At 55.6% G+C, this 443,414-nt stretch carries 490 protein-coding genes, 6 tRNA genes, 1 other RNA gene and 2 pseudogenes (1 of these 499 running past the window's edge); 239 read left to right on the top strand and 260 right to left on the bottom strand.

Translation table 11 applies throughout. The features are described from left to right. Positions 1 to 100 carry the 3' end of a CPP1-like family protein gene (locus DXY37_RS09600; RefSeq protein WP_115126392.1) on the top strand. Its footprint begins 590 nt before the window's first position, so 100 of the gene's 690 nt are visible here — the last part of the coding sequence; its start codon lies beyond the left edge, outside the window; it ends in the stop codon at positions 98 to 100. Here DXY37_RS09600 and hslO read toward each other — a convergent pair. Both hslO and DXY37_RS09590 read right to left on the bottom strand, forming a co-directional pair. Beyond that, a complete protein-coding gene (gene hslO, locus DXY37_RS09595) occupies positions 89 to 1,009 on the bottom strand; it encodes an Hsp33 family molecular chaperone HslO (RefSeq protein ID WP_115126391.1) in 921 nt (306 codons plus the stop codon). The two genes, DXY37_RS09600 and hslO, sit on opposite strands and share 12 nt — an antisense overlap. Positions 1,010 to 1,030: 21 nt before the next feature. Beyond that, the gene (locus DXY37_RS09590; RefSeq protein WP_115126390.1) at positions 1,031 to 1,663 is read right to left on the bottom strand and encodes an ABC transporter ATP-binding protein; all 633 of its coding nucleotides are present in this window, start codon (positions 1,661 to 1,663) and stop codon (positions 1,031 to 1,033) included. A gap of 92 nt (positions 1,664 to 1,755) precedes the next feature. Between DXY37_RS09590 and DXY37_RS09585 the strand changes: the two genes are divergently transcribed. Both DXY37_RS09585 and DXY37_RS09580 read left to right on the top strand, forming a co-directional pair. Next, positions 1,756 to 2,205: a DUF3531 family protein gene (locus DXY37_RS09585; RefSeq protein WP_115126389.1), complete on the top strand. Its 450-nt coding sequence runs from the start codon at positions 1,756 to 1,758 to the stop codon at positions 2,203 to 2,205. An 8-nt stretch (positions 2,206 to 2,213) separates the two neighbouring features. After that, positions 2,214 to 2,963: pseudogene (locus DXY37_RS09580) on the top strand (16S rRNA (uracil(1498)-N(3))-methyltransferase). 239 nt (positions 2,964 to 3,202) lie between these two features. On the opposite strand, the gene DXY37_RS09575 reads toward DXY37_RS09580, so the two are convergent. Further along, complete coding sequence (locus DXY37_RS09575) at positions 3,203 to 3,661, bottom strand: hypothetical protein (RefSeq protein WP_115126388.1); 459 nt, start codon at positions 3,659 to 3,661, stop codon at positions 3,203 to 3,205. An 84-nt stretch (positions 3,662 to 3,745) separates the two neighbouring features. Between DXY37_RS09575 and DXY37_RS09570 the strand changes: the two genes are divergently transcribed. Together DXY37_RS09570 and DXY37_RS09565 are read left to right on the top strand one after the other, a co-directional pair. Beyond that, positions 3,746 to 4,513 (top strand): DUF92 domain-containing protein, encoded by a 768-nt coding sequence (locus DXY37_RS09570; RefSeq protein ID WP_244277054.1) that lies wholly within the window; start codon positions 3,746 to 3,748, stop codon positions 4,511 to 4,513. An 84-nt stretch (positions 4,514 to 4,597) separates the two neighbouring features. Further along, positions 4,598 to 4,795, top strand: a complete 198-nt coding sequence (locus tag DXY37_RS09565; RefSeq protein ID WP_115126386.1) for a hypothetical protein — start codon at positions 4,598 to 4,600, stop codon at positions 4,793 to 4,795. On the opposite strand, the gene DXY37_RS09560 is transcribed toward DXY37_RS09565, so the two are convergent. From DXY37_RS09560 to DXY37_RS09545, 3 genes are all read right to left on the bottom strand, one after another. After that, on the bottom strand, positions 4,796 to 5,155 hold the full coding sequence (locus DXY37_RS09560) for a sigma factor (protein ID WP_115126385.1): 360 nt from the start codon (positions 5,153 to 5,155) through the stop codon (positions 4,796 to 4,798). A 222-nt stretch (positions 5,156 to 5,377) separates the two neighbouring features. After that, a complete protein-coding gene (locus tag DXY37_RS09550; protein WP_244277025.1) occupies positions 5,378 to 5,899 on the bottom strand; it encodes a YqhA family protein in 522 nt (173 codons plus the stop codon). A gap of 57 nt (positions 5,900 to 5,956) precedes the next feature. Continuing rightward, a complete protein-coding gene (locus tag DXY37_RS09545) occupies positions 5,957 to 6,196 on the bottom strand; it encodes a hypothetical protein (protein WP_115126382.1) in 240 nt (79 codons plus the stop codon). 79 nt (positions 6,197 to 6,275) lie between these two features. Between DXY37_RS09545 and mfd the strand changes: the two genes are divergently transcribed. The 3 genes from mfd to DXY37_RS13605 all read left to right on the top strand — a co-directional run bounded on the left by mfd (position 6,276) and on the right by DXY37_RS13605 (position 10,689). After that, positions 6,276 to 9,818 (top strand): transcription-repair coupling factor, encoded by a 3,543-nt coding sequence (gene mfd, locus DXY37_RS09540; RefSeq protein WP_115126535.1) that lies wholly within the window; start codon positions 6,276 to 6,278, stop codon positions 9,816 to 9,818. 94 nt (positions 9,819 to 9,912) lie between these two features. Next, positions 9,913 to 10,080, top strand: coding sequence for a hypothetical protein (locus DXY37_RS13340; protein ID WP_170951834.1), 168 nt, complete (start codon positions 9,913 to 9,915; stop codon positions 10,078 to 10,080). Positions 10,081 to 10,521: 441 nt separating this feature from the next. After that, positions 10,522 to 10,689: a hypothetical protein gene (locus DXY37_RS13605; protein ID WP_244277023.1), complete on the top strand. Its 168-nt coding sequence runs from the start codon at positions 10,522 to 10,524 to the stop codon at positions 10,687 to 10,689. Positions 10,690 to 10,754: 65 nt separating this feature from the next. Here DXY37_RS13605 and DXY37_RS13685 read toward each other — a convergent pair whose 3' ends face one another. The 5 genes from DXY37_RS13685 to DXY37_RS09505 all read right to left on the bottom strand — a co-directional run bounded on the left by DXY37_RS13685 (position 10,755) and on the right by DXY37_RS09505 (position 14,957). Then, positions 10,755 to 10,886 (bottom strand): hypothetical protein, encoded by a 132-nt coding sequence (locus DXY37_RS13685; RefSeq protein ID WP_256377374.1) that lies wholly within the window; start codon positions 10,884 to 10,886, stop codon positions 10,755 to 10,757. A gap of 350 nt (positions 10,887 to 11,236) precedes the next feature. Then, positions 11,237 to 12,589 carry a S41 family peptidase gene (locus DXY37_RS09520; protein WP_115126379.1) on the bottom strand — a complete coding sequence of 451 codons (1,353 nt, stop codon included), beginning with the start codon at positions 12,587 to 12,589 and terminating at the stop codon, positions 11,237 to 11,239. Positions 12,590 to 12,626: 37 nt separating this feature from the next. After that, positions 12,627 to 13,862: a (E)-4-hydroxy-3-methylbut-2-enyl-diphosphate synthase gene (ispG, locus tag DXY37_RS09515; protein ID WP_115126378.1), complete on the bottom strand. Its 1,236-nt coding sequence runs from the start codon at positions 13,860 to 13,862 to the stop codon at positions 12,627 to 12,629. A 130-nt stretch (positions 13,863 to 13,992) separates the two neighbouring features. Then, positions 13,993 to 14,547, bottom strand: coding sequence for a uracil-DNA glycosylase (locus DXY37_RS09510; RefSeq protein ID WP_244277021.1), 555 nt, complete (start codon positions 14,545 to 14,547; stop codon positions 13,993 to 13,995). Then, complete coding sequence (locus DXY37_RS09505) at positions 14,547 to 14,957, bottom strand: VOC family protein (RefSeq protein WP_115126533.1); 411 nt, start codon at positions 14,955 to 14,957, stop codon at positions 14,547 to 14,549. The genes DXY37_RS09510 and DXY37_RS09505 overlap by 1 nt, the downstream gene beginning before the upstream one ends. Before the next feature lie 147 nt (positions 14,958 to 15,104). Here DXY37_RS09505 and DXY37_RS09500 point away from each other — a divergent pair, with 147 nt between their 5' ends. From DXY37_RS09500 to DXY37_RS09480, 5 genes are read left to right on the top strand one after another with little or no spacing between them, the layout of a single operon-like run. Continuing rightward, a complete protein-coding gene (locus DXY37_RS09500) occupies positions 15,105 to 16,283 on the top strand; it encodes a pyridoxal phosphate-dependent aminotransferase (RefSeq protein ID WP_115126377.1) in 1,179 nt (392 codons plus the stop codon). A gap of 41 nt (positions 16,284 to 16,324) precedes the next feature. Continuing rightward, positions 16,325 to 17,224 (top strand): putative selenate ABC transporter substrate-binding protein, encoded by a 900-nt coding sequence (locus DXY37_RS09495; protein ID WP_115126376.1) that lies wholly within the window; start codon positions 16,325 to 16,327, stop codon positions 17,222 to 17,224. Further along, on the top strand, positions 17,221 to 17,979 hold the full coding sequence (locus DXY37_RS09490) for an ATP-binding cassette domain-containing protein (RefSeq protein ID WP_115126375.1): 759 nt from the start codon (positions 17,221 to 17,223) through the stop codon (positions 17,977 to 17,979). The genes DXY37_RS09495 and DXY37_RS09490 overlap by 4 nt, the downstream gene beginning before the upstream one ends. 8 nt (positions 17,980 to 17,987) lie before the next feature. Beyond that, the gene (locus DXY37_RS09485; RefSeq protein ID WP_170951833.1) at positions 17,988 to 19,505 is read left to right on the top strand and encodes a phosphonate ABC transporter; all 1,518 of its coding nucleotides are present in this window, start codon (positions 17,988 to 17,990) and stop codon (positions 19,503 to 19,505) included. 28 nt (positions 19,506 to 19,533) lie between these two features. Beyond that, positions 19,534 to 20,202, top strand: coding sequence for a GDSL-type esterase/lipase family protein (locus DXY37_RS09480; RefSeq protein ID WP_115126531.1), 669 nt, complete (start codon positions 19,534 to 19,536; stop codon positions 20,200 to 20,202). A 21-nt stretch (positions 20,203 to 20,223) separates the two neighbouring features. Here DXY37_RS09480 and DXY37_RS09475 read toward each other — a convergent pair whose 3' ends face one another. The 3 genes from DXY37_RS09475 to DXY37_RS09465 form a co-directional block, all read right to left on the bottom strand. Continuing rightward, positions 20,224 to 20,640, bottom strand: coding sequence for a hypothetical protein (locus tag DXY37_RS09475; RefSeq protein WP_115126374.1), 417 nt, complete (start codon positions 20,638 to 20,640; stop codon positions 20,224 to 20,226). After that, entirely contained in the window at positions 20,637 to 20,873 is a 237-nt protein-coding gene (locus tag DXY37_RS09470; protein WP_115126373.1) for a hypothetical protein, read from the bottom strand. The genes DXY37_RS09475 and DXY37_RS09470 overlap by 4 nt, the downstream gene beginning before the upstream one ends. A gap of 167 nt (positions 20,874 to 21,040) precedes the next feature. Further along, positions 21,041 to 21,664, bottom strand: coding sequence for a DUF938 domain-containing protein (locus DXY37_RS09465; RefSeq protein ID WP_115126372.1), 624 nt, complete (start codon positions 21,662 to 21,664; stop codon positions 21,041 to 21,043). A 131-nt stretch (positions 21,665 to 21,795) separates the two neighbouring features. On the opposite strand from DXY37_RS09465, the gene DXY37_RS09460 reads away from it, so the two are divergent. Next, positions 21,796 to 22,449: a hypothetical protein gene (locus tag DXY37_RS09460; protein ID WP_244277019.1), complete on the top strand. Its 654-nt coding sequence runs from the start codon at positions 21,796 to 21,798 to the stop codon at positions 22,447 to 22,449. Between the two features lie 113 nt (positions 22,450 to 22,562). Then, positions 22,563 to 22,751, top strand: coding sequence for a hypothetical protein (locus DXY37_RS09455; RefSeq protein WP_067096978.1), 189 nt, complete (start codon positions 22,563 to 22,565; stop codon positions 22,749 to 22,751). A 198-nt stretch (positions 22,752 to 22,949) separates the two neighbouring features. Here DXY37_RS09455 and DXY37_RS09450 read toward each other — a convergent pair whose 3' ends face one another. Then, the gene (locus tag DXY37_RS09450; RefSeq protein ID WP_115126370.1) at positions 22,950 to 23,252 is read right to left on the bottom strand and encodes a hypothetical protein; all 303 of its coding nucleotides are present in this window, start codon (positions 23,250 to 23,252) and stop codon (positions 22,950 to 22,952) included. Between DXY37_RS09450 and DXY37_RS09445 the strand changes: the two genes are divergently transcribed. After that, on the top strand, positions 23,236 to 23,952 hold the full coding sequence (locus tag DXY37_RS09445; protein WP_244277017.1) for an alpha-ketoglutarate-dependent dioxygenase AlkB: 717 nt from the start codon (positions 23,236 to 23,238) through the stop codon (positions 23,950 to 23,952). The two genes, DXY37_RS09450 and DXY37_RS09445, sit on opposite strands and share 17 nt — an antisense overlap. Here DXY37_RS09445 and DXY37_RS09440 read toward each other — a convergent pair. Then, complete coding sequence (locus DXY37_RS09440) at positions 23,927 to 24,844, bottom strand: AEC family transporter (protein WP_244277015.1); 918 nt, start codon at positions 24,842 to 24,844, stop codon at positions 23,927 to 23,929. The two genes, DXY37_RS09445 and DXY37_RS09440, sit on opposite strands and share 26 nt — an antisense overlap. 103 nt (positions 24,845 to 24,947) lie before the next feature. Here DXY37_RS09440 and DXY37_RS09435 point away from each other — a divergent pair, with 103 nt between their 5' ends. After that, positions 24,948 to 25,148 carry a hypothetical protein gene (locus DXY37_RS09435; RefSeq protein WP_244277013.1) on the top strand — a complete coding sequence of 67 codons (201 nt, stop codon included), beginning with the start codon at positions 24,948 to 24,950 and terminating at the stop codon, positions 25,146 to 25,148. On the opposite strand, the gene DXY37_RS09430 is transcribed toward DXY37_RS09435, so the two are convergent. The 6 genes from DXY37_RS09430 to DXY37_RS09405 all read right to left on the bottom strand — a co-directional run bounded on the left by DXY37_RS09430 (position 25,127) and on the right by DXY37_RS09405 (position 30,092). Beyond that, positions 25,127 to 25,633 (bottom strand): hypothetical protein, encoded by a 507-nt coding sequence (locus DXY37_RS09430; RefSeq protein ID WP_115126369.1) that lies wholly within the window; start codon positions 25,631 to 25,633, stop codon positions 25,127 to 25,129. The genes DXY37_RS09435 and DXY37_RS09430 overlap by 22 nt on opposite strands. 191 nt (positions 25,634 to 25,824) lie before the next feature. Beyond that, positions 25,825 to 26,568: an amino acid ABC transporter ATP-binding protein gene (locus tag DXY37_RS09425; protein WP_115126368.1), complete on the bottom strand. Its 744-nt coding sequence runs from the start codon at positions 26,566 to 26,568 to the stop codon at positions 25,825 to 25,827. After that, entirely contained in the window at positions 26,565 to 27,605 is a 1,041-nt protein-coding gene (locus tag DXY37_RS09420) for an amino acid ABC transporter permease (RefSeq protein ID WP_115126367.1), read from the bottom strand. Before DXY37_RS09420 ends, DXY37_RS09425 begins: the two co-directional genes overlap by 4 nt. Then, on the bottom strand, positions 27,605 to 28,105 hold the full coding sequence (locus tag DXY37_RS09415) for an HdeD family acid-resistance protein (RefSeq protein WP_115126366.1): 501 nt from the start codon (positions 28,103 to 28,105) through the stop codon (positions 27,605 to 27,607). Before DXY37_RS09415 ends, DXY37_RS09420 begins: the two co-directional genes overlap by 1 nt. Positions 28,106 to 28,129: 24 nt before the next feature. Beyond that, the gene (locus DXY37_RS09410; protein ID WP_115126365.1) at positions 28,130 to 29,029 is read right to left on the bottom strand and encodes an ABC transporter permease subunit; all 900 of its coding nucleotides are present in this window, start codon (positions 29,027 to 29,029) and stop codon (positions 28,130 to 28,132) included. A gap of 10 nt (positions 29,030 to 29,039) precedes the next feature. Further along, complete coding sequence (locus tag DXY37_RS09405) at positions 29,040 to 30,092, bottom strand: amino acid ABC transporter substrate-binding protein (RefSeq protein ID WP_115126364.1); 1,053 nt, start codon at positions 30,090 to 30,092, stop codon at positions 29,040 to 29,042. Positions 30,093 to 30,239: 147 nt separating this feature from the next. On the opposite strand from DXY37_RS09405, the gene DXY37_RS09400 reads away from it, so the two are divergent. After that, positions 30,240 to 30,530: a hypothetical protein gene (locus DXY37_RS09400; protein WP_115126363.1), complete on the top strand. Its 291-nt coding sequence runs from the start codon at positions 30,240 to 30,242 to the stop codon at positions 30,528 to 30,530. A 47-nt stretch (positions 30,531 to 30,577) separates the two neighbouring features. Here DXY37_RS09400 and DXY37_RS09395 read toward each other — a convergent pair whose 3' ends face one another. Continuing rightward, entirely contained in the window at positions 30,578 to 32,158 is a 1,581-nt protein-coding gene (locus DXY37_RS09395) for a SulP family inorganic anion transporter (protein ID WP_115126362.1), read from the bottom strand. 30 nt (positions 32,159 to 32,188) lie between these two features. Beyond that, positions 32,189 to 33,430, bottom strand: coding sequence for an FAD-binding oxidoreductase (locus tag DXY37_RS09390; RefSeq protein ID WP_115126361.1), 1,242 nt, complete (start codon positions 33,428 to 33,430; stop codon positions 32,189 to 32,191). A gap of 50 nt (positions 33,431 to 33,480) precedes the next feature. Between DXY37_RS09390 and DXY37_RS09385 the strand changes: the two genes are divergently transcribed. Both DXY37_RS09385 and DXY37_RS09380 read left to right on the top strand, forming a co-directional pair. Further along, entirely contained in the window at positions 33,481 to 34,593 is a 1,113-nt protein-coding gene (locus DXY37_RS09385; protein WP_115126360.1) for a sirohydrochlorin chelatase, read from the top strand. A 388-nt stretch (positions 34,594 to 34,981) separates the two neighbouring features. Then, positions 34,982 to 35,245 carry a DUF2811 domain-containing protein gene (locus tag DXY37_RS09380; RefSeq protein WP_115126359.1) on the top strand — a complete coding sequence of 88 codons (264 nt, stop codon included), beginning with the start codon at positions 34,982 to 34,984 and terminating at the stop codon, positions 35,243 to 35,245. Here the strand turns inward: DXY37_RS09380 and DXY37_RS09375 are convergent. From DXY37_RS09375 to DXY37_RS09350, 6 genes are all read right to left on the bottom strand, one after another. Next, positions 35,226 to 36,881 carry a GMC oxidoreductase gene (locus DXY37_RS09375; RefSeq protein WP_115126358.1) on the bottom strand — a complete coding sequence of 552 codons (1,656 nt, stop codon included), beginning with the start codon at positions 36,879 to 36,881 and terminating at the stop codon, positions 35,226 to 35,228. The two genes, DXY37_RS09380 and DXY37_RS09375, sit on opposite strands and share 20 nt — an antisense overlap. Positions 36,882 to 37,348: 467 nt before the next feature. Continuing rightward, positions 37,349 to 37,425: transfer RNA gene (locus tag DXY37_RS09370), tRNA-Met, on the bottom strand. A 51-nt stretch (positions 37,426 to 37,476) separates the two neighbouring features. Beyond that, positions 37,477 to 38,451, bottom strand: a complete 975-nt coding sequence (locus DXY37_RS09365) for an asparaginase (protein WP_115126357.1) — start codon at positions 38,449 to 38,451, stop codon at positions 37,477 to 37,479. Between the two features lie 19 nt (positions 38,452 to 38,470). Beyond that, the gene (locus DXY37_RS09360; RefSeq protein ID WP_115126356.1) at positions 38,471 to 38,965 is read right to left on the bottom strand and encodes a CGLD27 family protein; all 495 of its coding nucleotides are present in this window, start codon (positions 38,963 to 38,965) and stop codon (positions 38,471 to 38,473) included. Positions 38,966 to 38,978: 13 nt separating this feature from the next. After that, positions 38,979 to 39,344 carry a ribosome silencing factor gene (rsfS, locus tag DXY37_RS09355; RefSeq protein WP_115126355.1) on the bottom strand — a complete coding sequence of 122 codons (366 nt, stop codon included), beginning with the start codon at positions 39,342 to 39,344 and terminating at the stop codon, positions 38,979 to 38,981. Next, on the bottom strand, positions 39,337 to 39,972 hold the full coding sequence (locus DXY37_RS09350) for a DUF3318 domain-containing protein (protein ID WP_067097042.1): 636 nt from the start codon (positions 39,970 to 39,972) through the stop codon (positions 39,337 to 39,339). Before DXY37_RS09350 ends, rsfS begins: the two co-directional genes overlap by 8 nt. A 123-nt stretch (positions 39,973 to 40,095) precedes the next feature. Here DXY37_RS09350 and carB point away from each other — a divergent pair, with 123 nt between their 5' ends. The 3 genes from carB to DXY37_RS09335 are packed head-to-tail and all read left to right on the top strand — an operon-like array spanning position 40,096 to position 45,487. Then, a complete protein-coding gene (carB, locus tag DXY37_RS09345; RefSeq protein WP_115126354.1) occupies positions 40,096 to 43,404 on the top strand; it encodes a carbamoyl-phosphate synthase large subunit in 3,309 nt (1,102 codons plus the stop codon). Between the two features lie 41 nt (positions 43,405 to 43,445). Then, on the top strand, positions 43,446 to 44,114 hold the full coding sequence (locus tag DXY37_RS09340) for a DUF3386 domain-containing protein (RefSeq protein ID WP_115126353.1): 669 nt from the start codon (positions 43,446 to 43,448) through the stop codon (positions 44,112 to 44,114). Further along, positions 44,114 to 45,487, top strand: a complete 1,374-nt coding sequence (locus DXY37_RS09335) for a sodium:alanine symporter family protein (protein WP_115126352.1) — start codon at positions 44,114 to 44,116, stop codon at positions 45,485 to 45,487. The genes DXY37_RS09340 and DXY37_RS09335 overlap by 1 nt, the downstream gene beginning before the upstream one ends. Before the next feature lie 94 nt (positions 45,488 to 45,581). Here DXY37_RS09335 and DXY37_RS09330 read toward each other — a convergent pair whose 3' ends face one another. Then, positions 45,582 to 45,806, bottom strand: a complete 225-nt coding sequence (locus tag DXY37_RS09330) for a DUF6447 family protein (RefSeq protein ID WP_115126351.1) — start codon at positions 45,804 to 45,806, stop codon at positions 45,582 to 45,584. Positions 45,807 to 45,841: 35 nt separating this feature from the next. Beyond that, a complete protein-coding gene (locus DXY37_RS09325; protein ID WP_115126350.1) occupies positions 45,842 to 47,584 on the bottom strand; it encodes an ABC transporter ATP-binding protein in 1,743 nt (580 codons plus the stop codon). A gap of 41 nt (positions 47,585 to 47,625) precedes the next feature. Between DXY37_RS09325 and DXY37_RS09320 the strand changes: the two genes are divergently transcribed. From DXY37_RS09320 to DXY37_RS09305, 4 genes are read left to right on the top strand one after another with little or no spacing between them, the layout of a single operon-like run. After that, positions 47,626 to 47,808 carry an RNA-binding S4 domain-containing protein gene (locus DXY37_RS09320; protein WP_115126349.1) on the top strand — a complete coding sequence of 61 codons (183 nt, stop codon included), beginning with the start codon at positions 47,626 to 47,628 and terminating at the stop codon, positions 47,806 to 47,808. A gap of 60 nt (positions 47,809 to 47,868) precedes the next feature. Continuing rightward, positions 47,869 to 48,600 carry a triose-phosphate isomerase gene (gene tpiA / locus DXY37_RS09315; protein ID WP_115126348.1) on the top strand — a complete coding sequence of 244 codons (732 nt, stop codon included), beginning with the start codon at positions 47,869 to 47,871 and terminating at the stop codon, positions 48,598 to 48,600. A 6-nt stretch (positions 48,601 to 48,606) separates the two neighbouring features. After that, entirely contained in the window at positions 48,607 to 49,461 is an 855-nt protein-coding gene (folP, locus tag DXY37_RS09310; RefSeq protein ID WP_115126347.1) for a dihydropteroate synthase, read from the top strand. A 33-nt stretch (positions 49,462 to 49,494) separates the two neighbouring features. Next, entirely contained in the window at positions 49,495 to 49,899 is a 405-nt protein-coding gene (locus DXY37_RS09305) for a thiol-disulfide oxidoreductase DCC family protein (RefSeq protein ID WP_115126346.1), read from the top strand. 95 nt (positions 49,900 to 49,994) lie between these two features. On the opposite strand, the gene DXY37_RS09300 is transcribed toward DXY37_RS09305, so the two are convergent. Continuing rightward, positions 49,995 to 54,011 (bottom strand): magnesium chelatase subunit H, encoded by a 4,017-nt coding sequence (locus DXY37_RS09300; protein WP_115126345.1) that lies wholly within the window; start codon positions 54,009 to 54,011, stop codon positions 49,995 to 49,997. Between the two features lie 116 nt (positions 54,012 to 54,127). Between DXY37_RS09300 and dapB the strand changes: the two genes are divergently transcribed. From dapB to DXY37_RS09275, 5 genes are read left to right on the top strand one after another with little or no spacing between them, the layout of a single operon-like run. Next, positions 54,128 to 54,979, top strand: a complete 852-nt coding sequence (dapB, locus tag DXY37_RS09295) for a 4-hydroxy-tetrahydrodipicolinate reductase (protein WP_115126344.1) — start codon at positions 54,128 to 54,130, stop codon at positions 54,977 to 54,979. Positions 54,980 to 54,985: 6 nt separating this feature from the next. Then, positions 54,986 to 55,639: a hypothetical protein gene (locus DXY37_RS09290; protein WP_115126343.1), complete on the top strand. Its 654-nt coding sequence runs from the start codon at positions 54,986 to 54,988 to the stop codon at positions 55,637 to 55,639. Between the two features lie 36 nt (positions 55,640 to 55,675). Beyond that, positions 55,676 to 55,927, top strand: coding sequence for a chlorophyll a/b-binding protein (locus DXY37_RS09285; protein WP_115126342.1), 252 nt, complete (start codon positions 55,676 to 55,678; stop codon positions 55,925 to 55,927). 12 nt (positions 55,928 to 55,939) lie between these two features. Beyond that, positions 55,940 to 57,148, top strand: a complete 1,209-nt coding sequence (locus tag DXY37_RS09280; protein WP_115126527.1) for an FAD-dependent monooxygenase — start codon at positions 55,940 to 55,942, stop codon at positions 57,146 to 57,148. A 19-nt stretch (positions 57,149 to 57,167) separates the two neighbouring features. After that, positions 57,168 to 57,380: a DUF2949 domain-containing protein gene (locus DXY37_RS09275; protein WP_067097090.1), complete on the top strand. Its 213-nt coding sequence runs from the start codon at positions 57,168 to 57,170 to the stop codon at positions 57,378 to 57,380. 37 nt (positions 57,381 to 57,417) lie between these two features. Here DXY37_RS09275 and DXY37_RS09270 read toward each other — a convergent pair whose 3' ends face one another. Further along, a complete protein-coding gene (locus tag DXY37_RS09270; protein ID WP_115126341.1) occupies positions 57,418 to 57,981 on the bottom strand; it encodes an adenine phosphoribosyltransferase in 564 nt (187 codons plus the stop codon). Between DXY37_RS09270 and DXY37_RS09265 the strand changes: the two genes are divergently transcribed. From DXY37_RS09265 to DXY37_RS09255, 3 genes are all read left to right on the top strand, one after another. Next, positions 57,980 to 58,537 carry a DUF3038 domain-containing protein gene (locus DXY37_RS09265; RefSeq protein ID WP_115126340.1) on the top strand — a complete coding sequence of 186 codons (558 nt, stop codon included), beginning with the start codon at positions 57,980 to 57,982 and terminating at the stop codon, positions 58,535 to 58,537. The two genes, DXY37_RS09270 and DXY37_RS09265, sit on opposite strands and share 2 nt — an antisense overlap. Further along, positions 58,538 to 59,179, top strand: a complete 642-nt coding sequence (locus DXY37_RS09260) for a DUF4335 domain-containing protein (RefSeq protein ID WP_371638058.1) — start codon at positions 58,538 to 58,540, stop codon at positions 59,177 to 59,179. A gap of 280 nt (positions 59,180 to 59,459) precedes the next feature. Then, positions 59,460 to 59,783: a hypothetical protein gene (locus DXY37_RS09255; RefSeq protein ID WP_244277011.1), complete on the top strand. Its 324-nt coding sequence runs from the start codon at positions 59,460 to 59,462 to the stop codon at positions 59,781 to 59,783. 2 nt (positions 59,784 to 59,785) lie between these two features. On the opposite strand, the gene DXY37_RS09250 is transcribed toward DXY37_RS09255, so the two are convergent. Then, the gene (locus DXY37_RS09250; protein ID WP_244277009.1) at positions 59,786 to 60,250 is read right to left on the bottom strand and encodes an EF-hand domain-containing protein; all 465 of its coding nucleotides are present in this window, start codon (positions 60,248 to 60,250) and stop codon (positions 59,786 to 59,788) included. 143 nt (positions 60,251 to 60,393) lie between these two features. Here DXY37_RS09250 and DXY37_RS09245 point away from each other — a divergent pair, with 143 nt between their 5' ends. From DXY37_RS09245 to DXY37_RS09230, 4 genes are all read left to right on the top strand, one after another. Beyond that, complete coding sequence (locus DXY37_RS09245; RefSeq protein ID WP_170951832.1) at positions 60,394 to 61,119, top strand: response regulator; 726 nt, start codon at positions 60,394 to 60,396, stop codon at positions 61,117 to 61,119. Positions 61,120 to 61,142: 23 nt separating this feature from the next. Then, complete coding sequence (locus DXY37_RS09240) at positions 61,143 to 62,486, top strand: ATP-binding protein (RefSeq protein ID WP_115126339.1); 1,344 nt, start codon at positions 61,143 to 61,145, stop codon at positions 62,484 to 62,486. A 75-nt stretch (positions 62,487 to 62,561) separates the two neighbouring features. Then, a complete protein-coding gene (ppk2, locus tag DXY37_RS09235) occupies positions 62,562 to 63,509 on the top strand; it encodes a polyphosphate kinase 2 (RefSeq protein ID WP_115126338.1) in 948 nt (315 codons plus the stop codon). A 269-nt stretch (positions 63,510 to 63,778) separates the two neighbouring features. Continuing rightward, positions 63,779 to 64,228: a hypothetical protein gene (locus DXY37_RS09230; protein ID WP_136975584.1), complete on the top strand. Its 450-nt coding sequence runs from the start codon at positions 63,779 to 63,781 to the stop codon at positions 64,226 to 64,228. Positions 64,229 to 64,430: 202 nt separating this feature from the next. Here the strand turns inward: DXY37_RS09230 and DXY37_RS13335 are convergent, their stop codons facing one another. Then, on the bottom strand, positions 64,431 to 64,571 hold the full coding sequence (locus tag DXY37_RS13335; protein ID WP_170951831.1) for a hypothetical protein: 141 nt from the start codon (positions 64,569 to 64,571) through the stop codon (positions 64,431 to 64,433). 506 nt (positions 64,572 to 65,077) lie between these two features. On the opposite strand from DXY37_RS13335, the gene DXY37_RS09225 reads away from it, so the two are divergent. After that, positions 65,078 to 65,770 carry a ParA family protein gene (locus DXY37_RS09225; RefSeq protein WP_115126336.1) on the top strand — a complete coding sequence of 231 codons (693 nt, stop codon included), beginning with the start codon at positions 65,078 to 65,080 and terminating at the stop codon, positions 65,768 to 65,770. Positions 65,771 to 66,032: 262 nt separating this feature from the next. On the opposite strand, the gene feoB is transcribed toward DXY37_RS09225, so the two are convergent. Next, on the bottom strand, positions 66,033 to 67,877 hold the full coding sequence (gene feoB, locus DXY37_RS09220; protein WP_115126335.1) for a ferrous iron transport protein B: 1,845 nt from the start codon (positions 67,875 to 67,877) through the stop codon (positions 66,033 to 66,035). 36 nt (positions 67,878 to 67,913) lie between these two features. Then, positions 67,914 to 68,180: a FeoA family protein gene (locus tag DXY37_RS09215; RefSeq protein ID WP_115126334.1), complete on the bottom strand. Its 267-nt coding sequence runs from the start codon at positions 68,178 to 68,180 to the stop codon at positions 67,914 to 67,916. A 251-nt stretch (positions 68,181 to 68,431) separates the two neighbouring features. Here DXY37_RS09215 and DXY37_RS09210 point away from each other — a divergent pair, with 251 nt between their 5' ends. The 4 genes from DXY37_RS09210 to DXY37_RS09195 all read left to right on the top strand — a co-directional run bounded on the left by DXY37_RS09210 (position 68,432) and on the right by DXY37_RS09195 (position 71,973). Next, complete coding sequence (locus tag DXY37_RS09210; RefSeq protein ID WP_115126333.1) at positions 68,432 to 68,920, top strand: hypothetical protein; 489 nt, start codon at positions 68,432 to 68,434, stop codon at positions 68,918 to 68,920. A 325-nt stretch (positions 68,921 to 69,245) separates the two neighbouring features. Further along, complete coding sequence (locus tag DXY37_RS09205; RefSeq protein ID WP_115126332.1) at positions 69,246 to 69,740, top strand: NINE protein; 495 nt, start codon at positions 69,246 to 69,248, stop codon at positions 69,738 to 69,740. Positions 69,741 to 69,890: 150 nt separating this feature from the next. After that, positions 69,891 to 71,507 (top strand): iron uptake porin, encoded by a 1,617-nt coding sequence (locus DXY37_RS09200; protein WP_115126331.1) that lies wholly within the window; start codon positions 69,891 to 69,893, stop codon positions 71,505 to 71,507. A gap of 151 nt (positions 71,508 to 71,658) precedes the next feature. Beyond that, positions 71,659 to 71,973 (top strand): DUF3288 family protein, encoded by a 315-nt coding sequence (locus DXY37_RS09195; RefSeq protein WP_115126330.1) that lies wholly within the window; start codon positions 71,659 to 71,661, stop codon positions 71,971 to 71,973. Positions 71,974 to 72,038: 65 nt separating this feature from the next. Here the strand turns inward: DXY37_RS09195 and rpe are convergent, their stop codons facing one another. Further along, a complete protein-coding gene (gene rpe, locus DXY37_RS09190) occupies positions 72,039 to 72,773 on the bottom strand; it encodes a ribulose-phosphate 3-epimerase (RefSeq protein ID WP_115126329.1) in 735 nt (244 codons plus the stop codon). A gap of 157 nt (positions 72,774 to 72,930) precedes the next feature. On the opposite strand from rpe, the gene glpX reads away from it, so the two are divergent. From glpX to DXY37_RS09155, 7 genes are all read left to right on the top strand, one after another. After that, positions 72,931 to 73,935, top strand: a complete 1,005-nt coding sequence (gene glpX, locus DXY37_RS09185; RefSeq protein WP_115126328.1) for a class II fructose-bisphosphatase — start codon at positions 72,931 to 72,933, stop codon at positions 73,933 to 73,935. 31 nt (positions 73,936 to 73,966) lie between these two features. Then, positions 73,967 to 75,280 (top strand): glutamyl-tRNA reductase, encoded by a 1,314-nt coding sequence (locus DXY37_RS09180; RefSeq protein ID WP_115126327.1) that lies wholly within the window; start codon positions 73,967 to 73,969, stop codon positions 75,278 to 75,280. A 131-nt stretch (positions 75,281 to 75,411) separates the two neighbouring features. Beyond that, complete coding sequence (locus DXY37_RS09175; protein ID WP_115126326.1) at positions 75,412 to 76,707, top strand: glucose-1-phosphate adenylyltransferase; 1,296 nt, start codon at positions 75,412 to 75,414, stop codon at positions 76,705 to 76,707. 87 nt (positions 76,708 to 76,794) lie between these two features. After that, on the top strand, positions 76,795 to 78,213 hold the full coding sequence (gndA, locus tag DXY37_RS09170) for an NADP-dependent phosphogluconate dehydrogenase (RefSeq protein ID WP_115126325.1): 1,419 nt from the start codon (positions 76,795 to 76,797) through the stop codon (positions 78,211 to 78,213). Between the two features lie 10 nt (positions 78,214 to 78,223). Then, positions 78,224 to 78,940 carry a 6-phosphogluconolactonase gene (gene pgl / locus DXY37_RS09165; protein WP_115126324.1) on the top strand — a complete coding sequence of 239 codons (717 nt, stop codon included), beginning with the start codon at positions 78,224 to 78,226 and terminating at the stop codon, positions 78,938 to 78,940. Next, on the top strand, positions 78,937 to 79,509 hold the full coding sequence (locus DXY37_RS09160) for a CIA30 family protein (RefSeq protein ID WP_256377373.1): 573 nt from the start codon (positions 78,937 to 78,939) through the stop codon (positions 79,507 to 79,509). Before pgl ends, DXY37_RS09160 begins: the two co-directional genes overlap by 4 nt. A gap of 1 nt (position 79,510) precedes the next feature. Beyond that, positions 79,511 to 79,873, top strand: a complete 363-nt coding sequence (locus DXY37_RS09155) for a hypothetical protein (protein WP_115126323.1) — start codon at positions 79,511 to 79,513, stop codon at positions 79,871 to 79,873. On the opposite strand, the gene ilvD is transcribed toward DXY37_RS09155, so the two are convergent. From ilvD to DXY37_RS09140, 3 genes are read right to left on the bottom strand one after another with little or no spacing between them, the layout of a single operon-like run. Then, positions 79,874 to 81,544, bottom strand: coding sequence for a dihydroxy-acid dehydratase (gene ilvD / locus DXY37_RS09150; protein ID WP_115126322.1), 1,671 nt, complete (start codon positions 81,542 to 81,544; stop codon positions 79,874 to 79,876). A gap of 52 nt (positions 81,545 to 81,596) precedes the next feature. Next, positions 81,597 to 81,893 carry a hypothetical protein gene (locus DXY37_RS09145; RefSeq protein ID WP_067095008.1) on the bottom strand — a complete coding sequence of 99 codons (297 nt, stop codon included), beginning with the start codon at positions 81,891 to 81,893 and terminating at the stop codon, positions 81,597 to 81,599. Positions 81,894 to 81,917: 24 nt separating this feature from the next. Further along, complete coding sequence (locus DXY37_RS09140; protein WP_115126321.1) at positions 81,918 to 82,535, bottom strand: uracil phosphoribosyltransferase; 618 nt, start codon at positions 82,533 to 82,535, stop codon at positions 81,918 to 81,920. 87 nt (positions 82,536 to 82,622) lie between these two features. On the opposite strand from DXY37_RS09140, the gene DXY37_RS09135 reads away from it, so the two are divergent. The 3 genes from DXY37_RS09135 to DXY37_RS09125 are packed head-to-tail and all read left to right on the top strand — an operon-like array spanning position 82,623 to position 84,624. Further along, entirely contained in the window at positions 82,623 to 83,153 is a 531-nt protein-coding gene (locus DXY37_RS09135) for a pentapeptide repeat-containing protein (protein WP_115126320.1), read from the top strand. Continuing rightward, positions 83,153 to 84,262, top strand: a complete 1,110-nt coding sequence (gene cobW / locus DXY37_RS09130; protein WP_115126522.1) for a cobalamin biosynthesis protein CobW — start codon at positions 83,153 to 83,155, stop codon at positions 84,260 to 84,262. Before DXY37_RS09135 ends, cobW begins: the two co-directional genes overlap by 1 nt. Further along, positions 84,262 to 84,624 (top strand): MliC family protein, encoded by a 363-nt coding sequence (locus DXY37_RS09125; protein WP_115126319.1) that lies wholly within the window; start codon positions 84,262 to 84,264, stop codon positions 84,622 to 84,624. The genes cobW and DXY37_RS09125 overlap by 1 nt, the downstream gene beginning before the upstream one ends. 11 nt (positions 84,625 to 84,635) lie before the next feature. On the opposite strand, the gene DXY37_RS09120 is transcribed toward DXY37_RS09125, so the two are convergent. Both DXY37_RS09120 and DXY37_RS09115 read right to left on the bottom strand, forming a co-directional pair. Next, positions 84,636 to 85,244, bottom strand: coding sequence for a hypothetical protein (locus DXY37_RS09120; protein WP_115126318.1), 609 nt, complete (start codon positions 85,242 to 85,244; stop codon positions 84,636 to 84,638). 69 nt (positions 85,245 to 85,313) lie between these two features. Next, positions 85,314 to 85,904: an isoprenylcysteine carboxylmethyltransferase family protein gene (locus DXY37_RS09115; protein WP_371638052.1), complete on the bottom strand. Its 591-nt coding sequence runs from the start codon at positions 85,902 to 85,904 to the stop codon at positions 85,314 to 85,316. Between the two features lie 26 nt (positions 85,905 to 85,930). Here DXY37_RS09115 and DXY37_RS09110 point away from each other — a divergent pair, with 26 nt between their 5' ends. Then, complete coding sequence (locus DXY37_RS09110; protein ID WP_170951830.1) at positions 85,931 to 86,635, top strand: SDR family NAD(P)-dependent oxidoreductase; 705 nt, start codon at positions 85,931 to 85,933, stop codon at positions 86,633 to 86,635. On the opposite strand, the gene DXY37_RS09105 is transcribed toward DXY37_RS09110, so the two are convergent. Beyond that, positions 86,636 to 87,025, bottom strand: coding sequence for a hypothetical protein (locus DXY37_RS09105; protein WP_244277007.1), 390 nt, complete (start codon positions 87,023 to 87,025; stop codon positions 86,636 to 86,638). Between the two features lie 60 nt (positions 87,026 to 87,085). Here DXY37_RS09105 and purS point away from each other — a divergent pair, with 60 nt between their 5' ends. From purS to DXY37_RS09090, 3 genes are read left to right on the top strand one after another with little or no spacing between them, the layout of a single operon-like run. Then, positions 87,086 to 87,340, top strand: coding sequence for a phosphoribosylformylglycinamidine synthase subunit PurS (purS, locus tag DXY37_RS09100; RefSeq protein WP_067094991.1), 255 nt, complete (start codon positions 87,086 to 87,088; stop codon positions 87,338 to 87,340). Further along, entirely contained in the window at positions 87,337 to 87,990 is a 654-nt protein-coding gene (gene purQ / locus DXY37_RS09095) for a phosphoribosylformylglycinamidine synthase subunit PurQ (protein ID WP_067094988.1), read from the top strand. Before purS ends, purQ begins: the two co-directional genes overlap by 4 nt. A gap of 3 nt (positions 87,991 to 87,993) precedes the next feature. Next, entirely contained in the window at positions 87,994 to 88,968 is a 975-nt protein-coding gene (locus DXY37_RS09090; protein ID WP_115126316.1) for an LD-carboxypeptidase, read from the top strand. Positions 88,969 to 88,997: 29 nt separating this feature from the next. Here the strand turns inward: DXY37_RS09090 and DXY37_RS09085 are convergent, their stop codons facing one another. From DXY37_RS09085 to accD, 7 genes are all read right to left on the bottom strand, one after another. After that, the gene (locus DXY37_RS09085) at positions 88,998 to 89,660 is read right to left on the bottom strand and encodes a TMEM175 family protein (RefSeq protein WP_115126315.1); all 663 of its coding nucleotides are present in this window, start codon (positions 89,658 to 89,660) and stop codon (positions 88,998 to 89,000) included. A 290-nt stretch (positions 89,661 to 89,950) separates the two neighbouring features. After that, a complete protein-coding gene (fba, locus tag DXY37_RS09075) occupies positions 89,951 to 91,024 on the bottom strand; it encodes a class II fructose-bisphosphate aldolase (RefSeq protein WP_115126313.1) in 1,074 nt (357 codons plus the stop codon). A 127-nt stretch (positions 91,025 to 91,151) separates the two neighbouring features. Then, positions 91,152 to 92,219 carry a class I fructose-bisphosphate aldolase gene (locus tag DXY37_RS09070; RefSeq protein WP_115126312.1) on the bottom strand — a complete coding sequence of 356 codons (1,068 nt, stop codon included), beginning with the start codon at positions 92,217 to 92,219 and terminating at the stop codon, positions 91,152 to 91,154. A 313-nt stretch (positions 92,220 to 92,532) separates the two neighbouring features. Continuing rightward, complete coding sequence (locus DXY37_RS09060; protein ID WP_256377372.1) at positions 92,533 to 93,282, bottom strand: histidine phosphatase family protein; 750 nt, start codon at positions 93,280 to 93,282, stop codon at positions 92,533 to 92,535. A 116-nt stretch (positions 93,283 to 93,398) separates the two neighbouring features. Next, positions 93,399 to 94,478 carry a Gfo/Idh/MocA family protein gene (locus tag DXY37_RS09055; RefSeq protein ID WP_170951829.1) on the bottom strand — a complete coding sequence of 360 codons (1,080 nt, stop codon included), beginning with the start codon at positions 94,476 to 94,478 and terminating at the stop codon, positions 93,399 to 93,401. Between the two features lie 31 nt (positions 94,479 to 94,509). Next, complete coding sequence (locus tag DXY37_RS09050) at positions 94,510 to 94,845, bottom strand: hypothetical protein (RefSeq protein WP_115126517.1); 336 nt, start codon at positions 94,843 to 94,845, stop codon at positions 94,510 to 94,512. A 71-nt stretch (positions 94,846 to 94,916) separates the two neighbouring features. Next, entirely contained in the window at positions 94,917 to 95,798 is an 882-nt protein-coding gene (gene accD / locus DXY37_RS09045) for an acetyl-CoA carboxylase, carboxyltransferase subunit beta (protein WP_115126310.1), read from the bottom strand. A gap of 344 nt (positions 95,799 to 96,142) precedes the next feature. Between accD and DXY37_RS09040 the strand changes: the two genes are divergently transcribed. Continuing rightward, the gene (locus DXY37_RS09040) at positions 96,143 to 96,619 is read left to right on the top strand and encodes a ferritin (RefSeq protein ID WP_244277005.1); all 477 of its coding nucleotides are present in this window, start codon (positions 96,143 to 96,145) and stop codon (positions 96,617 to 96,619) included. Positions 96,620 to 96,625: 6 nt separating this feature from the next. Here the strand turns inward: DXY37_RS09040 and DXY37_RS09035 are convergent, their stop codons facing one another. The 15 genes from DXY37_RS09035 to hisA all read right to left on the bottom strand — a co-directional run bounded on the left by DXY37_RS09035 (position 96,626) and on the right by hisA (position 110,665). After that, a complete protein-coding gene (locus tag DXY37_RS09035) occupies positions 96,626 to 97,462 on the bottom strand; it encodes an A24 family peptidase (protein WP_115126309.1) in 837 nt (278 codons plus the stop codon). Beyond that, positions 97,459 to 97,749, bottom strand: a complete 291-nt coding sequence (locus DXY37_RS09030) for a hypothetical protein (protein WP_244277003.1) — start codon at positions 97,747 to 97,749, stop codon at positions 97,459 to 97,461. Before DXY37_RS09030 ends, DXY37_RS09035 begins: the two co-directional genes overlap by 4 nt. Before the next feature lie 88 nt (positions 97,750 to 97,837). After that, on the bottom strand, positions 97,838 to 98,740 hold the full coding sequence (locus DXY37_RS09025; RefSeq protein WP_067094961.1) for a phosphoribulokinase: 903 nt from the start codon (positions 98,738 to 98,740) through the stop codon (positions 97,838 to 97,840). Between the two features lie 75 nt (positions 98,741 to 98,815). Next, on the bottom strand, positions 98,816 to 99,889 hold the full coding sequence (gene leuB, locus DXY37_RS09020) for a 3-isopropylmalate dehydrogenase (RefSeq protein WP_115126308.1): 1,074 nt from the start codon (positions 99,887 to 99,889) through the stop codon (positions 98,816 to 98,818). Between the two features lie 31 nt (positions 99,890 to 99,920). Next, complete coding sequence (gene lpxD / locus DXY37_RS09015; RefSeq protein WP_115126307.1) at positions 99,921 to 101,000, bottom strand: UDP-3-O-(3-hydroxymyristoyl)glucosamine N-acyltransferase; 1,080 nt, start codon at positions 100,998 to 101,000, stop codon at positions 99,921 to 99,923. Between the two features lie 1,069 nt (positions 101,001 to 102,069). Beyond that, entirely contained in the window at positions 102,070 to 103,191 is a 1,122-nt protein-coding gene (proB, locus tag DXY37_RS09005) for a glutamate 5-kinase (protein WP_115126305.1), read from the bottom strand. Further along, the gene (locus DXY37_RS09000; RefSeq protein ID WP_115126304.1) at positions 103,188 to 103,697 is read right to left on the bottom strand and encodes a YqeG family HAD IIIA-type phosphatase; all 510 of its coding nucleotides are present in this window, start codon (positions 103,695 to 103,697) and stop codon (positions 103,188 to 103,190) included. The genes proB and DXY37_RS09000 overlap by 4 nt, the downstream gene beginning before the upstream one ends. Next, positions 103,697 to 104,239, bottom strand: coding sequence for a DUF3727 domain-containing protein (locus DXY37_RS08995; RefSeq protein ID WP_115126303.1), 543 nt, complete (start codon positions 104,237 to 104,239; stop codon positions 103,697 to 103,699). Before DXY37_RS08995 ends, DXY37_RS09000 begins: the two co-directional genes overlap by 1 nt. Further along, positions 104,236 to 104,742 (bottom strand): Holliday junction resolvase RuvX, encoded by a 507-nt coding sequence (ruvX, locus tag DXY37_RS08990; RefSeq protein ID WP_115126302.1) that lies wholly within the window; start codon positions 104,740 to 104,742, stop codon positions 104,236 to 104,238. Before ruvX ends, DXY37_RS08995 begins: the two co-directional genes overlap by 4 nt. A gap of 1 nt (position 104,743) precedes the next feature. After that, positions 104,744 to 105,835, bottom strand: coding sequence for a hypothetical protein (locus DXY37_RS08985; RefSeq protein WP_115126301.1), 1,092 nt, complete (start codon positions 105,833 to 105,835; stop codon positions 104,744 to 104,746). A 51-nt stretch (positions 105,836 to 105,886) separates the two neighbouring features. Continuing rightward, positions 105,887 to 107,053, bottom strand: a complete 1,167-nt coding sequence (locus DXY37_RS08980) for a F420-0:Gamma-glutamyl ligase (protein ID WP_115126300.1) — start codon at positions 107,051 to 107,053, stop codon at positions 105,887 to 105,889. 60 nt (positions 107,054 to 107,113) lie between these two features. Further along, positions 107,114 to 107,650, bottom strand: a complete 537-nt coding sequence (locus DXY37_RS08975) for a thylakoid membrane photosystem I accumulation factor (RefSeq protein ID WP_115126299.1) — start codon at positions 107,648 to 107,650, stop codon at positions 107,114 to 107,116. A gap of 54 nt (positions 107,651 to 107,704) precedes the next feature. Then, positions 107,705 to 109,321 carry a DUF3685 domain-containing protein gene (locus DXY37_RS08970; protein ID WP_115126298.1) on the bottom strand — a complete coding sequence of 539 codons (1,617 nt, stop codon included), beginning with the start codon at positions 109,319 to 109,321 and terminating at the stop codon, positions 107,705 to 107,707. 27 nt (positions 109,322 to 109,348) lie between these two features. After that, positions 109,349 to 109,744 carry a Fur family transcriptional regulator gene (locus DXY37_RS08965; protein WP_115126515.1) on the bottom strand — a complete coding sequence of 132 codons (396 nt, stop codon included), beginning with the start codon at positions 109,742 to 109,744 and terminating at the stop codon, positions 109,349 to 109,351. 150 nt (positions 109,745 to 109,894) lie between these two features. Then, positions 109,895 to 110,665 (bottom strand): 1-(5-phosphoribosyl)-5-[(5-phosphoribosylamino)methylideneamino]imidazole-4-carboxamide isomerase, encoded by a 771-nt coding sequence (gene hisA, locus DXY37_RS08960; protein ID WP_115126514.1) that lies wholly within the window; start codon positions 110,663 to 110,665, stop codon positions 109,895 to 109,897. 80 nt (positions 110,666 to 110,745) lie between these two features. Here hisA and DXY37_RS08955 point away from each other — a divergent pair, with 80 nt between their 5' ends. Beyond that, positions 110,746 to 111,666 (top strand): NAD-dependent epimerase/dehydratase family protein, encoded by a 921-nt coding sequence (locus DXY37_RS08955; protein WP_115126513.1) that lies wholly within the window; start codon positions 110,746 to 110,748, stop codon positions 111,664 to 111,666. Here DXY37_RS08955 and pgsA read toward each other — a convergent pair. After that, positions 111,635 to 112,180, bottom strand: a complete 546-nt coding sequence (gene pgsA, locus DXY37_RS08950; RefSeq protein WP_115126297.1) for a CDP-diacylglycerol--glycerol-3-phosphate 3-phosphatidyltransferase — start codon at positions 112,178 to 112,180, stop codon at positions 111,635 to 111,637. The genes DXY37_RS08955 and pgsA overlap by 32 nt on opposite strands. Positions 112,181 to 112,211: 31 nt before the next feature. Here pgsA and DXY37_RS08945 point away from each other — a divergent pair, with 31 nt between their 5' ends. Continuing rightward, a complete protein-coding gene (locus tag DXY37_RS08945; protein ID WP_115126296.1) occupies positions 112,212 to 112,682 on the top strand; it encodes a CBS domain-containing protein in 471 nt (156 codons plus the stop codon). On the opposite strand, the gene DXY37_RS08940 is transcribed toward DXY37_RS08945, so the two are convergent. Continuing rightward, on the bottom strand, positions 112,679 to 113,794 hold the full coding sequence (locus tag DXY37_RS08940; protein ID WP_244277001.1) for a hypothetical protein: 1,116 nt from the start codon (positions 113,792 to 113,794) through the stop codon (positions 112,679 to 112,681). The genes DXY37_RS08945 and DXY37_RS08940 overlap by 4 nt on opposite strands. 164 nt (positions 113,795 to 113,958) lie before the next feature. Between DXY37_RS08940 and DXY37_RS08935 the strand changes: the two genes are divergently transcribed. Next, a complete protein-coding gene (locus DXY37_RS08935) occupies positions 113,959 to 114,432 on the top strand; it encodes a L,D-transpeptidase (RefSeq protein ID WP_115126295.1) in 474 nt (157 codons plus the stop codon). 38 nt (positions 114,433 to 114,470) lie between these two features. Then, on the top strand, positions 114,471 to 114,752 hold the full coding sequence (locus DXY37_RS08930) for a hypothetical protein (protein WP_170951826.1): 282 nt from the start codon (positions 114,471 to 114,473) through the stop codon (positions 114,750 to 114,752). A 322-nt stretch (positions 114,753 to 115,074) separates the two neighbouring features. On the opposite strand, the gene DXY37_RS08925 is transcribed toward DXY37_RS08930, so the two are convergent. Next, positions 115,075 to 116,580: a hypothetical protein gene (locus tag DXY37_RS08925; RefSeq protein WP_244277052.1), complete on the bottom strand. Its 1,506-nt coding sequence runs from the start codon at positions 116,578 to 116,580 to the stop codon at positions 115,075 to 115,077. Beyond that, complete coding sequence (pdeM, locus tag DXY37_RS08920; protein WP_256377371.1) at positions 116,574 to 117,326, bottom strand: ligase-associated DNA damage response endonuclease PdeM; 753 nt, start codon at positions 117,324 to 117,326, stop codon at positions 116,574 to 116,576. The genes DXY37_RS08925 and pdeM overlap by 7 nt, the downstream gene beginning before the upstream one ends. A gap of 239 nt (positions 117,327 to 117,565) precedes the next feature. On the opposite strand from pdeM, the gene DXY37_RS08915 reads away from it, so the two are divergent. Next, a complete protein-coding gene (locus DXY37_RS08915) occupies positions 117,566 to 118,642 on the top strand; it encodes a transporter substrate-binding domain-containing protein (RefSeq protein ID WP_115126508.1) in 1,077 nt (358 codons plus the stop codon). Between the two features lie 42 nt (positions 118,643 to 118,684). On the opposite strand, the gene DXY37_RS08910 is transcribed toward DXY37_RS08915, so the two are convergent. Further along, on the bottom strand, positions 118,685 to 118,921 hold the full coding sequence (locus DXY37_RS08910) for a CopG family transcriptional regulator (protein WP_115126294.1): 237 nt from the start codon (positions 118,919 to 118,921) through the stop codon (positions 118,685 to 118,687). A gap of 87 nt (positions 118,922 to 119,008) precedes the next feature. Here DXY37_RS08910 and DXY37_RS08905 point away from each other — a divergent pair, with 87 nt between their 5' ends. After that, a complete protein-coding gene (locus tag DXY37_RS08905; protein WP_115126293.1) occupies positions 119,009 to 119,677 on the top strand; it encodes a PCC domain-containing protein in 669 nt (222 codons plus the stop codon). Between the two features lie 62 nt (positions 119,678 to 119,739). Here the strand turns inward: DXY37_RS08905 and DXY37_RS08900 are convergent, their stop codons facing one another. After that, positions 119,740 to 119,949, bottom strand: coding sequence for a hypothetical protein (locus tag DXY37_RS08900; protein WP_136975583.1), 210 nt, complete (start codon positions 119,947 to 119,949; stop codon positions 119,740 to 119,742). Between the two features lie 549 nt (positions 119,950 to 120,498). On the opposite strand from DXY37_RS08900, the gene DXY37_RS08895 reads away from it, so the two are divergent. Beyond that, positions 120,499 to 120,711, top strand: coding sequence for a DUF6737 family protein (locus DXY37_RS08895; protein ID WP_115126291.1), 213 nt, complete (start codon positions 120,499 to 120,501; stop codon positions 120,709 to 120,711). On the opposite strand, the gene DXY37_RS08890 is transcribed toward DXY37_RS08895, so the two are convergent. The 3 genes from DXY37_RS08890 to DXY37_RS08880 form a co-directional block, all read right to left on the bottom strand. Further along, positions 120,699 to 120,896 carry a hypothetical protein gene (locus DXY37_RS08890; RefSeq protein WP_074160740.1) on the bottom strand — a complete coding sequence of 66 codons (198 nt, stop codon included), beginning with the start codon at positions 120,894 to 120,896 and terminating at the stop codon, positions 120,699 to 120,701. The genes DXY37_RS08895 and DXY37_RS08890 overlap by 13 nt on opposite strands. A 126-nt stretch (positions 120,897 to 121,022) precedes the next feature. Continuing rightward, positions 121,023 to 121,700 carry a ZIP family metal transporter gene (locus DXY37_RS08885; protein ID WP_115126507.1) on the bottom strand — a complete coding sequence of 226 codons (678 nt, stop codon included), beginning with the start codon at positions 121,698 to 121,700 and terminating at the stop codon, positions 121,023 to 121,025. 58 nt (positions 121,701 to 121,758) lie between these two features. Continuing rightward, positions 121,759 to 122,568 carry an ABC transporter ATP-binding protein gene (locus tag DXY37_RS08880; RefSeq protein ID WP_115126290.1) on the bottom strand — a complete coding sequence of 270 codons (810 nt, stop codon included), beginning with the start codon at positions 122,566 to 122,568 and terminating at the stop codon, positions 121,759 to 121,761. A gap of 38 nt (positions 122,569 to 122,606) precedes the next feature. On the opposite strand from DXY37_RS08880, the gene DXY37_RS08875 reads away from it, so the two are divergent. Next, entirely contained in the window at positions 122,607 to 122,792 is a 186-nt protein-coding gene (locus tag DXY37_RS08875; protein ID WP_170951825.1) for a hypothetical protein, read from the top strand. A 31-nt stretch (positions 122,793 to 122,823) separates the two neighbouring features. Here DXY37_RS08875 and DXY37_RS08870 read toward each other — a convergent pair whose 3' ends face one another. Further along, a complete protein-coding gene (locus tag DXY37_RS08870) occupies positions 122,824 to 123,252 on the bottom strand; it encodes an NUDIX hydrolase (protein WP_115126289.1) in 429 nt (142 codons plus the stop codon). A gap of 243 nt (positions 123,253 to 123,495) precedes the next feature. On the opposite strand from DXY37_RS08870, the gene DXY37_RS08865 reads away from it, so the two are divergent. Beyond that, entirely contained in the window at positions 123,496 to 123,939 is a 444-nt protein-coding gene (locus DXY37_RS08865) for a hypothetical protein (protein ID WP_115126288.1), read from the top strand. Positions 123,940 to 124,659: 720 nt separating this feature from the next. Here DXY37_RS08865 and DXY37_RS08860 read toward each other — a convergent pair. Continuing rightward, positions 124,660 to 124,977 carry a DUF3104 domain-containing protein gene (locus DXY37_RS08860; RefSeq protein WP_115126287.1) on the bottom strand — a complete coding sequence of 106 codons (318 nt, stop codon included), beginning with the start codon at positions 124,975 to 124,977 and terminating at the stop codon, positions 124,660 to 124,662. 121 nt (positions 124,978 to 125,098) lie between these two features. On the opposite strand from DXY37_RS08860, the gene DXY37_RS08855 reads away from it, so the two are divergent. The 3 genes from DXY37_RS08855 to DXY37_RS08850 all read left to right on the top strand — a co-directional run bounded on the left by DXY37_RS08855 (position 125,099) and on the right by DXY37_RS08850 (position 126,143). After that, positions 125,099 to 125,362 carry a hypothetical protein gene (locus DXY37_RS08855; protein WP_170951824.1) on the top strand — a complete coding sequence of 88 codons (264 nt, stop codon included), beginning with the start codon at positions 125,099 to 125,101 and terminating at the stop codon, positions 125,360 to 125,362. A gap of 30 nt (positions 125,363 to 125,392) precedes the next feature. Next, entirely contained in the window at positions 125,393 to 125,638 is a 246-nt protein-coding gene (locus DXY37_RS13085) for a DUF4175 domain-containing protein (RefSeq protein WP_136975582.1), read from the top strand. Between the two features lie 217 nt (positions 125,639 to 125,855). Continuing rightward, positions 125,856 to 126,143 (top strand): hypothetical protein, encoded by a 288-nt coding sequence (locus tag DXY37_RS08850; protein ID WP_115126286.1) that lies wholly within the window; start codon positions 125,856 to 125,858, stop codon positions 126,141 to 126,143. Positions 126,144 to 126,518: 375 nt separating this feature from the next. Here DXY37_RS08850 and DXY37_RS08845 read toward each other — a convergent pair whose 3' ends face one another. Next, positions 126,519 to 127,037: a PAP/fibrillin family protein gene (locus DXY37_RS08845; protein WP_115126285.1), complete on the bottom strand. Its 519-nt coding sequence runs from the start codon at positions 127,035 to 127,037 to the stop codon at positions 126,519 to 126,521. Positions 127,038 to 127,543: 506 nt separating this feature from the next. Here DXY37_RS08845 and DXY37_RS08840 point away from each other — a divergent pair. Continuing rightward, complete coding sequence (locus DXY37_RS08840) at positions 127,544 to 128,053, top strand: hypothetical protein (RefSeq protein ID WP_115126284.1); 510 nt, start codon at positions 127,544 to 127,546, stop codon at positions 128,051 to 128,053. A 55-nt stretch (positions 128,054 to 128,108) separates the two neighbouring features. On the opposite strand, the gene DXY37_RS08835 is transcribed toward DXY37_RS08840, so the two are convergent. Beyond that, positions 128,109 to 128,579, bottom strand: a complete 471-nt coding sequence (locus DXY37_RS08835) for a DUF427 domain-containing protein (RefSeq protein ID WP_115126283.1) — start codon at positions 128,577 to 128,579, stop codon at positions 128,109 to 128,111. A gap of 53 nt (positions 128,580 to 128,632) precedes the next feature. Here DXY37_RS08835 and DXY37_RS08830 point away from each other — a divergent pair, with 53 nt between their 5' ends. Further along, positions 128,633 to 129,334, top strand: a complete 702-nt coding sequence (locus DXY37_RS08830; RefSeq protein WP_115126282.1) for a triacylglycerol lipase — start codon at positions 128,633 to 128,635, stop codon at positions 129,332 to 129,334. Here DXY37_RS08830 and DXY37_RS08825 read toward each other — a convergent pair. Beyond that, a complete protein-coding gene (locus DXY37_RS08825) occupies positions 129,241 to 129,942 on the bottom strand; it encodes a DUF1543 domain-containing protein (protein ID WP_115126281.1) in 702 nt (233 codons plus the stop codon). The two genes, DXY37_RS08830 and DXY37_RS08825, sit on opposite strands and share 94 nt — an antisense overlap. 77 nt (positions 129,943 to 130,019) lie before the next feature. On the opposite strand from DXY37_RS08825, the gene DXY37_RS08820 reads away from it, so the two are divergent. Together DXY37_RS08820 and DXY37_RS08815 are read left to right on the top strand one after the other, a co-directional pair. Next, positions 130,020 to 131,132, top strand: a complete 1,113-nt coding sequence (locus DXY37_RS08820; protein WP_244276997.1) for a DUF819 family protein — start codon at positions 130,020 to 130,022, stop codon at positions 131,130 to 131,132. Between the two features lie 55 nt (positions 131,133 to 131,187). After that, positions 131,188 to 131,421, top strand: a complete 234-nt coding sequence (locus tag DXY37_RS08815) for a hypothetical protein (protein WP_067094872.1) — start codon at positions 131,188 to 131,190, stop codon at positions 131,419 to 131,421. A 47-nt stretch (positions 131,422 to 131,468) separates the two neighbouring features. Here the strand turns inward: DXY37_RS08815 and DXY37_RS08810 are convergent, their stop codons facing one another. Beyond that, entirely contained in the window at positions 131,469 to 131,750 is a 282-nt protein-coding gene (locus DXY37_RS08810) for a hypothetical protein (RefSeq protein WP_136975581.1), read from the bottom strand. Between the two features lie 224 nt (positions 131,751 to 131,974). Here DXY37_RS08810 and DXY37_RS08805 point away from each other — a divergent pair, with 224 nt between their 5' ends. Then, the gene (locus tag DXY37_RS08805; protein ID WP_115126279.1) at positions 131,975 to 132,295 is read left to right on the top strand and encodes a hypothetical protein; all 321 of its coding nucleotides are present in this window, start codon (positions 131,975 to 131,977) and stop codon (positions 132,293 to 132,295) included. Positions 132,296 to 132,320: 25 nt separating this feature from the next. Here the strand turns inward: DXY37_RS08805 and DXY37_RS08800 are convergent, their stop codons facing one another. From DXY37_RS08800 to nadA, 8 genes are all read right to left on the bottom strand, one after another. Further along, positions 132,321 to 132,500, bottom strand: coding sequence for a hypothetical protein (locus DXY37_RS08800; RefSeq protein ID WP_115126278.1), 180 nt, complete (start codon positions 132,498 to 132,500; stop codon positions 132,321 to 132,323). 505 nt (positions 132,501 to 133,005) lie between these two features. Beyond that, positions 133,006 to 133,272 (bottom strand): hypothetical protein, encoded by a 267-nt coding sequence (locus DXY37_RS08795; protein WP_115126277.1) that lies wholly within the window; start codon positions 133,270 to 133,272, stop codon positions 133,006 to 133,008. A 191-nt stretch (positions 133,273 to 133,463) separates the two neighbouring features. Next, a complete protein-coding gene (locus tag DXY37_RS08790) occupies positions 133,464 to 133,736 on the bottom strand; it encodes a DUF3764 family protein (protein WP_115126503.1) in 273 nt (90 codons plus the stop codon). Between the two features lie 269 nt (positions 133,737 to 134,005). Next, positions 134,006 to 136,444, bottom strand: a complete 2,439-nt coding sequence (locus DXY37_RS08785) for a ligase-associated DNA damage response DEXH box helicase (RefSeq protein WP_115126502.1) — start codon at positions 136,442 to 136,444, stop codon at positions 134,006 to 134,008. Between the two features lie 56 nt (positions 136,445 to 136,500). Then, positions 136,501 to 138,210, bottom strand: a complete 1,710-nt coding sequence (locus DXY37_RS08780; protein WP_115126276.1) for an ATP-dependent DNA ligase — start codon at positions 138,208 to 138,210, stop codon at positions 136,501 to 136,503. Between the two features lie 24 nt (positions 138,211 to 138,234). After that, positions 138,235 to 138,585, bottom strand: a complete 351-nt coding sequence (locus DXY37_RS08775; RefSeq protein ID WP_244276995.1) for a DNA ligase — start codon at positions 138,583 to 138,585, stop codon at positions 138,235 to 138,237. A gap of 28 nt (positions 138,586 to 138,613) precedes the next feature. Continuing rightward, a complete protein-coding gene (locus tag DXY37_RS08770; protein ID WP_115126274.1) occupies positions 138,614 to 139,591 on the bottom strand; it encodes a ligase-associated DNA damage response exonuclease in 978 nt (325 codons plus the stop codon). A gap of 53 nt (positions 139,592 to 139,644) precedes the next feature. Continuing rightward, entirely contained in the window at positions 139,645 to 140,577 is a 933-nt protein-coding gene (nadA, locus tag DXY37_RS08765) for a quinolinate synthase NadA (RefSeq protein ID WP_115126501.1), read from the bottom strand. A 63-nt stretch (positions 140,578 to 140,640) separates the two neighbouring features. Between nadA and DXY37_RS08760 the strand changes: the two genes are divergently transcribed. The 3 genes from DXY37_RS08760 to DXY37_RS08750 all read left to right on the top strand — a co-directional run bounded on the left by DXY37_RS08760 (position 140,641) and on the right by DXY37_RS08750 (position 143,560). Next, a complete protein-coding gene (locus DXY37_RS08760) occupies positions 140,641 to 141,486 on the top strand; it encodes a TIGR04168 family protein (protein ID WP_371638090.1) in 846 nt (281 codons plus the stop codon). Further along, entirely contained in the window at positions 141,480 to 142,574 is a 1,095-nt protein-coding gene (locus DXY37_RS08755) for a hypothetical protein (protein ID WP_115126273.1), read from the top strand. The genes DXY37_RS08760 and DXY37_RS08755 overlap by 7 nt, the downstream gene beginning before the upstream one ends. A 248-nt stretch (positions 142,575 to 142,822) precedes the next feature. Continuing rightward, the gene (locus tag DXY37_RS08750; protein WP_115126272.1) at positions 142,823 to 143,560 is read left to right on the top strand and encodes a glycoside hydrolase family 104 protein; all 738 of its coding nucleotides are present in this window, start codon (positions 142,823 to 142,825) and stop codon (positions 143,558 to 143,560) included. A 21-nt stretch (positions 143,561 to 143,581) separates the two neighbouring features. Here the strand turns inward: DXY37_RS08750 and DXY37_RS08745 are convergent, their stop codons facing one another. Continuing rightward, entirely contained in the window at positions 143,582 to 144,379 is a 798-nt protein-coding gene (locus DXY37_RS08745) for a TPM domain-containing protein (RefSeq protein ID WP_370594390.1), read from the bottom strand. 47 nt (positions 144,380 to 144,426) lie between these two features. Here DXY37_RS08745 and DXY37_RS08740 point away from each other — a divergent pair, with 47 nt between their 5' ends. Continuing rightward, a complete protein-coding gene (locus DXY37_RS08740; protein WP_244276993.1) occupies positions 144,427 to 145,650 on the top strand; it encodes a class I SAM-dependent methyltransferase in 1,224 nt (407 codons plus the stop codon). Here DXY37_RS08740 and aroB read toward each other — a convergent pair whose 3' ends face one another. Next, entirely contained in the window at positions 145,651 to 146,778 is a 1,128-nt protein-coding gene (gene aroB / locus DXY37_RS08735) for a 3-dehydroquinate synthase (RefSeq protein WP_115126270.1), read from the bottom strand. 77 nt (positions 146,779 to 146,855) lie between these two features. Between aroB and DXY37_RS08730 the strand changes: the two genes are divergently transcribed. The 5 genes from DXY37_RS08730 to DXY37_RS08710 all read left to right on the top strand — a co-directional run bounded on the left by DXY37_RS08730 (position 146,856) and on the right by DXY37_RS08710 (position 150,101). Continuing rightward, positions 146,856 to 147,752: a carbohydrate ABC transporter permease gene (locus DXY37_RS08730; RefSeq protein WP_115126269.1), complete on the top strand. Its 897-nt coding sequence runs from the start codon at positions 146,856 to 146,858 to the stop codon at positions 147,750 to 147,752. A 63-nt stretch (positions 147,753 to 147,815) separates the two neighbouring features. Next, the gene (locus DXY37_RS08725; RefSeq protein WP_115126268.1) at positions 147,816 to 148,982 is read left to right on the top strand and encodes a 5-(carboxyamino)imidazole ribonucleotide synthase; all 1,167 of its coding nucleotides are present in this window, start codon (positions 147,816 to 147,818) and stop codon (positions 148,980 to 148,982) included. A 1-nt stretch (position 148,983) separates the two neighbouring features. Then, positions 148,984 to 149,167: non-coding RNA, 6S RNA (gene ssrS / locus DXY37_RS08720), on the top strand. Positions 149,168 to 149,291: 124 nt separating this feature from the next. Next, on the top strand, positions 149,292 to 149,588 hold the full coding sequence (locus tag DXY37_RS08715; protein ID WP_115126267.1) for a hypothetical protein: 297 nt from the start codon (positions 149,292 to 149,294) through the stop codon (positions 149,586 to 149,588). Between the two features lie 75 nt (positions 149,589 to 149,663). Further along, positions 149,664 to 150,101, top strand: a complete 438-nt coding sequence (locus DXY37_RS08710) for a hypothetical protein (protein WP_115126266.1) — start codon at positions 149,664 to 149,666, stop codon at positions 150,099 to 150,101. A gap of 482 nt (positions 150,102 to 150,583) precedes the next feature. Here the strand turns inward: DXY37_RS08710 and DXY37_RS08705 are convergent, their stop codons facing one another. Continuing rightward, entirely contained in the window at positions 150,584 to 151,000 is a 417-nt protein-coding gene (locus tag DXY37_RS08705) for a hypothetical protein (RefSeq protein ID WP_115126265.1), read from the bottom strand. 275 nt (positions 151,001 to 151,275) lie between these two features. Further along, positions 151,276 to 151,590: a hypothetical protein gene (locus DXY37_RS08700; protein ID WP_136975580.1), complete on the bottom strand. Its 315-nt coding sequence runs from the start codon at positions 151,588 to 151,590 to the stop codon at positions 151,276 to 151,278. 808 nt (positions 151,591 to 152,398) lie between these two features. Between DXY37_RS08700 and DXY37_RS08695 the strand changes: the two genes are divergently transcribed. Together DXY37_RS08695 and DXY37_RS08690 are read left to right on the top strand one after the other, a co-directional pair. Next, positions 152,399 to 152,578 (top strand): hypothetical protein, encoded by a 180-nt coding sequence (locus DXY37_RS08695; RefSeq protein ID WP_067094818.1) that lies wholly within the window; start codon positions 152,399 to 152,401, stop codon positions 152,576 to 152,578. 72 nt (positions 152,579 to 152,650) lie between these two features. Next, positions 152,651 to 153,013 carry a hypothetical protein gene (locus DXY37_RS08690; protein ID WP_206749761.1) on the top strand — a complete coding sequence of 121 codons (363 nt, stop codon included), beginning with the start codon at positions 152,651 to 152,653 and terminating at the stop codon, positions 153,011 to 153,013. A gap of 40 nt (positions 153,014 to 153,053) precedes the next feature. Here DXY37_RS08690 and DXY37_RS08685 read toward each other — a convergent pair whose 3' ends face one another. Both DXY37_RS08685 and DXY37_RS08680 read right to left on the bottom strand, forming a co-directional pair. Then, complete coding sequence (locus DXY37_RS08685) at positions 153,054 to 153,476, bottom strand: hypothetical protein (protein WP_136975579.1); 423 nt, start codon at positions 153,474 to 153,476, stop codon at positions 153,054 to 153,056. A gap of 277 nt (positions 153,477 to 153,753) precedes the next feature. Continuing rightward, positions 153,754 to 154,029: a DUF2103 domain-containing protein gene (locus tag DXY37_RS08680; RefSeq protein WP_067094809.1), complete on the bottom strand. Its 276-nt coding sequence runs from the start codon at positions 154,027 to 154,029 to the stop codon at positions 153,754 to 153,756. A gap of 79 nt (positions 154,030 to 154,108) precedes the next feature. Here DXY37_RS08680 and DXY37_RS08675 point away from each other — a divergent pair, with 79 nt between their 5' ends. After that, positions 154,109 to 154,336: a hypothetical protein gene (locus DXY37_RS08675; protein ID WP_115126498.1), complete on the top strand. Its 228-nt coding sequence runs from the start codon at positions 154,109 to 154,111 to the stop codon at positions 154,334 to 154,336. Positions 154,337 to 154,361: 25 nt separating this feature from the next. Here the strand turns inward: DXY37_RS08675 and DXY37_RS08670 are convergent, their stop codons facing one another. Then, positions 154,362 to 155,750 (bottom strand): BCD family MFS transporter, encoded by a 1,389-nt coding sequence (locus tag DXY37_RS08670; protein WP_115126261.1) that lies wholly within the window; start codon positions 155,748 to 155,750, stop codon positions 154,362 to 154,364. A gap of 41 nt (positions 155,751 to 155,791) precedes the next feature. After that, entirely contained in the window at positions 155,792 to 156,088 is a 297-nt protein-coding gene (clpS, locus tag DXY37_RS08665) for an ATP-dependent Clp protease adapter ClpS (RefSeq protein WP_067094804.1), read from the bottom strand. Positions 156,089 to 156,160: 72 nt separating this feature from the next. Between clpS and petN the strand changes: the two genes are divergently transcribed. Beyond that, the gene (gene petN / locus DXY37_RS08660; RefSeq protein ID WP_066907630.1) at positions 156,161 to 156,262 is read left to right on the top strand and encodes a cytochrome b6-f complex subunit PetN; all 102 of its coding nucleotides are present in this window, start codon (positions 156,161 to 156,163) and stop codon (positions 156,260 to 156,262) included. Positions 156,263 to 156,455: 193 nt separating this feature from the next. Further along, a complete protein-coding gene (locus DXY37_RS08655) occupies positions 156,456 to 157,850 on the top strand; it encodes a hypothetical protein (RefSeq protein ID WP_170951821.1) in 1,395 nt (464 codons plus the stop codon). Here the strand turns inward: DXY37_RS08655 and psb29 are convergent. Then, on the bottom strand, positions 157,847 to 158,527 hold the full coding sequence (gene psb29, locus DXY37_RS08650; RefSeq protein ID WP_115126259.1) for a photosystem II biogenesis protein Psp29: 681 nt from the start codon (positions 158,525 to 158,527) through the stop codon (positions 157,847 to 157,849). The two genes, DXY37_RS08655 and psb29, sit on opposite strands and share 4 nt — an antisense overlap. Before the next feature lie 81 nt (positions 158,528 to 158,608). On the opposite strand from psb29, the gene clpP reads away from it, so the two are divergent. After that, positions 158,609 to 159,199, top strand: coding sequence for an ATP-dependent Clp endopeptidase proteolytic subunit ClpP (gene clpP, locus DXY37_RS08645; protein ID WP_115126258.1), 591 nt, complete (start codon positions 158,609 to 158,611; stop codon positions 159,197 to 159,199). Between the two features lie 137 nt (positions 159,200 to 159,336). On the opposite strand, the gene ftsH (DXY37_RS08640) is transcribed toward clpP, so the two are convergent. The 3 genes from ftsH (DXY37_RS08640) to pyk form a co-directional block, all read right to left on the bottom strand. Further along, entirely contained in the window at positions 159,337 to 161,250 is a 1,914-nt protein-coding gene (ftsH, locus tag DXY37_RS08640; RefSeq protein ID WP_115126257.1) for an ATP-dependent zinc metalloprotease FtsH, read from the bottom strand. Positions 161,251 to 161,312: 62 nt separating this feature from the next. Further along, positions 161,313 to 162,542: an ABC transporter permease gene (locus tag DXY37_RS08635; RefSeq protein WP_115126256.1), complete on the bottom strand. Its 1,230-nt coding sequence runs from the start codon at positions 162,540 to 162,542 to the stop codon at positions 161,313 to 161,315. Positions 162,543 to 162,558: 16 nt separating this feature from the next. Further along, positions 162,559 to 164,343 (bottom strand): pyruvate kinase, encoded by a 1,785-nt coding sequence (pyk, locus tag DXY37_RS08630; RefSeq protein ID WP_115126255.1) that lies wholly within the window; start codon positions 164,341 to 164,343, stop codon positions 162,559 to 162,561. 60 nt (positions 164,344 to 164,403) lie between these two features. On the opposite strand from pyk, the gene DXY37_RS08625 reads away from it, so the two are divergent. Then, positions 164,404 to 164,733, top strand: coding sequence for a nucleoside triphosphate pyrophosphohydrolase family protein (locus tag DXY37_RS08625; RefSeq protein WP_115126254.1), 330 nt, complete (start codon positions 164,404 to 164,406; stop codon positions 164,731 to 164,733). Positions 164,734 to 164,750: 17 nt separating this feature from the next. Here DXY37_RS08625 and DXY37_RS08620 read toward each other — a convergent pair whose 3' ends face one another. Genes DXY37_RS08620 through ilvA form a run of 3 tightly spaced genes read right to left on the bottom strand, consistent with a single transcriptional unit; the run spans position 164,751 to position 167,204 of the window. Beyond that, the gene (locus tag DXY37_RS08620; protein WP_067094785.1) at positions 164,751 to 165,053 is read right to left on the bottom strand and encodes a YggT family protein; all 303 of its coding nucleotides are present in this window, start codon (positions 165,051 to 165,053) and stop codon (positions 164,751 to 164,753) included. Positions 165,054 to 165,077: 24 nt separating this feature from the next. Continuing rightward, positions 165,078 to 165,626 (bottom strand): SMC-Scp complex subunit ScpB, encoded by a 549-nt coding sequence (gene scpB / locus DXY37_RS08615; protein WP_244276991.1) that lies wholly within the window; start codon positions 165,624 to 165,626, stop codon positions 165,078 to 165,080. A gap of 54 nt (positions 165,627 to 165,680) precedes the next feature. Further along, on the bottom strand, positions 165,681 to 167,204 hold the full coding sequence (gene ilvA / locus DXY37_RS08610) for a threonine ammonia-lyase, biosynthetic (protein ID WP_115126253.1): 1,524 nt from the start codon (positions 167,202 to 167,204) through the stop codon (positions 165,681 to 165,683). Between the two features lie 77 nt (positions 167,205 to 167,281). Here ilvA and dxs point away from each other — a divergent pair, with 77 nt between their 5' ends. Then, complete coding sequence (dxs, locus tag DXY37_RS08605) at positions 167,282 to 169,225, top strand: 1-deoxy-D-xylulose-5-phosphate synthase (RefSeq protein ID WP_115126252.1); 1,944 nt, start codon at positions 167,282 to 167,284, stop codon at positions 169,223 to 169,225. Positions 169,226 to 169,287: 62 nt separating this feature from the next. Here the strand turns inward: dxs and psaK are convergent, their stop codons facing one another. From psaK to DXY37_RS08590, 3 genes are all read right to left on the bottom strand, one after another. Next, complete coding sequence (gene psaK / locus DXY37_RS08600; protein ID WP_115126251.1) at positions 169,288 to 169,545, bottom strand: photosystem I reaction center subunit PsaK; 258 nt, start codon at positions 169,543 to 169,545, stop codon at positions 169,288 to 169,290. A gap of 67 nt (positions 169,546 to 169,612) precedes the next feature. Next, positions 169,613 to 169,903, bottom strand: a complete 291-nt coding sequence (locus DXY37_RS08595; RefSeq protein WP_170951820.1) for a DUF3593 domain-containing protein — start codon at positions 169,901 to 169,903, stop codon at positions 169,613 to 169,615. Further along, positions 169,903 to 170,211, bottom strand: a complete 309-nt coding sequence (locus tag DXY37_RS08590) for a DUF2499 domain-containing protein (RefSeq protein WP_115126249.1) — start codon at positions 170,209 to 170,211, stop codon at positions 169,903 to 169,905. The genes DXY37_RS08595 and DXY37_RS08590 overlap by 1 nt, the downstream gene beginning before the upstream one ends. Positions 170,212 to 170,283: 72 nt before the next feature. Here DXY37_RS08590 and csaB point away from each other — a divergent pair, with 72 nt between their 5' ends. After that, on the top strand, positions 170,284 to 171,363 hold the full coding sequence (gene csaB, locus DXY37_RS08585; RefSeq protein ID WP_244276989.1) for a polysaccharide pyruvyl transferase CsaB: 1,080 nt from the start codon (positions 170,284 to 170,286) through the stop codon (positions 171,361 to 171,363). Here the strand turns inward: csaB and DXY37_RS08580 are convergent. The 12 genes from DXY37_RS08580 to DXY37_RS08525 form a co-directional block, all read right to left on the bottom strand. Next, entirely contained in the window at positions 171,352 to 172,326 is a 975-nt protein-coding gene (locus tag DXY37_RS08580; RefSeq protein WP_115126248.1) for an ABC transporter ATP-binding protein, read from the bottom strand. The two genes, csaB and DXY37_RS08580, sit on opposite strands and share 12 nt — an antisense overlap. Continuing rightward, on the bottom strand, positions 172,323 to 173,138 hold the full coding sequence (locus DXY37_RS08575; protein WP_115126247.1) for a carbohydrate ABC transporter permease: 816 nt from the start codon (positions 173,136 to 173,138) through the stop codon (positions 172,323 to 172,325). The genes DXY37_RS08580 and DXY37_RS08575 overlap by 4 nt, the downstream gene beginning before the upstream one ends. Beyond that, on the bottom strand, positions 173,135 to 174,010 hold the full coding sequence (locus DXY37_RS08570; RefSeq protein WP_115126246.1) for a carbohydrate ABC transporter permease: 876 nt from the start codon (positions 174,008 to 174,010) through the stop codon (positions 173,135 to 173,137). The genes DXY37_RS08575 and DXY37_RS08570 overlap by 4 nt, the downstream gene beginning before the upstream one ends. After that, positions 174,010 to 175,170, bottom strand: coding sequence for an ABC transporter substrate-binding protein (locus tag DXY37_RS08565; protein ID WP_244276987.1), 1,161 nt, complete (start codon positions 175,168 to 175,170; stop codon positions 174,010 to 174,012). The genes DXY37_RS08570 and DXY37_RS08565 overlap by 1 nt, the downstream gene beginning before the upstream one ends. A 121-nt stretch (positions 175,171 to 175,291) precedes the next feature. Continuing rightward, entirely contained in the window at positions 175,292 to 176,782 is a 1,491-nt protein-coding gene (ggpS, locus tag DXY37_RS08560) for a glucosylglycerol-phosphate synthase (protein WP_115126244.1), read from the bottom strand. Positions 176,783 to 176,842: 60 nt separating this feature from the next. Next, the gene (locus DXY37_RS08555) at positions 176,843 to 177,400 is read right to left on the bottom strand and encodes a peroxiredoxin (protein ID WP_371638088.1); all 558 of its coding nucleotides are present in this window, start codon (positions 177,398 to 177,400) and stop codon (positions 176,843 to 176,845) included. A gap of 27 nt (positions 177,401 to 177,427) precedes the next feature. Next, positions 177,428 to 177,664 (bottom strand): 50S ribosomal protein L28, encoded by a 237-nt coding sequence (gene rpmB / locus DXY37_RS08550; protein WP_066907589.1) that lies wholly within the window; start codon positions 177,662 to 177,664, stop codon positions 177,428 to 177,430. A gap of 61 nt (positions 177,665 to 177,725) precedes the next feature. After that, positions 177,726 to 179,627, bottom strand: a complete 1,902-nt coding sequence (gene htpG, locus DXY37_RS08545) for a molecular chaperone HtpG (RefSeq protein ID WP_115126243.1) — start codon at positions 179,625 to 179,627, stop codon at positions 177,726 to 177,728. A gap of 78 nt (positions 179,628 to 179,705) precedes the next feature. Further along, the gene (locus tag DXY37_RS08540; RefSeq protein ID WP_115126242.1) at positions 179,706 to 179,936 is read right to left on the bottom strand and encodes a ferredoxin family protein; all 231 of its coding nucleotides are present in this window, start codon (positions 179,934 to 179,936) and stop codon (positions 179,706 to 179,708) included. A 24-nt stretch (positions 179,937 to 179,960) separates the two neighbouring features. Then, positions 179,961 to 181,139: an ATP phosphoribosyltransferase regulatory subunit gene (locus tag DXY37_RS08535; RefSeq protein WP_115126241.1), complete on the bottom strand. Its 1,179-nt coding sequence runs from the start codon at positions 181,137 to 181,139 to the stop codon at positions 179,961 to 179,963. Between the two features lie 42 nt (positions 181,140 to 181,181). Then, on the bottom strand, positions 181,182 to 182,051 hold the full coding sequence (locus tag DXY37_RS08530) for an inositol monophosphatase family protein (protein ID WP_115126240.1): 870 nt from the start codon (positions 182,049 to 182,051) through the stop codon (positions 181,182 to 181,184). Then, positions 182,048 to 182,431 (bottom strand): 2Fe-2S iron-sulfur cluster-binding protein, encoded by a 384-nt coding sequence (locus tag DXY37_RS08525; RefSeq protein WP_067094742.1) that lies wholly within the window; start codon positions 182,429 to 182,431, stop codon positions 182,048 to 182,050. Before DXY37_RS08525 ends, DXY37_RS08530 begins: the two co-directional genes overlap by 4 nt. Positions 182,432 to 182,483: 52 nt before the next feature. Here DXY37_RS08525 and DXY37_RS08520 point away from each other — a divergent pair. Beyond that, a tRNA-Ser gene (locus tag DXY37_RS08520) sits at positions 182,484 to 182,570 on the top strand. Between the two features lie 109 nt (positions 182,571 to 182,679). Here DXY37_RS08520 and pstB read toward each other — a convergent pair. The 3 genes from pstB to pstC are packed head-to-tail and all read right to left on the bottom strand — an operon-like array spanning position 182,680 to position 185,411. After that, on the bottom strand, positions 182,680 to 183,495 hold the full coding sequence (gene pstB, locus DXY37_RS08515; RefSeq protein WP_115126239.1) for a phosphate ABC transporter ATP-binding protein PstB: 816 nt from the start codon (positions 183,493 to 183,495) through the stop codon (positions 182,680 to 182,682). 59 nt (positions 183,496 to 183,554) lie between these two features. Next, on the bottom strand, positions 183,555 to 184,460 hold the full coding sequence (gene pstA / locus DXY37_RS08510; protein WP_115126238.1) for a phosphate ABC transporter permease PstA: 906 nt from the start codon (positions 184,458 to 184,460) through the stop codon (positions 183,555 to 183,557). Positions 184,461 to 184,463: 3 nt separating this feature from the next. Continuing rightward, entirely contained in the window at positions 184,464 to 185,411 is a 948-nt protein-coding gene (pstC, locus tag DXY37_RS08505) for a phosphate ABC transporter permease subunit PstC (RefSeq protein ID WP_115126237.1), read from the bottom strand. 145 nt (positions 185,412 to 185,556) lie between these two features. Here pstC and dnaK point away from each other — a divergent pair, with 145 nt between their 5' ends. From dnaK to murQ, 4 genes are read left to right on the top strand one after another with little or no spacing between them, the layout of a single operon-like run. Further along, positions 185,557 to 187,560 carry a molecular chaperone DnaK gene (dnaK, locus tag DXY37_RS08500; protein ID WP_115126236.1) on the top strand — a complete coding sequence of 668 codons (2,004 nt, stop codon included), beginning with the start codon at positions 185,557 to 185,559 and terminating at the stop codon, positions 187,558 to 187,560. Then, complete coding sequence (locus tag DXY37_RS08495) at positions 187,544 to 188,488, top strand: DnaJ C-terminal domain-containing protein (protein ID WP_115126235.1); 945 nt, start codon at positions 187,544 to 187,546, stop codon at positions 188,486 to 188,488. The genes dnaK and DXY37_RS08495 overlap by 17 nt, the downstream gene beginning before the upstream one ends. 42 nt (positions 188,489 to 188,530) lie before the next feature. Then, positions 188,531 to 188,959, top strand: coding sequence for a DUF3110 domain-containing protein (locus DXY37_RS08490; protein WP_115126234.1), 429 nt, complete (start codon positions 188,531 to 188,533; stop codon positions 188,957 to 188,959). A gap of 2 nt (positions 188,960 to 188,961) precedes the next feature. Further along, positions 188,962 to 189,939 (top strand): N-acetylmuramic acid 6-phosphate etherase, encoded by a 978-nt coding sequence (gene murQ / locus DXY37_RS08485; RefSeq protein ID WP_170951818.1) that lies wholly within the window; start codon positions 188,962 to 188,964, stop codon positions 189,937 to 189,939. On the opposite strand, the gene mtnP is transcribed toward murQ, so the two are convergent. Continuing rightward, complete coding sequence (gene mtnP, locus DXY37_RS08480) at positions 189,930 to 190,844, bottom strand: S-methyl-5'-thioadenosine phosphorylase (protein WP_115126233.1); 915 nt, start codon at positions 190,842 to 190,844, stop codon at positions 189,930 to 189,932. The genes murQ and mtnP overlap by 10 nt on opposite strands. A gap of 76 nt (positions 190,845 to 190,920) precedes the next feature. Between mtnP and DXY37_RS08475 the strand changes: the two genes are divergently transcribed. Then, positions 190,921 to 191,349, top strand: coding sequence for a peptidylprolyl isomerase (locus DXY37_RS08475; protein ID WP_370594392.1), 429 nt, complete (start codon positions 190,921 to 190,923; stop codon positions 191,347 to 191,349). Here the strand turns inward: DXY37_RS08475 and ribBA are convergent. Beyond that, complete coding sequence (gene ribBA, locus DXY37_RS08470; RefSeq protein WP_136975577.1) at positions 191,337 to 192,950, bottom strand: bifunctional 3,4-dihydroxy-2-butanone-4-phosphate synthase/GTP cyclohydrolase II; 1,614 nt, start codon at positions 192,948 to 192,950, stop codon at positions 191,337 to 191,339. The genes DXY37_RS08475 and ribBA overlap by 13 nt on opposite strands. A gap of 109 nt (positions 192,951 to 193,059) precedes the next feature. Between ribBA and argC the strand changes: the two genes are divergently transcribed. Continuing rightward, positions 193,060 to 194,124 carry an N-acetyl-gamma-glutamyl-phosphate reductase gene (gene argC, locus DXY37_RS08465; protein WP_115126231.1) on the top strand — a complete coding sequence of 355 codons (1,065 nt, stop codon included), beginning with the start codon at positions 193,060 to 193,062 and terminating at the stop codon, positions 194,122 to 194,124. Here argC and purN read toward each other — a convergent pair. Further along, the gene (purN, locus tag DXY37_RS08460; protein WP_244276986.1) at positions 194,115 to 194,774 is read right to left on the bottom strand and encodes a phosphoribosylglycinamide formyltransferase; all 660 of its coding nucleotides are present in this window, start codon (positions 194,772 to 194,774) and stop codon (positions 194,115 to 194,117) included. The two genes, argC and purN, sit on opposite strands and share 10 nt — an antisense overlap. Positions 194,775 to 194,810: 36 nt before the next feature. On the opposite strand from purN, the gene DXY37_RS08455 reads away from it, so the two are divergent. Genes DXY37_RS08455 through DXY37_RS08445 form a run of 3 tightly spaced genes read left to right on the top strand, consistent with a single transcriptional unit; the run spans position 194,811 to position 197,748 of the window. Further along, on the top strand, positions 194,811 to 195,152 hold the full coding sequence (locus DXY37_RS08455; protein ID WP_115126229.1) for a DUF1257 domain-containing protein: 342 nt from the start codon (positions 194,811 to 194,813) through the stop codon (positions 195,150 to 195,152). Beyond that, entirely contained in the window at positions 195,152 to 196,849 is a 1,698-nt protein-coding gene (locus DXY37_RS08450; protein ID WP_115126228.1) for a M61 family metallopeptidase, read from the top strand. Before DXY37_RS08455 ends, DXY37_RS08450 begins: the two co-directional genes overlap by 1 nt. Next, complete coding sequence (locus DXY37_RS08445; protein ID WP_115126227.1) at positions 196,831 to 197,748, top strand: peptidoglycan recognition family protein; 918 nt, start codon at positions 196,831 to 196,833, stop codon at positions 197,746 to 197,748. The genes DXY37_RS08450 and DXY37_RS08445 overlap by 19 nt, the downstream gene beginning before the upstream one ends. Before the next feature lie 17 nt (positions 197,749 to 197,765). On the opposite strand, the gene DXY37_RS08440 is transcribed toward DXY37_RS08445, so the two are convergent. Then, a complete protein-coding gene (locus tag DXY37_RS08440; RefSeq protein WP_170951817.1) occupies positions 197,766 to 198,494 on the bottom strand; it encodes a helicase DnaB in 729 nt (242 codons plus the stop codon). Positions 198,495 to 198,672: 178 nt separating this feature from the next. On the opposite strand from DXY37_RS08440, the gene DXY37_RS08435 reads away from it, so the two are divergent. Continuing rightward, positions 198,673 to 200,271, top strand: a complete 1,599-nt coding sequence (locus DXY37_RS08435; protein ID WP_115126226.1) for a glucose-6-phosphate isomerase — start codon at positions 198,673 to 198,675, stop codon at positions 200,269 to 200,271. Positions 200,272 to 200,278: 7 nt separating this feature from the next. Here DXY37_RS08435 and leuS read toward each other — a convergent pair whose 3' ends face one another. Together leuS and DXY37_RS08425 are read right to left on the bottom strand one after the other, a co-directional pair. Then, positions 200,279 to 202,915, bottom strand: a complete 2,637-nt coding sequence (leuS, locus tag DXY37_RS08430) for a leucine--tRNA ligase (protein ID WP_115126225.1) — start codon at positions 202,913 to 202,915, stop codon at positions 200,279 to 200,281. Positions 202,916 to 202,985: 70 nt separating this feature from the next. Then, the gene (locus DXY37_RS08425; protein ID WP_115126491.1) at positions 202,986 to 203,207 is read right to left on the bottom strand and encodes a hypothetical protein; all 222 of its coding nucleotides are present in this window, start codon (positions 203,205 to 203,207) and stop codon (positions 202,986 to 202,988) included. 244 nt (positions 203,208 to 203,451) lie between these two features. Between DXY37_RS08425 and DXY37_RS08420 the strand changes: the two genes are divergently transcribed. The 6 genes from DXY37_RS08420 to DXY37_RS08395 all read left to right on the top strand — a co-directional run bounded on the left by DXY37_RS08420 (position 203,452) and on the right by DXY37_RS08395 (position 208,857). Beyond that, positions 203,452 to 203,616, top strand: coding sequence for a hypothetical protein (locus DXY37_RS08420; protein WP_206749760.1), 165 nt, complete (start codon positions 203,452 to 203,454; stop codon positions 203,614 to 203,616). Between the two features lie 373 nt (positions 203,617 to 203,989). Further along, positions 203,990 to 205,087, top strand: coding sequence for a diaminopimelate epimerase (gene dapF, locus DXY37_RS08415; protein ID WP_115126223.1), 1,098 nt, complete (start codon positions 203,990 to 203,992; stop codon positions 205,085 to 205,087). A 7-nt stretch (positions 205,088 to 205,094) separates the two neighbouring features. Beyond that, complete coding sequence (locus tag DXY37_RS08410) at positions 205,095 to 206,255, top strand: cysteine desulfurase family protein (RefSeq protein ID WP_371638028.1); 1,161 nt, start codon at positions 205,095 to 205,097, stop codon at positions 206,253 to 206,255. A gap of 46 nt (positions 206,256 to 206,301) precedes the next feature. Continuing rightward, a complete protein-coding gene (locus DXY37_RS08405) occupies positions 206,302 to 206,997 on the top strand; it encodes a DUF1995 family protein (RefSeq protein WP_115126221.1) in 696 nt (231 codons plus the stop codon). 46 nt (positions 206,998 to 207,043) lie between these two features. Next, on the top strand, positions 207,044 to 207,559 hold the full coding sequence (locus DXY37_RS08400; protein ID WP_115126220.1) for a DUF4330 domain-containing protein: 516 nt from the start codon (positions 207,044 to 207,046) through the stop codon (positions 207,557 to 207,559). Further along, complete coding sequence (locus DXY37_RS08395) at positions 207,556 to 208,857, top strand: D-alanyl-D-alanine carboxypeptidase/D-alanyl-D-alanine-endopeptidase (RefSeq protein WP_115126219.1); 1,302 nt, start codon at positions 207,556 to 207,558, stop codon at positions 208,855 to 208,857. Before DXY37_RS08400 ends, DXY37_RS08395 begins: the two co-directional genes overlap by 4 nt. Here DXY37_RS08395 and DXY37_RS08390 read toward each other — a convergent pair. Beyond that, positions 208,802 to 209,731: a hypothetical protein gene (locus DXY37_RS08390; RefSeq protein WP_115126218.1), complete on the bottom strand. Its 930-nt coding sequence runs from the start codon at positions 209,729 to 209,731 to the stop codon at positions 208,802 to 208,804. The two genes, DXY37_RS08395 and DXY37_RS08390, sit on opposite strands and share 56 nt — an antisense overlap. Then, positions 209,728 to 210,225, bottom strand: coding sequence for a pantetheine-phosphate adenylyltransferase (gene coaD / locus DXY37_RS08385; RefSeq protein ID WP_115126490.1), 498 nt, complete (start codon positions 210,223 to 210,225; stop codon positions 209,728 to 209,730). The genes DXY37_RS08390 and coaD overlap by 4 nt, the downstream gene beginning before the upstream one ends. 62 nt (positions 210,226 to 210,287) lie before the next feature. On the opposite strand from coaD, the gene uvrC reads away from it, so the two are divergent. From uvrC to DXY37_RS08355, 6 genes are read left to right on the top strand one after another with little or no spacing between them, the layout of a single operon-like run. Next, the gene (gene uvrC, locus DXY37_RS08380; protein ID WP_115126217.1) at positions 210,288 to 212,246 is read left to right on the top strand and encodes an excinuclease ABC subunit UvrC; all 1,959 of its coding nucleotides are present in this window, start codon (positions 210,288 to 210,290) and stop codon (positions 212,244 to 212,246) included. Positions 212,247 to 212,275: 29 nt separating this feature from the next. Then, positions 212,276 to 212,542: a hypothetical protein gene (locus DXY37_RS08375; RefSeq protein WP_115126489.1), complete on the top strand. Its 267-nt coding sequence runs from the start codon at positions 212,276 to 212,278 to the stop codon at positions 212,540 to 212,542. Positions 212,543 to 212,544: 2 nt separating this feature from the next. Next, positions 212,545 to 214,032: a cryptochrome/photolyase family protein gene (locus DXY37_RS08370; RefSeq protein ID WP_115126216.1), complete on the top strand. Its 1,488-nt coding sequence runs from the start codon at positions 212,545 to 212,547 to the stop codon at positions 214,030 to 214,032. A gap of 35 nt (positions 214,033 to 214,067) precedes the next feature. Then, positions 214,068 to 214,727 (top strand): protoporphyrinogen oxidase HemJ, encoded by a 660-nt coding sequence (hemJ, locus tag DXY37_RS08365; protein WP_115126215.1) that lies wholly within the window; start codon positions 214,068 to 214,070, stop codon positions 214,725 to 214,727. Next, positions 214,717 to 215,373, top strand: a complete 657-nt coding sequence (locus DXY37_RS08360) for a PHP domain-containing protein (protein WP_115126214.1) — start codon at positions 214,717 to 214,719, stop codon at positions 215,371 to 215,373. The genes hemJ and DXY37_RS08360 overlap by 11 nt, the downstream gene beginning before the upstream one ends. A gap of 27 nt (positions 215,374 to 215,400) precedes the next feature. Further along, entirely contained in the window at positions 215,401 to 215,961 is a 561-nt protein-coding gene (locus DXY37_RS08355; RefSeq protein ID WP_115126213.1) for a hypothetical protein, read from the top strand. Between the two features lie 9 nt (positions 215,962 to 215,970). On the opposite strand, the gene cobN is transcribed toward DXY37_RS08355, so the two are convergent. Then, positions 215,971 to 219,744 carry a cobaltochelatase subunit CobN gene (gene cobN / locus DXY37_RS08350; protein ID WP_115126212.1) on the bottom strand — a complete coding sequence of 1,258 codons (3,774 nt, stop codon included), beginning with the start codon at positions 219,742 to 219,744 and terminating at the stop codon, positions 215,971 to 215,973. A gap of 72 nt (positions 219,745 to 219,816) precedes the next feature. Between cobN and DXY37_RS08345 the strand changes: the two genes are divergently transcribed. The 3 genes from DXY37_RS08345 (at position 219,817) to DXY37_RS08335 (ending at position 224,763) form a co-directional block, all read left to right on the top strand. Beyond that, on the top strand, positions 219,817 to 220,734 hold the full coding sequence (locus DXY37_RS08345; protein WP_115126211.1) for a branched-chain amino acid transaminase: 918 nt from the start codon (positions 219,817 to 219,819) through the stop codon (positions 220,732 to 220,734). 84 nt (positions 220,735 to 220,818) lie between these two features. Beyond that, the gene (metH, locus tag DXY37_RS08340; RefSeq protein WP_115126488.1) at positions 220,819 to 224,445 is read left to right on the top strand and encodes a methionine synthase; all 3,627 of its coding nucleotides are present in this window, start codon (positions 220,819 to 220,821) and stop codon (positions 224,443 to 224,445) included. A 45-nt stretch (positions 224,446 to 224,490) separates the two neighbouring features. After that, complete coding sequence (locus tag DXY37_RS08335) at positions 224,491 to 224,763, top strand: DUF4090 family protein (protein WP_067095077.1); 273 nt, start codon at positions 224,491 to 224,493, stop codon at positions 224,761 to 224,763. A 27-nt stretch (positions 224,764 to 224,790) separates the two neighbouring features. Here the strand turns inward: DXY37_RS08335 and DXY37_RS08330 are convergent, their stop codons facing one another. Next, on the bottom strand, positions 224,791 to 225,021 hold the full coding sequence (locus DXY37_RS08330) for a hypothetical protein (protein WP_066907493.1): 231 nt from the start codon (positions 225,019 to 225,021) through the stop codon (positions 224,791 to 224,793). A 111-nt stretch (positions 225,022 to 225,132) separates the two neighbouring features. Here DXY37_RS08330 and DXY37_RS08325 point away from each other — a divergent pair, with 111 nt between their 5' ends. Beyond that, on the top strand, positions 225,133 to 225,540 hold the full coding sequence (locus DXY37_RS08325) for a DUF2237 family protein (protein WP_115126210.1): 408 nt from the start codon (positions 225,133 to 225,135) through the stop codon (positions 225,538 to 225,540). Here DXY37_RS08325 and DXY37_RS08320 read toward each other — a convergent pair. After that, complete coding sequence (locus DXY37_RS08320; protein WP_115126209.1) at positions 225,522 to 226,250, bottom strand: SDR family NAD(P)-dependent oxidoreductase; 729 nt, start codon at positions 226,248 to 226,250, stop codon at positions 225,522 to 225,524. The two genes, DXY37_RS08325 and DXY37_RS08320, sit on opposite strands and share 19 nt — an antisense overlap. Positions 226,251 to 226,274: 24 nt before the next feature. Here DXY37_RS08320 and DXY37_RS08315 point away from each other — a divergent pair, with 24 nt between their 5' ends. The 4 genes from DXY37_RS08315 to DXY37_RS13770 all read left to right on the top strand — a co-directional run bounded on the left by DXY37_RS08315 (position 226,275) and on the right by DXY37_RS13770 (position 228,708). Beyond that, positions 226,275 to 227,180, top strand: a complete 906-nt coding sequence (locus DXY37_RS08315; protein ID WP_115126208.1) for a SpoIID/LytB domain-containing protein — start codon at positions 226,275 to 226,277, stop codon at positions 227,178 to 227,180. Further along, positions 227,173 to 228,066, top strand: a complete 894-nt coding sequence (locus DXY37_RS08310; protein WP_115126207.1) for an ATP adenylyltransferase — start codon at positions 227,173 to 227,175, stop codon at positions 228,064 to 228,066. Before DXY37_RS08315 ends, DXY37_RS08310 begins: the two co-directional genes overlap by 8 nt. A gap of 102 nt (positions 228,067 to 228,168) precedes the next feature. Then, positions 228,169 to 228,447, top strand: a complete 279-nt coding sequence (locus DXY37_RS08305) for a sigma factor (protein WP_115126206.1) — start codon at positions 228,169 to 228,171, stop codon at positions 228,445 to 228,447. 36 nt (positions 228,448 to 228,483) lie between these two features. Beyond that, positions 228,484 to 228,708 carry a sigma factor-like helix-turn-helix DNA-binding protein gene (locus DXY37_RS13770; RefSeq protein WP_115126205.1) on the top strand — a complete coding sequence of 75 codons (225 nt, stop codon included), beginning with the start codon at positions 228,484 to 228,486 and terminating at the stop codon, positions 228,706 to 228,708. Here the strand turns inward: DXY37_RS13770 and DXY37_RS08295 are convergent. After that, a complete protein-coding gene (locus tag DXY37_RS08295) occupies positions 228,690 to 228,872 on the bottom strand; it encodes a hypothetical protein (RefSeq protein ID WP_115126487.1) in 183 nt (60 codons plus the stop codon). The genes DXY37_RS13770 and DXY37_RS08295 overlap by 19 nt on opposite strands. A gap of 184 nt (positions 228,873 to 229,056) precedes the next feature. On the opposite strand from DXY37_RS08295, the gene DXY37_RS08290 reads away from it, so the two are divergent. Both DXY37_RS08290 and DXY37_RS08285 read left to right on the top strand, forming a co-directional pair. Next, a complete protein-coding gene (locus DXY37_RS08290) occupies positions 229,057 to 230,628 on the top strand; it encodes a DUF3370 family protein (protein ID WP_115126204.1) in 1,572 nt (523 codons plus the stop codon). A 35-nt stretch (positions 230,629 to 230,663) separates the two neighbouring features. Continuing rightward, positions 230,664 to 231,746, top strand: a complete 1,083-nt coding sequence (locus tag DXY37_RS08285; protein ID WP_115126203.1) for a molecular chaperone DnaJ — start codon at positions 230,664 to 230,666, stop codon at positions 231,744 to 231,746. Between the two features lie 669 nt (positions 231,747 to 232,415). On the opposite strand, the gene DXY37_RS08280 is transcribed toward DXY37_RS08285, so the two are convergent. Next, positions 232,416 to 232,910: an allophycocyanin subunit alpha-B gene (locus DXY37_RS08280; protein ID WP_067095064.1), complete on the bottom strand. Its 495-nt coding sequence runs from the start codon at positions 232,908 to 232,910 to the stop codon at positions 232,416 to 232,418. Between the two features lie 80 nt (positions 232,911 to 232,990). Here DXY37_RS08280 and rlmD point away from each other — a divergent pair, with 80 nt between their 5' ends. After that, positions 232,991 to 234,391 (top strand): 23S rRNA (uracil(1939)-C(5))-methyltransferase RlmD, encoded by a 1,401-nt coding sequence (gene rlmD, locus DXY37_RS08275; protein WP_115126202.1) that lies wholly within the window; start codon positions 232,991 to 232,993, stop codon positions 234,389 to 234,391. Here the strand turns inward: rlmD and pheT are convergent. Next, on the bottom strand, positions 234,360 to 236,816 hold the full coding sequence (gene pheT / locus DXY37_RS08270; RefSeq protein ID WP_115126201.1) for a phenylalanine--tRNA ligase subunit beta: 2,457 nt from the start codon (positions 236,814 to 236,816) through the stop codon (positions 234,360 to 234,362). The genes rlmD and pheT overlap by 32 nt on opposite strands. A gap of 128 nt (positions 236,817 to 236,944) precedes the next feature. Here pheT and rpmG point away from each other — a divergent pair, with 128 nt between their 5' ends. The 3 genes from rpmG to DXY37_RS08255 all read left to right on the top strand — a co-directional run bounded on the left by rpmG (position 236,945) and on the right by DXY37_RS08255 (position 239,448). Beyond that, positions 236,945 to 237,145 carry a 50S ribosomal protein L33 gene (gene rpmG / locus DXY37_RS08265; protein WP_066907761.1) on the top strand — a complete coding sequence of 67 codons (201 nt, stop codon included), beginning with the start codon at positions 236,945 to 236,947 and terminating at the stop codon, positions 237,143 to 237,145. A gap of 38 nt (positions 237,146 to 237,183) precedes the next feature. Further along, entirely contained in the window at positions 237,184 to 237,405 is a 222-nt protein-coding gene (gene rpsR, locus DXY37_RS08260; protein ID WP_006041316.1) for a 30S ribosomal protein S18, read from the top strand. Positions 237,406 to 237,606: 201 nt separating this feature from the next. Beyond that, positions 237,607 to 239,448, top strand: a complete 1,842-nt coding sequence (locus DXY37_RS08255) for a ribonuclease catalytic domain-containing protein (protein WP_371638021.1) — start codon at positions 237,607 to 237,609, stop codon at positions 239,446 to 239,448. On the opposite strand, the gene DXY37_RS08250 is transcribed toward DXY37_RS08255, so the two are convergent. Further along, positions 239,449 to 241,215, bottom strand: a complete 1,767-nt coding sequence (locus tag DXY37_RS08250) for an FAD-dependent oxidoreductase (RefSeq protein WP_115126199.1) — start codon at positions 241,213 to 241,215, stop codon at positions 239,449 to 239,451. Positions 241,216 to 241,366: 151 nt separating this feature from the next. Here DXY37_RS08250 and metG point away from each other — a divergent pair, with 151 nt between their 5' ends. Together metG and lptC are read left to right on the top strand one after the other, a co-directional pair. After that, entirely contained in the window at positions 241,367 to 242,911 is a 1,545-nt protein-coding gene (gene metG / locus DXY37_RS08245) for a methionine--tRNA ligase (protein WP_115126486.1), read from the top strand. Further along, on the top strand, positions 242,911 to 243,993 hold the full coding sequence (gene lptC / locus DXY37_RS08240; protein WP_115126198.1) for an LPS export ABC transporter periplasmic protein LptC: 1,083 nt from the start codon (positions 242,911 to 242,913) through the stop codon (positions 243,991 to 243,993). The genes metG and lptC overlap by 1 nt, the downstream gene beginning before the upstream one ends. On the opposite strand, the gene DXY37_RS08235 is transcribed toward lptC, so the two are convergent. Further along, positions 243,923 to 244,588 (bottom strand): cofactor assembly of complex C subunit B, encoded by a 666-nt coding sequence (locus DXY37_RS08235; protein ID WP_115126485.1) that lies wholly within the window; start codon positions 244,586 to 244,588, stop codon positions 243,923 to 243,925. The two genes, lptC and DXY37_RS08235, sit on opposite strands and share 71 nt — an antisense overlap. Positions 244,589 to 244,655: 67 nt before the next feature. On the opposite strand from DXY37_RS08235, the gene DXY37_RS08230 reads away from it, so the two are divergent. The 6 genes from DXY37_RS08230 (at position 244,656) to DXY37_RS08205 (ending at position 249,081) form a co-directional block, all read left to right on the top strand. Next, a complete protein-coding gene (locus DXY37_RS08230; protein WP_115126197.1) occupies positions 244,656 to 245,063 on the top strand; it encodes a tellurite resistance TerB family protein in 408 nt (135 codons plus the stop codon). Between the two features lie 30 nt (positions 245,064 to 245,093). Further along, positions 245,094 to 245,771 carry a photosystem II repair protein Psb32 gene (gene psb32, locus DXY37_RS08225; protein ID WP_115126484.1) on the top strand — a complete coding sequence of 226 codons (678 nt, stop codon included), beginning with the start codon at positions 245,094 to 245,096 and terminating at the stop codon, positions 245,769 to 245,771. A 7-nt stretch (positions 245,772 to 245,778) separates the two neighbouring features. Next, entirely contained in the window at positions 245,779 to 246,927 is a 1,149-nt protein-coding gene (gene pxcA, locus DXY37_RS08220; protein WP_115126196.1) for a proton extrusion protein PcxA, read from the top strand. Continuing rightward, positions 246,920 to 247,471 carry a bifunctional adenosylcobinamide kinase/adenosylcobinamide-phosphate guanylyltransferase gene (locus DXY37_RS08215; protein WP_244276985.1) on the top strand — a complete coding sequence of 184 codons (552 nt, stop codon included), beginning with the start codon at positions 246,920 to 246,922 and terminating at the stop codon, positions 247,469 to 247,471. Before pxcA ends, DXY37_RS08215 begins: the two co-directional genes overlap by 8 nt. Further along, complete coding sequence (locus tag DXY37_RS08210; RefSeq protein WP_115126194.1) at positions 247,468 to 247,962, top strand: tRNA (cytidine(34)-2'-O)-methyltransferase; 495 nt, start codon at positions 247,468 to 247,470, stop codon at positions 247,960 to 247,962. The genes DXY37_RS08215 and DXY37_RS08210 overlap by 4 nt, the downstream gene beginning before the upstream one ends. Before the next feature lie 108 nt (positions 247,963 to 248,070). Further along, a complete protein-coding gene (locus tag DXY37_RS08205) occupies positions 248,071 to 249,081 on the top strand; it encodes a M23 family metallopeptidase (RefSeq protein ID WP_115126193.1) in 1,011 nt (336 codons plus the stop codon). Between the two features lie 122 nt (positions 249,082 to 249,203). Here DXY37_RS08205 and DXY37_RS08200 read toward each other — a convergent pair. Both DXY37_RS08200 and DXY37_RS13600 read right to left on the bottom strand, forming a co-directional pair. Next, a tRNA-Met gene (locus DXY37_RS08200) sits at positions 249,204 to 249,277 on the bottom strand. A gap of 52 nt (positions 249,278 to 249,329) precedes the next feature. Further along, positions 249,330 to 249,626, bottom strand: a complete 297-nt coding sequence (locus DXY37_RS13600) for a hypothetical protein (RefSeq protein WP_115126192.1) — start codon at positions 249,624 to 249,626, stop codon at positions 249,330 to 249,332. Positions 249,627 to 249,778: 152 nt separating this feature from the next. On the opposite strand from DXY37_RS13600, the gene DXY37_RS08190 reads away from it, so the two are divergent. Next, a complete protein-coding gene (locus DXY37_RS08190; protein ID WP_115126191.1) occupies positions 249,779 to 250,372 on the top strand; it encodes a peroxiredoxin in 594 nt (197 codons plus the stop codon). A 51-nt stretch (positions 250,373 to 250,423) separates the two neighbouring features. Here the strand turns inward: DXY37_RS08190 and DXY37_RS08185 are convergent, their stop codons facing one another. Then, a complete protein-coding gene (locus DXY37_RS08185) occupies positions 250,424 to 253,213 on the bottom strand; it encodes a UPF0182 family protein (RefSeq protein ID WP_115126190.1) in 2,790 nt (929 codons plus the stop codon). A 17-nt stretch (positions 253,214 to 253,230) separates the two neighbouring features. Beyond that, positions 253,231 to 255,093 (bottom strand): ATP-dependent zinc metalloprotease FtsH, encoded by a 1,863-nt coding sequence (ftsH, locus tag DXY37_RS08180; protein ID WP_115126189.1) that lies wholly within the window; start codon positions 255,091 to 255,093, stop codon positions 253,231 to 253,233. Positions 255,094 to 255,180: 87 nt separating this feature from the next. Here ftsH (DXY37_RS08180) and rpmF point away from each other — a divergent pair, with 87 nt between their 5' ends. Beyond that, positions 255,181 to 255,357, top strand: coding sequence for a 50S ribosomal protein L32 (gene rpmF / locus DXY37_RS08175; protein WP_067094583.1), 177 nt, complete (start codon positions 255,181 to 255,183; stop codon positions 255,355 to 255,357). Here rpmF and DXY37_RS08170 read toward each other — a convergent pair. From DXY37_RS08170 to DXY37_RS08160, 3 genes are read right to left on the bottom strand one after another with little or no spacing between them, the layout of a single operon-like run. Further along, a complete protein-coding gene (locus tag DXY37_RS08170) occupies positions 255,321 to 256,307 on the bottom strand; it encodes a kinase (protein ID WP_244276983.1) in 987 nt (328 codons plus the stop codon). The two genes, rpmF and DXY37_RS08170, sit on opposite strands and share 37 nt — an antisense overlap. After that, positions 256,297 to 256,635 carry a DUF565 domain-containing protein gene (locus tag DXY37_RS08165; RefSeq protein WP_115126187.1) on the bottom strand — a complete coding sequence of 113 codons (339 nt, stop codon included), beginning with the start codon at positions 256,633 to 256,635 and terminating at the stop codon, positions 256,297 to 256,299. Before DXY37_RS08165 ends, DXY37_RS08170 begins: the two co-directional genes overlap by 11 nt. Beyond that, a complete protein-coding gene (locus DXY37_RS08160) occupies positions 256,632 to 257,390 on the bottom strand; it encodes an HAD-IA family hydrolase (RefSeq protein ID WP_115126186.1) in 759 nt (252 codons plus the stop codon). Before DXY37_RS08160 ends, DXY37_RS08165 begins: the two co-directional genes overlap by 4 nt. Before the next feature lie 60 nt (positions 257,391 to 257,450). Between DXY37_RS08160 and recJ the strand changes: the two genes are divergently transcribed. Both recJ and DXY37_RS08150 read left to right on the top strand, forming a co-directional pair. Further along, entirely contained in the window at positions 257,451 to 259,370 is a 1,920-nt protein-coding gene (recJ, locus tag DXY37_RS08155; RefSeq protein WP_371638015.1) for a single-stranded-DNA-specific exonuclease RecJ, read from the top strand. Next, a complete protein-coding gene (locus tag DXY37_RS08150; RefSeq protein ID WP_115126184.1) occupies positions 259,367 to 260,731 on the top strand; it encodes a chloride channel protein in 1,365 nt (454 codons plus the stop codon). Before recJ ends, DXY37_RS08150 begins: the two co-directional genes overlap by 4 nt. On the opposite strand, the gene psb30 is transcribed toward DXY37_RS08150, so the two are convergent. Beyond that, positions 260,710 to 260,817 (bottom strand): photosystem II reaction center protein Ycf12/Psb30, encoded by a 108-nt coding sequence (gene psb30, locus DXY37_RS08145; protein WP_074159310.1) that lies wholly within the window; start codon positions 260,815 to 260,817, stop codon positions 260,710 to 260,712. The genes DXY37_RS08150 and psb30 overlap by 22 nt on opposite strands. A gap of 165 nt (positions 260,818 to 260,982) precedes the next feature. Between psb30 and DXY37_RS08140 the strand changes: the two genes are divergently transcribed. The 11 genes and pseudogenes from DXY37_RS08140 (at position 260,983) to fmt (ending at position 271,488) form a co-directional block, all read left to right on the top strand. Beyond that, positions 260,983 to 261,321: a YkgJ family cysteine cluster protein gene (locus tag DXY37_RS08140; protein WP_255482937.1), complete on the top strand. Its 339-nt coding sequence runs from the start codon at positions 260,983 to 260,985 to the stop codon at positions 261,319 to 261,321. Further along, complete coding sequence (locus tag DXY37_RS08135; protein WP_067094564.1) at positions 261,321 to 261,650, top strand: TMEM165/GDT1 family protein; 330 nt, start codon at positions 261,321 to 261,323, stop codon at positions 261,648 to 261,650. The genes DXY37_RS08140 and DXY37_RS08135 overlap by 1 nt, the downstream gene beginning before the upstream one ends. A 42-nt stretch (positions 261,651 to 261,692) precedes the next feature. Further along, positions 261,693 to 261,998 (top strand): TMEM165/GDT1 family protein, encoded by a 306-nt coding sequence (locus tag DXY37_RS08130; RefSeq protein ID WP_115126183.1) that lies wholly within the window; start codon positions 261,693 to 261,695, stop codon positions 261,996 to 261,998. A gap of 122 nt (positions 261,999 to 262,120) precedes the next feature. Further along, complete coding sequence (locus DXY37_RS08125; protein ID WP_115126182.1) at positions 262,121 to 264,484, top strand: RNB domain-containing ribonuclease; 2,364 nt, start codon at positions 262,121 to 262,123, stop codon at positions 264,482 to 264,484. Further along, positions 264,481 to 265,089, top strand: a complete 609-nt coding sequence (locus DXY37_RS08120; RefSeq protein WP_115126181.1) for a flavin prenyltransferase UbiX — start codon at positions 264,481 to 264,483, stop codon at positions 265,087 to 265,089. Before DXY37_RS08125 ends, DXY37_RS08120 begins: the two co-directional genes overlap by 4 nt. Beyond that, the gene (locus DXY37_RS08115; protein WP_115126180.1) at positions 265,086 to 265,589 is read left to right on the top strand and encodes a hypothetical protein; all 504 of its coding nucleotides are present in this window, start codon (positions 265,086 to 265,088) and stop codon (positions 265,587 to 265,589) included. The genes DXY37_RS08120 and DXY37_RS08115 overlap by 4 nt, the downstream gene beginning before the upstream one ends. Positions 265,590 to 266,069: 480 nt before the next feature. After that, positions 266,070 to 266,483, top strand: a pseudogene (locus DXY37_RS08110) (DUF2996 domain-containing protein); the annotation flags it as partial. Between the two features lie 72 nt (positions 266,484 to 266,555). Then, on the top strand, positions 266,556 to 267,638 hold the full coding sequence (gene acsF, locus DXY37_RS08105) for a magnesium-protoporphyrin IX monomethyl ester (oxidative) cyclase (RefSeq protein ID WP_115126482.1): 1,083 nt from the start codon (positions 266,556 to 266,558) through the stop codon (positions 267,636 to 267,638). Beyond that, positions 267,638 to 269,086, top strand: a complete 1,449-nt coding sequence (locus DXY37_RS08100; protein ID WP_115126179.1) for a TldD/PmbA family protein — start codon at positions 267,638 to 267,640, stop codon at positions 269,084 to 269,086. The genes acsF and DXY37_RS08100 overlap by 1 nt, the downstream gene beginning before the upstream one ends. Positions 269,087 to 269,088: 2 nt before the next feature. Then, complete coding sequence (locus DXY37_RS08095; protein WP_115126178.1) at positions 269,089 to 270,456, top strand: TldD/PmbA family protein; 1,368 nt, start codon at positions 269,089 to 269,091, stop codon at positions 270,454 to 270,456. 24 nt (positions 270,457 to 270,480) lie between these two features. After that, entirely contained in the window at positions 270,481 to 271,488 is a 1,008-nt protein-coding gene (fmt, locus tag DXY37_RS08090; RefSeq protein WP_115126481.1) for a methionyl-tRNA formyltransferase, read from the top strand. Between the two features lie 25 nt (positions 271,489 to 271,513). Here the strand turns inward: fmt and DXY37_RS08085 are convergent, their stop codons facing one another. Continuing rightward, the gene (locus DXY37_RS08085; RefSeq protein ID WP_244276981.1) at positions 271,514 to 272,656 is read right to left on the bottom strand and encodes a DEAD/DEAH box helicase; all 1,143 of its coding nucleotides are present in this window, start codon (positions 272,654 to 272,656) and stop codon (positions 271,514 to 271,516) included. Between DXY37_RS08085 and DXY37_RS13595 the strand changes: the two genes are divergently transcribed. Next, the gene (locus DXY37_RS13595) at positions 272,564 to 272,881 is read left to right on the top strand and encodes a hypothetical protein (protein ID WP_244277058.1); all 318 of its coding nucleotides are present in this window, start codon (positions 272,564 to 272,566) and stop codon (positions 272,879 to 272,881) included. The genes DXY37_RS08085 and DXY37_RS13595 overlap by 93 nt on opposite strands. On the opposite strand, the gene DXY37_RS08080 is transcribed toward DXY37_RS13595, so the two are convergent. The 3 genes from DXY37_RS08080 to DXY37_RS08070 are packed head-to-tail and all read right to left on the bottom strand — an operon-like array spanning position 272,874 to position 274,163. Further along, on the bottom strand, positions 272,874 to 273,134 hold the full coding sequence (locus DXY37_RS08080; RefSeq protein WP_369818465.1) for a hypothetical protein: 261 nt from the start codon (positions 273,132 to 273,134) through the stop codon (positions 272,874 to 272,876). The genes DXY37_RS13595 and DXY37_RS08080 overlap by 8 nt on opposite strands. Then, a complete protein-coding gene (locus tag DXY37_RS08075) occupies positions 273,104 to 273,439 on the bottom strand; it encodes a DUF6464 family protein (RefSeq protein ID WP_115126176.1) in 336 nt (111 codons plus the stop codon). Before DXY37_RS08075 ends, DXY37_RS08080 begins: the two co-directional genes overlap by 31 nt. A gap of 4 nt (positions 273,440 to 273,443) precedes the next feature. After that, on the bottom strand, positions 273,444 to 274,163 hold the full coding sequence (locus tag DXY37_RS08070) for a DUF475 domain-containing protein (protein WP_115126175.1): 720 nt from the start codon (positions 274,161 to 274,163) through the stop codon (positions 273,444 to 273,446). A 37-nt stretch (positions 274,164 to 274,200) separates the two neighbouring features. On the opposite strand from DXY37_RS08070, the gene DXY37_RS08065 reads away from it, so the two are divergent. Beyond that, positions 274,201 to 275,001, top strand: a complete 801-nt coding sequence (locus tag DXY37_RS08065) for a hypothetical protein (protein ID WP_115126174.1) — start codon at positions 274,201 to 274,203, stop codon at positions 274,999 to 275,001. A gap of 74 nt (positions 275,002 to 275,075) precedes the next feature. On the opposite strand, the gene DXY37_RS08060 is transcribed toward DXY37_RS08065, so the two are convergent. After that, positions 275,076 to 275,396: an MgPME-cyclase complex family protein gene (locus DXY37_RS08060; RefSeq protein ID WP_115126173.1), complete on the bottom strand. Its 321-nt coding sequence runs from the start codon at positions 275,394 to 275,396 to the stop codon at positions 275,076 to 275,078. Beyond that, positions 275,396 to 276,142 (bottom strand): pyridoxine 5'-phosphate synthase, encoded by a 747-nt coding sequence (locus tag DXY37_RS08055; protein ID WP_115126480.1) that lies wholly within the window; start codon positions 276,140 to 276,142, stop codon positions 275,396 to 275,398. The genes DXY37_RS08060 and DXY37_RS08055 overlap by 1 nt, the downstream gene beginning before the upstream one ends. A gap of 134 nt (positions 276,143 to 276,276) precedes the next feature. Between DXY37_RS08055 and DXY37_RS08050 the strand changes: the two genes are divergently transcribed. Genes DXY37_RS08050 through grxD form a run of 4 tightly spaced genes read left to right on the top strand, consistent with a single transcriptional unit; the run spans position 276,277 to position 278,176 of the window. Continuing rightward, on the top strand, positions 276,277 to 276,972 hold the full coding sequence (locus tag DXY37_RS08050; protein ID WP_244276979.1) for a 1-acyl-sn-glycerol-3-phosphate acyltransferase: 696 nt from the start codon (positions 276,277 to 276,279) through the stop codon (positions 276,970 to 276,972). Between the two features lie 25 nt (positions 276,973 to 276,997). Next, positions 276,998 to 277,531 (top strand): hypothetical protein, encoded by a 534-nt coding sequence (locus DXY37_RS08045; RefSeq protein ID WP_115126172.1) that lies wholly within the window; start codon positions 276,998 to 277,000, stop codon positions 277,529 to 277,531. Between the two features lie 57 nt (positions 277,532 to 277,588). After that, the gene (locus DXY37_RS08040) at positions 277,589 to 277,822 is read left to right on the top strand and encodes a BolA family protein (RefSeq protein WP_067097230.1); all 234 of its coding nucleotides are present in this window, start codon (positions 277,589 to 277,591) and stop codon (positions 277,820 to 277,822) included. A gap of 30 nt (positions 277,823 to 277,852) precedes the next feature. Beyond that, positions 277,853 to 278,176, top strand: coding sequence for a Grx4 family monothiol glutaredoxin (gene grxD, locus DXY37_RS08035; protein ID WP_115126171.1), 324 nt, complete (start codon positions 277,853 to 277,855; stop codon positions 278,174 to 278,176). On the opposite strand, the gene DXY37_RS08030 is transcribed toward grxD, so the two are convergent. Together DXY37_RS08030 and DXY37_RS08025 are read right to left on the bottom strand one after the other, a co-directional pair. Continuing rightward, on the bottom strand, positions 278,165 to 279,043 hold the full coding sequence (locus DXY37_RS08030; protein WP_115126170.1) for an alpha/beta fold hydrolase: 879 nt from the start codon (positions 279,041 to 279,043) through the stop codon (positions 278,165 to 278,167). The genes grxD and DXY37_RS08030 overlap by 12 nt on opposite strands. 11 nt (positions 279,044 to 279,054) lie before the next feature. Then, on the bottom strand, positions 279,055 to 279,324 hold the full coding sequence (locus tag DXY37_RS08025; protein ID WP_066907364.1) for a DUF6761 family protein: 270 nt from the start codon (positions 279,322 to 279,324) through the stop codon (positions 279,055 to 279,057). Between the two features lie 76 nt (positions 279,325 to 279,400). Between DXY37_RS08025 and DXY37_RS08020 the strand changes: the two genes are divergently transcribed. Then, positions 279,401 to 280,165, top strand: a complete 765-nt coding sequence (locus tag DXY37_RS08020; protein WP_370594310.1) for a response regulator transcription factor — start codon at positions 279,401 to 279,403, stop codon at positions 280,163 to 280,165. Here the strand turns inward: DXY37_RS08020 and DXY37_RS08015 are convergent. Genes DXY37_RS08015 through DXY37_RS07985 form a run of 7 tightly spaced genes read right to left on the bottom strand, consistent with a single transcriptional unit; the run spans position 280,140 to position 285,709 of the window. Further along, a complete protein-coding gene (locus tag DXY37_RS08015) occupies positions 280,140 to 280,700 on the bottom strand; it encodes a hypothetical protein (protein ID WP_115126169.1) in 561 nt (186 codons plus the stop codon). The genes DXY37_RS08020 and DXY37_RS08015 overlap by 26 nt on opposite strands. A gap of 3 nt (positions 280,701 to 280,703) precedes the next feature. Then, positions 280,704 to 280,988 carry a hypothetical protein gene (locus tag DXY37_RS08010; protein WP_115126168.1) on the bottom strand — a complete coding sequence of 95 codons (285 nt, stop codon included), beginning with the start codon at positions 280,986 to 280,988 and terminating at the stop codon, positions 280,704 to 280,706. A gap of 57 nt (positions 280,989 to 281,045) precedes the next feature. Next, positions 281,046 to 282,596, bottom strand: a complete 1,551-nt coding sequence (gene crtH / locus DXY37_RS08005; protein ID WP_244276976.1) for a carotenoid isomerase — start codon at positions 282,594 to 282,596, stop codon at positions 281,046 to 281,048. A gap of 28 nt (positions 282,597 to 282,624) precedes the next feature. Beyond that, the gene (locus DXY37_RS08000; protein ID WP_115126167.1) at positions 282,625 to 283,578 is read right to left on the bottom strand and encodes a cation transporter; all 954 of its coding nucleotides are present in this window, start codon (positions 283,576 to 283,578) and stop codon (positions 282,625 to 282,627) included. Then, a complete protein-coding gene (gene trmFO, locus DXY37_RS07995) occupies positions 283,559 to 284,935 on the bottom strand; it encodes an FADH(2)-oxidizing methylenetetrahydrofolate--tRNA-(uracil(54)-C(5))-methyltransferase TrmFO (RefSeq protein ID WP_115126166.1) in 1,377 nt (458 codons plus the stop codon). The genes DXY37_RS08000 and trmFO overlap by 20 nt, the downstream gene beginning before the upstream one ends. A gap of 57 nt (positions 284,936 to 284,992) precedes the next feature. Next, positions 284,993 to 285,115 carry a photosystem II protein Y gene (locus DXY37_RS07990; RefSeq protein ID WP_067097253.1) on the bottom strand — a complete coding sequence of 41 codons (123 nt, stop codon included), beginning with the start codon at positions 285,113 to 285,115 and terminating at the stop codon, positions 284,993 to 284,995. Between the two features lie 60 nt (positions 285,116 to 285,175). After that, positions 285,176 to 285,709: a gamma carbonic anhydrase family protein gene (locus tag DXY37_RS07985; protein WP_115126476.1), complete on the bottom strand. Its 534-nt coding sequence runs from the start codon at positions 285,707 to 285,709 to the stop codon at positions 285,176 to 285,178. Between the two features lie 196 nt (positions 285,710 to 285,905). Here DXY37_RS07985 and DXY37_RS07980 point away from each other — a divergent pair. The 5 genes from DXY37_RS07980 to DXY37_RS07960 all read left to right on the top strand — a co-directional run bounded on the left by DXY37_RS07980 (position 285,906) and on the right by DXY37_RS07960 (position 288,715). Then, positions 285,906 to 285,977 (top strand) — tRNA-Lys (locus DXY37_RS07980). Positions 285,978 to 286,033: 56 nt separating this feature from the next. Continuing rightward, positions 286,034 to 286,426: a response regulator transcription factor gene (locus tag DXY37_RS07975; protein ID WP_115126165.1), complete on the top strand. Its 393-nt coding sequence runs from the start codon at positions 286,034 to 286,036 to the stop codon at positions 286,424 to 286,426. A 194-nt stretch (positions 286,427 to 286,620) separates the two neighbouring features. Continuing rightward, a tRNA-Pro gene (locus tag DXY37_RS07970) sits at positions 286,621 to 286,694 on the top strand. Between the two features lie 535 nt (positions 286,695 to 287,229). Next, complete coding sequence (locus DXY37_RS07965) at positions 287,230 to 287,934, top strand: ROK family protein (RefSeq protein ID WP_115126164.1); 705 nt, start codon at positions 287,230 to 287,232, stop codon at positions 287,932 to 287,934. Between the two features lie 448 nt (positions 287,935 to 288,382). Then, on the top strand, positions 288,383 to 288,715 hold the full coding sequence (locus DXY37_RS07960) for a hypothetical protein (RefSeq protein ID WP_244276974.1): 333 nt from the start codon (positions 288,383 to 288,385) through the stop codon (positions 288,713 to 288,715). On the opposite strand, the gene DXY37_RS07955 is transcribed toward DXY37_RS07960, so the two are convergent. Further along, positions 288,699 to 288,911: a hypothetical protein gene (locus DXY37_RS07955; protein ID WP_067097271.1), complete on the bottom strand. Its 213-nt coding sequence runs from the start codon at positions 288,909 to 288,911 to the stop codon at positions 288,699 to 288,701. The two genes, DXY37_RS07960 and DXY37_RS07955, sit on opposite strands and share 17 nt — an antisense overlap. Positions 288,912 to 289,212: 301 nt before the next feature. On the opposite strand from DXY37_RS07955, the gene DXY37_RS07950 reads away from it, so the two are divergent. Beyond that, entirely contained in the window at positions 289,213 to 289,665 is a 453-nt protein-coding gene (locus DXY37_RS07950) for a Fur family transcriptional regulator (protein WP_067097274.1), read from the top strand. Between the two features lie 10 nt (positions 289,666 to 289,675). Here DXY37_RS07950 and DXY37_RS07945 read toward each other — a convergent pair whose 3' ends face one another. Next, entirely contained in the window at positions 289,676 to 290,170 is a 495-nt protein-coding gene (locus DXY37_RS07945; protein WP_115126162.1) for a hypothetical protein, read from the bottom strand. Between the two features lie 16 nt (positions 290,171 to 290,186). On the opposite strand from DXY37_RS07945, the gene DXY37_RS07940 reads away from it, so the two are divergent. After that, positions 290,187 to 290,486, top strand: a complete 300-nt coding sequence (locus DXY37_RS07940) for a cell division protein SepF (protein ID WP_244276972.1) — start codon at positions 290,187 to 290,189, stop codon at positions 290,484 to 290,486. On the opposite strand, the gene arsS is transcribed toward DXY37_RS07940, so the two are convergent. Both arsS and stpA read right to left on the bottom strand, forming a co-directional pair. Beyond that, positions 290,479 to 291,432, bottom strand: a complete 954-nt coding sequence (gene arsS / locus DXY37_RS07935; RefSeq protein ID WP_115126475.1) for an arsenosugar biosynthesis radical SAM (seleno)protein ArsS — start codon at positions 291,430 to 291,432, stop codon at positions 290,479 to 290,481. The two genes, DXY37_RS07940 and arsS, sit on opposite strands and share 8 nt — an antisense overlap. 118 nt (positions 291,433 to 291,550) lie before the next feature. Then, positions 291,551 to 292,765 (bottom strand): glucosylglycerol 3-phosphatase, encoded by a 1,215-nt coding sequence (gene stpA, locus DXY37_RS07930; protein WP_115126474.1) that lies wholly within the window; start codon positions 292,763 to 292,765, stop codon positions 291,551 to 291,553. Here stpA and DXY37_RS13765 point away from each other — a divergent pair. Continuing rightward, on the top strand, positions 292,764 to 293,030 hold the full coding sequence (locus DXY37_RS13765; protein ID WP_371638008.1) for a hypothetical protein: 267 nt from the start codon (positions 292,764 to 292,766) through the stop codon (positions 293,028 to 293,030). The two genes, stpA and DXY37_RS13765, sit on opposite strands and share 2 nt — an antisense overlap. Before the next feature lie 40 nt (positions 293,031 to 293,070). Here DXY37_RS13765 and DXY37_RS13760 read toward each other — a convergent pair whose 3' ends face one another. Then, entirely contained in the window at positions 293,071 to 293,325 is a 255-nt protein-coding gene (locus tag DXY37_RS13760; protein ID WP_371638007.1) for a glutathione S-transferase N-terminal domain-containing protein, read from the bottom strand. A gap of 231 nt (positions 293,326 to 293,556) precedes the next feature. Here DXY37_RS13760 and DXY37_RS07920 point away from each other — a divergent pair, with 231 nt between their 5' ends. Next, positions 293,557 to 293,853 carry a SemiSWEET family sugar transporter gene (locus tag DXY37_RS07920; protein ID WP_115126160.1) on the top strand — a complete coding sequence of 99 codons (297 nt, stop codon included), beginning with the start codon at positions 293,557 to 293,559 and terminating at the stop codon, positions 293,851 to 293,853. Here DXY37_RS07920 and DXY37_RS07915 read toward each other — a convergent pair. Next, entirely contained in the window at positions 293,850 to 294,107 is a 258-nt protein-coding gene (locus DXY37_RS07915) for a hypothetical protein (RefSeq protein ID WP_115126159.1), read from the bottom strand. The genes DXY37_RS07920 and DXY37_RS07915 overlap by 4 nt on opposite strands. Positions 294,108 to 294,524: 417 nt before the next feature. On the opposite strand from DXY37_RS07915, the gene DXY37_RS07910 reads away from it, so the two are divergent. Continuing rightward, positions 294,525 to 296,066 (top strand): hypothetical protein, encoded by a 1,542-nt coding sequence (locus tag DXY37_RS07910; RefSeq protein WP_115126158.1) that lies wholly within the window; start codon positions 294,525 to 294,527, stop codon positions 296,064 to 296,066. Between the two features lie 24 nt (positions 296,067 to 296,090). Here the strand turns inward: DXY37_RS07910 and DXY37_RS07905 are convergent, their stop codons facing one another. Together DXY37_RS07905 and DXY37_RS07900 are read right to left on the bottom strand one after the other, a co-directional pair. Beyond that, positions 296,091 to 298,754: an AAA family ATPase gene (locus tag DXY37_RS07905; protein ID WP_115126157.1), complete on the bottom strand. Its 2,664-nt coding sequence runs from the start codon at positions 298,752 to 298,754 to the stop codon at positions 296,091 to 296,093. Continuing rightward, positions 298,745 to 299,890 (bottom strand): DNA repair exonuclease, encoded by a 1,146-nt coding sequence (locus tag DXY37_RS07900; protein ID WP_115126156.1) that lies wholly within the window; start codon positions 299,888 to 299,890, stop codon positions 298,745 to 298,747. The genes DXY37_RS07905 and DXY37_RS07900 overlap by 10 nt, the downstream gene beginning before the upstream one ends. A 108-nt stretch (positions 299,891 to 299,998) precedes the next feature. Between DXY37_RS07900 and DXY37_RS07895 the strand changes: the two genes are divergently transcribed. Further along, positions 299,999 to 301,147 (top strand): phosphotransferase enzyme family protein, encoded by a 1,149-nt coding sequence (locus DXY37_RS07895; RefSeq protein WP_244276970.1) that lies wholly within the window; start codon positions 299,999 to 300,001, stop codon positions 301,145 to 301,147. 404 nt (positions 301,148 to 301,551) lie between these two features. On the opposite strand, the gene DXY37_RS07890 is transcribed toward DXY37_RS07895, so the two are convergent. Both DXY37_RS07890 and DXY37_RS07885 read right to left on the bottom strand, forming a co-directional pair. After that, positions 301,552 to 301,893: a hypothetical protein gene (locus DXY37_RS07890; protein ID WP_115126154.1), complete on the bottom strand. Its 342-nt coding sequence runs from the start codon at positions 301,891 to 301,893 to the stop codon at positions 301,552 to 301,554. Between the two features lie 43 nt (positions 301,894 to 301,936). Beyond that, a complete protein-coding gene (locus DXY37_RS07885) occupies positions 301,937 to 302,560 on the bottom strand; it encodes a hypothetical protein (protein ID WP_115126153.1) in 624 nt (207 codons plus the stop codon). 147 nt (positions 302,561 to 302,707) lie between these two features. Here DXY37_RS07885 and DXY37_RS07880 point away from each other — a divergent pair, with 147 nt between their 5' ends. From DXY37_RS07880 to DXY37_RS07850, 6 genes are all read left to right on the top strand, one after another. Further along, positions 302,708 to 303,283: a DOMON-like domain-containing protein gene (locus DXY37_RS07880; RefSeq protein ID WP_115126152.1), complete on the top strand. Its 576-nt coding sequence runs from the start codon at positions 302,708 to 302,710 to the stop codon at positions 303,281 to 303,283. Between the two features lie 41 nt (positions 303,284 to 303,324). Further along, positions 303,325 to 304,284, top strand: coding sequence for a lytic transglycosylase domain-containing protein (locus DXY37_RS07875; protein WP_115126473.1), 960 nt, complete (start codon positions 303,325 to 303,327; stop codon positions 304,282 to 304,284). Between the two features lie 104 nt (positions 304,285 to 304,388). Next, a complete protein-coding gene (locus tag DXY37_RS07870; protein WP_115126151.1) occupies positions 304,389 to 305,066 on the top strand; it encodes a hypothetical protein in 678 nt (225 codons plus the stop codon). A gap of 52 nt (positions 305,067 to 305,118) precedes the next feature. Further along, on the top strand, positions 305,119 to 306,447 hold the full coding sequence (locus tag DXY37_RS07865; protein ID WP_115126150.1) for an O-acetylhomoserine aminocarboxypropyltransferase/cysteine synthase family protein: 1,329 nt from the start codon (positions 305,119 to 305,121) through the stop codon (positions 306,445 to 306,447). A 16-nt stretch (positions 306,448 to 306,463) separates the two neighbouring features. Continuing rightward, positions 306,464 to 307,357, top strand: coding sequence for a homoserine O-succinyltransferase (locus DXY37_RS07860; protein ID WP_115126149.1), 894 nt, complete (start codon positions 306,464 to 306,466; stop codon positions 307,355 to 307,357). A gap of 625 nt (positions 307,358 to 307,982) precedes the next feature. Further along, positions 307,983 to 308,525: a hypothetical protein gene (locus tag DXY37_RS07850; protein WP_115126147.1), complete on the top strand. Its 543-nt coding sequence runs from the start codon at positions 307,983 to 307,985 to the stop codon at positions 308,523 to 308,525. A 146-nt stretch (positions 308,526 to 308,671) separates the two neighbouring features. On the opposite strand, the gene DXY37_RS07845 is transcribed toward DXY37_RS07850, so the two are convergent. Both DXY37_RS07845 and DXY37_RS07840 read right to left on the bottom strand, forming a co-directional pair. Then, complete coding sequence (locus DXY37_RS07845; RefSeq protein WP_115126146.1) at positions 308,672 to 309,190, bottom strand: tetratricopeptide repeat protein; 519 nt, start codon at positions 309,188 to 309,190, stop codon at positions 308,672 to 308,674. Between the two features lie 103 nt (positions 309,191 to 309,293). Continuing rightward, positions 309,294 to 309,725 (bottom strand): hypothetical protein, encoded by a 432-nt coding sequence (locus DXY37_RS07840; RefSeq protein ID WP_136975576.1) that lies wholly within the window; start codon positions 309,723 to 309,725, stop codon positions 309,294 to 309,296. 383 nt (positions 309,726 to 310,108) lie between these two features. On the opposite strand from DXY37_RS07840, the gene DXY37_RS07835 reads away from it, so the two are divergent. Next, the gene (locus tag DXY37_RS07835; protein ID WP_136975575.1) at positions 310,109 to 310,345 is read left to right on the top strand and encodes a hypothetical protein; all 237 of its coding nucleotides are present in this window, start codon (positions 310,109 to 310,111) and stop codon (positions 310,343 to 310,345) included. Between the two features lie 597 nt (positions 310,346 to 310,942). Here the strand turns inward: DXY37_RS07835 and DXY37_RS07825 are convergent. The 9 genes from DXY37_RS07825 to DXY37_RS07785 all read right to left on the bottom strand — a co-directional run bounded on the left by DXY37_RS07825 (position 310,943) and on the right by DXY37_RS07785 (position 318,514). Next, positions 310,943 to 311,371, bottom strand: coding sequence for a hypothetical protein (locus DXY37_RS07825; protein WP_115126142.1), 429 nt, complete (start codon positions 311,369 to 311,371; stop codon positions 310,943 to 310,945). Positions 311,372 to 311,391: 20 nt separating this feature from the next. After that, the gene (locus DXY37_RS07820; protein ID WP_136975574.1) at positions 311,392 to 311,751 is read right to left on the bottom strand and encodes a hypothetical protein; all 360 of its coding nucleotides are present in this window, start codon (positions 311,749 to 311,751) and stop codon (positions 311,392 to 311,394) included. A 261-nt stretch (positions 311,752 to 312,012) separates the two neighbouring features. Continuing rightward, on the bottom strand, positions 312,013 to 312,969 hold the full coding sequence (gene ccsB, locus DXY37_RS07815; protein ID WP_115126140.1) for a c-type cytochrome biogenesis protein CcsB: 957 nt from the start codon (positions 312,967 to 312,969) through the stop codon (positions 312,013 to 312,015). Between the two features lie 49 nt (positions 312,970 to 313,018). Further along, on the bottom strand, positions 313,019 to 314,182 hold the full coding sequence (locus DXY37_RS07810; protein ID WP_115126139.1) for an LptF/LptG family permease: 1,164 nt from the start codon (positions 314,180 to 314,182) through the stop codon (positions 313,019 to 313,021). Continuing rightward, positions 314,182 to 314,910 (bottom strand): LPS export ABC transporter ATP-binding protein, encoded by a 729-nt coding sequence (gene lptB, locus DXY37_RS07805; RefSeq protein ID WP_115126138.1) that lies wholly within the window; start codon positions 314,908 to 314,910, stop codon positions 314,182 to 314,184. The genes DXY37_RS07810 and lptB overlap by 1 nt, the downstream gene beginning before the upstream one ends. Continuing rightward, positions 314,907 to 315,347: an LptA/OstA family protein gene (locus DXY37_RS07800; protein ID WP_115126472.1), complete on the bottom strand. Its 441-nt coding sequence runs from the start codon at positions 315,345 to 315,347 to the stop codon at positions 314,907 to 314,909. Before DXY37_RS07800 ends, lptB begins: the two co-directional genes overlap by 4 nt. Positions 315,348 to 315,416: 69 nt before the next feature. Continuing rightward, entirely contained in the window at positions 315,417 to 315,776 is a 360-nt protein-coding gene (locus tag DXY37_RS07795) for a DUF309 domain-containing protein (RefSeq protein WP_115126137.1), read from the bottom strand. Next, a complete protein-coding gene (typA, locus tag DXY37_RS07790; RefSeq protein ID WP_115126136.1) occupies positions 315,773 to 317,575 on the bottom strand; it encodes a translational GTPase TypA in 1,803 nt (600 codons plus the stop codon). The genes DXY37_RS07795 and typA overlap by 4 nt, the downstream gene beginning before the upstream one ends. Positions 317,576 to 317,761: 186 nt before the next feature. Further along, complete coding sequence (locus tag DXY37_RS07785) at positions 317,762 to 318,514, bottom strand: M15 family metallopeptidase (RefSeq protein WP_115126135.1); 753 nt, start codon at positions 318,512 to 318,514, stop codon at positions 317,762 to 317,764. Positions 318,515 to 318,621: 107 nt separating this feature from the next. On the opposite strand from DXY37_RS07785, the gene chlP reads away from it, so the two are divergent. Continuing rightward, complete coding sequence (gene chlP, locus DXY37_RS07780; protein ID WP_115126134.1) at positions 318,622 to 319,995, top strand: geranylgeranyl reductase; 1,374 nt, start codon at positions 318,622 to 318,624, stop codon at positions 319,993 to 319,995. A 46-nt stretch (positions 319,996 to 320,041) separates the two neighbouring features. Here the strand turns inward: chlP and glyS are convergent, their stop codons facing one another. After that, positions 320,042 to 322,201 carry a glycine--tRNA ligase subunit beta gene (gene glyS, locus DXY37_RS07775; protein ID WP_115126471.1) on the bottom strand — a complete coding sequence of 720 codons (2,160 nt, stop codon included), beginning with the start codon at positions 322,199 to 322,201 and terminating at the stop codon, positions 320,042 to 320,044. Positions 322,202 to 322,328: 127 nt separating this feature from the next. Here glyS and DXY37_RS07770 point away from each other — a divergent pair, with 127 nt between their 5' ends. Beyond that, positions 322,329 to 324,086 carry an NADPH-dependent assimilatory sulfite reductase hemoprotein subunit gene (locus tag DXY37_RS07770; protein WP_244277046.1) on the top strand — a complete coding sequence of 586 codons (1,758 nt, stop codon included), beginning with the start codon at positions 322,329 to 322,331 and terminating at the stop codon, positions 324,084 to 324,086. On the opposite strand, the gene DXY37_RS07765 is transcribed toward DXY37_RS07770, so the two are convergent. The 11 genes from DXY37_RS07765 to DXY37_RS07715 form a co-directional block, all read right to left on the bottom strand. Beyond that, positions 324,059 to 324,787, bottom strand: a complete 729-nt coding sequence (locus tag DXY37_RS07765; protein ID WP_115126133.1) for a M15 family metallopeptidase — start codon at positions 324,785 to 324,787, stop codon at positions 324,059 to 324,061. The genes DXY37_RS07770 and DXY37_RS07765 overlap by 28 nt on opposite strands. Before the next feature lie 60 nt (positions 324,788 to 324,847). Beyond that, positions 324,848 to 327,382, bottom strand: coding sequence for an ATP-dependent DNA helicase RecG (gene recG / locus DXY37_RS07760; protein WP_115126132.1), 2,535 nt, complete (start codon positions 327,380 to 327,382; stop codon positions 324,848 to 324,850). Next, positions 327,343 to 328,497 carry a hypothetical protein gene (locus tag DXY37_RS07755; protein ID WP_115126131.1) on the bottom strand — a complete coding sequence of 385 codons (1,155 nt, stop codon included), beginning with the start codon at positions 328,495 to 328,497 and terminating at the stop codon, positions 327,343 to 327,345. Before DXY37_RS07755 ends, recG begins: the two co-directional genes overlap by 40 nt. Positions 328,498 to 328,499: 2 nt before the next feature. Beyond that, positions 328,500 to 329,159 (bottom strand): translation elongation factor Ts, encoded by a 660-nt coding sequence (tsf, locus tag DXY37_RS07750; protein ID WP_115126130.1) that lies wholly within the window; start codon positions 329,157 to 329,159, stop codon positions 328,500 to 328,502. An 88-nt stretch (positions 329,160 to 329,247) separates the two neighbouring features. Next, positions 329,248 to 329,964 carry a 30S ribosomal protein S2 gene (gene rpsB, locus DXY37_RS07745; protein WP_067097378.1) on the bottom strand — a complete coding sequence of 239 codons (717 nt, stop codon included), beginning with the start codon at positions 329,962 to 329,964 and terminating at the stop codon, positions 329,248 to 329,250. Positions 329,965 to 330,099: 135 nt separating this feature from the next. After that, on the bottom strand, positions 330,100 to 331,032 hold the full coding sequence (locus tag DXY37_RS07740; protein WP_115126129.1) for a glycosyltransferase family 2 protein: 933 nt from the start codon (positions 331,030 to 331,032) through the stop codon (positions 330,100 to 330,102). A 90-nt stretch (positions 331,033 to 331,122) separates the two neighbouring features. Next, positions 331,123 to 331,278 (bottom strand): hypothetical protein, encoded by a 156-nt coding sequence (locus DXY37_RS07735; RefSeq protein ID WP_006850288.1) that lies wholly within the window; start codon positions 331,276 to 331,278, stop codon positions 331,123 to 331,125. A 35-nt stretch (positions 331,279 to 331,313) separates the two neighbouring features. Then, positions 331,314 to 332,039 (bottom strand): DevA family ABC transporter ATP-binding protein, encoded by a 726-nt coding sequence (locus DXY37_RS07730; protein WP_115126128.1) that lies wholly within the window; start codon positions 332,037 to 332,039, stop codon positions 331,314 to 331,316. 4 nt (positions 332,040 to 332,043) lie between these two features. Beyond that, the gene (devC, locus tag DXY37_RS07725; RefSeq protein WP_115126127.1) at positions 332,044 to 333,216 is read right to left on the bottom strand and encodes an ABC transporter permease DevC; all 1,173 of its coding nucleotides are present in this window, start codon (positions 333,214 to 333,216) and stop codon (positions 332,044 to 332,046) included. Beyond that, positions 333,213 to 334,052 (bottom strand): HlyD family efflux transporter periplasmic adaptor subunit, encoded by an 840-nt coding sequence (locus DXY37_RS07720; protein ID WP_115126126.1) that lies wholly within the window; start codon positions 334,050 to 334,052, stop codon positions 333,213 to 333,215. Before DXY37_RS07720 ends, devC begins: the two co-directional genes overlap by 4 nt. A 68-nt stretch (positions 334,053 to 334,120) precedes the next feature. Next, positions 334,121 to 334,855 carry a phycocyanobilin:ferredoxin oxidoreductase gene (locus DXY37_RS07715; protein ID WP_115126469.1) on the bottom strand — a complete coding sequence of 245 codons (735 nt, stop codon included), beginning with the start codon at positions 334,853 to 334,855 and terminating at the stop codon, positions 334,121 to 334,123. 24 nt (positions 334,856 to 334,879) lie between these two features. On the opposite strand from DXY37_RS07715, the gene DXY37_RS07710 reads away from it, so the two are divergent. Next, positions 334,880 to 336,169: a pitrilysin family protein gene (locus DXY37_RS07710; RefSeq protein ID WP_115126125.1), complete on the top strand. Its 1,290-nt coding sequence runs from the start codon at positions 334,880 to 334,882 to the stop codon at positions 336,167 to 336,169. Further along, the gene (locus tag DXY37_RS07705; protein WP_115126124.1) at positions 336,166 to 337,446 is read left to right on the top strand and encodes a pitrilysin family protein; all 1,281 of its coding nucleotides are present in this window, start codon (positions 336,166 to 336,168) and stop codon (positions 337,444 to 337,446) included. The genes DXY37_RS07710 and DXY37_RS07705 overlap by 4 nt, the downstream gene beginning before the upstream one ends. 13 nt (positions 337,447 to 337,459) lie before the next feature. On the opposite strand, the gene DXY37_RS07700 is transcribed toward DXY37_RS07705, so the two are convergent. Continuing rightward, positions 337,460 to 337,777 carry a DUF3148 domain-containing protein gene (locus DXY37_RS07700; protein ID WP_115126468.1) on the bottom strand — a complete coding sequence of 106 codons (318 nt, stop codon included), beginning with the start codon at positions 337,775 to 337,777 and terminating at the stop codon, positions 337,460 to 337,462. A 56-nt stretch (positions 337,778 to 337,833) separates the two neighbouring features. On the opposite strand from DXY37_RS07700, the gene DXY37_RS07695 reads away from it, so the two are divergent. The 4 genes from DXY37_RS07695 to DXY37_RS07680 are packed head-to-tail and all read left to right on the top strand — an operon-like array spanning position 337,834 to position 342,644. Further along, a complete protein-coding gene (locus DXY37_RS07695; protein WP_115126123.1) occupies positions 337,834 to 338,406 on the top strand; it encodes a biotin transporter BioY in 573 nt (190 codons plus the stop codon). A 14-nt stretch (positions 338,407 to 338,420) separates the two neighbouring features. Continuing rightward, positions 338,421 to 338,909 (top strand): signal peptidase II, encoded by a 489-nt coding sequence (lspA, locus tag DXY37_RS07690; RefSeq protein ID WP_115126467.1) that lies wholly within the window; start codon positions 338,421 to 338,423, stop codon positions 338,907 to 338,909. Next, positions 338,890 to 341,049: a transglycosylase domain-containing protein gene (locus DXY37_RS07685; protein ID WP_115126122.1), complete on the top strand. Its 2,160-nt coding sequence runs from the start codon at positions 338,890 to 338,892 to the stop codon at positions 341,047 to 341,049. The genes lspA and DXY37_RS07685 overlap by 20 nt, the downstream gene beginning before the upstream one ends. Further along, a complete protein-coding gene (locus DXY37_RS07680) occupies positions 341,046 to 342,644 on the top strand; it encodes a YcjF family protein (RefSeq protein WP_115126121.1) in 1,599 nt (532 codons plus the stop codon). The genes DXY37_RS07685 and DXY37_RS07680 overlap by 4 nt, the downstream gene beginning before the upstream one ends. Positions 342,645 to 342,734: 90 nt before the next feature. Here DXY37_RS07680 and DXY37_RS07675 read toward each other — a convergent pair whose 3' ends face one another. Continuing rightward, positions 342,735 to 344,183 carry an aminotransferase class V-fold PLP-dependent enzyme gene (locus DXY37_RS07675; protein ID WP_115126120.1) on the bottom strand — a complete coding sequence of 483 codons (1,449 nt, stop codon included), beginning with the start codon at positions 344,181 to 344,183 and terminating at the stop codon, positions 342,735 to 342,737. A 36-nt stretch (positions 344,184 to 344,219) separates the two neighbouring features. On the opposite strand from DXY37_RS07675, the gene tadA reads away from it, so the two are divergent. After that, positions 344,220 to 344,753: a tRNA adenosine(34) deaminase TadA gene (tadA, locus tag DXY37_RS07670; protein WP_115126119.1), complete on the top strand. Its 534-nt coding sequence runs from the start codon at positions 344,220 to 344,222 to the stop codon at positions 344,751 to 344,753. Here tadA and DXY37_RS07665 read toward each other — a convergent pair. Both DXY37_RS07665 and DXY37_RS07660 read right to left on the bottom strand, forming a co-directional pair. After that, a complete protein-coding gene (locus DXY37_RS07665) occupies positions 344,695 to 345,873 on the bottom strand; it encodes an alanine--glyoxylate aminotransferase family protein (RefSeq protein ID WP_115126118.1) in 1,179 nt (392 codons plus the stop codon). The genes tadA and DXY37_RS07665 overlap by 59 nt on opposite strands. Before the next feature lie 111 nt (positions 345,874 to 345,984). Next, on the bottom strand, positions 345,985 to 346,509 hold the full coding sequence (locus DXY37_RS07660; RefSeq protein ID WP_115126117.1) for an allophycocyanin subunit beta: 525 nt from the start codon (positions 346,507 to 346,509) through the stop codon (positions 345,985 to 345,987). 214 nt (positions 346,510 to 346,723) lie between these two features. Here DXY37_RS07660 and glnA point away from each other — a divergent pair, with 214 nt between their 5' ends. Then, the gene (glnA, locus tag DXY37_RS07655; protein WP_067097422.1) at positions 346,724 to 348,145 is read left to right on the top strand and encodes a type I glutamate--ammonia ligase; all 1,422 of its coding nucleotides are present in this window, start codon (positions 346,724 to 346,726) and stop codon (positions 348,143 to 348,145) included. 89 nt (positions 348,146 to 348,234) lie between these two features. On the opposite strand, the gene DXY37_RS07650 is transcribed toward glnA, so the two are convergent. Further along, complete coding sequence (locus DXY37_RS07650) at positions 348,235 to 348,507, bottom strand: hypothetical protein (protein ID WP_115126466.1); 273 nt, start codon at positions 348,505 to 348,507, stop codon at positions 348,235 to 348,237. Positions 348,508 to 348,657: 150 nt separating this feature from the next. Between DXY37_RS07650 and DXY37_RS07645 the strand changes: the two genes are divergently transcribed. Together DXY37_RS07645 and DXY37_RS07640 are read left to right on the top strand one after the other, a co-directional pair. Beyond that, the gene (locus tag DXY37_RS07645; protein WP_115126116.1) at positions 348,658 to 349,713 is read left to right on the top strand and encodes a class I SAM-dependent methyltransferase; all 1,056 of its coding nucleotides are present in this window, start codon (positions 348,658 to 348,660) and stop codon (positions 349,711 to 349,713) included. An 85-nt stretch (positions 349,714 to 349,798) separates the two neighbouring features. Then, complete coding sequence (locus tag DXY37_RS07640; protein WP_115126115.1) at positions 349,799 to 350,113, top strand: copper-binding protein; 315 nt, start codon at positions 349,799 to 349,801, stop codon at positions 350,111 to 350,113. 3 nt (positions 350,114 to 350,116) lie between these two features. Here DXY37_RS07640 and DXY37_RS07635 read toward each other — a convergent pair whose 3' ends face one another. After that, entirely contained in the window at positions 350,117 to 350,371 is a 255-nt protein-coding gene (locus tag DXY37_RS07635; RefSeq protein WP_136975573.1) for a hypothetical protein, read from the bottom strand. 56 nt (positions 350,372 to 350,427) lie between these two features. Here DXY37_RS07635 and DXY37_RS07630 point away from each other — a divergent pair, with 56 nt between their 5' ends. Beyond that, complete coding sequence (locus DXY37_RS07630) at positions 350,428 to 350,676, top strand: DUF6439 family protein (RefSeq protein ID WP_115126113.1); 249 nt, start codon at positions 350,428 to 350,430, stop codon at positions 350,674 to 350,676. 16 nt (positions 350,677 to 350,692) lie between these two features. Here the strand turns inward: DXY37_RS07630 and DXY37_RS07625 are convergent, their stop codons facing one another. Both DXY37_RS07625 and DXY37_RS07620 read right to left on the bottom strand, forming a co-directional pair. Beyond that, the gene (locus DXY37_RS07625; RefSeq protein ID WP_115126465.1) at positions 350,693 to 351,100 is read right to left on the bottom strand and encodes an ATP-binding protein; all 408 of its coding nucleotides are present in this window, start codon (positions 351,098 to 351,100) and stop codon (positions 350,693 to 350,695) included. Between the two features lie 66 nt (positions 351,101 to 351,166). Then, the gene (locus DXY37_RS07620) at positions 351,167 to 351,880 is read right to left on the bottom strand and encodes a GUN4 domain-containing protein (protein ID WP_115126112.1); all 714 of its coding nucleotides are present in this window, start codon (positions 351,878 to 351,880) and stop codon (positions 351,167 to 351,169) included. 40 nt (positions 351,881 to 351,920) lie between these two features. Here DXY37_RS07620 and mnmH point away from each other — a divergent pair, with 40 nt between their 5' ends. From mnmH to DXY37_RS07600, 4 genes are read left to right on the top strand one after another with little or no spacing between them, the layout of a single operon-like run. Continuing rightward, a complete protein-coding gene (gene mnmH, locus DXY37_RS07615) occupies positions 351,921 to 352,976 on the top strand; it encodes a tRNA 2-selenouridine(34) synthase MnmH (RefSeq protein WP_115126111.1) in 1,056 nt (351 codons plus the stop codon). Between the two features lie 26 nt (positions 352,977 to 353,002). After that, positions 353,003 to 353,392 (top strand): photosystem II reaction center protein Psb28, encoded by a 390-nt coding sequence (gene psb28 / locus DXY37_RS07610; RefSeq protein ID WP_115126110.1) that lies wholly within the window; start codon positions 353,003 to 353,005, stop codon positions 353,390 to 353,392. Continuing rightward, complete coding sequence (locus DXY37_RS07605; RefSeq protein ID WP_115126109.1) at positions 353,389 to 354,468, top strand: AI-2E family transporter; 1,080 nt, start codon at positions 353,389 to 353,391, stop codon at positions 354,466 to 354,468. The genes psb28 and DXY37_RS07605 overlap by 4 nt, the downstream gene beginning before the upstream one ends. Beyond that, the gene (locus tag DXY37_RS07600) at positions 354,465 to 355,466 is read left to right on the top strand and encodes an AI-2E family transporter (RefSeq protein ID WP_115126108.1); all 1,002 of its coding nucleotides are present in this window, start codon (positions 354,465 to 354,467) and stop codon (positions 355,464 to 355,466) included. Before DXY37_RS07605 ends, DXY37_RS07600 begins: the two co-directional genes overlap by 4 nt. Positions 355,467 to 355,475: 9 nt before the next feature. On the opposite strand, the gene DXY37_RS07595 is transcribed toward DXY37_RS07600, so the two are convergent. Next, positions 355,476 to 355,958 carry a flavin reductase family protein gene (locus tag DXY37_RS07595; RefSeq protein WP_115126107.1) on the bottom strand — a complete coding sequence of 161 codons (483 nt, stop codon included), beginning with the start codon at positions 355,956 to 355,958 and terminating at the stop codon, positions 355,476 to 355,478. A 151-nt stretch (positions 355,959 to 356,109) separates the two neighbouring features. Here DXY37_RS07595 and DXY37_RS07590 point away from each other — a divergent pair, with 151 nt between their 5' ends. Continuing rightward, entirely contained in the window at positions 356,110 to 356,691 is a 582-nt protein-coding gene (locus DXY37_RS07590; RefSeq protein ID WP_244276963.1) for a hypothetical protein, read from the top strand. Here the strand turns inward: DXY37_RS07590 and DXY37_RS07585 are convergent. The 7 genes from DXY37_RS07585 to rsmA all read right to left on the bottom strand — a co-directional run bounded on the left by DXY37_RS07585 (position 356,663) and on the right by rsmA (position 362,766). Then, positions 356,663 to 356,926, bottom strand: a complete 264-nt coding sequence (locus DXY37_RS07585) for a hypothetical protein (RefSeq protein ID WP_371637999.1) — start codon at positions 356,924 to 356,926, stop codon at positions 356,663 to 356,665. The genes DXY37_RS07590 and DXY37_RS07585 overlap by 29 nt on opposite strands. Beyond that, entirely contained in the window at positions 356,907 to 357,902 is a 996-nt protein-coding gene (gene secF, locus DXY37_RS07580; protein ID WP_115126105.1) for a protein translocase subunit SecF, read from the bottom strand. The genes DXY37_RS07585 and secF overlap by 20 nt, the downstream gene beginning before the upstream one ends. Positions 357,903 to 357,905: 3 nt before the next feature. After that, positions 357,906 to 359,378 (bottom strand): protein translocase subunit SecD, encoded by a 1,473-nt coding sequence (gene secD / locus DXY37_RS07575; protein WP_115126463.1) that lies wholly within the window; start codon positions 359,376 to 359,378, stop codon positions 357,906 to 357,908. A gap of 3 nt (positions 359,379 to 359,381) precedes the next feature. Then, positions 359,382 to 360,365 (bottom strand): alpha-ketoacid dehydrogenase subunit beta, encoded by a 984-nt coding sequence (locus tag DXY37_RS07570; protein WP_115126104.1) that lies wholly within the window; start codon positions 360,363 to 360,365, stop codon positions 359,382 to 359,384. A gap of 182 nt (positions 360,366 to 360,547) precedes the next feature. Next, positions 360,548 to 360,853, bottom strand: coding sequence for a DUF3082 domain-containing protein (locus DXY37_RS07565; RefSeq protein WP_115126103.1), 306 nt, complete (start codon positions 360,851 to 360,853; stop codon positions 360,548 to 360,550). Next, positions 360,850 to 361,782, bottom strand: a complete 933-nt coding sequence (gene ispE / locus DXY37_RS07560; protein ID WP_115126462.1) for a 4-(cytidine 5'-diphospho)-2-C-methyl-D-erythritol kinase — start codon at positions 361,780 to 361,782, stop codon at positions 360,850 to 360,852. Before ispE ends, DXY37_RS07565 begins: the two co-directional genes overlap by 4 nt. 150 nt (positions 361,783 to 361,932) lie before the next feature. Beyond that, entirely contained in the window at positions 361,933 to 362,766 is an 834-nt protein-coding gene (gene rsmA, locus DXY37_RS07555) for a 16S rRNA (adenine(1518)-N(6)/adenine(1519)-N(6))-dimethyltransferase RsmA (RefSeq protein ID WP_115126102.1), read from the bottom strand. Positions 362,767 to 362,849: 83 nt separating this feature from the next. On the opposite strand from rsmA, the gene DXY37_RS07550 reads away from it, so the two are divergent. Then, positions 362,850 to 363,458 (top strand): uridine kinase, encoded by a 609-nt coding sequence (locus DXY37_RS07550; protein ID WP_115126101.1) that lies wholly within the window; start codon positions 362,850 to 362,852, stop codon positions 363,456 to 363,458. On the opposite strand, the gene DXY37_RS07545 is transcribed toward DXY37_RS07550, so the two are convergent. Next, on the bottom strand, positions 363,445 to 363,837 hold the full coding sequence (locus DXY37_RS07545) for a YraN family protein (protein ID WP_115126100.1): 393 nt from the start codon (positions 363,835 to 363,837) through the stop codon (positions 363,445 to 363,447). The genes DXY37_RS07550 and DXY37_RS07545 overlap by 14 nt on opposite strands. 86 nt (positions 363,838 to 363,923) lie before the next feature. Between DXY37_RS07545 and DXY37_RS07540 the strand changes: the two genes are divergently transcribed. From DXY37_RS07540 to DXY37_RS07530, 3 genes are read left to right on the top strand one after another with little or no spacing between them, the layout of a single operon-like run. Then, positions 363,924 to 364,403, top strand: coding sequence for a pentapeptide repeat-containing protein (locus DXY37_RS07540; RefSeq protein WP_067097602.1), 480 nt, complete (start codon positions 363,924 to 363,926; stop codon positions 364,401 to 364,403). Further along, positions 364,400 to 364,843, top strand: coding sequence for a hypothetical protein (locus DXY37_RS07535; RefSeq protein ID WP_115126099.1), 444 nt, complete (start codon positions 364,400 to 364,402; stop codon positions 364,841 to 364,843). The genes DXY37_RS07540 and DXY37_RS07535 overlap by 4 nt, the downstream gene beginning before the upstream one ends. A gap of 12 nt (positions 364,844 to 364,855) precedes the next feature. Further along, positions 364,856 to 365,290: a 23S rRNA (pseudouridine(1915)-N(3))-methyltransferase RlmH gene (locus DXY37_RS07530; RefSeq protein ID WP_115126098.1), complete on the top strand. Its 435-nt coding sequence runs from the start codon at positions 364,856 to 364,858 to the stop codon at positions 365,288 to 365,290. Positions 365,291 to 365,310: 20 nt separating this feature from the next. On the opposite strand, the gene DXY37_RS07525 is transcribed toward DXY37_RS07530, so the two are convergent. Continuing rightward, complete coding sequence (locus tag DXY37_RS07525; RefSeq protein WP_115126461.1) at positions 365,311 to 365,703, bottom strand: hypothetical protein; 393 nt, start codon at positions 365,701 to 365,703, stop codon at positions 365,311 to 365,313. A gap of 99 nt (positions 365,704 to 365,802) precedes the next feature. Between DXY37_RS07525 and DXY37_RS07520 the strand changes: the two genes are divergently transcribed. From DXY37_RS07520 to DXY37_RS07505, 4 genes are all read left to right on the top strand, one after another. Further along, the gene (locus DXY37_RS07520) at positions 365,803 to 366,495 is read left to right on the top strand and encodes an SGNH/GDSL hydrolase family protein (protein WP_115126097.1); all 693 of its coding nucleotides are present in this window, start codon (positions 365,803 to 365,805) and stop codon (positions 366,493 to 366,495) included. Between the two features lie 89 nt (positions 366,496 to 366,584). Next, positions 366,585 to 367,028, top strand: a complete 444-nt coding sequence (locus DXY37_RS07515; protein ID WP_115126096.1) for a LexA family transcriptional regulator — start codon at positions 366,585 to 366,587, stop codon at positions 367,026 to 367,028. Positions 367,029 to 367,033: 5 nt separating this feature from the next. After that, complete coding sequence (locus DXY37_RS07510) at positions 367,034 to 368,308, top strand: Y-family DNA polymerase (protein WP_115126095.1); 1,275 nt, start codon at positions 367,034 to 367,036, stop codon at positions 368,306 to 368,308. A 53-nt stretch (positions 368,309 to 368,361) separates the two neighbouring features. Continuing rightward, positions 368,362 to 369,267 (top strand): DUF481 domain-containing protein, encoded by a 906-nt coding sequence (locus DXY37_RS07505; RefSeq protein ID WP_244276961.1) that lies wholly within the window; start codon positions 368,362 to 368,364, stop codon positions 369,265 to 369,267. Positions 369,268 to 369,280: 13 nt separating this feature from the next. On the opposite strand, the gene DXY37_RS07500 is transcribed toward DXY37_RS07505, so the two are convergent. Both DXY37_RS07500 and DXY37_RS07495 read right to left on the bottom strand, forming a co-directional pair. Continuing rightward, complete coding sequence (locus tag DXY37_RS07500) at positions 369,281 to 369,529, bottom strand: hypothetical protein (protein WP_244276959.1); 249 nt, start codon at positions 369,527 to 369,529, stop codon at positions 369,281 to 369,283. Positions 369,530 to 369,748: 219 nt separating this feature from the next. Then, the gene (locus DXY37_RS07495) at positions 369,749 to 369,931 is read right to left on the bottom strand and encodes a hypothetical protein (RefSeq protein WP_115126094.1); all 183 of its coding nucleotides are present in this window, start codon (positions 369,929 to 369,931) and stop codon (positions 369,749 to 369,751) included. Positions 369,932 to 370,128: 197 nt separating this feature from the next. Between DXY37_RS07495 and DXY37_RS13325 the strand changes: the two genes are divergently transcribed. From DXY37_RS13325 to DXY37_RS13320, 3 genes are all read left to right on the top strand, one after another. Further along, the gene (locus tag DXY37_RS13325) at positions 370,129 to 370,293 is read left to right on the top strand and encodes a hypothetical protein (RefSeq protein ID WP_170951815.1); all 165 of its coding nucleotides are present in this window, start codon (positions 370,129 to 370,131) and stop codon (positions 370,291 to 370,293) included. A 798-nt stretch (positions 370,294 to 371,091) separates the two neighbouring features. Beyond that, entirely contained in the window at positions 371,092 to 371,265 is a 174-nt protein-coding gene (locus tag DXY37_RS07485; protein ID WP_115126092.1) for a high light inducible protein, read from the top strand. A 71-nt stretch (positions 371,266 to 371,336) separates the two neighbouring features. Next, entirely contained in the window at positions 371,337 to 371,549 is a 213-nt protein-coding gene (locus tag DXY37_RS13320; protein WP_115126091.1) for a hypothetical protein, read from the top strand. A 99-nt stretch (positions 371,550 to 371,648) separates the two neighbouring features. Here the strand turns inward: DXY37_RS13320 and DXY37_RS07475 are convergent, their stop codons facing one another. Further along, positions 371,649 to 372,053, bottom strand: a complete 405-nt coding sequence (locus DXY37_RS07475; RefSeq protein WP_136975572.1) for a hypothetical protein — start codon at positions 372,051 to 372,053, stop codon at positions 371,649 to 371,651. A gap of 237 nt (positions 372,054 to 372,290) precedes the next feature. On the opposite strand from DXY37_RS07475, the gene DXY37_RS07470 reads away from it, so the two are divergent. Beyond that, positions 372,291 to 372,449, top strand: a complete 159-nt coding sequence (locus tag DXY37_RS07470; protein WP_074160771.1) for a metallothionein — start codon at positions 372,291 to 372,293, stop codon at positions 372,447 to 372,449. Positions 372,450 to 372,790: 341 nt separating this feature from the next. On the opposite strand, the gene DXY37_RS13315 is transcribed toward DXY37_RS07470, so the two are convergent. From DXY37_RS13315 to DXY37_RS07445, 6 genes are all read right to left on the bottom strand, one after another. After that, positions 372,791 to 372,946, bottom strand: coding sequence for a hypothetical protein (locus DXY37_RS13315; protein ID WP_170951814.1), 156 nt, complete (start codon positions 372,944 to 372,946; stop codon positions 372,791 to 372,793). Between the two features lie 519 nt (positions 372,947 to 373,465). After that, positions 373,466 to 373,846 carry a thermonuclease family protein gene (locus DXY37_RS07460; protein ID WP_244276957.1) on the bottom strand — a complete coding sequence of 127 codons (381 nt, stop codon included), beginning with the start codon at positions 373,844 to 373,846 and terminating at the stop codon, positions 373,466 to 373,468. Positions 373,847 to 374,401: 555 nt separating this feature from the next. Continuing rightward, on the bottom strand, positions 374,402 to 374,572 hold the full coding sequence (locus DXY37_RS07455; RefSeq protein WP_115126088.1) for a DUF4278 domain-containing protein: 171 nt from the start codon (positions 374,570 to 374,572) through the stop codon (positions 374,402 to 374,404). A gap of 190 nt (positions 374,573 to 374,762) precedes the next feature. Continuing rightward, positions 374,763 to 374,894 (bottom strand): hypothetical protein, encoded by a 132-nt coding sequence (locus DXY37_RS13680; RefSeq protein WP_255359919.1) that lies wholly within the window; start codon positions 374,892 to 374,894, stop codon positions 374,763 to 374,765. A 129-nt stretch (positions 374,895 to 375,023) separates the two neighbouring features. Continuing rightward, on the bottom strand, positions 375,024 to 375,320 hold the full coding sequence (locus DXY37_RS07450) for a hypothetical protein (protein ID WP_067097922.1): 297 nt from the start codon (positions 375,318 to 375,320) through the stop codon (positions 375,024 to 375,026). Further along, a complete protein-coding gene (locus DXY37_RS07445) occupies positions 375,320 to 375,577 on the bottom strand; it encodes a hypothetical protein (protein ID WP_115126087.1) in 258 nt (85 codons plus the stop codon). Before DXY37_RS07445 ends, DXY37_RS07450 begins: the two co-directional genes overlap by 1 nt. Before the next feature lie 96 nt (positions 375,578 to 375,673). Between DXY37_RS07445 and DXY37_RS07440 the strand changes: the two genes are divergently transcribed. Further along, positions 375,674 to 376,441, top strand: a complete 768-nt coding sequence (locus DXY37_RS07440; RefSeq protein ID WP_136975571.1) for an SDR family oxidoreductase — start codon at positions 375,674 to 375,676, stop codon at positions 376,439 to 376,441. 1 nt (position 376,442) lies between these two features. On the opposite strand, the gene dnaG is transcribed toward DXY37_RS07440, so the two are convergent. Beyond that, positions 376,443 to 378,530: a DNA primase gene (dnaG, locus tag DXY37_RS07435; RefSeq protein ID WP_115126456.1), complete on the bottom strand. Its 2,088-nt coding sequence runs from the start codon at positions 378,528 to 378,530 to the stop codon at positions 376,443 to 376,445. Between the two features lie 191 nt (positions 378,531 to 378,721). On the opposite strand from dnaG, the gene DXY37_RS07430 reads away from it, so the two are divergent. Next, positions 378,722 to 379,642 (top strand): DMT family transporter, encoded by a 921-nt coding sequence (locus DXY37_RS07430; RefSeq protein ID WP_115126086.1) that lies wholly within the window; start codon positions 378,722 to 378,724, stop codon positions 379,640 to 379,642. Here DXY37_RS07430 and DXY37_RS07425 read toward each other — a convergent pair. The 3 genes from DXY37_RS07425 to DXY37_RS07415 all read right to left on the bottom strand — a co-directional run bounded on the left by DXY37_RS07425 (position 379,615) and on the right by DXY37_RS07415 (position 380,926). After that, positions 379,615 to 380,028 (bottom strand): hypothetical protein, encoded by a 414-nt coding sequence (locus DXY37_RS07425; protein ID WP_115126455.1) that lies wholly within the window; start codon positions 380,026 to 380,028, stop codon positions 379,615 to 379,617. The genes DXY37_RS07430 and DXY37_RS07425 overlap by 28 nt on opposite strands. 215 nt (positions 380,029 to 380,243) lie before the next feature. Further along, positions 380,244 to 380,606 carry a DUF2834 domain-containing protein gene (locus DXY37_RS07420; protein ID WP_115126085.1) on the bottom strand — a complete coding sequence of 121 codons (363 nt, stop codon included), beginning with the start codon at positions 380,604 to 380,606 and terminating at the stop codon, positions 380,244 to 380,246. 176 nt (positions 380,607 to 380,782) lie between these two features. After that, entirely contained in the window at positions 380,783 to 380,926 is a 144-nt protein-coding gene (locus tag DXY37_RS07415; RefSeq protein ID WP_244276955.1) for a hypothetical protein, read from the bottom strand. A gap of 701 nt (positions 380,927 to 381,627) precedes the next feature. On the opposite strand from DXY37_RS07415, the gene ruvA reads away from it, so the two are divergent. The 3 genes from ruvA to DXY37_RS07400 are packed head-to-tail and all read left to right on the top strand — an operon-like array spanning position 381,628 to position 383,004. Beyond that, on the top strand, positions 381,628 to 382,275 hold the full coding sequence (ruvA, locus tag DXY37_RS07410; protein ID WP_115126454.1) for a Holliday junction branch migration protein RuvA: 648 nt from the start codon (positions 381,628 to 381,630) through the stop codon (positions 382,273 to 382,275). Positions 382,276 to 382,330: 55 nt separating this feature from the next. Further along, positions 382,331 to 382,600 carry a 30S ribosomal protein S15 gene (gene rpsO, locus DXY37_RS07405; protein ID WP_067097939.1) on the top strand — a complete coding sequence of 90 codons (270 nt, stop codon included), beginning with the start codon at positions 382,331 to 382,333 and terminating at the stop codon, positions 382,598 to 382,600. Positions 382,601 to 382,626: 26 nt separating this feature from the next. Further along, positions 382,627 to 383,004 (top strand): PAM68 family protein, encoded by a 378-nt coding sequence (locus tag DXY37_RS07400; RefSeq protein ID WP_115126083.1) that lies wholly within the window; start codon positions 382,627 to 382,629, stop codon positions 383,002 to 383,004. 12 nt (positions 383,005 to 383,016) lie between these two features. Here the strand turns inward: DXY37_RS07400 and DXY37_RS07395 are convergent, their stop codons facing one another. From DXY37_RS07395 to trpD, 8 genes are all read right to left on the bottom strand, one after another. Beyond that, positions 383,017 to 386,538, bottom strand: coding sequence for a DNA polymerase III subunit alpha (locus tag DXY37_RS07395; protein ID WP_115126082.1), 3,522 nt, complete (start codon positions 386,536 to 386,538; stop codon positions 383,017 to 383,019). A gap of 89 nt (positions 386,539 to 386,627) precedes the next feature. Continuing rightward, on the bottom strand, positions 386,628 to 388,091 hold the full coding sequence (gatA, locus tag DXY37_RS07390) for an Asp-tRNA(Asn)/Glu-tRNA(Gln) amidotransferase subunit GatA (protein ID WP_115126081.1): 1,464 nt from the start codon (positions 388,089 to 388,091) through the stop codon (positions 386,628 to 386,630). Positions 388,092 to 388,150: 59 nt separating this feature from the next. After that, positions 388,151 to 388,396: a DUF1816 domain-containing protein gene (locus DXY37_RS07385; RefSeq protein ID WP_115126080.1), complete on the bottom strand. Its 246-nt coding sequence runs from the start codon at positions 388,394 to 388,396 to the stop codon at positions 388,151 to 388,153. Positions 388,397 to 388,496: 100 nt separating this feature from the next. Next, positions 388,497 to 390,119 carry a 23S rRNA (guanosine(2251)-2'-O)-methyltransferase RlmB gene (gene rlmB, locus DXY37_RS07380; protein ID WP_115126079.1) on the bottom strand — a complete coding sequence of 541 codons (1,623 nt, stop codon included), beginning with the start codon at positions 390,117 to 390,119 and terminating at the stop codon, positions 388,497 to 388,499. A gap of 11 nt (positions 390,120 to 390,130) precedes the next feature. Continuing rightward, positions 390,131 to 390,541 (bottom strand): ribonuclease III domain-containing protein, encoded by a 411-nt coding sequence (locus DXY37_RS07375; protein WP_067097964.1) that lies wholly within the window; start codon positions 390,539 to 390,541, stop codon positions 390,131 to 390,133. Next, the gene (locus DXY37_RS07370; RefSeq protein WP_074160780.1) at positions 390,538 to 390,885 is read right to left on the bottom strand and encodes an STAS domain-containing protein; all 348 of its coding nucleotides are present in this window, start codon (positions 390,883 to 390,885) and stop codon (positions 390,538 to 390,540) included. Before DXY37_RS07370 ends, DXY37_RS07375 begins: the two co-directional genes overlap by 4 nt. Positions 390,886 to 390,973: 88 nt before the next feature. Further along, positions 390,974 to 392,116, bottom strand: coding sequence for a glutamine-hydrolyzing carbamoyl-phosphate synthase small subunit (gene carA / locus DXY37_RS07365; protein WP_115126077.1), 1,143 nt, complete (start codon positions 392,114 to 392,116; stop codon positions 390,974 to 390,976). Between the two features lie 34 nt (positions 392,117 to 392,150). Then, the gene (trpD, locus tag DXY37_RS07360; RefSeq protein ID WP_115126453.1) at positions 392,151 to 393,197 is read right to left on the bottom strand and encodes an anthranilate phosphoribosyltransferase; all 1,047 of its coding nucleotides are present in this window, start codon (positions 393,195 to 393,197) and stop codon (positions 392,151 to 392,153) included. A gap of 207 nt (positions 393,198 to 393,404) precedes the next feature. On the opposite strand from trpD, the gene DXY37_RS07355 reads away from it, so the two are divergent. From DXY37_RS07355 to DXY37_RS07330, 6 genes are all read left to right on the top strand, one after another. Continuing rightward, the gene (locus tag DXY37_RS07355; RefSeq protein WP_115126076.1) at positions 393,405 to 395,156 is read left to right on the top strand and encodes an ABC transporter ATP-binding protein; all 1,752 of its coding nucleotides are present in this window, start codon (positions 393,405 to 393,407) and stop codon (positions 395,154 to 395,156) included. A gap of 72 nt (positions 395,157 to 395,228) precedes the next feature. Continuing rightward, positions 395,229 to 395,480, top strand: a complete 252-nt coding sequence (locus tag DXY37_RS07350; RefSeq protein ID WP_066906518.1) for a hypothetical protein — start codon at positions 395,229 to 395,231, stop codon at positions 395,478 to 395,480. A 24-nt stretch (positions 395,481 to 395,504) separates the two neighbouring features. Beyond that, entirely contained in the window at positions 395,505 to 396,227 is a 723-nt protein-coding gene (msrA, locus tag DXY37_RS07345) for a peptide-methionine (S)-S-oxide reductase MsrA (RefSeq protein ID WP_115126452.1), read from the top strand. Then, positions 396,224 to 396,412, top strand: a complete 189-nt coding sequence (locus DXY37_RS07340; protein WP_115126075.1) for a hypothetical protein — start codon at positions 396,224 to 396,226, stop codon at positions 396,410 to 396,412. Before msrA ends, DXY37_RS07340 begins: the two co-directional genes overlap by 4 nt. Before the next feature lie 65 nt (positions 396,413 to 396,477). Further along, entirely contained in the window at positions 396,478 to 396,825 is a 348-nt protein-coding gene (locus DXY37_RS07335) for a hypothetical protein (protein WP_115126074.1), read from the top strand. A 17-nt stretch (positions 396,826 to 396,842) separates the two neighbouring features. Then, positions 396,843 to 396,916, top strand: a tRNA-Pro gene (locus DXY37_RS07330). 131 nt (positions 396,917 to 397,047) lie between these two features. On the opposite strand, the gene DXY37_RS07325 is transcribed toward DXY37_RS07330, so the two are convergent. The 4 genes from DXY37_RS07325 to DXY37_RS07310 all read right to left on the bottom strand — a co-directional run bounded on the left by DXY37_RS07325 (position 397,048) and on the right by DXY37_RS07310 (position 400,046). Beyond that, on the bottom strand, positions 397,048 to 397,626 hold the full coding sequence (locus DXY37_RS07325; protein ID WP_244277040.1) for a Crp/Fnr family transcriptional regulator: 579 nt from the start codon (positions 397,624 to 397,626) through the stop codon (positions 397,048 to 397,050). Positions 397,627 to 397,847: 221 nt separating this feature from the next. Next, a complete protein-coding gene (locus DXY37_RS07320; protein ID WP_115126072.1) occupies positions 397,848 to 398,828 on the bottom strand; it encodes a PstS family phosphate ABC transporter substrate-binding protein in 981 nt (326 codons plus the stop codon). A 59-nt stretch (positions 398,829 to 398,887) separates the two neighbouring features. After that, positions 398,888 to 399,148 (bottom strand): hypothetical protein, encoded by a 261-nt coding sequence (locus tag DXY37_RS07315; RefSeq protein WP_115126071.1) that lies wholly within the window; start codon positions 399,146 to 399,148, stop codon positions 398,888 to 398,890. A gap of 70 nt (positions 399,149 to 399,218) precedes the next feature. Next, positions 399,219 to 400,046: a 3'-5' exonuclease gene (locus tag DXY37_RS07310; protein ID WP_115126070.1), complete on the bottom strand. Its 828-nt coding sequence runs from the start codon at positions 400,044 to 400,046 to the stop codon at positions 399,219 to 399,221. An 83-nt stretch (positions 400,047 to 400,129) separates the two neighbouring features. On the opposite strand from DXY37_RS07310, the gene DXY37_RS07305 reads away from it, so the two are divergent. The 3 genes from DXY37_RS07305 to DXY37_RS07295 all read left to right on the top strand — a co-directional run bounded on the left by DXY37_RS07305 (position 400,130) and on the right by DXY37_RS07295 (position 402,623). Then, positions 400,130 to 400,591, top strand: coding sequence for a peroxiredoxin (locus tag DXY37_RS07305; protein ID WP_115126069.1), 462 nt, complete (start codon positions 400,130 to 400,132; stop codon positions 400,589 to 400,591). After that, positions 400,588 to 401,334, top strand: a complete 747-nt coding sequence (locus tag DXY37_RS07300; protein WP_115126068.1) for a DUF1350 family protein — start codon at positions 400,588 to 400,590, stop codon at positions 401,332 to 401,334. Before DXY37_RS07305 ends, DXY37_RS07300 begins: the two co-directional genes overlap by 4 nt. Positions 401,335 to 401,591: 257 nt before the next feature. Then, the gene (locus DXY37_RS07295; protein WP_115126067.1) at positions 401,592 to 402,623 is read left to right on the top strand and encodes a hypothetical protein; all 1,032 of its coding nucleotides are present in this window, start codon (positions 401,592 to 401,594) and stop codon (positions 402,621 to 402,623) included. On the opposite strand, the gene DXY37_RS07290 is transcribed toward DXY37_RS07295, so the two are convergent. Continuing rightward, on the bottom strand, positions 402,584 to 403,165 hold the full coding sequence (locus DXY37_RS07290) for a hypothetical protein (RefSeq protein ID WP_115126066.1): 582 nt from the start codon (positions 403,163 to 403,165) through the stop codon (positions 402,584 to 402,586). The genes DXY37_RS07295 and DXY37_RS07290 overlap by 40 nt on opposite strands. Positions 403,166 to 403,329: 164 nt before the next feature. Further along, positions 403,330 to 405,303 carry an acetate--CoA ligase gene (gene acs, locus DXY37_RS07285; protein ID WP_115126065.1) on the bottom strand — a complete coding sequence of 658 codons (1,974 nt, stop codon included), beginning with the start codon at positions 405,301 to 405,303 and terminating at the stop codon, positions 403,330 to 403,332. Between the two features lie 263 nt (positions 405,304 to 405,566). On the opposite strand from acs, the gene DXY37_RS07280 reads away from it, so the two are divergent. Beyond that, complete coding sequence (locus DXY37_RS07280; RefSeq protein ID WP_115126064.1) at positions 405,567 to 406,274, top strand: HAD family phosphatase; 708 nt, start codon at positions 405,567 to 405,569, stop codon at positions 406,272 to 406,274. Here the strand turns inward: DXY37_RS07280 and sds are convergent. The 5 genes from sds to DXY37_RS07255 are packed head-to-tail and all read right to left on the bottom strand — an operon-like array spanning position 406,258 to position 410,766. After that, a complete protein-coding gene (sds, locus tag DXY37_RS07275; RefSeq protein WP_115126063.1) occupies positions 406,258 to 407,229 on the bottom strand; it encodes a solanesyl diphosphate synthase in 972 nt (323 codons plus the stop codon). The two genes, DXY37_RS07280 and sds, sit on opposite strands and share 17 nt — an antisense overlap. A 40-nt stretch (positions 407,230 to 407,269) precedes the next feature. After that, positions 407,270 to 408,058, bottom strand: a complete 789-nt coding sequence (murI, locus tag DXY37_RS07270; protein WP_115126062.1) for a glutamate racemase — start codon at positions 408,056 to 408,058, stop codon at positions 407,270 to 407,272. Beyond that, complete coding sequence (locus DXY37_RS07265) at positions 408,055 to 409,146, bottom strand: N-acetylmuramoyl-L-alanine amidase (protein ID WP_115126451.1); 1,092 nt, start codon at positions 409,144 to 409,146, stop codon at positions 408,055 to 408,057. The genes murI and DXY37_RS07265 overlap by 4 nt, the downstream gene beginning before the upstream one ends. A 5-nt stretch (positions 409,147 to 409,151) precedes the next feature. Then, on the bottom strand, positions 409,152 to 409,973 hold the full coding sequence (locus DXY37_RS07260; RefSeq protein ID WP_115126061.1) for a carbon-nitrogen hydrolase family protein: 822 nt from the start codon (positions 409,971 to 409,973) through the stop codon (positions 409,152 to 409,154). 52 nt (positions 409,974 to 410,025) lie between these two features. Beyond that, positions 410,026 to 410,766 (bottom strand): 2-phosphosulfolactate phosphatase family protein, encoded by a 741-nt coding sequence (locus tag DXY37_RS07255; protein ID WP_115126450.1) that lies wholly within the window; start codon positions 410,764 to 410,766, stop codon positions 410,026 to 410,028. Between the two features lie 63 nt (positions 410,767 to 410,829). Here DXY37_RS07255 and DXY37_RS07250 point away from each other — a divergent pair, with 63 nt between their 5' ends. Next, the gene (locus DXY37_RS07250; RefSeq protein ID WP_115126060.1) at positions 410,830 to 412,389 is read left to right on the top strand and encodes a UbiD family decarboxylase; all 1,560 of its coding nucleotides are present in this window, start codon (positions 410,830 to 410,832) and stop codon (positions 412,387 to 412,389) included. Here the strand turns inward: DXY37_RS07250 and DXY37_RS07245 are convergent. Continuing rightward, positions 412,364 to 413,365 (bottom strand): extracellular solute-binding protein, encoded by a 1,002-nt coding sequence (locus DXY37_RS07245; RefSeq protein ID WP_115126059.1) that lies wholly within the window; start codon positions 413,363 to 413,365, stop codon positions 412,364 to 412,366. The two genes, DXY37_RS07250 and DXY37_RS07245, sit on opposite strands and share 26 nt — an antisense overlap. A 96-nt stretch (positions 413,366 to 413,461) precedes the next feature. Here DXY37_RS07245 and DXY37_RS07240 point away from each other — a divergent pair, with 96 nt between their 5' ends. Both DXY37_RS07240 and DXY37_RS13675 read left to right on the top strand, forming a co-directional pair. Further along, a complete protein-coding gene (locus DXY37_RS07240) occupies positions 413,462 to 414,121 on the top strand; it encodes a Fe2+-dependent dioxygenase (protein WP_115126058.1) in 660 nt (219 codons plus the stop codon). Between the two features lie 154 nt (positions 414,122 to 414,275). Next, positions 414,276 to 414,407, top strand: coding sequence for a hypothetical protein (locus tag DXY37_RS13675; RefSeq protein WP_256377369.1), 132 nt, complete (start codon positions 414,276 to 414,278; stop codon positions 414,405 to 414,407). 121 nt (positions 414,408 to 414,528) lie between these two features. Here DXY37_RS13675 and DXY37_RS07230 read toward each other — a convergent pair whose 3' ends face one another. Beyond that, positions 414,529 to 416,196, bottom strand: coding sequence for an iron uptake porin (locus DXY37_RS07230; protein ID WP_115126056.1), 1,668 nt, complete (start codon positions 416,194 to 416,196; stop codon positions 414,529 to 414,531). Between the two features lie 621 nt (positions 416,197 to 416,817). Between DXY37_RS07230 and DXY37_RS13310 the strand changes: the two genes are divergently transcribed. From DXY37_RS13310 to DXY37_RS07190, 7 genes are all read left to right on the top strand, one after another. Beyond that, a complete protein-coding gene (locus DXY37_RS13310) occupies positions 416,818 to 416,958 on the top strand; it encodes a hypothetical protein (protein ID WP_170951813.1) in 141 nt (46 codons plus the stop codon). Between the two features lie 384 nt (positions 416,959 to 417,342). Next, a complete protein-coding gene (aroA, locus tag DXY37_RS07220) occupies positions 417,343 to 418,662 on the top strand; it encodes a 3-phosphoshikimate 1-carboxyvinyltransferase (RefSeq protein WP_115126054.1) in 1,320 nt (439 codons plus the stop codon). Further along, positions 418,659 to 419,576, top strand: coding sequence for a tRNA (5-methylaminomethyl-2-thiouridine)(34)-methyltransferase MnmD (locus tag DXY37_RS07215; protein ID WP_244276951.1), 918 nt, complete (start codon positions 418,659 to 418,661; stop codon positions 419,574 to 419,576). Before aroA ends, DXY37_RS07215 begins: the two co-directional genes overlap by 4 nt. A 276-nt stretch (positions 419,577 to 419,852) precedes the next feature. After that, positions 419,853 to 420,038, top strand: a complete 186-nt coding sequence (locus DXY37_RS07210; RefSeq protein WP_066906656.1) for a hypothetical protein — start codon at positions 419,853 to 419,855, stop codon at positions 420,036 to 420,038. A 74-nt stretch (positions 420,039 to 420,112) separates the two neighbouring features. Beyond that, a complete protein-coding gene (gene glmU / locus DXY37_RS07205) occupies positions 420,113 to 421,465 on the top strand; it encodes a bifunctional UDP-N-acetylglucosamine diphosphorylase/glucosamine-1-phosphate N-acetyltransferase GlmU (RefSeq protein ID WP_115126449.1) in 1,353 nt (450 codons plus the stop codon). Between the two features lie 210 nt (positions 421,466 to 421,675). Beyond that, the gene (locus DXY37_RS07195) at positions 421,676 to 421,924 is read left to right on the top strand and encodes a hypothetical protein (RefSeq protein ID WP_115126051.1); all 249 of its coding nucleotides are present in this window, start codon (positions 421,676 to 421,678) and stop codon (positions 421,922 to 421,924) included. 143 nt (positions 421,925 to 422,067) lie between these two features. Next, positions 422,068 to 422,262: a hypothetical protein gene (locus DXY37_RS07190; protein ID WP_115126448.1), complete on the top strand. Its 195-nt coding sequence runs from the start codon at positions 422,068 to 422,070 to the stop codon at positions 422,260 to 422,262. 10 nt (positions 422,263 to 422,272) lie between these two features. Here the strand turns inward: DXY37_RS07190 and murF are convergent, their stop codons facing one another. The 6 genes from murF to menD form a co-directional block, all read right to left on the bottom strand. Further along, positions 422,273 to 423,661, bottom strand: coding sequence for a UDP-N-acetylmuramoyl-tripeptide--D-alanyl-D-alanine ligase (murF, locus tag DXY37_RS07185; protein ID WP_115126050.1), 1,389 nt, complete (start codon positions 423,659 to 423,661; stop codon positions 422,273 to 422,275). Continuing rightward, positions 423,658 to 424,431: a hypothetical protein gene (locus DXY37_RS07180; protein WP_115126049.1), complete on the bottom strand. Its 774-nt coding sequence runs from the start codon at positions 424,429 to 424,431 to the stop codon at positions 423,658 to 423,660. Before DXY37_RS07180 ends, murF begins: the two co-directional genes overlap by 4 nt. A 96-nt stretch (positions 424,432 to 424,527) precedes the next feature. Further along, positions 424,528 to 426,072 (bottom strand): glycogen synthase GlgA, encoded by a 1,545-nt coding sequence (glgA, locus tag DXY37_RS07175; RefSeq protein ID WP_115126048.1) that lies wholly within the window; start codon positions 426,070 to 426,072, stop codon positions 424,528 to 424,530. 62 nt (positions 426,073 to 426,134) lie between these two features. Beyond that, a complete protein-coding gene (locus DXY37_RS07170) occupies positions 426,135 to 426,821 on the bottom strand; it encodes a L,D-transpeptidase (protein ID WP_115126047.1) in 687 nt (228 codons plus the stop codon). Positions 426,822 to 426,855: 34 nt separating this feature from the next. Continuing rightward, complete coding sequence (gene menB / locus DXY37_RS07165) at positions 426,856 to 427,731, bottom strand: 1,4-dihydroxy-2-naphthoyl-CoA synthase (protein ID WP_115126046.1); 876 nt, start codon at positions 427,729 to 427,731, stop codon at positions 426,856 to 426,858. Positions 427,732 to 427,745: 14 nt separating this feature from the next. Beyond that, positions 427,746 to 429,476 carry a 2-succinyl-5-enolpyruvyl-6-hydroxy-3-cyclohexene-1-carboxylic-acid synthase gene (menD, locus tag DXY37_RS07160; RefSeq protein ID WP_170951846.1) on the bottom strand — a complete coding sequence of 577 codons (1,731 nt, stop codon included), beginning with the start codon at positions 429,474 to 429,476 and terminating at the stop codon, positions 427,746 to 427,748. A 100-nt stretch (positions 429,477 to 429,576) separates the two neighbouring features. Between menD and lepB the strand changes: the two genes are divergently transcribed. Then, complete coding sequence (gene lepB, locus DXY37_RS07155) at positions 429,577 to 430,194, top strand: signal peptidase I (protein ID WP_115126447.1); 618 nt, start codon at positions 429,577 to 429,579, stop codon at positions 430,192 to 430,194. Positions 430,195 to 430,208: 14 nt separating this feature from the next. Further along, positions 430,209 to 430,556 (top strand): DUF760 domain-containing protein, encoded by a 348-nt coding sequence (locus DXY37_RS07150; protein WP_115126446.1) that lies wholly within the window; start codon positions 430,209 to 430,211, stop codon positions 430,554 to 430,556. Between the two features lie 43 nt (positions 430,557 to 430,599). Here the strand turns inward: DXY37_RS07150 and DXY37_RS07145 are convergent, their stop codons facing one another. Next, a complete protein-coding gene (locus tag DXY37_RS07145; RefSeq protein WP_115126044.1) occupies positions 430,600 to 431,796 on the bottom strand; it encodes a DUF4336 domain-containing protein in 1,197 nt (398 codons plus the stop codon). A 99-nt stretch (positions 431,797 to 431,895) separates the two neighbouring features. Between DXY37_RS07145 and DXY37_RS07140 the strand changes: the two genes are divergently transcribed. Both DXY37_RS07140 and DXY37_RS07135 read left to right on the top strand, forming a co-directional pair. Then, the gene (locus DXY37_RS07140; protein WP_115126043.1) at positions 431,896 to 433,008 is read left to right on the top strand and encodes a DUF1254 domain-containing protein; all 1,113 of its coding nucleotides are present in this window, start codon (positions 431,896 to 431,898) and stop codon (positions 433,006 to 433,008) included. Between the two features lie 89 nt (positions 433,009 to 433,097). Further along, positions 433,098 to 434,147 (top strand): DUF1214 domain-containing protein, encoded by a 1,050-nt coding sequence (locus tag DXY37_RS07135; protein WP_244276949.1) that lies wholly within the window; start codon positions 433,098 to 433,100, stop codon positions 434,145 to 434,147. A gap of 353 nt (positions 434,148 to 434,500) precedes the next feature. Here DXY37_RS07135 and DXY37_RS07130 read toward each other — a convergent pair whose 3' ends face one another. The 3 genes from DXY37_RS07130 to DXY37_RS07120 all read right to left on the bottom strand — a co-directional run bounded on the left by DXY37_RS07130 (position 434,501) and on the right by DXY37_RS07120 (position 438,010). After that, the gene (locus tag DXY37_RS07130) at positions 434,501 to 436,273 is read right to left on the bottom strand and encodes a transglutaminaseTgpA domain-containing protein (RefSeq protein ID WP_115126042.1); all 1,773 of its coding nucleotides are present in this window, start codon (positions 436,271 to 436,273) and stop codon (positions 434,501 to 434,503) included. After that, on the bottom strand, positions 436,270 to 437,028 hold the full coding sequence (locus DXY37_RS07125; protein WP_244276947.1) for a hypothetical protein: 759 nt from the start codon (positions 437,026 to 437,028) through the stop codon (positions 436,270 to 436,272). Before DXY37_RS07125 ends, DXY37_RS07130 begins: the two co-directional genes overlap by 4 nt. 85 nt (positions 437,029 to 437,113) lie before the next feature. Further along, a complete protein-coding gene (locus DXY37_RS07120) occupies positions 437,114 to 438,010 on the bottom strand; it encodes a MoxR family ATPase (protein WP_170951812.1) in 897 nt (298 codons plus the stop codon). 474 nt (positions 438,011 to 438,484) lie between these two features. Between DXY37_RS07120 and DXY37_RS07115 the strand changes: the two genes are divergently transcribed. Beyond that, positions 438,485 to 439,489, top strand: coding sequence for an amidohydrolase family protein (locus DXY37_RS07115; protein WP_198410368.1), 1,005 nt, complete (start codon positions 438,485 to 438,487; stop codon positions 439,487 to 439,489). A 298-nt stretch (positions 439,490 to 439,787) separates the two neighbouring features. On the opposite strand, the gene DXY37_RS07110 is transcribed toward DXY37_RS07115, so the two are convergent. The 3 genes from DXY37_RS07110 to DXY37_RS07100 form a co-directional block, all read right to left on the bottom strand. Next, on the bottom strand, positions 439,788 to 441,371 hold the full coding sequence (locus DXY37_RS07110; protein WP_115126039.1) for an alpha/beta hydrolase: 1,584 nt from the start codon (positions 441,369 to 441,371) through the stop codon (positions 439,788 to 439,790). A gap of 126 nt (positions 441,372 to 441,497) precedes the next feature. Continuing rightward, positions 441,498 to 442,394, bottom strand: coding sequence for an LOG family protein (locus tag DXY37_RS07105; RefSeq protein WP_115126443.1), 897 nt, complete (start codon positions 442,392 to 442,394; stop codon positions 441,498 to 441,500). Between the two features lie 38 nt (positions 442,395 to 442,432). Beyond that, complete coding sequence (locus tag DXY37_RS07100; RefSeq protein ID WP_115126038.1) at positions 442,433 to 443,236, bottom strand: hypothetical protein; 804 nt, start codon at positions 443,234 to 443,236, stop codon at positions 442,433 to 442,435. Positions 443,237 to 443,414: the final 178 nt, after the last annotated feature.

Here is a 443,414-nt window from a genome sequence, read left to right as displayed (position 1 = left end):
TGCTGTCACTGTTCAGGCGGGTCTGCCACTGGGTGTGGAGCAATGGCAGGCGCTGCCCACCCTGCTGTTGTTGCTTGCCGGAGCTCTGTTATTCGCCTGATTCGATCATTCCCTCAAGCAGGCTTTGCAGCTCTGATTCATTGAATCGATAAACCTCGCTGCAGAAATGACAGGTGAGCTCTGCGCCCTTGTCGTCTTCCAGCATGGACTGCAATTCTTCTCTGCCTAGCAACACGAGTGCGCCCAAGCTTCTTCTACGGCTGCAGGGACAATGGAACTGCACCGGCTGCGTCGGTTCGCTGCTTGGGATGGGCTGAGGATCAAGATCTGGGAAAACCTCCCTAAGCAGCTGTTCCGGATGGTCACCGCAGCGGTGCAGCTTCTGGCTGAAATGCTCAATCTCGCGGCACCTCTCCTCGAGTAGAGCCACCAGAGCTGGCTCTTCTGCGGCCTTCGGCAGCACCTGAACCAGCAAGCCTCCGCTGCTCTGCAATCCTTCGCTGTTGATCGTTTCGCCCACGAACACCGCAGAGGGTGTCTGTTCGGAATGGAGCAGATAGGAAGCGACATCCTCCCCGATGCCTCCGCTCACCAGCTCTACTGTGCTGCTGAAGGGTTCGCCTTTGCCGTCGTCCCTCACCACATGCAGATACCCCGTTCCTGCAGCTGAGGTGAAGTCGAAACTGGCTTGTCCTGCTGAATCGCTGATCGGGTCCAGTTCAAGCGAAGGGTTGCCGACAAAACCACGCACGCTTCCGTCACGGCCGGCATCCACTGTCAAGCCCTTGAGAGGGCCATCTGATCCCAGTCGCAGGTTGACGCGACCATGCCGAACTTTCATGGAGCTGGCCAGCAGTAGACCCGCACCCATGGCTCTGCCGAGCATCACGGTGGTGAGGTACGAGAGTCCGTGACGTGATTGGGCGGTACGAGTGGTTTCGCCGGTGGTCACCGCCACAAGCCTTATTCCCCCACCTGCTGCGGTGGCACGGACCAGCCGATCAGCCATGGCTCTACAACAATCCAGGCGTCATGGTGACAGAGCATGCAGTCGGCCATTGCGCAGGCGCAGGTGCTCACAGCTCCAGCCCTGGAATAGTTCCGGCTCGTGGGTCACCACGATCAGCAAACGCTCCTGGCTCAGCCGGTCAAGCAGTTCGAGCACTTCGGCACGCACTGACCAATCGAGTCCTGCTGTGGGCTCATCGAGCAGCAGCACATCCGGCTTGCGTAGCAGCTGCACCGCCAAAGCCAGACGCCGCTGCTGTCCGCCGCTGAGTCGCTCCGGAGCCTGACGCCCATCCACGCTGCTGAGTCCGACCTTTCGCAGCGCCGCAATCATCTCTTCGCTGCTTAGCCGCCTGTGGCCCAGCTTCAGTTCCTGGTTGACGCTCAAGCCCAGAAAGTGTCGCTCCGGAAATTGAAACACCACTCCGCAAAGCCAGCGTCGTTGGCGCTGATTGAGTGGCTGCCCCTTCCAGCTGATGCTGCCGGTGTCAGCACCGGCCATTCCACTGATCACCTCCAGCAGGCTGGTCTTTCCACTGCCGCTGTCGCCGGATATCAGCAGTGGGCGCCCCGGATCGGCCTTCAGCTGGATGCTGTTCAAGACCAAGTGTTCTGCCGTTGCAGGTTTGTAGTTGATATTTGTGAGTTCCAGCATTCCGATCGAATGCCCCGGTCTGGGCTGCCTTGGCTCCCCAGCATGGTCGATGGCTCCGTCGCCGGCGATGATGACGGGGTCAGCGGTGGGTCATGCGCGTTCGCTTCCGAGAGGTTGATCCCTTCAATTGCTGGGTCTGGTTGCGATTCAGCGAGATTCCCAGTCAGGGAGAACGGAATTATGTGGATGGCATCTTTGACAGTTGGTATGTGCTGGGACGTCTTGGCGGGTTCAATGCAGAGAGCCTGCAGGTTCACGAAGAAGGCGATGAGCTCAGCTGGATGAGCTACGAAACCGAGGAGGCAACGGGGGTGATGCCGGCTCTGATGCACAACATGGGCCAGATGGAGTACCAGCAGGACTGGGCCCGTTGCTGGATTGATCTGGGCACCAGTGATGGGATTGCCCTCGATGTTCTGATCAATGCCCTGCGTCAACTTGATTCTGATGTGGTGCAGCTCGAAGAACTGTTGATCGGTGGGGTGAATGACGACTGGCCGGTGGAAGACCATCCCGACAGTGTGTTCCCCGGCATAGGTTGAGCGTTGACGTGGCGGAACGACGTCGCCTGCTGATCGCCTCCCGCAGGTTGCAGTCTGCGGATGACCATCGTCGCTTTGTGCTTGAGGATCATGAATCGCGCTACCTGCGCAAGGTTCTGCGGCTGAAGCAAGGTGCTCAGGTGGATGTCATCGATGGCCGGGGCAACCTGTGGGTGGCTCGTCTTTTGAACGGTCATCAACTTGAGTTGTGCTCAGGGATCGAGGCGCCTAGTCAGACTGTGATCTCCCCAAGGCCGAAACTGGGTCTTGCCATTGCGTTGATCCGTCGAGGAATGGATGACGTGATGCGGATGGCTTGTGAGTTGGGTGTGGATCGGTTGCAGCCGCTGGCTTGTCAATACTCCGTTCCTCAGGCTGAGCATCGTCCGGAGCGTTGGGGCTCGATCCTGCAGGAAGCCGTTGAACAGTGCGAGCGGCTCTGGGCTCCTGAACTGCCTGAACTGTGTCCCTCCGCAGAGTGGTGGAACACACCGGGGCCGCACGACCTGCGCTTGATTGCGGTGGCTCGCGAGCTGGAGAGTCCTCGATTGTCTTAATGGCTTGCGACTCAGGCCTCAGTGGATCGATCCATCTGGCTGTCGATCGGACCCGAGGGGGGGTGGAGCGAGCAGGAACTGGCTGCAGCACAAGCAGCAGGCTGGATCTTTGTGTCTCTGGGTGACACCATCCTGCGCAGTTCCACCGCTGCTGTGGCTGGGATCAGCAGCCTCAGTAACTGGCGCACGCTCAGGTGCTGAGGCTCCGGCGCTTACAGGCATCCATGCAAGGTCTCCCTGTCACTCCCATGCTCTGCATCAGCGTGATCTGCACAGAGAAGGGGCTTTGCAGCGCTCTCTCAGACCAGATTCTGAGCAAGTTGCATGTTGCTCAGGGCAGAAGGTGCGTCACGCGTGTGATCCTCCACTGAAGCATCAATGGAATGACGCATCAATGGATCAGATCAGGATTGTGCCTGATTAGGCCTGCCCCAGATCGTTTAGCTCTTGAACAGCTCGCTGGCCATGCTGCGGAAGCCTGCCAGGTTGTTGCCTGGACGACGCTTGCCGGGACGAATCGAGTTGCCAGGTTGGAGAGCATCTGGGGCAAAGGTGGTCAACTGAATCTCCGGTTTGGCGGCTTCTGCGGCGGCTAGCTCTGCGGCGAGGGCCTCTGCAGTGGTCAGAGATGGCTTGGCTTTCGGAGCGTCTTCACTGCTCTTTGCAGTGGTATCGGGATTGCTTGCAGCTTGGCTTTCAGCAACTACGGCCACAGGAGCAGGAGCTGGATCAACAGCAGGGGCAGGGACAGCCTCTTCGACTGGAGCTGGGGCTGCTTCTGGCTGGGATGGCTCAGCAGCGTTCTCGACTTTCTCCGGCTTGGGTTCAGACTTGGTCTCTGCCGCCTGCGGTTCCTGCTCTCCCAGCTCAAGGAAGAAACCCTTTCTGTTCAGCACCATGCCTGAGCGGGGAAATCGTCAAGCTGATTATCCGTGCCGAAGCGCCCTTCAGCGTTGATGCTTAGGGCAGTGCAACACAGCCTGATGTTTTTCACGCCTTTTGAGCTCCCGTCTCAAACCGCTGCGCTGTGGCTCACCGCGCTCCTGGTTAATGCGCTTTTGATCTGTTTTGCGCAGCGCTTTCCGTTGCTCACCCAGGCCGGTTGGTGTCATTCAGGCATCCTTGGCACGGTGCTCTGGGGTTCGCTGGCTTGGCGCGGCTGGTTGGCCGTTGTGGCCTATCTCGTGCTTGGTTCGCTGGTTACCAAGCTGGGCTTTGCCAGGAAGCAGGAGCTTGGTCTTGCCGAGGGGCGAGGCGGTCGTCGCGGTCCAGAAAATGTCTGGGGCTCGGCCTTCACCGGTCTTGTGCTGGCTTTGCTGATCGCCGCTCGCATCGGTTCGCCGATGTTGTTGCTGATTGGCTTCTCCGCGAGTTTTACGGCCAAACTGGCCGACACCTTCGGCAGTGAGATCGGCAAGCGCTGGGGCCGGACCACCTTGCTGATCACCACCCTGCGGCCGGTGCCCGCTGGGACCGAGGGTGCGGTGAGTGTGGAAGGAACCCTGGCCAGTGCCGTTGGCAGTCTGCTAATGACGGTTGTGATGGCTCTGCTCGGATTGCTTCAATCCGGAGCTGCCTTTGCTGTTGTGTTGGTGGTGGGTTTTATCGCCACACTGCTGGAAAGTTTGCTGGGAGCTCTTGGCCAGGACCGCTTGCCCTGGCTGAGCAATGAGCTGGTTAATGGTCTGCAGACCGCATGGGCGGCAGGCCTGGCGATCGTTTTCGCTTGGCTTCTGGGCTTGTCGGGGTGAAATCTCGACCGGCTTCGGCACGCAGGGTGTTGAGCATTCCTCGCAGTGCAGTCCGCAGCATGAGCCGGTCGATGCATTCGCGGCGTGCAATCTCTGTCAGGAGAGTCCGTCGATCCAGAACGCACAGAGCCAACGGCAATGGTTCGGCTCCAAGCTGTTCAACATTTGGATCAGCCATTCGTGCTGTGGATCAGCCGGCTGGCATCGGTGATCTTGCAGACCATCGATCCAGGCCTCTGGTTCAGAAGAACCATCGCTGTTGCTGCGCTGATGATGGAGTGACTAGATGCAGGCCTCTCGCCAGCGATCAGTGCTGACTCCGAGTTGTTGAGCGAGATCTTTATTGCTGAGTAGCGGCTGCCCGGCATGCAATCGCCGCTCCTGCGCTTTCATTCCCCGGGCATGCAGATCACTTAGTCGCCAGGGGATTCGCATCGTTTGCAGCCGGTCTCTTCTGTAATGCCTGATCTGGCCGGTGATCCTCGGCATCGCATAGCTGCTGATGCGGTGGCCGCGACTGGCCTCAAAACGCTCAACAGCTCGGATCAGCCCATAGCTGCCTTCCTGCACCAGATCGTCGCGTTCACCGGAACCGTTGTGCAGCAGACGGTCGGCACCGAGATGTGCCAGCCCGAGGTGCATCAGCACAGTGTCATTGCGCTGCAGGATCTGCTCAGAGATCGATCGGCGGCGTTAATGCTGTCGTTGACGTTCAAGTCGTCGTTGAATTGCCGCCGGATGCGTGGTGTTGGTCATCGATGCCATCAAGCAGGAACCTTTTCAAGGTCCGCTGAGTCATGGCTGGCTCACATCACTCCTGTGGATGAACAGATTCATCTTCAAGGGGGAGGAATGGGAAGGTGATCAGTGCTTGCCAGTGCGCCCGATTAGGTAGGAGCTGAACGCCAACATCAGCACACCTGCGCAGTACTGAATCAGCTCGGTGATTGAGGTCACCTCAAAGCTCACCATTACCTTGAACGCCGTCACGATCAGGGCAACGATGATCACCTTGGTGAGCTTCTGTTTCAGACCATCGAGATCTTGGATGTTCAGCAGATTGCGTCTTGAAGACGATTCATCGTTCTGTCGCGGGTCGATGTCGGAAATCACCAGCTCGTAGATGCCATAGCCAAAAATCAGCAGGGCGATGCCGATGAGGTAGTAGTCGATGCCTCCCACCACCTTCCCAATCAGCAGCGTGCTGTTGTCGTGGGTGAAGTCACCTCGAAAGACTTTTCTGAGAACGCTTATCTCTGCGTAGGTGCCGATAACAAAACAGCTGATGCTCCCCAGCAGACTCATCACCACGGGAATCAGTGTGACCAGTCGGAACTTCCAGATCAGCCCTTCAAATTTGCGCTCTAGGCGGCTCGATCGGTTCATGCTCGGCTTGTTCATGGTGGCGCTGGGTCTGGATTCGTTTGGATGTGAAGGGATGACTTAAGCGAGGTTCTCCGATGTCGGAGGTCTGGAAGGAGGTGGAGGGCCCAGAAGCGCTGGTATGGAGAGTCCCACAAGGGCTGAGCTCACGGTCAGAAAGACAGCCAGTGGAATGGGCTTCACCAGTGGCTGCCGTTCCATCACGGTGCCGCAACGGAAGCACACGGGCAGGGCCCCTTTCGGAGGGTGTAGGACGACCGCAGGACCACAACAGCAATCAGGGCAGCGGAATCGAGGCATGGCCGAAGAGCGCGTGCTGATACACGCAGTGGCGAACTGTGAATTGCGACAATCATGCGTTGCCGTCAGTGGTCCTGCCATGCCCCTCAGCTCCCTGGTGCGCCTGCTGCAGTGCTCAGCGCTGACCAGTGAGCTCGGCGAACGCATCGATCGCCCCGACCGGCTCCTGCTCCGCGGAGGTGGTCGGGGGGCCAGGGCTCTTGTGGCCAGTGCGCTGGCGCGCCAACAGGATCGGCCTCTGCTTGTGGTCGTGCCGACCCTTGAGGAGGCGGGGCGCTGGACGGCTCTTCTGGACCTGATGGGCTGGCGCAGTGCCCAGCTCTATCCCACCAGTGAAGGTTCGCCCTATGAACCGTTTGACCCCACCAGTGAAATCACTTGGGGGCAGTTACAGGTGCTCAGTGAATTGCAGCTCGATCAACAGAGCTGCGATCTGGCGATTGTGGCCACGGAGCGCTGTCTTCAACCGCATTTGCCACCGCCGCAGGCTTTATCTGATCGATGCCGAACCCTTCGTAAAGGCGACAGCGTCGACCTTGAGGATCTAGCCACCAGCCTGGCCCAGCTTGGTTATGAACGGGTTTCCACCATCGACCAGGAAGGTACCTGGAGCCGACGTGGCGACATCATTGATGTTTTCCCAGTCAGCAGTGAACTGCCGGTGCGTCTGGAGTTCTTTGGTGATGAGCTCGACAAGCTGCGTGAATTTGATCCCGCCAGCCAGCGTTCTCTTGACCCGATCGAAAGTCTGAGGCTGACCCCGACAGGCTTCAGTCCTTTGATCGCTGAACAGCTGCGCGATGCCATGCCCGATGGTCTCGATCAGTTTCTCAGTGAGGAATCACTGTCTGAATTGCTGGAAGGGGGGACTCCCGAGGGCATGCGCCGCCTACTTGGACTGGCCTGGAAGCAGCCTGCCTCACTTCTCGACTATCTCCCGGCCAACAGCTTTGTGGCCATTGATGAGCGACGTCATGGCCGCTCCCATGGGGACCAGTGGCTGGACCATGCCAGCGAGCATCACGACGAACTGGCATTGCCGTTGCCGATCCTGCATCGCGACATCGAGGAGGCGATGGGGCTGGCTGAAGCTTTCCCAGGGTTTGATCTGGCTGAGTTGCAGGAAAGTGATGACCATCCCAACGCTTTTGATCTCAACAGTCGTCCTGTGCCGGCCTATCCCAATCAGTTCGGAAAGCTTGGTGAACTGATCAAGAGCTACGGCAAGGAGAAACAGGCCGTTTGGCTGCTGTCTGCCCAGCCCAGTCGAGCTGTTGCGTTGCTCGAAGAGCATGACTGCATCAGTCGTTTCGTTCCCAATGCTGCTGATGCGCCTGCCATCGAGCGTCTGATTGAACAGGGAACACCTGTTGCTTTGAAGACACGCGGCACTGCTGACCTCGAGGGGCTGCAGCTTCCCGCCTGGCGGATCGCTCTCATCACTGACCGCGAGTTTTTTGGGCAGCAAACCCTGACCAGCACGGGCTATGTGCGCCGCCGCCGCAAGGCAGCCAGTCGCACGGTGGATCCCAACAAAATGCAGCCTGGGGATTTCGTGGTGCATCGCAATCACGGCATCGGCCGTTTCCAGAAGCTGGAAAAGTTGGCGATCAGCGGTGAGGTGCGTGACTACCTGGTGGTGCAGTACGCCGATGGCATCCTGCGGGTGGCGGCCGATCAGCTGGGCAGCCTCGGTCGTTATCGCGCCAACAGTGATGCTCCACCCCAACTCAGCAAGATGGGCGGATCGGCCTGGGTCAAGGCCAAGGAACGTGCCGGAAAGGCCTTGCGCAAGGTGGCGCTCGACCTGGTGAAGCTTTACGCCGAGCGACATCAGGCCCCTGGATTCGCGTTTCCGGTTGACGGCCCTTGGCAGAACGAGCTGGAGGAGTCATTCCCCTATGAACCAACCCCGGATCAGCTCAAGGCCACAGTCGACGTGAAGCGGGATATGGAGAAGTCGCAACCAATGGATCGCCTGGTTTGCGGCGATGTGGGCTTCGGCAAAACCGAGGTAGCGATTCGGGCCATCTTCAAGGCGATTACGGCCGGTAAACAGGTGGCGATGTTGGCTCCCACAACAGTGCTTGCCCAGCAGCATTGGAGAACGCTTTCAGAGCGTTTTGCGCCCTATCCCATCAAGGTGGCTCTGCTCAATCGCTTCCGAACCACCAGCGAGCGGAAGTCGATCCTTGAAGGTCTTAAGAAAGGCACCATCGACGCCGTTGTGGGAACGCATCAGCTGCTGAGCAAGAGCACGGTGTTCGACAAGCTCGGACTGCTGGTGGTGGATGAAGAACAGCGCTTCGGTGTCAACCAAAAGGAAAAGATCAAAGCGCTGCGTAAGGACGTCGACGTGCTCACTCTTTCGGCGACGCCGATTCCGCGCACGCTCTATATGAGCCTTTCAGGAGTGCGTGAGATGAGCTTGATCACCACGCCCCCTCCCTTGCGCCGACCGATCAAGACCCATCTGGCCGCTCTTGATGAAGAGGCGGTTCGCAGTGCCATTCGTCAGGAGCTTGATCGCGGAGGCCAAGTCTTTTACGTGGTCCCGAGGGTCGAGGGTATTGAAGATGTGGCTAGTCAGCTGCGTCAGATGCTTCCTGGCCTGCGACTACTGGTGGCGCACGGTCAAATGGCTGAGGGCGAGCTGGAGAGCGCCATGGTGGCTTTCAACGGCGGTGAAGCGGATGTGATGCTCTGCACCACGATCGTGGAAAGCGGACTCGACATCCCCAGAGTCAATACAATTCTGATTGAGGATGCCCATCGATTCGGACTGGCGCAGCTTTATCAGTTGCGAGGACGTGTCGGTCGTAGTGGCATCCAGGCCCATGCCTGGTTGTTTTATCCCGGTAATGCCTCTCTCAGTGAAGCGGCACGGCAGCGACTGAGGGCGATTCAGGAATTTGCACAGCTGGGCAGTGGTTATCAGCTGGCGATGCGGGATATGGAGATCCGCGGGGTTGGAAACCTATTGGGAGTGCAGCAGAGCGGGCAGATGGAAGCCATCGGATTTGATCTCTACATGGAGATGCTTCAGGAATCCCTGGCCGAGATCCAGGGCCAGGACATTCCTGCGGTCGACGATACCCAGGTGGATCTGCAGGTCACTGCGTTCATTCCTGCTGACTGGATCACCGATGCCGACGAGAAGATGGCGGCCTATCGATCGGCAGCAGAGTGTGTCAGCAGCGAGTCTTTGGTTGAACTTGCAGCAATTTGGGCCGATCGCTACGGCGCTCTGCCCGGACCGGTTCAGTCGCTGCTCCAACTCATGGATCTGAAGCTTTTGGCCAAACGTTGCGGTTTTTCACGCATCCGTCCTGAGAAGCCGAACATCGCGTTGGAGACACCGATGGAGGAGCCGGCTTTTCGCCTGTTACGCCAGGGGTTGCCGCAGCATTTACATGGTCGGCTTGTCTATCAGCCCGGGGCTGGTGCGACGGCCAAGGTGATGGCCAGAGGCCTGGGAGTGTTGCCGATGGAGAAGCAGCTTGAGGAAATCAAGAGCTGGCTTGAGCAGATGGCCGCTCAGATTCCTGATGCCGAAGGACTCACAGCCGATGAGCGCGAAAAACAGCAAACCGCCCGTAACGAGGCCGTTCTCAGCGTTTAACCCTTCGCACTGATCCTTGCGAACGGGCAAAGATGAGAGAGTTCCTACACATTGCGCAATTCTTCGTTACACTGACGAGAGCAAAATTGACCACGTGGGCGAATTCATCGATCCAATTAGCAGCGTGGGTTCCATGGGTCTGTTTTCAAGCCTGATTGGGGCTGCGGCACTGGGTGTCTATGCCCTATGGCAGGACGATTCGCAAAATAATGACGACGATGATTCCTCACCTGGAGGTGGATTGATGCAGCCTGTGGCCTAAAACGTCCAAGCTTGCCTATCTCCTTTCAGTCACATCCCTTCAACCATCACCCTCCAGTGATGGTTTTTTTGTTTCTGCATAAGAACCTGGAACAGTTTCACGCTGTTCAGGGCATTTGAGCCAAGCTTTGCTTCGATGTTGGTGGTGTTGGCTTCTAGCCGTTTGCTTGTCAGTCTTTGCAGCCATTCCGGCGTAGGAGGTGTCCTGGGAAGCCATTGATCTTCTACGCAACAAGCTCACGCAGGCTGGTTTGCGCGTGGTTCAGAGGGATTGCTCTCAAGGAGGGCTCCAGGGTTTGTATCACCCAAGCAGCGACACCCTTGTGGTTTGTCGCTCGCACAGCTCCCCAGCCCAGGACTGGGACACCCTTGCCCACGAGGCAACCCATCGCATGCAGCGCTGCATTGCGGCCCTATCTCAGATCGGAAGCACCATTGCGCCATGTACTCAGCCCTTGCGCGGAGTCATCCGGCGGAGGTGCGTTCGATTCGTGTGTATCCCCGTCAGCAGCAGTTGGCTGAACTGGAAGCCAGATACACCGCCAAGCTCCCTCCACGTGATGTTCTGCAGTTGTTCGATCGCTATTGCGGAGCTGAGGTTCTCGTCTGAATGCCGTCAAAACGTTGTTTCACCCCGATCCATTGGGATGAATCATGAATTCATTACTGATGCAACTAGCACTGGCTGCCCTCGGTCAGTTCGGTGGCAATGGCTCCATGCCGATGGGGGCTGTTCCCATGGCCGCTGTTCCGATGGGGGGGGCTTCCCATCGGAGCTTTTCCTGCGGGAAGGAGACGTCCCGTCATGCCCGTGACCCGTTACCCCACTGCAACAGCGCCAGGTCGCACCTCATCTCTCCAGCTCGCATCACTGGCCACAGCCACATGCTTGATGCGAGAACGACAGCTAAGCCGCGCGTAGGCTGTTGATCTGCTTGATCGCCAGGGCCAGATCTGGGGATGGGAACCACGATGGGGGCAATGCATCCAACTCGCCACTGTCGATGGAGCGATCAACGCAGCTGGAGGCTGCAGAACCATGGTGCGCAGGATTCAGAACAGCCCTGTATCCATCCCATCAATGGCAACGGTCCCCGTCAATCGGAACCCGGTTCGCACGGATAGCCGCGTGAACGCGAGGGATTTGGATTGTTTCCCTATCGCTGAAAAGCGGAGCGCAGGTTTGCGGATCCTGGTTGATAAGCCTGACCGCGTTGTGGTGATCGCAGCGCTTTGATCAAGGTGGTTTCGGCAGCCCGGTACTGACTGTCTTTGCCAGTTCCGAGCTGTTCCACGGTCAGCGATTCGATCTCCTGATCGCTCAGCTTCACGTCCACATCCGGGCGGATGCCGTTCTTGTGAATATCGGTGCCTTTGGGGGTGAGGTATTTGGCAATGGTGACCGTCAACCCGGATCCATCGGAGAGGCCACGGACGGACTGGACCAATCCCTTGCCAAAGGTCTTCTGACCAACCAGAACGGCTCGTTTGTTGTCTTGGAGTGCCCCGGAGAGAATTTCGCTGGCACTGGCTGAACCTTCATTCACCAGCACCACCACCGGACTGTTGGTCAGCGCGTTACCAGTGGCGCGGCGCACATCCTGAATGCCATCTCGGGTTTTGGTGCTGACGATGGTGCCTTCATCCAACCATTGCCGTGCAATGTCGATGCTGGCTTCGAGTAGTCCCCCCGGATTACTGCGCAGATCGAGCACATAGCCCTGAGCCCCATCTTTTTCGAGCTCACGGATGGCAGCCCGCATCTCCCGGGCGGCATTGGCATTGAATTGCTTGAGGCGGATATAGCCGACTTTTTTGCCATCTGCTGCTGTATTGAGCCGACTTTCAACCGCATTGATGGCGATACGTGCTCTCTTGAGAGGCACCGTGACCACTTCCCCATTTCGGCGCAGCCCAAGAGTGACCTGGCTGCCTTCCTGACCTCGGATCAGCTTCACAGCATCTTCCGTGGTCATGCCCTTGGTGGGGTTGCCGTCGATCGAGACGATGACGTCCTTGGGTTGCACACCGGCCCTGGAAGCAGGGGTGCCTTCAATCGGGGACACCACAAGAATCTCTTTGGTGTCTTTGTCCAAAGTGATTTGAATGCCAACCCCCGTGAGCTCTCCGGAGGTGTCGATCTGCATCTCCTTGAACTCTTTGGGGTCCAAAAAGCGCGTGTAGGGATCATCGAGGCTGGCGAGCATGCCTCTGATTGCTTCATAAGACTCACTGGTGCCCGCATAGCTCTTTGCCAGCAGATCTCGTCTCAGGCTGGTCCAGGTTTCAGGGGAATATTTTCCTGAAGAGTCGAGAAAATCTCTGTAAACGATCTGCCAGACCTGGTCGATGACCTCTTTGGGGCTGTTGGTAATCGATGAGGAATTGGTGCTGGGGAGGCCAAGACCTGGTGACGCAATAGCGATGGCTGCGGTCAAGCCACCTGCCCCGAGCATCAGCAACAGACCCTTGTGCTGTGCATCAGCCGGTCGAGGACTTTTGGTGGTCATTGATGTCCTTCGGGGCCGTCTTTTCAGATTAACGAGTTCACTCAGGATCGACCCAGCGTCCGTCGTCTTTGATCAGCTGAATCAACGCCTGAACACCATCAGCTTCCGGTACTTTGCGGATCTCTTCGCGACCTCGATAGAGCGCGATGGTGCCCGGACCTTTACCGACATAACCGTAGTCAGCGTCTGCCATCTCTCCCGGACCATTCACGATGCATCCCATCACGGCGATGTCTAGCCCGGAGAGGTGAGAGGTTGCATTTCTCACCTGATTCAGCACTTCCTCGAGATTAAACAAAGTGCGACCGCAGCTCGGGCAGGCCACGTATTCGACCATGGTCTTGCGTAAGCCAATGGCCTGCAGAATCGAGTAGCAGACGGGGATTTCCTTTTCAGGAGACTCTGTCAGCGAGACACGGATCGTGTCTCCGAGACCCTCGGACAGCAGGGTTGCGATTCCTGCGGTGCTCTTGATGCGGCCGTAATCGCCATCACCGGCCTCGGTCACTCCAAGGTGCAGGGGGAAATTGAACCCTGCATTGTCGAGTGTGTCGGCCATCATTCGATAGGCAGCGAGCATCACAGGGGCCCTGGAAGCCTTCATCGAAATCACGATGTTGTGGAAATCGAGGTCGTCGCAGATCCGCACAAATTCCATGGCCGACGCCACCATTCCCTCGGGGGTATCGCCGTAGGTGAACAACATGCGCTCCGCCAGAGAGCCGTGATTCACCCCAATCCGGAGAGCTTTGTTCTCCTTCTTCAGTGCTTCGACCAGTGGCGAAAATTTGTCCTTGATGCGCTCGCCGATGGCATCGAATTCCTCCTGACTGAAGTCCTGTCGGTTGGGATCTGGTTTGTCGAAGACGAACAGACCGGGATTGATCCGCACCTTGTCCACGTGCTTGACCACTTCCAGAGCAATCCGAATGCCGTTGTGGTGAACATCCGCCACAAGAGGAACATTGCATCCCTGGGCGCGCAAAGCCGCACGGATCTTGCCCATGGCTTTGGCGTGGGCCAGGGTGGGCGTGGTCACCCGCACGATCTCGCAGCCGACATCAACGAGTCGAAGGATCCCGGCCACGGATCCTTCGATGTCGAGGGTGTCCTCGTTGATCATCGATTGAACGGCCACCGGGTGCTCACTGCCGATGGGGACTTCGCCGACCATGACCGTGCGCGTACTGCGCCTGCGAATCACCGTGTCGTAACGGGGATTGATGGCAACTTCACTGCTGCTTACAGGAGCACTGGTCAAGGTGCCGGTCATGGATCGGACGGGTTCTGAGCCAAACCTTGGCATAGACGTCAGCGCAATGACTTGCTGATGTCCCAGTCGAACCACATTTAGCGCTCAACGTGGACATGGACCCTGGTGCATCTCAATGGCTCAGCTCAGCTCAGCTCAGCTCGAGCAGCTGCAGTCGGCGTTTGGCTTCTCGCAGATCCTGCAGGGTCAGGTCCAGGGGTGTTCCAGCCTCGCGAGAGCGGAAGCGCAACAGGTAGGAGGGATGAAACACCGGCATGAAGTCGCGGCCGTCATGGCTCTGCCACTGGCCCCTCAGCTTGCTGATGCCGCTTCGGACGCCAAGTAGCGCCTGCAGGGCTGTGGCGCCTGAGAGCAAGACGAGTGTGGGATCAATCAGATCGATCTGTTGCCTCAGCCAGGGTCGGGAGATGTCGATCTCCTTCGCTGTCGGCTTGCGGTTGTTGGGCGGCCTGCACTTGATCACATTGCAGATGTAGAGCTCGTTTTGTTCATCCAGGCCTGCTTCGACCATGAGTTCACTGAGCAGCTGTCCTGAGCGACCCACGAACGGCACACCACGGGCATCCTCCTCCGCTCCGGGTGCTTCGCCGATCAGCATCAGGCGGGCATTCGGATTGCCACGTCCAACCACCAGCTGAGGGCTCTGCTCGCCGAGATTCATCGGTTTCAGCGCTGGTTTTGTCATCAAATCGTCTGTTCTGATGATTCAGGCCGAAGCACAAGCAGCAAAAAACTTTGGCCCTCTGGATCCTCCAGCCAGCATTCCGCTCCGAAAGATTCCAGCCTCGGTTCTTCTGTGCTTCTGCCTCCGAGTTGAATCACGTGCTGATGCCAAGCCTGGAGCTCCAGCAGGGGGTCAGCCTTTGCCCGTCGTTGCAGGCATGGCGCCAGCGCCGAGCCTGAGGCAGGCCATGGACGCTTGTGTGAGGGTGTGTAGATCTGCAGGCTTCCCTGTCCTGGCAGAGGAACAATCCAGTGATGCGCTGCCACGCCAGGTTTGGGGTTGGTGCCCAGAAGATCCGCATAGAACCTCGCCAGCTGCTCGGGCCTGCGTGAGGCGAGCACCCAGCTCAGAGCAATGTGTTCACCAGTCATTCCGACATGATCCTTGGTCTGGAGCCTGGCTGTGTGAGTCGTTTCTGGGTTGTCGTGCACAACACGTCTTCTCTGTTGTTTTTGACACCACATCAGGCAGGATGATCAAGCTTCTACCTGCGCATCCACTGGAGGGGTGCCGCTCTGATGTCACGCCCGCCATCCCTTTCAAGCCGGGCTGAAGCCCTCCAGCCTTCTCTCACCTTGGCGATCAGTGCAAGGGCTAAGGCCTTGCAGCAGGAGGGTCGCGATATCTGCAGCCTCAGTGCCGGGGAGCCCGATTTCGGCACACCCTCATTCATCGTTGAGGCTTCAATCCAGGCGCTGCGTGACGGGGTCACGCGTTATGGACCTGCGGCTGGAGACCCTGCCCTGAGGCGGGCGATCGCCAGCAAGATCACCAACGAAAACGGTCTCCCCACGGCGGCAGACGAGGTGCTGGTGACTAACGGGGGCAAGCAGGCCATCTTCAACCTGTTCCAGGTGTTGCTCAACCCAGGCGATGAGGTGTTGATTCCTGCGCCCTACTGGCTCAGTTATCCCGAGATGGCCCGCCTGGCCGGTGCAAAGCCGATTTCAGTTCCATCGTCAGCGCTCGACGGTTTCTGCCTGGATCTGCAGGCCCTCGAGGCAGCAATCACTCCGGCCACCCGTTTGCTGGTGATCAATTCACCGGGCAACCCCACCGGCCGTGTTCTCAGTCTTGATGAGTTGCAGCAATTGGCCGAGCTTGTGCGGCGTCATCCGCGTCTGCTGGTCATGACCGATGAGATCTATGAATATCTGCTGGATGACGGCGTTGAGCACCACAGCTTCGCTGCTCTGGCCCCTGATCTGAGAGATCGATGTTTCATGGTGAATGGCTTCGCCAAGGGCTGGGCGATGACCGGATGGCGCCTTGGCTATCTCAGTGGCCCCGCCTCAGTGATCAAGGCAGCCTCCGCTCTTCAGAGCCAGAGCACCAGCAATGTGTGCAGCTTTGCGCAGCGAGGAGCCATCGCCGCCATCGAGGGCTCCAGGGACTGTGTGAGACAAATGGCGGAGAGCTACAACGAGCGCCGGACCATTCTCGTTCAGGGGCTCCAGGCCCTCCCAGGCATCACGCTCGTTCCTCCCAATGGAGCCTTTTACGCCTTTCCCCAGCTCCCCGACGGCTGCGGTGATTCGGTGAGTTTCTGTAAGAAGGCTCTGGAGGAGGAGGGGTTGGCCATCGTCCCTGGTGGCGCCTTTGGAGACGACCGCTGTGTGCGTCTGTCCTGTGCTGTCTCGCGTGAGACGATCGCTGATGGGTTGTCTCGCCTCGCCCGCTTGCTTCCAGCCGGCTGAGATCGGGAAATACTCTCCTCACTCATAAGGTTTTTAGCGACATGCCTTCACGAGAACGCCAGGCCGTTGCCCTGCTGGCCGTATTGCTCTGCCAAGGGGCAACGGTCTTGCCTGTTCTTGCCCAGCCCACACTCAAGGTGGGGGCCATTCCTGATCAGAATCCTGAGCGACTGAATCGTCTCTATGGCCAGTTGGCAGACGAATTGAGTGATCGCCTCAATGTGAAGGTGCGCTATGTACCGGTCAGCAACTACCCAGCGGCTGTTAGCGCTTTTCGCACTGGTGGACTGGATCTCGTCTGGTTTGGTGGCCTCACCGGTGTGCAGGCCCGCCTGCAGACGCCAGGGGCTCAGGTGCTTGCTCAGCGCGACATTGATGCCCGCTTCCGCAGTGTCTTCATTGCCAACACAAGCTCCGGGCTGCAACCGATCAGCGCGATAAACGGTCTCACCAGTCTGCGAGGCAAGCGGTTTTCTTTCGGTTCAGAGAGCTCGACCTCCGGCCGTTTGATGCCACAACATTTTCTTGCCAAAGCCGGAGTGACTCCGAGTCAGTTCAGTGGTGGTCGAGCCGGATTCAGTGGCAGCCATGACGCCACGATCGCCGTGGTGCAGAGCGGTGCCTATGAAGCGGGTGCGCTCAATGAGCAGGTCTGGACATCAGCGGTGAACAACGGGCGCGTGAACACCGATAAGGTAAGTGCGATCTGGCGAACGCCTGAATACGTTGATTACCACTGGGTTGTTCGCCCGAAGCTCGATCAGCGGTTCGGGAAGGGTTTCACCACGCGCCTTCAGAAAGCGATCCTCGGCCTTGAGCCCACCACGCCGCGTCAGGTGACCATTCTTGAGCTGTTTACGGCCAAGCGCTTCATTCCGGCAGAGGCGAGTCAGTACAAGCCGATCGAAAAGGTGGGCCGGGAGCTGGGCAAGATCAGGTGACAGCGTTGTTGGAGCTCGATGAGGTGCGTGTTGCCGGTCCCCACGGGGATCGGCTGAACGCTGTAAGTCTCACGCTCCAGAACGGTGAGCGCATCGCCCTGCTCGGACGCAGCGGTGCTGGCAAGAGTTCTCTGATTGGTGTGTTCAACGGCAGCCTGCTCCCAGCAGCAGGGCACGTGCGCTTTCAGGGTGAGGCACTTGCGTCGCTCAGCCGGCGACAGCGCGCACGGATCGGCACCCTCTGGCAGGACCTGCGTCTGATCGAAGAGCTCAGCATTGGGCAAAACGTCAATGCCGGCGCTCTTGGCCGCCGTCGCCTGCCATGGGCTTTGGCCAACCTGTTGTTTCGGATTGATGCGGAGGCCAGTCGATCCTGTCTGCGCCAGGCAGGTCTGGAGGAATCGCTGCTGGCTGATACGGGGCTTGATCGTCCTGTGGGGCAGTTATCAGGAGGTCAGCGGCAGCGCGTGGCCCTGGCTCGACTGTTTCGACAACAACCTGATCTGATGCTGGCGGATGAACCCCTTGCCAGTCTTGATCCCGCCATCGCGACCGAAGTCTTGGAGAGACTTCTCATCCCTGAATCCGATGGCACTCTGCGCAGTGGAGCGCAGGCTGTGGTGGTGTCCTTGCATCGCCCAGAGCTGATCGATCGTTTTGATCGGGTGCTTGGCCTTCGCGCAGGACGGCTTGTGATCGATACGCCTGCATCGACTGTCTCAGCCCATGATCTGCGCGATCTGTATGCGCCGTGATTGCTCCAATGCGGCTTACTGCTCCCGTCCTTGTGCTGTTGCCGGCTTTTGCTCTGCTCCCAGTTCTGATTGTGGTGCTGAATGGAGCCCATGGCGGTGGGGCGGAGATTTTGGGCTCCTTTCTGGTCGGCGCCGTCAGTCCTTCCATGGATCCGGCTCTGTTGAAGGCCTTGCTGATGGGTCTGCAGGTGACGATCGCCACGGCACTCACTGGATGGAGCTGCAGTCTTGTGCTCGGCGTGTTGTTGGGGTGTCTGAGTTCGGAGCGTCTCTGGCTCACCTGGTCTCTTCCTGTCTGGCCAGCGATCGTGCTGCGGCGCCTGATGGCTCTGCCCCGCTCCGTCCATGAGCTGATTTGGGGATTGCTGCTGCTGCAGGTGCTTGGTCTGCATCGCTGGGTTGCGGTGATGGCGATCTCGATCCCCTATTCATGCCTGATCGCCCGGGTCTGGCGCGATCAGCTGCAAAGCCTCGATCCTTCCCGGCTTCAGGCCATGCTCCAGACCGGCTCTTCTCCCATGGTTGCCTGCATGACGGCGTTGTCGCCTGCCATGGGCTCGGTGCTGGTCAGTTATGGGGGCTACCGACTGGAGTGTGCGTTGCGTAGTGCCACCTTGCTTGGGGTCTTCGGGCTTGGCGGTCTGGGGATGGATCTGGAACTGAGTCTGAAATCTCTGCAGTTCCATGAACTGTGGACGGGACTGTGGTTGTTGACGCTGGTCACGATTGCTCTGGAGCAGGGACTCCGCTGTTGGAGGAGCTGGGGTGAACAAGCTCACTTCGGACAGCGCCAGGTCATGGGGTTTGCCGTCGCGGTTGTGATGTCAGCAGGTCTTGGCGGTGTCTGGTTGGCTCACCTGTTTCCCGATACAGGCTCCCTGATCTGGCTTCCTTTGCACTGGCCTGATTTCAGCAGTCTTCGCTTGGCGGCAGAGGAGCTCCCTTGGATCTCGATGCTGTGGGACACCTTGATCCTGACTGTGCTGGCGGCTGGAATCGCCATTGGCTTGCCGCCATTGCTGCTTCTGCTGACCCCAGCGCCTCTCTGGCAACGCTGCATCAGTGGCTTTTGGGTCCTGGTGCGGGTGATACCCCCACCTCTTGCTGTGCTTCTGTTGTTGCTCAGCAACCAGCCAACTCTGGCGATTGGTGCACTGGCGCTGGGGCTCCATAACAGCGGGGTGATGGGGCGATTGCTGCAGGAGGGTTTGCAGCAGCAGGATGACTCCGCTCAAGTTGCTCTGACCAGCAGCGGTGCGTCCTCGCAGATGGGCTGGCTGTATGGATTACTCAGTCCCAGGAGCCCTTCCTATCTCGCCTATGGGGCTTATCGCAGTGATGTGATTCTGCGTGAAACGGTGGTGGTCGGTCTGATCGGTGGAAGCGGTCTGGGCTGGCAACTGTTGGAGTCGCTCAGTTCCTTTCACTGGGCGGCGGTGTTGTTGTTGATCACCACCTATGCGGTGCTGACCCTGATCGGTGAATGGCTTAGTGATCAGTCACGGCAGCACTGGCTGCAAAGCTGACCCTGTTCAGCCGAACAGCAGTGGATTCATGCGGGCTCCCCGTCAACTGATCGTGATTGGAGACAGCGGCGTGGTGGGCTGGGGAGATCGTGAGCGAGGTGGATGGTGTGAACGTCTTCGCTGCCATTGGATGCAGCTCCCGGATGCGCCGCTGATCTACGGGCTCGGTGTTCGCGGTGACGGTCTCGAGGCCGTGTCAGCTCGATGGGAACGCGAGTGGTCTTGCCGAGGGGAATTGCGCCGGAAGAGGCCCGAGGCCCTTTTGTTATCGGTGGGGCTCAATGACACGGCTCGGGTTGGTCGCTCTGACGGCCGACAACCTCTTGATGCGCAGGCCTTTCGCTTCGGCTTTGAACAGCTGCTGCGGGCCATTCAGCCCCATGGCTCCGTTTTTGTTCTCGGGTTGACGCCTGTTGATGAACACGCCATGCCGTTCGCCGATTGTCTTTGGTACAGCAACAGCGATATTTCTCTGCATGAAGCCCAGATCGAGGAAGCCTGTCTTGAGGTGGATGTTCCTTATCTCAGCCTTCACCGGGCCATGCAGGCTGAGCCTGACTGGTTGCAGTGGCTGGAGCCGGATGGCATTCATCTCAATGCCGATGGCCATTCCTGGATCGAGCAACGTCTGCGCTCCTGGAATGCGCTCCAGCAATGGGCTGGGCTCCAGTCCTTGCAACAGGTCATGCCCTGCTGATCAGAATCAGAATCGTGCTTGTCAGCCGGTTGAATCTTCTCTGTTGATGCGCGGGCTCTTGAGCAGCTGTGCGAGTGCCCCTAGCGGCCACCCGAGATTGCGCAAGTGGCGAGCGAGAGATCTCGATGCCTCGTAATAGCCCTCCCCGTAGCTGTGGGAATAGCCGATCTCCTTCAACGTCAAAAGGAGCAGCCTGTGCTCGCGACGTGTTCCTTCCCTCGCCTCCAGCAATTGGAAGCCTCGCTCTCTGAGCTGTTTGAGGGACTGTTCGTTCAGATCGTCTTGGAACCCCAGGTACATCACATGGTCGATCTCTCTGTATGCGGTAAAAACGCGCGCGCCACGGTGGATTTCCAGGAACTGGTAGCGCTCCGTGACGGCGATCACGGCATCCATGCAGGGGGCTATGAGGGCATCCTCGATCTGAACGATATTCATGGCGTTGCGCTGCCGGCGGCCAGACGTTCTTCGCAGGCCACTTCGTAGTTCCGGACTGCACCGGCAGGGATCGAACCGTTGCTTTTGAGTTGGCGTACTGACAGCTCAACACACTGCAAGACCACGCTGGTCAGCTCTCGACCCTCGCACTGAGCCCAGCTGCGAAGCAGCACGTGCAGGCTCGGTGGAACGGAAACCGTGAGCTTCACCTGGTTTTCCCGTAGGGGCGCCATCCGCTCGGTCTTCACGTCAGAAGCACCATAGCCTGAAGTGACTGTGTAGTCACCACTGAGTCACCGTGAAGTTGCTTCAGAGTTGCTTTGAGCCGGTTTTGCGTGGTTTTGGTGCTGTGATCGTTTCCGTCAGTCGCTTCTGGGTGTCTGCGCGGGCACTGATGGTCTCAGCGGACCCAGGTGATCATGCGGTTCTTAGCAGGCATCAAGGTGATGTTCTGAAGCGTCAAGCCCGCCGTGCAGGCTTGTTTCAGAACGCTCGTCTGGTCCCGTACTCCCCAGTCAGGATTCCTTCCGCGTAAGGAGGCATCGAAGCTTCGATTGCTTTCACTGATGTGATGGCCATCAACGCTGAAGGGCCCATACACGCAGAGTGTTCCACCGCTTGGGAGCACTGCCGCTGATTGCGTGAACAGGGCGGTTGTGCAGTTCCAGTCAGAAATATGGAGCAGGTTGATCGCAACCACGGCCTGTGCAGGCTCTGTCAGTTGTTTCAGCCAGCCTTTGTCTCTCACGTCCAGTTGCAGCGCAGCCGGCATCTTCAGGGTCAGCTGTTCGTGACGAATCCAAGAGTCGATGCTTCGGCAATGCTCAGGATCGGGATCACTGCATTGCCAGGTGAGCTCTGGAAAGCGTTTCTGGAAGGTGACGCCGTGCTCGCCGGACCCACTGGCGATTTCAAGAATCAATCCTTTGGATGGGAGCTGTTGCGACAGCACATCTCCAATCGGGATGCGGTTGCGCTGGGTTGCAGGGAAGATCAGGCGTTCATCGCCGAAGCCGGAATTCATGCGATCAGTGCTGTCGGTTTCAGTCTGTTGTTGGGCGTTTTGCGCTCATCCTTTCAGCCTGCTTTATGTGTGTTGAGCCTGAAGTTAGGCACCACTCCCGATAACTTGAAGGCATCAATCGGGAGATTGCGTTGCCGCTCGGTTCGGTTGCCGACTATCTCGACTGGGTGATCAGTTTTGACGTCGATAAAGTCCGTCAGGAAGTGATGCTGCTTCGCAGGCGCTTCCCGGATGCGACGGCCTATGAGCTTGCGGAGCAAGCCTTCAGCGACGTGCGTCTGCGTGTGATCACAGCCGGCGCTGCCATGGGCTTGGCGGCGAATCCGCTGCTCAGTGTGGCTGGTGCGCTGGCTGATCTTTCCGTTACCACCCGTGCACAGCTTTTCGCTGCGGCCTGTGCCGCCGAACTCTTGATTCCCGGTTTTCTCGACAGCGAAGCAGCTCGATATGAATTGCTCATTCCTGTGTTCGGCTCGACTGTGATCAGTCAGTTGGCTGTGGAGTTTGGTCTCAAGGCTGTGAAGACCACCACGCGAGACGTTGTGCTCAGATTGATCAACCAGCGCAGCCTGCGCCTGATTAATGCAGTGATGACAAGGGTGTTTGGTCGCAGGGTGACGAAGAGAGCCTTGATCACCAAAACGATTCCACTCGTGGGTTGCCTGGTCGGTGGCGCCTGGAATGCCTTGGAAGTTGAGCTGATCAGGAACCGCACGCTGCGTTACCTCACCAACCAATTCATGGACCCTGTGAGAGTTGTCGAAGTCGAAGCGGTGGCTGGCTGACGCAGGCAGTCTGCGTTCGATTGCTGGAGTCACGAGCAACACATCAGAGTGTTGTGATTCACACAGCCATTGCTCGAGCTCTGTCGCTGAATGGTCAGAGCTGATTTTTGCGGATGAGTTATGAACCTGGCAGCTTGGACTGTCGTCTGTTGATTGATGCCAAGCATCACTTGGAGCTTGCACTGGCTTCACTCAGTGGTCTTCCCCAGAGCGATCACATTCAAAGACAGCTCAAAGCCGTTCATCAGCAGCTTGAGGGCATGCATGATCTCAAGAGATCTCTTCAGGTTGACAATGCCTGATCACTCACAGTTGCTCGCTGGAACTGGATTGATTGGACTCGCTTCTGGGTGACAATGACATCACTCATTTCAGCCTGCATGTTCGAAAAGAAGGATCGTCCTGCCTGGCTCAACTGGTTGTTTCTGGGCATTTTCCTGCTGTCGAGTTGGCAACTCGCCGGCTTCTGGTTTGAGAAGCTGCACGGTTGAATCCCGTTTTCACTCGGCTGCGATCGCCTTGGCGGCGGTGCGAGGTACCTCAGCCGCCGGCTGGGCGGATGATCTATTCAGTTCACGCTCGAGCGCTTCAACCCGGCGCTCACGCAGACAATGTTTGCAGCCCCCAGTGGTCTGGAGGTGTCGTTCAGGCGTGATGGTGATTTCCTGAACAGGGTGTTTGCAACAACGGATTTTCACAGGGCTCTTGAAGCTCCGCCATTGGATATCGGAGTAGTCGAACTGATCACCGAAGCGCTGTTTAGCTCGCTTCAGGAACGTTTCCAGCGTGATCCGTGCTCCCATCTATGCAATCTATGGGCTGTGCCCGGCAACTTCGCTCACCCTGTTATCCGTCTTCACGCTCCATCAAGGCTGCGTGAGCGCCAGAGTGCTCGGCCGTGAGGGTGAGCAGCGGATGGCCGCAAATGAGGCCGTTGAAGTGATGAACTGGACCCATCAGCCAGCCTGGCTATCGCCTGACGACCGCCAGATCTGGATGGATCGCTGCGTTCAGGAGATCAACTGGGATCAGCCGCAGGTCCGCGTTTATGGACGATGGCATCGCGTGCCAAGACTGACGGCTTTTCTGGCCGATCATCAGGTTGCCTATCGGTACAGCGGTGCAGTTCACCGTGGAGAGGGCTGGCCGGACTGGTTCCGTCCACTACTGGATCTCGTCTCGTCCAGAAGCTCAGCGCCTTTCAATGGCTGTCTTTTCAATTTCTATCGCGATGGTCAGGACCGGATGGGCTGGCACGCTGATGACGAACCAGAGATTGATGCCTCGTTTCCGATCGCTTCGCTGTCGCTGGGATCAAGCAGGGATTTGCAATTCCGCCATCGAGTCAGTGGAGCCCGTTGCGATGTCTCACTGGCTGACGGCGATCTGCTGCTGATGGATCCTGATTGTCAGAGGCTCTGGATGCATGGCTTGCCGGTGAGAAAGCGCGTGAGGCAAGCAAGGCTCAATCTCACGTTCAGGGTGTTCCGTTCAGTGGACTGATCAGCAGACCCCAGATCGGAACACTGATCAGCGCGACAAGTGTGCTGATCAAGATCAGTTGTGCTGGTCTGGCTGAGTTCAATTGTTCGGATTCAGCGATCAGCAAAACGGAAATTGCGGTTGGGGCAGCTGCCTGCAGAACCAACGCCTGACGTGCATAGCCAGACAGGGGTAAGGCCAGGCTGATCAGCAGCATGAGGGTCGGAAACAAAACAAGTTTGCAGATCAGCGGAGCAGTCAGATCGACGTCTAGACCCTTCAGCTTTCGTGCTGCGATATCCCCCAGCCGCATACCCACTACAACCAGCGCTAGCACGATCACAGCTCGTGATGGCAGCCAAAGAGCATCACGGATTGGTTCATGCCACGGGGTTGCCTTCACGATCAGTGCCCCAAGCAATCCCCTAGTGGCTGGACTGGCGCTGAGATGTCCAAGCAGATCTCGCCAGCGCCCACGGGTGGTTCCCGCTTGCCCTCTTCGGCTGAGCCAGAGAGGTCCCAGGCTCCAGGTCAAAAGGGTTGCGCCCAGGTCGTAGCCAATGCTCACCGCTAGCGCCTCCGGTGGAAGCAGGGCCAGGGTGGCTGGAATCCCGAAGTAAGCCGTGTTGCCGATGCAGCTGCCCATCTGCAGATCCGGCTGGCTCAGAGCAGCGTTGCCAGAACTCAACAAGTGCAGGATCACCAGCATGAGTGCGATGGCTGCAACCGCGAGCAGCGCCATCCCAAACAGCGACCCATTGATGCCGCCATGCAGCAGTAGCCCCATCAGGCTCAAAGGAACGCCAAATCGCACCAACGGAAGGGCCAGTGGTGCGATCCACTGGGGTCGCCATCGTCCAATCAGTGCTCCCCCGAGCAGGCAGGGAGCCATCTCCCAGAGGAGGTTCAGCACGGGGCATGAATCAACACATCAACAGTAGAAACCAAGCCCCTTGTGCCAGACTTTCATCCGTCCGTGCTAAGGGGTAATGATGAGCTTCACAGCACCCTCCTGCTTGATACAACGGCATTTTCTTCAGCTCAGCGCGACCCTGGCTGAGCGATGCCAGCAGCTGCAGCTGGAGCTGTCTGATCAGGTGGCCAGCCTCCCTTTTGGTAATGAGCGTTGGTTGGTGACCGAACGGGAGCTCTCGGCGGCAGAGGATGCGCTGCTGCGTCTCCATAACCGTGTGGATCAGCTTGTCTCGATCCCGTAGTAGTGAAGTGGGATGCCAAACGTCACCACGTCATGTGGATCGCTTGGCAGCAAGGCCACTACGGCAAGTTCTCGGTTGTCGAAGGCTTCCTTGGATTTGACAACGAAGGATGCCGCATCCGACGCGCTCCATAGAGGTGCTCCACCGCTGCGTTCTTCGCGATAGATCTCGAAGAGTCCTGCAAACTCCTCTCCATACTCGGCATTGCTGAGCATGAGCTCCAATGCGGACTGATCACTCCTGGTCTGGATCAGTTCGAACAGCTGTTGCATCAGTGGATGGTCAATGGTCGTGGAGACCCGGACAACATTGCCGATCGTTCCCACCGCAGTGACGTGGAATCGTCGTCTATCGGAACGGGCATCGATCACCGCGACGGGCAGGGTTAGATCCCACTGATGATGAGCCCCCACTTCGATGGCAAGGTCGCGGAGATCTTCGGCGTGGTCTTCGCACAGTTTCTGAACCCGTTCGCGTTGGTCCATAACGCGTTACGGGTCTGGGTGAGCCGATAACTGGATCGTTCGTTTGCATGGCCTGCAGAGCTCCAGATCAACTCTGGCTGCATCCTTCGTTCTGTTCTCCACGATCAGCATTGATATGCGATCTCTCCAACACATCCTCACCATGGCCAAGTCCTTGTCAAAACAACAGGTTCCTTCGGACCAGATCCTGATCAGTGCGCCATTTGATTGAGAAAACGTCGGCTGCGTTCCTCCTTTGCCTGGGTGAAGAATGTGGATGAGTCCGTCAGTTCCACGACCCGACCTGCATCCATGAACAAGACCCGGTCGGCGACTTCACGCGCGAATCCGAGCTCATGGGTCACAACAATCATCGTCATGCCATCGGCAGCAAGTCTGCGCATGGCATCCAGCACTTCCTTAACCCGTTCTGGATCCAGGGCACTGGTGGGCTCGTCAAACAACATCAGCTCGGGATCCATGGCCAGTGCTCTGGCGATGGCCACCCGTTGTTGCTGACCTCCGCTCAATTCAGAGGGATATTTCATGGCCTGGTCGGCAATCCCCATTTGTGCCAAAAGGCCGCGAGCCCGTTCTTCTGCATTGGCTTTGCTGATCTTCCTCACACGGATCGGTGCCAGCGTGATGTTGTCGAGGATCGATAGATGTGGGAACAGGTTGAATTGTTGGAACACCATCCCGACACGACGGCGAATCCGTCGGATCTGCCGTTCATCCTGATCGGTATCCAGAGGGATGCCGACGATCTCCAGTTGCCCGGCATCGATGGCCTCAAGCCCGTTGAATGTGCGAATCAGCGTGCTCTTGCCGGAACCGGAGGGTCCCATGACTACCAGCACTTCGCCGTGGTTGACGCTGAGGTTCACCTGATCGAGCGCTTTTTGTGAACCGTTGAAGGTCTTGGTGATGGATTCGGCTCTGACGGCAATGGTCATGAAGGAATGGCTGAAGTGGAGGCAGAAGGGCCCTGACGTTCAAGCTGGCGAGCCATGAGGGCCATGGCGGTGCACACCAGCCAGTACAGCCCTGCAAGCCAGATGTAGGTCTCGAGGTGTCGGCCGATATAGGCAGGGTTGGCCAGCAGGCTGCGGCTGATCCCGAGCAGTTCCACCAGTCCAAGGATGGCCATCAAGCTGGTGTTCTGGAGCAGGCCAATGGCTTGATTCGTGAGTGCCGGCACAGCCACGCGCAGAGCTTGAGGCAAAACCACGAGCTGTTGGATCTGCCATGGACCCAGCCCCAGAGCTGCCGCTGCTTCGAGCTGAGTACCTGGAATGGCTTGTAAACCTCCGCGGACATCCTCGGCGACATAGGCGGCCGCAAACAGCGCGAAGGCCACGACGGCTCTGAGCACACGATTGATTTCGATGTCGACAGGCAGAAACAGAGGAAGAAGCAGCTGTCCGAAAAACAGCACGGCAATTAACGGTACGGCGCGCATTCCATCGATGTAAAAGCGACAGAGATGGCGTGGCAGTGTCAGCTTGCTTCTGCGCCCAAGGGCCAGCAGGACCCCCAGTGGCAAAGCCAGAAGACCGCTGAAGCCGGTGAGCAGGACCGTGAGCGTTAAACCACCCCAATCTCTGGAGCTCACGGTCGGCAATCCAGCTCCGCCTGCGAGCAGCAGCAGGCCGAACGGGAGCATGGCGAGCCAGCACCATGACAGAGCTAATCCACTGAGTCGCCAGCGTGCTGACACGAGAGGCTGCAGCAAAGTTGCTGCCGTCATCAGGCACAACAATCCAAGCCAAAGACAAGGTCTCCAGCGCTCGTTCTCCGGATAGGCCCCAACGGCGAAAAGCGGCAGATTTTCCGAGACCACAGACCAGTTAGCACCAAAAACCAGCCATCTCGCTGTGGACCAGACGACCCAAGCGATCAGGGTCAGGATCACAACGCTGAGCAGTGTCTGCAGTGGATGACGTTTGGCCTGGAGGAGTCGTTTCCGATAGGCAGTCCGTGACCCGGTCATCAATTCCCGGGCTGCTCTGCTGGTGAGCTGAAAAGCTTTAGAGCTGAAGTGAACAACGCGACTCCGAAAAGAGTTCCCAGTGCCCAGAGGCTGTCGGACGGCCATTCCAACACCAGCAGAACGCCAATTAAGGAGGTGAGTATGCCATCAACAAGGCTCAAGCCACCGGCTGGACCTGATGCACTGGCTCCAGAGGCAAGCTCCATGACACCTTCGACCAACAGCAGGATTCCTGCAAACAAGGTGAGGCTGACTTCACTGTCGATGGGATCAATCAGGATGAAGATTGAGCCACCGATGTACAGCAGTCCTGAGAGAACGCGAAACAGTTTTCCCTGACTGTTGCTCTCATCGCCGAGTCGTAGAAACTGACCGATGCCTGCGGCAAATGCGATTCCACCAATTCCAATGGTGAGAAGAGTTGCGGAAGCAAAGGGAAGCAGGATCGCAGCGATTGCGGCGATGACCAGCAGCACCGCAGCGATACGACGGGAATTCATGGGCTAAGAACTGATTAATTGATGCTAGGTGCGCTGTGCAGGACGAACCACGATTCGATTCAGCACCTGCATGCCTCCATTGATCAGAAGATTCAGTGCAAGAAAGCTCAGCAGAAGGATCAGGAATCCTTCGATGGCTCTTCCTGTCTGAGTGATCGCTGTATCACTCACGGCGTAGAGATCTGCGAAGCCAACGGCGATTGCCAGCGTGCTGTTTTTGGCCAGATTTAAATACTGACTGCTCAGGGCAGGAAGAATGGCCGGCAAAGACTGTGGCAACACAACCTTTTTCAGGCCCAGGAGTTCGCTGATTCCCAGGCTGCGGAATGCTTCCCACTGTCCCTTAGGGACGGAGTCGAGCCCGCCGCGAACCACCTCCGCGATCGCCGCACCAGTGAAGACGCTTAAGCCCACCAAAACCGCAGAAAACTCCACGCTCAGGTTCAGACCGAGAATGGCGACGCCCTGATTGGAGAGGCTGATCAGCGCTCCAACGGGAGCCATCGGTTCGGATGGCAGGCCAAGAAAAGCCACGAAATACCAGAAGAGCAGCTGCAGCAGCAATGGAATTTGGCGGATCAAGCCCACGTACAAGGCCGCCAGCTGCCGGAGCAGGGGATTGAGACTTCGTCTTGCAGCTCCGGCCCCAACACCCAGCACCGTGGCCAGCACGATGCTGCTTGCGATCACCCGGAGGCTGTTGAGCCAGCTCACCAGCAAAGCCCAGGCTGTGCTGTCTCCTGGTTGATAGGGAAGTGCGTGTTCGCTGAGTGCGAATCCTGCAGGCTGCCAGAGCCATTCGAAACTCAGCCCTAAGCCTGTGCGGATCAGATTCACCGCAAGGTTGTTGACCAGAATTCCCACAAGCGTGAGAACCACGATCAACAGAACGATCTCAAGCCATGGGAAGCGTTTCCGTTTCATGGGAACGGTTTCATTGGAATGGTGGCGCGGTGATGACACCTCCATCGCGATGCAACTGATTGAGTCCGCGTGGGATTGGAACGGCGCTGTCTGGTCCCAGGTGTCGGTTGTAGATCTCTCCGTAGTTGCCGGTGGCCCTGATCACGTTCACCACGAAATCATTGCTGAGGCCCAGCTTGTCGCCTAGATCACCCTCAACACCAAGAAACCGTCGCAACTTCGTTAGATCAGGATTGTTCTGCGCCTCTTGAAGCTTTTTGTCGACATTGGCCTGGGTGATTCCCATCTCCTCTGCTGTAATCACTGCATAAACCACCCAGCGCATGGCGTCTGAGAGTTGTTGATCACCACCTGAAGACAGGGGAGCCAGAGGTTCCTTGCTGAGAATATCGCCAAGAATGACGTGCTGCTCAGGTCGCTCAAACCCTGAGCGTGCTGATGCCAGTTGGGATCGGTCTGAGGTCATTGCTTGGCAACGTCCCTGGAGATAACCAGCAACCACTTGGTTGAGATCCTGATATTTGATCGGCTTATATGGCAGCCCGAGTGACTGAAACGCATCATTCAGATTCTGTTCGGTCGTGGTACCTGAGCCAACACAGATCGACTGACCTTTGAGATCTTTAAGACTGCGGATTCCGCTGTTTCGTTGCACCAATAACCCCTGCCCATCGTGGAAAACGACTGGCGCGAAACTCACGCCATTTCCACCTGAAGCATCTCGACTGAGGTTGAACGTTGTGTTGCGTGAAAGAAGATCGATCTCTCCAGTTTTCAGTGCTGTGAATCGTTCCGGTGCTGTGAGAGGTCTGTATTGCACCTTGCTGGGGTCATCGATGATCGCTGCCGCGAAGGCCTTGCATAGATCCACATCAAGGCCCGCATAGCTGCCATCTCTCTGGAGGAAGCTGAAACCTGGGATCTTTCCGCTGACGCCGCATCGCAGTTCTCCCCTTTTGCGAATCAAATCCACCCTTGATGCATCGCCATCTCCAAGGGTTGCGCAGGCTGAAATTGCCAGGCATGCGGAGAGAAGGGAGATCAGTGAGCGACGCTTCGTCATAAGAGTGATCCTTGAAGGGTAATTTTGTCAGAACTCCGAGAGTTTTGATAAGGATGTCTGCTGACCTTGGAGGGAATCTCTACTGTCTTCAGCATGTTGATCAAGAGCCGAAAGATATCTCGGTTCCGACCGGGATCCTTTTTTGCCATGGCGTTTGTACTGTCCGTGGTCGGTTCTCCTGCTTTGAGCTGGCAGCTCGGTGACCGACAGGCATACAACAACAAGATGGCCTTGCTCAACGTGGTGCTTGAGGTAGCCAAGCAGCGTGCCGTTGATTCCGACGATCTCCAGACTCTTTGCCTCGTGATGAGCATCGGGAATGACGTGACCGAGCGCTATCTCCAGGAGCATTCCAACGAGCAGCAGATCGAACAGCGATTGCAAGGAATGCGCAATGACTTCACGTCCTGCTTGGGGCTTCTTTACAGCGGCAAGTGAACCTGTTGATTCATCTGTTTGGATCTCAGCCTTGTCAATTACCCCCTTCAGCCATGGCCCTCTTCAGGCTGAGAACCGATTCGCTCGAAAAGATTGAGACTTTCTTCGTTTAATCCTTGAACTTCGACCTTTGACCCACCTTGCTGAAGCTTGCGGATGACCTGGTTGAGTGCGCTGACACCGCTTTGATCCCAGATATGAGCTGCTGAAAGATCAATCGTGATTTGACTGGGATGATCATGAACGTCAAATCCCTGAAGAAAATAGATCTTGCTGACGAAAAACAGCTGCCCGGTGACGACGTAGCGGCGCATCTCCTCATTCACATCAACAGCATCAACACGAATCACCTTGGCTACCTTGCGGCTGAACAGGATGCCTGCCAGCGCAACCCCTGCAATCACTCCAAGCGCAAGATTATGTGGGGTGGTGAGCATGGTGACGGCGAAGGTCATCAGCATCACCGCAGTGTCGCTCTTCGGGATTGCCCGAAGGCGACGCAGTCCAGCGATGTCAGCTGTGCTCACGGCGATGCTGATCATCACAGCCACCAGTGCCGCCATGGGGATTTGTTCGAGCCATGGCCGGCCCAGGAGAATCATGGCCAGCAGGCTGACCCCAGAAAAGAGAGTGGAGAGCCGGGTGCGTCCGCCGTTGTCGATATTCATCACCGACTGACCAACGAGGGCGCAGCCCGCCATGCCACCAAACAGTGAAGACACGATGTTGGCGATGCCCTGACCTCGTGCTTCGACGTTCTTGTTGGAGTTGCTGTCGGTGCGGTCGTCGAGGATGTCTTGGGTCAGGAAGGTTTCCATCAGGCCAACAAGTGAGATGGCCAGGGCCGTTGGTAGAACGATGCCCAAGGTCTCGAGGCTGAACGGAACTTTCATGTCGGCAGGCGAACCGAAGGGCCAGCTCGGCAGCGGCAGTCCGGTTGGCAAGTCCCCGAGGCTGCTGACGGTGGGGATCTCCAGGCTGAAACCGATCGAGATCACGGTCAGCACAATGATGGCCACCAGCTGTGATGGCACCAGTCGTGTGAGGCGCGGCAATCCATAGATGATCACCAGACCAAGCAGGACCAGTCCCCAGACGATCGGAATCTGGCTGCCATGGGGGAGCAGGTCATGGGCGTGGCCCGCCGCGTCTGATTCGCCGAAGTGAAGATTGATGCCCAGTTGAGGAAACTGTGCCTGGAAGATCAGCAGCGCCAGCGCGTTCACAAATCCGCTCAGCACGCCAAGAGGCACGAAACGCATCTGGTAAGCCAGGCGCAGCCAACCCCAGAGAATCTGCAGGATGCCTGTCACAACCCCGGCAACCAAGAGGTAGGTCAGCCCCAACCCTTCGCCGCGCGCTTCCCCCGTTGCGACCAGACCGGTCATCAGCAGTGCCGTGGAGCCGGTGGCGGAGGTGATCATTGCCGAGCGACCACCGACGAAAGCGATCGTGATCGACAGCAGAAACGCTCCGAACAGCCCGACCTGCGGATCCACACCCGCGATGCCGGAGAACGCAATCGCCTCCGGAATCATGGCGAAGGCCACCACAAGTCCGGACAACAGTTCCTTGCTTGGGTTGCCAAAGCCGAGATTCAACTGCCGAGGTGCGGATCCTGAGGCCATCAATCATCTGTTGGGTGCAGGGACCGTAGTTCAGAGCGGCGGCAATCGTCCCTTCGGATCCAGTTCGCTCTTGAGTTGGCGCAGTTCCGGCAACCACTCGCCGAAGGCATCGACTAGTTCCTGGTGATGGTTGGGCAAATGGTCATGCAATTGTGCGAGATGCAATCCCGGGAAGGCCTGGCGGAGGTCGTCACTGACCTGATCCATCCATTGCAGGCTGCGCTCCCGCCCTGAAAGATCTCCAGGATTCCAGCTTGCTGTGATCCATGGTTTCCAGACCGAATCTCGGTGAATGAATGAAGTGCGCTCACGGTCGATTTGCGCTGTTGCCCCGCCGAGTTGCTGAGCGCTGATGCGACATTCACGATGCGGTCTTTCATTGAGTCGCGCGCTCAGTAGCTCAATCAATGGGCCAGCCTTACGCCCCAGGGCTGGACCCAGACGACCGGTCACCTCGCTGTGAGCCGCAATGGACGAACCGGTTTCAGAGGCGAGTTTGCCAAAGGTTGGCTGCTCCAGTTGATCCGCGCAGTGCTGAACGGCAGCGTGCTGATCTGTTCCCAGGATCGGATTAAGTCCCTTCAGCGTTTCGGGTGTTGTCTCCTTGGAGCTGCAGTCCACTGCGTAGATCTCCAACCTGTCTCCCCAGCTCCATTGCAGGCTGCATGTTTCAGGCCATTGCTCCGCCATTTGCAGCAGTTCGGGGAGTAACGAGGGACTGATCAAGCCATGGCGTACTCGCAATGGTTGGATTTGTTGGGTCTGCAGGCGCAGGCGTGTGACCACAGCCAGGAACGGTGATGCACCCATCAGTCCGCGCCAGCGGCGCCCATCAACTGTTGTGTGATCTTCCGAAAAGGAAAAGGACTCACCTGATCCCCAGATCCCTTCGATGGAAGTAATGGAGTCGACAGCGAGGCCTTGAGAGCGGCTCAAGGGACCCATCCCTCCCGTGAGGATGAAGCCGCTTCCGGTCAGGCCGGCAAGTCCAATGGGAATGCTGCGGTTTGAAGCTCTTAAGACCTGCAGCAGCTCGGTCATCGTCAGACCGGTGCCGAATTCGATTTCTCGGGAGTTCTCGTGGTAGATGACTTCCCGATGTCGTTGCAGATCCACTGTCCAGCAGCCATTGGCTGCGCAGCGACTGCTGCTCCCGCCTGAGCAAACCCGTAGGGGCGTTGATCCAAGCGGTTGCCGCATCAGCTGCTTCAACAACTCCGGACCGGGAGTCAGGCAACCAAGGGTGTTTGCATCACTCGCCAGCGGGTTCATGGTCTTTCTTTTACGGCCGCGAATAGGTTTGATACAGATGCACCGCACGTGTGACCCAGCAGATCGTTGCTCCTGCTGCAACCAAACATGGGGTTCTGATCTGTGGTCATGGCAGCCGCAACCGTTTGGCGGTTGCCGAGTTCGAGGGGCTGGCCAACGGACTCAAAGAGCGCCTGACCGGATTGCCGGTGGAATACGGGTTCCTTGAATTCGCACGTCCCATACTGAGAGATGGCCTGGAAAGACTGCGAGAGCAGGGGGTCGAGAAGGTTCTTGCCGTTCCGGCGATGTTGTTTGCCGCTGGACACGCCAAGAACGACATCCCTTCTGTGCTCAACACCTATAGCGCTGAAACCGGGCTGGAGATCGACTACGGCCGAGAATTGGGCGTTGACAGGTTGATGATCGCCGCGGCAGGCGCACGCATCCAGGAGGCTCTCAACAGGACATCCAGTGTTGACCTTTCCGACACCATGCTTGTGGTGGTCGGACGTGGCTCCTCCGACCCTGACGCCAATTCCAACGTCGCCAAGGTCACCAGGATGTTGGTGGAGGGTTTTGGTTTCGGCTGGGGTGAAACCGTCTATTCGGGCGTCACCTTTCCACTGGTCGAACCCGGCTTGCGTCATGTGGTGAAGCTTGGGTTCAAGCGCATCATCGTGTTTCCTTATTTTCTTTTTTCAGGGGTGCTAGTCAGCCGCATCCGTCAACACACAGAACGGGTTGCGGAGGATCATCCAGGCGTTGAGTTTGTGAATGCGTCCTATCTGGGAGATCACAGCTTCGTTCTAGACACCTTCCTGGAGCGGGTTCAGGAGGTGATGGGCGGAGAGACTGCAATGAACTGCTCTCTTTGCAAATACAGGGCTCAGGTGCTGGGCTTTGAGCAGGAAGTGGGGCTTGACCAGTCAAGCCACCACCATCACGTGGAGGGCCTTACAGAAGCTTGCGCCCTCTGCGAACGCGAATGCACGGGGGTTTGCCAGCCCGACGGCATCCCGATTCCTGTCGGCGCTGGCCACCATCACGACCATTCCCATGAGCATGATCATCACAGCCATGACCATGGGCACCACCCCTACCCCCACGCCGATCACCCCCTTGGACCCACGACCCTGCGTCGCTTAACACCACAGCCAGAGGCCACTGAGTCTCAAATCTGAAGCAATTCAGTGGAAATGGCATGCTCAGGCATCTCTGTCTTGCTTGAGTCTCGTGAGACTTGCTTGCATAAGCGTGCCTGATGTTTGACGGCGCTGTGGAGAACGGCTGGGGTTTTCCACAGTTCTGGGTCGCTTTTCCACTGTGATTTCCCGAAAGCAGCCGCCTGAGGGCTGGATCTGTGGTTTTGGGTTCCGGTGCCTTTCGCGACTTGACAGGAATCACTGCTCGATTGCTCGTGCGGTGGGTTGCGCTCGCCTCAGGAGCTGATCCACTGCGCTGCAGTGAGTCTTATTTGAGATCGTTGTTTGCTGGCAATGCGTTGCCGGCTTTGACGATCAGGGCTGTTGTGTGGCTTTCTGTTGGTGGAAACGGGACGCAGAAGCGCGGATGGATCGCAATCATTTGGAGCGCTGCATGGAAACGCAGCCGACCACGGCATCGGATGCTGAATCACCCTTCGTAAGTCTTGAAGCTGAAATCCCTGAAGTGCTCTATCAGGGCATGAAAGCCTTTATCGGATCCAATCCGGCTTGGGATCAATACCAGGTGATGAGCTCAGCTCTCGCCCAGTTCCTGTTTCAAAACGGCTGTTCCGAGCGCGCCGTCATGGAGCGATATCTCGATGATCTGTTCAGTCGTTCTCAGGCGTGACAGCCGCCAGGCATGCCCTGCGGGTGATCGCCATCATGGTGAGCGTCGGGCTCTGCCATCCGGAGCTGGGCCAGCAGGCCCCATCCACCACCAGCACGTTGGGACAGCGCCAGAGACGGTTCCATCGATCAACGACGCTGTTGTCTTCGCTGGTTCCCATGGGCGCCCCTCCGACTTCGTGGATGTAATACCCGGGAGCTGGAGCGTCCTCCTGGGCAGAAAGGGCTTTGGCAACGAGCGGCTTCACAAGCGGTAGGTGCACTTGATCAGCCAGGGATGTCGTGACGCCTCCGGCGATGTTGATGCAGTCCTGAATCGTGCTCTGCATGTGTTCCACCATCGCTTGCTCATTCGCCCTCCATCGGCAGCTGATGTGGGGCATTGGCACATCCAGTGGATCGCAGCGTTGCGAGAGGCACACCTGATTCCTTGCATCTGAGAGCACTTCGCCGTGGCCGATCAGAAAGCCAAGCCGATGATCTGGATTGCGTTTCAGCCACCAGGGTGGATCAAACCGGTTGATGCCCCCCCAAATCCCATAGCCGCGCAGAAAGGGGCGCCCCGAGCAAGTCTCTGGGACATTGCCGAAAGGTAGGAAGAAGCTACCCGCTCCTGAAAGCGAGCTAGATGGGTCGGATCGTTGTGTCGCCACACGTCCTGTTGCGCTGGGAACGGAAAAGAATCGACAGCAGGAGACATGGTCCATCAAGCCTTTCCCCAGTTGGCCGGAGGGATCATTGAACCCCCTGGAATGGGACTGGCTCTCTGACTGCAGCAGCAGACGCAGCGTTGCGATCGTTGAAGCGCAGACCACCACAAGATTGCAGTCCAGTCGTTGACGTTCGCCAGTGCTGCGGTTCACCACCACAACAGAACGGGCACGCTCTTGTGCTGGACCCATGTCGAGGTATTCCGCCATTGAATTGGACAGAATCTCCACTCGACCCGTGGCCAGAGCGCGCTGAAGGCTGGAGCCGTTGCTGCTTGATTTCGGCCAGCTAGAGGTCTGCTGGTGTTGGTGGGCCTCAAAGCCTCGCGAATGGATGAAGGGGATGCCGCGCTCCCTTGTCAGCAGCTCACGGAAACGCTCTTCCTCAGGCATGAATGGCAACGCCGGTGCCATTCGACCATCAGGGAGCTGCTCAAGGCCATCCCGTTCACCTCGGACTTCAAACAGCTGCTCGAGTGCGCTGTAGTGAGGATCAAGATCGGCATGAGTGATAGGCCAGTTTTGGCCGTATCCGTCATGATCAGCGCCCTTGAACTCATAGTCCGAGAGGCGCAGTGTGATGCCACCCCAGGTGAGACTGCGCCCGCCAACTTGACGACCCTGGGTCCAAAGAAAGGGTTGATCCTCTGGTGTGCTGTAGGGGTACTGACGCTCGTCTGCGTAGAGGGAGGGGTTTTGTTTCCAGTAGCCAGGATGCTGGATCTGACGCCGATGGCGGCCGCTGATCAGCCCTTCGGCCCGCCTGACACTATTGCCTGGCTCACTCCCCAGGGCTTCCGAAGCTGATCGATCGGGTCCTGCTTCCACGACCAGAACCCGGAGCCCTGCTTCGGCAAGTGTCATCGCGGCGATGCCACCTGTGGCCCCCGACCCGATCACAATCGCTTCAAAGGGATTCAAGGACACGGCATGACGACGACCTACCGATAGTGTCTGACGCGGTCGACGGCTCTGGCCAGTCTCTTGAATCTTCATGCTGCGTCTGCCCTTGATCTTGCCCAGACCTGTTTCTGAGCAGAGCTATCGGAGCTTGGTGGCAGTAAGACCCATCTCCGAGAACAGATGGAGAGGATTCCAAGGCTGATTCAGGCTGTTGTTGAATCAGCTGAAGAGGCTCATTTTGACTCTGCCTGCTTCATTGGCGTTGGAGATCTCTCTCTCAAAGTTGAATCTCTGCTTTGCCCTCCAGATGCAAGGTTTCGCGATGTTGCTAGCCAGCAATGTGAGGTTAATCTGAAACAGATGTCTTGCTTTCAAGACAAGACATTGAGATCGCTTACCTTGCTCAGGTCTTGCATTTGAAGCAATTCGAGCGAAATCAACCAAACGAGAAAAGCATTAAAAAAGCCCCAACAAAGTGGGGAATTTTTAATTGGTGGCGGGGGGGAGATTTGAACTCCCGACCTTCGGGTTATGAGCCCGACGAGCTACCAGACTGCTCTACCCCGCGGTGACTCAGGAACTATACAACTTGGTGATCGAAGACACCACTCAATGGTGTTCAGGAGGTTCGCAGCTCACCTTCCACATCCAGGTGAACGCCAGGGTTGAGGATCAGCAGCTGTTCCTCCAGTTCCTTCAGTCCGCTTGGCGTCATCCAATCGAGCTGACGCAGCAGATGCAGGGCTACAGCCTGCTTGGCACGTCGGGCGCCATCTTCAACCTTGATGGCCACGCCAAGTCCTTCTCCGGTTCGGCTCAGACATTGAATGCCTTCTGCCCCTCCTTTGCTAATCACCTGGTGATGGGAGCGTCGCATCAATTCCGTATCGAATCGACCTTCCCCAGCCACCAGTTCCGGATGCGCCAGCATCGCCCGGCTGATCTGTTCGAGCTCCGCATGAGCGGAAGAGCCCAGATGGGCAAATAACAGTGCCATCTGGTCGAGCTGAAGGCGCAGTGTGGGGGCGCCGCAGTCATCGCGTTCAGCGACCAGTTCATCAGGGGGCAGGCCGAGCAGTTCTGCCACGCGACGCGTAATCTCCTGCTGCAGAGGATGGTCTCCCTGGAGGTAGGTCTCAACGGGCCATCCCATTTTGCGAGCAGTGATTAAAAAAGCAGCGTGCTTGCCCGAACAGTTGTGCTCAAGAGGACTCGACCGGCCTGATGGGATGGGGCACTGCAGATCATCACTGTCCAGTTCTGCGTTCCAAAGCAACCGGAAGGCCTCACGCGCATGATTTGGGGTGCCTGAATGGGATCCACAGCTGATGGCAATCCCTCGTTCCCCACAGCTATAAGTCTCCGAGGCACCGCTGCTGATCAGCGGCAGGGCCTGAAAGGGTTTGAGTGCCGAACGAATGAACGTTTCGAAGTCTGGCTGCCCAGCCTTCATTAGCACCCGGCCGCGGCTGTCGCAGACCACTGCATGCACACGGTGGGTGGACTCGATCGAGGAGCCTCGCCGCAGCCGAACCTCAAGAGCTGGAGTACTCAGGGAGCGCGCCGAACCGCGGTAACCCGATGGGATCGACATGCCCTGATGTTCCAAAGGTTCAGAGAGCCTGACAGATGCTTGCTCCGCCCAGCATCAGACCGGTCACGAGGGCCATGGCCCTACCGAGACGGCCAAGGATTGGCCTCACTTCGTGCTGAGCAAGCAGGAGATCACGTTCTCGCCAGGACACAGGTTTTTCCCAGACCTGAAAGTCATACCAGCCTGATTCCTCATATTCGACCTTCTCCGACAGCAGGCGTTTATGCACGTAGGTCCAGCCCAGCCATTGCCTGATCAACAACAGCATCGGCATCACAAGGGCTGCAACAGCCCCGGCAAGCAGCAAACGCACCGGATCGTGGCGCAAGGTCCAGCTACCACTGGCCACAAGCACGGTGATTGGTGAAATCAGCAGCCAGCTGATCAGCAAAGCCCGGTCGAGCGAAATCTGGGCCGTACAGGGCCATGCAAAAAACCAGGATCGGCTGAATTGAGCAAATTCCTCCTGAGGTCTTTGCTCAGGGGGAACAGGGCAAGGGATGCTCGAGGCCATGCCGGGCCGCCTGTTAATCATCAGATGATTTGGAGGTTAGGTAGGGACGGCATTCCCCGTGACTCCAAAATGCTTCAAGGTCGTAGTAACTCCTTTCTCCAGGTTGGAGCACGTGCACGATAAGTTCGCCGTAATCCAGTAAGGCCCAGCGTCCCTCGTTCACCCCCTCTTTTCGCAAGGGAAGTCTCTGGACCGCATCCTCAATCCGATCCTCGACCGAGCGTGCAATCGCTCTGACTTGAACGTCACTCTGGCCACCGGCGATCACCATCCAGTCGGCAAGACTTGAGACCTCATCAACGCGGATGAGCTGAATGTCCACCGCCTTACGGTCATCGCAAGCATCGGCCGCGAGTTCCGCAAGCTGTTCACTATCCATAGACATTTTCGCTTGTGACGGACTGACGGGAACCTTGCTGTTGCGCCATTTCAGCGCGAGCTTTCCCAGCACTCTTGCGTAACGCCTCCAGTCGGTCTTCGTAGAAGCTGCGTTTTTTCTTCTTTCTGGTTTTTTCGACGAGTTCCTTCAGTGCGCCGCCCAGGCTTTTGTAGGCATTCGGGACGCTGTAGCCAAAGCGACAGGCAAGATCAATGGCTCGTTCATCAGCCGAGATCGCATCGCGCAGCCGTTTTTCCGCATTGTTCTTCAAATAGAGCCGGTAGCCAGCGAATCCGGATAATCCAAGGGCCATGAACAGGAGCAGACCGTCTTGAACCCAGAGCTCGCCGATGGCCCCGCCCAGGCCGATCGCTAGAGCCGCCATCTCCCAGCCATCGCGGGGAATGGTGTCATTCTGAATCCTGCCCACCTCATGCCAGAACAGCAGATTTCGGTGATCGAGAGCCAGGTTGTCCCAGGCGTCGAGATCAATCTGAATCTCAACCTCATCCCTGCCGATCTCTTCAAGGGTGATCAAAGCCGGCTCAACGGCAGCGGCTGCCTCGACGAACACCCAGCTCTGCATCTCCGGGGGCAGCAACCCTTTCAGACGCTGGAGCTCACTCATGATTGTCGATTGTTCTCCTGACCCCTAACGCTAGCGACTGCCGGGCACCTGCCGCTGAACAGATGCATGTGGACATGGGGCTGCGTGGGAGACTCAAAAGGTTTGGCTGCAGAGAGAACGCACATGCCCCGGCGGAATGATCTTCGTCGCATTCTTCTGCTGGGTTCAGGGCCGATCGTGATCGGCCAGGCTTGTGAGTTCGATTACTCCGGAACTCAGGCGTGCAAAGCACTTCGCGCCGAGGGATATGAGGTCGTGCTGGTGAATTCCAACCCGGCTTCGATCATGACCGATCCGGATATGGCAGATCGCACCTACGTGGAACCGCTGACCCCTGAAGTGGTCGCAAGGGTGATTGAACAGGAGCGACCTGATGCTCTGCTGCCCACAATGGGAGGCCAGACCGCCCTCAATCTGGCTGTCAACCTGGCTGAGGACGGAACCCTGGAGCGATTCGGGGTCGAGCTGATTGGTGCCGATCTGCAGGCGATCCGAAAAGCTGAGGATCGCCTGCTGTTCAAGCAGGCGATGGAGCGGATCGGAGTGAAGGTCTGTCCTTCGGGAATCGCATCATCGATCGAGGAGGCGGAGGCTGTCGGAGCCGCTATCGGCACTTATCCCAGAATCATCCGCCCCGCCTTCACTCTGGGTGGGAGTGGAGGTGGCATTGCCTACAACCCTGAGGAATATGCCTCAATCTGCAAAACCGGACTTGATGCCAGTCCCGTCTCGCAGATTCTGATCGAACAGTCGCTGCTGGGTTGGAAGGAATTTGAACTGGAGGTGATGCGCGATCTCGCCGACAACGTGGTGATTGTTTGCAGCATCGAAAACCTCGATCCCATGGGTGTTCACACCGGTGATTCGATCACCGTTGCCCCAGCCCAGACCCTCACGGACCGCGAGTACCAACGACTGAGGGATCAATCCATCGCCATTATTCGCGAGATCGGGGTGGCCACTGGAGGCAGCAACATCCAATTCGCGATCAACCCCGCCGATGGCGAGGTGGTGGTCATCGAGATGAATCCCCGCGTCAGCCGATCGTCGGCTCTGGCCAGCAAGGCCACTGGATTCCCCATTGCCAAAATTGCTGCGCGTCTCGCTGTTGGCTACACCCTCGACGAGATTCTCAACGACATCACCGGCAAAACACCCGCCTGCTTTGAACCGACGATTGATTACGTCGTCACCAAGGTTCCACGCTTCGCTTTTGAAAAATTTAGGGGCTCGCCTGCAGTGCTCACCACGGCCATGAAATCGGTGGGTGAAGCCATGGCCATCGGACGCTGTTTCGAGGAGTCGTTCCAGAAAGCTTTGCGATCCCTGGAGACCGGCCTGGCCGGCTGGGGTGGTGATCGCGCTGAGCCGGAGCTCACCGCTACAGAACTTGACCGCTCCCTGCGTACGCCCTCGCCGGAACGAATCCTTACTGTGCGAACCGCCATGGTGGCGGGACGCTCGGATGAACAGATTCATCAGCTCAGCCGCATCGACCCCTGGTTCCTGGCCAAGTTGCGAGTTCTGATCAACACCGAATCCGAACTGCTCAACGACCGGCAGCTGTCGGCCCTCAGCGCTGCGGATTTTCTCCGGCTGAAGCAGCTCGGCTATTCCGATCGTCAGATCGCCTGGTTCACCGGCTCAGATCAGCTGGATGTGCGCGAAGCGCGACTGAAGCTTGGCGTGCGGCCCGTGTTCAAGACCGTGGACACCTGTGCGGCCGAATTCGCTTCGACCACTCCTTACCACTACTCAACCTATGAACGACCTTGGTCTCGCCTGGATGCAACGGGGACACTGACGGTTCAGCCCCCGGCGACAGAAGTGTCAGAGGACAACAGGCGCAAGCTGATGATCTTGGGCGGTGGTCCCAATCGCATTGGCCAAGGCATCGAATTCGATTACTGCTGTTGCCATGCATCGTTTTCAGCCCAGGATCGTGGCTTCGCCACGGTGATGCTCAATAGCAATCCCGAAACGGTCTCCACCGACTACGACAGCAGTGATCGTCTTTATTTCGAGCCACTCACGTTTGAGGATGTTCTCAATGTGATCGAGGCGGAACGACCCGAAGGCGTGATTGTGCAATTCGGCGGCCAAACGCCGCTCAAGCTGGCGATGCCCCTGCTGCGTTGGTTGAACTCACCGGCAGGTCAGGCCACGGGCACACGGATCTGGGGAACATCCCCGGAATCGATTGACCGTGCTGAGGATCGTGAGCAGTTCGAAGCGATTTTGCGTGAACTTGATATCCGCCAACCACGCAACGGGCTTGCCCGCAGCGAACACGAGGCACGCGCGGTGGCAGAGACCGTGGGGTATCCGGTCGTCGTGCGCCCCTCTTACGTGCTGGGTGGTCGGGCAATGGAGGTCGTTCACGACGAGTTGGAGCTCAATCGCTACATGACCGAGGCGGTGCAGGTGGAACCGGATCATCCGGTGCTCATCGACCAATACCTTCAGAACGCCGTTGAGGTGGATGTGGATGCGCTTTGTGACCGGGATGGTGTGGTGGTGATCGGTGGGCTGATGGAGCACATTGAACCTGCTGGGATTCATTCAGGTGATTCCGCCTGTTGTCTGCCATCGGTCTCTCTCGGAGATGAGGCCCTTGCCACCATTCGCTCCTGGACCAAGGCCCTTGCCCTACGCCTTCAAGTTCAGGGGCTGATCAATCTTCAGTTCGCTGTTCAACGCACTGCCTCAGGGGAAGAGCGGGTGTTCATTATCGAAGCCAATCCGCGCGCTTCAAGGACAGTGCCATTCGTTGCCAAGGCCACCGGTGTCCCATTGGCACGAGTCGCTACTCGCCTGATGGCTGGCGAGATTCTCGCTGATATCGGTCTCAGTCAGGAGCCTTCTCCGCCGCTTCAAGCGGTGAAAGAAGCTGTGCTCCCCTTCCGGCGATTCCCCGGTGCCGATTCCCTGCTGGGCCCGGAAATGCGCTCCACCGGCGAGGTGATGGGGTGGGCTCCGCACTTTGGGATGGCTTACGCCAAGGCAGAGCTGGCCGCCGGGGAGGCCCTGCCCACCAAGGGCAATGTTTTTCTGTCGACCCATGATCGGGACAAGCTGGCGCTCGTTCCTGTGGCCAAGCGTTTGCTTGATCTGGGTTTCTCGCTCACCGCAACCGCTGGCACAGCGGCCACGTTGAGTGAGGCTGGTCTTCAGGTGCAGTCAGTGTTGAAGGTCCATGAAGGGCGTCCGAATATCGAGGATCTGATTCGCTCTGGTGCTGTGCAACTTGTGATCAACACGCCAATTGGACGTCAAGCGGCCCATGACGATCGCTACTTGCGGCGTGCTGCGCTCGATTACTCAGTACCGACCCTCACCACGCTTGCCGGAGCTCGGTCTGCTGTTCAAGGAATTGAGGCGCTGCAATCGCAGACGTTTGATATCCATGCCCTTCAGGATGTTCATCGATAGGCTCAGCCCCGGTAAGGTCGCCAAAGCGTCAATGTCTTCAAGTGACTGTTACCAGCATTCCCAACGTTGCCCCCGGCAGTGACTGCCGGGATGCTTTTCAAGCTGCTTATCAGAATCGCTACACCTGGGAACCGGGATTTGGCGGATATCAAGGACGGTGCGTCTGGGAACAGGGCGACCGTCGTGTTGAAGGTCTTTTCCAGATCGGTGCGGATCTGAAGGCCAAGGTCGAGGGCATCGATGATGCTGAGGTGGAGAAGGCGATCGCATCCCAACTCTGGGAGGTCGCCATTCATCGTGTTCGCAGACCTTTTGAGCAGGTGCATGGTGCCAACACCTTCACTGCTGGTGACAGCACCGATGAAGGATTGGAGGTTTTGATCGGAGGGAAAGGTGAGGGTGATCGCTATCGCATCAAAGCCGATGTGGTGACGATGGTTCACCGCCATATCCATGGAACGGTGGTCACGATTCACACCGGAAGTACGACGGACACTGGATCGGGTTATCTCAGTCGCAACTACACCAGCCAGTATTCGGATCCGACCAGCGGCGAAGCCAGGGGTGCCTCCAGCACGTTTGAAGATACGTTCGTGCCTGTTGGTGAGCAGGGTTGTTGGGTCCTTGAGCGTCGAGCGATCGGCTCCAAAGATGCCGACGGCAAGGACACGCTTCAGGTGTTCGAGTTCAACGATTTGGTTGCACTCTGATGTCAGTTCCTGTCAGCGCTGCCGACAACTTCGACAGCGTCGTTACCGCGATCAATGGTCCGGTCAGTTCCTTCGCCTGGGGATGGCCGACTGTGGGTCTGATTTCGATCACCGGCGTTTTGCTGATGGTCGGTTTGCGCTTCATGCCGATCCTGCGGCTTCCCTATGGAGTGCGCATGATGTTGGCCCCTTCAGACCAGCAAGCTGAGGGTGACATCAGTTCCTTCCAGGCTCTGATGACATCGTTGGCGGCTACCGTCGGCACCGGAAATATCGCCGGTGTGGCAGGAGCGATCGCCATCGGTGGGCCTGGTGCGGTCTTCTGGATGTGGTTGATCGCCTTCTTTGGCATTGCCACCAAATACGCCGAAGCCGTTCTGGCGGTTCATTACCGCGAGGTGGATGACCTAGGTCATCACGTCGGTGGGCCGATGTACTACATCAGCAAAGGTCTTGGACCTCGATGGGTCTGGCTCGGAGGGGTGTTCGCTCTGTTCGGCATGCTGGCCGGTTTTGGCATCGGCAACGGCGTTCAGTGCTTTGAAGTCTCCAGTGCATTGCTTGGGCTCGGGGTGCCTCGGGAAGTCACAGCCGTGGTCCTAGGTGTTTTGGTCTTTGCCGTGATCATCGGCGGAGTGCGCCGGATCTCCAAGGCCGCCTCCGCGATTGTGCCGTTCATGGCGATCACCTACGTGCTCGCCTGCCTGATCATTCTCTTGGCCAACATCGGCAGCGTCGGTGACGCTTTCGCAAGCATTTTCAGCAATGCATTCTCTGGCCAGGCAGCTGCAACGGGCACGCTCACGCAGGTGATTTTGATGGGATTCAAACGGGGGATTTTCTCCAATGAAGCCGGTCTGGGCAGTGCACCAATTGCCCATGCTGCTGCGCGCACCGATGATCCCGTTCGTCAGGGCACGGTTGCGATGCTCGGCACCTTCATCGACACGATGATTATCTGCACGCTCACTGCCCTCGTGATCCTGGTCAGTGGGATTGCGGCAGGCGGATTGTCGGGGTCTGAGCTGTCGATCGCAGCCTTCAATGAGGCGCTGGCCGGTTCGGGATGGATCGTCACCTTCGGCTTGCTCGTTTTCGCGTTCACCACCGTTCTCGGTTGGAGTTTCTATGGCGAACGCTGCACCGAATATCTGTTCGGCGTGAAGGCGATTCTGCCTTTTAGGGGCGTCTGGGTGGCTGTGGTGGTGATTGGTTCGTTGGTCGGTGACCGTGGTGTGGTGTGGGGTGTCGCGGATACTCTCAATGGCCTGATGGCCATTCCCAACCTGATCGCGCTGTTGCTTTTGTCAGGAACCGTTTTTGAACTCACTCGTCGTTATCGCTTCCCCGATGCGTCGGAATCATCCAACTGATTGCATTGGCTGATCCGCTGTAAAAAAAGCTTCCGGCCGCGGCCGGAAGCTTTTTTGATGTTGAGGCTTGTGCGGTTCTCTTGATCGCTCAGCCTTAATCGGGCATGGGGGTGACGTTCTTAAGACGCTCATTCAGCTGCATGGCCATGGACTGACGTCCCACTGCCAGAACTTTCAGGGTGTCTTCGTGCATCCGCAATTGCGCATCGGCGACCTGCATACCGCGCACCAGTTCCTTCAGATCTTCAGGAAGTTCATTGAGGTTGTAGCGCTTGCCTTCGAAGGTGAGCACTGGGTTTTCTTCTGGCGTTGCGGTCATCGGATCGAATGAATCACTGTTGTATCTAAGGAAACTTAGCCGCACCGATCGCGAATCATTTGGCGTTCACACAGATCTCGATAACGACCATTGTTCGCCATTAACTGATCATGGCTGCCTTGTTCACTGATTTGGCCACGTTCAAGCACAACGATCTGGTCAGCTTCCTGCACCGTGGCCAGGCGGTGAGCGATCACCAGCACGGTGCGGCCATGCATCGCCTGGCGCAGTCCCAGCTGAACAGCCGCCTCAGCCTCAGCGTCTAGGGCGCTGGTGGCTTCATCAAGCAACAGCACCGCGGGATTTCCCAGCACGGCTCTGGCAATAGCAATGCGCTGCAGCTGGCCTCCAGAAACATTGGTGCCGCGTTCCTCCAGCTTCGTTTCGTAGCCATCTGGCAAGGCCATGATGAAGTCGTGGGCGTTGGCCAGACGGGCTGCTTCGAGCAGCTGATCATGGCTCGCTGGTCTGCCGAAACGAATCGCCTCGGCAATGCTGCCGGAGAACACCGTTGTGCGCTGGGGCACGAGGGCGATCTGCTGCCTGAGTTCGCGCGCTTTCACTTGCGCCAGGTTGTTCCCATCCAGCTCGATCTCTCCTGACTGGGCACTGTTGAAGCGCAGAAGTAGGGAGAACAATGTGCTTTTGCCGGCACCGGATGGGCCAACCAGCGCCACCACCTGACCGGCTTCGATGGTCAGATTGATATCACGAAGCACCGGTTCGCCATTGCCGTAAGCGAAGTGAACGCGATGCAGATTCAGGTGTCCTGCGGGTCGACCAATCGGCAAGGCTGGATCTGGATCTGCAGTTTCCTGAGGCTCCTGTTCGATCTGGCGCAGTCGTCGCAGCGAAGCCTGGCCCTGCTGAAATTCATTGAAGTTGTTGGTGACGTGAGCAATGGGGTCGATCAGCACCACAAGGCCAGTGAGGTAGCTGCTTAAGCCAGCAATGGTCAGGCCATCGTTCTGAATCCTCCAGGCGGCCAGTCCCAGCACGGAGAAAAGACCCACCACTTCGATCATTCCCACAACCGGATGCTGCAGTGCAACAAGGCTGTAGGTGCGGTGCCTGGCCTGACGATGCTGATTAATCTCGTCTTCAAATCGACCTTGAAGCCAGGGCTCTGCGGCAAACGCCCGCACAAGCGGCAGGCCCTCGATGGCCTCGCCGAGCAAACCGGCCAGTTCGCTCACTTTTTTCTGACTGCGTTCGGTGGCCGCCATCACCTTGGCGCCAAACAGGCTGATCAGCCAGATGATCAACGGTGCCAGCAGCAGGATGGAAGCCGTGAGTTTCCAGTCCAACCAGAGCATATACCCCAGCACCGCCAGCAGTTGGAGTGCACTTGGAAGTGTGTCGTGAATCGATTTGTACAGCACTTCGCTGACACGATCCGCGTCTTCGGTCAGTCGATACGTGAGATCACCTGCTGAGAGTTTCTCCAGTGCCCCCAGTTCAACGGTCTGCAGGCGACGAAACAGATTGCTGCGCAGGGTCTTGCTCACCTGAAGGGCTGGTCCGGCTAAGAGTGAGTCCTGGCCGAACTGAGCCAGTTTCTGGATTGCGAAAATCAGAACTCCCTGCCCGATCAACCCGAGCACCCTCCCAAGATCTCTCGTTCCCAGTGCGGGGAAGAGGGATCCTGCGAGGTTGAGCAGCAACAGAAAGCTGCTCACATAAATGAGCATGCAGACCAGCCCGAGGCTCAGTTGCGGCAGATGCGGACGCAGCAATGGCAGTAGCCTGCGGAATCCTGCCTCGGAGGTTTTCAGCATCGCGTCACACTATCAATGCTCTTTCTTGATCTCTTGGGTTGATGCGACTCGATCAGTTCCTGAAATGGCAAGGATGGGTTGGCACCGGTGGTGAGGCCAAGATGTTGATCCAGGCTGGGCAAGTGCGTGTGAATGACAGCGTTGTGACTCAGCGAGGTCGACAGCTCAAGCTCGGGGATTGCGTGATTGTGGGTGGCGATCAGGCGATCGTCACGAAGATCTGAGACGACTTTGCTCGCGTAGGAACGTAAGTTGGCTGCTGCTGAGCCGCAGAGGACGCAAGCGTGGGCAAACCGGTGATTGCTGGAAACTGGAAGATGCACATGACGTGCGCCCAGGCCCGGGACTGGTTGGCCACGTTTCTACCACTGATCGCCGACACGCCTGACGACCGTGAGTTGGTGGTTGCGCCTCCGTTTACGGCGATCAGCACCACTGCTGAAATCACTTCAGGATCACGGCTGGAGATTTCAAGTCAGAACGTGCACTGGGAAGCCGAGGGCGCGTTCACGGGTGAGATCGCTCCATCGATGCTGGAAGAGCATGGAGTGCGTTACGCGATCGTTGGTCACAGCGAGCCTCGTAAGTATTTCAGTGAGAGTGATGAGCAGATCAACCATCGGGCGCGTTCAGCTCAAGCCCATGGCCTGATTCCCATCGTCTGCGTTGGAGAAAGTGATGAACAGCGCAGCCGTGGAGAAGCTGAGCGCGTGATCCGCCGTCAGGTCGAGCAGGGCCTCGAAGGACTTGATCCAAATCGTCTTGTCGTTGCCTATGAACCCATCTGGGCCATCGGCACCGGCAAGACCTGTGAATCGTCGGAGGCCAACCGCATTTGTGGTCTGATTCGTAGTTGGGTGGGTGCTCCTGATCTGATCATTCAGTACGGAGGATCCGTCAAACCCGGCAACATCGATGAGCTCATGGGCATGAGTGATATCGACGGTGTACTTGTCGGTGGTGCATCACTGGATGCTGAAAGCTTCGCTCGCATCGCCAACTATCAGGTCGCCTGATTCCTCATGCGTCATCCCGACTGCTGGGGCCATCGCCCGGCTGTGATGGGGGTGATCAACCTCACCCCTGATTCCTTCAGTGATGGAGGTCGATTCAACCGGGCGGATCTGGCTTTAAACGAGGCGTCACGTCAGTTGCGCGATGGAGCGGAGGTGCTTGATCTCGGTGCCCAGAGCACCCGGCCTGGTGCTGTTGATGTGGGTGCGGAAGAAGAGCTGTCGCGTCTTCTCCCCTGCCTTCAAAGCATTCGTGCAGCCCATCCGCAGGTGATTCTTTCTGTCGACACCTTTCGGGCATCCGTTGCCCGAGCTGCGTTGGAAGCAGGCGCTGATTGGATCAACGATGTCAGTGGAGGCAGACGCGACCCGGTCATGCTCTCGTTGATCGCCGATGCTGGTTGCCCCTATGTGCTGATGCACAGTCGTGGTGACAGTCAAACCATGGACGACTGCACCGATTACGGCGAACAGGGCGTTGTTGCCGGAGTGTTGCATGAACTCAGGCTCAGCACCGACCGAGCTCTCCAAGCAGGTCTGAGCAGGGAACAGCTGATTTGGGATCCAGGTCTTGGCTTCGCGAAGACCACAGATCAAAACCTTCAGCTGATCAGACAGTTGGACGAGCTTCAGCAGGACCGCATTCCGCTGTTGCTGGGACCTTCTCGAAAGCGTTTTATCGGGGCTGTTCTTGACCAGCCCCGATCCAAGGCAAGGATCTGGGGGACGGCTGCAGTCTGCGCCAGGGCTGTGGAGGCAGGAGTCCACGTGGTGCGAGTCCACGATGTAGGGCCGATCCATCAGGTGGTTACCATGGCCGCGGCGGTGGCTCGGCAAGATTCACCCGCCAACGTTCATGACTGATTTGGCTAGAACAGACTCTTCTCTGAGGCATTCATGAGCACGAGCCCTGAGCTCACCCTGCTTTACGACGGGGGATGTCCACTCTGCGTCCGTGAGGTGACGTTTCTGCGTCGCAAGGATCGCGATCAGTCCATCCGCTTCGTTGACGTTGATGCACAGGAGTACTCCCCCGAGGATTGGTCTGGTATTAGCTATCGCCAGGCAATGGCAAGGATTCATGCCATTCAGGCCGATGGAACAGTGCTCACTGATGTCGCGGTCTTTCGCGAGGCTTACCGCTTGATCGGTCTCGGCTGGCTGTATGCGCCAACCCGCTGGCCAGTGGTCGGGCCAGTGGTTGATGGTCTTTATGGCGTCTGGGCTCGCTATCGCCTGAAAATCACCAACCGTGCATCGCTCGATCAACTGTGTCGGGAGCGTTGTTCGCTGCCGCAGTGAACTGAGTGGTCCACCCATAATTAAGGCCAGTGTCAGAGCACCGGCTGAATGGTTGAACTCTCAGAGCTGAGAGTTCAGTGCTGTGAGGTCTGTGTTCAGGATTCGGCGGTTGTGACGCCCTCAATCCGATCCTCAACTTCCTGGTAGAGCTCCTGGAGCTGTTCGATGTTTTCGTCGGAGGTCTCCCAATAACCACGACCGTGCACCTCAAGCAACGTCCCCACAATGCGGCGGAAACTGTTGGGATTCAGATCTAGAAGTCGCTTTCGCATTTCTGGATCGTTGATGAACGTCTCGTTGGCTTCTTCGTAAACGAAGTTGTCAACTGAGCCACTGGTTGCACTCCAGCCAAGAGTGAAATTAAGCCGCTTTGCAACTTCTCGAACACCCTCATAACCAGAGTCGAGCATGCCCTCATACCACTTCGGATTGAGAAGTTTGGTGCGCGAGTCGAGACGAATCGTCTCGTTCAGAGAACGCACCTGAGCGTTGGCTGTGGTGGTATCGGCGATGTAGCTGGTTGGTGCCTTGCCGTCATCACGCAGACCAGCGATCAGTTTGGTGGGATCAGAGTCGAAATAGTGACTCACATCGGTGAGGGAGATCTCCGCAGAATCCAGATTCTGGAAGGTGACGTCAGCGGTTTTCATGACATTTTCGAAGACATCACGCTTTTGGTTCATCTCACCAGGATTGTCAGCATTAAAAGCAAAGGTTTTCCTGGAGAGATACATCTCCTGCAGCTCGCCTTCCTCTTCCCAGGTGCTGTTTTCCACGGCCAGATTCACGTTGGAGCTGTAGCTGCCACTGGCATTCGAGAACACCCGACAAGCCGCGTCTCGCAAGCTGCTTCCCTCTTTTTCAGCTTGCTCAAGGGCATGTTTGCGAACAAAATTCTGCTCGAGTGGCTCATCCGCTTCTGCTGCCATCTTCACGGCCTGATCGATCAGTGCCATCTGGTTGATGAACAGATCGCGGAAGACTCCAGAGCAGTTCACCACCACATCAACGCGGGGGCGTCCCAGCTCCTCAAGAGGAATGAGCTCAAGCTTGTTGACGCGACCGACGGAGTCAGGCATGGGCTTCACACCTACAAACCAGAGGATCTGGGCCAGAGATTCTCCGTAGGTTTTGATGTTGTCCGTGCCCCAGAGGACGCAGGCAATGGTTTCGGGCCAAGCTCCCTGTTCCTCGCGTTGGCGCTCGATCAATTTGTCCACCACCCCTTTGGCCGCGGCAACAGCAGCCCGGGTTGGGATCGCCTGAGGATCAAGAGCGTGGATGTTTTTGCCACTAGGGAGAACTCCGGGATTACGGATCGGATCACCGCCAGGTCCGGGGAGGATGTATTCGCCATCGAGTGCTTTCAGAAGACTCTCCATCTCCATATCGGCGCAGATCTGCTCAAGGCAGAAACGCAGATAGCCGAACAGCCTGTCGAGCTGCGTTGGATCGATCTCACTGAACCCGTTAGTTTTGCAGGCCTTGAGCCATGGTGAAGGCAGCTTGAAGCCGAAGCGGCTCAGCAGGTTGCTGAACCACGACCAGTTGTTGCGCAGGTTGACTCGTCCGTCACTGCCGGTTACAGACCGGACCATGGCGGAGATCGCTTTACGCGATGTCTCGGTAATGGTGCGGTTGAGCTCCACATCAGCGAGAACACCGTTGTCATTTCCCTTGTAGACCTCTTCGATCGTTCGATTGATAGATTCAGCCAACAGTCCTGGAAGGGAACGAAGTCCGTCTTCATCTCGTTCCAGAGCTGCGATGTTCACGAGGGTGGCAATGGCTTCCTCGGCGGTGGGAGGCTTGCCGATGGTGTGGAGTCCGCAGGGAAGTAGACGGCTCTCGATCTCCATCAGCTGGCGGTAAACGGCACCAACGAGGGCGTCGCGTCCTTCCAGATCTAGGGATGCGGCATCGTCATCGGGCAGATCAACATCCTTGTCGAGGTTGCATAGGCGAGCCGTCTCCACAATCGTGTTGACGATTTGCACGCCGCGACCACCCTCACGCAGTTGTTGGTAGGAGCCAACCAATTCGCCAAGTTCTTTGAGCCCCTTGTACAGCCCGGCATTTTCCGCAGGTGGAGTGAGGTAGCTGATCGTTGATGCATAACCACGACGCTTGGCGATCGTTGCTTCAGATGGGTTGTTGGCTGCGTAGTAGTAGAGGTTCGGTAGCGATCCAATCAGGGAGTCTGGATAACAGGTTTCGCTCATCCCCATCTGCTTGCCGGGCATGAACTCCAGCGACCCATGGGTGCCGAAATGGAGCACTGCATCGGCCTTCCAGATTTTTTCCAGGTAGGTGTAGTAGGCCGCAAATCCGTGATGAGGGCTTGCGCTGCGCGAATAGAGAAGACGCATGGGGTCACCCTCGTAGCCGAAGGTGGGTTGTACGCCGACAAAGAGGTTGCCGAAGTGTCTGCCGAACACCAGCAGGTTCTGACCATCGCTGTTCAGATTGCCGGGTGGTTTTCCCCAGTTCTCCTCAAGCCGTTCTGAGTAGGGAGTGAGTCGTTCGTATTCCTCGACACTCATTCGGTGCGCGACGGAAAGCTCTGGAGAGCCCTGCATGGCATTGGCGTCGTTGATCACGGCTTCCAGCAAGGCTCGGGGCGTGGCAGGCAGATCCTTGATGTTGTATCCCTTCGCTTTCATCTCCTCCATGACGCGATGAATGGAGCCGAAAACATCGAGATAGGCCGCGGTGCCAACGTTGCCCTTGTCGGGTGGGAAGCTGAACACCGTGATCGCCAGCTTCTTGTCGACACGGGGTTTGATGCGCAGAGATGACCACCTGATTGCCCGTTCAGCGATGGCGTCAACTCGATCCTGAAGTGTGTGAGCTTTTCCGGTGGCGTCGTCTCTGCCGGAAAGAACAATTGGTTCGATCGCACCATCCAGCTCGGGAATAGCGATTTGGAGTGCGACTTGAACCGGATGCAGACCGAGATCACTGCCTTCCCATTCCTGGGTCGTCTGAAACACCAGCGGCAGAGCCACCATGTAGGGACGATTGAGCTTTTTCAGTGATTCGACTGCCTTGGGATGGTCTTGACGGGCAGGGCCTCCCACCAGGGCAAAACCTGTGAGGGAGACAATGCCGTCAACAAGAGGTTGGTCTGGATTCAGAGGGTCGTAGAAGAAGGCATTGACGGGCTTGGAGAAATCGAGCCCTCCGCAGAAGATGGGAATCACCCGGGCACCACGGAACTCCAATTCCTGGATCGTCGCCACGTAGTGGGCATCGTCTCCGGTCACAATGTGACTGCGCTGCAGTACGAGACCGATCACTGGTCCTTTCAGGGCCTGATCGGAGAGATCGGTGCGGCTTGAGGTCCAGTTGAGATATTCCCTGAGGTCCTCGAACATCGACGGAGCCAGTGGATGCCAGATCCCGAGATCAGGAAAGACTTCGGGGGCTGCAACGTCCATCACAGGACGCTCCTCACCTTCTTCTGCAGGGAAGACATACTTGTCCGCCAGCATCAGCAAGAAATTGCGCAGATTGTCTGGTGTTCCACCAAGCCAATACTGGAAGCTGAGCATGAAGCTGCGCGCGTCTTGCGCTTTCTCAACAGGCAGATATTTGAGAACAGTGGGCAGCGTGTTCAGGAGCTTGAGCATGGCGTCCTGGAAACCGGCGCCGCCAGCTTCCTTTCGCTTTTTCATGAAGCCAGCAATCGCGCTCTTGCTCTGTCCGAGCTGAGCCATCGAGAAGCTGCCGAGCTTGTTAAGGCGCATCACCTCCGGCATAGAAGGAAAGACAACCGCGGCTTTGAGACGATCGCGATGGGGGGTGACGGCGTCGACAACCTTCTGAGCCAAATCTTCGATGAAAATCAAAGAGGCGATGAACACATCGGCCTGGGACACATCGTCTTTGAAGTCTTCGTAGTTGGTGTCGTCGCGAAGTTCTTCGATCAGGTAGCCGCTGAGTTCGATACCCAGGTCGCCTCCGCTGGCGTTCAGAGCGCTGGCCGCCTGCGTGAGTGCGTTCTGGTACTGGGGCTCCAGCACCACATACACCGCCTTCATGACGGACTTATGGTTCTGACCCTCCACAGGAGCCACGCGGCGATTGGCGGAGCGGACCTGTGTGAACATCGGCGCACATTGAGCTGTGTAACGAACTTTACGGCGACGAGCCGTTCTACGCCCAGGTTTTCTCGCGGTGTTACAACTCGATCGGTGCATAGGCTCTGACGAGAGACATCCCTGGCATGAGCGTTGCTGAGAATCAGTCGATCCCTGTGTTGGTCACCGGAGCTCTGGGACGCATGGGCGCAGAGGTAATCCGTGCTGTTCACGCTTCACCCGACTGCCACCTGGTGGGGGCTATTGACAACACGCCGGGCAAAGAAGGAGCCGATATCGGCGAACTGATTGGCCTGGGAGCCCTGGAGGTGGCCGTCACGGCCGATCTGGAGGGCTGCCTTTGCGCCACCAGCCAGGCGGTTCGTGATTCCGGCCCCGGGAAGGGAGCGGTGATGGTGGATTTCACCCATCCATCGGTGGTGTATGCAAACACCCGAGCGGCCATCGCTTACGGCGTCCATCCTGTGATCGGAACCACAGGACTTTCCCCAGAGCAACTCAAGGATCTGCAGAGTTTTTCAGAGAAGGCCTCCGTGGGCGGTGCTGTGATCCCCAACTTTTCTGTGGGCATGGTGCTGCTCCAGCAGGCTGCAGCTGCCGCAGCTCGGTTTTATGACCATGCAGAGCTCACGGAGCTTCACCACAACCGCAAGGCAGATGCCCCCAGTGGAACCTGCATCAAAACGGCGGAGTTGATGGAGGAGTTGGGCAAAACATTTAATGCCGCCGAGGTTGATGAGCACGAGTCGCTCGAGGGCAGCCGTGGTGGTGAACGTGCTAGCGGGCTGCGTCTGCATTCCCTGCGTCTTCCAGGGCTGGTGGCTCATCAGGAAGTGATGTTCGGTGCTCCGGGTGAGACCTATACGCTTCGTCACGACACCATTGATCGCGCTGCTTACATGCCTGGGGTTTTGTTGTGTGTTCGCAAAGTGAGACAGCTGCCAGGACTCGTTTATGGCCTGGAGAGGCTGATCTGAGTTTTCATGCTGATTCCACTTCGTCCCGGCGAACTGCAGACGCTGATACCAGCTGTGGCGACGGGTACTCAGTTCAGATTTGCTCTGGGTGATCCACGCAAGATCCTGCAGCGTTTGTTGATCTCAGGCATTGGAGGAGTGATCACCCTGTTGATCAGTCAGAGCCTTTCATTCAACCGCTGGGGCTCTGTCTGGCTGATCGCTGGAGTCGTTTTGCTGCTTTATATCCTTTGGGGTCCGATTCTTGAGGCGGGTCGTCGCAATGCGTCCTTGCGGCGATATCCATCAGCCGCCCTGTTCGAGGGCGAGGTGGTGGAGGCTTATGCCAAGGAGCGTGTTGAGAATCAGCGCGAACAGGCGGATGCGAGCGGACGACTCGAGCTGGTTGAAAACCGCAGAACCTGGATGATCCTGGAGCTCGCCGATGAGGACGGCTACCTGGGGAGGATCAGTTTCCCCATGGCCAAGACCCATTCAGCGATCCGTGAGGGCCTGCTAGTTCGCTGCATTGTTCTCAGTGACCGCAAAGATTTTTCCAGTGTTGGCGCTCTCACCGATGCGTGGTTGCCGCAACTCAAGCTCTGGGTGGGTGAGTATCCCTTTTTGCTCAGACCTGCCTTTGAGGATCTCTGCAGAATGCGCTTGCGTAAAAGTTCTTAATAGTGCGTTACGCTGTGTAAAGAAGTCAGGTTGATCATGTCTCAGGTTCCCTCCAACTCACCCGCGATTCGCGGCGCCACTGTGACAACAGAAGATGGTGGTCGTCTCAATGCTTTTGCGACCGAGCCCCGCATGGAAGTGGTGGACACCGAGAGCGGCTGGGGCTTTCATGAGCGTGCAGAAATGCTGAATGGCCGCATGGCCATGCTTGGTTTCATTGCATTGTTGGCCACGGAATTCGCTCTGGGTGGCGAAGCTTTTACTCGTGGTCTTCTCGGCATTGGCTGATTGTTTGATGTGGTGACAGCTGATCCTCAAGCCAGAGATTTCGCTGTCAAAGCTGTCAATCACCAGTTCTGCATTGTTGGAGCTGGTCCGACAGGAGCCCTGTTAGCGCTTGGATTAGCGCAACAGGGTTTTTCTGTTGTTCTTCACGATCGCTTGAGCGCTGAATTGCTGTTGAGCCGCAGCCGCGCTTACGCCATCACGCACTCGTCTAGGCGTCTTTTGCAGGATCTCGGCCTTTGGGATGCCTTGCTGGATCAGATGGAGCCCTTTCGCTCTCTGCGTCTTGACGACTGCTCAGCCCACTGCACAGCTTGGTTCCACATTCGCGATCTGCGACCAGCCAATCGCCCCGCGGAGGCGATTGGCTGGATTCTTGACCATCGACCCTTGATGAGCCTTTTGCTCGAGCGGCTTGAGGCCTCAGATCAGGTTGCGCTGCAATTGGATGACCCCACACCAGCTGAGAAGGTTCTCGCCAACGAGGGATCTCGCCAGTGGATTGTTGCTGCGGATGGCCCTCGTTCCATGTTGCGTCGCTCGGCTGAGGTGCCTTTCTGGTCCCATCCCTACCAACAGGGTTGCCTGACCGTGAAGCTTCGCTTGACGGGAGCAGGTCAACACTGTGCTTATGAATTGTTCCGGCCGGAAGGTCCTATGGCCGTTCTGCCCCTTGGTCAGGACCGTTACCAGGTGGTTTGGAGTGCACCACTGCAGCGATGTCGAGATCGGGCTGCCTCTTCTGCGTCTGAGCTGGTGTCAGCGTTGGACGCCATTCTTCCCGAGGGGGTGAACGTTGTTCAACTGCTCGATGAACCCGGAGCTTTTCCTCTGGAGTTAAGTCTGGCGCCACGTCTTCACCGTGGATACTTGCTTCTGGTTGGAGAGGCTGGTCATCGCTGCCATCCAGTTGGTGGACAGGGTTTGAATCTGTGTTGGCGCGATGTCAGTGACCTTTTGAATCTGACTGCGGCAGTGCGGCGTGGAGAGATGGCGTCCCCATCGCTGGCTCGACGCTATTCCCGTTGTCGACGCATCGATCTGGTGGGAGTTTTGTTGTCGACGGATCTGTTGATTCGTTTCTTCTCGAATCACAATCTTCTGCTGATGCCTTTCAGGCGTCTTGCACTCTTCATGCTGAAGCGCATCAGCTGGATTCGACGCTTCAGTCTGTCCGCGATGACCGACGGCCCAGGCACCTTGCTGAAACTGCTGTCAAAGTAAGCGTCTCGCTCTGAAGTTGATGGTCATCAGCAGTGATCCACAACCAGTGGCTTCCCGAGCGTTGATTGCGTTTCTGCAGCAGCGGCTGGGGTTGAGCGAGAATGCCATCAATCTCGGCATTCGTCAGGCCCATCTGGAGCAGGCTCCTCTTCCTGTTGTTCTCTGGAGCTTTGGATTGCTTAACCTGGCACAGTATCAAGAGGTTCTCGATTGGCAGCAGCAACAGGATTGACTGAGCCAGCTGCTCACTCTCACGGTTTGCGCACCAATCAGTAGTAACGGATCAGTGATTCGATTGGAAGTCCCTCTGGCAAGCGACGACGTCCGGCCAGATCTGCCAGTTCAATGACAAACCCGCAGCCCACGAGCTTGCCTCCAGCTTTTTGAATCAGCTCAACACTGGCGGCAGCAGTTCCGCCGGTTGCTAGCAGATCGTCGACAAGCAAGACACGGGATCCATTCACAAGAGCATCGGTCTGGATTTCAAGACGATCGCTGCCGTATTCAAGGGTGTAATCAACACCGGTCACTTCGCCGGGAAGTTTTCCGGGTTTTCTGACCGGCACAAAGCCAATCTTTTGCTGTGTTGCCAGAGGAGTGCCCACGATGAAGCCCCTGGACTCAATTCCCACGATCAGGTCTGGTTGGAGTCGCTCGCAGACGTCGCCAAGTTGCTGCATCACTTCGCTCCATCCACGGGGATCGCGCAGCAGCGGTGAGATGTCGCGGAACAAAATTCCGGGTTTTGGGAAGTCCGGCACATCGCGAATGAACTGACGAAGATCCACAGGGTGGTGACGCGAAGGCCTCAACCCTGGCATCATCGCAGCCATGACCGATGTCACTGCTGAGGCGGCTCCAGATCCGTCGATTACTGAAGCGGTTCTTGGCCGCCGTGCTCTCGAGCGCCTTGATCTGCTTCTGCTCACTGTTGAGTCTCTTGACCTAAACGGCGGGGAGGCCATGCTCTGGGCGACCCGTCAGCTTGGTTTTGAAACGATCTTTCCTAATCGCGTTGAGCTTTGGAAACGTCGCTGCCACAACCCGCTCAGGCGTTCCACACGACGTGGTCAACTCAGTGCCGTGGAAACAGAGGCCTTGATCAGGATCCTCTGCGTGATGGCAGACAGGCTCTATCCCATGCTTCACCAGTTGCTGTCCAGCAAAGAGCCCCAGGACCTCACTCACCAGCGCTGGCAGCTGGTCCACCAGCGCCTACGCGATCTGATTGAAGAACGCATGAATCTTCGGCGTGGTGCCATTCAGCGTTTTCTTGGCAGTGAGCCCGAAGGCCCGCTGCAGCGACAGCTGGTGTTGACACTGGCACTCGCTGCTGGACCCGGTGGGGTTGATCGTCTCCGCGCCAGTCTTCTTGATCCGACCCCCTGAATGGTGATGCTCAAACAGTCCTACCGCTACGACCAAACCACCGCTCGCCTGGAGGTTGAAGGCTTGCCTGACTTGTCTGCTGGTCATGCAGAGCAGGCCATCGGAATTCTTTCCAGTTGGCGTTTACAAATCGTCGGCGCCTCCGAGCTCGAGGGCAAACGTGAGCATCTGGAAGCATTGATGCAGGTGGTGATTCCCTATGTGCGACTGCGTCTTTCAGGGGTTGTTCGTTCCCTGGGTGAGCTGAACGATCCAGTTCGGCTGGTTCCCGATGGGCCTCAGCACCGTCTTGACCTCACCAGTGGCCAGCCAGGTATTCCGCCTCTTTCGATCCAGCTTGATGATGCTCAGTTGGCCGATCTAGTTCGTTGTCTTGATGCCTTGCGAAGCGACGCCCGTGTCTGTCTCGCCTGGCCAACTATCCAGCATGAACCACTTCCTCGTCGGGATCTTGTTGAGCGGATCCCGTTGACGCAGAGGCTGACGGCTCCGCTGCTTGGAGGTGCCACGGTTGTTGTCTTAGGCGTCTTGGGGCTTCTGTTGCCATTGCCTGAGGTTAAATCTCCCACCCCTGCGCAGGCTCCCGAGGTCAAGACAGAAACTCCGATCAGCGATCCTGCACAACCTGAACAACAGCGTTGACCTCTTAGCCAGGCGGCTCAGAATGATTCAGTTGTCTCACGATTCGAATGGCAGGGAGTCCGGCCAACCTCAAGAGTTCTGTTGTTCGGATTGCTGAGTTCTTGCAGTCAGCGTCTCTCTGCTTTTTGATCAGCTTGCAGCGCCGCTGTCCGATCAATGGCTTGGCTCAGGAGTTTGTTCAGGAGACGGTGTGATCAATTCCCCCAATCTGAGACCTCTTAGTGCTGTGCCCAAGACTCGGAGAGTATTCAGCAAGCGGCACCGGTCCAGGGCTGTTTCAGTGGGCCGTCAGATGCTTGAAGGGCTTCTGTTGTTGGCCCTTGGCGCAGGGTTGCTCGCATTCCTGAGCTGGTTGCCTCAGAAGGTCGACGGCATGGTGGTGGTGAGTGAGGCCATTGCTGATCTGATTCGAGGCCTTGGACAGCTCCTGGAAGCACTGCTAGGTCTGGCGGCGGTCATCCTGATCGCAATGCTCCTTCTCGCAGGCCTTCTGGCCTTGTTGTCAGGAGTGTTCCGCCTGGTTAAATCCTTCACGCGCTTGATCAGCTCTGAGCGGCTCAAGCCGAGTCAGAGGAATCATCGTCGACCCAGACCTCGGCGATGACGTCAGTGCCGAGGCGCAAGCGAACGCTGCACCGTCCACAGTTCTTTAAGCGTCAGTCCTCCATCGGCGTCAAGATCGAAGCTCACAAAATTCCGGCTCAACCAGGGCAGTGATTGGCATTCATGACGGTCGATCCGACCATCACCATTTCGATCGGCTTGATTGAACCGTTTCTGCAGCCGTTGACCGCTCGGGTGAGGGCTTAAGGGTCTGAGATCCTTCAGCAGCAGATAGCCACGCGAGTCGGGTCGTTGCAGACGCCGTTCGAAATAAGGCCGACCCCTGACTTCTCCTGATTCAAGACGACCATCACCGTTGAGATCCATCCGGATGAACAATGCCTCCATGCGTCGGCCATAGATCTGTATGTGATGTGGACTTGCCAGAACAGGGGCCAAAGGGACAAGACTTTGCATCCCAAGCAGCACGAGGGCCATTAACACCGGTTGTGTCAAGCGCATCGCCATGCATTGAGCATATGGAGATTGGGCGACATGGACATGTCTGAGTCGTGACAGATCATCGATCAGCTGTGACAAGGTCCGTTTCAGCGCGACAGGACGCAACGGCATCCATACGATCAGTGCAACTTGAAGCAGCGACCGAACCCATGCCCCGCACTTCGATGATCTGGGTAGTCGATGATGATCCGGATTTGCGTCAGATGGTCGGCACCTATTTGCTGGATCAGGGGTATGACGTACGCAGTCTCAGCGATGTGAAGCAGCTTGAGGCCCGTCTCGAGTTTCAGCGACCTGATCTGATAGTGCTTGACCTGATGATGCCCGGTGATGATGGTCTGACGGCACTCCGTCGTCTCAGGGATGCAGGCGATGACCTACCGGTGGTGATGTTGACGGCCCGTGGAGAAGGTGTGGATCGCATCATCGGTCTCGAGCAGGGGGCTGATGATTATCTGGCTAAGCCTTTTCTGCCCCGTGAGCTTTCAGCTCGGATTGAAGCGGTGTTGAGACGGCGCAGTGCATTGCCTGCAGGCACACCTCTGGCTGAAGGGGGTGATGTGGTCTTTGGCGACAACGTGCTGGATCTGGCTGCTCGCACGCTCACCCGTGAAGGCAAGCCTGTTGTGATCACCAGTGGTGAGTTCAGCCTGTTGGCGTCATTCGTTCAGCATCCTCATCGCCCTTTGTCGCGTGAGCGGTTGATTGAGCTAGCCCGCGGGCCTGGCTGTGACACCGACAGCCGCAGCATGGATGTTCAGGTGTCCAGGGTGCGCAAACTGGTGGAGCCGGATCCCACTCGCCCGCGTTACCTGCAGACGGTTTGGGGTTATGGCTATGTATTTGTCCCAGACGGCGAACCAAGATCCCGCTGATCACTCCCTCACGACTGTTGTCGATGCCTTCCCGCCCTTGGCAAAAGCGTCTCACTGCTTTGTTGGGCTGGGGAGGTCTGGCCCTTGGAAGCTCAGCGTTTTGCCTGGTGGTTTTCCAGGCTCTCTTCGGTCGCCAACTGGAGCAGTTGCAGACCATTCAGCTTGGGAGAGATTTAGCCCTCAACGTCAGGCTCACTGAGCTAGCACTTGAGCGTTATCCCCCTCATCTGGTTGCGGAGCTGAGCGGTCTTGATCTTGAGGTCACGGTCCGTCCCAAACCCGCTCCGCTGCAACCGTCAGCAGCTTTTAAACGTCAGGCGGAGGCATTGCAGCTGCAGCTTTGTCAACGTCTCTCCCACTGTCCAATGGTGTTGCCCGACCGAGCTGCCCGCGGTGAACGCAGTGTGTGGATCGAATTGATTTCACCTTTGGAGCCCATCTGGTTGCGTGTGGATGTGCCCTCGATGATGCGATGGCCTCCAGAGCCCACGCTACTTGGGCTTGCCTTGGTGGGCGCTGGCATCATCTGCGGTGGACTGTTTCTGCTGGTGGAGGTCGAGGCTCCTCTGCGCGGTCTGGAAAAAGCCCTCTCCCGCGTGGGTGATGGTGAGGATCCTGATGCCGTCACTGCCCGTGGAGCTCCTGAGGTCCAGCGCCTCACGCAGCGTTTCAATGCCATGGTGCAGAGGCTGGCTGACAATCGTCGAGAACGCGCAACGATGCTTGCTGGCATTGCCCATGATCTGAGAGCACCGATCACCCGTCTTCAGTTCCGTCTGTCCATGCCGCAGCTTTCAGCGGATGAGCGCGAGCGTTGTGCTGGTGATCTTCAGTCTCTTGAGAGAATCACGGGGCAGTTTTTGCTGTTTGCCGGCGGTGGTGACAGTGAAACCTCGGTGCAAGTCCCCTTGGATCAATTGCTGGCGGAGGTGGCCAGCAGTCATCCGGCGGATCAATTGCGTCTCGACCTGGCTCCTCTCTCTGTTTCGGTCAAACCTGTTGCCCTTGGTCGCGCAATTGCCAACCTCATCGACAATGCCTTTTCCTATGGAGTTGCTCCTGTCATTCTTCGATTGCATGTCGACAATTCCCGCTGCTGCATCGAGGTCTGGGATCAAGGCACAGGAATGCCTGCTCAGCAATGGGAAGAGGCTCTGCAACCCTTTCATCGTCTTGATTCATCACGCGGTCAGCAGGGCCACTGTGGTTTAGGTCTGGCCATCGTGTCTCACGTCGCTCGTCTCCACGGCGGCCGACTGGAGTGCATCCATCGAGACAAGATCGATTTAGGGACTGACCCAGGCAGGTTTGCGATCCGCTTCAGCCTGCCGTTGTTGGATGGCCAGACGAGGTCTCTGACGAGCTGAAATCTGAGAAAAACTGGAGCAGATATTGAGCTGGGCACATCCGATGCCTCCAATAGGAGTGGATCTGTGCCGCATATGGGCAATAAGGGCAAAGCAACAAAACACGATCAAGCCAACGACAAAGCTTGTTCAGGCCGTGTCTCTGACGTGGCATCGGAAAGCCTTGGGGCCAGTGCTAAGGACGTTGGCACTCCATCTGAGCGCTTCGGGGGTCTCATCGATGATCATCAGCCCAAGATTGTGAGGCTGAATAAAAAGCTTTATGAGGCTGAATTGATCCGCCTCCAGACTGATCTGGTCAGGATGCAGTACTGGATTCGTGAAACCGGCTATCGGATGATCGTTCTGTTTGAAGGGCGTGATGCTGCAGGCAAAGGGGGCACGATTAAACGATTAACCGAACCCTTGAATCCAAGAGGTTGCAGGGTTGTGGCGCTGGGAACGCCAACAGAGCGCCAAAAAAGCCAGTGGTATTTCCAGCGCTATGTCGAACATTTCCCGGCTGCTGGCGAGATTGTTGTGTTCGATCGAAGCTGGTACAACCGAGCCGGAGTTGAGCGGGTTATGGGGTTCTGCAGCCCTGAACAAGTTGAACAGTTTCTGGATGATGCTCCTCAATTTGAACGGATGCTTGTGCGCAGTGGAGTTCTTGTTCTCAAGTATTGGTTTTCAGTCAGCGACACTGAGCAGGAGGCACGATTTCAGTCGCGTATCGATGACCCCACGCGCCGGTGGAAGTTGAGTTTGATGGATCTTGAAGCACGCAATCGTTGGGTTGATTTTTCTAGGGCAAAGGATGAAATGTTCACGAGAACCAATATTCCAGAGGCTCCCTGGTTCACTGTTGAAGCCGATGATAAGCGGAGAGCAAGATTGAATTGTCTTCGCCACATACTCAGCAAGGTGCCTTGGGAAGATATGACACCTCCAAGGATCAAGCTTCCTCCTAGGCCAAAAAAGGGTGATTATGCGCGCCCTCCCATCAACGAACAGTTCTTTGTTCCCAATGGTTATCCCTATTGACCAGAATCAGGTGATATCAAGACTATGAATTTGAAAGGTTTTGAGGTAAAATTAACCTGAATTTGTCTTCTAAAAAAGTATATATTGTCATTGATTGCCTGTCAGTGGTCGTCCTGGTTCAATCCGTTGCGCCAGAGTTTGCAGCTGTTTAAGTTCTTCGGCGAAGAAGTGATTGGCGATAATAACCCTCTCTGAGGTGATTGCAATTGTCGAATTTGAATGACGCTTGCACTGGGAACAGGGCCTTAGTTTGATTGAGATGTGCTTTGTTGAGTTTGCAATCAGTTGTTCAGAGTGCTTTAAGAGAGCTGCCTGTGTATCTGGTTGTTCGCAGAGTCAAAATCAAAACCAGTAGCGTCATTCAAATTTTCAAACTCATGCCTGATAAGACGCTGAGCTACTTCACTATACGATGTATCGAACTCAAGAGTTCGATCGTGGAGGGATATGAGAAAGACAGCCTGGAGCGATTCCTTGATCAATATGTCAGTCGAGGCGTTCAAGGACCTGTTCGCTATTTTTGCGAATCAGAGCTTGAAGTCTATTCAAAAATTAGAGTGGTTATGGAATTTATGCAGCAGGACTTGGCTTCTGTGAATGAAATTTTTGAAATGATTCAAACCATCGAGCTTGATCAGTGGTCTTTGGGGATGAATGTGAAAATGAGTGAGCCAAGGCTTGTGCGTCAAATTAGGTCTGCCGAACACCAACTTGTCTAGGATTTGATCGTCATCCACGGTTCTCTTTAACGATTGATCCGCTTCTTTCTTGATAATGTCATTGCAACTCACGGTTTTCAGTTGTTTCCGCTAGAGATATAGCGAACCGATTATGCGAATCATCATAATTGAAGTGCTAAATGGTATATCTTATAATCTTTATTGATTACAGTCTCGAATCTCTTCAGAACGATTCAAGAGTTCAGATGACATCTTCAAACAATTCATCTTCGCCGTAAAACAACCATGGCTGACCTCTGTCAAGACGGTTGCGCTTGAGCCAGGCGGTAAAGCTTTCGTCCTCGTCCTGTTGAGGACGAGTTTCGTTTGAATTTTCGTTCATGGGGAACAATCTGCTTAGAAGCAGTGATCATCACGTGCGATTTCATTCATTCAGCTGTGATTGTTTAATCATCCTCAGGTTCCTTCTACTGGATTTGGAAGCTGAAGTGGTTCAAGCGCTTGGCAAAGACTCAGCGCAAAGGGCTTGTCATTGCTTCTTCACGACTTGGGATGGCATGCTCTTCATACCTGAATGTTGTTGATTCACTCAGTGCAGCCACAGTGCTTCCCTCTCATTCGGGATAATGAGTTTGTCTGGTGTCCTTGCCCCAGGCACTGTTTCTGACGGGGCGATAGGGATACCGCCCCGTTTTTTTGAGTTTGACGGTTTGAACTGCTGATCAGGTTTAAGTCACTCTTGCACTCTTTGTCTTTGTAGACGCTGGCTTCTCCAGTCATCCGGCAGCTGGGGTCGATTCGTGGCTAAAGAGCTGCTATGACAGGTGGTTTATAAGCCCTTGACAACTTGCTTTTTGACGTAATGATGCTAAAAATCTGTTCAAAACAATGTTTATTACTGTTTTCGGTCAGAAAGGGGGTGTTGCAAAAACATGTACGAGTGTTCATTTAGCTGCCATCTGGGCCCATCAAAACAAAAAAGTTGCCTTGATTGATGCGGATAGGAATCGTTCGGCAACCGCTTATGGAGCACGAGAATTGCTCCCTTATCCAGTCATTCCGATTGAAGCCGCAGCCAAGGTCGCAAGAGGTGCTGATATTGTTGTGACCGATGGTCAGGCAAGCAGCAACGAAGAAGAACTCAAAAATCTTGTTGAAGGATCGGATATTATTGTGCTTCCGACTACACCTCAAAGTCGCTCATTAGAGTTGACGATTGAAATGTCGACCTTGTTAAATAATTATCGGATCCCTTACGCCGCTTTGTTAGTCAAGGTTGATTCACGCAAACGGTCCTCAGCAGAATCAGCCGTTGAAATCCTTGAAGGTTTTGATATTCATGTTTTGCAGTCTCAAATTCCCCTTTTAAGTGCTTTTGAGAGCGCCGAAACCAACGGTGTCACGGTGGATCAGTCTGTTGATAAAAGAGGTCGGGCGCATTCAAGGCGCATGACGGGTTGGTCTGCATACGACAAAGCTTGCATTGAGATCGAAGAGCTTTACAAGGTTCATCGGGAAACAACAAGGTCGTTAACTCCAATCGGCTGGGATTTCACCCCAATGGAACAGAGAGCAGCATGATTCACAACGATATGTTGATTGCTAATTAGTCGTCAAACACTCGGATCTTTCCTGTCAACTTTTTTTGTTCGTTGTTTTTTGATGCAACGATCAAGATTGCATTTCAGAACGATTCCTGATCTTTCCTTTGACGCTTGATATTGCTGCACTTGTTGAATGACAACTCCTTTCGGGTGTTCAACTTCCTTTTAATCTAAAAAGATAGATTAAGTTTGACCGGAAGTCATATACGCTTGATCAGTCATTATCGTTTCTTCTGATCTTAGGAAGTCAAAATTAGGTTATATCCTTGATAGAATCCAAAGGCCACAACCCAGGCTACGATCATTGATACAGCCACAGAAAAGAGTGTAAATCTGGCCGACTTGGTTTCACCCCAGATGGTGGCAACCGTTGTGAGACATGGAACGTAAAGGAGACTGAACAGGCAATAGCTGAAACCTTGTTGGAAGTTGATGACTCCTCCAAGTGTTGATTTGAGTGCGTCGCTTCCTTCCGTCATTCCATACATTGTTGCAACCGCAGCCAACTGAACCTCTTTCGCAACGAAGCCAATGATGAGTGAAACTGTCAATAATGGATTGATTCCCAAAGGAGCCATCAAAGTTTGGAAGAAGGTTCCGATCTGTCCTGCATAGGTGTTCAATCCCTCAGAGCCACCAGGATAATTCGTAAGGAACCAGGTGATTGTTGTTCCGATGATCATGAAGACCGATAATTTTTGCACGAACGTTTTCATTTCACTCCATACATTCAGCGCAACTTGGTTAAACGTAGGAGTTCGGTAAGGGGGTAGTTCAATGACGAAGGGATCTTTTGATTTGAATTGTCCGCTGGCATTGAAGATCATTGCCATGACAAAAGCAACGACAAAGCTAATGATATAAAGAAGCCATAGGGCCACAGCACCCATGTTGCTTGGAAGGATAATTCCTAGAAAGAAAACAAATACTTGTAGTCTTGCTGAACACAACGCGAATGGTATGACAAGGATCGATAGCAATCGCTGACTGCGGGAACGAATCGTTCTTGTTCCCATAATTGCGGGAACATTGCATCCGAATCCAAACAGCTGCATGACAAAGCCACGCCCGTCAAGTCCAGCCTTGCGCATGATGTTGTCCATCAGATATGCAGCTCTAGATAGATAACCACTGTCTTCGAGAGCAGTCATCACCACAAAGAAGAAGGCAACAAGTGGTACAAAACCCAGCAGTGAAGCGAAACCTGTGTAAGGACCACTGATGACGAAATCTTTGACGACATCTGGGAGGAAGCTCAACCCTGGCTCTAAGACTGTGGTTTGTAACCAATCAGTGAAATCGCCGACTGGATCCTGCGCTGGCATTCCGATATTCCATATCAATAGGAATAGGACCAACATGGTGAGGAAAAAGATTGGCAAACCAAATATTGGATGCAAGAGCACGGCATCCATCCGATTCGTGAATGTCACCAGATTCTCCGGTGGCATTTCTATTCCCTGATCTAAAGAGTCTTGAATTTCTTCATCGGTGATTTTATTTTTACGACAAAACTCAATCAGTTCTTTCACTTTATACGAATTTGTAATGTCGTTAACCGTGTTCCAGATTCCGTCAATTGCCAAGCTGCAGCCAGCACCATATTTTGCGCTAATTGTAAAAACCGGCATCCCAAGAAACTGAGACAACTGCTGTGTATTGATCTTCACGCCAAAACGTTTTACTTCATCGGCCATATTCAAGGCAACTAAGCTTGGTACACCCAATTTCTTGAGTTGTAGCGGTAGAAGTATCTGTCGATCAATTTGCGAAGCATTGATCACACAAACGATTAGATCAAAGCTGTATTGTTCTAGGAAATCTTGAACGACTTTTTCGTCTTCTGTGAATCCATCTAGGTCGTAGATTCCTGGCAGATCAACAAACTCTACTGTTTTGCCATTACGCTCAACCTTAGCCTGCATGAAATCAACTGTTAGGCCAGGCCAGTTGGCGACACCAGCAGTGGCATTCGTAACACGATTGAAGAATGTTGATTTGCCCGTATTGGGTTGACCCACGAAGACGATCCTGGGCAACTCGTTTTTTGATTCCGTTGTCTTGCCGGTTTCTGCAGTGATCATGATGTGTTTTAAGGCTGATTGAAATGGAATAAACAGTTATCGTCCTGATTTTTTGAGATTAATCACATCAGTGATTTCCACCAAAGATGCTTCTGACTTGCGTATGGCAATCTCGGTGGTGCTGCCAACCCTCACCTCATAGGGATCTCCACCAGGAGCTTTGCGCATTACCTGAACGGTCCGACCTTTCCTTATTCCCATTGCCTCTAACCGATCCTTGAAGGAATTACTCAGATCGCTACCATCACTGCTCACACCAACGACAGTTGCTGAATGATGAACTGCTAGTTCACTTAAATCCATTGCGAAGCTGTGCGATTGCGTCTCTAATGAAAAGGCTAGAGCTCGTCGAATCGGCTGGCAATTAAAGAAGACCTTATAGCGCAATCACCGTAGAATTTGTTACGAGCAATGGCCTATTGAGATTGAAATAATGTGCAAAAACAGGAATGCATATTCATGGGATTATTGTTCGTTGCATATGTTACTTGGTAAATGTTGTTGCTTGCCGGTCTATGAAACGCTGCTAGTTTTAAATCAGATTATTCGTAATCATGTTGATTATTGAAATTGAATTGCTCATTGCATTAGTACTTGTTTTAATAGCTATTACACGTCGTACGGCGATTACCCAGTGGCTTGCTAACAGAAGATACCAAATTGGTCTCAAGAGAGCGCGGACATTATTTCGGTTTTTGGATCAAAAAGATGGTCAACAAGCTGTTATTAATCATCTTCTCGAAGAAGGGAATTTTTTGCGTTCAAAGCGTAGAGTTGGAGATTTTTATTGCATTCCAGCTGAGAATATTGATGGTGAACTGCAAGACATTATGCTTAGGATGTCGCATAAGAATGAGCCCAGGTGGGTTGCCCTACGAAGGTTGTATCTAAGTGCAATTCAGGATGGTTATTTCCAGAAATCTGTTATTGAAATTCCGCCCTTGTGGGATCGAGAGTTTGACGTTGCTTATGAGCATTGGAAAGACAACTTGTTAGGTACTATTCAAAAGTATGGCCCAGAAGGCGCTTGGATTGTTGCTTAAGAAATGGTTTATCACTTTAATGTTGATGTCGTATATTGAGTAAACTTTAATGTATTTATTCAATGAAAGATTGGCTGGCGTGTGTGCTTTGTTGTTGACTTTATCCAGGTATTGATGGATTTAAAAAGACTCTGAAGTAGTCGTCCAATCGTTTTGAACAACCTTTTGAGGCCTAGCGGAGGCAATTTCCCGCATTTGCTGCAGTGTGGCATTGGATTAATTGTCTTGTATCTTTTCAACTTAATCACCACTCCTTGTTGTGATCCGATTCTTTCTTTTTCCTTTCTGTCCCGTTAGGCATAACTGCTGCAGAAGTGATCGACTGATGCGCCAATATGTAACGTCGGTAAAGCTCGATCCCAATTCTGGCTTGCTTTTAGGACGTCCTTTTCTCCTGAATTCTCGTGTTTTATCAGTTTTTTTGTGTTTGCTATTCTCTCATCGATTGATCCCGCCTTCCGTTGTTGTTAGTGTGCTCTTAGTTCCGTCCTTGCCGCTGCAGATGAGAAAAGAGTATCAACATCTGGCTAAGAAGATGTCTCATGGTCAGCAAATGGTTTTTGAGAATGAGTTTGAGCTTCGTTGTAGACAACCTTCGTTAGGTGTTGTTTATGCTCTTCTTTTGGGTTGGTTTGGTTACCATCGATTTTGGCTGAAAGATCGTAAAAGCGGCTTTGTTTTTCTTGCCTTTTTTTGGACGTTATTGCCAGGTTTGTTTTCTGTCTTTGATGCTCTATGCATGCGTGAGTTGTGCACTGGTTATAACAACAAGCTTGCCAAGGAATTGTACGACAATATTAAGGAGATCAGTCCCTACTAAATGCTTGATTTGATTCTTGCTAGGTGTTTTGTTATTGCGTTGTTTTTGACGAATTGTTGAATCATTTGTATTTAAGGTTTTCGTGATCACTTGCCTTTCGGTTCTTTCTTCTTAGTATTCGTATTCCTCTTTTTTGGTGTGAGGAATCTCATGAAATTGTTCCAGCAACTGCTTGTTGCTCCTGCTGCCTTGGGCCTGCTGGCTCCGATGGCTGTTGGCGCTACTTACGTCAATGTTGCTGGTGTTTCTGACTACGCTTCTGTATCTTCTGACGCGGTTGCTGCTGAGCAGGTCACCAGCATCACCCAATTCTCCGACGTCTACCCGACCGACTGGGCTTATCAGGCTCTCAGCAACCTGATCGAGCGCTATGGCTGCGTCGCTGGTTACCCCAACGGCACCTACCGCGGTAACCGTGCCATGACCCGCTTTGAAGCGGCTGCACTGCTTAACGCCTGCCTCGACCGCGTCACCGAAGTGACCGACGAGCTCAAGCGTCTGATGAAGGAGTTCGAAAAGGAACTCGCCATCGTGAAGGGCCGCGTTGACGGTCTGGAAGCCCGTGTTAGCGAACTGGAAGCCACCCAGTTTTCCACCACCACCAAGCTTGAAGGTCAGACGAGCTTTGTGATCGGCGCCAACAGTTTTGGTGGTGATGTTGATGGTCTATCAGTAATTGGTAGTGAGCAGGACTACTCAAATCGTGATTATGGTGCAACAATTTTCAATTACGATCTTCAGCTCTATCTCAACACCAGTTTCACTGGTCAGGATTTGCTGACTACCACATTTAGATCCGGCAATTTCGGCGGCACACCGTTCGCTTCCGGAAATCCTACTAATTTATCGACTTTAGAGGTTGCATCGGATTCGGTAGACAAACTCTATATCGATAAAATTTTTTACTCATTTCCCGTTGGCTCTTCCCTTACATTTGTCGGTGGCGCCAATGTTGGTCAGGATGACATGATGCCGATGTGGCCGTCAATCTATCCTTCGGGTGATGGCAATACTGTTCTTGACGTTCTTACTCTTAATGGCGCTCCTGGCGCTTACAACAAGACTCAGGGCCCTGGCGCTGCACTGAACTATGAAAATGGCTGTTTTGTCGTAGGTGTCCAGTATGTTGCCGCCAATGGATCTACAAGTAATCCAACGGAGGGTGGAATCGCTACCGATGGCTCTGCTGGTGTTGGAACCGTTCAGATCGGTTGCCAGGCAGAACAGTGGGGCATCGCCGGTGTGTATTCCTACCTTCAAGATGCCAGTCTTGTCCCGTACACGACGTTCTTTACGCAGGAGAAATACCTCCTCAGCGATGCAGCCAGCAGCAGTTCTTTGAACGCCTTTGCTCTTTCCGGTTATTGGCAGCCTGAAGATAATAGTTGGGTTCCTGCAATCAGTGCTGGTTGGGGCCTTAACATCACCTCCAACACAGACAGTTCTCCTGACGGCATAGTCACAACCTCTCAGTCATGGCAAGTTTCTCTTCACTGGGATGATGCATTCTTGCAAAGTAATACTCTTGGTTTGGCGATTGGCCAACCAACTTTTGCTACTGCATTAAAAGGCGGCGACACTCCTTTTGATGGGAACTATGTCATGGAAGCGTATTATGGCTTCCAGGTTACGGATAACATTACTTTCACACCAGCTGTCTTTTATCTGAGTCGTCCACTGGGTCAAACAACTTACAGTGGTACTCAAGGAAAAGACGGTACGTTTAATCAGTTTGGAGGACTCCTTCGGACCACGTTCAAGTTCTGATTAAGTCCATCCATTCGAGTTGATGTCTCAATTTCTACAACATCGATTTTGTATGAAGTCAAGTCGGCCTGTTCTCCAGGTCGGCTTTTTGTTGATTAAGGCGGCACTAATCCTTTTAATGACACTCTGTTATGTAGTCAGTTAATTCCCAATGAGTGAACAGACCGATCAGACCCATCCGCTCTATGCAACTGATCGCGACCAAGTGGATTCTTTGCTTGGCCATCAGGGTGATCCCGGCCCAGAGCAGCTCACTGTGGCGGCGAGGCTTGTGATGCGATACGGCGATTTCCCAGGCGCCGAAGACATCAAACAGGACATTCAGAAGGTTGTGACTGGCTGGGGCCTTGACGCTCAAAGCCTCAATGCCCGTTGTCGTGAGATCTGGGCCAGTGGTTGGAAGCCTGGTCAGCAACTCGATAGCGATCTCGGTTCTGGTGCTGATGTGGCCGACCAGGAGGGATAAGTGCAGAGGAATGGGCGATCCCCAGTGAGTGTCGAGGCAGCCCATTCATCGGAACAATCCAGCGTTTATGCAGGATTTGGAAGCACCTTCCCTGCCCTGGCTTCCTCTGCAACTCGGCGCAGGTCGTCGCATCCTTCCTTCAATGTTGGATAGGCGAACATTCCGCTCCCAGCAATGAAGCAGTTAGCGCCTGCAGCGCAACATTGGGAGATGGTCCAGTTCGCTTTGATGCCGCCGTCGACTTCGATGTCAACGCTCAGTCCACGTTCATCGATTGTTTTTCTCAGTTTTGAAATCTTGTCCAACATTGTCGGGATATAGGCCTGTCCACCAAATCCAGGATTCACAGTCATCACCAAAACGTGGTCGACCATATCGAGGACGTTTTCAACCATCTCCATGGGTGTATGTGGATTCATCGCCACAGATGGGCTGCCCCCGAGTTGCCGGATCCTGCCGAGTACCCGATGCAGGTGTGTGTTGGACTCAACGTGGGCAATCACCACTCCAGGCTCTCCGTTTGGGCCCTTGGTTGCATTCACGTATTCCTCAAGCATCGTTTCTGCGTTGTATTGGCTCACCATCAGCTGAGTCTCAAACTTCACATCGCAGTATTTCCGGCACGCCTTAATCAGTTCAGGGCCGAATGTGAGGTTCGGCACAAAGTTGCCGTCCATCACGTCAAACTGAATCCTGTCGACACCAGCGGCTTCGAGATCCTTCACGCATTGGCCCATCGCGGCCCAATCAGCGGGCAACACCGATGGAATGATCTGAATCGGGCGTTCTGATGCGGTCATGGAGGGCCTTAAAACTCGGGGGACTTTAGAGAAGAACCCCTGATCTGAGGTTTGTTTGAATTGACTGATACAGTAAGCCGCGCTTTTGAGCGAAAAGCCCAGTGGCGCCAAGCCCTGAGAGCTGATCCTCTCCGCATTAGTTCCCCGCCGCACAACAGTGGATCGCACTCTCATCCAGGAAATTCTTGAGGTCGTTGAGCAGGCGGCCATAGCCTCTGCCGAGCTCACAGGCCTCGGCCAAAAAGACGAAGCTGATGCCGCAGCGGTGGAAGCCATGCGCAAGCGCATGGGTCAAATCGAAATGCAGGGCCGGATCGTGATTGGAGAAGGCGAGCGTGACGAAGCTCCCATGCTCTATATCGGTGAAGAAGTCGGTTCAGGCAAGGGGCCTGGCGTTGACTTTGCTGTTGATCCCTGCGAAGGCACCAACCTTTGCGCGAACAACCAACGCGGATCAATGGCTGTGCTCGCAGCTTCCGATCGTGGCGGGCTGTTCAATGCTCCTGACTTCTACATGAAGAAGTTGGCAGCTCCCCCGGCTGCTAAGGGCAAGGTTGACATTCGCAAATCGGCGACGGAGAACATCAAAATTCTCAGCGAGTGTCTTGGAATAGCTGTAAGTGATCTTACGATTGTTGTGATGGATCGAGCTCGTCACAAGAGCTTGATTGCTGAAATCCGTGCGACTGGTGCCAGGGTTCAGCCAATCTCCGATGGTGATGTGCAAGCCGCCATTGCCTGTGGTTTTGCTGGCACTGGCACCCATTGCCTCATGGGCATCGGTGCAGCTCCCGAAGGTGTGATCTCAGCAGCGGCTATGCGCGCTCTGGGCGGCCACTTCCAAGGTCAGTTGGTTTATGACCCTGCCATCGCTCAGACCTCTGAGTGGGCTGACATGACCAAGGAAGGCAACTTGGCGCGACTTTCCGAAATGGGGATCACCGATCCCGACAAGATCTATGAAGCTGATGAGTTGGCTTCTGGTGAGCATGTGATTTTTGCTGGAAGTGGCATCACGGATGGCCTGTTGTTCCACGGCGTTAAGTTTGAGAACGACTGCACTCGCACAAGCAGCCTGATTATCAGCAACCTTGACAACACCTGCCGTTTCACCAACACGGTTCATATCAAGGACGGTGCACAGAGCATTGCTCTGAGCTGACCTCCTTCTTTCAGCAGCGAGGGTTTTCTCCATGCACATCGCCGTTGTCGGCCTCAGTCATCGAACGGCACCGGTCGAAGTGCGCGAAAAGCTCAGTATTCCTGAGCAAACCATGGAGGAATCCCTGCAGAATCTGCGGGGTCATGACCAGGTGCTTGAGGCTTCGATTCTCAGCACCTGTAATCGTCTTGAGATTTATACCCTGGTTCGCAACCCTGAATTGGGAATTTCGGCAGTTAGGGAGTTTTTGAGCGGACATTCCGGACTGGATACCGGCGATCTGAAACCCCACCTGTTCACCTTTCACCACGAAGATGCCGTTGGTCATCTGATGAGGGTTGCCGCCGGTCTTGACAGCCTGGTGCTTGGGGAGGGGCAGATCCTGTCCCAGGTCAAGAAAATGATGCGCCTGGGGCAGGAGCACAAATCGCTCGGCCCGATCCTCAATCGATTACTCACCCAAGCTGTGAGCACAGGGAAAAGGGTTCGTAGTGAAACCAATTTGGGGACCGGTGCCGTTTCCATCAGCTCCGCGGCTGTTGAACTTGCCCAGTTGAAGCTGGGTCAGAGCCGTGGTGTGGATGATCTGGTCACCCTTGAGGATGAACAGGTGGCTGTTGTTGGGGCGGGCCGAATGAGTCGTCTTCTGCTTCAACATCTGAAAGCGAAGGGTGCTTCAGGTGTTGTTGTTTTGAACCGCACTGTGAGCCGTGCACAAGCTCTCGCTGCAGACTTCCCGGATCTGCCCGTGCAGTGCCGCCCACTCGAGGATCTTGATCACTGCCTGAGCACCTGTTCGCTGGTCTTCACCAGTACGGCAGCGGATGATCCAATTATTGATGCCAATCGACTTCAGCAGTTGAATCGTCGCAGTTCGCTGCGCCTGGTCGACATCGGCGTTCCCCGCAACATTGACGCTGATGTGGATGGAATCTCCGGTGTTGAGGCTTACGACGTCGATGATCTGAAGGAAGTTGTCGAACGCAATCAGGAAGCTCGACAGCAGGTGGCTCGTGAGGCTCAGGGCCTGCTTGATGAAGAAGCGAGGCTTTTCCTGGAATGGTGGGACAGCCTGGAGGCAGTTCCGACCATCAACCGACTTCGTTCTTCTCTGGAGTCGATTCGCTCAGAAGAATTGCAAAAGGCGCTAAGCCGCATGGGACCTGATTTCTCGGCCCGTGAGCGCAAGGTGGTGGAAGCTCTCAGCAAGGGCATCATCAACAAGATTTTGCACACCCCGGTGACATCACTGCGTGCACCACAGCAGCGCAGCGAACGACAAAATGCATTGCTTGTGGTCGAGCGTTTGTTTGATCTGGTCCAGGATGACGAGCAGGAACGCTGAGTGATTTCCGACTCGCAAGTTCCCTGTCTAAAACTGATTCCCAGCATTCTCGTCGGATCTGGCCCATGCATCGGTTTGGAGCACCAAAAGTCCGGTAGGTTTGCCCGGCAAAGCCGATCTGCGGGGGCGGCATGAAGCGTGTTCTGGCCATCATTCTCGGGGGAGGAGCGGGAACGCGTCTATATCCCCTCACCAAGATGCGGGCCAAGCCCGCGGTTCCTCTCGCGGGTAAGTACCGACTGATCGATATTCCGATCAGCAACTGCATCAACTCCGACATCAACAAGATGTACGTGATGACGCAGTTCAACAGTGCGTCGTTGAACCGTCACCTGAGCCAGACGTTCAATCTCAGCAATTCCTTTGGTGGAGGCTTCGTCGAGGTTCTTGCTGCTCAGCAGACTCCAGACAGCCCTTCCTGGTTCGAAGGCACTGCTGATGCTGTTCGCAAATATCAGTGGCTATTTCAGGAATGGGATGTCGATGAATATCTAATCCTGTCTGGTGATCAGCTGTATCGCATGGACTACAGCCGTTTTATCGAGCATCACCGCCGCACTGGAGCCGATCTGACGGTGGCGGCTCTCCCTGTTGATGCCAAACAGGCTGAATCCTTCGGTCTGATGAGAACAGATGGTGACGGCAATATTCAGGAATTCCGTGAGAAGCCAAAGGGTGACTCCCTGCTTGAGATGGCCGTCGACACCGCACGCTTCGGGTTGAGTCCCGAATCTGCGAAGGAGCGCCCTTATCTGGCTTCGATGGGCATTTATGTGTTCAGCCGTCAGACACTGTTCGATCTCCTTGATGGCAACACCAACCACAAGGATTTTGGCAAGGAAGTCATCCCTGAGTCACTTGCTCAAGGGGACAAACTCCAGAGCTATGTCTTTGATGACTACTGGGAAGATATCGGTACGATCGGTGCGTTCTATGAGGCCAACCTCGCGCTGACACAACAACCACAACCGCCGTTCAGCTTCTACGACGAGAAATTCCCGATCTACACAAGGCCGCGTTATCTGCCTCCGAGCAAGCTTGTTGATGCTCAGATCACCAATTCAATTGTCGGCGAAGGGTCGATTTTGAAGTCCTGCAGCGTTCATCACTGCGTTCTGGGCGTCCGTAGCAGGCTTGAGTCGGATGTGGTCATTCAAGACACCCTCGTGATGGGTGCTGATTTCTTCGAGTCGAGCGAAGAGCGAGCCGTGCTTAAAGAGCGCGGTGGCATCCCTCTCGGAGTGGGTCAGGGCACCACGGTCAAGAGAGCCATTCTCGACAAAAATGCTCGTATTGGTTCCAATGTCAGCATCGTGAATAAGGACCATGTTGAAGAAGCTGATCGCCCGGAGCTCGGCTTCTACATCCGAAATGGAATCGTGGTCATTGTCAAAAATGCTTCGATTCCTGATGGAAGTGTGATCTGATCATTCATTCCTGACAGAGATGGACCACGTTGCAGCCGACTTCGGTTGTCGTGGTCACACTGTTGTCAGTGAATCGTCCAAACGAGCATGTCCAAGGCCCACTTCGGTCTGATTGGCCTAGGCGTGATGGGGGAAAACCTTGTCCTCAACGCTGAGCGCAATGGTTTCTCGAGCGTCGTTTACAACCGCACTTACGCAAAGACCGAAGAGTTTCTTGCTGGTCTGGGTGCTGGTAAGAACATTCAGGGCGCCACGGACCTTCAGGATTTCGTTAACAAACTGGAGCAGCCACGACGCATCTTGATGATGGTCAAGGCTGGTGGACCTGTGGATGCTGTGATTGAACAGATTTCCCCCTATTTAGATGAGGGAGATCTGCTAATTGATGGTGGTAACTCCGAATATCACGACACCGAACGCCGCGTTGCTGAGCTGGAAAGTAAGAGTTTTGGTTTTATTGGGATGGGCGTCTCGGGTGGAGCCAAAGGTGCCCTGGAGGGGCCGAGCATGATGCCCGGGGGGACCAAGGCCTCCTACGACGCGATTGAAAGTCTGGTTTGCAAGATGGCAGCCCAGGTCGAGGATGGTCCTTGCGTCACCTACATCGGACCAGGGGGATCAGGTCACTTCGTGAAGACCGTTCATAACGGCATCGAGTACGGCATTGAGCAGATCTTGGCGGAGGGTTACGACCTGATGAAACGGGTCGGTGGCATGAGCAGCCTCGAGATGGCCGATGTGTTCGCTCACTGGAACAGCACAGAAGAGCTCTCCTCTTATCTCGTCGAAATCACCGAGGTGTGTTTGCGCACGATGGATCCTGATGATGGGACCACACTTGTTGAGAAGATCCAGGACAAGGCCGGTCAGAAAGGGACGGGTCTCTGGACAGTTGTCAGTGCTCTGCAGATGGGGGCCTCGGTGCCCACGATCTATGCCGCCCTCAATGGACGGGTGATGAGCTCCATGAAAGACCAGCGCATAAAGGCTGAGCCGATTTTGAAGGGGCCGGCACTTCAGTCCTTCGATATGGGCTCATCCGCCGATGGCATGGCTCCTCTCATGGATGCCATGGTTCTGGCATGTATGGCGAGCTACGCCCAGGGCATGGAGCTGCTACGGATTGCATCCGCCGAGCACAACTACAACCTGGACATGCCTTCGATCGCACAGATCTGGAAAGGTGGTTGCATCATTCGCGCCCGCTTGCTTAAGCGCATTCAAGATGCTTTCAACGCCAACCCCCAGCTGGAAAACCTGTTGATCGATCCCTGGTTTGCCGATCAAGTGAACCGACGTCTGCCCGGTTTGGCCAAAGTGGTTGCTGGTGCTGCTGCTGCTGGCGTGCCGGTGCCGTGTCTCAGCAGCACTCTCGACTACATCAACAGCTACCGCACAGCACGACTGCCTCAGAACCTTGTACAGGCGATGCGCGACTGCTTCGGTTCCCACACCTACGAGCGCATCGACAAAGACGGCACCTTCCACACCGAGTGGCTCAACTGAGGACCGAGCGATGAGCTCCTATCGCATCGAGCAGGTTGGTACGACCCGAGGTCTTGCTCGAAGAGCCGCCGAGCACATCGGATCGGCGATTGACCTGGCTCTTGATCAGCGGGATCGGGCGCAGATTGCCTTGTCTGGTGGCAGCACCCCTGCTTTGGCCTATGCATTGCTAGGTCAGGAGCATCTGCCCTGGGACAGGGTTGATGTGTTTCTGGGCGACGAACGTTGGGTTGCCGCTGAAGATGAATCAAGCAACGCACGCATGTTGCGTAACACCCTGCTCAAGCAGGGTCAGCCTGGAGCTCGCGCTTGTTTTCATCCCGTTCCGACGGTGGAACTGGCGTCTCCGGAAGCCAGCGCCGAGGCTTTTGCGGAGTTAGTGGCCAAGGTCTGTCAGGGCCAGCCACCCGTGTTCGATTTCATGCTGCTCGGGCTTGGTGATGACGGTCATACGGCGTCACTCTTCCCTGGCACTGAGGCTCCTGGAGTCCGTGATCGCTGGACCACCATTGGACGGGGCAAAGGGCTTGAGCGGATCACTCTCACGGCACCTGTGCTCAGTGCTGCACGCCAGGTGGTGTTTCTCGTGAGCGGAGATGCCAAACGCCAGGCTCTGTCGCGACTCGTCGATGCAGATGAATCCCCGGAGCGCACACCTGCCAAGCTGGTTCAACCGGGTTCCGAGATTCTCGTGCTCGCCGATCAGGCTGCTGCTGAAGGTCTTTGACAACAACTCCCCACCACCAGCCACCTGAAATTCGAGTGATCGCTGCCGGTGACTCCTTTCGCGAATGGGCCAGCCTCAATGACACAATTATGGGCGGGTCCAGCAGTGCCGGCTGCAGATTCAGTGATCAGGGCCTTGTTCTCGAAGGCGAAGTGGTGAGTGAAGGGGGCGGTTTTGTGAGCTGCCGTTCGCCCGTCTACCGACCCCCCTTGGATCTCGTTTCCTACTCAGGGTTGCGTCTGAGACTGGATGGGGAAGGCCGCAGTTTCAAGTTTGCGGTGGCTTGCAGGGATGGAGTGTTTGGACTCACTGAGCTGATTCCAGGTGGATTGCGTTGGGTCACGACGGTTGCCACTGAATTAACGGACACCACGGTTGTTGAACTTCCCTTTGACCGCCTCAAGCCTGTCGTCCGTGCCAAACCTGTCAGCCTTCCGGTTCGCTTCGATCCGTCGTGCATCACTCGTCTCCAGTTACTGCATTCACGATTCGGTGACGATGGTGAGCCAAATCCCGGCTATCGAGCTGGTGCAATCAAGCTTTTGATCCGCTCGATCGAAGCGTTTTGAGATGAGTGCTTGCTCTGCGCTTGAGACGTTGATCGCCTCTGCAGCAGACCTGTGCCGCAAGCCTGTGCTTCATGCCGTCCTGTCTGCCGAGGATGCAACGCTCGATGACTACCGAGGACGGATCGAATGTCGTGATGTAGACGGGAATCGTCTCGAAGAGCTCGATCTCGAGCTTGAGCTGTATCGCAGTGGCGAGGAGCTCAATCTCACCCTTGCCTGGGTTGATCAACCTGCAAGGCCGATGCTTTGGCACGGTCAGCACCCTGTTTGGATGGATGGTGAAACGGGCAAGCGTTGCTCTGCTCCAGCCGATGGAGCACCACTTGAAGCCCTTGCTCGACGTCTCAGAGCCCTGCTGGTCTGATCAGGGTTGATCTGTGACCGCTCCCCTGCTGCTGGAGCTGACAAGACGTGCATATTTGCCAAGAATGCCGGTTCGATAGCGGGGCGGCGGACTGCTCCAGGCAGCGCGTCTGCGCTCCAGTTCGGCTTCATCCACATTGAGTTGAAGCACAAGTTGATTGGCGTCAACGGTGATGCTATCGCCCTCTTCAACCAGTCCGATGTTGCCTCCAACGGCTGCTTCGGGGGCCACATGCCCAACCACCAGTCCGTAGGAACCACCACTGAAGCGACCGTCGGTGATCAAGGCCACTTTTTCTCCCAGCCCCTGACCAACGATGGCTGCAGTGGGTGACAGCATCTCGCGCATACCAGGTCCACCCACTGGCCCCTCGTAGCGCACGACGACAACGTCTCCTGCCTTGATCTTGCGTTCAAGAATGGCCTCCAGGCAGGTCTCTTCACTTTCAAAGACCCTCGCTGGGCCCGTCAGTACAGGTGATTTGACACCGCTGATCTTGGCGACGCTTCCTTCAAGTGCAAGGTTGCCTTTGAGAATGGCCAGGTGTCCCTTCTGATAAATGGGTTTGCTGATCGGGCGGATCACATCCTGATCAGCTGGGGGGGCTGAAGGCACATCTTTGAGTAGCTGCTTCAGCGTCTTTCCTTCGATCGTTCGGCAATCTCCATGTAGGAGGCCGGCGTTTAGCAGCAGTTTCATTACCTGGGGGATGCCGCCTGCTCTGTGGAGATCAACGGTGACGTATCGACCGCTCGGCTTCAGATCGCAGAAGACCGGAACCCGCTGGCGGATCTGTTCAAAGTCATCGATGGTCAATTCGACTCCGGCCGTTCTCGCGATGGCGAGCAGATGCAAAACCGAGTTGGTTGAGCCGCCAACGGCCATGATCACGCTGATGGCATTTTCAAAGGCCTCTCTGGTCAGAAGATCCAAAGGCCTGATATTTGCTTTCACCGCTTCAACAAGGACCTCCGCTGACCGAGCAGCGCTGTCGGCTTTTTCAGCATCTTCAGCCGCCATTGTTGAGCTGCACGGGAGACTGAGCCCCATGGTTTCGATCGCTGCACTCATCGTGTTGGCAGTGAACATGCCGCCGCAGCTTCCAGCTCCAGGGCAGGCATTTTTTTCGACGGCGATGAGTTCGTCCATGTCGATCTTGCCGTTCGTGAGCTGACCCACGGCCTCAAAGGCACTCACTACGGTGAGATCGCATCCACCGAGTTTTCCCGGCTTGATTGTGCCGCCGTAGACAAAGATCGCCGGGATGTTCATCCGGGCCATCGCCAACATGGCGCCGGGCATGTTCTTATCGCACCCGCCAACGGCAAGCACGCCATCCATGCTCTGGCCGTTGCAGGCCGTCTCGATCGCATCGGCAATTACTTCACGGCTGACGAGGGAGTACTTCATCCCCTCGGTGCCCATGGAGATCCCATCGCTGACGGTGATTGTCCCGAACATCTGAGGCATGCCTCCGGCCAGGCGCGCTGCCGCTTCTGCACGCTTCGACAAATCGTTCAGGCCCACATTGCAAGGTGTGATCGTGCTGTAGCCGTTGGCGATCCCGATGATCGGTTTGCCGAAATCCTGGTCACCAAAGCCCACGGCTCGCAACATCGCCCTGTTAGGGGAACGCTGGATCCCCTTGGTGACGGCATCGGAGCGGAGCATGGACGATCTCGCGTTGCGGCGATTCACTTCGGTCAACCTACCGGCCGCTCTGTCACTGTCTGGAGCCGAGATCTTCAAGCTGACGGCGCACATCTGCAATCGCGGAATTCAGCTGTTCGACGCGAGCTTCAAGGTGGCTGTCGGTGTCGGGTTCTGGACGATCCCCTGCGCTGAAGGCCTCACTACCATCCTGCATGCGCGGTGCGTAGAGCATCGAGCGCTGGTTGCGAAGTCGCCGACGGCGGTCAGCCTCGGAGAGCAGCCACCATCCGAAGCCTGCCGCTCCCAGAACGGCACCACTAACAAGGGTGGCCAGAGTTCCTGATCCAGAGTCCTGCTGCCGCGCCATGGGCTTCCTTTTAATATTTCCAGCCTAGTGCGGCTGAGCTGTTCTGATTCCCAGTCTTTGCAGGGGATCACCGATTCCTGGAAGGATCCGGCCTTGCTCGTCGAGGTCGGCATCGATACAGGCTGTATGGATTGTGATCTCCGGGTAGGTCTCACCGATTTGCTTCAGTCCTGGGCTGGCGGTGAGCGCTGTGATCACCCTCAGCCGCGGTGCTTCGACGCCCAGTTGCTCCAGACGCCGCAGCAGTTCGATCAGTTCATCGCCTTGACGGATCTGATCCAGAAGCAGCACCACACCGGCCTGGGCTTCAATCGCTTCAGGCAGACCTCCCAGGCAAAGTTCGGCGCTGGGCAGCACTTGGCGTGCACCTTCCCAGAGCTGTAGTCCTCCCGGGAATATCGGGGCGGCCAGCAGTGGAACCGCTGTTTCAATCACCGTTCCTTCCGTGCTGGCCAGAGGAGTTTTGATCACATCTCTGCGATGAGGCAACCAGTCGCGGATCGCTTCATAGCTGAGCCAGCGTCCGAGCTCCTCCATGGCCGTTCGGAACAAAGCCGGTGGTGTCCCCTCATGCCTCAGCACGGTCAGCCAGTGGGCGATCAGGGGATGGGGCGGTACCACTACCCGGAGAGTCTTGGCCATGACGCGTGGCTGGGCAGTCGTCTGCCATATCGTGACTGCTCAAGTTACGGCAGTTGTCCCTAAAGACCTGTCGAGCGTTCACCCACCATGGTCTTGTCTGCTTTTTTTCAATCTGTTTCCCGCCGCTTAATCGCTTCGTTGCTGTGTGGCCTGCTCGTCGTCATCGGACTGGTGGTCGGTGGTGATGCTGCTGATGCGATCACGGCTCCTGAGCTGCGCGGGCAACGGGCTGTTCAAGACATAACTGCCGATATGCATGGGCGCGATCTCAAAGAGAAGGAATTCCTCAAGGCTGACCTACGCGAGGTGAATCTCAGCGAGACCGATTTGCGTGGTGCTGTGATCAATACCTCGCAGCTCCAGGGTGCTGATCTTCGGGGAGCGGACCTTGAGGATGTCGTGGCCTTCTCTAGTCGCTTCGACGGAGCCGATCTTCGCGATGCCAACTTCACCAACGCGATGTTGATGCAAAGTCGCTTCAACGATGCTGAAATCGAAGGAACGGATTTCACCAATGCTGTGATCGACCTTCCCCAGCTCAAGGCGTTGTGCGTCCGGGCCACAGGTGTGAACAGCCGCAGTGGTCTTAGTACCCGTGAATCCCTGGGGTGTCGCTGATGCCTTCACGGCTTCCAGTCACCGTGATCACCGGCTTTCTCGGGGCCGGTAAAACAACGCTTCTCCGACATCTTCTGGTGAACAGCGGCCAGCGCTTGGCAGTGATGGTCAATGAATTCGGCTCGGTCGGTTTGGATGGCGATCTCATCCGCAGCTGTGGCTTCTGCCCTGAAGACGAGGTTGACGGTCGGTTGGTGGAGCTCAACAACGGTTGTTTGTGCTGCACGGTTCAGGACGACTTCCTGCCGACGATGGAGACCTTGCTCCAGCGTTCGGATCAGCTCGATGGAATCGTCGTGGAGACCAGTGGCCTGGCACTGCCCAGACCGCTCCTAAAGGCTCTTGAGTGGCCAGCCATCCGTAAGCGGGTTCATGTGAATGGGGTGGTCACCGTTGTGGATGGGGAAGCTCTCAGTGCAGGAAGCCCCGTTGGCGATCCCGCAGCCCTTGAACGTCAGCGTCAGGAGGATCCCAATCTGGATCACCTCACTGCCATCGATGACTTGTTTAAAGATCAGCTTGAGGCGGCAGACCTCGTGCTGATCAGTCGATCGGATCGACTCGATGCCTCCCAATTGGAGTCAGTTCAACAGCAGCTTGCAGAACGGGTGAGGTCAGGAGCTGGCACCCTGGCGATCAGTCGAGGCATTGTGGATCCAGCGCTTGTGCTGGGGATGGATCACGCCCACCAGTCGATGCCCGTTGACATTGACTCCCCACACGATGAACATGACAGCCACGGCCATGACAGCCATGACCAGGGGCATGGCCATCATCATCACGATCACACCCATGTGGAGGCGGTCAGCGGTCAGATTCAACTGGAGGGATGCTTCGAGCGTGGACAGCTCGAACAGTTGCTCAGCAGCTTTGTGATCGACCACGATGTGATCCGGCTGAAGGGACGGCTCTGGATTCGGGGAAAAACCCTTCCTCTTCAGATCCAGATGGTGGGTCCTCGTTTAGAAAGCTGGTTTGAGTCTGCTCCGATTGAGGCCTGGAAGCCTGTTGGTAGCCAGGGTCTGGAGTTGGTGGTGATCGGTTTGCAAAGTGATTCCACCCAGCGACTCGAACAGCGCTTGCAGAACACTTGTCTGCAGGGAGTTTGATGATCTTGCGGTGGTTCGCAACAGCAGCTCTTTTCGGAGGGCTATGGAATTCGTTCATCGCCGTCAAGGCCGAAGAACCACGGCTTCAACAGGGGATGAGTGTGAGCTACCGCTGCAGCGGTGGCGAGCGGCTTGAGGCGACCTATTACGAGCTACGCGATCGTTCTCTGGCGTTTGTTCGACTGCGACTGCCGGATGGACGTCAGCTGACATTGCCGCAGGTCGCTTCGGCATCGGGAGCTCGATTCAGTGCTGACCGCGAGCTCACCTGGTGGATCAAAAGCAACAGCGGTTTCCTTCAACAGCGCGACTCTGAGGGTGAGTGGCGCGTCACGTTGAAGGACTGTGATTCGGTGGTCTAGAGAGCGGCCCTTTAATTACGGACTTCCAGCCGATCCGTGCCGCTGCGTTCGATCAGTTGAGCCAGTTCGAGCATGTCGGACCTGTTGACCAGGCCGATGCAACCCAGAGTTCCGCTGTTGGCGTTCTGAAGCCCCGCGCTGGGATCCAGGTGGATCCCCAGCACTCTGCGACCGGTGGTGAAGGTGGGCTCGATGCTGATCCACACAGGACCAAGCTCGGGGTAATGACCGTCGGTCAAGGGTTCAACGACACCCACGCTGTAATTCCCGATCGGCAGGGGCGCACGGCTACCGAGCTGGTCACGATTGGCGTTCTGACGATTGGCTCGGCCACTGACGGCGTCAAAACGACGCAGAGGTTCACCAGGAATCTCGATTTTGAGGTTCCAGATGGGATCTCCGGTTGTTGCCAGCCGACGATCGGTGCGCTCGAGAACAAGGGTGGGAGCAGGATCGGGCTTCGGCGCTTCAGGCTCAAGCAACGCCATCAAGGATTGCCGTTTGAACGGTTTGGCTTCAGCTCTCGCTGCAGACGTCAAACCTGTCCCTGCCAGAACCATGGCCAGGGTCAGACCTGAGAGCAGGCTGCTGAACAGAGGACGAGTTCTGACGATTTGCATCCCGTTGGCAGAAAAACGTGCCTGTCCTAAGGGGGATGATTATCGCTTGATGAATGAATAAACGGTTGTTCAGCTGGCCTCGAGTTGTCGCCAGTCCAGGCCAGGGCAATGGGCGACGATGGCCGCCGTCGTCCTCATGTAGTCCGCATAGGAGGGAAGCTCACGAAGCAGTGCGCGTTCCTCGCGCCGAGCTTTGCCGGTGAGAACTTTGATCAGAAGCAGAAACAGCAACAGATGCAGCATGCTTCCCAACGCGATCACCACTCCAAGAGAACAGACCAGAACCGCTCGGTAGAGAGGATGGCGGCAGCGTGCATAGACGCCTGTGGTGACCAGATCAGCTCCCGGTTTCGGATCCGGTAGCGGAGAAAGGCTGGGCCCCAGTGTCAGAAATCCTTGGACGGCCAGGCCCAGGCCGATTGTCAGGGTGATCAGGCCCATGATTTGAGCTGCAGCAGGCCAGGCAATCCCGAACAACCCCGGATTTGGCCATGCAGGGATCAGATGACAGCTGATTAGGGCCAGCTGTGCCATCAACCACCACTCACCACGTCGGTTGTTGAACCAGCCGTCCCAGCTCAACCCCCAGCCTGTGAATGCTTGTTTCCAGCCGCTCATGGCGGGGCTGTCTCCATCACGACTGCTCCTGAGTGGGACCATGCTCCAATTCTGACCTCCCATCAATCATGAGAACCGTCGTGATCACTGGTTCCAACAGGGGAATCGGGGCCGCGGTGGCGCGCACGTTGATCAAGCAAGGGCAGCGACTCTGCCTGGCAGTGCGCGATCCCAAGGCCTTGTCGGGAACCGATCTGGACCCCGATCTATTGCCCGATCGCCTGATGTCATGCCCCTATGACGCTCGCGTTCCAGAAGATGCTCAACGGGTTGTCGACACGGCTCTGAGCCGGTTTGGATCCCTGGATACGCTCATTCACTGCGCTGGAATCCTGCGTCGGACTCCCCTGTTGTTCAGTGAAGAGCAACGCGCTGAACCGGATGAACTCTGGAACGTGAATGTGATGGGTCCCTGGTGGTTGACTCGGGCTGCCTGGCCTGCCCTCGTTGATTCTGGACGGGGTCGGATTCAGGTGCTGGTTTCGATGAGCGGCAAGCGCTGCAAAGGTTCGCTTGCTGGATATACCGCGAGCAAATTCGCATTGATGGGCCTCTGCCAAACCATGCGCAACGAGGGTTGGGATCAGAACATTCGTGTCACCGCTGTCTGCCCTGGTTGGGTCAATACCCAAATGGCCGCCGGGGTGAAAACAATGCCGCCCGAGCAGATGACACAGCCTGAGGATCTGGCCAGTCTCTGCGCGCATCTGCTCACGCTTCCGTCGGCGGCGGTGCCTTTTGAATGTGCCGTTAATGCAGCGCTCGAGCGTTGATCAATCCAGAGGGATCTCTCCTCGGGCGCAAATGTCGTTCCAGCAGAGCGTCCTTTCCGCGACCCAACGGGCCTGCACTCCCGTCCAGGTGCTGTTGCCATTCCGCTGCATCTTCATGCGCCCGCTGCCGTCATGTTGGAAGCGCACGGTTGTGTTCTCAAACGCCAGTTGCCAGCTGCTGCCAGGTTGATCGCTCTCATAGCGACAGTCTTGCCACGCTTGATGCTGTTGCCGACATTCCACGGGCACGCTGACTGCGGGTTGGGCTGGAGCAGCCAGGCCGAGGCCAGCCGCAAGTAGCACGCTGGCCTGGCTGAAGGAGCGGATGAGGGGTGCCAGTGGATAGCGCACGGACTGGACTTTGCAGCAAGGGGCTTTTTCAACGTGCATTTCGTCGAACGAAAGCGGTCCCCTGGCCTGTCAATATTTAACAATTGCCGCTCGGAGCCCGTGCCGCGTTACCAAGCCCGCGTTCTGGTGCACCTGCGCCCATCGGTACTCGATCCAGCCGGTGAGGCTGCCAGGGCAGCCGCGTCCCGTCTCGGTGTGGAGGGTGTGGAACGACTGCGTATCGGCAAAGCTGTGGAACTGGAAGTCGAGGCCTCTGATGAGGCTGAAGCACGCCGAAACCTGGAGCTGCTCAGTGATCGGCTGCTTGCCAATCCAGTGATCGAGAACTGGACTCTTGAGTTGACCCAGTCATGACCATCGGCGTTGTCGTTTTTCCTGGATCGAACTGCGACCGTGATGTTCGTTGGGCGACCGAGGGCTGCTTGGGGATGCCAACGCGATACCTCTGGCACGAGGAACGTGATCTGAGTGGTCTTGATGCGGTCGTCCTTCCCGGGGGATTCAGCTATGGGGATTACTTGCGCTGTGGTGCAATCGCCAGATTTGCTCCAGTCCTTGAATCACTGCTCAGTTTCGCTTCATCCGGTGGACGGGTCCTAGGCATCTGCAATGGTTTCCAGGTGTTAACAGAGCTGGGACTTCTACCTGGCGCGCTCACCCGCAACCGTGATCTTCATTTCATCTGTGAAGACACTGCTCTTTCTGTAGCGAGTGATCGCTCGCCATGGCTGTCTTCCCGTGGCCGGGGAAGCCAGTTTTCCCTGCCGATTGCCCATGGAGAGGGGCGCTACCAATGCAGTGATGACACGCTGAAGCAGCTTCAGGACGATGACGCCATCGCCTTGCAGTACTGCGTGAACCCCAATGGTTCCGTTTCGGATATCGCCGGCATCACCAATGCCTCGGGTTCGGTGCTCGGACTGATGCCTCATCCTGAGCGTGCTTGTGATCAGCAGACGGGAGGAACGGCAGGTCGAGCCATCCTGGAAGCGCTGCTCTCCTGACCCATGCGTCGTCGTTCTCTTCTGGCGCTGGCTCTTTCCGCCGGCTCAGGAGTTGCTGTGTCCTTGGCTGGAGGTCATGGCAGAGCCACATCCAGGTCGCGTCAACCTCGGCCAGTGCCTCCCCTTCGCCGAGGCTCACGGCTGAGAGCCATCAATCCAGGCACGTGGATGGATCCTGAAACGGATTTCACGCCATTGCTGCAGCGATGCGCCGCTCAAGGCTGGCATCTTGAAATTCCAGAGAGCGTCAGAGGTCAGTGGCAATGGTTCTCGGCCACCGATGATCAGCGGCGTGCCTCAATCGAAGACGCCTGGAACGACCCCACTCTCGATGGCGTGGTGTACGTGGGAGGTGGCTGGGGTGCAGCGCGTGTGCTGGAGTCTGGCCTGCGGTTTCCTGATCGCCCCTTTTGGTCTCTGGGTTTCTCTGACAGCAGTGCTCTTCTACTCGCCCAGTGGCAGGCCGGTCTGCTGGGAGCCATTCATGGCTCTGCCTGGGGAGTCGAGGAGCAGTGGCAACGCACGGTTGACCTGCTGAGCGGACGACCGACGCAACCATTGCAAGGACGAGGACGGCGCGGTCGTCAGGCACGGGGACGACTGGTGGTTACGAACCTCACGGTTGCAACCCATCTGATTGGGACCCGTTGGTTCCCCTCGCTCAAAGGGGCGATTCTGGTGCTCGAGGATGTGGGCGAGGCGCCCTATCGAGTGGATCGCATGCTCACCCAGTGGCGCAGCGCTGGTCTGTTCAAGGGTTTGGCCGGAGTGGCCTGTGGTCGCTTCAGCTGGAAAGAAGACGATGTTCTCCCTGGCGATTTCTCCATGCCGGAAATCCTTGACGAACGTCTCAGTGATCTCGGCGTACCTCTTGTCATGGATCTGCCTCTTGGTCATGGTCTGCCGAATTGGGCACTGCCTCTTGGACGCGAAGCATTGCTCGATGCATCATCTGGCCAACTCACACTGCAGGCCTAAAGGGTCTCGTTCAGCGTCTGTTGCGTGCCTCATTTCTTCGGGTTTTGCCTCTTTTCTTTTTTTCTCAACAGCAAGTCCATTGGAATCATTCCAAGAGTCAGATAGGGCACGAATTGAGGCGAAAATTCTGCGGCCAGGCCAATCAACAGAAAGGCGGCAACGAAGCTTGCCCCTCGATATTTTTTGAGTCCTGAACCCTCACGACCTTTGATGAGGGCTGACTGCTCAAGCAGCTCGGGCTTCTGCCAGGCATGGATTGCGATAAGCCATCCAATGCCGCTAATCAATGCAAGAGTCCACCAGTAGAGAAGGCCGACCCCCTTGCTTGCAATTATCTGCCCATCATTTAATGAACCATAGAGTGCTGTGGGCCAGGGAAGGAAAACAATTAATGCCATCCATAATGAATTCAGCCAAAAAATTATTCCATCAAAAGTTCTCATCGAATTGAAGACCTGATTGTGCTTAAGCCACAACACAGAAAGGATTAAAAAGCTCAGCCAAAATGCAAAAATCTGAGATGAGTTGTCGCTAATCACTTGCCATATCGATTCTCCGCTTGTCGATTTGATGTCAACCAGCGGAAGCAGTTGAAGAGTGATGGCAATCGCAACAACTGCATCAGTGAAGTTGATCAGTCGGTCGAATGATCGCCGCTGAACGGGCGAGATTGAATTCTGTTCGCCGTCCATTCGAGATTGATCAAAGGATTCTCATGGTAGATCTCACCTTGCTATTGGCTCACCTCCTCTTTGCTGATTCGATCAGTGTGATCACTGAATCAAGTGTTGCAAGTCTCTTTGTTCGTCATCTGCTCCCTGACATTGGTTTGTTCAATCAGGTTGCTTCGGGCTGATCATGATTGACGCAGGTTTGATTCGCTATTGACCGAGACGCCACTGAATCTTTGAAGGCTTCAAACAGCCTTAAAAAAAAGGGGCCTGATGGCCCCTGTTTGATGCAAGTTGTGTGGTCAAGTTGATCAGACAGCAACAGTGGCTTTGGGATCCAGTGCACCTTTGGCATAGAGGCCGGCGTAGTAGGTGATGCTCTGCTGTTGAATCTTGCTGGCGTTGCCTGCGGCCCAGAACTGCTGATAGCGGTCGAGACAGACCTGCTTCATGTATTTGCGAGCTGGCTTGTTGAAATGGCGGGGATCAAAATTGGCTGGATCGGCGATCGCCGCCTCACGTACTGCCGCAGTAAAGGCAAGGCGATTGTCGGTGTCGATGTTCACTTTGCGAACACCGTTGCGAATTCCTTCCTGGATTTCCTCCACAGGAACTCCATAGGTTTCAGGAATTGAACCACCATGCTTGTTGATCATCTCCAGCCACTCCTGGGGCACGGAAGAGGAACCATGCATCACGAGGTGCGTGTTGGGGATCGCTTTGTGAATCTCAGCGATTCGGCTGATTGCCAGCACTTCACCGGTGGGTTTGCGGGTGAATTTGTAAGCACCATGGCTGGTACCGATCGCGATGGCCAATGCGTCGCACTTGGTTTTGGCCACGAAATCCGCAGCTTCTGCTGGATCTGTCAGCAGCATGTCCTTGGAGAGCTCACCTTCGAAGCCATGGCCGTCTTCAGCCTCACCCTTTCCGGTTTCCAGTGAGCCCAGGCATCCCAGCTCACCTTCGACACTCACTCCAACGGAGTGAGCGAAATCAACAACCTGCTTGGTGACAGCAACGTTGTAGTCGTAGCTGGCGGGTGTTTTGGCGTCAGCTTCGAGGGATCCATCCATCATCACGGAGGTGAATCCGTTGATTGCTGCCGAATAGCAGGTGTCAGGAGCATTGCCATGGTCCTGATGCATCACCACGGGAATGTGGGGATAGGTTTCAGTGGCAGCCAGGATCAGGTGGCGCAGAAAGATCTCACCTGCGTAGCTGCGTGCGCCACGGGAAGCCTGCAGGATGACCGGACTATCGGTCTCGTCGGCCGCTTCCATGATTGCCTGCACCTGTTCAAGGTTGTTGACGTTGAATGCAGGAATGCCGTAGCCGTTTTCGGCAGCATGGTCGAGCAGAAGCCGAAGCGGAACGAGCGCCATAGAGAAAGTCCAAAAAAAAGCCCTATCGGACTAAAAGGTCCGTAGGGCCGAGACTTTACCTGAGTAGTGTTCAATTTGTCACGCACGCCTGTCTCACAAGCGGTGTCAGGCTGTGCGTGATGCTGAATCAGTAGGTGTAGCCCGCTACAAACAGCTGCTCATCGGAGGAGGGCTGTGATCCGGGTACATAGCGACCGAGTGAGGCCTCAGAGTTGGCCTGGGCGCGTGCCAGCAGTGCTTTCTGGCCGGCTTCCAGGTTCGTGCCAGCCCATCCCTTCAGGCAGGAGTGCTGCAGTGCTCTTCCGTAAGAGAAGCCAAGATTCCATTTCGCTTTGCGCTCGATGGTGTTCATGTGGTTCAGGTAAACCGAAGCAGCTTCTTCGCTCAGACCACCAGACAGGAACACGATGCCGGGAACGCTTGCTGGGACGCTGCGCTCCAGAGTGCGCACGGTCATGGCAGCCACTTTGGCTGGATCTGCTTTTTCGGAACAATCGGCTCCCTGGACGGTCATTGAAGGCTTCAACAGGGTTCCTTCAAGCAGAACACCGTTGGCCTGGCAAGCGTGATACACCTCTTGGATCACGTGCTCCTGAATTCGGGCTGTGGTTTCGATCGTGTGATCACCATCCATCAGGATCTCTGGTTCCACAATCGGCACAAGACCTGATTCCTGGACTGAGCGTGCATAACGAGCCAGTCCCCAGGCGTTCTCCCGAACAGACAGAGGTGAGGGGCAGCCGTCAGAGGTGATTTGCAGAACAGCGCGCCATTTTGCGAAGCGTGCTCCTTGTGCGTAGTAGTCGGCTGCACGCTCGACCAGTCCGTCCAGGCCAGTGCAAAGGGTTTCAACCGAGCCTGCGCCGACGAGCGGACGGAGGCCCATATCAACCTTGATACCAGGAATGATGCCCAGCTTGCCAAGTTTGTTGACCATGGACTCGCCGTCGGCATGGTTTTGGAAGAGGGTCTCTTCGTAAAGAATGGCCCCGCTGATGAAGTCTCCGAGACCGTCTGCGGTGAAGAGCATTCCGCGATAGGCCTGGCGATTGGCTTCGGTGTTCTCAACTCCGATGGAGCCCAAGCGCTTGCCGATGGTCTTGGTGGATTCGTCCACAGCAAGAATCCCCTTGCCAGGTGAGGCGAGAGATTGTGCGGTTGCAATCAGTTCGGAGGAATAATCAGACAGTGCCATTTGATTCTTCGGAATTGAGAGAGTCTCGGGGTCCAGAAGGACACCTAAGCCTCTCTGTTTACACCCTTAAGTGAGATTTGCTACGCACTGGCTGAAACATTTGATTGTTGCTGCCCTGATTGGTTGCAGCGCGCTGGTAACTGGGCTAAGCGATTTCAGGCTGATGTCGACTCGTTCGTTCAGTCGACGAGCTGATGTCAATTTCTTCTCCTCAAACCTGCTCGTTTTGTTCTGGACTGTGTTGCATAAAAAAGCCGGCTCCTCAAGGAGCCAGCTTTTTGGTCTTTGAAGTCTCAATCAGGAGTAGGCCGAATCAAAGCTCAGAGAGGGCCTGCCACTGATTGGGAAGGATTTTGGCAACCAGCTCGAAATTGCCATCACCGAGGGGCTTTGCAACGTAGGCAACACCCATGGGTGCGGGATAAATTCCATTGGTTGGAACCACAGGCATCGTCACACCCTGGAAGGGGTCATCGTGTCCAACGAGGAATGTGTTTTTGCCGGCTTCAGGTTTCGCGGACATCAAGGGAGCAACGCGCTTGGCGTAGTTCTCGTAATCCTCCGGAGAGCACTCAACACAGGGCAGGAAATTCAGATCTGAGTTCTTGGTGTAGGTGCCGAAAGCCAAATCAGCTGTGTTGTACGCACGGCAGTAGTCGCTTGAGATGACATCTCCAACAGGAATGCCTGCGGCCTTGATGCCTTCACCGATCGTTTTGGCATCAGCTTTGCCTTCATCACTCAGGCGACGCTGAGTGCTGCAATCAGCGAGATCCAGTTCTGGGCTGACCTGGTCGCCCCAGTCCTTCGTGGTTTTGGTATGACGGATGTAGATGACATGACCGCCATCCCTCAGCGCGCTAACGAGAGACTTGTCGTCGACTGTGTTGACGAAATCTTTGTTGTTTTGTTCGCCAGAAAGGGTTGTCTCGTTTTGTTCATAGGCCTCAACCTCGCTGTTGTTGGAAGCTGGTTGGTCCTTGGCTGAATCCTTGCTGACCGTTCCAGATGAACACGCCGCCATCAAGAGGAGCGCAGCAAAACAGGTTGCTTTTTTGATCATTGATCAAAGAAAATACATATTGATTAAAGCGATTTCATATTTATGTGGCATTTTCAAAGTCACGCAAAGCCGTCGCTGTTGATACAAAGTTCAAAGTGAGTGGCTCGTTGTCTGAATCAGCGTGACGTCAAAGTCCTGTCACAGGCCTGCTGGCTCGCGAGACCTTCAGCAAGGCCAGGCACCATCGGATGGCCCTTTTGAATGCTCTTCGCCCACCAGCTCTGAAGACGCGCGACCGGTGCGACTCGTCCATCACTCCACGTCGTCGCGAAGCGCAGATCCTCATCTGGTTGGACGTTGCGAGCCGCGTCTCCGCCTTGTTGCAGGGTGAGCGAAAAGCCGTGCACATAATCCTTCTGGTTCTCACTCCCCAGAACCAGGCTGCCCTCGGATCCGTAGATCTCAATCCAGCAACCACGACCATTGCGTGCAACCGAGGACAGGGCGACTTGTGCGGCGACGGTCCCACCTTGATGGGTCCCTAAGTCCACATTGATCAGGGCGATGTCGTCAGCATCAACGGGCCGCATGTTGCCTTCGCTATCGGGTCGGTGTGCAATGGCGGTGCGTGTCATGGCCTGTGGTTCTCCAACAGAGCCGATCAACCACGCCAAGGTGTCAAAGGCATGGGTGCCAAGCGCTCCGATGACGCCTCCACCTTGATTGGCCTGTGAGTACCAGTTCCAGGCTCTTTGCGGGTTGGCTCTGCTGCTCATCAACCAATCCAGTTTCACCAGCCATGGGGTTCCCACAGCTCCCTGCTCAAGAAGGCGTGCTGCCTGTTGAAACAGGGGAACTGCTCTGTATTCGAAATCCACAGCAACGCTGAGACCTCTGCCGATGGCTTCGCGCTGCAGATCCGCCACGTCCTGCGCATTCAGAGCGACGGGCTTCTCAAGTAGCAGATGTTTTCCCGCCTTCAGCGCTCGCATTGCCAGCTCAAAACGAGGTGCCGGTGGTGTGGCAATGATCACTGCATCGACTCGCGAATCCTCAAGGAGTGAGTCCCAGCATTGGTAACCCTTCAGGCCTGATTTGCTGCAGGCCTCATCCAGTCGATCCTGCCGTCGGTGCCAGAGAGCGACAGGTTCCAGCTCGGGAACGTTCTGTAGAGCGGGCAGATGAACCGCTTCGCCGAAGCCGAGGCCGGCGATGGCAACACCAATCGGGCGTTGAGAGATCGGATTGGGAGCCATGGAAAAGCGGGCGGCGGATACAGGGACGCAGTCAGCCCATTTCTGAACTGCAAACGGCGTTGATGACTTCAGTGATTAGATCATCCTTGGCCGGCGCTTCCCAGTCAGCCCTGAAGCGGGGCAGTCCGTTCTTCTGTGTGTCTCGATAGAGCGACTGATCACAATCGATTTCCATCACCACAAGAGTCCCCAGGGCAGGAGATTCATCCTCGGTTTTCAGGCTGTATCGACTGAGAACCGACACATTGCCCTCTCTTGTTCTGCGGACGCTTCCTGCGTCCCACCACTGCTGCCCTTCGCTGGTTGATGGCACTTCACGCCAATCAACAGGACCGGCGAAAACCGGCTGAGCGACACCCGTCTGCATTAAAACCACAACCAGTGAAGCCAACAGTGCTGATGTCAGCCACTGATGGACTCGTGTCCTCAGATTGATGTTCATGCCTCGACGGCGACCTCGGGACGACAGCCATGCAGGCTTAAAAGAGTTGCCAAGGTGTTCTTCAATTGTGTTCTCGGCACGATTGTGTCAACGAACCCATGCTCTTGGAGGTATTCGGCCGTCTGGAAGTTATCGGGAAGCTTCTCCCGCAAGGTTTGTTCAATCACTCTCCGGCCGGCAAAACCGATCAGAGCCTTGGGCTCGGCGAGGATCAAATCGCCAAGCATGGCGAAGCTTGCCGTGACGCCACCTGTTGTGGGGTGCGTCAGCAGCGGCATGTAAAGCACACCCGCTTCGCGATGGCGTTCCAGCGCTCCGGAAATCTTGGCCATCTGCATGAGGCTCAGCATGCCTTCCTGCATGCGTGCGCCTCCGGAGGCACAGACGATGAGTAAAGGAAGCTTTTTGGCTGTGGCCGCCTCGATCAGCCGGGTGATTTTTTCTCCCACCACCGAGCCCATAGATCCGCCCATGAAACGGAAATCCATCACCGCAAGGGCCATGGGGATCTCGTCCACTCGGCACAATCCCGTAATCACCCCATCGCGAAGTCCTGTGCTGGCTTGGGTTTCCCGCAGACGATCGGCATAGGCGCGTCGATCCTTGAACCCAAGCGGATCAGTGGGAGTCAGGTCTTCGTCAAGCGGTTCAAAGCTTCCCTCGTCGGCAATGATCGCGATTCGCTCAGCACTGAAGATGCGGTGGTGATAACTGCAGCTGCCGCAAACACTTGCGTTGGCCAGAAGGTCTTTGCGATAGACCACCTGGGAGCACTCAGGACATTTGCTCCAAAGACCATCCCCCTCCTCGGGTTCTTGCGCGACCTTGACCACGGACTGACCCTTGCGGCGATCAGCGAACCAGTCGAAAAGAGACACGGGGACAATCCAGACCAGCCCATTAAAAGACGGACCGGGCCAAGAACCATGCCATCGGGACTTCTCTTCTTTTCCAGGAGCCTTTTCAAGACGATGTTGATGGAATTTTTTGTCTCAATTCCGCTCACAGTCACACCATCAATCGAGCATCGAAGTAAGCAGTACTGACGCGTAACATTTGTCACTCAAGAGGTGTGATTCCGACCGTTTTTAATCTTTGCTCTAGGGCTTACAGCGGTTGTTTGTCTATAAAAAATTATTGGCATTCTTTTGATGGCATCGCATACTGCGGCAATCAATGAACATCTTGCGCTTGAGTTTCAGGCTAGTCATACCACCTGGCGATGTCGATTTGGTTGCGTGAGAGAGATTTAATTGGTTTCTCTAGTTACATGCTCAACAAAAGCACCGAGGAACGAGGTCATGCCTCTAAATTCATTGCCTATCTAGTTGATAGCGAATGTAAAGTTCAGCTGCCTACGATTGAGTCGCCTGAGAGAGAGTGGCAGTCTGTTAAAACGCTTTTTGACAAGGTGTATGAGATGGAAAAAACTGTCACCAAGTCGATCAATAATATTTATACGCTTTCGGAAAATGAAGGGGATAGGACTGCCACAGCCATGCTCGATTGGTTTGTGGGTGAGCAGCTGCAGGAAGAATCCGAAGCTCGATTTGTTCTGAAACGACTGCGCTTGGCCGATTCCAGTCCAGCGGCATTGATCTTGCTCGATCAGCAATTTCTCGATGGAACTTTACTGGCCAACGTCAAAGCAGGAGGAGCTTTTGACATTGCAGGCGTTGGGGGCGGTGCGGCTGTCTGATTTTGTTCACGACCCGATCAGTGCCACCCAATGACTCCACCACCATTGAGGCCCCATCAACCAGACCAACCAAATCCCCAGGGCAATGAAGGGGCCGAACGGGAAAGGTTGTCTGGGTTCCAGGCGTCCGGTGATCCTGCCAATCACCCCGAACATCGCTCCTGAGATCACCGCGATCCCCATAGCCATTCCCAGTCCAGCCAGTCCCAGCCAGGCTCCTGCCATGGCTGCCAGTTTGGCGTCACCCAATCCCAGTGCAGGCTGTCCCACCAAGCGTTCCGCCAGAGCACTGAGACCTTCCAGCACCAGTAACCCCGCTGCTGACGCCAGCAGATGATTGAACAGAAGGCTCTTGCCGATCTCCGGATGTCCAAAGGCAGCAACCAGCGCGCTCGCCAGCAGTCCTGTGATCACTCCTGCGCGGCAGATCGGTTCCGGTAACCAAAGGTGATCGATGTCGATCAGCACCAGCGGCATTAACAGGCTGATCAGCGCGACTCCACCCACCAGCGTGACGAGAGTTGTCACGGGGTCTGATGACAACGTGTCAACGTTGAAGCCCATGGCCCACGCCGCACTCAGCCATAACCCTGCAGTGAGAGCCTCAACGAGGGGGTAGCGAGCAGAGATGGGTTGATCGCAGTTGCGGCAGCGCCCTCTTAATGCCAGCCAGCCGATCACGGGAACGTTGTCGTGCCATCGCACGGAATGACCGCAGCGAGGACAGTGACTGCCTGGCCAAACAACGGACTCCTCTCTCGGAAGTCGCCAGGTGACGACATTAATGAAGCTGCCAACACAGGCTCCTGTGAGCAGCACGATCGAAACCAGGAGTGGGTTCAAGACCCTTGCCCCTTGACCCGTTCTTTGGGATTGCGTGGTCGCCTTAGCCTTCGACTGATCAGTTCTGCACTGATGAATTGTTCATCAGGCAAAAGCGTTGGAGCCTCGAGAACCACGCGCCCCTCAGTGAGATTGATCTTCACGACAACTCCGCAGGGGTCGAGCGAATGGGTTGATTCGCTCAGATGTTGGAAATAAATTTTTCGGGCCAAAGCGATCAGGCGCCTGCTGTCCACTCGGTCCCAGCGTGGAGTGAGGCTGGCGTTTCCGCCGGCTCCCGCGATCACGAAGGAGGGAGGTGAAACAGAAATAGACTTACCTGAACAATCAGATGAGCCCACGATAGAGCTGATTGGGGCTGTTGATAAACAGAAATCAGTTCATCTTTTTCTTCTCTTCAATCATGCGGTGGATGATTGGAGTGAGAATCAGTTCCATGGCAAAACCCATCTTGCCGCCGTTCACCACGATGCTGGTGGGGCTGGACATGAACGAGTCGTGGATCATGTTCAGAAGATCGTTGAAGTCAATCCCCCACTTCTCTCGAGCACCCTTGCGGAAGTGAATGATCACAAAGCTCTCATCCGGGCTGGGAATGTTCCTACAGATGAATGGGTTGGAGGTATCGACCGTTGGGACCCTCTGGAAATTGATATCGGTGCGGCTGAACTGAGGACAGATGTGATTGATGTAGTCAGGCATCCTGCGCAGGATGGTGTCCACAATCGCCTCGGCGGAATAGCCGCGCTCAGCATTGTCGCGGTGGATCTTCTGGATCCATTCGAGGTTGGTGATCGGCACCACACCCACTAGAAGATCGGCAAGTGATGCCACGTCGTAGGCATCACCTTTCACGCCACCGTGAAGCCCTTCGTAGAACAACAGGTCTGTGCCAGTTGGGATGTCTTCCCAGGGGGTGAACTGGCCTGGATTGAGATCAACTCCCAAACGGGAATTGTGCTCAGCGGCTTCCTCTGGACTGTGCAGGTAGTAGCGCTTCTGCCCACCGCCTGTCTCTCCATAGACGCGGAACAGTTCCTCAAGCTTGTCAAAGAGGTTGGCTTCAGGGCCGAAGTGGGAGAAGTTCTCACCCTTGGCCAAAGCATCAGCCATGGCATCTTTCATGGCCATCCGCTCAAAGCGGTGGTAGCTGTCGCCTTCAACGACAGCCGGTGTGATGCTTTCACGCGCGAAGATGTGCTCGAAGGCACGCTTCACGGTGCTGGTGCCGGCACCTGAGGAACCGGTGACAGCCACGACGGGGTGACGCTTCGACATCGACGGAGGCAGATCTGGCCCGAAGAGTTTGGCAGGTCAACGGACCGATTTTGAAATTTGCTTGATCAAATCTGATCAGAGTGCCTTGAGCAGCTCTTCACCCATGGCCCTGCAACCCAGTGGTGTGCAACCTTCCGCCATCAGATCGCCGGTACGAAAGCCCTTCGCCAACACCTGATCAACAGCCTGTTCCAGAGCGTCTGCTGCGCTGGGTTGCTTCAATCCTGTTCTCAGCATCATCGCTGCGGAGAGAACCATGGCCATGGGGTTGGCCTTGTCTTGGCCGGCAATGTCCGGAGCTGATCCATGCACCGGCTCAAAGAGCCCCGGCCCTTCACTTCCGAGCGACGCTGAAGGAAGCATGCCGATGGATCCTGTGAGCATCGCTGCTTCATCGCTGAGGATGTCACCGAAAAGATTGCCTGTAAGTAAGACATCGAACTGACGTGGGGCTCGAACGAGCTGCATCGCAGCGTTGTCCACGTACATGTGACTCACCTCCACTTTGCTGTAGTTGCTCGACAAGGCATCCACCCGGTCTCTCCAGAGCTGGCTGACATCAAGCACGTTGGCCTTGTCCACTGAGCACAGTCGGCCCGTACGTTCACCCGCCAGCTCGAAAGCCACTCTGGCGATTCGATCCACCTCTGAATCCGAGTAGGTCATGGTGTTGAAGCCCCGTTCTTCTCCGTCTGCTTCGATTCGCCCTTTCGGTTGGCCGAAGTAAATGCCACCCGTGAGTTCACGAACGACCATCAGATCGACTCCTTCAATCACTTCTGGCCGGAGACTGCTGGCATCGATCAAGGCAGGCACGATCTTGACCGGTCGGAGATTGGCGAACAGCTCCATCCCAGAACGCAAAGCCAGCAGTCCGCTTTCCGGTCGCTTGGCTCTCGGCAATTCATCGAAACGGGGACTGCCGATGGCTGCAAGCAACACAGCATCGGCTGAACGGCAGGTCTTCAGTGTGCTTGCCGGTAATGGTTCTCCGGTGGCATCGATAGCGGCTCCACCGATCAGCTGTTCATCGAACGTCAGGCTGAAGTCAAAACGTACGGCGACGGCTTCGAGCAGCTGACGGGCTACAGCGGTGATTTCCGGGCCGATGCCATCGCCGGGCAGAAGAACGACACGATGCTGATCCATGTTGCCGAGCCCGGACAGTGCTGGTGGGAGATTACTGAGCGGTCTCTGATCCTTCAGAACCAGAGACCGCTGGTTCAACTTGACGCTGAAGTTGACGCAGCTGTTTGGTCATCTCAGGCAATTTGCTGAAGGCCGCAGAACAGCGCAGCCAGAGCCTGTTCGGAATGGCTGGATATCCGCTCACCACTTCCCCTGAAGCGATTTCGCCATGGATGCCGCTTTTGGAGCTGGCGATCGCTCTGTCGCCGATCACCGCACGGTTGGCGACACCCACCTGTCCGGCGAGGATCACCCCATCGCCCAGACGTGCTCCACCGGCGATCCCCACCTGTGAGGCCAAGGCGCAGCCCCGTCCTGTCACGACGCCATGACCGATCTGCACGAGATTGTCGACTTTGCTGCCGGCACCAATCCGGGTTTCGCCGACGGAAGGACGATCAATCGTGCTGCCACATCCGATCTCGACACCGTCTTCGAGAACAACCAAACCGGTCTGGGGCATCTTGCGCCAACCCTTGGCCGTTGGCACAAAGCCAAACCCTTCTGATCCGACGACTGCATTGGAATGCACGACACAACCCCTGCCGATACGGCATCCGGGGTGCAAAACGGCATTGGCGTGCAATTCACAGCCTTCCCCGATGTCCACGTTGCCGTAGATCACCACTCCTGGGTGAATCACGGTTTGCGCTCCGATCCGGGTGTCATCCCCAATCGTCACGTTGGCGGACACGCTCACACCAGCTCCAATCTGCACGCGATCGGAGATCACGGCGCTGGGATGGATGCCCGCGTTCGGTATGGGACGGGGATGCAGTTGTTCGAGCGCTTCAGCGAAAGCCAATCGCGGATCGCGACAGGCGGCCCAAGACAGTTTTCGGTGTTCAGCAAGCGCCTTCAACTCTTCTTGATCAGGGATCAAGACCGCACCTACGCCACTGGTTTCGAGGCTTGCAACTAGCGCATTGCCTTGCTCAAGGAAGCTGAGTTGATCAGCTTGTGCGCATTCGAGAGAGGCGGCTCCTCGGAGTTCGGGATCCTGGCCTGCCGAAACCTTCAGAACGCCTGACTCGCCCTGCTCAAGAATGGCGATCAACTCGCTGAAGCGCATGGGGACGTACCGGTTTGACTGAACATCGTGTTCACAGCTGACATTCTCCAACTGGTTTGCAACTCATTCGTTACTGACAGCCTTTGAAAAACCAGTGAGAAGTTGCGGTCAAGTTAGCCGGCTAAGAGGTTGATGATGCATGCCGGACTGTTCCGAAATCACGACTGATCGAGAGTGTGAACAGTCAACGCTGGCAGATTTTGTTTGCGCAACGCGGTGAGTTCTCAATATTTTGGTGGAGATTTTCGGCTTCTTGTGAGTCTGATTGCTACTCCTTGTCGTGAAAACATTGTTATTTCCTGAATCCTGGTTTTCAACGATTGTCAAGGGTTACCTCTTTGATCTTGTTGGCATGAATGGTTATTGCTGGCATTCAGCGTTTAAACGCATCTAAGTGTGTCGTCTTTCCCGGCCTGGAGCTGTTGTTTGCTTGATGATGTTTGGGTCGGCAAGAGCTTGAGCTGCCTCTTGGCTATGCTGTGTCAAATTATTCATGAATGATGTCGAAGTGGTTTTTGATTCTGGGAGGGCTGTATTCAGGTCTTCTCCTTTATATTTATGTGATCTTGCCTGCGCTGAAGTAGGTCCTCGCTTTTTGTTCGATTCGATCGTCTTATCTGCTTTTAGGAGCCATCCTTGCTCAGTCTTCTGGAATGATTTTTGACTTGGTTGGATGATTCGCGGCTGATTGAGAGTTTGCTGTTTGATAATTGACCTGTGATGTTCGCCGCTGTAGACGCTGATACAGCTGTAAGAAGAGTCTTTGGCTACTCTAATTTTCGTGCTTAACGATGTTATGTCGGCGAAACAGGATCCGATCATCAGTTTGTTTGCTGCTGCCTCTGTCGGCGCTTTTCTGCTGACGTCTTGGCTGGCTCACGATTACTCCAATATCATCATTCCTTTTCTCTTCCTTAGCATGATTTGCGCTAACGGATTTGGATATTATCTTGGGCTTTCTGCAAGCAAATAGTCTTCGATTTGATCTGTGAATTGCGTCTGAACTGATTTAGCAGACTGTCTGAAAAGCATCAGATCGACCTGTTTCGCATTGACAAACTTGCATTGATCATGAATTCGCTGCTTGTTGTGTCGTTGGCATCATCAGCACCATGGCATCGCGATGCACCACGACTGGTGAGCCCCCATCGGCTGTGGCATTCGATGACTGCTGGGTCAGCAGATGATTCAACTTCTCGCTGCTCATCGTTGTGAGGCCGCGAGCCACCTCCTGGCCATCCTCATTGAGCAGAAGCACAGCCTGGTTGGCCTCGAACTGTCCGTTCAGCTCTGTGACGCCAACCAGCAGGAGCGAAGCTCCTTTATTTAGCAGTGCTCGACAGGCTCCGGGGTCCAGGCGCAGCGAGCCTGTTGGTTGCAGTGCATGGGCTAGCCAACTCTTGCGATTGCCCAGCGGTTGAGGGTGGGGATGGAACACAGTGCCGCCTCGACCGCCTCGCAGGATGTTCTGCAATGACTCTGGTTTCCGGCCATCGCCCAGATGCACTGTGATGCCGCTTGCGGTGGCGATACGAGCTGCTGCAAGTTTCGTGGCCATGCCCCCGGTACCCCATCGGCCACCGCTACCTGCTCCTTCCTCGAGCTCTCCGATCTGCTCGGGATCATGCACATCCTTGATTGGTGTGGCATTGAGATCACTACGAGGATCTGCTGAATAGAGACTGTCAACATCAGTCAACAGGATCAATTCATCGGCTTTGACTGCTGCAGCAACGAGTGCTGAGAGGGTGTCGTTGTCACCGAATTTCAGCTCATCTGAAGACACCGTGTCGTTTCCATTCACCACGGGGAGGACTCCCCAATCAAGCAGCTGATTCAATGTGGCAGACGCGTTGTGGTAACTCAGGCGGTCTGCCAAGTCGGCGCGCGTGAGAAGCACCTGTGCGACTGGAATGGAATGGCGGGAGAATTCTTTTTCATACAGGCTCATCAGATATCCCTGGCCCACGGATGCGGCAGCTTGCAGGCCTGGAAGGCTGAGGGGCCGCTGAGTCATACCGAGTCGTTGACAGCCCAGGCCAACGGCTCCAGACGATACGAGCACCGTGCGATCGCCGCGGCCCATGCTGTCCGCCAGGTTGTTGGACAACTGTGCAATTGCTTCGGCCGTAGACGTCTCTTGGCGTTGTCTCAGCAGGCTTGTCCCCACTTTTACAACCCTGAGGGTCATTGCCCCACTGCTCCGAAAAATCTGGCGAGTTGCCGTTCCAGCCTTTGCACGCGATCGTGACTGCAGGCTGTGCCGTCGGGGCGTGGCGGTTTCACCAGCACGGTGTAAAGCCCCAGTCTGTTGCCGGCAAGAACATCGGTGAACACACGATCTCCCACCATGGCGATCTCGGTCGTCGCATTGGGAAGCGTGCTGATCACGCGACGAATCGCTCCACGGCGAGGTTTTGATGCTGAGCAGGTGTAAGTCACATTCATCTGATCCGCCACTGCCTGGATTCTCTGGCGCGAAGGGTTATTGCTGATCAGATGAATGTGCAACAAACGCGATGCATCCTTGGCCCAGCGACGCATTGGAGCGGGCAGTTCCACGCCACGCCCTGGGAGCAGGGTACGGTCCACATCCAGCAACAGAACCTTGATACCCCTCCCAATCAGGGGTTCCAGGGGTAAGTGGGCCAGGGTCAGGCCCGGATCCCAATCCGGTATCAGCCAGTGACGCTGCATCACTCAGGAAGCCCCTGCTCATCCAGCTCGGCTTCAATCCGTGGTTGAACGCGGTCGAACTCCTCACCCTCAACAAGCAAGGCTGCACCGTCGTCCATTCTTGCCACCACGAAAAAGGGATCCAGAGGGATGTACAGGCCATATTCCTGTTCCTCCACAAGAAAGCTCACCAACAGCTCATAGGTTTCGGATTCATCGTCAACGTCCTCCTCGTCGAGATCGTCAGGATCGGGTTCATCAAGCTCACCGTTCACGGTCAGAGTCACCGCTGAGCGAACCAGGGTGAGATCGTGTTCCTGAAGCACCACATCAGCGACCGAAAGGATCGGCTCGCTGCTGGCGATGCTTTCGATTAGTTCGGGATCATCCCCGTCGCGCAGACGGAACAGACACACAGGTGTATCAACAGGCGTGAGAAGCGCATAATCCTTCTCATCAAGAGGAATGAGCTGCTCAAGAAAACAAAGCAGGTCGTGTCCGTCACGGTCCTTGACGAGAACGGTGGGCACCTCACCGTTGGAAGCAGGTCCGCTGGAACTCATGGCGCTGGAGGAATTGAAGTCCAGGATCTTGCATCAGCATCCGTTTCGCCACGTTTCGCAGGCGCCATCTGGACTGGTTGTGGTTCAGGCCCATCGGCAAGCCACTGTTCGAGCAGCAGTGCTGCCGCGGCACTGTCCAGTCGCCCAGTGCGATCTCCATGCAGCTGATGGCGCTCTGCCGCTGCCCAGCTGCTGCTGTGCTCGTTCACAAGGGCCATTGGCAGAGACAGAGCACGAGCCAGTCGGACGCCGTAGCGATGACAGTGTTTGGCCTGCATGGTGGGCTCACCCGAATCGTCCAGGGGTAGACCAACAATCAGAGCCTCAACCCGGCGAGCGTCGCAGAGTGTCTTGATTTGGCTGACATCGTGATCGAAGTCGCCACGTTGCAATGCTTTGAGTGGAGTGACAGTCAATCCAAGGCCGTCGCAGCCTGCGAGCCCAATCCTTCGACGGCCGACATCAAGGCTGAGTGCTGACCGCGCCTGGGGAGGTGAGCTCAACTCAGCGCCTCGGGGCCAGGCTCGGGGTTGGCAGCTGCGGTTGTTGAGGCTGCAGACGACCGAGCATGGATTCAAGCGGACGTAGACCCCCCAGGTTGCGCTGCTGCACGCGCCTCCAGATACTTCGTCCCAGCATCATTTCCAGGGATCCTTCCCGCCATCCCTGACTTGCGAGTACGTCCTTCAGTTGTTGGTCGTCGTCCGACATCAGAAGTGATGGTGGGGTTTGCTGGTTGAGCAGCTGCATTAACGCTGCGGGTAATCCAGCGCCAATGCGCTCATCCCACGCCGGTCCCCGCAGCAGTTCAAGACGGGGTGAATCGATCCCCCATGGGCGCCTGATCAGCCCCGCAATGACCTGAGGATCTCCCTCTCTTTCAACCGTTAAAACTGTTGAACCACCACCGCTCAGATCGAGCAGGTCGCCCCATTGGCGATCGAGGATTTGCCGATGTTGAGGGCTGATGCTCGACTGCTCAAGGGACAAAAGCTGTCGTGCGTTCTCGCGGTTGATGGGACTCCAGCAAAGTCCCTGCGGAACCTCTCCACTGTTCGTTCGCTCTCCAATGTTCTTTGCGTTCGCCGTCGATGGCGAAACCATGAGCGGCGGATTCCAGATCCTCCCCTGGCGTAGAGGCTGGAAGCCAAGCTCGCGCAACAGATCCAGTTGCGGCCGATCCGTGGGGTCGCAGCGAACAAGCCAGCTGCGACAACGAGCGATGTCATCGTTCAGCGCTTGCTGGATCAGAAGACGAAGACCTTGTTGACGACTGAAGTGACGAGGGGTCGCAAGCGACAGAACGTCGAGTTGCCAGCAACTGTTGCGACGGTTGCTGGAGCGCATCAGCAGCAGGGATTCGATCTGGTCTGCGACTTCTGAGGACGACTCGATCAGGGCCAGCACCCGGGTGAGTCGAGCGTTCAGCGGGTCTGGCAGGAACTGCTCAAGACGGCTGAACCATGACTGAACCAGCAAGCTCTGCAGAGCGCTGTTATCGATGCTTGAACAGGCATCCACAGTGGAGGCGATCTGGCTCAAATGACCAGCTTTCAAAGGCTCGACCCGGAGTCGGAATCCAGCTGTCGCTGCCACGTCAGGCCTCCACCACTGTTCAAATCTATCGCCGCCTTTCGTTGTTTGAGGTCAGGCTGGTCGGACCAGCACCAGTGGAGTGCGCTCGTTGGCATTTCCAGCAGGGTTGGGGCGCAGGGCGCGATGCAACAACGCTTCATCGCAGCCGTTGCTGGAGGCCAGCACCTTCACGCGACCAAGATCGTTCACATCAACGATCGCAACGGCGACGCCGAGAGCATCTGCAGCGTCCTGGCAGAGACGGACCGGGTCAGAGGGGCCAAGGACGATGGTTTGGTCGTAGGGGGGTGTCGTCCCGGTGATGTCATCAATCAGACGCGCTTGTTCGCCTGCGAGTCGATAGAACCAGCCCTTCAATCCAACAATTTTGAGTGCCAAGCCGATTGACCAGGCAAGGATGACGCGGGTCGGCCCTACCTGGTCAATCAGTGTTTGCAATCCGCAGGCGGTGGCGAGGCTGCTGGTGGGGTGGAATACGCGGCAGAGCAAGCGAGCAATCCAGGTCGGTTCGACCATGGAGGGGTGGGTATATCGCCCCTGGATCACGGCGACAGGGGTTTCCCCGATCGTGAGAATGTCTCCCGGCTGCAACAGCTCACCTGCGTAGTCGCGGAGCACGTCAATGGTGCTGTCGAGAGGGCCAAGCAAGTGTGTTTTCAAAGGAAGCACTCTGCAGTTCTCCCCGGAGCGGAATTCAGCTTTGCTGGGCTGAAGCACAGCGGGTTTGCGCAGAGGCACCACCACGCCCTGGCGACGATCAACGCGTCCGAAGGGTCCGTAGTTCACCCAGTTGACATCCATCCAGACCGTATCGACCCGATCAGCAATGGCAGCACCTGTCTGACCACGGAGGGTGACGCTGACCTGGATGCGGGTGCTTTTGCGCCCCTTCACGATGTAAGCAGGCCAGTAGCCGTCAGCCCGGGTGTCCTCATCAGGGTGATGGGGCGTGATCCTGGTTTTGATCGTGACATCGTTGAGATCCGAGCTGCCGATCAGCACTGGGTTGACCTGAAGCTCCGGCACCATCACTTCCATGCGTTTGTGAGGGTTGCTGATCTCAATCCATCCCTGCAGCTCAAGATCATCTCCCGATGGCCTGACGCTCCAGTCCAGTTGACGGAGCTTCAGCGGCGATGAGGGTCGCAGACGATGACGCGCTTCGATCCAGAACACTCCCAGGCCGATCAGGAGCAGGATCACAAGCAGAACACACATGTCAACGTCGGCTGTCTGCCGGTCTCAATGGCGCGCAGCGTAAGGCGTCCACGTGATTGTTCAACGTGAAATCACCTCGGTGTTGAGCTCATTGAAGCTGAGGCTCATGCTTTCTCCCTGCGGTGCGGGAAGTCCGGTTGCCTCACTGATGGCGGCATTGATCTGCTCCAGTGGGACCTGCCCTTCCTCATCGAGTAACAGCTGGCCATCTCCGTTGATGACCACCACCTGCGGAACGATTCCGTGCCAGTAGTGCGCAGGATCAGTTCTGTCGTTCGTGGCTCTCCCCTGCAGTGCATCAGTGGTCAAAGGCAGAAGGTCCACGCTGTTTCCCCACAGCCTTTGAAGTTCCGAAACGGCCGGAGAGAAAGCTTTACTGGTTCTGCTGTCATCGAGGTAGTAAACGATGACGCTGGTGCGACCCGCCTGCTGTGAATCAGCCAGGGTGACGGCAGGAGGAACAAGTGAACCGTTACCGGCATACAGCGCGAAAATATTGCCGTCGTAGCTATCGGTTTCCCGGATGGCCTGAGCCGGCAGTGCAATCAGCATCAAGGCCAGCACCGCGACGATGGAACGGATCAGGAACGCGGTCATGGCACCGAAACAGTGCGTGCATTCTGAGCCCTTGTCAGCCGATGCAGCTGAGAATCAGCTGCGCCCGAGACTTCGACCCATCCCCTGAGCAATGCCGCGTCCGATCAGACCGATTGCTCGACCCACCACTTGGGTGAGAACCACCACCATCAGGTCCCCGAGACGTTTGACTAAGGCCTGAACCTGCGGTGCGATGGCATCTCGGGCTTCAACAATGAGAGCAACCTGTTGTTGCCACCAGCGCAGGCGCTTGAGCTCCTCATCCCTTGGCTCGGTCAACAGCAAGGGTTCAATGCGTCCGGTTTTGAGGCTGAACAGCAATCGGCGACTCTCGTACAAACGAATTGGACGTTCGATCCAGTCTTGCCAGCGCGACTGACTGTTGAGTTGGTTGCGCAAACGTTCCAGTTCGCGGGTTGAGATCAGGTCCTGCTGCAGGAGATACCGGCGCAGTTCGGGCCATTCGCCGCAGATTCCGAGCAGTTCGGAACCAATGAGCTCAGCTGTGCGCACCAGCCAGTTGCTGATCAGGGTCTCAAGTTGCAGTAATGCCCTGGGGTCGTCTGAGGGAAGCAGCTGACCATCCACAAGGACAGGTTGATCCAGCACGAGTGACGCCAGCATGGTCTGCGGATCTGGCAGCTCATCATCCGATTGGTGGAGATCGGTGCGATCCACCAGTTGATCGGCCACGGCCACAAGACTTTCACCTTGGGGAAGGCGCACGTAATTGCCTGCGACGCTACGCAACGCCTGTTGCTTCACTTCCGTCTGCAGAGACTGCCAACGAGCGCTCAGTGCTTTCTGGTCGCGTGTGCCGACGAGCTCATCACCGCGCAGGCGAAGAAGAACCTCATGCAATTGCTGTAGAAGCGCCAGCAATAGGTCGCGACGGCGTTCCGGGTGAAGTCCCTCAATGGCGAGCAACTGACCTGTGCCGTTGCCCAGTCCACTGCTCACAGCACCTTCGAGTCGTTGCTGAATGGCATTCCAGACGGCCGTTGGTTCTCGGTCGTTCAGGGTTAGTTCAAGGGTTTTGCTCTGATCATGCAGTGGCATGACATCAGCGAGGCCGGTGTGAAGAGGTCCCCAAAGCCACAGAAGCAGGTTTTTGGCACTGCGCAGTTCGCGACAGCGACCTTCCAGCATCAGTCGCATCACGAAATGTTCAGGCGGAGGATCGAGCAGTGCTTCGATGACCTGAAGATCCCGACCGATCTGCTGCAAACCACTGACAAGCAGCCACTGCGCCATGCTCAGACTTGGCTGGCTGGTTGAGGAATGCTCAGAGTGGGGCTTGATTTTCAGCACTCTGCCTCCATTGAGAAGGGTCTGAACCGCATCCCTGAGTGCTGCGAGGTCTGGATCTTGAAGGATGCCGTCGCAGTTCAACGAGAGCAGAGACTGAGGATCACGTCCGTAGTCAGCTGGTAAGAGCAGCAACGTGGGAGCAGGAGTCCAGCGCTGTTGCAGCTGAAGAATCTCCCGCTCGAGGATCAGGGGCTGGGTCTCGGTCGGCAATGACCAGATCACCAGTGATGGGTGACCCTGCAGCTGATCAGCAGACCGTCTGATGCGAACTGGCAGCTCTTCAGTGGGGATTTCCGCAGCAAGGCTTTCACCGAGAAGATCGGGAGCGAAAAGGAGAATCTCCCTGTCCTGGTCGATCACGGTGCCCTGTAACTGTGCTGATGAGCGTCAAGGTAACGGCACTGGCGAGGATGCTCCAGTGGCAATTTTTGGACGTCCGTTTAATTGAAGGGTGTACGACTCGATGTTGAATCCGGTCCGGCGTTCGATTTCCCTGAGTACATCGTCGGGAAGTTTCACATCAAGATCTTCAATTGCACCTGTTTCCAGGCAGGTGAGATGGCTGTGTGGATCGCTGCGATATCCATAAAGACGCCCATTGGCTCGATCGAGACACTCGATCACACCTGCACTTTGGAGGGCTTCCAGGTTCTGATAAACGGAGGTATGGCCGATTTGTCGGCCTTGCTGATTGAGTTTCTCAAAAATGTCTCGAGCACTGAGGTGACTGGCTTCGCTCCACAGCAGATCGAGCACCATTCGCCGTTGCCGGCTCAGTCGCATCCCCAGATGTCGGCAACGATCGAAGGCATCCTGAAGGGTGCGCTTGTCATGGGCTCCCTTGGGTAGAAATGACTCGACCAGCGACTCCACGGCAGTCGTCGTAACGATTTCAGGTTAGACCCGTTAAGTGGCCCCGTCTTGATGAGGGCTTCAAGCCATGTCCTTCAACAGTCCTGTTGATGGGTCCTGAAGTCGTCCATTGCCAAGGACCTTGAGCGCTTCTCCAAGATCGATCCGGCCGTCATAAAGGGCTCGTCCAACGATGACCCCTTCAACACCGAGTGGTTCCAGCGCCAACAGCGCCAATAAGTCAGCCATGCAGCCCACTCCGCCAGAGGCGATCACGGGAACGCTGCTGGCAGCGGCCATCTGCCTTAAAGCGTCAAGGTTGGGGCCCGCAAGGGTTCCATCCGTGCTGATGTCGGTGCTGATGATTGCTGCAATTGCCGCATCACTGAAGCGTGCGGCCAGATCAGTGGCTTCGGTGTTGCTGTTCTCTAGCCATCCCCTCGTTGCGACCTTGCCGTGGCGGGCATCAATGCCAACGATGATTCTGTTGGGGTGTCGGTCTGCCAGCTGCACGACAAGTTCCGGTTGCTCCAATGCAACCGTTCCCAGGATCACGCGTTCGAGCCCGCATTCCAGAAGTGCTTCGGCGCGTTCAGCCGAACGCACGCCACCACCGAGCTGAACCGGGATCGACAGTGTCTCTGTGATCGCACGAACCGCTGCATCGTTGATGGGTTGACCGCTGCGGGCACCGTCGAGATCCACCAAGTGCAGACGGCTAGCCCCCTGCTCTTGCCAGCTCATGGCTTGGGATACAGGGTCATCGCTGAATCGGGTGACCTGGTCGTAATCGCCTTGGTGCAAACGGACGCAGGCCCCTCCCAGCAGGTCGATGGCTGGAATGATCTGCATGGCCGTTGCGATGGACTGACTCCCATCCTGCACGGGTGGGTTCAGCGCGCTTCAATAACAGCTGGTCTGCCTGGGTGCTCGTGCAAATCCTGTTGATGGGTGGAACCCGCTTTGTTGGCAAGCCTCTGGTCAGCCGTCTGCTTCAGCAGGGTCACAGCCTCACCCTGTTCACCCGCGGCCGTCAGCCTGTTCCTGACGGGGTTGAAGCTGTTAATGGAGACCGTGGTGATGATCAGGCTCTCGATCAACTCAAGGGGCGCGCTTTTGATGTGATTGTCGATAGTTCTGGGCGCTCGCTCAATGACAGTCAGCGTGTGGTGGAGCGCACGGGTGCACCCAGCCATCGTTTTCTGTACGTGAGTTCAGCGGGTGTCTATGCAGGCAGCCAGACCTGGCCTCTGGATGAGGACAGTCCTCTCGATCCGGAAAGTCGTCATGCCGGTAAGGGCGAAACAGAGCGATGGCTCATGCGTGAAGGGATCGCTTTCACGAGTTTCAGACCCACTTACATCGTCGGGCCTGGTAACTACAACCCAGTGGAGCGTTGGTTCTTCGATCGGATCACGCATGATCGCCCCATTCCTTTACCGGGAGATGGCACAACCATCACCCAGGTCGGCCATGTCGAAGATCTGGCCGAAGCCATGGCGCGCAGTCTTGAGGTGGATGCCTCCTGCAACCGGATCTACAACTGCTCTGCCAAGAAGGGGATCACATTCCAAGGTTTGATCGAAGCTGCGGCGCTGGCCTGCGGCCGCGCTCCAGAACGCCTCGATCTGCGCCCTTTTGACCCCTCCGCTCTCGATCCGAAGGCTCGTAAGGGGTTCCCTTTGCGACTCAGTCATTTCCTCACGGATATCAGCCGTGTTGAACGTGAACTGGCCTGGACGCCTCGGTTTGATGCACTGGCCTGCATGGCTGATAGCTATCAACGTGATTACGCGCTGTCTCCAACATCCGCACCGGACTTCAGCGCCGATGAGGCGTTGATCGGGGCCTGAGATAAGCCAAGGCCGACCAGAGCGCCAGCACCAGAGCTGGCCAGTAGAGCCACCATCCCAGTGCATGCAGGATCAGCGTGAGCTGATTCGCAGACCAGTTCGTCGGCCAGAGCATCAGAAACAGGCTGAGAAACTGGAGGGTGGTTTTCCATTTGCCCAGCCAGGAGGCTGGAGCTCCGCTGGAGCTACCCGATCGCCATCCTGAGATCAGCAATTCTCGAGCCAGCAGCAGCCATACAGCCCATAGGGGCAGTTGTCGCTCGGTTGCCAACCAGATCAATGGAGCGCTGATCAACAACTTGTCAGCGAGGGGATCAAGTTTTGCTCCCCAACTGCTGCCCCCATCAGCTTTGCGGGCCATCCATCCATCTGCCCAGTCGCTCAAGGCTCCGATCAGCAGTAGCCACCATGCCCAGCTCTGCTGTCCTGAAGCCAGCAGCAGCAGCAACGGTGCTCCAAGCACGGCACGCAGCAGCGTGAGTCGATCGGCCCACAATCGCCAGGGAGAGATCAAGGCTCAGAATGCGTGCAGTTGATCAGGTCCCATGGTGCTCCAGCAGACGGTCGGGGAGGTGATGTCCGCTCCGGTGCTGACGGTGACGGCGGAGACCCCTCTTCAGGATGCAGTCAGCCTGCTGAACGATCACCACGTGAGTGGATTGCCAGTGGTTGACGGGGAAGGCGTTTTGATTGGAGAACTGACTGAACAAGATCTGATGGTCCGCGAGAGCGGTGTGGATGTCGGGCCCTACGTGATGCTTCTCGACAGCGTGATTTACCTGCGCAATCCTTTGAACTGGGATCGTCAGGTGCATCAGGTGCTGGGCAACAGTGTTGGTGATCTGATGCACCGCGACAGCCACAGCTGTGAAGTCAGCCTTCCGCTGCCGAAGGCTGCTTCGATGCTGCATGAAAAGGGCACCCAACGTCTGATCGTCGTTGATGCACAGCGCCATCCCGTCGGGGTGCTCACCCGCGGTGATGTGGTTAGGGCTCTGGCATCAGCTCAGAGCTAACGCTGGGCGGCTGGCTGAATTCGGATCGCGATCGGCTTGATCAGACGGAAGTCGACCATGTCGCCCACACTCAAACCAGCAAACACTTCAGCTTCCAGCTCAGGGCGGATATCGAGCTTGTGAATTTTGCCGAGTGGGCCTCTCAAGGTCACCTTGTGGTCGGTGCGGGAGAGGCGCACAACTTCCGCTGTCCCAGTGGCCATGGCCACCCGAGCACCTGCCGGCACCGGTCCGAAATCACGACCCAGCCTGCGGTCTTCTCGCTGCAACGTGAGTTGGTTCTGCTGGGAGCTGCGCAGATCAACCACCAGTCCCTGCAGCATTTCAATGTTCACCTGATCTCCGACCTTGAACCCCGCTGCGCTTGGGTCGATCGCTGAGGTGATCAGCATGCTGTGCCCTCGCGCGCCTTTCACCCTGAGCAGTTTTTGGCCAGGGACCAGTCGTTCGATGGTGGCGTTGAGTTGAGCGAGCTCGAAGGCTTCCAGTAACTCGCTTTTCAGGCTGACCTCCTGGGCTGCAAGAGGGCTGATCAGCAGCGGTTCTCCGTTCTCCCGATAGTCCTTGAGCGCTTCACCTGTGGTGGAGCGGGGCAATTTGCGCACATTCACAGCCAGAGGCTGGATCAGTCGAAAATCAACGGTGTCGCCAACCTTGATGCGATCAAAGGGATTGGCTCCATCGGGGATCACCACATCAAGGTTGTTGATGCCACCGAGGGGGCCCAGAAGGTCGATGCTGTTGTCTTGCCGATCGATGCTGATGACCTGAGCTGTTCCTGAGGCCAGCGCCACCCGCATGCCTTTCTTGAGCTTGCCCATGTCCGCGGGAAGAATGATGTCTTCGCGGTTGAAACTCAAATCCTTGTTCGCACTGGCCTCCAGCTCAACAACGAGGCCGTCGAGAATCGAGATTGAAACCTTGTCGCCTTGCTTCAGGCCAAGGGGCTCGAGATCGATGCCCACTGTGAGAATTTCCCGGTGACCATGCGGATCGATCACTTCAATGACCTTCTCGGCAGGAAGGGATGTGGTCACGGTTGCTTTCATTTCCGTGATCTCAAAAGCCGCTAGTTGTTCCGGAGAGAACCCGGCTTCGGCTCTCTGTGCCATTCCGCAGGAGACACCGAGAACGGCAGCTGCAATCCACCTGGCTGGACGCTTTCTGAGTGCGGAATGGAACGCCTGGAAGTGAGTCACAGGTCTGAGCAACAGTTGTGCGACGGTAGCCGGATCCGTTCTTGGGTCACAATGTCGCCGAATGTGAGTGCCGAGGCATGGTGATGCAATTGAGGCGGATGGCCGTATCTGCAGGGTTGGCTTTGCTGACCCTCGGCCTGATCCCAGTGCCCGCAAAGGCTGAGAAGGCCATTGAAATCAGCCTCAAAGATCGCTATCTGACGTTGTTTGATAACGGAAAGGTGGTGGAGCGCTTCCCCGTTGCAATCGGTGCTCCTGAATCTCCGACCCCTGCTGGCAGCTACGCCATCACTCGCAAAGAGGAAGCCCCTGTGTATCACAAGGGCGGCAAGGTGATTGCACCGGGTCCCAAGAATCCGGTGGGTGTTCGCTATATGGCCTATTTCCAGATCGGATCAGGCGAATATGCGATTCATGGAACAGCGTGGCCGAATTGGGTGAAGCTGCGTTCTGCAGTCAGCCTTGGATGCATTCGCATGCTGAACAAGGATGTGGTCACACTGTTCCAACAGGTCGACGTCGGGACTCCTGTCGTTGTGACTCCCAACTGATTGCTGTCTTGTTTGCTCTTATTCGCTGCCGCTCAATCATGTCTGTACGCTCCGCTTCTCCTGTGTTGTTCGGTTCTGTGCTGGCGCTGATCGCCAGTCCGGTGTTTGCCTCCCCGCAAAAGGAGATGCCTGAACAGACCTTCCTTGATCAAGTAGAAGCACCGGGCCATGTGCTGGTGACCGCACGCGGCGTTGAAGCTGTGAATGCAGAGGCTCGTCGCCAGGGGCTGCGCTTCCCTGCGGTTGGCTATTGGTCGCCGGAAAATATCTGCTTCAAGACACCCGCGTCAGGAGATTGCAATGGCCTCTTCCTGCGTTAGATATCACCAACTGTTCCGAGAGTTCAAGTTATCTTTTCTCTCGAATTTCCATCTGCCGGCACAGTTTTTACTCGTTTAGTATTCCTGCGACTTTGGTGGTAATTGGTGAAGACTTTGCTTCATAATCGATGCATTTTTAAGTATTCAGTCTAGCTCTCAATGTGTTGCTGTTTGGCCGTTTTCGATGGCGCTAATAGTTCTTCCCAATTACTGTTTTTGATGTTTGGAGATATGAGTTTAAGTCGACTCCAGCTCTATGGATAAGAAACACTGGTTGATACGGCGTGGTGTTATCGACCCTGGTTGTGTCGTGAAGCTGATTTCAGGGCGCTGGTGGCGGCAGCAAGGGTGGTGGCGGTGCCCCGACCATTGCATCTGTCTGAGACAGGCTTGGCCTCTGATCTTCAGCAGGCTCTGAATCTTCAAGGGACTCAGTGATTGGTTTTGCTTGGTCCGAGTCTGCAAAGGGAAGTGCTGTGGAGTCTTCGCTGGGCAACGGTTCCGGTGTCAGCAGAACGGGTGGAGGCAGGTCTGGGGGAAGATCGCGTTCGAACCGAGGAAACACCGATGCAGGTCCTTCAGCGTCCGATTCTTCGCTCGGACGCGGCTGTTCAAGCAGCACGAGGGGATCAGCGGTGATGGGGGGTTCTGGTAAAGGCGAGCGTTCAGGCTTGCCACCTGGTTTGTCCTGAGAGAAACCTGGTTTCAGGGGTTGACGCTTCGGCTTCCAGATCAATCGGGCAACGGGCTCCACCCCTTGCTCCATCACGCGATTCAGCCCAGCAAGGGCCCTGTCCATCAGGCGATGACCAGCAACTTCGGTGCAGTCCAGTGGGCCTTTGCATTCCACCTTTGAGCGCAGCCTTTCGCTGAGGTTTTCAACCAAGCCGCCTTGCAGATGGAAGCGGCGTTCACTCAGCCGCAGCAAGTAAGGCACGTGCACAAAACTGGTCGCTCCACCACTGATCCAGTTGGCGTCTTCCTCTGTAAATCCCTTCACTCCGGGAATGATCAGACGACTCTTGGAGGCGTGATCAGGCATGTAGGCGGCCACCAGGCCCCGACGACGGGCCAGCTCCCTCGTCTGCTCCAGAGTGAGGCCGTCCCTGCTCATCAACATTTCCAGCCGGCCATCGCTGCGCAGTCCGTAGACCATCCGGATCCTGGGCAAGTAGTAGCGAATGCGCTGGCCCATGCTGATGCTGTACGCACCCTTGTAGCTGTCGGGGGGGGCGTTCAGGTCGTTGTAGACACTGTGCAAGCCACCTACGAACATGTCGTAGGTCTCGGCACGTTCTGGAGTGAGTTCTCCGTAGCCAAACTCCACGGCTCCATTGCTCTTGATCCCAACGAACGCTCGTTGTCGGGATGCCGTTCGGTTCCTGCCCAGCCAGACCTTCCGCCCGAATTTCAAATCCCCGAGTGGAACGGTGATCTCCTGACCACCGTTGTCGATGTGGCGTTCGTACATCGGGCCTGATACGTAGGCCAGAGCCGCGGAATCCTCAAAGGCGTCCTGCTCGCGATCCCAACCCTCGAGCAGTCCCAAACGCACCTTCCTTGGGTCGAAATTGAGTGCATAGACTTCGTCATCCGACTGATAGCGGAAGGCTCCAAGCGCAGCTCCACTGGCTTCCTCCTCCAGTGTTGAGATGACTTCAGGCTGTGGAGTTCCTGGGGCCAGTGCAACAAGGGTTGCAAAGATCCCAAGCGGAACACCCAGAACCAACCAGCGTTTACGCAGTCGTTTCGGACGGGGACGACGGCGCCGAACCCGTTTCTTGGATGGGGGGGGCGCAGCAGTGGTGGAACGGACCCGCGTCACCATGTCTGCTGGGACCCTCTGAATGCCTGCGCGGTGTCGAGCCAAGGAACGATGGTGCCCTCGGCAACCAGCCATTTGCGGTAACCGTGACGGCAGTCGTGCCCTCCCGTCAACTCTCCGAACGCGGGAATGAGCATTCGCTGTTCCACCTTGTCGTAGGCAAAGCAAGGAAGCCTGAGCCGATCTGATCCCTGACGCAGAGTGGTTGTGGGGTGAATATGCCCGCAGAGATTCAGGCCCGCCCGACCGTCCATGGGCTGTTCCGGTTCGTGACTGAGCCAGAGGTTTCCCAGCCTGAAGGCAGGATGCTGGGGGAAAGCGCTCGAGTGCAGATGGCGGTCATGGTTGCCGCCGATCAGGAGCACCTCAGCGTGTAAGCGGTTATGCAAGTTGCTGAGATCAGTCTTCAGGCGCTGGGTGAGCCCGAGTGGGCCATGGATCAAATCTCCAAGGATGATCACTCGTTTTGGATTCCACTGCTGGCAGAGCTTCTCCAGCCGCTGCAATGTGCCCCTGTCGTCATCACTGGGGAGTGGAATTCCGCAGGCTTGGAACACCTCTGCCTTGCCAAGATGCAGATCGGCAACAAGCAGGTCTTCACTGGATGGTCGCCAGATGGCTTTCTGAGCCAACAGAACTAGCTCTTCGTCTCGCCATTGCCAGCGACAATGCGCAACGGTTGTGTCTGCATGGGCTGTTGGCTCGCCATCAGCCTGATTGCTGTTGTTTTCAATGTTGATGGCAGTCAACAGTGGAATGGCACAGCAGAGATTTGCACCATTTTGCTTGCAAAACACGGAAGTGTTTCAAAAGCATGTCCGCCCTTCATTGGGCTACAGGACATGGCCTCTCAGCATCTGAGGTGGCAACCTCAGAATGCACGAGCCGATTGACTTCTGATGACCCTCGCTTTGTTGCTAGCCCTTCTGGGATCACTCATCGCCATGGGGGTGATCGTGAAGCGTCTTGAGAACAACGGGTGAAAGGTGTGATCAGAGTTCCCAGGGTTTCTTTGTTACTCGCTGGTTTCATTTGTGTTGCTGTTCCAGGTGCGGCACTGGCAGAGCCATTGCGCGTTGGAGTCAGTGGTGCCCCGCCGTTCGTCATGCCGAAGGGTGAACCGGTTCAGGGGATCAGCATGCAGATCTGGGAAGAAGTGGCGAACCGCCTCGACGAACCCTATGAACTCATTTACCAGCTGAATACGGAGGCCAATCTGCAGGCCGTGGAAAACGGCGATCTCGATCTTGCTATTGGTCCGATCAGCATCACCCCCGACCGATTGGCCAACCCAAGGATTGATTTCACCCAGCCTTACTTCCATGGCAGGGAGGGGTTGATGATTCCCTTGAAGACGCCTGGGTTATGGGCAAGGTTCAAACCCTTTTTTGGCTGGGCGGCTTTGTCATCACTGGGTGGCTTGATGATCCTGCTGTTTTTGGTCGGCAATCTCATGTGGCTGGCTGAGCGTCGTCGCAACGCCGAGCACTTCCCCCGTCAATACCTGCATGGTGTCGGTAACGGGATGTGGTTCGCTCTGGTCACCCTTACAACGGTTGGCTATGGGGATCGATCTCCCACAACCAGAGCAGGTCGAACCATTGCAGGCGTTTGGATGCTGATGTCGCTGCTGGCTCTGTCCTCAATTACGGCAGGCTTGGCCTCGGCATTCACCGTGTCGTTGTCGAGGTTGGAACCCTCTGCCATTCAGGACCGCACCGATCTGCGCGGTAAGACTGTTTCAGTGGTGTCCGGGACGACCAGTGGAACTTGGGCCAAAATTTACGGAGCCCGGGCCCGTGAATCTGTGAGCCTTGACCAGGCCATTGATCTGTTGGCGAAGGGTGAGGTTGCGGCCGTTTTGTTTGATGAGGCCCCTCTTCGTTATTACTTGCAGCAGAAACCTGAAGCGCCATTCAAAATGGCTCCCTTCGCGCTTGCGAGTCAGACCTACGGGTTTGTGATTCCAATGAACAGCGCCTTGCGCACTCCGATTGATGTCGAGCTTTTGGAGATGCAGCGAAGCGGCGAGGTGAAGTCGATCACTGATCGGCTGCTTAATTAATCCGCTGCTTCATTGATGGGGGATGCATGCACATCCCTGGCTTCAGCTGAGCGTTCCGTGGCGGCGTAGTCCTTCTTCGATCAGAAAGTTGGCCAGGCTGCTGCAGCTACGACCCTCGGCTAGGGCTTGCTGCTTCAGGCGACTCATCACCCCTCCTGCCAAGGTCACATTGAGTCGTTCCGACTCCGCAGCATCAGCAACCTGGGCTGCTGTGAGATTGGTTGGCTCGTTTTGCAGTTGTTCCTGCAGCTCTTCCAACAAACTTTTCAAAAATGACACGGTTTCGTGTTGGTTGCGTAACTAAATCGTACCTTTTAGGTGCCCGACAGCGTGGCGTAACCTGGCCCGGTTTCTTGATCTGTCTGGATGGAGACCCTGCCTCTTGAGCTTGAGCCCGGTCAGGACCTCCATCTGGCTCTATCTGAGCTGGCATTGCGGCAGCAGCTCAGTGGTTTTGTTCTCGGGGTCGTCGGCAATCTGTCTCAGGCCACGTTTCGCTGTCCTGGTCAACAGCAGCCAACGCGGATGAGTGGGGAGCTCGAGGTCATCACGCTGAATGGAACCTTCTCGCCCTCCGGCGTTCATCTTCATCTCAGCCTTTCAGATGGCGCCTGTCAGGTCTGGGGAGGGCATCTTGAGCCAGGCACCGTTGTGCTCAAGGGCGCCCAGCTTCTTCTCGGCCTAAGCGGTTTGCCCACTGCAAAGACCATTCAGCAGCCGGTTGAGGAGTCCGTTCCCTTCAGTGAGCGCGTCGAGCTAGCAGTGCTCCCCGGGTGTCCATGGAGTCTGCGTGCCAGGCAACTGTTGGAACGGCTGTCCATTCCCCATCGCCTGGAAACGATCGAGTCTGACGACCGCTTCGAGGCATTCCGACAACGCAGCGGTATGAACACCTTTCCGCAGGTCTTCATTGATGGGGATGTTGTTGGGGGTTATGACGACCTCGCTCAGCTCGCTTTGCAACCCTCGTTCAGGGCCTTGGCACAACAGGTGAAGCGTGAGCCTTCCAAAGCCAATGAATCGGCGTCTGCCTGAGGCTTGACTCTGGGCTGACGCCGAGGATTGGAATCATTCATCCCTCGGTTGTCCAGCCAAGTTCAGTGTGAATCGGGAAGCTCAGGGAGTTCGATGCATAACTGTTCCACCTCGTGTCGCAGTGCATTAATGCGATCCATGGGTGTCAGTTTGCTGCGGCCAGGGGGCCAGAGCTGATCACTATCGAGATCGGAGGCCAAAGCCTCTTCCTCCATGGCTTCGATCAGTTCAGCGAGCTGGGCACGTGCCTCCAGCCATTTGGTGATGCTCAAGATGTTGAGGGGCCTGAGACATTGGTCAGATTTGAAACTTAGCCAACCTGATGGCACAGGTCAGGCTTGAAACAAAGTGATGGAAAAGTTTTCTCGAATTCAATGATCCAAATTCGTTCCAGCAAAATGAATTTGGGCTGCCTAAACTGTTTGTTGTTCTGGGTTTCTTGGCTCCAGTCTTCCTTGCTTCTTTGGCGATTCGAGGAGTCAAGTAACGATCAGGGCGATTGAAGTCGCCGGAGCGCGGGAGAAGATGCCAAGTATTGTCATGATTCAGTATTGGTTAACCGCTTATTTTGTGGTGAAGTCAATGTAAATTACACTGAAGTATGTTGTCATCACTGATATCTATTGCTGCATTCATGATGCTTGATTGAATACATCTCTTGATCAGGTGTGTGCTGATGCGTGGTGCATCTTGGCTGCGAAATCTATTGTTTCCTCTGAAGAATCTGGACTTTTATGCAGGATGATCCAATCAGCACTGAACTCACTGCTATGAATCATGGGTGTACAGCTCCGTGTTTAGGGAGTCTTTGAGAATCTCCGGTGTCTGATCGTCCTCAACCAGATCTCTGGGCCGAAAAACCCTGGTGGTGTCAGCCTTGGACGATCCTTCTCACTGGAGTCCTTGCGATCTCAGGCAGTTGGTTGGTTTTGCATCGCCTCTGGGTCACCATCCCGACGGCAGTGATCGTTGTGGCTTGGTGGATGTTATTTCTCGTGATCGCTCCTGCCACCTACAGGAATCAACCGCGCTGAGCGCTTCTGAAACGCTGTTTCTCTTCCATCAGTTCAGATTCGAGCTGTTCAATCAGCTTGGTGACCAGAGCCTGAAATTCTGGCTGGCAGCCTCGAAATGCCGCCTTATGCCGGATCGGTTCGTTGCGCATGCGCAGATCGGTCAGCATCAACTGAAGGGCGTCGATTCTGGCGTTGCTGTTCAAGGCTTCAGCCTGCAGGCGAGGCGAGGTTATGACACCGCCTCCCCCGTCAACTAGAAGCGCAAAGTGGTATTTACAAGAGCGCCGAGCACTTTCAGTCGCTGTTGTGCAGGGGTGTCAGCTCACAACTCAGGAGGTGACACTGTCCAGAAGCCAGATGCAGAGCAGACCAATGAAAAAAGCCACATTGACCAGACCTGAATCATCTTCTCCGCGTGCGTGAGCTTCCTTCATCACCTCTTCCACCACCAGGTAGATCAAAGCCGCTGTACCGAACGCGAGTGTGCCGGTCAGTGCAGGTCCCTGCAACCCATCGGTGATCAACAGGCTGGCGCTGAGGCCGATCAGGTAGGTGACAGCCATCAGTGCGCCTGACACCGCGCTTCGCCAGCGACTGGCACCGCGGCCAAGCAGAGTTCCAAGTCCGAGGGTCGCCAATCCCATTTCCAGGGCAACGGCCACGGGAATCACCCACTGCTGTTCTGCGGCTTCGCTGCTGATGCCCACCACCAGCCCGTCGATCAGGCTGTCCACGAGAAAGGGCAACATCAGCAGCAGCATCGGTCGAGGCCGATCGTGTTCGGGGCTGTCGTGGGGCTCTTCCAAGACCGCATTAATCACCAGCAACAGCGAGAAGCCCAGGCAGAAACCAATCGCCAATGCAACTGGATGACCGCTGTTGCTGGCGGCCGGCATCAGGTCGGCTGCTGCAATACCCAAGACCAGACCGCCCACTAAATGGGCAACCACCGCTCGAAAGCGTCTGCCAGGTCTGATGCGGCTGCCAAGCAGGCCGCCAAAGGCCATGCTGATAGCCGGCAGGATCAGAAGCACATCAGCCTCGTTCGGGCATCTTCAAGCATGGTCAACCTGGCAAGACCTGGCGGTAACCCCCGGCCTGCACAACGGCCAGTGGTGTGTTGAACAGAGCTGAAAGCCTGGGTCCCGTGAGTGTGTCTTCAGCTGAGCCATCAAGGCTCACGAGGCAGTTCTGCAGTCCGACGACTCTTTGAATCTCGGGGATGATGGCATCCACCTGGTGGGTCACCAGCACCAGAGTTGTGCCTTGGTGGCATAGATCCCGCAGGGTTCTCAACAAGGTGTGTCTTGCGCGCAGATCCAAAGCATTTGTGGGTTCATCGAGTACAAGAACTTCCGGTGCATGCACCAGAGCTCTGGCAATCAGCAGCCTTCGTCGTTGACCTTCGGACAGCTGTCCGTAGTTCTCGTCAGCCAGGCCATCAAGATCCATCCTTTGGAGTAACGCTTCAGTTCGCGACCACTGATCTGCAGTGGGAGTTCTGTCTCTGCCGAGACCGATGGCACCAAAAAAAGCTGCCAGTAATAGCTCCCGGCCTGTGAGCGATGCCGGGATGCGCTGTTCAACGTCGCTGCTCACGATCCCGAGCCGTTGGCGCAGTGCCCAGAGATTGACTGTCTCCGAACCGAACAAGCGTAGATACGATCCCGGTTTGACCACTGGGTAAAGCGAGCGGCTGATTAATTTCACGAGTGTGGTTTTGCCAGCACCGTTGGGACCGAGTACAGCCGTTGACTCTCCTCGTATGAGTCGCAGAGTCAGGTCTTTGACAACCTGATGACCATTGATCCAGGCCTCAACGGCCTGGCAGTCCAGCCAGGCTGGATCGGTGTCACTTGCCTGATCAAGCTTCATCGGTTGATTCTGGCCCTATTGAGAAGTCGTGTTGATGTTTGATCGACGTTGTGCCCGTTGTGGTTCCACCATCTTTCGTGCTGATCGCTCGCTTGGTGGCCGCCTGGTGTGTTCCCACTGCGGAGTCCCAGCAGATCAGCAGGCTCGTCGATCCAGCGGTGGGGGACGGTTACTTCGCTCGTCTCGAAGAGGTTCAGGTGGTTACAGGTTTTGGATTCTTCTAGCTGTGATCGCGCTCGTTCTCGTGCTGTTGTTTCAGTCCGCCTGAGTGATTTCATCTAGTTTCTCGACCACCATCGCCAGCGCCGATGCCAGCGGACGTTCTTGGTTCATTTTGCTGCTCCAGATCCGACCGCAGCGGATCTGTTCAGGACTGGCCAACGTCATGTCCTGGCCTTCACGCAGCTGCAGCTGTTGAAGAGGCACGCTGAGCTCGCCTGTAAAGACGTGCACGATGCGCTGCTCATCCTGATGCCGGAACCAGATCTTCAGCTGATCTGGGCACCAACTGATCTCCTCGTTCAATTCTCGTCGCACAGCGATGAGAGCGGTTTCGCCGGGTTCAAGATGGCCACCGAACAGCCCCCAGCACCCTGGGGCGACAATCCTGGGGTTCTCATCGCGCAATTGCAGCAGCCATCGGCGTTCCTGCTGCAGCATTGCAATCGCGAATTCAACGGTCATGGCCTTGTTCCGTGGATCCCGAGGTGTTCCTTTTGGGCCTGGAGCCTGCCATCACGGCGGAGGAGATGATCAGCCGACCAACAGCGTTCGTTGAAGGGTTGTGCCTTGCAAAGCTACTGCCATCTGTGTTGATTGCCAGGTCTGAACCGTTCTGGGATGACAGAGCATTTCAGTCACAGCTTGATGACAAGCGTTTGCTGCATGCCAATGACAAGTGGCCGAGATTCAGCCACTATTCACAACATGGAATTCGAACAATTCGCCGCAAAAATCAGGAGCCTCGACGCCGACTCCAAAGAGCGCATCGCACTGGCCGAGAAATGCCCAGACCACGAAGCTCGAATTCAGGTGGGCTTGGGGCATGCCAAGAACATCCCACTGAAGGGAAATCTTCTCGAGGCAGATTTTGCAAGCGATGGCAAGGAGTTCACCCAGGACGAGTTGAATTACCTGAGCGATGAACAAGCATCGATGTTGGCCGGCATGGTGTTTATGAAGCTGTTTCCCAAGGCTGCACGTATTTCTGAGGACGACATTCTTGAAGTCGAAGATGAAGATGAATCATGGTCGGGCACTGTCTACACAGGTGAGGGAAATGGTTGGGTATTCGCATGGGTGATAGAAAAGAATGATCACGAGCAATACGTCATCTCATTCACTGACTATGAGGATGAAGACGAGGCATAGTGCTTAATGCAGTAGCAGCAATGATTGGAAATAGTTCTGTGGTTAATTCTATTTTTTGATTTTTTTATTTTACTCTTACTACTATTGATTCATGGTACTAGATCGGTACGGCTGATCCGTATGAGTAGCTAGAGAGCGATGCTTACTTTGATGTTTTTGTAATTGATTTCATCTCGCATGTTCAGTGGCTTTAGATCGATTCTTCAGGATCGAAGCTATTCACTGGGTCATGGTGATCGCTTTTTCAGGTTCGACCAAGGGTTGTCCAGGTGTTCCGGGGTAAATAGGACGAGCGAGGAGAGTCGAGCATTTGCTTATCTCAGACTTCTTGTTCTGGACTTCGTTTTTGGATGTGGCCTGCATTGGAGTAGCAGCGGTTTTTTTGCGGTTTTGATGGGTGCCTTGCCATCCCCCGTGTCAAGGCACACCCACAAGAAAAGCCGCCCTCCGTGAGAGGAAGACGGCTTATCTGAATGTTGCTCAAACCCATTACTCAGTCGGCCGAGTAGGGCGGGTCGAAGCGTCTGGCTGTATGGCTTGTCGGGCCAGTCAGGCAGCTTCTAGTGGGTGCTCAGTTGGACCGTCGTCACTCATTGAACGCCTCCGAATCCCGTTGATGCGATCACTATCCATCAGCGAGGGGGGCTCTGGCATCCGTCGAATCGCTCATTGCTTGATGGCGCGTTGGGTCCCAATGTGGAAACGATCTTTTGTTTGTGGCTAAAAGGCGTCGTCGAATCTCTGTTCATCGCCAATGCCATCGAGTGCGTGAACCACATGAGACACCGCTTTCGCCTTAACCCAGTGCAAAGCTCCGTCGTCAACATTGGCTACCTGCAGCAGAGCGTTGACTCTGGTTTCACGGACGTCTCCTTCACACCAGAGGATTTGTCCCATCCACCAGTCATCGCGAATGGGCTTAGCAATCTGTTGTTGAGCTCTGATGATGACGAAGTTTCCAGGTCTGACAGCCAGGAAGCCTGGTGCATGAAGGCTTACGCGTGTTGAGGAAACCGTCGCTTCATGGTCACTGCTCATAACCTCGTTTCTGGTACAAGCGTTCTACCCATCTTGGTGTTGGCATGCAAGCGAAGCCACTAGAAAGCAACAGATTTGATTGGCTTGCAACGCCTATCTTTCATGCATATAGGGAGCCCATGTGGCAGCCAAGCAATCCACTACACAACCCAACTGTCGCTGTTGGGTCTGGTTTAGGGGAGGTTTAGGGGTCGAGTCGGAGTGGATCAGTGGTTTCTATGGAGCACCGTCGATCCTTGGAGGCATCCGCATCGAGAGAGGTGATTATGTTGCCTGCCGTGTGGCTGATTGGCGTGTGGTATTTGAAGAACCTGCAGATATCAACGTTGGTCCTGTGATTCCTGAAGATGCTGAATGGAAGCTTGTGCCAACGGACCCAAGATGATCTCAATGAAGAAGAACGAAGTGCGACATCATGAGTGAGCAACGTCAACTTCATCCTAAAATACCTACTTATTTAGTGGCTGTTTGTTCAGCGTTTCTTGTTGCTTTATTCCACCTGGAATATACCGGACACTTTTTGGTTGGTTATTCCTTTTTGGTTGGCCTGATTGCAGGTGGCTTTGGTTGGTTGTTGGCATGGGGGCTTTGGAGATTTTGGATTGTCTTTCCATACAAGAGAGTTTTCAAGCTCAGGGTAAAAGTTTATTTAGAGGATTGAAATATTCTGATTTTGGTGATTGGTGATTTTGCTCGTATGCATTTTATGGAATGCTTATATAAGCGAGCAACCTTGATATGCTGCCCTACTGTGCTCGTTGCATGCCTGAATAATTGAGTTAGAGGCTATGACCCTTGTATGTCATCAAATTATCCCTGGGAAAGTCAATGCCCTAGCTATTGTTTTAATAGTTTCAACATCGGTGACTTCGTCGGCAGTGGCTCAGATCCTCCCTCCATTGGCAGAGGATTTAATTGCAGAAAGCGGTGACGGGATCAGCCTTTTTTCTTTGGGTTATGGCGCAAGAGTGGCGAATTATATGTGCTTTGAATCGCTGAAAGGTAATCTCGCTAAACCTGAAGGCGATGAGATTTTGGCTAAATACAAATTATGGTTTGAAAATCAGACTTCGTATCAGTTTGATGTTTTCGCCAAGGGATATAAATTGGAAATGGAGAGTTTTAATCAAACTTTTCAAGATCACGATTGCAATTTTTCTTTTTAGCTGCGGATCATAAGCGTCAAGTGCAGATTGCCAAAGGCGGGTACAAATTATGCCTTTATGCCTTTGGCGGCTCCAACACTTGCTGGTCAGTCAGCCATGATGGAGAGCTCTTTTGAGAGAGTAAGAATCGACTCAGCAGATCAACCGATTTTTCTCACAAGAGAAACAAAAAGAGCACGATCCAGGAAGTCCCAATCAGAAATAATTTGTCTGAGCCCTTGTCAATATCGAACAGCTCGTGGGGTTCTGGAATCATTGATTGACTTTTGCAGTGGTCAATCTAGTTGATTTCAGCTGCTCAAGTGATCTCCTCAAACCTCGGCAGAGACCTTCCCCATCTGTTCTGCAAAACTCATGCTGTTCAGCTGAAAGCTCCTAAAAGAAGTCGGAGACAGCCATGTCGTGCCTCTTGAGAAGGGCGAATGTCGTTCCAGCATTGCCCCGGCAGATACGCAGCTCGTTCGTCAGTGCGGTGATGTCGAGCCACGCTGGGAAAGACTGATTCACGGTTTTGAACAATTCGAGCCGTCGTCCACCCGGCAAGGCCGGGCCTCTCCAGCCACCTTTGCGAAATCGGACTCCAACACGATTTGCACCACCAGTGCTTATCTCAGCCTCAACCGTCACAGCTGCTACCTCCCCCAGAGGACCGGAAAGGCGTAGGAGATTCATCCCCCGTGAATTCACTGGGTCAAGAATCTGAATGTTCTCTAACCAGTTCACTTGCTTCAGCCAGGGCTGAGTTGCACTGCTCCAGCGAAGTTCCCAGACACCCTTGAGAAGTGCCAAATCCCTGCTGAGATCAACGTCTGAATTGGCTTCAGCCGCTACGACGAGATCGGGGATGCTGCCATCGTCCGGCTGTTCTTTTAATCGTCGAATGAGTTCATTCATGGGTCATGTTTGATTAATTTTTAGATGTGGTCTGTAGTCAATCATCTTTGATAATAATTAATCCCAAGTTAGGCTGCAGCGAATTTCTTTCCGCCTTCGAAACGAACACCAACTGTCTCGCCGCTTAGGCCACATTTGCTTTCGGATCGCCAATTTTTGCTGATCTGAGGAAACCTGTCGCTGGGACGGGTCCAGAATGGCTAGGGGGAGTAGTGTTTGTGCCTAGCGACTAGAACAATGATGCTGGCCATGATGTTCACCAAAGACGTTATTCTTGAAATCATCTTTTGCGGAAACAGCAACCCTCTTGCTCTGTTCCATAGTCTTCTTCGTATGTCTTGAGGCAAGCCATTGAATGACAAGGTGAGCTGTCTTTTTTATTCTCATTTTGTGGGAGAAGACCCATCAATTACCTTTAACTGTAGACAAAAGGTACCGATAGGGGGCTCAATTGAACGATTAAATCTTTAACTTGTTTGTAGCCTAATACCGTTGACTTTTTTGATGTGGGTATTCCTTCGATCGTTAACTGGCTTGGGGATGCCATTGATGATGGCGACGTGAATGCAGCACTTTATGTGGCAGAAATCAATCATGATCCAACCTTGATCATGATTGGCTATTGCGCTTTGGGTCAAGTTGATCACTTGCAATCAAGCTCATTTCTTGGCAGGCTCAGATATCTCACTTCTGCTGACCCTGAAATATGTGCTGCGCGCTCATCTCTGTCGCTCAAAGATTGTTGGTTGGGTGAACAGTTTCTCCTCTTCCAGCTTTCGGACTATCGTCAAAGTCTGTACAAAATTGAGAGTTTTGAGTCAGAAAACTATCTTGAGACTCTAAAGTTACCTGAAACTGGTGCTTCGAGGTTCATTGAGTGGATTGCCGAAACATCGCAGAAAATTTTCTGTCATCCTCAGTCTGGATACAAGCTGTGCCTCGATACCCTGGTGACAACATCTAGGCAGCGTCAACTTTACGAACAAGTTAAGATGCAATGGATGATTGATACATAATAGGCTGATCTATTAGATATTTAGACCTCGATCTATCGTTGATCAATAATCTTGATCAAATTAGTTCTGGATGGTCTGGATCTCCCTTGAAGGGGCCTTCAACTGCCGAGCTAATCCAGCCTCCGTAGAAACCTCCTGGCTGAGCAGTTACTTGTTCACCATTGAGCCAACATCCATCCATCAAACCTGGATAGAGGGCGAACCAACCCGCAATGGCTTGAAAAGACTCCGTGGGAGAAGAGTATCGCCATACAGCACGGTGAATACGATGTTCTCCAACCATGACATCGAAATAATCAGCTACACCTTTCCACTCACAAAAGCTACGTCCAGCTGCGGGAATTAACAGCTTTTGGTTGGTGCTAGCAGGTGGAAGGTAGTACGTCGGTGGATGAAAGGTCTCCAGTACTCGCATGCATCCAATGCCATCAAAGAGAACGTCTCCACCGACCCGCACCAAAACATGATCAGGGCTGACCTCCAGCCTTGGTGGTCGGGGATAGTCAGCAACTTTTTCCGTTGTCATTGAATGGCTCTGCTCTGCGGAGATGATGGCGTTGTTTCAGTGTGATCGAAGCTATGGCATCTGTTGATCCACATCAGCCGGTGGTGATTCTCGGAGGTTTTCTGATCACCGAGGAGGTTTACCAACCGATGGCTGATTGGCTGATCAAGCAGGGTGTGACCGACGCGAAGGTTGTCCCAGTAAGCCGCTATGACTGGCTTCTCACGAGCTGGGGCTTCGGTTGGCGACGAGTGTTAGATCGGGTTGATCAGCATGTGCAGCTTCTTCAGTCGACGTCACCCACGGAACGTGTGACCTTGATTGGTCATAGCTCCGGGGGGGTGATGCTCAGGCTTTATCTCAGTGATCAACCGTTTCAAGGTCGTACCTATGGCGGTGCATCTCGATGTGATCGTTTGATCAGCCTGGGTAGTCCGCACCAAGCGATTCGCGCAACTCCTCTCAGGGCCATGGTTGATCGGAGCTGCCCTGGATGCCACGAGCCTGGCGTTGATTATGTGGCGATCGCTGGTGAGCTCAACCTGAATAGCACGACTGCTTCTGTCTTCAGTCGGCGCAGTGCCAAAGGCAGCTATCGCGGTATTTCCGGATCTGTTGATGTCAGCGGTGATGGCTTGGTGCCAATCGACTCCGCCTTGCTTTGTGGTGCTCGTCATCTGGTTCAATCCGACACTGCCCATGGCGGACTGTTTGGCTCCACTACGTATTTCTCTCCTGCAAGGCTCGAGGCTTGGTGGCGGTTTGCTGCGGTGTGAAATTCGTGCAGCTCTTCGGGATGGGGTTTGGGCTGTCGACCGTCAATCCGCCAATAACCAAACCAGTCCGGCGTGAGTTCTGCCTCAGGTCTGCCTGGTTCCGCCTTCAGATGGATTTGCCAGTCTTCGACATTGAAGATGGGTAAGCAGTCATCAACCGTGCCAAAGCGCTCGAGGCTGTACAGGTCATCTTTATGGACTTGTAAAGCACTGCCAAGCCATCGCCGACGTGCACGTGCTTTGGCTGCTTGCTTGCTGGGAGCCACTACAAGGCCGAATTGGTGCAACTCCTGCAGTGAATCTCGGTCGTAACCACCGAGATTGATGAACCACAGTTGATCCTTTATTGCTGTTGATGACGCCTCAAGATGCCCTTTGCTGTCCTTTCGCTGTTTGATCAGCTCAATGGCGTAGCCATCCACATATTGAATGGCCTTGTAGCTGTCGATGTGAAGGCCACTCTGTAGCCCAAACCATTGTTGCTTCAGGGTCGGGATCGTGTCTTCAATGCTTGTTCCCACCACCCAGCGCACGTCATGCAATTCGATATGGCTGGTCGCGGTACGTCCGCCCAAAACGACGAGAAACAAGTTTGGGGTGGTGCTCATCGCTTCATGCTGATGCGTTCAGTCATGCTTTTGAAATCAGCAACCGGCTGATCGTCATGATTGCGCCCCTTCCGCTTATGTCACTGGTTCTGGTTCTAGGACTGACAGGTCTCGGCTGGTGGCTCGCTCAGGTGAACAGCTTGGCTCGCAAGTTCGGGTCGACCATGGTGATCCTGATCCTCGGTCTGCTACTGGCCAATGTGACCAGCTGGACTCCAGAACCATCCGCTGTGTCGTGGGTGAACGGACCGTTGACCTCTTTCGCCATTGCAGAACTGTTGCTGGCGGTTGAGCTCCGCAGCGTGCTGCCTGATGCACGTCGCTTGTTGTTGCCTTTCATCGCAGCTGTAGCTGGAACTTTGGTGGCTGTTTTGTTGGTTGGTCTATTGCTATCAGGATGGCTTGGACAGTCTTGGATTTCACTGGCAGGTCTGTTTGGTGCCACGTTCACCGGCGGAAGTCTGAACTTCGTTTCCGTTGCCAGAAGTCTTGAAATACCTCCTTCTCTACTGTTGATTGCCACGGCGGCAGATCACGTTGCATTCACGGCATGGTTTGTCGTCAGCCTGCTGATCGGCCGTGGTGGTCGGCAGCACAGAGCGACTGACACTCCAGTGCTTAAGAGTTCAGCTTCAACCCCAACCAACGCGTTTGTGATGCCTTCATTGCGAGAGGTGTTGTTCGGCCTTCTCTGGGGGGGTGCGGTTTTGTTGATCTCCGACCGTATGGTCGGTTTCTTGCGTTTGTTGGGGATTGATGTCCCATCAATCCTTGTGCTGACAACGGTCGCGTTGATTGCTGCCCAGTTACCCCGATCGGATTCTCGGAGTGCTTGCTATGGGCTTGGTCTGGTCTTGATCCAACCCTTTTTCGCTGTGATTGGACTCAGTTCAAGTCTTGTAGATCTCTTTGGTGACGGCCTGCCAGTGCTGCTCTACGCAGGACTGGTGGTTCTTGTTCAGGCCATTGTTGTGCTTCAAGCACGACGCTTGTTTCGCTGGCCTTTGGCTGAATGTCTGGTTGCCTCTCAGGCTGCAGTGGGTGGGCCAAGCACTGCTCTGGCTCTCGCAGGAAGCCTTGAGAGACCCAATCTCGTTTTGCCGTCAGTCGCAATCGGGCTCCTGGGATATTTGCTTGGTACTTACGTCGGTCTGGCGGTGTCAGCCTCGCTCAATGGGCTGATTGCCTAAGAGAGGACAGATCTTCACCTCATGGCCTTAGAGTCCATCGACTCATCGAGCATTAATGGCCTGGGAATACACACAGCTTCGCTTTGTTCCCCGTGGCAAGAGCTGGACTGGAGAAATTGAGGAGCTCTGGCTGGATGACAAGCCGTTGATCTCCAGAAACCACCCTCAGCAGGTGAGCCTGGTGGAGCTGATGAATGAACTGGGTGCTCAAGGCTGGGAACTGGTCACCTATGCCCAACCTTTCACCGGCTATCACGGTGGCTGCTACACCTTCAAGCGCCAACGCTGAAGCTCGGTCGGGTATCCGCAAGTCACTTCACGACGTCCAATCTGGACCTAATTGACGTCAAACCTCTCCATGGCCAATTGATGCAAGACTGATAGCTCCGCTAAAGCATCTAATTTTTTTTGCGCTTGGCTGAGCATTGTTCTTCCATGTGGGGCACAGGCATCGATCAAGGCAACTCCTTCTGAGGCTTCTGCCTTGATGCGTTCCATACAAAGCTCGATTTGTAAGTTGAGTGGCTTGTTTTGATCACTCTGCAGATAGGCGGGTCCAGCAAGAACTGATATGAGCTTCAAAATTGCTTGGTGGGTTTCTTTTGCGCTAATGGTCATGGCCTTCAACGGCTTGTGCGTCATTCTGACGCAATCCAAGGGCTTATTGCATCAGATTCGTATTCGGCGTACTACTTGCTACCTAATCTGATCAGCCATGCCTGGTTGAAACCTTGGAAGGATATTTTTACGACAGGAAGTCACACCTTCTTGAACGATGATGAGTGAACCTAATTTCGATTGGGCTGCAGGCTTAAAGTACATGTATTAGATCATTGCCTGAAATGCAGATCCGAGACCTCAATAAACAAATTGCTTTGTTTGTTACAGAGAAGGTAGGCACAATGACCTGTGCTTACTTCTTTGCCTTGCTAGCACTGATCTCATTACCAGAAGCCCTGTCGTCAGAAGATCCTTTGGAAATTGTTTCTTGGATCGCTGAGACATTTCTGCAGCTGGTCTTGCTTTCGATCATTATTGTTGGTCAGAATATTCAAGGTGATATTGCCGAGCAGCAGGCTCAGACTGATCGAGAGACTTTGGCGGCCATCAAAAAGCTGGCAGAAGAAATCCATGTTGTTGCTACGCAATCTCAAACAAACTGATTCTCTTCTCATTGTTCCTTATTCTTTATCTCAGCATCGCAATGATATTGCCTGCTGGATCGAGCACGCGGACAGATCGATTGATCTGCTTGCTAAGAGATTTTGCCCAGTTGAGTGCCTCCTCCATTTCAATAGTAGATCCATGCAAATGCCATTCCTGAAATGGATTTAACTCTTCGACTCGGTAGGGTTGCAGTTCTTTCATTCCCAAGCCAAGGCTGTCTTAATAAGTCTATAATCAATCTCTATTGTCTCAGCCCTTTAGGCAATTTGAAAGATAAATTTCTCGTTTAAACTCATTCTTAGTTGATGAAACCACTGGCTGATAACAGGTGAACTTCCAGTGACCAGCCAAACAGGAATGATAAAACGACTGAAAAAGCAAGGTAAAAATATTGGTTGCTTAGAGGGAAATAGGGTGCCTTGCGTCTGTTCACATTGCTTCTACTGCAGTTTTCAACCTAGGAGTTATCGACTTGGCTTGAGATGATAATTTTGTTAAAACTGTTGTCGACGCGAAGGTCATTTGTAACTCAGTGATCAATTGCTACGAGCCTCTCAGGCTGTCTCGTTACATATAGCATTTATTGGTGATCGGTAATTGGAGAGTGAGGCTGTTGTTATACATGTAAATCAACTATAATCTCTTTTCATCCATTGGAATACACCAGGCCTTGCCACTCTGTTGTGATGACTTGATCACTATATTCTCATAACGGGTGATCAAATGGGTGTGGGTGATCAGGAAGGCTGACTTTGTAAAGAGTATCTTCGACTGGTTTCCACTGAACGAGATGAAGAGGATTGATTTTATGTTTGTCTATACAATCCCAGACGTCGTTTCCAGACAATGTCGCCTCTGACCAGTGATCTCCTTGGCTGATCATCTGTTCCCTCACATAGTCTTTCCACTTCCCCCAGGTAACTTCAGGATAGCTTGCGATGAACTCATTAAGAATCACAATGTGAAAATCCATAGTTGACTCCTTGAGTTCATTAGTAATACAATTAAAGTATTATACTTGTTGGCCGATCTGCTGTGTGATGACGGTGGTTACTAAGACATGGCCGTTGAGTTTCATTTCTGCAGCAGAGTTTCGAGGATCGAAGGACCCCCGCTTTATGAGTGGATCGGGTCTGCCGATACTGCTGAGCTCCTCTGGTTAGTTCATTGCTCTGAATAGGCTGTGATGACAGTGCTTTCGATGATATGTCCAGCCCCCCGGATCATCTCTTTGTTCTCTTCAAAGATCTTTTGTGCCACCCCAATGGGTGCTTGCTGAATCGCGCAGACCTTCGATGCGTCGTCCTTGGAAACTCCTCTAAACAGTGATTTGATTCCTACTGAGGCATGCATTTGGGTGACGTCATCGCTGTCATAGATTTTGGCCCACTCTGAGAATGGAACGCTCAGGTTGAATGTCCAGACCGTGGTTTCCATGATTTTGAGCTCCAATATTTTTGATTGTTGCACTTAATCCTTGGTTTGTACAGCAATCTATGTGACGGTCTCTTTGCGCTAACCGATACGTTTTGCCCCAGTTCTTTCAGTATTATTTGCTGAGGCACAGGTTTATTTGAAGTGAAGAATGATCTGTTGAGATTAATTTACCATCTACACTTGTTCGTGCAGGTTAAGCCGAGAGTGCTTGAGATAGAAATAACTAATTCTAATGTCATGATTTGGCCGACACCTGTTCGATAGATGGGTTAAAATCCTTCCTGATTTAGCGCTTCCCTTTGCATTCTCTGAATCCGCTCTAGGACGGATTCATTACTCATGCGATTGTTCAGTCTTTCCACCAGTAGTGGAAAAGCGAGTGGTGTTGGTCGAGGCGTAGGGCAGTGCAGTGTTTCTCCACGTTGCATTCTTTTCAGTGCACTACGTAGGCGTGACAGTTCAAGTTGCTCCTGCAGCACTTCTTGTTGCGCTTGTTTCAGGAGAAGATTGCCTGGTTCATGTTTGCTGAACACCTCCCACAGCAATGATCCGCTGATCTGCAGCTGTCCCGCGCTTTTGTTCTTTCCTGGGAATCCTTGGACAAGCAGCCCGGCAACCTGGGCGATGCTGCGAAATCGTCGTCGACAGAGTTCGGAGAGATTGAGAGCTTGCTCAAGATCAGTTTCCAGATTGCTGTCATTGAGAAGATCATCGAGATGTTCTTCCAGCAGGTCATCCATGGGGTATCCCTTTGGTGCCAGCAGTTCAAATCCGTAGTCGTTGACTGAAACCGTGATCGTGCCGCGATGCTGCCTTGTGAGTCGTGTTGCCCAGAGGAAACCCAGACCCTCATGCACAAAGCGACCCTCAAACGGGTACGCATACAAATGCATTCCTTCTCGGGTTCGACAGGTCTCAATCAGCAGTTGATCACTCGATGGCAAGGTTGACAGATCCATCTGCCGTTCAAACAGTGGTTCCAATGCCTTGAGCTCAGCGTTGTCCAGTTCTCCACGTCCAGCGCGCGCCACTTCTTCACGCAGGTGATGGGTTAACAGATCGGACAGCGACATCTGTCCTCCAGCCCAGGCTGGAACTGCAGTGCTTTTTCTGGTTGTAGTTTTCACGTAGGCCGTCATGTCGCGAAGCCTCACGAATTCCAGCTGACGTCCTGCAAAAAAGAACACGTCTTTCTGTTTGAGTTGGCTGATGAAGTTTTCTTCGACGTGTCCCAGAACAGATCCCCGCACGAAACGCACTCGGATCGCTGGAGCTGATGTGATCGTGCCGATGTTCAATCGATGCAGTCTGGCGATTGCGTTGTCACGCACCACAAAACGTCCGTCATCTGTGCTGTCCAGTTTTCTGTAGCGGGGGTATGCACCGAGGCAATCCCCTCCATGCTCAAGAAATCGCAAACACCAATCCCAACGCCCCTGTTCGAGTGTTCTGTAGGTGCTCGTGCTGCGAATGGACTCGAGCGTTTCGACAGGTCTGAACCCGGGCCCGCAAGCCAGGGTCGTGAGGTGTTGCAGCAGCACGTCGAGAGGTTGGTTGGGGGGGCGTCGTTCTTCCACCATTCCGTTCTCCAAGCCTCGGCGAACGGCACTCAGTTCGAGTAATTCCAGGGCATTGGTGGGCATGAACAGCACCTTGGATGTTCCGCCGGGTAAGTGTGCTGAGCGTCCTGCGCGTTGCAGCAGTCGTGCCAGATTTTTCGGTGATCCGATCTGAACAACTCGCTCCACAGGTTGAAAGTCCACTCCAAGATCGAGTGAGCTTGTGCAGACCACCCAGAGCATCGACCCCGCTTTTACAGCAGCTTCAATGGCTTCTCTTTCACTGCGATCAAGAGCGCTGTGATGCAGTGCCAGTAAGCCCTCCATTTCTGGGCAGGCGTAGCGCAGGCACTGAAACCAGCGTTCAGCCTGGTTGCGCGTGTTGGTGAACAACAGCGTGCTGGTGCAGGGTTCGAGCTGCCCGATGAGATCTTCGTATCGCCTCAGCCCGAGGTGACCACCCCAAGGGAATCCATCAATACTGTCGGGAAGGATGCTCGTGACATCGAGTCCCCGCTTGGGAGCTCCCGTGATCAAGCACGGCTCACACCCCTCGCCAAGGGCATGCCGAGCTGATTCTTCAAGATTCCCGATCGTCGCGCTGATCGCCCATGTTTGGAGTTGTGGGCGCTGTTGCCGTAACCAGCTGAGAGCGAGCTCCGCCTGGATACCGCGTTTGCTTCCGATCAGCTCATGCCATTCATCAAGAACGACAGTTTCAAGCGTCTTGAACAGTGCTTCGCAATGGCGACTCGCCAGCAGAACGCACAATGATTCCGGCGTGGTGATCAGAATTTCAGGAGGTTTTTTGATCTGGCGACTCCTTTCAGCACTTGGGGTATCTCCATTGCGGATCCCAACTCGCAGGGGCCAGCCCATCGCCTCAATCGGTTGCTGTAGCGCCACGGCTAAGTCACGCCCTAAAGCCCTGAGTGGCGTGATGTAGAGCAGGCGGATCCCTGCTTGCTCATTAGCTGACGCCAGCATCTGCGCGATCGGTCCCATCACCGCGGCGTAAGTTTTTCCTGACCCGGTAGGGACCTGGATCAGACCACTCAAACCCTGCAGGTGTGCTTCCCATGTCCGCTTCTGAAAGGGAAGCGGCGACCATCCCTGATGTTGAAACCAGTCGTTGATCGGCGAGAGAATCCGCTGCGGATCAGCGTTGCACTCAGGGCGAGCGCGCTGGTTGTGAGACGTCTGTTTCACAATGACGACGTTCGCTTCACCACTCGATCGCAGAGCGTTCGAGCATCTTCGATGGTGTTGGCGCTGTCCGCCGTGCGGTCACTTCGCCATCGCAGAATCCTGGGAAAACGAACGGCGAGGCCGCACTTGTGCCGTCTGGATGTCTGGATGCCTTCAAAGCCAATCTCAAAGACCAATTCAGGCTCCACCGAGCGGGTTGGACCGAACCGTTCCCGGGTGTGACTGCGAATCCATCGATCCAGCTCGAGGATTTCGGCGTCGTTTAAACCGGAATAGGCCTTGGCGAATGTCACCAGCTGAGGGTTGCTTGTTGACTCCGTCTGTGTCTCCCAGAGTGCGAAGGTGTAATCGGTGAAGAGGTTGGCGCGACGCCCGCGGCCTGCCTGTGCATAGATCAGCACCGCATCCAGGGTCATCGGATCGCGCTTGTGTTTCCACCAATGCCCACGCTTACGACCGCTCAGATAGGGGGACTGCAGATGCTTGAGCATCACCCCTTCGGCACCCTGTTCCACAGCCTCTTGGCGGAGTCGATTCAGCTGATCCCAATGCTCAAGTTGTTGTCCGCTGCTGAGTCGGCAACGCATCCCCGCCGTATTGGCATCCATGCGTTTTTGAACAGCGCTCAGTTGTTCAAGTCGTTGCTGAAGTGGAGCTGAGCGCAGATCTTGTCCATTTCGTTCCAGCAGGTCATAGGCCACGAAACTCACAGGACACTCGAGCCGCAGTTTTCGGCCGACATTTTTTCGGCCGAGTCGTCGCTGCAGGTCGCTAAAGGGTCTTGGTTGTTGCTCCGATTCCGCCCAACAGATCACTTCGCCATCAAGCACCGTATCGGTCGGTATCGCTAACGCCATCTCGATCAGTTCTGGGAATTGTTCGTTGATCAGTTCTTCACCACGACTCCACAGGTATGTTCCGCTCTCGCGTTGAATCAGCTGTCCACGGATGCCATCCCATTTATGTTCAACCCACCAATCGGAGGGTGCGGTGTCCTCGATGGTCTCCGGTTTGAGTGGGCTGGCCAGAAAAAAGGGGTAGGGAACGGGCCCTCTGTTGCCGCGTTCTTCACTGGCGGTAGCCGTCAGTGCACGAAACCAATGTTCAGAGGCATCGGCTGGCGCCATCAGACGCTCGAGAACCAAAGCCTCCTCCAAGTTGAATCCTGTCGCGATCGCTTTCACGACAAGTCCGCGGGCAACACCAATACGAAAGCCACCCGTTAGCAATTTGTTGAACAGGAACAGGCGGTCGTGAGGCAAGGCTTCCCAGATCGCGAGCACCGCGATGCTTTGCTCCTCAGCTTCCATCGCCGCCACGGCCGGCAACAGTTGTTCCATCCACCAGTGCATCGGCGGTGAATGATTGAGTTGATTGATCCAGATCGTCACATCGGGGTTGTGGATGTGGCCGCCAATGTCGTGTTTGAGTTGTGGCCAGAGCAGTGAGAGAGTTTCTGCTGAATCTCCGACGTGGCTCTGACAGTCGTCGAAGAGCCAGTCAGGCATCGCACTCGCCTGCTGAAGAATGTCGCGCAACCGGCGACCGGTGATCAACCGTTTGCGCCGTTCTCCCATCAGCAGTAATACCGTCCACGCGGCGTCGTGGGCATTTGCTTGCTGCAGATGCACTGCGATCAAATCAATCTTGCGTTTCGTTCCTGTGCTCTGGTCCAGATCCTCGATCAGAGCCGCGAATGCATCCATGCCAAAGCTGTTCTAGGCGTCTTCTCAGTAATTCCAGCGATTGTCCTCATTTGGACCTGTCACCTGAACATTGCATCCGTTGATTCCAGCTGTCGCACTGTTGAATGCCTTGACATAGCTGGTTGCGTCTCCAGCGTCGGCCACTTCACGCAAAGCTCCCTGAAGTCGGGCCAGATCGCTCCCAACCTGATCCCGGGTCAGTGCGCCGTTAGCCAGACCCTCGCAGATGGCCTTTGCCGCTGTTTCACCATCAGCAGGGAACACCACGGTGTTGATCTGCTCAATGGTGATCGTGGTTTGCTGGGCGAGTGCCGGTCCAGCGGTCGCAGCGATCAAAACCATGAGGCCGGTCAAGGTAGAGCTACGGGTCGCCATGGTTCCAGAGAAGGTGCTTGAGGTTAGTTCAGTTGAGCTGATCAAGCGGTTTGGCATCAAGACCGTGTCTCTCGCGCAGAAAGCGCGCCAGCACATCGCTCTGGCCGTGGGTCACATAGACAGATGCAGCTCCAGTGTTCAGCACCGTGCTGACCAACCCATTCCAATCGGCATGGTCACTCAGCACGAAGCCTCGTTCATAGCCACGCCTCCGCCGGGCTCCCCTCACTGCCATCCACCCGGATGCAAAGGCTGTCTGTGGCGAGCGGAACCGCCTCATCCAGGCTGAACGATGGGCGGAAGGCGGCGCAAGGATCAGTCTTCCTGCCAGGGAGTCCTTGCGGGGAAGCTCGCTCACAGGCCGACTCGCCGTCATCGCCACACCTGCCTCGCGATAGTGGCGCGTGACGGTTTCAACGGCACCATGGAGAAGCACTTCCTCTTCCACTCCGATGGCTTTCAGCTCGGCTAGCAGACGCTGAGCTTTGCCGAACGAGTAACAGAACAACAGCGAGGGTCGCTCGCGGTCTCCATGCCACCAGTCTCGGATCTCCGTTGCCACTTGTTTCCCGGTATCCCATGCATAAATCGGCAACCCGAATGTGGCTTCGGTGATGAGCACGTCGCAGGGCACCACCTCAAACGGTTCGCAGCTCGGGTCAGAGCAGCGTTTGTAATCACCGGTCACCACCCAGACCTGATCCTCAACCATCAAGCGAATTTGAGCTGAGCCCAAGACGTGGCCAGCGCTATGGAACGACAAACAGGCCTGATTGAGCCAGAACTCTTGGCGATAAGGCATGGAATGCAGAGTGATGTCTCGGCCCAGGCGTTGTCTCAGCACACCTTCACTGATATCCACAGCCCAGTATTCGCCGCATCCAGGTCTGGCGTGATCAGCGTGGGCGTGAGTGATCAAGGCTCTCGACACCGGCCGTGAGGGATCGATCCAGGCGTCTGCAGCTCTGCAATACAGACCGCTGTCGGTTCGCTCGAGAACGTTCATCCATCAACTTTGGCAAGCCTGAGCTGCTGGCGTGTCTCAGGCTCATGAGGGCGTCACTTGCTCATTTCGAGCATGCGTCGGATCGGCGCTTCAGCCTTGGAACGAATCGACTCCTCCATGGTGATCTGCGGTGAGAGTGTCTCAAGACAGTCGCGCAGTTTTTCCAGGCTGTTCATACGCATGTATGGACAGGCATTACAGCTGCAGCCATCGAGACCAGGAACATCAAGCAATGTCTTCTCGGGGACCCGCTGCTTCATCTGATGCAGGATCCCAGGCTCTGTGACAACGATGAACGTGTCGCAGTCGCTGGTTTCGGAGTGAACCAGCAGTTTGCTTGTGGATCCGATGAAATCGGCAAGATCCAGCAGATTTTCCTGGCATTCCGGATGGGCGATCACTTCAGCGTCTGGATGATCCAGTTTCAGCTTGATCAGTGCTTCTTCACTGAAGGTTTCATGCACAAAACAACGTCCAGGCCAGAGCGTGAGTTCGCGTCCGCTCTGGCGTTCCACCCAACGTCCAAGATTGCGGTCGGGAGCAAAGAGCACGGGTTGCTCCTCCGGCAGCTGTTTCACCAGATCCACGGCATTGCTGCTTGTGCAGATCAGATCGCTTTGGGCCTTCACTGCCGCCGTGCAATTGATGTAGCTCACCACCAGATGGTCCGGATGGCTTTCGCGAAAGCTGGCGAATTCATCGGCAGGGCAGTCGTCGGCCAGTGAGCAGCCTGCATCGATATCAGGCAGCACCACAATTTTTTCAGGGCTGAGGATCTTGGCGGTCTCCGCCATGAAGTGCACCCCGCAGAACACGATCACATCGGCATCAGTGTTGGCAGCCTTTCTCGACAGCTCAAGCGAGTCACCGATGAAATCGGCGATGTCTTGAATTTCGGGCTCCTGGTAATAGTGCGCCAGGATTACGGCATTGCGTTCCTGGCGGAGCTGGTTGATCGCCGCGACGAGTGCGGTGTCAGAGCTCATCGGGGCCATCTGGGGCAGGATGGGACCAGCCTAGAAGTCGTTCTGACATCACTCCGTGTTGCCATTGCCGGAGACCTCCATGGTGACTGGGGGACAGGGGATGTGGATCTGATTGAGCGACTGCAACCGGATGCACTCCTTTTTGTGGGGGATCTCAGCGATGGAGACCTGCGCCTGGTCAAGAGCATCACCCAGCTGTCGCTGCCTGTGGCGGTCCTGCTTGGAAATCATGACCGTGGACGCGACAGAAGCGGAGATCTGCTGCAACGGCAAATCACGATGCTGGGAGCCCGGCACTGTCCATGGCAATTGAGAGCATGGAGCCAGCCTGCGCTGGCGGTGGTTGGTGCCCGTCCATGCAGTGCAGGAGGTGGATTTCACCTGTCTCAGGCGGTGCAAGCGGTGTTCGGGCCAATCACAGAAACACAGTCGGCCGACTGGATCGTTGATGCGGCCATGCAGGCCCCTGAGCACTGGCCTTTGATCGTGCTGGCTCATTCAGGTCCGACGGGGCTGGGGTCAGCTGCGGACAGCCCCTGCGGTCGTGATTGGAAGCAGCCCCATATCGACTGGGGCGATCGTGATCTAGCAATGGCTCTGGACCGCATGCAGCGAACTCGTCCGGCTGACCTTGTGGTGTTTGGCCACATGCACCATCAGCTCAAAGGACGACGCGGTGAACGGATCACATTTCACCGCGATCGTCGAGGCACTTGCTTTGTGAATGCGGCATGCGTGCCAAGAGTTGGTGTGGATGAATCAGGCCAGCCGCTGCATCACCTCACATGGGTGGAGTTTCTAGGCACTGAACCATCGTTGGTGAGTCACCGTTGGTACCGCCCCAGTGGTGAACTGATCTATGAGCAGACTCTGTTGCGCCAAGCCATCAAACGGCAGGCGTCATGCTGATTTACGTGTGCGTGAGTACGCATGGCTATGGCCATGCCGCGCGTCAGGCAGCTGTTCTGATTCAGTTGCATCGACTCCAGCCGGATTGGCAGCTGGTGATCAGTTCCAGCGTGGATGAGACCTTCCTCGCTCTAGTGCTTCGCCATGTGCCGGTCAGCAGAAGAACAGTTCGCTGGGATGTGGGCATGCTTCAGGCCGATGCCTTGGGCGTGGATCAGCAGGCCACCCTGCAGGCACTTCAGCAACTCGAGAACGCGCTTCCTCAGCTGGTGCAACGAGAGGTTGACTGGATTCGCGAGCAGGACAGCCAGTGTGTTGTTCTCGCTGATATTCCGCCTGCAGCAGCCCAGCTAGCTCGTCAGCTTGACGCTCCATTGGTTTGGATGGGGAATTTTGGCTGGGATGAGATTTATGCGCCATTAGGCGGCGCTTTTGTGGATTGGGCCAATCAGGCCACAGCGGCTTATCAAAGCGGGGCGCTGCTGTTGCGCTGCCCGTTGTCCTTGCCCATGAACTGGTCGCTACCGGAACAGGCGCTGGGGCTTGTGTCAGCAGATCCGGAGGCGCTTCCACTCGATCTGGAGAGGCGTCTTCGCGCTGATGGTCGAACCAAGGTGTTGGTGGGGTTTGGTGGACTCGGATACTCGCTTCAAAGCGACCTTTTCAAACGCTGGCCTCAACATCTATTCCTGATGCCTGCACCCAAGGATTCCAGGCAGCTCGAGCAGCTTGGTCAGATCGCGAATGTGCTGCTGTTGCCCGAAACGATCAGGTTTCTGGATGTGATGCCGTTCTGTGAGCGACTTCTGGGCAAGCCAGGATTCAGCAGTTTTTGTGAGGCGATGAGCTGCGGTGTCGCACTTCACGTGGTGGAACGCCAGGGATTTGCTGAGGCGTCTGTGCTGATGGACGGTTTGCGATCACATTCGGACCACAGGATTCTCAGTCGACAGTCGCTGGAATCCGGGGAGTGGAAACTGGATCAGCCTCTGGAGCCTGCTGCTGGTTCGCCCCTGAGCGCTGGCGGCGCAACTCAAGCCGCTGAAGCGATTCGCTTGGTTGCAATCAACACTGTTAAGCAAGGCTGATTTTTACGATCAATTCAGCTTATCTGCGCTTCAAAGCATTTCTGTCTCTGGACTTTTGAGCTTGTCCTGACAAAAGCAGCTTGCATGACGATCCTCCGCCTGTCACAAACCCTCTGTGATCAGTGGCATCGGTTCGACACAGTTTGCCCGTGTTTTCAAGCACTGGATTCATTGAATCCCACGATTTAGCTCACAAATTCACTTCCTAGGTGTCTTTAGAGCTTGATTTTGTTCCTTGATCGATTTGTATGACTTCCCTTGCTTTCACCGCCTGTCGTTGCATTCCAGGCGCTGTTGCAAGTGTTGTTTCGCTGATCACCATTCTCCCGGCTCCTGCAGTTCGCGCAGCTCTTCCGGCCCTGGAAAGTTCCCGTTCCAGGTTGGTGATGCTGGAGGAGGATGCTGAAACTTCAGCACTCCCCTACGTCATTACCCCTGAGCGTCGCGCGATGCTCAACACCATCCGCTTCGCTGAAGGCACCTGGAAGGGTGGTCACGATCTTGGCTATCGCGTCATGTTTGGTGGCGGTTTGATGCCATCGATGGATCGTCATCCCAACCGTGTGATCTATTCCTCTCGTTATGCAAGTGCTGCTGCTGGTGCTTACCAGTTCATGCCATTCACCTGGGACATGGTCAAACGCCGTCTAGGCGTTCGAGGGTTCGGCCCAGAAGTTCAGGATCAAGGAGCTCTATTTCTGATTCAACGTCGCAAAGCGCTTCGTCTGACTGACAACGGTGTGATGACACCTCAACTCGCGGCATTGTTGGCTCCTGAATGGGCATCGTTCCCCACCCTTCGCGGCAGAAGCTATTACGGACAACCTGTGAAGCGTTTCACCAATCTCCAGGGATTCTTCAACGTGAATCTGGCTCAATTGCGCAAGATTCGCGACGAGCGGCGTTCAGCTCTTTCTGCTCAGAGTTCCACTCCAACCAAGGTTGATGCTTCAGATTGCCTAGGTCCTGCATTTTCATGCAAGTAGCGCTGAAGCATCCCGCTTGACTCAGCCCTCTTCGCTGGATTCGTTCAATTTCCGTCCGACCGTCGCTCCGGCGATCAGATAGGCACCAATCCCTCCAGCCATGAAGCCCATTCCGTTGCGGATCAACGGCAGTAGTTCACTGGTGCGTGTGACCACGGGTGCTACTCCGAACACGCCAAAGAGCATCACCCAAAGAGGTGACAGCAATAAAAGCCAGCCCCAAGCGATCAGTTCACCCTCTTTGCGTGGATAGGCCGCGAATCCCGCAATCAGGCCACCCAGGATTGAGGTGCTGAGCGTCCAGAGCCACTGTTCCGTCGGCAGGCCTGGCACAACCTGGCATCCGCCACGGTCCAGGCACAGTTCAACGGCATCCAGTGCCGCCAGGATGGCGCCGTCTTCTCCGTGATCCTTCACATAGAACTGATTGCCGTAGCGGGTTTGCAGTTCAACCCACCAGGTGCGCGGCATCAGCGCAAACAGGGCATCGCCCACATTGAAGTTGAGCAGATTGCCCCCACGCGGATCCGCTACCAGCAGCAGGCTGCGTTCGTCCAGTCCCCAGAATTCCTTCACTGCCAATCCTGGAGTGCGCTCGTATTGGGTCAGCACTCTCAGCTTCCAGCCGCTGCGTTGCTCAAAGGCGTCGAGAGATGTTTCCAGTGACTGGCGCTGCGTCTGGCTCAGGGCCTTCGCAAGATCGATCACTGGGGTCGGATGGTCTGGGAGCAGATCGGGATTATCAATGGCCCCAGCAGGCGCTGCGACCATCAGCAGCAGCACCGACAGGCTCAGCAGGGCCTTCAGGCCACGCATCATTGCTTGGACACCCATGATTTAGAGCGAGTGCACGCCATTCTCACCACATGAAGGCCTTTGATGTGCCCTGCCCCGAATGGCTGCGGGAGCGATTGCAGCAGCATGGCCAGCGGGTGCCCTTCTCCACCTTCATGGAGTGGGCCCTGCATGACCCTGATCACGGCGCCTATGGCAGTGGTCAACTGCATGTGGGCACGTCTGGCGATTTCGTTACTTCTCCATCCCTCGGTGAGGATTTCTCAGGCCTGTTGATTCATCAGCTGATCGAATGGCTGGAGTTGCTGGCCGTTCGCCATCCGGAAGGCCGGCTTTCGATCGTGGATGTGGGGCCAGGGGAGGGGGATCTCATCGCTCAGTTGATCCCACTTCTTCAAGCTTCTGCAGCTGAATGGCTGCCGCGTCTGGAGTGTGTTCTTGTCGAAATCAACCCCGGGATGCAGCAGCGCCAGAGAGCGCGGCTCGAGTCAGTGGGCCAGATTCCCTGCCGCTGGGTTGGGTTGCAGGAGCTCGCCGCTGAACCGGTCAACGGCATCATGCTTGCCCATGAGTTGCTTGATGCTCTGCCGGTCGAGCGCCTCATCCTGAGGGGAGGCTCCCTTCGGCGGCAGATGGTCACTCTTGAGGCCGTTGATGGATCTGCGCCCCTGCTCCGATGGGATGAGGATCCTTTGCCTCCACTGCTGGAGGCTCAGATCCAAAAGCAGGCGGATCGTGATGCCTTGGAGCTTCCGCCAAGGGGGGCGTTGGATGGATGGGCCACGGAATGGCATCACTCCGTTGCTCCTTGGATGCAGCAGGCATATGCAGCCATGAGCGATGGCATGTTGCTGGTGGTCGATTACGCCTTGGAGTCGAGCCGCTATTACGCTCCGCGCCGGTGCGATGGAACCCTGCTCGCCTACAAACGCCAACAGGCTTCAACGGATGTTTTGCGTGATGCGGGTTCTCAAGACATCACTGCCCACCTATGCCTGGAGTCCGTTGTGGGTGCGGCCTCCGAGGCAGGCTGGTTGTTTGCCGGACAGTGCCGTCAAGGAGAAGCATTGCTTGCCTTGGGTCTGGCAGAGCGACTGACCGCATTGCAGCAAATGCCCGCTGATCAGTTAGCGGAAGCGCTGCGTAGAAGGGAAGCCCTGCTGAGACTTGTCGACCCCAGTTGTCTTGGTGAGCTGCGTTGGTTCGCCTTTCTTCGCAACACGCCAACTGCAGCGGACAACGGAGTTCTCGACAGTCGTTTTCTGCGGGAACCGATTCCGCGTGAACCGAGCTGATCAGTTGAGAGATGCAAGGCAGCGACTGACATCCTCGTTGCTGATTTCGTCACTGATGATCACGTTGCCGATCTGGGTCGGCAGAACGAAACGCAGTCGCCCATGACGGACCTTTTTATCGCCTTGCAGGGTCCGCAGTGCAGCCTCCCGATCAAGGGTCGGCCAGGCCACGGGTAAACCGGCCTTCTCGATGAGTTTCAGCTGGCGCTGTTGATCAGCTTCGCTCCAGAGACCTTTCTGGACGGCGAGGCGACCAACTGCCGCCATGCCGATCGCCACGGCTTCGCCATGCAGCCAGGTTCCATATCCCGTCAGGGTCTCCACCACATGTCCAAAGGTGTGGCCGTAATTGAGGATTGCGCGCCGGCCTCCTTCTCGTTCATCATCGGCGACAACGGCAGCTTTGGCTTCCGCGGAAAGCACAAGGATGTCGTGCAGCAAGGTCGGATCCATAGCTGCGGGATCGGAGAGGTCTGAAGCTTCTTCAAGACGGCTGAAGAGGTCGGGGTCTCCGATCACTCCGTATTTGATCACCTCCGCCATGCCAGCGCGGAATTCCCTCACAGGGAGCGTGTTCAATGTCAAAGGATCAATCACCACCATTCGTGGCTGGTGGAAGGCTCCGATCAGATTCTTTCCCTTTGGATGGTTCACACCGGTCTTGCCACCGATGGAGGCATCGACCATCGAGAGAAGAGTGGTCGGGACTTGGACGATGCCAATGCCGCGCAGCCAGCATGCCGCTGCAAAGCCCGTCATGTCACCGACAACGCCACCTCCCAGCGCCAGCATCAGGGAGGTGCGTTCAAGACCCTCCTGCTGTGCCTTGTCGAGGATCAAGCTCAGTGTTTGCAGGGTTTTTCGTTCTTCACCCGCATCGATTTCCAGTAGCACGGGGTTGAAGCCTGCCGCTCTGAGTCCGCTCAGGCAGCTGTCGCCATATGGCCTGGCGACGTCAGGATTGCTGACCACAAGAATTTTGGTCCCTGACCGAATGGGTAGATCAGCCAGCGCAGAACCGATTTCTTTCACCATCGAACGGCCGATGATCACGTCGTAGGGATTGCGCTCCAGGGACACCGTGATTGTTGTGCGTTCCTGCAAGTCAGCTGCCTGCACTGTGCTCATGGGCTGATGCTGCGGTTGCGATCCGCGGGGGATTCCATCGACTGACCTTATCCTCAGCCGCAAGCTCTTTGAGTTCGATGAACCCTGCCTCCAGGCCAGATCGGCGTACAAGCCTCACCGCCTGGGCTTTTCTTGCGCCTGCACTCACGCTGTTGAGTCTTTCCGTGCTGATTCCTGCCGCAATGGCTCTGTTGATCAGCTTTACGCAGACAGGGCTTGATGTGTCAGAGCCGCTGAAGTTCATCGGCTTGGCCAATCTGCGCAGGCTCGCTGGCGATCCGATGTTCTATCGGGTCTTAGGCACCACCCTCATTTACCTCGTGGGTGTGGTGCCTCCGATTGTTCTTGGTGCCCTGGCCTTGGCCGTTCTTGTCAATCGTGTCTTGCCTGGCATTCATTGGTTGAGAGCTGCGTTCTACACACCCGTGCTGGTGTCGATCGTCGTTGCAGCCATCGCCTTTCGTTGGCTGTATGCGGAGAACGGTCTGATCAATGGCTGGCTTGAAGCCTTGATCGGATCCGGTTTCATTCCCATCGACTTTCTGACCAATCCGTTGCTGGCTCTGCCTGCCGTGATGCTTGTGACCCTTTGGAAAGGACTGGGGTACTACATGGTGATCTTTCTCGGAGGCCTTCAAGGGATTTCCAAGGAGCTGTATGAGGCTGCTGAACTCGATGGCAGTGAGGGCTGGAGGAAACATCTCGATATCACGCTTCCGCTGTTGCGTCCTTACGTGACTCTGGTTGCAGTGATCTCAGCCATTGCTGCCACTAAAGTTTTTGAGGAGGTTTTTCTGATGACACAGGGAGGTCCCGCCGACTCAACCAGGACCCTCGTTTATTACGTATATGACCAGGCTTTTGCAGAGCTTGAGATCAGCTATGCCTGCACTGTCGGTCTTGCCCTATTCCTGATTGTTTTGCTGCTGACGGCGATCAGGTTCGCCTTCAGTGAGGAACGCTCACTGATCTAAGCCAGGTCCCTTCCACGTCCCTGAGGGTCGGATGGCAAGCTTCAGAGGAGGACATCAGTGGCTATGGCCAGCGCTGCCGGGACAATTGGAGTTGTTGGGGGTGGTCAACTCGCACTAATGCTCTGTGAAGCAGCGAAGTCGCGGGAGGTTGATGTGATCGTGCAGAGCGCATCTGGCCAGGATCCGGCGATGGCTGTCGCTCAGGAGCAGGTCTCAGGTGCACCAACTGATGTCGCTGCCACGGCTGAACTGTTGAAGCGCTGCCAGCACATCACCTTTGAGAATGAGTGGATACCCGTTGATGCCCTACGGGCATTGGAACGTGATGGGGCGGTGTTTTCTCCTTCCCTTGTCAGTCTGCTGCCGCTGGTGAACAAGCTGTCTCAGCGCCGCATGCTGGATGATCTGGCGATTCCAAGTCCAGCCTGGATTGGGCTGGATGAGATCAACACCGACTCACCGGCTCTTCCCGCCGGCTGGACGTTTCCCGTCATGGCTAAAGCGGCCCATGGCGGGTACGACGGCAAGGGAACCTGCGTGATCCGTGATCTCAAGTCTCTTGGCAAGCTGTTGAGCAGCGTTTCCGTCGAGGATTGGCTGCTGGAGACCTGGGTGACTTACGAGCGTGAGCTTGCTTTGGTCGTCAGTCGTGATCAGCAAGGACGAATCCGTAGCCTTCCACTGGTGGAAACGCATCAGAAGAGTCAGGTTTGTGACTGGGTTCTTGCTCCTGCTCCAGCGGAGCAACTGCTGGAAGCCACCGCCTACAACATTGCAGCGTCCTTGCTCACAAGCCTCGATTACGTGGGTGTGATGGCGCTGGAATTCTTTTACGGCCCTGCAGGTCTGATGGTGAATGAGATTGCGCCGCGGACGCACAATTCAGGTCACTTCTCGATTGAGGCCTGCAACAGCAGTCAGTTTGATCAGCAGCTCTGCATTACGGCGGGTCTGCCGGTTCCGACAACCGACCTTGTGGTGCCTGGCGCGATCATGGTGAATCTGCTTGGTCTGCGGTCTGAAGGTGTGGAATCCTTGGAGAAGCGGCTTGCTGCTCTGGAGGCCATCCCCAGCTCTCATCTGCATTGGTACGGCAAGAAGGAATTGCCTGGAAGAAAGGTCGGTCATGTGACTGTGCTGCTTGACCAAGCCGATGCCGAAGCGCGTGGCCTGGAGGCTGAACGGCTTCTGAAGCAAATTCGTGAGATCTGGCCGAATCCCTTAAATTGAGATTGGACTACCTGGTTGGTGACAGCCTTTCTCTAGTGCTCTGATCTGACTCTCTTTCGACTTGGGGTGACTGTCGTGAAGGTGCCGTAAACCGGCCTTGTAGCCGGAAACGAATCCTCACTTTGTTGCCCCTTCTGGTAACTCCAGGTCGAACACTGGGGCTCGCACGGTCAGGTGGTCCACCCATTCCAAAACAAAGGTGCAGCAGCTGTTTTTAAGGATCTGCATCTGTGAGCGAAGTTGGTAGACCACTACCAAACACCACTACCCAAGTACTACTGAAAACCAGTCGAGAATTTGGGATCAGTTATGGCAAGCGGAGCTGAAAAAGAACTCGAACGGATTGAGCGAGAGCTGGATTCCAGCCCGCCTGCAGGAAAGCCTCCGGTCAAGAGAGGCGGTCAATCCGGCTCACCTGATGAGCCCTCAAGAAACAACCACTTTGATGCTGTTGTTGTCGGAGCTGCACTGCTCGCAGCAATCGCGTTCATCACTTTGGTAGGTGAAAGCCTTAGCCCGAAGCAGAAGACCCAGCTCACCGCTGCATCGATGGGTGGCGCCGCAGGAGTGCTGGTCGGCTACGGCGTCGGGCGAATCAAACGCTGACCCACCTGGTCAGTGCAAGCCGGATGGGTGCCCCGAGTACGGGTGAGGCATCATGCGCGGACTCGTGCCTGATCCATGCTCCTCCGTCTTTCCATCGGACTGCTTGCTTCTGTTGTGGGCTGCTCTGTTATGCCTTCAATCGCACATGAGGGGAGAAATGGATCAAACATCTTTTACTTTGAATGCAAAGGCAGGAGAACGCAGGGATCTGGTGTTGCAACAGGCTTCCCAATGAACTATCCAGTTCGTGTTCAATACAAATTGGATCTAGATGCGTCGACCCTCACAGAGGTAGATATCGACACTGAACGGTTATCTGCTGGAAACGAGCCAATTGACATCAAAATCTATGGGAAAACACTTACTACAAAGTTCAGCAATGACAGGCTGAATAAGGATTATGAGATTCAGATTCGTGGTGATGAGCGCCTTTTCTCGATAACTGTATTTCCGTCGAGTGGAGTTGATCCTGACGCTTGGTATGGACAATGCCTCAATAGCAAATCCCTCTAAAGCATTGACCGACTTAGCAGAGGGGAATTGCGAGCCTCAATAGCCTGCCTGGTTTTAACAGGATCTTGACAACAAAAGGCCATGGCATGGTGGCAGATGGAATGTAGCTAAGAGCACATAAGTTATGTAATGATTATTTGGCCTGCAGAGAAAATCACGATATATCTTCATTAATTCAAAGGAGGATTATGGAATTGCCCAAAGACACCTTTGTGAATAAAGATGCTGGTTTGATTGAAGATTGGGTGAGACAGCGGATCAAAGACTTGCTTTTGAGCAAGCGGTTCCAGGATGCTGATGCGCTTTATCGTGAGTTTGATGTTTGCGAAACTAGCGCATAGTTCTCGTTGCCGAAGTCAGGCAAAAGAAGCCCCACCGAAGACAGGGTGGGGGTGGTGGAGTTGATCTCTGCCGCTGAACGAGTATTGGCAAGATTTAATAGCAAGAAAACATATTTTTGAATAAATATTATTGAGGAGGGCTTATCGGAAGGCCTTTGAATTTCGGTAGAATCCGCTTTGGGTCGCAAAGTCTAACGACATTTTTGGGAACACTATGTAATCACTAAGCGCCGAAGACTGCATTCTTATTGCCATATCTCTGCTTGGGAGATCGTAAATGTCTAGATAATACTGGCTCAAAAGTTTGTCAACAGCGCTGGGTTTTACGATACCCTTCGCGACCAATTCACAATTGTAGATTGCAAGTGAAATAACACTGAATATGCTCAAGAATTCAGACACTTCCTTGTCGTTGGCGAATTCAACCATGGTGTCTAAAAAGTTTTGATTGAACTCTGCCATCTCTGTATCGCTAGGCGCTCTTTCTTGCGCTCTCAAAGGCAATAGGGAGATAGCAACAGACAAGGTCAGTAATGCGATCGAAAGGCGGCGAAGCATGGATCAGGCATCAGTCCGCGCATGATGCCGAGCTTTGCTTGGTTATGCCCGCTGGGTCAACGCTGATCTGGTCAAATGTCATCCCGGGCTGCTGACCCTGCCAGATGCGCTTAGAAGCTTGGGCCCGACCTTCATTGGGGACCTGGAAGTCTGACTTCTTGTCTTTCTCTAACTCTTCCAGCGAAATGACCTTCTCATTTTTCCCTCTTCAGAGACACCCTCGAGTATTGATGGCAATGGCGTCAATTAGAGCGGAGGCCGTTGGCCCAAGGTATTCACAGGGTCCGCTTATTGCTGTGCATTTTTAAAAGATGCCCGAGTATTGAGATATCAACATATCTTTGGTCATCAATGCTCATGTTTGTTGAACTCTCTGAGTGCCAGTCTTTATCCCATTTCCTCTTCTCCACCTTCTCGATCTGTGTGAGTCCATCTACTATCTCATGTTCATTGTCTGCCATAGAAACAGCAGTGGCAAACCATTTCTCGGACGCCCTGTAATTCTTGACTGCTCTATCCTTTTCTGCAACTGCTTTGCCTGAGGCGTCTCTCTCGTTTAAGAGCAGCACTGCTAGGACAAACGAGCTCACCAAAAAGAAAGCAGTCAAACTTTTTCAATCGATATAGAGGCATTTTAGATTCCTGTCATTTCGTGGAGGACCTGAATCCTCTAAGTATTTTCCCTTAAGAGATTAGACCTAGGTAGTTTATTCCTCGACACAAATTAATTGACCATCGATGGAAAGTAGCTTATAGATCACTAACTCGGGAGCCAGGAATGTATGAATCAATGCCAGTATCCGGCTCGTCTTCTATTACTGAAAGATGGGATGCACTTGAAGAATATTTTGTTTGCATAACTGAATGCGATCTCAATGATGAAAACTGCATTACTAGCTGCCTGATGACTCATTTGAAAATCAATGACGGATCAGAAGCGGCATAGTCCAGCCTTTGTTCACCAAGCTGGCTCAGCAATAGTCCACCCACAGCTCCCTTTCGGTCTTCAGCAGTGCAGGCTCACCGCCGGGCATCGGTCTGTCGTGATCGACAAACACGCGCTGATCTCTGACTCAGGTGCTTGATGGATCTCTGTGAAACGGGGTATTGCAATAGTCCTTCGGATCCGTGAGCTATCCATCCATAACCCCCTTTCTTGCTCTTGAAAGAGGGATTCTCCGGGTCTTGCACCTTGATCTGTCCCTTCCTCTCGCCATCAGCTGAGTGGTCGTTGGAGCAAGGGATGGGCCATGCAAGAGGACGTTCTGAACCTGCTCCTGATCGTTTGCTGCAACAGCTCCGAGACGTGGCTTCTCCGGTTTTATTGCACAAAGTGGTTGCCTTAAGCCAACCTTAAGGAGTCGCTTTCATCTCCTTCTGGGTTAGGGCCCTGATGCCATGGCCGCAATTATCCGCTTTGTATCCGGCCCGGAACCGCTATGGAGGCGCTGCCTTGAGCGTTGCTGGGTCTTGGAATGCGACATTGATCCGCTGATTCTTCAGGCTCGTTGGCTTCACCACCAAGGGCAGCATCACGATGCAACTGCCGTGGAAGAAGAGCTACACCCTGTGTTCTGAAGCTTTGCGCTTGTGAGACGTCATCATTTGGCAGTCGCAATTGCTGTGCTGATTGTGGCTCCCTCCTGTTCGATGAATTACCCGTCAAGATCTGAGGCGGAGAGTGCTTGTCGCGAATGGCAGGCGCAGGAATCCAAGGTTGATTACGAGCGCGAGTTATTAGGTTTCGAAAAAAGAACAAAATTTGAACAAGAGAACCCCAGGCCAGATGCAGCTTTTTGGGACGATCAGATTATTGACTGGGAAAAGCAAAAATTAGCTTATGCTTCAAAGACGATTGTTGAGAGTGTCGCAATGAGTTCTCGCTACTGCCAGTTGGAGCAAGAAAATTCACGGGTTTTAGGTTATGAAAATGACGCGATCAAAAAAGGGACCTATCGGGATGAAGCGGGAAAAAAGGGCGAGTGGAGAGTTGTTAAATATTTTCGTTATTGAGACTTTTGCGATTTTCTTATGACGTTTTCAAGCGATGTTATCAGCCTTTCCGCGGATCATTATTCGTTCTATGATCGTGAATGACTTGCAAACCCTTTAAGTTAAGACGAGTCCCAACCGTTTCTTCGTCTTTTATTGAATAGCCGGTCTGAACAAAGATGAGTTTTGCCGTGATCTCGCTTTCCATGGATAGCTTCTGATCTTTGAGCGTTTTGTAGTTTTGATCAACGATTTCAGGAGTTTTTTCTTCGTTCCAGGAAAATACTGCCTGATACCTATTCCCCTCGATTGGATGCCATGGTGCAGGAAGGATTTTGCATGAATCAGGGTTGCTGGCTTTTGCCAATTGGTGTTGCAGCTCATCACTCCTGTCGGCTTCTAATCGCTGGACAAGCTCCTTGGGCAAAATTGCCGAATTGCCAGTGAGTGTTACAGGCTCTTTTGTGATCATTACTTGTCTCATTCAAGGACTCTCAGGTTTGATTCCGTTAATACCGTTGTTGAGAATCCTCGCATGCTTTGTTTCAGCCTGTCGATCTGTTCCTTGATTTGAAATAAGTTCTCCGGCTTGCCTCTTTACTCATCAATGCAAGTGTTGTCATTGAACACCTCATTGACTTTGAGCGGTATTTTTTCTTTGTTTCTTGATGCCTGAGATCTTGAAATCCCTGGTTGATTCATGTTTTCAGAAGGCCCCTAAGAAGTTTTCTTGTCTTGGGTGAGTCTGATTGACGGATAACTTAAGGACTGCTGGTCTTGATGCGCCTCAGCAGTTCATCTTTGGCGAGTTGCGTTACGACAAATACTTCTTGCGCGCTCGTGCCTTTGCGGGCCAGCATTTTGAAGCCGCCTGTTACCGGTATTGAAACGCGTAACTGAAGGCCTGAGCTATGACCTCGCACCCTGGAAATCACGCCCGGAGTGATCGTCTGGATCTCCGGATCTCTGGCAAGAACCTTCAGCCAGGGGATCAACCCCTCCACATAGGTGCTGTGCGTAATGACCAGGCGCCCCACAGAGAGTTGCTGCTTGCTGAACGTTGTGCTGGTCGAAGCTAGTGGATTTGGCTACAGAGAAGAGAGAGATCTGCCAGCCATGCTCCGATCTGTCGACAGGCTGCTTTGTGAGGTGACCGGTCCTTTGCAGGATCGCTGCGGTCCCCAGGCCCGGGTTCTAACGGCGGAGGTTCACGGTGATGAAGTCCGTGGCTTGGCGTTTTGTCCTGGCAAGGTTCTTCGATACGTGTTGGCTGCTCGTTACAGGCGCATCAAAACAACGGAGATGCTTCGTTTGGCTCGCAGCAGCAGGCAGCCTGCTGCTTGAACACCAGCCTCATCAATGGCTTGATTCAGTCGAGCTCACTGGCCAGAACCGAGCTGAGCGCTTGTTCGACTTTGGCTTGAAACAGCTTTGTGTCCACGCGTAGAAGCAGCAGACCTGCTGCTAGAAGACCGAAAGCCTGAACAACAAACACTCCGGCGTAAGCCTCAAAGCTGTTTTGTGATCCAGTGAGTTCTCCGAACAGGCTAAGCAGCGCTCCGCCGCTAATCGTGGCGAGCCCTCGCGCATAGGCCTGGGCAAGCCCCCAGACACCAATGAAAGTTCCCGCCATCAGTGGCGAGGTCAGACCGAGCATCAACGTGAGGCTTGCATTGGTGCTAATCCCAGCTCCAACTCCGAACAGAAACAATGCTGCTCGGAATAGTGGAGTTGAAGCCAGCAACCCCGCGACGACCATCATCAGCACAAACAGCGCTGAGAGCACTCCACCGGTTAGTGCTGTCCTTTGGGCGCCAAGGCGTGGAGTGATCAGGAACCCTGTTGCAGCAATGCCCAGCAATGTTCCGATGCCCCAGACGGCATTGAGCCGAGTGGTTGTACAAAGGTCCATGGCGAAAACGGCTCCGCCGTAGGGCTCCAGGACAGCTTCCTGGAGAAACAACGCGAAGGTAAACAGGGACAGAACAGCAAAGAAATACCCCACCTGTGGAGATCCTTTCAGCACTGTCCATGCGCCACTTAGAGACATTTCCTGAGTGGCTGCTAGTCGTGACTGGTGTCTGCCGGTGTCAGGCTTCAGGCGTGGTTCTACCCCTGCGATTGAAGCCACGACAAGCGTGAAGATCACCAGCGGAGCCACCGTGATCAACCGTTCCACTCCGGAGATCAGATTGCTCAACTCGGCTGTGGCGCATGAGGAGCCAAGAAACGAACTCAGCAGAATCGCTCCCGCCACGATCCCCACCATCAGCATCGACCACACGATGGAGACCAGAGCAGGTCGCTGTTTTTCAGTGCTCACATCAACCAGCAGCGCTGCAAATGGCGTGGAGCTGGCTGCAATGGCCAAGCCGTAGAGCACAAACACCAGAGCCAGGATCAATCCTCTCCCGATCACATCGGCCTGACTTCCGGATTGGGATGCTGCCGCGAGCCAGAGAACGGTGTGGCCTGCAATCCATGTCAGGACGCAGAACGCCGCTGCACCGCCAACAATGAAAGGAGTGCGCCGCAATTGCTTCCAGCGGCAGCGATCCGATTGCTGTCCGAACCAGATTCTTGAAAAGGCAACCAGCTGTTGACAGCCCAGAGCCAGGGCGGTCAAGGCGGCAGGCACCTCAAATTCATCGATCAGCAGCCTGTTGAAGATGCCAAGGGTCAGAACCGAGAGAGCGCCAAGACAAGCCTGAAACAGGCCCAGGCGCAGTGCAAGGACGATGAACCGTGCTGATCCCACGGATGGATTGCAGAAGCGATTCGCTGACCTTAGGTGGGGCTTCAGCAGCGTTCGACTGGAGCCATCGTCAACCCTTCCGAACCAAGCTGTTGGTGATACAGCTCAGCCTGTTCAAGGGGACCACACCAGACCTCAGCACGTCCTTCTCCGTCGATGCGTCTGGCCAGAGCCCAGGCCCGATCAGCATTCATGCCGGGAAGGATCTTGCACAGGCACTCGACCACATGCTCAAACGTGTTGACGTCATCGTCGAGCACGATCACTCGGGCTTGTGGGTAGCGCTGCGTTGTCCCCTGGCGTTCAAGAACCGTTGCTGCACCGGGTGATGACGAAGTCATGATGTCTCGTGAACAGACGGGATGAATCCGCAGGGAAGCTTAGTTACACTGCCCTCAATCAAGAGATCCACAATGCTTTTCACCCTGGGCTGGGCTTCTCTCGCAGCTGTGTTCAGCTTTTCGATCGCCATGGTGGTGTGGGGTCGTAACGGTGACGGCTCCATTAATTTCTGACGTGTACGAGACTCTCCAGTCTCCCCTGGTCAACCAAGGACTCGCTGTTACAGCTGTAGCACTGCTGGTCTTTGTTAGCGGATCTGTGATTTATCTATCCACCATTGAGTGGAGAGATCGGCGTCGGCGCCGGTGAAAAGTGTTTGATGCTGCTCTCTTGAGTCAGAGGTGGGAGTGTTGTCGCAACCAGCTGTTGCGTTCAACAGCCACATTCGTCGGAATCTCGCTGCTCGTGGGATCTGGTTTGATCGGTTTGCGGCTGTCGAACAGTCGACTGCACTGGGCCGATAACAGTTCAGCGTCCTCCTTGGTTCAATTGTCCGGGGCGCTCACTCTTGTTCAGAGTTTCCGCGGCGACCCGAACCGAGCCGTTCCGTCGCTGTGGGCTGAGCGTTTGGGTGTCCAGCCAGCCAGGGATCTTTGGCGACGTTACGGCCGTTCCATGTGGTGGCAGGGATGGGCACAGGACGGTGATGCCTATCTGATTCTTGCGTCTTCCACGTTTCCTCCGGAGCTTCAGGGGCTGCAACGCCAGCGCGTGGGCTCGCTGCAGGTCCTTGCCTCCGATGCATTGCACCGCCAGCAGTTGCTGCAACGCTTGAAAACCAACCAGGTCTCAACGACCAGCGTGCAGGCCGACAGCCTTTGGGCTTCTTGTCTTCATGCGCTGTCAGAGGCGCCAGGGGTGATCTGGAACGCTGATGCCCTCGCAACACTCAGCGGAACGCTTGCGCCTCTTCTTCAGCAGGGTCGTGAAGGTTGTGTTCAGCTTCGCCTTCAGGCCAATCAACTTCTCTGGGAGGGGGTGATCGGTCGTCGACCGTTGAGTTCGCTCACCATGCGGAGCTCCTTATCGTCCTCAGGCTTGATCCAAGCCTCATCCACTGATTTGAGCTCCACCGATACAGCATCCAGTGAGCTCACATTGCTTCAGGTTGATGGCGATCGTGTGGATCTGATTTTGGGATCGCTGCTGTCGCGTCAGATCATTCAGGCTCCACTTGAGGAGCATTACGGAATCAATGGCGCGATGCGCAGCAAAATCGCTGACCTTCCGTTCTCCTTGAGGCTTCAGAGCCGGGCGAGCGGTGCTTACAAGGCTGGTTTACAGGTTCAATTGCCCTTGACCGGGAGTGCGCAGCAATGGGCACCGATTCTGAAAGCAGTGTCGGAACGCCTCGACTCCAGGGGGTTCCAGAAGCTTCAGGACGATCGGGTGTCATCAGAGCGTGAAGCTCCCATCCTTTGGCAGCGACGTGATGAACCCGATCCGACAATCGTCGGTGGCTGGCTGATCATCCAAGGTCAGAAAGTACCTGTCTTGAGCATCGGATTTGGAACTGAACCTGCTGCTCGTCCCTTCCTTTCAAAACAGATGCCGCAAAACCGTTTGTCGCTCAGAGTTAAAGGCGACCCGCAGCGTCTAACCCAGATTGGTCTGCTTGAGGGACTTTGGCCTAAGCCTGTGCAGAGAGCATCGAACCTGAATTTAGAAGTCAAGCCACTCAAGATCTCAGCTAGTAGCCAGCTCGCCAGACAGTCGTGGTGGAGAGTCAGTGGAAGCCTGACGCTCACACCAGACTCCTAATTCTTGGCAGCTTTTTCAGCCTTCTGTCGCTCACGCTTGCGTCGTTCAGAAGCAAGCGTTTCCTCCATGAGCTCAACGGCCTGAACCATCTTTTCGAGGTTGCTGCGATAGAGACCCAGATCCTTCTCCAGTCGGGGGCGAGATAATCCGATCTCCTCACCGATGGCGTGAACGGTATTGCTCAGTTCCTCTGGATCATCACTTTTGTTTCCCTGAGCTTCGGAGAGCAGGCTGAATAATCCAACGGCAACCAGACGTGAGTAGTGGAATTCATCTCCGGTCACTGCTGAAAGTCCACTTGCCAGTGGTTCCGGCGCACCTTTCCCCTTTGATTTCAACCAGGCCTGGACATCGTCAACGGTGTGTCCCTTGACGGCCTTGCTGCTCCCTTGCGCGAGAGCCTTGATTTCATCGCCGTCAAACCCATTGCAGCTGCAGAGAGCCGCAAACATTGGGTCGAGTTGTGTTTCCGGGCGATATCCCTTCGTGAAGGCCTGGAAGACCTGACACAGGCCAACGGCGAACAACGCATTCATCCGGAAGTGAGTTTGATGACTCAGCAGGTGTAGTTCCACCAGAAGCTCATCGGCTGTTCGTCGATACAGCGAAGGAATGACGTAAGGGAAAGCTGTGTGAAAGGCTTTCTTGCTGTCAGCGATCGTCTGGGACCCAGTCAAGCTCTTCTAAGGCTGTCTTTAAGGCAAGACCATAGCGCTGCTGTTGCCGCCGTTAAGATTCAGCAAGTCAGCAGGCCCAACATGATCCCCATCGTCATTGAGGAATCCGGACGCGGGGAAAGGGCGTTTGATATTTATTCGCGCTTGCTGCGCGAGCGAATCATCTTTCTTGGTGAAGCTGTTACCAGCGAGTCAGCAAACAGGATCGTTGCTCAGTTGCTGTTCCTCGAAGCAGAGGACCCCGAAAAGGACATCTACCTGTACATCAATTCACCGGGAGGTTCTGTCTACGACGGTCTCGGTATCTTCGACACCATGCAGCACGTCAAGCCCGATGTACAGACGGTTTGTGTCGGCCTTGCTGCAAGTATGGGTGCTTTTCTCCTTTGTGCGGGTGCCAAAGGGAAACGAAGCAGTCTTCAGCATTCTCGAATCATGATTCACCAGCCCCTTGGTGGTGCAAGGGGTCAGGCAAGCGATATTCGTATTCAGGCCGACGAAATCCTGTTCTTGAAGGATCGTTTGAACAAGGAACTTGCTGACAGAACCAGTCAGCCTCTCGACAAGATTCAGGCCGACACTGACCGCGATTTCTTTATGTCCCCATCTGAAGCGAAGGATTATGGATTGATCGATAGCGTGATCGATAAGAGGCCCGTTCATTCAGTGTGACTCTTGCGGTTTCCAACTGAATAAAAACCTTCCTGGCGGGGGTTTTTACTGCCTAATTTTTATGAGGCTACGAAGTGAATACAATAAAAATCCAGGTTCAATTCTGAACCTGGATCATATGTATTGACTAAATAAAATTAGTTCAGAATCGGAGAGAAACGATCTTTTTCTGGAATTGAGGTGTAGTTAGCGAGAACTTCGCGGAACTCATCACCATCCATAGTTTCTTTTTCAATCAGCAATTCAACGAGTCGATCCATCGCTTCGCGCTGACCCTGAACAAGACTCAGAGTTTCTTCGTAGCACTGCATCACAATGCCGCGAACCTGTTCATCGATTTGCTTTGACGTACCTTCAGAGGTGTCGCTACGCGTCATTAGATCTCTGCCGATGAACACTTCCTGACTTCCTCCTTCGGTGGACATCTGGCCTAGACCGCTCATTCCATACCGCGTCACCATTTGGCGAGCGATTGACGCAACCATCTGGATATCTCCACCAGCACCCGTTGTGACTTCGGCATATCCGAACACCACATCTTCTGCAGCTCGACCTCCAAGGGCTCCCATGATTCGAGCTTTGAGCTGGGAACGTGAGACGAGCATCTGCTCTTCATCAGGAGAGAACCAGGTCAGACCCTGTGCTTGTCCTCTCGGAATCAGGGTTACTTTCTGGACGGGATCGTGGTCCTTCACGAGGCTGCCAACCAGAGCGTGTCCCACCTCGTGATAAGCGATCAGACGCTTGCTGCGTCCGTCGGTCAGCGGGTGACCTTCCAATCCCGCGATGATGCGGTCAACGGCATCATCAATTTCAGCAAGGCTGATGGTTTCCTTGCGGCGACGGGCCGTAAGGATCGCCGCTTCGTTCAGGAGGTTGGCCAGGTCTGCACCCGTGAAACCAGGAGTCCTGCGGGCAATGCTTTCAAGAGAAAGGTCTTCAGCGAGTTTCTTATTGCGTGAATGAACCTTGAGAATGGACAAACGACCCTTGATGTCAGGTGCGTCGACGGTGACCTGACGGTCGAAACGACCAGGACGCATCAACGCTGAATCGAGCACATCAGGGCGGTTGGTTGCCGCGATGATGATTATCCCGCTGTTTCCTTCGAAGCCATCCATCTCGGTGAGCAGCTGGTTCAGTGTTTGCTCACGTTCATCGTTGCCACCACCAATACCAGCACCACGCTGGCGTCCCACCGCATCGATCTCGTCGATGAAGATCAGACATGGACTGTTCTCTTTCGCGCGCTTGAACAGATCTCGTACTCTGCTGGCTCCAACACCAACAAACATCTCCACGAATTCAGAGCCTGACAGAGAGAAGAAGGGAACACCGGCCTCGCCAGCAATGGCCTTCGCAAGCAGTGTTTTACCTGTGCCAGGAGGGCCAACCAACAAGACACCTTTGGGGATCTGAGCTCCAACGGACGTGAACTTCTCAGGTTGCTTCAGGAATGTCACCACCTCTTCAAGATCTTGCTTGGCTTCGTTGACGCCTGCGACGTCGTCGAACATCACGCCTGTTTCGGCTTCCATCGCAAATCGGGCTTTGGTTTTCCCGAATTGCATGGCCTGGCCAGGGCCACCAGGCATGTTGTTGCCGCGACGTGCCAAGAAAATCAGGGAACCGATTAGCAGCAGTGGGAACAGCAGGTTGCCGAGGATGCCAAGAGCAGGTGGCGCTGTCTTCGGTGGATGAACGTCGAAGCTGATGCCCTCAGCCTTGAGGGTGTTGATCAACTCAGGTGCCAAACCAGGCAAATCAACTCTCAGACGCTGAACTCGGTTATCTAGATCCGGATCGACCGCCTCAACCACCGCATCACGACCACCGTCGTAGATGTCGACGGATGTGACGCGCCCGGCTTCTACGTAATCGAGAAAGCGGCCATAGCTCATCCTGGCAACTGCGGTGTTGCGTGGAGCCTCAGTTGGGCCACCTGGCTTCAGGTTGCTCAGCGCTCCGCTACCGAGGAATTGCAATGCCAGCAGCAGAGCAACAGTGATGGGAAGTCCCCAGAGAAGGATCTGCCGCCAGCGCTGATTCATGGCATTGATGAAGATCCGACGATCGTAAGAGCTTCGGGTTACAAACTGTGCAGTTGTTCTACCTAAAGACTGCGTAAAGCCGTAATCGGATCAAGTCGAGCTGCACGTCGTGCAGGCACAACACCGAAAAACAGTCCAATCGAGCCTGAAAGCAAAACTGTCAGAAGCACTGTTGGCACACCGATGGCTGCGGGAAGCGGGGTGAGCACGGCCACCGCTGCGATTGCCCCGTAACCGGCTGCCGTTCCAATGACCCCTCCCAGGCTGGAGAGCACCAGAGATTCGACCAGAAACTGACGCAGAACATCCGAGCTGCGTGCACCGAGTGCTTTGCGCAGGCCTATTTCCTCGGTTCTCTCGCTCACGGAGACCAACATGATGTTCATGATGCCGATCCCTCCGACGAGCAGCGAAACTCCTCCGATGGCGCCAAGCATCAAGGTCAGTCCACCGGTGATGGTGCCAACGATTGTCAGTGCGTCCTGCTGAGAGCGAACGGCGAAATCGTCATCCCGAAGAATGCGATGCCTTTGACGCAGAAGATTAGAAATTTGGAATTTTGCCGCACTTGTGCTGTTCTCATCCCTGGCCTCTGCACTGATGAAACTGAGGCTGACTCCATAGGTTGGGTCGCGCCCTGTCAGGCGGCTGACCATGGTGCTGATGGGGATGTAAGCGTTTTCATCCTGATTGGACCCGAAGACAGCTCCTTTCGGCGCCATCACACCGATCACACTGAAGCTTTGATCACGGATGCGCAGAGAGCTACCGATGGCTCCGCCGCCTGGAAAAAGCTTGTCGCGCAGATCAGGACCAATGACCACCACGGTTCTTGCTGCCTGGACGTCCTGGTCGCTAATAAAACGTCCCCGGCCCACTTCAAAACTTCTGACAGGCAGGAACTCCGGCGTTACACCGAAGATGGCGGCAGTACTGCTTCTCGCACCTGACTGCACCACCTCGTTGGCATTGATCTGAGGAGCCACTCGCTTGACGCTAGGGACCTGTTCAGCAATGGCCTCAGCATCCTCCAGCACCAAAGTGCGCGGGAACGCCACCCCCTGACGCCTTGTGTCGTTGCTGCCTGGAACCACGAACAGCACATTGGCTCCCAGGTTGCTCAACTGACTTTCAGCGAGATTCTGGGCACCACGCCCAACGCCAACAAGCGTGATCACGGACGCATTGCCGATCACAATCCCGAGCATGGTCAAGAGGCTGCGCAACCTGTTTGCCTTCAGGGTGTTGAGGGCCATGCCGACGGTTTCGGCGATGGGCAGATTGCTCGCCATGGATGAAAGCTCAGGCTCAGAGCATCGTGTCGAGTTTCACGGCCATGTTGCTGCCGGTTCCTCGATGAACGGCACCTTCCTTGACCAGCAGAGTGACAACCTCGCCCTCCAGCAGATCGCGGGTGGCATTGGCAATGCCCGTAATCACAGGGATACCTAGACGCTGAGCAATCACCGCTGCATGGGAGCTTTCTGCGGGTGTTTCGGTAATCACCGCTGCGGCGTCTCTAATCGCATTGAGATAGTCAGCATTCGTGTCGGTTGCCACGAGAACCTCACCGGGCTCGAGCTTGGCGCAGTCACTGGCGCAGGTTGCGATGCGCACTTTTCCGCTGATGGATCCGCTGCCGAAGCCTGTTCCACGACCCAGTACAGCACTTACGATGCCCACCTTGATCAGATCAGTGGAGCCGCTGACGCCTGCCAGCGTTCCAGCGGTTTGAACGCAGAGGTCGCCGTCCTTGAGAACGCCGAGCTCCTGTGCCACTCCCATGGCGAGCGTGAAGGTTGCGGTGGTGCTCTGCTGAGTTTCGATCAGCAATGGGGTCACGCCCCAGACAAGCTGCAGTTTTCTGGCCACTGACACCTCAGATGTCACAGCGAGGATCGGCTTGGAGGGCCGAAATTTGCTCACGTTGTGGGCCGTGGCACCACTTTTTGTCAGGGGCAAAATTGCCGCTGCATTCAGTTGTCTGGCAATGCTGCTGACCGCGCCACTGATGGCATTGGGAATGGTGCTTGGTAGATGCGTGTCGATCGGGCGTTGTGGATAGTCCCTTTCGATTCGCCGGGCAATCGTGGCCATCGTCTCCACCGCTTCGACGGGAAAATCTCCCACTGCAGTCTCATTGGAGAGCATCACTGCATCGGTGCCATCAAGAATGGCGTTCGCCACATCGCTGACCTCTGCGCGTGTTGGCCGAGGACTTGAGGCCATCGAATCCAGCATCTGGGTGGCCGTGATGATCGGAATTCCCAGGCTGTTGGCCTTGTGGATCAGATCCTTCTGCAGCAGAGGCACTTCTTCGGCAGGCATTTCGACGCCGAGATCACCTCTGGCCACCATCACGCCGTCGCACAGAGGAAGGATGGCGTCGATCTGATCAATGGCTTCAAATTTCTCGATTTTCGCGACCACTGGGGTCGAGAAGCCGTGCTTCCTGATCAGTTCACGAATTTCCTGCATATCCGAGGGATTGCGGACGAAACTCAGTGCGACCCAGTCGACTCCCTGCTGCAGGCCGAATGCCAGATCCTGTCGGTCCTTGGTGGTGAGTGCTCTCACCGACAGCTGAACATCCGGGAAATTCACTCCCTTGTTGTTGGACAGCACTCCGCCAACCGTGACAACGCAGTGAAGGGTCTGGTCAACCTCATCCACGCGGTCGACTTTCATCTCCACCCGACCATCGTCGAGAAGGATGCGACTGCCTGCTGTGACCTCCTCAGCCAACCTGTCGTAGGTGACCGTGGCAACAGTCTGATTGCAACGAACTTGTTTGGACGTGAGAGCGAAGTGATCGCCCTTTCCAAGAGTGATGGGACCTTCCTCGAAGCGACCCAGTCGAATCTTCGGTCCTTGAAGGTCTTGGAGGATTCCGATATGAACCCCTAGCTCATGCGCCACCTGACGGATCGTGGCGACCCGGGCGGCGTGCTCGGAGTGGTCTCCGTGCGAGAAGTTCAGTCGGAATGTTGTAGCGCCTGCTTGAACCAATTCCCGAATGCGTTCGGGACTCTCGGTAGCTGGGCCGATCGTGGCGACGATCTTTGTTCTGCGTGTCAGATCGAGCTCGGCCATCCTTGGCGCCGGAAACCAGCGGAATCTACCGTCATGCCCTCAACCCTCCGCTGACCTTCCGTGCTCCTCAACGACTACCAACAACAATCACGCCAGACGGCCCGATACCCGGATGCCGGCAACAATCTCATTTATCCAACTCTGGGCCTGACAGGCGAGGCCGGAGAGGTCGCCGACAAAGTGAAGAAACTGATTCGGGATCGTGGGGGCGTTGTGGATGAGCGCTTCACCGAGGATGTGGCCCTGGAACTGGGGGATGTGCTCTGGTACGTGGCGCAACTGGCCACGGAACTTGGTCTCAGCCTTGAGGAGGTGGCGTCAGCCAACCTCAGCAAACTCAAAAGCAGGTCTCAACGTGGAACGCTCCAAGGAGAGGGTGATCACCGCTGAGACGCAATGATTTGTGCTCAGCCGTACATGCCGAAACCGCCGGCGAAAGCAAAGCTGGCAGACATCAGCAACTGCTGCATCAGGCTCAGGGCAATGAAGGCCAGGATTGCCGACAGATCCAGTCCACCAAGTGGAGGGATCAAGCCTCGAAAGGCATTCAGGTAGGGATCGGTGATCGAACTCACGGTGCTGAGCACGGGATTTCCCCAGTCGAGATTGGGGAACCAGCTCAGAAGCACCCGCACGATTAAAACCAGCGAATAGATCTGGAGTGTCTGGGCGAGCACTTGAAGGACTGTGGACACAAGCTCGGTGGCCATGGAAATCGCGGAATTAAAAGAACTCTATGCAGCCTGGGATGGTTCGGAGCCACCGCCAAGGTCTGGAAGGACGGAGAAGGTTCTGTGGAACTTCTCGGAGAGGGTGATCCAGTAGGAGCGTCCTTCACTTTGACGCTTGCGTTCAATGAAGTTTTGGTTCACCAGTTCCTTGATGTGGTCGTAGGCCCCTGAACCTCTGAGATCCACAAGATCCGACTGGAGAATCCTTTTTTTGAGTGCAACCGTGGCCAAGGTTCTGAGCGTGGCTGTGGAAAGATTCACGGGAAGCAGATCGCGCACGAGTTCACCCAGACCTGGACGCAACTGCAGGCTGTAACGACCGTTGCTCTGATTGATCTCCAGAGAGGTGTCTCGCTGCGCGTAGCCAGCAATCAGGATCAGCATTCCCTGCTCGGTCTCCGCTTCGGAGAGCCCAACCAAGGACGAGAGCTCCTGCAGCGACACTGGACGCCCTTTCAGGTAGAGGATCGCCTCAAGACGAGCGGGGAGTGATACCAGCAACGCAGCGTCCTGGGCGCTGTGACTACGTGGTTGATCGCTTCCCTGGTCCAAGCCAGCATCCTTGATTCCGACATGCCAAGGTAACGCCCATCCCAGTGAGCGCCATCAGGGACCCAGAAAAATTCGGTAGGCGGGGTTGGATGTCTCTTCCCAGCTTGGATATCCAAGGTCTTTGAGGACCGCCTGCCATGACTCGAGCTCGTTGGGGCTGACCAGAACGCCCACGACGATCCGGCCGACATCGGCACCATGATTTCGATAGTGAAAGATGCTTATGCTCCAATTTGAATGGAGGGCATTCACAAACCGCATCAGCGCACCTGGCCGTTCCGGGAACTCAAAGCGGTACAGCAGCTCCTGAGTCGGCTCCTCCGACTTCTGCGGCAAACGACCTCCCACCATGTGACGCAGATGAACCTTGGCCAGTTCGTCGTCGCTGAGATCCAGGCACTCATATCCATTGCTGCGCAGGGAGGCCAGTAGATCCGATCGGTCCTGGACATCCTTGACCTGAATCCCCATGAAAATGTGGGCCTGATCACCAGCGCCCATCCGATAGCTGAACTCTGTGAGGCTGCGCTTCTGAAGGAGTTCAGACAGCTGGCGCAGGCTGCCGGGCTGTTCCGGAATTTGCACGGCAAACATCGCCTCACGCTCTTCACCAAGCTCGGCCCGTTCCGCAACAAAGCGCAGTCGGTTGAAATTCATGTTGGCGCCGCAGGCGATCGCCACTAGCTGCTTATTTTTCAATTGGCGCCTGGAAACATCGGCCTTCAGACCTGCAACAGCAAGTGCACCGGCCGGTTCAAGGATGGATCGGGTGTCTTCAAAGACATCTTTAATAGATGCGCAGATCTCATCGGTGCTCACCGTGACGATGGCGTCCACATACTTCTGAGCCAGTCGAAAGGTGTGTTCTCCCACCTCACGCACAGCCACTCCATCCGCGAATAATCCCACTTGAGGCAGGCGGATTCTTTCACCGGCCTCAAGTGACAGTGTCATCGCAGCAGCGTCATGGGGTTCAACGCCAATCACTTCGATGTCAGGCCAGAGGCTCTTGACGTAAGCGGCCACTCCACCAATCAGGCCACCACCACCAATGGCCACATAAATCGCATCTGGCGGTTGTTGGCTCTGGCGCAGGATTTCCATTCCCACGGTTCCCTGGCCAGCAATCACCTCCGGATCATCGAAAGGATGGATGAAACAGAGGCCTTCCTGTTCACTACGTCTTAGGGCCTCCGCATAGGCCTCGTCATAGGTCTCTCCGTGAAGGATTACCTCGCCGCCAAGCTGACTAACCGCTTCCACCTTCACGCTTGGTGTGGTGATCGGCATAACGATCACTGCTCTGCATTTCAGATGGGCTGCGCTGAGTGCAACGCCCTGGGCATGGTTACCCGCGCTCGAGGCGATCACACCGCGTGAACGTTCATCGTCCGACAGCTGAGCCATGCGGTTGTAAGCACCGCGCAGTTTGAAGGAAAAGACTGGTTGCAGATCCTCACGTTTGAGCCAAACGTGATTGTTCAAACGACGGCTGAGATTCGTCGCTGGCTCAAGCGGGCTTTCGCGGGCGACGTCGTAAACCCTCGCGCGCAGGATCCTCTGCAGGTAATCATCCATCGAAACAGTCTGACAACCAGTGGCTTTCACGGGTGGCAGGCATGCCTCGTAGATTGACTCAATCTGCCGGGAGGCTCATGCACCTGAGCGATCTATCGCATCCCAATCAGCTGCATGGTCTATCCGTGGAAGAGCTTGAAGATGTCGCGGCCCAGATTCGACAGCGCCATCTGGAAGTGGTGTCCAACAGCGGTGGTCATCTTGGCCCGGGTCTAGGTGTTGTTGAGCTAACACTCGCGCTCTATCAAACTCTTGATCTGGATCGTGACCGCGTGGTCTGGGATGTTGGCCACCAGGCATATCCGCACAAGCTGATCACAGGTCGCTACGCCGATTTCGATTCACTTAGACAAAAGGGCGGCGTTGCTGGATATCTCAAACGTTGTGAGAGCACATTCGATCATTTCGGTGCTGGTCACGCCAGTACGTCTATTTCTGCCGCACTGGGCATGGCCATGGCCCGCGACCGCCTTGGCCAGGACCACAAATGTGTTGCGGTCATTGGGGATGGAGCACTCACTGGCGGAATGGCCCTCGAGGCCATCAACCATGCGGGACACATGCCCAACACACCGTTGCTGGTGGTGCTTAACGACAACGACATGTCTATTTCCCCGCCGGTCGGGGCGCTCTCAAGTCATCTGAATCGGATGAGGCTCAGCCCTCCGATGCAGTTTTTGTCAGGCAGTGTGGAAGAAAGTATGCGTCACCTCCCTTTCATGGGTGGTGATCTTCCCGCTGAACTCAACCGACTCAAGGGCAGCATGCGTCGTCTGGCGGTGCCCAAGGTTGGTGCTGTGTTTGAAGAACTTGGCTTCACTTACATGGGGCCCGTCGACGGTCACGACATCGCCGAGATGATGAGAACGTTCCAGGAAGCTCACCGTGTGGGTGGTCCGGTGCTGGTGCATGTGCTCACCACCAAGGGCAAGGGCTACCCCTACGCGGAGGCAGACCAAGTGGGATATCACGCCCAGTCGGCTTTTGACCTGAACACCGGTAAGGCCCGTCCGAGCAAAACTCCCAAACCGCCCAGCTACAGCAAGGTTTTCGGACAGACTCTGGTCAAGATCTGTGAGCAAAACCCCCGCGTTGTAGGAATAACAGCGGCAATGGCCACCGGCACTGGACTCGACCTGTTGCAAAAGGCTTTGCCTGATCAATACATCGACGTGGGAATTGCTGAGCAGCATGCAGTGACTCTGGCTGCAGGCATGGCATCGGATGGCCTTCGCCCCGTGGTCGCCATCTACAGCACTTTCCTGCAAAGGGCTTTCGACCAGTTGATTCACGATGTAGGAATTCAGAAACTGCCGGTCACATTCGTGCTTGATCGCGCTGGCGTCGTTGGCGCCGATGGCCCTACCCACCAGGGCCAGTACGACATCAGTTATATGCGCTCCATACCGAACTTCACGGTGATGGCGCCCAAGGATGAGGCTGAACTGCAACGCATGCTGGTCAGCTCCCTCAAGCACGATGGGCCTTGCGCAATTCGAATTCCGAGGGGTCCTGGTGAAGGCGTTCCATTGATGGAAGAAGGATGGGAACCGCTTCCGATCGGTTGTGGTGAAGTTCTCCGGTCTGGTGATGATCTCGTGATCGTGGCCTATGGCGCCATGAATGCAAAAGCGATGGCAACCGCTGAAATCCTTGCTGCTCAGGGGATTCAAGCAACAGTCGTTAACGCTCGATTCCTCAGGCCTCTCGACACAGCACTGCTGCATCCATTGGTCCAGCGCATCGGTCGTGTCGTCACAATGGAAGAAGGGTCGTTAGAGGGTGGCTTCGGTTCCGCGGTGATTGAGTCCCTTCAGGACTCAGATTTTCATTTGCCTGTCATGAGGCTGGGAATTCCAGATGTGCTGGTGGACCATGCCACGCCACAGCAGAGTTTCGAATCGCTTGGTTTGCTCCCAGATCAGATGGCTGAGAGAATTCGGGATCGATTCAACTTCATCACCAACAAGGTTCAGACCTCCTCTGAAGCTGGCGTTGAAGTCCCTTCGGTTCGTAGCTGAATCCACAAAAAAGGGGTGGCCTCGCCACCCCCTGCACTTGAAGAGATCAGTTCAGAGTGGTTTCAAAGAACCCCACGGGTTGCCAGGCCGAGAATCGCACCCATGCCAATGACGTGGCCAAGGCTTGTTGTGGCCAGCAGAGAAGCGTGACTCATGCCCCCAAAGAATGCCGGGTTGGGCAACTGAGCTCCCTCATTCGGGTACTTGATCACTGATTTGCCGATCATGATGGCGATGACGTTGCAGACGATCATCACAAGCCCCACCTTTGGAGACCAAGTCAGCGTGGCGGGAGCAATGGCCAGTAGTGGAGCGAGCATGAAGATCAGAGGCAACGATTTATCTTCCAGCCTTTAGGCACACACGCCTAGCACTTGTAAAAGTTGTTCATCGCAGTACTTTTTGATACCCGATCAGGCCTGCCACGATGACGGCGTTGCTGAGCGTCAGGAAAGCTTCAGCTCCGCCATGCAGGGGATCGATCGCCACCAACTCAGTTCCAAATTTCAGATCAGCGATCACAGCTGCTGCAATGGTGATTCCGACAAACAACAGTGTGAGCTGAAAGCCACGCCGGCTGAGGGTGGGAAGCAACCGACGTTGACCCAGGTAATACAGAAAAATCAGATAAGGAAACAGAGAGAGTGCGAACAACGGTGATGGATCGAAGTCAGGCATCAGATCTCATCCTCCAAGCTTGTTGGCGCTTTGCTCGACCATGCGGCCCAGGCCAGCATGGCGTTGCCGATCAGGGTGAATGATGCCTGGAGCGTGACCAGCCAGCGCAATTCTTCAGCGTTGTCGTAGAGATGCCAGGTGCACGCTGCCATTGCACTGACGAGAGCTGGAAGCATCGCCCACGCGATCCGCTGCGTTGAGGCTGTCTGCCCATCGGGTTTGTATTGATGAATCAGCACGATGGCCATCAGCCATTCAGCCACTGAGGCCCAGTGAATCCACCACGTCCCCAGAGATAGTGCGTGCATGTCGTTTCAATGGTGTCGTTCACCGTAATGGTTGAAGACTTGGATAATGGTCAGATCAACTGTTGATTGCTGGTGAAGGCGTTTCGCAGTGGGCGGAAGTTGAGCGTGTTGCTCTGTGGTTATTACGGAGAGCACAATCTCGGCGACGATGCTTTGCTTCAAGTGTTGGTATCGCAGATCCCTTCCGATTGGGACCTTGTCGTCACAGCAATGGATTCAGAGGCTGTTCATGCGTTGGTTCCCGGTGTGTCAACTGTGAATCGTCGATCACTATCGGAAACCATTCAGGCTCTGAACCGCGTTGATGCTCTGGTTCTTGGTGGGGGCAGTTTGCTTCAGGACGGAACCAGCTTTAAAAGCCTTGTTTATTATCTCGTTCTTCTCTGGATTGCCCGTTTCAAGCGTCTTTCCATTCTGCTCTGGGGTCAGGGTCTGGGTCCATTGCAGGGTCGATTCAGTCATTTCTTGGTGAAGCAAACACTCGCAGGAGTGAGCGCTGTGTCTTGGAGGGATCCTGGCTCCATGGGGCTGGCGCAGCGCTGGGAACTCGACATTCCCATGGTGATGGGTCCTGATCCTGTTTGGCGCCATCCTTCGCCACCCTGGATGGGTGGAAACCGGCTGATCCTTTGCTGGAGACCCACCCCTTTATTGGACATCAAGGGCTGGAGGGTTCTGCTCGATGCGGTGGATCGATTCAGTTCCAGTGGTTGTGCTGAGGTGATCTGGCTGGCTTTCCATGCAGATCAAGATGCCTCATTGTGGAATGAGCTTCGCAGTCGTGATCTAATTCCTGAGGGATTGTGTCGACGTTCGCTGCAGATGCAGGCAGAGTCTCTTCAACAAGTCCAGTCGTTATTTAGTGAATCTGCACTGGTCATCGCAATGCGTCTGCATGCTTTGATTCTTGCCGCAACGGCAGGTTGCCCGACCGCGGCGCTGAGTTATGACCCGAAAGTGAAGGCAGCGGCACAACTAGCCGACTTGCCCTGGGTCGATCTAAATGATGCGCTCAATGCTGATCAGTTGAATCAACAATGGCAGTCAGCCATGACAGCTCAACCCGATGGCTCACAGATCGAGCAATTAAAGCGTGATGCTCAGCTTCACGAGACCATGCTTGTTGGTGAGCTTCAAAAATTATCGGTTTAAACGACACCCTGTTTCAGGGTTGAAGAGAATTTCGTCTTCAACCCGCCAGGTCAATTTGATCTGTTCTGGAATCACCTGTTCTGGAGGTGCCATCATTCGAATCAGTCCTCGTTGTGTTTCAAGGAACAGCAACTGAGAATTCCCCAGCCATTCTCTCGATTGAAGCTTGCCAGTTAATCCTGAATCAGAAAAACGAATCGATTCTGGTCTCACGGCACGAAGACGATTTGACTCATCGTTCAGACAATTGATTTGTGGTCGACCAATGAATCGCGCAACGAAAAGGCTGCAAGGATTGTGGTAGAGATTGTAAGGGGTATCAATTTGTTCGATTTTCCCTTCATGAAGTACAGCGATTCGTTGTGCCATCGCCATTGCTTCATGTTGATCATGAGTGACATAAATCGTTGGTTTGCTTTGCTCTAAGACCAGTCGACGAAGTTCCGGACGAATATCTTCTCTTAATTGTGCATCCAGATTGCTCATTGGTTCATCGAGCAGATAAACCTCAGGGTTTCTGAGCAGTGCCCTAGCTAAAGCAACTCTTTGACGTTGACCACCTGAGAGCTCAGCAGGGCGGTTGCTGGCTCGATTCCAAAGTTGCACCAGCTCAAGAATCTGTTTGATTTTTGAGGTTCTTTCGCGTTTTGATATGCCTCTGATCCGCAAACCAAGTTCGAGGTTTTCAAACACCGTTAGGTGAGGAAGCAGCGCATAACTTTGAAACACCATGCCAACGCTTCGCTCAGCAGGTGAAAGGGTTGTGATGTTACGACCACTGATGTGAATCGATCCGTAGCTAACAGGATCAAGTCCTGCAATTAAGCGCAATGTTGTGCTTTTGCCGCAACCACTGGGCCCAACGAGAGCAAGACATTCATTATCTGCGACCGTCATGGTCAGGTTTTCAACAATCCATTGGTTGTTGATTGCTCGTCCAACCTGCTTGAGTTCGAGTGTCATCCCTTAACAGCTCCAGTGGTTAAGCCCGAAATAATCGGTTTTTGGAACACCATCACCAACAGGATGAGGGGAATTGAACCAATCACTGTCGCTGCTGCATAAGGACCATAAGGAACTGAATGAATGGATGATCCTGCAATTCTTGCCATCGCAACTGGCAGTGTTAATTGATCTGAGTCGCTGATCCATGTGAGTGCGATTGGATATTCATTCCAAGAGAACAGAAAAACAAGAATCGCTGTGCTGGCAATGGCTGGTGAAATGAGTGGAAGCAATATCCAACGAAATCGTTGAAGAACGCTTAACCCTTCAACTCTGGCAGCATCTTCGAGCTCTGGAGGCAGATCTGAAAATGCATTCGTGAGCAGCAGAACTGCCAAAGGTTGCGATAGGGCTGCATAGGGAATAGCAAGTGCAATCAGGTTGTTTCCTAATTGTAGGTATCTGGCGATCTCCAGTAATGCTAGAAAGAGCAGAACATAGGGGAATAATGCACATCCAATTAAGATACATTTAATAATCAGTGCAGTTCGCTGGCCAAGTTTGCTTAGGCTATAACCAGCAGGAATTGCCAATAGCAGCGTGAGGACTGTAGAGACTGCTCCTGCGAATAAACTATTGAAGAGGTAGCGAATGAACGGTGGATTGCTATGTAAAACACTTTGATAATGGGCGAGTGTCCAGCGTTGATCAAGTGATGCAAACGGTGTCACCAGAGCTTGATCCGTGCAGAACGAGGTGTAAAGCTGCCAGGCCAGTGGTCCGAGCGACCATATCAACAAAGTGATAATCACGAAACGTGTTGCTTTCATTTTGCGAAAGCTCCTGGGGAACGGTTTCGTGCGAACGAGATCACGAACCATGCAATAACAATCAGTGAACTGAGAATCACGAAGCTGCTAATCATGATGGTTGCGCTATATCCAAAATCGAGAAAACGTAGAGCGTTCCAATAGGCATACAGAGCAATACTTTCTGTACTGCTGGCCGGTCCACCTCCGGTCATCACCTGCACAAGATCAAACACTCCGAATGCCTGAGCAAGTCGGAACATCAGTGCAAGACCCAGATAGGGAAGTAATAGAGGAACCGTGATACGCCTTAGGCAAATCCAGGGACCTGCCCCCTCCAATTTTGCGGCTTCGTACAGATCAGAAGGAATGGTCTGCAGGCCAGCAAGCAGGATCAGCGCAACAAATGGCGTGGTTTTCCAGATGTCCGCGTAGACAGTGGTGATCCATGCAATCGAAGGTTCTCCAAGAGCGTTGAGTGGTCGTCCCAATCCAGATTGCATCAGCCGGTCAATGGGTCCATAGGGAGTATTGAAAATCCATCTCCAGCCCAGCGCCATCACTGTTGTGGGCAAGGCCCATGGAATCAATGAGGAGGATCGGATCAGTGCCCGTTTGCGCAACGGCTGATTGAGGATCAAGGCAATGATCAAGCCGAGTACGACCTCAGCCGTCACTGAGACAAAGGCGAAGCGAAGCGTCTGGAGCAGGTCCTGCCAATAACGAGAATCATGAATGAACCGTTGCCAGTTAGCCCCCTGATTGGGGATGGCTACCAGAGCTGTCATCACGGAATCAGCATGGAAGCTTAGCCACACGTAGCGAATCAGCGGCAATGCAAACACCGCAATCAGGAAGACCAGGGATGGCAGGAGCAGCAGCATTAATGGCATTAGGGAGCTGCTCCTGCTGCTTGTAGCACCTGAGTTGTCGATTGCTCGGCTTGTTGCATGCCTGCTATTGGGGATGTCATGCCTGTGAGTGTGCCGCTGAGTTTCCTCTGTAGAACATCACTGACCTGCGCATAAAGGGGAGTCTCTGGTCTGGAGCGTGCATACACCAAGGCCTCACCGATGGATTGCAAAGAAGGATGCTTCTTCAGCAGGGTCTGATCATTGAAGATCGCTTTCTGGGTTGGTGTATAGCCGTATTGGCTGTACAAATAACGTTGCGACTCCTCGCTGGTGAGGAATTTAAAAGCCTCAACGGTTGATTCAGGATGTGCGGAACCCTTTAATAAACTCAGTCCCCAACTTCCTAGGGTTGCAGCAGGTTGATGGCCCGTTTGCGCGACCATCGTGGTGATTGCGATTTTATCCCTGACCAGACTGTCGTTTTTTTGTAATTCAGCCCAGGCGTAAGGCCAGTTGCGCATGAAGGCCGCCTGACCAGACTTGAAACTTTGTAAGGCTTCAGACTCAGAAAAGTTGGTGACGGCCCTTGGACTGATGCCTCGTTGAATCAGGCCATCGAGCCACTGCGCAGCAGCAAGGCCAGCTGGCTTGTCCAAGCCAATCTCCTCGGATTCGGGTGAAAACCACTCACCACCAAATCCATCAATAATTTCCAGAAAAACACAACTGAGCCCTTCATATTGCCTTCCCTGCCACACGTAGCCATAGGGGACCATGCCGTTGGATTGAAGTTTCCGACTGATGTTCTCCAGTTCCTGCGGAGTTTGAGGGGGGTGATCCATCAGGTCTGTACGCCAGTACAGAAGACCGATATCTGCAGTGAGCGGCCAACGCAGGAGTGACCCCTGGTAATGATTTCCTTCACTGGCTCCTGATGCAAGAGCTCTCACTTCATCGTTGTTGAAATAGTTGTCAAGGGATTCGAGCCAGCCCGCCCTTGCATATTTCGGAACCCAGGTCACGTCCATCAGTAGTCCGTCAAAGGGTGTATCACCTAATAAAAGACTGCTGATTGCCAAGTCTGAAATTGCCTCAGTTTCGAGAGGCCCCCTGATCACATTCAGATGAATCCGACCCTTGTTCTGCTGATTAAAACTTTTGACTAGTTCAACAGTCGAATCAGCAAAAGGAGCTGGCATCAAGATTGAGATATGGTCTGGCTGTCTTGCAACCACAGAAAGACCAAAGAGACAGCTGGCGATGACGATGATGGACATCATCAACAGCCTGAATGATCTCCTCCTGATCCAGAGCATGGTTTTACTCCTGGGTCTCAAGTGCACCGATTTGTTCATCTGCCCAGTCCGTAACAGTGAATGCTTCAACTGCTGAACTCATTTTCTCCATCCTTTCGACTTGTTCTGAAGTGGGCATATCAATTGCTGCGTCAATCGCAGCATCCATCTGTTTATGCGAATAAGGATTGGTCAGAACTGCACCATCTAGAATGACTGAAGCTCCTGTGAATTCAGACAGAACGAGTACTCCATCCTGACCTTTCCTTGCGGCGGCATATTCCTTAGCTACCAGGTTGAGACCGTCACGAAGTGGTGTAATCCAACAGATATCTGCTTGTGAAAACCAGGCCACCATCTCCTCATAGGGAATTCTGCGAGTTGAGAAACGAATTGGAACCCAGTCCATTTTGCTGAAACGTCCATTAATACGCCCAGCTGTTTCTTCAATGAGTCGCTGAGTGTCTTCATAGATTCGCATTCCTGATGCTGCAGCAACACAGGCCAGCATCAGCACAACTGTTCCGTGTAGGTCGGGACGACGTTCAAGTAGTCGCTCAAATGCCAGCAACAGCTCTTCGTTCCCTTTGGTGTAATCGACCCTGCTGGCAGAAAGAATCAGCTTCCGTCCTTTCTTTGTATCTTCATTGATCCGTTCTGACAAATTACGGACATGCTGATCTTTAGTGAGCGCTTGAATAACGTCTGGAGATGTTCCAACTGGAGACGATAGGAGACGAACCTTTCGCCCTCGGTACTGCAGCCAGGGGGTTTCAGATGGCTCTGTCAAGGCAGTTCCGCAACCGAGAAATCGAAGAGGAACGGTTTGTTTCTTACCTTTTTCTACGCCTAGTAGGCAATTGGCAGCCCTTGCGAAATTCTCTGTATAGCGTGGAATATGAAATCCAACCACGTCGCAACTTAGCAAGCTTTCCACAATCTGCTTCCGCCAGGGAAGGATGGAAAAAACATCACTACTTGGGAATGGTGTGTGGTGGAAAAAAGCTATTTTTAAGTCTGAGCGTTTGCTTCGAATATATCCAGGAACAAGCCAAAGGTTGTAATCATGAACCCACACAGTTGCCCCTGGTGCTGCTTCGGAGCATGCAGCATCCGCAAAGCGTTGATTGACTTCTTCGAAAATTCCCCAATTGGTGTTGTTGACATCAAAATAATTTGGGAAAGTATGTAAAATAGGCCAGAATGATTCCTTGGAAGTAACGTGATAAAAACTTGAAATCTGTGCCTGTTCAAGTGGTATTCGTCTCAGCATGAATGACGCAGGATCATCCATCGCAATTCGTTCGTCTTCTGCATTTGCTAGGTCATTGACCTGTCGCCAAGCAATCCAGGTTCCGTTGTCTCGGTCTCGGAACAGGTTTCTCAGAGTCGGAATAATGCCATTCGGACTTTTTTGGTCACGCCAAACCCTTTGACCTGTTTCGTCTTTTGCTTCATCGAAAGGTGTTCGATGATAAAGAATAATAAAATTACTGCTGCCTAAGTTTAAATCCATTGACATGAACTCCCATATGATTTTGGTTTAACTCCGCGATCCAGCTCATCAGAGATTCTGTTAAGCAATGGAGTTACTCTGTTCTGACAACAAAGTCTTTAGCACGTCCTGAGCATGCCCAACTGGTCTGACACCGGTCCAGCTAGCACGTAAAACACCTTTCGGATCGATCAAAAACGTGTGCCGGAGTGAGTAAGGGGCCATCCACGACCCATACTGTCGACTGACTTTGCCTTCAGGATCAGAAAGCAACGTGAAGTCCAGTCCTTCGCTGCTGCAAAATGATTCGTGATCATCAACGCTGTCAGCTGAAACAGCAGCAATATCGCACTGATGAGCGTTGAACTCTTTGAGTGATTCCTGGAAGCCATGGGCTTCAATCGTGCAACCAGACGTGAAATCTCTCGGATAGAAATAAAGCACCAACCAGCGACCGGACCAGTCGTCAAGATTCCAATTTTTTGACGCGCTTCCCCCCAGAGTGCCTGGCAGGTTGAAGTCTGGTGCTTGCTCTCCAATATCGGGGAGTTTGCCTCCAAGGGCCTTTGCTTTTGACGGTTTCCAGAATAGAGCTGCAGCCCCAGTCATTGTGATGCCGAGGAAGTCTCGACGTTTCAGCACAAGCTGAGGCATGTCAGTAACGATTCAGACTTTGGCCAAATCAATGCCCAGGGACTTGGCATAGGCACCAAGACCTTTCTTTTGAATAGTCTTCAGGGCACGGGTTGTGATCCTCAGATTGACCCAGCGGTTGCCTTCTGCCCACCAGAGTCGTCGCTGCTGCAAATTGGCTTGCTGCAGCTTTTTGGTTCTGATATGGGAGTGGCTCACTGCCATTCCGTTGTTGGCACGCGTACCAGTGAGCTGACACACCCGGGACATGATGACGATCCTTTGTTTCAGTGGCCAATGGCCAGGCACCCAATTTAGCAAACAGACCCGGTCAGGTCCCCTTGTTGACTAGCTCGGACATCAGTTTGGCGCTGCGTGTCTGGAAGCCCGCCAGCTCATTGGGTTCCAGTCCTCCTACGCTCAGACGTGCCATGTCATACAGGTGCAGTGCGAGTTCTGAAGCCAGTTGCTTGCTTGGGGACGAATGCTCGGTTCCGAGCAAAATACTTCCTGCAGACAATCGCAGCAGGCCTTCGACAAGTGGATGCCGACGGTTGATCAGTAGCACGTGATGATCGGGTAATCCTGGCAAGCGTTGATCCATCAGAGCACCCATGTCATTCATGCGCCGCATCTGCTCCGGAAGCAAGATCATGGCTGGTGGAGCGTCTTCACCTCCTTTCAGCGCCTGCACCTGGATCGTGACTTTGTCATTGCTCAGTGCTTCCTTGATCAGGTTTCTGATCGACTCACTCTGCGTTTCACCATCCTGGTCACTGATTTCCGGTTTTTCTTCGCGAAGGCTCTCGTCGAGCTCCGCATCCACTCTCTGGAATTTCAACTGATCATTGGTTGCTTCAAGCCAGGGCAGAAACTGACTATCAATAACCGTTTCGGCGAAAACCACTTCAGCCCCCTGGCTTTTCCAAAGTGACAAAGCACCTGCCTGGGCCACTTCATCAGTGCAGTAGAGAATCCGTTTGGATTGCGGGTCTGAAAGCCTGCCCTGATACGAGGACAAGGTGGTGTAATTGTTGTCTCCGGCCTTGATGGGTTCCGCTTGCCCTTCAGCTGCTTCTGCAGTTGTTGTAAATAGAATCAGATCTGAAACCTGCTCGGCAAACTTCTCATCTTCCATGGCGCCGATTTTCACAAAAGGTGCTAGCGAATTCCACGCTTCTGCATATTGTTCTGGCTGATCTTTCTTTAAATTTTTCAAACGATCAGCAACTTTTTTGGCAACAAAGTTGCCAATTGATCGAACTTTGCGATCCGTTTGAAGAGCGCTTCTGCTCACATTCAGAGGAATGTCGGGAGAGTCAATCACTCCTCTAAGTGGCAACAAGTAACGTGGCACAATTTCTTTGATTGAATCGCTCACATAGACTTGGTTGCAATACAGACGAATGTCACCCTTTTCCCAGTCGGCTCGACCTACTGATTGAGGAAAGAAGAGGATGCCTTGCAGCGTATAGGGGTAGTCGGTATTTAAGTGAACCCAGAGGAGGGGATCACCCTGAAATGGGTAGAGATAGTGGTAAAGATCAATATAGTCCTGATCGGACATTTCTCTCGGATTTCTCCTCCAGGCTGGGTTGCGCTTATTGACGCTTTCGCCCTCGAGTTGGACATCAATGGGCATGAAGTCGCAGTACTGAGTAATCAGTGTGCGTAACCTTGCAGGCTCCAAGTACTCCAACTCATCATCCATTAAATGAAGAATGACATCTGTTCCAGGCTTAGATCTTTCGTGGCTCTCAAGTTTGAATGCGGGTGATCCGTCGCATACCCAGCGAACCGCTTCACTGTTAGGACGGGCTGAACATGTGATTAGTTCCACCTCCTTGGCAACCATGAAGCTTGAATAGAAGCCAAGACCGAAATGGCCGATGATGGCATCCGATTCCTGTTTGTATTTCTCCAGAAAATCCTCTGCACTGGAGAAGGCGACCTGGTTTATGTACTTTTTTACTTCGTCGGCAGTCATGCCGATTCCGTTGTCACTGATTTTGACCGTCTTCGCTTCTCGATCAACAGTGATGTTGATCAGTCCCTCATCTCCTTCAGAACAATCTCCTGCCATTGCTGCCATGCGGCGCTTGCTAATGGCATCAGTACCGTTGCTGACAAGTTCTCTTAGAAATACTTCGTGGCCTGAGTAAACGGCCTTTTTGATGATTGGAAAAATGTTTTCGGTATGGATCTGAATCTGACCCTGTTCAAGCACCGACATCAGCACACATGAGCTTGCCGAAAATTAGTCAGGGTGGGTGCTGCTGATCAAGAGGTCCCTTGGTGAGTTTTCCGTACGTCAGCGTGTCCGTGGGCGTTGGAGGTCTGGTTGCTCCTCGGGCAGGATTGCGCCCTCAATGGGGCAGATCTGTAGACAGACGCTGCAGTTGATACAGGTATCGAAATCAATCCAGTAATACTTAGATCCTTTTTTGTTTTGACCGTCCCCAGGTGTGATGCAAGCGACAGGGCAGGCGTCTACGCAATCGCCCGCGCCTTCGCAGACATCGGTCACGATCGTGTGGGCCATGCATCCATTCAGTGCCGACCGATCCTAGGGATCGATCCATTCGAGACTGTCGCAGCCCGATTGATTCAGACGATCTAATGCTTCAGCGTGATCGCTGCAGGCACGATGATCCAGCACGCTGATCCTTCCCTGTTGGTGGAGAGTCATCTGGCGTTGCAGTGCCGACTCCAGAGTTTGTTTGGGCCCATAACAGATCAGTGCCGCGGTCTCCTCATGGGTTGTGGTGATCGAATCTCCCGGCAGATCCCTGATGTCATCAACGCAGTAGCTGAAACCCAGACCGGTTGCCTCAGCTCCTTCACCGCCAAGTCTCCTGACCAGTGAGTCGTATCGTCCGCCGCGCGCAATCACAACCGGAGCGGATGTTCCTTGACAGACCAGTTGCAGCACGATTCCGTCGTAAAGCTCGTAATGAGGTTGGAATGTGGGGTCGAGTTGCAGTGTCAGACCCAACTGTTCAGCAAGAGGGCGCAGATGCGTGAACAGTCTCTGAAGCTGCTCTAGCACCGCTTGATTCGGATACTGCGCATCCAGTGCGTTGAGAATGTCCTGGGGACTGCCTCGTCGGTCAAGCCAGTAAGCCAGATTGTGATACGCAGCGCGCTCTAATCCCTGGTCCTGCAGTCCCAGTCGGTCGTACTGACTGAGGCAGGTACGGATCCTGTTTCTTTGCTTCGACTCAAAGGGTTCGAGCAACAGGTCCATCAGGCTGGTGTGTCCGATCAACAGCCTTGGTTGATGGCTCGCGTTCAGGTTCAGACCCTTCAGCGATGCCAGCAAGAGACTGAACAACTCCAGTTCCGACTCAACACCCAGGCCTCCGAACAGCTCAACCCCGCAGTGCAGGTTCTCCTCAATGCACTGACCGCCTTCGTCGGCGGTTCTGGACTCGAAAACCGTTCCGCAACTCCAGAGACGTAGTGGTCGTTGACGCTCTAACAGCCTTGTGCAGGCTGCTCTGGCAATGGAGGCGGTCAGTTCTGGTCTCAAGCCCAGTGGTTCATCCGAAACAAGTCGAACGATGTCTCTGCTGTCGATGGCTCCTCCAGCCTTGAGAGTGTCCATCCGTTCAATCCTGGGAGGCGTGACTTCCTCGTATCCCCAAAGACGAAACACCGCGGCCAGTGTTTCCCTGAGTTCCTGGTTGCGTTGAACCTGCTGAGGATTGAGATCTCTCACGCCTGAGGCGGGTTGCAGGGCCATCGCGCCTGTCGCTGCTTCGATCAGGATCCCATGGCTTGGGTTTCAGTCCGCGTAGAGCTGTTCTGCGAAAGGTTCGATCCCCTCGAGTTCTTTCTGTAGTGCGCTGTGCAGACCAGGGCCAGTGGCCAAAATCCGACCGGATGAAACGTCGTAATTCTGTGCTCGGTAATCACTGACTTCTCCTCCTGCGATCACCACCAAAGCAGCGCCAGCTGTCAGATCCCAGGGAGATAAGCCTCGCTCCCAGTAACCGTCGAGTCGTCCTGCAGCCACGTAGGCCAAATCGACTGCTGCCGCACCACCGCGGCGCACACCCCTTGTTGTATGGGTCAGCCGGCAGAACTCCGCGTAGTTGTTGTCTACGCGCTCCCTGCGGTCATAGGCGAATCCCGTGACTAGCAGGCTGTCTTGTAGCGACGAGCAGACACTCACCTCGATGCGATGGTCGTGGAGGAACGCTCCTGTGCCAGGACAGCACCAGAACACCTCCTGCAAAAATGGAACAGCTACAGCCCCAAGGATCGGTAGACCTCTCCAGAGCAAGCCGATGGATGTGGCAAAAAAGGGGTATCCGTGCGCGAAATTCGTCGTGCCATCGAGAGGGTCAACACACCAGCACAGTTCGGAAACATCACCCTGTGCTCCTGATTCCTCGGCCAAAACTGGAATTTCGGGGGTTGCTTCGCCAAGACTTCTCAGGACCGCTTTCTCGGCAGCGAGGTCCGCATCGGTGACCAGATCTCCGGCTCGTCCTTTCTCTCGGATTGAGACGCGTTGTCCGTAATGCTGCATCAGCACCGATCCACCCAGATCAGCTGTCGTTCTGGCGACCTGACTGAGTTCTTCGAGTCTCAACGACGTCAGCCCGGCTTCTGCTGCGGCTGCATCGCAATCCAGATGTTGCTTTCTCATTCCTTCCAGGTTTCGAGTTCCTCAAGAGGGATGTCGCGGGTGATCTTGCCCCGGCCGAAGTGACGACCGAATTGCAGGTCGTAGACCTCATCCTCATCCTGAGTTTCCGCGACAAGCGGGCCAATGGCTCTTGCAACGCAGAGAAGCCCATAGCCCTTGGCTCTCAGTTCTCTGGAAAGTCCCATCGCTTCCTGTTGATCCAGTTCACCTTGCTCAACACGAACAGCGCAGCTTGTGCAACATCCGTTTCTGCAGGAAAAAGGCAAGGGATCTCCCTGTTGTTCAAAGCTCTGCAGGATGTAATCGCCCTCCGGCACTTCATGGGAAATCACCCGCCCTTGCTGTCTCCAGTGGATCGTGACCCGATGAGTCGGCCTCATTCAGTTCATATGGAAACGCCCTGCTACATTCTGACGTGCCAGACGAGCCCCTGGAGAGGTGGCCGAGTGGTCGAAGGCGCAGCACTGGAAATGCTGTATAGGGGCAACTCTATCGAGGGTTCGAATCCCTCCCTCTCCGTTTTCCGCCGGTCCTATGGGACCGGTTTTTTATTGGCACGATCGCAGTGAGCGATCTCCAATGACCAATCTCCTGCTTGATAGCTCAAATTCATCCAACAAACTCTTGATCAACCGAATCGACCTGACACGTAATCCTGCGTGGCTTGTTGAGAGGGTGAATTGAAGATCATTTCTGTTTCATTGAACTCCACGAGATAACCGACTTTTCCAGATCCTCCTTCGACCGCTTCAGCATTAAAGAAAGCGGTCATATCACTCACTCTCAAGGCCTGTTGCATATTGTGAGTCACAATCACGATTGTGAAACTCTTCTTCAATTCATGCATTGTTTCCTCGATTTTCAATGTTGAGATTGGATCTAGAGCTGAGCAGGGTTCATCCATCAGGATCACTTCCGGTTGAATCGCGATTGTGCGTGCAATGCAGAGGCGTTGTTGTTGACCACCAGATAGGGAGTAGCCACTCTCATTGAGTTTGTCTTTGCACTCATCCCAAACTGCAGCCTGGCGTAGGGATCGTTCAACCAACTCATCCATATCCCCGGTATATCCGTTGATTCGAGCTCCGAAAGCAATATTTTCGTAGATACTTTTTGGAAACGGATTCGGCTGCTGGAACACCATGCCAATCCGGCGCCGCACTTCTACCGGATCCACTGAGGGGCCATAAAGATCTGCTCCATCGAATAGAACGCGACCCTTCAGGCTGCAGCCATCAATCAGATCATTCATCCGATTCAGTGCTCTCAGGACCGTTGATTTTCCGCAACCTGATGGACCGATAAATGCAGTGACTTTGCCTCGAGGAATATCGCAGTAAACGTTCTTGACAGCCTCGTAGCTGCCGTAGCTGATTGTGGTGTTCTGAATCGAGAGGCAGATGTCTTTTGAATCTGCGTTGCTCTTCTGGCTGGTGGAAGTCATGAGGAGTGACTGACTTTTTGAAAAAATGGATATCAAGTGATCGGGTAAAGAGTGGTACCTCAATTGGAGGCAAAACGTCTTAGCCACCGAGCAAACAGATTGATGAGCAGGATAAATAGAACAAGTACGAACGATGCTGCCCAAGCGAGTTCGTTCTGAGATTCATAGGGCAGAGAGGCAAAGTTGTAAATCAGTACTGAAAGTGTGGCGATCGGGTTGAAAATTGCATCGAATCCCTCAGGCCAGAAGGGTGAAAATAAGGCCGTGAAGATTAATGGTGCTGTCTCTCCTGCTGCTCTCGCAATGGATAAAACCACACCCGTGGCAATGGGTGTGAAGGCTGAAGGAAGGGTGATTCGCAGAATCGTGATGAACTTTGATGCGCCCACACCCAATGAGGCGCGGCGGAGGTCGTCGGGAACCAGCTTGAGCCCCTCGTCGGTGGTCTTGATGACCGTCGGTAACATCAAAATTGATAATGCAACTCCCCCTGCAATTGCACTGTAAGAGTTTCCAAAAATAATCTTTGTTTTGACGATCACGGCATAAACAAAGACACCGGCAATAATTGACGGGACACCAGCCATGACGTTGGTCCCGAAGCGAATAAACTTTGCAAAGACTCCCCCTCCTGAATACTCAGCGAGAAAAATTCCACCTCCTACCCCGACTGGAATGGCGATCAGAGCCGATAGAAAGGTCACGATGACTGTTCCGATTACCGCATTGCCAATTCCGCCACCTTCAAGTCCTGTAGATGATGCAGTGAATAGACTTAGATTGAGAACTCCACCACCCTTGATCAGCACATAAGCCAGTACGGCAATTAACGGAAGAACGGCAATAGCTGAGAATAATCCGGCCAGATACGTGAGAATTCTGCTGAGTAAATTGCGCCTCAATCCCACCTTGTATGACAGGTCTGGAATATCTCGCCTCAGGCTTGCTGGTGGTGAAAGTGTCATAGTTCAGTACTTGAGGCTCAGACGTTTGACCAACCATTGGGCAAGAAGGTTCACCGCCAGGGTGAGAATCATCAAGATGAATGCTGCATACATCAACGACGAAACTTGGCTTCCGTCGGCTTCTCCAAACTGATTGGCAAGCATGGCAGAAATGGTGTTCCCAGGTGCAAGCAGTGACCAGCTGAAGGTGTTCGAATTGCCAATGATCATGGTGACGGCCATCGTTTCGCCCATGGCACGTCCTAGTGCCAGCATCACACCACCCACAATTCCTGAAATGGCAGCGGGCAACATCACGTTGAGAATGGCCCCCCAGCGTGTTGTGCCTACGCCATAGGCGGCTTGACGCAGCTTCATCGGCACCTGGTTGAGTGAGTCCCTGGAGATCGCCGTGATGATCGGCAGAATCATCACAACCAGAATCAACACCGCTGGTGTGATTCCAGGTCCCATGGGATTTGTTGAAAAGAGAGGTAGCCAGCCAAGGGTGTTGTGCAGAACTTCAAGGAATGGACGGATGAACGGTTCCATCACGAAGATGGCCCAAAGCCCCAACACCACTGAGGGAATCGCCGCCAGCAACTCCACCATCAACCCGATCAACGTTCGGATTCTTGGGGGAATGATGTTTTCGGTGATGAAAATCGCAGTTCCCACGCCGAGAGGCACAGCAATGAGCAGGGCCAGCAGTGATGTCAGCAGCGTTCCATAAATGGCTGTGAAGGCCCCGTATTCATCTTTGACGGGATTCCAGTTGGAGGTCACCAGAAATGACCAGCCATATCTGCCCATCGAATCCAGCGATCCCCAGAACACCACGATGAGGATCGCCAGTAGAACCATTGCCACCACGGAGGCCAGCACGATCGCCAGGATCCTGAAGCCGCCATCCACCGATTTCTCCATTGGCGGACGTCGCCGTAAGCGATACAGCTCCAACGACCTAGGCATTCTGTTCCGCACAGACTCTTGAAACGTAACGGTCCAACGGGACCAGGGTCACTAAGAGCTCGTTAACGCACCCTGTGGGATTGCGTGTGCGGGGGCTGGGTGAGAGCTGTTTGGGCCGTTACCGTGGGATTCCACACAGGCTTTTATGGGCCGGATCGTCGGAATCGACCTGGGTACCACCAATTCCGTCGTGGCTGTTCTTGAGGCCGGGCGGCCCGTGGTGATTGCCAATGCGGAGGGGACCCGCACGACCCCCTCTGTCTTGGGGTACACCAAAGACAACGAACTACTGGTGGGTCAACCAGCTCGACGTCAGCTGGTTCTCAATCCGCGCAACACCTTCTCCAACCTCAAGCGTTTTGTTGGTCGGGCCTGGGATGAGCTCGACGACGGATCCCTCACCGTTCCCTACACGGTCCGTTCCAACAGCCAAGGCAATGTCCGCGTGGCGTGTCCTCAGACCGAGCGTGAGTATGCCCCTGAGGAACTCGTGGCCAGCATCCTGCGCAAGCTGGTGGATGACGCTTCGACCTATCTCGGAGAAGAGGTGGAATCTGCAGTCATCACTGTTCCCGCCTACTTCAATGATGCCCAGCGTCAGGCCACTCGCGATGCCGGTCGCTTAGCGGGTATCAATGTTGAGCGGATTCTCAACGAACCCACTGCTGCTGCTCTCGCTTACGGCTTTGATCGCAGTGCGGTCCGTCGCGCCCTCGTTTTTGATCTCGGCGGCGGAACCTTCGATGTGTCGCTGCTGAGGATCGCCAATGGTGTTTTCGATGTCAAAGCCACCAATGGAGACACCCAACTGGGGGGCAACGACTTTGATCAACGCATTGTTGACTGGCTCGCGGAAGCGTTTCTCAAGGAGCACGCTGTCGACCTCAGGCGTGATCGTCAGGCTCTGCAACGACTCACCGAAGCTGCTGAAAAGGCCAAGCAGGAGCTCTCCGGGGTGACCTCAACCCCCATTTCTCTGCCCTTCATTGCTACGGGCGCTGATGGTCCTCTTCACATCGAAACAACACTCGACCGGGAGACTTTTGAGGGTTTGTGCCCTGATCTTCTCGACCGGTTGCTCGTTCCGGTTCAGTCAGCGCTCAGAGATTCCGGTTGGGCCGCTGAAGATATTGATGACGTGGTGCTTGTTGGCGGAAGCACCCGCATGCCGATGGTGCAGCAGTTGGTCAGAACACTGATTCCCAATGATCCCTGCCAGTCGGTGAATCCAGATGAGGTCGTTGCCGTGGGTGCAGCGGTCCAGGCAGGAATTATCACCGGTGAATTGCGCGATCTGCTTCTCAATGACGTCACGCCGCTTTCGCTGGGTTTGGAAACCATCGGAGGGCTGATGAAGGTGCTGATTCCGCGCAATACCCAGATCCCTGTTCGTCAGTCCGACGTGTTCAGTACTTCTGAGCCCAATCAATCCTCTGTCGAAATTCATGTCTGGCAGGGAGAGCGCCAGATGGCGACAGATAACAAGTCACTCGGACGTTTCCGTCTCTCGGGTATTCCTCCCGCGCCGCGTGGTGTTCCTCAGATTCAGGTTGCCTTTGACATCGATGCCAACGGAATCCTTCAGGTGAGTGCAACGGATCGGACAACGGGCCGGAAGCAGTCTGTGACCATCCAAGGAGGATCAACGCTCAGTGAGGATGAAATTCAGGGTCTCCTTGCTGAAGCCGAAGCGCGCGCTGATGAAGACCGTCGCAAGCGTTCCACCATTGAGAGGCGCAATTCGGCGATGACTCTGGTGGCACAAGCAGAGCGGCGCCTTCGTGACGCTTCGCTGGAGCTCGGCCCTTACGGAGCTGAACGTCAGCAAAGGGCGGTGGAGATGTCGGTTCGTGATGTTCAGGATCTCCTGCAACAGGATGATCTTCAAGAGCTCGAGATGGCTGTGAGCGGTCTTCAGGAAGCGTTATTCGGTCTGAACCGTCGCCTCACGGCTGAGCGTCAGACAGAGGCAGGTCCCTTGCAGGGACTCAAAAGCACTCTCGGCACTCTCAAGGATGAACTGTTTGCTGAAGACGACTGGGATGATGACCCCTGGGCATCGCCACAATCCCGCTACGACCGTTACGACGGACGCATGAGCGGTGGACGAAGAGGGATTGACCCTTGGGACGATGACAACTTCCGCTGAACCGGACTACTGGTCATTGCTTGGTCTGGAGCCTGGTGCAGCTCCAGACGCGCTCAAGCGGGCATTCAGGCGTGAAGCCAGACGCTGGCATCCCGATCTGAATGGCAATGATCGTCACGCTGAAGAACGTTTCAAGCTGGTCAATGAGGCCTATGCCGTACTCAGCAATCCTGACCGGCGTAAGGAATGGCAGACGCGCCAACGCGGAGGAGTTGCTGCAACTGACCCTTTCAGCACTGGATTTCCCGATTTTGAGGACTACCTAGCTGTTGTCCTGGGTCTGGAACGAGAGCCTATTCGTCGAGAACAGGCTCCAAGAGACCATGACGAGCGAGAGCAGTCGTCAGAGCCAAGCGCAGAGACTGATCAGGCCTATGGGGCTCACTGGCCTGAGGCCTCGCCACAACCACCCCCTCCGGTGCGCAGTGAAGACGATCTGGAAACGATTGTTGATCTCTCACCGGATCAGGCCCTTCAGGGCACAACCGTGGAGTTGGAACTCGGTGACGGCACCCTGGTTGAAGTCGGGACTCCGCCTCGGGCAGGAGATGGATGGCGGTTGCGTCTGGAGGGTGTTGCACCGGGAGGTCGCGATCATTTCCTGCATCTGCGGGTGATCACGGATGACGGTCTGCGCATTGATGGTCTTCGGGTGCATTACCGACTTGAGTTGCTGCCTCCGGACGCAGCGCTTGGTTGTGCCGTTGATGTACCCACTCTTTCTGGACCGGTGACCCTCCAGGTTCCTCCCGGTTCATCCAGCGGACGATTGCTGAGATTGCGCGGTCGCGGTCTTCAGCTTGGAGACGATTGCGGCGACCAACTTGTGGAAATTGTGATCGTGATCCCAGCGGCCCTGGATGACGATGAACGGGCGCTTTATCAACGACTGCAGGAACTCAGTCTCGAGCGTGCCAACACCTTCTAAGCCGCTGTTCCGATGAGAGACTGCTGTTGACGATTGATCAGCATGTTGGTTCACGTGCTCCTGTACGACGCAGGACAGGACAGCGAAGGCATTCACTCCCTCGAGCTCTCAGGTCAGACGGTGGTGTTGATGTTTGAGAACCGCGATGATGCTGATCGCTATGCAGGACTACTGGAAGCGCAGGACTTTCCAACACCCACCGTTGAAGCTCTCGATCGTGAGGAGATCGAGTTGTTCTGCCGTGATGCCGGTTATGAGGCCCGATTTGTCTCCGATGGTTTTGTGCCTCAGTCGGATGATGAACGGCTGATGCTGGCGCCACCGAGTGCCAATCGTGACGTGGCCAATTGGCAGGAGCAGGAGCCGGAACAGGATCCGACCCAGGGGCAGGACCTCGCATCCAAGGACGAATCCGACTCCTCCATCCAGGATCTTGATGATGTGCGACGGCGCCTTGAGGGCCTTCTCTAAACATGGCTGACGTCCCATCCATTGGCTCTGGTTCCAGCTCCGCTTTGGTGTCTCCCTCAGATGACCGGGGCTATCTGCTCACCGAACAGGTGAATCCAGCGAGTGATCAACTAGATCAGCTCTCCACCGATGCATTGGTCGAGCTGTTCATCGACGAGGATCGCAGGCCCCAAGAGGCTGTGTTTGCGGCGAGAAAGGCTCTGAGCCAGGCCGTTGACGCAATTGCCGAACGACTTCAGCGGAGCGGCCGATTGTTTTATCTGGGTGCAGGCACCTCAGGGCGACTTGGCGTTCTGGATGCTGCCGAATGTCCACCCACTTTCTGCAGCCCACCGGAGCTGGTGCAGGGCATTCTTGCCGGGGGCGCTCCGGCTCTGTTGCGGAGTTCCGAGGGTCTTGAAGATCTTGAATCTGCTGCGATCACTGATCTTCAGGAACGTGGTTTTCGCGCGGAGGATTGCTTGGTTGGTATCGCTGCGGGAGGGACGACTCCTTACGTCCGCGGTGGACTCAGCTATGCCAAGCAGCTCGGTGCACTCACGATTGCCATGGCGTGTGTTCCCTCGGAGCAGGCACCTCTGCCTTGTGCGATCGACGTTCGACTGCTGACAGGACCTGAGCTGTTGACAGGTTCAACGCGCCTGAAGGCTGGAACGGCCACAAAAATGGCACTGAATATTCTCTCAACAGGCGTGATGGTTCGGCTTGGCAAGGTTTACGGCAACCGGATGGTCGACGTTGCTGCCAGCAACAGCAAACTTGTTGACCGCTCCATTCGGATGCTCAGGGACCTTCTCGGGATGAAACGAGACGCTGCTCTAGATCTGTTGGAACGCGCCCAGGGATCGGTGAAACGTGCACTGCTGATGGGCAGTTGTGATCTGGGGGCGAATGAAGCTGATGCTCTGCTTGAAGCTCATGCTGCTGATCTCAGATCAGCGCTGGCCAGTCAGGGCAAGTTTCTCCCTGTTCAGGGTTGAACGCTGCCCCAGTAAGGACTGGTGAACAGGTCGAGGCGCTCACGGGTTGCTGCAGGAACCGCCTCAGGAGGCGTCATCAGCGCATGTTCCAGTGCTCGGTGTGCTGGCGATTCGGGCCGCTCTTTGCTGAAGCTGCCCATCAGGCTTTCCAGAATTGGTCCAGTTGCCGTTGCATTGGCTTTGAGGTTGCCGATCACCATTTCCACGGTGACGGCGTCATGGTCGTCGTGCCAGCAGTCGAAGTCTGTCACCATGCTGAGTGAGGCATAGGCGATTTCTGCTTCTCTTGCCAAGCGTGCTTCCGTGTGGTTGGTCATGCCAATCACATCGCAACCCCAGCTTCGGTAGAGCTCGCTTTCTGCACGGGTTGAAAACGCTGGACCTTCCATGCAGAGATAGGTTCCACCACGATGCAGATGGTGATCTACGGGCATGGCGGTCGCTGCTGACGTTGCCAACCATTCACTGAGGATGGGGCAGAAGGGATCAGCCAAGCTGACGTGCGCAACGCATCCGTCTCCGAAAAATGACTGAGGGCGTTGCCTGGTCCGATCGATGAATTGATGAGGCACCACCATGTCGCGTGGTCTCAGGTGTTCCCTCAGCGATCCCACGGCAGACACTGAAATCAGCCAGCGCACTCCGAGGCTTCGCATGGCCCAGATGTTGGCTCGATAAGGCACTTCGCTGGGAAGCAGATGGTGCTGACTTCCATGACGAGCCAGAAAAACCACTTCAACGCCATGGAGTGTTCCGACTCTCAGTGCATCCGATGGCTTGCCAAACGGAGTGTCGGTTTGCACTTCACGCACCGATTCCAGGTTGTTGATGGAATAGAGACCGCTGCCACCGATCACTCCCACCCGGGCGGAATCAAGCTCTGGGCCTGAGGCTGTTTGACACATGGCGTGGTTGAGGTCGGCCTGCACAGTCACCTGCCTAGCATGGTGTTTTCGGATTGACGCCTTGACGACCGTTCTCATGTCCACGGACGCCGGCGATATCAAGCTGGAGATGTTCGAACAGGACGCTCCCAACACCGTTGCCAATTTCGTCAAGCTTGCGCGTGATGGCTTTTATGACGGGCTTGCCTTCCACCGAGTGATCGACGGTTTCATGGCTCAGGGTGGATGCCCCAATAGCCGTGAGGGTTCACGAGGAACTCCTGGTACAGGCGGTCCTGGTTACATGATCGATTGCGAGATCAACAGCAAAAAGCACGTTCCTGGTGCCCTGTCTATGGCTCATGCCGGTCGCAATACAGGAGGCAGCCAGTTTTTCATCGTCCATGACGCTCAACCTCACCTAGATGGTGTTCACACCGTCTTCGGACTGACCGGTGATATGGACGTGGTCATGGCCATCAAAAACGGCACACGCATCCAAAAGGTCACCGTTCAGGACCAGTGAAGTAAGGCGGCCTGGTTTCCCTCGGGGAACCAGGCTGTGTCCTGTGACGCATCAGCCAGTGAGCTGCGTTTGAGCTCCTTTCTTTCCAGTGTTTGGGGAGGGTGAGTGATCTGCTGTTCGTTCACGGTGTGGAGCAGACCAAGTCTTGATGTTTCCGCCCAACCCGCCATTGTGATCAACATCGACTTGATCGAAGCCGTGTCGGGTTCTGAGACCTGCAGCGACCAGACGAAGCGTGGTCGTTCCCACAAGGCCAGCAAGCGTGGTCCTTGTTCGGCATGTAACTGAAGGCCACTTCTCTCGCTGATCTGTTCCACACGGTGCAACAGATCAGAAAGAACCCCGTCATCCGTGGAGTTGCTGTCGAGACAGAGAACCCAGTGAGAGCTGAGTTCGATGGCATCCAGCAAATGCCCCAGCTTTTCTTTTTTGGTGGCCAGATATCTGGCATTGAAATCACCAATCGGAGGCTTCATCGGCACTCGATTCACCACTTCAAGGCCATAGCCGCCCAGGCCTGCGATTTTTCTGGGGTTGTTGGTGAGCAAATTGAGCCGGTGAATCCCAAGGTCGCTGAGAATCTGCGCCCCGACTCCGTAATTGCGCAGATCAGGTGCAAATCCGAGCTTCTCGTTGGCTTCAACGGTGTCGAGACCTCCCTCCTGCAGGCTGTAGGCCTTGAACTTGTTGATTAGACCGATGCCCCTTCCTTCCTGGCGCAAATAGACAACAACGCCTTCACCTTCTTTTTCAATGTGCTTCATCGCAGTGTGCAGCTGGGCACGGCAGTCGCAACGCATGGATCCGAAGGCATCACCCGTGAGGCATTCGGAATGCATCCGCACCAGCACCGGTTCGCTCAGGTTGTTGGGATCGCCTTTGACGAGTGCGACGTGCTCACTGCCGTCCAGCTCATTGGAATAACCAATGGCGAGGAATGATCCGAATTCCGTTGGTAGTGAGCACTGAGCCGATCGCACCACAAAGCGTTCGTTATCGAGGCGGTAGCGAATCAGATCTTCAATGCTGATCAGCTTCAGCCCGCGTTCACGGGCATAGATCGTCAGCTCCGGAAGCCGTGCCATTGAGCCATCCGGATTCTGGATTTCACAGATGACACCGGATGGATAGAGGCCCGACATCTGGGCGAGATCCACTGCCGCTTCGGTGTGCCCTGCTCGCTTGAGAACACCTCCTGGCCGAGCTCTGAGCGGGAAAATATGTCCGGGTCGCCTCAGATCCGATGGCTTGGAACCTGGTTGGATCGCCACCTGGATTGTGCGAGAGCGGTCGTCCGCTGAGATCCCTGTGGAGACGCCATTCTCAGGGCCCGCATCAATGCTGACCGTGAAAGCTGTCTGATTGGAATCGGTGTTGCGATCCACCATCAGTGGCAGATCAAGTGCATCCAGGCGTTCCCCCTCCATGGCGAGACAGATCAGACCACGCGCGTCAGTGGCCATGAAGTTGATCTGTTCGGGGGTGGCGAACTGTGCTGCACAGATCAGATCCCCTTCGTTTTCCCGGCGTTCATCGTCCACAACCACAATGCACTCTCCATTTCGGATAGCCGCGAGTGCATCTGGAATGGAATCGAACATGGGAGAAGCTCCCTCGGTATGAGCAACGGAATCGGGCAGCGGTCCAGGTGTCCTTAAATCTTTACCCATTATCGACGTCGGTACGATCGATCGATGTGCCATCGCCGGAATGGGGATTCAACGGGTTGCTGTGGTTGGTGCCTCCGGGTACGGAGGTCTACAGACCCTTCGCCTCCTGAACGCCCACGCAGGGTTTGACATCACCTACTTGGGGGGTGAGCGATCTGCAGGTCGCTGCTGGAGCGAGATTTGCCCGTTCCTGCCGCTTGGTGAAGACCTCACCGTGGACAGCCCGGATCCGGATCGCATCGCCGCTGCCGCTGATTTTGCGGTGTTGAGTCTTCCTAATGGCCTGGCGAGTCAGCTTGTGCCTCCTCTGCTCGATCAGGGCGTCAGGGTGGTGGATCTTTCCGCTGATTACCGCTACCGCAGCCTTGATCACTGGGCTTCGGTGTATGTGCATGAGGCAAGAACCCACAAGCGCACTGACGCTGATCTCTGCAAAGAAGCGGTGTATGGGCTCCCTGAGTGGCATGGCCCTGAGATTGCCGAGGCCAGGCTTGTGGCAGCTCCAGGATGTTTTCCCACCACCAGCCTTCTGCCCCTGTTGCCATTCCTCAAACAGGGGCTGATTGAGACCGAAGGTTTGATCATCGATGCCAAAACCGGCACGTCCGGAGGCGGTCGGGCTGCTAAAGAGAATCTGCTATTGGCCGAAGCATCAGAGTCGATCAGTCCCTATGGCGTTGTGGGGCATCGCCACACATCGGAAATCGAACAGCTCGCCAGCAGCGTTGCGGGATGCCCCATTCAGATTCAGTTCACCCCTCATCTCGTGCCGATGGTCAGAGGTCTTCTCTCGACGGTTTACGCACGATTAAGGGATCCCGGCCTCACCGCCGAAGACTGCACAACAGTTCTTCAAGCAGTGTATCGCCACCATCCCTGCGTCCGCGTGTTGCCTGTGGGAACCTATCCAGCCACCAAATGGGCCAGGCACACCAATCTGGCTCTTCTTTCGGTGCAGGTGGATGGGCGCACAGGTCGTCTGGTGCTGATGAGTGCCGTCGACAACCTGATGAAAGGACAGGCTGGCCAAGGGGTGCAGTGTCTGAACCTGATGGCGGGACTACCGGTCAGTGAAGGCCTCCCATTGGCACCCTTTTATCCCTGAGTTGCTGCTGCTGTTCTCCAGCGTTGACCGGCAAGGGCCGTCGCCCAGGGAAGCAAACGGTGTTCCTGCACCTGAATGCGTCGGCTGAGTCGATCCCTGGTGTCATCACTGAGGATTGGGACGGCAGCCTGAGCGACGATTGGGCCGGCATCCACATCGTTCAGCACTTCGTGCACCGTGCAGCCAGTCACGGTCACGCCTGAGCTCAAACACTGACCGATCGCATCCATGCCTTTAAAAGATGGGAGAAGGGAGGGATGGATATTGAGCAATCGGCCTGGGAAGGCATCGATTAGCACCGGGGTCACGATGCGCATCCATCCGGCCATGACAACGGCTTCAACACCTTCGTTCTGGAACGTGCGCACCAAGTCGTGATCCATCTCCTCTCTGCTTGCAAACAGGCGGTGGTCTCTGAGCTCACACTGGATCCCCAGGCGCTCGGCTCGATCACGGGCTCCACAGCCGGCTTTGTTCACGACGAGGACACGGATCTGGGCATCCAGGTCGCCGCAGGCGATGGCGCTTTGAAGCGCTTCGAAATTGGTTCCTGTTCCTGAGGCCATCACCCCCAGTCGCAAGGGTGAATCAAACCTGGGCCAAGTCCCGATCGCTGGAACGATCAACGCGGGATAACACTCGCTGTCCATCTGGCTAGGGTCAGATTGCGAGGGCATTCCGATTACATGTCCCATTTGACCATCCTGCCCACATTGGTGACCGATCTCGATCTGCTTGAGATCGCTCTCTGCAGCGAAGGATTCAAGGTCTTTCGAGGTGGAGTAGTGAGCTCCTTCGACACGCATCAGTCGGTTGATCTTGCCGCCGTGCATCCATCCGGTCTGCAGCTGGGCTGGAAACACAGTGATAACCAACCCCATTTCGATCTGGTGGCGGACTTAGCCGCACCTCAGGGTTCCGGACAGACCGAACCCGCTCTGCGACGTGTCTTGCGTCGTTATGCCATTCATCAGGCCTTGCGGCAGGCGGAGTTTCTTGACGCTGAGACGGTTACTGCCGGCATCTGATGGCCGACGTTCACGTTGCGCTCGATCTCGGCACTCCTGCTTCACAGCTTCTCTGGGTCGAACTTCGATGGAGTCCTACTCAGGCTCGGCAAACCTGGACCCTGCCTGTTTGGACTCCGGGGTCATACACCGTCCGGGATCCCTCCCAGCATCTTCACAGCCTCACCGTTGAGCAGGCTGGGGAAGTTCTCGTCCCCCGTCGCCGTTCACCGGAGACATGGGACCTGGATTGCCATGTTTCAGAACCGATCACGTTGCGCTACGCCCTAGAAGCGAGGCAGCTGACCGTCCGCACCAATCACGTCGATCCCGTGTTTGCGTCACTCTGCCTTTCAGCAGTCGTGATGTTGGTGGAGGGTCAACGCTGGAATCCACACGTTTTGGAGGTGTTGGTTCCTAGCTCTTGGTCCGTGGTCTGCCCGTTGCCAAGAAACAACAACTACTTTTGGGCTGAAGACTTCGACCATCTTGTCGACGCACCGGTCCATGCCGGTGAGCTTCATATCGAGATGCTGAACGTCAGGACCGTGTCTCATGAACTGGTGTTGATCGGCTCTCCGCCTTCGGGATGGTCAACAACGCTGCCAGCGGAGATCGAATCCATCTGCTCATCAGTGTGCGATCTGATGGATTGCGACCCACCTTCTCGACAGCCTTATCAGCTGGTGCTGCAACTGTTGGATCAGGGTTACGGAGGCTTGGAGCACGACAACTCTTCGGTGATGCAGTTCCCCTGGACTCGCCTACTGGAAGAGGGCGGAACCCGCAGTTTGTTGCAGCTGATTGGCCATGAATATCTGCATCAGTGGAACGTTCGACGACTTCGACCGAGTGAATACGTTCCCTACCGCTACGACCGGCCCGTGATCAGTGAGGGCCTTTGGTTTGCTGAAGGCATCACCAGTTATTTCGACCTGGCCTTGCCTCTGCTTTCCGGTTTTTCCAGTCGTCTGGATCTGCTCGAAGATCTGGCTGCGGATCTTTCTCATGTGCTGTTAAATCCAGGCACCGGCATTCAGTCCCTGGCTGACAGCTCGCGGGAGGCCTGGGTGCGGCTTTACAAGCAGTCCCCCGCCAATGCCCGGAGTCAGATCAGTTATTACCGGCTGGGAACCGCATTGGCCTTCTGCCTCGATGTGCGCTTGCGTGAGGTCGGTGGGTCTCTGGCTGAAACCCTGCGTTTGTTGTGGGCCCGACTTGGCATCCATGGGCGGGGTTATACCCGCCGCGATTTGATGGAGGTCATCTCGGCCCACTCCGCTGAACTGGCCACACAACTGCCAACTTGGCTCGATGACTGTGGCTCGATCCCGGTCGTGTCCTGTCTGAAAGCCCTTGGCCTTGCGCTCGAGCCTGTGATGGCAGCTCATCCCGATGCGGGATGGACCCTGCGTGAATCGGATGGAAGTGTGTGGATTGATCGCACGGTGTCGTCTGGTTCCGCTGAATCCGCTGGTCTGGTTGCAGGCGATGAGTTGCTGTCACTCAGGAAATGGCGTTGCCGAAACCTGAAACGCAGCCAGCAGCTGCTGCAAGGTTCGGAGCAATGTCAGGTGATCTACAGCCGTCGTGGTCGGATTGCCAGCACGGAGCTATTCCTGAAGAAGGCCGGGGTGGAACGCCACCGATTGGCCTGGGACCCTGGTGCGTCCAGGGAGGCTCGTTTGCTCCGCGATCAATGGTTCCAGATCATCTGAACCGTGTGTGGCTCAAGTCTCTTGGCTTGCTGCGCCATCCAGGAGCTGGAATTCTGCTGGCGACAACATCCACGCTGGTGCTAGTGCTTTCGTTGGTTGGCTTCACCGCAGAAAAGTCCACTGAAGGAGTCGCTCGTAAGCCTTCCCTGTTGGATTTGTTGGATGAGGTCGCTCGCGACTCTGATCCGGACAAGGTCCTGCCCGGACAGCAACCTGATGCTCCAAAAGGTTCGGCCTGGTCATCACCTCTTGCCCGGCAGTGTTCGGGGATTGATCAGTCGACGCGCAGTCGACTTCTCGCCAAGCGCCGCAAACTGCCTCAGCTGCGCCAATCCATTCCTGCTGACCCAACCAATTACGGAGATCGCTTCCGCAGCAACCCTTGGGGCCAGGCCATCAACCCTGCTCCTCGGGTTGTGGTCCTGCATGAAACGGTCTATTCCCTCAGTTCAGCGGTGAACACATTTCTGACCCCCCATCCCCGTGATGAGGATCAAATCAGCTATCACTCGTTGGTCGGTCTGGATGGATCGATCGTGGATGTGGTGGATCCACTCAAACGGGCCTATGGCGCTGGATACTCTGCGTTTCTCGGTGAGTGGGCCGTCACCAATGCAGAGTTCGATGGCTCTGTCAACAATTTTGCACTCCATCTCAGTCTTGAAACACCGGATGATGGGCATGGCAGCTATGGCGACCACAGCGGTTACACGGCCGCTCAGTACGACGCCCTGGCTCTTGTTCTGGATGGATGGCTCGAACGCTTTGAGATCGATCCTGCTGCGATCACCACCCACCGTCATGTTGACCTGGGTGGAGCACGGGCTGATCCCCGCAGCTTCTCCTGGTCTGAACTCCAGAATCGCCTCGCTGCCCTAGGCAAGCTCTGCCAGGCGTAGGCAAAGGCGGCAGCTGTTCAGATCACAGGAAGTGGTGCCGGACGGATCGTGGAATAGATCAGTCCATGAAGTGCAGGGTCTTGCATATAGCGCAGGACCCTGGCGGGATAATCCAATTTGCCGTTATGCAAGTAGGCCAGGGTGGCAATGGCTTTGGCATCGACATAGGACCGGCTTGCAATCAGGATTGCTTCTCGCTCCAGTCCGAGCTCACCTTTCAGTCGCGCCAGCTTCGCCGCCAGCAGCTCCACGTTGGCATCTGGATCCATCAGCAGGTCGCGGGCAGCTGCAATCTGCTGCGGGGAGGGATCGACAGGAAGCCGCCCTTGATGGATCAGCTCACTGATTCCTAGCTGCGCAGGACCATGCGTCTCTACAAGACCTGAGTGAACGACGAACGGCAGATCTTCTCCTGGTTTGGAGTGCTGAATTTCGTCGAAGAGAATGGCCGTGATCAACATCGGATTGATCCTGTGGCGACCCGCTTCTCTTTGGATCACAGGTTTCAACCTGTGCAGTCTCGACAGGGTGTTGGCACGCAGAGGTTGGAGCTGATCCACCCCTCGGGTGAACAATTGAGCCAGTTGCGTCTGAGGTCCGTGGACGCCAAACCGGCGTTGCAGATGTTCGAGCTCTTCGGCACTGAAATCGGTCGGATCGGGATCACTCTCTTGAGACAGGGGTGAGGATGACTGCGCTAAGTCGCTGTGGGGATTGATTCCACGCAGAAGAGGCCAACCCGTCATGGAAACGGCAACAGCCGTGATGGCCAGGGCTGTAAGGCTAGTGATCGCTCTCGGGACCATTACGGAGCAGAAATTGAGCCTGTCAGGAAGCATTGACGGAGATTAGCCGTGGTGTCTCAGTTCATGGGCATTCCGCAGGATCCTGGATAACTTCGGCACAGAGAGTTCTCTCCATTAGATGAGTTTCCCGGATTTCAGTGCCACTGATGCCCAGATTCAATGGCAGAGATTCTGTGATCTTCTCTGGCATCACGAGGACCTCGGAATGTGGCTGGATGTCAGCCGCATGCACCTGAACAATGCTCAGCTTGAAGAGCTCACGTCCAGACTGGAGAAGGCTTTTGAGGCCATGAAGGCCCTTGAGAACGGTGCCATCGCCAATGCCGACGAAAATCGTCAGGTTGGTCACTATTGGCTGAGGCATCCTCAACTGGCTCCTGATCCAAAAGTGGGTCAGCACATTTCCACTGAAATTGATCAGATTGAGCAGTTCGGCAAGGCGGTGATCAATGGAACGATCAAGTCTCCGACCGGTCAACCCTTCACGGATGTTCTTTGGATCGGCATTGGTGGCAGTGGACTCGGCCCCTTGCTGATGATCCGTGCCCTTCAGGAGAACGGTGTCGGACTGCCTTTTCACTTTTTCGACAATGTGGATCCGAATGGAATGAGTCGGGTGCTCGCTGAGCTTGGCGATGCTCTACGCACTACCTTGGTTGTAACGGTGAGCAAGTCGGGTGGTACACCCGAGCCCCATCTCGGGATGGAGCAGGCACGTCATCGCTTGGAAGCAGTCGGAGGTCAATGGTCGGCTCAGGCTGTGGCAATCACCATGGCTGACAGCAAGCTCGACCAGCAGGCCGTTGCTGAACAGTGGCTGCAGCGTTTCGACATGTTCGACTGGGTCGGCGGACGCACCAGCATCACCAGTGCTGTTGGCCTGGTTCCGGGAGCTTTGATCGGATCTGACATCCGCAGCTTCCTGGCAGGTGCTTCTCAGATGGACGAAGCCACTCGTGTAAATGATGTGCGCCGCAACCCTGCAGCTCTGATGGCAGCAGCTTGGTACTGCGCGGGGGGAGGCAAGGGCAAGCGCGACATGGTGGTGCTCCCCTATCGAGATCGCCTGGAGGTGTTCAGTCGATACCTGCAGCAGTTGGTGATGGAGTCCCTCGGCAAGCGCCTCGATCGCAATGGTGATGTGGCCCATCAGGGCATCGCCGTTTATGGCAACAAGGGATCAACGGATCAACACGCATACGTTCAGCAGCTACGAGATGGTGTCGACAATTTCTTCGTGACCTTCGTCGAAGTGCTTCGCGATGTGGAGGACATTCCTGAGATCAATGGCGAGCGGCCTGGGGACTTTCTTGATGGCTTCGTACAAGGAACCCGTTCAGCTCTCACAGAGGGAGGCCGTCAGAGTCTGAGTATCAGCATGCGTCAGTTCGATGCCCGCCGACTCGGCGCTCTGATTGCTCTGTTCGAACGTGCCGTTGGCTTTTACGGAGAACTGGTCAACGTCAATGCCTATCACCAGCCTGGTGTGGAAGCCGGCAAGAAGGCAGCAGCTGCGATCCTCAAACTCCAGCTTCAGGTTGAGGACGTGCTCAGTGATGGGGTGTCCCGCTCGGTCGTGGAAATCCAGCAGGCCATCGGCGAGGGATCGGTTGAAGCCGTCTTCTGGATTGTGCGTCATCTCACCGGCAATAACCGGGGCTATCAGGCACAGGGTGACTGGAACAAACCGGCAACTCTGCGTTTCAGTAAGTGCTGATTGGCCGTCAGGACGGCACCAGATTCACCAGCTTCCCTGGCACAACAATCACCCTCCTGGGGGGTTTGCCCTCCAACCAGCGTTTGGCCACATCGCTGGCCAGAGCAAGGGCCTCCAACGTGTCTTTGTCGCACTCAGCTGGAACCTGAATGGTTCCTCGGACCTTTCCCTTGACCTGAATCACCAGATCAACCGTGTCTTGCACGAGTGCAGCAGGGTCATGCTGAGGCCAGGTCTGGAGATGAACACTGCCCTGTCCTCCGAGTCGGAACCAAAATTCCTCTGCAAGGTGTGGAGCAAATGGAGCTAGCAGCCTGATCAGCGCTCCCATCGCTTCCACCTGTACCGGCCTTGATGCATCAAGCACAGCTCCAGAAAGGCTGTTCGACAGTTTCATTAACTCCGATATCGCGGTATTGAACTGGAACTCGCCGCTGAGATCATCACTGACAGCCTGAATAGCCAGATGAACAGCCCGTCGAATTTCTGTTTCAGATTCAGACAGCTCTGCGGGAATGCCTGAAACGTCGTTGCTTAATAGTTGATCCGGAGCTGTCAGTTTGCTGACGCTGTCAACGAGCCGCCAAAGACGTTGAAGGAAACGGAATTGACCTTCCACATCGGCGTCATCCCACTCAAGATCCTTCTCCGGCGGCGCTTTGAAAAGGATGAACATCCGAGCTGTATCTGCTCCATAGCGGTCAATCACCAGTGCTGGATCGACTCCGTTGTGCTTTGACTTGGACATTTTTTCGAACAGCACCTCAAGCTCCTCGCCGTCGTCGGGGTCCCTCGGAGTACCGGGGTCGACCACCAGGGCGGGAGTGACATATCTCCCCGTCCGTGGATTGCGGTAGGTCACCCCTTGCACCATTCCCTGGGTCAAGAGGCGCTCGAAGGGCTCATTGATCGAGATCAAGCCGCGATCCTTCAAGGCCTTGGTGAAAAATCTCGAGTACAGCAAGTGAAGAATGGCGTGCTCAATGCCTCCGACGTATTGCTGAACAGGCAGCCACTTTTTGACGGCCTCGCTCTCAAATGGATGATCGGAGTTCTGCGGATCAGCGAAGCGCAGGAAATACCAGGAAGAACACATGAAGGTATCCATGGTGTCCGTCTCGCGTCGTGCCGGTTTCCCACAGATTGGGCAGGGAACATTCACCCAGTCATCGAGTGCGGCGAGAGGTGATCCACCTTTGCCGGCAAGATTCACGTCTTTGGGCAGAGCCACCGGCAACTGATCTATTGGAACCGGTTGGGCGCCACAGTCCGCACAATGAATGATTGGAATTGGGCAACCCCAGTAGCGCTGACGCGAGATCAGCCAATCTCGCAGCCTGTACTGCCGCTTTGCTCGTGCCCATCCTTTTATTGCGCCGTGTTCGGTGATGGCCTGCTTGGCTTGGTCATTGCTCTGGCCATCAAAGGCTCCGCTGTTGACAAGGGTTCCAGGGCCTGTCCAGGCCTCACCGTCATTGGAGTGTTCATCAGTGCCATCCATCTGGATGACACGCTGCACGGGCAGCTCGTAGGTTTTTGCGAAACGGAAATCGCGTTCGTCATGGGCGGGAACTCCCATGACAGCTCCGGTTCCGTATTCCGCTAAAACGTAGTCAGCAACCCAGATCGGAACCTTCTGACCGTTGGCTGGATTGACCGCTTCTGCACCGGTGGCCACACCCCGCTTGGGACGATCATCCGCTGTGCGCTCATCGTTGGACAGATCGCTGACCAAATCGCGGAATGCTTCAACGGATTCTTTCTGATCCGCAGTGGTCAGAGCATCGACGAGTGGATGTTCAGGTGCCAGAACCACATAGCTGACACCAAACAGTGTGTCGGCTCTGGTGGTGAACACGGTGATCGTTGCGTCGTTGTGGCCCTCGACCTGGAAGTCGATTTCTGCCCCGATGGAGCGTCCGATCCAATTGGCCTGCATCGTTCGGACCCGCTCAGGCCATCCCTGCAGCTGATCCAGGTCTTCGAGCAGAGCATCTGCGTATTGGGTGATTTTCAGGAACCATTGCGTCAGGTTCTTCTGCTCGACCAGCGCACCGGATCGCCAGGAACGCCCCTCGGAATCAACCTGCTCGTTAGCAAGCACCGTCTGGTCTATGGGGTCCCAGTTGACAGTTGCTTCCTTCTGGTAGGCCAGACCTGCTGAATGCAACTCAAGAAAAAGCCATTGCGTCCAGCGGTAATAGTCCTCATGGCATGTGGCCTGTTCCCGAGACCAGTCAATCGATAGCCCTAGGCGACCAAGTTGACTTCGCATCTGATCGATATTGCGGTCTGTCCAGACGCCAGGGTCAACATTGCGTTCGATCGCCGCGTTTTCAGCAGGCAAACCGAAGGCATCCCAGCCCATCGGATGCAGCACAGCGTCACCGCGCATCCGCTGAGCTCTAGCGATGACATCGGTGATCACGTAATTCCGAACATGCCCCATATGGAGGCTGCCGGAAGGGTATGGAAACATCGAAAGCGCATAAAACGCCTTCTGGTCAGGCCTGGGATCCTGTGTTTGATAAAGCGCTTCCTGGTCCCATTTGCGCTGCCACTGTTCTTCGAGAAGGGAGGGGTCGTAGCGATCGGACAGTCCCGAGCTGGATTCGGGCATGGACGAGGACTGCGGGGCTGTCACATCAGGAAAACACCTGCGAGAGATCGTGACACAGCTTGAGGCCTTCCTCTGGAAGCCGCCTCGAAGTCACTCAGGCCAAAGGGCGAATGGTGAGAACCGCCTGGCGATTGATCAAGACGGGATGGTTGCTGTCTTCCCGTTTTAGTGCGAAGTGCTGAGGATCCTGCCAGGCAAGACAGCCATCCAATCTGCGTCCATCATTCAGCTCGATCCCGAGCACTCGCTGCTCACGAATCCACGACTGAATCAACCGGATACCGGGCAAGCTGGGATCGAAGCCCGTTGACTCCATGGTGTGGAAGGGAAAACGGAATGTTGTCCGCACTCCAGCAAAGACGCTTGGCAACGTCAATTAGTCCTCGGGGATGCCTGTCTTGTGAGCGATTGATCCTTCAGACTGAATCTGTCTTGACCTAACGAGACGACAACACGTCTGGAAGAACCACCGAAGCACTGATCACGGTCTTGTTTTGAACTTAGCCACTGAGACAAGAGAGCAGTTACTCATCGCGCTCACGAATCAGTGGGCCTCGATGTTGGATCAGCTGGATGAAGGTGATTTTACACCTGAAGATTTTTATGAAATTCGCAAATTAGATTCAGATGATGAGCTGATTAGTGAGAGTGGCTGTGACACCGATCAAGAGCTTGATAAATTCATTAATGACTGGTTTTACAGCGGTTTCTGGACAGTGACCTAGTCAAGGCGATCTGCAGAATTGCGATTCTGAGATTGCATCGCACTATTGATGAACGTATCGTTTGATTCGGCTTTGCGCTGCAATCTTTGAATCGATACCTCTCGTATATTAGGTTCTTCTATTAAATTAATGATGTATTTCAGGGATTATTTTGTTGAATTTTTAGCTTCTTCTGGTTTTGCCCCTGGTGGCAATGCTCGCAGGTTGGGCTGTTCTGTCATCAACAACTTGACTCGAGATCTTCAAGAGGTTGAGATGTAAAGCTCGGAATCCGTCAGCATCACTCCGCAGAGCTACTGAGTTGAGCAGGATTGAGGATCGAATATCAGTTTTCGAAATCCTGTAACGTGTTGGTATCACAGGGTTGTTCTGAATGCTGACATTCAGCAAATATCAAGGGCTGGGCAACGACTTCATCTTGATGGAGGGACGTTCCGGGCAATTGTCCGTTGAAATTCATACCCCAGATCCAGGCTGGGTCCAACGCCTTTGCGATCGACGCTTTGGCATCGGAGCGGATGGTTTGATCTTGGCTCTCCCTCCGGAAGGCGATGCCGAGCTGCGCATGCGCATTTTCAACGCTGATGGCTCGGAAGCGGAGATGTGCGGCAATGGAATTCGATGTCTTGCGCGTTTCCTCGCTGACAGTGATGGGGATAGTCCAGGTCGTCGGTGGTCGATCGAAACACCCGCTGGTTTGATCATCCCGGAACTTCAGAACGATGGTCAGATCCGTGTGGATATGGGAGCTCCTTTCCTTGATCCCGCTTCTGTCCCCACCACGCTCAATGCTGACTCAACGGGTCTTCCGGTGGGTGAACTCACCCTTGATGGAGACACTCTTTCCCTAGCCGCTGTGGGCATGGGAAACCCTCATGCTGTCGTTCTCGTCGATGATCTCAACGCCATTCCCTTTGAACGCTGGGGAGCAGAGCTCGAGTGCCACGAGGTGTTTCCGGCCAAAACCAATGTGCATTTTTTAAAGGTGCACGGTCGTTCTCAGCTCGAAATCAGAGTGTGGGAAAGAGGTGCTGGTCCTACGCTTGCCTGTGGCACCGGTGCCTGCGCCACGCTTGTGGCTGCTGTTCTGCTTGGTCTTAGCGATCGACAGGCCACCGTTGAGCTGCCAGGAGGGCCTCTTCAGATCAGCTGGGAGAAGCCTGGTGCATCAGTGTTTATGACTGGACCAGCTGTTGCAGTGTTCGATGGTGTTCTGAATCCTGAACTCGTCCCGTTTCAGAGTTCAACCACTGATGGAACATTGGTAGAGGCTGAACAAGCAGCGTCTCTTAAGGCAGCCAGCAGTGAGGCCGAGAACCGCCAACCAGCTGAAGACTGTTCTGAGGAGGAAGCCCAGTCCAGAGTTCAGGAATTCCTTGCTTCCAACTCGCTGGATTCGATGATCAACATCGCCACGGAGTCCCTCGAACAGCGAACGCTCTCGCGACTCCAACGCGATTCCCAATCCTGAGAGACGTGTGATTTATCTCGATGCTTGCGCCACTGCACCCCTCAGACCGGGGGTGCTTCAACGCATGATCGAGACCCAGGATCAGGCCTGGGCTAATCCCTCCAGCCTTCATGGATTTGGTCTGAAAGCCTCTGAAGCATTGGAGAGGGCTCGCTTTCAGATTGCTGAAAAACTCAGTGCAGATCACAGCGACGTGGTTTTCACCTCCGGAGCCACCGAGTCCATTCATCTTGCGCTTCATGGGCTCGCCGCAACACGTTCGCCAGGCAGGCTTGTGATCTCCTCGGTGGAACATCCCGCCGTCACAGGCGCGGCACGTCTGCTGACCAAGAGCGGCTGGGAGGTGACCGAATGGCCTGTTGATCAGCTGGGCAGGATCAAATTGGAATATCTGGAGGAGCTGTTGGCGCCTCCCACTCAGATGGTCTCACTGGTCTGGGGCCAGGGTGAAGTGGGCACGATTCAGCCCCTGCTGAAGGTTGCAGAAGCTTGCAGAACAAGGGGCATCACGATTCATACCGATGCCACGCAGGTGCTGAGCCAGGGCCTCCCCAGCTGGAAACATTTACCGGTTGATTTGCTCAGTGCTTCGGCCCACAAAAGCGGAGGTCCAAGAGGAATCGGCCTCTTGATGATGCGTCAGTCGTACCGCTCTGAGCTGATGCCGCTCTTTTCAGGTGGTGGCCAGGAGGGTGGCCTCAGAAGTGGGACTGAATCTGTCGTTTTGGCTGCCGGGATGGCTGCTGCGCTCGATCAGATCGAGTGCTGTGCTTCAGCCGATCTCGCGCGATCAGGACACGGCGTTGCTGATCTACGCGATGCCTTACGCGACCGATTGCTGACAGATGAACGCTTGATGGTATGTGGTGATCCAGAGAACCGTTTGCCTCACCATCTTTCATTGCTGGTCTGCGATCACAACGGCCAGCCTGTGTCAGGACGTCGGCTCGTACGCAGTCTTGATGCCTGCGGATTGGCCGTCAGCAGTGGCAGTGCCTGTTCCTCTGGCAAAGACAGCGACAGCCCAGTTTTGGTTGCCATGGGGCTTCCTCAAACCAAGTGCCGATCCAGCGTCCGACTCAGTCTTGGCCCCTGGATTGAGCGTCAGCACCTTGATGAGATTGTGCATCGCTTCCAAGCCGGACTTGAACAGTCACTCTGCAGTTGATGCTGCAGCGGCTGTACGCTCCGCCCAAACAATTTGACTGAGCCTGGTGAGCGCCGTTCTCCCTGCTGACTTATCCGAAGCTGAACAGCGGACTTTCGTTGCTCTGAGTGAGGTTCTTGGCTCCAAACGTCGTGGTCGCTGGCAAGTGACCTGGAAGTTCGAGGGTCTGCGGTTGCTTGGGCCCTCGATCAGGCTGTCTCAAGCCCTGAAGGAAAGCGGGAATGGCTTGCTCCTGGCCTGGCCAGATGCAGGAGCCGCAGCTCTGGCCAAGCGTGATGGGCCCGAGCTTGCCGACTGCTGCGTTGATCTAAATCAGCTTCAACGCGACCCTGCTTGGGCAGGCCGTGGTGATCTGTTGTTGATCGTCGGCGCTCAACCCAGCGATTACGAAACCGTCGAAGCAATCTGCAGTCAGTGGTTTGAACCGGTCGTGCTGTTGAACAGCCGTCTTGAAGATGCTGCGGTCGGAATCGGCAGCGTGGCTCGTCAGCGTCGAAAGGGATTCATGTCGACCTGGCAATCGGCCTTTCATTTGGAACCCTTTCTCCAAGGTGCTCTGATGCAAGAACATCAGCAGCAATGGGAACTGTTCCGACAGGATTCGGACGGATATCGCTGGGTCAAGCAATTCGATGTCCGTCCAGATCAAGAACAAATTGACCAAGCCCTGGCCGGTGCGGTCGACGGTTTGAGTCAGACCCTCGGGGCGATGGATCGTTTCATCGATGATCTGCGTGGTTGATTGCCATGCCCATCACTTTTAGTGTTGCCGTCTCAAGCTTTCTCCCATGGCCTTCTCTGAACGCCTTCGATCAATCTCCGTGATTGACGCAGCCGCGGCGGTTGTTGCTCTCGTGGCTGTGGGAGGTGTTCTGTGGAGTCCAAAGCTCAGTAACACGGTCGCCAGGGCCACAGGAGCCATCAAACCGGTTGAAGTCACCGTGGACGTCCGTAATACCAGTGCTGCGGATCCGGATCAATTCATTGCGAAAGCTCTCCAATCAGGCCGCACATCACTGGTGATCCGCAATCAGCCCGCTGGAAGCGTGCAACTGATCAGGGTTGACGACATCAGGCGCCAGATTGCATCCGTCTTGCCAGATGGAAGCGTTGTGATGGCGGATGACCCCAACAGGGAGATTCAGGGCATGCTTGATGCCCGTTTCGTTCTCCAAGGTGACGCCACCGTGACCTCGTCCGGTGTTGTGATGGCAGGCACCAAGCTGAAAGTGGGAATTCCTGTAGAACTTGAGGGCCGTTTCTATCGGGTGAACGGAATTGTTAGTGGAGTCTCCCTTCAATGAGAACAGCGTTCCTCACCTCAGGACTTCTTCTGACTCCACTCGCCATGCCCGTGGCTGCCAGTCAGTTGGTTCCGCTGACGATGCCACCGCCGCCACCGAACGAGCAGCCACTCCCCCAGTTGCAGCAAGGTCGTTCGTGTCCAGCTCTTCAAACGGCTCTCAGATCCAATGTTGGTAGTGAAGCGAGGGTTTGGTCCGTCACTGTTCTCAACAGCGACGGAGATGTCCTCGGAACGATCAACGGTGCCGTTCCAAGAATTCCAGCGTCCAATCAAAAGCTCATCAGCACGGCCTACGCCCTCGATCGCCTTGGCCCGGATTTTCGCTTGAAAACCCGTTTGATCCAGAGACCGGATGGTTCGATTGAACTGAACGGCCAGGGAGATCCTGATCTCGGTATCGCTGGTCTTCAGCGATTCGTTCTTGCCGTCCTTCGTCAAGGCGGTGCCAGAGGCAACTCAGTCGCTGGCGTGAAGCTGATGGTGCGCGAAGAGCCACGTAGTAACTGGTGGCCCAGCGATTGGCATCCTGCCGATCGTGGTTATGCCTATGGCGCTCCGATCACACGATTGGCCCTCACCAGCAATGCCGTTGGCGGTGCTGTTAGTGACCCCTACTCGCGTCTCCAGCGACTGTTCCAGCAAGAAGCGCTTCGTCGCGGGGGAACGGTCCAGATCCACAGGGGTCAACCTGTTGCTGAAACGCTTTCAGCTGTGCAGCAGAACACGGTCGTGTTGCACGAGGAAAGCTCGGCTCCTATGCACGCGTTGCTTAGTCTTGCCAACACTGAGAGCCACAATTTCACCGCAGAAGTGCTCATGCGCCAGGCTTCTGGTCTGTGGGATGTCAGGGCAGCCTCCCGGGCCACAGAGCGCTGGATGTTCGAGCAAGGTCTGCCGGTTCAGGGCCTGCGCGTGGCTGACGGCAGTGGTCTCTCACGCAACAATCGGGTCACGAGCAACACCATCGCTGCTCTGCTGATGCGCATGGATCAGCACCCGTTCTCCGCCTATTACCAAGCCTCAATGGCCATTGCCGGACAGAGAGGCACCCTGCGTAATTTGTATCGAGGCAGCGTTCTTGACGGTCGATTCAGAGGCAAGACAGGAACCATCAGCGGAGTTCGCAGCATTTCCGGTTATCTGCAGACCGTCGATGGACCCAGGTACGTGAGCATGATTTCCAACGGATCGGTACGCCCCAATACGGTGATGGGGCAAATCCTTCGATCCGTGAAGAGATTCAGCCCATGCCCCTCATCTGTCGAACCCGTGAAGCGGCCCGGCGTGCTCGGCTGATTGGGACGGTTTTGCCGTCCTTGGCTTCAACCTCGGATGACTCCGGTCGACCCGTTTGGATTTTGACTAATTCATGACGTCCGGCCAGAACAACCTGAGCCATCTCTTTGAGTCTCTGCTCGAGTTCACCGAGGGTTTGTTCCGCATAACGGTTGGCCCCGTCCTGAACATTCCCAGCTTCCTGGCGGCTGCGCTGAATCAGCGTTTCACATTGCTGCTGCGTCTGCTGTCGGAACTGCAGAGCATCTTGATGCAGTCGCTCCGCTTCAGTCTGAGCTTCTTTCTGCAGGCGAAGTCCTTCCACACGAATTTGCTCGAGCTCCTGGAGTGACTGCTGCCGATTGCGCTCATGCTGCTGAGTTAGCTGTTGCTTGAGTTCGTTGGCTTCCTGATCGAGCTGTTGCCGGCGTTGCAGTGATTCCTGCTCAAGCTGTTGGCGACGGGATGCGAATTGCTGCTCAAGCTGTGCGTGCTTCGACTGCATGTCGTGCTCCATCTGGGCGGACTGCTGGCGAACGCCCTGCAGCATCTGCTCGCACTGCTGACGAACTTGTTCACGCATGTCGTTGACCTGACGTTCCGCCTCCTGACGGATGGATGCCTGAGCAAGAAGCTGTTCGCGCTGTTGTTGGGCTTTGTTGACGATCTCGTCGGCCTGTGCACGCGCAGTGGAAATGAACTCATCCCGCTTCTGGAGCAGTTGGTCAGCCTGCTCGACCTGAGCGGGCATGGCTTCACGCACCGCGTCAAGCAACTCAACTGCATCTTGCTCATTCACGAGCCGTCCACCACTGAAGGGGATGCGACTTCCCTCCAGCACGATCTCCTCGAGCTGGTCGAGCTGGTCGATTACGGAGAACCGGATCTCGCTCATCGCTGCGGTTGGTTGAAAGCCGAATTAAAGAACCTCATGAGGTCCTCCGCCACCACCGGCGGGACCATATGAACAACAGATCCACCGAAACGAGCTACTTCCTTCACTACTGAACTGCTGAGAAAGCTGTAGTGAGCTGATGTGCTGAGGAAGACCGTCTCAAAATCAGGATCCAGTGACCGGTTGGTATGGGCGATTTGCAGCTCGTATTCGAAGTCGCTCATCGCACGCAGACCACGCAGGATGAGTCGCGTGCCATTGGATCTGGCGCATTCGACGGTGAGACCGTCAAAACTGATCACACGCACATTGTTGAGATGGCTCGTGGAGAGACGGATCTGATGAAGTCGCTCATCCAGTGAGAAGGCGGGTGATTTCCCAGGGTTCTGAAGCACCGCAACGATGAGTTCCTCCACCAGGGAAGATCCGCGTTCGATCAAATCAAGATGACCAAGCGTCAGAGGATCGAAGCTGCCTGGATAGAGCGCTTTCATCTCAACAACCTCAGCGGGAGCTGGCCGGATCCTATGCACACCGGCATCACTAGATTCTCGGCATGCCCACCCTGCTCGAGCAACCTGATCGCCTGGAACGTCGGCTGAAGGACATCCCGACCGAACCTGGTTGCTACCTGATGCGTGACGCTGACGATCGTGTGCTTTACGTGGGCAAATCCAAGAGTCTGCGCAGCAGGGTGCGTAGCTATTTCCGCAGTCGCCACGATCTGAGCCCGCGCATTCGCTTGATGGTGCGTCAGATCTGTGAGATCGAATTCATCGTGACAGATAGCGAGGCAGAAGCTCTCGCGTTGGAATCCAACCTGATCAAGAACCAACAGCCGCACTTCAATGTGCTGCTCAAAGATGACAAGAAATACCCCTATCTCTGCATTACCTGGAGTGAGCCTTACCCGAGAATTTTTATCACCCGGCGTCGACGTTTTCGTAGTCCGTTGGATCGCTTCTACGGTCCCTATGTGGATGTGGGGTTGCTGAGACGAACCCTCTTTCTCGTGAAGCGGGTGTTCCCGCTCAGGCAACGCCCCAGGCCACTCCATCAGGACCGCACCTGTCTGAATTACAACATCGGACGTTGTCCTGGTGTTTGCCAGGAGAAAATCAGCTCAGAGGATTACCACCGCACGCTGCGCAAGGTGGCGATGGTTTTTCAGGGGCGCAGTGATGAGCTTCAGAAACTCCTTCATCAACAGATGGAGCGTTACGCCGAACGACTGGATTTCGAAGCAGCCGCAAAAGTGCGTGATCAGCTCAAGGGACTCGATCAGCTCACTGCAGATCAGAAAATGAGCCTGCCTGATGCTTCCGTTAGCCGTGATGTTATTGCCATGGCGGCCGATGAACGGCTTGCTGCTGTTCAGCTCTTTCAAATGCGTGCAGGAAAGCTCGTTGGTCGACTCGGGTATATGGCTGATGCCTGTAATCAGGATCCCGGACAGATCCTTCAGCGGGTGATCGAGGAGCATTACAGCCAGGTGGATGCGGTTGAGATCCCGCCTGAGCTGTTGGTGCAGCATCCACTTCTCCAACAGCCCTTGCTTGAGGAGTGGCTGACGGAACAGCGCGAACGCAAGGTTCAGATTCACTGCCCCAAGCAGCGACAGAAGGCAGATCTGATTGAACTGGTCCAGCGCAATGCCGACTATGAGCTCCAACGGGCGAAACAGGGTCAGGAGCAACAGGCGCTCGCCACCGAAGATCTGGCTCAGCTTCTGGAACTACCTTCGCCGCCTCGACGGATCGAGGGCTATGACATCAGTCACATTCAGGGCAGCGATGCCGTTGCATCCCAGGTGGTGTTCATTGATGGGCTGCCCGCCAAGCAGCACTACCGCAAGTACAAGATCCGCAGCAGCAGTATCAGGGCTGGTCACAGCGACGACTTCATGGCCATGGCTGAAATTATGCGGCGCCGTTTCCGCCGCTGGGCACGCGCCAAGGCTGAAGGCGTCGATGTCGGAGCTCTGCGACACAGAGGCGGAAGTGCTCTGCAGACCGATGGTCTCAACGATTGGCCTGATGTGGTGATGATTGACGGCGGAAAAGGTCAGCTCTCCGCGGTGATGGAAGCTCTCAGAGAGCTGGACCTGCAGGAGGATCTCAACGTCTGCTCTCTGGCCAAACAGAGAGAGGAAATTTTTCTGCCAGGTGAAAGTCATCCGCTGGAGAGTGAACCCGATCAGCTCGGCGTGGCTCTGCTGCGTCGCCTTCGCGATGAAGCTCACCGCTTTGCTGTGAGCTTTCATCGACAGCAACGGGGTGAGCGCATGAAACGTTCACGTCTGTCTGACATTCCTGGTGTTGGACCTAAACGGGTGAAGGATCTGTTGGCCCATTTCCATTCCATCGACGCCATTCAGCTGGCACCTGTGGAGACCCTCGCTCAGGCGCCAGGTGTCGGGCTGGCACTGGCCAGAGATATCCATCGTTTTTTCCACCCTGATCAGGATGCAGAGCAGGATGGGCAGATTCCAGACCCGGGCTCCTCGACACCATGATCCGTGCTTTCACATTGGCCGCACTGGTGATGGGTCTGATGATCGGTTTGGTCTCCCCTTGCGCGGTCTTCGCCTCACCGGGACTCTGCACCGGGCCTGTCTGTGCGGATGACATCACACGCAGCGCCAAGAATCACTGGCAGCTCGTGCTGAAACTCAACGACCAGCTGGGCCATCGAGAAAAGGTCGTGATGAACTGCAGGGCAGGTCAGCTCAGCCCCATGTCAGGTCCGGTGGACAGGGCCTATGCCACATCCATCGGACGACGTGCGTGTCGTCTGGCGGGGGAGGGCTGAGATTGGAGCTCACCGTTGTCTATCCGCATCAGCTGTTTGCTGATCACCCAAGCCTGAACACAGGCCGGGCGGTGGCGCTGATTGAGGATCCGCTCTTCTTTGGCACGGATCCGCACTGGCCGATGCAGGTGCACCGTCAGCGTCTGTTGCTGCATCGATGTTCCATGGCTCTCTACGCAGAAGGCCTGCGTGCACGAGGCTTCACTGTGCTGGAACGTCGCCATCTGCAGTCGCCTGACACGCAGGGACATCTCCAGGCTCTCTTCGCCATGGGCTACAAGCACTTCCATCTGGCTGATCCTGTCGACGACGTGCTCAGTCAGCGCCTGAATCGATTTGCAGAACAGAACGGTTGCAACCTCACAATCACTGCCACTCCGATGTTGCTGACGCCGGATTCCGTCATCAACGAGCACTTCGCCACAGGTCGCAAGCCGCTCATGGCCAAGTTCTATGAGATGCAGCGCAAACGTCTGAATGTTCTGCTTGAAGTGGATGGTGGCCCCGTAGGAGGTCGTTGGAGTTTTGATGCGGACAACCGCAAAAAGCTTCCCAAAGGAATCGTTGTTCCTCAGGAACCAACAGCCAGCTCAGCAGCTGTAGTGGACCGGTCACGTCAGGAGCTGGAACAGGAAAATCTGCCGTTGATCGGTCGCTGGGATCTATTTGCCTATCCCCTGGATCACAAGTCAGCGGATGCCTGGCTTCAGACCTTCCTCAGCCAGCGATTGAGAGATTTCGGCTCCTATGAGGACGCCATCAACACACAGCATCGGGTGATGTGGCACAGCGTGCTTACGCCGATGCTCAATATCGGTCTCTTGACACCTCAACAGGTTCTCGATCGCACGCTTGAACGGGCTGCTGAGGGGGATGTGCCGCTCAATTCACTTGAAGGTTTCATTCGCCAGATCATCGGCTGGCGTGAGTTCATGGCCGCAATGTACAAGCGCCATGGGGTGGAGATGCGCACCGGCAATTTCTGGGACTTCGATGACAGGCCCATCCCCGAGGCCTTTTACCTGGGCACAACCGGCCTGCCCCCAATCGATGACGCCATTCACCACGCTCTGGACACTGGCTATTGCCATCACATCGAGCGTTTGATGCTGCTGGGCAATGTGATGCTGCTTTGCGGCTTTCATCCCAACCGTGTCTACCGCTGGTTCATGGAGCTGTTCGTCGATGCCTATGACTGGGTGATGGTCCCGAATGTGTATGGCATGAGTCAGTTTGCTGATGGAGGCCTTTTTTCCACCAAGCCCTATCTCTCCGGCTCGAATTACGTGCGCAAGATGTCGGATTACCGCAAAGGAGAGTGGTGCGACATCTGGGATGGACTTTTCTGGAGTTTCATCAAGACACACGAGGACTTCTTCCGTGGTCAGTTTCGGCTGGCGATGATGGCTCGCAACCTGGACCGTATGGATCCAGAGGTGTTGCTGTCTCATCAACGCCGGGCTGAGGCATTCCTTGACTCGATGACCTGAACCCTGCCTATGGTCAATTCATACCGTTCCTTGTGATGTCGCTTCCCCCTGAGGCCTATCTCTGGTTCAAAACACTCCACATCGTTGGTGTTGTGGTTTGGTTTGCAGGCCTCTTCTATCTGGTGAGGTTGTTCATTTATCACGTTGAAGCTGAAGAGCTGGAACCAGAACTGCGCGTGCCCTTCCAGCAGCAATACAGCTTGATGGAGAAGCGCCTCGCCAACATCATCACGACCCCTGGGATGGTGGTTGCGGTTTCGATGGCGATTTGTTTGTTGATTGCCCAGCCAGCCTGGCTTCAGCAGGGCTGGATGCACGCCAAACTTGCCTTTGTGGCAGCGCTGCTGGCTTATCACGCCTTCTGCTATCGAGTAATGGGTCAGTTGCAGGCAGGCACCTTCAGCTGGAACGGAAAACAGCTGAGGGCACTGAATGAACTGCCGACATTGTTGCTGGTGATCGTGGTGATGCTGGTGGTCTTCAAGACCCAGTTCCCCACTAGCGCTGCCACTTGGTTCATCGTCGCTCTGGTGGTGTTCATGGCGGGCTCCATCCAGTTTTATGCCCGCTGGCGCCGGCTTCGGGCTGAGTCTGCTGCAAGCGAGGCTGCAGCGAGTGAGGTTGCGTCCCATGAAGCTGCAGGCAACACCGCAGCTAACGAAGCCGCCTCAACAAAGGCGTCCCATGCCGGCTGACCACCATCCGCTGAGGTCTGTCCTGGAGACAGTTGGGCCTGACAGCTGTCCAGGTCAGTTCAATTTTCATTGCCATACCCTCTGCAGTGACGGCAGTCTTGAACCTCTTGCCTTAATTCGGCAGGCGTCCTCCAAGGGACTGACCCAACTGGCTGTGACGGATCACCATTCCAGTGCGTCCTTCCAACCCATGCAGGACTGGCTCAAGCAGCAGCGAGATCTTGGAGAGACGGTCCCCAACCTCTGGAGCGGTATGGAAATCAGCGCAATCCTGCGCGGTTGCCTAGTGCACGTGCTCGCCCTCGGTTTCGAACATGCCCACAGGTCACTCGCTGTTTACAACCGTGGAGATGCAGCTGTGGGAGAAGCCCTCAGAGCCGACAGCGTATGTCAGGCGATTCATGACGCCGGAGGGCTGGCGATTCTTGCCCATCCAGGCCGGTACAGAGTTGGCTTCGCTGATCTGATTGATGCCGCTGCAGAACTTGGATTTGATGGGGGTGAAGCTTGGTACGACTACGACATGCAAACCCGTTGGAGTTGGTCTCCAGTGGTCTGTGAAGCCATTGATCGTCGCTTGAAGAACCTTGGCCTTTTGCGTACGTGTGGAACAGACAGCCACGGCTTTGACCTAGAAGGTCGCTAAGTTCGACGCACTTCCCTGTCTGCGGGTATGGGCCTCTTCGATCGTCTGCTTAATTCCAGCTCGGATCAAAACGACCCTCAATCGGGTCCAAAGGCAGAGAAAGCCAAGCCGGAAGCCTTCTTCCTAGACAGTGATAACGCTTCGTCGCTAGGAGATCGCGATTACATGCGCGAAGCCAAAACGATTCGGCGGACTTTCCCTGGAACACTCGATAGTCCAGGAGGTAAGGAACTGGTCACCGAGGTCGATGCGATGGACCTCACGGTCGACAAGCGCACTGAAGGGCTTGGTGGAACCAAGGTCAAAGAGGAGGTGACCAGGGTCATCCAAGACGGCATTCCCAAGCCGGTGAAGAAAACCTTTGCTGAAACGATGACCCAGTCAGAACTGGATCAGAGACTCAAAGGAAATGCCTTGATCCAAGCAGGAGTGAACGCCAAGGCTGCCCCGGATGCGGCTCCTCTGGCCCGTAAGCAAGAGCTCAAACCCAAAGAGGAACCGAAAGCGTCCACTTCAGGTTCTCAGAAGAGCAACAAGCCCGGTTCAATCGATCCGTTCCTTTCGATGGTCCGGGACCTCAACAAATAATTGTTCGTCTCAGACGCCGAAGTTTCCTCCTTCAACCGCTCGCTCTGAGTCGAGCAACACGCGTCTGATCTCATCAAGCAACATGCCATCGGCATCTGACCACAGCCCCCTTGTGGCTGCTTCCAGACAGCGTTCTGCCATATCTCTCATGACCCAGGGATTTCGTTTCAACAGGAAGTCTCTGACATCTGCAGCAAGCAGCCAACGCTCAGCGATTTGGCTGTAACACCAATCAGGGACAGCACCGGTTGTGGCGTCGTAGGCGAACAGGTAATCAAGGCTGGCCCCCATCTCGAAGGCCCCTTTGTATCCGTGCTGCTTCATCCCCTCGATCCAGCGTGGGTTGAGCAGCCGACTGCGGACGACCTTGTCGATCTCACGATCCAGTCGATGAATCCGCAACCGTTCGCTGCGGGAATGATCAGCGAAAAACAATTTCGGATCGTTGCCGCTTACTCGGTTTACTGCTGCAGCCAACCCCCCATGAAACTGGTAGTAGTCATCGGAATCCAACAGGTCGTGTTCCCTGTTGTCTTGGTTGTGCAGCACAACCTGAACGTCCTGAAGAGCCTGTTCGAGTCCCACCCTGTCGTGATGGGCTTTCGCGTCGGAGTCATAGCTCCAGGAACTCCAGGCCAGATAAGCCTCTCCAAGCTGATCACGCCGTTCCCACTGACCTGAGTCGATCAGGGCCTGAAGGCCAGCGCCATAGGAGCCTGGTGCGGATCCGAACAGACGGGCCTGAGGTCCGCGGCTGCGAGTGAGAGCTGCCAGGGGATTGTCCCTCTCGGCCTCCTCAAGCCCAGCAACCATGGACAAGGCGCGATCGACCCAGGCAAGCAGCTGTGGAAAGGCATCCCTGAACAGACCCGACATGCGCAGAGTGACATCCACGCGTGGTCGCTCCATCAGGGTCAAGGGAATCAACTCAAGATCCACCATGCGCCGAGTTGGGCCATCCCAGACGGGCCGCACGCCAAGCAGGGCAAACATCTGCGCGATGTCTTCGCCTCCATTACGCATGGTGGCTGTTCCCCAGACCGACAACGCCAGGTGCCGCAGGGGTTCCCCCTCCTCTAGTTCGTAAAGATCCAGCAGTTGTTCCGCGCTGCGACGACCCAGATCCCATGCAGCTTCTGTGGGTAGACCTCTCAGATCAACGGAATAAAAGTTTCGCCCCGTCGGCAGAACGTCATCTCGTCCACGGGTTGGTGCGCCAGAAGGACCGCTAGCGATCCGGCGACCGCTCGCTGCCGCTAGGACGGCCTGATGCTCATGACTGGCGGATTGCTGCAACCGAGGCCAGAGATCAGTCTTGATGAACTGGAGTGGACCGGGTAGTGGCTCTGAGCTGAGTAGTTTCTGAAAGACATGATCCAGCGGTGGGGCCTGGTCGTGCTGCTGCGATCCATCGGCCTCGATCAGCTGCAGGAGAAGTCGTTCAGCCTGTGCCTCGATCCACTCGAGCGCATCACTGAGTCGCCGAGGCTGATAGCAGCCATGGCGTTCCAGGATTTGTCGATCCTGGTCAGATAACAAAGCTCCGTCCTCGTCTTTCCAGGGATCGCATTCAAGGCCGACACTGCGGCTCATCCACTGGGTGAGTCCAGGACGATCAGCTGTGGGGGAGCGAGCAATCGCCAGCAACAACTCAGCCAGTTGGGTTGGTTGGGGATGGTCCCCAAGCCGATGCAGGCCAGTCCTGATCTGTGCTTCTTTGAGTTCACACAAGTAGGTCTCAACCTGCTCGAACAAGTCACCGATCTGTGCTGATGAGCTCTGCCTCGACAGGAAGCTCTCAATCGATGGCCAGTTCAGATCGATCAGCAGTTGGATCAGCTGTTGTTGGATCTGATCGCATCGGGAGGCACCGAGTTGCCTTGCTTCGATGTACTCGTCCAGAAGTGATTCCAGAGACAGCATGGATCCATGCAGTCCAGCCCTGCCGAGAGGAGGTGTGAGGTGGTCCAGAATCACTGCATGCCCCCTGCGTTTGGCCTGTGACCCTTCGCCTGGATCGTTGACGATGAAGGGATAAAGATGGGGGATGGCACCCAGTGCGAGCGCAGGGGCACAAGACGGACTGAGACCGACTGACTTGCCAGGCAGCCATTCCGCACTGCCGTGCTTCCCCACATGCAGCATCAGTTGACAGTGGTGGATCTCCCGTAGCCAGAGGTACTGAGCCAGATAGCGATGGGGAGGGGGAAGATCTGGAGAATGCAGATCACTGAGCTGATCTGCGTCGTAACCACGACTGGGCTGGACCAGAACCACAACATGGCCGAATCGCACACCATGGATGGCGAAGCCAAGCGGCTCAAGATCAACAGCATGCTCTGGTTCACCCCAATGATCCAGAATCGGCAACTTGGCGGCCTCAGGCAACGATGACCACCAGCGCTGATAGTGAGAAAGCGGCAGATGGGTGAGCGGTGGCCTGATCTGACTTTCTGGATCGTTCGTACGAGCGTTGAGAATCTGTTGGATCAACAGATCAGGATCCTTCGGTAGAGGCTGTTCACCGAGATTGAATCCGTCATCGCGCAGCCAGCGCAGGATGTTGAGACAACTGGCGGGCGTATCCAGACCCACGCCATTGGCCAGGCGACCGTTTCTGAGAGGGTAATTCGCCAGGACCAGTGCCACTGAGCGCTGTTCGGCCTGTGTGGATCGCAAGTCGACCCAGGCCCTGGCATGCTCAGCAATCCAGTTCAGCCCAGCGCCATCAGGCTCCAGGCGTTTAACCGCTGTGCACAAACGCTCATCCGCGTGGTCCACTTCGCGGAAGGCGCCGATCCGCGTTGTGATGCGACCATCCAACTCCGGCAGCACAACCTGAAGGGATAGATCAACGGGATCAAGGCCTTGAAACGAGTCCTGCCAGCGCTCACGGGAACGTCCGGAGCTCAGCATCTGCAGAACGGGACGATCCAGGTCATCCCAGAGGGGTGCACCCAGTCCTGCTTCCGAAAACTGAACAGATGCGAATGACGTCGAGGTGATCACCAGCTCCACGGCCTGTTGCCGGTACAGATCCTTCACAGCCCGCTGAACGGCAGGATCACGCAGGCTGCTCACCCAGAGTGCCTTGGGCACCAGTCCATACGCTCGCAGGGTTTTGAGCAGAACATCGCACCAGCGAACATCCGCTGATTGGCGATGGGCGCGGTAGAGAAGCACGCCGATTGTCGGTCCTTCTTCCTGTCGCCAGTCGTAGGGGTCAGGGTCGGGGCTGGCCGTTAGCGTCAATGACGGTGCATCGATGGCAGACGTCTCGCCTGAAGCCGTGGACAGGATCCATTCCAGACCGTCGAGCCAACGCTGCAGGTTGTCTGCTCCTCCTTCGCGCAGCAGCCTTGCCATGGCATCACAGAGGTGATCAGGCTGACTGCTGAGTGGATGGAGTTCACGCTCCTGTTCAGGCGTGCCAGCCAAAACAAGCAGTTGCCGACCCTTCTGTTTCGCAAGCCATGAGCAGCACTGTTCAAGGCCATAGGACCAGTGACCACGACCTCCGAGCAATCTGATCACGATCAGTTGCGTCTTATCGGTGCAAAGGGCCAGGTAATGATCGATCTGAGCCGGATGGGACAGGGCATCCAGCGGCAGCGCACGGATTCCGTCTTGCCAGATCGGTTTCGTCTGCGTGTCTAGAACCCTTGCTAGGGCAGAGATGTCCGAGCTGGCGCTGGTCAGAAACAAGACCGGTGCAGTGGGTTGCTCCACGTAGGAGATCGGCCCATCGGTGTCGGCCCCCGGCAGGCTGCTTAGGCGATGCATGTCCCCATTCTCCAGAGCGCAGGACAATCGGGAACTGACGGGTGAGAAGATCTGGTCAACGGACCCTCAGCGATGCATCAGTTCCTTCCCTACGCCTGGTTCCAGGGACGCTGCGTTCCTTTTGAGGACGCCAAGGTGTCGGTGGCGACGCATGCATTGCACTACGGAACTGGAGCCTTTGGTGGGATGCGGGCCATTCCCGACCCGATCAAACCTGGAGGAATGCTCTTATTCCGTGCTGACCGTCATGCACGTCGGTTGTCTCAGAGCGCCCATCTGTTACTGGCTGATCTCAGTGAAGAGACCGTGATGGAAGCTCTCACAGCCATGCTTCATGCCAACAAGCCCACTACACCGATTTATCTGAGGCCATTCGTGTACACGAGTGATCTCGGCATCGCGCCACGACTGCACAACATTGAGACCGATTTTCTGATCTATGGGCTGGAGCTGGGTGACTATCTCTCTCCGGATGGAGTGAGTTGTCGGATTAGCAGCTGGACCCGTCAGGAAGATCGCTCCCTTCCCTTACGCGGAAAGATCAGCGGTGCCTACATCACCAGTTCGTTGGCCAAATCAGAGGCCGTCGCCAGTGGTTTTGACGAAGCTTTGCTGATGAACACCCGCGGCAAGGTCAGCGAGGCCAGTGGAATGAACCTGTTCATCGTCCGTGACGGCCAACTGATCACTCCGGGTGTGGATCAGGACATCCTCGAAGGCATCACACGGGCGAGCGTGATCGAACTGGCCAGGGGCATGGGGATTGAGGTGATCGAGCGGCCAGTCGACAAGACCGAGCTGTTCATTGCTGATGAGGTGTTCTTGACTGGAACAGCGGCCAAGATCACTCCGATTCGCCAGCTGGAATCAACGGTTCTTTCACAGCAGAGACCGTTGATGGAAGCGCTTCGATCCAAGCTGGTTGCCATCACCGAGGGGCGCGACGAGCAGTACGCCCACTGGGTCACCCGAATTGAACTGGAGCGCTAAGCCGGCCACCGTTTGTATCCAACGCACCAGCAACGGGAATCTGAGCCCAGCATTTCTTAGGATGACCTGACCGATCCAGTGGTGATGCAGGCAGTTCAGACGAAGTCCATCACTGAATCGTCTCGCTTCCTCAAGCGTCTGCACGACCCCAGTCGGCCGGTGTTGGTGTTCGACGGTGCCACGGGTACATCTCTGCAGCAGATGGATCTCTCTGCGGCGGATTTCGGTGGTGAAGTTCTCGAGGGTTGCAACGAAAACCTCGTCATCACTCGTCCTGACGCGGTTCAGGCTGTGCATCGCCAGTTTCTGGAGGCTGGTTGTGATGTGATCGAGACCGACACCTTCGGTGCAGCGTCCGTGGTGCTGGCGGAATACGACCTTGAGGATCAGGCTTTCGTTCTCAACAAACGTGCAGCGGAACTGGCACGTGAGATCGCAGATGAATACAGCACTACTGAGAAGCCTCGCTTTGTCGCGGGGTCCATGGGGCCGACCACCAAGCTCCCGACCCTCGGCCACATTGATTTCGACACACTGAGGGCTTCCTTCCGAGATCAGGCGGCAGGCCTGATTGCCGGCGATGTGGATCTGTTCATCATCGAGACCTGTCAGGACGTTCTACAGATCAAGGCAGCACTTCAGGGCGTTGAGGATGCCTTTGAAGCCAGCGGCGAACGTCGCCCATTGATGGTCTCCGTGACGATGGAGACCACAGGAACCATGTTGGTTGGCTCGGATATTGCAGCCGTGGTTTCAATTCTCGAACCATTTCCGATCGATGTTCTCGGTTTGAACTGTGCGACCGGTCCTGAGCAGATGAAGGAGCACATCAAATATCTGGCCGAGTACTCGCCCTTTGTGGTGAGCTGCATTCCCAATGCCGGACTTCCGGAGAACATCGGCGGCGTTGCCCATTACAGGCTCACTCCCATTGAGCTGAAGATGCAACTCATGCATTTCGTGGAGGATCTGGGTGTTCAGGTGATTGGCGGCTGCTGTGGCACCACACCAGCCCACATCAAAGCGCTATCAGAAATCTCCGATGAACTGAAACCCGCCGACCGGCAGGTGAGGACGCACCACCTTGAACGACAGCAGCTGGGCTATGAGCCGGCAGCAGCATCGCTGTACGGAGCCACGCCCTATTTCCAGGACAACTCCTTCCTGATCATCGGCGAGCGATTGAATGCGAGCGGGTCCAAAAAGGTCCGTGAACTGCTGAATGAAGAGGATTGGGATGGCCTTGTTGGTCTTGCACGTGGGCAGGTGAAGGAGAACGCTCATGTTCTCGACGTGAATGTCGACTATGTGGGCCGCGACGGCGAGAAAGACATGCATGAACTGGTGACCCGTGTGGTCACCAATGTGAATCTGCCACTGATGCTCGACTCAACTGAGTGGCAGAAAATGGAAGCAGGACTGAAAGTTGCCGGCGGCAAATGCATCCTCAATTCCACGAATTATGAGGATGGCGATGAGCGTTTTTTCAAAGTGCTTGAACTGGCTCGTCGTTACGGCGCAGCTGTGGTGATTGGCACCATTGACGAGGACGGCATGGCGCGAACGGCTGAAAAAAAAGTCGCTATTGCAAAACGTGCCTACAGAGATGCTGTTGAGTTTGGGATCCCAGCTCGAGAGATTTTTTACGACCCGCTCGCGTTGCCAATTTCAACAGGAATTGAAGAGGATCGCCGCAATGCAATCGAAACAATTGAAGCAATTCGTCGGATTCGCAGTGAACTCCCTGGTGTTCATGTTGTGCTCGGTGTCTCGAATGTCAGCTTCGGACTTTCTCCTGCCGCCAGGATTACGTTGAATTCAGTTTTCCTCCATGACTGCTGTGAGGCAGGGATGGATGCTGCGATTGTTTCTCCTGCGAAGATTCTTCCCTTGATCAAGATTGAGGAGGGTCACCAGCAGGTTTGTCGTGATCTGATCAAGGATTCTCGACGTTTTGATGGCGACGTCTGCATCTATGACCCACTCACAGAGCTCACCACACTGTTTGAGGGTGTCAGCACGAAAGAGGCCCGCTCCTCAGGGCCCTCTTTGGCCGATCTCCCCGTCGAGGAAAGGCTCAAGCAGCACATCATTGATGGAGAACGGATCGGACTTGATGAGGCTCTCAATGAGGGACTTGAAAATTACAAACCGCTCGAGATTGTTAATACTTTTCTTCTTGATGGGATGAAGGTTGTTGGTGAATTATTTGGTTCTGGTCAAATGCAGCTTCCGTTCGTTTTGCAATCTGCTGAAACGATGAAATCAGCTGTTGCGTTTCTCGAGCCACATATGGAGAAAAGCGATGGCGAGCGGTCGGCGAAGGCAAAGTTCCTGATTGCCACAGTGAAGGGAGATGTTCATGATATTGGCAAAAATCTTGTTGATATTATCCTCACGAATAATGGCTATGAAGTTATTAATTTAGGCATTAAGCAAGACGTTGGAGCCATTATTGCTGCTCAAGAACAGCATCAAGCTGACTGCATCGCCATGAGTGGCCTTCTTGTGAAATCCACCGCATTCATGAAAGACAATCTTTCTGCTTTCAATGAAGCTGGAATCAACGTTCCAGTGGTTCTGGGTGGAGCTGCTTTGACTCCAAGGTTTGTCAACAAGGATTGCAGTGAGGTTTACAACGGCAAAGTTCTCTACGGAAGAGACGCATTTACAGATCTGCGTTTCATGGATGCCTTTGTGGATGCCCGTCAGTCCGACGCCTGGGATAACGAAAAAGGCTTTCTGAATGGGACCCCTGAGGGACTCACCCTTGGAGGTGAATCAGGTTCGCAATCCGACCCAGCCACCTCCGACGATTCGAAGCTGAGTGAAGACGGAAAGGAGGTCAAGGCCGAACCGGTGCCGGTCAGTTTCGATCGCTCAGACACAGTTCCTGAGGAAGCGGCCATTCAGCCTTTGTTCCTGGGTCCAAAAGTGTTGAAGGGTGACGCTGAAATACCTCTGCCTGAGGTGATGGCCTATCTCGACCGACAGGCTCTGTTTGCCGGACAGTGGCAGATGCGCAAGGTCAAAGGCCAGTCAAGGGAAGACTATGAGGCTGATCTGCAAGCCAAGGCAGAACCCGTTCTTCAGGCCTGGCTTCAACGCTCAATCGACGAAAGCCTTTTGCATCCTGCTGTGGCCTATGGCTATTTCCCCTGCGGACGTGAAGGCAACGATGTTGTTGTTTTTGACCCGGACGGATCACGTCAGCTCGGACGTTTTTCTGTGCCACGCCAGCGTGGCGGTAATCGCTATTGCATTGCCGATTTCTACCGAGATCTCGTTGACGGCGGTCCCAGCGATGTTTTGCCGATGCAAGCCGTCACCATGGGGGAACAGGCCTCTGTCTTTGCTCAACAGCTTTTCGAGGCTGATTCCTACAGCGACTACCTGTTCTTCCATGGACTCGCCGTCCAGATGGCCGAAGCTCTTGCCGAATGGACCCATGCCCGCGTGAGGCGTGAATGCGGATTTGCAGATCCTGAAAGCATGCAGCTCAAGGATGTGTTGGCCCAGCGCTACCGGGGCAGTCGTTACTCCTTTGGCTATCCGGCGTGTCCCAACGTTGCAGATTCACGCCAACAGCTGATGTGGCTTGGCGCTGACCGTGTCGGGCTGAGCATGGATGAGGGCGACCAGCTTCATCCAGAACAAAGCACCACGGCATTGGTGGCTTTGCACAGCAAAGCCCGCTACTTCAGCGCTTAAGCAGGATCACTGCTGCAGACTGCAACTTTCATCAACCGCATCACCATGGATCTCAGTGGGCCCGGCGCCATCGATGAAGCGATCAATGCAGGGATCGATCTGGATGGATCACCACTGCCTGCTCAAATGCTGACGCTTTACAGGGAAGTGATGACCCTTGAAAGCCAGCGCAAGCGCAGCGGGGTCCGCAAGTCGATGCGCAATCGAGTGGTCAAGACAGGCGCCAAGCACTTCGACCAGGAGACGCTGAATCAGCGCCTGATCGATGCTGGATGGGAGGGTTTGAAGGCTAAGGAGATCAGCTTCTTCTACGGCTGACCCAAAGCGCTGATGGAGCTCTGCGGATCATTCCTGGCAGAGCTTCTCCATCGTGTCGATCACTTCTTGTTGAAATTCCTCGAGGGCGCTGGATTCGCTGAGGTCGATCCCCTCTCCAGCAGCATTCTGAGACAGGTCCTGAAAGTGGAATGCACCCTCACCATTGGCGAGGAACTCAATCGCCGATGATTCCCCGCTTTCGCGGAAGGCGTCGCAGAGTGCGAGGAACGCTGCGTCTTCAGTGAACTCCCAATCCATTGAGGAGGCATAACTGATTGACCTTTAACGCCTCGCCCCCGGGATCCGTCAACCATCTTGTCGCGCAATGTGCCAGTCCTTCGGCAGACTCCTCATGGATTCCATGGCGCAATGAGCTCTGAACCATTTCCCGAAACCGAAGTCCAGGCCAGTGATCTGAATGTTCTGGGTAAGCCTCTGGACGTGTGCAGTTGTCAGCCCATGACTGGTTGGTTCAGAGATGGACATTGTCGAACCGATGTGGGCGATCTTGGACGTCACAGCGTCTGTTGCGTGATGACCGAAAGCTTTCTCAGCTACAGCAAGGCTCAGGGCAATGATCTGAGCACCCCGATGCCTGAGTTTAGTTTTCCTGGTCTTCAACCTGGAGATCACTGGTGTGTCTGTGCGCCTCGCTGGAAGGAGGCGCATGAGGATGGAATGGCTCCGCCGGTTCTGTTGAACTCCACTGAGAGCAGCACGGTTGAAATCATTCCACTGGAGATTCTGCGAGAGCATGCTCACCAGGGAATGTCCTGACCATCCCACGCGAGGAATCGACCGCTGTCAGATGGTGTCTGACCCAGCAGGACATCCAGGAGATGCCCAGCTGCCCTTTCAGGGCTAAACAACTTCTCCTTCGGTACAAAGCTCTGAAAAGGCTGCGAAAGGGCTGTGTCTGTGGTTCCAGGGTGCAAAAGAGTCACCGTCGCCAGTGGCAGACGACGACCCCACTCAAGACTCAGGCAGCGCAACATCATGTTCTGGGCTGCCTTGGCGCCGCGATAGGCGTACCAGCCACCGCTGCGGTTATCGCCAATGCTTCCTACCCTGGCACTCAGGCTGGCGAAGTGAAAGGGTGAGTCCCTGCTCAGAACAGGCTCGACTGCCTTGGCTAGTAGCAGTGGACCAGCCGCGTTGATCGCGAACGAGTCGAGCAACGCAGATTGCTCGGCATGTTGCAGTCGCTTTTCAGGTTGATAGGAGGGGCAGTGGAGACGTCCAGTCGCGTTGATCACAACTCTCAGAGGATGGCCGTCAGCCTTGAGTTGTTCGGTCAGTGAGCTGAGACTGTCCTTGCACTGCAGGTCAACCGTCCATTCCTCATCCGACATCGGGTGACGCGTCGCCAGCGTCACCAGCAGGGAAGACTGGCGCCGTGCCAGTTCCGTGCTCAATGCCCGCCCGATGCCGCCACCTCCGACAACGAGAGCTCGTCCCTGCCAGCTATCGGTGCACATTTCAGGCATGATTCCAGCGCCGCCTCTGCGGGTATGCGTCTCGTTCGACCACTGTTACTAACTCTGCTGGCGAGTGCGGGGCTGGCAGCACTGATCGTCTGCTCCACCAGAGCTGGGCGTGTTTACTCAGACAGCCAAGACGCAGAGCTCTTGCTCAGCGCGTTGTTTGACGCAGAAACTCAGTCCAATAGAGGCGATGATCGGCTGCCATCAACCTTTGCTCCTCAAGTGCCTGCTCCCAGTGAGAGCCTTGATCCTCAGCTGCGTATCGCCCTGTTGAGTCAGCGCCCCTTACGGCAGGTCAGCACCCAGGATGGAGCGAGCTGTCGGCAGCAGGCAGGGATTCCCATGCTGCCAGGACAGCTCAACGGGATGCTCGCCAAGGCGTCGACAGGTCTTGTGAGTTGTGCTGGTAACGGTGGATCGGTTTTGGTGAACGGTCGTGCCTACGAAGGAACCATTCATTTGCTGAATCGAGGGCAGGGATGGCTCGCCATCAATCAGATCAACTTGGAGCGCTATGTGGCGTCTGTTGTGGGAGCTGAAATGCCCAGCCACTGGAATGGCGAAGCTCTCAAGGCCCAGGCCGTGGCTGCCCGCTCCTACGGCCTCGTTCATATGCTCCGTCCGGCCAACAGCGACTGGAACCTTGGGGACACCACTCGCTGGCAGGCTTACGCCGGCAGAACCAGCAGCAACGCCTCAACCATTCAAGCCACGGAAGCTACGCGCGGACTCGTGTTGAGTTTCAAGGGAGGCCTTGTTGAGTCGTTGTATGCATCCACTCAGGAGATCTCCGATGAAGCACACGGGCATCTCGGTGCGAGCATGAGTCAGCATGGTGCTCAGGCGCTGGCGCAACAGGGGCTTCGATTCAACGAGATCCTCGGCAGGTACTACTCAGGGGCATCGCTGGCGAGGATCAAATCCGATGAGTGAGCAATTTTGGTCGAAGGCGCTGGAGCGCTCCGAACAGGCCTTGAATTGCGGTGCTCTGACCCCTCTCAGCACCTCCACCATCGAGCTTTCAGTGGCCAGTGCGGAGCAGTTCGAACTGCGTCAGCTGAATGCGGCGCTGCCCAAACATCACAGACCTGAAGGGCCCAAGCCCAATCCTTTTCTTCCCTGGGACCCTCAACTGGAAATTGAGCGGATTCACAACCATCACGTTCTGATTCTCAATAAGTACCCCGTACAGCGTGGGCACATGTTGTTGATCACCCAAGGCTGGGCATCTCAAACTGACTGGCTTCAACCTGAAGACTGGCGTGCCCTGGTGCAGGTCGACAGGGACAGCACAGGCCTTTGGTTCTTCAACAGTGGTCCCAGGGCAGGCGCCAGTCAGCCCCATCGTCATCTCCAACTGTTGCCCCGTCATCCAGGTGAGTGCATCTGTCCGCGACTGTCCTGGTTTATTGAGCGACTCCACCAACCTTCTGCATCGACAGGCAGCGAAGAACTCATTGATCCGCTGTTCAACAACTGCGCCATCGCTGATCGACCACTCTCGAGCGATCCAGACGAGGAGGCGAATCTCCTCCATGGTCTCTATCGCTCGCTTGCATTGCGACTGGGTCTCGGTGGTCAATTCAGCCAACAACCACCAGCAATTCCTTACAACCTGTTGCTGACGAGGTCTTGGATGGCCTTGATCAAACGCAGTCAGGAGCACGTCAAGGGTTTCAGCGTCAATGCACTCGGGTTTGCTGGTTACCTGCTGGCGACGGACCGATCAGATTTGGCATGGCTTCAGAGCCATGGTGGTGAAGAGTTGCTCAGACAGGTTGTTCCTCACTTCTGTGGATCCACTGATGCATTGAGTTGATCAGCGATGTCTGTCTGAAGGAGTCCATCAGCTCCACTACAAACGATCCCTGAACAGACAAGAGATCAGACGCAATGCACGGGTTGAACATCACATGCGCCTGTGGAACCGCTGGCCAGACCTTACGCGGCAAAAAGCGGTCAGGACCCCGATGACCTTCTGCAGGTGGGCTTGATGGGGTTACTGAGGGCCGCTGAACGCTATGAAGGCCAAAGAGAGATTCCTTTCTCAGCCTTTGCTCGACCCCATATTAGAGGGGCGGTCTCGCATTATCTGCGAGACAAAGCCGCGATCATTCGGCTTCCGCGAGCGTCGCAGAGCAGCGATCGCGATGTCGGCGCCGGATTTAATGCTGCCACTCAGCAACGTCGACTGGTGTAACTGGCCGATGATCTGATCAGCCAGGAGACTGACGCAATGATTGAACTGGATCGATCTGAATACCGGAGGCATCTCAGCCAGGCGCTACAACGACTCTCGAGACAGGAACGGATTGCGCTTGAGGAAGTGATCCTCAAAGGGCAAAGCTTGAGACATGTTGGGAATCGAACTGGCGTCAGCGCCATGACCATTCAACGTCGAGCGAAGCGTGGTCTTGCCCAGATGCGTCAACAACTCACAGTTCAGTTGGAACCGGCCTGATCTCGTTCAATTTGCTGCTCAAGTGTGCTGATTGCTGCTGTCACAGCAGCAATTTGACGCTCAAGTCCGTCCCGCCAAAAGCGCATCATGCGCAATTTGCGTTCTTGGTGATGACGCTGCCAGTCGCCATCAGCGCAGGGTGAGCAGCCAAAAGGAGGAAACATCCGGAGGGTTGTTAACTCCATCCATCCTGGCGAGAACGGCCCCCTCACTGCGTCATCGGGATTACTTGGCGGTTTTTTCTCTGGCGATTAGGTTTGGAACTTGAGCCATTCCAAGGCCACCAATCACCAGTCGCAAGTGTCTCATCGAATCCCACTACTGGTCTTGATTGGCGTCTCGGCTGGGATGGCCGCGAGCGAATTTGCTCGGCCTGTTGAGGCCTATGTGCCATTGATGGCGGGTCAACGAGCAAGGCCTCTGAATGGCAGCTTCAACAATGTGCCCGTTCTTCACTCCAATCAGCCGGAAATTGTCAAAGGGCCAGGAATTCTTGTAGATACTTCTCCTGGTAGTTCAATTGCTGCCGAAACCAACCAACCGCTGAAGAACACCACATTCACATTCAATGGTGAATTTGGGGTGCATATGCATCACAAATATTACCCACAGGATTCCACCAAACTGGGAGGCCGCAGAGCCCGAGGCTTGTTGACTGTTGCTGCCATTGCCATCAACCCCGGCACAACACCCATTACTTTGAGATTCAAAAGAGGTTCAGTCAAAAATAGTTTTGAAGCTCCATATCACCCCAATAAATTGATGGGAGTGAAGCCGTTAGGCGCAAGACCTTGGAACACGGGGCCTGGAGATGCGACTGCGGTTCAGATTCTTCGTGGCGAATTGGATCGCAATCTTTCAAGAGAGGTTGTGATTCCTCCGAACAGTCGCAAAGTGATTGTGAGCAAGGTTCTGCCCGCTCGCGGAATCATGAATGGGCTTCTGCGTGGCAGCAGCAACGGCCCCTTCCAAATGGCTGTAATCGCAGCTGAAGAAACCCAAGATGAACATGCACTGATCGCTGTGCTTGATCGTGGACGACTTGCACCAGGAAGAATTTATCTCAATCGTATTCGTGAGATTCAGTCAGGAAAAGTGTTCTCCCGAGTTGCAGGAGTTGCACTTGGCGATGAGTATAAAGCTTCCATTCAGCACGATCTTTCACAAGGCTCTTTGCATGTGCCTTTGACCAGCACACGAAAGCATCATTTCGGGACTCGAGATATTCAGGTCAATCAACTCAGTACCCGCATGGTGGATTCAGCTGTCAATAATGTTGGCACTTACGGAGTCCGTTTTGATGTTGATCTGAATCTTGCCGGCGAGGGTGCTCATGAGCTCGTTCTCAGTCATCCTGTTGCTTCGGGTCGTTCTCCATTTACAGCCTTCCGTGGATCAATCCGCATCAAGACTGAACGGGGATATCAAGAAGTCCATGTTGGTATGCGCTCCGGACAGAGTCTTTCCATTGCCGATCTAGATCTCAAGCGTGGATCCAACAACCCTGTCACGGTGAGTGTCGTTTACCCCGCTGATGCCACGCCGGGTCACTTGCTCAGCGTGGTTCCAGTGACGCAGTTGGCCATGTTGCGTGATCGTCAACAAATGTTGAAAGCCGCCCGTAAAGCGCAGGCCGAATCCAAGGCGCGCAAGGTCAAACCAGAAGTGGCTCCACCTGCTGTCAATGTGCAACCAGCACCTGAAGTGATGCCAGCTAAACCCGTTGCACAGCCCACTCCGCAGCCTGTCAGAACCACTGCAACTCCACCACCGCCTCTACTCGTGGCTCCCAGGGGTGGCACTAGTGTCATGACTCCTGCAATGATCATGCCGACAAGAGTGAACAGCAGCCTCGAGCAGCGTTACCGTGACGCCATCCGTGCCCAACAGGACTGGTTGCGTCGTCTGCAGGGTCGATAATTAAACCTGCTTGACGGTCAGCAAATCAGATCCTTATGAGCGGCAAGCGCATCAGCCTGGAATTACCCGAGGAGCTCGTCGACCAGATTGATCAGCTTCGCAAAGATTGGAAGACTCGTTCCAGGGGGGAATGTCTTCAACGGCTGCTTGAGGAAATCTTTCAGCCCGATCTTGATCAGGTTGACTCGCCTGGAACACTGATTGATCCACTGATTGATCAGTCTTCCGAAGGCACGGCGGACCCAGCTGATTCTGAAGCTGCGGATGGTTCCAAGGCTTTGCTTGCTCCACAACCGATCCAACAGCCTCAGTACGACGAGGATCGCGCCATCGTTTTAGTTGGTTCAGCTGGGGGATTAGAGACGACAAACCAGGACGATGACCGTCCCGCCCATACACGACCAACGACACGCAGTGCATCCTCTATGGGGGTTGGTATTGATCTGCCTGGTTTCGTTCGCAAGCGCAGCACTGCGATTCGCGAAAGCCTCACGCCACAGAATCAACCCAGCACCGAGATTCCCGTTGTTCCGGTGATCAGTGATCATCAGATCAAGGATTGGTTTGATGTAGCTCTCAACCATTGGCTCAATCTGTATGGTTCGAACCCTGGCCCCACCGTGATGGAGGCTGTGATGTTATGGATGGCTCGTGATATCTGGCCCCATATCGATGGATCCGAAGGGCGCACATTCACTTGGAGTCAGGTCAATCACTCCATGACCGAATTCTGCAAAAGCTGGATGGTTCCTTCTCCTCGCTTTGAGCAGGTGATCGTTGCTGCCGCGGTTCTTGAGGATCCCTTTGCCAGCGCTTCAGTGCCAGACAGAATCCCAACGTTGATTCGTCGTTTCGTGAGTCGCTTCAAGCGAAGCCGTAAGGTCACATCCTTCGAAACGCTTGAGTCCACGATGACTGTGCATGGTGCTCTGAAACAACTTGAGTTGCCCACGCAGGCTGGCCAATCTTTGACATTGCGCTCGATCCGCGATGCCTACAAGCGCAAAGCTGTTGAGGTTCACCCAGACTCGGGAGGTTCAACCGATGCCATGCGCCGACTGAACGAGGCTTATCAGATGCTGAAAGAGCTTTATCGCCAGAAAGAGCTATCTAATTAGTCTTATTTAAGCCTCAAACCTGGACTCAACTCGGCTCTCGCTTAAGACTGCCAAGAGACCTTTTGCTGATTCAATCCCTCTGGCTCACGGCTATTGAGATTCGATCGTTTCTATCAAGATCACTTTTTTTGATTGTTTTATTTGCGGCATGTATGTCTTTTGTCTTTGCAGGTGAACCTAACGCGTTGGCTTTTGATTGAGCATGACGAAATTCACCATCTTGGGATGGATCAGTGGCTGTCCAGCGAGCCAATGAGCCTGTCCAGCGGCATGGCCGGAGGCCCATAAACCCAGTGAGAAGCGACCTTTCCCGCTTTGCGTCTCTGCTGTTGACACAGTGACGCAAGCTTGTTGGACACAACGAGAGGGGGTCGAAGCTGGTGCGATCTGATCAAATTGATCGGCGCATTCAGTTCAGAAAGATGGACCTGGCACTAAAAAGCCAAGCAATCCCATAATTCTCGATCAAGACCTAGATGTGACTTGATGTGAGTCTTGCCTAGGACAGGCGAACACTTTTGGGAGTGTTGAGTTGCCCCCAAGAGAGCGATGAACTAATTACTCGTCTCAGCTGAGACGCAAAAGAGGTCTTTCTAGGAATCTTGACTGAGACGGGCGAGCCTAAGAATGGCTGAGTTGAACTGAGCAATTGTTGATTCAGCCGATAGATCAGGTACTCGTTTGCATCCCCTTGATCAAGTAATCGAAGTAAGGACCTGCGATTTTTTGTTGCTCTTCCGAAAGAAGCACCAGGGAGGCCTCCCTCATGCAACGCATGGCATCCACCATCCCAGGCATGGGAACACCGAGGCTGTTGTACATCTCTCGGGCACCGATCAAGCCGATCTGCTCAATCATGTCGGTGCTGCCCGCAAGCACTCCATAGGTGACCAGCCTCAAATACCAGCTGTAATCACGCAGGCACTGGGCCCTTTGCTTCTGGCCATAGGCATTGCCTCCAGGAGCGACATATTCCGGTCGTAAGCCAAACAGCTGGCGTGCTGACTCATCGACGATCTTCTTTTCACTGTCGGTGAGGATCCTGACCACAGCCAGACGTACAGCACCCTGGCTGAGGTAATCAACCATCGAGCGAAGTTCACCACTGCTCGGGTAACGCAGATCGTCATCCGCCTGGAGGATCAGATCCCTTACAACGCTCATGACGGCTGGCATGCTGGAAACAGTTTAAGGGGCATGAACCCCAGCCATGGGTTGGAGCTGAGGGGTGTTACGCCATTGCAATGACAGCGATGAATGAATCGCCGCATCCAGGACTGACCATCGATGTTGTTGGAGAGGATCTCGACCAGCAGGGACGCGGCCTGGCGCGTTGGAATGGTTGGGTCATCACGGTGCCTGAGCTGCTTCCTGGAGAAGAGGCCAAGGTCAAAGTTCAGCAGCGTCAGCGGCGGATGTGGCTGGCCCGAAGAGTGGAGATCATCTCCTCATCTCCCCATTCCCGCCGACCACCGTGCATTCTTGCTCGCGACTGCGGTGGTTGTTCGTTGCAGCATCTTTCGGTGGAGGCCCAAAACAACTGGAAACAGGAGCGATTGACCAACACGCTCACTCGCATCGGCCAGCTAGATCCGGATGTGAGCGCCCTAGTGAGTCCAGACCAGGAATCACTGGGGTACAGAAATCGAGCCTTGATCCCAGTCCGTCGCGATGGACTGAAGGTGCGCCTCGGTTACTACAAACGTGGCAGTCATCGCATCGTCAATCTCAACCACTGCCCAGTTCTTGATCCACGACTGGATGCATTGATTGCTCCGATCAAGCAGGACCTTGAATCAACCAGCTGGCCCATGGATTCAGACCTGCAGGGCGATCCAGGTCTTCGCCACTTGGGATTGAGAATCGGCGTCCGAACCGGTGAAGTGCTGATCACCCTGATTTCCGCCACTCGTTCGCTGCAGGGAGTTGAAGCGCTGAGCGCAGCGTGGATGCGTCGCTGGCCACAGCTGAAGGGTGTGACGCTCAATCTGCAGCCGAAACGCAGCAATGCCGTGTTCGGTGATCAAACCGTATGTCTTCAGGGCGAGGATGCGATCGAGGAGAGATTTTGTGGTCTATCACTCGAGCTTGGAACCACAACCTTTTTTCAGGTCAACACACCGCGGGCAGAACGGGTGGTGGAGCAGATCCGTGACTGGCTCACTCGCGCGCGGGCCAATCAACGGGTGATTGATGCCTACTGCGGCATCGGCACGATTGCCTTACCGCTGGCTGCTGCTGGCCACAGAGTGACCGGCTTGGAAATCAGCTCTGCATCCATCCGCCATGCCGAACGCAATGCACGACGCAACAGGCTGAAGTCAACACAATTCCTTGTTGGCGATGTCATTCGGCATTTGCGCGATGTACTGCCGCTGCACGATGCCCTGGTTGTTGATCCACCTCGTAAGGGTCTGGATCCCTCAGTTCTGGCCGTGATCCTTGACCATCCGCCGCAACGGCTGATGTATCTGAGCTGTGATCCAGCAACCCTGGCGAGAGATCTCAAACAATTAGCTGGAGATTCGGGGCCTTATCGGATTGAACATGTTCAGCCGATGGATTTCTTCCCTCAGACATCTCACCTGGAATGTCTGGTCTTGATGTCGCGCTTCAACTGCGCAACTCCACCTGAAACTGCTTGACCAGTGCCTGGCGCACCTTCTCATGCACAGGCTGAATCATGTCGTCGGTGAGCGTGCTGTCTTTGCCGCGATAACGCAGCCTGAATGCCTGACTGCATGCATCGGAGCCCAGCTGACCGCCTTCAAAACGATCGATTAATTCGACCGACTCCAACAGTGGTTTGCCTGCTTTGCGGATGGCCTGCAGAAGCTCTCCTGCCGCCAGGCTGCGTGGAACAACCATGGCCAGATCCCGCTCCGACGAAGGCAGGGTGGAGTAGGGCTTGAACTGCGGGCTCCAGCGATTGCTGCGGGTGGCTGCTTCCAGAAGACGTGTCAGCTCCAGATCGAACAAATACGTCTCCGTCGGCAGCTCATGGCTTTCACACAGAGCAGGATGCAACTGACCGAAGCAGCCAAGGGGGCGACCTTCAACAACCATGCTCGCTGCACGGCCTGGATGCAGACGCCCGTCATCTGTGAGACGACGATCCTGAGCCTCAATTCCGAAGGAATTCAGAACGGTGGTTAGCACGCCTCTGGCGTCGAAATAGTTGAGAGGTTCGGGCTTGCCACTGGACTGCCATCGCGACAGCCGACGATCGCCGCAGATCACTCCTGAGAGCCGAGCTTCCTGATTGATCACGGCGCCATCGGAACTGAACACATGCCCGATCTCGAACACCCAGCATCCAGGCTGTGAGGCCTGAAGATTGCGCTGACAAACCTGAAGATGCTCCAGCCAGAGTGCAGTTTGCAGGTGGCTGGTCTCCGCCAACAGTGGATTGCTGATGGCAATGCGATTGGGATCTGCATCATCGGCACCGGTGAGTGACAACGTGGTGATTTCCTGCAGTCCTGAGGCACTCAGACGCTGACGCAAGCGTCGTTCGGCCTGCTGCATGAGCGTCAGCTGACCGGGCTGAAGTGGGTCTGGAAGCTGTGACTGGAAACGATCAAACCCCACCAGTCGCGCCACCTCTTCAATTAGGTCAACCTCACGTAACAGGTCCATTCGCCTTGACGGGGGAACGACCACCTTCCATCCATCGGCAGCAGGAGAGAGTTCACATCCGAGTGCTGCGAGACAGGCCTCGACCTGAGCATCAGCGAGCTGCTCAGGCTGACCATTGCTGACTGTGGATTCAAGAGGTCCGAGCAGACGATGCAGTGATTTGCGTCGCAGGCTCACGACCGGATCGTCTCCCTGTTCTGCTGAACAAACCCAGGTTTCTGCAATCTCAGCATCAAGCATCTCTCTGAACAACGTCAGAGCACGGCCCGCTGCTAGCAGGGTGACTTCCCTTGGCAAACCCTTCTCGTAACGACTGCTGGCATCCGTGCGCTGACCTGTGGCTCGACTGCCGTTGCGGACGGAGGCGGGGGTGAACAGGGCAGATTCCAGCCAGATTCGGCGAGTGTTATCGCAGACACCACTTTCAGCACTGCCCATCACACCCGCCACGGCGACGGCACGATCCCTGCAGGTCACCACCTGAACACGGGGATCCAGTTCAATTTCACGTCCGTCCAGACCTTTGAAGAGCTCACGTTCACAGGCTTGACGCAGTCCGAAATCCTTGGCCCTGATCTCAGCTCCGCAGAGTGATTCCAGTGCATCTGCATCAAAGGCATGCAGAGGCTGGCCCTGTTCAAGCATCACGAGGTTGGTGATATCGACGACGGCGTTGACGGGCTTCACCCCGGCACGAGTCAGTCGTCGCTGCAACCATTGCGGTGAGCGTGATGAACCATCGACGTTCTTCACCTCGGTCAAGCCATAAACCCCCCCGGCCTGCATAGAAGCTTTGGATTGCTGATCCGTCTCCAGCGTTTGCGTGTTTGATGGAGTGGATAACTCAGGCAGTGAAAGCGGAGCTCCTGTGAGAGCAGCGACTTCCCTGGCAATGCCCGTCATGGACAAACCATCAGGACGGTTGGCGGTGATGGCGAGTTCGAGAACGCTGTCGTCGAGGCCCAGGGATGGAGCAACTGGCTCTCCTGGAGTTGGCGCCTTCGCAAGGAGATCTTCGAGGATGGCGATTCCATCGACATCGCTGGGCTGGCCGAGTTCTGAGAGTGAGCAAATCATTCCCTCACTACTCACACCACGGAGTTCACCTGCTTTGATCGTGAGGTTCACGGCTGGAAGCACCGCTCCGACCATGGCGACAGGAACGTGGATGCCTACACGCACGTTCTTGGCTCCACAGACAATTTGCAGAGTCTGCTCAGCACCCACATTCACCTTGCAGACACTGAGTTTGTCGGCATTGGGATGCCGCTCACAGGCCATGACCTCACCGACTACAACACCTTGAGCCAGCAGAGAGAGATCTTCCAGCTCCTCCACTTCAAACCCAGCCATCGACAAGCGTTCACCCAGTTGATCAGCGGGTTCATTCACCTGCACCAAATCCTGCAGCCAGGAGAGAGAAACCCGCATTGGGAGCTCGAAGTCAGCGCGTGATCCTACGAACTCACAATCACTGCTGAAAGCCTGGAGTGTGGTGAGGTGTACCTGTAAAGTGGATGTTTGTCATTTCGCTTCGCAACTGCGGCGCTACGTCCTTTATGGCCAAGAACAAGGGCGTCCGGATCGTTGTCACCATTGAGTGCACCGAATGCCGGTCCGTTCCCGCCTCCGAAAAGCGTTCTCCCGGTGTGTCCCGCTACACGACCGAGAAAAATCGTCGGAACACCACAGAAAGGCTGGAACTGATGAAGTTCTGCCCGCAGCTCAACAAGATGACTCTCCATAAAGAGATCAAGTGAGCCTGCTGTTCATCCAGTTTTCCAATCGTTTCTGATTCATGTCGAGCTCCTTTTTCAAGAAGCGCCTTTCGCCAATTAAGCCCGGCGATCCCATCGATTACAAGGATGTGGATCTGTTGAAGAAATTCATCACAGAGCGTGGCAAAATTTTGCCCAGGCGCCTCACTGGCCTCACTGCAAAACAGCAGCGTGATCTCACCAACGCTGTGAAGCGTGCACGGATCGTGGCTTTGCTGCCGTTCGTGAATCCCGAGGGTTGATTCCTGGCCACTACTGACTGCAAACCGGGAGATCTGGTCGGGATCAACGACCTCAAATCATCTCAACTTGCAGTTGTACTAGCCGTCCAAGGCAGCAAACGTCGTTTGAGTGTTGGTTTTCGAGGCAAGGAACAAGTCGTTCCAGCCCGGACCATCGAATTGATTCACCCCCAGCCTGGTGACGTTGATCCGTCGTCCCGGTTGGGGGTTTTTCCATGGACTTTCGACGAAGAGGATCTCGTTCAAGCCAGTCCCAACTGTCGCGACTGGGGCGAAGCATGGGTCTTAATACGTGAATCAGAAGAGACTATTGATCTGGCTGGATTTACGGAGCTGGCTTGCGGCACTGATGCTGCGATCAGCAAGGCTGCCTGTTGGCTTGCTTTGCATCGAGACCAGGATTTTTTCCGTTTAAAACAGGGAGTGATTCAGGCCCGGCCTGCTTCTGAGATCCGCAGCCGTCGTGCTGAACGGCGCATGCAGATCAAGGCTGAACGGCAAAGCAAGCGATGGATCCAGGTGTTGAAGACACGTCAACCCGTGGTCGTCCACACGCTTGATCCTCTTCACCAGACATGGATCCAGAGCATGCAAGAGCTTGTTGGCGAAGGGGATGAAGGAGCCCAACTCGATGCTCAGCTGTTGCAGTCACTCAAAACCGCGCGCGTCGATGCCAACGCATGTGATCTCCGGCATCTGCTGATTCAGCTTGGCCAGTGGGATGAGCATCAACCTGCCTCGATGACGGGCACACCCTGGAGCAATGGTTTCAGTCAAACGCTGCTCCTTGATGCAAGTCAGCTGGTCGACAACAGTGAGGAAATGCTTCCGGGAGATGAACACAGGCATGACCTCACGGCTCAGGCTTGCGTCACCATCGATGATGCGGAGACAAGTGACATCGACGATGCGATTGCTCTGGAACGTCGACAAGACGGATCCGAACGTCTCTGGATTCATATTGCCGATCCAGGACGCTTGATCCCTGAGGGGTCACCCTTGGATCTCGAAGCTCGACGTCGTGGCAGCAGCCTTTATCTGTCGCGGGGCAATCTTCCCATGTTTCCGCTTGAGCTTTCGACAGGGCCCTTCAGTCTCAGAACTGGGCATCGCAATGCTGCCTGGAGCACCTGGGTCGATCTCGATCAACACGGTGACATCAGTGATTTCGGAATTCTGCGCAGCTGGGTCACCCCGCGGTACCGCCTCACCTATGAGGATGCCGATGAATTAATTGATTTCGCTCCACCTGAAGAGGCAGATCTTTCGGATCTGCATCAACTGCTGGAACGCCGTCGACGTTGGCGGACAGATCAGGGTGCACTGCAGATGGACCTGCCAGAGGGTCGTATCCGATGCCGTGATGGTGAGCTGTCCGTGCAGGTCACCGAGCCTGGTGCTTCAAGGACAATGGTGGCTGAAGCCATGATCCTCGCTGGAGCCGTTGCTGCCCGGTTCGGTTCGACCCACAACTTGGCATTGCCCTATCGCAGTCAGTTATCCGCCGACCTTCCTTCGGCAAATGAGCTTGAGCAGCTACCGGATGGAGCCGTTCGATTTGCTGCCATCAAACGCTGTCTGAGCCGTGGACTGATGGGAACTCAACCCTCACCTCATTTCAGCCTTGGCCTCAACGCCTATGCCCAGGCCACCTCGCCAATCAGGCGATACGGGGATCTTGTTGTGCAGCGCCAGATCGCCGCTGTGATCAACGCTGAAACCCCGCTCAGCGAGGAGTCAATGCAAGAGCTGATAGACAGCTTTGATTCAGCTGTACGCGAAGGGCTCACCATCTCAAGGGAAGATCAGCGTCACTGGCAACAGGTCTGGTTCGAGCATCACCAGACCCACCAGTGGCCGGTGGATTTCTTGCGCTGGCTGAGACCTCAGGACCGGTTGGGGTTAGTTCGTCTTGATGATCTGGCCATGGATGTTGCCGCTGAGTGCCCTGCCGGATCGGTGCCTGGAGATGGTCTCGTGCTGAAAGTCGATCAGGTTGATTCCCAGTGTGACCAACTCAGACTACTTGCCGTAGCGCGTTGATTAGCGCAGTGAGGTGGTCCGAAACCATCCTCCCCAGGGGTTGTGGGTGCCTTGAACCATGACGCTTATCGGCTTGTCGAGCGTCTGAAGTCTTGCGTTGACGGCTGGTTCCAGCGTGATCAACTGACAGGACTCGGCGTCCTCGAGTTGAATTCTGTAGGAACCTTCACCGTCTGGAATGACCTTGGCATGCACTGATCTGCCTGATTCCAATGTCTCGGGAAGGGCTGGTGCCAGTGGCTTGCGATCGAGGGCTGCTGTCTGGCGCTCCAACCACTGACTGTGATGCCAGGCTGTATCCCAGAGCGGCGCGACTGCGGCTGGTGCCCTGTCGTCTCCGATCAGTCGATTCTGCAGGCTGCGCACCGAGAGTTCAGAGGGTTGAAGGTTTGATTCCACGGCGAGAGCGGACGCTGCTCCTGCAGCTTGGCCAACGTTCATGATCAAAGGCTGCAACCGAGTGGCGCCATTGGCCATGTGACTCGTGCTGAAAGCCTTATCCGCCATCAGCAGATTGTCGATGGCCTCACTCAGCAGGGCTCCGAAGGGGATGCAGAAGGGTGTTCCTGTCCAGCGACCGCCCCAACGGCAACTTTTGGGAGCCAATTGCCAGTCATTGCCGGGGTAGTGATGGTCATTGGCGTAGTTCCCCACTGCAATCGACTGCAGCACTTCACTGTCATTGACTGGTGGACCAGACATGCACACTCCTTCTGTTAGGGGGAGTAAATCCTGTTCAATCACAGTGGTGCGGCCAATCATCCGTCGGCCTTCACGCCAATACGGCATGGCAGCAATCCAGGGAGCAGGGCTTGCTGCACTGTTGGGAAAGGCCTGGCCAAGTTGCAGCCATCCATCGGTGGCTTTGCTCAACGCATCGGCGAAGCTGAGACTGTGCTGCTGCATCTCACTGAACAGCAATGCTTCTTGGCTGGCATCAGCGAGGAATGCTCGTTCCAAACCCCGATGCCAGTCATTGCCGTGCAATGGCCAATTGAGCATCACCAGTCCTGACGGCAAGCGGCCATAGGTGATGGTTTTTTCCAGCCCGAATCTGTCACAGGCACCATCAAAGGGTGCAGGAAGTCTTGGACCAGATGGTTGTTCGTCTTGCTGCGGATGATCTTTGAGCTGATCGCCAAGAAGTTGGCCCATCACCACCCAAGTGGGGGACTGAATGGGTTGTTGTCTGAAAAAAGGTTCTGTGTTGAGACGTTGCTGCGATGGGGCGCTGGGCTCATGCCACTGTTCCTGCGGATCCCAGCCGAATCGAAAGGGAGCATCGGCCAAGGGCAACAGATCACCTCGATCGCTGCCGTCGATCACAACGCGGCACTTCACCCTGCGGACCTCTCCCTCCATCTCCACGCACAAGCCCGTGATCAGAGAGCCTGCACGCTCGACGTTCAGCAGCTGACAACCAGGCCACCAAAGCAATCTGGCCTCCTGCTGCAACCAGTTCTGAAGAATGGTTTCCGCTGTTCTGGGTCGGTATCCGAAACAGCTGACCCAGTTCTGATCGAGTCCTTCTGGTTCGCCTTGTTCCAGTTCACGCAGAAAAGCTCCCCAAAGCCCCGTTTGCCATGGGCTGAGTTCATTGCCATCTGGACAGCACACACCGGCAGCACTGACCATCCCGCCTAACCACGGCCCTGGGGTGAGAAGCAGGGTGGAGGCACCGCCACGAGCCGCCTGAATCGCAGCTGCAGCTCCGCCAGTGCCCCCTCCCCAGACCAGCACGTCCACCGAATCAATGTTGACGGTCATGATCCTTTCCGTTCTTGGATGAGGCCTGAAGCTGAATCAGATCTCACTCAGTCGCATGCTCCAGGCAGCGGGAGCGCAAGATCAGGGACCCGGAAAGAGGGTCGTTAAGATCCAGCCCCAGAGCAAGGGGCCTAAGGAGAGCGCCGAAGCGATGACCTACAGCCTCACAACACCGCTCTATTACGTCAATGCCAAGCCACATCTAGGCAGCACATACACGACCATTGCCTGTGACGCTTTGGCCCGTTTTCAGCGCCTTGAGGGACAGCAGGTTCTGTTCGTCACTGGAGTGGATGAGCATGGTCAGAAGATTCAGCGCACGGCTGAGGTTCGCAAGATCAGCCCACAGGCCCACTGTGATGAGATCAGCAGGGAATACATGGATCTCTGGTCTGAGTGGGAGATCAGCAACGATCGTTTTGTGCGAACCACAAGCGAGCGCCACCTGCCCTTAGTTCAGGAGTTTTTCCATCGCTGTGAAGCTGCAGGTCACATCCGCACAGGCCATCAGGAGGGCTGGTACTGCGTCGACTGCGAGGAATTTAAGGATGATCCTGTTAATGCCAAATCACCGAGCTGTCCAACCCATCAAAAGCCCCTGGAATGGCGTGATGAAGAGAACCTGTTCTTTTGCCTCTCCAAGTTTCAGAAGCCAATTGAATCGCTGATCGCAGAGCCTGGATTCATTGCACCGGCGAGTCGTCGCAAAGAGGTTGAAAACTTCGTAGCCGGAGGTTTGCGAGATTTCTCTATCTCCCGTGTGAATGTGTCGCATGGGCTTCCGGTTCCGGGCCATGCCGGCCATACCTTTTATGTTTGGTTTGATGCACTACTGGGCTATCTGACAGCTCTTCTGGATGATGGAGGTTCAGTGGATCTGGATCGCCTTAGCAGTGCTGGCTGGCCCGTCAGCGTGCACGTCATCGGTAAAGACATCCTGCGTTTTCACGCTGTTTACTGGCCAGCGATGTTGATGTCGGCAGGTTTGCCGTTGCCTAAGAGCGTCTTCGGCCATGGCTTTCTCACCCGCGAAGGCCAAAAAATGGGCAAATCTCTGGGCAACGTGTTGGACCCTGAACTGTTGCTTGAGCGCTGCGGTACGGATGCGGTTCGTTGGTACTTGTTGCGCGACATTCAGTTCGGTGATGACGGTGATTTCCAACAGCAGCGGTTTGTGGATCTTGTGAATAACGATCTCGCCAACACGATCGGGAATCTGCTCAACCGCACCTCGTCTATGTCTAGGAAATGGTTTGGCAATGGCTTGCCTGCTGTTGCTGAGACAGTTCGCGACGACCATGTCCTTCGCGGAAAGGCAGAGCTGACGATTCAGCAGGTTCGGACGTCAATGCCGGAGCTCAATTTTCAAAAAGCAGCTGAAGCGGTGCTCCAGCTGGCAATCGACACCAATGGTTTTCTCAACGAACAGGCTCCCTGGAGTCAAATGAAGCAACCAGGCCAGGAAGTGCAGGTTGGTGAAGATCTTTATGCCGTTTTGGAATGTACCCGGATTGTGGGCATTCTTCTGCAACCGATCGTGCCTGATTTCAGTCAACGCATCCTTGCTCAACTGGGTCTTTCCCCGATTTCCGGATCGTGGACCGACTATCTGAACTGGGGAAGGCTTGTTCCCGGATCACCTCTGCCCAAACCGGAACCTGTCATGCAGAGACTTGAGCTCGAATCACCACTCTGATGACCTTGACCAATTCAACAGGTCGCCTGCGCGGTGCTCTGCTCATCACTCTCACGCTTCTGACAGGCTGTGTCAGTGAGAAACCGTTATCAACAGTTCAGGCACCCCCCTTTGTCTTTCGCTCGCTGAAACTCGAACAGAAGACCAAGCAAGGACTGATGGACTGGAGTTTGAACAGTCCTGAAGCCCGTTATGAGCTCACTCGTCGTCTTGTGCGTGCCCGACAGCCTGACGGGGTTCTCTACAGGAATGGCAAGCCATCATTCAGTGTGAAGTCTGATCTGGCTCTGGTTGTCAACGATGGCGAACAGATTTTGCTTGAAGGTGATGTCAGGCTGCAGCAACTCAAAGGTTCCAGACTTTTGATTCAAGGAGATCGTCTGCGCTGGCATCCGCAGCAGGGGATTTTGCTGATTGAGCAGCGTCCGAGGGCTACGGATAAAGAATCCAGAATTAGCGCTACCGAAGCACAGCTTCTGCAAACCACGAACGATCTGACCCTTAAGGGTGTTGTCAAACTTGAGCGCTGGTCAAAGGACTCCGATCCATCCAACCCAGATACAACACTCAGAACCGGTCCGGCCGAGTGGAATCTTGATACCGGTTTACTGAACGCCGAGGGGCCTGTACTGGCACAGCGACGTGACACGGAAGGAACGGTGCTTGAGCAGCTTGAGGGCAAGACACTTCAAGGAAATACACGTGTAGGTGACCTGAAGGTCATGGCTCCGGTGATTGTGCGGATGCCACGTCAAAAAGGCCTTCTCACGGCACAGGACACCACTTGGAATTTTCGAACGCAGATCGTGCGCAGCGAGCAACCCTTCGAAGCGGAACTCGACCGTATGAGGATCTTTGGCAATGCGTTTCAGGCTGAGCTGCAGGAGAGCACGGTGGTGATCAAGGGTGACTGCAGGATTGAACAGCCAGGGGAGGCGCTCAATGCACCGACTTGCAGCTGGAACTGGCGCACTGAGGAGGTCCTAGCGGATGGAAATGTTCAATCTCAGGTCAGATTCCCTTCGGATCAATCTGTGGATCAGAGTCCTCGACCGCGGAAATCAGCTCCAGTTGAGTTCTGAGCCTTTCTGCCCAACCCGCCAGCCATCGTTCATCAGAGCGTGTGAAGCAGCGCTCTGACCAGCCACCCAGCACAATCCAACCACGCTCTCCCAGGGGTTGAATCATCACTGCAGGCAGACCTGGTAAAACAGAATCAAATTCTTGCCGACCTGGGTAAAGGGCGGTTCGTACCAATGACACCAGGGCCTGCCGATCCGTACTGCGTTGACAGATCTCACCAGGCAAAAACGGCTCCTTGGTGATCAGACCTCGTCTCAGTAGCACCGTTCCGTCCCAGTTCACCAGGATCGTTGCCGCCGAAGTTGCCGTCAGGAATTGATGGCTTCCCCAAGCCAATTCCGTACGCAGGCTTTCGGATAGTCCCGCGGCGATTTCGAGTCCTTGCTTGCCCTCGAGCTTCACGGCCTTGGGAATACGTGGAACCGCTCGGGTCCAGAGCACCGCCACGAGCATCAGGCCAACCGCTGCCATACCGGACAGCACCTCTGCACGCTGCAGTGCCGGAGTGAACGTTCCTGCTGTCAAAGCATTGAACACAGCCAGCCCCAGCACCAACAGTCCGGAGATCAGACAGAGTCGTGCAGAACCTGGCATGGTCTCGAGAATCCTGCGGTCAGAAGAGCTCACTCTTGCTCAAATGGGGCAGCACTGACCAGTGGTGATGACGGACGCAGAAGCTTTTGCCTCGATCGCACTCGCTGCGGTGGCTTGCGACGGCACCCTCGGTCGTGAGGAAGCCCATGCCCTGCGACGATCACTGGAGTACCGCACTCCTTATAAGGACCGCACGGAACAGGAGATGGGCGCCTTGTTCGACCGGCTGTTGGTCACGCTGCGTGAACAGGGGGTCAACCAATTGGTCACTGAGGCATTGCCAGCACTGACCCCCATTCAGCAGGAGACGGCACTGGCCGTGGCCGTTCAACTCACCCATGCCGACCGGGATGTTTCGCCTGCAGAGCAGAGGTTCCTCAACCAACTCTGCGGCCAACTGTCGCTTCCTGACGGCCGTGCAGTGGCGGTGATGGAGGCCATCATGGCCCTGCATCGCGACAGTCTTTCCTTCTGAAGGCAGACTGTCAGCACAATGCTCCTGACCATGAAGCGTCTGAACCACCTCGTCGGAGGGATTCTGTCTGCTGTGCTCTGTCTGTTGCTCGCTGTTCCAGCAGCGGTGGCTGTTTCTGCACAGGATTTCCCGCTGTCTCTGCCTGATGATGTCGTCCTCGATTCAGCCGATGTACTTAGCAGAGCCAGCAGAAACGAGATCAGCACTCGTTTGCAGGAGCTCGATCAGTTCCATGTCGATGCCCGCTTGGTGACATTGCGACGACTCGACTACGGACTCAGCCTGTCCGGTTTTGGTGACGAACTTTTGGATCGATGGACCGAGGAATCCAACATGACTGATCGCCCACTGCTGATTTTCCTTGAGGAAACTCAGAGCAAGCAGGCGACGGTGGTTGCAGCTGATGAGCTGTTGGAGCAGCTACCAGAGTCTCTATTGCGCAGCACGGGGCGGACGACCATGAGCCAACCGCTGCGAGATGGCGATCGATTTCGCCAGGCCACACTCGACGGAGTCAGCCGAATCGAAGTCGTCCTCAATGGAGGTGAAGATCCTGGTCCACCCGTGCAGCTTGAGCGTGTCTCCAACCCCACCAATATTCCAACTGCTGAGGAGACTGGAGAAAGCAACGCCTTCACATGGGTTGTCGTTCTTCTCGCCGTCGGCACCATAGTACCTATGGCGACCTGGTGGATTTTCTCCAGCTAACGACACGATGGCAGGACGTAACTGGCTTGGGACCTTCGGTGGAACCAAGTCATTCAATGTGAATTCAGAACTGGATCGTGGTTACGAAGCCGCGCTTCTTATTCAAAGTCTTGAGCTTGAATATTACGGTGACAGACCTATTCGTCCAGACTTGGAACTCTCCGTTCCATCAACTGTTCAGGCCACAATCCTTCGCAAGTTCAGGGCTGCTATCAACGTCTGCCGCTCATCGCTTGACAAGCTTGAATATCAACGCACGCAATTTGACACCCAGGAGCTTAGACAACTTCAACTGATTGAAAGTGTTGTTAATCGATATAGTCCAAGGCGTGCAGCCTCTGCGCCAACGATTAGCCGAGCCCCTGATCCTCTGCCCCGGTCTTTGCTGGGCATCTTCGACACATTGCGCCGCCAGCTCAATCCTGCTGCAGAAGCCACTTTGGTGGCAGGTTTCCGACGCCGAAGAGATTCAACTCTGATCTCGCTGAAGGTGCTGCTTCTGCTGATTCTTGTGCCGTTGTTGGTCCAGCAAGTGAGCCGCACCTACATCATTAGCCCTGCGGTTGATCACTTTGCTCCGGACCTCCCGTTTCTCAGTTATCCCAAGCCTCAGCTCGAGGAGCAGGCCGTTGAGAAACTAAGGGTCTTTAAAGCTGAGATTGAATTTGATGCTCTGCTTCGCGGGGATTCAATTCCTACCCAGGAGGAGCTTCAACAGAAACTGTCTGCAAAAGCCGAAGAATTGAAGGAAGAAGCTGATTCGGAAAGCACTCATGCCATTAAAAATGTTTTGGCGGATCTAGCTGCAACCGTTGCTTTTGTTGTTGTTTGTCTTTTCAGTCGCGAAGAGCTGAGGGTGCTTCGTGGATTTTTTGATGAAGCTGTTTACGGACTCAGCGATTCAGCCAAAGCTTTCGCGATCATTCTCTTCACCGATATTTTTGTTGGATTCCACAGTCCTGAGGGATGGACTGTTCTGTTGGATGGAATCGCCAATCACTTTGGTTTTCCAGCTCGAGAGAACTTCATCCTTCTCTTCATCGCCACGTTTCCGGTGATTCTTGCCACCATCTTCAAGTATTGGATCTTCAGATATCTCAACCGTGTCAGTCCCTCCTCTGTGGCCACACTGCGAGGCATGAACGGTGGTGGCTAAGCCCTTGCACGGCTTGGTCCTTGTTACCGGCCCAAGCCGTGGTGGGAAGAGTCGTTGGGCTGAATATCTTGTCGCTCAACACAGTCCTATCAGTTACGTCGCAACATCCGATCAACGCCCTAACGACAGTGGATGGCAGGAGAGACTTCGCTTGCATCGCGAGCGACGGCCCTCGGAGTGGGACCTGATCGAAAGTGGAGCCGATTTGTCAACAGCTCTGAACACCATTCCTCCCAGTCATACGGTTCTTGTGGATGCTTTGGGAGCCTTTACGGCGTGGCATTTGGACACATCTTCTGTCGACTGGATGGAACTTGAAGCAGAGCTCATCCACAGCCTTCAGGCGCGACAAAGGCCCGTCGTTGTAGTGATCGAGGAGACTGGATGGGGAGTTGTGCCAGCAACAGCCATCGGGGGCCGATTTCGCGATCGCCAAGGTCGGTTGGCCCAACGGCTCGAAACTATTGCCTCAGCGAGTTGGCTCGTCGTCCAGGGACGAGCTCTTGACCTCCATGCTCTCGGATATTCAGTACCGGATCAATGACGTTGAATTCCACGCCCTTGCGGGTTGCGCTGTTCGAACCGAGGATCCCCCCAAATACAGGCACAATCGGGCGCACTTGCGCAGCATTTGGTCTGCCGCTCGCTCTGATCGAGCCCCTTGGTTTTTCAATTGACGACCGTCAGCTCAAACGTGCTGGCCTGGATTACTGGCCTTTTATTGATCTCTCTGTCCATGAGGATTTCGAGCACTTTCTGAATAGCCTTCCCAAACCATCGCGGTTGATCGGCTGCAGCCGTCGCGGAGGGCAGACCCTTCAGACCATCAGTTTTCAAGAAGGCGACGTTCTGTTGTTCGGACGCGAAGACATCGGTCTCCCAGATCCGATCAGGGCTCAGTGTGATCAAATTCTCACGATCCCGATGCCCTGCAGCGCTGCTGCCGACGGCAGTGGTGGTGTTCGCAGCCTGAATCTCTCCGTCGCCTGTGGAATCGTGAGTTATCACGCAGGATTGAAGCTTCAGTTGTGGTGATTGGAGATCTGCCACGAAAGCCCTTGCACAGTTGTGTTCCGCTCGCTACTTTCGGCAAAATCCCGGGTCGTGGCGGCTTCATCGGGAAAAAATTTCAAGTATGCCTTAATGAAGCCCCTCTTCATAGCTGTTACCGCAATAACTTCCAGCACTGCGCTGTTCGCCGTTTCCCAGCTTTCAGGTCATGCAGATTCCGATCACTACAGCGCCCAGCAGCTTTTCACTGCACTTCCCAACACATCACCTCCTCCTAACCCAACAGCATTGATCTGGGTTCAGCTGGCAGCAGACAGCGATCTGAGTGTGATTGCCAGAGAGCTTGATCTTTCTCTGATTGAACTTTCAAAGCTGAATGAGCAACCAGCTTCAACGATGCTTAAAGCTGGCAATTGGCTTGTTCTTCCTGAACAGAGTCGTAGTGAAGTTGCTAGCTCCTCCCGATTTATCGATGGTTCACTTCGCACAACTGCGCCTCTGAGTTCTCCTCCAATTCCGAAGGATGTGGTCGAGATCCAATCAGATCAGTCCTTGTCCTCTTTCATCAGAGACCATGGCATCTCGCTTCAACAACTCAAGGATCTGAACCCTGGTGTTCAGCTTTCTAGAATGTTGGTGATTGGTAGCAAAGTTCGAGTCGCCAAAGCACGACCCTTGCTGGGAATCCGTCCACTCAGATCCGGAGGAGCGAGCTGGCCTGATCTTCCTGGCTTCACTGGATCTGAGCCCTTTGACGCTTCTCAGTCGTTCATCTGGCCAACCAAGGGTGTTTTTACCTCCGGCTATGGATGGCGATGGGGGCGTATGCACAAAGGAATCGATATCGCCAATAATGTCGGCACACCTATTTTTGCGGCCAAGGATGGTGTGATTGCCTTCGCCGGCTGGAGCAGTGGTTATGGCTATCTCGTTGAGATGTCCCATGGTGATGGCTCAACTACGCGTTATGCCCATAGCAGTCGTCTTCTAGTCAAGAAAGGCCAGATGGTTCCTCAGGGCATGCGTATTTCTTTGATGGGCAGCACTGGTCGAAGCACAGGCCCCCACCTGCACTTCGAGATTCGTCGTCCAGGTGGTGCTGCCCTCGATCCGATTGCCTTGCTTCCCTCTCGTCGTGGTTGAGCACAATTAACGTCGTTGCTGTATTTAAACAGTGATCAATTAATCAACAATTCAATTATTAAAACCTCGATATTATTAATTGAGAAATTAAATTTTCTTCTGTTGGCTATTTGAAAAATAAATGTCAGAGGAGAGACTTGAACTCTCGACCTCAGGGTTATGAATCCTGTGCTCTAACCAGCTGAGCTACTCTGACAAAAGGCCATCAGGCCAGTTCCCATAATACATCTTGAGATGTCCTGATTGAGCTAGCGCATCTCAATGGCGTTAAGACGTTCTCGGAAGGATTTAGGAGACGACTGCGAGGTTCCTACATCTTCCGTCAAGGTGACGTGACCATCGGGAATCGCATTGGGCCTTCGTTGTTGCCTGACTGGTTGGCCACGGTGTGGCCGAGCTTTGAGAAGGAGTGCCCTTGTTTTTGGATCACGTTCTAGTGGTTGGCTGTTCAGCTCACTTCGCACTTGATTCAGGAGTCGGAAATGCCCGGTGCTGCTGAATTTTCTGAGAAGCGCTGGATCCCAGCTCATGGAAGACTGAATCATGCATTGATAATAAGAGTGGGCCATGCCGAGACAGGCTCCTCGTCGTCCCGCAGTCTCTAGGTCAGCCGTGATAACTTGTCGCGAGCAATCGGAAGTCGGGACGACTACGACCTAGGCCTGTTCACTTCCTTGCCAAACCTCGCATCACCAACATGTCTTCGCTGCGTGTGGGCCAACAGGCCCCCGATTTCACTGCCACAGCAGTGGTTGACCAGGAGTTCAAGGACATCACTCTCTCGCAGTACCGCGGCAAATACGTGGTGCTGTTCTTCTATCCTTTGGACTTCACCTTTGTGTGTCCCACTGAGATCACAGCATTTAGTGATCGTTACACGGATTTCTCCAGCAAGAACACCGAAGTTCTAGGTGTTTCTGTTGACAGTCAGTTCAGCCACCTGGCATGGATCCAGAGTCCACGGAATCAAGGTGGTCTTGGTGATATCAACTACCCCCTCGTGGCCGATCTCAAGAAAGAGATCTCCACGGCCTACAACGTGCTTGATGAAGCAGAAGGTGTTGCACTGCGTGGATTGTTCATCATCGATCCAGAGGGTGTGATTATGCACTCAACCATCAACAATCTCCCTGTTGGAAGAAATGTTGACGAGACTCTGCGCGTTCTGCAGGCCTTCCAATACGTTCAGTCCAATCCTGATGAAGTTTGCCCCGCGAACTGGACTCCGGGTGAAAAGACCATGAAGCCGGATCCGGTTGGAAGCAAAGAATTCTTTGCTGCCATTAACTGATTCAAACATCGTTCTTCGATGTTTCTATGGTCCGCCTTGCGCGGACCTATTTTATGGCGTTGTGCTGCTTTCCTGTCTACGCCTGTCGAGAAGTGATCTCAATCCAGTATCTAGATCAGCGGCCATTGCCACACGCCGCCCGTCACTCACCACGATTCTGGTCAATGTCGGAAGCCCTCCCTGCTGCGCTCTCAGATAAATTGGTTCAACGTATAACAATGAATCACCAACAGGTACAACAAGCAGATTGCCTTGTACAACCTGTGAGCCGGCTCGATCCCAGAGAGCAAACTGCTGACTAATTTCGGGGTTTTGATTAATCAGTGCTTGCACTTGTTCTGGCCCAAAGATCGGAATATCACTCGGGAATCGCAGGAGAATGAGCTCTCCATAGTGTTTACCATCATTCCTTGCTGCCAACCAGGCAGATAGATTCGGTCGAGCCAAAGGAGTGAGAGGCTGTAGCAGAAGAAACTCTGAGTTTTGACTTGGCTTGACCTGGGCAGTGATGTGATAGGGCGCTACAGGAATCTGTTTTTTTCCGTATAACTCCATCGGCACTTGCCAGACATCATCTCCGCTGTAGAAAATACGAGGGTTGGTGACGTGATAACGAAGTAATTGCTGGACCTGTAATTCAAACAGTGCCTGAGGCACCATTAAGTGTCTTCTTAGACTGGGTGGCATCATCTCAAGTGGTTCGAACAAAGTTGGAAAAACATTGGCCCAGCCTTGAATGATCGGATCACTCGGTTCATTGATATAAAGATGAACATTGCCGTTGTATGCATCGACAACTGCCTTGACTGAATTGCGGACATAACGAAGAGGTCGGCCATCTGGAAGTGTTGCTGCATAAGGGACAGTCCTTGATGATGTGAACCCCTCGACAATCCAGTATTGGTGTTGGCCCTTCTGATAGCCACTGGAAGCATCATCCATCGGCACTGAAACAAGATATGGATCTCCCATCAGATCCAGAAAAGGTGCCAGGGTTCGAACTCTTTCTTTGACATCGCGCCGTAGAAGCAAACGAGACTCTTCAGTCAGGGCTCCTGTGTTTAGAAATCTGGGATCAGCAAGATATGTCGCTGCGGTAATTCTCTGCCATAGATGTTTAAGTGTGACGCCAGCAGAGCCTGAATAGTGGTTATAGGTGTTGTCATCTCCATCGGGGTAATCAAACTCTTCGATGCGAGTGGGTGCTACCGCATAGGGTGAATGCAGGTCACCAAAGTATATTGCAGCACGACCAATCGGCACTTCACGTTCAACATCTGACTTGGCGATACCCAACGATTTATTGCCTTCAATTCGTGTGGATTCGCCTATATCACTGATGAAGTAGGCCGGAAGACCATCTGGCTCTTTTGTATTCACAGGATTCAGTGTGAAGCCAAAACCGTGGGTAAAAACAAAATGACGATTCTGCCAAGTTCGTGAACGTGCAGGAAGTGCGGCCTGGTCTAATTCCCTCGCTGCTATAATGACCTGTTGATTCTCATTACTTTCCGCATTAAGTGGATAACGATCAACGGAAGCATTCGCAAATTGGTAATAAACCCTTAGTTGTTGGAGCTGGCGATTGGTGTCCAGCATGGGTTGGCTGTCCCAGAGTCTGATGTTTTGAAGCGTGCTTGCTCCTTTGATCAGGTCCTCCTCGGTAATCTCCTGCGTTGGCGTGATGCCACGGGTTCTGATGGAATCCAGTTGGTAGGCCTGTCGTGTCGCTGAAATTGAGCGACTGAGATAAGGAGTTTCGAGCTGCAGTTCTCGCGGCCTGACCACCATCCATTGGACAATTGGCGACAGCAATAATTCCGCGAGTACGGAGATCAACGCCAATGTGAAGAGAGCTGTTCTCAGCCTTCGTCGTTGTTGTTGGGCCTCTCCCCGCCATGGCAGACAGGTGCCGGCCATCAACACCAGCAGCAGAGCAACCAACTGACGCAGGGGGAGTCTGAGATGAACATCAAGCCAGCCTGCTCCCGCAACCAATCCGCTCTGGGTCCAGAGCAATTGGTGACGGACAAGCCATGTGAGAGCAGCCAACACAAGAAGCATCAGGGCCAGTGCAGGCCGAAGCAACGCACGTTCCTGTGAATTCCAGCCAGGAAAGCCCCAGTCAGTGAGACAAGGAGAACGGGTCAATCGACTCCATGCCGAGGTGCTCAGCGTCAGCAAGATCTGCAGCAACAGCAGCTCGAGGGCCAGTGCAAATGCTGAAAAACGACCTAATCCGAAACTGAGATCAGCACCTAGAAGTGGATCCGTGATTCCTGAATCAGGAATCGTGATGGCCAGTGCCCAAAGTCCCCAGCTGCGACCTGCAACAACACAGAGGCAAAGGCTTCCATACACAAAGGCAAGGTTGATGCGACGCCTTCTTCCAAGCCCCGATGTGATCAACAGGATCAGAACAATGCTGACGATCAGAACGCTCCATTCCGGTTGAAACGGAACACTCCACCAGTGGGCCAGAAGAAACGGTTGCTTCCACGCCAGCCATGCCAGCCGTGTCGTGATGCCGAGAACACTGAGAAGAATCGCGAGGCAAGCGAGTAAAGAGAGGGAATAGACGCCGCCTCGTAATGCGGGGATCTCTCCCCTTGGTGTCGGAACGTAGGCCCGCATCCAGCGGAGTCGCCACCAAGCGGTGATCAGTACAAAAAGGAGCGCTAAACCAGCTCCGAGGAACTGAAAACCGAGTCTTTGCCCATAGATCCCCTGGTGCCCGAACTGAGAAAACCAAGACCACTCAACCTGGAGCCTGGCGAAGAGCCAGAAAGCTGGGAACACCAGCAGGAGCCACAACGCTGATGGACGCAGTAGGGGGGACATACCCCGTTTGAGCAGGCTCAAGCCCCAGCCGGCAACTGATCCAGGCTAGAGCTCCTGGAGGGGACGTCGAGTCCTGCCAGAGCATGAAAAAGATCGGACTGAAGGGTCTCTTCCTCAATCAGAGCCTCGACAAGCCGATCCATCAGCTGCCGCCTCGGGGTCAGTAGATCAATGGCCTGTTGCAAAGCCTCTTGTGCCAACGCTCGAACCCGATGATCAATTTCTCGACCGGTGCTTTCGGCATAGGACTGCCTGGTATTCACCAGATCACGTCCGAGGAAAACTTCCTGATCCTGTCCTTCAAGGGCAACTGGGCCCAGATCAGAAAATCCGAAACGGGTCACCATTTCTCGTGCGAGCTGCGACACCACCTGGAGATCGCCGCTGGCACCCTGTGTCACCTCAGAGTCTCCGAAAACCACAATCTCAGCCGCACGACCGCCCAAGGCCATCACCAGCCTTGCTCTCAGATAGGCACGCGTAACCAAACCAGAGTCAATAATTTCCTCATCAGGGAAGAAACGAGTAAAGCCTCCAACTCCACCACTGCGGGGCAACAGAGTGACCTTGTCCACCGGGTCGGCATGGGGAGTGAGCGCCGCCACGAGTGCATGGCCAATCTCGTGATAAGCAATTAATCGCTTCTTGGCTCCGTCCTGGAGCGGGGCAGCTGTCAGGCCCATCGTGATCCGCTCGAGTGCCTCTTCAAGCTCTCTGTTGCCAAGAAAAGACGCCTCATGACGAGCCGTAAGAATCGCTGCTTCGTTGAGAAGATTCGCAAGATCCGCGCCTGAAAAACCAGGCGTTCTGCTGGCCCATTCAGCAAGCGAAACCTCATCTGACAACGGTCGTGTTCTTGCATGCACAGCGAGAATCGATTCCCGACCGCGGCGATCAGGGAGACCCACCTGGATGCGTCGGTCGAACCGTCCTGGACGCATCAGTGCTGTGTCCAGAACATCAGGTCGGTTTGTCGCTGCCAACAAAATGACGCCCGAGTTATCGGCGAATCCATCCATTTCGGTCAACAACTGATTCAGGGTTTGCTCGCGCTCATCATTTCCACCACCGATCCCCGCTCCTCTCTGGCGACCAACAGCATCAATTTCATCGATGAACACGATGCAGGGGGCTTTGTCCTTGGCCTTTTTGAACAGGTCTCTGACTCGGCTGGCACCGACACCAACAAACATTTCAACGAACTCAGAGGCTGCAATTGAGAAAAAGGGAACGCCTGCTTCTCCGGCGATGGCTTTGGCAAGCAGTGTTTTGCCGGTTCCTGGGGGACCAATTAACAACACCCCACGAGGAATTCGAGCACCAAGCTTGATGAAGGTCTCCGGCTGTTTCAGAAAGGTGACCACCTCCTGCAACTCTTCTTTGGCTTCACCGATCCCGGCGACATCTTCAAATCGAACCGTGATCTCATCTTGTGGGCTGGTTCTGGCCTGGGTGCGTCCAAACCCCATGGCCTTGTTGGCTGCCTGAGCTGAACGGCGTAACAGCAAAGACAGCCCGACAACGATCAGAACAATCAGAGCAACATTTCCAGCGAGGCCTGCCAGTGCCTGCTCTTGGCGGACATCCTTGACATTCAGAGGTGTACCTGATGCTTCAGCGACGCGCAGGATCTGCTGATCATTCGCCAGTACAGAAACTGTGATTTGCTTCCCGTCGCGATAGGTGACGATCACCTGACGGCGAGCGGGGACCAACACCAGTTCCTTGACGGAGCCGGACGAAATGTCCTTGAGCAGGGTGCTGTAACTCACATCCGGTTGCCTTTGAAACAGGGCGAACGGATTGTTCTGTTGCTCCTCAGGCTTTGACTTGGGCGCTTGAGTTCCCGGTTCTGACTGGCTCGGCTGCTCTGAACTCACACCGCAAATGCGTTGAACTCAGACTAGCGATTTGACGAGTGGGCTCTTCGAAGTAGATCATGGCTGTTTGGCAGTGAAACGCCCGCGATGGCAGTCCCCAAGAAGAAAACCTCAAAAGGCAAACGCAACCAGCGACATGCTGTCTGGAAGGCCAAAGCCGCCACTGCCGCTCAGCGTGCACTCTCGATTGGCAAGTCTGTGCTGAGCGGACGGGCCCAGGGCTTTGTTTATCCCGTTGCTGAAGAGGACGAGGCTGAAAGCTGACGATCCATGACGTGGATCTCACGCACATCGCGTGATTCCGTGAGATCGATCACCACACTGCTCAGTGGAAGCATGCGTAGCCAGCTCGGTGGTAGTGCGGCAAGCACCATCCGGTTGAAGTCGGCAAGTTCACTGCTGCGGTAGCCCACTCCGCTCTGCTGCTCCAAGGTCGCCAGTTGCTGCTGCTTCCATCGAGACGATTGGTCGTTTCGAACAGCCCGCAGATGCCAGAGATCATCAAGGAGTGTCCAGACCTGCTGATAGTCAGCAAGTAAAGAAACGGCTCTGGAGCGCCAAGCAAGCTCATGCTCTGACAATCCTTCAAGGATTTCGGTCTCAATCGAGGGCAGGGGAGATACCCCCAGAAACCAGCCTTCGATCAACACCACTTTTGGTCGTGAACTGCTGCTTCCGCATCGATCTCCCCGGCCATTGCGGAGTGACTTATCAAAACGTGGGGCCGTGATCAGACCAGTTTCTTTCCATGTTGCAAGAGATTGCACCAGCCCATCAATGTCGTGACTGCCAGGAAGAGCTCTCGGAACCGACCAGGGATTACCCCGCATGCTCTTCTCCAGCTGCTCCGCTGGCCAATAGAAATCATCGAGTGAAAGATGCTCCACCGGCCAACCCAAGTGTTGAGAGGCGGATTTGACCCAGCTACACAGCGTTGATTTACCGCACCCCGGCAGGGCACTTACACCAAGCACAACACACGCCCCCTGATGCAGAGCCAACTCAACTCGGCTCAGCAATGGCAAACCAACGAACGCAATCCAGCCATCCACAACTGGCGCAGACCAATGATGTCTGGCCAGAGTCACACCACCATGAGGTACCCATCGATTCCACCAGTCCTCAACGTTGGACCAGTCGAAGCTTGCAAGCAGACGCTCGAACCCAACAGGAACGTCCTGAGGCACTGAGTCGACTCTGTTATCAGGATCCAAGCTTGTAAGCCTCGAGCACAACCGCATAGACCGTGCCGATGCGCAAATTGTCGAGGGCAAGCCAGGGGAGAGGCCACGGGCCCGGGCGTACCTTGCTGCGTAGGCGAACGATCAGCTCAATGATGAGAACCATCACCAGCACCGCTGCAGGACGATTCTGACCAGATCTCTGAAACCAAATCATGGTCACGTTGCTGCCGATGATGAAGCCGAACAGCAGTGCCAAAACCGCAACACTGCGTCGTCTCCAGGGACCGACCAGTGTCTGGTTCAATTGCCTACCGATCCGGCGTTGCAACTGTTCGTAGCGAGTGGCCTGAAGCGTCATCGCGAGTGGGCCGTGATCAGCAACTCCAGGTACTCCAGCGTGATCCGGCCCTCTGCACAAGGGGGGCCGCACAAGATCCTTGCCTGCTGATCAGCGTCTCCGAACTGATCGACCACGGCTTCGGCGACTTGCAGGTTGTTGTCAAGCTCGGCATCCCACGGGGATGGGGTCAGCAGACAGCGCAAACCTGCTGCTTTGGCTGACAGCAGTCCAGGTGATGAATCCTCGAAAGCGACAACATGGGCCCGATCTGATTGGCTCAGGTCAAGTGCCAGTTGATAAGGATCGGGATGGGGTTTATGTCGATCCACATCATCGGCAGTCACCATTCCCTTAAAGATTCCGGCCAATTCACTTGGTAAAGACTGAAGTAGAGCCTCAACAGAAGCTCGTCCACTGCTAGTCACAATCCACTGCTGCACAGCAGCACTGTTGAGTTCCTGAAGCAGTCGACTGACACCGGGACGAAGAGTCACAGTTCCAGAGGACGCGATCTTCAGGTAGTGCTGTTGCTTTGATCGTCGCAATCGATCGAGCAGGGCCTGATCAATCGGGGCTCCCACTTGTTCTGCATAGCACTGCATGCGCTGCCGTCCGCCAGGGATTCTCAGCAGTTCGGAGTAGAGCTCTTCATTCCAGAACCAGTCGAGACCACAGTCTGAGAAAGCATGATTGAAAGCGGGGCGATGGCCATTCAGCTCGGTGTCAGCGAGCGTTCCATCCACATCCCAGAAAACAGCCTGCAAACGGGTCATGTTGGAGATCCGATCGGGGCCCAGCTTGAACGATCGCTTTTGAGGCGATGAGGACGCACAATGACGCCATTACTTTCCTTCGGCATGGTGGCGGGCGCCCAGGATCAGCAGTGGCGACTCCCACAACCCATCGAAGGAGACCCACTGCCCTCAGTGGATCTTCCGCTCGCTCTGAAAGCGATGCTGTTCAGACGAGGACTCAAGAGTCCTGAGCAGGTGATGCTGCTTCTCAGCGATCAACCGCTGCCGGCAGCCGATCTTCACTTTCCGGAGCTGACTGCAGCACTCATCAGGTTGAAAAAAGCGTGCCTCAACCAGGAAGCAGTGGCCATCTGTGGCGATTATGACGCCGATGGCATGACCAGTACTGCTCTTCTGATGCGTGCCTTTGAGGCCATGGGAGCCAGTCCTCAAGCAGCAATCCCGAGCAGGATGGCCGACGGATATGGCCTCAACAGCGGCATGGTGGAGCAGCTCCATGCCAAGGGCGTTCGTCTACTGGTGACAGTCGACAACGGGGTGGCTGCACATGAAGCTCTCGAGAAGGCTTCGGAACTGGGCGTCGAGGTGATCTTGACCGACCACCACACCCTTCCCGCCAATCGACCCAAAGCATTGGCTCTGATCCACCCAGCAACCACTCCGAAAAACTCTCCTTATGGTTGTCTGGCTGGAGTGGGATTGGCCTATGTGCTGGCCAGAGCTTTAGCAGCGGAGTTGAAGAATCCAGCGTCGATCACCACAGCGAGAGATTTGTTCTGTATTGGCACCGTGGCCGATATGGCACCACTCACAGGAGCCAATCGAACCCTGCTCCGAGAAGGGTTGAGTCATCTGCATCGGAGCCGTTGCCCTGGGGTTCAAGCCTTGCAGCAACTCGCTGGTCTTGGAGATCGTCCCTTACGTGCTGATGACATCGGTTTCCAATTGGCACCGAGGATCAACGCGGTCGGTCGCATCGGTGAACCCTCCCTGGTCGTTGATCTGCTCACAGCCGATGACCCCAATCGTGCTTTTGAGCTCGGGCGTCAGTGCGACGCACTGAATCGTCAGAGACGTGAGCTCTGCGATGCGATCGAAGCGGAGGCAGTCGCACTGCTTGAAAGTGATCCATCACCTCTGCCTCCTTTTGTACTGCTTGCGCAGGGCCATTGGCATCACGGTGTGATTGGCATCGTTGCTGCACGACTCGTTGAGCGTTACCAACGTCCCGCAGCGTTGCTCGCCAGCGACGGCGAGGGACAAATGCGTGCCTCGGTGCGTGCACCCGATGGTTTTGCCGTGGATCGAGCGCTGCAACATTGCAGTGCTCTTCTGGACCGTCACGGAGGTCATCCCGCCGCTGGCGGATTCACGGTTCAGGTGACGTCTGTCAGTGCCCTGCATCAAGCCCTCAACGCTCTTGCTGCGCAATGGCTGCAGGGTCGGGGTGAGGAACTGTTGGTTGAACCGGAAGCGCTGCTAGAGCTCGATCAAATTGACCATGATTTATGGCAAGCCTTGCAACAACTCGAACCCTTCGGTGCTGGTCATCCAAAACCGTTGTTCTGGTCACGAGGTTGCAGAATCACCGACCAACAATCCCTACGCGGCGGGCACTTACGGCTGAAACTTGAACAACACGGAGTGGAACGCCAGGCCATTGTTTGGCGCTGGCCCGACAACGCTGTGCTCAGTCAGATAATCGATGCCACATACACCGTCACTCAGAATCATTGGCGTGGCGAGAGCCGTTTTCAACTGGAGATCCAGGCTCTTCGACCCCATCATGAAGTGATGGAACTCTTGCGTTCTCGCGGAAGCTACCGAGTGCAGCGCATCGATCGCCAAAGCCTGGAGCTGATCAATCCAGACGGAGAAACACTGGTGAGTCGTATCAATGACGAGGGTGTGCTGGAAAGCGACGACAGTCGCGCTTCACACCCTTACGTTGCAGCTCTCCTGCAGGAGGCTTGTATCGGCCTCGGTTTGCGCCCATGAGTCCGGATAGCCGACAGGAATCAGTCCTGATTCCAGGAACATTGCCCTCACAGAGCCGACTCAAAGGCCTTGTTCGCCATTTCATCGGTCTGGTTCTGGTCGGAGTGCTGATCGGGCTTGCATGTCTGCCTCTGAATCTTGTCGATGGCGTTCAGGATTATCTGTACGACTTGATGCCGACCTCTGCCAATGAAGGTTGGAGCTGGAAGGGACTGCTTGTCGCCTTCATGCCGCTTGTGGTGATGCCGATCCTGTTGCTGCTCCAGCGTGGACCCTGGCAGGCCGGTGCTGGCTCCGGCATTCCATCCACAATGAATGGGCTTGAAGACCCATCTCAACTGCCCAAAGCAATGGCACTGCCTGGAACAGTGCAACGTGGCGTGCTTTGGTCCATTGCCACCGTCGCCATGCTTCCGCTCGGAAGGGAGGGTCCAGTTGTTCAGTTCGGTGCAGCCGTTGCGAGGGCCTGCCATCGGCGCTTCCGCGATTGGTTGCCTTCTTTGAATGAACGCCAGATTGTGGCCATCGGTGGAGGTGCCGGTCTTGCCGGTGGATTCAACACGCCTCTGCTTGGAGCCGTGTTCATGCTCGAAGAACTCACCGCTGATTATTCGATCGTGACGATCTGGCCAGCGCTGGTGGTCAGTGTTGCCGCAGCTGGATTCTCCAACATCGGCGGAGAACCGATGTTTGGACTCGGAGTCCTCAACATCGCCTTGCCGGAAATCGAGCAACTCATGCTGGCTTTCCCGATCGGAATTGTCTGCGGACTTGTCGGTGGTTTGTTTAACAAGGGCTTGGTCTGGCTGACCAGACGCCTGGCCCCGGTGATCAAAAGAAAACCCCTGCGAACAGGCTTATGTCTCGGTGGTGGATTGACAGTGCTTGCTTTGCTGAGCTGGGGAACCTCCACGTCTGATGGCGAAGCTCTCGTCCGTCAGCTGATTGAACAAGGGATGCCCAATGCTCTTGGCAATGATCAGGATTTCATTACTGGACTCACCAGCGTCTGGATCACGCTGGTCAGGGTCGTTGGACCGATGCTGGCATTAAGCCCTGGAGTCCCAGGCGGTCTGATTGACCCTTCTCTGACGTTCGGTGCGGTCCTTGGCTACACCGTTTGCGCCGTGGCCGGAATCAGCTCACAAGTGGGAATCGGCCTTGGCCTCGCTGCAGGCCTTTCAGGCGCAACCCAACTCCCTCTCGTCTCGATCGTTTTTGCCTGGAGACTGACAGGCGACCAGCAGTTGTTTGCTGGAGTTGTTCTTGCTTCAGTGCTTGCTGCCTACACCGGACGCTTGGTCTGCAGAGATCCGGTGTATCACGGCCTCAGCAAACTTCAGAGTGCACCACGGCGATAGAAGAGGATGAAGATGACGGCGGGGCCGGCCAGGGTGATCAGGGCCAGTGCCGCGAAATTGGCGATCAGGTGGAAATCGAGTCCCATGGAACGGAAGCAGATGAGCGGCATGTTGCCAGATGCAGGCTACGAGGCATTCCCCCTCCACGTACAGCACGAACTCAACCTCTGTGATGGCTTGTCACAGCCGCAAAGTGCTGATCATGGTCTTGAGGTGGTCTCGTGACTCGCTCTCAACCCCATTGGTCCTGCATGGACCAGTGCGGTGCCTGCTGCCGACTGGCACCTGATGAACGCCCGGAAGCCGTTGAGGCTCTGAATCCTCTTCAGCAGCAGCAATATCTATCGATGGTGGGTGACGATGGCTGGTGCATTCATTTCGACAGTGGATCAAGGCGTTGTCGGATTTATGACTCCCGTCCAGATTTCTGCCGCGTCAGCAGTCTGTGCGGCTTGTTCGGCATCGAACCCGATCAGATGGACCGATTTGCGATCGATTGCTGCCGACAACAGATCCGTTCAGTTCATGGCGGTCGCAGCAGGGAACTGCGTAAGTTCGAACGTCTCATCCGTTCAACGGATCCTTTGTGATGACTGATTCCGGCACCCCACCACGTCCTGGTTTCACCACCGTCCTTCTGACGACATTCACAACGGTTTTTCTGGCCGAGCTTGGCGATAAAACCCAACTCGCCACACTTTTACTGTCTGCTCAATCGGGGCAACCTTGGCTTGTGTTCGGTGGTGCTGCACTGGCGTTGATCTGCTCCAGCCTTGTCGGCGTGTTGGTGGGACGTTGGCTATCAACAGTGATGCAACCGGAACGGCTCGAGCAGATGGCCGGCCTGTTGATGCTGGGACTGGGGTTATGGCTCGGTTCCCAGGCACTGCAGTCGTTGATTTCCGCCAATCCTCTCTAAAAGGACTCTCTCGATCGATTGGCCTTTGAACGTTTTCTTGTCATGGATCTGACCCTGCTTCTGTCCACGTTCGCCACCGTTTTCCTTGCTGAACTCGGCGATAAAACCCAACTCGCCACCGTGGCAATTAGCGGAACATCCAACCGCCCCTTGGCCGTGTTTATCGGCTCATCATCAGCCCTTGTGCTGGCAAGCCTGATCGGTGCCATCGCCGGAGGATCACTGTCAGGCGTTGTGCCTGCCGACTGGCTGCAGCTCATGGCATCACTTGGTTTTCTGGCGATTGGACTGAAACTGCTTTGGCCACTTCTCAGTGGAGCGGAATCAACAGCGACGGCCGACGACTGAATCTCCAGGCGAGCGAGGGAGCTTTAAGATTGTGAAATCAAGGGAAGGCGCGGTCTTTCGCTGCACGCGCACCCGAGATGATCCCTCCCGGTCCTGAAGGCCGGTTCCCGTAAACCGTTCCGATGAAATTCACGGTCGCTGACCTGCTCGACCAGGTTCCAGAAGAGGGCAATCTTGAGATTGCCAAGCTTGAAAAGATCCTGCGACTGACCAATCGCTCAGAGAAACAGTCTCTCGAGCTTGCTGTCCAAGGTCTGACAAGGCTTGGAATTCTTGATCTCGATAGCGATCGAGCCATCAGCAGGGGAACTTCAGTCGATCTGGTCGAAGCACGTCTTCGCTGCAGCAGCAAAGGATTCTGTTTTGCGATCCGTGATGACGGCGGGGATGACATCTATATCCGTGATCATCAACTCAATCACGCCTGGAACGGCGATCGGGTCCTTGTCAGGCTCACGCGTGAAGGAGGAAGACGCCGTTCCCCTGAAGGAGGAATCCAGTGCATTCTTGAGCGGGCCACCACAAGCTTGCTTGCTTCGGTGGAACAACAGGATGACCGCGTGATCGCCGTTCCACTCGACGACCGTTTACTGGCGTCAATTGAACTTTCTCCCGACGATGCGACCCATGCGGAAAAACCGATTGGGATGGCCGTTGCAGAAGTCGTGCTGGATCGCTATCCAATCGCACAGTTTCCGGCACGCGGACATGTCGCTCGATCGCTTCCCCTCGATGGTGGTGCTGGAGCTGATCGTGAGCTGATGCTCACCAAGGCCAATCTTCATCAGCGGCCGGCTGCTCCTCGCGCCAGTTTCAAAGCCCCATCAGCCAAAAAACGCGAGGACCTCACCGAGCAGCCCACGTTGATGATCAGCGGCTGGACTTCAGATGGCGCTCCAACGCTGCCAGCTGTTCATGTCATTCCTCACGAGGGTGGCACCCGTCTATGGATTCATAGCCCCGCCGTGGCCGAGCGCCTGAGCCCAGGGAACAGTTATGACCAGTGGCTTCTCAATCAGTCGGAAAGCCTTTGTCTCGGTGGACACTGGATTCCATTGTTGAGCCCTGCCCTTGCGAAGGCCGCTGACTTTTCCGTCGGGGACGTGCAGGACGCTGTGTCGTTGCGTCTGGATATCGATTCCGATGGTGAGTGGCGAGATTGGGACTTTTGCCTCAGTCGAATTCGGCCCGTCGCTGAAGTGAAGGCTGAAGCTCTCCATGCTTTGCAATCACGTAAACCAAAGTCGAGAGCAGTTCCTGCCGCTTTGAAGTCGATCAAAGACCAAATCGGTCAGCTGGAAACACTGATTTTCTGTGCAACCAAGCTGCATGATGCTGAACGGCGAGAAGGTCGCATCGAACTGGATCTCAAGCGAGCACAAGCGGACGACCTGGGTGATCTCAATCATGTATCGCCTGATGGTGACGGTCAGAATTGGTCAACACCTCTGAATGCCAGTTGCCCGAATTCGGTTCTCTCTGTCCTGATTCGGCACGCCCATCGTGTTTGGGAAGAACACAGTCGGAAACTGGGTTTACCAGCGATTCTTCTTGACGCTCCACCGGCGGACGATGCCGCTCTCAATGATGTTGCCAAGGCTGCCATCGCACTGGATGTGCCTCTTGAGCTAGACGAGGATGGTGCTCCCACACCATCTGAACTTTGCCAAGCCTTGGCGAGCAGCGAGTCGAGTCATGTCCTCAATCTGCAACTGAGGCAGGCGTTGCCAGAGAGTTTCTATCGGGCTTCAAGCAGCAATCAGGAGCCCGGTACAGACGGATCTGAACAAACATTGAGTGAGTCCACTGTGGATCACTCACCGAATCATTCCGACAACAGCGACGCTGATGGTTCGGGCAAGCAGCCACTTCAACCCCTTGCACCCTGGTGCTGCCCAACGCTGCATCAGGCAGATGTCATCAACCAGCACGTGCTTTGTTCACTGCTCAATGACGGCAAAGATCGTCCAACAGTGCGCCAAAAGAACAAAGTCAAACTTGGCGAAAAAGGAGTCACTGCCTCAGTCAGTTGGCCTTTATTCACGGCGTCTCAGGAGCAGAAAATCCTTGACACGATCCGTGAACGCACAGTGCAGAAGTTGAATGCGCGGCGACGCCAAGTTGAAGAACTGAAAAAGGATGTCTTGGCAATGACTAAGGCTCGTAGTGCAGAGCCCATGCTTGAGCAGCAGCAGACCGGTGTCATCAGTGGCGTTCAGAGCTACGGATTTTTTGTGGAAATTGCCCCTTCAATGGTGGAAGGTCTTGTGCATGTCAGCTCACTAAATGATGACTGGTATGAATATCGATCCAGGCAAAACCGCTTAGTTGGCCGAAGAAGCAGGCGCGTTTATCAGTTGGGTGACAGCGTCGAAGTGAAAGTGCTCAAGGTTGATGTGTTGAGAAACCAAATCGATCTTGAAGTGGTTCCTGCCACTACACCAGTTGCTGAGGATCCCCTTCCGGTGGCTGTGAGCGAGGAATGATTCCCTATGTAATTGGTATCAGCGGAGCTTCGGCACAACAACTGGCTGAACGCACATTGCAGTGGATGCTGCGACGAGATCTCAGCGTTCATGTGATTCTCAGTCGTGGCGCGCACGAAGTCTGGCGTGCTGAACGGTCGATCTCGGTGCCTGTGGATCCCAAGCTTCAGGAAAGTTTCTGGCGGGATCGACTTGGGGTGAACGATGGTCAACTGATCTGTCATCGCTGGAATGATCAATCAGCTGTTATTGCCAGCGGCAGTGTGCGCACCAAAGGAATGGTTGTTGTGCCCTGTTCCATGGGAACCGTGGGTCGTCTCGCGGCAGGACTTGGCGGTGACCTGCTTGAGCGCTGTGCTGACGTCCATCTCAAGGAAGGACGACCTCTCGTGATCGCTCCAAGGGAAATGCCTTGGAACCTGTTACATCTGCGCAATCTCACGACCCTCGCTGAAGCAGGAGCAAGAATTGCTCCTCCGATCCCGGCCTGGTACACCCAGCCTGAAAGCATCGACGACATGCTCGATTTTCTGGTGATGAGGCTCTTTGACTCGTTAGGGGAATCCCTCACCGATCAGAAACGTTGGCAGGGGCCTCAGCCATGACACCACTCCAGCGCCTGTTGCTGATCCCCTGCCTTTCACCCCTGCTTCTCACGTTGCTCGTCGGTGGCCTCAACCTTGGGAAGGCAGGAAGTCTTCGCATCCTCACTTGGGAGCTACCCAAACTTCCTATCGGCGTGTGGATGGCTGTCGCCGCCACATCAGGCGCCGTGCTCGGATCTGGAGGTGTGCTGGCTGCGGGATCATCGACACAGCAGACCCTGCAACGGGAGGTCCGGCGGCCGTACACATGGCAAGAAGAAGCTTCAGAGCCAGACACGCAGCGTGCAGCCACAACGGCAGCAACCATGCCTTGGCCGGAGAGAGACGTGCGAGATCCTGCACCAACCGTGTCAGTGCCCTTCAGGGTGATTCGGACCGGTCGCTCATCTAAGGACAGCAAGCCTCGGCCGGAGGTGCGGGAGAAAACTGTTCCAGAGCCTGTTCAAACCTCAACAACAGACCTTGATGACTGGAATCAACCGGTTCCGACAGATTGGTGAAACTGGTGAGAAGTGTCCTGGGCTGTCTACAGTCCCGCGAGCGATTGATGTCCGGTGAGCGAAACCCCCGACACTCCTGCCAAGCCCGAAACACCTGATCTACCTGCAACGACTGCAGGTGCTGAAAGTACGGCGGATGCGGACGTGACTGTCTCCCCAGACAAGCCAAGCAAGACTGAAGCAGCGGCCAAAGCAGCAACGGCAGAGAAAGTCCAACCAGCAGCAGCAGCCAAGCCAGACAAGACGCAAGCGCCTTCCAAGCCGGATCAAGCAGAGAAGACCGATCCAGCTCAGGAGAAGGTTGCCCCCGTCAAAGCTGACCCATCGGCTAGTGCTGATCCTGCTGCGGCAAAGGCAGACAAGACGAAACCCCCTTCCCAGCCTGAACAAGCAGAAAAACCTGATCCCGCGCAAAACAAGGCTGCTCCTGTCAAAGCTGACTCATCAGTCAGTTCTGCTCCAGCTGCGGCCAAGGCAACGAAGACTGACACCACGGATAAACCCGCCAAACCAGCCAAACCCGCACCAAAACCCAAACCGGAGGACAAGCCATTTACCAACTTCATCCAGGAGGATCTGCTTCCATCACTGACCAAATCTTTGACCGCGCGCGAACAAGCGCCGATCAGCCTCACGCTTGTTGAGGGAGAACGCCCGGTGGTGGGTGGGCGTTGTTGGATGGTTCAAGGCGAATTGCCCTCAGAACGTCGGTTCTGGCTTTGCTTTGAAGCCGATGCGATCACGTCGGGGAAAACGATCGCTCTTGCTGAATCCGGTTCAGATCCAAGCCTGCTCGAATCGTTCCTGATCGATGAGAAACGCATCAACCTGGCCTTGCTTGAATCTCGACTGCTCCAACGCCTGAATGGTCAGAAGTGGTTCGGAGGCAACTGAACCAATGGGTTACACCCAGCCCCGGCTGTGCCAGGACTGCATTTACGATGCTGAAAACACACGTTGGATCTGATGGTGCCTCCCACCGCTGTGAATGACGCAAAATCCGGGGGTTCCGGCGTCGCCGTCAAAGATCCGGTCAAGGACACGATCCTGACGCCCCGCTTCTATACAACTGATTTTGAAGCCATGGCGGAGATGGATCTCCGCCCCAATGAGGCTGAGCTCGAGGCGATCTGTGAGGAGTTCCGCAAGGATTACAACCGTCACCATTTTGTGCGTAACGAGGAATTCGACGGTGCAGCAGACAAACTTGACCCCGAGACGCGTCGTGTCTTCATCGAGTTCCTTGAACAGAGTTGCACCTCTGAATTTTCAGGTTTTCTTCTCTATAAAGAGTTGAGCCGTCGCATCAAAGCCAAAAATCCGCTGCTTGCAGAATGCTTCGCTCACATGGCCAGAGATGAAGCCAGACATGCTGGCTTCCTCAATAAATCGATGAGTGATTTTGGTCTTCAGCTCGATTTAGGGTTTCTAACTGCAAACAAGAAATACACCTTCTTCAAGCCAAAATTTATTTTTTACGCCACTTACCTCTCTGAAAAAATTGGATATTGGCGCTATATTGCAATTTTCAGGCATCTCGAAAAGAATCCTGAAAGTAAAATTTTCCCAATTTTCAACTTCTTTGAAAACTGGTGTCAAGACGAAAATCGCCATGGAGATTTCTTTGACGCCCTGATGAAGTCTCAGCCTGACACCGTTCGCGGTCTGCGTGCCCGTCTCTGGTGTCGATTCTTCCTCCTTGCAGTTTTCGCCACGATGTATGTCAGGGATGTGGCTCGCAAGGAGTTTTACGAAGCTCTTGGCCTCGATGCTCGCGAGTATGACCGAATGGTGATCGACAAGACCAACGAGACATCCGCTCGGGTCTTCCCGGTGGTTCTTGACGTCAAAAATCCGCGTTTCTACGAACGGTTGGAAAAAATCATCACGAACAACGAGTCTCTGGAATCTGTGGATCAGAGTTCATCACCAGCTCCACTCAAATTTGTTCGCAAACTTCCGCACTGGATTGCCAACGGAGCACAGATGGCATCTCTCTTCTTGATGTCACCTGTTCGCAGCGAAAACTATCAGCCCAGCGTGCGCTGATGCAGACAACTCTTCAAAAGTCTTCGGCTGGGTTCAATGATCTGAATCCAGGTCATCACCCCTGGCGTCAACGCCTCGACGCATTGCTGAATGCGGGGGTCAGTGCCGGAGCCGATCTCGTTGAAGTGTTTCTGGAACGAACGGATCATCTCGGGGTCCTTGCCGAACAGGACAAGATCACAAGCGTCGGCCCCTCCTTCGGGATGGGAGCAGGTATCCGCGTGTTCCGGTCTGGAAGAGATGGTTTCGTCAGTACCAACGACCTGAGTGATCAAGGGCTTGAAGAAGCTCTCCACCAGGCTCTGGCCATGCTTCAGCTCAACACCGCCACACTTGCCTCCCCAAGCTCATTTGATGGTCTTGGGCCTCTTCGTGACTACGGCTCCTCCAAAAACACGTGGCTGGACAGCACACCGGATCTCGTCACCATCACGCAGCGTCTTCTTGAGGGAACACATTGCCTGCAGAAGCGCGGTCAGCATCTTGACGTCCGTCGGGGCAGCTTCGCTCGCGACTGGCAGGAAGTGCTTGTTGCAGCCAGCGATGGAACATTTGCCCGTGACATCAGGTTGCATCAGTCCAGTGGCCTGAGTGTGCTCGCAGCCGATGGCGAACATCGCTCCAGCATTGCCCGCCGTTACGGAAGCAGCGATCGGCCTGATGATCTATGCCACTGGAACGTTGATGCTTCGGCTCAAGAGGTCTGTGACAGCGCCGCCAAAATGCTCCGGGCCGATTACGTCGACGGTGGCCAGATGCCCGTGGTGTTGGCCAATCGATTCGGAGGTGTGATCTTCCATGAAGCCTGTGGTCACCTGTTGGAAACCACCCAGGTTGAGCGTGGTTCCACACCATTTGCCGACAGCATTGGGGAGAGCATTGCCCATTCCGCCGTCACTGCAATCGATGAGGGCGTGAGTGGTGGTGCTTTCGGATCCATATCCATGGATGACGAGGGTATGGAGCCTCAAAGAACCGTTCTGATTGAAAACGGAATCCTTCAATGTTTTCTGAGTGACCGAGCCGGTGAAATGCGAACAGGACACGCCCGCACCGGCAGCGGTCGTCGACAGAGTCATGGCTTCGCTGCTGCAAGCCGCATGCGCAATACCTACATCGATGCGGGTCCTCACAGCATCGATGATCTGATTAGCTCGGTTGACCATGGTTTGTATTGCAAATCCATGGGAGCAGGCAGCGTCGGTGCAACCGGACAGTTCAACTTCTCTGTTGAAGAGGGGTACCTGATCAAAAATGGTCAGCTCGGTCAACCGGTCAAAGGCGCCACTTTGATCGGTGATGCCAAGGAAGTCATGCCCCGGATCTCGATGTGCGCTGATGATCTTGAGCTTGCTGCCGGCTACTGCGGGTCCGTCAGCGGCAGCGTGTTTGTGACCGTGGGTCAACCGCACGTGAAAGTGGATTCAATCACCGTGGGAGGTCGTTGATCATGACCAACGCTCCACTCAATGTGAGGTCGCTTCAGGATCAGCTCCAGTCGCTTGCCCGTCGCGAAGGAATTTCAAAATGGGATCTGGGCGCCAGTCGAAGCAGCAGTGCTTCAGTGCAGGTTGACCGTGGTGAGGCCAAACAGCTGAAAGCTGCACAACGCAGTTCGATCACGGTTCGAGTCTGGAACCAAAAAGGGTTGGTTGGCATCACCAGCACCTCTGATCTGTCTGATTCAGGTCTGGAAAAAGCGCTGATGGGCGCGCACCAGGCGAGTGAATTCGGTAACCCCGACGACGTGCCTGGTTTTTCCCCTCTCGCCACTGCACCTCAACCGGATCTTCATCGTCCTGTCCAAGAGGCTCAAGGCATTCAGGGTCTCCTCGAGCAACTTCTAGACGCTGAGCAGCAACTGCTGGGTCGTCATCCGGCCATCGGCACACTTCCCTACAACGCCATGAATGAGGGAAGTAGTGAACGGATCTACCTCAACAGTGAAGGTGCACTGCGCCAGGCACAACGCACTCAGGCAAGCATTTTTCTGATGGCACGTGCGGAGGAAAGTGGTCGCAAACCCCGCAGTGGCGGTGCGGTGCGGCTCGCTCTTGGCAGCCGCGATCTGGATCTGTCGGGATGCATCGATGAGGCTGCGGAGCGCACCATCAGCCATCTCAACTATCAGCCCGTCGACACTGGTCGCTACCTGGTGTGTTTCACACCGGAGGCCTTTCTTGATCTGATCGGTTCATTCAGCAGCATGCTCAATGCCCGTGCCGTCCTAGACGGTGTCAGTCTCAGCAAACCTGAATCGATCGGCGATCAATTAGCCGTTCCTTTCTTCAATCTCACCGACAACGGTCTGCATCCAGCCCATGTTGGAGCCATGCCTTTTGATGGGGAAGGAACCCCAACCCGAGCCCTGCCCCTGATCCGTGAGGGTCGCCTGGAGAACTTCCTGCATTCCGAAGCCACCGCTCGCCATTTCGGAGTGAATCCAACAGGACATGCTGGGATGGGTGCCAAGGTGTCCGTCGGTCCCGACTGGTTTGAAGTCAGTCGCACGCCCTCCATGAACACAGGAGCCGATCATCTTGATCACGCCACCAGTGATGACACTTTCGTTTTGATTGACAGCCTCAGTGCTCTTCATGCCGGTGTGAAAGCCAGTCAAGGAGCGTTCTCACTGCCCTTCGACGGTTGGCTAGTTCGAGGTGGGGAACGCATTTCCGTTGAGGCCGCAACAGTGGCCGGCGACATTCGCGAACTCCTACGTTCCATTGTTCATCTCGAACCGGAATCCGTGATCACCCATGAAGGGGTTAGTCCTTACGTGTGGGTTGATGGTCTGGCGATCACTGGTGAAGCCTGAACAGTCTTTGCTGATTCATTGGTCTTGAAAGTTCTGTTCTGGGGTACGCCCGTTTATGCAGTGCCCACGCTCGAAGCCCTGCTGTCTGCAGGACATCAGATCGTCGGTGTTGTCACGCAGCCCGATCGACGTCGAGGTCGGGGCAAACAATTAATGCCCTCAGCCGTGAAAGCACGGGCTTTGGAACTCGGCTTAAGGGTTTATACCCCAGAAAAAATCCGCCGAGATCATGCCTGTCAACAGCAGCTCGCCGATCTTGGTGCCGACCTTTCTGTTGTGGTTGCGTTCGGCCAAATTCTGCCTCCTGAAGTGTTGAGACAACCACCTTTGGGCTGTTGGAACGGCCATGGCTCATTGCTGCCGAGATGGCGGGGAGCAGGCCCAATTCAATGGTCCATCCTTGAAGGTGATGCTCAGACCGGCGTTGGTGTGATGGCCATGGAAGTGGGACTGGACACCGGTCCCGTGCTGATCCAAAGGGAACTCGAAATCGGTTTATTGGAAAACGCGCATCAACTCGGTGAGCGACTCAGCGAACTCACGGCAGATCTGATGGTTGAGGCCTTGCCACAGATTGAAAGCGCAGGAGCAGGAGCGGAAGAGGAGCGACTTCGCAGGTTGGGCGTGCGCCACCAGACTTCTGAGGTCACCTACGCACGCATGCTCGTGAAAAGTGACTACCAGATCGACTGGTCTGCTTCGGCACTGGCCATCCATCGCAAGGTGATGGGCCTCTTTCCAGGCGCGGTGACCCTCTGGAACGGAAAACGGCTCAAGTTGCTGGTCACTGAACCGTTGATCGAGAGACTGCGTCAGGAGCTGAGCCCTCTTGCGCAAGACCTCCTGGGCCGCTGGCCAACCGGTGGACACCAGGCCGGAATGGTTCTGGAGAGCTGTGAGGCTGGTTTGGTGGTCAGCAGTTCAGGGTGCCCATTACTGATCCGCGAAGCACAGCTGGAAGGAAAAGGTCGGAGCCATGGCCGGGCTCTCGTTCAGCAATTGCAGGCCAAGACAGGCGACATGCTTGGCTGACTGAGCAAACACTCCTCGGACCCCCTCAACGTCTGCGCTGGCGGGATAAGGGTGTTGGACTGCGACGACCGCGTTGATGACCGCGTTGACTGCTGCGCCGTTTGCCACCGCCGAGGTCCAGAGGTGGGGCCGTGAGAATCGTCGGTTCGAAACCTTTCACCTGTTCTTTGCGCAACGCTTCGCCCGTGAGACGCTCAATGGCCTTCAGCAACAGTGATTCCTCAGCGGCAACAAGCGAAATGGCATGACCGGTTTCACCAGCTCGACCGGTGCGACCAATGCGATGGACATAATCCTCTGCCACGTTGGGAAGATCCAGGTTGACCACGTGCGGCAACTGTTGGATATCAATTCCCCTTGCAGCAATGTCGGTGGCCACCAGCACCCGGACACTGCCCTGCTTGAAGCCCTGAAGAGCTCGGGTACGAGCACCCTGACTTTTGTTGCCGTGAATCGCAGCCGCTTCGAGTCCTTCCTTGCTGAGCTTTTCCGCCACGCGATTGGCGCCGTGCTTGGTCCGCGAAAACACGAGCACCTGACGCCAGTTCCCGCTTCTGATCAGATGACTGAGAAGTTCCGGCTTGCGTTTCATGTCACAGGGGTGAACGACCTGCTCCACAGAACGTGCGGTCTGGTTTTCGGGCGTGACCTGAATCTGCAGTGGTTGATGCAGTAACCCGGTGGCCAGCTTTCGGATCGGAGGACTGAATGTGGCAGAAAAAAGCAGGGTCTGCCGTTGCTCGGGCATCAGCCGAATCAATCTGCGGATGTCATGGATGAAGCCCATATCAAGCATTCGATCCGCTTCATCCAGCACCAGGCATTCCAACTGATCAAAACGCACCACCCCCTGCTGATGGAGATCAAGCAGTCGGCCTGGTGTCGCCACCAGTAGATCCACTCCTCCCTGAAGTCGTTCAATCTGCGGATTGATCTTGACTCCACCGAACACCACATCACTTCGCAAGGGAAGGTGATGCCCATAAGCACGCACATTCTCATGAACCTGAGCGGCCAGTTCACGGGTGGGCGTTAAAACCAACGATCTCACCTGCCCACGACCGGAACGTCTGCCATGCCGAAGTCGTTCGAGCATGGGCAGCGTGAATCCGGCTGTTTTCCCAGTGCCGGTCTGCGCTGCCGCCATTACATCACGACCACGAATCACCGCTGGAATCGCCTGTTCCTGAATCGGCGACGGGTGGATATACCCCTTGTCCCTCAGAGCTTTGAGAAGGGGTTCACCGAGTCCCAGGTCTTCAAAGCCGACCTGGGCATTGACCGTGACAGAGGTCTCGCTGATCGTGTTGGAGCCGAATCTTTCACCCTAGGAGGCGACCCAAAAACACTGGCTAGAGGCTTGCCTGGGCTTCAACAGAACGAACTCAGTTGATCTTCCAGACAGCATCCTCTGGAATTTCCGGTGCCGTGTGTAGATCCGTTGGCTCCTGTTGGCTCACCCGCCAAGCGGGAACCCTTGTATCTCGATAGCTGCCATGTTGAATCAGGACCCCTTCCTGTTCATCCGTAGTGGCATAAAACCCACCTTCCCAGTGGGACTTCTGATTCAGACCACCACGAAACCAGACCCAACAGCGCTCACGTTTCATTGATGTCACGCCGACCAGTGACTGCAACGTTCGCATGGACCCTCAGGGATCACAGCGCAGCGCATAAGTGGACTTCGAGCATTGAAACGACAGGCAGGATCACCAATGACCCAGCCATGCTGAAACCAGCGTGCATCGTCCGGTCTCTTCTGAGGTTTCACCACCAGAACGACTGAACTCAACTGATAGCTTCCGGAATGGAGTCGGTAACGGTGACGTCGCTGCATCACAAGGAAACTGTCGTCGTCGTGCAGGAACCAACGGCCCGGGGAAGGAGGCTCATCGAGTTCAACACGATCGAGCAGTTGCTCACTACCGGTCTGTCGAATTTCCACGAGCATGTGCTCAGGACTCCTCTGCTGCAGGGGAGTCACGGAGAGAAAATCCCCAGACCATCAAGCCAACGACTGCCGCAAGTGTCACCAGTTCAGATGGATGAAGGGTTGGTAGGGCCATCAGCACCAGCAGCTTGAGACCCACAAAACCAACCGCAAGGAAACCGGCTGTTTCCAGCCGTGGATAAATCTGCAGCCAGCGAATGAACAGTCCTGAGGTGAAACGCAAAGCGACCACTCCGATCAAGGCACCCGTCAACACAAGTAGTAACTGATCACTGATGGCAACTGCAGCAGCGACACTGTCAATCGAAAAGGCGAGGTCAGTGATGGCCAGGGTCAGCACCGTTCGACTGAATCGGATTGGCTTGGAAGCTGTTTCAACAGATCCTTCACTGGCTTCTTCGGTCGAAGAATTCCAGTGACTGAGGCAGATCCAGAGCAAGTAACCGCCTGCAATTAACTGAATCGGCGGAAAAGCCAGAACATATTGCGCCATCAGGATCAGCCCGACGCGCAACCCGAACGCCATCGCAATGCCGAGATTCAACGCCCGTCGTTCAAGTCGGGGATCCCGTTGTTCACGGGCGATTGCCGCCAGCGCAATCGCATTGTCGGCCGAGAGAAGCAACTCAAGAGCAACAAGGACTGGCAACAGCGGCAACAATTCACCAAGCTGATCAACGCCGTCCAACCAGGCAGTGAGTGACGACAGTGCAGCTGTATCCATTTCTACAGCCTAGAAATGGAAGACATTGATCAGTGAAATGCGAACCCACGCCCAGCTCTGCCATGTGAGTTCCGACCGATGCGTTGTGCTTGTTGAGGCCTACGAGGGCGGCACACCGCTGGGGAGTGCTCTCGGTGAAGGACGCAGCGCCATAGAAGCTGAGGATCAGGCTCTTGAGCGACTTCGAGCAAGGCTGGGCAGCTCTGAACCCGCCAAAGCCGAGGAACTAACGACAACGACCTCTCTGACCAGCGTTGAAGGCTCGGTTCAGCCTGGCGGATCAAAGCAGCTGCAGCCGATCAGGCGCGTCGCTACGACTGAAATCAAGGAATCGGTAGAAACCCAGCAGGTTATGAAACCCCAGCAGAAGCAGCCAACCCCTGTTGCCGCAGCTGACGACATCGTGGGAAGGGGTCCTGATCCACAACCTCCCAGCGAATCACCGATCGACCCAGAGGACTGGAGTGAGGAGCTCACTGCCATCGACCTCGAACTTCAGAGGATCGGGTGGGACCGCGACAGCGAAAAGATCTATCTCGAACGAGTCTTCGGACATGCAAGCCGCCATCGACTTACGCGCTTCAGTGATCTCGTGGCCTATCTGAAACGTCTTCGTGATCTGCCGGCAGGAAGTGATCCACAGCACGCCGAGATTCCTTTACGTCGATCCGATTTAGTGACTCAGGGGGACGAAATTCTCAAACGGCTGCAATGGAATCAGCAACAGGCGAAAGACTTTCTGAATCAACAACTTCAGGCCAGTTCACGTCAGCAGCTCACAGACGAGCAACTATTGAACTTCAACATGTTGCTTGAAGAACAACTACTCAGTTCCTGAACTGAAATGCCTAGGAATAATGATCAATACCAGTACAGCCATTGCTCAGCGATACGAGAAAGCTGGCAGAGGTTTCATCCAGCGGTTGCGATGGCATCAGGAATTTCAGAACTGGGGGCTTCAAAACGTCCGTCAAGGACAAACTCCAGCCTTAATTTCATGAACGTAATGAAATTGGAATCTGTGGAGACCACAGCCGCAGCAGGCTGAGGGAGCTGTTCACGAATCGTCTTCATCTCAGCTGCGTTGAGAAAAGCAGGTTGGCGAACAAGCCAGAAATCGACCTCCTTGCCATGTTCTTGATAGTGACGTCGTCTTTCCTTGAGCACTTCATCCAATGGCTCCTCCTCGGTGAGGAACCGATCGCTTGCTGCAACGAAGTAGTACGTGGTCATCAACTTTGGCTGGCGAACAAGGGCTCACGGCGTGGATTCTGAACCAAGAAGCGCATCTCGCTAACAGCAGTTTTCAAACCGACTGCAAGCGCCCTGGCCACAATCGTGTGGCCAATGTTGAGCTCCTCCATTCCCTCGATGGCTGCGACTGGTTCCACGTTCTGATAGGTGAGTCCATGGCCGGCGTTGACGCGTAGGCCGAGGGAGCGGGACAACGCAGTGGCTTCCGTCAAACGGGCCAACTCATGGGGTTGTTCTGTCCAAGCAGCCTCCGCGTAGGTGCCGGTGTGCAATTCAACCCAGCGTGCTCCTGCATCGCGACTGGCCCTCAATTGCGATGGGTCCGGATCCACGAAAAGGCTGACGGGAATGGCGCGCTCATGCAGTCGCTGCACCATGATTTTCAGCTGCGCAAGCTGAGCTGCGACGTCTAGCCCTCCCTCGGTGGTGACCTCTTCACGACGTTCAGGAACCAATGTGACCATGTCTGGTCTGACACGCAAAGCGATTTCAACCATTTCGTCGGTGGCAGCCATTTCCAGGTTCAAACGGCTGCGCACGGTTTGCCTGAGCAGATCCACATCACGGTCCTGAATATGACGACGGTCTTCGCGCAGATGCACGGTGATTCCGTCAGCTCCTCCAAGTTCGGCTAACAGAGCCATTGGCACAGGATCAGGCTCCACCGTTCTCCTGGCCTGCCGCACATTGGCAATGTGGTCGATATTTACCCCAAGGCTGGCCACGTTGTGTCGTTGAAATGGCATGAATCCTATTCAGCACCTGATCCGATTCGGCCGAAGGAGCAACTGCCCAGCAGAGTCCTTGGGGTGCGGTCTTCCCCGGTAATTTCTGCTGAGTGGATTTTTAGTTCGAGGCGGTGTCCAGCAGCCTGACGACGCGTTCATCTGCCCTCGATACAGGGATCGATCCCTTTTGGGCCCCTCTTGCCATGGTTGTGACCCAGGACATGGCGCTTCATTACCTGCGTGGGAGAACAGTTCTGGGCGCGGAGAATCTTCCGAAAGACGGTCCGGTTCTTCTGGCTCCAACGCACCGAGCCCGCTGGGATGCCCTGATGATCCCCATGGCTGCAGGTCGACGGATCACTGGCCGTGACTGTCGTTTCATGGTCACAAGAACAGAAATGTCCGGATTGCAGGGATGGTTCCTGCAACGTCTGGGTTGTTTTGCGGTCGACCAAGACAAGCCTTCACTGACAACCCTGAGATTTGCTCTTGACCTTTTGGAGAGTGGTCAACAACTGGTGGTTTTTCCTGAGGGACGGATCAAAAGGACTGATGCACCAATTGAGTTGGAGCAAGGCCCCGTCAGGCTTGCGCAACTGGCTCAACGCCGGGGAATCAATGTGCAGGTCGTGCCTGTTGGTCTTGCCTACAACCCTGCTGTTCCAGGCCCACGCAGTCGTTCAGCAATTTGCTTCGAACAACCCTTAGTGGTTGATGGCAAGGGCAAGGAGGAGGCCCTTCGCTTCAATCACTTACTCGCCAATGGGATGCATACGGCTGAACAAGCGGCCCGAGAGGCCATCGGACGACCGCTGAATTGCCTTTAAAGTCCGCGCACTCAAGATTGGTTCCATGGGCACCCGCCTTCTTTGCTCAGCGATTGCCTTGACTGCCGGCTTGTGCATGCCCCCTGCATTGGCACAGTCGGGAACGGATATTTCTGGCTCAGCCACCAAAGTGCTTGCTTCCAGTGGCTCGGGTTTCAATGTTTCATCCGTCGAGGCCTTGATTCAGCGCGGTGATGCAGCAGTGGCATCCGGCAATCTGGTTCAGGCGAAGAAGGACTACGACAACGCTCGAACCGCTTCCAAGCAGCTTTTGGCGTTCTACCGCGATCTCTCTGGTTCGTTCCGAGGGCTCGATGCCCGTATCCCCAGGGAAATGGATACCAAAGGACGTGCGGCTCTGGCTCTCCTTGCCCAGTCCAACCTGCGTCTTGCAGCGCTCTTCCGCCGTCAGGGGCAGCCGGCAGTTGCTGTACCGGTGCTGGTTGAAGTCGTGAGACTGATGACTCCTGCCAAACCAGAAGGTCAGAAGGCTTACCAGAGCCTTTTGGAACTCGGTTTCGTTGACACCCCCTACCGCGGTGCTTCCGCTGGTGAGTGATCGGATTCACACCTGACATTCATCTGCCAGCATCAATTGAGTTCAAGCTCTGTTCCAATGGTTCAGCCTGACGCGGTCACCTCTGCAATTCGTCGCGCGATCCCAGATGCTCAGGTGAGCGTCGAGGACCTCACCGGTGGTGGTGATCATCTTCAGGTGAGCGTGGTGTCGACCGCCTTCGACGGTCTCAATCGCATCCGTCAACATCAGCTTGTTTATCGAGCCTTGAGGGAGGAGCTGGCTTCAGAGGCCATTCACGCCCTAGCTCTGAACACCTCCACACCCAACTGATTCGCCTCTTTCTCTGATCGCCTGATTTCCATGGACAGCCAGACCCAATCCCGCATCGAGAGCCTGATCCAGTCGAGCCCGATCTTTGTGTTCATGAAGGGCACCAAGCTGATGCCTCAGTGCGGCTTCTCCAACAATGTTGTGCAGATCCTCAATGCACTTGGCGTGAGTTTTGAAACGTTTGACGTGCTCTCTGACCCTGAGGTCCGCCAGGGAATCAAGGAATACTCCGATTGGCCCACCATTCCTCAGGTGTATGTCAAAGGCGAATTCATGGGTGGATCCGACATCCTCATCGAGATGTACAACGACAGCACTTTGAAGGAAAAGCTGGAGATCGCTTTAGCCAGCTGACTCATCCAACTGACCCAAGAAATCATTCACCACTGCAATGAACGTCTGATTGCGATCGATATAGGTCTTGTGACCTGCATCCTTCAGCACTTCCAATCGGGCGCGATCACCAAGCCTTGATCTTGCATCCTCCAGGGTCTGTGGCGTGGCCGTGTCGTATTCCCCGCAGATCAGCAGCGTTGGCTTCGAGACATTCTGAAAGCTTGGAAACAAGTCAAGGTCACTGAGTCGTCCCTGATGCTGGAACTCACTCGGTCCCCACATCTGTTGATAAAGCTTGTTGTTGCCCCTCTTACGCTCACAACGCACTGCTTCTTGATCTGATGCTTGATCGGAACGACAGAAGTGTCGGCGTTCGAATTCGGTCTCCAAATCAACCGACTCGCCCAACTCTCTTTGAATGTTGTTGATCAGCTGATTGCAATCGGCAATCCACCGCTGTGTCGACAGCAGAGGAGACGAGAGCAACAGGGCTGCCACTCGATCTGGGTGATTCAGGCAGAACTGCGTCATGACTGCGCCACCCCATGAATGTCCAAAAACATGGGCACGGGCGATGCCCAACTGATCGAGAATGCAACGGGGTTCCCTCGCAAAGCGCTTCAGTGTCATCTGCTCCGGCAGCAGATCGGCATGTGATGCAAACGAGCCAAGCTGGTCGTAGAAGATCGTTGGTCGTTGATCAGCCAGGGGATGCAGAGCGTCATAGAGACCAACGCTGGAACCACCTGGACCTCCGTGCGTGATCAATAAAGGAATCCGATCAGCAGCGTCCACAGCGTGAGGTTGGTAACAACGCAGCTCAATGCAGCCTCCGTCGACCGAGACCGTTCTTACAGCCTCAAGTGAATGACGATTGATGCCCATGCCCCGGAGGTTCAATACTGATTCGGATGCCTGTAGAGAGCGCTCACATCCCCGTCTGGACCGATGAAACTTGAAGGATCCAGGATCCAGCGTTCAATCAGTGTCTCAAGCTTGGACAGTTCCCTTGGGTCGAGATCACCGGTTCTGCGCAGAGCATGCAGATAGCCATCGGCATAGAGACGCAACTCAGACGGGCCGTGATAGCGCGTTGTCAGTTCCTGGCAGGCATCACAGAGCGCCTGGAAGTGGCGAATGGCCTCCGGGTGCTGAAGAGATGTCATCTTTGGTGAGGACGGCAGCCTCTGTTACCAGCGTGCCTAGGAAAGGCATTAGCGTAAGACGGCTTTCGGATGCCTTGTGACCTCCTCCTCCCGCGATCTCCTCGCTCATGGAACCGGTCAGGCTCCTGTGCAGCAACTCACTGTTCCCGCGATTCCGTCCCGAGAACCCGCTCGGATTCTCGTTGTAGAACCTCATCCAACACTGCGGACCGTCCTTGTTCAGCGTCTGCGCCAGGACGGCCATCTCACTGCTGCAGTGTCGTCGTCGCAGGAAGCCATTGAGCTCTGTCAGGAGCAGTCTCCTGATCTGTTGGTCAGTGCTGAGCTGCTGGAACAGAGTTCTGCCCTGAGACTTGGCCAGCAATTGCGCTGTCCAGTGATTGTGTTGACAGCCCGCAGCGGCGCTGAACCCGTAGTGGGATTGCTTGATGACGGCGCGGATGACGTGCTGCGCAAACCCTTTGGCCTTGAAGAAATGGCCGCCCGCTGTCGCACTCTGCTCAAGCGTGGTCGCAGCGGCCTGCAGGAACGCGTTGCCGTTGGTCCCCTTGAGGTCCATCTACTGCTGCGTCAGGTGACCCTGAGAGAGCAACCGGTTGAACTCAGTCCGCGCGAATTCGCCCTGCTGTGCGCATTACTGATGCCACCTGGAATGGTGCGCAGCCGTCAAGAGCTTCTGAGAATGGCCTGGCCTCCGTTCAGTGGTGGTCCACGCTCAGTGGATACCCAGGTCTTGACGCTCCGCCGCAAGCTTGAACAGGCAGGGCTAGGCGAAGGTGGCGGCATCACCACCGTTCGTCAGCAGGGATATCGCTTCAGCCTGGATAACCTGCCGGAATAACAATCCATCCCCATTTCACGGCAACAGCCACCACCGTTTCGATGGTCAGCATGCCAACCGCCAGGCCAAACAGCAGTTGGTAGGTCCAGGGTGGAGTTAGCCGTTTTATCGCGCCTGTCTTGAGACCGGTACTCCCCTCAACGATTGAAAGGAACCGATCGAACTGCTCAAGACGTTGTGGAAGCAACCGTTTCTCCTGGTTGAAGGTGGTGAAGTAATAGACCCTTCCTCCCTGGCTTGTACAAACAGGAACCAATCGCTGGATCTCTCCCCATTGCAGCTTCCAACCACGACGAATCAACCAGCGGCACCAAGGGGGATAACCCACGCTGATTCCATGGTCATCTACGTTGACCTGCTCGCTGAGCATGGCAAGCACCAGGGCCAATCCAATCGGGGCAGCCAGCCAGAGCGTCAGCTTTAAACCTGGAGGTGCCATCAACGGCAAGGGCAGCACCAGTGCCAGGTAGACACAGATGAGAGTTCCCTTGATCAGTGGCGAAAGTCGAAACCGCTCCTGAAGCGCAACAGGCATCGCTCAGCGATCCTCTGGTGAACCCGGCAGAGGCTCGATCACATCGTTGGGGCGGTAATCACCGTTGAAAACTTCCTCCTCTCGGCCCTTCCAGAATTCACCCAGACGCATTAGGTCGGCATGGGCCTCCTGAATCGATTTCAAATAGGTCTCAGGAGTCATCTGGTCGCGCGCCTCTTTCAATTTTGAAAGCCGCAGCATCTGAAGCATCCAGGGCTTCCCTAGTTCACCACGTTGTTCGAGGTAACGCGCGAGCTCTGCAGAACTGGGTTGAGGAGCCGGTGACATGGAGATGAACTGTTCAACGCGACCTTAAACAGCTCATGCGCTCTGACGTGATCAGATTCAGGCCGGGAGAGCCCATGGATTCAAACCCAGATCCGCCCCAATGCGATGGCTGCAGGCATAGCCGCTGAAGGCAACCGCATTCAATCCCTGGCCAGGAAAACAGGAGTCTCCAACGCAATACAGACCGTTCAATCCTGTTCGGTTGAACGGCATGGGCAGAAGACCAGGCAGTCGACCTGCAGGGATCGGCCCATAGGAACCACCCATCCGGCCAAGGAATCGGCGATGGGTTCGGGGGGTGCCCACCTCTTGCAGTTCGATGGCCTGCGACAAACCCGGAAGGATGAACTCCAGTCGCTCAATCAGCCGAGAGGCGTCGTGCTGCTTTTTAGCTCTGTAGTCCTTGGGCTTGAGATCGTCCCAGTGCTGGATATCACTCATGGTGAAGGTATGAACGATGTGTCTCCCCTCAGGGGCCAGGGATGGATCCAGCAACGTTGGAATCGACACAAAGACCACTCCCTGCTCGGCTTCAAGCTCATTCCAGTCCTCCAAGAGCAGGTGATGGCAGTGGAAGCCCTCAGGGACAACATCAGCCTTCACCCCGAGGTGAACCGACAGAAACGAACTTGATGGTTGATAGCGACGACGCCAAGTGGATTCGGCGGAAGGGGTGTGGTCTTTCGTAACCAGAGTGCTCTCGGGTGAACCTTCACCAGCGAAGGTGTCCCAGCGGGTGGCATTACTCACAATGCGCTTGCCCCTCAGCTCTTCGCCATCGGAAAGCTCCACACCAACGGCACGACCTTGCTCGATGAGCACCTTTTCAACACGAGCTCTGTAGCGGATCGTTCCGCCGTGGGCTTCAAGCCCTGCCACCAGCTTCTCGGCGATTGTCCCGACACCACCCTTCGGGTAATTGATGCCACCGGCATGGCGGTCGGAGAAAACCATGCCTGCATTGATCATCGGTGTCCGATCAGCTGGCATCACCGACCAGCAGAAACATTCCATATCGATCAAACGCAGCAAGTCCTGATCCTGGATGTGTTTGCGCGCCACATCGCCCACATTGAAGGGAAGCCAGCGTGCTAGTCCCAGACAGGCAAGTGGGGCTCTAAAGAAAACTTTTGCCAGGTAGGCCGGATCTTCAAGAGAGAGAAGCGGCATGGCATCGAGACAGCGAAAGACCTGCCAGCAGGTGTCGTAAAAGGCCCTGATTCCCCCTGCCTCATGGGGAAATCTGGCGCTCATACGAGCGATGAAGCCCTCGTAATCTCGATCCACTGCCATGGTCAGACCATCCGGCAGGTGATACTCAAGCTGCACCGGGTCAGGCACCGTTTCACAGCGCTGCCCCACATCGGCAAGGGCTCTTGTGAGCAGATTGGTGTGCCCATGCTCGCCGAAGCCAAAGATCATCGAGGCACCCACGTCAAAGGTGTAACCCTTGCGTTGAAAGCTGCCACCAGAACCACCAGGAATCCGATACTGCTCAAGCACAATGGTTTTGGCGCCTTTGGCAGCCAGCTGAGATGCGGTCACCAGCCCTCCAATGCCGGAACCGATCACAATCACATCCCAGTCTGGGTTTGAGCTCACGGCCACACCTGAGAAATTGCTGCAGCTTTAAACCCTAGGAAACACCGGCCGCAGCGAAGGGTGGCGTTGCTGTCAGGATCACCTCCGTTCGCACAGGACAGGCCAGCAAGGACTGGCATCGCTCCTGAATGCGATCACGGATCAGATCAATGGCGCCGCCATCCATCGGTTGACTTGGATTCAAATAAACAACCACAAAAGCCGTGCGACCGACCTGATAAACCGTGAGATCAAGAAGCCAGCAGGACAGTCCTGCCAGAAGATCTTCCAGGGCCAACCGGGTACTGCGGATGAGATCAGTCTCAGCCGAGGCACCTGCTGCTTGCCCTAAAGCGATGAGGAAACCTTGCAACGGTTCACGCAACACCAGAAGACTGACCACCAAGACCAGCAAGGAGTCGGTGACAGGAATCAGGCCAGAAAGCATGGTGCCGTTGAGCAACGGTGACCCGAGCAAAGCCAAGCCGGTCAGACCACTGATCAAACCATCCAGTCGCGCAGCCTTGGCTTCGGTGAGCAGGATCTGCGAGTGCCGCCCTGTCCGGCACCAGTCGTGATGATGACGCCAGGCAAGGCCCCAGCATGTGGCCACCATGGCAATGGAATACCAAGCGACGGGTCCGAGCCGTACTGAGCTGACTTCAACCCCATAGGCGTAATCAATCACGGTGCTGAAAGCTGAGATCGCAGCAAAAGAGAGCACCCCCATCAGCAGCAGAGAACGGAAGAGCACATACAGCGCTTCCTGCCCGTCGTAGCCAAAGGGATAGGCACGATCTGGCGGTCGAACCACGTTGCAACTGATCCTTGCTGCCACAAGACCCGAACCGACCATGACCGCTGAATACAGGCCATCCAAAAGCAGGGCGTAGGAGCCTGAAATGACGTGAACAGCGACCCCAGCTATCGCCATCAGTGCGCTGGCGTAGACGCCGATCTTGAGGGAACGGCGCTCAATCAGCCGATCTTCAGGCCGGACAGGCGACATCAACAGACTCCTGCTTCTCTGTTGCTAACAGCAAATCATTCAGGGCTCTGTCCCTATAAGCGCCATAGCGACGGCGCTTATCTTTGATTTTTTCAGGCAGAACGGGCAGCAAGCCAAAGTTGGGGGGCATCGGCTGAAATTTGCCCGATGGCGCCTCACTGATGAAGTGCGTCAGCGCGCCAATCATGCAGGTAGGAGGCAAGTCGAACGTAGGGCGCCCTAGAGCCAGACGGGCGGCATTGGTCCCCGCAAGCCAGCCACCAGCCACTGCAGCGGCATAACCCTCTGTACCAGTGATCTGGCCCGCGGCAAGTAAGCGTTGACGCCCTCGGAATTGAAGCGTGGGCTGAAGCAGCTCAGGGGCCTCGAGAAAGGTGTTGCGATGCATCACGCCAAAGCGCACGAATTCAGCCTGTTCAAGCCCGGGAATCATGCGAAGAACCCTTTTCTGTTCTCCCCACTTGAGATTTGTCTGAAAGCCCACCAGATTCCAGAGGCGACCGTCTCTGTCCTCCTGACGCAGCTGGGCCACGGCGTAGGCGCGTTTGGCACGTCGCACATCGCGATCGTTGACATCTCCCCAACGTGGATCCCAGAGGCCAATCGGCTTAAGAGGTCCGTAGCGCATGGTGTCTTCACCACGTCGTGCAAGTTCCTCGATCGGCAAGCAACCTTCAAAAAATGTGGCGCTGTCTTTCTCAAAGTCCTTGAGTTCCGCTTGCTCAGCCTCGAGAAGCGCTGCGCGAAAGTCGAGATACTGAGGCTGATCCATCGGGCAATTGATGTAATCCGCGTCTCCCTTGTCGTAACGACTGGCTCGAAAAGCCCTCTCCATATCAATGCTGTCACCGTCGACGATCGGACTGGCAGCGTCAAAGAAATGACAGTCATCACGGCCCGTGAACTCACGAAGATCATTCGCCAGTGATTCGCTGGTCAGCGGTCCTGTCGCCAGAACAGTGATCTGGTCAGAATCTGGGAGGGAAATCTGTTCACGACGTTCGAACGTGACCAGAGGATGTTGCTCAAGAATTTTCGTTAAGGCAGCGCTGTAGCGACCACGATCGACAGCCAGTGCGCCGCCTGCGGGTACCGCATGGGCATCAGCGGTTCGAATCACCAGTGAGCCGAGTCTGCGCAGTTCTTCCTGAAGAAGGCCTGCTGCTCGGTCACTGCTCAGGGCCCCGAAACTGTTGCTGCAGACAAGCTCTGCACATTCACTGCTGTGATGTGCAGGAGATCTTTTTAGAGGTCGCATTTCGACCAAATGAACTGCCACCCCTGCCTGTGCAATCTGCCAAGCAGCTTCTGTACCGGCCAAGCCAGCACCAATGACGATGACGGATCTAACTCCCAAGAGATCTCAATGAACCGATCTCAACCTATCGATCGGTTCAGAACCGGCTGGAAAGACTCAAGCTTCTCCGCGCTTGAGCATCATCTGCAGTTGACCGATCGCAGCACGGCTGATGTTGTAACCAGCCCAACCCAGGGCGATCAGGATCGGAGCTGCCACGACGACGACACGAAGGTCCATGGTTTTCAGGGATGGTCGGGTGATCCTAATGAATGTGAGTCGAGCGAAGGCTCAAAAGGGTCAGTCCGTTTGGTTTTGCAGCATTTCAGCCCAACGTGCAGCCAGTTGCGCGTAGTGGAGCGCATGGTGCCTCTGCTCGAGCACTGCCGCATCGCTCTGCTCACGTTTCACCTGAGCCGGAACCCCTGCCACCAGGCTGCGTGGGGGAACATCACGGGTCACAACCGCTCCTGCGGCAACGAGAGCACCTGTGCCAACGGTGACGCCATTGAGAACAATGGCTCCGATTCCAATCAGACAACCGTCTTCAAGGGTGGCCCCATGCACCACGGCCCGATGGCCGATGGTGACATCAGATCCGATCAACACGGGGGATCCCGGATCACCATGCAGAACGGCACCGTCCTGCACGTTGCTGTGCGGTCCAATCACGACGGACGACATGTCGCCTCTTGCCACGGCAGTTGGCCAAAGACTCGCACCTGCTGCAATCTCAACATCACCCATCACCACGGCACTTTCAGCAACCCAAGCCTGAGGATCAATCCTTGGCGAACCGATCTTCAACGGCTCTGGAGTGGACGAACCAGCCATCAGTTCACAGTCCTGAACTCGAAGCGCTGATTTAAGCGGGTGAGATCTGCAGCTGACCAGATCTGGCACTGATGGTCATGCCAATTGAGGCACAAATGGATTCCGGGAGCTCATGGACGATGGTTCGTCAGGGTGATATTTTTCTTGGGTGCTTGAAGGCACAGCCTGTTCCGGATCGCTTGCTCCGGCTCAAGGGGGGTCGCTAGCTCAGCGGTAGAGCACTCGGCTTTTAACCGATTGGTCCTGAGTTCGAATCTCAGGCGACCCATTTCACCGACGGCCTCATGCCCCGGTCATGATTGGTGTAACTAGCCAGGGTTGGAAATGGATGGCAAACCACAGGTTGCTTTCCTAGATGACGATCCACGTCTTCGCAGTCTGATTGCCGAAGAGTTATTCGATGAAGGCGTTCAGCCTTTCGCTTGCAGCACCGGCCAGGAACTGTTCGATTGTTTAGATGTTGAGAAGGTTGACCTGATTCTCCTTGATCTCATGATGCCGGTCATGGACGGACTGACCTGCCTTCGACATCTCAATCAGCGCGCAGAGAAAATTCCGGTCCTTCTTGTTACTTCGTTCAATGACGAGGCCAAACGACGAGAAGCAATCGATAATGGAGCGACTGATTACATCATCAAGTCAGATCTGTTTGAGCGCCTTCCTGAGTTGCTCGATCGATACCTCATCAAGCCACGGAACAGAAATGGCATGGCTTGAATCAATCGATATTCCATCCACTCGTTGAAGCTAACAATCGTCAACAACCCATTTGCGCTCTGTTTCAACCATCCGATTGAGCTATCCGAAAGATGTGGTTAGCAAACAATCAGTGTGGTTTCAGCTAAGACATCAATCCGCAATGCTGAAGCGGATGGGGGTCGTGACCTCCAACGACTACTATGCGGTGGTGACGGGGCGTGGCGCAGCTTGGTAGCGCGGGTGCTTTGGGAGCACTAGGTCGCAGGTTCGAATCCTGTCGCCCCGATTGATGACCGAAACTCAAACGAGAAGCTCAAAGCAGAGTTTTGTTAGCTCCAGGGACGGCCTTGGAGAATTCTTGAAAACGATCGCCGTGATCCGTGTAATAGCTCTGGCCCTAGTGGCAGGTCTTTCCACGTGCGAGACATCCAGGATCACATTGACGTGCAAGAAAAATCGAGTGGAGCGATCAACAGCGGTCTGATTACCTCCAAAGAGACTGCGAGAACTCAGCATTCTAGATATCTCATTCATAAGCAATACAAGCGCTACAGAAAACCATCAATCAGCGGACAGCAAGCTTGTCAAGCCAACCAAATACCGTCTATTTTTATTTTTAGAGATTAGAACTCTTTCTGATCGACAACAAAGGAGTAATAAAGGAGCAATCAAGACCGACAAAACTGGACAATCAGTCTCAGCCATAGACCTTGGCTAAAGGCTCGGGCCATCGATAGTTTCAAACGCAGTTTCGACAAAACCTGAAATCATTGAAAAGCTGAGTTTTCAGTCATAGACTATCGTCAATATTAAGCGCAAGAATGAAATCATCAGCCAACACTCTCTGCGTCGATATTGGCGGCACAGGTGTCAAGCTCATTGTTCTTGACCCCACAGGAAGTGAGTTGTGTGATCGACAACGTCAAGAAACTCCTCACCCTGCAACTCCGGAATCAATTCTTGGGGTCATTCAAGATTTGACCAGCAATGTGCCCGAATTTGATCGTGTTGCCGTTGGCTTCCCTGGCGTTGTCAGCAATGGCATTATTGAAACGGCTGCCAACTTAGATGCCCATTGGTTAGGCATTAATCTTGCCGCTCAACTGGAACAGCGCCTAAAAAAACCGACTCGAGTTGCCAATGACGCAGATGTACAGGGATATGGATGTGTTTCCGGAGAGGGTGTTGAAATGGTGTTGACCCTTGGCACAGGAATGGGATCAGCCTTGTTTCTTGATGGACACCTGCTACCCAACCTGGAACTTGCCCATCATTTATTTAAAAAGAAAAAGACATATGAAGACTATATCGGCAGACCGGCACTTGAAGAGATTGGCAAAGAGAAGTGGATTCAGCGCGTTGAAAAAGTCATATCAACGACAAAGTACATCTGGAACTGGGACTTTTTGCACTTGGGCGGTGGCAACAGCAAGCTTCTGAAAGAAGTTGAGTTATCAAACGACGTGATGTTGCATTCCAATAAAGCTGGTATGTTAGGTGGTTATTTTTTATGGGAAGGCAACTGATTGATTCCAAATCACCAGATCAATGAGCTGATTTAATACAAAAATTTTAGCAATGCTGAAACGACCACAATTGATTCCTCGCGAATCATCGATGTGTGATGAACTGACTAGTCACCAATCATTCGCTCAGGCGATCGTTCTGTCGGCCTGATTGTTGTCCCGAACCGAGCCGGTGAATTACGGAAAGTTGCTGTGGGTTGTGATTGCGCTGGTAACTGTTGAAACCACAGCGATCCGTTACACAGCGCAAGCTTCCTTGTACACGAAGATCACTGGTGGAAATTCTCACAGCCCTTGCGGTTCTGCCGTTTTTCGCCGCTCTGGTCGTTGGAGCCAGAGAGGCCGAACAGGATCAACGCTGAAGCGTGGCATTCGAAGCAGATCTATGGCTATGCCTGAGTAAACGGGCTCGGTTATGCGCTGGCTGCTGGTTTTTTCCGGACTCATCATGTCCGGGATCTGGGTTGATCTCAAAGCGGAGCAACGTCCACCTGAATTGCAGGCAGGGCAATCGATTTTGGTTGTCGACCAAACCCTGACTTCCACAGGCTGGAATCCTGCTCCTGAAGGACAAGTACAGACCTTTGAGCAGAAGCTGGCGGGCAATCAACTGTCGTCACTGGCGTCCTGCTCAGGAACAGGTTCTGGATACTGCCGTTACGACTACCAACGGAGCAACAAGCGGCTCGTCGTGGTCACGGTGCCAGCGCGTCAACCCAATCAAGCTGGACGCGTGGCCCGTTGGTGGATGGAATCTGTGACGCTCAACCCAGCACATTGATCAATCTCAGGGTTCCCCACAGGTCAAAAACGCAGAAAATCAACCCAATCACAATCAGGTCCCAGGCACGGTGACGCAACGCCCAGGGAGCAAGAAAGACTTCGGCAACGCCGTGAAGTGCTGTTCCCAGTGCGATGTGTTCAAGCACCAGCAGTCCATGAGCCAACAAGAAAAGGCCGCTCGCGACGAAGCGCATTAGCACCGACCAGGAGACCGACACTCTTTTCATCGAACGGCAAGTCAGCCTATCGGGTTTGCCGGCTTGAAACTCGACGGGCTGTTGAGGCTTGTTAAGGCCAATGGCAGATCAATCGGCATGAGGTTCCGCAAAGATCAGCCCTAAAACGCATCCATTGGCAGTTGATGTCACAGCTCGACTGGCGATTCGTATCAGAAGTCACGCTTGCGACCAGCCAAAGGTGAAAACAACTCGTCAACGAGCACTGGTGTTGACTCTCAATAGTGCGTACTATTGAGAAACACTGCATTCCGTTTGCATGTCGCCTGCAACCTCTTCTGCTGAAGCGACCGGAACTCTGAAGAAGGGGCTACACCAGGAAGGGCGTCGGATGACGCCGCAGAGGCGATTGGTGCTGGACCTGTTTGAACAGATCGGCAGCGGTAGTCATCTCAGTGCAGAAGAGGTCCACCGTCAGCTTGTGGACAATCAGTCGAAGGTCTCGCTAGCAACCATCTACCGCACCCTGCGGTTGTTGGTGGAGATGGATTTTCTTCAGGAGCTGGAACTTCGAGATGGAGGAAGTCGTTTTGAGCTGGCGGATGAAGAACACATTCACCACCATCACCTTGTCTGCGTGCGCTGCGGCCGCACGGAAGAATTTGAAAATGAGCCTGTACTTCAGGCAGGGCGTGATGCTTGCAAGCAATTCGATTTTGAACTGATCGATTCCAGCCTGAATGTGCGTGGCATCTGCCCTGCATGCCGCTGATCAGGACTTCCTAGTGATGGCCCATTGAATGCTCGGAACAAGGCATCCAGTGACTGCCCATCTGGTGGACTCCCTCACAGCCAATCAGCTTGGCCTGTGCTTGAGCTTCAGCCTTGGTTGGGAAAGCCAGCAAGCGTGGATCGTCCTCTGACTCAGCGAGAGAATTGCTGTTGTGGTTAGGGCTGCTGTGATTGTGGCCGTTGTGATCATGGCTGCCGCGCCCACCGATCTGGACCAAACCCATGCTCATCGGTCCAACCGTCCAGACCCCCATGGTGTTGGCACCGATTGCCAGCAGTCCCATTCCCACAATCGAGAGGTTGATCACGCCCATAGCGACCACACCGATGGAGACCACCCCCATCGGAACGATGCCGATACAAATCACGCCCATCGGCACGATTCCGATCGAAACAGTGCCGAGTGGGGCAATTCCAACAGCCAGGCGTTTGGGCTTACTGCCGCAATGAGCTGGCGCCGAATCAGGTGAGGAAGATTTAGTCATCTCTGCATGGTGACGGTTGCTGCGACTTTCCTCCAGCCTCGCCAGGCTGAGAGTAATGAATCAATTCACTCCAGAGCAATTACGGGAACTGCTTGTGATCCGTCCGCAAGACGTGACGGAGGGGATGGCAGCTGTTCTGGCTGTTCGCAGTCAAAGAACAGTGGTGCTTGATCTCACGTCCATGGAGATCGCCCAGGCACAACGCACCGCTGATTTCGTGTCCGGTGGCGTGAGGGCCGTCGACGGTGAGGAACATCGGCTCGGGGAGCATGTGTTCCTGTTCACGCCAGCTGGCGTTCAGGTCACTCTTAACTAAGAGAACCACCACAGCTGGATCCATTGCCAGCCGTACAACCAAAACAATGGTCTGCGACGGCAATCGGTTGATCCATCAGTCCATCCGCAGCGCTGAGTAGATCAGCGAGCACTCGAGGGCCAGCGTTGGATGCAAGATTCAATTGCTGATTGAAATCGCAGTCGTAGAGGGCTCCGGTCCAGCTCACGCTGATCAGGCTTCGGCACATGACCTCAGCAATATTTTCCGGTCGATGGGCCTCACGCAAGATCTGCTGGTACGGCTCGAGCTGACCCTGATGCTGCAAATCACGCGCGAATCGCTGAATCGGCATGTTGGTGATCGTGAGTAGGTGAGAGAACGTAATCCCGTGGCTAGACGACAAGGCCTGCCGGTATTGGGCCTCAAGGGATTCCTGAGCCGGAGGAAGGGAAGGGCCTGAAGGGTTGAACACCAGATCCAGTTGCAAGGGTGATCCGGGTTGGGCGTATCCCAACCGATTCAACTGCTTCAAACCTGCAATGCTGCGCTCATAGACCCCCTGGCCTCTCTGTAGATCGACCCTCTCCTGTTCGTAACAGGGCAGAGATGCAACCACCCTCACACCCATCACCGCCAGGAATTCAGCAAGATCCTCATGTCCGGGTTCGCTGAGGATCGTGAGATTGCAGCGATCGATCACTTCGACGCCAAGAGCCCTGGCCGCCGTAACAAGCTCACGAAACTGAGGATGCAGTTCCGGTGCACCACCGGTGAGATCCAGACAACGAAGACCCAGGCGAGCGAGCACCTCAGGAATCAGATCAATGAGCTCCCCAGCCATCATTTCCTTCCTCCAGGGGCCGGCATTCACATGACAGTGACTGCAGCTCTGATTGCATCGATAGCCGAGGTTGACCTGCAGAGTGGTCAATCTGCCTCGGCGAACGGGGGGGAACCTCAGTGTTTCGGGAAAGGTTGATGTCAACGTCGGGGTGCGATCTGAAGCCGTGACCTGTTGGAATTCTGGCGAATCACCCGCAAAGTGAGGCAGGCGACTGTTCAACGATCAGGGCATACACCGAGATCAATCTGGCAAGGATGTTTCAGGGTGTGCGTTCGGTCCGAGTTTCCGACAAAGCGGTGAACCAGTTCACATAGGCCTTGGGACCGCCAGGAATGCAGACATCGAAATGCAGAGGATCCTCAGGGTCACTGATCCCAGCGAGAGAGCCATCGGTCAACGACGGTCGGTCAACCTCTCCGCCACTGCTGTCGACAAGCACCACCCGGTTTGGACGTCCAAAGCTGCATCCGAGTTCCTGAAGGAGAGTGAGAAAGCCTCGATCACTGCCTCCTCTCAACCAGCCTTCTCCAGAAGGATTGATCGTTGAAGTAACAGTGTCACCAACGCCGACGAGGTGAGGCATCTGTTCACGAGGTATCCGTTGCTTGCAGAGAGCCAGCAGTGCTTCATGGTCATTGGGTGCTGTTCTGACGTTGAACGCTTCACCGAGAGGTGCCTTGCCTGTGCGTGCTGCGATGTGGCGATTGATCAACACCAGCAATCCCGCTTCCTTGATGGCTCCTCGCAACATGAACTGGATATCGGTACTGCCAACATCTCCCTTAACGGCAGGCTTGAGCCGTTCACAGCCAAGGGGATCACGCCCGAGATTCGGCGCAACATGCAGGAAGAAGGAGTCGTGAAGCCCTTCGGAAACGGCCATCGCCATCAGTTGCTGCATGAGCGACTCCAGCATTGACTGCAATTGGCGCTGATGCTCAACATCGTCAGGGATTCGACTGAACAGGTGGTTGAGATTGATGGTTGGTGAGAGCTGAGTATCTAGAACCGCCAGATCAACCTCAACGGATAGCTCCTGATCGCTCAATTCCGGCATCAAGGCAGGGAGCATGGAACACATCAGTGCCTTCATCCGCCCGGGAACCGATGCCAGGAAGCTGATTTCAGCCTCACTGACTCCTGGATGCGTGACGTTGCCGAATTCATCCTGCAGCTGCACACCACCGGCAGCGAGCCCGGGGAGATAGAGACCTTGACTTCGGGCCTTTTCACTGTCACCGAGTGCTTTCTCAACAAGGCGATTGACGCCGCGATGACCTTCGTGTTCGCCATTGGTCAGAACCACAAAACTGCCACGTAATCGAGCAGCGGCATACACATAATCCGCAGAAAGGCTCCGGGTGAGTGGATCCTTCACCAGAGGTATGCAGACCCCGTCAAGGTCCTGCACGATCAAAAGGTCTGGACTGGCAACGAGTTCCTGATGCAGTGAAGCGAGATCCATCCCAACCATGCTGTCGCGAGCTTGGTTCTCACCCTCCCATGCAGCGATTGAATCGCCAATCATCGAACAGCGGAACGATGATCAGACTTCAGGCAAAACCCATGACCAACCTGAAGGCAGGCTGGAGATGGGTGCGATCAATCACAGCCTGAATATCCGGATAGAGGCTGAGATCAAGCTCTGGGAAAAACAATGGCAGGTCACTGAGATGGACCTCAACAGCGAACTCAGCAGCACCCCAGTAATCGCCAACCAAAGGACGCTCAGGATTTAGTTAACGATTGAACACCTCCATGAGTCGTGCAAATTCACGTTCACGACTGGAGGGAACGAATCATGCACATGAGGCCGCAGCTATGAGTCTCGGCAAGATGCAAACGGATTGAACCACTTTCGAACAACTTGAGTGGAGATCCATCCTCAAGCAGGACATCACTGTCGATCAAAGCAGGAAGCTTTCCAAATGGGTTGATGCCAAGGAAATCAGCATGGCGGTCGTGAATTGACTGCAGGTCCAGTTCAACCAGTTCATGGTTGATCGCTTTGATTTCCATGAACCAGCGGGGCATGCGTGCTCATGTTCTTGGACCGCCGAAAAGCTTTAAAGCCAGCGGATCACATCACTTGTGGATGATGCTGGCAACGGGCTAGCCCAGATTCAAGCTGCCTAAAAGATCGCCATTAGTTCTGAGGATGTCTTGACAAAAACTGATCCTGTGATTCCGTGCTCTTAGGCTTCATACAATTGAACAATTCAGCTATACTAAAAGCTTCAACATTGATCAACGAACATTTTTCGTATGACATTAGATTTGAGTTCGTCTGAAATATTCGGCTTCGCAGCAGCAACACTTTCAACAATCGCATTTCTGCCACAAGTGATCAAAACATGGAAAACGCGATCTGCCAAAGACGTTTCTTATGCTTTGCTGCTCACGTTCAGCACAGGCTGTTTTTGCTGGGTGGTTTATGGGGTCCAGACAGACGCCAAACCGGTAATGATCGCAAATGCATTCACATTGACACTTAACCTGGCAATCTTGGCAATGAAGTTCAGCTTCGAAAACGGAAGCAAAACAGTGTCACAAGAGGATTAATAGTGACTTTTTAAAACTTGAAGAATGTCCTTGAGCTCATCAATTTGGATAGAACTACGATTTTGATCATCAAGCAAAATCATTTCAAATCCATCCCAGTTTTTAATCAAATCAACTTCGACAAAATTTTCATTTAATGTCATCCTGATATTGACTCCCCAATCCGCCGAATCCACCAAAAGACCCTCCAACGATCCAATCCGCCCGTTTCCGAGCAGAGCACGAATTTCGTTCTCCATTTCCTGGCTATTCATCGCTCAGAATCTAAACAAAGGCATTAGGTCTTGAAATAAGGATAAGCCATCAACATCATGATCTCTCGAACAAAAGCAACATTCTCTGGAGCTGTCTGACGCACAGCGACCGATTGTCAACGCAAAGTCAGTCTTCAATGATGCACATCTCGACCAATCGATTCTTCCATCTGTCGTCAGACAAACCATTCACAAACTTGGGGAATGAGATTGTCGGCTGGTGTTCTCAGCCATCATCCCTGCAGCATGGGCGAAGCTCCCTCTGACCTGAGAGCAGATAATGGATCAATGCTGAGGTTGAACAGGCTGATCCAACGGTTTGCTCCGAACTCATGACCCTGCCAAAGACAACGGTGTAACTCGGCTGCCAGTCCAAGCTTTCCATCCTTTGTTCACCTCATCCTCCCCTTCATTGCAATGAGTCTCAGTACTGCAGCACTGTTGAACTCAAACGGATTCTTTCCTCCAAGCCTCGACAGGGATCAGGTGCGTCAGCGGGTCTGGGAGTTGGAAACCGGAAAGGTCGGTTTTTACAGCGTAGGGCTCTATCCCGCTTCCCTTGCCTACAACTGCGCCATGCAGCAGAAGGACGAAGAGAATCTGCTGCTTGCACCCCGACCCGATCGCGAGCTTCTCGGTGCGTTCACGCAGTCGGCCCTCGACGGCATGGACCCGAAGCATGTGGCGGTCATGGAACGCATGGGCAGCCATCGAGTTGGGGGTCTACGTCAGCCCAACACCCTGGCTGACTTGCTCAAACGCTGTGAGCTGGTTGTGCTCAGTGCCAACAGCAATCATGTTGAAGAAGACCTGATCGAAGCGATTCAACTGCGGGATCAATTGGGTCGGCAGCACGTGGTTCTGGCCTGCCTGGCCGGATCATTCAGTCATGACAACCTGGTCAACGAGTCATATGTGCTATGTGAAAAAGTCCCAAGCCTGGGCTTTTTCTCAGGCTTTCACCGTCATGGAGCCCTGCGCAATCCGCTCGACAGCTTCACGGCCAATTTCTGCCATCCCAACGCATTGACAGCGCTCCTGGGAGCGCGAATGCTGGATCGACTGTCGCCCAACATTCAGGTCTCAGCAGGGGTTCACAACATTGAGGGGCAGTACATCAAGGCAGCGAAAAACATGTCGTCGGTGTTCGCCGGGTTTGGTTATGCCTATCACCAGGACAACCCTGGAGTGCTTCCAACTCTGCTGACGCTTCTGCTTGACCAGTGTCTGGACCAAGCGGCAACGGTTTCCATGGCTCGGCGCAATCGCCAGAGGCTTTACAACCGTCAGCCTTTTGCACTGACGGAGCTCGGTTATGGCGTTCAAAGGATCGAAGCGGCTTTAGTGCGCGGGGGGGATATGGAGAAGGTGCGCGATCACACCTTTGCGCAACTCACCGCCATGGTGGCTGACGTACGCGGCAGCATGATGTTGCCGGTTTCCGGCACACCGACCCGAAATTTCCATGCAGGTCAGGTGTTGGCAGAACACATGCTCGACGAAAAGCGCTGTCCGCACTCGATGGAAGAGCTCGAGAACTGGTGCGAACAGGCAGGCCTGCGTAAAGGAGGCCTGGAAGGTCTCAAGTCGTTGCGCTACTGGCCACAGATCGTGCGCAAATACGCCATTCCCGTGCACGACGCATCGATGGTGAATCTGCTCTACATGGCTATTTATGGAAATTCCAACACCAAAGATGTGGCGTTTTCGGTGATGACCGAAAGCCGTGAGCTCTCCAATTACTGCCAGGAGTCGGTGCGACCCACTCACAGCCGGCGGTACGCAGAGGCACTCCAGAATCTTGACCAGCCTGAAGCGATGGATTTGTTGGTGAATGCTGTGATTGCTGATAACGCCCGCCGCTTAATTCGGGATGACAACGGCATCGAGGAACAGGACACAGCCGATGAACCACCGGCCTATCTCAAAGCCATGAACGTGATCGAAAACGCACTCTGAATTCAATCATCCAAATCCAACCAATCAGTGATCGTCGAGGTCGATCACCGCATCGGCAATCTCTCGGTAGGGATCCGGGTCACAACTGAGAAGCACCACCTGAAGACCCAGATCAACGGCCTGCCGGAGCATGCTCCCAACCGCTTCAAGTCGCGAGGGATCGCTGTTGGTAAAGGCGTCATCAAACAGCAAAGGGAGACAGCCGTCATGACCATCGCTCAGAGCCTCGGCGATTGCTAAGCGAACAGCTGCGTTGAGCTGTTCCTTGAGTCCTCCGCTGAGTTGTGCAAACTCCAGGCTCTGACCTGAGCGCTGAAGTCGCAGATCCTTCAGGCCGTCGCTGGCATCAAAACGCAGCTCAGAGCTGTCGCCGGGATGCTGCAGAAACGGAGCAATGAAACGATTAATGCTGGTTCTCAATGGTGACGAGTAACGACGTGAAAGGTCCGCACGCGCGTCCTGAAACCGCTTGAGAAGCAGAACCCGTGACTCAACAAGCTGGGTTTCCTGTTCTTCTGCCTGTTGAGCGAGCTCGAGACGATTGGACGTTTCCTCAAGTTCGGCATGGAGTTCACGGCTTCCGAGACGTTCACAGCGCTCGAGCAATGAACCCCGTTCACGATTGAGATCGGTGCGTTGACGATTGAGCTTCAGCTCACGATCATCCAGCTCAGCCAGTGATGTCTCCACCTCGGTGCCAGAGGCCAAACCACAGTCGTCGCTCAGCTCGAGCAGTTGGTCCTGCAACAGCGCACACTGATGCGTGACCTTCTTGAGTTCAAAATCGATAGTTTGCTCTGAGCCATGCCGCGATTCGATCTCGTGTTGTTGCTGAAGCTGCTGGGCATGCTGAGCCTCATGGCGCTCCAGTCGAATTTGGAGATCCTGAAGCGTCTTGGCAAAACCTTTCTGTTCACGTTCCACGCGCTCACAGTCCTCACGCAGTGATCGGACCTGTTGCTGAACCGATTGATAACTCTGGCGGCAGTCGTCCAAAGCCTTTGCAAGGTCGTCTTCAACAACAATCTCCGGATCAACTGGATGTTGTCGCAGCTCAGCGAGCTGCTGATCGAGTTGTTCGAGGTCTTGATCACCCTTCAGGTTGCTCTGCTGCTGCTCCATGAGCTGGCGAAGACGTGCATCGAGAACAACAAGTTGCTGTTGAAGCTCCGTGCGCGTCTGCAACAGAGCCTCAGCAGCCTCGAGGCTGTTGACACCCCAGAGCTTGAGCTTCTGCTCCAACAGAGACCGACACTGTGTCCTCTCGGCCATCAGTGCTGAAAGGCCGGTCCCTTCTCCAGGACTGACCAACAGGGTGACGTCTTCACCCACTTCAAGCCGAAAAGCACCAGTCCTTTCAGCAACGTCGCCAATCCCGAGCTGTACGCCATCGAGGCGCACAGTCATGTTCGAGGATTGCAATTCGACTCGCGATGCCATGCTTTGAAGACGGATCTCCAACTCACGGAGCTGTGTTTGCTGAGCTTGAAGAGCCGCCAAATCGTTGGCATCGCGACTTGGCAGTGCCGTCAGCTGTTGCTTGAGCTGGGATTGCTGCTGTTCGAATTTGGCGCGTTGTTCCTTGTGCCGACGCATGTCCAGGATCCGTTGTTCAAGCCGTTCCTGGTCCTGACGACGTCGTAGTGCATGGCCACGCTCTTCAAGCGTCTGACGCTTCAGGTCGAGTTGTTCACACGCACGTCGTTGATCAACGAGTGTGCTGGAGGTGGTCTCGGCGGACTCGTTCATGACCTTGAGCTCCTGCCGCAACACCTTCATCGCCGTTTCGGCAGCCTGGATTTCCTTGATCAGGCGACTCAGAGCATTGAGTTGTTGTTGCCATTGGCTCTGCCGAAGACGAAGAGGAGCCAGCCGTTGTTGCAGATCCTTGAGAGCGAGAAGTTGTCGACGTCGCTTCTGCACTTCCGGTGCACGGCACTCCAGCTGATCAAGAGCCTGCTCATTGGCGTCAAGCTCGATGCAGGCTGCTTCATAACTGAGCAATTGCTCCTGTGCTTCGGCTTGTTGCTCTGAAGCTTGTTGAACGTCCCGCCGGCGTTTCCAGAGTTCACTGTTTTGTTTCACGCCCCGACTGGTGAGGCTGGAGGCCACAAGTTGCTCAAGCTGGTTGTAGACCTGCTGATCCATCGGCGACTGCAGAGATTGCTCAGCCTGGCCTTCCAGAGCAGTGATCAATCCCTTGAGGTCATAGTGCTCGCCGCTGAGATCGAGCAGATTGCGACCGGCCAGTCCTTGCATCACCCAGAGGTGAGCCCAACGGGTGGGTAAAACACGGTTCACCTGACGGCTACCGATGATCTCCTCGACTCCCAAAAGAACAGCCAGCTGATCCTCGGCATCGCCACCAAGCAAAGCCTTCTGACCTGCTCGACTCAAGCGGCTGGTTCCGCCGGCACCGCTAAAACATTTCAACAATGACCAACGATGCCCAGCAGCATCGAAGTCGATCTCGACCTGGGGATGACCTGCATGTGTAGCCGAGCGCAGATCACGAATTGCTGCTCCCGTGGCAGAAGCACGCAGAAACAATGCGCGGTGCATCGCCTCCACAAGCGAGCTTTTACCGGATTCATTGGCACCTCCAATTAAGGTCAGCCCAGGAGCAAAGGACACCTCAAGAGCTCGATGCCGGCGAATGCTTTCCAGTCGGCAACGAATCAGGCGCATGGATCCATGGAGCAGAGACGGTGCAACTCGATCAAGGCTTGTTCAACCAGAGGATCAGCACTGCTTTGAAGCTCGTCCTGAAGACCTGCCGCAATGGAGCTGACCAGGGGACTATCCATTCGAAGCAGCAGCTCATCCCTCTCCTGCGCGGTTGGTTGACGGTGCAGCTTGCCTCGCAGGCGGAGGTGAAGAAGCTGTTCCCCGAGCAGCGCCAGGCGTTCCTCCAATTGGAGATGCCCCTGCAGACCAAGTTGTCCGTTGAGTTCAAGCCGCATCAGATCGCGACCCACACGACTGCCTACGGATTCGACCAGTGTTTGCTCAAGCCGGGCCAGATCGGCATCGCCGTTGAGGGTCATGGTGATCCGGTGCCAGCGCAGACGGCCCGTGGTTTTCACCATGACCGTTGGCGGCTGGGTCCTCTCCACATCAATCACGAGAACCTGTGATCTCAAGTCATCGGGCCCGGTGGGGAAACGATCGGGTTCCGGTGTGCCGCTGTACCAGGTTCTGCGATCAACCTCCATCAGCGCATGCCAGTCGCCAAGGGCGATGTAATCGATTTGATCACGGGGCAGAGACTCGAGACAAAGCTGATTGACCTGGCCTTCACCACCGAAACCCTGCACCGAGCCATGGGCCAGAACAACGCGCGGTTTCACCGGATCGAGTTGCGTCCAGTTGAGCTGATCGAGCCAGAGAGAAGGACTCTGGCTCATCCGCTGTCGTTGCAGGGGGCACGGCAGAAGAGTGACACCCGCAACATCAACCGGTTCCGGATTGAGCAGCAATTGAAGGTTGCCAGCACGCTGCTGCATCTGCCGGCGGAGATCCTCACGCCTCCAAATCCCACCGGCACCACCGTGATCGTGGTTTCCAGGGATCGCGACCACAGGTGATGGGATCGATCCCACCGCTTCCAACACCTCCATGACCATGGCAGCAGCCACCGTGCTCGAGTCGAACAGGTCACCGGCAACCAGCACAACGTCCACCTCTTCCTGGCTTGCCACTTCAGCAATCCTCAGAACAGCATCAACGCGCTCCTGCTGCAAACGAGCCTGTTTCTGAGAATTTTCAATCCAGCGATAGGGCTTGCCGATCTGCCAGTCAGCGGTGTGAAGAATTCGTGGCACCGGTGCCGTTCAGACAACGATCACTATGCTGCCGCGTTCCCGCCTGATTTTCCGCACACTGATTGCTGGCAAAGGGCAACAAAGACGGCATGTTTCGTGATGAGACCCATGCGATTCGCCGTGTCCTCCCCGCTCTCCAGCTCCAATTCGATCCTGGAGACCATTGCAGGGCTGTTCCATCCACCGGAACAGATCGATGGAATCAGCCAGCTCGGGTCTGGAAATGTCAACGACACATTTCTGGTGACACTCAATCGCAGCGCATCACGATCAGCCTTCGTTATGCAGCGCCTGAACACTGAGGTGTTCGAACAACCTGAATTGGTGATGCGCAATCTGCTGAAACTGGGCAGCCACGTTGAGCAGCGTCTTGCACAACAACCGCCAGAACTGTTGGGTCGTCGCTGGGAGGTTCCCAAAGTTCTGCCGACCCTGGATGCCGATGGCCACTGGGTGGAACATCAGGGTGAGTTCTGGAGGTCTATCACCCACATCGGTGCCGCCACCACAACGGATGTCATCCAAGACGACCTTCATGCCCGTGAGCTGGGCTACGGGTTGGGGATGTTTCACCACCTGATCAGTGATCTGGCCACAGACGAACTGGCAGACACGCTTGAGAATTTCCACATTGCGCCGGCTTACCTGGCTGAATTCGACCTGGTGTTCTCCAGATCAAATGATCAGATCAGCCATCGCACCACTCAGGCCGTCTCCTTCATCGAGGAGCGAAGACAAGGGATCGATGTTCTTGAGCAGGCCTGCGCACGAGGTGAACTGAAACGACGACCGATCCACGGAGATCCCAAGATCAATAACGTGATGATCGATAACGCCTCCGGACAGGCCGTCGGTCTGATCGACCTTGACACGGTGAAACCTGGACTGGTTCATTACGACATCGGCGACTGTCTGCGTTCCTGCTGCAACAGATTGGGCGAGGAGACTCTCGATGCAGGAAAGGTCAGCTTTGATCTCAACCTTTGCCGCGCGATCCTTGAGGGATATCTGTCGATCGGTCGATCATTCCTCACGCCAGAGGATTTCCGCTACCTACCTGATTGCATTCGCCTGATTCCACTTGAGCTTGGAATCCGATTTCTCACAGATCATCTGTCGGGAGACCACTACTTCCGAACATCAAGGCCTCAGCACAATCTCGACCGTGCTGAAGTTCAGTTTGCGCTCACACGATCGATCGAGAATCAATGGAAAGATCTCAACAACCTGATCGAAGAATTATCGCAAGAACGCTAAGCATTAGGCACTCACTAGGAGTGTACCAAAGAGAATAAAACAAACATCTTGACCAACGGATATAACGACAAGGAAAAACCAAAGCTCTTGCAGCTGCTCCTTTGCGACATCCCCCGACAAACAAGATCTTTCTGCCAAAAAGTATAAGCTTGCTACCAATCACCTGCGAATCAGGTCAAGGAAATGGGCTACTGAAGATGCCATCAAGAATCAACAGGATGGAAACAGTCAACCCCACTCCCATGTGGCGCAAAACGTCTGCCTACTGATCCGCCAAAGTCAGCGCTATAAGTTTCAGCCATATTGACAACCAAAAACCACTCAGATCTTGGCTGATTAACAATGCATTGGATCAGCCTGCAAAAATCAAGCCCCTCTCAAAAAGTGAAGTGGGATTACGCTTCTTACTTTAAAATAGTGATATTGTATTCCTTGGAGATCAAGATAGAGATCGTCGCGATTGCTTGCTGAACAATAAGATCAGCATATTGATTGGTCTCTTCATTGAAATCAGGAATCAGCACATCACAGTTCTGAAGGTCTGGGGATACATTCAGCCTCAGCCGCGCACGATCCTCCTCTGAACAATGATCAAGCACAGTCTCTAGAGCTGCTGAAATCAACCACTCCCTGGCTTGCCGATAACCAGGGGAGCGATCATTCTTTCCGGTTTCCTTTGACATCTTCTGCTGCTTGCTTGGTGTCAAACCAGGATGACTCAGCTCAGCGTGAACCGGTGTCGCCATAGCTGTTCCATCTCAGTCCTTGATTGGATGTTGTGTCTGTCGATCAATCTTGTTGGTTTGGATCTTGTTCAGCGTTTGGCTCTTGTTCAGAGTCTTCATCCTGAGGGTTGGCCAGTTCCAATTGATGGCGCGTGAGTTCCACGGAACAGGATTCGATCAGATCTGCTGCAAGGTCTTGCTCTTCGCCTTCAAGCCGAAGGTCCTGAGAAATCGGCGCTTCTGGACAGCTGATGGCAGCAACCTGCTGCAGCGCGTTGGTGATGGCAGACAGGTCGTTTTGCCAGGTGACGGCCAACCCCTCGATTTCAGCAAGCACTTCAGGACTGGCAGCTTTGATCCCAGAGACAGCATTCACGCGAGCAGCAATTCGGCGCTCATCCCAGACCGAGGCACCCACTAAATGGGCTGCATGAAGCGTGGCCAGGGAGCTGATGGCTTCGGCCTTGAGGGTTTTAACCGAGCGGCTGATGACACGTTGATCCAACGAGAGTGGTTCCACGGAAGGCAGATCAGCAGCATCCGCCGAAGCTGGAATCATGAGAGGGTCAGCATCCTCCAAGGGTTCCAACAGCTTTGGCAAGTCTTCGAATTCGTCGGGACTCACAGGTGGGGCGATGCGGCAGGCAACGCGAATCAACAGATCAGCGAAGTGTTCTCTCAGGCTCATGTTTTGTCAGCTGCCCCTGGTTCCATTCTGACTCTGCTCCTAGTCTGCGAATCTCAACAGGCCGGACTTCACCACTCAACAGTGACGACAAGGCACGCAATAAGGGATCGGGCTCAAACCGGCACAGCTTGGACGAGGATCTAAGGGATGGGACGACACCCTGTGATGGTGAGGCAGGTCTGCCCACTGATTCCCTTCGACCATGCTCAATGTCCGGCGGTTTTCGCTACCGCGGAGTTTGTCTGGACCGAAGACGCTGCTCTTGAACTGAGCTTCAGCCTTGGCCCGAAGCTGGCCGAAAGCAGCGTCGATGGCCTCTTGTTCAACAGCACTAAGGAAGAGAACACGTCACAGAGGCAAGACAACCTCTGGAAGCACACCTGTTTCGAAGCCTTTCTTGCTCGTGCGGGTGACGAAGGGTACTGGGAGGTGAATATTGCGCCGAACGGAGACTGGAACCTTTATCAATTCAGTAGTTACCGAACGGGTGGCATGGCAGAGCCACTGGCGGAACCCCCTGAAGTGCACTTCAGCATGGAACGTGTTGGTTGCCGCTGCACCATTCAGATTCCACTCCAGCCCTGGTGGCCTCACGCAGAGATTCCTGAAATTGCCCTGAGCATGGTTCTGGAAGACAAAAGTCAATGCCTGAGTTATTGGGCTTTATCCCATCCAGCAGACAAGCCAGACTTCCATGACCGGAGGGGTTTTCTGCGTTGGTGAACAGTCATCTGCCTGACACCAGGGTCTGGGTGCGTTGTCTGATGAGCATTGCTGTTCTGCTCAGTCCGATCACCGTGGCCTGCAAGACAGTTGAAACCATCGAGACGGCTAATGATGCAACGCCAAGCAGCGCAACAATCCCGAACCTGCCAAAGCAGGCAGACCGGCCCGTTGCTCCGAATGGTCGGAATTATCCCTTGGTGCCGAAAGAACCAAGGGATATCGCCGCGCTGATTACCGATATCGAGGCTGCCTTAATCACCCCGGAGCTGGCTCAACAAGACCTCGCCGCTCTGGCACACCAGCAACAGGTGATTTACAGAGTTCTCTCCAAGCGCCCGCAGCTGAGTGAGAACGTCCGCTCCCAAATTGATCCGCGCTGGCGCTGGGTCTTTGACCAGCACATCGCTGCCCGCAGAGAATTCCTAGCAATGCACCGTGGACCTGCATCGTCCACATTGCCGGCCTGGAGAATCCAGTCACCTGCGTCTGCTGATCAATTACTTAAGGCCTACCGCAGTGCCTCTGCGGCCACAGGGATCGACTGGACTGTTCTGGCTGCAGTGAATCTGGTGGAAACCGGAATGGGAAGGATCGATGGCGTTTCCGTTGCCAATGCCCAGGGTCCGATGCAGTTTTTACCAACCACCTGGGCAGAACCAGGCATCGGCAATGGTGGCAATATCCGTGACCCGTGGGATGCCATTCATGCTGCAGCTCGCTATCTCGTGAGGCGCGGGGGGTTGAAGGACATCCGCAACGGCCTTTGGGGTTACAACAACAGCGACCACTACGGCCGAGCCGTGCTCCATTACGCAGCACTGCTCAAGGAAGAGCCACTGACCTATCGCAGTCTTCACCAATGGCAGATCCATTACGCCTCCTCAGGCGGTGACCTTTGGCTGCATGAGGGTTATCAACAACGACAACCGATTGGGGTGAACGACTATCTGCGACAAAACCGCCACAGTGCTCCGCTGAAGGAAGAGCTCCAGCCCTGAAACAAGACGCAGACATGGGTTGAAGAAGCTGCAGCAGTGGCCATCCCCCCTGGCCTTTCATCGTCTGGCATCTACGCTTCGGAGATCAGGACTCAACAAGCTGCGTGGCAAAAGAACTCACCCATCGCGCCGACGAACTGGCCGGTCTCGGCTGGTCTGCTGACGATGTCAGTCGCTACGCCGAACTCTGGGAGTATCGGCAGCGCTGGGGGGCGATGAACCTGGAACGGGAAGATCGTCTTTTTCTGCGCAAAGCCGAAGCAGCTCTGCCCGTGCTGGCAACCGGCAAAGCCACTGTCAAAAAGAACACGCAAGACAAGTCGTACTACCGCTGGCTGCGTTTCCACCTGGATGCCATGAGTGCGGCACAGTCCCAGATGCAGCTCACTGAAGGATCACAGGGAGCGTGGCCGATTCTTCTGGAGGAAGAGTTGCGTCTCTTAGACCATTACCAGCCTGTCCTTGGTCTTCCGGACACGATCAAAGCCAAGAGCTTTGATGCCTTCCGGGAGCAGATGGCTGAACAGGCGTCTGCGCTGGACGGCAAGGAAATGCAATTACGCAGCCATGACTTTCAGGCCGCGCTGGCGGAACTGAAAGAAAAGGAGAACAGCAAATGGCGTCATTTACGCGAACTCACTGGGGAACAGCCCTATCCCGTGTTGCTGAGCGGAACGGTCGACAGCTTTCGCAGTGAAGTGCGCAGCAAGTTGACTCCGCTGCTGCGTCAGACCCTTCCCTCACTGGCGGAAACCGACAAACCTGATCCAGATGCCGGCTGAGGTCGCTCGATCGCTGCACCGCTAGAAATGGATTGACTTCTTTGCGATCGCCGTGACGGATCAGCACTTTGAGACCCTGCAACTGCACGCGGGACAGGTCCCTGATCCCACAACCAATTCAAGAGCTGTACCGATTTATCAGACCAGTTCCTACGTCTTCAATGACGCAGAACACGGCGCCAATCTGTTTGGACTGAAGGAATTCGGGAATATCTATACCCGACTGATGAATCCGACGACGGATGTCTTCGAAAAGCGGGTGGCTGCTCTTGAAGGAGGTGTCGCAGCGCTTGCCACGGCATCGGGGCAGTCAGCCCAGTTCTTGGCCATCACCAACTGCATGCAGGCTGGAGATAATTTCGTTTCCACGTCATTCCTCTATGGCGGGACCTACAACCAGTTCAAGGTTCAATTCCCCCGCCTCGGCATCAACGTCAAGTTCGCCGAGGGAGACGATGTTGCCAGCTTTGCCGCGCAGATCGACGACAACACCAAAGCGATCTATGTGGAAGCGATGGGCAACCCCCGCTTCAACATCCCTGATTTTGAAGGGCTATCAGCTCTCGCCAAAGAGCGAGGCATTCCCCTGATTGTGGACAACACCCTCGGGGCCTGCGGTGCTTTGCTTCGCCCAATCGAGCATGGTGCTGATGTGGTGGTGGAAAGCGCCACCAAATGGATTGGTGGCCATGGCACCAGTCTCGGCGGGGTGATTGTGGATGCCGGCACCTTCAATTGGGGCAATGGCAAATTCCCGCTGATGAGCCAGCCCAGCGCTGCGTATCACGGTCTTGTGCACTGGGATGCTTTTGGCTTCGGCAGTGACATCTGCAAGATGCTGGGGCTTCCAGACAATCGAAACATTGCTTTTGCCCTGAGAGCCCGAGTCGAAGGACTACGCGACTGGGGCCCGGCCGTGAGTCCTTTCAACAGCTTTTTACTGCTGCAAGGCCTGGAAACGCTGAGCCTGCGTGTCGAACGCCATGCGCAAAACGCCATGGAACTGGCGCAATGGCTGCAACAGCATCCGAAGGTCACAAGCGTTAGTTACCCAGGCCTGAATGGCGATCCATACCATTCAGCAGCCAAGAAATATCTGACAGGCCGAGGGATGGGCTGCATGTTGATGTTCTCGCTCAACGGCGGTTATGACGATGCAGTGCGATTCATCAACAGCCTGAAACTCGCAAGCCATCTGGCCAACGTGGGGGATGCCAAGACATTGGTGATCCATCCAGCATCCACCACACACCAGCAGCTAAGCGAAAGTGAGCAAGCTTCCGCCGGCGTGACGCCAACAATGGTGAGGGTGTCGGTGGGTCTTGAACATATTGACGACATCAAGGCTGACTTCGATCAGGCCCTGACATCGGGCGCCTGATCGGAGATGTTGTGACATGGCTCTGATCCTCCCGGCTAACTATCACAAGATCACCGCCGTTGAACGCAATCGCATTTCCTGGATCAAACCAGAGCAGGCAGAACGTCAGGACATCCGGCCCTTGAGGATCGGAATTCTGAACATCATGCCCTTGGGGAAACAGTACGAATTCAACCTGCTGCATCCACTGGGACTTTCAGTGCTGCAGATCGAACCAATCTGGATTCGTTTGCAGACCCATGCGTACAAGAGCTGGGACCAATCTCACCTTGACGGCCTCTACAAAAGCTGGGACGAGGCCAATGCCAAGGGACCTCTTGATGGATTAATCATCACCGGCGCACCTGTTGAACATCTCGATTTTGAAGAGGTGACCTATTGGAGAGAATTCGTAAAACTGGTTGATGAAGCACGCATCAGCTGCGCCAGCACTCTTGGTTTGTGTTGGGCCGGATTTGCATTGGCGTATCTGGCTGGGGTACGCAAAGTGCCACTTCAGCAGAAACTCTTTGGGGTGTTTCCGATGCGCAGCCTTGTGCCAGGCCATTCTCTGATGGGAACTCAAAACGATCAATTTCTCTGTCCGCAAAGTCGCTACGCGACGCTTCCAGATACCGCGATGGAGGCAGCCCAACGACAGGGGCGTCTGCGACTACTGGCACATGGAGAGTCGGTCGGCTACACGATCTTCGAAACACCAGATCAACGACAACTGATGCATCTTGGGCATCCCGAATACAACGTCGACAGAATTCTGGCGGAAATGGAACGAGACAAAGCCCGGGGCGATGTACCGCCACCACAGAACTTTGATTCCGACCATCCTCAGACTCTTTGGAGATCACACCGAAATCTTCTCTTTCAGCAATGGCTGTGGTTCTGTTATCAACGCGTGAGTTTTCAAGCCTAATCGAAACGGAAAATATCGACTCCATAGAAAACATCCATGCATCCTCTTGAAACCTTTAGCCAATGGCGCCGACGCTGGTTTGGCTGGCTGCCTATCCATCAACGATGGGAGCGATCAGCCGAGGACGTTGCACCAGAACGACATGATGATTGGTTACTGGATCCCATCAATCAACAAGAAGCATCAGCACTGTTTCCACATCTCAGCAAAGAGCGAGCAATTCTTCAATACCAAAAAATACGGCTCCAGATGCGTGAACAAGAACAGCGCGGTTACTAAAAACTTTAAGCCAATACAGCCGCGTGATAAGAATCAATTGCTAGACTTCCTAATAAGATTTAGAGGCCAGATCAGACCAAGCGAAATGAAAGCGAATGAATTCTCGCAATCAATTCTTTGCAATCCTTGAGCAATTAAACAACCAAAGAACATCACAGAATCAAAAACAGCTCGGGTGTCACAATGTCAACCTGAATGATGACTTTGATACATCATTGACTTCAAGATCAAACACAAGGAAAAATTTGCACAGGCATCAGGCACCGTCTGGATCAGGATCAAGCTTGTTGATCTCCCACAACGGTCCAGCTCACATCAACTGGATTGAATTCGCCATAATTGTGTCATGAAAAATCTTCTAGTGAAACTGCTCGGCCCCTTGCTGGCGATCGCAGGCGTGCTCGGGCTTACTGGTTCATCGATTCTCTGGAACTTTCAAGGTCGCACTCTGGGACTCCCTGCGACGGTTATATCCTTGTTAGTGCTTGCTGTCGGAATTGTTCTGCTACGTCCCCTGCAACCAACAGCATCAGCAGAGATCAGTGAAATTGTCGAAGATCAAAGATCCGAAGTCACCACAATTGCCTCTTCGGACGAAAGTTCGGAAGTTCAGAGCGGACAAAACAGCGCAACAACTGAGTTTGAGCAAAATTCAACTGACTCAAATTCAGTTGATGCGTCCAAAGAGAAAAAGCTATCGTTAACAACAGCCGAAGCGATCGCAGCTCAACTTGCAGCAGCAGAAGCGGATCAGCCTGAGCGCGTTCTGGTTAACTTTGCTCCGAATGCCTTACGTCCGGGAAATTCAATTCGGCCTAATAAGAGGGCTCCAGGAAAAAATTTGTCGGGTTTCCGGGATATGGCTTCTGATTTGTTCAAAACCAATTAACTCAATCTGAAGGATAATAAAGAAATCGTTTTTCATCGATTGCCATACGCATCGTAAAATTTTTAATCATTACTGAATCAGTATTGAACAAACACTTCTAGCCAATTAAGTTTACGACAAGCATACTTAGGCAAATATCTTATTTTCTAGGGTCTGCAGTACTTTCTGATAAAAACAATAGATTGAGAATCACCAAGCTGGTCAGCTTGGGCCCAATCCAAACATGCTCGTTCAAGATCGTTTGACATTTCCATCGCCATTCCATGATTGAAGTGGGCTGCGCCATCGTTAGGATTCATTTGAATCGCAACATCGAAATCAAGAATGGCACCAGATAGATCACCAGATCGCGCCCTCGCAATACCTCGACTGCCATACGTTTCGCTACTTGTTGAGTCAAGCTCTATTGACCTGCTGTAATCAATAATTGAACCCTCAAAATCACCATATCTAGCTTTAGTAACACCACGATATTGGTATGCAGCTGCATTCTCTGGATCCAGCTCAATGGCCCTATTGAATTCAATCAAGGCTCCATGATAATCGCCGGATTGTAATTTTTCAGCACCATCCTTGAGATAAGAATCAAAATTGGAAGCCAGACCTGGAGGGACAAACGTTAAAAGACAAACCATCAACGAAGCTATAATGATCCGTAAAGGCATTGTCTGAAATGACTTACTAAAACCAGTTTAGTCAACAGGCTGAGCTCAGCATCTTGATATGAAATCTCAGGTTATTGATCTCAAGAATCAGAGTCATTAGCCATCAAGCTTGCGTGATCGGCTCCTGATCAATCAAAACCAACTTCCAATTATTCGGATCATACTCACCATCACCAAACATAATCTTAGAAGCTTCATCCAAGCATGATGCTTCGACTTCCACCGTTTTTTCAATTTTCTGGTTCCAGAAAGAATAGATATGACCTTCCTCGTAATAAGCAAACGGCTTTGATGGCATCTGTGAATCAGGGAGCCAATCATCAAGAGCAATAATGTTATTAGTAATTTCTTCAATCATTTTCAACGTATCAATATCACCGTCTTCGAAATAGCCTTGCCAATTCATCTCAGCCCATTTTCCATTGTCCTCCATATACAAAACATAAGCCTCATCTTGAACCGTCTCACGCATCAAGCAAAAATTTTCGCCAGAAAACTCATATTCAGCGGATTGTAGCTTGTTACTGTCAGGCATCATGAGAAATCATCTTGATCTTGTACGAATCAAAAACACGAACTAACTTTAATTTTATAGGAATTCAAAATCTAGCATCTCAGATGATCCATTGAGTTCGAGCACTTAGTGTGACGATAGTATCCCTAACACTGTCATGCACGCCAGACAGAGCTGATTTGTGGAGGTGGGTTGGAGGGGAGCGTGACATGAACAAGTAGCTAACAAACGGTTTTCGATTCGACAGATCTCGAAAGGACTGGATCCCGATATGAAACCAAGCTGAATCTTCATACAAGCAGTTCAGCAGGCATTCATGGAAAAAAGAAACGACATAAGACATGTAAACTTGTAGAATCAAAATATCATTTTTGGGGTTCCATTACCTCAATTTCCAGGCAACCATGGCAAATTCAAGATTGAAAGGAGCCTGTTATGTTGTGCACCTAAATGACGGCAGTCTCTTAATTGAAGTCGATTGCTTTGAAACCTATGCAGAAGCATTGCAACAGTTCAACCAAACGATTGAACTAGGGTCATTTGGCCGTTGGAAAGAAGTGTATTTAGAGGGAAAAGATAAGGCAGGTCAATTCGTTGATATTTATCAAGTTCATGACTTTGGCAAGAACAGGTCAGACTGAACTGAACTCCCTCAAATTCGAATGCGGCTACATGCAAGGTTCTCCAAACACATACCAAGCTATACAGTCAATTTTGTAGACCGATTTGAACATGATCAACAGTCATCAGTTCAATAGCCCGTTAGAGCCAATCATGCAGTGTCATTGGTCTATTTTTGGTACGTATGGGGGAAGACAGCTTCAGCTGCAGAACTGATACTGAGAGCAACTCGCAGTGGAGCAGTGCTCATCGACTGGCATTGGTACAAAGATCTATCGGATGAGCAGAGGGGTCTCTACGATGAGCTGATTCAGATCGAGACAGAAATTTATTTGAGTCCAAGAGACTGCAAGCAACTCGTGAAGGGGCTTACACGGATAGGAGTCAAGACACCAACACAACTCAGAGAATGGTTTACCGCCTTGGCTGAAGCAGAAGATGATTAGCGGAGAAAGGCGCAGCTTCTCATACATTCAAAGAGATAAACAGCATTTCAATTAATCATTGGTTCTATTGTGAGAAATTTATTTAACAACCAATGATGTCGTTAGCAAAGGCATGAGATCTATACGGGCATCGAACAGAAAAGAGTAAGATGATTCGCTGTTGATCCTCCATCACAATGACGAAGAATCAACTTCTTGACAGGTGCCTATTACATTAATTTCCATAGTGATATTCCTTTGTTGAATCCTCTGCGCATAGGTGTACTCACTTACAGGATCAAGACTGATTCGGATTGTTTCTTCACTTGTACTGAAACCTTGTCCAGACCTGCCTGTACTAGAGAGTACACCGTCAATCATCTCAGCATTCAACCATTGACCGCCCTTGAACATCACCATTCTTCTCTGAGGATCAATGATGAATGTCTCGCTTTGCTTGCCTTTGTTTTGCTGAATGATTTCAGAAGTATTTGTATTGGCAACTTTTGAGGTGAGATCGCCTTTGCAATGGAGATAAATCAGCTCTTCAGCAATCGCAGAAGTGCCAGAGGTCAGCAGAACAGAAAACAGAGTGAGAAGAATCATTTCTGTCAGAAACATAGATTATTTCAGACTAATTGCTACTTGACGCCAAATGAATACTGAGGACATCTTTGCTCAATCCCAGGGTAAAATCTACTGTTGATTTGTTGCTCGCTCATTGAGGCAATTTGGTCAATCTTTTCTGGGTATTGACCCATAACCAATCCTATAGCCATTCCTTCATTCATGCCTCGATCATATGAGTTCATAACGCTTACATTTTCTCCTTTCATGATTGAGCAATAAGCATCAACCATTTGATTGATCATAAATTCAGAACTCATTACAGGCGCTCCAATGACACATGCTGCTGTGAAACCTGAGAGAGAAAGTAAGGAGTTGCGCTTCATGAGTGATTGACTTTTACCATTAATAGCACTACCTAAAGAACCTGCCATCATTTGCCATGAGCATAAGGCTTCAAGACTCCAATCCCCGAGCTGCTAAAAAATAGCCATAGAGATTTTTATCTCCTTCATACTCTGTTGGCCTGAGAATGCTTCATTGGCAGACAAGAGTCCGAAAAATCTGATCGCAACTTGAACCGGACGGAAAGCGTGAACCGATCAAACACTTACTGTGTTTCAGGTGGCTTCTAAGGGGATATCAATCAACTGATCAACACAACATGAGATCAGCTGAACCTTTGTGATTGGTGCTTACTCGAAAAACCATCCATAGCTGTGCAATCCGATGCCAAGAAGATTGACCCCGATGTAACACACAACAATCACCACCAAACCGAAAGCGGCGACAAGTGCCGGACGCCGACCTTGCCAGCCTCTGCTCAGACGTGTGTGGAGATAGGCGGCATAGACCAGCCAGCAAATCAACGCCCAAGTTTCTTTGGGATCCCAACTCCACCAACTTCCCCAAGCCTCATTCGCCCAAACGGCCCCACTAATGATGCCGACGGTGAGCAATAGAAAACCCACGGTGATCGTGCGATAGCTCAAGCTGTCGAGCTGCTCGGTGCGACTGAAATGAATGGATGAAAGCTGAACTTCCGGCGGGTTCTGGACGGCAACAGCGCCTTGCATCGACAACAGCTTCGGTCGTCGATAAGAACCGGTTCCGATGGAGCTGCTGCGAAGTTCCAACTCTTCACCACGGTCCGTCAGCAGCACGGCAACCGACAACAATGACCCCACCATCAGAGCCGCGTAGCTGACCATGATCACGCTGACATGCATCACCAACCAGCTACTGCGCAGGGCCGGCACGAGTGGTGATGCTTGCTGCAGCTGGTCAGGTAAAGCAAAGCTGGCAAAGGCAATACAGCCAAGGCCCATCGGGGTTGCGGCAGCTGCCACCAGTGGCGATGTCCAGTTGCGTTCAACCAGAAGTTGGGTGAGTGTGCAGGCCCAGGCCAGAAAACAGAGCGATTCGTAGAGGTTACTGATCGGGAAGTGTCCCGATTGCCACCAGCGCAGCACAAGCTGAGAGGTGAGCAAGAGGTTGGAAAGGGCGATCAGCGAGCGCACACCGCTGGAGCTCCGACCATTGGACAATGCCCAGAAACTCCACGGCAGAGCGACCAAGAGAAAGGCAAAGGCCATCAGACCCAGAAGCAGAACAGGTTCCGAAACGATCGCTTCCAGACCGGAAAACCCCATCAACCACCTCAAGCAGAGGACGTACTGACATTGATTCTGACGGTCTGGCTCATCGACTGGCCTGTCGAAGTAAGAAACCGCCACCCCCGAGACAGATCATGATCGGGCTCCATGCAGCCAGTATTGGTGTCAACGTCCCTTTGACACCCAGTGCACTGAAGCTTGAAGCAAGCAAGTAATACGTCAAAATCATCACGATACTGAGCGCAAAACCCTGGCCTCGATTGGTTCGATTATTTGGTTTAGCGCCAAGGCTTGCTCCAATCAATCCGAAAACAAGGCACGCCATAGGAAAAGTGAATTTCTCCTGGATCCGAACCTGCAATTTTCTGGCTCCCTTCAAATCACCAGAGTTCTGAAGTAACTGCTCAGCCTGCAACGCCTCAGCCACGGTCATATTGCGTGCATCCTTCGGCAGTTGGGCGATCCTGATCGGTGCTGCACTCAGTGGGTACAAATATCGATCGAAATCCGCAGAAGTGGTGCTTCCTGAAGGCGTCAACGTAAGGATCTGACCATTCAAAAATTCCCACTTCGCTTCGTTTTCGTTCCATACAGCGGTCTCCGCTTGCAACATCTGTGTAAAACCAGCGCGTGAAAAATCGAGCAGGGTGACATTAATCATCGTTCCATCACGAAATTTGCCCGCATAAAAGAGCTGCTGCAAACCCTTTTTTGTGGAACCATCGGCCTGCTCTAGCCGTCCAAATCGAGAATAAATAATGTCGTCACCTTTCTCCGAGGCGATGGCAGCGCCAAGCGCATTGCTCAAGGTCACCTCCGCCGACCGATTACTGCGCGGCACCAAGACGTCGTTGAACATAAAGGTGAGGCTGGACATCACCAACGCCAGCACCAGCGCAGGAATAATCATGCGAGTGGACGTAACACCAACACTTCGCAGAGCTGTAAGTTCGCTGTTGCTGGAGAGTCGGCCATAAGCCAGCAACGTGGCGAACAAGGTTGCCATCGGGAAAGACAGCACAAGGAAGCCGGGCAGACGCTCCAACAACACCTGCATAGCAATCAGCACAGGCAGATTTTTTTCAGATATCAGACGAACCAGCTCGAACAGCGCTCCCACAGTGATGGCGAGCACCGTGAACATGGCGATGGCGAACAAAAGAGGGCCAATCAACTCGCCGAGCAGCCAGCGATCAAGCAGCGGAATCCTGCGCAGTTGAGTTTTAATTCTGTAAATCAAAGCCTCCATCACAGCTGAAATCCCTCACCGAGGTAATGACGGCGCACCAGAGGATCGGACGCCACCTGATCCGAGAGACCAGAGGCCAGAACACTCCCGTCCGTGAGGATGTAGGCCCGATCGGTGATGGAAAGGGTTTCCCTCACGTTGTGATCGGTGATCAGAATTCCCATCCCCCGTTGACGCAGTGCCTGAATCAGTTGCTGCAGGTCGGCCACAGCCAGTGGATCCACCCCAGCAAAAGGCTCGTCCAACAGCAGATAACGGGGGCCTTCAAGCCCGACCGCTAGCGCGCGGGCCACTTCGCAGCGTCGACGCTCACCACCTGACAGCTGGAAACCCTTGCGATTCAGAAACGGCTGCAAATGAAAATCGTCAATCAGTTGATGCAGGCGTTCGCGGGCCTGTGGCTTAGCAAGACCGGTCTGGGCAAGAACGAGCTCCAGATTCTCCCGGACAGATAATTGCCTAAAAACACTGGGTTCTTGAGGCAGGTAACCGATCCCGAGCCGTGCCCTCTGAGGCATGGAAAGACTGGCAACAGGATGTCCATCCATCAAAATCTCGCCTTGATCGGGCTTGAGCAGACCGATAACGAGATTGAAGCTTGTGGTTTTACCGGCACCGTTTGGCCCCAGAAGACCGATCACTTCACCCGGTTCCAGTGTCAGCGTGAGGTCTTTCACCAGAGGTCTACCACCCAGGGCGAGAGAGACTCGATTGAGACTGAGACTCATGGCGTCAGCGGGGTCTGCGCTGGCTGATCCGGGCGCAGGATCATGGTTGAGCGCACCTGTCCGCCACTCGATGGCACTGCGACAGCCCGCTCATCCTCAAGGTTGTAGGTCACACGTTCAGCCCTGAGTGTGCTGCCATCTTCCTGCACCACGTCGACATCACCACTCAACACCAAGCGTCCCTCGCGACTGAAGTACTGAGCCTGACGTGAGGTCGCCACCGTTCCGCGGGAGGGGTAAACAATGCGGACATTCCCGATAGCAGTGACCACGCCAGTGACGTTGTCGGCTGTCTGGCTGTCGGATTCGATGGTGATCAAGCCGTCGTCCGATGGGGGACCCTCAAGAGGTGTAACAAACTCCTGGGCAAGAGAAGGTCCGACCAAGGAAAGGAGCAGACCAGCCCACCAGATCACGGAAGAGCGGAGCAAAGTCATCGATCGCTGAAACGGTGGAAACACGATCGGGCAAGGAGCTGAAAAGGTGATTTGACATGGTCCCATGAATCACTCCGCTGCAAGCAGTCGGGGTGGCGGTAGTGCCTCCGGGTCTGAGCCGGATTGAAGGGCGCTCAGGCGGTCAGCGACAGCCGTATGCAACGCGTCGAGGTCAAGTCCCAACGCGCTAGGCAATGAGGGCCTGAGACGCCCGATGCCTTCACCGAGAAGAATGGTTGCACCGCGGGTGTTTCCCCGTTCGAGGTGAACATGGGCGACAGCGATCTGAACGATCGCCTGAATCAACTTGCGGTCGGGATCGATCTGTTCATGCCAGATCTCCTCAAAGGCATCGTGGGCCTCATACCAGGCTCCGGAATTGAACAGTTCCAGAGCTTGCGGGAAACGGGGATCGTCGGCCGGACTCAACGCTTAGCCATCTTCTTCGCAGGAAGTTTGCGCAGACGGATCGATTCCGGAGTGACCTCAAGCATTTCGCCGGGGCCGATGTATTCGAGGGCCCGCTCCAGCGTCATCTGCACAGGTGCCTGAAGGGTGTCGAGTTCTTCAGCACCCGCAGAACGCATGTTGGTGAGCTGCTTCGACTTGCAGACATTGATCTCGAGATCCTGAGGACGATTGTTCTCGCCGATGATCATGCCCTTGTAGACCTTTGTTCCTGGAGCAATGAAGAACTGACCGCGGTCTTCAGCATTCTTGAGGGCATAGAAGGTGGCTGTGCCCTCTTCAAATGCAATCAACACACCGTTGCGGCGGGTGTCGAAATCACCCGTCATCGGGCGGTATTCGAAGAAAGAATGGCTCATGATCCCTTCACCACGGGTGGCGCGGATGAATTCACCGCGGAAACCAATCAGGCCACGGGAAGGAACGACAAATTCCAACTGCGTACGGCCATCAGCACTGGTTTCCATGTTCTGCATCTCAGCCTTGCGTGATCCCAGCTTTTCGATGCAGCTGCCCACAGCGGCTTCGGGGACGTCCATGACAAGGGTCTCAACGGGTTCGCAGGGTGTGCCGTCGATGGTCCTGAAAATCACCTGTGGCTGGGACACCTGGAATTCGTATCCCTCGCGTCGCATGGTTTCGATCAGGATGCCGAGGTGCAGTTCACCGCGACCACTTACTGCAAAACGATCCGGCGAGTCCGTGTCTTCGACGCGCAGTGCAACGTTGGTGAGCAGCTCCCGCTGAAGACGGTCGCGCACCTGACGACTGGTCACAAACTTGCCTTCTTTGCCTGCAAACGGTGAGTCGTTGACCACAAAGGTCATCTGCAGGGTTGGCTCATCAACCTTGATGAGTGGAAGTGCCTTGGGTTCATCTGGGCAGGCGATGGTCTCGCCAATGTTGACTTCGTCGAAACCGGCAACAGCCACCAGATCACCAGCACTGGCTTCAGCGATGTCCACACGCTGCAGACCCTCAAAGCCAAGCAGTTTGCTGATCCGGCCCTTCTTGAGGTTACCGTCATCTTTGATCAGGACTGCATTCTGACCCTGCTTGATCACGCCGTTGTGCACCCGGCCAATGATGATCCGACCGAGAAAATCGGAGTAATCAAGTGTGGTGATCTGAAGCTGCAAAGGCTTGGTGGAATCGCCAACCGGAGGCGGAACATGGCGCAGGATTGCATCGAAGAGCGGACGCATGTTGTCGCTCTCGGTTTTCATATCGGGCTTGGCGAATCCCCCCAGGCCGCTTCCAAATAAATATGGAAAATCACACTGATCGTCGTCAGCACCGAGCTCAAGGAACAGATCCAGAACCTTGTCGACAGCTGTTTCAGGATCAACCCGAGCACGGTCAATCTTGTTGACGAAAACGATGGGACGCAGACCCTGCTCGAGTGCTTTTTTCAGCACAAAACGGGTCTGAGGCATCGGACCTTCATTGGCATCAACGATCAACAGGCAGCCGTCCACCATTCCGAGCACACGCTCCACCTCACCGCCGAAATCAGCGTGTCCAGGCGTGTCAACAATGTTGATACGGGTGTCGTTGTAAGTGACAGCCGTGTTTTTGGAAAGGATGGTGATTCCGCGCTCACGCTCCAGATCGTTGGAATCCATGACGCAGGTGGGGACTGCTTCGTTGTCACGGAAAATGCCTGACTGGGCCAGCAGTGAGTCGACCAGGGTCGTCTTTCCATGGTCAACGTGGGCGATGATCGCGATATTGCGAATCGCCTTTTGCTGGGCGCTCATAGGAGTCTGTAGGTTGCGGAATGTCTCTTAGCGCCCGCAGGCGCAGTCGACGCACCTTATCTCAACGTGAGATCGTTTCGGGTCGATGTGGACGGTCTGGCCGAAGGTTGCTCAAGATCAGTGCCCGAGATCAGCGCAAATCACCACTCGAGCAGAACGACTGCCAATCACATCGAGTTTCAACCATCAACCTCCATTGGCCAGGCGACGTGCGGGTTCAAACCTTCGCAATGCATCCGCTGAACCTTCAAATCGCCAGTGCCAAGGCTCGTAGCTGACACCCTGCGAATTCACCGCAGGGAATGAAAGCGTGAAGTGATAGCTGGCTGCATGATCCTGAAGCCAACTGAAGGCGTCGGTCTGTTCAAACGAGGCAGAGAGATTCGTGGCTGGATCTGCCCCATCACCGAGGTCGACGGCATAACCAGTGCTGTGTTCGGAATAACCAGGTGGCGCCGAGACCTTGGCCCGCTCTGCAGCCGTTTGATTTCGCTCTGATTTGACGTCGAAGAAAATACTTTTTTGGAGCTCCTGGGAGCGATAACCGCTCAGCAATCTCAGATCAACACCATCAGCTGCAGCCGCACGGCGCATGGCATCAAGAGAGATAGCGGCGTCTCGATGCAATTCAATGCCCGCCCCCACTGGCACCAATTGATCTACGACAGCTTCTGCATAGGGGAAATGACCCAGCAAGCGACCATCTCGTCCTGGCATTTCATCAATGCCTTCCACCACCTGTGTTTTGGAACCGAAGGGCAGCAGTTCCGGAAGGAACATCACTGTGGCCAACGACAGTGAAAAAACCAACCCACAGGTGAGGAGAAGACCTAAGCCACTCCCCCGCTTCGGTTGATAGGAACGACTGCGGCGGGCGATGGGGATGTCATCGCGGCTGCTGTCACGCTTCCTGCTGCGGGTGGCGACAGCCCGAGACAAAAGAGCATTTCAATGATGTTTCGATCGTAAGGGGGGGCGCCAGTCCCAGCGGCGAAACAACGGATTGCGGTGTAGCTTCAATTTAGAGTCCAGCGGAGTGTGCTGAGATGCTGAGAGTTGCCGTCATCGGCGGAGGTCCGAGTGGATCCTGCGCGGCCGAAGTGCTTGCAAAAGCTGGCATCAGCACCTGGATATTCGAGCGCAAACTCGACAACGCAAAGCCCTGCGGAGGAGCGATCCCTCTCTGCATGGTCGAGGAATTCGAACTTCCCGAATCGATCATCGATCGAAAAGTCCGCAACATGAAGATGATTTCCCCCTCCAACAAGGAGGTGGACATCCGGCTGGACCCACTCGGTTACGACAACGATGCCTACATCGGCATGTGTCGTCGCGAGGTTTTTGACGCCTTCCTGCGCAACCGTTCCGCTGAGCTCGGGGCGACCCTTGTGAATGCGCTCGTTCAGAAGATTGATACCGGAACCAATCGCCAGGGGCCCTACACCCTGCATTACGCGGACTACAGCACCGGTGGGCCCACCGGTGAGATGAAGACTCTCGAGGTGGATCTGATAATTGGCGCCGACGGCGCCAATTCCCGCGTCGCTAAGGCAATGGATGCCGGTGATTACAACGTGGCCATCGCTTTCCAGGAACGCATCAAGCTGCCTGCTGAGGAGATGACCTATTACGAGGATCTCGCCGAGATGTACGTCGGCACCGATGTCTCCCCTGACTTCTATGCCTGGGTGTTCCCCAAGTTCGACCACGTGGCTGTGGGAACAGGAACGATGCAGCAGAACCAGTCGTTGATCAAGGGTCTGCAGAAAGGCATTCGTGAACGTGCGCGCAAGCGTCTGTTCAAAGGTGAGGTGATCAAGGTCGAAGCTCATCCCATCCCAGAGCACCCCCGTCCAAGACGCGTCGTGGGTCGGATGGCCCTCGTGGGCGACGCCGCTGGTTATGTCACCAAGAGCTCCGGTGAGGGGATTTACTTCGCTGCCAAGAGTGGACGGATGTGTGCTGAAGCCATCGTGGAGATCTCAGCCAACGGCAGCTGCATCCCCACTGAGAAGCAGATCAAGTCCACCTACCTGAAGCGCTGGGACCGCAAGTACGGCGCCACTTATGCGGTGCTCGATATTCTCCAAAGGATTTTCTACCGGAACGACGCCGCTCGCGAAGCCTTCGTGGAGATGTGCGATGACCGCGATGTACAGAAGCTCACCTTCGACAGCTACTTGTACAAGCGAGTGGTGATGATGAATCCCTGGCAGCAGGTCAAACTCACCCTGCGCACTGTGGGAAGCCTTTTGCGTGGTCAGGCACTGGCACCGTCGAACTACGGGTCTGTTCCCTCAGCTGTAGGTCGCTCAGACGGAGACTTCCTTGCCGAGGAAGCGGCCCAGGCGATCCAATCGAAGGCCAGCGAAGACCCAGCTTCAACTATCGAGGAGCGTACAAAAGTCACCAGCAGCTGAGCTCATAAGCGGCTGAGCTCGGCCGTTGACGGGCTCACCCCGCTGTTCATGACTGGATGTTGTCGAAACACGCCAAAACGGAAGCCTGATTGCGCAGTACACCCAACAGGTTCAGACGGTTGCGTCGCACTGCTTCGTCCTCAGCCATCACCATCACACTGTTTTCACCGTCGAAGAAGGCTTCGAGGGCTCGGGCAGCACCCTGGAGCTCTGATGCCAGACCTTCGTAATCAGAGGCCTCAGCAAGCGGACTGAGGGTCTCCAACTGCTTCAGCAGATCAGACTCACTGGGGGAGCCGAACAACGAGGCTTCGATCACGCGATCCGGAACCAGTTGAGACCTGTCGAGATCTCCTTTCTCGGCGAGCTTGGATGCCCGTTGAACCACAGCCTGAACCGCTTGAAGCCGGCCATCAGCCCGCAGATCCTGGAGCAACAACAACCGTTCACGCGCATCAATCGGATCCTGAAGCAGGCGTGCGCTACTGACGCCCTCTCCGCTCACGGCCTGCACAAGATCGGGGGGAAAACCATCTTCCTCGAACTGAGACACCATGCGTTGGCGCAAAAGCTGTCCCAGATCATTGGCAAGAGAAGCCGCGTCGAACTGAAACGCTGGGAACAACCCTGCCCAGTGGTGTGCTGCTTTGCCCAAGAGAGTTTGCAGCGGGAGGCGCCAGCCACGATCCCAGAGGATCTGAACGATCCCGTTGCCAGCACGGCGAAGCGCATAAGGATCGGACGAGCCCGTCGGGCGTTGACCTTTGGCGAAAATGCTGAGCAGAAGCTCCAGGCGCTCCGCCAGCGCCAACAGGGCACCGGCTTCGCTTGAGGGAGGTGCGTCGCCGGATCCGGCGGGTTGATAGTGCTCAGCCACTGCCAAGGCAACATCGCGGTGCTCACCCTCTTCAAGCAGATATTTGCCGCCCATCAGGCCTTGAAGTTCCGGGAATTCACCCACCATCTGGCAGACAAGATCGTTCTTGCAGAGATGGGCCGCACGGCGTCCATGGTCTGCCAGTGAGTCGCTGGTTGCCAGAGCCTGAACCAGCTGCTCCATCACCCAGCCAATCCGCTCGGTGCGATCCAGCAGGCTGCCGAGACCTTCGGCAAAGGTGACGCGATCGAGCTCCTGACGGCGCTGCTCGCTGGGCTGACGGCGGTCAACGTTGAGGAAAAACTCCGCATCAGCAAGTCGAGCGCTCAGAACTCGCTGATTACCACTGACAATCGTGTTGGAGGCATCCGGCAGTCCATTGCCAACCAGCAGAAAATCAGACAGCAACACATTGCGAGCCTCAAGCTGCAGTGGATCGGCAGTCGCGTTCGGTCGTCTGAGCGGGACATAGCGCTGATGCGACTGCATCACCGTGACAATCACTTCTGGGGGTAGATCCAGATACTGATCGGCAATTTCACCCTTGAGGACAAGCGGGGCCTCCACCAGATCCACCAGCTCCTGAAACAAACTCTCAGGACAATCCGCCTCACCACCGCAAGACGCTGCCTCCGCAGCAATGCAACTGCGAATGGTTTCGGCACGCCGATCGCGATCCACCATCACACCGGCTTCAGCCAGACGCGCGGGGAGTTCATCCGCTGACTTCAGCTCAGCGAGTGAGTCGTGGAGACGGTGGCCACGACTGTGACGACCACTGCGCACGAGGGGATCAGATGCATTGAGCGTCACTGGGATCAAGGTCTCACCCAGCAGAGCGACCAGCCAACGCACGGGTCGACTGAACCGCTGCTCTCCACTTCCCCAGCGCATGAACCGACGACCCTGAAGGCAGTCGATCCACTGGGGGATGAAGTCCTGCAACAGAACAGAGCTCTCTTGACCAGGTGTGCAAACGCTCGCAAACAGACAGGGGCCCTTGGGCGTCTCTCGACTTTCGAGCTGCGAAGGGTCCACGCCACAACGCTTAGCGAAACCGATGGCAGCCGGTCCAGGCTGGCCGTCAACCAGCGCCTGGGACACAGGAGGGCCCTTTCGATCTTCCTCAAGATCAGGTTGTGAATCGATGAGATCACTGATCTGAACTAGCAAACGACGGGGTGTGCCCGTGACGGAGAGCTGTCCATGGTCAAGCCGCAGCTCCTTCAGATCAGTGCGGACACGCTGCTCCAACTGCTGGAGCGCTGAGCGCACGAAATCAGCCGGTAGTTCTTCGGTGCCGATCTCGAGCAGAAACGTGTTTGCCACTCCACGTGCCAATGCAGGTGGCGACTTTATGAGACGCCGCTTCGCTAGTTTCAAATGCAACAACGGTGCACGTGTGAGCGACGGACTGACAGCCACATCCAATGCCCAGGAGGCCGTCGTGTCTTCTGTGCTGGATGGGCCTGCAGCGCGCACAGAGTCGATCGATACAGCATTGTCAAAAGCTGAGAAAAGGAAGCTTTACAGCGGTCATCTGCGCGAACCGCTCCAGTCGGAACTGCTAAACGACGACATCCGTTTCAGTGAGGATGCGGTTCAGCTGCTGAAATTCCACGGCAGCTATCAACAGAACCATCGCGAACTTCGCAAAACCGACAAGGTGCGTTGCTGGCAGATGATGCTGCGGCTGCGCAACCCAGGTGGTCGGGTTCCAGCTGACCTGTTCGCAGCTCTGGATGACCTCTCCGACCGCTACGGCGACGGCACACTGCGCGCCACCACCCGACAGGCCTTTCAGATGCATGGGGTGCCCAAAGGTGACCTGAAGACTGTGATCGGCACGATCATCACCAACCTGGGCTCAACTCTCGCCGCCTGTGGTGATATCAACCGAAACGTGATGGCGCCCCCTGCGCCGTTCGAGAAGGGTGCTTACCCCGCCGCACGTGCGCTCGCTGATCAAATCGCTGATCTGCTCAGTCCTGAAGCAGCTGAGGGGTCCTATCTGGACATGTGGATTGATGGTGACCACAGCTATCGCTTTCAACCAGCCAAAACGGTCAGCAAGGCTCGCACCCGCCAGCAAAAGGGAGGAGTCTTCTCGGGCAGCGGAGCGGAACCCCTTTATGGCGACACCTACCTGCCGCGCAAATTCAAGGTCGCCGTCACCGTGCCCGGTGATAACTCAGTGGATCTGCTGACGCAGGACATCGGTCTTGTGGCTTTTGTCGATGCCTCAGGAGCACTGAAAGGTTGCAATGTCTACGTGGGTGGCGGCATGGGCCGAACCCACAACCAGGAAGACACGTTTGCAAGAACCGCCGACGTCCTCGGGTACGTGAAAGCAGAGGACATCTTCGATCTGCTGCAGGCGATCATGGCTTTGCAGAGGGACCATGGAGATCGGGAAGTCCGCAAGCACGCCCGAATGAAATATCTCCTGCATCAGCGGGGGATCACCTGGTTCAGATCAACTCTGCGCAAGCACTACTTCAAAGGTGATCTGAAGGGGATCCGCCAGGAACCGGTTGCCAAGCTTCAGGACTATCTGGGTTGGCACCGTCAGAAGAAAGGCCTCTGGTTCGTTGGCTTACCGATGATGTGCGGACGACTGGAAGGTGCAGTGAAAAAAGGGTTGCGCAAGATTGTGCAGACCTATCAACTCGAGGTCCGACTCACGGCCAATCAGGACCTACTGCTCTGCAACATCGGGGCTGCACAGAAAACATCGATCAAGCAGGAACTCGCCGAACTGGGATTTGAACTTCCAGGTGAACCGGCCCCACTGGCACGTCATGCGATTGCTTGCCCAGCTCTTCCGACATGCGGGCTGGCGATCACAGAGGCCGAGAGAATTCTCCCCGATGTGCTCGATCGCCTGGATGCGTTACTGCAAAAACTGGGCATCAACCAATCGGTGTTGGTGCGCATGACCGGATGCCCCAATGGCTGCGCCCGGCCTTACATGGCCGAACTCGCTCTGGTGGGCAGTGGCCTGAATCAATACCAGCTCTGGCTGGGTGGGACTCCGAATCTTCAGGTGCTCGCCAGGCCCTTCCTGCAGAAGATGCCCCTTGATCAACTGGAATCAACTCTTGAGCCCTTGCTGATCAACTGGAAACAGTGCGGGGTCAGGCGCAGTTTTGGAGCTCACGTCAACAGGCTCGGAGACGAGTTGGTTCAACAACTCCTGGAAACGGAGGCGTAGATCGCTCCGGGGGTCTGTTGTTGCCAGGCCCAGAGTTGATCTCCGTGGCTGAAATGCCACCATTCATTGGGATGTCTGGCAAAACCAGCCTTGGTCATCACTTCGTTGAGCAGACAACGACGACCGTGCCAGCGAGCCACCTCACCGTAGGGATTCTCTTCAGCCTCCTTGGCGTGGTGATCAGGAATGGACTGATCGCCGATGGCATCGATGTCACCACCCATCTCGAGCAGAGCTCCAGAGCTATCTGCAAGGGTGAGATCGACTGCGCCACCGGTGCTGTGTGGAGGGGGTGTGCAGGGATCAGGACTCGGAGGAGCCCAGAACTTGGCCACATCGCTTTGCACCTGTTGAAGAGCTGCAGCCATCAACGGGTCTGAAGGATCAAACCCCTGGGAGCGACATTGCTCCTGAATTGCGTGCTCCACCATGAAGGCCTGCACACGGATTGGTCTCCACGCGTCAAAAATCGCCAGCTGCACCGTGCCGACCTCAGGGTCACTGCGCATCGACAGAAGGGTTTGTGCGGCAATCAGCCGCTTGAGAACGCCGGAACGCAATCGATAGGGATCTGCATCTTCGCCATACGGTGCGCCGACGCAGGCATAGGGATGGGGCTCAAGGCACAGGAAACGTGGCTTGAGCGAAACAAGCGGCTCACCACAGTCGTCGATCACCACATCGCTCCAGGGACGACGCATCCGACCTCAGAACGCAAGGCAGCCATCGTATGGGGAGATCAACAGCAGCGACGATGGACTTCAATTGAGCTGAGCCGCAGATGTCACACGACTGCGCTGCTCATCAAGAAGACGCCTGAGCACGGCATAGTCTCTGAGCTCAGGATCTTCACGCAGGATGTCGGCAGCTTCTTCTCGCGCTTCCTCAAGCACAGATCCATCATCAGCCAGGCTTGCGAGCGCTAGATCCGGAAGGCCGGATTGACGGGTGCCGAGGACCTGGCCAGGTCCACGCAAGCGCAGATCCATTTCAGCGATCTCGAAACCGTCGGTGGAACGCACCAGCACCTCAAGACGCTGGCGGGCTAGCGGGTTGCGACTGTCGTTGATCAGCAGGCAGTGGGAGGCCGCTGCGCCTCGGCCGACACGACCACGCAGCTGATGCAACTGCGCAAGACCGAAACGATCAGCATGGTCGATCACCATCACACTGGCCTCAGGCACATCCACGCCCACCTCCACCACGGTGGTCGAAACCAGAACCTTGGTCTCCCCAGAAGCGAAAGCTCTAATCACAGCCTGTTTGTCGGCGCTTGCAAGACGACCGTGCAGAAGACCCACCTGAAGATCAGGAAACACCTCATCGGCAAGCTGTCGGTGCACATCCACTGCTGAGCGCAGATCCATCTTTTCGGACTCCTCCACCAGAGGCAGAACGACATAGGCCCGCTGGCCCTTGTCCACCTCGTCCCGGATCAAGTCGTAAGCCTCGTCGCGATTCGAACCGGTGATCATGGCGGTACGAATCGGCGTCCGGCCGGGTGGCAATTCATCGATCTGACTCACATCCAGATCACCATGCAGCGAAAGCGCCAAGGTGCGAGGGATTGGCGTAGCCGTCATGGTGAGCAAATGGGGTTGCAGACCCTTACCGAGCAAACGGTTGCGCTGACGCACACCGAAGCGGTGCTGTTCATCGACCACCACGAGGCCAAGACGGGAGAAGGCCACCGGGTCCTCCAGCAGGGCATGGGTGCCAACCAGAATTTTGCACGCCCCAGAGGCAACGTCAGCGAGGATCCTGCGCCGTTGCTTCTGTGGTGTCGACCCCGTTAACAGCTCAACGGTGACATGCAGCGCCGGCATCCATCCGCAGAGGCTGCGGTAGTGCTGCTCAGCAAGAACCTCCGTTGGGGCCATCATTGCCCCCTGCCATCCAGCCTGAATGGCCCTCAACAGCGCAGCCACGGCAACGACCGTCTTGCCGCTGCCGACATCTCCCTGAACCAGTCGAGCCATGGGTTCCTGGCGGTTCAGATCTGACTCGATTTCCGCCAGCACCCGCTGCTGCGCTGCAGTGAATTCAAACGGCAGCATGGTGAGGAACCGACCCAGCAACCCGTCACGATCCGAGGCACTGCTGCTCAGGGAGGGAGCGGAGCGCTGCTTCAACGCCGCGCGGCGTTGCATCAAGCCGAGCTGCAGCAACAGAAACTCGTCAAAGACCAGGCGATGCCGGGCCTGCTGAAGTTGATCAGATGACTCAGGACAATGAATCGCCACCAAGGCCCGATCGCGACTGAGCAGCTGCCGAGCATCACGCCGGCCCCGGGGAAGGGGCTCTGGCCAAAGACGCACCGAAGGCAGAACGCGTTCGATCAGCGAACGGAAGCGATCCGCGGTCAGCCCCTCCGTCAGTGGATATACAGGCAGCAGCCGGCCTATGCGGCTGGAACGAAGCGGTGCCTGAGCACTTTCCATCACTTCGATCAGTGGATCTTGAAAACTGATTCCATAAGGCCCGCTTTTGACCAGACCACTGACGGCCACCGTGGCTCCATTGGGGTACTGACGGGTCTGACCATGCAGATAGGAGGGATTGCTGAACCGCTTTCCAGCCAAGAACCGGGTCACCTTGATCCGCCCTGTTGGATCCTGAAGCTGCAGCTCAATGATCGACAGGTTGGGATTGCGGGGACTGGTGAAGCCATGGCAGCGACGCACCGTGGCCACGATCGTTGCTGTTTCACCCGGCACAAGGGCATCTATGCGTAGCAGCGCCGAATAGTCGACGTAATCCCTGGGGTAATGGAGGATCAGATCACGCACCAGCAATAGCCCCAGACTGGCCAGTCGCTCTGCGAGTTTCGGCCCGATACCTTTCACCTGAGCGAGTGGACTGTCGAGACCAGGTGCGGCAGGCGTGGATGGAGCAGACGACGAAGATCGTTGCGCAACCTTCAGACGCGGTGGAGCCATGGGTGCTGATGGCTCCAGCCGCTGGCGCAGAGCATGCAGCCATTGCCTAACTACGGTGACCTGTCGGCGGCGGGCTGCATCATCAAGGGATGCGTAGTCGGCGAAGTCCTTCGCCAAAGCCAGAAGCCGAGGCGGAACATCGCCTGGCAAAGGGATCTGCGGAGGCGTTCCCAGCTCGCGCTGCATGAAGCTGTCAAAGCGTTCGTTGCGGCCCTGAAGATTGCTGAAACCGCGGTCTACCTCCAGTGACAACGCCTGCTGCAGAGGTCGGATCCACACCAGAAACCGCTCAAGAGCCTGATAATCCAGGCCGGCGTTCAACTGAGTTGAGGAGTCTCCGGCTGGTTGGGCCACCAATCGTTCTGGACCTCTCGGACACTGGCGCGACGCTGCCAGTGTCGCTCCTTCAGCAGCAAACTGCCTAGATCACGACGTTGCAATCGAAGACGACTGCGACTGCGTCTCAGAACATGGTCATCGAACTCAAGCTCGGACGGGCGCATCAAGACGCAGGCCGTGTCCATCGCCTGGTCGTCGTTGACCATTGAAAGAGGCAGCGTCAGCCTCAGCACATTGGAGGGTGCTGACTGTGATGGCAGCTGACCAGTGTTAACGGCATCTAAAAGCTGAATGGGAAGCAAGCTGCGCGTGACCCCCGCTCGCATCAGCTCAACATTCACAGCGTGGGACACGTTACGGAGTCTGCGAATCAAGGCGGAATCGACTGAATCCATCCAACTCAACAAACCGCTTGCTGTCGATGGCATCAGCTGATCGCTGGATTGGGCTGCCTGGGGAAGAAGGGAATCGTCGGCTTCGAGACCGCTCTGAAACTCCTGGGAGGACTCACCCTGATCCAATGATTCACCGGCCATGACAAACAGCGACCGCAGAATCTCCAGTTCCGACAGCTCGGCTCCTGGATCAGGTGATGTTAGTGACTGAGGATCAATCGCTTCAGGACGATCCAGCGAATCATCCGCTGAGGAAGGCGGATCGTTCGGCAGCAGACCCTCCAGCAGATCGGGACGTTCCAGAGGCAGATCCAGTCCCAGCTCAATTCCCTGGGACGATGCATCTTGGTTCTGTGGCTCGACGCTGCTGGTGGCTCGATCCGCAAGATTTTGAACCTGCTGAATGCGGGACCGCCGATCTTCGTCATGAAGGCGCAAGGCCAGAACAAGCAACTGCTCGATCGTGATCATCGATGAAGCACGCTGAACGAGTGCATCAATGCGTTGCTGCAACACCGTCTGGCGGTCTGAGAGCGATGCGCGTTGCAGAGGCGAAAGCGAGCAGAGCAAGTGGCGGATCGCAGCTTTGACTGCGGTGGGCAAGATCCGACGCACCTGTTCCAGATACTGAGCCTGCTCTCTGTAGAGATGGGGTGCCAAAGAGTTACAGCGATCTTCCAGACGTGCAAGCTGCACGCCTGGATCGTGCGCATGACGACTCCCAGGCAATCCCGTCAAGATCAGCCTTTCGACATGGAGGCGACTTCTGCAGCGAAGTCGGACTCTTCAATCTCAATGCCCTCTCCAAGGGTATAGCGGGTGAATCGACGCACCTTGACGTTTTCGCCGATCTTGCCTGCTGTCTGTTTGACGAGCTCCGCCACGGTCAACGAGCTGTCCTTGATGAAGGGCTGTTCCATCAGAGCCAGTTCCTTGAGGCGCTTGTTGATGCGACCCTCAACAATCTTCTCCTTCATCTTCTCGGGCTTGCCTTCAAGGTCATCACGGCCCATTTCGATCGCTTTCTCACGCTCGCGGATCTCTGAAGGAATCTCATCGGTGGTGACGTACTCCACACCAGGACAGGCAGCCACCTGCATGGACACGTCGCGGAGCAATTCCTGGAACAGGTCGCCACGCGCAACGAAATCGGTTTCGCAGTTGATTTCGATCAGCACACCAACGCGGGCTCCCGTGTGTATATAACTGCCGATGGCACCCTCAGCGGCAGTGCGACCAGATTTCTTTTCGGCGCTGGCGATACCTTTCTGACGAAGCCACTCAACGGCTTTGTCGGCATCACCATCTGTTGCTGCAAGAGCTTTCTTGCAATCCATCATTCCAGCGCCGGTCTTGTCGCGGAGTTCCTTAACGAGCTTGGCGGATACGGCAGCAGCCATCGGATGTGTTGGTGGAGGACGTTGGGACAAAAAGATCCGCCTTCCCGCTCTGGCGGGAGGGCGGCGTGAACTTAGCGGCTAAGGCGACTCAACCTTGGTTGTCGGCGCCACGCTGCTCGTTGGAACCATGACGGCCTTCGTTGATGGCATCAGCGAGGCGACTCAGCACCAGCTGCACGGAACGCACAGCATCGTCATTGCAAGGAATCGGCACCTCGCAGAGATCGGGGTCGCAGTTGGTGTCAAGCATCGACACCAGAGGAATATCGAGCTTACGGGCCTCGAGAACAGCGTTGGTCTCGCGACGCTGATCCACCAGGACCACCACATCGGGCAGACGACGCATGTTCTTCAGACCACCGAGGTACTTCTGAAGACGATCAAGCTCCCGGCGCAGCACAGCGGCTTCCTTCTTGGGGCGCATGGCGATCGCACCGCTGGATTCCATCCGCTCCAGATCCTTCAGGCGATCAATCCGGGCCTTCATCGTGGTCCAGTTGGTGAGCATTCCACCCAGCCAACGCTGGTTCACATAGGACGCTCCACAACGTGCCGCTTCATGAGCGATCACCTCGGACGCTTGTTTTTTGGTGCCAACGAACAGAAAACGCTTGCCGCTTCTGGCCGCGGTGCGCGTCCATTTGTAGGCATTGTTCATGCAGACAGCGGTCTGCACAAGATCAATAATGTGAACTCCGTTGCGCGCGCAATAGATGTAGCGCGACATCTTGGGGTTCCAGCGACGGGTCTGGTGACCAAAATGGGCACCAGCTTCCATCATCTCGGCGAGAGTGACGACAGCCATGGTTGTGTTGAGGTTTCGGGTTCGCCTCCACCTGTCAGGGATGGTGTGGTGAACCGGGGTTCAGATCACATCCAGCACCCGAAACAGACAGGTGTGCGGTTTGAAAGGACCTGGCGAATTTAACAAAGTACCGGCTCAGGACAGCCCGGCCTGACGCGCTTCTCGAAACAAAGCCTCCACACCGATGCGGTTGAGTGGAAGTCTCAGCAGCTCAAGTGCCAGCGACGGTTGACCCAGGCGAATCAACCAGGCCAGCACTGGTCGCAAGCTGCGTTCATTGAGCAAGCCCCCCAACGTCAGCAGACCCCAGAGCAGACGATGCATCCAGGTGAACTGGATAATCATTCGCACCCTGCGACTGGGATGCTTTCGATAAAACACAAGCCCCATGCGGGCGCGTTCCCGTTCGACCCTGATGAGGTCAGGGATCTGCGCAAGGCGAAAAGCGGGATGCCAGTGATAACCAACGGCTTCAGGACAGCGAACCAGCTGCACTCCCATCTGGCGGAGACGTTCACCCAGTTCGAGGTCCTCCCAGCCGTACAACCTGAATCCCGTATCAAACAGGCCAGACTGTTCCAGCACTTGTCGATCGATCGCGACATTTCCAGTTGCGAAATAAGCCCAGGACAGATCACGCAACTTGTGACGCTCTCCTGTTGGATTGTCGAAATCAGCGGTATTGATCACTGCGCCGTAGGTGAAGCAGAGACGGTTTCCGGAACGCTGCCATTGCCTCGCAAGAGCCTGCGCATGACTGGCCAGGAATGTCGGCGTGACGACCAGATCACTGTCGATGAAGACGATCACATCGCCCCGGGCATAAGCAACGCCACGGTTGCGTCCCTCGGCAGGTCCCCCATGGCTCTGCTCAATCAAACGGACCTTAGAGAATGCCCCTGCCGATGATCTGAGCCAGTCAGGCGTGCCATCGGTGGATCCGTCATCCACCACGACAACCTCATACTCATCAATTTCTGAACAAGCGCTCTGACAATCCAAAGAACGCAGACACTTCTCGAGGATGTCGCGTCTGTTGTAGGTGGGAATCACGACGCTGATGAACATCCGCCCGCACGATGAGCCGTTGTGAGTCAGCCTAAAGGCAAGAAAAAAGGGAGCCTTCAGCTCCCTCTGAACAAGCTGTTTGCAAACAGATCAGTCTGCAGCGCCACCATTGTTGGCAGTGCCTGTCACACCGTTGCCGGCACCTTCACCACGGCCGTCATTGCGCATCTTGCGCTTCTTGAATTTGCGCGCGTAGGCGCGATTGCGCTCCTGCTTTTCCTTCTTGAGGTTTCTGCGCTTGGCCATTCGGGAGTCCGGAGCTTCTTGAAGTTCACCCCAACTTACTCAATGGGCTGAAGCAAACGGCCATCCTCCATTTTCACCAGCCTGTCAGCAACATCAAGAATGCGCGGGTCGTGGGTGACCATCAACACCGAACAGGCTTGCTCGCGAGCCAGGCGCTTGAGTAATTCCACAACCTCACGACCGGTCCCGCTGTCCAGCGCTGCCGTCGGTTCATCGGCAAGCAGCAGCTGGGGCCTAGCAGCCAGTGCACGAGCAATGGCCACGCGCTGTTTCTGACCACCCGAGAGGTCCTGAGGAAGCTTGCTGAGGTGATCCTCGAGCCCTACGGCCCTGAGACACTCTCTGGCCTGATCACGGCGACCGCGATAACTGAAGCCCTCAAGGAGATCAGCTCCCATCTGCACGTTCTGCTCGGCCGTGAGGCAACGCAGAAGATTATGGCCCTGGAAAATCATGCCGATCCGGCGGCGAAGCAACTGTCGTTGGCCCCGGTCAGCACCCTGGAGCTGCTGTCCAAACACGCGAACATCCCCCTGCTGGACTTGTCGAAGCGCGCCGATCAAGGTGAGCAGAGTGGTCTTGCCACACCCTGATGGACCGGTCAGCAGCACCACTTCGCCGGCTGAGATCTGAAGATCAACCGACAGAAGAACCTGCCGACGCATTGACCCACGTCCGTACCAGTGGCTGAGATTTTCAATCTTCACCGTGCTGACGACATCAGCACCTTGGTGTTGAGCTGGATGAGAAAGAACCGTCATGGTCTCAGAAGATCTCCGCCGGATCGGCATCCACCAGACGGCGCATGGCTAAACCTGCCGAAGCCATGCACATGACCAGGATCATGCTGAACACCGTGATGGCTCGACTGAAATCCATCGCCACAGGGAGTGCGGTGGCACTTCTCACCAGCAGATAGAGACCTTGCCCGGCGGCATAAGCCGGCAAATATCCAAAGAGCGCAAGCAGAAGCCCCTCGCGCACAACCACACCCAGCAGAGTTCTGAGCTTGTAGCCCATGGCCATCAACGTGGCGTACTCCGGCAGATGGTCACTGACATCGGAATACAGCACCTGATAAACGATCACGCAGCCGACAACAAAGCCCATGGCAGCACCCAAGGTGAAAATGAAGCCAATCGATGTGCTTGTGCGCCAGTAGTTCTGCTCGAAATCAATAAAACCCTGCTTGGTGAGAACCGTGACGTCTTCAGGGAGCAGAGCATTGAGTTTCTGCACCACCGCTTCGGCGTCCGTTCCCTGCTGCAACCGAACCAGTCCAACTTCGATGCTTCCTGGGGGCGTGTTGGGCAGGAGCTCGAGAAAGCTTTCGCTGCTGGTGAGCAAATTGCCATCAGCACCGAAGGAGCTGCCGAGCTCAATCAAACCGGCCACCCGCACCCTTTTCCCTGAGATCTCACTTTCAACGGTTCGACCATCTCGGAACCATTCGGCCACCGGCCCAAACTCAGGACGCGACTTCTCATCGAACAGAACCCGACCTTTCTGAGTCAACACCTGAGCTTTGGGCGCCAGGGTTGGGTCCACAAACAGTGGATCACCCGGTTCAAAACCAAGGGCAAGGATCGATCGGGTGCCGCGTGTCTGGGGATTGCGCCAGAGCAGAAGATTCCAGTGCACTGGCGTGATTCCTTGCACCTCGGGCAGGGCCATGGTCTGCACCAAACGACGCCGGGGAAAGCCAGCCATGCTCACGGAACTGGTCGAGCGTGGACTGATCAGAACAATGTCAGCGTCGAAAAGGCGATGCACCGTGACACTGGCATCAAAGAGGCCGTCGCGGAATCCCAGCTGCATGAACATCAGGATTCCCGCGAAACTGATGCCAGCCAGTGCAACAGCCAGACGAACCGGCTGCCTGACCAGCATCAGTGAAGCCAGTGGAATCCCTCGCCCGCTCAGGAAGCGACCGATCATGAGGATCCGAATCGGGCGATCACCTTCAAGCCCGAGAGTCTTGAAACACGCTGGGTGGATCCTGGATCCAAGCTGACCAACACTTCAACGATCCTGGCGTCCGCATCACCGGTCGGATCCGTAGACAAAACCTGTCGTTGTCGCACCTGAGGACTGATGCGTGCAACCGTTCCCTCGAGATCCCCTTCGAAACCGCCGTTCTCACTGATCAACGTGACCGCTTCGCCAAGCTTGATGCGGTTGATATCTGACTCGTAAACCTCGATCAGAGCCTCCATCGACTGACTCGCACCAACGTCCAAGACACCATCGGCGCTAGGTCGCTCACCCACCCGGACACGCAGCTTGAGAACCGTTCCATCAATTGGAGAACGAAGTTCGCTGTCGTTCAAATCAGCTTCTAGTTTTCCGCGCTCGGCGATCAGTTCAGCCTTTTTGCGCTCAAGCAGGATGAGTTGGTTCTGTTTTTCCTCCATTACAACAACTTCCACCGCACCCTGAACGGCGCCCTGTGCGTAACGGGCAACCTCTCTTCGCTTCAGCGGTATCTCCGTCTCAGCGGTGAGAATCTTGGCGTCGGTTGCAGCGAGATCCGCTTCAATCTTCGGCCGGTTGTCGAACACAGCAAGAACTTGACCCTTGCGCACCGGATCGCCTTCATTCACCAACAGTGAAGACACCCTCGGTGAGCCCCCGAAGCCACTCACCGGTGCCGCCAGACGACGTACCTCACCAGCAGGTCTGAGGCTTCCGAGGGCAGCGACCGATTCGGGCTGTCGGCTTGCGACCTCCTCCGTAGCAGCTGCAGGGATGGGTGTCTGCGGTCGACGCAGCATGAACACTCCACCAGCAACAGCAAGTATTGCCAGGGCACCTACGCCGAGCCAGATCCGACTTAATCCACTCAGGGACTCGGTGGCTCGTCGAACAGCAGCTCCTCGATGTACCGATCCGCCCAGACCGTCCCGAAGGCTTTCTCCAGAACCCGCCGCGTTTTGTCGTTGCGTTTCTGTTGCCGGCAATAGGACACCTGTCCGTGATATCGGGCCAGAGTAGAAGGAGCACTTGGGTCATCGGGCTCTGCAGCCTGCACGGCATCGCCCAGAACCTGGAGGTAATCGTCAACCAGTTCCACGAACCAATCCTCTTCCTGTTGATTCACGGGGCGAATGAATCTCACAAACGGCGAGAAAATGGTGGCCCAAGTGGGAAGTTCGCGCACCTGTTCAAAGGCAGGGATCACAGCGGCTTCAAGGCCACGCTCAATGCGTTCGGGAAGCTGATCACCAACCGGGGAAAGATCGATGATGGCTGCGGAGATTCCGGCGGGGCTGGCAACGATGTCGGCGCCGAACACCGGCAGATCAAAGCGAGGATCGGGGAAAAAGACGCAATGAAGGATCTGCAGCCCGAGTCCAAGTCGTGCGATTTCCAGGTGCAGTTTGCGCAGTCCACGACAGGAATGCACCTCATTGGTGATGAACAGAGCCTCGCCATCCAGCGTGCCGATGATCTCCTCGAGGTCAGTCGACAACATGAGTGGATTGAGCTCCGGAAAGCCGTCCCTGCACTGACGAATGCGAGCAGCCAGAGCCATCACCAGCGGGTGCATCTCCTGACCGCTCGGGGACGCTGGCATCAATCCGATCCGTAATTGCACAGAATGGGACTTTGCCACGGGACCCTGACTGCGATCCCATCCGGTCCGGTGCTCGAACACCGCACGCTTCACAACGGCAGCAACCTTGTGACTGCCTCCATCCCCGATGCGGCACTCACCTGCCTCGATTTCTGGTGTCGAGGCGGAAGCGCCTGGGAGAGAAGCGGTGAGGAGGGCATGGCTCACTTCCTCGAACACATGGTGTTCAAGGGCAGCCGAAGGCTGGGTCCAGGTGAATTTGACCGGAGAATTGAAGCGCTGGGTGGCAGCAGCAACGCAGCAACTGGATTTGATGACGTGCACTACCACGTGCTTGTGCCCAGCGCGGAATCGAAGGAAGCACTCGATTTACTTCTGGATCTCGTTCTCGATCCGGCTCTCGAGCAGGACAGCTTCTCAATGGAGCGCGAGGTGGTGCTCGAGGAGATCGCCCAGTACAGAGATCAGCCTGATGACCAAGTGCTGCAGACCCTGCTGGAACTCTGCTGTGCTCCCCACTCCTATGGCAGACCCATTCTCGGCTGGGAGAACAGCCTGCGAGAGATGAGCCCTGGTGGGATGAGGAGTTACCACCATCGCAGGTACCAAGGAGCCAACTGCTGCCTCTCGGTAGCTGGAGCCCTCGAGGAGGGTCTGATCAGTCACGTGCTCAGCAGCCCGCTTGCGGCGCTGGACAAATTGATGGACTCCAATAAGAACACAAGGAGCCAATCTTCACTGAGCTTTCACAGCGGACGGCAATGCCGAACGTTCCCTCGACTGGAAGCAGCACGATTGATGATGGTCTGGCCCGTTTCCTCTGCAGACGATCAGCTGGCAATCGCCGGTGCTGATCTGGCCACCACCATCCTTGCCGAGGGTCGGCGCAGCCGGTTGGTGCAGAAGCTGCGCGAAGAGCTTCAAATTGTTGAATCCATCGACATGGATGTCACCACGCTGGAACAGGGAAGCCTGGTGATGCTTGAGGCATGTTGCCCCGCCGAACAGATCGAACGTGTGGAGATGGAAATCCACCAACAGCTGAACAGCAGCTTGACCACGGCCATCACGGATGAGGAATTTCATCGCGCGCTGCAACTGGTCGGCAACGGTCATCGCTTCAGTCTCGAAGCGCCTGGAGCTGTTGCCGCCAGTGCCGGTTCACAGACACTCTGGGGACGACACCGAGACCTTCTGGCTCCACTTCAGGACCTGATGCACTGGAATGCTTCAACGTTGCGGGAACGGGTCATGCCCCTCCTGCAACCCCAACACAGCTTCACCCTGATTGCCCGATCGGAGGACAACGCTTGAGCTCCAGCTGTGATCTCGTTCTCGATCCGGTGACCACGACCGGTGTGCTCTCCGCCAAGCTCTGGATCCGGCGGGGAAGCAGTGCTGATCCGCTCGGGCAGAGGGGCGGGCATCAGCTTTTGGGCTCAGTGCTCAGCCGGGGATGCGGTCCTGTCGATCATCTGCAACTGGCGGATCTCGTTGAAGGCTGTGGCGCCGGTCTTCGTTGTGATACCCATGAAGACGGAATTCTGATCAGTCTCAAGTGCCGCGACATTGATGCCGATCGTTTGTTGCCTGCACTGGGCTGGATGCTGCGCCAGCCGCATCTGGACGAAAGTCAGATCGAACTGGAGCGAGATCTGAGCCTGCAGGCCCTTCAACGACAGAGAGAGGATCCCTTCCATCGCGCCTTTGATGGCTGGAGACAGCTGGCCTATGGCAAGGGTCCCTACGGACACGATCCACTCGGAATCGGTATCGACCTCGAACATCTTCAGAAAGCGCAATTGACCAGCCTTGCCTCAGATCTCGAAAGCCGAGGCTCGGTGCTGGCGCTGTCCGGAACGATTCCTGATCAGGCCCAAGCGCAACTGGTGGACTGGCTCGGCACAAGCAAGAGCGAATCCAGCTCCTCAGAAGCCGGATCAGCGATCCGAGCATCATTGGAATCGGACCATGGCGAAAGACCTTCGCTAGGGCTTCAGTCCCTCGCCACCGAACAGGTGGTGTTGATGCTTGGGCAAGCCGCTCTGCCCCACGGTCACCCGGACGACCTGGCACTGAGGCTGCTCCAGGCCCACCTGGGCTCAGGCATGTCCAGCCTGTTGTTCCGACGGCTTCGGGAGGAGCATGGCGTTGCTTACGACGTGGGTGTCCATCACCCGGCACGCGCTGGAGCGGCACCCTTCGTGATGCATGCCTCAACCGGAGTCGACAGGGCGGAACTATCGCTCGAACTCCTGCTTAAAAGTTGGATTGAGCTAATGGAGACGAGCATTTCTGAGGTCGATCTCAAGCTCGCCAAGGCCAAATTCAAGGGGCAGCTGGCTCACGGCTCCCAGACCACTGGCCAGAGGGCGGAGCGGAGAGCGCAACTTCGTGGTCTGAATCTCCCTGATGACCATGACCAGAGCTGCCTCAACCAACTAGATCAGCTGCGGGCCAGTGATCTGCGTGACGCAGCAGGACGCCATTTGCAGAGTCCGCAACTCAGCTTGTGCGGCCCCGCGGAAACCCTGGCATCTCTGGAGAAACAATGGACCCTCAGCGCTTTTGCTGAAGGCAACGCGCCTTGATCAGTCAGACGGATCAGTCGGATGGATCAGCAGATGCATGCGTCTCTGATAAAGCATCGGAGTCCGATAAGCCTGCTGAGTCCGATGGGGCATCCTGATCCGAGACTTTGTTCAAGTCTTGGCTCACAAGCGTGAGTTGCTCGATCGACAGCAAAAACGTGCCCCTGGCAAAGCGCACCGCCGCAGTTTCAGCCGGCTGCAGTGCCATGACCCTGCCGATCTCGTTGTGGGCCACAAGATCAGGAGGTCTGAGCATCGGCATTGGATCAGCTGTTTTTAAAAAGGTCTGAGGGCGAACCAGTCGCACCTGGTCACCAATGGAAACGGACATCTCTGCTGGGCAATGCATCTCTCTTACAGCAAGATGGAGCGAGCTGACGATTGCCCGTGCGGGCACTGGCCACCTGGAGCGGCGCTCTTGCCGGATTGCTTCTGATCCTGGTTGGAAGCCTGATTCCGACTTCCCTGCTTCTGCCTCTGCCTGAATTACCCCCGGCTCTGCTGGGTCTACCCAGCACCTGGCAGGTTCCGGCACTACTCGTCTGTGCCCTTGTAGCGGGTCCACGAGCGGGCGTGATCGCTTCAGTGGCTTATCTGACCATCGGCTTGGTGGACCTGCCTGTTTTCCACGGAGGTGGTGGTTTCGCTTACGTACTGAATCCTGGATTCGGATATCTGGCTGGATTCGTCCCTGCCGCCTGGTTGACCGGTCGGTTGGCCCAGCAGAACGGCATGAATGACATCGCCAGACTGACTCTGGCAGCCATGGCCGGCCTGCTGACCATCCAGGTCTGCGGTCTGCTCAATCTTGTTCTGGGAGCTGCACTGAATCGCTGGAATGAACCCCTGATCGAGCTTGTGTTCGGGTACAGCCTCGGGCCCCTGGCAGCCCAGCTCGCCCTGTGTTGCGCCGCTGGGCTGATCGCACGCGTGACCCGTCGTGTGCTCTGGGTGGAATGATCCGAAACCATGCCATGAACAGCCGACCAGCTCAAAGCATGCGACGCGGCAGCGTCGTTGCGCTCAGTGTGCTCATGGTGGTGCTGGATCAGCTAAGCAAGCACTGGGCCCGAGGAACCCTGCTCTCAGGGGAGACGAGGACCTTCATTCCCGGATTGCTGAAACTGAATCTGGTGCGCAACACCGGTGCTGCCTTCAGTCTGTTCCGAGATTCCTCCCTGATCCTGGGGATTCTCAGCCTGGTGGTCGCCGTCGGCGTGAGCATCTGGATCTGGCGGGAGGCCAGAAGAGGTCTCTGGATGGGGCTTGCCCTCGGCTTTCTGCTCGGAGGCACGATTGGCAATGGCATCGACCGCTGGCGTCTTGGCCATGTGACCGATTTTCTCGAACTGGTGCCGATCCAGTTTCCGATTTTCAACTGGGCGGATATCGCCATCAACCTGGCAGTCCTCTGCTTTGCCATCGACGCTTTTAGCAACAGACATGAGCAGAGCAACGGCTGAACCAAGTGGATTAGCCCTGCTGACGATTCATCAGCAGGATCGCTCTGAGCGCACCCTGCCTCTGCACGGCGAGGGCTATCGAATTGGACGCGATCCAAACGTGGAGATCCGCATCGACCATGCGGCAGTCAGTCGCCTACATGCGCTGCTACAGAAGCAAGGCCGACACTGGATTCTCAAGGATCAAGGGTCAACCAACGGGCTGTGGTGGCAAGGGCGACGTGTGCAACAACTGGTGCTCCAAAACGGCGATTGCATCAGGTTTTCCCCGACCCAAGACACCAATACCCCCTGGATTGGTTTTGAGAACCCGAGCCAACGATTGCATCAGCGCATTCGGAAGTCATTGGGGATCTGCATCCTGGGCTGCCTGGGCGGGGCAGGACTGCTCCTAGCTCTGGCCACCATCAACTTGCCGGTGCGTGGACGACTGGCCAGCGTTCGCGGACCACTGGCCATCTACGACGGCAACAACAAACCGCTCAAGTCGGTGGATTCCAATCGACACCGTGAACTGAACAGCCTTGACGCATTTTCTCCGTTGTTGGTCGATGCCTTGCTCAGCAGTGAGGACAACCGCTTCTGGTGGCATCCAGGGGTTGATCCGATCGGAAGCTTGCGTGCCTTCGCCGCCAACCTGGCCGGCGGACGAGTTCTCGAAGGTGGCAGCAGCCTCACCCAGCAATTGGCTCGGAGCCTCTACCCCAACTTGGTCGGAGAGGGCGACACCCTGGGCCGTAAATGGCGCGAACTACTCGTGGCGCTGCAACTGGAAAGCCGTTTCAGCAAAGGCGAGCTGCTGCTGAGCTACCTCAACAGGGTCTACCTCGGGGTGGGCTGGGGATTCGAAGACAGCGCTCAGACCTTTTTTGATCAATCAGCGTCTGATCTGAGCGTTGAACAAGCCGCTCTGCTTGTGGGACTGTTGCCATCACCCAATGGTCACGATCCCTGCCGTCACCCCCAGCGAGCCCTTGAAGCTCGCAACCGCGTGCTCAACAAGATGGCGGATTCCGGTCGACTTTCACTCGACGCCGCTCGTCTGGCACGACGTCAACCCATCCAGCTCGCACCCGAGGCCTGCAGCAGGACTTCTCTGACCCGATCAGCACCCTTTTACACCGATCAGGTGCGCAGGGACCTGACGGCACTTGTGGGTCCGGAGGTTGCCGCTGAAGGGAATTTCCTGATCGAAACCCACCTTGACCCCGTGCTGCAGTCGGTTATTGAACGACAACTGCGCAATGTGGTCAGCAATGCGGGAGGACTCGGAGTGAGTGAAGGGGCCGCCGTGGTGATCGACAGCAGCACAGGCGGAGTCCTGGCGATCGCCGGCGGACGTGACTATCGCTTCAGTCAGTTCAATCGTGCCTCCATGGCCATGAGGCAGCCTGGCAGCACCTTCAAGCTGATGACTTACCTGGCGGCCCTGGAAAGGGGAATCAAACCCAGCGAAACCATTGACTGCAGTCCTCTGAACTGGAGAGGGCAACGCTTTGAAAGCAGCTGCAAAGGTCGCCTCAGCCTCACCAACGCCTTTGCATCCAGCAACAACACTGCGGCTCTGCGCCTTGCACAGCGGGTGGGACTTGAACAGGTGGTTCGCCAAGCCAGAGCCCTGGGCATCACCACACCGCTTGATCCAGTTCCTGGACTCGCACTCGGCCAGAGCGAAGTGCGACTGATTGAGCTGACTGGAGCCTATGCAGCCATTGTCAACAAGGGGGAATGGAGACCCCCCAACACGATTCGTCGTCTGCTCGATGCGGAAACATGTCGCGAGGACAATCTGCGTAGCTGCGGAAGCCTTGCTGGCGATGATCAGCGCCAGGTGAACACTGGACGCCAGGCTGTACGCAGCGACAGTGCGGCTCAGATGCAGGCCTTGCTGCGCGCGGTTGTGCGCAGTGGCACCGGCACTGCTGCATCGCTAGGGGGACAGGAAGGCGGCAAAACCGGAACCACCAATGAAGGCCGGGATCTACTGTTCGTGGGCTATGAACCCTCGCGGCGCTGGGTGCTTGGCATCTGGCTCGGCAATGACGACAACAGCCCCTCCAAAAGCTCCAGCGCCCTTGCGGCATCGCTCTGGGCTGACATCATCCGCGCGGCGGGACGAGGAGGGCTCAACGGCGGATGAAGGGATCGACACGCTGGATTCTGTTTGGAGCCGCCGGTCTGATCGCCCTCATGGTGATTGGCCTTGTACTGCAGGGAATCCGAAACCTGCTCTGGGATCTGAGTTACTGGCTGCCTCCCTGGCTGGTCGGCCCGGTGCTGCTGATCGGAACGGTTCTGCTGGTGGCGGTCGTCATTCAGGTTGGCCTGCCATGGCTGCGTCAGTGGCGCACACAGCGTCAACGTCGGGACGCGTCATCGCCTCAGGACAGACCGGCACCGACGAGCAGTCGAGATGCAGCAGAACAGAGCCTGTCAAGCGTGGATCGTCTGCTGGAACGACTTCAGAACGATGTGGCACGTGAGTCTCTCCTGCAGGAACGGCAACGGGTCGCCAGGGAACTGGAACGCGGTGATCTCGTACTTGTGGTCTTCGGTACCGGCTCCAGTGGCAAGACGTCTCTTATCCGAGCCCTGCTCAAAGAGATCGTCGGCGATGTCGGTGCCGCCATGGGTTCCACCAGTGAAAGTCGCAGCTACCGGCTCCGGCTAAAAGGTCTCGAGCGTGGGGTGCTTCTGGTGGACACGCCGGGAATCCTTGAAGCAGGACAGGAAGGGAGGGGACGCGAGCAAGAAGCACGTCGCCAAGCCAGCAGAGCCGATCTCATGATCGTTGTGGTGGATGGCGATCTGCGCAAGAGCGAACTCAATGTGGTTCAGAGCCTGTCAGGACTGGGCAAGCGTCTCGTGCTGGTGCTCAATAAATGTGATCTCAGAGGTGAGGAGGAGGAACGCCGGTTGCTTCAGTTATTGCGGCAACGCTGCGAGGAATGGCTGCAACCGAACGATGTCATTCCTGCCAGTGCACGCCCCCAGTCTCTGCCTCGCCCTGGCCAACGGCCCGTTCAGCCACCAGCCGAGATCGGGCTGCTGGTGAGACGGTTAGCCGCAGTGCTGCATGCTGATGGCGAGGAACTCCTGGCAGACAACATCCTCTTGCAATGCAAAGATCTGGGCTCGGCTGGTCGGGATCTGCTCGACCGGCAGCGCACCGATGAAGCCCAGAGAATCATTGATCGCTACACGTGGATCAGTGCGGGTGTCGTCGCCGCCACACCACTGCCTGGAGTGGATTTACTGGGCACCGCTGCTGTGAATGCCCAGATGGTGATGGAATTGGGAGCGGTGTATGGCATCCAACTGACCCGGAGCAGGGCTCAGGAGCTGGCCGTCTCAGTGGGTCGCACCCTTGCGGGGCTGGGTGTCGTCAAAGGCGGAGTGGCTCTGATCGGCACCGCACTGAGTGTGAACCTGCCGACCCTGTTACTCGGTCGGGCGGTGCAGGGTGTGGCAGCCGGATGGCTCACCAGAATCGCGGGTGCCAGTTTCATGACCTATTTCCAACAGGATCAGGACTGGGGCGATGGCGGAGTTCAGGACGTGGTTCAGCACCACTACGAGCTCAACCAGCGGGATCGCTCCCTGCAAGACTTTCTGCAGGCGGCACTGCGGCGGGTGGTGGAGCCCCTCCAGCAGGAGGCAAAGAAACGACTTCCGCCCCGGCCAGGGCCTCGGGCGGCGGAGGACGCATCGGACCGCGGCTATCGAGAACTGTGATCAGACCGAGATACAACACACCAATCAGCACTGACATGGCTCCGGTCACGATGGCAACCCAGCGTCCTCGCTTGTTCTGAGCTACTGGCATCACACCATCTCCCGTGAGCAATCGTTCAGATCGGCCGCCAGTTGGTCGATCAGCGCATTGGAGGTGTGGGGGTTACCGAGCACGACTTTGATGCGATGCCGCCCTTGATGAACGGGCCTGGACACCATGATCTGCCGATCCAGCAGCCGTTGTCGCACAGCCGCTGTCCAGTGATCGCAACGCGCTGGATCAGCTCCAAGCGGAGCACAGGCCAGTAAGTGCAGGGGGCCTGATGTGACCTCCAAGACAGAGGAGTCAAGACCCTGTTCCAGGTGCTGACGTCTCAACAGAGCCTTCTCCAGCACTGCATTGATCCCCTGCTCACCCAGTTGACGCAACCCAAGCCAGAGCTTGAGGATCTCTGCAGGGCGACTTCCCTGGAGACCCAGTTCACCACCATGGGCAACAGCGAAGGCGGGCTCCATGTAGGGGAGGCCAGTGTGGAATGTCTCCTGAAGAGCTGACTGCTCTCGAACCAGCAGGAGCGACGAGGTCTTGGCGATTCCGAGCAGCTTCTGAGGGTTCACGGTGATGGAATCGGCCTGGTCAAGCCCAGCCATCAGGCTCGCGGTGCCAGGACACAGTGCAAAAACAGCACCAATCGCTCCATCCACGTGCAGCCAGAGGCCCTGGTCCTTGCAGAACTGAGCCAGAGCGGGAATCGGATCGATCGCTCCACGAACGGTGGTGCCAGCTGTCGCCACTACTGCGATGCAAGGCCTGTTGTTCTGCTTCAGCTCCTGCAGATGCTCTTGCAGGTCTGCAATCAGCATGCATCCCCGGGAATCCACAGGAACACGCCGTATGCCGTCAGGCCTGAGCCCCATAACTCTGGCCGCCTTCTCCAGTGACACGTGGGCGTCATCACTGATCAGGATCACCGCATTTGGGTCATGGTCCAGCCCCATCCGATGACGGGCCGTCACCAGAGCGGTGAGATTGCTGAGGGAGCCTCCGCTCGCGGCGACTCCACCAGCGCTATCGGGCAATTCAAAACGTGCAGCGAACCAGCTGCAGAGTTGACGCTCCAGTTGACTGAGGCTGGGTGAGAGTTCCTCTGCCAGCAGGTTGTTGTTGAGTCCGGCACAGATCAGTTCGGCAGCGATCGATGCCGTGTTCGGAGGAGGGTCCAGATGCGCGAGGGCGCCAGGATGGTTGGGCTGGTAAGCACCATCCATCAACTGCTGAAGGTCATCCAGCAGCCGGTCCGCCCCGACACCCTGAGGCTCTGGGAACGCCTCGGGGAGCAGCCGCAGAGCTGGCAGCGGCGATCGTTTGGAAGCTGAACCGAGCCACTCACACAGGCGAGCGCTGGCCTCCTCCAGGAACCGCTGCAACAGCGGATCCAAGGCCTCTGAAGAGGCAAATGCGGACAGTTCCGTCGCAGTCGATGCCGCCGATGAAGTCCTGGAGGATCCGAACAAGGAGGAAGCGGAAGGAACAGCCATTCTCACCTGCGATGGCACATTGGACGCCTCTGCACGATGGGGTTGGAGGTGCGACTGACACCAGTCGAACTGGAGAACACCGAGATCCATGCCTGGATGCAGCGCCTGCTCAAGCGAGCAGAGCGTCTTGGTGCATCGGGAGAGATCCCTGTCAGTGCAGTGGTGCTGGATGCGCAAGGACGATGCATCGGCCACGGCAGCAATCGACGCGAATGGGCTTCCGATCCACTCGGGCATGCGGAACTCGTGGCTCTGCGACAGGCATCCTTAATCCTTGGCGACTGGCGACTGAATCAATGCACTTTGATCGTGACGCTGGAACCCTGTCCGATGTGCGCAGGAGCTCTGGTCCAGGCACGCATTGGTCAGGTGATCTATGGAGCGCACGATCCCAAACGTGGTGGCATGGGAAGCACAATTGACCTCTCCAAACATCCCAGTGCGCACCATCACATGCAGGTGATTGGGGGCGTGATGGAACCTGAAGCATCCGCTTTGCTGGGGCGCTGGTTCAGGCAGCGACGGAAGCGTTCTGGCGGAACCGAGGCAGTTCGGTTTCGAACAGATTGAGCAGACGATCCACATTTTCAGGAGTGGAGTTGTAGCCCATCAGACCGATCCGCCAGATCTTGCCGGCAAGCACACCGAGTCCACCACCGACTTCGATGCCGTGGCTGTTGAGAAGGTGAGAAGAGAAAGCTTTGCCGTCCACATCCTCGGGAATGCGAACCGTGGTGAGCGTCGGCAATCGCAGCTCTTCAGGCACATGCATTTCCAGACCGAGTGATTCAAGGCCAGTCCAGAGGGCTTGCGCGTTGCGGCGGTGACGGGCCCAGGCGTTGTCCAGTCCTTCTTCGGCCAGAAGACGAAGCGCTTCACGCATGCCGAAGTTCATGTTGACGGGGGCGGTGTGGTGGTACACGCGGTCGCTCCCCCAGTACTGGTTCAACAGAGAAACATCCAGGTACCAGTTGGGGACTTTGTCTTGACGTGCAGCCAGCTTGGCCTCTGCACGCGGACCCATCGTGAAGGGACCGAGGCCTGGAGGGCAGCTGAGACCTTTCTGGCTGCAGCTGTAGGCCAGATCAACCTTCCAAGCATCCAGGTAAAGCGGAACGCCACCGAGGGAGGTCACCGTGTCGAGCAGGAGCAAGCAATCGTGCTCTCGGCACAGATCACCGATTCCTTCCATCGGCTGACAAATGCCGGTGGACGTTTCGGCATGGACCATCGCCAAGATTGCAGGCTTGTACTTCTTGATCCCCGCTTCGATCTCTTCAAGACTGAATGCCTCACCCCAGGGCTTCTCAATCACCTGAACGTTGGCGCGGTAACGACCGGCCATGTCCAACAGGCGATTCCCGAAGTATCCCTTCACAGCCACCAGAACCGTATCCCCGGGTTCGATGGTGTTAGCCAGCGTGGCTTCCATGGCTGAACTACCAGTACCGCTCATCGGCAGGGTTAAACGGTTATCGGTCTGCCAGGCGTACCGCAAGAGCTCCTGCACCTCTCCCATCAGCTCCACGTAAAGCGGATCGAGGTGACCGATTGGCGTGCGAGAAAGCGCTTGAAGAACTGTGGGATGGGCATTGGAGGGTCCGGGACCCAGCAACAAACGGTCGGGTGTGTCAATCGGGCCGATGGAGGATCGATGGCACGAGTCAACCGAAGGATGAGGGTGTGTCATCGGCGAAGCCGGAACCGGAAATCAATGGCGAGAAGCCTACGCATCAATCGGTGAGAAATTGGCCACAAACAGATACTCCGACGCCGCTTGAAATGATTCGGAGACTTTCGATCAGCGCTGACGTACGTCGCTGGCCGCAAGACCGGAGGCCATGTGCTCAAACGGCTGACGCACAAGGCCGCAACGATCCTGAGGAACACCATCATTCAGAAGGCGTTCACACAGGACATCAGCCAGAAGCACCATGCTCCTGACAGTTGGTCCGGTTGGAACACCAAGACTCTTGTAGGTGTCGTCGAGACCGTTCAGGACGCGCTCGTTGAGAATCGTGCTGTCGCCAGCGATTAAGGAGTAGCTGGCGTAACGGAGGAAATAATCCATATCCCTCAGGCAGGCAGCGAGACGACGAGTTGTGTAGGCATTCCCGCCAGGAAGTAACAGTTCCGGATCCGCCTGGAAGAGTCTTTGACTGGCTTCACGCACCAGCTCGGAAGCTTCACGGTTGATGATTTCAACGGCCAAAACACGCACTTCGGCTTCATCGAAGTAGCTCTCGATGCGATCGATCGCAGAACGATCGAGATAGCGACCCAGCTGGTCGTACTGCCCGATCAGCCCGGTGATGGCATCGCGCATGCAAGCCCTGTCCACGTTGGTTGGAAGGTAACACCGACAAAGCGATGAAACCTTCTTCAGCAAAGGCGATCAAAGCAATCTGACAGAAACGGTTACTAAGTGGCTCTCTGAAGCCACCAACTGAGAAGGAAGGCAAAAAGGTGCCCGTTGATACAAAACAGCTGCGGATCGATATCTACGGTCGGTGCGACTTGTATGGGCTCGATTCCCCGCCATGGCCAAAACTGCCCAGGACGTGCTTCGTCAGATCAAGGATGAAGGCATCGAACTGATCGACCTCAAGTTCACGGACCTGCACGGCAAGTGGCAGCACCTCACCGTCTGTCAGGACCTGATCGAACCTGAATCGTTCACGGAAGGCCTGGCCTTCGATGGATCATCGATCCGAGGCTGGAAAGCGATCAACGCCTCCGACATGGCCATGGTGCCCGATCCTGCAACCGCCTGGATCGATCCCTTTTACAGGCATAAAACCCTGAGCATGATCTGCTCGATTCAGGATCCGCGCACAGGAGAAGCCTACGAGCGCTGTCCCAGAGCACTTGCCCAGAAAGCACTCGCTTACCTGGCCAGCACGGGTCTTGCTGACACAGCGTTCTTCGGTCCAGAACCGGAGTTTTTCCTTTTCGACGACGTGCGTTACAACTCCGCTGAAGGCGGATCCTTCTACAGCGTTGACACCATCGAGGCCGGCTGGAACACAGGGCGGGTCGAAGAAGGCGGAAACCTCGCTTACAAGATCCAGGAGAAGGAGGGATATTTCCCCGTTGCTCCGAACGACACCGCCCAAGACATCCGCTCGGAAATGCTGCTGATGATGGCTCAGCTGGGCATTCCCATCGAAAAGCACCACCATGAAGTGGCCGGAGCTGGTCAGCACGAACTTGGCATGAAGTTCGCCGAGCTGATTCAGGCGGCCGACAACGTGATGACGTACAAGTACATCGTGCGCAATGTCGCCAAGAAGTACGGAAAAACGGCCACTTTCATGCCCAAGCCAGTCTTCAACGACAACGGCTCAGGCATGCACGTGCACCAAAGCCTCTGGAAAGGAGGACAACCGCTGTTCTTCGGGGAAGGGACCTACGCAAACCTTTCGCAGACTGCACGCTGGTACATCGGCGGGATCCTCAAGCACGCTCCCTCATTCCTCGCCTTCACCAACCCCACTACCAACAGCTACAAGCGACTGGTTCCTGGCTTTGAAGCTCCAGTCAACCTGGTGTATTCGGAAGGCAACCGCTCCGCGGCCGTTCGCATTCCTCTCACCGGCCCCAGCCCGAAAGCCAAGCGACTTGAGTTCCGCTCCGGCGACGCTCTGGCCAATCCCTACCTCGCCTTCAGCGCGATGATGATGGCCGGCATCGACGGCATCAAGAATCAGATCGACCCCGGAGACGGCGTGGACGTTGACCTGTTCGAACTCGCCGCTGATGAACTGAAGAAGATTGCCACTGTGCCTGCATCCCTGAATGGGGCGCTCGAAGCTCTGAACGCAGACCACCACTACCTGCTGGAAGGTGGAGTGTTCACCAAGGATTTCATCGACAACTGGATCGACCTGAAATATGAAGAGGTTCAGCAGCTGCGCCAGCGCCCGCACCCACACGAATTCGTGATGTACTACGACGCTTAATTGGTCATTTATCGACAGCTTCTGTTGTTCAAAAAGGAGCTACGGCTCCTTTTTTTGTGGCCATCGTGAGCACTTAGCGACAGGTCACTTCAGGCGTGCCTTAACTGAGCCATGGCGCTGTCATGCAGTTGCTTGGCATGCAGACGGCGGCGAGCACACACCTGTTGCTGAGCTAGAGCGCTGCGTTGATCAAGCCGATCAGGATGGCCTTCAACTTGAGCATGGGCTGCTTGCTGCCTCAGCACGTCATGGGCATGGTGCTCCGCCCAGGCCAGGAATTCTGCGGCCGCACGCTGCCGGCGCTCCAGCACATTGCCCGAATACATCGCCATGGTCCCGGCGGTGGTGATCTCAACGGCCATCGAGAGCTCCTGAAGTACCTCAGTCAATTCTGTAGCAACGGCTACCATTTTTACAGGGGCTTCACATAACTTTCGTGATCACTGCGGCAAAAACCCACAACGGCGTTCGCAATCCATTGAAATGAGGCGGCTTGGATCTCAATCCTTTTCATGGCGCCCAGCTTCACTGAAATCGCTTACCGGACCATGCAACAGGGCCGCAGCCTTGCTGGCCTGGTCCACAAGGAACTGAGCACCAAAGTGATGGAAGTGGTGGCGCCTGATGTGGTGCCCAAAACGGAACCTGTTCCCAGCGAAATGATGGACGCGCTGCGTGAATCGCTGGATGAGCTGCATCAGCGTGACTGGCAGGATTCTGAGTCCGGGGTTTACCCCCAGTCCCTACTTTTTGATATCCCTTGGTTGGAATGGGCCGAACGCTATCCACGCGTGTGGCTGGACCTGCCTTCCAACTGGGCCAGAAGGCGTGCCAGAGACGTCAAGGACATTCCTGATCTGGCCAATCGCGATCTCTATCCCGACTATTACCTCCAGAATTTTCACCATCAAACCGATGGTTACCTCAGCGATCACTCCGCCGAGCTGTACGACCTTCAGGTCGACATCCTGTTCAATGGAGCCGCTGATGCCATGCGGCGCCGGATCCTCCCTTCACTGCGACAAGGGTTGAAGCGATTTGCAGATCGTGCACCGGGAAGTCTGCGCATCCTTGATGTCGCGACCGGCACGGGCAGAACATTGCATCAGATTCGTGCTGCGCTGCCGCACGCCACTCTTGTGGGAGTGGACCTTTCAGAGGCCTATCTGCGCCAGGCCAATCGCTGGTTGAACCAATCCAACAAACCACTGGTGCAGCTGGTTCAGGGAAACGCAGAGCGTATGCCCTTCGATGACGCTGGTTTCCAAGCCATCACCTGCGTGTTCCTGTTTCACGAACTGCCAGCCGATGCCCGGCAGGCAGTGCTTCAGGACTGTTACCGCCTGCTTGAGGCTGGCGGAGTTCTGGTTTTGGCTGATTCAGTGCAATTGAAGGATTCGCCACAGTTCGACATTGCCATGGACAATTTCAGACGCGTTTTTCACGAGCCCTATTACCGCAATTTCATCAGTGATGACATTGACCAGCGCCTCAAAGATGCTGGCTTCAGTGATGTGCAAGCCGAATCTCATTTCATGACCAGGGTGTGGACAGCCACGAAGAATTAATCATCTCAACACAGTGATTCCCTGACATAGACGCTTGCAGGGCCACAGCAACCCCATATGGTGCAAGGACTCAGGGACTCCGTCCATGTCGAATCCTTTTCGGATCCGCTGGTTGCGGGGATGGACCTTTCAGATCGTTTTTATGGAAGGCAAGGTTCAAGTTGAAGCTCAAGGTTTTGGGATCTGTCTGAGAACAGCACTGAATCCCGGTGAAAGCCCAACTGCTGCTGCGGATCGTCTAGTGCTTGCGGAGGATCGCCGTCGTCGTGCCCTCCATCAGGCCTGGATCAAAGGTCAAGCCCTACCTTCCGCCAACGAAGGCCAGCCTCACCCCGAAGAGCGACCTCAGGAGGCACCGGATTCCCTTGTTGTGGTCGATAGCGCAGCAGTGGCAGCCTGAGGCTCAGCGAGTCAGCCACCACCCCAACACCAAAGCCGGTCCTCCCCAGCGCAGAGCCCTCCAGAAACGCTGACCACGTTCTGGTGTGAGCAGCCAATTGAGAGCTTCTGGATCCGACTCCATCAATTGACGAAGCAGTCGACGCTGTTGAATTCGACGGCTCGAGCGTCGATCCTTCGCCTCCCAAGATCTGGGCTGATTGCGGAGAAGAGAGCGCAGTCCATGCAAACCTCCCCGACTGTGAAGCTGCCTGTTCACCACCACCAGCGATCACAGCAGTCAGGATAGAGAGCCCACGCTGATCCAACGCCAACGTGTCCGCGAAAAAATGGCCAGAACAGGCGATTGAACAGGCCTTGTCTCTGCATCAGAGCCTCAGTATCAGTGATCGTGAATGGCACAGGCTCAAAGCCGATGCGGATCGACGCGGAGCAGAATTGCTAGCTGCGGCACTGGCGCAGCTGCTGCAAAACGGACGAAATCATGATGTAGAAGCCTTGACTCAGCAGGCTCTGGGCTGGATCAGGGGAGAGCTGAAAGACCCTGGCTGCCCTAGGCACTGATGGCCCGTTGGCTGGATCAAGGACGCCGGCAGGCCAACTGCACCCTGTTGCCTCGACGGCTCCAGCGTATGTCGTCAAAACACTGATGCATCAGAAACAGACCACGACCTTGATTGGCATCGACTTGATCCGGCAAACACCCCTGCCTGGCATCACTCGAAAGACCATCGCCTTCATCCTGGATCTGCCAAATCAACCAATTCGGCGTGAGAATCCGACGGATCCGCAGGCACTTGCGAGGGTCTCCCTCATTGCCGTGACGCACGGCATTGACCAAGGCTTCCTGAAGACCCAGTTGCAAGCGACACGAGGTCTCATTGCAGTCAACAGGTTCCAGCAACAGCTCCATCAATGGACTGAGCTGAAAGGTTGACGGAAGGATGAAATCAGCCCACCGAAACGAAGGTAGAAATCGGCTGAACATCAGCACTGTTTCATCCTTTTCGACCTTACCGGCCTGCTGAGGTTCTGCCAGAGGAATTCGACGGTGTCAGGACCTGCTCGCCAGACCGGGATGCTGAAGAAGAGCATCCATCAAGCGGACACCCCTGAGCTGGTTCACCAATGGCATGTGTCCTTCTGGTGCATCCATGCACCACTGAAAACTGCCGGGATAACGGGTCCAGACACCATCGTTTTTCCAGCCGATCTTCGGCCAGAGCCTGTCGTAACGACCGCCGAGTGCACCAAGCAATCGAGATTGCACCGTAAATCCGAAACGTCCCTGGGAGTAGGCGATCCAGAGCCTATCGATGGTGGTCAGATCCACCGGTTTGATCGAAGGGACTTCGCTGAAATACACGTATCCCCGTTCCACCGCCTGCTCACCGGCCAGCTGACGCAGTGCGCAACTGGTGAGGCGATCAGCCTCCTCAAACTCTTCCTTCAGCAATGCACGTTGGAGATCTGAGTAGTCGATCCCGCAGGACGACGGCATCTGGAACCAACCGCCGGAGACACCTGGAATGGCGTCCAGAGTCTCGGGGTGGTGACGCTGAAGGATCTGCAAGATCCAGCCCGCTCCCCAGTCATCACCCTCTGGGGAGTAAGCCTTGAGGGCAACATCTGCTTTTCCTGAAAGCTGCTCTGAGACCTTTTCCAGCGCTGAAGCCGTAGAACGCTTCTGACGCGATGATCCGGAAACCAGTCGGTCCAGCAACTGATCAATGCCGAGTTGTGTGGAGGGAGGTCGTCCGGAAAGCATGGCGATGTGCCGGCACCGACTGGCTCAGCATTGGCCCACTATGTCAGGCATGGGCAACAGCATCGTGGCCGGTCTCAACAGCTTTCGCACGTCGCAGGGAACCATCGTCGATGTGAGAACACCCTCTGAATTTGCTCAAGGTCACTGGCCAGGCGCTGTCAACATCCCCCTGTTCACAGATGAACAGCGTCATCTGGTGGGCCTGAACTACAAGCAAGAGGGTCGACTCGCAGCGATCCAACTCGGTTTAAAGCTCTGCGGTCCCTCTCTGGCCGAGTTATCGATTGCACTCACAACGGCAGCCGCTGGACCCGCAAATCCCTTGAGGATCTACTGCTGGCGTGGAGGAATGCGGTCCAACAGCATGGGATGGCTGGCTGGCCTGAGCGATCACCCCGTCATGGTGCTGGAGGGGGGTTACAAGAGTTATCGCCGATGGGTGCTGGAGTGCTTCGAGCAGACGTGGCCCTTGCGGGTGCTCGGGGGCAGAACAGGAACTGGCAAAACGGACCTGCTGCTGGAGCTGAACCAACAGGGCGTTGGTGTAATCGATCTTGAGGGTCTCGCCAATCACCGCGGCAGCAGTTTCGGCAATCTGGGGCTGCCGCCTCAACCGACCAGCGAGCACTACGAAAACAAACTTGCGGAATGCCTGGAGGGTTTGCGCCACATAGGAGTGCAGGAGATCTGGCTAGAGGCCGAAAGCATCCAGGTCGGCCGCTGCAGGATTCCCAAAGGGCTGTTTAATCAGATGCAAACGTCTCCAGTCCTAGAAATCCAGCGCAGTGACCAGGAACGCGTGGAGCGACTTGTGAAGGTCTACTCGTGTCATCAGCGAGCCGAACTGCGGCAAGCCACAGAACGGATTCAAAAACGCCTTGGTCCTCAGCGCACACGACAGGCGATTGAAGCGATCGAATCCCAGAACTGGGATGTGGCCTGTGAAGCCATGCTCGATTACTACGACAGCTGTTATGACCGTGAACTTGAGCGTTCACCAGCGAGATCCTCGGTGAATCTGCAGGGACTAACCAGTGAGCAAGCAGCCAGACTGCTTCTGGATCAAGGGCACGTCATCCCTGGGATCTCCAACTAAGATCCACACCTCCAAGTTGATGAACCATGGCTGAAGGCGACAAGGCGGCGATTCAGTTCTTCCGCGGCACAGACGAGCCCGTGGTTCCCGATATCCGCATGACGCGCAGCCGAGATGGTCGCACCGGGCAAGCCATCTTCGTCTTCGAAGAACCTCAGGCACTCGCACCGGAAACGATGGAAGCGATCGCCGGAATGTGGATGGTGGATGAAGAGGGTGAAATGGTTACCCGTGAAGTGAATGGCCGTTTCGTGAATGGCAAACCTTTTGCCCTGGAAGCGACCTACACCTGGAAAAGCGAAGCGGATTTCGAACGTTTCATGCGCTTTGCGCAACGTTATGCGGATTCCAACGGAATGGGTTATTCGCAGAACTCCGGCGACAATGACTCCAGCGAGGAAGGAACAGACGGGTGAAATTTCAGCACTGGCTCGGACTTGCGGCGTTGCTGACGTCCGGGCTGTTGCTCTGGAGCCTCCGCGAAGTCCTGATTCATCTGTTCGCGGCTGTGGTTGTCGCCATGGCGGTCTGCACCTTGGTGGGTGCCCTGCGCAGGCGATGGACGATTCAGAGGCCGTTGGCCCTGTTGATATGTCTACTCGGTCTGATGTTGATCGTGGCCCTTGCAGTGGCCGTGATCATTCCGCCGTTCTTTAGCCAGTTTCAACAGCTGCTCCAACAGCTTCCTGCTGCGGCACGCGAGCTCCAACAGATCGTGATGGGCTGGGTCAACCATGCCTCATCACTTGTTTATGGAGCAGGTGAGGCAACGAATGGCGGAGCAAGGCTCGTTCCCGGCAACCTTTCATCACTCCCCAACAGCACGGCTCTAACCTCTGGCGTGAGTGGTGGAATCAAGGGTTTGCTGGGTCTAGCCAGCAATCTCGGCAGCGGACTCGTTCAGCTGGTGTTCGTGTTCGCGGTGGCGCTGATGGTGGCGATCCAACCGGAGTCTTATCGCAATGTGGTCATTCAGTTAGTGCCTTCCTTCTACAGGAGGCGCGCCAAAACCATTCTTCTGCAGTGTGGAGAAGCTCTGAGCAGCTGGATGATCGGCGTGCTGATCAGTTCGCTTTGCGTGGGCTTACTAGCAGGGATCGGACTCTCTCTGCTTGGCGTGAAATTGGTGATGGCCAATGCCCTGCTGGCTGGCTTGCTCAACGTCATCCCCAATGTGGGGCCCACTCTCAGCACCGTGTTCCCGATGGCGGTGGCTCTGCTGGACGATCCCTGGAAGGCCGTAGCCGTGCTGGGGCTTTACGTGGTGATCCAGAACGTTGAAAGCTATGTGATCACTCCTTCAGTGATGCAACAGCAGGTGAACCTGCTTCCTGGACTCACACTTACGGCACAGTTCATTTTCACAGTTCTATTTGGACCCCTGGGTCTGTTGATGGCCCTGCCTCTGGCAGTGGTGATCCAAGTGCTGATCAGGGAAATCGTGATCCACGACCTGTTGGATCCCTGGAAGAAACGTCGCGCGGCCGCATGAACCCAAGCAATCTGCTGGCAGCTCTCACCCTTGTGGTGCTTGCTCTGCTGACCTGGCAGCTGCGCTGGGTGCTGCTGGTGCTGTTCGGTGCGGTTGTGCTGGCGGTAGCGCTTGATGTGCCCGTTCACCATTTGATCAAGCGCTACCGCCTACCACGTCCGATTGCGCTGCTGGCAGTGCTGCTGATCACAATCGTCGGAGGAGTGCTGGTTTTGCAACTGCTGCTGCCTCAGCTGATCAACCAGTTCGAACAGCTCACAACCCTGTTGCCTGTACTTTTCAGCCAGGTCCAGGCGCTGCTGTCCAATCAACCCCTGCTTGGAGAACTGGCACGAAGCCTGCCCGACCAGTTCAGCTGGGACCGCATCCAACCTTTCGGAGCTCAATTGCTCGGCGTTGCCGGAGGAGCGGCCAACGGTCTGGTTCAGGTGCTGCTGATGAGCCTGCTGGCGGTGCTGCTCGCCCTGGACCCCTCAGCACACAGACGCATTCTTGTCGCTGCAACACCGCGTCCTGCACGCGCATCGATGGAGGATCTCCTGGACCAGTGCCGGACTGCTCTTGGTGGGTGGCTGGCTGGCATGACTCTCTCCGCCCTGGCGATGTTTCTTTGCACCTGGGCAGGTCTGGCAATTCTGCGCATTCCTCTGGCTCTGCTCTCTGCCCTGGTCTGTGGACTTCTGACCTTCGTGCCGACAATCGGGCCCACAGCGGCAACGCTTCTACCTCTCAGCCTGGCGCTGATGATTTCACCGGGAACGATGTTTCAAGTGTTGGTGCTGCGGCTGACACTGCAGAACCTGGAAGCCTTCGTGCTCACACCGCTGTTGCTCAGGCGGACCGTGAATCTGCTTCCCACAGTGGCTCTCACCTCCCAGCTGAGCTTGGGTGCTCTGCTGGGAATACCTGGCGTGTTGCTGGCGCTGCCACTGGTTGTGGTGCTTCAGGTGGGGATGGAGCAGGTCGTGGTCAAGCAGATCATGGACCGCTGGAGCTAACAGAATCCGTTAACCGCCGTACTGCCAGCCGGTGGTGCTCAGCTCCAGGGCGTCTCCATCACGGTGGAGCACTGCTGATTTCACCTCTCCGATGAACACGGTGTGATCACCGTGGGGCAGCTCACCCACCACTTCGCACTCAACACCACCCAGTGCATCCTTCAAAATCGGCAGACCTAGGGAGCCCAGCTCAAAGGGCGCAACCTCAAAACGGCCGCCCACTGCCGACTGGGGCTTGAAGAATGTCGCAGCCAGATTCTTCTGGTCGGCGGCCAGCACGTTCAGAGAAAAACGACGTGTGCGCTGGATCATGCCGTTGCTGGTGCTGTCGGCACGAACTCCCATCACCACCAGAGGCGGCTCAAACGATCCCTGGGTGACCCAGCTGGCCGTAAATCCGTTTACCTCATCACCCTCGGCGACGCCGCAGATGAACAGGCCATGGGGAATTTTCCGCAACAGTGTCTTCTTGGCGTCCAGATCAAGCGACATGGCGGTTTGTACTCACGATGGGAGCAGAATAGGCAAAACGGCGACAGCACAACGTCTCAGCGCTGCAGACACCAGAAAGAGACTGCTAGTTTTCATCGGATTTTGAGCAGGATCTCTGGATCGGCCCTCCTCCCTGAGTGTGTTCGCAACGGTGGCCGGAAGCGGAGTACTGGGCCTTCTGATCTACGCCGGCTTTTTTTACGCCAACCTTCGTCGAACCAGTTCCATAGAGGAGCCCCAGGAGCTTCGCCCCTCCTATTCATCGCAAGCGCAGGCCAAGCAGGAAGCCGAACGCTGGATCACGGAGGGGGGCACCTTCACCGTCACGACCACACAACGCGTTCGCAAGACAATCCCCCTCACCCGCCAGGAACGACGCAAACTCGAGCTTTTGGCGGATGAAAAGCGCAGAGGCCAGATTGAGGCGGACTTTGAAGCCTGTCTCGATCAAGCGGCAACGGATCTCGCTAAAGAGCTCTGTTCCTTTCAGCAATTACCGCCCGACGCGACTTCGACGGCAACGGGGGCCGGTGGGCTCAGCGATCTTCCCACCACCAAAGTTATCGAGGACGTTCGTGTTGAGACCAGTCAACGCCCGCGCCGAACATGCACCCCTGTGAGCTCTTATCGACGCTTCAACTGCATTGAATTCGACGTTGCCAGAAATGCACAATTGACAGCTGCAAAGCAGAACTCTCTGGACATCAAGGGTTATCGACAGTTTCGTTACTGACGCGCCGACGGCGCGGGCCGAAGCGGCTCCAGAGTGAAGGTTGCAACACCAGCACCACCACGGCGAGCAGGTGATGTCGCACAGCAAAGATCAGAGCCGTCAGGGTCACCTGATCCGCTAGCAGTCGCAATTCCGTTCTGAGATCAATCAGAGCCAGGATCAGCAACAACAGCGGTATCCAGCGCTGAGAGCGAACTGATGCTGTTGCTGCGCGATCAGGCACTAGCAGCTGCACCAGATCGGGATGGCCAGATGCTTAACAGAGAAGGGGCCAAGGCAATACTGGACCAGCTGCCAACGATCACTCCCAGTGCCAGAGCAATGGCGAACCAGTAGAGCGTTGAACCACCGAAGAGGATGAGGGCAACCAGGGGCAGAAGTGTGGTGCCGCTCGTGTAAATGGTTCTGGTCAGCGTGGCTGACACAGCACGGTCAACCTGCACGGAGAGGGGAAGGTCACCATCCATGCGCTGGCGCTCGCGAATTCTGTCGAAAACGACAACGGTGTCGTTCACGGAATATCCAGCGATGGTCAGCAGAGCCACGGCAAACAAGCTGTCAACCTCAAGCCGTGTGGTGAGGCCGAGCCAGGCGAAGACGCCGCAAACGATCACGATGTCGTGAGCCAAGGCCACCAGGGCCAGAAAGGCATAGCGAGGGTCGTAGCGAACGGTGATGTACAGCGCAATTCCCGTAAAGGCGACCAGCAGGGAAATCAAACTGCTGCGCAGCAACTGTCCACCAAGGCTGGGACCGATGGTGTCAACGGACTGACCTCCAGGCTCAAAGGGTCCAGCCACCGTTTCAAGTGCTTCGATCACAGCCTGTCCCTGGCCTGCGGAGAGGGCTGGCATCCGCACAACAATCGACTGACCGCCATCGAGGAGCTGAACGCGAGCGTTGTCCAACTTGGGCAGTGCTTTCCCATCCTGAACCGGAAGCTTGATCTGCTGAAGCTCAGATTCAACAGCGACGGTGCTGAGCTGATCGCAGGTGTCAGCGCAGCTGCGCTCCAGCTGGATCTGAGTTCCACCGGTGAAGTCGAGACCTGGCCTCAGAGGCAATCCGATCTGAGGGTCAGTCCAGCTGAGCACAATCCCGATCAGGCTCAGCAGCAGGCAGACAGCGGACACCAACCAGACCTGCCGTCGACGACTGGTCAGGGGGAAGCGCAGAGGTCGCTCATCAAATGCGAGTGATGTGAAAGCCATGGCTCAGGACGCTGTCGTGGGAAGTTGCCTTGCCGGCAGGAAGTTCGTCGGACGCCGCAAGCCCTGATAGCTCATCAGGAAACGCAGCAGCGTGCGTGTACAGGTCAGAGCCGTGAACAGACTCAGCAAAACACCAATGCCGAGAGTCGCCGCGAAGCCCTTCACCAGTCCGGTGCCTAGGAAGAAGAGGGCTGCACAACTGATCAAGGTGGTCAGGTGACCATCAACAATCGATGAAAACGCCTGGGAGAATCCCGTTTCAATGGAGCGGATCAGGGTGTTGCCTCGCCGGAGTTCGTCCTTGACGCGCTCGAAGATCAGCACGTTGGCATCCACTGCCATGCCAATGCTCAAGATGAAACCAGCGATACCCGGCAGCGTCAACGTGACAGGAATCAGGGCATAGACCGCGAGATTGAACAGGGCATAGAGGCTGAGGGCCATCACCGCCACAGCACCTGCAAGCCGGTAAATCAGCAGCATGAAAATGCCGACCAACACAAGACCTGAAAGGGCGGCGATCAGGCTGCGACGGACATTCTCCGAACCAAGAGATGGTCCGATGGTGCGCACCTCAAGGATTTCCACCGGCAAGGGCAACGAACCACCCCGCAGTTGAACTTCGAGATCGCGGGCGTCTTCAGCTGTGAAGTTGCCGGAAATTGACGCCGTGCCTCCTGAAATTCCAGCAGCTTTGTACTGGGGACCGACGCTGGCTTCACTGATGAGTTCACCATCAAGAGCGATTCCCAGCAGGCGGCCTGTGCCGGCGATCGACTGGGTGAGTTCGGCGAATTTCTCGCCACCCTCAGCGTTGAAATTCAGGGTCACCTCCCAGCCAGAGCCGTTCTGTTGTTGCTGACGACCTGCACTGACCAGTTGCTTACCCGTGAAGGCCGTGGGCTCGAACCGATCAAGAATTTCCTGATTGGTGCGCGCGAGCAACTGCTCCAGCTGCTCCGTCTCCGTTGTTGCCGTTCCATCAAGACCCAGTTCTTTCTGGCGTCTGGCGAGCTCGTCCTGCTCAACGGAATCAAGCTCAGACGCATCATCGTCCGAACGCGTGGCCAGCACGCTCTGCAGCTGGCCTCTCAGCTGTCGAAGGCTTTGCACATCCTCCTGAGTGCCTTCCTTCTGAGCCTTGAACTCGAGCAAGGCTGTGCTTCCGAGAACGTCTGCGGCGCGGGTCGGATCGGTGACGCCCGGCAGCTGCAGCACGAGCTGATCATCACCAACGGTCTGCAGCGTGGATTCAGCCACACCAAGACCGTTGACGCGGCGATCGAGCACCGCCTTCACCGCTTCCATCTGCTCGGCGCCGATGGTGGTGATCTCTCCGGCCGGCTGGACCTCCAGTGTGAGCTGACTGCCCCCACGCAAATCAAGTCCGAGCTGCAGCGGGAAGCTGGAAAGAACTGCAGCTGCAGCGATGGCAAGCGCAAGGATGAGGGCAAACCAGCCCTGTTGACGGGCCATCAATCAGAGCCCCTCACGAACAATGGTCTGAGCCGCTTCGACGATCTGATGCGGCTGAATGATGGTCAGATTCTCGAGATTGCCGTTGTAGGGGGTGGGGATGTCCTGGCTGGATAGCCGGATCGGCCGGGCATCGAGCTCATCGAAACAGTGCTCGGTGATCAGAGCGATCAACTCGGCACCGATACCACCGGTCTTCATGCACTCCTCCACAACGATCACCTTGTGGGTCTTGCGGATCGAGCGGGCAATGGTCTCCATATCAAAGGGCTTGAGGCTGATCAGATCGATCAGTTCGGCGTTGATCCCATCGGCCTCGAGCTGCTCCACAGCCTTGAGGCAGTGATGACGCATGCGTGAGTAGGTCAGGATCGTGATGTCACTACCCTCCTTGACCAGATCGGCCTGATCGAGGGCGCAGGTGTAGTCGCCGTCTGGCAGTTCTTCCGTGAGGTTGTAGAGCAGCACATGCTCGAAGAACAGAACCGGATTGTTGTCGCGGATGGCGGCCTTCATCAGGCCCTTCGCATTGGTCGGAGTGCTGCAAGCCACAATCTTGATGCCGGGCACAGCATGGAAATAAGCCTCGAGCCGCTGACTGTGCTCGGCGCCAAGTTGTCGACCGACACCACCCGGGCCACGCACAACCGTGGGGATCGTGAAATTGCCGCCGCTTGTGTAGCGCAGCATCCCCATGTTGTTTGAGATCTGATTGAAGGCCAGCAGCAGGAATCCCATATTCATGCCCTCCACGATCGGCCTCAGGCCTGTCATCGCGGCACCCACAGCCATGCCGGTGAAACTGTTCTCGGCAATCGGGGTATCGAGGACCCTCAGTTCCCCGTATTTCTCGTAGAGATCCTTGGTGACTTTGTAAGAACCGCCGTAATGGCCGACGTCCTCTCCCATCACACAAACATGGGGATCACGGGCCATTTCCTCATCGATGGCTTCGCGAAGTGCGTTAAAGAGAAGCGTCCCTGCCACGGCGTTGCTGCAATCCCGGCAATGCCGGCGTCAGCGGCCAAGCTATCTCAGTCCAGGGGTGTTCAGCCTCCGGCTGCAAAGGTCGCCAGCAGCAGCACCGACAGAAGCAGACCTGGAGACAGCAGCAACACGAGCTGACCGAGATCGTGGGGGGTCATGGTTGCGAAGGCTCTGCGCTGAGGCTAGGCAGCGTCAACGGTGTCTTTCATGAAAAGACTGCGAAGAAACACCAGGAACAAGCCAATCCCGATGAAGGCAAAGCTGAATGTGGCCAGAAAACACATTCCGATGAACAGCGTTTTCATGGCAGACGCGATGTTCTGCGCTGTGGTGCTGCTGAAATTTGACGAGTGCGTCGAGAGATAAATCACGACTTTTTTGCTCAAGCCGAAACTCAACCAGGCCAGAACCAGACTGGTGATCGATCCGGACAGGAAACTGAGGGGCCCTTTGCGGGGTTTGGCTGTGGCTGCGTTGCTGTCACTCATGCCGCCAGCTTGACGCCATAGGGGAGCAGGGAACAACTCCAGGATTGCAGTCCCTCCGCTTCAAACTGCGCAGCAGCATGAAGACGGGCTTGTTCAGCAGCGCTGAAGTCTGGAAACAGAGCAAAGCAACTCGGGCCGGAACCACTCATGGCCACTCGCAACTGCCCTGGCAATGCGTTCAAGAGCGCCAGCGCAGTGCGGACCGAGGGCGTCTGCGGAGCCACAACAGCCTGAAGGTCGTTACGCAAAGGCGGAGGCAATTCGATTCGTAGGGGCCTCAGCCAAGCAGAGGTTCGAAGCAACTCACGACGTTGCTCAAAGGCTGCCTCACCCTCGAGATAGAGATGAAAACGTTCTCGCTTGCATTCGCCATAGGCCCACGGCGTCGACACGCTGATGGATGGATCCTTCACCAGCAGAACGCCAAGCGGCGCAGACACTCCAGGCAGAACCTCAAGCCGTTCTCCGCGGCCGAAACAGAGCTGGGTGCCGCCGCCAATGCAGAACGGCATATCGGATCCAAGATCAGCAGCCAGCATCTCGAGCTGAGAGGCACTGAGGCCGAGGCCCCAGAGCGTGTTCAGGCCAACCAGTGCTGCTGCCCCATCACTGGAGCCTCCCGCAAGACCGGCGCCGATGGGAATGCGCTTGCGCAGATGCATCCGTGCACCCAACTCCCCGTATCCGGATCGCTCACGCAGCAGCCTGGCCGCCCGCATGATCAGGTTGTCGTCTCCGCAACTGAGTCCTGGTTGATCACAGCTGAGGGAAAGCGTTCCGTCGGCAGTGTTCTCACACTCGAACTGATCGGCGAGATCAATGCTCTGCATCACCATGGCGAGTTCGTGGAACCCGTCATCCCGCAGGCCCAGCACCTCGAGATGCAGATTGATCTTGGCCGGAGCTCTGACGCAGACCGGAGCCGTCATGAACAGGACAAAGCGAAGTCGGCCGGACTCCGACCCGAAAGTGGAGGCTAAACCACGGCCAGAGCCCAGTGTTGACAAGGGATCGAAGACAAGATGTCTGGTGGATTGCTCATCCACAACAGGCGCAGACGCTGACCCGGGCTTAGCGGCTCACTCGGATGCGTCCGCTGCTCTTAAGCCCCTGGCTAAGGCCACCCAGTTTTCCGGTGCCACGTCCTGAGGCCTCTGCTGCAGATCAATGCCGGCCTGCTGTGCCAGCGCCTGAAGCAGATCCGGCGGTTTGACACTGGCAAGGGTGTTACGCAGCATCTTGCGTCGAGCCAGAAACGCCTGTTTGAGCAATCGTTCCACCCCACGGCAGAGCTCGGGATCTGGGCGCTGATCCGCCGTCAGGGGGTCAAGTCTGATCACCTCGGATTGAACCTTCGGAGGCGGCTGAAAGCAACGCGGCGGCACAGGGCAAACGGTTTGGCAACGGGCCAGAAGCTGCAAACGCACACTGAGAGCACTGAAACTGCTGTGTCCGGCACGGGCTCGAATGCGCTCTGCCACCTCTTTCTGGACGAGCAAGATGAGCCGCTCGTAGGGCGGATCAACGGGCCGATCCAGACGACCAATCAGCCGATCGAGCAAGGGGCCAGTGATGTTGTACGGAATATTCGCCACCACCTTGGAGGCCGGAGAACCGTCAGGAAGTGTCAGAGGAACGTTGAGAACATCGCCCTCACAGAGTGAAAACCGCGATTGGGCTCCGTATCGCTCGGTCAGACCTGACACAAGATCTCGGTCCAGCTCGATCGCATGCACCAATGCGGCAGGACTCCTGAGCAGTCGTTCGGTCAGAGCACCCCGTCCTGGTCCCACCTCGAGAACACGGTCCCCCTCCAGGAGTTCTGCCGACTCGAGAATCCGATCTAGAACCCGTTCATCCCGCAGCCAGTGCTGTCCAAACCTTTTGCGGGCCGTATGTCCTGCGAAGCTCATGTCATGCGGGCCATGGGTTCACTGTGCACCAGCGCAGAGGGCGCGGAACGCGATGATGAGGGTGTTGAGATCTGGCGCGGTTGATGAACAGATCTGCCCAGCTGATCTGTATCGCTGGCCCATCCGCAGCAGGCAAGACCCACTTCAGTGAGGAGCTGAAAACGTCGCTCGCGCAAAGCGGGATTGCTGCTGTGGTGATCGGCTTCGACGATTACTACCGCGAGCACTGGACACCGGATTCGATCTATGGATTCGACACAGTCGATGCAATCGACAGGGATGCACTGATCGACGATGTTCAGGCCCTGCTCGAACGCCGTCTGCAGCATCGACGCCGTTACGACATGAGCACCAGGGACGTCAGCTGGGAGTCTTTCAACGAGATCTGGGATGTTGTGCTCCTGGAGGGTGCGTTCGGCCCCCAACTGCTGATGGATCATCTCGATCCTGATCTTCTGATTTATCTGAACGCATCCCTGCCGATCAGGGTGATTCGCCGCCTGCGCCGTGACGTACGCGAACGCCAGCGAACCCCCCTGTCGGTCTTGCGTCAGTCAGTGATGCAGATGCTGCCGGGAGAGCGGCGGTTCATCCATCCGCTGAGACGTTCGGCTGATCTGGTGATCCGCGATCTTCCAACGGGTCTTCCGCTGGCTGTGAAACGGATTGAAGGTCTGATCAAGAGATCCTGAACTCCGGCACCCTGATCCAGCGCACAGTCCTGGAGCTGGGTGGCAGCGGCACCAGCGCTAGCACCACCTCGAGATGCCCCTGATCACACCAGGGGTGACAGGACTGCCAACAGGCAAGCGTTCGGGCCAGTCGTCGGCGCTTGGACCTGGCAAAAGCTCTCATTCCCCAGCCATCAAGACCACATCGACGCCTGGCTTTGACCTCCACCAGCAGCAGACGGAGACCTGAGCGGCCCGATTTGACCATCATCAGATCCAGTTCCCCGTAACGACAGCTCCAGCGCTCAGCCAGGCAACGCCAGCCACGGCGTTTCAACAGATTGAGAGCACGAAGTTCTGCCCATCGACCGGGATCGCTCTTCGCATCAACAGCGCACAAGACTCGACTCCCTGGATTCTCGAAGTGTTCCCCCCTTAAGCCAGGAATCAGGCCCCCTAGGCTTGGGCCACGCTTTTGATCCGCTGATGCAACGACATCTGCTGGCCTTCCTGCTTGCTCTCGTCCTGCTCATTGGTCTGCCTCTGCAGCCGGTGCAGGCCGCGATGGACTACGCCAAACAGGTGCTGATCGGTGCTGATTTCTCCAACCGGGAGATGCAGGGGGTGACCTTCAACCTCACCAACCTGCGAGAAGCTGATCTCTCTGGCAGCGATCTGCGGGGCGCCAGTCTCTACGGAGCCAAGCTTCAGGACGCCAACCTCACAGGAACCAATCTGCGCGATGCCACGTTGGATTCAGCAGTGCTTGATGGCACCAACCTCACAGATGCCGTTCTGGAGGATGCTTTTGCCTTCAACACCCGATTCATCAATGTGACGATCACCGGTGCCGACTTCACCAACGTGCCGTTTCGCGGCGACGCACTGAAAACACTCTGCGCCGCTGCTGATGGCACCAACCCTGTGACCGGCCGCGACACCCGTGACACCCTCGGCTGCCCATGAGCTTCGATCCCCGCAGTCTTGAACGGCTCAGGCAACTGGGACGGCAGCTTCCTGAGCCCATCCCTGCACCAGAAGCCGAAACTCAACGTTCTGCAAAAACCAGCCGACCGCGCCACAGAGTCGAAACCGAGCAGGACCCCAAAGCGCTGTTTCATGAACTAATGCAGGTGAGCCAGGACGGCACCGTTCCTGAGCACCTGATGGCGAGATTGCGGGATGCAGAAGAACGGGTCGACAGTGAGCGACGCCAGAAGCTGAATGCGCCATCCCCCTTGACGCAGGATTCGGCCTCCCAAGCAGCGGTCCCCACCCGCTCGACCGGCAAGGGCAAGAACACCCGCCCTCAACGCCGTGATGTGGTGCCTGGCAGCGAAGAGGACAGCCTATATGTGGCTTTTGGGCAGATGTTTCTCGAGGAACAAGACGACGAAACGGAGTAACGCCGCTGTGCCATGAACATCTCCCGATACCGGATCATCGCGGTCGGAAAAGTGCGCAAGCGATGGGTTCAGGACGGTGTGGAGCTCTACCTCAAGCGCCTGCCTGGGCTAACCATCACTGAATTGCGTGACAGCAGCCGTGACAAGGAGGTCGAAGCGATCCGTCAGGCCTTGCGTCCCGATGAGTTGCCGGTGCTGCTGATGGAGCAGGGCAACACCCTGACATCGGTGGACTTCGCTGATCGTTTACGGGACTTTGGCTCCGAGCGCCTGGCCTTTGTGATCGGTGGCGCTGACGGCTTCACCGATGCATTCAAGAGCTCAGCCCGTTGGCAACTGAGCCTTTCACCCCTGACCTTTCCCCATGAGCTGGCGCGATTGCTGCTGGTTGAGCAGCTCTACAGAGCCCAGTCGATCCTGCAGGGGAGTCCTTATCACCGGGCCTAAAACCAACACCAACATGAGGTTCAGGCTGGCCAGGCACTGAGTGCGACAGCTTCGAATTTGGCGATGCTCATGGTCCAGGCGCGCCCACAGATGGTTTGAAGACTCGCCTGAAAGGCCTCGGTGTCGCCACTGTTGAGCCAGTCGGCTTTGAGCCTGGGGAGGTCTTCCGGCAGACACTCCATCGGCAATTCCACCAGCAGCAGACTCTCCACGCCGCAGGCGCGACGTAACGGCCCCTCATCACTGCGCTGCCACAAACGCAGCAGCAATTCCAGGGCCAGCGAATGGGCCACCTGCGTGGGCTGCTCCGCAGCAGCGGCTTCTGCACTGAGGGAACGCCCGGCCAGCGGCAGAGCCCTCTTCCCCTCCTGCTCGATCAGGGCGAGGGCAACGAGATATGGAGCAGCAGCCATCACGACAACGTCAGTGAGCGCATCCTCTCCGGTCAAGGCCGCGATGGCGCCGAATGCGGATCATGGCTGAACTGGATTTGCGCAGACAACCTGCCGTTCATGACAGCACCAGCTCAGGAGCCGAAGACCATTCTCTGCTTCGGCGACTCCAACACCTGGGGATTCAACCCCGACGGTGGTGGGCGACTGCCCCACGACACACGCTGGCCAAATCAGTTGGAGCAGCAGCTCAACCAGCGTGCGTCCGGCCAGACCTGGCGAACGATTGAGGACGGTCTCAATTCCCGCACCTGGCTGCTCGACGATCCCATCGGCGCAGCCAGGTATGGCGCGCAATACAGCTGCAGCGGCCGCTCAGGCCTGATGACGTCGTTGCACAGTCACAAACCCATCAACATGGTGATCCTGGCGCTGGGCTGCAACGACTCCAAGGACTATCTCAACCTGTCCGCCGAGCAGATCGCTGATGGCGCCCGCATCCTGATGCATGACATCCGCAGCGCGCTCAACTGTGGCCCGCGCGAGCGACCCGACCGGCCCCCCAACATCTTGCTGATGACACCACCGTTGGTGAAGATCACGGCACAGTCGCTGGCCTGGGGATTCGATGGCGCCGACACGAAATCCCAGGCATTAGCCAGCTGCTATCTCCAGCTCGCCGACGAACTGGAGGTGCTGGCTTTCGATGTTCAGACCGTGGCCAGCCCCTCACCCCTTGATGGCATCCATTTCGATAGCCAGGCCCAGTCTGCAATCGCTTCAGGCCTGGCGGATCTCATCGCCCCAACCTGAACGCAGAGCACAACCAACCGCCAACCACCAGCCAGTTGAATAGAACACCTGTACTATTTTATGCATGTCGGGCTGTTGAACCCATGGCAATGGAGATCGATCGCTCCTTTCTCCAGCCACCGCAACCCCTAAGCCCCCAACGAACGTCAAGGCAGCTGCCACTGGCCGGAGAGCGGGTGGCCGCAGGCTTCCCTTCTCCTGCAGAGGACTACGTGGATGTGGGGATTGACCTCAACGACCAACTGATCCGTCATCCCACCAGCACCTTTTTCCTGCGTGTTAGCGGCGACTCCATGACCGGTGACGGCATTCACGACGGCGACCTTCTGGTTGTGGACCGCAGCCTTGACCCCCACCCCGGACGCGTGGTGGTGGCTGTTCTCGATGGCGGCTTCACCCTCAAGCGCTTGGTCCGCCATCACGGCCGACTGCGCCTGGAAGCAGCCAATCCCAACTATCCACCTCTTGATCTGCGGTCCTGCAACGACGTGCAGATCTGGGGGGTTGCCATTCATGTGATTCATCCCCTCTGAACGCCATGGCTCAGGTCACCGCGCTCATCGACGCCAACAACTTCTATGCCTCCTGCGAGCAGAGCCTGGATCCAGCCCTGATCGGCCGCCCCGTGGTGGTGCTCTCCAACAACGACGGCTGCATCGTGGCCCGCAGCGCCGAAGCCCGTGCACTCGGCATTGCCATGGGCACTCCGTATTTCAAGGCCAAGCAGACACTGGAACGGTGCGGAGTGGTGGTGCGCAGTTCGAACTACGCCCTTTACGCCGACATGAGCCAGCGGCTGATGAGCCTTCTGGAGAGTCAGGTGGAGGAGCTGGAGGTGTATTCCATCGATGAAGCCTTCGCTCGCATCAGTCGTCCAACGGCGGTAGATCTACGGCCCTGGGGCCGGCAACTGCGTGCCCTGGTCCGTCGCAATCTGGGACTGCCAATCGCCATCGGCCTGGGAGCCAGCAAAGGCCAGGCGAAGCTGGCGAACCGTCTCGCCAAGGTGGAGGCCAGCCATGCAGGCCTGTTCGATCTGGGGCACTGCAGCCATCGGGACCATTGGCTGGAAACGATCGCCATCGAAGACGTGTGGGGAATCGGTCGCAAACTCGCTGCCTGGTGCCGACTGCGTGGTGTGCGCAACGCCAGGGAACTGCGAGACATGGCCAGCGGCCCCCTGCGGGCCAAAGCGGGTGTGGTCGGCCTGCGCTTGCAGAGGGAACTCCAGGGGCATGCCTGTCTTCCCCTCGATCTGGCCCCATCCCCGAAGCAGGAAACCTGTGTCAGCAGAAGCTTCAGTCGACCCATCACGTCTCTGGCGGAGCTGCAAGAAGCTGTGGCGACCTACGTGGTGCGTGCCGCGGAAAAGCTGCGCAAACAGCAGCAACGCGCCGCCTCTCTAAGCGTGTACACCCGCACCAGCCCGTTCGCGCCTGGTTTCTACAGCCGCAGCGCCAGCACCCATCTGGACCTGCCCAGCAACGACACCCAGATGCTGCTGAACGCCGCGCTGCCACTGGTGGAACGGATCTTCCAGCCCCACCGTCAGCTTGCCAAGGCCGGGGTGCTGATGGAGCACCTGCAGGACACGGAACAACTGCAGCATCACCTGCTGGTGCCTTGCAGTGCAGCACACCTGCAACGGCGAGACACGCTGATGAACACCATCGACGGTCTCAACCGCCGTTATGGACGCGGCACCGTGCAGTGGGCCGCCTGCGGCCTGCATTCCGACTGGTCGATGCGACGGGAACGGCTGGGCCGGGCCGCCACCACACGACTGAGCGATGTACCCGTGGTCCAGGCCTGAACAACAGCAACAGGGTTCTATGAAAAAATCTGGCCTCTATCGATGGAAGGGTTGTGTTGCGGCGAATCCCGATCATTGCTGCGGGTGCTGTCCTGCTAGGGGCCACAGCGACTGTCGCCGAGCAGGTCACCCTCAAGCTGAGCAACGGCGACACGCTGCACGGGGAGCTGATCCCTTCCGAAAGCACAGACACCACAACGGTGCTGCAGCACCCAGTGCTGGGAAAGCTGAGCATCCCGAAAACGGCGCTGATGCCCGAACCAAAACCGAAAGCATGGAAGCTGAGTCTCTCCGGGGGAGTGACGGGATCCAATACCGACAACGATCTCGACGCCGGGGGAACAGCACAGCTCGACACGAGCTACACCTCAGGCGCCGACAAAGTCTCGTTGAAAGTAAATGCCCAGTACGAGGTCTCCCGTGACAAGGGAGAGACCAGCAACTCAACAGACACCAATGAAGGCGACGCTGAACTGCGCTACATCCGCAGCTTGAATAGTCGTTTGCACGCCTATGCAGGTGCACACTTCAACTACGACACACTGAACTTCAGCGGAACCGACGCATTTGAAAGCTCAATTGGCCTCGGTTACGACCTGATCAAGACCTCAAAAACACGGCTCACCGTGTCCCTTGGTCCCTCCATTGAACAAATCTGGGGAGGGGATGGATGCAACGCAGATCCAGTCTGTGGACAGACCTTCGCAGCAACAACAGCGAGAGCTGAACTGGAATGGAAGCCCAGCTCTGCCACCAGCCTCACGCTGACCAATACCTATACCGGGGCATACGTGAACGGAATCTCAACCAACAACATCTTTTCGATCGCGCTGAAAGTCTTCCCCATGAACAATCAGCGCCTGTTCACATCCCTGAACGGCCAAACGATCTACAACGAACTGCGCAGTCCAAAGGTCAACAACAACATCTCCATCCAGGTGGGGGTGAAGCTGGACTGAGCATTAGCGGACGTCATGGAGATGACTCAGGCCAGATGGTTTTGCATTGCGGATCTCTCGACAGTGCAGCGGATTTCGCTCGCTCTGTTTCTTCTGGATCGAGGTAGTGCGCCGCCAACAGCAAAATCAAACGCTTCAAGGCCTTTGATCCCTGATCGGCAGTGAGCCAACCCAATCCGTAATAGGTGCAAGTGGCATCAAGCCAACCCTTGGCTTCACCCTGCAATCTGAGCTCCAGATCATCCATGGCCGGAATGGCCATCACCGGAGAAGCACAAAGACAAGAAGCAGCAGTGAGAGCAATCAAAAAACGATGGATTGAACAACAACGTCTGAGGACATGTTGCAGTAACCACAGTTGAGTAAACCGAACGATCGCCACCGCGGAAAGCAAGGCAAGAGCCTTAAATATCGCAACAGACCCAAGCAGCGATCGAGCCAAGAGCTTCGACTCCTTCCTGCCACAACACGTGCTAAGCGCTTAAACCGTGAGCTGCAGTGACTGCTCGGCCAAGGCCCGGAAAATCTCCTGCTTCTTGCATTCAAGGAAATCCTGCTCGTTGGGATCGCCGCCCGGCCAATGACGCAGCGCATCGCAGGTTGTCTTGTATTCCAACCTCAGAGCGTTCAAGTCGTACGAGAAGGTGGCAATAGGCTCGTTCATGGGGCACACGAGATGATGAAGAGATTATTACAAGTTTTCATGCTGCCTTGACGTAGCAGCAGCAACAGTATCCATTTTTCGCAAGGGAAACTAGGTGGCCGTTGAGCTTTTCGCGAGCCGCAGCTGTGCGGATATCTCCGTCACGGACAACAACAAGATTTCGCGATGGTTTCGTTGTTCTTTTTTCGCTTGTTCGAATGACTTACGAGATCCGCAACTGGGCCGTCATTGCTGCCGCCATGGAGAAGCAAGGCGCCACTGATAGCCAGATGTATCGACGCGCAAAGGCTATGGCCAACGGCAGCATTGATCCGATGCCGACAAGCTATCCCGCCGCTCCTTACAGCATTTCAGTGGCCTGAGCCTTTCAAGGTCGGTTCAAATCCTGGGGAGGCCAACGAACAAGCCTCCCTTTTTGATGCGTTGCATTAGCCAGGGGCTTCACCAAGGTGCGCGAAAGGGCCGACCTGGGTTACACCTGAAAGAACCGCTTTTGGTGCTATGCCGTCAATCGACAAGAACGCAACGCAACAGAAGAAATCTGAGGCCTCAAAACCGCTCACTCTGCTGGCCCGTCCCGTGTATCCGGGGACACGCGGGACACCCCACACCAACAACTGAAGAACGATTGCCGGACTTCAAAGCGCTGGCATCCAAGGGGCTACAGACAACAGCCCCTTGGATGCCATCAACGTGGACTGAAACCATCCTTAAACGAGGAAGAGTCGCGGCATGAACAAGAAGAACAGGACAAATTCCTGGATCCATATCGAAACATTTAACGAGACGCATTCCTGGAAGCGAACCTGAACGTTCTTCCTCCTGTTGGCAACGCATCACATCTCAAATGCGACGGTCGTATTCCTGAATCAGACACGGATGAACACCGGCACAGTCCATCGATACGGTCAAAACCAGAAGCGAGCGGCGACTCGAAAGTAGCTTGAACATGGGCAACCCAGCATCACGATGCGCGTCTGAGCAATCACCCCAACCAATCCTTGAAACAGCTTCAGAGAATCCATGAAGTACACAGAAAAAGATGGTGCGTACAACCTGATTCAGGCAAGCAATCACAAATGACACGACACGCGCTTTTGGCACAACGACCAACAGATCGCCGCCCTTAAGGTTTGCTCAATAATTGATCAGCACGTTTTTTGTTAACCCCAAATTCACCACTGGGTCCAAGGCAGACAACTGCTGACCCTGTCAATCTCTACACCGAACGTCTCAATGGACGTATGGCCATGCTGGGGCTGGCCATCGGAGTAACCGTGGAAGCACTCACCGGCAAAGGCATCCTCAACCAGGTGTTTGGTCTATTCAGCTAACCCGATTGGGTTGAAGTTCCGATGCTCTTCAACGGTCCATGAGCTACGACTGAAGGATCGGTGCGTTGACCATGACCGAACTCTTCAACAGACCATCTACAAGTCGTGATTCAGAGGTTTTGATTCATCTTTCCGAATGGCTTGAGAAGATCTGCATGCAGATGCTGTTGACCCTGGCGTTATGGCCGCTGAAGTTGATGTACAAGCGTCCGAGGCCAGAAGAGTCATGGCCGGCCTGGCAAGCCAATCAAAAACTCTGCAGAGCTGACCAGCGTTACTGCTGAACGGACATCAACTGAGATCCCAACCACTCTCCAAGGTGAGCTGCTCTAAGGTCTTCTGCTTGAAACAGCGCACATCACCCAAACGAGGGAAGCCATCGTTCAAACCGTGGGAGTTGTCTTGGCTTGAATTTCGCAGGTTGCGGTCAGAGGAGGAGCGGCCAAACCCCGAATATCACTGGTTAAATCACCGGTTGAACGATCCAAAACGTTGGAAAGGTATGACCCCGTGTAGGGCAGCTCTTTCCCAAACCGCACGTGCTCAGGTGTAAACGAGGCTGGATATTCCGTACTGCTGCGGAATTCAGGCTTGTAAACCCAAGCTTTACCAGCCTTCTCATCAAGCGTGATTTCCCAGATGGTTCCATCCAATCCGGAGACATCACAACGCAGATACACCTGATCGGCTTGGGCAGGGTTGAACAATCCCTCCATTACTGCAAGCGCCACCACCCCAATCAGGCCGGCAACCGCAGAACCCATAACTACCCGAGCGCGACTGTCCATTCACCAAAACAAGTTGGTGCAAGAGTCCTCGATCTCGATGCAGAACACATCCCCCCAGCGAGTGATCGTGCCTCCTGGCGATCAGTAGAAATCCTGAACAGCTTCATCTGCCAACGCTCGCTAGCACCCGGGTCAGTGGCCTCTGCACTGAGCTGAAGCATGGGAGAAGAACACCCACTTGGGGGATGAGCCTCAACACAACCTGTCCTAGAAAGGGATGAGTGATGAGGTCTACCCATGGCGATCCCAACCCCAACATGTGCCTGTGAGCCCTGCGATTGCACAATTGCTCCAGACTCTGCAGTCGAAAAAGATGGAAAGCTGTTCTGTTCTCAGCCTTGCGCTGATGGACATGCCGGCGGAGATCAATGCTGCACCAGCTGCGAGTGCTGTTGATTCCTGAGCAAAGTCCATGAAGAAAAAACCCACCCAGCAAGCGCCAACGGGATGGGGCCCTGAGTGCTGCTGGGCTTGCTGATGGTCATGGCCAAGTCTTCTGGAAGGGTCAATCAGCCATGGCAGAAGAACAACTCAAAGCCTTTCTTGAAAAAGTCACCCGAAGATGTTGTGACTAACGCTTGATGCGAGGCTCCAGACCTGGCGTTCCGGCCTCCTTTTGAAGATCAACACCCCCTTTGAATCGTCAAGTGGCTGAACCATCAGAATCAAGGCAGGTCCATGCTGAATGATCGACGTTTCATGGCTCACTCAACGATTTTCACTGAATTTCTCTTATCTCACGAAAAACTCTCCACAACTGAGCCAATCGTCGATGCAAGAATAAAAAATGTACTCACAGCGATAAAAACTCCAATGAGAACTGTTGGATTAACATCGCTGACCGCTTCTTCACTCAGAGCCTGAGTGTTGACATTAGCAAGCTTGTCTTCCATACAAATCATTCTTACTATCCTCAGTTTACAAGATAAAACCGTTGGATATTAACAGCGGCAATCAAGATAACCAAAAGGCATGGCCGCCGTTAAGATTGATCGAACTAAAAGAAGCATTCGCGATCGTTCAATGTTGGATTATGTAAGTTGCTTCACAAAACAACAACAAGGCTGCCAGTTGTTGTTGTTTTGAATGATTGATTGAGAATTAAAGCTACTTTAGGGTTGACCAGAATACCCTTTCACTGCCTGAGTGAATCTTGAGGCTTCAGTGATCACTGCATGGGGGGGGATCAGCCTGACCGGAGTCAGTGGTTGGTGCAATTTCGGCAGGTCAAAACTTGCGGAGCTCACGCTGCCGTCCAGTCCTCGACGGGCGCTGAATTGAATCCTGCTGACCAGTTGTCGTTTCTGCTGATGGCATGTCGTTGTCGCAGCGAGGTTCTTTGATTGCCAGAAAAATGACAGCAACGGCAAGCAGTGCAACAGCAATCGAATGAATCGGCGCAGTTTTGTTGTTCATGAGGCCCAAGAACATTGGTCTGCGTAACGCCAATCGATCCGGGCATATCCACTGGAAATCATGACCAACTGCACATTCATCTCGTCGACAAACAGCTCAGCGACAGTCCGGCCATAACGGTCGATCGTGATGCGTCGAAGCCCGACGGATCGTCCCACAACCATCCCGCGAAGGTGATCCCGGGCAGCCCTCGCGGGAACAGGATCAGCCCGTTTTCCCCTCAGTTCAGGGGTATCGATGCAGGCCAGCCGAATCCTCTCGCCATCGGTTGTTCGGCAGGTATCACCGTCGTAGCAGTCGCTGATGGTCACACTCTCAGGAGCTGCCGTTTGAGCTGGCGATGCAAGCATCACCGTCGCCAGCAACTGGATTGCCATCGATCGAAGCTGCATCAGATCTGGCCTGCATCTGAGCTTGAGCAAGCCATTTCCACTATTGGGGGTTTTGCCATCCAAGGCAATGCGCGATTCGACCGATGCCAAAAACGCCTCTGCGGGTGGAGAGTGAGGCCACGCAATCGGAGGAACCAAGCTTGGTCGACACTCCACCTGAGCAGATCGCAGAAGCAGACTGACTTCTGGCCCCTGCTCCAACAGTCTCAACAATAACCTGGGTTGGTCGTTTGGTTAGGTACACATCAGATACGTCACGCCAATCGACGCTCCACTCGCACCGCCCTAGGTGCCCTCGGAGACAACGACCCGACACCTAGAGCGCATGGCCCCAGGGCGCCTCTAGCCAGAAGCTTCGACCCCTTCCTTTCTCGACAAGCGATGGGTTGAACAATGCACAAACGAGCGACTTAGGCCGTCTTTCCACCGGGAAGGGCGGCCTTCCTCTTTGGTCCGATCACTCGAAGCGCGGCATCAGATTCAGAGCTGGGCAATAAAAATGCCTCGCCAAAGCGAGGCATCTCATCAATTGTCGCTAGATCATCTGGCGTAGAAGACACCGCGATAAGCAAGCTGGGGGTGAAGCTCACGAGCTGCCTTCTGGCGACGAGCGTTGTAGTGCTCGCGCCGGTAGGTGAGTTCAACACACTGCTTTTGCACAGCAGTGTGTTGAGGGGTGTAGGTCTGACCTCTGTAAATAAGAGCTGTCATGGATGGTTCCTCGAAGCAAGTTCAGGTCCCCGTTCCTTGGCCTGAATCGAACTGCGCCTCTCCGAAAAGAGGTGAACGTGTTGGTAGCTGTTACTACAGACGTTTTATAAGACAACTCTCAAGGGGTTGGTCGTTCGAGTGGATACAAAACGGACCAATTCCCCCTGCACCGGCAGCTTCACTGGTTTGGTCAGATATGGGGATAGGCATTTGCCAAGCCCCAAACCGCCAAGGCTGTAATCGAGGCAAAGGTCATGGCCGCCCAGGCCGCTGTACTCGAGCTGGAGCTTTTCGACAGTGGCAGTTGAATTTTGCGGGCCATCAAATCACAGTTCAATCATCTCCGTAGTGGCTCATTCCATCCCCGATCGCCAGTTATATCAGTGAGCCCTAACCATTGAGGCTTTCAATCAAGAGAGCAGCTGGTTTTTAGAAAGCTTCAGGTCTTTGATTAGACAGGGCAAACCAACTGCACCGCATTGGATCTTGAGGAGAACAAGAGCACAAAATTGTCGCCATGGCCATTTAATCCAGTTTGCTCACGCAGCAAATCAGTACTGGCCAGAGCCAGGCCACAGGTCTCGCAAAACAACACCGGCAATGTTGCAGCACTGCCCTGCATGGCCTGAAGGTCTAAAGCCTGCCGAACTGCACGCTGCGATCGTTCAAGACCGAGTCGCTCCACCAGAGCAGGCCAGAGATCGTTCACCGGTGCGCTGGCCGCGAAATCAACGGATGGATGAGACATCAGACAGGCAGCTGTTCAATCGCCACCACAATCATCTGCGGTGAAACCTCAATCACATCCAGAGGATCCTGGTTATCGAGATAAGCCTCGAATGACGAAAAACGTTCAATCCGGGGAGCCGCCTCCTTCGCTGCACAGGCCGCAATCCAGTCGTTGTCGTCAGGCTTGACGGTCACATAGGCCTGCAAAGCCTCCTCCAGGTCACCGCCATCACCGATGCCCTCCCCATGCCAGAACGCTTCGAAGAATTCAGACATCGGACACGGGGAACGACCGTTTTGATCATGACTCCGACCCGAGCCGCTGCCCAGTGCCTAGACGCTCAAGAATGGGGATAAAGGACGCGCAGAACGATGCAGGATTCGCTGTTCAGGCTTGATGGTCAGGTGGCACTAGTCACGGGATGCCGCAGAGGCATTGGCCAAGCCATGGCGGATGCACTGGCTGAAGCAGGAGCCGACATTGTTGGAATCAGCGCCTCACTCAACCCTGACAACAGTGAGGTGGGAGACGTGATTCGCAAGCGTGGCCGTCGATTTTCTGGTTTTCGCTGCGACCTCAGCGACCGCAATGCTGTTGACAGCGTGCTCGAACAGGTTCTGAGCCAACATCCAGTCATCGACGTGCTGGTGAACAATGCCGGCATCGTGCGTCGGGCGCCGGCAGAGAAACACAGCGATGAGCTCTGGGACACGGTGCTGGAAGTCAACCTCAGTGCACAGTTCAGAGTGAGTCGCCGGATCGGAACGCTGATGCTGGAGCGAGGCAAGGGCAGCATCATTTCCACCGCCTCGATCCTTAGTGATCAGGGTGGATTGAATGTGGCCAGCTACGCCGCCAGCAAAGCAGGCCTGGCCAACCTCACGCGCTCACTGGCCAATGAATGGGCTGGACGCGGCGTAAGGGTGAACGCCATTGCACCCGGATACGTGAAAACGGAAATGACCGAAGCGCTGCAGTCGGATCCACTGAGATCCAGGCAGATTCTGGAACGCATCCCCGCTGGTCGCCTGGGATCACCTGATGACCTGCGCGGCCCGGTGGTGTTTCTCGCCAGTAATGCCTCGCGCTACGTGAATGGAGAGACATTGGTCGTGGATGGCGGTTGGATGGGTCGTTAACTCAACCGTTGACTGAAGCTGCAGGTTCGGAGCTGGTGTCCGAGGCATAGCCGGCACAGCGCTGTTGATCGAGATGTTGGATGTGTCGACGTTCGGTGTAATACAGCTCCTGAAAACGCAGGGCTTCAGCGTTGAGGTCATCGAACATGGTGTGGATGCGCTGCTCCATATCGACTTCCATCTCAACAGCAGGAGCTGACTGCTCCTCTTTCTCCTGCTCGATTAAGACGGCAATGCAACGCTCCAGAGTTTGCAGACGCTGGCCAGTCCAGGCTTCCAGCAAATGCCGGCAACGTTTATTGCTCTTCTGACGTTCAAGCATCGCTGCCGTTCCACGCAGCTGATCCATCGGCCGGGCCAAGGCAACACGCTGCAATTCATCCGGTTCGAGCAGTGGCGTCAGACGCGTCACCAGATCACTGTTGTCCAGCAGGAGCTGATCCGTGAGCAGTCGGGGCAGATCGAGGTCTGCCAATTCGTCGCCGCGATCCTCACCGCGACAGATCGCTTCCAGACGCACACTGCCAAGATTGCCTTCCTCTAGATCCGTGATGCCAGACCAGAGCAGACGATGATGCTGCAGCGCGAAATCCTCGAGCTCCCGACTCCTCAGTTCCTGGCGGATGCCAGCCCGATGGGACGGGCAATGCAAATAGAGCAGAAGGATCTCAGCTTCTGAACGTTCACGCTGGGAAGCTTCGCCAGCCTTCTCATGTCGGCTGGAGCGGCCGTGCCAGCGCTGACCTTGAACCTGCTGGCGGAGATCGTCTTCAAGCTGTAAAGCCAGACGGCCCTGCCCACCGCTGAGGCGCTCGGCCACCTGCTGGATGTAGTGGGTGCGGATGGCGGATTGGGGAAGCTTGCCCAGCAACGCAACCAGCGAAGCCACCGAACGTTGAAACTGATCTGCCTTACTGAGATCCCTTCCCTCAAGGACCTGTTCGATCTGCCAGTCGAGCCAGAGCGGCGCCTGGTCCAGCAGAGCCCGATAGTCACCAGCGCCATGCTCCTTGAGAAATTCATCGGGGTCCTTACCGGATGGAAGGTGCAGGACCCTCAACTCCAGTTGTCCCTGGAGTGCCAGCTGCTCCACCTCACCGATCGCTCGGTTGGCGGCTCGCACGCCGGCACCATCGGCATCGAAATTCAGAACAATCCGCTTGCCATCACTGCATCGACACAGCTGGGTGATCTGTTGACTGCTGAGAGCGGTGCCCAGAGAGGCCACCGCATTGGTGACACCTGCGGCATGCAGGGCAATCACATCGAAATAGCCCTCCACAACAACAGCACGATCGTCCTTGCGGATTGCGGATGAGGCCCGGTCAAGTCCGAATAGGTGCTTGCCCTTCTCGAACACATCCGTTTCAGGTGAGTTGAGGTACTTGGGCTCACTGCCATCGAGGCTGCGGCCACCGAAGCCGATCACCCGCCCCTGACGATCACGAATGGGAACAATGACCCGATGGCGGAAGCGGTCATAAAAACCGTTCCCTCCTTTACGGGGAACCACCAGTCCTGCTGCCTCGAGCAGTTCTGGAGGCAATCCCTCCACTTGCTGCAGATGCTTAAGCAGGCCATCCCACTGATCAGGCGCGTAACCCAGCTCGAACTGATCAAGGGTGGTTTCGCTCAGCCCGCGGGTCTCGCGCAGATAGCGAAGTGCATCAGCACCGGCGTCTGTTCTGAGCTGTGCACGAAACCAGCCGGAAGCCAATGCAAGCGCTCGGTGCAGCTTGTCGCGGCGAGACAGCTGTTGTTTGAGTTTCTCCTGCTGCGGACCATCGACGGTCTCCACCGGCAGTTGATATCGGCGGGCAAGGTCAAGCACCACCTCGCTGAAGCTCTGACGTTGAAACTCCATCAGGAACTTGATGGAGTTTCCTCCTGCGCCGCATGAGAAGCAGTAATAGAACTGCTTGGCGGGAGACACCGTCATCGACGGCTTGCTGTCGTCGTGGAACGGGCAGATTCCGACGAACTCACGACCCTTTTTCTTGAGCACTACATGCTCACCAACAACGTCCACGATGTCGGCGCGTTCCTTAACGGCCTCGATGGTGCGTGGGTGAAGTCGGGGGCTGACCATCGAACCATTCTGCGAGAAACCGCGCGTCCCGTCGATCGCAATTGCTGCTTCGAGCTCTAGACGATCCAAACAACGGTCGGGAACCATGAACCAGGTCTCGCTGATGAATGAACCGCACTGATCCCTCAAAACAGGGCTCAATCAGGAACTGCTCCGGTGGCATCGTTGAGAACTAGCGTGCAGACCGATGAATGCGAGGCCTGCTGACAACCATCCGCGGATCGCAGTCCCCTGAGGAATGGAAGGCCTGCGTGAGTCTGGTCGGAGCGGCCTTAGCCTTCAGCCTGATGACCGTCTGCGTCAAGCACCTCGGAGGCCGCTTGCCCGTGGCTGAGGTGGTTCTGATTCGATCGCTGATCAGCCTCGCGATCACGCTCACCATGTTGAGGCGACTGGGAGTCTCCCCTTGGGGCCATCAGAAGGGATTGCTGCTGGTGAGAGGTGTACTCGGCACTGGCGCACTGCTGATGTTTTTCCAGGCCATTTCCAGCCTGCCTCTGGCCGCAGCAACCCTTCTTCAGTACACCTACCCGACCCTCACGACGATTTGCGCCTGGGCCTTACTAAAGGAACCGATCCGCAAGCGCATCAGCCTGGCGGTCCTGCTGGGGCTGTTCGGTGTCCTGCTTGTGGTGCAGCCCGAATGGGCAGGTCAGTCGATGGCAGGACTTCCTCCGCTTTCAGCACTGATCGGACTTGGTGGAGCCCTGTTAACGGCACTCGCTTACGTAAGCGTCCGCCAACTTTCTGTGCGGGAGCATCCTCTGGTAATCGTGTTCTATTTCCCGCTCGTCTCCGTCCCAGCGACGTTGCCATTGCTGGTGAACAATCTGGTGCTACCGACGGGAAGCGACTGGCTGTGGTTACTGGGGGTCGGCCTACTCACACAGATTGGGCAGGTTTGGCTGACCGAAGGCCTGGCGACGCTCCCTGCGGCGCGCGCAACCTCAATCAATTACGTGCAGGTGGTGTTCGCCACTCTCTGGGGAGTATTGATCTTTGCTGAACAGGTGACCGGCACCGTCATCGTCGGTGCACTTTGCGTGCTCGGAGCCACTCTGATCAGCCTGAGCGCAAAACAACGTCAGACTGGATCGATCGCCAGTGGATAAGTGATCCAGGTCTGCGAACTGCCGTCATCGGAACCACTCGGCAATGCCAAACGCCAGCTCTGGCCACGTTCCCCTCGCTCAAGAAACAGTTCGAAGGGACTATCGACCTTGATCGCATCTCCAGGCAGTCGCCAATCGAAGCGTCCGATGAGGTGCACGCCTTTCTGATCACCAATGCTCAGACTCTCTTGCTCCTCAAGGCGAACCCTGGTGACCTCTGGAGCCCCGGAGGCCTCAAGATCCAACGACTGAGCGATTGCACTCTGCGTGAGCTGAATTTGCTGACCAAGAGCGCTGAGGATCACAGCGCGAGGCGGACGATCGCCAAGTGAACAGGAGGTCAAGCCGAGACTGATCAGACACACCAGCAACAAGGACAGAAGCATCCTGCGCGCGCTGCGTAGAGATTGAATCACTGCAAAACGGAGTGGGCAATCAGACGCATGGACATCTGATATCTCGCTGACCTGGATACCAATCATTGGTGGTGTTTGGAGCCATCACCCGGAGTTACAGGTTCAGGCTAACGGCAGCCCGAATCCTGAAACCACACTGGTCAGACTGAGGGTGAGAAAGCCCTGCCTCTGCGCTCCAGCAACGACTAGTCAGACGCAGACGCAGAAGCCATGTTCCGCTCCCTGTTGAACATGAACAGACCGAACGAAAAAGCAAAGGAGATAGCAAACGTTACGGCGATATAGAGATACCAAAACTTCATTTTCAGCCGGATCCCTTCCGCTGCATAAAAAACAAACGATGCAATCAGCACAAGCGTGAGGTCAGCGGCAATAAAGCCCGCAGAGGCATTGGCCCAGACACCCTGGGAGAACAAATTAACGATTTCAATTGGATCCGTTAAACCCAGCGCTTCCGTTTCCTGAATGAATTGATAAATGCAATACCAAGGCCACGCAATACCAGCCAACGCAGTAGCCCCATAAAGTCCAAGCCTTAATTTTGCCATGTTTTAAAATCTAATTGATCACAATCTCACAGGACAAGAACCATTCAGGTGACCAAAGCTACAAAGGCACAGAAAGACTTTGATTCAGCAATTAATTCAGGAGTGGATCAAAAAGTCAATTCATCAATCAACTCATCAACAAGGTGATTTAGAAATCCACATCAATCACAAACAAATCAACGCTCTGAGCCGGCACAAAGACCTTCATAAGAACCATGCAAGGGATGTCCAGGATGCTGCCGCCCCTCGGCGTAATAGAGCTTTTCAGCAATAAGATCTCCAACCATCGGCCTTGCAGTCGACTTGGCAGGGATGACCATCAAAGTAAGAGCAGCAAGAGACGCAAAAAATTTCATGTGTCATCACCGGGAAAGACTCTGGAACAACAAATTCGTGGCTCATCGGAACAATCCAGGCATTCGATCCACGTCATGCTCAAAAAGGGGAGTTTGCGTCATTCAAATCAGACCAGAACCGACTGATTTGGTGTAATCCCGGCTGAAGTCAACGTGAAGTGTGTAGAGCCGCCATCAGAGGTACGGTCGACGACCCGAAACATCATCAAGATCAGGTCATTTGCATTGCTTGATACCATTCAAGTATGTCATGAATGAAATAATTAGCACTATGATTAAACTTTTAGATATTGACTAATCAATAGCAATAACGCCAACTCCAGCATGAACAAATCCACTTCAACACCAGGGAAAAAAAATTTCAAACCAAATCGAGTCAACCGCACCACAGTCTTTGGACTGGCGACGAATCACCCCAACGCCGCCGCTATTTGCGCAGCCTGACTGACCAGGAGCACTGCGAACAGAATCAGCGCAGCTGAAGCCGTCTTATCCAAGCCGACATCAATTAATGCCTTCACCCTGGCAACATACGCTGGATCACCACTACTTCTCAGCCAGGCCGCCGAGCTTCAAGCTGGCATTCATCAACCTGAGTGGCTCTGAATTCAGTTTTTACCGGCATCATTGATGTCGGTCAGAATTCAACAGAGAGGGAGCATTTCATGATCGGCTGGCTTCGGGGTGAACGGATCCAGAGCTGGGAGCAGGGCGGCCGCCGGGGCGTCGTGATTGCATGTTCAGGGGTCGGTTATGAAGTGCAGCTGACCAAACGCGACCAGCAGGCTCAGATCGGTGACAGCTGCACCGTCTGGATCCATCAGGTTCAGCGAGACGACGGTTCGACGCTCTATGGATTCCCCCAGCAACGGGACCGTGAATTGTTCCGAACCCTGATTGCGGTGAATGGCGTTGGTCCCCAGATGGCTCTCTCGCTGCTCGATTGCTGCGCAGCACCTGAACTCGTGATGGCGATCATTGAAGGGGACCTGAAGCGGCTGACGCAGGCTCAGGGGGTCGGCAAACGTACTGCTGAACGCATCGCAGTGGAACTCCGGGATCGCCTTGGCTCTTGGGCGCCTGAGGCCAACGAGGCGTCTCTATCGCTTGTTGATCGCAGCGACGTGAAAGCTTTGCCAATCCAGCCTGATTCCCTGCAGGAACTTCAACTCACCCTCGAGACTCTCGGCTACGAGGACCTCGAGATCCGACGGGCCATGCGAGCTGTCGCCAGCAGTTCCGAGGTGCCTGAAGACAAAGACAATGAAGGATGGCTGCGTGCCAGTTTGCGTTGGCTCAGCGAATCGGCTTAACGGGACCGCGGGAAGGTAAGTTGGTTCTTTGCACTGTCAGGGCCAGACGCCGCGCATGTCGCTCGATACCACCGAAAAGCAGCAGCTGATCAACACCCACCAGACCCATGCCACCGATACCGGTTCGGCTGAGGTTCAAGTGGCCATGCTGAGCGAGCGCATCTCGAAGCTCAGTAGCCACCTGCAGCAGAACAATCACGACTACTCCTCGCGTCAGGGGCTGTTGAAGATGATTGGTCGCCGCAAGCGCCTGCTCAGCTATGTGAGAGGCAAGAGTGAGCAGCGTTACAGCAGCCTGATCGCCAAACTGGGTATCCGCGGCTGAACCGCATCCCAGAATCTGCATGAGTCATGGCTGAAAAGCGCGATCCTCTTCCTTTTGAACCGCGTCGTTCAGCTGCAGAGACAACCCGAAATCAAGCGATTCCTAGAGAAGTAGCCAACCGCATGGCCCGACGCGTCGCTTTTGCCACAGGGGTTCCTTCCCTTATGGGAATGGCAGTTTTTGTGATCAGTTACCTCGTGGTGAGTCGAGGCATTCTTGATGTCCCGCCAAGCATCACCCTGTTGGGATCGGGCTTCTTCTTCCTTTTGGGCCTGGTCGGACTGAGCTACGGAGTGCTATCGGCAAGCTGGGAACCTCAGCCAGGAACGTTGCTGGGCCTGGAGCACCTAAAGCCCAACCTGCAACGTCTGCGCAGCTCGATCAAAGCCCAGAAGCAGGCTTAATCGGATTAAGAGTTAACGCATCAACGGATCGCTGCAGCTGACGGTGAAAGCACTGTTCTGCAGATGTTGCTGAGCCGCGGCCGCATCCTTGACGCAGAACTGGGAGCCAAGACGCACATAACGCACGTCCGGGCCTCTACGCACCGCTGCCACCACGGGAACGCGCACACCCAACTCATCCTGGTCAGGACGATGGGCCTGGAGACATTCCCTCAGCTTGTGCTGAACAGCCACATCAGAGGCCTGATCGGGGTCGAGTTCCACCAAAAGCAAACGCAAATCATCAATCGCACGGCAGTCATCCACGATCAACTGCACCCGTTCGTCGCGTCGATCCACAGCGGCCCAGACCAGAAGCCTGGCCTCGGCCATCAGATGATCGGAGAGCCGCGCATAACTTTTCGGGAACACCACGGCTTCACAGGAACCGGTGAGGTCCTCGAGCTGAAGAATCGCCATGCGGTCACCTTTGCGCGTCGTGACCTGACGCATCTCACTCACCATCGCGATGGCGCTGACCTTCGCCTTGTCTGATTGTTCTTCCAAGCTGGCCAGTCCGATCGGTGCCAGCAGACGGGCGGGTGCGGTGAGCTGCTTGAGCGGATGATCAGAGAGATAGAAGCCCACAAGGTCCTTTTCCAGCTTCAGTTTTTCGCTGGGGTGATAGTCCTTCACAGGAGCTGCCTTGGGAGCAAGGCTCAGGTCCGTGCTGGCGTCAGCTTCATCCGCAGCAGGACCCGCCATCAGATCAAACAGATTGCCCTGACCGCTGGCACGATCCCTTGCCCGGGATCCGGCCCAGTCGATCAGAAGATCAAGATCGGCAATCAGTTGGGCGCGGTTGGCCTCAGGCTCCAGCGCGTCGAGTGCTCCGCAGTGAATCAACGATTCCAGGCTGCGCCGGTTGACCACACTGGAGGGAACCCGGTCACAGAGATCAGCAAGTGACTGGAACATGCCATCGTTTTGCCTAGAGCGAATCAGGGCACGGATCGCACCGTCGCCAAGATTGCGCACCGCCGATAGCCCGAAGAGGATTCGGCTGTCCCTAGGGGTGAAATCGGTACCGGAGGCATTCACATCCGGCGGCATCACTTCGATGCCCATGGCGTTGCAGTTGGAGATGTAGCGCTGAACCTTGTCGCTGGCTCCGGCATTCACTGTGAGCAGCGCTGCCATGTACGCCACTGGATAGTGAGCCTTGAGATAAGCGGTTTGATATGTCACCGCTCCATAGGCCGTGGAATGGCTCTTGTTGAAGCAGTACTCGGCGAACAAGACCATCTGGTCGAACAACTCGTCGGCGACCTTGGTGTCAACGCCACGCTCCGTTGCTCCCTTCACGAAAATGCCGCGATGCTTTTGCATCTCCGAGACTTTTTTCTTGCCCATGGCGCGACGCAGCAGATCCGCCTCGCCAAGGGAGTAGCCGGCCAAATCCTGCGCGATGCGCATGATTTGCTCCTGGTACACCATGATTCCGTAGGTCTCGCTCAGAATCGGCTCCAGCGTGCTGTGGGCGAAGTCAATCGCTTCACGGCCATGCTTGCGGTTGATGAACTTGGGAATCAGGCCAGCATCGAGTGGACCTGGCCGATAAAGCGCCAGGATCGAGGAGATGTCTTCCAGGGATGAGGGCTTCAGATCACGCACGATCTGGCGCATGCCTGTGGACTCGAGCTGGAAAATACCCTCGAGGTCACCACGGGCCAGAAGATCGAAGGTCCCCTGATCTTCAGGGGGCAACTGATCGGGGTCGATCCGTTGGCCACTGGTCTGCTCGACAAGCTCGAGGGTCTTGTCGATCATCGTGAGGTTTTTGAGGCCAAGGAAGTCCATCTTCAGCAGCCCCATCGACTCCACGTCTTCCATGAAGTACTGAGTGATCACCTGGCCATCGTTATTGCGCTGAAGAGGGACCAGTTCGTCGAGGGGATCAGCGGCAATCACCACACCCGCAGCATGAACGCCGAATGTTTTGTTGGTTCCTTCGATGCGCATGGCCATGTCGACCCAGCGCTTCACGATGGGATCCTTCTCGTAGCGCTCCTTGAAGTCGGGATTCGGCGACTCATCGCCGATCATGGCTTTGAGTTTGGCGGGCTTGCCCCTGACCACAGGGATCAGCTTGGCCAGACGGTCCGCATCTCCGTATGGAATATCGAGCACGCGGGCCACATCCTTCAACACGGCCTTGGAGGTCATGCGGTTGAACGTGATGATCTGAGCCACCTTTTCATCGCCGTAGCGGCGCGTGACGTAATCGATCACCTCGCCTCGGCGCTCAATGCAGAAGTCGGTGTCGATATCAGGCATCGACTTGCGTTCCGGATTGAGAAAACGCTCAAACAAAAGACCGTTGCTCACGGGATCAATGTTGGTGATCCCAAGGGCGTAGGCCACCAGTGAGCCTGCAGCCGAACCACGACCCGGACCCACAGGGATGCTCTGTTCACGAGCGAAACGGATGTAATCCCAGACAACCAGGAAGTAGGTGGGAAAGCCCATCTGTTCCATGATCTTGAGTTCGTGCACCATCCGCTCGGCGTACACCTCCTCGATGGTGTCTGCAGCTGTCAGGCCAAGACGATCACGCAAGCCCTGCTCGGTGACCTCACGCAGATAGGTGACCGGGGTATGGCCATCAGGAATTGGAAAACGGGGCATCTGATAGCGGCCCAGGATGTCGTAGTCCTCGACTTTTTCTGCGACGGCAACGGTGTTGGCAATCGCTTCCTGCACCACCTCAGGCTCGAGATGATCTGCAAAGAGATGACCCATCTCCTCCTCAGATTTGAGGTATTCAGTGCCGGTGTAGCGAAGACGTTTTTCGTCGCTGATCAGTTTGCCCGTGAGCACGCACAACAGTGCGTCATGGGCCTCCACATCATTACGAGTGAGGTAGTGAGCGTCGTTGGTGGCAACAACTTTGATGCCCAGTTCACGGGCGATCTTGACGATCTCCACATTGACGATGCGATCTTCCGGCGAACCGTGGTCTTGAATCTCCAGGTAGAAGTCGTCACCGAAAACGCTCTGGTACCAGCGGGCAACCTCGCGGGCCACATCAGGTCGTTCGCGCATGATGGCCTGCGGAATCTCACCGCCCAGGCAGGCTGTGGCAACGATCAAGCCTTCGGAATACTGCGCAAGCAGATGCTTATCAACACAGGCGCGTGAAAAAATTCCACGGCCGCGCATGCCACGCAGGTGACTGATGCTGGTGAGCTTGACGAGATTGCGATATCCGACGGCATTTTTGGCAAGCACCACCAGGTGGTATCGACGCTCCTTCTTGGGTTGTGGGTCATCAATTGAACCGTTGATGACATACATCTCGTTGCCGATGATCGGCTTTACACCACTGCTCTTACAGAGCTTGAGCAGCTCCACAGCGCCGTACATCACCCCATGATCGGTGAGTGCCAATGCCGGCATTCCCAGCTCCTTGGCACGCTCCACCATCTGAGGCAGCTGCGAAGCACCATCTAGCAGGCTGTAGTCGCTGTGGTTGTGAAGGGGGACGAATGCCATGAACCCAGCCTAGGGGCATGCGCAAGATGCAGTGCACAGGCACTCCAGACAACACCAGATGCAGTGCCGACCAGCCGAGAAGCCTCGTTTCAAGCAGGCACCAGCCCCGCTTTCGGCCTGGACTTCATCACGTCCGCCGCCTGCTCGTACTGATGAGCCACCTGCAGCAGACGGGGCTCTTCCAGCACATTGCCGATGAGCTGAACCCCGATTGGCAGACCGCCGGCATCAAAGCCGCAGGGCACGCTGATGGCCGGCAGGCCGGCGAGATTGGCCGGAATGGTGAGCAGATCCGACAAGTACATGGCCAGGGGATCATCCGCATGGGCACCGTTTTTGAATGCGGTGCTGGGAGCCGTGGGCGTCAACAGCACATCAACCGACTGAAAGGCCGCATCAAAATCGCGCCGGATCAGCGTTCTCACCTGCTGCGCTTTCTTGTAGTAAGCATCGACGTAACCGGCTGACAGGGCATAGGTACCTATCAGAATTCGGCGTTGCACCTCACTGCCGAAACCCTCCGCACGACTTCTGGCAGTCATGGCAGCCAGAGATGTTGCATCCTCGGCCCGATAGCCAAATTTGACGCCGTCGTAGCGGGCGAGATTGGCCGATGCCTCCGACGGCGCAATCACGTAATAAGTAGCGATGCCATCGTTGAAGCGGGGGCAGCTCACGTCCACCAGTTCGGCGCCAAGAGCCTTGAGCTGATCTGCTGCCGCGAGCACCGACGCCTTCACCTGCGAGTCCAATCCCTCCTGGTCAAAGCACTCGGTGACCAGACCGACCCGCAAACCCTTGATCGGAGCGGCAAGGCCAGCGGTGTAGTCAGGAACAGGAACATTCAGACAGGTCGAATCGCGAGGATCAACTCCTGCCATGACCTGCAGCAGTTCTGCGGCATCCGCCACCGATGAGGTGAACGGTCCTACCTGATCCAGGGAGCTAGCAAAAGCCACCAAGCCGTAGCGACTCACGCGCCCGTAGGTGGGCTTGAGACCAACCACCCCGCAGAAGGATGCGGGCTGACGAATCGAACCACCGGTGTCGGAGCCGATGGAGGCCAGACACTCGCCGGCGGCAACAGCAGCTGCACTGCCGCCGGAACTCCCACCGGGCACATGTTCAGGATTCCAGGGATTGGCGGTGGCACCAAACACGGACGTTTCGGTTGAGCCACCCATGGCGAATTCATCCAGGTTGGTCTTACCGAGAAGAACCGCTCCGGAGGCCCACAGCCGGTCGGTCACCGTGGATTCATAGGGAGGCACAAACTGCTCGAGCATGCGACTGGAGCAGGTGGTGCGCACGCCCCTGGTGCAGAGATTGTCCTTAATGCCGAGAGGGATCCCAGCCAGGGGCGGCAAATCATCGCCGGCACGACGAGCCGCATCAATGCGATCGGCATCAGCACGGGCACGCTCTGCCGTGACTTCAAGAAAAGCATGCACGTCTGGGTCGACCGCATCAATCCTGGCCAGGTGATAGTCGGTGAGTTCCCTCGCGGACACCTCCCCGTTTGCCAGTTGCTGACGCCATTCGGCGATCGCCATGGTCAGGATTTGCGTGCAGCTGAGACGCTATCAGTCAGATGCGTTCGCATCGGGCTAGCTCAGCCCTGGGATTCGATCGTGAACGGTTCGTAACGACGACAGCGCACCAATGAATGATCGAGTGAAGCGGGCGATTCCGAGGACACATCACTCAGAAAAGCCGGGAGCTCCTTCTCCAGGGTAGAGCGGCGCACGAAAGGACCGAACCAGTAGGTGACGTCTGGGCCATGGGTCTGAACCCTGGCCCACCAAGCCATGCCTAGACCGTTGGCAAGTGAGCGCATCGGTCGGTTCAGAGGGCCCATGGCGGAGCGATAAAGACAAGGTCATTGTGCACTGATTCAACGCTGGCGGAAGGATTCCAACCATCGCTGTTCGGAGTCCCTGAAGTTCACCGCAGCGCGGTCAGAGATCGATACTGCCTTCAAAGGGTGCCTCGACTGTCTGCGGAAGACGTTCGAGTTGCAAATCAATGCCTGGGTTCTCGGGCGGCACGGGGGAGGCGTCAGGCTCGCTGGAGGGCTGCATCCCAGCGGTATCGGATGCTTCCGCCGGTGATGAAGTCCCGTTCTGTGAGGCTTCAATCTGCTCTGATGACTCGGATGGCGGCGCGGGGAGCTGGGGACGAACGATGCGGGGAGATGGGTTCTGACCCTTCAGACCCTTCATCCAGCCTCGACGCGCCACCTCATAGAGACAGAGAGCGGTCGCAACCGAGGCATTCAGGCTTGGCGTGACACCCCGCAGTGGGATGCGAATCAACTGATCGCAATGGCGACGGGTGAGCATGGACAGTCCCTGGCCCTCAGAACCCGTGACCACCACAAGGGGACCTTCCAGATCAACTTCTTCAAGGGTCTGATCACCTTCCTCGGCAAGGCCGACCACGCGATAGCCAGCATCTTTGAGGGTTTCCAGGGAGCGATTGAGATTGACCACCCGCGCCACAGGCAGATGTTCCAGTGCACCAGCCGCAACCTTGGCGACGGATCCCGTCAGACCTGCGCTGCGGCGCTGAGGCAGAACCACGCCGTGGGCTCCTAAGGCTTCAGCGGAACGAACGATCGCACCGAGATTATGGGGATCGGTGAGGCCATCAAGGGCCAGTAGCAGCGGAGGTTCATTGAGCTCGCCGCAGCCATCGATCAAATCAGGAAGATTCAGCGTGTCTGCTGCAGCGGTCTGCAGAGCAATGCCCTGGTGGACGGCACCACCGGTCATCTGAGCCAGACGAGCCCAGGTGACTTCCTCCACAAGAACTCCGGAGGCCTTGGCATCCCTGAGAAGCTGCATGAATTTGGGAGCACTCCTCATCTCACTGGTGCACCAGATGCGATGGATCGGACGACCGGCTTCCAGTGCAGCCTGAGTGGCATGCCGGCCCCAGAGCAGATCATCAGCCACAGGATCAGCAGCGTGGGGAGTCGCTTCTCCACGGGGCTGATCATCAACCTGACGATCTCGACGCTCGCCACGGCCGGGGCGAATACTGCGGGCCTCGCCATCACTGAAGCGACGAGCTCCAGGACGACGGTCTGGGAACCGCCTGTCATCAGAACGACGCCCCTTAAAGCGCTGATCACCATCCCGGCGCTCTTCAGGGCGGCGTCCTTCGAAACGCCGGTCACCTTCACGCCGGTCACCATCGCGGCGGTCCTCAAAGCGCCTTGAATTGAAACGCCGATCATCAGAACGACGGTCTTCAAAGCGACGATCATCCGAACGGCGTTGTTCAAAGCGTCGGTCCCCTTCACGACGATCGCCTCGGCCAGGAGGTCTTGATGCGTCTCTGGGACCGCCGCGAAATGCACCATTGCGGGACGGAGCGCGTCCTCGAAACTCACCATCGCGGGATCCACGCCAGGGCGTATCACCCCTGCTGACGTCTCCATCCCGCCGGCGGGATCCTGTCGGATTGCCATCCACTCTTGGGCGACGATCACGGGGCCCGCCACGAGGCGGTCGACCGCCTGCGGAATCACCACCACGGGAGGGGCGAGCGGGGCGGCGATCAAAACGGGAGCTCATGGGATCGATGGTTATGACAGGGCGGATTCGGTCTCCTCGAGTCGATCCAGAAGCTGGGCAAGCCGCGTCGGATTCTGAAGAAAGAGCCAGCCCACCATTGTCTCAAACCCCGTGGCCTTTCCATAGGCCGCAGGGTCTGAACCGCGTGGTCCGCGGCCGGCACGATTGCGGCCACGACGCACAAGATCCTTCTCCTCATCAGTGAGCCAGGGCTCGAGCCGTTTCAAGGCAGCCGCCTGAGCATCGGCCCGAACCTCGGCCACCACCGCTTGGTGCAGATCCTTGGAACGACCTGCCTGCCGGCAGTGCCGCAAACGTTGATGTAGCTCCCAGACAGCGTCTCCGAGCCAGGCGAGCTGCAAGGGCCCGAGATCAGTGGAGCCTGCCGGCAGAGCATGTTGAAGCCGAATCCAGTCGCTCAAGCAGCCAGCTGGGTGTAAGCCGTCTCAAGATCATTCACCAAATGGAGGAACGATTCCAGTCGGACCAGTTTCACGGTCTGGGTCACACGGGCATTGCCAACCACCACGAAGCTGCGCTTGGCGTCTTTGCATTGTTTGGCGAGCTGCACCAGGGCGCCGAGACCGGAGGAATCGAGAAAGTCGATTTTGCTCAGATCAAAGACAGCCGGGAAGGCATTGGCCTTCAAAACATCCATCACGTAAGTGATGAACTGCTTTTCGGAGTAGGCATCCAACTGGCCGGTGAAATGAAACACCAGGCAGCCATCCTTCTGCTCAAAGCCTCCACGGAGCGAAACCGTCAGTCGCTGCAGTTCAGTGATGGGACCAGACCCCCCATGTTGCGTCGTCGTCGTGCGAAGTGTAGTGATGCTCCAACAGACAGACCACGCATCAACGTCGATCTGACATCAGCGAAACGAAACGGGCGAAATGATGGTCGGCATCGTGAGGTCCAGGACTTGCCTCAGGGTGATATTGCACACCAAACAGCGGCTGCTGCCGATGGGCTATCGCTGCAACGGTGCGGTCGTTGAGATTGAGATGGGTCACCTCGATGCTGTCGGCAGGAAGGCTGGCCGCATCCAGGGCAAAACCATGGTTCTGACTGGTGATCTCAACCTGGCCCGTGGTGCCGCAAGGATGGTTGAGACCACGATGCCCATAGCCAAGTTTGAAGGTGGTGCCCCCCATAGCCAGTCCAAGAATCTGATGGCCGAGGCAGATGCCGAACAAAGGGAGATCCCGCTGCTGAATCAGACCACGCGCCAGAGCGATCCCATCACTGACGGCCGCCGGATCACCCGGTCCGTTGGACAGAAACACACCCTCAGGCTTGCAATCCAGCACGCTCTGTAGATCCGTCGATGCCGGCATGACGGTCACATCACAACCATGACTGACCAATCGATCGAGAATGGCGCGCTTAATACCGAAATCGATCGCGACAACGCGATACGGACTCTGCGGTCGGCCGCTCTGCAAGCGTCGATCGAAATCAACAGCAGAGGGAGTGCTCCAGGCGTAGGAGGTGCTTGTCGAAACCCTATCGGCGAGATTCAAGCCTTCCATTGACGGTGCTGAACGCACCAGCTCAAGCAGCTCAGCCGGTGAGCGTCCATCGGAGCTGATCACACCGTTCATGGCACCTGTTTCACGCAGATGGCGAACCAGAGCGCGGGTATCGATACCTTGAATACCGACAACGCCATGGGCCGCCAACCAGTCCTGGAGGCTCTGACGGGAGCGCCAATTGCTCGCCACGGGGGACAACTGCCGGGCGATCAGACCTTGAGCATGCGGCTGATCTGCCTCCTGATCATCAGGATTGACCCCTGTGTTTCCCAGTTCCGGATAGGTGAACGTGACCAGCTGTCCTGAATAGCTGGGGTCGGTCATCACCTCCTGGTACCCGGTCATGCCGGTGTTGAAAACAACCTCACCGACCACGCTGCCGCCAGCGCCACATGGCAGACCGGAGAAGACAGTGCCATCGGCCAGCACTAGCCATGCCGACTCACTGGATGAAGCAGTCATCAGCAGACGAATCCCCTCAACAACGCTGAAGCCCTCATCCTCCCTCGGCGGGGGTCAGGCCCTGGCGCAATTGCTCAAGACGCTTCCAGGCAAGGCCATCGCCAAGAGCCGAAAGAGCTCGCTGCGCCCCAGATTTCAGATCCATTTCCACACCCGCCACCCAAAGCACCAGCGCACAGTTGAAAGCAACGACATCGGCCTGGGCTTGAGTGCCGCGCCCCTGGAGTAGATCACTGAGGATCGCCTGATTGCAGGCAAGATCACCACCACGCAGCGCTTCGAGTGGTGCCTCCTGAAGTCCAAGATCAACAGGTGAAATGAATTCTGAACGCAGCGCGCCATTTTCGAGAATGCGCAGGGCGTTGGGTCCGGCCAGCGACGCTTCATCCAGACCACCAGCACCGTGAACAACAACGGCTCGCTCCTGGCGAAGACTCTGCAGTGCCTCGGCCATCGGATCCAGCAGGTCTTCGGTGGCGACGCCAAGCACCTGACCATTGGGTCGCAGAGGGTTCACAAGGGGGCCCAGCAGATTGAACACCGTCCGCACGCCCAGACTGCGGCGAAGTGGAGCCAGGTTCACCAGTGCTGGATGCCATGCCGGCGCAAAGAGGAAGGTCACTCCGGCCTGAGAGAGAGCATCCACCACCTGAGCCGCAGGTGCTTGGAGATGCAAGCCGAGCCCTTCGAGCACATCCGCTGAGCCCACCTTGCCACTGGCACTGCGATTGCCATGCTTCGCCACGTTGGCACCGCAGGCTGCAGCTGTAAAAGCTACGGCTGTCGAGATATTGAAGGTGTCCGCACCGTCACCCCCTGTTCCACAGGTATCCACCATCAACAAGTCCGGCCGTGCCCCTGGCAGAGGACAGGCTTCACGCAACACCGCTGCCATGGCACCGAGTTCTCCGCCATTGACACCACGTGCCCGAATGGCGGCTAGAAACGCCCCTGTTTGCACTGGCGTGAGTTCCTCCGAGAGCCATGCCCTCATCAATGCCGCTGCCTGATCAGGAACGAGCACTCCGCCGTTGAGCAGAAGTTCCAGTGTCTGAGGCCAGGAAACAGTTGCGGAGACCATGAGAAAAAGAGGCCTGGAGCCTTGGAGATCGACGGACAGAAAAAAGCCCGGGTGCAAATGCACTCCGGGCCGGGTGATGGGGACATCAACACTATCCCTTAAAAAGGATGCGATGGCCAGTTCAACGCCAATCGCAACCCTTCCTGCCGCATATCGTCTCCTGAGCACCAGCTCAATGCCTAGGTTGTTCGTTGTTCAGGGTTCGCGATGGCCGCTTTCCGCCTCGATCTGATCGGCCGCTACCTGAAGCCCCATCGCCGCACGGTGCTGATGGGTGCGATCGCTCTTGTGATCGTGAACATCCTCAGCGTCACCATCCCCCTCGAAGTTCGGCGGGTGATTGATGACCTTCAGGAGGGTTTCGCCTTCTCAGATGTGCTTGCACAGGCGGGCTGGATCGTGTTGCTCGCCACGAGCATGGGAATGGTGAGGCTGATCTCACGCCAGCTGGTCTTCGGAGTCGGGCGTCAGGTGGAGGTTGAGCTTCGGCAGAAGCTGTTTGATCAGATGCTGCAACAGGAGCCCGGATGGGTTCAGCAAACGGGCAGCGGTGAGGTGATCAGCCGTGCAACCAGCGATGTTGAAAACGTGCGCCGGCTCCTGGGTTTTGCAGTGCTCAGCCTGACGAACACCGTTCTGGCCTATGCCTTCACACTGCCGGCCATGCTGGCGATTGATCCCGGTCTCACGGTTGCCGCAATCTCCCTCTATCCGGTGATGCTCGGCGCCGTTCGCCTGTTCGGAGGGCGAATGATGCGCGAACAGCGTCGCCAGCAGGAAGCACTGGCAGGTCTGAGTGAACTCATTCAGGAAGACCTGTCAGGGATCGCCGCCATCAAGATCTACAGCCAGGAACAACAGGAACTGAATGCCTTCAGTTCTCGCAACCGCGGTTATCGCGACACCGCCATTCAGCTGGCACGCACACGCAGCACGCTCTTCCCACTACTAGAGGGCATCTCGTCCATCTCGCTGCTGTTGCTGCTTGCTCTTGGAAGCGGGCAACTCCAGCAGGGCAGCCTGTCGATCGGCGGCCTGGTCGCCCTGATCCTTTTCGTGGAGCGGCTGGTGTTTCCCACCGCTCTGCTTGGCTTCACGCTCAATACATTCCAAACCGGACAGGTCAGCCTTGAGCGGGTCGAGGAACTGTTGTCGCGACAACCACTGATCCGAGATCCGATCGAACCAGAGCATCTCGAACTGCCTGTGCGCGGTGAGTTGGAGGCTCGCAACTTGCACATCCGCTACGACGGATCCGATTGCGACACCCTTAACGGACTGAGTTTCCAAATTCACTCAGGCGAACTTGTGGCCGTTGTTGGTCCAGTCGGATGTGGCAAGACCACTCTGGCCCGCGCGCTGGGTCGCATGGTGGAAGTGCCCGCCAATCAACTGTTCCTGGATGGGCATGACCTCACCAACGTGCGCCTGAATGAACTGCGCGAACAGATCGCCCTCGTTCCCCAGGAGGGCTATCTATTCACCAGCAGCCTGGCGGACAACCTGCGCTATGGCGAACCCGAAGCCGACATCGAACGGGTTGAGGCAGCCGCTGAACAGGCCCGCCTGTTGGCAGATGTGCGCGGATTTCCCGATGGCATGAACACGCTTGTCGGAGAACGTGGAATCACGCTCAGTGGAGGCCAGAGGCAGCGCACCGCACTGGGTAGGGCTTTGCTGATGAAGGCTCCTGTTCTGGTCCTGGACGATGCACTGGCGAGCGTTGACAACAACACCGCAGCCGAGATTCTCGCTTCGGTCCGACGCCAGACACAACGCACGATTGTGATGATCAGCCATCAACTCTCGGCAGCCGCGGCATGCGACCGGATCTTGGTCCTGGATCAGGGACGGTTGGTGCAGCAGGGACACCACTCCGATCTGATTCAGGAACAGGGTCTCTACCGCAGTTTGTGGGAACGGGAGCAGGCCGCAGAACGGCTGGAATCGGTGGCCTGACGCAAAGGTTGCGCAACGAACGGGCGACAAAACCTGGTGCCTCGGCTTAGCTGGAGTCTCTGCTGCCGAACCATGACGTCAGGTACCCCTTTCTCGGTCCGCTGCACCCTGACGTTCGGGGATATCTACGGACAGATCCTGGCCTGGATGGCTGTGATTTTTGTGAGCCTTGCAGCAGGGCTGGCCCTAATGGGGTCTTCACGACCGGTGTTTGCCCTGGTGGGAGTCGGCTTGATTCTTGTGCTCAGCGTTCCGTTTCTGCTATTCGCCTTCGTCACCACTCTGCTCAATCACATCCGCCTGGATCCGATGACATCTGCCTAGGGTTGCGACACAGACAAGGATGTGATGCTGCCCAACTGGCTCACGGGTTCTCAGCAAGGACAATCAGACGGCAACGCTGACGAACGTCACGTTGTTCTCGGAACGCCACTCAAGGCGCCTCTGATGGAGGACCAGGAAGAAATTGTTTTTGGCTGCGGATGCTTCTGGGGCGCTGAAAAAGGTTTTTGGCGGTTACCCGGTGTTGTCTCCACAGCCGTGGGCTATGCCGGCGGCCAGACTCCATCTCCCAGCTACGAGCAGGTCTGCAGCGGACGGACTGGTCACACCGAAGTGGTGCGCGTGGTTTACAGCACTCCAGCCATCGACGTCAGCGACCTGCTCAAACTGTTCTGGGAATGTCATGACCCCACGCAAGGGGACCGCCAGGGCAATGACCAGGGCAGTCAGTATCGATCTTCGATTTACACCACCACCCCTCGGCAGATGCAACTGGCCCTGGCCAGTCGCGACTGGTACCAAAAGGCTCTGACTCAGGCCGAACGGGACAGCATCACGACCGAAATCGCAGCCGACCGAACCTTCCATTTCGCCGAGTCTTACCACCAGCAATACCTGGCGCGTCCCGGCAGCAGGCCCTACTGCTCCGCCATGCCCACCGGGATCAGCCTCGATGCCTTTGAAGGATCCGACTATCGCTTACCCACTCAGGTCTGGAACCATTACGACTGGAGCATCAGTCACTGCGTCTTGCGTGGTGACAATAGTCCGATCCAGCTCCAGACATGAATGACTCCCTTCCCGACAGGGTGGTGATCGCTGTGATCGCTTTGACGGTGATCCTGGTCTTCGCGATGGCCTTTGCTCTAAGACCAAGGTCGGATCATGAGCGTCCATTTCTGTGGCGTGATCCTTCTCCTAGCCCTCCAGCACAGGTGAGAGCTTCCCTTCTGAGGGAAACCCTGGCGATCTGACCACTCCCTCCCCTCTGGTCAAACCGACCTGGCAAGGTTGGTAGCGACTGGACTCCTCGCGCGGCGTGCCCACCATTCCCGAGCCGAAGCCCCCTCGTCGTCTGCATCCACTGCCGAGTGGCCTGGTGGAGCTCTATGGCCTGATTGCTGTGCTGGTGGTGCTGATTCCTGAGTGGATCGCGGATGGCACCCTGAGTCTTGGCGAAAACAAACGACGCTCCAATCTGCCGATTGCCTCCAGAGCCTGGAGAACGCTGCCGGAGCTGCAGCTGGCCTCGATGAATCTGGCGGCGTTGCGTCAACTGGGCAGACAACTGCGACTTTGGGGGTATGCGGGCGACAGCCGTGACAGACTCACAACAAGACTGCTGACACGCATCAAGCGACACACCAAGAGCGGGAATGCCTTGTGATAGCTTGCATCTGCCGTCGGGGCGTGGCGCAGCTTGGTAGCGCACTACTTTGGGGTAGTAGGGGTCGTGGGTTCAAATCCCGCCGCTCCGATGTCACAGTCCAATCGATTGAATAGGCCCCTTATTTGAGGGGTCTTTTTTATGCAATTCTCTGTAATCTGCTCAGGACCAAGAACAGCAACACCTAAGGAAAGAAGCAAGAGTTAATCTCTCAAGGCTCATTCATTTGCAGGGCAAATGGGTGATCACAAGGTGACGTTGGCCGTCGATCTTGAGCCATCCTTCGTCTCTGAGCAAACCGATGACCCTGGTCACCGTGACACGGGTGGTGCTCAGAGCACTCGCCATCTCCTGATGGGTCAGGCGCAGATTGAGACGCAGTCCATGCTCACAGGGCTGGCCGTAGTCCTGTGCAAGCAACTCCAGAAAACCTCTAACACGCTCCTCAACACGACGCAGACCAAGCAGAGAAAGCAGATACTCCGACTGCCGATGACGGAGGACAACCGCTCCCAACAGATCGTTGGCGAGGTCCTGTGACTCACGCACCTCACCCATCGTCATGCAGAGAAGGTCCGAGTCGGTGAGCGTCACAGCCTCATAAGCCTGCACCGTGCTCAATGGCTCGCCGAACGTCTCGTTAGGACCAGCCAAGCCCAGCAGCAGTTCATCTCCATGGACAGAAACAGCCCCGAGCTTCACCATGCCATTCACGACAAGCCAGAGCCTGTTTTTGTGCAATGGCACAACATTTCCCGCCGCAAGGTGCAAGCGATTTCGATTTTGAATACTGGAGTCCAGAAGGCGAGGCCTTTCTTTTTGTGATTTTGATTCTGGAGGAAATTCGACAGCATCGACTGACGATTCCCTACCGACGAGTGTATGGAGCGCAACATCACACACCCAGACGAAGAGCCCGCAATCGAATCAATAAGGAGTGGTCAAAAGTATCGAAAGATCAGGGCAAAAATGATCAATCGATGGATGTCAAACCTGGCAATGATCGATCAGCAGGCCTGCAATTACTGAGCAATCCGTTCAACGACAGGCCGCGACTTGCTGAGCATTTCAGCCTCCAGCGGAATCAAGCCAAGCTCGGCAACCTGGCTCTGAGCCTGGCTGCTGAGCATGAAGTCAAGCGCGGCTCTGATCGCCGGCGTGTTCTTGCCGTTCCCAGACCTGTAGGCCAGAACCCAGATCAGATTGACGATCGGATAGGCACCCTCGAGCGAAGGGTTGGGGCTGCTGCCAGCAAGATTGAAGTCCAGTTCGATGGCCTTGAGGGCCTTGGCCGCTGAGATCAAATTGGGTCGCTGAAACTCTCCGGCCTTGTTCTGCAAGGCAGCAGCCCTGACACTGCCGCTGAGATGGGACAAACCGAGGTAGCCGATCGCTCCCCTCCTTTTTTCAATCGCGGCAGCTACTCCGGAGTTCCCCTCCGCAGCGATCGCATGATCTACTGGCCAGCGAATCGAAGCGCCAGTTCCAAACGGCCATTGCGAGGCAAACGCCTGCATGGATTGAGTGAAGGCATCAGTGATCCCAGAGACATCAGATCGATACACCCAGGTCAGAGCACCGGACTCACAGCCGAGCTGCTTCCAGTCGGTGATCCTGCCGCTGGCCAGCTGAACAGCCTGCTGCTGGGTGAGTTTCAGATCGCACCCAGGCTGGTTGTATCCGAAAGCGATGGCCCTGCCAGCAATGGGGATCTGAACCACACCACGCCTCACCTTGGCCAAATCCTTCGGTTGCATTGGAGCATCGGACACCGCGAAATCAACGGTCTGCCTGATCAAGGCCCATTGAACCGAAGCTGAACCCACTGAGCGATAGCTGACCTCAGGACCGCCTGAGCTGGCCATCTGGGCAAACCAGTTTCGGTAGAGCCTGGCGGGGAGAGAGGCACCGACACTGGTCAGAGACGACTCGGCAAACGCGGAGACAGCGCTTGCAACGGCAAGCAGAGAAAACAGGGTGAGAGCCTGGCTGGCAAAGCTCATGGGTGGCCTGAGGGGAAGCGACCTACCCCTAGCGGAGAGCAGACCCAGGCAGCACTGAATCAATGCTCATGGGTGGATGCAGCTGAAGGCAAGCGCGTCGATGCCGAATAACTCGTCAGCCATCGATTCACTCGCGACCGCTGACAGGAAGGAACCTCCTCCAGCAAATGTGAGAGCTCCAGAGCACCGAGACGCTTCAGTTCACGCACATCGACATGCCAGAGGCACTCCGCCTCGCGAATCAGGCGCGCCCAAGTCCGGACCTGCTGCCAGCGCTGCAGGCGAGATCGAATGGAAGGCGTATGCCTGGGAGAGTCCATGATGTCACCCTGGCTGTCTGAGCAGCAGCATTGGCAAACCCACTACGAGGCTTCCGACTGCTAAAGCAAATCAGGAAGCCAGGGGCAATTCAAGATCAACAGGCACAACAGGGAAATCGAGTGTGCTGGCCTCCCTCACCGATAGACGCCTAGCCCAGGCTCCTTTCACCGGTTCATTCCAGCGGAAACCGGCATCCCGAGCGAGATGGCGTTCGTCGTAAGACACCTGAGCACGCATCAGCTGACGCGGCTCCAGACCACGCTCGATCAACTGCTCAAGGTCATCACAGCGACGAAAGACTTCCGCCAAGTAAATGCAATCGGTGAGAGCACGATGTGCGGCCCAAACGGGGATTTCATAGGCCAGGGCCAGATCACGCACCGATGGCCTTGACCTGAGCTGACGATCCGCAGGCCAACGCATGTCCTCCATGCTGCAGAGCCAGCGTTTCTCAGTAGAAGGCAGGTGACCACGCCCGAACCACTGGCGGTCGAAGGCAGCGTTGTGGGCCACCAACACATCGGCAGCATCCAGCAACGACTGCAGATAGTCGAGGGCGGGTCGCCAGGGCTGAGGCAGGGTGGTTGCGGAGGCGGGAATACGATTGATCGCCTCTGCGGCATTTGCCTCCACCGGCAATAGAAAAGATTGCTGAGCCAGCACCTGACGGCTGGAAACGTCGAAGAGAATCACCCCCACCTCAAGGCAGTGGTCCAGCTGCGGATCGAGCCCTGTCGTTTCAGTGTCAACAATCAACAGCGTGCGTGCTGCAGCGGCGCGATCAGCAGCTGACTGCGGCAAGGATTGAGGTGTGACGTGAGGCGGCGAGACAGGAGACGGTGAGCCACCGCCTAACGACAGCAAATCGAGCTGACCTGGTACGGATTGGTTTTCCATGCGCTGACCTCCCTCCTGGATCGCTCTATTCTCCGTCTTTTATCCACGCTTCCTAAGGTTTGCCACCAATTCGATTGCTTGGCATGGCCCTCACCGTTAGTGACAGCGTTCCGTCCATCAACCTGGAGGATCACGAAGGCAACAGCTGCGCCATCAGCGAGCGCAACGGCACGCCCCTGGTATTGTTCTTCTATCCGAAAGACGAGACTCCGGGCTGCACAGCAGAAGCCTGCGGATTCCGGGATTCCCACCAGGAGCTGCAACAGCTTGGTGCTCAGGTCTGGGGCGTCAGCGGTGACGATCTGGTGAGCCATCGCCGCTTCGCGGAACGCCATCAGCTGCCGTTTCCCCTGTTGAGCGACAGTGACCAACGCCTGCGCCGAGCATTCGGTGTTCCGAAAACACTCGGCCTGCTGCCATCCAGGGTCACTTACGTGATTGATGGCCAAGGTGTGATCCAGCACGTGTTCAACAACCTGCTCGATGGCCCGGCCCATGTGCGCGAAGCCATGCAGGTGCTGCGTTCGCTGCAACCCAGTCAATGAGCAACTGGGCTCGCTTCCGTGACTGCTGGACCCTCTACCCGCGTCAGCCACGCGGGTTAGTCGAATTCGTGGGAGGCAGCTACCTCGCAGCTACACCACAGATCAGTTACCGGCGTCTGCTCGAAGGAGTGGCAGCCCGTGGGATCGCCATCCACGCCTGGAGCTATGTGCCAGGTTTCGACCACCAGCTCCAGGCACGCGAAGCCTGGAGTGCCATGCGCGCCTGTCGCTCACGACATCAGGACCGGCTAGGACCGCTGCCATCACCTCTGCGCCTCGGCCACAGCCTCGGTTGCAAACTACATTTGCTTGCTCCCGATGGAGGGCGAAACTGCAACGGCCTTGTGGCGCTCAGCTTCAACAACTTCACCGCAGATCAGTCGATTCCCCTGCTCGACGTGGTGGCGCCAAGCCTGGGAGTGAGCACCGAATTCAGTCCGAGCCCAAAGGAAACCCTGCGCTTGATCGAGCGTCAGTATCTACAGCCACGCAATCAGGTGGTGCGCTTCAACAAAGACAAGATCGACCAGAGTCTCGATTTGATCACGGCACTGCAGGCGCGCAAAGGAGACTGCAGCGAACTGCTGAGGTTGCCTGGAGATCACCTCACACCCGCCAGCGCCGGTCTACGCAGACAGTTTCTGGGCGACTGGGCGGAAGGCAGCGACCGGCAGCAACAGGTGAATCGCCTGCAGGACCTGATCGCCTCCTGGGCTTTGGGAGGCTCCGTCTGCTCTCATTAGCCACTAAACGCTAAACCCACCAGTGCTGCGATTCAGCAAAATCAGCAAGTGCCATTCAAAGACAATTCATAGACAAACAGAATCGAATCTCAAGATGACATGCATGCCATCCCCCCACACTGCCAATATGAACAGGATATAAATCCCGTCGGCCAATCAACAATCAAAGAATCAATCCAAGAAATCACACTTGAGGCCGCTGCCACAGCCACTCAAATCGCAAATCAAGTATTGTAGACATCTTCTCAAACACAGGAATGCAAAACGAAGAATGGGATTACCTCTTAAAAAAATTTAGAAGGCTTGGTGGCACGGCTGACAACATCAAACTAAAGAAAGGCAAAAACGGTCGGGGAATTTTTTCAATCAACCCAGGCGACAGGTCAAAAATAATGACGCCTAAAAATATACTCATTAAGCGTAGTGACATTCAACTTTGCGACAACAATATATCGATCAAAACGAATTCTAAAACAGCGAAAGTCGAAAAAGAATTTATCGAACACTACTACAATGAACTCTCTTGGGGCAACGGGGGAAGAAGGGATTCCCAAACATTCCTAAGCCAAATCTTGTCAATGCCAATATCAATCAAAAGCGACCTGGCAAGATATCGTTTTATAGACAAAAGAATATTGGATTACCAAGACAACGCTGAGACACTTCTAGAAAGATTTATTGACGAAAGAGCATTTCAATTCGAGGGAGAAAGCGTTTTAGTCCCAATGCTCGAACTCGTGAATCACAGCAACTACGCACCACCATTCCGGGCCACCAAAGCCGGTATAGAAACCCCACCATTCCCCCCGACACACTCAGAACTATTGCATAAGTACAGCGGCAAAAATAGCCCAATGAGCTTATGGCGAACCTATGGATTCTCATCCAAAGGCATAGCCGCCTATAGCATTCCCTTTGAGATCAGAATCAATCAACTATCAATTATTTTTAGATGCTTCGGACAACAAGAAGCGGGAAACGAGAGCAGCAGCACAGGAACTATTGATTCGAAAATTTTATCGATCGACTCTTTCCCCGCAGGATGCCAATCCCACAAACTACCATTCGCCAACCTTGTTTCAATCATTGCTCCCATGGGAGCCAAGCCTGATATCGCCAAAAACCTGATTGCATTCATTCAAAACATAAACATCCAAGCCAGGGAAAAATTGTTGGATGCCATTCAAGCACAAGAGAAATACCAAGCGCCTGAGCTCTGCGCAGCCTTAAGATATGAAATCGAGATGATTCAAGCCTCTCTAGAGGCCACAGAATCATCTAAACTTTGAAGAACATCCTCACAAAAGCCGGCACCTAGCGATGATAAAAACTCGACAAAATTCAAATCATAAATGATATCACTATTTCTAGAAATTAAACCGAAAGCATGCGATTTCAGCCCTGGAATATCATTCAATCTGTAAACACTCATGATATTCAAAAGAGCACAAGGACTATTAGGTTCAAGAGAAAGGGCACGCATGATTTCATTTCTCGACTGGTCAAGGTCACCAATGTCTTTATAGAGAGCACCTAATTTCATACGCGCATCAAACAGATCAGGACTAAGCGATACAGCCTGCTTGCAGCGACTAATGGCTTTTCTTAAACGACCAGTTTCCTGGCAGATATCAGCCAAATTCAAAAACACTACAGAATGCAAGTAGCCTGATTTAATGATCTTCTCATAGGCTGTTTCAGCGCTAAGCAAATGACCATTATGCTGATGTCTTAAAGCCTCCTGGAACAACAAATCTACATCTATACGCACTTGTCTTTTAAGAGCAGACTTTTGAGCCTCAGGATTCTTTGATGGCCCGAACCCAGTCATGGAGAGAACAAATCAACAAACGAACAATAAGCCACTGAACATCAACACCAGCCAGAAACAGAGAAAAGAATTCAAACCAGCAAGCATTCCAAGAAAATCAAAACCATTAGATAATCAATCAGTGCATAAAACAAGGTGTTGTTGAAATTCAGGCAAAAGACAACTCAGCTGCGAAGCCGATCAAGCACTGAACGATCCTCCAAATTACTGGTATCACCAGTGATTTCCTGGCCGGCGGCGAGGGCGCGCAGGATCCGGCGCATGATCTTGCCGCTGCGAGTCTTGGGCAAAGCATCACTGCAGCGGATCTCATCTGGCCTGGCAATCGGGCCGATTTCCTTGCCCACATGGGCCCTCAACTCTGCAATCAGAGACTCATCTGACTCCCGTCCCGCTTCGAGGGTCACGAAAGCGACAATGCCTTCACCTTTGAGGTCATCGGGACGACCGACAACAGCAGCCTCAGCCACGGCCGGATGACTAACCAGAGCAGACTCGATCTCCATGGTGCCGAGGCGGTGACCGGAGACGTTGATCACGTCATCCACACGCCCCATCACCCAGAAGTAACCATCAGCATCACGACGTGCGCCATCACCGGCAAAGTAGATGTGATTGCCGTCAGCGGGACGGATGTGCTCCCAGTAACTCTCTCTGAACCGCTGAGGGTTGCCATGCACAGTGCGCATCATCCCCGGCCAGGGACGACGCACAACGAGGTATCCGCCTTCATCGGCTCCAACCGTGTTGCCATCGGCATCGACCACGTCGGCTTCAATGCCGGGCAACGGCAGTGTGGCTGAACCGGGCTTGGTAGGGGTTGCTCCAGGGAGTGGGCTGATCATCACACCACCGGTCTCGGTCTGCCACCAGGTATCGATGATCGGGCAACGACCGGAACCGATCACATCGCGGTACCACATCCAGGCTTCAGGATTGATCGGTTCCCCCACGGTGCCCAACAACCGCAGGCTGCTCATGTCGTACTGATCGGGCACCTCACGGCCGTTTTTCATAAACGCCCGAATTGCGGTGGGAGCGGTGTAGAAGATCGTGATGCCGTGCTTCTGGATCAGCTCCCAGAACGCTCCGGGCTTGGAGGGACGCGGCGCCCCCTCATACATCACTGTGGTCGCACCGTTGGACAGCGGGCCATAAACTATGTAGCTGTGACCCGTGATCCAGCCCACATCCGCTGTACACCAGTAGACGTCATCGTCGCGAATGTCGAAGATCCACTGGAATGTTAGATGGGCCCAGAGGTTGTATCCCGCAGTGCTGTGCACGACACCCTTGGGTTTGCCGGTGGAGCCTGAGGTGTAGAGCACGAAAAGACGGTCTTCACTGGCCATCGGTTCCGCGGGGCAATCGGTGCTCTGTGCCTCGACCAGGTCATGCCACCACTGATCACGACCTTCAGCCATCTGCACCGCCTGCTTGGTGCGCTGCACCACCAGAACGGACTGCACTGTTGGGCAGCTCCCGCCGGCAAGAGCTGCATCAACAGCTGGCTTCAGAGACACGGGCTTGTCCTTGCGGAAGCCGCCATCGGCCGTGATCACCGCCTTGGCTTCACCGTCGATCAGACGATCACGCAGGGCTTCGGCTGAAAAACCGCCAAAAACAACGGAGTGAGGTGCGCCGATGCGAGCGCAGGCGAGCATGGCGATGGCTGCCTCAGGCACCATCGGCATGTAGAGCGCCACAAGATCGCCCTTGCAGATACCCATGGCCTTGAGGGCATTCGCAGCTTTGCAGACCTCGGCATGCAGCTCGCGGTAGGTGAACCGTCGCACGTCGCCTGGCTCACCTTCCCAGATCAGTGCCGTTTTATTGGCCTTGTCGCTCTGGAGATGTCGATCCAGGCAGTTGTAGGAGATGTTGGTGGTGCCACCTTCAAACCAGCGAGCGAACGGCGCATCCGACCAATCGAGGACTGATTCGAAAGGCGTGAACCAGGAGAGTTCCTTGCGCGCAGCGTCTCCCCAGAAGGCTTCAGGGTCCTGGCGGGCTGCGTCGGACATGGACCGGTAGGCCTGCATGCCACCGATACGGGCGGAACGAGAGAAGTCGGTAGGCGGCTCAAAAACCCGTTGCTCCTGAAGAACGCTCTCGATGGTGGATTTCTCGCTCGTCATCTGGGATTTGCCTGTTGCGCCTAGGGCAAAAGATAGTGGCCGCGGCGGATTCAGACAGAACCTTGGATTAAACCGTTTCGAATAGCTGAACACTCCCTTCTGCTGAAGTGCGATCAGTGGTCAATGGTTAGTGGTCACTCAATGGAAACCCCGATCAGAATGGTTGAGGTTCATGGAGCAGACATGTCTGGGCTGGATGCAGACCTCAGTCCCATTCGCGCCGAGTCTTTGATGCGTGGCAACGCCAGCCAGAGGGGTGATCTCTGAATCAGCTCACCAGCCCACCCAAGGCCTGCCTGTTTGATCTCGACGGTCTATTGATTGACACCGAGCCGCTGCATGCATGTGCCTGGCAACAGGCGGCACTCCATTTCGGCAGCGAACTCGCGCAGGACCAGCTGATCCAATTGCAGGGCCGCCGCCGGCTCGATAACGCAAAGCTCGTCTGTTCCTGGATCAATCAAGCGATCACACCGGAGCAACTGCTCGCCATCAGGCAACCGATCGCAGCACAGCTGTTGCCTGAAGCCAAGGCCATGGAGGGAGCAGAATCGCTGGTGCGCACGGCCGAACGCTTTGGCATTGCGACGGCTTTGGTGACCAGCAGTGACCGAGCATCAGTGCAACACAAAACAAGCAATCACCCATGGGTGAATGGTTTGCAGCTGATGATCTGCGGAGATGATCCCGATCTGAAGGCTGGAAAACCAGCTCCGGATCCCTTCCAGCTTGGAGCTGATCGCCTGAAGGTGAAGGCTGAAGAGTGCTGGGCCTTCGAGGATTCCAGGGCCGGATGCGAATCAGCCTTGGCGGCAGGGTGCATGGTTTGGCGACTGCTTCGAACGACTGAGAAGGCTGATCAGCTTGAACCCGTCGAGCAGGGTTTACTGCAGGCTGATCGACTGGTTGTCATCAGCCAACTGAGCGAGGCCCAACGCTGCCTTGAATCGATCGTCAGTAGAGACGACTGAGAACGAAATCGGGGAGCTCCAGCAAGGCGGTGCGATAGGGGGAATCCGGAAGCCAGGTGAGCGCTTCACGAGATTCCTGAGCGAAGGTTTCAGCCAGTTGACGGGTACGAGCAATCGCATCCGACTCACGCACGATGCCAAGGGCTTCGTCGAGATCACCCTCGTTGCTGAATTCCCGTTCGATCAACACACCCATGGCTGGATTGCGCTCAAGGGCATAAAGAGCCGGTGCGGTGAGGTATCCACTAGAAAGATCGCTGGCGGCAGGCTTGCCTAGTTGCTGATCACTGGCTGTGAAATCAAGAATGTCGTCCACCACCTGGAAGGCCAGACCCAACTGGCGTCCGTAGCGGTAGAGCGATTCCAGCTGAGGCTCGGTGCAACCACTGAGAACACCAGCAGCACGAGCGCTATTAGCAACCAGAGACGCGGTTTTGCAGTAACTCTTTTCCAGGTAGGTCTCGAAGGTCTGGCCCGTGTCGTAACGGAACAGACCCTGCTTCACCTCACCATCAGCCAGATCCATGATCACGCGGCTGAGCAGCTTCACCACATCGAGATCATCGAGATTGGCGAGGTGCCAGCTGGCTTGCGCAAACAGAAAATCACCAGCCAGCACGGCCACACGGTGATTGAAACGGCTGTGAACCGTTTCGACGCCACGCCTGGTTGCGGCTTCATCCACGACGTCATCGTGAACTAGCGAGGCTGTGTGAATCATCTCGGTTATCTCTGCCAAGCGGCGATGCCGGGATGTGAGCCCACCGTCGCTGGAAAGAGCTCTGGAGATCAAGAGCACAATGCCGGGCCGCAAGCGCTTACCGCCTGCACTAAAAAGATGCTCAGCAGCTGCTTGGAGGATGGGGTGACCCGCTCCGATCAAACTGCGCAGGTCGCTGAGCAAGATCTCTAGATCCGCCTCGACTGGCTCCAGCAAATCGGTGACGGTGGTCATGAATCCTCTCAGTGCGCAGATCTTAGAAGGCGTGGACCTGTCACTGCAGTTGCACCAGCTCAACCCGTGGCCGTTGCCCCAGCCAGGGCGTGGCACGGTCTGCGAATCCGTCAGCATCAGCCGTGACACAAATGCGAGTCGCCCCAATAGCAAGGGGCTGATCCAGGCCTCCGGGGACTGGCTTCCCCAGCAAGGCATCGAGCTGGCTGGCTACGGCCATGGCGGGATCGATCAGCCGGATGGAGGGCGGCAACAGATTGTTGAGCAGCGGCACCAGCAAGGGATAGTGCGTGCAGCCCAGAACCACAGACTCCACAGAAGCCTCCATCAGAGGTTGCAGGTAGCGACTGGCAGCATCAAGGAGGGCCTCAGAACGCAGATCTCCACTTTCAATCAAGGGAACGAAGTCAGGACATGCCTGCTGCACCACCAGCGTTCCTGGATGCAGAGCCTCGATGCTTTCCCGGTAGGCACCCGATGCAACGGTTGCCGGTGTGGCCAGCACGCCGACCCGGGTTTCCCGAACCATGGCTGCGGCAGCTCCAATCAGGCCGACCACAGGGACACCTGCTTGGCCTTCGGCAACATCTCTGGCCAACGCATTGGTGGTGTTGCAGGCCATCACCACAGTGGAGATCTGATGTTGGCTGAGCCACCTCACCACTTCTGAAGCAATCGTACGGATTTCAGCCGCTGAACGACTGCCGTAGGGCACACGAGCCGTATCGCCGAGGTAAATCACCTGCAGGGATCCATGGCGTTCCAGGACCCGACGCAAGACCGTTAGTCCGCCAAGGCCGCTGTCAAACATGCCAAGACGGATGGTCATCGCAACCCCTGCAGATACTCAAGGATGCCGGTGGCAATGGCCAGAGAGAGCCGCCGGCGATGCGCTGCGCTAGCCAACCTTGGGGAGTCGAGACTGCCAGTAACAAAGCCTGTTTCCACCAAGACCGAAGGCATAGTGGTGCGGCGGATCACAAAGAAGCGGCCGCGACGGACTCCGCGATTGGGGCTTCCAGGAGACACATTCAGCACCTGTTGCTGGATATGTGCGGCCAGCCGTGCAGAGCGAGGATCGGAGAAATAGAAGGTCTCAATTCCGTTCACTTCTGGACGAGACATGCTGATGGCATTGGCATGAATGCTCACAAAGGCCGTTACGCCCAGTCGGTTGGCCAGCGACACCCTCGGCGGTAAATCAACATCCACCTCTGCGGTTCGAGTGAGGGTGACCTGAACGCCCTTGGCCTCAAGCAATCGCGCCACTTGAAGCGAAACATCGAGAACAATTTCCGACTCGCGAATCCCTCTGATCCCCACCGCGCCAGGGTCAGGTCCGCCATGGCCTGGATCGATCACGACGTTGTAACGACCTCGAGGCACACTCGGCAGCCCTTCCGCATTCACCGGAGTTTTTGTGGGCTTGATACGAACGCCGCCCCAGCGTCCGGAGCTAGCCCGATTGAGATCGCCTTCCCCGATGGTGCGCAGGCCTCTTGTGGGAAGCCCTACAAACATCAACTTCCAACGATCCGGTGAGGTGCCGATCAGTCGTAACTGGCCAGGATCAAGTTCAACGCCAGGATTGAACTCGATCACCAGACGCGTGGCCCCGGGGTTGGGCTTGCCGAGTCGAACCTCGCGAACCGGTCCAGAACCACGCAGCTTGCGTGTGCGGCTCAGCTCACCTGGGAAATCAATCCAGACCCTGGGCCCACGACCGGCTTCACCGGCTTCAAAGAAAGCATCGAGGCGCGCTCCCGTGGCCGTGCGCAACTGAAGGACCCCATCACGACCCAGCGACCAAGCCGCAAGGGCACTGGCGGCCCGTGCGGGAAGGGCCATCAGCAAGCCAGCGCTCTGGACAACGAGAGCAACCAGCAGAGCGCTGAAACGACGAGGGAGCCGAGGCATCAGATTCAGAACAGTGCGGTTCTGCGATGCTTCAGGCAAGGCATCTGAGTACGAATGCGCTCGAGATGATCAAGGTCAACCGGAGCGACTGCTGCACCGGTGCTCACCCCGGCATCGGCGAGCACCGTTCCCCAGGGGTCAATGACCAGGGAATGTCCATGATTCTGTCGTCGTCCTGCGTAGACACCTGTTTGTGCTGGGGCAAGCACATAGGACGTGTTTTCAATCGCACGGGCCTGCAGAAGCACCTGCCAGTGGTCCTTACCCGTAAAAGCGGTGAAAGCGGCGGGAATCATCAACAACTCAGCTCCTGCTCCGATCAGATCTCGGTAGAGCTCAGGGAAGCGCACGTCGTAGCAAATCGACAGCCCCACACGACAGAGTCCAGGCACATCCACAACGGGTGGAGGCGTCGTGCCTGGGCTGAACGAGGCTGACTCGCGATAGGAACTACCGTCCGCCAGGTCCACATCGAACAGATGGAGTTTGTCGTAACTGGCAAGAATCTGACCATCGCGGCCCACCAACTGCGCGCGTTGATAGGTGTGCTCACCGTCCCCGACGGGGACAGGGAAACCACCTCCAAGAATCACCACCTGATAGCGACGCGCCATGGTGACCAAAAAATTGGAGGCCTGTTCTGCCAGGGAGGAAGCCAGTTCAAGGCGCCGTGAATCCTCTCCGAGAAAGGCAAAGTTCTCGGGTAACCCGATCAACTCGGCTCCCCGACGTGCGGCAAGGTCGATCTGTTCCTCAGCAGCCGTGAAATTGCTTTGCGAGTCAGAACTGCTGGTGAGTTGCACGGCCGCCGCCAGGAAATCACGCACAGAGATCAGAGTTCAGTCGATAAAATGGTATGGCTGACGCGAGCTCCGCGCTTTAGACAGGCACGGCTCGTAAAACACCAGGTTCGACCTGGGTCGGAACGACGGGAATCTGATCCAACGCAGCGCAACAGCTGAAATCGTCATCGTGATTGCCAATCCCGATCAGCCTCTGACCATGCGAAGCGGTGCGTAAGCAGGCCTCCGGATCATGCTTCCACTGATTCCAGAGGGCGAGTGCAGCCTGAAGTTCATCATTAGCAACCGAGGCTCCGGCCGATACGAGCAGCTCTCCGATCGCTCCGGCAGCCAGAGAATCCTCCAGGGAATAGGTGCCTTCCCAACCACTGCCAAGAATCAGAATCCGCTCGTGTTGGCCTGCCAGCAACCGCTCGGCAACTGCACGCCTGTTAGGCAGAGCCGCCGTGACAACGCAAGCGACATCGCGAACCCGCTGCAATGCGCGGGTGCCGTTGGTGGTGCTCATCAGCAATCGCTTGCCCTGAACCACCTCAGGGGTCACCGCCACCGGGGAGTTGCCAAGGTCAAAGCCGTCGAGCATGCAACCGCCGCGCTCCCCCAACAGCAAACGGGAGGATTCAGACCATTGCTGCGCCTGGGCACGCAGTTCATCGAGGTCCGCGAACGCCTGAACCGCTTCGGCGCCGTTGTGCAGCGCCCAAGCAATCGTGGTCGTGGCACGCAGGACATCGATCACGACCGCTGCATCAGGTCCGTCGGCGGTACCAATCGTGTCGGGAACATCCGCGGCCGCATGAAAATAGGAAACCTGCATGGCCACACTCACAGTCAGCGTGCGTCACAGTACCGAGATCACCCCCGCTGAGGTGGCTTCCAGATGGCTCTGTTCCGCTCCGGTCCCAGTACAAGGGATCTGCGCGCCTTCATTCAACTGTTGGAGGAGCGGGGTCAACTCAAGCGGATCACAGCCCCGGTGGATCCCGATCTCGAGTTGGCAGCGATCGCCGATCGCGTGCTGGCCAGCGGTGGACCCGGATTGTTGTTCGAAAACGTGATCGGATCCTCCATGCCGGTCGCCGTCAACCTGCTCGGCACCGTAGAGCGTGTCGTCTGGAGCATGGGCCTCGAGCACCCAGAACAACTGGAAGACCTGGGTGAGCGTCTGGCGCTTCTGCAACAACCACGCCCGCCCAAGGGATTAGGGGAAACCAAGAAATTTGCCCGCGTGTTCTGGGATCTGGTGAAGGCAAGACCAGATAGGGATCTGTTGCCTCCCTGCCGGCAGCAGGTGTTTGAAGGCGATCAAGTCAACCTCGACAACATCCCCCTGATCCGCCCCTGGCCAGGCGATGCCGGGGGGGTCATCACGCTCGGACTGGTCATCACCAAAGACCCCGAAACCGGTGTCCCCAACGTGGGGGTATATCGGCTTCAGAAACAGTCGGTGAACACCATGACCGTGCACTGGCTGAGCGTCCGCGGTGGTGCACGCCATTTGCGCAAAGCGGCAGCACTCGGCCAGAAACTAGAGATCGCCATCGCGATTGGTGTGCATCCACTGCTGGTGATGGCGGCTGCCACACCCATTCCTGTGCAATTGAGCGAATGGTTGTTCGCTGGGATTTACGCCGGCGAGGGCGTCAGGCTTACCCCCTGCAAGACCTTGGATCTCAAGGTTCCGAGTCACAGTGAGGTGGTGCTGGAGGGCACGATCACGCCCGGCGAGCTGATGCCTGATGGACCCTTTGGCGATCACATGGGCTTTTACGGGGGCGTTGAAGACTCACCGTTGGTGCGTTTCCACTGCATGACGCAACGCAAAGATCCGATCTTTCTCACCACATTCAGCGGCCGACCTCCCAAGGAGGAAGCGATGTTGGCCATCGCGCTGAACAGGATCTACACACCGATCCTGCGCCAGCAGATCCCAGAGATCAAGGATTTCTTCCTACCGATGGAAGCGCTGAGCTACAAACTCGCGGTAATTTCAATCGACAAAGCCTATCCAGGACAGGCCAAGCGCGCCGCGATGGCGTTTTGGAGTGCCTTGCCGCAGTTCACCTACACCAAGTTTGTGGTGGTGGTCGACAGTCACATCAACGTGCGTGATCCCCGCCAGGTGGTCTGGGCCATCGCTGCTCAAGTGGATCCACAAAGGGACCTGTTCACCCTGGAGAACACGCCATTCGACACCCTGGACTTCGCCAGTGAGCAACTTGGCCTTGGAGGACGTTTGGCAATTGACGCCACCACCAAAATCGGCCCTGAGAAAAACCATCCATGGGGCGAACCTCTGAGCAGACCAGCCGATCTAGAAGAACGCGTGACGGACCGCCTGGACGAACTGGGATTAACCGATATCAGCAACAGGGAGCCGAACCCGGAATTGTTCGGCTACCTGCTGGATCAGCTCATTGCCAACCGGACTCAGCCATGAGCTGAATGGCCTTGGGATTGAGTGAACTTAACTGAGAGATCGTCACATTGTCAGGGGTGAACTTGGTCATCCCTTTGAGATAGGTCGAGCCACCAACACCAGTGAGCGGGAATTCAAAAGTGGGACCTGCAATTCCTCTGCTTCCATCAGGGGATGCCATGAATTCAATGAGTTCAACAGCAGCTGATTTGTTTTCGGCAAATTTAGACACAGCCGCTGCACTGATATTCACATGCGCAGGATTGGGCATCACAATTTTTACCTGATTGCCAAGCTTCGTATCCTTCGCACCATTGACACCAGCTCGCATTCGGGCGAGATAGTAGTGATTCACTACACCAACACCGCACTTACCCTGAGCCACTGCGCGAATGAGCGCGATATCACCCGGGAAGTAAGGCTGGGAGACATTGGAAATCAAACCCTTCAGCCAAGACTTGGTTTTTGCTTCACCGCGGATTGCGAGCTGATCAGCAACCAAAGACTGGTTATAAACATTTTTACGATTACGAAGGCAAACTTTGCCTTTGAGATCGGGAGACGCTAATTGCGCGTAAGTCTGCACCTGTGATGGCTTGACCTGATTGGGATTAATGATGATTGCACGCACACGTCGTGCGATACCAAACCAACGATTACCTGGATCGCGATAACGTGCAGGAACTTCAGAATTCAACTTTGCAGAGTTGATCGGCTGAAACAGGCCAGCTTTTGCAGCATTATTGATTCTGGCTGCATCAACAAGAATGATCACGTCAGCCTTGGTGTTACTTCCCTCTCGCTTAAGACGCTCAACAAGAGAGATACCTGCTGCTTCGATCAGGCGGACCTTGATACCGGTTTTCTCAGAAAATGCCTTGTAAGTCTGACGGTCCGTATTGTAGTGACGCCCTGAATAAACTCGAACTTCTTCGGCGTGTGCGGCAGCCGCCAAGAAAGACAGCGACGCGAGCAATGGGATGGCAAACAGCTTCATAAAACACAAGAACCCACCTGAGGTTGTCCAAGAAAAACCGGTTCGTCTTGCACAATTAGCACTAAGCAAGAAAACATTTGATACACCTGTAAAGCAATGAACCACATCAAGCTTCAATTGCTCAACAACGAAGAGTGCGAAAAGCTTTTAAGAAAACTTTGCGATGCGGAGTGGATTGATGGAAAGACAACTGCAGGATCTCAAGCAAAAACAGGTAAAATAAATGAACAAATCAAGCAATCCTCTCCCCTAAGAGCTGAGATTCATGCCTATGTACAAAAAGCGATGTGGGCTCATCCGGCCATTAAAAGCTTTTGCCTGCCACGAAAACTCCATCGCTTTTTAATCAGCAAAACAAGCTTAGGAGGAGGCTATGAAAGCCATGTGGACAATGCCTATATGAGCAGCGGCAGGAGCGATCTATCTTTCACTTTATGCTTGTCAGATCACAATCAATTCAAAGGAGGATCTCTTGAAGTTGATACTGTGATGGATTCGGTTGATCTTGAGCTCGAACAAGGAGAAATCGTAATCTACCCAAGTACATCGATGCATCGCGTGAACACAGTCACGGAGGGTGTGCGTATCGCTTGTGTGGGCTGGATCGAGAGCTATCTGAAAAATGAGATTGATCGCGTCACACTGTTTCAGCTGGATAGTGGCGCTAAAGGACTGCTGGCCAAACATGGTCGCAGCGAAGAACTGGATCTCATTTTTCTTGCCTATACGAATTTGCTGCGATCGTTGGGCACATGAAAAAGCATCGGTCATTCCTTAAAATGAAAGTTGTCCATCACTTAGTCGTTCTGACATGAAGAGATCTACTCTCTCCGTTTTCCTTGCCGGCGCTACAGCACTAAGCAGTGCAGTTGCAGTACCCGCGGCATTAGCCGACATTCCAACCGGTGGGATGCAGGAATGGAGCACCGACCAAGACATCGATGCAGAAGCCAAAAAAGATGCCGACGCCAAAAAAGCAGCAGAAAAGGCTGCTCAAGAAGATCTTTGCGTGCCGATTGGCGAGGGTGAAAATTGCTGGTGAATTCCTGAGCGATTTCCACAGTTTGAGAAAAGAGACCCAATGGGTCTCTTTTTTTGTACCTCATAAATAGACAAAAAAAAACTCCCTTTGCAGGGAGTTTGATGAATTTAACAATTCCGAATCAGAAGCGGAAAGTTGTTTGGACAAGGTAGCCAAACATGTTGAAGGATTCAGCACCCTTGCCACCCCACTTATCGGAGGTACCTGTGAGTTGTCCATAGGGACGTGACAGGTAGAAGATGGTGGGAGTCACAGAAATGTTATCTGTAACTTGGAACTGGTAGTACAGCTCCATGGAATAGTTGCCATCGTCAGGGTACTCACTGCCCTCAATTTGAGTGGTGAAGTGAGACTGAGCAATAGCAGCACCAAGAAGGTTGCCCTTCATGAATGCATCCTTCCAGTTCAGACCAACGAACCAGCTCTGGGATGTAGAAGAAGCATCTCCAGCAGCACCAGTCAAATCATCGTTAGATGAGAAGGACGACAGGCCCCAACCAGCACTGATGCTAGGCATCCAGCCAGATTCAGTGGGCTGCCACCATGCACGCAATGCAACCGAATTAACGGAGTCATAGCTGGTTGTGGAGTAACCAGTACCGGTCCAATAGGCGTTCTTTTCGCCACTAGGAGTTCCGTAACCCTTGAAACCACCTTCCTGAGCATACTGATATGCAGCAGAAATGTTCCACTGAGGACTGCCATAAGCAATCTGGGTCAGCCACCTAGCACTGGATTCGTTAGTGCCGATGCCACCACAGCTTTTACCTCTTACACAGCTGTGGTCACCCTCAGATGCGTTGTAGCTGGTGGAAACAGTGAATCTAGGATCAGAGAAGTTGTCCTTCTGCTGTCTCCAAGCAAGACCTGCACCAGCTGAGGTGCTGGCGCCATAGGCACCGTAGTAACCGCCAAGCTTGAATTGCTTGAGGATTTGGCGGTAAACGCTTGGAGTAGATCCAAGCATGTAGTAGGACTCAATTCTGGGACCTACATAAGCTGTGAAGCTTGAGCCGATGGGGAACTGGTACCAGATCTTGTCGACCTTCAGTGTGCCGCCGTTGGAGTTACCAACTGAGAGATCAGCCAGGTCAGACTGACCGTTTCCATCGCCACCGTAGAAGTTCTTAGAGAAGTTACCGGTCTTGATTCGGGTGTACAGCAAGTCCTTACCAGTGAAGCTGGTATTCAGATCAAACTGAGCGGTGTAGTTGAAGGTAACAGCGTCCTGACCGACGTACTTGTCTCCTTCACCCAGACCATGGTTGACAGCGTTGCCATCATCGCCGCCATAGGAAATACCACCCAGAACCATGTCAACCTTGCCTTTCAGCTTGGTTGTCGTGGAGAACTGAGTTGCTTCCAGTTCACCGACGCGGGCTTCAAGACCGTCAACACGGCCCTTCACGATGGCGAGTTCCTTTTCGAACTCCTTCATCAGACGCTTGAGCTCGTCGGTCACTTCGGTGACGCGGTCGAGGCAGGCGTTGAGCAGTGCAGCCGCTTCAAAGCGGGTCATTGCACGGTTGCCGCGGTAGGTGCCGTTGGGGTAGCCAGCGACGCAGCCGTAGCGCTCGATCAGGTTGCTGAGAGCCTGATAAGCCCAGTCAGTCGGGTAGACATCGGAGAACTGGGTGATGCTGGTGACCTGATCCACAGCAACTGCGTCAGCAGACACATTTGCGTAGTCGGAAACACCGGCAACATTGACTTCAGTTGCACCAGCAGCAATTGGAGCCAGCAGGCCCAGAGCAGCAGGAGCAACAAGCAGTTGCTTGAACAGTTTCATTGATCCTCACACCAATAAAAGAGGAAGAGGCATTTGCCTCGCACCGTATTAAAACGCACAGAAAGCGACTCCGCTACCCAAAAAGCAGTCAGGACGAGAAACAACAGAGAGCTGAAGCCCAGAAACGTTGGCGAAAGAACATTTCCAGCAGGATCAGGCCAGCTCGCTTAGCGCAGAAAACCAGATATTCCGACACCTCAATCTGGACTGGAAAGCCATGACTGCGATGCAGAGAGGGGCACAAGAAACGCTCAGGTCCCTTGACCTCACTGCATTTAATAGAAATGAATCGAATTTCAAGTCCGGGGCAGCCGCGCGGCACCGAGCACCTGCGCAAAAATTTTTTGCTCGCTGGATGCAGCGATCGAGCGCTTGAGACGAATCACGATCGCCAATCCACAAACCGAACACCCTGGTGACAAATGAAGCTCCTGCTCGTAAATCCAGTCACTTCCAGAACGGGTCCAAGCAAGACACCAGCGCCATGGCTCTAAACCATTCACCATTCGATCAGCGACAACCCAAACAAACGCTCAGGCTCATTAATCACCCTGCAGAGCATCAGAACTTCGCCCAAACCTTCAAAACAATCCATAAATTATCCGAAGCATGAAATAAAGCATGGACGCTACTCACGAACTTCATCGGCAACAACTCATCAATGCTTATAACAAAGCAGTTAAAAGGAAAGATTGGCAAGCAGCTCGTAATTATCGTGATGAGCTCAATATTTTGATTGCCAAAAAAGTTGCTCTATCTTGACCCCCCAGCACCGACTCAAATGTCAAATGAATTCAGAATATCTTTTCCAAGACAGCAGCTGTCGCGATAAATAATTTTAAAACAAGCTTTAATTGTCAATAACTAAATTTTCAAGCCGAAACAAGCCATTCGGATAGAGATCTTCTGACGAGACTAATCGCTGCAATTAATTCAAGATCATTCATTGATGCTATAGCACTTTATTGACCAGCTCAAATAAATTTTTCAAACTCCTCCTTTAATACTTGAATTGGGATTGACCCAATCGTTTCCAGAAAATCTGAAGTTGATTAAACAAGGTTGGTGGCTTCAATCAACCCAAGGTCCGAACTGGTCCTGGAGCAAAACGACTCATAGAATTCGATCACCAAGCCATAAGAGAACGTGCCGGGAACCCCAGGAGATGTCCGCCAACTGAGATCCGGCGGAACTCTCAGGGGTCACGTAAGGGTTCCTGGAGATAAATCGATCTCTCATCGGGCCTTGCTGTTTGGAGCCATTGCTGAAGGCCAAACCACCATTGAGGGCCTGCTGCCCGCAGAGGATCCGATTAGTACGGCAGCCTGCCTCAGAGCGATGGGAGCGGAGATCAGTCCTGTCGCCGACGGGGAGATCATCACTGTTCAAGGCGTTGGTCTGGATGGTTTGAAGGAGCCTAGTGAAGTGCTCGACTGCGGGAATTCAGGCACCACCATGCGCCTGATGCTCGGGTTACTGGCGGGACGAGATGGCCGACATTTTGTGCTGAGCGGGGATGATTCCCTCAAACGGAGACCCATGCAACGCGTTGGGCAACCGCTCTCAATGATGGGGGCCGACGTGCGCGGACGCGGGCAGGGCAACTTCGCTCCCCTGGCTGTGCAGGGATGCAAGCTGCGCGGTGCCGTTGTCGGCACCCCCGTCGCCAGTGCACAGGTGAAATCCGCCTTGCTGCTCGCAGCACTGACGGCGGATGGAACCAGCACGGTGATTGAGCCTGCACACTCCCGCGATCACAGCGAACGAATGCTCAAGGCCTTTGGTGCCGACCTGGATGTAGGTGGAGAGATGGGTCGACACATCACCGTTCGCCCCGGCGCACAGCTGAAGGGACAGCATGTTGTGGTGCCAGGTGACATCAGCTCAGCAGCGTTTTGGCTGATCGCCGGCGCCCTGGTGCCCGGTGCTGATCTGACCGTTGAAAATGTGGGCCTGAATCCAACCCGCACTGGAGTGCTGGAGGTTCTGGAACAGATGGGAGCCAAGATCGAAGTGATCAATCAGCGTGATGTGGCAGGCGAACCGGTGGGGGATCTGCGTGTCACGCACGGATCACTGAAACCCTTCCAGTTTGGAGAGGAGATCATGCCGCGCTTGGTGGATGAAGTTCCGATCTTGAGCGTGGCGGCATGCTTCTGCGATGGCGAAAGCCAGATCACTGGAGCGGCTGAACTGAGAGTGAAAGAAACAGACCGATTGGCGGTGATGGCACGCCAACTGAAAGCCATGGGCGCAGACATTGATGAGCATCCCGACGGACTCACCATCCGTGGGGGTCGACCACTGAAAGCTGCACAACTCGATAGCGAGACCGACCATCGCGTGGCCATGAGTCTCGCGGTGGCAGCCCTGATGGCCAAGGGTGATTCAACCCTGACGCGCAGTGAAGCCGCAGCCGTCAGCTACCCCAGCTTCTGGACCGATCTCGATCGATTGCAGCGTTGACCCATCCGCTCGGGCAACTCAGGGCGCTCGAAACGGCTGACGGAAGTCTGAGTCTTCACAGCGATCACTTTGATGAGGCGTTTCACAGCTCCGCAGGAGCCCTGGAGGAAACGGAAACGAAATTTGTCCGCCCCGCCGAGCTGGGACGGTTCTCGCAAACGAGCGAGCTCAAGCTGCTCGATGTCTGCTTCGGGTTGGGGTACAACAGCGCGGCCGTGATGGCTGCACTACCTCCCACCAGCCCACCCTGGGTGCAGTGGTGGGGGTTGGACGTTGACCCGCGGCCCCTTGCATTGGCACTGAATCACCAACCGTTTTGTGACCTGTGGCCCAGCGACGTTCTGCAGAGGCTTGAACAGCTTCACAAGAGCAGCAGCTGGCGTGACAAAGGGGGCCAAGGAACGATGCTTTGGGGCGATGCGCGCCAAAACCTGAAGGCTCTTTCCAGCAGGTGTCAAATGGACCTGATCCTCCTTGATGCCTTCTCTCCTGGGCGCTGTCCACAGCTCTGGAGCGAGGAATTCCTGGGAGCTTTGGCCAGCCGCCTGGCACCGGGAGGGCGCCTGCTCACCTACTGCAGAGCCGCCGCCGTGAGAAGCAGCCTGCGGCGTGCAGGACTGACACTTCGATCACTGCGTCCAGCAACACAACATCGGATCGGATGGAGCGCCGGCACCCTGGCAGTGAAACCCCTCGCCTCAGACCCATTGGCGAAGGAAGGGCCTGGTTGGACTGCACTGAGTGCCATGGAAGAAGAACACCTCAACACCAGAGCGTCAGTGCCCTATCGAGATCCCGAGGGTGTTGATCAGGCCGAGAGCATCCAGCAACGACGAAGGCTCGAGCAGCAGTGCTGTGATCTGGAGAGCACCAGTGCCTGGCAGCGTCGCTGGATGATGAACAAAACCCCATAGCAAAGTTCAGATATCAGCTGAGTGTGATCCTGAAACGAAGAACCAGGTCTGGATTTTCCAGGCTGGAGCGACATCAAAAACCGGTTGTACAGGCTGAATTAAAATGCCTGATCAGACTGTTTTCACCGCTGAGATCAACTTTCGCCCGTAGGAAAAACAAGGCCATTGGCGGGATCTTGATGGTCATTTCTGTTGATTGATGGTGGGGAGTTCAAGACATCGTCGACTTCGGGCCCATGAAGGTCCAGGCTGAATGCAGTGATGTGCATTTCTGCCATGACTTTCACCCTGTCCGGCTTCGACGCCTGGACATTTCAGATCGTCTTTTACGGCAGTCTTCTGGTTCTTGAAGCCCTGCACGACGACGAGCGCCTCAGCACAGTGCTCCAACCGATGGACTGCACCCGTCAACGGGCCCATGCCTTGATCCGTCAACCCAGTTGCACCCTGGTCGGCCGTTGAAGAGACCAAGAACCGTTCTGCTGGGCTGAAGCCACTGGATCCCGGTAGATTCCGCCCGATTCGCATTGCTGTTCATGCTCGCTGTCGCTGTTCTGGCCGCAGGCAAAGGCACCCGCATGAAGAGTGCACTGCCAAAGGTGCTGCAGCCGCTGGCTGGCGCCACTCTGGTGGAGCGGGTTCTGGCAAGCGCCGGCAATCTGCAGCCTGAGCGTCGAATCCTGATCGTTGGCCATCAGGCCGCTCGTGTTGAACAGCAGCTGAGCCCTATCGGTGGGCTGGAATTTGTGTTGCAGGATCCTCAGAACGGCACGGGCCATGCCGTGCAACAGCTGTTGACGCCATTGCAGGGTTTTGAGGGGGAGCTATTGGTGCTGAATGGCGACGTTCCGCTGCTGCGTGCTGAAACCATAAATCAGTTGGTGGCCACACACCGGAGCAGTGGAGCCGATGTGACCCTGCTGACTGCACGACTGGACGACCCCACGGGCTATGGCCGCGTTTTTGCAACTGCCGATGGCCTGGTGAGCGCCATCGTTGAGCATCGCGACTGCAATGAGGAACAACGCTGCAACAACCTCACCAATGCAGGCATCTACTGCTTCAACTGGCGCAAGCTCGCGGCCGTGCTGCCGACGCTGAGCACTGACAACGACCAGGGCGAGTTGTACCTCACCGACACCGTTGGCATGCTCGATCGGGCCATGCACCTGGAAGTGCAGGATTCTGATGAAGTGAACGGCATAAATAACCGGCGCCAGCTGGCCCAATGCGAAGCCCTGTTGCAGCAGCGCCTCAAAGAACACTGGATGAATGAGGGGGTCACCTTTGTGGATCCGAACAGCTGCAGCCTGAGTGAAACCTGCCAGTTCGGTCGCGATGTGGTGATCGAAGCTCAAACACACCTGCGCGGCGCTTGCCAGATCGGCGACAACTGCCGACTCGGACCCGGGAGCCTTCTGGAGGATGCGGTGCTTGGGGACGGTGTCAGCGTGCTGCACTCGGTGATCAACAAGGCCGAGGTAGGAAGCAACACTGCAGTTGGACCGTTCGCCCACCTCCGGCCCGCTGCGGCCATCGGCGATGACTGCAAGATCGGCAATTTCGTTGAGGTGAAAAAGAGCACCATTGCCAATGGCAGCAAAGTGAATCACCTCAGCTATATAGGCGATGCCGAGCTGGGGAGCAATGTGAATGTGGGCGCTGGCACGATCACGGCCAACTACGACGGCGTGAACAAACACCGCACCGTGATCGGCGACAACAGCAAAACAGGAGCCAACTCAGTGCTGGTGGCACCGATCACCCTTGGGAAGAGTGTCACCGTGGCGGCCGGTTCAACCCTCACCAAGAACGTTGCTGATGGAGCTCTCGCGATTGGACGCGCCAAGCAGACGATGAAAGACAACTGGACTGCGGCCAAGTCATAGAGCCAATCTCAGAACGGAGGAAATCTCATCACTTTTGGGATCTGTCGGCCTCCATCATCAGCTGACGCTGAACGTTTGATCCACTACCAACAAGGGTGTCGTTGATGGCGCATCTGCCATCGATCCAACCCGACAGATTGTCAGAGAAGGGTGGAGCTCGACTCCACAGCCAAGCCAGTTTCTGACGTCCGACCTCTCCCCTGAGCATCGATGCCGTCGAAGATTGTTCTCAATGCCGATCTGAACGTTTGTTCGGCACTCAGATCCTGGACCTGCAACAACAGTGAGGTGCTCAAAGGTTTCGATCTTCTCGTTGCCGAGGATGTGCTTGAGCGCATGACCAGCGACGGCAGCCTCGGCAATCTTGGTGTGACTTCGTCGCGCGCCATCGCGGAAGGAGGCGATATCGAACTGCCGCAACCTGATCAACTCAAAACAATGATCTCAAACGCCAATTGAACGGTTGGCAATCCTTGTTGTAGGCAACATCAACGCGCAAAACTGATCCGAATCCACTGTCCGAATCCACTGATTGTCTTCAGGTGATGCCGATGGCCTGATGCTGATCATGCGGGACTTTGGGTGCATCCATCACTGGATCCATGAACGATCACAAGCGCTACACGGTGCGTTATCGCGACGCCAGCAGCCGACAGATCGAATCCTGTTACTACGCCGGTGATGCGTTTGAGGCCAGAGTTCTTGCCATGGAGTCGGTTCTCTACATCCGAAACCACCCCCATGCCATCGATCTGATTCGCTGCGAAGACACACAATCAGGAGTGATGGCGGCCTAAACCGCAACCCTCAGGGTTGCTGAAGAAAAGGGATCAGTCGCTCAAGAGCAACTCCGCGGCTGGCTTTGAGCAACAGCGTATCGCCAGGCTGCAACCAGTGATTGAGAGGCTCTGCAGCCAATTCGGGCGACTCCACAAGAGCAAATCGCTCGAGAGAGGTCGCCGCTCGCTGCATGGCAGCGGCCTCCTCACCCGACGCCACCGCCACCAGACCATCCAGTCCGAGCTGGACGGCTCTGGAGACCACGGCCTGATGCAGCTCGATGCTGCTGGCGCCGAGCTCGAGCATGGTGCCGAGTACGGCGAATCGCCGACCGCTCTGCTGTGCCAGGAGATCCAGAGCTGCAAGCACGGCTTCCGGGGAAGCGTTGTAGGTCTCATCGAGAACAGTGAGTGTGCCGATACTCAGGCGCCGGTTACGGCCACCGGGAACGGTCACCTTGAGGTGCTGAAGATCCGGCAGGGGAACACCGAGTTCTGAGGCCACCGCCAGAGCCAGCATCAGGTTGCAGGCATTGTGACGACCCTCCAGCGGACAGGAGAAGCGCAGACCCTTCAGGCTGAGCAGACCCTGCTGTGGATCATGAACACCGATCAGATCGGGTGCAGGACAATCACTCTCCGGCAGGTCAGCGGCGATGTCACCTTCAAGGGCAACCCGCAACGTGCGGCCACTCCAGCATCGCGACAGTGCTTGTTCCAACAGGGGATCTCCCGCTGGAATCACAACCACTCCCTGGGGGGCCAAAGCGGCAGTGATCTCACACTTGGCCGTGGCGATGGCCTCACGACTGCCAAGCCGACCGATGTGTGCCGTACCGATGTTGGTGATCACGACAATATCCGGCTCAGCACAACGGGAGAGACGTTCAATCTCACCCAGGCCGCGCATGCCCATTTCCACCACCACAGCAGCATGGTCTTGATGCGCACCCATCAGGGTGAGCGGCACGCCAATGTCGTTGTTGTTGTTGCTGACCGTGGCTTGAACATCTCCAAGAGGCGCCAGCGTTGCTCGGATCAGCTCACGGGTCGTTGTCTTACCCGCTGAACCGGTCACGGCCACCACACTTGCCTTGAGCTGACGCCTGTGCAGCGTGGCCAGCTGCTGATAAGCCCAGAGTGTGTCCTCCACCCTCCAGTGCAGAAGATCCTCCGGCAGGGGCTCGTTCCAGTCACTGGCCACAACTGCGGCTTGCGCTCCCAGCTGCGCGGCTTGGTTCAAAAAGGTATGTCCGTCAAAGCGTTCACCGCGCAAGGGGATGAAGAACTCACCCGGTTGCAGCTGGCGACTGTCAGTGCAGACAGGCCCGAGCTCGACCTGCAAATGAGCTGACGTTGCTCCGCTGATTTCGGGATTCCCCCAAAGCTGCACAAGCTGGGCAAGCTGCAGCGTCATGGCGAAGGCAACGGATCAAACATGATCATGCCGCCGCCCACCCGGGCTGGCCTGGCGAGCAGATGCTGATCGACATCTTCGAGGGTGATGGCGTCATAGCCCTGGTCCTGCAGAGTGGCCCACCAGCTTTCAGCGCGTTCGCGGCGGAGAGCCTGCGGCAATTCAGACCACAGATCTGCATCCACAACCAGCACCGCAGCATTCTCAGCAGGCACAGGACGTGCAGACAGCAACAAGCCTGCTGGAGCTGCAGCGTCGGCGTCCACTTGCTCCAGCAGGTTCAACAAAGGATCGACCTGAAGGATCGGGAGCTCCGGCTCAGGGAGTTGGAGAGCGACAGGCTCAGGTGACGCGGGCTGAATCGGCGCTTGTGGAGGAGACGTTGGCTTTGACATCTGTGCTGGATCAGCAGCATCCGGCACGATCTCTGGCGCGGACACAAGCGGCCGGGCCTCAGGCAAGGGAGTTGTGCGAATGCGTTCGACAGCTGGAACAGGGTCTGGATCATTGCCGCTCAACGCTGCACGCAGCTGGACGAAACCAAGAGCCAGCAGCACAACGGCCAGCGCAACAGGCCAGAACAGAGGAGCCAGATCCTGCGGCCAAAAACCAGGCGTGAATAGATCACCTTCGCGGTTGCGTCGCCAGAGTTCCTGCAAGCGCAAGCGCAGATCAGCAGCTGCAGCGGGAAGGTCCTGACGCAAGGCTTCCCACGGACTCTGGTAAGGAGCCGGAAGCGAACGTTCGTCCCTTGCGTCCTGATCCTGCATCACTCAAGCGTTGGGACATGGAAACCGAGTGCCGCCCAGTTGGTGCGCACCAAGCCCATCACCATCATGGCCTGTCCTGACGGCGATGCGCTGGTTTTAGGAGCGCGGCTGACGCAGCAAACGGGCCAGGGGGTTGCGACTGCCACGACCGCGGGCTTCCGCTTGCGGAGCTTCTTCGGACTGCGGTTCAAAGGCTCTGTCGCGTGATGGATCAGCGTCCTGGCCCTGAGAGAACCGCTCGACAGCTGCCGCATCGGGGCCGGGTTCCTTCAGACCACAGACATCCCTGTACATCTGGTCGTACTCCAGGGCCGAGCGCGCCCAGCTGTAGTCCTCACGCATGCCTCGCAGCTGGAGCTGTGTCCAACTGTCCTGATGGCGGTAGGCCTCCCAGGCGCGCACCAGCGCTGTGTAGAAGTCGACAGCTTCAAAGCGATCAAAACAGAAGCCTGTCCCCACAGCATTGCGGGGATCATGCGGCGGCACGGTGTCCACCAGTCCGCCCACCTTGCGGACAACAGGCACACTGCCGTAACGCATGGCATTGAGCTGACTGATGCCGCAGGGTTCAAAACGACTCGGCATCAGGAAGGCATCACTGCCGGCGTAGATCAGCCGGGAGAGTGCATCGTCGTAGGTGAGGAAAACCGAAACCCTGCCCGGATGGCGAGAGGCAAGCTGCCACAGACCGGACTCCAGGCCACGCTCACCGGTCCCAAGCACAACGATCTGGGTATCGGTGTAAGCCAGAAGTCGATCGGCAACCTGAAGGAGCAGATCAACGCCTTTCTGATCAACCAGGCGCGTCACCATGCCTAAGACAAAGGCATCATCGCGCACTTCAAGCCCCATCCGCTCCTGCAGAACGCTCTTGCAAACCAGCTTTCCGCTGAGATCATCAGCGCTGTAATTCGCTGGCAGGGTCTTGTCTGTGGCGGGGTTCCATGCCTCTAGATCGATGCCATTGAGAATGCCGCGCAGCTTGCCGGAGATATAGTTCAGCAACCCCTCGAGTTTTTCGCCGTATTCGGACGTGCGGATCTCCTGCGCGTAGGTTGGCGACACGGCATTGACACCTTCTGCGTAGAGCAGTGCTGCCGCCATGGTGTGATCACCCTGCATGTACCAGGGGCACCAGGTCATGCGATCCAGCTTCCAGCGCCAGGGCCCCTGGTATTTAAGGTTGTGGATGGTGAAGACCGTGCTGATTTCAGGGTCTTGATGCATCCAGACCGGGATCATCCCGGTGTGCCAGTCATGGCAATGCAACACCTGGGGCTTCCACACATTCCAGGAGAATTCCGCCGCCGCACTGGCGAAGAAGGTGAAACGCCAGTCTTCGTCTTCGCCGCCGTAGATCCGCTCCGGATCGAACACGGGATGACCCACCAGGTAAAGGGGAAGGCCATTGGTGGGATGGCGGGTCTCGAACACTGCAAATTCAGTGCCCATGGTCTGGGCGCGCCAGATCGGTTCAGCGGGAATCTCGAGCTGGCTCCAGAGCTTGCTGTAGCCAGGCATGATCAGGCGCACGTCGTGGCCGAGCTGGGCCAGAGCGGGAGGCAGGGAGCCGACCACATCGCCCATACCGCCCACCTTCACCATGGGTGCACATTCGGCGGCGGCAAACAGCACACGCATGGACGATCGATCCGGCTAAGCGGCGCGACTGTAAGCGCAATCCCCCCCTGTATTCAGGCCGATCAGGGCAGCACGGTGACCGGAGTTCCGACACGCACCAGCTCGAAGATCTCCTGCACGTTCTCCTCGTAAAGACGCACACATCCGTGGGACACAGCGCGACCCACCGTCCAGCGATAGGGGGTGCCGTGGAAGCCAGCAACCGTGCAGCCATCGATATCGAGGTATTGCTCTCCATCCCAGCCTTCACGGCCTTTGCAATCGCGGTAGAAGCCAATCCAGCGGCTGCCAAGTGGGTTGGTCGCATCATCCGGGCCCAGCTTCTTGCCGTTGACCGGATGGGTCCACACAGGTTTCTTGACCTTCTGCATCACGCTGAATCGCCCCGCAGGTGTTTCCCAGCCCACGGTGCCGACCGCAGCAGGAAAGCGGCGGGTGAGCACACCGTCGTGCAAGACAAGCAGCTGGCGATGTTGACGATCCAGCACCAGCTGCAACCCCACCCGCTGCAGCAGATCATCGGGAACCCGTTGCATCGATTCAGCATCCGAAACGGCTGCTGCCAGGGGAGGAATGGGATCCGGTTCGCGCTTGGCGGAGGGAGCGGCAGCCGTTTCAGCCGCGACAGTGTGAGCCGCAGAAGCGCTCTTACTGGACTCTGTTTCAACAGACAGCGCGACACCAGGCAGCAACAACAGCAGGGGGGCCAAAGCCGGAAGGCCTGAAACGAAGGGAATGCGAACCGGCATCGCTACGCAGAGCGGGGGATTTCTCCTTGTTTAGCTAGGGCAACCAGGGAGAAGCAGAGAAATCAGGATCTCGCTTCTCGAGGAAGGCGTTGCGACCCTCCTGGCCCTCCTCGGTTCGATAAAAAAGATGGGTGGCCTGCCCCGCCAACTCCTGAAGCCCAGCCAGCCCATCGGTCTCGGCATTGAAGGCAGCTTTGAGACAGCGAATCGCCGTAGGACTGTGCTGCAACACATCCTGCGCCCAGCGCACACCCTCGGCCTCGAGCTCTTGCAAAGGAACCACAGCATTCACCAGACCCATGGTGAGCGCCTGCTCAGCGCCATAACGACGGCAGAGAAACCAGATCTCCCGAGCCTTGCGCTGACCCACCACCCGGGCCAGATAACCGGCGCCGAATCCGCCATCGAAGCTGCCAACCCGTGGTCCGGTCTGACCAAACACGGCATTGTCTGCCGCCAGGCTGAGGTCGCAGAGCAGATGCAGCACCTGGCCGCCACCGATCGCATAGCCAGCCACCAGAGCGATCACCACCTTGGGCAGGCTGCGGATCATCCGCTGTAGATCAAGAACATTGAGGCGGGCAAGACCCTGTTCATCGAGGTAGCCGCCGTCACCGCGGACGCTCTGATCACCGCCAGCGCAGAAGGCATAGCCGCCATCGTCTGCAGGGCCAACGCCGGTGAACAGCACCACACCGATGCTGCTGTCATCGCGAATGCGGGCGAAGGCATCGCAGAGCTCTGCCACGGTGCGCGGGCGAAAGGCATTGCGTTTCTGCGGTCGATTGATGGCAACCCTGGCGATGCCTGATTCGCAGCGATCGAGCAGCACATCCTCGTATTGGCCCCAGGGCTGCCACGTCACCCCTGGATCACCGGGCAAGACCGCGCGGGGGAACGACTCAGCCATAGCAGCGACGACGATCAGGCCTCCGTTGTACCGCCCCGCGACTGCTGCAGTGCGGCGGCCGTGATCTCACGCAGCTGACGACGCAGCTCGGCATCGGCGGATCGATCGGTGCAAACACGCAGCAGTGCCGTGCGCTGCTGCGCCAATCCCCACTCCAGAGCTGAAGGCAGGTCCTCGAGCCGGGTTAGCTGGCGAGCGGGCACTGCATGGGCCGCTGCCAGAGCCAGAGGGTCATGGCGCTGAGGCATAGCAAACAACTGATCCAACGCGTTGGATGCAACGGAAGCAATCGGCAGCTGGTCAAAGATGCCGCCACCGGCGTTATCGATCAGCAGCACCAGAAGAGGTGGTGAGGCCTCGCTGGCCAGCAGCCAGCCATTGCTGTCGTGCTGCAGTGCCAGATCACCGCAGATCAGCACGGTGGGCCCCTGAACGCGGGCCAGACCAAGAGCCAGCGAAAGGGTGCCGTCGATGCCGGACGCCCCGCGGAAGCTGAAACAACGACGTGAGCCAAGATCGGCAGCTGCGAAGGTCTGCCAGTCGCGCACAGGACTGCTGGCGGCGAGCATCAGCGGCATCCCAAGCGGCAACAGTTCAGGCAGGGCCTTCATCAGTGCGGGCTCGCTGACGCCGCCTGCAGCCGTCAAGTGCTGATCCAGAACGCGTTGCACCTGGGCATCAGCCTCAATCCAGGCCGTGATCAGCGGCCGCGAGCCGGACGGACTGAAGCAAGCATCGATGCTGATGGCGTTCCACCAGGACACCAGGCCTTTACTGAACTGCCGCGACAAGCCGAGCGGATCCAGGCAGCGGGGTTCGCCCTCGCTGATCAACAGCTGGCCCGTACCAAGACTGCGTAACCAGCTCTCCAGTCGCCGGCTGGCAGGGAGTGGACCCAGCCGCAGCACCTGAAGGCCTGCTTCAGCAGCAGGCAGGAACTGCGGCAACAGCAGTTCCCAGTGGCGGATCAAATGGGGCAGATCAGCAGGAATCGCAGCCAGCTGATCGGCCAGCACCGGCCAACCACTGCACTCAGCCAGCGCCCTGAGTGCCTGCTGATAGGCGGGCTTATCGGCTTCCAGGCCTCGCCAGGGTCCGGCCACCACCACGCCGGGACGGGACCAATTGAAGCCATCGCTTGGCCGGGTAGCAGCGGATGCCGGTGGCCGGCGAAGCTGCCGCTGCTGATTCAGAGCGAAATCCCAACCAGACCAGGCCTGCTGCTGGTCTTCGCGGCTGGGATTCAGAGGCTCCTCGAAGGGGAGATTGAGGTGCACCGGCCCGGGATGCTGAAGCGTTTGCTCCCAGGCCTTGTTCGCCAGTGCTTGCAGCTGGGCCTGCGACAGCCGGTGCAGGCCATCGACGGGTCCAGTCATGAACGCGCGACAAACCGACGCCAGAAAGTCCTCCTGATTGACCGTCTGGTTGGCGCCGCAGTTCTTGAGCCTTTGCGGACGATCGGCAGTGAGCAACAGCAAGGGCAGCGCTGAACGGTCGGCCTCCACCGCAGCGGGCAGCAGATTGGCCACCGCAGTGCCAGAGGTGGTGATCACAGCCACTGCACGCCCGGATGCGGCCGCCATGCCAAGGGCATGAAACGCAGCTGAGCGCTCATCAATGGCCGTGGTCAGCGTCAGCAATCCCCGTTCAGCCAGGCCACCCGCCGCTAGCGCCAGTGGTGCGGAACGACTGCCAGGGCAAAGCACCAAGCGCTCCAGGCCTTGCCGCTGCAGGCACAACAGCAGACCGATCGCTGCAGCAAGATTGTCGGCGGCGTGACTCAGACCTGATGACGAGGCTGATGCGATCCTCGGTCAAGGCCAACCCTCATTGCTGACGCTGCTGATGAGCGACCCGTCCGCCGACTCCACGAAACGTCAGGGGAGCTGGCGCTCCTTGCTGATCTGGGTGCTACTGGCACTACTGCTGCGCTGGATCGTGGTGGAGCCGCGCTGGATTCCATCCGGATCGATGCTGCCCACATTGCAACTGCAGGACCGGATCCTGGTGGAGAAACTAAGTCCACGCTTCGACCGGGTGCGTCACCAAGCGCTGCCCCTGAACAGCATCGTGGTGTTCAAGGTTCCTGAGCCACTGGTGCAGGCCGGCTATGACCGGGATGCTGCCTTGATCAAGCGGGTGGTGGGCAGGCCTGGAGACCTACTGGAAGTGCGTGATGGCCAGCTCAGGCGCAACGGTGAGGCCGTGGATGAGCCCTGGCTGAATGAAACGATCGACTATTCGATGGCCCCGGTCACTGTGCCCGACAACGAGCTCTGGGTGATGGGCGACAACCGCAATGCCAGCCTTGATTCCCACCTCTGGGGCCCGCTGCCGGAAGCCGATGTAATCGGCACCGCAATCCTGCGCTACTGGCCGCTCAACAGGTTCGGTCCGATTCGGTTCTCTCGACCCGACGCTTCAGTGACGAAGAGCACAGCTGCGATAGGGTCAGGCACATGAAAGAGGGCGATGGGATGTTTAACCCTGAGTTTCTGACCACCGATAACCAGGAGGGTCAGCCCGTCAATGGCCTGATTCAGTACCTGCAGGATCAATCTCCAGATGTGCTGCAACGCGTGGCCAAATCGGCCAGCCCTGACATTCAGGACATCATTCGCCACAACGTTCAGGGATTGCTGGGAATGCTTCCCGGTGAACAGTTTGAGGTAAAAGTGACCTCCAATCGCGACAACCTGGCCAACATGCTGGCCTCCGCAATGATGACTGGCTATTTCTTGCGCCAGATGGAGCAACGCAAGGAACTGGAAGAGACACTATTCGGAGACGATGAAATGGCGATCGACTCTGACTCGACTCTCTAGATTCCAATTCGAGCCTGCAGTGATTAGCGATTACAGCGTTTGTTCACTGCGATGAATTCTGCGAGTCGGGAACAACGCCAAGGTCGAGCAGGGTTTGATCAATGCTGCCCAGGAACTCCCAGTTGCCTTCACTGGGGGCCCATTCGCGCATCATGAGATGCTCGCGCAGCTGAACAACCTGCAGGGTTGAGAAGGCCAGCGGCGCTGAATAGTGAGCGGGCACCAACCAGTGCAGATCGCGCTGCTGTTCGAGAGCCGCCAACCAGGCGATCAACGCCTGTCGTTGCCTCGGCAGCACCAGGCGCTCCAGCACCGGAGCCACCTGCAGTCGTGGTTGATCGTCTCCCATCAACGCTCTTGCCGAATCCAGCCACCCCGTCTTCCAGGCGAAGGGATAAAGGCCAAAATGGGTTCGCGCACTGCGCAGACCGGGCCGAAAGGCTTTCCGGATCACCTGCAGCAAACCAGGCACATCAAGCGGTTCAGGCCGCAGATAGGAGGCAAACAGCACAAGCCTCGCCCAGCCGCGGCGGCGATTGTCTGGGGTGTCGTCGAAGGGTTGATCGCCGCGATCACGGGCATGAAACAGCAGCGGTGCAGGATCGTGCTCAAACACCTCCGGTGGTTCAGAAGAAATCCCAACCAGGGCATCCGTCACCAGCAGTGCGCCTGAGGGGCGGTGCAGACAGCTCACTTCCTGAAAACGACCAACGCCGAGATCCAGGGGCCCAAGCGAAATCCACTCACAGACTTCGGGATGGGGCACGCCATCGTCGAGCAACACCCTGGTTCTTTTGGAGGGCACACCCAGCCAAGACAGCGGCAAATTGATCGGAAAACTCCACTGACCTGGGCAGACCCAGAGATCAGCCTCAGGAAATGCTCTGGCCATCGGAGCCAACGGCAGCTTGTGCTCCAGGCCAGAGGCCGTGGGCAACACAATGCTGCGCACCGGTCCATGCTCAGCTTCAAGGGTGCGAATCAGCGCACGTAGCTCGCCGGTGGGCGGCAGCGGATTCACCAGCATCAGACCGCCGGGAACCTTCACAACCGTGAGACGGATCGGCACCGCCACGTAATACACACCCTGAAGCTGCTCGAGGCTCCAGATCTGTCCGGGAATCAACTCTTCAAAGTGAGTGGCACGGCGGCCATACGGATACAACGGCAGCAGCGGCCACCAAGGCCAGCTTTGGTCCTTCGCCGAGATGCCCTCAGTTGCACTCAGATCGCCCTTCATGACTGCTCTAGCTGGTGTTGGGAGCGCTCTGATTTCTCTAAGATTAATGCTTAGCCCGAAATATTGGCTAAACTTACAACATCTTTTGAAGCTTAAATAGTGAATCGGATCAAGCCTGCTTTTTGTCTTGCGGCTGTCATCACAGCAACCTTGGCGATGAGTGCCAATACTTCTGGTTTTGCTAGCAGCAGGCCGTCGGAGTGCGACGACATCAAGCCTGCTCTTAAAAAAGAAAGTTCAACGACGAAAGCCATCGTCAATGCAGACAACTACGCGTTTGCCGAGACTGAAATAATTCTCGGTGATTATGTTCAAAAAATTGCAAAGGCAACCTGTTCAGACGGGATGGGTGTATTCATGCATTTCCGGAAGGCAATGGATCCCAAAGATAGAACTATATTGAGGCCAAACTTCGATACGTTGTACTCAGCAGCTGTTGTTGACTTGAAAAGTCCAGCAACAATCACCTTGCCAGCCTCCGATCGGTTGCAAATCCTGGAAGTGGTTAGCGCTTATCACTGGATTCCATTGGTGACTAGCAAGCCCGGCGTCTACGAGATAACAGAAGAAATGGTGGGTAGTCGCTTCGCATTTATCATCATTCGCACCCAAGTAAATATGCAGGATCCTGCCGATATTGAGCGGGTTGGCGACATTCAAGATGAAATAACAATTCGCCAAAAGAATCGCGGCAAATTCGTGCAAACAAAAGATTGGGACAGGAGCCAAATGCTTTCAATGCGATCTGACTATCAAGAAGAAAAGGATACAAAAGGCATTAGCAGTGAAGAAATATTTGGTGACAAGGGTGAAATCAGTTCGGAGATGAGAAATATTGGGGTTGCCTTCGGGTGGGGTGCTCTAACAAAAGAAGGAGCTGTCTATCCCTCCATTAGCATTCCTGGATCTGATGAAGAATTCACACTCTTACTGAAGGATGTCCCTATGGCAAGCAATGCTTTTTGGTCGGTAACTGTCTACGACAAAGATGGATTCGCCCAAGGAGAGAATTACAATGTAAATAGCTCCTTTGCGAAGCAGGATAAAGATGGCAACTATGTGCTTAATTTTGGAAAGAATTCAGCCAAAGAAAATTTCTTAGAAATTTACCCAGGCTCCAATGCAACGCTGCGCATCTACTCTCCGCAAAAGCCTTATTTTAATGGAAGTTGGAAAGTTCCCGAAATGCAATCTGCTGCTAAAAACCAGTAAATGTGTTGAGCAAGCCTGCATTAGTCGGATTGCTGCAGAAATCTCCCTTATAGGGATCAAGACCACGTTCGCCTTTCAGAATTTCTGAGATGTCTCACCGCCTTCGTCGTTTCCTCTGCCTCCTGCCTCTGCTGACCTTAAGCCCAATGGCAGCAGCACAGGAAACTGTCGAGTCCTACCTGAGGGAGTTTCCGAATCAGGAACAGGTCAAGATGATGAACACCTGGCTTGAGAAGAACGAGAAGGGCACCTTCAAGTTCACCGGTTTGGTGGATCCCAGCGACACCACCGTGGTCACACCACAAGCCACTGTCGACTACGGATACAACTGGTTTTCGATCTCAGACGGCCCGGCGATCCTGACGACGCCGACTTATGACAAATTCCTGTCGGTATCGGTCTTCGATATGAAGCACAATGTGCCGGCTGTCATCACCAACCCAACAAAACCGATCCTGCTCAAACGACCCAGCCAAGCGATGCCCGAGGGCGACTTTGAGGTGGTTGAGCTTGAAACGGATCAAGGTCTTGTGCTGACCAGGATGGTCGTCGTCGAAAACCTGGACGCAGTCGTCGCCTCCCGTAGCCAATTCCAGATGCAGGGCGGCAAGGGAGACATGCAGCGTGAGGTCCAGCAATTCAGCCCAGAGACGGAAAAGAACGCCCAGGCCGTGATCGACACGGTGATCACCTATATCAATCCCGATGACGCCTTTGGTCGGGTCAGCGGAGACGTCAGCTTCCTCGACCTCGCAGCCGGAGTGAAGTTGGGCCAGTTAGGAACTCCTTCCGACACGGTCCGTTACGGCACCATCTTGGTCGACGACAGCGGTGCGCCTTTGCGCGGTGATGCGACGTATGTCGTGACTGTGCCTTCAGGGCTCTACAACCCTGGCGGCTACTTTTCAGTGACCCTCTACGGAACCGATAACAAGCTGCTGATCCCGAACGATCTGAAGATCTACGACCGGACCACTTTTTCCTCAGAGCCGAACCAAGACGGAACAACAACCATCACACTCAGTCCGGATGGAAGTGGAAAAAACGGAATCCCCACTGGCAAAGACTTTTATGGAGTCCTTCGTGCGTACGTGCCAGCACCCGGTGCAATCATGACAGTGAAGGTCGAGCGGCAGTAGGGGGAAACGATGTTGGGATACCTGCTTCTTCAGTAAAGACTGATTGATCAGCACAATCACGCCATTCGAAAACTGGATGCAGTTGCTGAATCCAGCACTAGCCCACAATCACGCCCAGTTGCACAAAAAACTGGGGACAACCGAGAGATTACCCCCTTAAAAACATTGCAAGCATTTGCTCCTTAGTGGCAGCAGCGGCCACCAGGGCCAGCTCTGTTCCTCAGATTGGATGCTGCTTGCAGCCACTCAGTTCAGGTGCCGTACCCACGATTCTGCCCAGCAAGGGGGCCTGAGCAGTTGCATTGTCGATGAAAACATTCTCCACTCGATCCATGAAAGAGACGACTGGATCCTCAGAGGCATGAGCGAAGACGCTGACGAATGCTTCGCCATTGGCGCAAAAGATCTCGACGTGAGGAATCACTGAGCTTGGCGTGGGCAATCATCTGCTGCCTGTCAGCCATAGCTGCCAATAGATCAGCTTGATCAGGGTGATGATTCGCCGCACGCTGGCAGAGCTGGCCGAAACTTTCGCCTGGTAAAGGCAACACACCGAACCGAGCGAGCAAACGAAGCGACTGATCAAGCGGATGATGCGCCGCTGACGTGTGGCGCATCATCACCCAACCCAGCCCCAAAGCGGCCGTGGAGGCCAACAGCACCGACAGTACGAGCCATTGCTGTTGATCCCCAAACAGCTTCTGTAACCAGATCTGCTGACTGGACTGATCAAAACCCAACCACCACCTAGTCCAAAGCAGATCCAGACCCCACCACTGCCGCTGGATCCAGTGCCACCAGGAAGGCTCTCGCACTGAAATCACACCTGCTTGCGCTTGCGGAGAAAGGGGAACTTCAGCAGTTGGAGCAATCCAAAGCGTGGGATCGACACGTTGCCAGCCGCTGCCATCAAGCCACACTTCGACCCAAGCGTGAGCATCGCTTTGCCTGAGTTCGAGGTAATCCGCACCGCCGAGCGGCTGCACGAGTTGGCCGCCTCGATAACCACTGACGACTCGGGCGGGCACATCCGCAGAGCGCAATAAGGCCGCTAATGCACTGGCGTAATGACCACAGAAGCCCACCTGACGATCAAACAGAAAGACATCGAGATCCGAAACTGTCCCTGGTTGAAGGCTGTAACGGAATGGCTGGCTCCGAAACCATTGCTCCACAGCCGCCAGGCGCTCGCGATCAGTTGGCAAATTGCGGAATCCTGCTCCCAGCCTTCTCAGCCGTAGCAAGCCATCAGGCGGGAGCTGCGACTCAGTCTTAAGCGGCGATCGGAATTGCCATTGCTGCGCATCAACGCTGGCCATCAACCGAAAAGCACGGCGCTGTCGTGAAGCAGTGTCCATGAATAGCTCTCCTTCCGGGGCAATCCACTGATCGGCAACCACTGGACCTGAGATCCCATCCCAGGGGAGCGCACGGGTGGCAGAGGGTTCAACAATCCACCACTGGCTGATAGCAGCAGTGTTGCGAACCTCTCTGAGAAACTTTGACGGCGCGGGGGAATCTCGGTGCTGCCATCGACGGCCATCAAACGTCTCGTGCACCAGCACACGCCAGTAGGCATCAACCGGCATAACGGCACCCTGAGGTACCATCATGCGCGCAGCGGAAGCATCCACCGATGCCAATGTCGCGATGCTGAGCGGGTCGAGATCAGGGGAGAGCCCGGTGACCGCACCGCGTGAAGGCCCAAGTTGCGTTGTCCACAACGGAGGAATACGTGGAACAAACAGGAACAGCACCAGGGCCAGTGGCAGAGCTGCTACAAGCAGCTGAAGGCTGCGCTGCATTAACCCTCTGAATGACAACATGCCCTGCAGCTCATGACTGAGCAGACCGGCAAGTGCTGTGGACGCCACGACCAGCTGCAATCCTGTGGCCATAAGGCTTTGCAATTGCGCCGCCAGCAACCCAGCTGAGAACAACTGCAGAAGCGCCACAAGTCTGCGATCAAAAGGCCTGCGGCACTCCCTCAACTTGAACATGGCACTGATCACTAAAGCCCAGGTCGGCCAGGTCAGGGCTGCCGTGGTATTCAGCGCAAAGCACTGAAGCAACAGCGGCGGGAATGCACACCAAGCCAGCACTCCTGATCGCAACGTCCGGATCATGCCGTCGCCAATGCCTCAAGACAGGCATTGCGATGCCGTAGGCCCATGCCAGGTGCCAAGCTTTTGCCTCGCAGGCGCAGGCCATAACGAACACCCTGCTGATGCAGCTGGATAACCCGCTTCGCCAGGTGTTCCAGCGCCTGCTCCAAAGGAATCCCAGACGCTGGCTCCAGCATCTTTTCCTGATTGGTGGGATCGGTAAAAACCTTTGCCTGTAGTGGTCGCCCCTTGGCTGCACCCGTCCAATCAACAACAGCCGGACTCTCTTGATCGCGTACGTCTCGCAAATCGTGCCATTCTTCAAGACCATGCCTTGAACGTGAGGATTGCATCTCTCTGACCGGGCCTGATCGACAACGAGGCCAGATCAGTTGGGGCTGTGCAGGCATCCATCGCGTCCAGCAGATGAACAACCCCAGAGGAGCGATGGTCTCAACCTGCAACTGTGGTGGTCGCTGCCAACCCCGGCATGGCGGGGTCCATGGCAGAGCAATTGTGGAGATTCCACTCGACAACTGGAGGGATACAGCCCGAGAACCATCACGGAAGCGGAGACGCATCGGAGGACGAGGCGAACGGGTTTCAAGAATCAGCGGATAACTGCTGGTTTCAGCAGCGAAAGCCGGCACTGGCTGACCACAGCGCAGAGTCACCCCATCGAGCGTGTCGTGAGTGAGAAACATCGCCAGCAACATGATGCCAAGCATCAGGAAGGCGAGGAGAAAGGTGTTATTGCTGGAGGTCTGGATCGCCACCAGCAACAGCACAGCTGATGCTGAAAGCCAAAGGAGGCCGAACCGACTGGGAACGATATAAAGGGACCTCAATCCAAGCCTGACCTCATCGCAACGCATTGACCCGCTCCAGGAGATCGTTGCTCAGAGGAGTTCCTGCATTCGATGGACAACCAGCATCAAGTCGATGCTCGACCACGGACGGCAACACGGCCTGAACATCCTCGATCAACAAGTGATCTCTGCCAGCGATCAGTGCCCATGCGCGTGCAGCAGCAACAACTCCTTGGCTTGCTCTTGGAGAGAGTCCCTCCTGCCCTCGTCGACTCGCCTCAACAATGTCGAGCACATAATCAAGGACCCCCTCAGAGCAGTACTGACTAGAAGATCGCTGCTGGAGTTGAAGCAGTGTTTGATCATCCACCCCCTGCAGGCTCTCAGCCGGAGACCAATCACCGCGAAGTAGCTGACGCTCCGCATCACGATCGGGGAAACCAAGAGTCACGCGCATCAGGAAACGATCCAGCTGCGCTTCAGGGAGAGGGCTTGTCCCCACTTGATCCAGACTGTTCTGTGTGGCGATCACAAAAAAAGGCCGAGGCAGCGCATGGCTGGTGCCATCGATACTCACGCGACCTGCTGCCATCGCCTCCAACAGTGCGCTCTGTGTGCGAGGGCTGGCACGGTTGATCTCATCCGCCAACAACATCTGGCTGAAGAGCGGACCCTGTTGGAAGTGAAAGCTTGAATCGACCTGATTGAAGACGTTGATCCCAGTGAGATCCGCGGGAAGCAGGTCACTGGTGAAACTCACTCGCTTGAACGCCAACGAGAACACGGTTGCAAGAGATTCAGCAAGGGTCGACTTGCCCATCCCTGGGCGGTCTTCAATCAGGAGATGCCCTCCTGCCAGCAGGCAACTCAAAGCGAGCCGCACCTGCTTCTCCTTGCCGAGAAGCAATTGACCGACAGCATTTGTCAGCTGCAGCAGATCAGCAGTCACCAAAGGAACCCATCATCCTCATCAACAGATTGGCAGGCCATTTGAAAAGCTCTTGATAAAAACAGTCAGAGGGTCAAGCACTAGCCCACAATCACGACCAGTTGCACAAAAAACTGAGGGATCAGCTACTTAGAACCATTGCAATCAGGGGCTCCAGATTGGCAGCAGCGGCCACCAGGGCCAGCTTTGGTCCTCAGATTGGATGCTGCTCGCAGCCACGCAATTCAGGTTCTGCACCCACGATTCTGCCTAGATGCGAACCGTGCAGTGGTCGGTTTGAAACTACCCGGCAGCCAGTGGCATCGAACAGACCTCTAAAGCCTGAACCAAGACTCAGCCCCTCCGATTCAAAGGACCCAGCCCGGTCATACCTATTGAGGAGTCGAGCAGTTGCCCATAAACCTCCCCAGTGGCACAACAAACCAGAGACAACTCAGGGACCACTCCACTAAACCACTGCGCTTAAAAAGTCCGATGGTGAACCAGAACCGCACCCCAGCATCACAGGCCGAACTAGAGAACGAGCCAACTATCAACAAGATAGCTCTCGAAGAACACTTCTCCATCAGAGAACTTCTCCCAACCTCAGAGGAGTTGGAGTTTTTCGACCCACAGGTGCTGGGCGAGATCGAACCGTTGCTGCCTGAACTGGCTGAACAGCGACTGGCCCATATGGACAAGGCCGGAATTGAAATCGCCGTGCTGTCGCAGACTGCACCGGGAATTCAAGCGATCGCCGAGTCGAGCGAAGCATCGGCCATGGCCAGATGTGCGAACGATGCTCTGTACTCAGCAATCGAGCAGCAACCTCGGCGCTTCAGAGGCTTTGCGGCGCTGAATCTGCAGGATATCGATGCCGCTTGTGCGGAGCTGAAGCGATGCGTGAGTGAGCTGGGTTTCGTTGGAGCTCTGGTCAATGGCAGCACACAAGGTGAATACCTCGACAATCCCAGAGTCGATCCGCTGTGGTCGACACTCGAGCAGCTTGATGTGCCCCTTTATCTCCATCCCGGACTTCCTACCAACCAACCCGCTTCGATGGTGAAGGAACTCGATGGTGCCACTTGGGGCTGGTCATTTGACACCGCTACCCATGCGCTGCGTCTGATTGTGAAAGGCGTCTTCGAAAAACATCCCAACGCCAACGTGATCCTCGGACATATGGGGGAGAACCTGCCCTTTTATCTCTGGCGACTGGACAGTCGTTATGCCTCGACTCGCTATCGCAATGACATCGCCACCACACCCAGCGCCGTCTTCCGACGAAATTTCTTCATCACTACCTCAGGCGTCTGTGATGATGCGGCACTGCAGTGTTCGCTCGCGACTCTCGGCCCGGAACGCATCATGTTCTCCACGGATTACCCCTACGAAGACATCGAACTCGCAGGCCGATGGATTGAGCAGGCAACGATCGATCCACTCTCGAAAACCATGATCTGCAGAGATACAGCGCGGATGTTGCTTCGCCTGAGCTGACATCCTCAACTGTGCCGGCCTCGATATGGAAGTGATGCACAAGCGCAACGTTCACTTCTCCCCTCTCGACCTGGCTGCTGCTGAGTCATCGGCAGAGTGGGCGCTGAGTCAACTACCGGTTGCAGCCGGAAGTGATTCAAGACCTTCAAGGCTGACTTGAGACACTCATTGCCAGATCACAGTGAAAAGACAATTTGCTGTCTTGATTGATCGATGCTTCATCAAGATCCAGACAAGGCTCAAGGGCGCTAGCGAGGCCGCATGAATTCCATGCAAAAGGTTCTGAGCAGTCGTGCAATCAGGGAACCTCCTTCAGACCTGGCTCCACCTGCTGCAGTTGCTGCATGGTCAACGAGGATCGCAACAGCAAAGGAAGAGGTGCTCCACCAGATTGGAATGCTCCATCACCCGTAGGCGCGAGCGGCACAGTCTCTGAATCACCAAGCAGATTCCTGTCGAAGAACAGTTTGGCCATCCCCCGAAGCTCCTGTCTGGCGAGTGACTGATCCGGGCCGGTGATCACTGGTGGAAGGTTTGAGGTGGCATCCAAGAAAGAAAGATGGGTGCCCTTCTCCTGAACTGCCAGAACCGAGCCTGGCTGGCGGAGGCTCGTAAACAGTGAGAGCTGCTGGGAGACAGGCGGAGCAAAGACGTCATTCATGCCAGCGATCACAAGCATCGGCACCTCCACATGGGAGATTGATCGACTGCTGAAAATCGGATTGGTCACCGGGTTCACCGCCACAGCAACCTTCACGCGGGGATCGCGAAAGCTTGTCTGTTTCACCACACGACCGGGTGCTTTGCACTGCCAGACGATCGCCGGATTGAGAACCACTGTGCGGGGATCATTCAGCTGTTCACAACCACGAACCAGATGGGGCCAGTCCAGCTTGGCGCCAGCAAGCGCCGTGACCGTATAACCGCCAAGGGACTGACCGAGTACGCCAACCCGTTGTGTGTCGACACGATTCCCCCAGCGCTTCTCCACCTGATCGATCAATTCGCTGACTGTGATCGGCTGGCGATACCAGGCGTTCGCAGGAGGAATGGCTCCTGTGCCCTTGATGACTGCCGTCATGGTGTCGGCGCTGGTGAAGGGGAAATCGAGAGAAGCGACCGCATATCCATGACTGGCCAGGGTCTGCGCCACATACAAAAGGGCATTCATGTCGGTGTTCAGGCCGGGCGAGAGCACCACCAGAGGAGCCTTGCTCTGAGCCGTCGACGAGTCAGGCAGATAGGCGCCGGCTTTGATGCTGTCGACAACACGACCTTGAAAGCTGAAGTGAAACTGCTGAAAGCGGATGCTGCCTGGCTTCGCGGCTGCCAGAAGATCTGGACCCGTCTCAGGAGTACCTTCCAGCTCAGCCAGACGCGAATACAACTTGTTCTGAAGATTGAACTCCTGATTAAGGGAACGCAGCAGCGAAGCGACAGCCCTCACATCAATAGGAATCGTGGGCAATGGATAGGCCTGAAGCACATCGATCATGCCCATGCTGTTGTCGCTGGCAGCTCCCTCGATCAATGCTGAAGCCAGGGCATCAGCTGCAACGTCTGTGGGCTGATTTATCAGCTTCACCAGCTGTTGAATCGTTAGACGACCCAAAGGCGTAGATAGATAGTTCGATGCCATCACGGCATTCACCGGCGCCGACTGATTGAGAGCCTTACGGAGTGCCTGTTGTTCTGAAGGTTTAAACAGACGAAGAATATCGGCGAGCGCAGTGCCAGGAGACTTGCCAGCTGCGTAGTCGGCGAGTTCGTCGATCGGGATGGATCGCTCGAATTCACCAAGCTGAAAGCTGATTTGTTCAGCGCAAAAGGCCGGGGCCGCCGAAGCACATAAGCCAATCACCGTGGCGAGAAAACGCTTCATATCAAATCAGCCTCTACAACTGAAATTACCCCGAATGACGCAAAAGACGTCCAATCAAGCCAAAGTCGTGGGTCAAACAGAGCTGTTGATTCAGCAGAGGCCATACCTCGATTTAGGTTCAATCATTCAGGAAGGCACTTGAGCTTGATCACGAATAATTCTCCAAGCCTGATCAGCAGTATCAGCAAACTGGAATAATTGCTGATCCTTATCATCAATCAGTCCTGAGTCAGCCATGAAGTCGAAGTCGATCAGACGCGACCAGTAATCACTACCAAAAAGAATGATTGGCATGGTTCCTTTGGCTCCAACCTGCCGCAATGTCAGCACTTCGAAAAGTTCATCCAACGTACCAAAACCGCCTGGAAATAGCACTGCACCAACGGAGCGCATCACAAAATGGAATTTACGCAGCGAAAAATAGTTAAATTTAAAACACAAGTCTGGAGTGATGTAAGGATTTGGATATTGCTCATTGGGAAGATCAATATTGAAACCGACCGAACGGCAGCCAGCGTCAAAAGCACCACGGTTAGCAGCTTCCATAATCCCAGGACCGCCACCAGTCACGATCACATGGGTCGAGCAACAAGAAGCGGAGCCATCACCTTGTTGGCCATATCTGGAAGCCAAAAAAGCAAATTCTCGTGCTGAATCGTAGAAATCTGAAAGCTCTACAAGTCTTCGGGCTTGATCCACTTTGCGTTCTAACAAGGGGGAGCTTGGGTCAGCATTCAGTGCATCAACTGATTGCGCCAGACACGCCTCTGCAGCTGAGCGTTCTTGAACGCGAGCACCTCCGAAGACGATGATGGTCGAGGTGATTCCAGCCTCCTCAAGCCTTAGATCTGGCTTACTAATCTCTAAAAGCATCCTGACCCCGCGCATCGACGAACGATTCAACAGGTCAAGGTCATGGTGAGCCAGCTTGTAGGTGTCCGAATGAATGATCTGATTAAGGTTCTGTGCAATCAAGTCCTGATCATCACTGAGAAAGCTGGAATCACTTGATGCTGAAGGCATTGATGAACCATCCATAACGACAGGTGGGCGGCAAGGTTTTATGACATCACGCCCATTTCATGAAGGGTGGTCATGACCTGTTGTCGTGCAGCCGCTTCGGTGAGCCTTGGGTTCTCTCTTTTGGTGTTCAAGACCATCTGCTTAAACATCTCTCGATGGTCGCTTGAAGCATGTTTGAACCACTCTTCATATTCCGACCTGGTTTCGTTCAACAGCCTCTCCTCAAACATCTTTTTGTAATGGGGATAAAGGAAGGCATGATCTCTCTCACATCGAATCCCCATGTCCGTTAAAAGCTGCATCGACGATCGACCACTGAGGTAGCTCAAGCCCACTTTTTTCTTGTGTCCGAGCCAGTCGCATGCAGAGGCAAGAGCTTCATACGCGCCTTGCTGGTTGTTCATCACAAGCTGTTTCCAGGCGTCATAGGTGTCCTGATCAAACTGGCCGAGGATCAGTGTGCGAATGGCTGAGGGTGAACATCGGAACCGTTTGCCGGTCTTCACTCCCAGTGTCCAGGCCGGATACTTGTGCCTCTTGCCTGCTTCGTCGCTGAGCGCAAGCACGACCGCCCAAAGCCCACACATGAAGGTGATGCTGTGTGGATGCTTAACCACGAACACACCGTGGCCTTGTTGACCCTCCGGCACTGGGGCCAACAGATCTGGCTTCCAGATCTTGTGGTCCTGGTTCTCTTCAGTCCATCTGTCGTGGTCGAACCACTTGCGGGACGCCTCAATCTCCTCAGGGGTAGCGTCCTTGAAATTCTGATTGAAGATCTCCTTGGTCCGCCTGGATGAATAGCCATCACCCGCCTCAATCTCTTGCGCAAATGCCGCCATCAGTCAATCAAAGTTGCTGCTTTGCCAGCGCCCATGGTCGCCAGCCCATCCTTCTGTGGTGTTGATGACAGCTGAAGAGTTGCTTCCAGGGAACGATCCAGCCACACCGTTTCCACTATTGGAGGTTTTGCCATCCAAGGCAATGCGCGATTCGACCGATGCCAAAAACGCCTCTGCG

It is taken from the genome of Synechococcus sp. GEYO (assembly GCF_900473955.1).
Taxonomy (GTDB): Bacteria; Cyanobacteriota; Cyanobacteriia; order PCC-6307; family Cyanobiaceae; genus Synechococcus_C.
Note: the sequence above shows the minus strand (reverse complement) of the source record. Positions and strands in the feature narration are given on the sequence as shown.

Coding starts and splice junctions, on each gene's coding strand:
- hslO (WP_115126391.1), bottom strand. CDS start 1,009: ATGGCTGATCGGCTGGTCCGTGCCACCGCAGCAGGTGGGGGAATAAGG.
- DXY37_RS09590 (WP_115126390.1), bottom strand. CDS start 1,663: ATGCTGGAACTCACAAATATCAACTACAAACCTGCAACGGCAGAACAC.
- DXY37_RS09585 (WP_115126389.1), top strand. CDS start 1,756: ATGCGCGTTCGCTTCCGAGAGGTTGATCCCTTCAATTGCTGGGTCTGG.
- DXY37_RS09575 (WP_115126388.1), bottom strand. CDS start 3,661: ATGGTGCTGAACAGAAAGGGTTTCTTCCTTGAGCTGGGAGAGCAGGAA.
- DXY37_RS09570 (WP_244277054.1), top strand. CDS start 3,746: ATGTTTTTCACGCCTTTTGAGCTCCCGTCTCAAACCGCTGCGCTGTGG.
- DXY37_RS09560 (WP_115126385.1), bottom strand. CDS start 5,155: ATGCACCTCGGGCTGGCACATCTCGGTGCCGACCGTCTGCTGCACAAC.
- DXY37_RS09550 (WP_244277025.1), bottom strand. CDS start 5,899: ATGAACCGATCGAGCCGCCTAGAGCGCAAATTTGAAGGGCTGATCTGG.
- DXY37_RS09545 (WP_115126382.1), bottom strand. CDS start 6,196: ATGCCTCGATTCCGCTGCCCTGATTGCTGTTGTGGTCCTGCGGTCGTC.
- mfd (WP_115126535.1), top strand. CDS start 6,276: ATGCCCCTCAGCTCCCTGGTGCGCCTGCTGCAGTGCTCAGCGCTGACC.
- DXY37_RS13605 (WP_244277023.1), top strand. CDS start 10,522: ATGTACTCAGCCCTTGCGCGGAGTCATCCGGCGGAGGTGCGTTCGATT.
- DXY37_RS13685 (WP_256377374.1), bottom strand. CDS start 10,886: ATGACGGGACGTCTCCTTCCCGCAGGAAAAGCTCCGATGGGAAGCCCC.
- DXY37_RS09520 (WP_115126379.1), bottom strand. CDS start 12,589: ATGACCACCAAAAGTCCTCGACCGGCTGATGCACAGCACAAGGGTCTG.
- ispG (WP_115126378.1), bottom strand. CDS start 13,862: ATGACCGGCACCTTGACCAGTGCTCCTGTAAGCAGCAGTGAAGTTGCC.
- DXY37_RS09510 (WP_244277021.1), bottom strand. CDS start 14,547: ATGACAAAACCAGCGCTGAAACCGATGAATCTCGGCGAGCAGAGCCCT.
- DXY37_RS09505 (WP_115126533.1), bottom strand. CDS start 14,957: ATGACTGGTGAACACATTGCTCTGAGCTGGGTGCTCGCCTCACGCAGG.
- DXY37_RS09500 (WP_115126377.1), top strand. CDS start 15,105: ATGTCACGCCCGCCATCCCTTTCAAGCCGGGCTGAAGCCCTCCAGCCT.
- DXY37_RS09495 (WP_115126376.1), top strand. CDS start 16,325: ATGCCTTCACGAGAACGCCAGGCCGTTGCCCTGCTGGCCGTATTGCTC.
- DXY37_RS09485 (WP_170951833.1), top strand. CDS start 17,988: ATGCGGCTTACTGCTCCCGTCCTTGTGCTGTTGCCGGCTTTTGCTCTG.
- DXY37_RS09480 (WP_115126531.1), top strand. CDS start 19,534: ATGCGGGCTCCCCGTCAACTGATCGTGATTGGAGACAGCGGCGTGGTG.
- DXY37_RS09475 (WP_115126374.1), bottom strand. CDS start 20,640: ATGAATATCGTTCAGATCGAGGATGCCCTCATAGCCCCCTGCATGGAT.
- DXY37_RS09470 (WP_115126373.1), bottom strand. CDS start 20,873: ATGGCGCCCCTACGGGAAAACCAGGTGAAGCTCACGGTTTCCGTTCCA.
- DXY37_RS09465 (WP_115126372.1), bottom strand. CDS start 21,664: ATGAATTCCGGCTTCGGCGATGAACGCCTGATCTTCCCTGCAACCCAG.
- DXY37_RS09455 (WP_067096978.1), top strand. CDS start 22,563: ATGAGTTATGAACCTGGCAGCTTGGACTGTCGTCTGTTGATTGATGCC.
- DXY37_RS09450 (WP_115126370.1), bottom strand. CDS start 23,252: ATGGGAGCACGGATCACGCTGGAAACGTTCCTGAAGCGAGCTAAACAG.
- DXY37_RS09430 (WP_115126369.1), bottom strand. CDS start 25,633: ATGGACCAACGCGAACGGGTTCAGAAACTGTGCGAAGACCACGCCGAA.
- DXY37_RS09425 (WP_115126368.1), bottom strand. CDS start 26,568: ATGACCATTGCCGTCAGAGCCGAATCCATCACCAAGACCTTCAACGGT.
- DXY37_RS09420 (WP_115126367.1), bottom strand. CDS start 27,605: ATGACCGGGTCACGGACTGCCTATCGGAAACGACTCCTCCAGGCCAAA.
- DXY37_RS09415 (WP_115126366.1), bottom strand. CDS start 28,105: ATGAATTCCCGTCGTATCGCTGCGGTGCTGCTGGTCATCGCCGCAATC.
- DXY37_RS09410 (WP_115126365.1), bottom strand. CDS start 29,029: ATGAAACGGAAACGCTTCCCATGGCTTGAGATCGTTCTGTTGATCGTG.
- DXY37_RS09405 (WP_115126364.1), bottom strand. CDS start 30,092: ATGACGAAGCGTCGCTCACTGATCTCCCTTCTCTCCGCATGCCTGGCA.
- DXY37_RS09400 (WP_115126363.1), top strand. CDS start 30,240: ATGGCGTTTGTACTGTCCGTGGTCGGTTCTCCTGCTTTGAGCTGGCAG.
- DXY37_RS09395 (WP_115126362.1), bottom strand. CDS start 32,158: ATGGCCTCAGGATCCGCACCTCGGCAGTTGAATCTCGGCTTTGGCAAC.
- DXY37_RS09390 (WP_115126361.1), bottom strand. CDS start 33,430: ATGAACCCGCTGGCGAGTGATGCAAACACCCTTGGTTGCCTGACTCCC.
- DXY37_RS09380 (WP_115126359.1), top strand. CDS start 34,982: ATGGATCGCAATCATTTGGAGCGCTGCATGGAAACGCAGCCGACCACG.
- DXY37_RS09365 (WP_115126357.1), bottom strand. CDS start 38,451: ATGTCGATCCCATCGGGTTACCGCGGTTCGGCGCGCTCCCTGAGTACT.
- DXY37_RS09360 (WP_115126356.1), bottom strand. CDS start 38,965: ATGGCCTCGAGCATCCCTTGCCCTGTTCCCCCTGAGCAAAGACCTCAG.
- rsfS (WP_115126355.1), bottom strand. CDS start 39,344: ATGGATAGTGAACAGCTTGCGGAACTCGCGGCCGATGCTTGCGATGAC.
- DXY37_RS09350 (WP_067097042.1), bottom strand. CDS start 39,972: ATGAGTGAGCTCCAGCGTCTGAAAGGGTTGCTGCCCCCGGAGATGCAG.
- carB (WP_115126354.1), top strand. CDS start 40,096: ATGCCCCGGCGGAATGATCTTCGTCGCATTCTTCTGCTGGGTTCAGGG.
- DXY37_RS09335 (WP_115126352.1), top strand. CDS start 44,114: ATGTCAGTTCCTGTCAGCGCTGCCGACAACTTCGACAGCGTCGTTACC.
- DXY37_RS09330 (WP_115126351.1), bottom strand. CDS start 45,806: ATGACCGCAACGCCAGAAGAAAACCCAGTGCTCACCTTCGAAGGCAAG.
- DXY37_RS09325 (WP_115126350.1), bottom strand. CDS start 47,584: ATGCTGAAAACCTCCGAGGCAGGATTCCGCAGGCTACTGCCATTGCTG.
- DXY37_RS09320 (WP_115126349.1), top strand. CDS start 47,626: ATGCGACTCGATCAGTTCCTGAAATGGCAAGGATGGGTTGGCACCGGT.
- folP (WP_115126347.1), top strand. CDS start 48,607: ATGCGTCATCCCGACTGCTGGGGCCATCGCCCGGCTGTGATGGGGGTG.
- DXY37_RS09305 (WP_115126346.1), top strand. CDS start 49,495: ATGAGCACGAGCCCTGAGCTCACCCTGCTTTACGACGGGGGATGTCCA.
- DXY37_RS09300 (WP_115126345.1), bottom strand. CDS start 54,011: ATGTTCACACAGGTCCGCTCCGCCAATCGCCGCGTGGCTCCTGTGGAG.
- dapB (WP_115126344.1), top strand. CDS start 54,128: ATGAGCGTTGCTGAGAATCAGTCGATCCCTGTGTTGGTCACCGGAGCT.
- DXY37_RS09290 (WP_115126343.1), top strand. CDS start 54,986: ATGCTGATTCCACTTCGTCCCGGCGAACTGCAGACGCTGATACCAGCT.
- DXY37_RS09285 (WP_115126342.1), top strand. CDS start 55,676: ATGTCTCAGGTTCCCTCCAACTCACCCGCGATTCGCGGCGCCACTGTG.
- DXY37_RS09275 (WP_067097090.1), top strand. CDS start 57,168: ATGGTCATCAGCAGTGATCCACAACCAGTGGCTTCCCGAGCGTTGATT.
- DXY37_RS09265 (WP_115126340.1), top strand. CDS start 57,980: ATGACCGATGTCACTGCTGAGGCGGCTCCAGATCCGTCGATTACTGAA.
- DXY37_RS09270 (WP_115126341.1), bottom strand. CDS start 57,981: ATGGCTGCGATGATGCCAGGGTTGAGGCCTTCGCGTCACCACCCTGTG.
- DXY37_RS09260 (WP_371638058.1), top strand. CDS start 58,538: ATGGTGATGCTCAAACAGTCCTACCGCTACGACCAAACCACCGCTCGC.
- DXY37_RS09250 (WP_244277009.1), bottom strand. CDS start 60,250: ATGGCGATGCGCTTGACACAACCGGTGTTAATGGCCCTCGTGCTGCTT.
- DXY37_RS09245 (WP_170951832.1), top strand. CDS start 60,394: ATGCCCCGCACTTCGATGATCTGGGTAGTCGATGATGATCCGGATTTG.
- DXY37_RS09240 (WP_115126339.1), top strand. CDS start 61,143: ATGCCTTCCCGCCCTTGGCAAAAGCGTCTCACTGCTTTGTTGGGCTGG.
- ppk2 (WP_115126338.1), top strand. CDS start 62,562: ATGGGCAATAAGGGCAAAGCAACAAAACACGATCAAGCCAACGACAAA.
- DXY37_RS13335 (WP_170951831.1), bottom strand. CDS start 64,571: ATGAACGAAAATTCAAACGAAACTCGTCCTCAACAGGACGAGGACGAA.
- DXY37_RS09225 (WP_115126336.1), top strand. CDS start 65,078: ATGTTTATTACTGTTTTCGGTCAGAAAGGGGGTGTTGCAAAAACATGT.
- feoB (WP_115126335.1), bottom strand. CDS start 67,877: ATGATCACTGCAGAAACCGGCAAGACAACGGAATCAAAAAACGAGTTG.
- DXY37_RS09215 (WP_115126334.1), bottom strand. CDS start 68,180: ATGGATTTAAGTGAACTAGCAGTTCATCATTCAGCAACTGTCGTTGGT.
- DXY37_RS09210 (WP_115126333.1), top strand. CDS start 68,432: ATGTTGATTATTGAAATTGAATTGCTCATTGCATTAGTACTTGTTTTA.
- DXY37_RS09205 (WP_115126332.1), top strand. CDS start 69,246: ATGCGCCAATATGTAACGTCGGTAAAGCTCGATCCCAATTCTGGCTTG.
- DXY37_RS09200 (WP_115126331.1), top strand. CDS start 69,891: ATGAAATTGTTCCAGCAACTGCTTGTTGCTCCTGCTGCCTTGGGCCTG.
- DXY37_RS09195 (WP_115126330.1), top strand. CDS start 71,659: ATGAGTGAACAGACCGATCAGACCCATCCGCTCTATGCAACTGATCGC.
- rpe (WP_115126329.1), bottom strand. CDS start 72,773: ATGACCGCATCAGAACGCCCGATTCAGATCATTCCATCGGTGTTGCCC.
- DXY37_RS09180 (WP_115126327.1), top strand. CDS start 73,967: ATGCACATCGCCGTTGTCGGCCTCAGTCATCGAACGGCACCGGTCGAA.
- DXY37_RS09175 (WP_115126326.1), top strand. CDS start 75,412: ATGAAGCGTGTTCTGGCCATCATTCTCGGGGGAGGAGCGGGAACGCGT.
- gndA (WP_115126325.1), top strand. CDS start 76,795: ATGTCCAAGGCCCACTTCGGTCTGATTGGCCTAGGCGTGATGGGGGAA.
- pgl (WP_115126324.1), top strand. CDS start 78,224: ATGAGCTCCTATCGCATCGAGCAGGTTGGTACGACCCGAGGTCTTGCT.
- DXY37_RS09155 (WP_115126323.1), top strand. CDS start 79,511: ATGAGTGCTTGCTCTGCGCTTGAGACGTTGATCGCCTCTGCAGCAGAC.
- ilvD (WP_115126322.1), bottom strand. CDS start 81,544: ATGCTCCGCTCCGATGCCGTCACCAAGGGGATCCAGCGTTCCCCTAAC.
- DXY37_RS09145 (WP_067095008.1), bottom strand. CDS start 81,893: ATGGCGCGGCAGCAGGACTCTGGATCAGGAACTCTGGCCACCCTTGTT.
- DXY37_RS09140 (WP_115126321.1), bottom strand. CDS start 82,535: ATGGCCAAGACTCTCCGGGTAGTGGTACCGCCCCATCCCCTGATCGCC.
- DXY37_RS09135 (WP_115126320.1), top strand. CDS start 82,623: ATGGTCTTGTCTGCTTTTTTTCAATCTGTTTCCCGCCGCTTAATCGCT.
- cobW (WP_115126522.1), top strand. CDS start 83,153: ATGCCTTCACGGCTTCCAGTCACCGTGATCACCGGCTTTCTCGGGGCC.
- DXY37_RS09125 (WP_115126319.1), top strand. CDS start 84,262: ATGATCTTGCGGTGGTTCGCAACAGCAGCTCTTTTCGGAGGGCTATGG.
- DXY37_RS09120 (WP_115126318.1), bottom strand. CDS start 85,244: ATGCAAATCGTCAGAACTCGTCCTCTGTTCAGCAGCCTGCTCTCAGGT.
- DXY37_RS09115 (WP_371638052.1), bottom strand. CDS start 85,904: ATGGTCCCACTCAGGAGCAGTCGTGATGGAGACAGCCCCGCCATGAGC.
- DXY37_RS09110 (WP_170951830.1), top strand. CDS start 85,931: ATGAGAACCGTCGTGATCACTGGTTCCAACAGGGGAATCGGGGCCGCG.
- DXY37_RS09105 (WP_244277007.1), bottom strand. CDS start 87,025: ATGCACGTTGAAAAAGCCCCTTGCTGCAAAGTCCAGTCCGTGCGCTAT.
- purQ (WP_067094988.1), top strand. CDS start 87,337: ATGACCATCGGCGTTGTCGTTTTTCCTGGATCGAACTGCGACCGTGAT.
- DXY37_RS09090 (WP_115126316.1), top strand. CDS start 87,994: ATGCGTCGTCGTTCTCTTCTGGCGCTGGCTCTTTCCGCCGGCTCAGGA.
- DXY37_RS09085 (WP_115126315.1), bottom strand. CDS start 89,660: ATGGACGGCGAACAGAATTCAATCTCGCCCGTTCAGCGGCGATCATTC.
- fba (WP_115126313.1), bottom strand. CDS start 91,024: ATGGCGCTCGTTCCGCTTCGGCTTCTGCTCGACCATGCTGCCGAAAAC.
- DXY37_RS09070 (WP_115126312.1), bottom strand. CDS start 92,219: ATGGCACTGTCTGATTATTCCTCCGAACTGATTGCAACCGCACAATCT.
- DXY37_RS09060 (WP_256377372.1), bottom strand. CDS start 93,282: ATGATCAAAAAAGCAACCTGTTTTGCTGCGCTCCTCTTGATGGCGGCG.
- DXY37_RS09055 (WP_170951829.1), bottom strand. CDS start 94,478: ATGGCTCCCAATCCGATCTCTCAACGCCCGATTGGTGTTGCCATCGCC.
- DXY37_RS09050 (WP_115126517.1), bottom strand. CDS start 94,845: ATGCAGACGGGTGTCGCTCAGCCGGTTTTCGCCGGTCCTGTTGATTGG.
- DXY37_RS09040 (WP_244277005.1), top strand. CDS start 96,143: ATGTCGATTTGGTTGCGTGAGAGAGATTTAATTGGTTTCTCTAGTTAC.
- DXY37_RS09025 (WP_067094961.1), bottom strand. CDS start 98,740: ATGTCGAAGCGTCACCCCGTCGTGGCTGTCACCGGTTCCTCAGGTGCC.
- leuB (WP_115126308.1), bottom strand. CDS start 99,889: ATGGATCAGCATCGTGTCGTTCTTCTGCCCGGCGATGGCATCGGCCCG.
- lpxD (WP_115126307.1), bottom strand. CDS start 101,000: ATGCGCTTCAGCGAGTTGATCGCCATTCTTGAGCAGGGCGAGTCAGGC.
- proB (WP_115126305.1), bottom strand. CDS start 103,191: ATGACCCTCAGGGTTGTAAAAGTGGGGACAAGCCTGCTGAGACAACGC.
- DXY37_RS09000 (WP_115126304.1), bottom strand. CDS start 103,697: ATGCAGCGTCACTGGCTGATACCGGATTGGGATCCGGGCCTGACCCTG.
- DXY37_RS08995 (WP_115126303.1), bottom strand. CDS start 104,239: ATGAGTTCCAGCGGACCTGCTTCCAACGGTGAGGTGCCCACCGTTCTC.
- DXY37_RS08980 (WP_115126300.1), bottom strand. CDS start 107,053: ATGTGTGTTCTGCTTGTGATCCTGCTCCTGATCGGCCTGGGAGTGTTC.
- DXY37_RS08975 (WP_115126299.1), bottom strand. CDS start 107,650: ATGACCGCGTTCCTGATCCGTTCCATCGTCGCGGTGCTGGCCTTGATG.
- DXY37_RS08965 (WP_115126515.1), bottom strand. CDS start 109,744: ATGCGACTGAGCCGGCAACGGCGAATGGTGCTCGATCTGCTGTGGAGC.
- hisA (WP_115126514.1), bottom strand. CDS start 110,665: ATGCAGATCATTCCAGCCATCGACCTGCTGGGAGGGGCCTGCGTCCGT.
- DXY37_RS08945 (WP_115126296.1), top strand. CDS start 112,212: ATGGTGCTCCAGCAGACGGTCGGGGAGGTGATGTCCGCTCCGGTGCTG.
- DXY37_RS08940 (WP_244277001.1), bottom strand. CDS start 113,794: ATGGCACAGAGAGCCGAAGCCGGGTTCTCTCCGGAACAACTAGCGGCT.
- DXY37_RS08935 (WP_115126295.1), top strand. CDS start 113,959: ATGGTGATGCAATTGAGGCGGATGGCCGTATCTGCAGGGTTGGCTTTG.
- DXY37_RS08930 (WP_170951826.1), top strand. CDS start 114,471: ATGTCTGTACGCTCCGCTTCTCCTGTGTTGTTCGGTTCTGTGCTGGCG.
- DXY37_RS08925 (WP_244277052.1), bottom strand. CDS start 116,580: ATGGTGACGCGGGTCCGTTCCACCACTGCTGCGCCCCCCCCATCCAAG.
- DXY37_RS08905 (WP_115126293.1), top strand. CDS start 119,009: ATGGAGACCCTGCCTCTTGAGCTTGAGCCCGGTCAGGACCTCCATCTG.
- DXY37_RS08885 (WP_115126507.1), bottom strand. CDS start 121,700: ATGGCCTTTGGCGGCCTGCTTGGCAGCCGCATCAGACCTGGCAGACGC.
- DXY37_RS08880 (WP_115126290.1), bottom strand. CDS start 122,568: ATGAAGCTTGATCAGGCAAGTGACACCGATCCAGCCTGGCTGGACTGC.
- DXY37_RS08870 (WP_115126289.1), bottom strand. CDS start 123,252: ATGACCGTTGAATTCGCGATTGCAATGCTGCAGCAGGAACGCCGATGG.
- DXY37_RS08865 (WP_115126288.1), top strand. CDS start 123,496: ATGGAATTCGAACAATTCGCCGCAAAAATCAGGAGCCTCGACGCCGAC.
- DXY37_RS08860 (WP_115126287.1), bottom strand. CDS start 124,977: ATGAGCAGTGACCATGAAGCGACGGTTTCCTCAACACGCGTAAGCCTT.
- DXY37_RS13085 (WP_136975582.1), top strand. CDS start 125,393: ATGAGTGAGCAACGTCAACTTCATCCTAAAATACCTACTTATTTAGTG.
- DXY37_RS08845 (WP_115126285.1), bottom strand. CDS start 127,037: ATGAATGAACTCATTCGACGATTAAAAGAACAGCCGGACGATGGCAGC.
- DXY37_RS08835 (WP_115126283.1), bottom strand. CDS start 128,579: ATGACAACGGAAAAAGTTGCTGACTATCCCCGACCACCAAGGCTGGAG.
- DXY37_RS08830 (WP_115126282.1), top strand. CDS start 128,633: ATGGCATCTGTTGATCCACATCAGCCGGTGGTGATTCTCGGAGGTTTT.
- DXY37_RS08825 (WP_115126281.1), bottom strand. CDS start 129,942: ATGAGCACCACCCCAAACTTGTTTCTCGTCGTTTTGGGCGGACGTACC.
- DXY37_RS08820 (WP_244276997.1), top strand. CDS start 130,020: ATGTCACTGGTTCTGGTTCTAGGACTGACAGGTCTCGGCTGGTGGCTC.
- DXY37_RS08815 (WP_067094872.1), top strand. CDS start 131,188: ATGGCCTGGGAATACACACAGCTTCGCTTTGTTCCCCGTGGCAAGAGC.
- DXY37_RS08810 (WP_136975581.1), bottom strand. CDS start 131,750: ATGACCATTAGCGCAAAAGAAACCCACCAAGCAATTTTGAAGCTCATA.
- DXY37_RS08805 (WP_115126279.1), top strand. CDS start 131,975: ATGCAGATCCGAGACCTCAATAAACAAATTGCTTTGTTTGTTACAGAG.
- DXY37_RS08800 (WP_115126278.1), bottom strand. CDS start 132,500: ATGAAAGAACTGCAACCCTACCGAGTCGAAGAGTTAAATCCATTTCAG.
- DXY37_RS08795 (WP_115126277.1), bottom strand. CDS start 133,272: ATGGATTTTCACATTGTGATTCTTAATGAGTTCATCGCAAGCTATCCT.
- DXY37_RS08790 (WP_115126503.1), bottom strand. CDS start 133,736: ATGGAAACCACGGTCTGGACATTCAACCTGAGCGTTCCATTCTCAGAG.
- DXY37_RS08780 (WP_115126276.1), bottom strand. CDS start 138,210: ATGGATGCATTCGCGGCTCTGATCGAGGATCTGGACCAGAGCACAGGA.
- DXY37_RS08775 (WP_244276995.1), bottom strand. CDS start 138,585: ATGGCGACCCGTAGCTCTACCTTGACCGGCCTCATGGTTTTGATCGCT.
- DXY37_RS08770 (WP_115126274.1), bottom strand. CDS start 139,591: ATGAACGTTCTCGAGCGAACCGACAGCGGTCTGTATTGCAGAGCTGCA.
- nadA (WP_115126501.1), bottom strand. CDS start 140,577: ATGAGCTCTGACACCGCACTCGTCGCGGCGATCAACCAGCTCCGCCAG.
- DXY37_RS08755 (WP_115126273.1), top strand. CDS start 141,480: ATGCTGATTTACGTGTGCGTGAGTACGCATGGCTATGGCCATGCCGCG.
- DXY37_RS08750 (WP_115126272.1), top strand. CDS start 142,823: ATGACTTCCCTTGCTTTCACCGCCTGTCGTTGCATTCCAGGCGCTGTT.
- DXY37_RS08745 (WP_370594390.1), bottom strand. CDS start 144,379: ATGATGCGTGGCCTGAAGGCCCTGCTGAGCCTGTCGGTGCTGCTGCTG.
- DXY37_RS08740 (WP_244276993.1), top strand. CDS start 144,427: ATGAAGGCCTTTGATGTGCCCTGCCCCGAATGGCTGCGGGAGCGATTG.
- aroB (WP_115126270.1), bottom strand. CDS start 146,778: ATGAGCACAGTGCAGGCAGCTGACTTGCAGGAACGCACAACAATCACG.
- DXY37_RS08730 (WP_115126269.1), top strand. CDS start 146,856: ATGAACCCTGCCTCCAGGCCAGATCGGCGTACAAGCCTCACCGCCTGG.
- DXY37_RS08725 (WP_115126268.1), top strand. CDS start 147,816: ATGGCCAGCGCTGCCGGGACAATTGGAGTTGTTGGGGGTGGTCAACTC.
- DXY37_RS08715 (WP_115126267.1), top strand. CDS start 149,292: ATGGCAAGCGGAGCTGAAAAAGAACTCGAACGGATTGAGCGAGAGCTG.
- DXY37_RS08710 (WP_115126266.1), top strand. CDS start 149,664: ATGCTCCTCCGTCTTTCCATCGGACTGCTTGCTTCTGTTGTGGGCTGC.
- DXY37_RS08705 (WP_115126265.1), bottom strand. CDS start 151,000: ATGCTTCGCCGCCTTTCGATCGCATTACTGACCTTGTCTGTTGCTATC.
- DXY37_RS08695 (WP_067094818.1), top strand. CDS start 152,399: ATGGCCGCAATTATCCGCTTTGTATCCGGCCCGGAACCGCTATGGAGG.
- DXY37_RS08690 (WP_206749761.1), top strand. CDS start 152,651: ATGAATTACCCGTCAAGATCTGAGGCGGAGAGTGCTTGTCGCGAATGG.
- DXY37_RS08685 (WP_136975579.1), bottom strand. CDS start 153,476: ATGAGACAAGTAATGATCACAAAAGAGCCTGTAACACTCACTGGCAAT.
- DXY37_RS08675 (WP_115126498.1), top strand. CDS start 154,109: ATGCTCCGATCTGTCGACAGGCTGCTTTGTGAGGTGACCGGTCCTTTG.
- clpS (WP_067094804.1), bottom strand. CDS start 156,088: ATGACTTCGTCATCACCCGGTGCAGCAACGGTTCTTGAACGCCAGGGG.
- petN (WP_066907630.1), top strand. CDS start 156,161: ATGCTTTTCACCCTGGGCTGGGCTTCTCTCGCAGCTGTGTTCAGCTTT.
- clpP (WP_115126258.1), top strand. CDS start 158,609: ATGATCCCCATCGTCATTGAGGAATCCGGACGCGGGGAAAGGGCGTTT.
- ftsH (WP_115126257.1), bottom strand. CDS start 161,250: ATGAATCAGCGCTGGCGGCAGATCCTTCTCTGGGGACTTCCCATCACT.
- DXY37_RS08635 (WP_115126256.1), bottom strand. CDS start 162,542: ATGGCGAGCAATCTGCCCATCGCCGAAACCGTCGGCATGGCCCTCAAC.
- pyk (WP_115126255.1), bottom strand. CDS start 164,343: ATGGCCGAGCTCGATCTGACACGCAGAACAAAGATCGTCGCCACGATC.
- DXY37_RS08620 (WP_067094785.1), bottom strand. CDS start 165,053: ATGGCCACCGAGCTTGTGTCCACAGTCCTTCAAGTGCTCGCCCAGACA.
- ilvA (WP_115126253.1), bottom strand. CDS start 167,204: ATGGATGATTACCTGCAGAGGATCCTGCGCGCGAGGGTTTACGACGTC.
- dxs (WP_115126252.1), top strand. CDS start 167,282: ATGCACCTGAGCGATCTATCGCATCCCAATCAGCTGCATGGTCTATCC.
- psaK (WP_115126251.1), bottom strand. CDS start 169,545: ATGCTCGCTCCACTACTGGCCATTGCTCCCGCCACGCTGACTTGGTCT.
- DXY37_RS08595 (WP_170951820.1), bottom strand. CDS start 169,903: ATGCCTGACTTCGATCCATCACCGTTGTTCGCACTCTCTCTGTTTCCT.
- DXY37_RS08590 (WP_115126249.1), bottom strand. CDS start 170,211: ATGCACGCACTATCTCTGGGGACGTGGTGGATTCACTGGGCCTCAGTG.
- DXY37_RS08580 (WP_115126248.1), bottom strand. CDS start 172,326: ATGACACTCGAACTCAAGCAGGTTGGACGAGCAATCAACAACCAATGG.
- DXY37_RS08575 (WP_115126247.1), bottom strand. CDS start 173,138: ATGAAAGCAACACGTTTCGTGATTATCACTTTGTTGATATGGTCGCTC.
- DXY37_RS08570 (WP_115126246.1), bottom strand. CDS start 174,010: ATGCCATTAATGCTGCTGCTCCTGCCATCCCTGGTCTTCCTGATTGCG.
- DXY37_RS08565 (WP_244276987.1), bottom strand. CDS start 175,170: ATGCCAGCTCCTTTTGCTGATTCGACTGTTGAACTAGTCAAAAGTTTT.
- ggpS (WP_115126244.1), bottom strand. CDS start 176,782: ATGGATTTAAACTTAGGCAGCAGTAATTTTATTATTCTTTATCATCGA.
- rpmB (WP_066907589.1), bottom strand. CDS start 177,664: ATGTCCCGGGTGTGTCAGCTCACTGGTACGCGTGCCAACAACGGAATG.
- htpG (WP_115126243.1), bottom strand. CDS start 179,627: ATGTCGGTGCTTGAACAGGGTCAGATTCAGATCCATACCGAAAACATT.
- DXY37_RS08540 (WP_115126242.1), bottom strand. CDS start 179,936: ATGGCCCACACGATCGTGACCGATGTCTGCGAAGGCGCGGGCGATTGC.
- DXY37_RS08535 (WP_115126241.1), bottom strand. CDS start 181,139: ATGGCCCTGCAACCCGCCTCAGGCGTGAGAGATCTCAATCCTCAGCAG.
- DXY37_RS08530 (WP_115126240.1), bottom strand. CDS start 182,051: ATGAGAAAGCAACATCTGGATTGCGATGCAGCCGCAGCAGAAGCCGGG.
- DXY37_RS08525 (WP_067094742.1), bottom strand. CDS start 182,431: ATGAGGCCGACTCATCGGGTCACGATCCACTGGAGACAGCAAGGGCGG.
- pstB (WP_115126239.1), bottom strand. CDS start 183,495: ATGACTTCCACCAGCCAGAAGAGCAACGCAGATTCAAAAGACATCTGC.
- pstA (WP_115126238.1), bottom strand. CDS start 184,460: ATGACACTTTCACCACCAGCAAGCCTGAGGCGAGATATTCCAGACCTG.
- pstC (WP_115126237.1), bottom strand. CDS start 185,411: ATGCCTAGGTCGTTGGAGCTGTATCGCTTACGGCGACGTCCGCCAATG.
- dnaK (WP_115126236.1), top strand. CDS start 185,557: ATGGGCCGGATCGTCGGAATCGACCTGGGTACCACCAATTCCGTCGTG.
- DXY37_RS08495 (WP_115126235.1), top strand. CDS start 187,544: ATGACAACTTCCGCTGAACCGGACTACTGGTCATTGCTTGGTCTGGAG.
- DXY37_RS08490 (WP_115126234.1), top strand. CDS start 188,531: ATGTTGGTTCACGTGCTCCTGTACGACGCAGGACAGGACAGCGAAGGC.
- murQ (WP_170951818.1), top strand. CDS start 188,962: ATGGCTGACGTCCCATCCATTGGCTCTGGTTCCAGCTCCGCTTTGGTG.
- mtnP (WP_115126233.1), bottom strand. CDS start 190,844: ATGTGTCAAACAGCCTCAGGCCCAGAGCTTGATTCCGCCCGGGTGGGA.
- DXY37_RS08475 (WP_370594392.1), top strand. CDS start 190,921: ATGTCCACGGACGCCGGCGATATCAAGCTGGAGATGTTCGAACAGGAC.
- ribBA (WP_136975577.1), bottom strand. CDS start 192,950: ATGTTCGATTCCATTCCAGATGCACTCGCGGCTATCCGAAATGGAGAG.
- argC (WP_115126231.1), top strand. CDS start 193,060: ATGGGGATTCAACGGGTTGCTGTGGTTGGTGCCTCCGGGTACGGAGGT.
- purN (WP_244276986.1), bottom strand. CDS start 194,774: ATGGACAGCGAGTGTTATCCCGCGTTGATCGTTCCAGCGATCGGGACT.
- DXY37_RS08455 (WP_115126229.1), top strand. CDS start 194,811: ATGTCCCATTTGACCATCCTGCCCACATTGGTGACCGATCTCGATCTG.
- DXY37_RS08450 (WP_115126228.1), top strand. CDS start 195,152: ATGGCCGACGTTCACGTTGCGCTCGATCTCGGCACTCCTGCTTCACAG.
- DXY37_RS08445 (WP_115126227.1), top strand. CDS start 196,831: ATGGTTCCAGATCATCTGAACCGTGTGTGGCTCAAGTCTCTTGGCTTG.
- DXY37_RS08440 (WP_170951817.1), bottom strand. CDS start 198,494: ATGACGGGTTGGCCTCTTCTGCGTGGAATCAATCCCCACAGCGACTTA.
- DXY37_RS08435 (WP_115126226.1), top strand. CDS start 198,673: ATGAGTTTCCCGGATTTCAGTGCCACTGATGCCCAGATTCAATGGCAG.
- DXY37_RS08425 (WP_115126491.1), bottom strand. CDS start 203,207: ATGGAGTCAACGGGCTTCGATCCCAGCTTGCCCGGTATCCGGTTGATT.
- dapF (WP_115126223.1), top strand. CDS start 203,990: ATGCTGACATTCAGCAAATATCAAGGGCTGGGCAACGACTTCATCTTG.
- DXY37_RS08400 (WP_115126220.1), top strand. CDS start 207,044: ATGGCCTTCTCTGAACGCCTTCGATCAATCTCCGTGATTGACGCAGCC.
- DXY37_RS08395 (WP_115126219.1), top strand. CDS start 207,556: ATGAGAACAGCGTTCCTCACCTCAGGACTTCTTCTGACTCCACTCGCC.
- DXY37_RS08390 (WP_115126218.1), bottom strand. CDS start 209,731: ATGAGCGAGATCCGGTTCTCCGTAATCGACCAGCTCGACCAGCTCGAG.
- coaD (WP_115126490.1), bottom strand. CDS start 210,225: ATGAAAGCGCTCTATCCAGGCAGCTTCGATCCTCTGACGCTTGGTCAT.
- uvrC (WP_115126217.1), top strand. CDS start 210,288: ATGCCCACCCTGCTCGAGCAACCTGATCGCCTGGAACGTCGGCTGAAG.
- DXY37_RS08375 (WP_115126489.1), top strand. CDS start 212,276: ATGGGTCTGATGATCGGTTTGGTCTCCCCTTGCGCGGTCTTCGCCTCA.
- hemJ (WP_115126215.1), top strand. CDS start 214,068: ATGTCGCTTCCCCCTGAGGCCTATCTCTGGTTCAAAACACTCCACATC.
- DXY37_RS08360 (WP_115126214.1), top strand. CDS start 214,717: ATGCCGGCTGACCACCATCCGCTGAGGTCTGTCCTGGAGACAGTTGGG.
- DXY37_RS08355 (WP_115126213.1), top strand. CDS start 215,401: ATGGGCCTCTTCGATCGTCTGCTTAATTCCAGCTCGGATCAAAACGAC.
- cobN (WP_115126212.1), bottom strand. CDS start 219,744: ATGCATCGCCTAAGCAGCCTGCCGGGGGCCGACACCGATGGGCCGATC.
- DXY37_RS08345 (WP_115126211.1), top strand. CDS start 219,817: ATGCATCAGTTCCTTCCCTACGCCTGGTTCCAGGGACGCTGCGTTCCT.
- metH (WP_115126488.1), top strand. CDS start 220,819: ATGCAGGCAGTTCAGACGAAGTCCATCACTGAATCGTCTCGCTTCCTC.
- DXY37_RS08335 (WP_067095077.1), top strand. CDS start 224,491: ATGGATCTCAGTGGGCCCGGCGCCATCGATGAAGCGATCAATGCAGGG.
- DXY37_RS08330 (WP_066907493.1), bottom strand. CDS start 225,021: ATGGATTGGGAGTTCACTGAAGACGCAGCGTTCCTCGCACTCTGCGAC.
- DXY37_RS08325 (WP_115126210.1), top strand. CDS start 225,133: ATGAGCTCTGAACCATTTCCCGAAACCGAAGTCCAGGCCAGTGATCTG.
- DXY37_RS08320 (WP_115126209.1), bottom strand. CDS start 226,250: ATGCCTGAAATGTGCACCGATAGCTGGCAGGGACGAGCTCTCGTTGTC.
- DXY37_RS08315 (WP_115126208.1), top strand. CDS start 226,275: ATGCGTCTCGTTCGACCACTGTTACTAACTCTGCTGGCGAGTGCGGGG.
- DXY37_RS08310 (WP_115126207.1), top strand. CDS start 227,173: ATGAGTGAGCAATTTTGGTCGAAGGCGCTGGAGCGCTCCGAACAGGCC.
- DXY37_RS13770 (WP_115126205.1), top strand. CDS start 228,484: ATGATTGAACTGGATCGATCTGAATACCGGAGGCATCTCAGCCAGGCG.
- DXY37_RS08295 (WP_115126487.1), bottom strand. CDS start 228,872: ATGTTTCCTCCTTTTGGCTGCTCACCCTGCGCTGATGGCGACTGGCAG.
- DXY37_RS08290 (WP_115126204.1), top strand. CDS start 229,057: ATGGCCGCGAGCGAATTTGCTCGGCCTGTTGAGGCCTATGTGCCATTG.
- DXY37_RS08285 (WP_115126203.1), top strand. CDS start 230,664: ATGAGCGGCAAGCGCATCAGCCTGGAATTACCCGAGGAGCTCGTCGAC.
- DXY37_RS08280 (WP_067095064.1), bottom strand. CDS start 232,910: ATGAGCGTTGTAAGGGATCTGATCCTCCAGGCGGATGACGATCTGCGT.
- rlmD (WP_115126202.1), top strand. CDS start 232,991: ATGACAGCGATGAATGAATCGCCGCATCCAGGACTGACCATCGATGTT.
- pheT (WP_115126201.1), bottom strand. CDS start 236,816: ATGCGGGTTTCTCTCTCCTGGCTGCAGGATTTGGTGCAGGTGAATGAA.
- rpmG (WP_066907761.1), top strand. CDS start 236,945: ATGGCCAAGAACAAGGGCGTCCGGATCGTTGTCACCATTGAGTGCACC.
- rpsR (WP_006041316.1), top strand. CDS start 237,184: ATGTCGAGCTCCTTTTTCAAGAAGCGCCTTTCGCCAATTAAGCCCGGC.
- DXY37_RS08250 (WP_115126199.1), bottom strand. CDS start 241,215: ATGACCGTCAACATTGATTCGGTGGACGTGCTGGTCTGGGGAGGGGGC.
- metG (WP_115126486.1), top strand. CDS start 241,367: ATGACCTACAGCCTCACAACACCGCTCTATTACGTCAATGCCAAGCCA.
- lptC (WP_115126198.1), top strand. CDS start 242,911: ATGACCTTGACCAATTCAACAGGTCGCCTGCGCGGTGCTCTGCTCATC.
- DXY37_RS08235 (WP_115126485.1), bottom strand. CDS start 244,588: ATGCCAGGTTCTGCACGACTCTGTCTGATCTCCGGACTGTTGGTGCTG.
- DXY37_RS08230 (WP_115126197.1), top strand. CDS start 244,656: ATGACGGACGCAGAAGCTTTTGCCTCGATCGCACTCGCTGCGGTGGCT.
- psb32 (WP_115126484.1), top strand. CDS start 245,094: ATGAAGCGTCTGAACCACCTCGTCGGAGGGATTCTGTCTGCTGTGCTC.
- pxcA (WP_115126196.1), top strand. CDS start 245,779: ATGGCAGGACGTAACTGGCTTGGGACCTTCGGTGGAACCAAGTCATTC.
- DXY37_RS08210 (WP_115126194.1), top strand. CDS start 247,468: ATGACGTTGAATTCCACGCCCTTGCGGGTTGCGCTGTTCGAACCGAGG.
- DXY37_RS08205 (WP_115126193.1), top strand. CDS start 248,071: ATGAAGCCCCTCTTCATAGCTGTTACCGCAATAACTTCCAGCACTGCG.
- DXY37_RS13600 (WP_115126192.1), bottom strand. CDS start 249,626: ATGATTCAGTCTTCCATGAGCTGGGATCCAGCGCTTCTCAGAAAATTC.
- DXY37_RS08190 (WP_115126191.1), top strand. CDS start 249,779: ATGTCTTCGCTGCGTGTGGGCCAACAGGCCCCCGATTTCACTGCCACA.
- DXY37_RS08185 (WP_115126190.1), bottom strand. CDS start 253,213: ATGTCCCCCCTACTGCGTCCATCAGCGTTGTGGCTCCTGCTGGTGTTC.
- rpmF (WP_067094583.1), top strand. CDS start 255,181: ATGGCAGTCCCCAAGAAGAAAACCTCAAAAGGCAAACGCAACCAGCGA.
- DXY37_RS08165 (WP_115126187.1), bottom strand. CDS start 256,635: ATGACGCTTCAGGCCACTCGCTACGAACAGTTGCAACGCCGGATCGGT.
- DXY37_RS08160 (WP_115126186.1), bottom strand. CDS start 257,390: ATGACCCGTTTGCAGGCTGTTTTCTGGGATGTGGATGGAACGCTCGCT.
- recJ (WP_371638015.1), top strand. CDS start 257,451: ATGACGCCATTACTTTCCTTCGGCATGGTGGCGGGCGCCCAGGATCAG.
- DXY37_RS08150 (WP_115126184.1), top strand. CDS start 259,367: ATGAGTCCGGATAGCCGACAGGAATCAGTCCTGATTCCAGGAACATTG.
- psb30 (WP_074159310.1), bottom strand. CDS start 260,817: ATGGGACTCGATTTCCACCTGATCGCCAATTTCGCGGCACTGGCCCTG.
- DXY37_RS08140 (WP_255482937.1), top strand. CDS start 260,983: ATGGACCAGTGCGGTGCCTGCTGCCGACTGGCACCTGATGAACGCCCG.
- DXY37_RS08135 (WP_067094564.1), top strand. CDS start 261,321: ATGACTGATTCCGGCACCCCACCACGTCCTGGTTTCACCACCGTCCTT.
- DXY37_RS08130 (WP_115126183.1), top strand. CDS start 261,693: ATGGATCTGACCCTGCTTCTGTCCACGTTCGCCACCGTTTTCCTTGCT.
- DXY37_RS08125 (WP_115126182.1), top strand. CDS start 262,121: ATGAAATTCACGGTCGCTGACCTGCTCGACCAGGTTCCAGAAGAGGGC.
- DXY37_RS08120 (WP_115126181.1), top strand. CDS start 264,481: ATGATTCCCTATGTAATTGGTATCAGCGGAGCTTCGGCACAACAACTG.
- DXY37_RS08115 (WP_115126180.1), top strand. CDS start 265,086: ATGACACCACTCCAGCGCCTGTTGCTGATCCCCTGCCTTTCACCCCTG.
- acsF (WP_115126482.1), top strand. CDS start 266,556: ATGGTGCCTCCCACCGCTGTGAATGACGCAAAATCCGGGGGTTCCGGC.
- DXY37_RS08100 (WP_115126179.1), top strand. CDS start 267,638: ATGCAGACAACTCTTCAAAAGTCTTCGGCTGGGTTCAATGATCTGAAT.
- DXY37_RS08095 (WP_115126178.1), top strand. CDS start 269,089: ATGACCAACGCTCCACTCAATGTGAGGTCGCTTCAGGATCAGCTCCAG.
- DXY37_RS13595 (WP_244277058.1), top strand. CDS start 272,564: ATGCCGAAGTCGTTCGAGCATGGGCAGCGTGAATCCGGCTGTTTTCCC.
- DXY37_RS08080 (WP_369818465.1), bottom strand. CDS start 273,134: ATGCGAACGTTGCAGTCACTGGTCGGCGTGACATCAATGAAACGTGAG.
- DXY37_RS08075 (WP_115126176.1), bottom strand. CDS start 273,439: ATGCTCGTGGAAATTCGACAGACCGGTAGTGAGCAACTGCTCGATCGT.
- DXY37_RS08070 (WP_115126175.1), bottom strand. CDS start 274,163: ATGGATACAGCTGCACTGTCGTCACTCACTGCCTGGTTGGACGGCGTT.
- DXY37_RS08065 (WP_115126174.1), top strand. CDS start 274,201: ATGCGAACCCACGCCCAGCTCTGCCATGTGAGTTCCGACCGATGCGTT.
- DXY37_RS08060 (WP_115126173.1), bottom strand. CDS start 275,396: ATGACCACGTACTACTTCGTTGCAGCAAGCGATCGGTTCCTCACCGAG.
- DXY37_RS08045 (WP_115126172.1), top strand. CDS start 276,998: ATGGGCACCCGCCTTCTTTGCTCAGCGATTGCCTTGACTGCCGGCTTG.
- DXY37_RS08040 (WP_067097230.1), top strand. CDS start 277,589: ATGGTTCAGCCTGACGCGGTCACCTCTGCAATTCGTCGCGCGATCCCA.
- grxD (WP_115126171.1), top strand. CDS start 277,853: ATGGACAGCCAGACCCAATCCCGCATCGAGAGCCTGATCCAGTCGAGC.
- DXY37_RS08030 (WP_115126170.1), bottom strand. CDS start 279,043: ATGGGCATCAATCGTCATTCACTTGAGGCTGTAAGAACGGTCTCGGTC.
- DXY37_RS08025 (WP_066907364.1), bottom strand. CDS start 279,324: ATGACATCTCTTCAGCACCCGGAGGCCATTCGCCACTTCCAGGCGCTC.
- DXY37_RS08015 (WP_115126169.1), bottom strand. CDS start 280,700: ATGCCTGTTGCGCTTCAGGAGCGGTTTCGACTTTCGCCACTGATCAAG.
- DXY37_RS08010 (WP_115126168.1), bottom strand. CDS start 280,988: ATGTCACCGGCTCCTCAACCCAGTTCTGCAGAGCTCGCGCGTTACCTC.
- DXY37_RS08000 (WP_115126167.1), bottom strand. CDS start 283,578: ATGTCGCCTGTCCGGCCTGAAGATCGGCTGATTGAGCGCCGTTCCCTC.
- DXY37_RS07990 (WP_067097253.1), bottom strand. CDS start 285,115: ATGGACCTTCGTGTCGTCGTCGTGGCAGCTCCGATCCTGATCGCCCTG.
- DXY37_RS07985 (WP_115126476.1), bottom strand. CDS start 285,709: ATGGCTGGTTCGTCCACTCCAGAGCCGTTGAAGATCGGTTCGCCAAGG.
- DXY37_RS07975 (WP_115126165.1), top strand. CDS start 286,034: ATGGATGGCAAACCACAGGTTGCTTTCCTAGATGACGATCCACGTCTT.
- DXY37_RS07965 (WP_115126164.1), top strand. CDS start 287,230: ATGAAATCATCAGCCAACACTCTCTGCGTCGATATTGGCGGCACAGGT.
- DXY37_RS07960 (WP_244276974.1), top strand. CDS start 288,383: ATGTCCGGGATCTGGGTTGATCTCAAAGCGGAGCAACGTCCACCTGAA.
- DXY37_RS07955 (WP_067097271.1), bottom strand. CDS start 288,911: ATGCGCTTCGTCGCGAGCGGCCTTTTCTTGTTGGCTCATGGACTGCTG.
- DXY37_RS07950 (WP_067097274.1), top strand. CDS start 289,213: ATGTCGCCTGCAACCTCTTCTGCTGAAGCGACCGGAACTCTGAAGAAG.
- DXY37_RS07945 (WP_115126162.1), bottom strand. CDS start 290,170: ATGACTAAATCTTCCTCACCTGATTCGGCGCCAGCTCATTGCGGCAGT.
- DXY37_RS13765 (WP_371638008.1), top strand. CDS start 292,764: ATGCTGTCGCGAGCTTGGTTCTCACCCTCCCATGCAGCGATTGAATCG.
- stpA (WP_115126474.1), bottom strand. CDS start 292,765: ATGGTTGGGATGGATCTCGCTTCACTGCATCAGGAACTCGTTGCCAGT.
- DXY37_RS13760 (WP_371638007.1), bottom strand. CDS start 293,325: ATGCCCCGCTGGTTCATGGAAATCAAAGCGATCAACCATGAACTGGTT.
- DXY37_RS07920 (WP_115126160.1), top strand. CDS start 293,557: ATGACATTAGATTTGAGTTCGTCTGAAATATTCGGCTTCGCAGCAGCA.
- DXY37_RS07915 (WP_115126159.1), bottom strand. CDS start 294,107: ATGAATAGCCAGGAAATGGAGAACGAAATTCGTGCTCTGCTCGGAAAC.
- DXY37_RS07910 (WP_115126158.1), top strand. CDS start 294,525: ATGAGTCTCAGTACTGCAGCACTGTTGAACTCAAACGGATTCTTTCCT.
- DXY37_RS07905 (WP_115126157.1), bottom strand. CDS start 298,754: ATGCGCCTGATTCGTTGCCGACTGGAAAGCATTCGCCGGCATCGAGCT.
- DXY37_RS07895 (WP_244276970.1), top strand. CDS start 299,999: ATGCGATTCGCCGTGTCCTCCCCGCTCTCCAGCTCCAATTCGATCCTG.
- DXY37_RS07890 (WP_115126154.1), bottom strand. CDS start 301,893: ATGGCGACACCGGTTCACGCTGAGCTGAGTCATCCTGGTTTGACACCA.
- DXY37_RS07885 (WP_115126153.1), bottom strand. CDS start 302,560: ATGAGCCTGAGAGAACACTTCGCTGATCTGTTGATTCGCGTTGCCTGC.
- DXY37_RS07880 (WP_115126152.1), top strand. CDS start 302,708: ATGGGACGACACCCTGTGATGGTGAGGCAGGTCTGCCCACTGATTCCC.
- DXY37_RS07875 (WP_115126473.1), top strand. CDS start 303,325: ATGAGCATTGCTGTTCTGCTCAGTCCGATCACCGTGGCCTGCAAGACA.
- DXY37_RS07860 (WP_115126149.1), top strand. CDS start 306,464: ATGGCTCTGATCCTCCCGGCTAACTATCACAAGATCACCGCCGTTGAA.
- DXY37_RS07850 (WP_115126147.1), top strand. CDS start 307,983: ATGAAAAATCTTCTAGTGAAACTGCTCGGCCCCTTGCTGGCGATCGCA.
- DXY37_RS07845 (WP_115126146.1), bottom strand. CDS start 309,190: ATGCCTTTACGGATCATTATAGCTTCGTTGATGGTTTGTCTTTTAACG.
- DXY37_RS07840 (WP_136975576.1), bottom strand. CDS start 309,725: ATGCCTGACAGTAACAAGCTACAATCCGCTGAATATGAGTTTTCTGGC.
- DXY37_RS07835 (WP_136975575.1), top strand. CDS start 310,109: ATGGCAAATTCAAGATTGAAAGGAGCCTGTTATGTTGTGCACCTAAAT.
- DXY37_RS07825 (WP_115126142.1), bottom strand. CDS start 311,371: ATGTTTCTGACAGAAATGATTCTTCTCACTCTGTTTTCTGTTCTGCTG.
- DXY37_RS07820 (WP_136975574.1), bottom strand. CDS start 311,751: ATGGCAGGTTCTTTAGGTAGTGCTATTAATGGTAAAAGTCAATCACTC.
- ccsB (WP_115126140.1), bottom strand. CDS start 312,969: ATGGGGTTTTCCGGTCTGGAAGCGATCGTTTCGGAACCTGTTCTGCTT.
- DXY37_RS07810 (WP_115126139.1), bottom strand. CDS start 314,182: ATGGAGGCTTTGATTTACAGAATTAAAACTCAACTGCGCAGGATTCCG.
- lptB (WP_115126138.1), bottom strand. CDS start 314,910: ATGAGTCTCAGTCTCAATCGAGTCTCTCTCGCCCTGGGTGGTAGACCT.
- DXY37_RS07800 (WP_115126472.1), bottom strand. CDS start 315,347: ATGACTTTGCTCCGCTCTTCCGTGATCTGGTGGGCTGGTCTGCTCCTT.
- typA (WP_115126136.1), bottom strand. CDS start 317,575: ATGAGCGCCCAGCAAAAGGCGATTCGCAATATCGCGATCATCGCCCAC.
- chlP (WP_115126134.1), top strand. CDS start 318,622: ATGCTGAGAGTTGCCGTCATCGGCGGAGGTCCGAGTGGATCCTGCGCG.
- DXY37_RS07765 (WP_115126133.1), bottom strand. CDS start 324,787: ATGCGTCGTCCCTGGAGCGATGTGGTGATCGACGACTGTGGTGAGCCG.
- tsf (WP_115126130.1), bottom strand. CDS start 329,159: ATGGCTGCTGCCGTATCCGCCAAGCTCGTTAAGGAACTCCGCGACAAG.
- rpsB (WP_067097378.1), bottom strand. CDS start 329,964: ATGGCTGTCGTCACTCTCGCCGAGATGATGGAAGCTGGTGCCCATTTT.
- DXY37_RS07740 (WP_115126129.1), bottom strand. CDS start 331,032: ATGTTCATCAGCGTCGTGATTCCCACCTACAACAGACGCGACATCCTC.
- DXY37_RS07735 (WP_006850288.1), bottom strand. CDS start 331,278: ATGGCCAAGCGCAGAAACCTCAAGAAGGAAAAGCAGGAGCGCAATCGC.
- DXY37_RS07730 (WP_115126128.1), bottom strand. CDS start 332,039: ATGACGGTTCTTTCTCATCCAGCTCAACACCAAGGTGCTGATGTCGTC.
- devC (WP_115126127.1), bottom strand. CDS start 333,216: ATGATCGGTCGCTTCCTGAGCGGGCGAGGGATTCCACTGGCTTCACTG.
- DXY37_RS07720 (WP_115126126.1), bottom strand. CDS start 334,052: ATGCTGCGTCGACCGCAGACACCCATCCCTGCAGCTGCTACGGAGGAG.
- DXY37_RS07715 (WP_115126469.1), bottom strand. CDS start 334,855: ATGCCAGCGTCCCCGAGCGGTCAGGAGATGCACCCGCTGGTGATGGCT.
- DXY37_RS07710 (WP_115126125.1), top strand. CDS start 334,880: ATGGGACTTTGCCACGGGACCCTGACTGCGATCCCATCCGGTCCGGTG.
- DXY37_RS07700 (WP_115126468.1), bottom strand. CDS start 337,777: ATGTCCGTTTCCATTGGTGACCAGGTGCGACTGGTTCGCCCTCAGACC.
- lspA (WP_115126467.1), top strand. CDS start 338,421: ATGAACAGCCGACCAGCTCAAAGCATGCGACGCGGCAGCGTCGTTGCG.
- DXY37_RS07685 (WP_115126122.1), top strand. CDS start 338,890: ATGAGCAGAGCAACGGCTGAACCAAGTGGATTAGCCCTGCTGACGATT.
- DXY37_RS07680 (WP_115126121.1), top strand. CDS start 341,046: ATGAAGGGATCGACACGCTGGATTCTGTTTGGAGCCGCCGGTCTGATC.
- DXY37_RS07675 (WP_115126120.1), bottom strand. CDS start 344,183: ATGGCTGTTCCTTCCGCTTCCTCCTTGTTCGGATCCTCCAGGACTTCA.
- tadA (WP_115126119.1), top strand. CDS start 344,220: ATGGGGTTGGAGGTGCGACTGACACCAGTCGAACTGGAGAACACCGAG.
- DXY37_RS07665 (WP_115126118.1), bottom strand. CDS start 345,873: ATGACACACCCTCATCCTTCGGTTGACTCGTGCCATCGATCCTCCATC.
- DXY37_RS07660 (WP_115126117.1), bottom strand. CDS start 346,509: ATGCGCGATGCCATCACCGGGCTGATCGGGCAGTACGACCAGCTGGGT.
- glnA (WP_067097422.1), top strand. CDS start 346,724: ATGGCCAAAACTGCCCAGGACGTGCTTCGTCAGATCAAGGATGAAGGC.
- DXY37_RS07650 (WP_115126466.1), bottom strand. CDS start 348,507: ATGGCCGTTGAGATCACCACCGCCGGGACCATGGCGATGTATTCGGGC.
- DXY37_RS07645 (WP_115126116.1), top strand. CDS start 348,658: ATGGCGCCCAGCTTCACTGAAATCGCTTACCGGACCATGCAACAGGGC.
- DXY37_RS07640 (WP_115126115.1), top strand. CDS start 349,799: ATGTCGAATCCTTTTCGGATCCGCTGGTTGCGGGGATGGACCTTTCAG.
- DXY37_RS07625 (WP_115126465.1), bottom strand. CDS start 351,100: ATGTTCAGCCGATTTCTACCTTCGTTTCGGTGGGCTGATTTCATCCTT.
- DXY37_RS07620 (WP_115126112.1), bottom strand. CDS start 351,880: ATGCTTTCCGGACGACCTCCCTCCACACAACTCGGCATTGATCAGTTG.
- mnmH (WP_115126111.1), top strand. CDS start 351,921: ATGTCAGGCATGGGCAACAGCATCGTGGCCGGTCTCAACAGCTTTCGC.
- psb28 (WP_115126110.1), top strand. CDS start 353,003: ATGGCTGAAGGCGACAAGGCGGCGATTCAGTTCTTCCGCGGCACAGAC.
- DXY37_RS07600 (WP_115126108.1), top strand. CDS start 354,465: ATGAACCCAAGCAATCTGCTGGCAGCTCTCACCCTTGTGGTGCTTGCT.
- DXY37_RS07595 (WP_115126107.1), bottom strand. CDS start 355,958: ATGTCGCTTGATCTGGACGCCAAGAAGACACTGTTGCGGAAAATTCCC.
- secF (WP_115126105.1), bottom strand. CDS start 357,902: ATGGCTTTCACATCACTCGCATTTGATGAGCGACCTCTGCGCTTCCCC.
- secD (WP_115126463.1), bottom strand. CDS start 359,378: ATGGCCCGTCAACAGGGCTGGTTTGCCCTCATCCTTGCGCTTGCCATC.
- DXY37_RS07565 (WP_115126103.1), bottom strand. CDS start 360,853: ATGAGTGACAGCAACGCAGCCACAGCCAAACCCCGCAAAGGGCCCCTC.
- ispE (WP_115126462.1), bottom strand. CDS start 361,782: ATGACGGCTCCGGTCTGCGTCAGAGCTCCGGCCAAGATCAATCTGCAT.
- rsmA (WP_115126102.1), bottom strand. CDS start 362,766: ATGAGCTTCGCAGGACATACGGCCCGCAAAAGGTTTGGACAGCACTGG.
- DXY37_RS07550 (WP_115126101.1), top strand. CDS start 362,850: ATGAACAGATCTGCCCAGCTGATCTGTATCGCTGGCCCATCCGCAGCA.
- DXY37_RS07540 (WP_067097602.1), top strand. CDS start 363,924: ATGCAACGACATCTGCTGGCCTTCCTGCTTGCTCTCGTCCTGCTCATT.
- DXY37_RS07535 (WP_115126099.1), top strand. CDS start 364,400: ATGAGCTTCGATCCCCGCAGTCTTGAACGGCTCAGGCAACTGGGACGG.
- DXY37_RS07530 (WP_115126098.1), top strand. CDS start 364,856: ATGAACATCTCCCGATACCGGATCATCGCGGTCGGAAAAGTGCGCAAG.
- DXY37_RS07525 (WP_115126461.1), bottom strand. CDS start 365,703: ATGGCTGCTGCTCCATATCTCGTTGCCCTCGCCCTGATCGAGCAGGAG.
- DXY37_RS07520 (WP_115126097.1), top strand. CDS start 365,803: ATGACAGCACCAGCTCAGGAGCCGAAGACCATTCTCTGCTTCGGCGAC.
- DXY37_RS07515 (WP_115126096.1), top strand. CDS start 366,585: ATGGAGATCGATCGCTCCTTTCTCCAGCCACCGCAACCCCTAAGCCCC.
- DXY37_RS07510 (WP_115126095.1), top strand. CDS start 367,034: ATGGCTCAGGTCACCGCGCTCATCGACGCCAACAACTTCTATGCCTCC.
- DXY37_RS07500 (WP_244276959.1), bottom strand. CDS start 369,529: ATGGCCATTCCGGCCATGGATGATCTGGAGCTCAGATTGCAGGGTGAA.
- DXY37_RS07495 (WP_115126094.1), bottom strand. CDS start 369,931: ATGAACGAGCCTATTGCCACCTTCTCGTACGACTTGAACGCTCTGAGG.
- DXY37_RS13325 (WP_170951815.1), top strand. CDS start 370,129: ATGACTTACGAGATCCGCAACTGGGCCGTCATTGCTGCCGCCATGGAG.
- DXY37_RS13320 (WP_115126091.1), top strand. CDS start 371,337: ATGACCGAACTCTTCAACAGACCATCTACAAGTCGTGATTCAGAGGTT.
- DXY37_RS07475 (WP_136975572.1), bottom strand. CDS start 372,053: ATGGACAGTCGCGCTCGGGTAGTTATGGGTTCTGCGGTTGCCGGCCTG.
- DXY37_RS07470 (WP_074160771.1), top strand. CDS start 372,291: ATGGCGATCCCAACCCCAACATGTGCCTGTGAGCCCTGCGATTGCACA.
- DXY37_RS13315 (WP_170951814.1), bottom strand. CDS start 372,946: ATGGAAGACAAGCTTGCTAATGTCAACACTCAGGCTCTGAGTGAAGAA.
- DXY37_RS07460 (WP_244276957.1), bottom strand. CDS start 373,846: ATGGCAATCCAGTTGCTGGCGACGGTGATGCTTGCATCGCCAGCTCAA.
- DXY37_RS07455 (WP_115126088.1), bottom strand. CDS start 374,572: ATGACAGCTCTTATTTACAGAGGTCAGACCTACACCCCTCAACACACT.
- DXY37_RS13680 (WP_255359919.1), bottom strand. CDS start 374,894: ATGGCCCGCAAAATTCAACTGCCACTGTCGAAAAGCTCCAGCTCGAGT.
- DXY37_RS07450 (WP_067097922.1), bottom strand. CDS start 375,320: ATGTCTCATCCATCCGTTGATTTCGCGGCCAGCGCACCGGTGAACGAT.
- DXY37_RS07445 (WP_115126087.1), bottom strand. CDS start 375,577: ATGTCTGAATTCTTCGAAGCGTTCTGGCATGGGGAGGGCATCGGTGAT.
- DXY37_RS07440 (WP_136975571.1), top strand. CDS start 375,674: ATGCAGGATTCGCTGTTCAGGCTTGATGGTCAGGTGGCACTAGTCACG.
- dnaG (WP_115126456.1), bottom strand. CDS start 378,530: ATGGTCAGCCCCCGACTTCACCCACGCACCATCGAGGCCGTTAAGGAA.
- DXY37_RS07430 (WP_115126086.1), top strand. CDS start 378,722: ATGCGAGGCCTGCTGACAACCATCCGCGGATCGCAGTCCCCTGAGGAA.
- DXY37_RS07425 (WP_115126455.1), bottom strand. CDS start 380,028: ATGCTTCTGTCCTTGTTGCTGGTGTGTCTGATCAGTCTCGGCTTGACC.
- DXY37_RS07420 (WP_115126085.1), bottom strand. CDS start 380,606: ATGGCAAAATTAAGGCTTGGACTTTATGGGGCTACTGCGTTGGCTGGT.
- DXY37_RS07415 (WP_244276955.1), bottom strand. CDS start 380,926: ATGGTCATCCCTGCCAAGTCGACTGCAAGGCCGATGGTTGGAGATCTT.
- ruvA (WP_115126454.1), top strand. CDS start 381,628: ATGATCGGCTGGCTTCGGGGTGAACGGATCCAGAGCTGGGAGCAGGGC.
- rpsO (WP_067097939.1), top strand. CDS start 382,331: ATGTCGCTCGATACCACCGAAAAGCAGCAGCTGATCAACACCCACCAG.
- DXY37_RS07400 (WP_115126083.1), top strand. CDS start 382,627: ATGGCTGAAAAGCGCGATCCTCTTCCTTTTGAACCGCGTCGTTCAGCT.
- DXY37_RS07395 (WP_115126082.1), bottom strand. CDS start 386,538: ATGGCATTCGTCCCCCTTCACAACCACAGCGACTACAGCCTGCTAGAT.
- gatA (WP_115126081.1), bottom strand. CDS start 388,091: ATGGCGATCGCCGAATGGCGTCAGCAACTGGCAAACGGGGAGGTGTCC.
- DXY37_RS07385 (WP_115126080.1), bottom strand. CDS start 388,396: ATGGGCCCTCTGAACCGACCGATGCGCTCACTTGCCAACGGTCTAGGC.
- rlmB (WP_115126079.1), bottom strand. CDS start 390,119: ATGAGCTCCCGTTTTGATCGCCGCCCCGCTCGCCCCTCCCGTGGTGGT.
- carA (WP_115126077.1), bottom strand. CDS start 392,116: ATGACTGCTTCATCCAGTGAGTCGGCATGGCTAGTGCTGGCCGATGGC.
- trpD (WP_115126453.1), bottom strand. CDS start 393,197: ATGGTCTCCGCAACTGTTTCCTGGCCTCAGACACTGGAACTTCTGCTC.
- DXY37_RS07355 (WP_115126076.1), top strand. CDS start 393,405: ATGGCCGCTTTCCGCCTCGATCTGATCGGCCGCTACCTGAAGCCCCAT.
- DXY37_RS07350 (WP_066906518.1), top strand. CDS start 395,229: ATGACGTCAGGTACCCCTTTCTCGGTCCGCTGCACCCTGACGTTCGGG.
- msrA (WP_115126452.1), top strand. CDS start 395,505: ATGCTGCCCAACTGGCTCACGGGTTCTCAGCAAGGACAATCAGACGGC.
- DXY37_RS07340 (WP_115126075.1), top strand. CDS start 396,224: ATGAATGACTCCCTTCCCGACAGGGTGGTGATCGCTGTGATCGCTTTG.
- DXY37_RS07320 (WP_115126072.1), bottom strand. CDS start 398,828: ATGAGCTTTGCCAGCCAGGCTCTCACCCTGTTTTCTCTGCTTGCCGTT.
- DXY37_RS07315 (WP_115126071.1), bottom strand. CDS start 399,148: ATGGACTCTCCCAGGCATACGCCTTCCATTCGATCTCGCCTGCAGCGC.
- DXY37_RS07310 (WP_115126070.1), bottom strand. CDS start 400,046: ATGGAAAACCAATCCGTACCAGGTCAGCTCGATTTGCTGTCGTTAGGC.
- DXY37_RS07305 (WP_115126069.1), top strand. CDS start 400,130: ATGGCCCTCACCGTTAGTGACAGCGTTCCGTCCATCAACCTGGAGGAT.
- DXY37_RS07300 (WP_115126068.1), top strand. CDS start 400,588: ATGAGCAACTGGGCTCGCTTCCGTGACTGCTGGACCCTCTACCCGCGT.
- DXY37_RS07295 (WP_115126067.1), top strand. CDS start 401,592: ATGCAAAACGAAGAATGGGATTACCTCTTAAAAAAATTTAGAAGGCTT.
- DXY37_RS07290 (WP_115126066.1), bottom strand. CDS start 403,165: ATGACTGGGTTCGGGCCATCAAAGAATCCTGAGGCTCAAAAGTCTGCT.
- acs (WP_115126065.1), bottom strand. CDS start 405,303: ATGACGAGCGAGAAATCCACCATCGAGAGCGTTCTTCAGGAGCAACGG.
- sds (WP_115126063.1), bottom strand. CDS start 407,229: ATGACCACCGTCACCGATTTGCTGGAGCCAGTCGAGGCGGATCTAGAG.
- murI (WP_115126062.1), bottom strand. CDS start 408,058: ATGACCATCCGTCTTGGCATGTTTGACAGCGGCCTTGGCGGACTAACG.
- DXY37_RS07265 (WP_115126451.1), bottom strand. CDS start 409,146: ATGCCTCGGCTCCCTCGTCGTTTCAGCGCTCTGCTGGTTGCTCTCGTT.
- DXY37_RS07255 (WP_115126450.1), bottom strand. CDS start 410,766: ATGCAGGTTTCCTATTTTCATGCGGCCGCGGATGTTCCCGACACGATT.
- DXY37_RS07250 (WP_115126060.1), top strand. CDS start 410,830: ATGGCTCTGTTCCGCTCCGGTCCCAGTACAAGGGATCTGCGCGCCTTC.
- DXY37_RS07245 (WP_115126059.1), bottom strand. CDS start 413,365: ATGAAGCTGTTTGCCATCCCATTGCTCGCGTCGCTGTCTTTCTTGGCG.
- DXY37_RS07240 (WP_115126058.1), top strand. CDS start 413,462: ATGAACCACATCAAGCTTCAATTGCTCAACAACGAAGAGTGCGAAAAG.
- DXY37_RS13675 (WP_256377369.1), top strand. CDS start 414,276: ATGCAGGAATGGAGCACCGACCAAGACATCGATGCAGAAGCCAAAAAA.
- DXY37_RS07230 (WP_115126056.1), bottom strand. CDS start 416,196: ATGAAACTGTTCAAGCAACTGCTTGTTGCTCCTGCTGCTCTGGGCCTG.
- DXY37_RS13310 (WP_170951813.1), top strand. CDS start 416,818: ATGGACGCTACTCACGAACTTCATCGGCAACAACTCATCAATGCTTAT.
- DXY37_RS07210 (WP_066906656.1), top strand. CDS start 419,853: ATGACTTTCACCCTGTCCGGCTTCGACGCCTGGACATTTCAGATCGTC.
- glmU (WP_115126449.1), top strand. CDS start 420,113: ATGCTCGCTGTCGCTGTTCTGGCCGCAGGCAAAGGCACCCGCATGAAG.
- DXY37_RS07195 (WP_115126051.1), top strand. CDS start 421,676: ATGCCGTCGAAGATTGTTCTCAATGCCGATCTGAACGTTTGTTCGGCA.
- DXY37_RS07190 (WP_115126448.1), top strand. CDS start 422,068: ATGAACGATCACAAGCGCTACACGGTGCGTTATCGCGACGCCAGCAGC.
- murF (WP_115126050.1), bottom strand. CDS start 423,661: ATGACGCTGCAGCTTGCCCAGCTTGTGCAGCTTTGGGGGAATCCCGAA.
- DXY37_RS07180 (WP_115126049.1), bottom strand. CDS start 424,431: ATGCAGGATCAGGACGCAAGGGACGAACGTTCGCTTCCGGCTCCTTAC.
- glgA (WP_115126048.1), bottom strand. CDS start 426,072: ATGCGTGTGCTGTTTGCCGCCGCCGAATGTGCACCCATGGTGAAGGTG.
- DXY37_RS07170 (WP_115126047.1), bottom strand. CDS start 426,821: ATGCCGGTTCGCATTCCCTTCGTTTCAGGCCTTCCGGCTTTGGCCCCC.
- menB (WP_115126046.1), bottom strand. CDS start 427,731: ATGGCTGAGTCGTTCCCCCGCGCGGTCTTGCCCGGTGATCCAGGGGTG.
- lepB (WP_115126447.1), top strand. CDS start 429,577: ATGAGCGACCCGTCCGCCGACTCCACGAAACGTCAGGGGAGCTGGCGC.
- DXY37_RS07150 (WP_115126446.1), top strand. CDS start 430,209: ATGTTTAACCCTGAGTTTCTGACCACCGATAACCAGGAGGGTCAGCCC.
- DXY37_RS07145 (WP_115126044.1), bottom strand. CDS start 431,796: ATGAAGGGCGATCTGAGTGCAACTGAGGGCATCTCGGCGAAGGACCAA.
- DXY37_RS07135 (WP_244276949.1), top strand. CDS start 433,098: ATGTCTCACCGCCTTCGTCGTTTCCTCTGCCTCCTGCCTCTGCTGACC.
- DXY37_RS07130 (WP_115126042.1), bottom strand. CDS start 436,273: ATGATCCGGACGTTGCGATCAGGAGTGCTGGCTTGGTGTGCATTCCCG.
- DXY37_RS07115 (WP_198410368.1), top strand. CDS start 438,485: ATGGTGAACCAGAACCGCACCCCAGCATCACAGGCCGAACTAGAGAAC.
- DXY37_RS07110 (WP_115126039.1), bottom strand. CDS start 441,371: ATGAAGCGTTTTCTCGCCACGGTGATTGGCTTATGTGCTTCGGCGGCC.
- DXY37_RS07105 (WP_115126443.1), bottom strand. CDS start 442,394: ATGCCTTCAGCATCAAGTGATTCCAGCTTTCTCAGTGATGATCAGGAC.
- DXY37_RS07100 (WP_115126038.1), bottom strand. CDS start 443,236: ATGGCGGCATTTGCGCAAGAGATTGAGGCGGGTGATGGCTATTCATCC.